The organism is Erwinia magellanica (assembly GCF_039023495.1).
Lineage (GTDB): Bacteria > Pseudomonadota > Gammaproteobacteria > Enterobacterales > Enterobacteriaceae > Erwinia.
In genome coordinates this window covers 1-379,916 of record NZ_JBCHVC010000005.1, presented here as the reverse complement: position 1 = coordinate 379,916, position 379,916 = coordinate 1, and the positions used below count along the sequence as shown (strand labels likewise).

Sequence of the window (379,916 nt, the reverse complement as noted above, 5' to 3'; positions counted from 1 at the left end):
CGTGGTATCTTCCGGGCCGTTCTCTTTCTCATCGGCCAGGATGTCCAGCAACGCTTTTTCAGAATCACCGCCTAGTGGCGTGTCGACTGATGTAATGCGTTCGTTGAGGCGCAGCATACGGCTGACATCATCAACAGGTTTATCAAGCTGCTCGGCAATTTCTTCTGCGCTTGGTTCGTGATCTAACTTGTGGGTCAGTTCACGAGCGGTACGCAGATAGACGTTCAGCTCTTTCACGATATGGATTGGCAGACGAATAGTACGGGTTTGGTTCATGATAGCCCGTTCAATTGTCTGACGAATCCACCAGGTAGCGTAGGTAGAGAAGCGGAATCCTCTTTCAGGATCAAACTTCTCTACCGCGCGGATTAACCCCAGGTTACCTTCCTCAATCAGATCCAGCAAAGCAAGACCACGATTGCTGTAACGACGGGCAATCTTCACTACCAGACGTAAGTTACTTTCAATCATACGGCGACGAGAGGGAACATCACCACGCAGAGCACGGCGCGCAAAGAAAACTTCTTCTTCAGCCGTCAACAGAGGAGAATAACCGATCTCCCCCAAATAGAGCTGCGTCGCGTCCAATACTCGTTGCGTAGCGCCTTGTGACAACAGCTCATCTTCAGCTATTTCGTTATCAGCAGGTTCATTTCCGACAAGAGCCTTCTCATCAAAAACTTCAGCTCCGTTTTCGTCGAATTCCGCATCTTCATGTAACTCATTAACTTTCAGCGTATTCTGGCTCATAAGCGGCTCCTACCCGTGATCCAAGGGCAGAACACCCAGGTTCTGCCGGACTATCGCTGCGGTAAATAACGCAGCGGGTTTACGGATTTCCCCTTGTAACGAATTTCAAAATGCAATCTAACCGAACTTGTGCCGGTACTACCCATAGTGGCAATCTTCTGACCCGCTTTCACTTCTTGTTGCTCGCGGACCAGCATCGTATCGTTATGGGCGTATGCACTCAGGTAGTCATCATTATGTTTGATGATAATCAAGTTACCGTAACCGCGAAGCGCATTCCCTGCATATACCACTCGCCCTGAGGCGGTTGAGATGACAGGCTGTCCTCGCGATCCCGCGATATCGATACCTTTATTGCCACCTTCGGAAGCAGAGAAGTTATCGATAATCTTACCGTCTGTCGGCCAGCGCCAGTTACCCACAGGGGTAGTGCTGTTCGTTGTGCTGCTGACGGTCGGGGCAGTAACCGGTGCTGTTGTCGTTGCAACAGTATTTTTACCGGATGAAGGTAACATTTTGCCTTCACTTGGTTTACCTGAATCCTCAGAATACGTAATAACAGGCTGCTGTGCAACCGCTCCGCCTTTGATTTGTGGTGCAGAGGGTTGAACCGCTACACCGCCAGCGTTGGCATCGGCAGCGGTAATTGCATTGCCACCGGTCAGGGTACCACCGGAGCTGTTACTAACCTGCAACTGCTGGCCCACGTTGAGACTGTAAGGCGCGGAGACATTATTTCGCTGGGCTAAATCACGGAAATCGTTGCCGGTAATCCAGGCAATATAGAACAGCGTATCGCCTCGTTTAACGGTATATGTCTCTCCGCTGTAGCTACCTTTAGGAATATTCCCATACGAACGGTTATAGACAATATGGCCATCCTGGGTCACCACATTCTCATTGGCAGGAGCAGAAGCGGCGTTTGAGGAAGCAGAGATGTTCTGCGGAGCGCTTACCACACCGCTGGAGTTTGCCGAGATAGAAGCAGGAGGGGCAATATAACCACCGTTGCCGCCAGCATTGCTGTTGCTGTTGCTGCTGTTAGCGTTACCGGAAGCGCCGCTTAGCATACCGCCGCTGTTGCCTCCGCCAACGGAGCTGATAGGAGCCTGTGTGTTATCGCTGGAACAGCCAGCCAACCAAAAACCAACAAGTGAAACAGCCGCAATTCGGCATAACTTAAATACTGGGCTTCCTGTGCTCATTTAACTCCCCCATAACGGCAAAACTGTGACCACTGCGGCAGCCTGTGAGCGCGCACCCGCAGTAATAAATCGTGAAATGAATAAGATACTACCAACATCGCTGAACAGGTGCTATTTACAGATGTGTGTAATTGCTAACGTCTCAGGCGAGATCGCCCCTCACCAGCGGAACAAAACGCACCGGCTCCACGGTATCAACAATAAACTCACCGCCCTTGCGCCGGATACGTTTTAATTCCTGATGCTCTTCACCCACGGGCAGCACTAAAATCCCTCCTTCATCAAGCTGGGACATCAGCTCAACCGGGATCTCAGGTGGTGCCGCGGTAACGATGATCGCATCAAAAGGCCCACGGGAGGGCCAGCCCTGCCAGCCGTCGCCGTGGCGCGTGGAAACGTTATGCAAATCAAGCTGTTTTAAACGACGCTTGGCCTGCCACTGTAACCCTTTGATCCGTTCAACGGAGTAAACATGTTCAACCAGATGCGCCAGAATCGCGGTCTGATAACCGGAGCCGGTGCCAATTTCAAGGACGCGTGAACCGGGACTCAGCTCCAGCAGCGAGGTCATTTTCGCCACCATATAGGGCTGAGAGATGGTCTGCCCGGAACCAATAGGCAGCGCCATATTTTCCCAGGCCTTGTGTTCGAACGCCTCATCGACAAATCGTTCGCGCGGGACATCCTCAATCGCTTTCAGCAACCGTTCATCGTCAATGCCCTGCTGGCGCAGCTGCGCCAGTAGCGTATCAATTCGGCGGATCACCATTCGTTGCTGACCTCGACACTTTCAAGCCATGACGCCACTTTCTCCTGCGCGGCATGAGCAGTGAGATCGACGTGTAGCGCAGTAACGGAAACATACCCCTGATCCACGGCCGCAAAGTCCGTATCCGGGCCGGCATCCAGCTTCTGGCCAGGCGGACCGATCCAGTACATCATGTTGCCACGCGGATCCTGCTGCGGGATCACCTGATCGCTGGGATGACGGCTGCCACAGCGGGTCACGCGGATCCCCTTTATCTCTGCAAGCGGTAAATCCGGAACGTTAATATTCAGGATGCGACCGGTGCGCAGCGGCGTGCGCATCAACGCACGCAAGATTGAACAAGTCACTGCGGCGGCCGTATCGTAATGCTTAAAGCCGTCAAGTGAGACCGCCAGCGCGGGCAATCCCAGATGACGCCCTTCCATCGCGGCGGCTACGGTGCCTGAATAGATGACGTCATCGCCCAGATTCGGCCCGGCATTGATGCCGGAAACCACAATGTCAGGTTTGGGCTGCATCAGCGAATTAACGCCGAGATACACGCAGTCCGTTGGCGTGCCCATCTGCACGGCAATATCACCGTTAGCATGGGTAAAGGTGCGTAACGGTGTTTCCAGTGACAGAGAGTTAGAGGCACCGCTGCGGTTGCGATCGGGCGCGACTACCTGCACCTCGGCAAACTCACGCAGCGCGGCAGCCAGCGTCTGAATGCCTGGCGCATGGATGCCGTCATCGTTACTCAGCAATATTCGCATCTTCACCTTCTTGTTCGATAATTTCACGCGCCAGTGCGGTGGCAAAACTGCCTGCCGGTAGCCAGAAATTCAGTTCGACGGTGACGTCATCCCACCAGCTCCAGCGCAGGTCACGCGGTTTTACCAACAGGGCGCGACGAGCTGCCTCAACGCGCTCACGCTCAAGCAGTGTAATCAATTCTGTCTCGGCTGCCAGGCTTTGTTGCTCAAAAGCGAGCGCGCTGTGCAGAGTGCCCCAGGCACCGCTGCCGGGGAGCGGCGCGGTAACACGCAGTTCGTCGTTCTCTACCCGCGCCTGCAACGTTGCCAGCTCGGCTTCCTCTGCAACAAACCAGCTTCCACGTCCGGTAAGCTGTAACGCATCGCCCGCCATCACGCTGGCGAAGGTTCCCTGCGCCAGCCTCTCGCTCGCCACCTGATTGAACATTGCGCTGCGGGCGGCAGAAAGCAGGAAGCTGCGTTTATTGCGCTCTTTAACGCGGATCTCGTTTGCCGCCCAGCGGCGAGCCATCAGCAAATTGTTGCCGTTGTGACCAAACCGCTGTTCGCCAAAGTAATTAGGCACGCCAGCCTGCGCTATCAGCCCCAGACGTTGCTCAACCGCATCACGATCTGAGATTTGCCGTAATACCAGGGTAAAGGCATTTCCTTGCAGGGCGCCCGTACGCAGTTTACGACGATGGCGGGCACTTTCCAGTACCTCGCACCCTTCCAGCTGAAATGCAGATAAATCTGGCGTCTCTTTGCCGGGAATACGCAGGCAAAACCACTGTTCGGTTACCGCGTGTCGGTCTTTCATCCCGGCAAAACTGACGTCCCTGGGATGAATACCGGCAAATTTCGCCAGCGCTTCCGCCACGAAACGGGTATTGCAGCCGTTCTTACGAATGCGCACCAGTACCTGCTCGCCCTCTCCATCCGGGCGGTAGCCCAGATCTTCAATGACGACAAAATCTTCCGGGTTGGCTTTCAGCACACCTGTCGCGGTGGGTTTTCCGTGCAGCCAGCTCAGCTCGTCAACGGCCATTACGCTCCCGCCTTGAGGATCAGCGCCACGGCTTCACAGGCGATACCTTCACCCCGGCCGGTAAAACCCAGTTTCTCGGTAGTGGTCGCCTTGACGTTAACATCATCCATATGGATACCGAGATCCTCTGCAATATTGATACGCATCTGAGGGATGTGCGGCAGCATTTTTGGTGCCTGCGCAATAATGGTGACGTCAACGTTTCCCAGACGATATCCCTTTTTCTGCACCTGACGCCAGGCTTCACGCAGCAGTTCACGGCTGTCCGCGCCTTTATAAGCGGCATCGGTATCCGGGAACAGCTTCCCTATATCACCGAGCGCGGCGGCACCAAGCAGCGCATCCGTCAGCGCATGCAGCGCCACGTCGCCATCGGAGTGGGCAAGCAGCCCTTTTTCATAAGGAATACGAACGCCGCCAATAATCAGCGGGCCTTCGCCGCCAAACGCGTGAACATCAAAACCGTGGCCGATACGCATTATGCGCTCTCCTTATTAATTGATTGGGTCAGGTAAAACGCGGCCAGCGCCAAATCTTCCGGTCTGGTGACTTTGATATTGTCGCTGCGTCCCATAACCAGTTCCGGGTGATAACCACAATACTCCAGCGCCGACGCCTCGTCAGTGATCGTCGCCCCTTCCTGCAATGCGCGGGTCAGGCACTCCCGCAACAGCGCCAGCGGAAAAAGCTGTGGCGTCAGGGCGTGCCAGAGCGCTTCGCGATCGACAGTGTGGGCAATCGCCTCTTTGCCTGGCTCTGCCCGCTTCATGGTATCGCGAACCGGCGCGGCCAGGATGCCACCAACTTTACTGGTCGCCATAATGGCGAGCAGGCGGCTGAGATCGTCCGGATGCAGGCAAGGCCGTGCAGCGTCATGCACCAGCACCCAGTGCGCAGAAGAGGCGACGTTCAGACCGGCAAGCACAGAGTCCGCACGCTCTTTCCCGCCCTGCACCACCGAGATACGTGCGTCGCTGGCAATGGGTAAGGCGGAAAACCAGAGATCGTCCGGGCTGATAACCACAATAATGCGGCTGACCGCCGGATGAATCAGCAGGCTCTCCAGCGCATGCTCAAGCAGCGTTTTACCGCCGAGCTTCAGGTATTGTTTGGGACATTCTGATTGCATCCGGCTGCCGATACCGGCAGCCGGGACTACAGCGACAAGCGCCGGAAAGGAGTCTGCGATATTCATGAGTTATCGTTGCTGACTGGAAGAAGCACCCTGCTGCGCGTTTCGTTTATTTTGATCCGGCACAAGGCGATAGAAAGTCTCGCCGGGTTTGATCATCCCCAGCTCGTTACGTGCGCGTTCCTCAATTGCCTCAGAACCGCCGTTAAGGTCGTCGATTTCTGCAAACAGCTGATCGTTTCGCGCTTTTAGCTTCGCGTTGCCGCCCTGTTGCACCGCAACATCGTCTTTAACGCGCGTATAGTCATGTATGCCGTTCTTGCCCAGCCAGAGCGAATATTGCAGCCAGCCCAGTAAAACAAGTAACAGCAGCGTAAGTTTTCCCATCCCCGCCCCCTGAAAAACGGCTCAATCATCCCATAACTTTTCATCTGACTCCACTCTACCGGTGATTTAACCCTGTATTGGTGAAATGGTGAGCGTTCTTCACCCGAATCACCGGGTTGCAGGCAACATTTTCTCCCGGAAGCAGGGATTCAGAGAGTAAATCTGCTCAGGCCAGCAGCCAACAGCGTGGAGAGAGCGGCCAGGTTACCATCCGCTCAGTAGCGTAAACAGCAGCCAGAAAAGAAAGATAACCAGTAGCGTGGTCAGCAATATGGTCCAGATTAGCTGGCCGCGCAGGAGCACGCTGCTGGCGATGCCAACCAGCACGGAAACCGGCAGCAGTGCCAGAAAGAAAGGCCACGTATAGAGAAAGAAAAACAGTGTAGAGGAGCCGTACAGCATGAAAGGGATCGCCAGAGCGAGCCAGTAAGCGGCAAAGCCGACTACTCCACCGGGAAAAGACCAGGAAGGCTCTTCCCTGTCGCGATCTTCTTTACGGGCAAGCATGGGCGTAACATTATGCATAAGTATCCTGTGGACGCGAAAATCGGCGCGCTCTGAGGCGTTTTGCCGAGGCTATCTCAGGAAGGGATCATATCGTGGCATCGCGGCAGATCTACACTTGAACCCGTAATATTGTTACCAATTGTTGGTATCGCGCTGCCGTTAAAGCCTTCAGGCGTGCCGACCACCCTCTGGCTTAACGGTTACTTCAGCTGCCGGGAATAGCGCTTTCTGCTCTGGCGATTACGCTGGCAGGTGTTGCTGCTGGCGAAGCAGCGTCACAATCTGAGAAACCAGCACTGGCACCGGCTGCGCGCCATCAAGATGCAGCTCTGCCTGCTCAGGCGCTTCGTAGACGGCATCAATACCGGTGAAATTGAGCAACTCACCGGCACGCGCCTTCTTGTATAACCCTTTGGGGTCACGGGCTTCACAGATCGCCAACGGCGTATCCACAAATACTTCGATAAAACGCCCTTCACCCAGCATATCCCGCACCATCTGGCGTTCCGCACGATGCGGAGAGATAAAGGCGGTGAGCACCACCAGCCCGGCATCAACCATCAGTTTGGCGACTTCGCCCACCCGACGGATATTCTCTTTACGATCTTCATCGCTGAAGCCCAGATCGCGGCAGAGTCCATGGCGGACATTATCGCCATCAAGCAGATAGGTGCTGGCACCAAGCTGATGTAACGCCTGTTCCAGCGCGCCAGCCACGGTAGATTTCCCCGAACCCGAAAGACCGGTAAACCACAGCACCGCGCCCTGATGGCCATGCTGCTGCTCACGCTCCGCACGCGTCACCGCGTGCGAATGCCAGATAACGTTTTCGTCGTGTTCAGCAGCCATTACTGGCCGCCCAGCAGATCGCGTGCGTTCCAGTGTGGGAAGTGACGGCGAACCAGCGCGTTCAGCTCCAGCTCAAACGCACTGAAGTTGCCCTGCTCCTGCACCACATCCTGTAACGGTTCGCGGATCATTCCTGCGCCCACCGTGACGTTGCTCAGGCGATCGATAAAGATCATGCCGCCCGTCACCGGGTTAGCCTGATAATTGTCGAGCACCAGCGGTTCATCAAAGGTCATTCTGACCAGGCCAATGCCATTCAGCGGCAGGCTTTCGACGTCATGCTTCGCCAGGCTGTTGATCTCAACCTGATATTCAATCTTCTCGATGCGGGCGCGGGTTTTCTTACCGGCAATTTTGATATCAAAGCTCTGTCCCGGCACCATCGGCTGCTCGGCCATCCATACCACATCAACAGCGGCGGCCTGCACCGGTTTCAGCGTCTCTTCTGCGGCTACCAGCAGGTCGCCACGGCTGATATCAATCTCATCCTTCAGCACCAGAGTAATTGCTTCGCCCGCCTGCGCTTCCTGTAGATCGCCATCAAAGGTCACAATGCGGGCGATGGAAGATTCCACGCCAGAAGGCAGCACCTTAACGCGCTGGCCCACATTCACATAGCCGGAAGCCAGCGTACCGGCGTAGCCACGGAAATCCAGGTTTGGACGGTTAACGTACTGCACCGGGAAACGCATCGGCTGCTGTTCCACCACGCGCTTCACTTCCACGGTTTCCAGCACGTCCAGCAGCGTCGGGCCGCTGTACCAGCTCATCGCTTCGCTTGGTGAGGCCACGTTTTCCCCTTCCAGCGCAGACATCGGCACAAAGCGAATATCCAGGTCGGCAGGCAGCTGTCCGGCGAAGTCCAGGTAATCCTGTTTGATCTGCTCAAAGGTGGCTTCGCGGTACGCCACCAGATCCATTTTGTTGATCGCCACAATCAGGTGCTTGATACCCAGCAGCGTGGAGATAAAGCTGTGACGACGGGTCTGATCCAGCACCCCTTTGCGCGCATCAATCAGCAGGATCGCCAGGTCGCAGGTTGAAGCACCGGTCGCCATATTACGGGTGTACTGCTCATGTCCCGGCGTATCGGCAATAATAAACTTACGCTTTTCGGTAGAAAAATAGCGGTAAGCCACATCAATGGTGATGCCCTGCTCACGCTCCGCCTGGAGACCATCCACCAGCAGCGCCAGGTCGAGCTTTTCGCCCTGCGTACCGTGACGTTTGCTGTCGTTATGCAGGGAAGAGAGCTGGTCTTCATAAATCTGGCGCGTATCGTGAAGCAGGCGACCAATCAGCGTACTCTTGCCATCATCGACGCTGCCGCAGGTCAGAAAGCGCAGCAGGCTTTTATGCTGCTGAGTGTGTAACCAGGCTTCCACGCCGCCCTGGTCAGCAATTTGTTGTGCAATGACGTTGTTCATCTCGGCTCCTCAGAAATAACCCTGGCGTTTCTTCAGCTCCATGGAGCCGGACTGGTCGCGGTCAATAACGCGGCCCTGACGTTCGCTGGTGGTGGAGACCAGCATCTCTTCAATGATCCCCGGCAGCGTCTGCGCTTCAGACTCTACCGCGCCGGTCAGCGGCCAGCAGCCCAGGGTGCGGAAACGCACCATACGCTGCTCAATCACTTCGCCAGGTTGCAGGTCGATGCGATCGTCATCAATCATCATCAGCATGCCATCGCGCTCCAGAACCGGACGCGGGGCCGCCAGGTACAACGGAACGATCTCAATATTTTCCAGGAAGATGTACTGCCAGATATCCAGCTCGGTCCAGTTAGAGAGCGGGAAGACGCGAATGCTTTCGCCTTTGTTAATCTGGCCATTGTAGTTATGCCACAGCTCAGGACGCTGATTTTTTGGGTCCCAGCGGTGGAAACGGTCGCGGAAGGAGTAAATACGCTCTTTCGCGCGCGACTTCTCTTCGTCACGGCGGGCGCCGCCAAAAGCAGCATCAAAACCATATTTGTTCAGCGCCTGCTTCAGGCCTTCGGTTTTCATGATGTCGGTGTGCTTGGCGCTGCCGTGGACGAACGGGTTAATGCCCATCGCCACGCCTTCCGGATTTTTATGCACCAGCAGCTCGGCACCGATGTTTTTCACCGTGCGGTCGCGGAACTCATACATTTCACGGAATTTCCAGCCGGTATCCACGTGCAGTAACGGGAACGGCAGCGTGCCGGGATAGAACGCCTTGCGCGCCAGGTGCAGCATCACAGAGGAGTCCTTGCCGATGGAGTACATCATCACCGGGTTGCCAAACTCTGCCGCCACTTCACGGATGATATGGATACTTTCCGCTTCCAGTTGACGCAGGTGGGTGAGTCGTTTTTGATCCATAACTTTTCCTCAAGCCAAATTCACAACGGGGGACTCGCGTCCATCCTGCTGCGCTGAATGTTGAAACCATGCCAGCTGTTGGTGCAGGTTAACCACTTCCCCTATCACTAACAGCGCCGGCGTCGGTGCGCGTTGCGCTAATGCGTCTAATTCTTCCAGCGTGCCGATCAGCACCTGTTGATCCTGTCGCGTGCCGCGGCCAATCACTGCCACCGGCGTCTGAGCATCGCGCCCATGTGCAATAAGCTGTGCGGAGATCTCTGCCGCTTTCAGGGTGCCCATATAGATAGCCAGCGTCTGTCGGGCGCGTGCCAGTGAAGCCCAATCCATGCCCTCGCCGTCGGCACGGCAATGACCGGTAATAAAGGTTGCGCTCTGCGCATGGTCGCGGTGGGTCAGCGGGATGCCGGCATAGGCGGTTGCGCCTGCGGCAGCCGTCACGCCCGGCACCACCTGGAAAGGAATGCCCGCCTCCACAGCAGCCTGTAACTCTTCACCGCCCCGGCCAAAGATAAAGGGATCGCCCCCCTTCAGCCGCACCACGCGTTTGCCTTTCTTCGCCAGCTCAACCAGCAGACGGTTAGTCTCTTCCTGCGGCACGCTGTGCGCATTTGCCCGTTTGCCTACGCAGATGCGATCGGCATCGCGGCGCACCAGGTCCAGAATTTCATCGCTGACCAGATGGTCATAGAGCACCACGTCAGCCTGCTGCATGACCTGAAGACCACGCAGCGTCAACAGGCCAGCATCGCCCGGCCCCGCCCCCACCAGAATGATTTCACCTTCGCTGGCTTCCGGCTCGTCGAGCTGCCGATCCAGCGTGCGCTTCGCCCCTTCGATGTTGCCGGAAGCGACCTGGCTGGCAAACAGCCCGTTAAAGGCGCTCTCCCAGAAGCGGCGGCGTTCCGACATCTTGCTGAAGCGCTGCTTGACTTTGTTGCGCCACTCTCCGGCGATTTCCGCCATCTGTCCCAGATTGGCAGGCAGTAAAGCTTCCAGCTTTTCACGCAGCAGCCGGGCCAGCACTGGCGCGGTGCCGCTGGAAGAGATGGCGACCACCAGCGGAGAGCGGTCCACAATTGACGGGAAGATAAAGGAGCATTTGGGCTGATCGTCAACCACATTAGCCAACAGGCGGCGCTCGCTGGCATCGGTGAATACGCGGGCATTCAGCTCGCCATCATCGGTGGCCGCAATCACCAGCCAGGCGTTATCCAGCTGAGAAGGCTGATAGTCTTTGGCTATCCAGCTGACTGCGCCGCTCTTTTCCAGCGCGGTCAGCTCTTCACACAGCTCACGCGCTGCAATAGTGACGTGAGCGCCCGCGCGGCGCAGAAGCTCAATTTTGCGCGCAGCCACGTCACCGCCGCCTACAATCAGCACCGGTTTGTTACGGATATCTGCAAAGATCGGAAGATAGTCCACGTCAGCCTTTTTCATTAATGACATAAAGTTCATGCGACTATACGGCCCAGGCTTCAGGCTTATGAAATTACTAATTGGAATGAGTAGTTACTGAATGGAATAACGTTCTGGCAAAGCTCCGCACATAATGTGCTTAACGAATGATATTTAGGGCATTTAAGAGAGAATGAAATTGTGCAAAGCGCATCACACTTTCATACTATCCGGGTAAAAAAACTCGCAGGATCGTCACCGGATGACGACTAAGGATCTGACATGTTTTCCCGACTCTGCCTGGGTGCGCTGGCCGCGCTGCTCAGTTGCGGTGCTGTTTTCCCCTTATCGGCTGCGCAGCAGGATGGCCAGTTCGCTGAGCAACAGTTGCGCCATATCGCCACCTACTTCCCCGGCCGGATGGCGGGCAGCCCGGCAGAGATGCTGACGGCAGACTACCTTCAGCGCCAGTTCACGGAAATGGGCTATGAAAGCAACAAGCGCACCTTCACCGCTCGCTATCAATACCGTGCGCAGAATGGACGCACCACGCCGCATAACGTAACCGCCACCTCCGTGATTGCCGCCAAAGCGGGGGATGCTCCCCAACAGATTATGATTGTGACTCACGCGGATACTTACCTGCCATCCAGCGACAGCGACCGGCAACATAATCTGGGCGGGTTAACCCTTCAGGGTGCGGACGATAATGCCTCCGGACTTGGCGTGATGCTGGAACTGGCGCAAAGGCTCAGTAAAGTGCCGCTGCATTACAGCCTGCGATTTGTCGTCCTCAGCGCTGAAGAGCTGGGACAGCGCGGTGAAGAGGATTACCTCGCCCGGATGAAACCGGAAGAGAAGAAGAACACGCTGCTGGTGATAAGCCTGGACAGCCTGATTGTTGGCGATAAACTCTACTTTGACAGCGGCAGCAACACGCCGGAAGCGGTCGCCCGACAAACGCGGGATCGGGCGCTGGCCATTGCCCGCCTGCATGGGCTGGCTGCGGCAACAAACGGCAAAGCGGTGAAAGCACTTCCCGCAGAAGATCTGTTTGATAAAGCCGGTTTCCCTCTGCTCAGCCTCCGCGCCACCAACTGGGATTTAGGCAAACATGACGGCAAGCAACAGCGAACCGCCAGCCGCCATTTCCCGCAGGGCACCAGCATGCATCAGGCATCCCTCGATAACCTGGCTTTTCTTGATCGCTGGTTACCAGGCCGGATGACGCAACGTACACGCACCGCTGTTAAGATCCTCCTGCCGCTGATTACCGAGCTGGCAAATCCTAAAATCTGATCCAGGAGTTGTAATGTATATCGTTAGCCTGAGTTATACCCGTCCGATGGAAGAAGTGGATGCCGTGCTGGATGCGCATATGGCATGGCTGGATAAATATTTTGCTGCCGGGGTTTTTATCACCGCAGGCCGGAAAGAGCCGCGGACGGGCGGCGTGATTATCGCCAGGAATATCGATCGTGAACGGTTGAACACTATCCTGCTGGAAGATGCCTTCCAGGCCGTGGCGGAATATGAGGTAACAGAGATTAATATTACCCGCGCAGCCGATGAGTTTAAGGGGCTGATTGGTAGCTGAGCCTGCTGATGCAGCAGGTTCCTCCGCCAGAGGACGTAACAAACGCCGAAGCCGCTGGAACCTCTGTCAGACAAGTAACAAACGCCTAAGCCGCTGGAACCTCTGACAGACAAGTAACGAATGCCTAATCCGCTGGAAACCCTGACAGACAAGTAACGAATGCCTAATCCGCTGGAAACCCTGACAGACAAGTAACAAACGCCCAAGCCGCTGGAACCTCTGACAGACAAAATAACAAACACCTAAGCCGCTGGAACCTCTGACAGACAAGTAACAAACGCCGAAGCCGCTGGAACCTCTGACAGACAAAATAACAAACACCTAAGCCGCTGGAACCTCTGACAGACAACGCCAGGGTTAAAGCGAGGGGAAAGCTGGCCGTGAATAAAGCGTCTCGCGCCATGGACGGCGCGAGCCGAGCTGTCAGGGATGACGTTTTTTGCGTCTTTATGAACGGCCAGCGTTCTCCTCGCAGAAATCCAGCCTCACAGGCAACACCTCCATGACACTGATGCTAATGGCCAGCGTTTCCCCCGCAGAAATCAGCCTCACAGGCAACACCGCCGTAACACTGCTGCTGATGCTAACGGCCAGCGTTCCCCTCGCAGAAATCCAGCCTCACAGGCAACACCTCCACAACACTGATGCTAATGGCCAGCGTTCCCCCCGCAGAAATCAGCCTCACAGGCAACACCTCCACGACACTGATGCTAATGGCCAGCGTTCCCCTCGCAGAAACCCAGCCTCACAGGCAACACCTCCACGACACTGATGCTAATGGCCAGCTTTCCCCTCGCAGAAATCAGCCTCACAGGCAACACCTCCACGACACTGATGCTAATGGCCAGCTTTCCCCCCGCAGAAATCAGCCTCACAGGCAACACCTCCCAGATACCGATGCTGAACCGATTCCCCCAGCACTACCCGCAAAAAAAAAGCCCACAGGCAACCCTGTGAGCTTCTTTCAAATCAGGAAAATACTACTCGTGCAGCCCGCACTCGCGCTTCAGGCCAAAGAAACGGGTTTCCTCTTCTGCCATCCCCGGCTCCCATTTACGGGTGGTGTGCGTATCGCCCACGGAGAGATAGCCCTGATCCCACAGCGGGTGATACCCCAAATCATTCTCTTGCAGATACTGATGCACCTGACGGTTATCCCAGTCGATGATCGGCAGTACCTTAAAAACACCACGCTGAATAGCCAGCACCGGCAGATGCGCACGACTGCTGGACTGATCGCGGCGCAGACCGGCAAACCAGGTCTGGCCGTTTAACGCTGCCAGCGCCCGGTTCATCGGCTCAACTTTATTGATCTCGTTGTAGCGTTCAATCCCTTCAACGCCCTGCTCCCACAGCTTACCGTACCGCGCTTCCTGCCAGGCCGGGCTTTGCTCCGCACGGAACACCTTCAGATTAAGGTCCAGCTTCTCTGTCAGCTGATCGATAAACTGATAGGTTTCCGGGAACAGATAACCGGTATCGGTCAGGATCACCGGAATGCCCGGCTTTACCTGATTAACCAGATGCAGGCTGACCGCAGCCTGAATGCCGAAGCTCGAAGAGAGCACCGCTTCGCCGGGCAAATTCTCCAACGCCCAGAGCACGCGATCCTGAGCGGAAAGCTTGTCCAGTTTGGTATTCACTTCCGCCAGCGCCATCACGCGCTCAACTTTAGGTAATTCGTTCAGTGCCGAGAGATCGAGTACAGACATATCTTGCCTCCGTTATGCCCAAAAATCGCGGGCCGGATCGACAACCGGTTTCACCACGCCTGCGCGGACGGTGAAATCGCCAAAGCCTTCATCAGCTTCGCGCTCTTTTGACCAGCGGCCCAGTAATGCATCAAGGGTAGACAAAATTTCATCTTCGGTGATGTTTTCACGGTACATGCGCGGGATCCGTGTCCCGATGCGGTTACCACCCAGATGCAGGTTGTAGCGCCCCGGCGCCTTGCCCACCAGGCCTATCTCAGCCAGCAGCGCCCGACCACAACCATTCGGACAGCCGGTCACGCGCAGCACAATGTGCTCATGGCCCACGCCGTGCGAACTCATCAGCCCTTCCACGCGGGTGACAAAATCTGGCAGGAAGCGTTCAGCTTCCGCCATCGCCAGCGGGCAGGTCGGGAACGACACGCAGGCCATCGAATTTTCACGCTGGGCGGTGACGCTTTCCATCAAACCGTGGCTGCGGGCCAACGCTTCAATTCCTGGCTTCTCCGCTTCCGGCACGCCCGCCACAATCAGATTCTGGTTGGCAGTCAGGCGGAAGTCGCCCTGGTGAATTTTAGCAATCTCTGCGATGCCGGTTTTCAACGGACGGCCCGGATAGTCCAGCAGACGGCCATTTTCAATAAACAGCGTCAGGTGCCACTTATCATCAATACCTTTTACCCAGCCGATACGATCGCCACGGGTGGTAAACTCGTAAGGGCGGGTCGGCTCAAACTTTATCTCTGCACGACGCTCAACTTCCGCCTTAAACGTCTCTACGCCTACACGCTCAAGCGTGTATTTGGTTTTGGCATTTTTACGGTCGGTACGGTTGCCCCAGTCGCGCTGCGTGGTCACCACCGCTTCCGCCACGGCCAGCGTTTTCTCCAGCGGCAGGAAACCAAACTCGCTGGCGGTACGCGCATAGGTCGCTTTGTTACCGTGGTCGATAGACAAGCCACCGCCCACCAGCAGGTTAAAGCCAATCAGCTTGCCGTTTTCAGCAATGGCGACAAAGTTAAGATCGTTCGCGTGCAGATCCACGTCGTTATGCGGCGGCACAACCACGGTAGTTTTAAATTTACGCGGCAGGTAGGTTTCGCCCAGGATAGGTTCTTTATCCGTGGTGGCAACTTTCTCCTGATCCAGCCAGATCTCAGCGTAAGCACGCGTCTGCGGCAGCAGGTGCTCAGAGAGCTTTTTCGCCCACTCGTAAGCTTCCTGATGCAGCTCAGACTCCACCGGGTTGGAGCTGCACAGCACGTTACGGTTTACATCGTTGGCGGTTGCCAGCGCATCCAGCCCTACTTCGCTCAGCATCTGGTGCGCAGGCTTCACGTTGCCTTTCAGAATGCCGTGAAACTGGAAAGTCTGGCGGTTGGTCAGACGAATGCTGCCGTAAATGGTGTTGTTCTCTGCAAACTTATCGATACCCAGCCACTGCTTCGGCGTGATGATACCGCCCGGCAGACGGCAGCGCAGCATCATGGCATGACGCGGCTCCAGCTTCTGTTCTGCACGCTCGGCACGAATATCGCGGTCATCCTGCTGATACATACCATGAAAGCGGATAAGCAAAAAGTTGTCGCCGGTAAAGCCGCCAGTCAGACCGTTTTGCAGATCTTCGGCGATAGTACCGCGCAGATAATTACTCTCTTTCTTCAGGCGCTCTGCGTCGGTCAGTTTGCCTTCAACCACCAGCGGGCCAGGATGTTTTTCATTAGTCATTAGTAAACGTCTCGCTGATAACGGCGCTCAATGCGCAGCTCACTTAAAAATTCATCGGCGGTTTCAAGATCCATGCCGCCGTGCTCAGCTACCACTTCCAGCAGCACCTGCTCCACATCCTTCGCCATCCGGTTTGCGTCACCGCAGACGTAGATATGCGCACCCTGCTCGATCCAGCGCCACACTTCGGCGCCCTTCGCGCGGATTTTATCCTGTACATAGACTTTCTGCTGCTGGTCGCGGGACCAGGCCAGATCGATATTTGTCAGCAGCCCATCCTTCACGTAACGCTGCCACTCAACCTGATAGAGGAAATCTTCTGTAAAGTGCGGGTTGCCAAAGAACAGCCAGTTCTTGCCCCCGGCACCCTCATTATCACGCTGCTGCATAAAGGCGCGGAAAGGAGCAATACCGGTGCCTGGCCCGATCATAATGACCGGGGTTTCCGGGTTAGCCGGCAGGCGGAAGTTGTCGTTATGTTCAATAAAGATGCGCAGATCGCCATCCTCTTCCAGACGATCCGCCAGGAAGCTGGAAGCGCCGCCTGCACGTTCACGCCCGTCAATTTCATAGCGTACAGCACCCACGGTGATATGCACTTCGCTTTCGCTCTCCGCCTGCGACGAGGCGATAGAGTAAAGGCGTGGCGTCAGCGGGCGCAGCAGGCCAGTCAGCTGTTCTGCCGTTAACTCGACAGGTGCCAGACGAACCATATCCACAATTGGCGTGTTCTGCGCATAGTGCTGAAGCCGTGGTTTTTCATTAATCAGCCCCAGCAGCGTTTCATCCCGGCATAGCTTGCCGTACTGCTCGACGATCTGCGGAGTATTCACCGTCAGTTCAAAATGCTTTTGCAGCGCCTCTGCCAGCGGCAGCGTCTGGCCGTTCACCGTCACGCTCTCATCCCCTTTCAGCCACAGCAGCTCAAGCAGCTCCTGCACCAGAGCGGGATCGTTCTCAAACCAGACGCCCAGCGCATCACCCGGCTGGTAGCGCAGACCGGAATCGCCCAGATCGATTTCAATATGGCGAACATCTTTATCGGAGTTACGCCCGGTGATTTTCTGATTCACGGCCAGGCTTGCGGTCAGCGGCTCCTCTTTGGTGTAGGGGCTGGTAGAGAGTTCATTCACGCTGCCAGTTGCGCTAACCGCAGCGGCCGCAGGTGACTGGTCTGGCGCCCGTGCCTTGAGGATTTCAACAATCTGCTTACGCCATTTCTCCGCATCAGCCGCGTAGTCGACATCCGCATCCACACGATCCAGCAGACGCTCACCGCCCATCTCCGCCAGCTTGCCGTCGAAATCTTTCCCCGCCTGGCTGAAGAATTCATACGAGGTATCGCCCAGGCCGAACACGGCAAACGCGGTACCGTCCAGCTTTGGCGCCTTCTTCGACATCAGGAACTTGTGCAGCGCGACGGCCTCTTCCGGCGGTTCGCCTTCACCCTGGGTGGAGGTAACCACCACCAGCAGTTTTTCCTGCGCTATCTGCTTGAACTTGTAATCACCCGCGTTAACCAGGTTAACGCTCAGCTTCGCTGCCAGCAGATCGTCACGCAGCTGCTCTGCCAGGCGACGGGCATTTCCGGTCTGAGAAGCAGAAAGCAGAGTAATGGTAGTGGCCTCTGCCGGCGCGGGCGCAGAGACGGCTGCGGCGCCAGGCATCTGGTTGACCATGCCCCAGAAATAGCCAGAGAGCCACGCCATCTGCGTGGTAGAGAAGTCCCCGGTGGCCGCCTGCAAACGGGCGAGTTGTTCCGGATTAAGCGGAAGCAGAGAGCTTGGAGGTGCCTGAGTCGTCATTGCGTTGAAGGTTCCAGTATCGGTGGTCCGGGCCGTAAAGACAGCAAGATAGGAGTAGGGTAACGACAAGCATAATAACCATTAAATAAGGGTTGGTAATAATAAATAACCAAAACGACTAAACGGTTTTACGGGTAAGGCATAGCGGCAAAACAGGTTAGCCAAGTCATTGATAAAAAAGAAATTAATAAGCGGAGGGCGTGAACTGCTGCTTAAAATCAACAACGGGCCGGGAAACGGGTGCGAAAAAAGGCGTTTTCAGGTAAAATTCGCCGGTTTTTCCCAGCAACAGAGAACGTTTATGGCTACCACGCTGTTTAAAGATTTCCAATTCGAGGCTGCGCACCATCTGCCTAACGTGCCGGAAGGGCACAAATGTGGCCGCCTGCATGGGCACTCCTTTCTGGTGCGGCTCGAAATTACCGGCGAAGTGGATGCGCATACCGGCTGGATCATGGACTTTGCCGAACTGAAAGCGGCTTTTATGCCGATTTACGATCGTCTGGATCACTACTATCTGAACGATATCCCCGGCCTTGAGAATCCTACCAGCGAAGTGCTGGCGAAATGGATTTGGGATCAGATGAAGCCAAAGCTCGCTGATCTCAGCGCCGTGATGATCAAAGAGACCTGCACCGCTGGCTGCGTGTATAAAGGTTAGTGCCTCTGCGGATCGGCTCAGACCGGTCCGCCCTCCCCTCTGTCATTCCTCTTCATCAGGTTGTGGGCGCCTTCAGGTAAGCCACCGACAAGCCTGAAGTTTTCTGCCGTTGCCCTGTTTATCGTCGCCGCTGCGCGTCAGGCAATATTCAGATATTTATGGGTTTGCATCGAGAGACGCCAGTTGTGCCGGATACAGGTTTCAATGCACAGCTTAGTGGCATCCTCTTTCTGGCTGATCGGTTGCAGGGCGATAATCCGCTGCTTGTCATCGTGCAGCGTAGCCAGCAACGCTTCCAGCGCCTCCACATCACGCTCGCGCGCCACCGGATGCTTGACCTCATCGGCGCGTACCAGCGCCTGATGCAGTACATCATAGCCTCCGCGCATATTCACTTTTGGCGAAACGGTCACCCAGGTTTCCGCACTGCACCGCACTTCATGCGTGCCGCTGGTTTCAATCTGGCAACTGAAGCCATGCTGTTGCAGGGTATGGGTCAGCGGCGTTAAATCATGAATGCAGGGTTCTCCCCCGGTGATCACCACGTGACGAGCCGTCCAGCCGTGGTCAGCAATCACCGCCAACAGGGCAGCCGCATCTGCCGCACCCCAGGCGTCGGTTTCTACCGTCTTCAGCAGGATATCGCCCAGCGAGGTTTCCCGATCGGCCAGCTTATCCCAGGTGTGTTTGGTATCACACCAGCTACAGCCTACCGGGCATCCCTGAAGGCGGATAAAAATTGCCGGAACGCCGGTATAGAACCCTTCGCCCTGCAACGTCTGGAACATTTCATTAATCGGGTACTGCATTGCCATCTCGACTGGTAGTGAATTTAAGGGCGCAGAGTATGGCAGATCGACGCGGGTTAGCCAAATCGCTTTGTGCCGGGAACCGGACAGCTTTTCAGGCCACTCAAGGCTCATCGCCTTTTCCCAGGACAATCCCATGAACATGCAGGTCGGCAGTGGAGTAAATCGCGCCTTACAGGATTTAAGCGACAGCGGATTGAATTCCTTACTGAAAACTCAGCCAGAGAGCCTCTCCAGCCAGCAAACCGGCAGCGGCCACAGCATCAGTTTTGGCTCCCCGGCTACCAGTAATCTGCCGGAGTTTTCCGGCTCAAAACAGGCCGCCAGCAGCACGGATAGCTCCTCTTTCAGTCAGTTTTTACAGACGCTTGGCAAGCTGTTGCAGAACGCCTTCTCTGCCATTGATACGCTGGCCCAGCAGATCAACAAAGCTCACGGCGGGAGCGGTAACGCCTCCTCCGGTTCCGCAACCTCAGGCCAGGGCGCGGCCCCCTTTGCAGAGCACGCTTTAGCCGAACAACAACCGCCTTTAGCCTCGGCAGCATCTCAGGCGACAACGCCAGCGGTCACCTCATCACCTGCCATGCAAACGGCAACGCCGGAGAGTACAGCACACCAGTCGCCCACTACTGTGGATTCTGCCGCAGCCAGCACCAGCGCCAGTGCGGTCAGTAGCGATGCCGATATCGACCCAAGCCAGAACAGTTTGACGTTTGAGAACAAGGGCGATAAGGCGATGACGATTTCGTTTACGCCGAATGCCGACGGCAGCGCCAAACCGGACGATCTCACCCTGCAACCGGGCGAAACAAAAACGCAGAAATTTGACCCTAACTGGTCAGGTAACTTCCGCAGCACCCAGGGTGATGGTGCCAACGCAACGCTGGGCGAGGTGAAATTTGACGGCAGCAGCGGCCAGACTTTCTATGATGTCAGCTATATAGAGGGGAATAATGCCGCGATGACCATCGGCCCGGCGAAGGGGGATGGCCGGGTTTCCGGCACGCTGGACGATCTGGTGAGCAACGCGCCGGACAGCATTAAGGCAAAAGATAAAGAGGGTAACGTCTACGGTTTAAAGAAAAGTACCACTGCTAATCAGCAGGATGCCGCCGTGGTTGATTACTATCGCCAACATGTAGCCGCGGACAAGGGATATGTGATCCCCTCTGACGATGCCAGTACCTTAGGCAGCAGTTCGAAAAACCTCAAGGTTGAGCTTAAAGGGTGATCGCCTGTTCAGCAAAAATCCGCTGCCGGTGTCGGCCACATAACCGGCGCTGAACAGCATAAGCATCCCGCTGCCGGGCACCCCCAGCCCGCAGCGGTAGCCGCCTTACATAAACGCGTCCCGATGCATTTCGACAATAGCCTGATTCGCCACATCCTTCGCGCCGCTTAAGGTAAAGTGCCCGTAGTCATTTGAGATGGGATGCCCGTCGGACGCCAGCCCGCGACAGATATCGCCCGGACAGATAATCGCATAGACCGAGATATAACGGGTGGTGACATCCTGCATCGCCTGTTTCATGGCGCTGTCCGTGGCTTTAATGCTGTGGTCAATGGAAGCGGCGACCAGATCTTTGCGGCCATCGGTCTGGTAGGCCAGCAGATCCGGCAGCGATTCTGAATACTCAATGGTCGGCCCCATCACAATCACGTTATCCGACACGCTTTTAAGGTGCTTTAACGTCTCCTTGAGGGGGGCGATATCTTCCGGCGCCCAACGGGCAGAGATGATAATGCCGTCAATTTTATGCTGCGGGACCCATGAGCCATAGAGGTAATCGACCAGGTCGGAGCAGGGATTACGCAGCGCCTGCTGGTATAAAGGCTTACACCCGGCGGAGGTTGCCTGAATCACGTTTACGCCCTGCCCTGCTGCCAGACTCAGCGCGCGCCAGAGATGCGCAGCATGGCTGTCCCCTATCAGGATATAATTTTTGGCGGAAGCGGAGGTCTTCAGGCAGTAATCGCGGTCGTAAGGCTTATCTTCCTGGCTCTTGCCGTCGACAAAGCAGCGCCCCAGCCGGTACTGATAGTTAAATTCCGGCATCTCTTTGTATTGAGAATATTTAGCCAGAGCCAGCGCTTGTGCAGAGAACTGCCCGGCGTTGTTATCAACATGTCCCTTATAGAGCGCACCGGATGCCAACACCACCAGCCCCATCACTGAGGCGGTAACAATCCTTCCGGAGCGGACAACCGCCAGCTTATAGCGGAACGGGATCTCAATCAGGTAGCGGGAAGCTATCGCCAGCCCAAAGGTCAGTCCGATGATCACCGCTTCCCGGAGACCGGGAGCGAAATTAAAGAACATCCGGCTGTATACGATAATCGGCCAGTGCCACAGGTAGAGGCAGTAGGAGATCATACCGATATAAACGATCGGCTTTAATGCCAGCACGCGCGATACCGCCGCCTGCTGGCCCGCCAGGATAATCAGAAAGCTGCCCAGGCAAGGCCAGAGAGCATTCCATGCCGGGAACGGCTTACCGGTATCCAGCCACAGGAAGCCAAAGAGGATCAGCGCGAGGCCTGCCAGACTCATCAGGTGTTTGATCCCCTGTGAGACGTTGCTCATCTTCGCTTCCAGACCCGCCACGGCGATGATCCCGCCCAGTGCCAGTTCCCAGGCTCGGGTTGGCAACATATAGAAAGTAAAGGTAGGTTTGCGCGTGACGGCGTAAATGCTCAGCAGCAGGGAAACGGCGATAATCAGCAGCATCACCTGGGTGGCACGCTGGCGGAAAAAGCGCACCACGAAAAGCAGTATCACCGGGAAGATAATATAGAACTGCTCCTCAACGGCCAGCGACCAGGTATGCAGCAGGGGCTTTAACTCTGCCGATCCGGCAAAATACCCCGTGGTTTTCCAGAAGAAGATATTGGATGAAAAGAGCAGCGTAGCCAGCGTACTGTCGCTGAGATCGCTGAACTGTGCCGGAAGAAGATGATAGTAGCCAAAGGCCAGCGTGCTCAGCAGCACCACAAACAGCGGAGGCAGAATACGTAAACAGCGGCGTTTGTAAAATTCCAGATAAGAGAAGGTATTACTGGTAGCGCCATTGTAAATAATGCCGCAAATAAGGTAGCCCGAGATCACAAAGAAGATATCCACGCCGGTAAACCCGCCCGGAATGCCGCCTGCCCCCATGTGATAGGCGATTACCGGCAGTACTGCCAACGACCGCAATCCATCTACATCTGCCCTGTATTTCATTTTAAACTGGCCCTGAGGACAATTAGTTACGGCGAATTTACATATATTTACCCGATATTTCGCCCTCCTTAACACAAATCAGACCAATCTGTATCCTGCCACGACTCCCGCAACTCTATGAATATAAAGAGTAATAGTGAAATCACGGCCAGCAAACTGGTTATTTTTTCAGATAAACCCTGGCACCACTCTGACCATACCGGTTAAAGAGAGGCAGACAACGCTTTTACTGCATCAGGATTGCTAGCAATCCTGAAGTGCGTATATTGGCTACTGACTCGCCAATAAAAGGAGACTTACGTGCAAACTCTTTATCAAAGCCGCCGGAATTTTCTGTCACAAACTGCCCGCATGACCGCGGGCAGCGCCCTGCTTGCCTCCGGGATGGCAGCTGCTGCAACGGGCAGCCCGGCCACCCCCACCTGTGAGGATAAAGGTGAAGTCAACGCCATCAGCTCGCCACATTACCGGCTGCAAAACGTCCGCCTTGAGGAGGGATTTGAATATGAGGGTGACAGCGTTATTGCCACGCGAACCGGACTCTATGATCTGGAGGTTAATAACGGCGCTCTGGTTGCTATTCAGCCGGTAAAAGACCGAACCGCAAGCGCACTGCCAGCGTTTGACGCGGGCGGCCTGCTGCTGCTGCCTGCTACCCGCGATATGCACATTCATCTGGATAAAACCTTTTACGGCGGCCCGTGGCAAGCGCCGCGTCCGAGAAAAGGCAAAACCATTATGGATATGATTGCCCGTGAGCAAACCATTATCCCAAGGCTGCTGCCGCACTCGGTTGAACATGCTGAGGCTATTATCAGGCTGCTCCAGGCCAAAGGCACCACGGTGGCGCGCAGCCACTGCAATATCGACCCGGTAAGCGGTCTGAAAAGCCTTGAGCATTTACAGATTGCGCTGCAAAAGCATCAGCAGGATTTCAGCTGTGAAATTGTCGCCTTTCCTCAGCATGGCCTGCTGCACTCAAAGGTTGATAGTCTGATGCGGGAAGCGATGCAGATGGGCGTGCAGTTTGTGGGCGGCCTCGACCCGACTAATGTGGATGGCGCGATGGAGAAGTCGCTGGATGCGATGTTCAGCATTGCCCTGGATACGCAAAAAGGTGTGGATATTCACCTGCACGAAACCACCCCGGCGGGCATTGCCGCTATTAAATATATGATCCGCACCGTAGAGCAGAACCCGCAGCTCAGGGGCAAAGTGACGCTGAGCCACGCTTTTGCGCTGTCGGTAATGGCAGATGAAGAGCTTGATGAGGTGATTGAGGGGCTGGCTAAGCAGCAATTTTCGGTGGCCTCTACGGTGCCGATTGGTAAAGGTGTTATGCCGCTGCCGCAGCTGACGGAGAAAGGGGTAAGGGTTATGACAGGCACCGACAGCGTGATCGATCACTGGTCGCCCTTCGGCACGGGCAGCATGCTGGAGAAAGCCAACCTTTACGCGCAGCTCTATGGCAACAGTGACGAATTCGGCCTCACCCGTTCGCTGGCCATTGCTACCGGCAATATTCTGCCGCTGGATGCGTCAGGAAAGCGGCAGTGGCCGAAGGTGAATGACCCTGCGGAGATGATACTGGTAGCGGCAAGCTGTTCTGCGGAAGCTGTCGCCCGCGTGCCGGAGGTACAGGCTGGCTTCCATCAGGGCCGACTGGTGGCGGGTGGGTTGAAAAAGGCATAAAAAAAGTCAGGCCCGGAGAACCGGGCCTGACTCGCTTTTAGCTGGCATTCCTCAGCCCTTATCGGGCCGGGGAATCAGGTCATTACTGACCTTTAACTTCTTTCAGACCGTTGAATGGCGCACGGCTTCCCAGCGCTTCTTCAATACGGATCAGCTGGTTATACTTGGCAACACGGTCAGAACGGCTCATAGAACCGGTTTTGATCTGGCCCGCAGCAGTACCTACCGCCAGGTCAGCGATAGTAGCATCTTCAGTTTCACCTGAACGGTGAGAGATCACCGCGGTGTAGCCTGCATCTTTTGCCATTTTGATCGCAGCCAGAGTTTCGGTCAGAGAACCGATCTGGTTGAATTTGATCAGGATGGAGTTAGCGATGCCTTTGTCGATACCTTCTTTCAGGATCCTGGTGTTGGTCACGAACAGGTCGTCGCCCACCAGCTGGATTTTGTCGCCCAGCACTTTGGTCTGGTATGCGAAACCATCCCAGTCAGATTCATCCAGACCATCTTCGATAGAGACGATTGGGTACTGTTTGGTCAGGTCTTCCAGGAAGTGCGTGAACTCTTCTGAAGTGAAGGCTTTGTTACCTTCGCCCGCCAGCACATATTTGCCGTCTTTGTAGAATTCAGAAGCTGCACAGTCCATCGCCAGAGTGATGTCTTTGCCCAGCTCGTAGCCTGCTGCTTTTACCGCTTCAGCGATAACAGCCAGCGCTTCGGCGTTAGAACCCAGGTTAGGCGCGTAGCCGCCTTCGTCGCCTACTGCGGTGCCCATGCCCTTAGACTTCAGCACTTTCGCCAGGGTGTGGAATACTTCAGAACCCATACGGATGGCTTCTTTCAGGGTTTTCGCGCCCACAGGCTGGATCATAAACTCCTGGATGTCGACGTTGTTGTCGGCATGCTCGCCACCGTTGATGATGTTCATCATTGGCAGTGGCATAGAGAATTTGCCAGGGGTACCGTTCAGCTCAGCAATGTGCTCATACAGCGGCATGCCTTTTGCTGCTGCGGCAGCTTTAGCCGCAGCCAGAGAAACGGCCAGGATGGCGTTAGCGCCAAACTTGGATTTGTTCTCGGTGCCGTCCAGATCGATCATTACTTTATCGATGTTTGCCTGATCTTTCGCGTCTTTACCGGTCACCGCATCAGCGATTGGACCATTGACCGCAGCAACTGCTTTAGTCACGCCTTTACCCAGGAAACGAGATTTGTCACCGTCACGCAGCTCCAGCGCTTCGCGAGAACCGGTAGAAGCGCCTGATGGCGCAGCCGCCATACCAACGAAACCGCCTTCCAGGTGCACTTCAGCTTCAACGGTCGGGTTTCCGCGAGAGTCGATGATTTCGCGACCAATGACTTTAACGATTTTGGACATTAGTTTTTCCTCAGTACAAGTTATCTAGAAACTCAGACAAACAACGCCCGGAAAGTTCGGGCGTGGTTATGAAAATACTTATTTTGCCAAACGCTTCTGGTAGTCGCTGGCGGCTTTAACAAAGCCCGCGAACAAAGGGTGACCGTCGCGCGGCGTTGAGGTGAATTCCGGATGGAACTGACACGCAACAAACCACGGGTGGTTCGGGATCTCAATGATCTCTACCAGCTGGTCATCCCCGGAGCGTCCTGCCACACGTAAACCAGCCGCTTCAATCTGCTTCAACAGCATATTGTTCACTTCATAGCGATGGCGATGGCGTTCAACGATAGTGTCGGAACCATAGAGCTGATGCACAAGGCTGTCGGTGGTCAGCTGACACTGCTGGCTCCCCAGACGCATGGTGCCGCCCAGATCGCTCTGCTCGGTACGCTGCTCAACGTTGCCTTCTTCATCACGCCATTCGGTGATCAGCGCCACCACCGGATACTTACATTCTGGCACAAATTCCGTAGAGTTAGCGCCTTCCATGCCCGCAACGTTACGGGCGAACTCCATCAGCGCAACCTGCATACCCAGGCAGATGCCCAGATAAGGAACGTTGTTCTCACGCGCATAACGGGCTGTCATCAGCTTGCCTTCCACACCGCGGTAGCCGAAGCCGCCTGGAATGAGGATAGCATCCAAATCTTTCAGTAATTCGACGCCGCGTGACTCCACATCCTGCGAATCGATCAGCTTGATATTGACCGTCACGCGGTTTTTCAGGCCGCCGTGCTTCAGCGCTTCAATCACTGACTTATAGGCATCCGGCAGCTCAACATATTTGCCGACCATACCGATAGTGACTTCACCGCCCGGATTGGCTTCTTCGTAAATCACCTGTTCCCATTCGGCCAGGTTCGCTTCCGGGGCGTTCAGATTAAAGCGCTTGCAGATATAATCATCCAGACCCTGGGATTTTAACATACCAGGAATCTTATAAATGGAATCAACATCTTTCAGCGAGATAACTGCTTTTTCCGGTACGTTACAGAACAGGGCGATTTTTGCGCGTTCGTTAGCCGGTACGGCACGGTCGGAACGGCAAATCAGCACATCTGGCTGGATGCCGATAGAGAGCAGTTCTTTTACGGAGTGCTGAGTAGGTTTGGTTTTCACTTCACCCGCAGCCGCCATGTAAGGCACCAGCGTCAGGTGCATGTACATCGTGTGTTCACGGCCAACGTCGACCGCCATCTGACGGATCGCTTCCAGGAACGGCAGGGATTCGATATCACCTACGGTTCCGCCAATCTCCACCAGCACCACATCGTGGCCTTCACCGCCTTCGATGATGCGCTCTTTGATGGCATTGGTGATGTGCGGAATAACCTGAATGGTCGCGCCCAGATAGTCGCCACGGCGCTCTTTGCGCAGGACTTCTGAATAGATACGGCCAGTGGTGAAGTTGTTACGACGGCTCATCTTCGTGCGGATGAAACGCTCGTAGTGACCCAAATCGAGATCGGTTTCAGCGCCGTCGTCGGTGACGAACACTTCGCCGTGCTGTGTGGGACTCATGGTACCCGGATCGACGTTGATGTACGGGTCCAGCTTCATGATGGTCACATTAAGACCACGTGCTTCGAGAATGGCGGCCAGGGAGGCTGCGGCAATGCCTTTACCCAGAGAGGATACGACCCCGCCGGTCACAAAAATATAGTTCGTTGTCATGCTGAACCTGAGAAAGTAGGTTTAAAGACGATGGAATAACCAGGACGGGAAAACAGTCTACCCGAATCCCCGCAGTGCCACAATTAATCGTTTCTGGATAGCTGGCATCCATCGCATTGACCGTCAAAATCTTACCCGATTTGCGGGTAAGGGAGGTTGACTTGCATCACACTTTTGTTGAATCGAGTCAGCTACTCATTTGCCTTGATTTGCTGCCACGCGGCTTCCATCTGCTCCAGCGTCGCCTCCTGCATTTTCAGCCCCTGAGAGGTGATAATCTGCTCCACCTGACGGAAGCGGCGTTCAAACTTATCGTTGGCTTTTTGCAAAGCCGTTTCCGCCTTGCTGCCAAGATGGCGTGAGAGGTTAACGGTGGCAAACAGCAGATCGCCAATCTCCTCTTCCAGCCTCTGCTCGTCGATAACCGCCTGGTTAGCTTCGTGCATCACTTCGTCAATCTCTTCATACACCTTGTCCAGCACCGGCCCCAGGGTTTTCCAGTCAAAGCCGACGTTGCTGCAACGTTTCTGGATTTTGTGCGAACGCATCAGGGCAGGCAAGGCGCGCGGAATATCGTCCAGCGCGGAGTGCTGCTCTTTCGCTGCCCGCTCGCTGGTTTTAATCTGCTCCCAGTTGATCAGCACTTCCTCGCTGCCGCTGACCTTCGCCTCGCCGAAGATATGCGGGTGACGCCGCTCCAGCTTGTCGCAGATGGTCTGGCAGATATCTTCAAAGTTGAACCGCCCTTCTTCATCAGCAATCTGCGCATAGAACACAATCTGGAAGAGCAGATCGCCCAGTTCGCCTCTGAGATCGGCAAAATCTTCCCGACTGATGGCATCCAGTACTTCGTAAGTTTCTTCAAGGGTATAGGGGGCAATGGTGGCGTAGCTCTGCTCGCGATCCCACGGGCAGCCGTTTTCGGTATCGCGCAGGGTTTTCATGATGCCCAGCAGGCGATCGAGTGCGTTCATGGTCACTTCCTGAAAAGTTTATCTTGTTGGAGGCAGCATAACCGTTGGGAAGCGAAAGCCAAAATTGTAGGGCCGCAGTCGCCGCGACTTTTCCTGAAAAAGGGTGGAGAGGCAACCGGATGGGGAGGAGTACGGCAGTTTGAAGCTTATCTCTCTCTGCGTGGTGGCGTTACTGTCACAGGCAGTTACGTCCCGCCAGCGCTCGGCCTGGCAGCATACAGAAAATATGTAGCCAGGCCGGGCGTTGTCGGGACGAAAATGGCCAGTAAATCAGCCAGCTGAAAAATTAATGGAGTCTTCTGGCATCAATGATATCCGGCACCTGATTTAACCGCGCTATCACCCTGCCCAGCACCTGCTGATTGTAGATTTCGATATCCATATCGATGGTAGCCAGCTGCTTTTTGGTATCGCTCCTGCTGGAAACGCCAAGCACGTTAACCTTTTCATTGGCCAGAATGGTGGTGATATCGCGCAGCAGGCCGCTACGATCGTTGGCAGTGACTCTGACCACCAGCGAATAGCCGCTGGAGTAGCTTTCCCCCCAGACCGCGTCCACGATCCTCTCCGGCGCATGCGACATCAGGTCGGTGAGCTGATCGCAGTCAGCACGGTGAATCGAAATTCCCCGCCCCTGGGTAATAAAGCCCACAATATCATCGCCAGGGATCGGCTGGCAGCAGCGGGCAATATGGTGCATCAGATTACCCACGCCCTCCACCACTACCCTGCCGCTCTCTTTGCTGCGCGGCGCGGCAGATTTCTGCGTCAGCTGACGCAGCGCCTCGCGATCTTCTTCCTCGGCGCTGGGCTTGTGCAGCTTCGATTGCAGGTAGTTGCTCATCTGATTGAGGCGAATATCTCCGCCGCCAATCGCTGCCAGCAGCTCCTCCAGCGAGTTAACGTTGTAGCGCGGCAGCAGCAGCTTTTCCGCCTCTTTCAGGTTGATATCGAGGTGGTCCAGCTCACTGTCGAGGATCTGCCGGCCCGCTACGATATTCTTGTCGCGGTCCTGCTTGCGGAACCAGGCGTGAATTTTTGACCGGCCACGGCTGGTGGTGACATAGCCCAGATTGGGGTTGAGCCAGTCCCGGCTTGGGTTCGGCTGCTTCTGGGTGATGATATCAATCTGATCCCCCATCTGTAGCTGATAGGTAAAGGGCACGATGCGGCCGCCAATTTTGGCGCCGATACAACGGTGACCAATATCGCTGTGAATATGGTAGGCAAAGTCGAGCGGCGTGGAACCGGCCGGGAGATCCACCACGTCCCCTTTGGGGGTAAAGACATACACCCGGTCATCAAAGACCTGGCTACGCACTTCATCCAGCATTTCGCCAGAGTCCGCCATCTCTTCCTGCCAGGCGATCAGCTTACGCAGCCAGGCAATTCGTTCTTCATGGCCTGAAGCTCCACGCGCGCTGCCGCCGCCGCCCTCTTTATATTTCCAGTGCGCGGCCACGCCCAGCTCGGCATCTTCATGCATCTGGCGGGTACGGATCTGGATTTCAACCGTCTTGCCCTTCGGCCCCAGTACCACGGTATGGATAGACTGATAGCCGTTGGGTTTAGGATTGGCAACGTAGTCATCGAACTCGCTGGGCAGGTGGCGATAGAGGGTATGCACTATCCCCAGCGCGCCGTAGCAGTCCTGCAAACGTTCGGCGACGATGCGCACGGCGCGTACGTCAAACAGCTCGTCAAAGGTCAGCGACTTCTTCTGCATCTTACGCCAGATGCTGTAGATGTGCTTAGGGCGGCCATACACTTCAGCCTTTACCCCCTCTTTAACGATTTCGGTGCGCAGAGACTGCACAAAGGTATCGATATATTGTTCGCGATCGATACGACGCTCGTGCAACAGCTTAGCGATGCGTTTGTATTCATCGGGATGCAGATAACGGAAGCAGAAATCTTCCAGCTCCCATTTCAGCTGGCCAATCCCCAGCCGGTTCGCCAGCGGCGCGTAGATATTTGTACACTCTTTGGCAGCCAGCACGCGCTCATCTTCCGGCGCGTCTTTCACTTCCCGCAGATGGGCAATACGTTCGGCCAGCTTGATCACCACGCAGCGGAAATCTTCGACCATCGCCAGCAGCATGCGACGGACGTTATCCACCTGCTCAGAGGCCATGGAGTCATTGTGGGTCGCTTTCAGCTGACGAATGGCATCCATATCACGCACGCCGTGAACCAGCGAGACGATCGCCTTACCAAACTGCTCTTCCAGCACCTCTTCAGAAACCACATTGCTGTTGGCCAGAGGGAAGAGCAGCGCGGCGCGGAGGCTTTCGCTGTCCATGCTGAGCATTGAGAGGATCTCCACCATCTCCACGCCCCGCCAGAGCAGCAGGGCGGCGTCAGGATGGTTACGGGTGACCTCTTCGCAATAACGCCAGGTCTCGGCCAGGCGTTCACATGACAGCTCATTAGCGATCCCAAGACTTGCGATCCATTGGTCAATCGCAAATTCGCCAGCCGTGTTCATATGCGCACTTCTTACCGCAACCATAACCTCTCCTGACTTAGCCCCCTCCGGGGGCCTGTTTTCGGCTAAATAACACCATTGATTCCATATGCCCGGTATGCGGAAACATATCAAGCAGGGTAATCCTTTCCAATTGGTAGCCGGATGTCAGAAGTGTCTGACTATCCCTGGCAAGTGTAGTCGGATTACAGGAAACATAGACCACACGTTCCGGCGCAAGTTTAATGATGTGAGACATCACTCCTGCCGCTCCGGCGCGGGCCGGATCGAGTAAAACCTTGTTAAATCCCTGTGCGGCCCACGGTTGCCGGGTAACCTCTTCCTCAAGATTATGCTGAAAAAAGGTCACATTATTAAGATTATTCAGAAGCGCATTATACGCACCCTTTGCCGTTAATGCTGCAACCCCCTCCACACCCGTGACATTTTCTACGCGCTTTCCTAAAGGAAGCGTGAAGTTTCCCATCCCGCAGAACAGGTCCAGTACCCGATCGTCCGGCTGCAAATCCAGCCAGCTTAGCGCCTCGCTGACCATTTTTTCATTCAGCTCCGCGTTTACCTGAATAAAGTCGCGTGGGCTGAATGTTAGCTTTAAATCGTGGATACGGTAGAACGGCATCTCGCCGTTAACCTGCTCAAGCAGATCGCTCTCCGGGGCGAGGTATAACGCCACCTGATGCTTATGCGAAAACTGTTCCAGTTTTTGTCGGTCACCAGTAATTAATGGCTCAAGATGACGCAGAACCAGCAGCGGGCCGTTATCTGCCAGCACCAGCTCCACATGTCCCAGCTTGCTCACCGCCTGTAGCGTGCTTAGTACCTGATGCAGCGGCTGGATCAGCGCATTAAGTTCGGGCTTCAAAATAGGGCATTGCGTCAGAGAAACCAGATTATTTGACCCCGCCTGGCGGAATCCCATCTGTAACGTTTTGCTGCGCGGATGATAGCTCAGCCCCAGGCGGGCGCGGCGTCGGTAGCCATAAGGCTCACCGAAAAAAATATTGCCGACCTCAACCTGCCCGCCGGTGCCCTGGCTCATCAGGCGGGAAAGCGCCTTCGCTTTACTGCTCTGCTGTAGGGCTGGCGCGACATGCTGCTGCTGGCAGCCGCCGCACTGGCTGAAATGAGGGCATTGAGGCGTAACGCGATCCGGGCTGGCGTTGAGGATTTTTTTTGCCTTGCCGCGCGCCCACGAGCGTTTGTCCTCAACAATCTCCACTTCTACCTGCTCGCCAGGCAGTGCTCCGCTGATAAACAGCGCTTTACCGTTATGCCTGGCAACGCCCTGGCCTGACGCGTCGAGGTCGCTGACGGTCACGGTGATGATTTGGCGGGTCGTCACGCGCCGTTTTGCAGAGTAGAATTGCGCCATTATTCGTTTATCCCGAAAGTCGTAAGCGGTGTCAGCCATCAAAAAGCGTGCGTAGCCTACACCAGCCTCCGGATTTATTCGACCCGCAGAGCAGCCCAACGGGCGCGATTTCGTAACAGGAAGATTATGACCAAATACAGCCTGCGGGCGCGGATGATGATTTTAATCCTGGCACCCACCCTGATGATTGGCCTGCTGCTGAGTACCTTTTTCATTGTGCATCGCTATAACGAGCTACAGCGGCAGCTGATCGATGCGGGCGCTAACATCATTGAACCGCTGGCGGTCTCCAGCGAATATGGCATGACGTTTCACAGTAAAGAGTCGGTGCGCCAGTTGGTCAGCCTGCTGCATCGCCGTCATTCTGATATCGTCCGGGCCATCTCTATTTTTGATGCGCAAAATCAGCTTTTTGTTACCTCAAATTATCACCTCAATGCGGAAAAGCTGAGGATGCCTCCGCAGGAAAAATTACCCCACGCCTTCAGCTACGAGCGTCAGGGCAATTCGGTCATTCTGCGAACGCCAATCGTCTCGGAGAGTTATTATCCCGACGAGTCGCCCGGCGAAGATGCCAAGCCCAATGGCAATCCTCTGGGCTACGTCGCTATAGAGCTGGATCTGCAATCTGTCCGCCTGCAACAGTACAAAGAGGTTTTTGTCTCAACATTGCTGCTGCTGTTCTGCCTCTGTCTGGCAATGCTGTTTGCCTATCGACTGATGCGTGATGTGACCGGGCCAATCCGGGATATGGTCAGCACGGTTGATCGTATTCGTCGTGGTCAACTCGACAGCCGCGTCAGCGGCTATATGCTTGGCGAACTCGATATGCTGAAGAATGGCATCAACTCAATGGCGATGTCGCTGACCGCTTATCATGAAGAGATGCAGCAGAACATCGACCAGGCGACCTCCGATCTGCGCGAGACGCTGGAGCAGATGGAAATCCAGAACGTCGAGCTGGACCTGGCTAAAAAGCGCGCGCAGGAAGCGGCCAGGATCAAGTCGGAGTTTCTGGCGAATATGTCCCATGAACTGCGAACCCCGCTGAACGGCGTGATCGGTTTTACCCGTCAGACGCTGAAAACGCCGCTGAACATCACCCAGCGCGACTACCTGCATACCATTGAGCGGTCGGCCAACAATCTGCTGAGCATCATCAATGACGTGCTCGATTTTTCCAAGCTGGAGGCGGGCAAGCTGGTGCTGGAAACCATTCCTTTCCCGCTGCGTGCCACGCTGGATGAGGTGGTGGTATTACTGGCGCAGTCGGCGCACGAGAAGGGGCTTGAGCTGACGCTGAGTATTCAGCCAGAGGTGCCGGACAACACCATCGGTGACCCGCTGCGCCTGCAACAGATCATCATCAATCTGCTGGGCAACGCCATTAAGTTTACCGAGCGCGGCAATATTGATATTCGCATTGAGATGCGCTCGCTGAGCACTAACCGCGTCAATCTGGAAGTGCAGATACACGACACGGGCATTGGCATCAGTGAGAAACAGCAGTCGCAGCTCTTCCAGGCTTTCCGCCAGGCGGATGCCAGCATTTCCCGACGGCACGGCGGTACGGGGCTGGGGCTGGTGATCACTCAGAAGCTGGTGAATGAAATGGGCGGCGAAATCTCGCTGCACAGCCGCCTTAATCATGGTTCCACTTTCTGGTTTAACGTCAATCTGGTGCTGAATCCTAATGCGGCCAGCGATCCTCGCGCTACCGCCTGTCTGATGGGCAAGCGGCTGGCCTATGTTGAGGCCAACAGCGCGGCGGCGAAAGCAACGCTGGAGATGCTGGGCGCCACGCAGATGGAGGTGAGCTACAGCACCACGCTGGATGGCCTGCCGGACAGCCACTTTGATGCGCTGCTGATGGGGCTGCCCGTCACCAAAGAGGCCGACCGCGAACTCTCGCCAGAGCTGCTGCTGCCCGCGCTTAAACGCGCCGACAGCCTGATTATGGCGCTTCCCTGCCAGATGCAGATTTACGCAGAGGAGCTTAAAGCCCGTGGCGTCAGCGCCTGCCTGATTAAACCAGTGAGTCTGACCAGACTGCTGCCGGTACTGATTGAGAACCATACGCGGGAGAGTGACTACCGCCCTGCCCGCCATCGTCTGCCCCTGACGGTGATGGCCGTGGACGATAACCCCGCCAACCTCAAGCTGATTGGTGCGCTGCTGGAGGAGCAGGTGGAAAACATTGTGCTGTGCGACAGCGGTGAAGCGGCCATTCAGCAGGCCAGCAAACAGCCGCTGGATATTATTTTGATGGATATTCAGATGCCGAATATCGACGGCATTCGCGCCGGTGAGATGATCCGCAGCTTCCCGCAGCACGCTACCACGCCCATTGTGGCAGTGACTGCCCATGCGCTGGATGGTGAACGCGAACACCTGATTAAAGCTGGCATGACGGATTACCTCGCCAAGCCTATTGATGAGGCGAAACTCAGCAACCTGCTGGCCCGCTATACGCCAGGTTTACGGGCGGTGGCGGCGAAGCTTCAGGATGTTCCCGTCTCGCTGGACTGGCAGCTGGCGCTGCGCCAGGCGGCAAACAAACCTGACCTGGCGCGCGATCTGTTGCGGATGCTGGTCGATTTTCTGCCTGAAGTTCATATGCTGGTGGAGAGCCACATGGCGGCGGGCGACACGCTGGCGTTAAGGGATATCATCCATAAACTGCACGGCAGCGCCAGCTACAGCGGCGTGCCGAGACTCAAGCAGCTTTGCCTACAGCTTGAGCAGGGGTTGCGTACACATGACAGTATTGTTGAAGTCGAACCGGAGCTGTTTGAACTGCTGGATGAGATGGAGAACGTGGCGACGCTGGCGAAGAAACGGCTTAATTTGTAGCCCTCAGTGAAAGAATTCAGCCGTTAAAGTCGCAACGAAGCGGAGAGGCTGTTCTGCCAGCCCAACGGGGTTTACCGGCACGGTGCAAGAAACGGAATTTCTGACCTGACGGCCATTAAAGAAGTATTGTTAACCGGGCGCACGAACGAAGCGGGACGATAAGCCTCGTCCCCCTGTTTCAGCGTAAAGAGTAGCGAAAACGACTACGCCAGCTGCTGCCCAATGGCTAAGGTGGCGGCGATGTTTCTTGCGCTAAGGCGCACGTTTTCCGCAGCGTTATCCAGCGCTTCTTCAAGCGTACAGATGGTATAGATCACGCTGAACACCGCATCCAGTCCATGCTGATGCACCACGCCCACATCCGGGGTCAGGCTGCCTGCAATGCCTATCACCGGCTTGTTATAACGTTTAGCGACCTTTGCCACCCCTATCGGCACCTTGCCATGAATGGTCTGGCTGTCGATCCGGCCTTCGCCAGTAATAACCAGCGAGGCGTCACGCACCAGCTCATCCAGCCCTAACGCTTCGGTGACGATTTCAATGCCCCGCCGCAGCTCGGCCTGACAGAACGCATGCAGCGCCACGCCCATCCCGCCCGCTGCGCCGCCGCCGGCAATGGTTAACACATCAATATCCAGCTCACGGTGGATCACCTCAGCGTAGTGGGCCAGCGCCCGATCCAGCTGTTCGACCAGCTCTGCGGTGGCCCCTTTCTGTGGCCCAAAAATGGCTGACGCGCCCTCTTTGCCCAACAGCGGATTGGTCACATCGCAGGCCACTTCAAAACGACATTGCGCAATTCGGGGATCAAACTGGCTCATATCGATGCTGACCAGTTCGGGCAGTTGCCCGCCACCATAGCCAATCTGCCTGCCCTGCTTATCAAGCAGCTGCGCGCCTAAGGCCTGCACCATACCCGCCCCGCCATCATTGGTGGCGCTACCGCCAATGCCAATAATAAAATGCTTAACGCCTTTATCAAGTGCGCTGCGGATCAGCTCTCCCGTGCCCCAGGAGGTGGTAACCAGCGGGTCGCGCCTGGCGGCAGGAACCAGCTCAAGCCCGCTGGCAGCCGCCATTTCAATGTAGGCACAGCTTTCGTCACCGGAGAGGCCATAAAAGGCGTTCACGGGTTCGCCCAGCGGGCCAGTGACTTCAAGCCGGATAATTTTGCCGCTGGTTGCCGCTACCATCGCCTCGACAGTTCCCTCTCCGCCATCTGCCACCGGCAGTTTGACGTAGTGCGCGTCGGGGAAAATTTCGCGAAACCCCAGCTCGATCTGTGTGGCGACCTGCTGAGCCGACAGGCTCTCTTTATATGAATCCGGTGCGATTACTATTTTCATACGGTATCCGGGCGCGTTAACCTGGCGTTTACCAGGCAGTGCCGTTACCGGCCTGCATAAAGGCCGGACCACGGGACTATTTGCTGATTTCTACCTTCGCTAACTTCTCGTAATAGCAAGCCAGCGCGCTATGGTCGGCAGTGCCCAGCCCATCGGCTCGCAGCGCCTGCATCATTTCCATTACTGCTGCCGTAAGAGGCAGCTGAGCGCCGACGCCGTGTGAGGTATCCAGCGCATTGGCTAAATCTTTGATATGCAGATCAATACGGAAGCCAGGTTTAAAATTACGCTCCATCACCATCGGCGCTTTGGCATCCAGCACCGTGCTGCCTGCCAGCCCGCCGCGGATCGCCTGATACACCAGGTCAGGATTAACGCCTGCTTTGGTTGCCAGCGTCAGCGCTTCAGCCATCGCTGCGATGTTCAGCGCAACAATCACCTGGTTAGCCAGCTTGGTTACGTTGCCTGCGCCAATATCACCGGTATGCACCACCGATCCCGCCATCGCTTTCATGATGTCGTAACACTTATCAAACAGCGCTTTGTCGCCGCCTACCATTACCGACAGGGTGCCTTCAATCGCTTTAGGCTCGCCACCGCTTACCGGTGCATCCAGCAGCGCGATATTTTTCTTCGCCAGTTCATCATGAATTTCACGGCTCGCCAGCGGCGCAATAGAACTCATATCAATAATGATGGTTCCCGGTTTTGCGCCCTGAATAACGCTCTCTTCACCGAGTAACACTTCTTTCACCTGCGGGGAATTTGGCAGCATGGTGATAATAACATCGCTCTGCTCAGCAACCTCTCTGGCGCTGCCAGCCGTGGTTGCGCCAGCGCTGACCAGCTCCGCTTCGTTTTCCGGGTTGTGGTCGCGAACAACCAGTGAATAGCCTGCTTTTACCAGGTTTTTGCTCATGGGTTTGCCCATGATGCCGAGACCAATAAAGCCAATTTTCATCTTGTTTCCTCCAGAAACGGGGTTATTTTTTAAAGCGATCGCACAGTGCCTGCGTGGCACCACGGAAGACGCCTAAGTCACTGCCTACGGCAACAAATCCGGCGCCCCACTCCAGATAACGGCGGGCATCGACCTCAACCGGCGCCAGGATGCCGCTGGGTTTACCTGCGGCTTTTGCCCGCTCAAACAGATATTTGATCACCTTCAGCACTTCCGGGTGGGCTGGCTGTCCGAGGTATCCTAAGGCGGCTGACAGGTCGCCAGGCCCGACAAAAATCCCGTCCACGCCCTCTACAGCGGCAATAGCATCAATATTGTCAACGCCCTGCTGCGTTTCGATCTGCACCAGCACCGTCACGTTGTCATTAATCGTACTGTTGTAGTCCGGCACCGTGCCGTACATGTTGCTGCGGTGCGAAACCGACACGCCACGGATGCCGGCTGGCGGATAGCGGGTTGAAGCCACAGCGCGCACGGCTTCCTCTTCGGTTTCTATAAAGGGGATCAGGAAATTCGAGAAGCCGATATCGAGCAGACGCTTGATGATCACCGGCTCATTGGTCGGCGGACGCACCACCGGAGCACTTGCGCTGCCCTTGAGGGCCATCAGCTGAGGCACAAAAGTGGTGATGTCATTCGGCGCGTGTTCACCGTCGAGCACCAGCCAGTCAAACCCGGCCAGGCCCAGCACTTCCGTGGTCAGCGGGTTGGCCAGCGCACACCAGCTGCCAATCAAGGTTTCGCCAGCCAGCAGGCGCTGACGGAAACTGTTGGGATTGCTTACATAGCTCATCAGTAACTCCTGTGAAAAGAATTAGCGCACCAGACAAGGGCGTTTGTTATCAAAGGCCCAGTTCGGCACCAGGAACTGCATAGCCTGCGCATCATCGCGTGCGCCCAGCCCATGCTGAAGGTAGAGCTGATGGGCCTGCATCACTTTATCCATATCCAGCTCCACGCCCAGTCCGGGAACGGTTGGCACCTGCACCTTGCCGCCTTTAATTTGCAGCGGTTCACGGGTCAGACCCTGATTGCCTTCCTGCCAGATCCAGTGGGTATCAATAGCGGTGATCTTGCCAGGGGCAGCAGCGGCCACGTGGGTAAACATCGCCAGAGAAATATCGAAATGATTATTAGAGTGGGAACCCCAGGTGAGGCCAAAATCGTGGCACATTTGCGCCACGCGCACCGAGCCTTGCATGGTCCAGAAGTGTGGATCGGCCAGCGGAATATCGACTGACTGCAAAGAGAGAGTATGACCCATCTGACGCCAGTCGGTGGCAATCATGTTAGTGGCGGTAGGCAGACCGGTGGCACGGCGGAATTCCGCCATCACCTCGCGGCCTGAATAGCCCTGTTCCGCGCCACAGGGATCTTCAGCATAGGCGAGCACGCCTTTGAGCTGTTTGCCCAACGTAATCGCTTCGTTCAGCGACCAGGCCCCGTTGGGATCCAGGGTAATACGGGCATCCGGGAAGCGTTTCGCCAGAGCAGTGACGGCTTCCGCCTCTTCGCTGCCAGCCAGCACGCCGCCTTTCAGTTTAAAGTCGTTAAAGCCATATTTTTCATAAGCCGCTTCCGCCAGCCGGACCACCGTTTCCGGAGTCAGCGCCTCTTCATGACGAAGGCGATACCAGTCACAGCTGTCGTCAGGCTGGCTTTGATAAGGCAGGCTGGTTTTGCCTCTGTCGCCTACGTAAAACAGATATCCCAGCATTTCAACTTCATCACGCTGTTGCCCGTCGCCCAGCAGAGAGGCCACGTTCACGCCAAGATGCTGACCAAGCAGATCAAGCAGGGCGGCTTCAATTCCGGTTACCACGTGAATAGTGGTACGCAGATCGAACGTCTGGTTTCCTCTGCCTGCCGCATCCCGGTCAGCAAAGGTCTGGCGGACAAGGCTTAACAGGTTTTTATATTCACCCAGCCCGTGTCCGATAATCAGCGCGGCAGCCTCTTCCAGCGTTTTGCGGATTTTCTCTCCACCTGGGATCTCGCCCACTCCCGTGTGGCCGGAGTTGTCTTTAATGATGACAATATTTCGCGTGAAAAACGGTGCGTGTGCCCCGCTCAGGTTCAGCAGCATGCTGTCGTGACCGGCCACAGGAATAACCTGCATTTCTGTGACTAATGGGGTGCCTGTAATCGGGATCATACCCTCTTCCTTCTACAAGTTAGGTTCAGCGTCCAAAGGCGGGACGTTTACGATCGAACGTCCAGCCAGGGACCAGATATTGCATTGAGGCCGCGTCGTTGCGGGAACCGCCAGGCAGCGTTTTATAGAGCGCATGCGCTTTTTCAATCTGCGCCCAGTCCAGCTCAATACCCAAACCTGGCGCGTCCGGCACGGCGATCTTTCCGTTGGTAATTTGCAGCGGATTTTTAGTCAGGCGCTGATCGCCCTCCTGCCAAATCCAGTGGGTGTCGATGGCGGTGGGTTTACCCGGCGCGGCCGCAGCCACGTGGGTAAACATCGCCAGCGAAATGTCGAAATGGTTATTGGAGTGGCAACCCCAGGTCAGCCCCCACTCATCACAGAGCTGGGCCACGCGCACCGCACCACTCAGCGTCCAGAAATGGGGGTCAGCCAGCGGAATATCCACCGCATTCAGCATCACTGCGTGGTTCATCTCGCGCCAGTTAGTGGCAATCATATTGGTTGCCACGGGCAGACCGGTAGCGCGCCGGAATTCGGCCATCACTTCCCGGCCTGAGTAGCCCTGCTCAGCGCCACAAGGGTCTTCAGCGTAGGTCAGAACGTCCTGCATGCCTTTACACAGGGCGACAGCTTCGTCCAGCAGCCAGGCACCGTTGGGATCGACGGTTATCCGGGCATCGGGAAAACGCTTTTTCAGCTCTTTAGCCGCTTCAATCTCCTGCTCGCCGGGCAGTACACCGCCCTTCAGCTTGAAATCTTTAAAGCCATATTTGTCCTGCGCCGCTTCGGCAAGACGCACTATAGCGGCGCTGTCCATCGCCTGTTGATGACGAAGGTGATACCACTCATGCCCTGTCTGCTCACCGGCAAGGTAAGGCAGATCGGTTTTTTCACGGTCGCCGATATAAAACAGATAACCCAGTACGGTGACTTCATCACGCTGCTTGCCGGGGCCAAGCAGCTCCGCCACCGGCACGTTCAGGCACTGACCTAATAAATCCAGCAGTGCGGCTTCCAGTGCCGCCACCGCATTGACCCGCAGTTCAAACGTCCAGGCACCCTGACCGAAAGTAGCAAAGTCAGCAGACTGATTGCCCTTATGCACTTCCTGCACCACACGATTCATGCGGGCAACTTCCTTGCCTTTTACCAGGGGTATGGCTGCCATCAGCGTCTGGTAGATGGTTTCGCCACCCGGCGCTTCACCCACCCCGGTATGCCCTGCACTGTCCGTCAGCACTACAATGTTGCGGGTGAAGTAAGCGCCATGCGCACCGCCAATATTCAGCAGCATGCTGTCATGGCCAGCAACGGGGATAACTTTCATCCCGGTAATAACAGGAGTGCTTTGCGTGGTCATACCTTGTCCTTACAGATGTTTCAGTTCGATACGCTTGATGTCCTGCACCAGCACCAGGTAACTCAGTACGGCGACAAAAGCGTGAATGCCGACGTAGATCAGCGCACCGTTGTACGAGCCGGTAGAGGCAATGATGTAACCGATAGCAATGGGGGTAACGATGCCGGAGATGTTGCCGAACATATTGAACAACCCACCGCTCAGTCCGCTAATCTCTTTAGGCGCAGTATCTGCCATCACCGCCCAGCCCAGGGCGCCAATTCCTTTCCCGAAGAACGCCAGCGCCATAAAGAACACCACTACCCATTCGGTATCGACGTAGTTACACACCACCATCGAAATAGAGAGCAGCATGCCAAGCACGATAGGAGTTTTACGGGCAATATTCAGCGAGCCGGTTTTACGCATCAGCCAGTCGGAGATAATCCCGCCCAGGACGCCGCCAAGGAAGCCGCAGATAGCGGGTATAGAGGCGACCATCCCCGCTTTCAGAATCGACATGCCGCGAGCCTGAACCAGATAGACCGGGAACCAGGTGATAAAGAAGTAGGTCAATGCGTTGATGCAATACTGCCCAAGATAGACACCGATCATCATGCGTGAGGTGACCAGCTGCTTGATCTGATATTTCTTCTCCGCCCAGCTCACCTTCCGCTCGACTTTTTTCTGATCCATGTTGATCAGCGCACCGCCCTGCTCCATGTACTCCAGCTCAGCTTTGTTCACGCCAGGGTGGTCATTAGGATCGTGGATCACTTTCAGCCAGATAAAGCTGATCACGATACCGAGTCCGCCCATGAACCAGAAGACGTGCGCCCAGCCTACTGACGAGACCAGCCAGCCCATAATTGGCGCAAAGATAACCGTGGCGAAATACTGTGCTGAGTTGAAAATCGCTACGGCGGTACCGCGCTCCTGTGCCGGGAACCAGGCTGCCACTATGCGACTGTTACCGGGGAAGGAGGGCGCTTCTGCCAGCCCTACCAGGAAGCGCAGCATAAAGAGCGCGGCAATGACCGTGAAGCCGCTGAACAGGTCAACAAACCCCTGTAGCAGGGTGAAGAGCGACCAGAGGAAGATGCTCCAGAAATAGACTTTTTTCGAGCCGAAGCGGTCAAGCAGCCAGCCGCCGGGGATTTGGCCTATGACATAAGCCCAGGAAAATGCGGAGAAGATATAGCCCAGGCCAACCGGATCCAGCCCGATATCTTTGGACATAGCGGAACCGGCAATTGCAATGGTCGCCCGATCCCCGTAGTTGAAAGAGGTAACGATAAATAACATCACCACTATCCAGTAGCGAGCATTACTTTTTTTTTGCACGGCGCTCGCAGCACTGTTGATTGAATTCATGAGACACTCCTGAAATAGTGCGGTCAGGCAAACTCACTCTGGACGGCATACACATCGCGTTGGGTATCAGAATGATGTTGGGTTAAACACGGCGATTATTTTGCAGAATCGTTAACGCCCAGCAGAAAAAATATCTTTTTGTTCCAGTGGCTAAAAAGTATATGAACTGCGCTCAGGTAACACATCGGCATTTAGCCCTATAAACTGGCTTTAAAAACGTAATTCTTATGGCAAATGCCCAATACGCTGCGTGATGGCTCACGGTTCAGATCCGTTCTGCGGCCGGGGTCACACTCCCGCCGCTTTCCCCTTGCCTTTGTGAGCATTCTCACTGATATCTGTACGTCTGCCATAAAAAGAGGGCGATAATGAGGCATTAAGTCGGACATATGCATAATGTATTTGGCTTGTTGCGCTTTTATACTGGTCGCCAGCAGAATCATGATTACCCGTAACAGAAGAGATCGTTCCTCAGGAAGAGAAAATAAACGCTTTCCTCACTTATTTCAGGACTTGTCGAGCAATGAATATTCTCAGAAACGATCCGCCTCTCTATATCAAAGTGCATGAAAACGATAACGTTGCCATTGTGGTCAATAATAATGGCCTGACTGCGGGCACTGAATTCCCCTGCGGACTGATATTAAAAGAGCATATTCCTCAGGGACATAAAGTTGCGCTGAGCGATATTTCTGAAGGCAGCGATATTATTCGCTATGGCGAAGTTATCGGCTACGCGGTGCGTAATATTTCACGCGGAGGCTGGATTGATGAATCGCTGGTGGTGCTTCCTGAAGCGCCTGAGCTGACGACTCTGCCGCTGGCCACCAACATTCCCCCTGCCCTGCCCAAGCTTGAAGGTTATACCTTCCAGGGCTATCGCAATGCCGATGGCAGCGTAGGCACCCGCAATCTGCTGGCGATCACTACCAGCGTGCACTGCGTGGCTGGTGTGGTAGACCATGTGGTGAAGATTATTGAACGCGATCTGCTGCCGAAATATCCCAACGTTGACGGCGTGGTAGCCCTGAATCATCTTTATGGCTGCGGTGTGGCAATCAATGCTCCTGCCGCCGTGGTGCCTATCCGCACCATCCATAACCTGGCGCTGAACGCTAACTTTGGCGGAGAAGTGATGGTTGTGGGGCTGGGCTGCGAAAAACTTCAGCCAGAACGTCTGCTGGAAGGCACGCCCGATGTTCAGACCATTTCGCTGGGCGAAGAGGATGTGATCCGGTTGCAGGATGAAAAGCATATTGGCTTTGAATCGATGGTCACCGATATTTTGCAGGTAGCAGAGCGCCATTTACAGCGGTTGAACCAGCGCCAGCGGGAAACCGTCCCGGCGTCTGAGCTGGTTGTGGGAATGCAATGTGGTGGCAGCGATGCTTTCTCGGGCGTAACCGCTAATCCCGCCGTGGGCTTTGCTTCGGATCTGCTGGTTCGCTGCGGTGCTACGGTGATGTTTTCTGAGGTCACCGAAGTCCGTGATGCTGTGCATCTGCTTACGCCGCGCGTCGCCAGCGTGGAAGTAGGCAAACGGCTGCTTGAGGAGATGGCCTGGTACGATAATTATCTGGATATGGGTAAAACCGATCGCAGCGCTAACCCTTCTCCGGGCAATAAAAAAGGGGGGCTGGCTAACGTAGTGGAAAAGGCGCTGGGATCTATTGCGAAGTCGGGACGGAGCGCCATTGTCGAAGTTCTTTCCCCCGGCCAGCGTCCGACGCAGCGCGGGCTGATCTATGCCGCCACGCCAGCCAGTGATTTCGTCTGCGGCACGCAGCAGATGGCTTCAGGCATCACGCTTCAGGTCTTTACTACCGGACGGGGCACGCCGTATGGCCTGGCTGCTATTCCGGTTATCAAAATGGCGACCCGCACGGCGCTGGCCGATCGCTGGCATGACCTGATGGATATCAACGCGGGCACTATCGCCACCGGTGAAGAGACTATTGAGCAGGTAGGCTGGAGATTGTTTGAACTGATTCTGGAGATTGCCAGCGGCAGCAAACAAACCTGGTCCGATCGCTGGGGAATTCATAATGCGCTGGCCGTTTTCAATCCGGCACCGGTGACGTGAGCCAGCGTGGCAGGAGTTTTTCTTACCGCGCCTGAGAGCAGGCGCGGTAAGAGCTGTCAGCTAATCAGCTTTGCCCAGGCTTCCACCCAGGGAGAAGTAATCTCTTCCGGCTCCGGATATTCCGTCGCATCAACCAGCAGCACCTCTCCCAGCCGCGTGGCGCTGTGCTCCTGCAACAGCGCATCAAACGACTTTCCACCTCCGCAGAAATCGTCATAGCTACTGTCGCCCAGAGCAATCACGCCGTAACGCAGGGCTGGCTGGTGGCCCATCTTATCCTTGATGGCGTGGAACAGCGGCGCAATACTGTCTGGTAAATTGCCCTGACCCGTAGTCGAAGTGATCACCAGTACCACCTGATCGGCGTAGCGCTGCCAGTCACCCAGCGTGGGATCTTCGAAAATTTTCACCTGGTGCCCCAGATCGGCCAGCAAAGGCTCAGCCTCTTCAGCCACCATCAGCGCGTTACCGTATACGGTGCCAACAAAAATACCTATCTGAGCCATGCAATTCTCCGTTTCTGGCGCTTATTAAGTGAGACTATCCTGAAGGTTAGTCGTCATAAACTCAACCCTCGGAAGCTCAGGAAGGCACGCTTCCCAACCAAAAGCGGACAGGCAGCCCTGCCAGACGGGATCCAGACCGGCCCGCAACAGCAGCGGTTCACCCGTCACCGGATGCGTCAGGCTCAGTTCGCTGGCGTGCAGCATCAGCCTCTTCATGCCGAAATGCTGCGCGGCGCTGCGGTTCTGTTTGAGGTCACCGTGGGCGCTGTCCCCAATAATGGGATGACGAAGGTGGCGTAAATGACGGCGTAACTGGTGTTTACGCCCGGTTTCAGGCTTAAGCTCCACCAGGCTGAAGCGCGACGTCTCATAGCAGCTTACCGCTACCGGCAGCTCCGCTTTTGCTAAAGCCTTCCAGTGCGTAACGGCAGACTGGGGCGCTTTATCCGCCACGCTGAATTTGTCGGCAATTTTGTCCCGCTCTTCGGTCAGCGCATAGTCCAGGGTCTCTTCCCCTTCCAGCCAGCCTCTGACCACCGCGTGATAGGTTTTTTGTAACGCGTGCTGTTCAAATTGTTGCGACAGAAGCCGGGCTACCTCGGCCGACAGCGCCAGCAGCAGCACGCCGGAAGTTGGACGATCGAGACGATGGACGGTAAAAACATGCTGACCAATCTGGTCACGCAGGGTTTGCATAACAAAAACCGTTTCGTGGCGATCCAGCCAGCTACGGTGGACCAGCCAACCGGAGGGTTTGTTAACCGCCACCAGCCAGCGATCCTGATAGAGGATCTCCAGCATTAATCGTCCTGCCCAAACAACTGATCCAGCTGATTCAGAGCGTGCAGAAGCGTGGCACGTGCAGGAATTTCGCCCTCAAGCGCCACTTCGTAATAGGGGGCAATCGCCAGTTTTTCCGGCAGTGGAGCGCCTGCATCCAGTATTGCCCGCATGCGCGGCAGAAATATCCACTGTAGCCACTGCAACGGCATCATGGTGTCCACGCAGAATGGCTCCACGCTGTTAAACGCTTCGCTGGTAGGTGCACAAACTTGCCACAGACCCGCCTCATGTAATAGTTGCTCAATCGCATCAAGGCGATGCAAAACCTGGGTTTCACGGCTCATTGGCAGTTCTCCTTGGTCAGATGATCGGAAGGCAGCAAGCATACCACTCAGCAGTGTGCTCTGGAAAAGTATGGACAAAAAAAGGGAGCACTGTGTAAACAGTGCTCCCGGTTCGTTTGCAGCTATCCCGCCACGCTTATGCTCCCTGCTCGTCCGTGATAACTTTGTCCCTGAGTGTTCCCTACTTTTCACCTTCCTGGTGTGTCCCTTGCATCCCGGCACGCCATCTTCATGACAGCTCACAATCTCCATCCTGGAGGTGTCCCTGATCTCGTCCTGAGATATCCTTTCTTCATCCTGAAGACTTCCCTGCTTCCTCTTCCCGAGGTATCCCGACTTATTGCTAAGCCACACTTCCTTTTGGTGGCGTTATTCTGCCCTAACTGTATAAACACACAATATGGCTGACAGCGAAATGTCATGCTTACCGCTGTGTAAGCGCCACCAGTAAGAGCAACTTTATGATTTTTAATCAATTGCACTAAAAACCCTGGTTTGTACGTGGCTATTTTCAAGCGATCTCTCACAGCTGACGTGAGAGATCTCTTACAAAACGTCGCGCTTTTTAATATTCAGGGTAAGGCAACCGTCAGCTCGGTGATGAACTGCTCCAGGTCTGGCGCCAGAAGGGTGCGTTGTTTGGTGCCCAGCTGCTCCAGTACCACTTCCCCGCTGAGATTGCATACGGAAATCACCTCCAGTTCAGAGGAGGTTGTGGCGATAAACAGGGTTGGCGACTGTTTTAAACGGCGCTTCATAACCAGATGGCCAATAAGATTTTCCTGTACGCGCAGAAAATCTTCCTCGCTCCAGGTTTGCAGCAGCGTACAGCTCAGCTCGCCAAACGTGACGGACATATCTCCGGCAAACTGCGAACTATACCAGGCCACTACAGAGGGCTGGATGCGTAACTCCACGGCCCGCTCAACCGCTTCCAGGTTTTGCGCCAGGGTGAAGGGCTGCGGCAGCCAGAAGAGATCCTCTTCATTGGTTTGCTGGACGCAGGGCGAAGGCACGCCAAGAAGTTCGGCACTTGCCGGAGGATGGCCGCATTCGCGGATCCAGTCATCACAATATTTACGGGTAAAATCCGTTAAGGCCTGGGCCGTTTGTTCAATCATTCTTTTTTCACTCTCTGTTGCCTGAGTTACACTAAGGCTAACTGTGCACTACCGCCTGCAAGCCGCAGGCCATAAGGTAATTAAGATGTCTTCTAAGGCTCCACATCAGGCATTAAACAACCTGACACTGGGAAAACCCACAGAGTATCACGATAAGTATCAACCCTCTTTACTGCAAGCCGTACCGCGCAGCATGAACCGCGAACCGCTGGGGCTTTATCCGGAGGCCCTGCCTTTTCATGGCGCCGATATCTGGACGCTGTACGAGCTATCCTGGCTGAATGAGAAAGGCCTGCCGCAGGTTGCTATAGGCGAAGTGACGCTGAAGGCGGACAGCCAGAACCTGATTGAGTCCAAGAGTTTCAAACTCTATCTTAACAGTTTCAACCAGACAAAATTTGCCGACTGGGGCGATGTTCGTAGCACGCTGGAGCGCGATCTCAGCGCCTGTGCGCAGGGGGAAGTCAGCGTCGCACTGTTCCGGCTACAGGAAGTGGAAGGCCAGCCCATTGGGCACCTTGCCGGATACTGCATTGATGAACAGGATATTGAAATTGATAACTATCAGTTCACCACGGATTATCTGCAACAGGCAACGCAACCTGAAATTGTGGAAGAGCAGCTGGTCAGCCATCTGTTGAAATCCAACTGCCTGATTACCAACCAGCCAGACTGGGGTTCGGTGCAGATCAGCTACCGGGGGCCGCGTATTCAGCGTGAAGCGCTGCTGCGTTATCTGATCTCTTTCCGTCATCACAACGAATTCCACGAGCAGTGTGTCGAACGCATATTCAACGATATTCTGCGCTTTTGCCAGCCAGAGCAGCTAAGCGTTTATGCCCGCTACACCCGTCGGGGCGGGCTGGATATCAACCCCTGGCGCAGCAACGCTCTGTTCCGGCCAGGCCATTCCCGTCTTGTCAGGCAGTAATCAGCACGGTTTTGCGCACCATCCCGCATTAGCAGGATGCGATCTCTTGTTAAATCAGGACGGACAAGGCTACTCTGGAGTGGGCACAGGTAACCACCTGGCCCAGGGATTTTACTCTCCATGCTGTTCCGGCCGAATGGCCACAATGGAGTGACTACCACCCGTACGGGTGTAAAGGAGTTAATTTGATTACACATGTCAGCCCCTTAGGCTCAATGGATCTGCTCTCACAACTGGAAGTCGATATGCTGAAGCAGACGGCCAGCAGCGACCTCTACCAGCTGTTCCGTAACTGTTCTCTTGCCGTCCTTAACTCCGGAAGTCAGACCGACAGCAGCAATGAGCTGCTCTCCCGCTTTGAAAATTTTGATATCAACGTGCTGCGACGCGAGCGCGGCGTAAAACTTGAGCTGATTAACCCGCCTGAAGAGGCGTTTGTGGATGGCAGGATCATCCGCTCGTTGCAGGCGAACCTGTTTGCCGTGCTGCGCGATATTCTGTTTGTGAATGGACAGATCGACAGCGCCGGTCGCTTCCAGCACCTCAATATTGAAGACTCGGTGCAGATCACCAACATGGTGTTTTCAATACTCAGGAACGCCCGTGCGCTGCATGTTGGGGAAGAACCCAATACCGTGGTCTGCTGGGGCGGCCACTCGATCAACGCGGTGGAATATCAATATTGCCGTAACGTCGGGTCGCAGCTGGGCCTGCGCGAGCTGAACATCTGTACAGGCTGCGGGCCGGGAGTGATGGAAGCCCCGATGAAAGGCGCCGCCGTCGGTCACGCGCAGCAGCGCTATAAAGAGGGGCGTTTTATCGGCTTAACAGAGCCTTCGATCATCGCCGCAGAGCCGCCAAACCCACTGGTAAATGAGCTGATTATCATGCCGGATATCGAGAAACGTCTTGAAGCGTTTGTCCGTATTGCGCATGGCATCATCATTTTCCCCGGCGGCGTAGGTACCGCAGAAGAGCTGCTCTACCTGCTGGGTATTCTGATGAACCCGCAAAACCAGGATCAGGTTCTGCCGCTGATTCTGACCGGGCCGAAAGAGAGTGCGGACTATTTTAATGTGCTGGATGAGTTTATTGTCAGCACCCTGGGCGAGGCTGCCCGCCAGCACTACACCATCATTATTGATGATGCCGCTGAAGTGGCTCGCCTGATGAAAAAAGCGATGCCGCAGGTAAAAGAGCACCGTCGGGAAACGGGCGATGCTTACAGCTTTAACTGGTCGATTCGCATTGCGCCCGATCTACAGGTGCCGTTTATACCTACCCATGAAAACATGGCGAATCTCAATCTCTATCCCGATCAGCCTGCCGAGCAGCTTGCCGCTGCGCTGCGGCGCGCGTTTTCCGGGATCGTGGCTGGAAACGTCAAGGATATGGGGATCAAAGCGATCAAAGAGAAAGGCCCTTATAAGCTGCACGGCGATCGGGAAATGATGCGCCGCATGGATGATTTGTTACAGGGATTTGTGGCTCAGCACCGCATGAAGCTGCCGGGTACCGCCTACATCCCCTGCTACGAAATCATTAAATAAACTCCTCACAGGAGCGGCGACATAGCCGCTCCGCTTTCGTGGATCCTATGACTGTTCATTTACTGATTGTTGATGCCCTGAATCTTATCCGACGTATCCACGCGGTTCAGGGATCGCCTTGCCAGGAAACCTGCGTTAACGCGCTGCATCAGCTGATCCGGCACAGTAACCCCACGCATGCCGTGGCGGTATTTGACGATGAAGAGCGGCATGAAGGCTGGCGTCATCAGCTACTGCCAGGGTATAAGGCTGGCCGCTCGCCAATGCCGGAGACGTTACGGCAAGAGATGCCGTTGCTGCGCACCGCTTTTCAGGCCGCGGGCGTCGCGTGCTGGCAGGCGCACGGCGAAGAAGCGGATGATCTGGCGGCTACGCTGGCGGTAAAGGTAGCGGCAGCTGGCCATCAGGCGACTATCGTTTCCACCGATAAAGGCTATTGCCAGCTGCTGGCACCCGCCATTCAGATTCGGGATTATTTCCAGAAACGCTGGCTGGATCTGCCTTTTATTACGGCGGAATTTGGCATCATGACGCCTGCCCTGCTACCCGATTACTGGGGGCTGGCCGGCATCAGCAGCAGCAAAATTCCGGGCGTGGCCGGGATTGGCGCGAAAAGCGCAGCGGAACTGCTTACAACATTTGGCTCGCTGGAAGCGATTTATCAACAACTCGCTGCGGTGCCGCCCAAATGGCAGAAGAAGTTACAGGAGCAGCAAGAGATGGCGAAGATTTGCAGGAAGGTTGCTACTTTGCGCACCGACCTGCATCTTGAGGGGAATCTGAAAGAGTTGCGGCTGCCGGAACGTTTATAAACTTACGGCTGCCCGGAAGGGTTGCGGCGCCCGGGCTGGCAGAACGCTTTTAAACGCTTCTGGCTGTGCGTTAAGTTTCCGGGCGCGCACATTCCAGGCGCCCCGCCCTGCATCACACCTTAACGCTCGTCCCGGCGGCCGGGTGCCGCGCTCCAGATGCGGCGAATATGCACCGTCACCTCTTCGCGGTCGTGATAGAGCTGCCGTGCCTGGATCTGCGCATTGATGCCGTTAGCCTTCAGCTTTTCATCGATCATCGCCAGGTTTTGTGACACCTCTTCAAAGCGTTTTTTCATCGGCAGCTTCAGGTTAAAGATCGCTTCACGGCACCAGCCGTTTACCAGCCAGTCGGCCATCAGATTCGCTACGCGAACCGGTTTTTCCACCATATCGCATACCACCCAGTAAATATTGCTGCGCGTAGGGCGATACTTGAAGCCATCTTCACGATGATGGAAAACCTGTCCCGTATCCATCAGGCTTGGCGCCATCGGGCCATTATCCACTGCGTGAACCATCATGCTGCGCTGCACCAGCTGGTAGGTCCAGCCGCCCGGACAGGCACCCAGATCGACAGCATACATACCGCTGCCCAGACGTTCGTCCCACTCATCAGCAGGAATAAAGACGTGGAAGGCCTCTTCCAGTTTCAGCGTGGAGCGGCTTGGCGCATCAGAAGGGAACTTCAGACGCGGAATGCCCATAAAGAAGCGGGAGTTATTCTGCGGCAGTGAATAGCCTACATAGCAATGACCCGGCGCGATAAAGAACACATGCACAACCGGGCGCTTGTCAGTTTCATACTTCAGCAAAATACCGGCGGAACGCAGGCTCGAGCGCAGCGGCACGGTGAATTTACGACAAAACTTAAGCAGTTCTTTGCTCTCATTGGTGTCTGGCACCTCGACGCGCAGTTCGCCCCCCTTCTCAACAAATCCGGTCAGCATACCTGTGACCGGCGTGACGCGATCTTCCGGCGGAAGATCGCGCAGCAGCTCGCCTACGACGATCATCTGACGGGAGAAGATCAGTTCGCTGAACGGCAGTTCAGCAATCAGTTTCTCTGCTTCTTCCGCCTGGTAGCATTCAAACAGCACATAGCCCGAATCTTCCTTCACCCGCGCGAAACCAAACACATTGCGGGCCGCCGCTTTCGCGGTGATCTCTGCCGCACACTCTTTCTCAAATCCCTGACGGCAATAGAGTAATACTTTATTCATGGCGTTCTGCCCTTTTCTTCAGACGCAGCGCGCCAACCAACATCAAAACCCAACCAATCAGGAAGCAGGTGCCGCCCACTGGTGTGATATAAACCCACAGCTTCATGTGCGAAAGCGCCAGACAGTAGAGACTGCCGCTGAACAGTACGGTGCCCAGCGCCAGCAGCGCCGAGCTCCAGTAAAACCAGATATTCGCCCGGCGTAGCATTGCCGCCGCCAGCCCCAGAATGGCCAGGGTATGAAAAGCCTGATAATCCAGACCGGTTTTCATCCAGGCCATTTCAGCCGGCCCCAGCGACTTGCTGAGTACATGCGCACCAAACGCGCCCAGCATCACATAGACAAATCCGCTAATAGCTGAAAAAATCAGCATCGCACGACTCGACATTTCCTTTATCCTCAGAGGTTACACACGCCGCACGCTGGCCACGCGTAAAAATTATTGCTCAGCTCTCATAACGAAAGCGGAATTTCTCTTGTTCACTGGCCGCTTTCGCCAGGATCCACCGCCGAAAGGCGGCTATTTTACCCAGTTCTGCCTGACTGTCATGACAAACCAGATAAAAAGCGTTTTTACTCACTAAAACGTCATTAAACGGACAAACCAGACGGCCAGCTTCAATTTCAGTTTGCGCCATCACATTGTTTGCCAGAGCCACACCCTGCCCGTGGATTGCAGCCTGTAACACCATAGCGCTGTGACTGAAGATAGGCCCCTGTTGAACATTAATGTGTCCGACGCCAAGCTGGCGGGTGTAGGACTGCCAGTCGCGACGCGAGGCATCATGCAGCAAAGTTTGCCGCGCGAGATCTTCAGGCGTTTTAAGCGGTTTATCACCGGTCAGTAGCAGCGGTGAACAGACCGGCAGTAAATACTCCGCATAGAGCTTTTCAACTCTCAGCCCCGGCCAGTTGCCGCGGCCATAGAAAATGGCGACATCGACATCGTCCGCCAGTTTTTCCTCATCGCGATCCACAGCCTGAATACGGACATCAATGCCCGGATAAGCTGAGTTAAAGCTTGTCAGCCTTGGCACCAGCCACTGAATGGCAAAGCTGGGCAGCAAGCTCACCGTCAAAGCTCCCTTAGCGCTGCGCGCCTGAAGCTTGCGGGTTGCCTCGTTCAGCGAGGTAAAAATCTCTTTGATATCGAGATAATAACTCTGCCCCTCTTCGGTGAGCAGCAGCGAACGATTGCGCCTTCTGAAGAGCTTCAGCCCGAGAAAATCCTCTAATGACTTGATCTGGTGGCTTACCGCAGCCTGAGTCACAAACAGCTCTTCAGCCGCTTTGGTAAAGCTGAGATGGCGCGCCGCTGCATCAAAAACACGCAGCGCATTTAAAGGAGGAAGACGTTTCGACATGGTTACCGGGTACACTTTAACAGCATGGGAAGTCACGCACCTGAAGGCGCATTACCTATTAGTTTTTTTTATCCGAGGCATTATAATTTGTCCGTTGAGGATGTACCAGCAAATACCTATAGTTGCCGCACTTCCTGAGCCGGAACGAAAAGTTGTTTGAAATAGTGGCGGAAACGCCAGATTTTGAGGGGCTTTTGGCTTGTGGTCGTGATGTTGTGTTTGCATTTGATCTGACGATTTTCAGATCTGATAGCCTGGCTATCTTTTTATTCCTGTAGATTTACCCTGTCTGTCCATAGTGATTAGTAGCACCGCAAATTGCGGTGCTTTTTTTTGCCTGAAGCTTACTGGTCCATTTCGACCATTTCTTTCACATCAGAACGATTCAGCTGCTGTTTGTTGCCATTGGCATCTTTGTAGCTGATCATGCCAGTATCATCATCTACCACAGGCTTGCCGTCCGCGACAATGGTACGACCATCATTGGTGTGCATAACATAGTTGCTTGAACAAGCGGCCAGGGTAAATGTCATGGCACAGGCGGCCATAATTGCAGCAAATTTTTTCATCTTTATATCTCCTTGCAGACTGTGATGCGATAAACCACCTGCAGAACACGGACTCAGGGCAAAGTGCCTGCATGAGAAACGCTTATTTGCGGGTAATAGTTTAAACCTTGCATAAAAGAGCATAACCAGCTTTTTCAACATTGCCAGGAAAATGCCTGTAATTCAGACTGGTGCTGAAAAAAGCGCATGAATACATCAAAGCACGAGGAAGGTATGACCCTTTTTAACCCTGACCACTTTCGCCACCATTTTCCAGCTTTAGCTGATGCTGGTGTTTACCTCGACAGTGCGGCGACCACGCTAAAACCGCTGGCGGTGATTGAGGCTACAGAGCGGTTTTACAGCCTGAGTGCCGGAACCGTACATCGCAGCCAGTTCGCCGCCGCGCGCGAGCTGACCGATCGCTATGAGCAGGCTCGTGGGCAGGTTGCACGCCTGCTTAACGCCCCCCTCGCTAATGATATCGTCTGGACAAAGGGCACGACAGAAGCCATTAACCTGGTGGCTCAGGGCTATTTTCGTCCACGCCTGCAACCGGGCGATGAAATTCTGGTGAGTGAAGCCGAGCATCATGCCAATCTCGTGCCCTGGCTGATGGTTGCCCTGCAAACCGGCGCAAAAGTCATAAAGTGGCCGCTGGATGCCAACAGGCTACCGGATCCCACGCTGCTGGCCTCTTTGCTGACGGCGAAAACTAAAGTCCTGGCTCTGGGACAGATGTCTAACGTAACGGGTGGGTGCCCGGATCTGGCAGAGGCCATTAAGCTGGCGCACCGGGTCGGAGCCAGAGTGATGATTGATGGTGCCCAGGGCGTGGTACACAACCCGGCGGACGTCAGCGCGCTGGATATTGATTTCTATGCCTTTTCTGCACATAAGCTCTATGGCCCGATGGGCATCGGTGCGCTCTACGGCAAAACAGCGCTGCTGGAGGAGATGTCTGCGTGGCAGGGCGGCGGTAAGATGCTGACCAGCGTGAACTTTGAAGGCTTTACCCCGCAGCCTGTTCCCTGGCGTTTTGAAGCCGGTACGCCAAACGTTGCCGGGGTAATCGGCCTGAGTGCAGCCCTGAGCTGGCTTGAAACCCTGGACTGGCAGGCCGCTGAAAGCTGGAGCTGTGGCCTGGCGGACAGGGCTGAAGAGCGGCTTTCTCTGCTACCGGGCTTTCGCAGCTATCGCGCCAGCCGCTCAAGCCTGCTCTCCTTTGACTTTGTCGGCATCCATCACAGCGATGTGGTGACATTGCTGGCGGAATCGGGCATCGCCCTGCGCGCCGGTCAACACTGCGCGCAGCCGCTTTTACAGGCTTTAGGCGTCAGCGGTACTTTGCGCGCCTCATTTGCCCCCTATAATACGCTTGATGATGTGGAAGCGCTGGTCAGAGGCATGACCACCGCACTGGAGCTGCTTGCAGAGTAAACATGACAACTTTATTAGCCCCACACCCGTTTGGTGAACTTATTACGCCGGAGGGTTTAAAACAGCAATTCAGGGCGTTTACCCAGTGGGAAGATCGCTATCGTCAGCTGATCCTGTTGGGTAAACAGCTTCCTGCACTGCCTGAAGCGCTTAAGCGCAGCGAAATTGAGCTGAGCGGGTGTGAGAACCGCGTCTGGCTGGGACATCAACTGAAGGCCGACGGCACTCTGCACTTCTATGGCGACAGCGAAGGCAGAATTGTGCGGGGATTACTGGCAGTGTTGCTTACCGCAGTGGAAGGACAACCGCCAGCAGCGCTGCTGCACACCGATCCGCTGGCTTTATTTGACGAGTTGGGCCTGCGCACCCAGCTTAGCGCCTCACGCAGCGCCGGACTGGGCGCTCTGGCGGATGCGGCAGTTAAGGCAGCCGCTGAATACCGCTAAAGCAGGTCAGCAGGTCAGCAGGTCAGCAGGTCAGCAGGTCAGCAGGTCAGCAGGTCAGCAGGTCAGCAGATTGTTTCTTATCCACGCGCTGCTTTTGCCATCATTTTCTTCAGCACATGGGACACGGCAACAAAGCCAAAGGTGGCCGTGACCATGGTCACGGCACCAAAGCCTGACGCGCAGTCCATTCTTTTTGGCCCCTCCGCCGTGCTGCGGGAAGCGCAAACCGATCCATCCGGCTGCGGGTACATCAGCGCCTCAGTCGAGAAAACGCAATCAATCCCCAGCTTGCCTTTGCTGTTTTTCACGATGTTAAAGTCGTGCTTCAGACGTTCACGCAGTTTTGCCGCCAGCGGGTCCTGAATGGTTTTAGCCAGATCGGCGACCTGAATTTGCGTAGGATCGATTTGTCCCCCTGCGCCGCCGGTGGTCACCAGCGGAATTTTATTGCGGCGGCACCAGGCCAGCAGGGCCGCTTTAGGCCGCACGCTGTCAATTGCATCAATGACGTAGGTAAATCCTGCGCCCATTAATTCCGCCGTGTTATCAGGCGTAATAAAGTCGTCCACACAGGTGACTTTACACTCCGGGTTAATCGCCAGAATGCGCTCCGCCATCACTTCCGTTTTCGCCTGCCCTACCGTTGCTTTCAGGGCGTGGATCTGCCGGTTGGTATTGGTGACGCAGACGTCATCCATATCGATCAGCGTGATCGCCCCAATACCGGTACGGGCCAGCGCCTCTGCGGCCCAGGAGCCTACGCCGCCAATACCCACCACGCAGATGTGCGCATCTGCAAAGAGTTGCAGCGCCGGTTGCCCATACAAACGCGCCGTCCCGCCAAAGCGTTGCAGCCAGGCGTCAGAAAGAGAAGTCATGTCTTACCTCGGAATCAGTGACGGGCTGGCGAACCAGCCCGCTGCTACCTGCTACTGGGTGAGCAGGCCGGAGTTACCCGTGCTATTTTGTGCGGAAGAGAAAAGCGGTGCGCCTGCACCCGGTGCGGCTTTCAGCACCCAGACGCGGCCATAATGGTTAAACCAGCCAGCCATATGCCCCGCCTGTTCGCCAATGCCCTGGTAGATATCGAAGTGCTGACCTTTAATCGCGCCCCCCACATCCAGCGAGACCATCATCCGCATCTCATATTTTCCGGTAAATTTACCGTTGTTGTCCAGTAGCGGGACTTCCGCCAGCAGAGCGGTTCCAGGTGGGATCAGCGAGCGATCGGACGCTACCGAAGCTTTTGCCACCAGAGGAACGGCGCTGGCGCCACGCACCGGCGCAAACTCCTCTGGCTTAAAGAAGACAAAGGAAGGGTTCTGCTCAAGCAGCTCACGCACTTCAGCCGGAGTGTGCTCTTCACCCCATTTCCGGATTGCCTGCATCGACATATCTTCGCGCTTCACCTCACCGCGATCGATCAACACCTTGCCAATGCTGCGATAAGCGTGGCCGTTTTTGCCGCCGTAGCCAAAGAACGTCAGTGGACGGCCATCGCCATAATCGACGTAGCCGCTGCCCTGCACATCCATAATGAAGTTATCCATCAGCGAATTGCTGTAACCCACGATGTAACGCTCACCCAGCGCGCCGCTGTAGATTTCTGCCCGGCTGGGCAGACGCGCCCCTTTAGCCCGAGGCGGCATTCTGTATAAAGGATACTGGAACTCGCCCTGACGAGTGTAGCGCGCATGGATAACCGGCGTGTAGTAGCCAGTAAACTGCACGTTGCCATAATTGTCGGTGCCTTCCATCTGGTAAGCATCCAGGCCAAACTGGCGCAGCTGGCGGGTATCGCCCCCGGCCATCAGCCAGGCTTTAAGCGAGCTGTAGGTGCTGTTCTGGCGGGAGTACATGCCGGGCGAAGCGTACTGAATTTCGCTGATCTGATCGCCAAAATCTTTGCCATTCACTGGCCGCCCCTTTGCGTTAGGCTGATTAACCAGACCCAGCGGCTGTTCAAGCTTGCCATCTTTATATTGCTGGCCGCGATCGGTCGGTTTTGAAGAACATCCCGCCAGCAGGGCAATTAACGCCCCTGTTACTGCATACTTCGCCCAACGTCCTTTCATTCTCTACTGCCCTCTTTGCGGAATTCCCCGCCGAAGATAGCAAAGGCACTGAGAGAATTAAACGGGACAAGGGTAAAGATCGGTTGGCTGAGGAGAACAGCCGGCAGGATGAGTAAGAATTAAGCAGGCAGCGCTATTTTGATGAGTTTGTTGCAAAAAGGGGTTGCAACGAAACTCACTGAGAGTATAGTGCGCTTCCACAGACGCGGGATGGAGCAGCCTGGTAGCTCGTCGGGCTCATAACCCGAAGGTCGTCGGTTCAAATCCGGCTCCCGCAACCAACTCTTTTGAGAAGGTCTGTGAACAAGCAGGACCTGTTGTGATGGAAGCAACAGTATTTCGGACGCGGGATGGAGCAGCCTGGTAGCTCGTCGGGCTCATAACCCGAAGGTCGTCGGTTCAAATCCGGCTCCCGCAACCACTTCTCCGGAAGTGTGCAGTACAGCAAGACCTGTTGTGATGGAAGCAGCAGTATATCGGACGCGGGATGGAGCAGCCTGGTAGCTCGTCGGGCTCATAACCCGAAGGTCGTCGGTTCAAATCCGGCTCCCGCAACCAACTTAACACCTTAACGGGTGTTTTTTTGTTTCTGGCTTTTAAAAACCTTTCTGAAGCGCTCCTGCGCTGAACAATGACTTCTCCTCAAAGGCACCCTGACCAGATAACGCTTCAAATACTCCCAGCACAACTCTTGCTTCAAATACCTTCTGTTCCCGCATCGGCATCATCTCAACTTCCTCAAACATCCGTATTATCCCGTAAAACATCTGATTTATAATACTTTTCCTTCTTTTAAGGCTATGGTAGTCCGTAACCATCCAGTAGAATCCGGTACTGAATGTGTATATGCTCCTGTTCGGTCTTGATTCCTATACACCTGCCTTTAAACCATATGCAAATTCGCCGCGCTAAACCTGAAGCTAAAGCCTATACACTTGGAGATGAGCAAGGACTATCATTGTTTATAGAACCTAATGGAAGCAAGAGCTGGAGGTTCCGCTATCGTTTTGCCGGTAAACCCAAAATGATCCCGCTTGATGTTTATCCACCGATCACACTTGCCGATGCTCGTTCTCGTCGTGACGATGCCCGAAAACTGGTCGTGTAAGGAAAGAATCCGAATTAGGTTAGAAAATAGCAGAAGATTGCTTGCAAACGGAATCCGAAAGCGCGTTTGAAAAGATAGCCACAGAATGCCATCAAATGAAGTCTACCAAATGGTCAGAAGTTTATGCCCCAGACATCATGGAGGCGTTTCAGAACGACATTTTCCCTTATGTAGGGAAAAGACCCATCTGCGAAATAAAATCTCCAGAACTGCTTAATGTTCTGCGTAAAATTGAGAAGCGTGATGCGTTAGAGAAAATGCGCAAAGTACGGCAGCGTTGTTCAGAGGTTTTTCGTTACGCGATAGCTACAGGAAGGGCTAAATTTTATCCTGCGGTAGATTTCTCCAGTGCTCTTGAAGTACATCAATCCAATCATTTCCCTTTCCTAAAAGCTGATGAGATACCCAATTTTCTGCGTGCTTTAGACAGTTATACAGGGAGTAGGCTTGTTCAGATTGCTACGAAATTACTGATGATTACGGGTGTAGGAACCATTGAGTTACGTGCTGCATTATGGTCGGAATTTGATCTAGATAGCGCAATCTGGGAAATTCCCGCAGAAAGGATAAAATGCGTAGGCCACATCTTGTGCCATTATCATCTCAGGCGTTAGATTTACTCAATGAACTCAAGATCATGACAGGGAACTATCATTATGTTTTTACAAGACGTAACGATCCGAACAAACTTATGGGTGAAGCAAGCATCAACCAAACTATCAAACGTTTAGGATATGATGGAAAGCTAACAGGGCATGGATTAGACATATGATGTCCGCGTTGCTACATGAAAAAGGTTTTGATTCAATATGGATTGAAACCCAATTAGCGCACGTTGATAAGAACAGTATACGTGGAACATACAATCACGCTTTATATATTGAAAAGCGTGCAAACATGTTGCAATGGTATTCCGACTATTTATGGGATCTAGAATGAGCATAAACAATAAACACATCGATACTATCTTAAATGCTATTGATGAAGATTCACTTGCAATATTTGTTGGTGCTGGCGTTTCAAAATCGTCTGAAAATGAAACAATTAAATTACCTGGCTGGGGAGATCTAATTGAAGAATTAAAATTAGAGTTAAATATTGATTATGAAGTTGACTACCTAAAAGTTGCGCAGTTATATTTTTTAGAGTTTGGAGAACACCTGTATTATAAAAAAATAAAGTCATTTTTTCCTGTAGATATACCTCCTTCAAAAATACACAAGCTTATTTTTGAAGTTAATCCTCATGTTGTCATAACAACAAATTGGGATTGTATACTTGAAAGCGTTATTCGTGATAATGCTTATATTTATGGTTTAGTCGCAAGCGATAAAGATTTAATGAAATCTAGTTTAGATAAGAAACTAATTAAAATGCACGGAGATTTCTCAAATCATAATATTGTGTTCAAAGAAGATGACTATATAAAGTATGAGTTTAATTTCCCATTAATTTCAAATTATATTAAGAGCATATTATCAACACATACTGTTTTGTTCCTTGGGTACTCTTATAATGATTTTGATATCAAGCAAATTATCAAATGGACTCAGAACCATTCAAATATTAGGCCGCCAATGTTTTTGGTGGTTTTCAAAGCAGATCCTGCTCAATCTAAATATTTGCTAAGTCATGGAATTACAACCATAGTATTAGATGATAAATCTGCGGTAGATCACTTCAACAATCACTACACAAATCAGCTATATAATTTTTTGCTGTTAATTAAAAACAAAAATATCTCCAATGTTTCGCCTAATAATATTATTAAGCAAGTTCATAATAGACTATTACCCTTAAATACACTTCAAGGGATACTTGCAGAGCAGGTGGTTAAAAGTTTGACTAATTGTGGTTTGGTTTATATCAACACGGATGGTAAACCTCGCGCATTTTTGTTTTTTTATAATAACGAAGTAACTATTGACTTTAATGAAAGCTTGAGAAGTATTTACTCACAATTTGTGATGGTTGTAAAAAATAATGACGAAAAAGAAAATAAATTCATTACTAATAAGTTAGAGCCTATTTTTAATATATTAAAAAAGGCCGATATAAGTGGGATAATAATAGATGAAAAGAAAGAAAATGCTGTAGTATTTAGTGAAGACAATAATACTGAATTAAATAATATTCATTTTGATTTTAATTATGAGAAGGAATTTGATTATACTAGAAAAGGTAGGTCATCAATTAACTTAACTTATGACCGCATTGATCCGTATGTATTTTATCAGAATGGACACAATGAATTAGCATACATGGCATCAGAAGATCTTATATCTTATGATCTAAAACTTAAAAATTATGCATCACTTCTGCTTACCCTCTTCAACCAAAATGTTATCTTACATCAATTGAAGTATGGTTTTTCGACGAATGATAAATATAATGACATCGAGTTAAATAATATTCTTGAGATTTTTGAAGGATTCCCTAGGAAAATAAGGCGTTCAGTATCGATGGTTTTAGAGTTAGTTAATTTCAATTATCTATTTAATTTTAATTATACTATCGACTCACTTCTGGTAAAAGCCAATGATAGGAAAAATAGCAATAACTTGTTCTCTTGGGATTCAGAAGAATTTAAACCTGAATTTTTGCATATGAATTTAGTTAATTTTGTAATGAAGAATGGATTCTTGATTGATGTATATAAAGAGTTTCGATATGCCATTAATAAATTCATCCAGATAATTATCACTAAGCAAAAGAAAGAAGACAGTATAACTTTGAAAAAGGAAGAGTTATTTTCTTGCATAAAATATATTGAAATAAAAAAACTACGTGAGTACTTTAAAAACCCCAGAAGCAAAAGTTATTTATCATTAGATGTGTGTGATGATGATGCCCGATGGTTAGTAGATCGTGTTTTTATAAATTTAATTGAGTCGTATATTACTGACAATAAATTCTACAGTAAGAGTGATGATTATATAGTTAAACTGTTGTTTTTAATTTCAAATTCAAAAGAAATTGAAAACCATAAAAGTATTGTTTACGACATGGTTATGAAGTTGCTAAGCCATAGTGCTAACTCTATCCAGCTAATTGAGGCTATAGAAAATTTCATTACTTTAGGTTTTAATAGGCTCTTATTAGATTATAATAAGGATTTTGTAGAAAAAGTGGTTATCTTAATAGTTGCTAAGCTGGCTGAGGGGAGAACAAATAGCTCTGAAAGAATAGCGTTTATAACTAAAGGCGTACAAAATATCTTTTTGGTCGCTAAAGAATTAAAAATAACGTATAAAGATAAAGATATGGCAAAAGCATTAGTGATGAAATTATCAAGCATGAAAGATGATGATAAAGCTCGCTCTGTAGAAACCATTATATATGAGTTGCATATTATTGCTAACACTCCAGTAAAAAAAATAATTGTTGAATATGTTAGATCAATTCCATTATCAAAACTGAACCCTAATAAAAAATTACGGCTTGGGTTGTTTTTAATGGCGTCTGGGATCACACCGCCTGATTCATCACTTGCTAAAGAAGCTGAAAGTGCAATGGGTCAATTTAGTAAGTATAAATATGCAACAGAAGCTCTTGCATATGAGGATGTTTTGAGATTCTTGGTTGTGAAAAAAGGCATGGAAGATTATTTACCTGCTCTTAGTAAAATAGAGAATATTACTAAGAATTTTGAGATCTCATAACGAGCTTTAAAAAGAGAAAATTAAATTCTATCTTAGTGCTAGCGCGCAATGCTCTCCCCGCCACGCCTGTCCGCTTAAGGGGCGCTTTTAATGCAGGTGCAAAGGTGGACTCAGGCCGCGCCGCGACTGCCGCTGGCAGGGAGTGCAGAAGCGGGGAAAAGCATGCAAAACTATGTATCTTATGGATGCATGGCTTATTTCGTTAAAAATAGCGGGATTTACGTTTTTTTTGACAGGCTACTACACGGCCACTTCGGCGCGTCGACGGGTGTAAATCATGTTCTGTGAAGGGGTGAATTTTTCACGATTATCATCCCGCGAAGGAGCGTCAGGCCTGTATCCGATGGCCGTTAAAATCTCCTTGTCCTGTGCAGAATAATTAACTTCATTTCCTGCGGCCAGCCAGACGGAAAGGGCTTCAAGTATATAGGTCATCGAGCGGTCAAGCGCACGGTTTTTAATCATCGCGGGCTGGTTCTTAATCCCCATCAGTTCTGGTGCCAATGCGGCGGCCAGCTGTGCGCCGTTCTGCTGCATAAAATCATGCAGCCGGTTACGGATGCTGATGCGCTGCACTTCCTCATGCGAGAGAATGTAGCGGTGGCGGGGCAGGACTCAAGGCCATCACCGGCGGGGATGCGGACTACGTTGACCCGAAATACAAGGATGCGTTCTCCACCCATATTCCGGCTCTTATTCTGACCGTTAACAATAACCCAATTCGATTTACCGACCACAGCGGCGGTGTTTCCCCTCGCCGGGTGATTCTGCATTTCCCTGAACAGATTGCCCCGGAAAAACGCGACCCGCAGCTCAAGAACAAAATCGCCCGCGAGCTGGCCGTGATTGTGCGTCAGCTTATGCAAAAGTTCAGCAACCCAATGACCGTCCGCGCCCTGCTCCAGTCACAGCAGAATTCCGACGAGGCGCTCAGTATCAAACGCGACGCTGACCCGACCTTTTAATTTTTGTGGTTATCTTGAAGCACTGCCAGAGCCTGACGGTATGTATATAGGCAATGCCAACATCATACCGCGTCAGCCGCGTCTGTATCATGCCTATCTGGCGTATATGGAGGCCCACGGCTATAGGAATACCCTGAGCCTCACCATGTTCGGTAAGGGGTTGCCAGCCATGCTGAAAGTGCACGGGCTGAGTTATAAGAAACGCCGAAAAAATCAGGACATACAAACCAATCTCGCGCTACGAGAAGAAAGCAACGCCGACTGGTTGCCGAAATGTGATGATCCCATAGTGAAATAATCTACCCAAACGGGCAATCGCCGGTCTTTTTTTACGTGCAAAATAGTAAAAGTGAACAATAAAGTGTTCACTGTTCACCAGCCGTTCACCGTTCAAAAAACTGAATAATAAAGATAAAATTTCTTAGCGAACAGTATGAACAGTTTTTCAAAAAAGTTTTTCCCTGCTCTTCAATTCGTATAAAAAATGAACCCACCCGTCAATGTGTATAGTGGTGTGTATAGGATTGTTTTTCGATTTTATTTTTATCAAAAAGATCATGCTGTTGATATTATTTGTCGCTTCCTATTATCGAATTTACTCTGCCACTCGTGGGATGCTGAAGTTTGCGCGGCGGCTGACCGGCAGGACGAATCTGCCTTCGCCCTGCCGGTCAGGCTACTTTACCGGGGCCAGCGACGCGCCACTGGCAAAATAGGCCTTAATGCCTGCCAGAATGGCATCAGCTACCTGATGCTGAAAGCGGGTGGTCCGCAGCTTACGCTCCTCTTCCAGATTGCTGATAAATGCTGTCTCTACCAGGATTGAGGGAATATCGGGCGCTTTCAGTACCGCAAACCCCGCCTGATCCACCGTTTTTTTATGCAGATGATTCACCCTGCCCATTCGGGTCAGCACCTCTTTACCGAATTTCAGGCTGTCATTGATTGTCAGACTCTGCACCATATCAAACATGGTATGGTCGAGATAACGGTCCCCGCTCATGCTGACGCCGCCAATCAAATCTGATTCGTTCTGAGTCTGAGCCAGAAAACGGGCTGCCGTGCTGGTTGCACCTTTGGTGGAGAGCGCAAAAACTGAAGATCCCCGCGCTGCACGGCTGGTAAATGCATCTGCGTGGATAGAGACAAACAGGTCAGCACGCTGCTTACGCGCTTTGGCAACCCTGACTTTCAGCGGGATAAACACATCTTCATTGCGCGTCATATAGGCACGCATGTTGGGCTGCTTGTCGATTAATGACTTCAGCCGCCGCGCAATCTTCAGCACGATGTCCTTTTCACGCGTTTTATGCTTGCCTATGGCGCCGGAATCTTCGCCCCCGTGGCCGGGGTCCAGCATGATCACAATGGGCCGGTCGCGGCCCGCTTTACCCGGTAAAGGGGCGGCTGCCGGCTCTGTTTTTTCAAGATTGCCTTTGTTGTAGTCCTGTAGCAAGGCCAGCAGCGGATCGTCTGCGTGATCGTAGCTGCTTCCTTTAGCGGGATAGAGGTCAAGCACCAGGCGGTTTTTGATGCCTGCCACAGGATCCAGCGTGAATATGCGAGGGCTTACGTTCTGCTTAAGCTCCAGCACCAGCCGGACGGTATTAGCATTAAACTGCCCTACCCGTGCATTTTTGATATAGGGATCGTCACGGCGGACCAGGTTACCGATCCCTTTTAGCGCGTGGTTGAGCCGGATATTGGCAATATCGATCACCACCCGTTCAGGGTGGCTGAGCGCAAACTGCTTATATTTAAGCGGGCCGTTCGACTCCAGCGTCAGGCGGGAATAGGTGGAAGAGGGCCAGATGCGGATAGCCACCACATGACTACTGGCCGCCAGTCCCACTTTGCTGACGCTCAGCAGAAGCACGGCTCCTGCACTTTTTAACCACCTGCGTCGGCCAGGGGAGGGTAAATCGGACATGCGACTCCAGAAGAAGAACTGTTGTGTGTCTGAAAAAAAGCCAAATGACTATCAGGGGCAAAAACTTTATCGAATCCCTTTGGCAGTGTCACCCAGAAAAAACGATAAAATGCAGCGTATTAGCATGATGGCTGAAACGAAAAAAGGAAAAACTGCAGAAAATTGCCCCTTGCGCCAGGACGATAAAAGAATAAAAATACACTTTTAGCGAATAATAATTCATAGAGGGTTTGCCGTGAAGGAACGGAGTACCGAGCTGGTTCAGGGTTTTCGTCATACCGTCCCCTATATCAATGCCCACCGTGGTAAAACGTTTGTCATTATGCTGGGCGGTGAAGCCATCGAGCATGAGAACTTTTCTGGCATCGTCAACGACATTGGCCTGCTGCACAGTCTGGGGATCCGGCTGGTAGTGGTCTATGGTGCCCGCCCGCAAATCGACGCTAATCTGGCTGAACATCAGCTGGAACCTCTCTATCACAAACATACCCGCGTAACCGATGCGCATGCGCTAGAGCTGGTGAAGCAGGCTGCGGGGCGGCTTCAGCTGGATATCACTGCCCGCCTCTCCATGAGCCTGAATAACACACCGTTGCAGGGTGCACATATCAACGTCGTCAGCGGCAACTTTATTATTGCTCAGCCGCTTGGCGTGGATGATGGCGTCGATTACTGCCACAGCGGCCGTATCCGCCGTATAGATGAAGAGGCGATCCATCGCCAGCTCGACAGCGGTGCCATTGTATTGATGGGGCCTGTTGCCGTCTCGGTCACCGGTGAGAGCTTTAACCTCACCTCGGAAGAGGTCGCCACGCAGCTGGCTGTTAAATTAAAAGCTGAGAAGATGATTGGCTTCTGCTCAGAACAGGGGGTGACCAACAACGAAGGGGAGATCATCTCTGAACTGTTCCCGAAAGAAGCCCAGCAGCGCATTGAAGAGCTGGAGCAGCGGGACGATTACTTATCGGGCACCGTGCGCTTCCTGCGCGGCGCAGTGAAAGCCTGCCGCAGCGGGGTGCGCCGCAGCCACCTCATCAGCTACCAGGAAGATGGCGCCCTGTTACAGGAGCTATTTTCCCGTGACGGCATCGGTACGCAGATTGTGATGGAAAGTGCCGAGCAGATCCGTCGCGCGACCATTAATGATATAGGTGGCATCCTGGAACTGATTCGTCCGCTGGAGCAGCAGGGCATTCTGGTTCGCCGTTCGCGTGAGCAGCTGGAGATGGAGATCGATAAGTTCACTATCATTGAGCGCGATAACCTGACCATTGGTTGTGCGGCGCTCTACCCCTTCCCGGAAGAGGAGATAGGGGAAATGGCCTGCGTGGCCGTGCATCCGGATTACCGCAGCTCATCGCGGGGGGAAGCGCTGCTGGAGCGCGTGGCGCTACAGGCGCGTCAGATGGGGTTGAAAAAACTCTTTGTGCTGACCACCCGCAGTATTCACTGGTTCCAGGAGCGCGGCTTCACGCCGGTGGATATTGAAGTGCTGCCGGAGAGTAAAAAGCTGATGTATAACTATCAGCGCCGTTCAAAAGTGCTGATGGCCGACCTGCGCCATGCGCGCCTGCTGAGCTAAGTTCCGGTAACCGGGGCGGGAAACGCTCCGGTTATTTTGTCTCTGCTAACCGCTCAACCAATCCGCTTCGCCGTAAAGTCCTCATTTTCACTGCACTACTCAGCACGCTGAAGTTCGCATAGAGCGACAGCCGCGTTTTTGCGCGAGTGATGGCGGTATACACCAGTTCGCGGGTCAGCACCGGCGTAAACTGTGTGGGCAGCACCAGCAGGGTATGCTCGAATTCAGAACCCTGAGATTTATGCACGGTCATAGCGAAGGCGGTGTCATGGGGTGGAAGACGGCTGGGCTGAACCGCCTTGATACTGCCATCAGGCAGCGGAAAGAAGACTTTTAAGTTTCTCTCTTCATCCCACATTGCGATGCCGATATCGCCATTAAAAAGCCCCAAAGCGCTGTCATTGCGGGCAATCATGACCGGGCGGCCAGCATACCATTTACCCGCAGAGCCGGGCGTACGGCGGATCAACCCCGCTTTTTGCAGCGACATTTCAAGGCGCTCGTTCAGTCCCGCCACGCCAAATGGCCCTTCACGTAACGCGCACAAAAGCTGGAAACGACTGAAGGCTTCCAGGACATCCTGTGCCGCCCCCCCCTCTGCCTGCAACTTGAGATAGTCCCGATAGCCTTCCACACAGGCGGTTAACAGCTGCTGATATTCCTCGCTGCTGCTCAGTGGGAATTGAGCAATATCTTCGAACCCGCCTGAGAATACCTGCTCAACCTGGCGCGTGTCTCCGGCGTTAACCGCCAGTGCCAGCTGCCCGATGCCTGACTGCGCATCAAAACGGTAACTTTTGCGCAGCAGACAAATGCTGTCGCGCACCGCAGGCGCGTCCAGCGCATGCTGACCTTCAATATGACATCCGGTCAGGTTCGCCAGTTCATCTGCGCGGAGCGCACTGTATCCTGACTCGGCACAACGGCAGATATCTCCCAGTATCGCCCCCGCCTCTACGGAAGCGAGCTGATCGCGGTCACCCAGAAAAATGACTCTGGCCTGAGGGGGCAAGGCGGCAATAAGGTTCGCCATCATCGGCAGGTCAACCATGGAAGCCTCATCCACCACCAGCAGATCCAGATGCAGAGGATTGCCGCTGTGATAGCGCATGCGCTGGCTGCCTGGCACCGCCCCTAACAGCCGATGCAGCGTGGTGGCCTCCGCCGGAAAACGCCGTTTCTCTTCGTCACTGACATCCAGCTGCTGTATTGCTCTTCCCATCGACTCGGTGAGCCGGGCAGCCGCTTTGCCTGTGGGCGCGGCCAGCCGGATCCGTAACGAACCGTCAAGCGCCAGCAAAGTGGCCAGCAGTTTAGCAACGGTAGTGGTTTTGCCGGTGCCCGGCCCGCCGGAGATCACCGCTATTTGCCGGGTGATAGCCACGGCGGCGGCAATTTTCTGCCAGTCATCGGGCTGCTGACCAAAGAGTTTATCCAGCGCGGCCCTGACGCTTAGCGGCTCAAACGCCCTGACGGCGGTTTCACTGACGATAAACCTGGCGACCTGCCCTTCCGATTGCCACATCCGGTGCAGGTAGAGCCGCTGCTGATGTAAAACCAGCGGCGTTGCCGTGGTTCCATCGCCCACCGCATCGCAAGCGGGGAGCAGTTCCAGCCACTCTGGCTCTCCGGCGGCCAGCCAGAGCTGACGGGCAAGCTCTGGCTGCCGTCCGTCGAACAGCAACTGTTCCGTAAGCTGAGCCAGCGGCAGGCAGACATGCCCTTCCCCTGCTTCAGCACTGACACAGGCCGCAGCCAGCATCAGGCCTGGCTGGTCATCGGTTGCCACCATGCAGGCAAACTGAATATCCAGCGCGCGAAACAGCCGCAGATCTGCGGCCTGCTGCAATAATTCGGTTATCCCTGACATGCCTTCTCCTGCTCTTTTCCTGCGAACAGCGCGTCCAGTTCTGCAATAAACGCGGCGTCAGGACGGGTTCGGTAAATGCCATTTTCACTCGCCGTGCCGTCAACCCCACGCAGGAAGAGATAGAACACGCCGCCAAAATGGTGCTGATAGTTATAATCCGCCAGCCGGTGGCGGAGATAGCGATGCAGAGCCAGGCAGTAAAGCTGATACTGCAAGTCATAGCGATGCGACTGCATCGCCTGAGCCATCGCCTGCGGGGTGTAATCTTCAGCAGAGGTACCCAGCCAGTTAGATTTGTAATCCAGCAGGTAATATTTCCCCTGCCAGACAAAGACAAGGTCGATAAAGCCCTTCAGCATACCCTGAACCTGCTGAAAATTCAGCGGAGGGCACTCCGCCGAAAGGGGATCGTAACGGCGGATCAGCTTATCCAGCGCCTCAGCCGTCAGCATACGCTGGATAGGCAGGTAGAACTCTAACTCGACCTGTTTTTTGTCGGCTGGCAGCTGGCTGAGGCTGACGCCAGAGTCGTCCAGAGGCGTGTGCAGAATGCGCTCCAGCCACTGCTTCATCACCGGCAGCCAGGCCAGATCGTGGCCCTGCCCCAGCAGCTGTTCTGTTAACCACTCATTGTCGATCGGCTGCGTAAAGTCCAGATCTTCAAAGAGGCCATGCAGGAAAGTCCCTGGCGCGGCTCCACGAGGAAAAGTATGCGGCGTCAGTTCACTCATCTGCTGCGGCTGGCTTTCACCTGCCGCATCCACATCCAGCCGGGGAAGCAGATCCAGGGTGATGGCATGCCCATGCTGCTGAAGTCCCGAATAGCTGGTGACCCGCCATTCGTCGCGCAGCGTGCGGGTAATTTGCTGGCTGGTGAGCGTTTGCTCACTATCTCTTTCCGCCTGCCAGGGCGTGCTATCTGGCGCACCGGCAAGCACTACCTCGGTTGTCTCATTTTGTAAGGCCTGCAAATGGCTGAGCAGCTGGCTGGCATCCGCAGCTTCCCCTTTCTGCACCAGAAAGCCCAGCGCACTGTGGTGCAGGTCGGTTTCGCCCTCTTTCTTACGATTTCCTTTAACCAGGGGCGCAATACCCACGCTGCAATGCCAGACAGAGCGCGTCAGCGCCACATAGAGCAGGCGCAAATCTTCCGCCAGCCGCTCCTGCTCGGCCAGCGCCACGCTCTCTTCATCATCCCGCAGGTCAAGCAACGCCTGGAAATTCTGCCGGTCATGGTATATCCCCTGGCTTGCCTCGCGGTAGTTGGCGACAAAAGGAAGCCAGACCAGCGGATATTGCAGCCCCTTGGATTTATGGATAGTGACGATCTGCACAAGATGACGATCGCTCTCCAGCCGCAGCTGCTGGCTGGCGGACTGCCCGTTGGGCTGGGCGATCTCCTGAGCCAGCCAGCGAACCAGCGCATGTTCACTGTCTGACTGAGCAGAGGCTTCCTGTAACAGTTCTGCCAGATGCAGGAAATCCGTCAGCCGCCGTTCACCGCTCTCCGAGGCCAGCAGATTCTCTGCTATCTGCCGGTTGACCATCAGATCGCGCAGCATTGGCAGTACGCCGCGCTTCAGCCAGCGTTGACGGTAGCGGTCAAACTCATCCACCAGCGCATCCCAGGCGCGTTCATCCTGATTCAGGGAATCCAGCGTCAGCGCGTCCAGACCAAATATACTGGTTGCCAGCGCGCTGCGCAGCACCCGCTCCTGCTCTGGCGCCAGCACTGCCTGTAGCAGCCAGAGCATTTCACGGGCTTCCGGGGTGGTGAATACGCTGTCACGGTTAGAAAGGTACACGGAAGGGATGTTCAGGCCGTTCAGCGCTTCGCGCATTACCGAAGCTTCGTTCCGGCTGCGAACCAGGATGGTGATATCCGATGCCTGCACCGGACGGCGCTCCTCTGCTTTACCAATCAGCGCCTTGCCCTGCTGGCCGGCGGTCAGCCAGCGACAAATCTCGGCAGCGCACTGGCGTGCCATAAACTGCTGGTAATCACTCACTCCTACGCCATCCCCCGGTTGCAGCCAGAAACGCAGCGCGGGCTGCTCCTGACCTTCCAGCGTAAAACTCAGCGCAGCGTTTGCCCCTGCGGGCTGTACGGCAATAAAGGGAATATCTTCAAACAGAAAAGGATTTTCCAGCTGAGAAAACAGGCGATTAACGCTGTTAACCATAGCGGGAGAGGAGCGCCAGTTGGTTTCAAGCGTATAGTGGGCGCTAACTTCACTGCGCGCTTTCATATAGGTGAAAATGTCAGCGCCGCGAAACGCATAGATAGCCTGTTTCGGGTCACCTATCAGTAACAGCGCATGATCGGGCTGTTTGCCATAAATCGTGCGGAAAATACGATACTGCTGAGGGTCGGTATCCTGAAATTCATCGATCAGCGCCACCGGATAGCGCGTGCGGATCGCCTGAGCCAGCGCTTCGCCAGCGGGCTGTTGCAGCGCGTTATCCAGCCTGCTTAGCAGATCGTCAAACCCCAGCAGCGCACGCAGCTTCTTCTCTTTCTGCGTCACATAACGTACTTCGCTCAGCGCGCGGGCAATAACCAGTTCGCGCAGGGAGAGCGGTTCAGCCAGAAAGCGATCGATTTCATCAAACAGTGGATGAGACGGGGCTTCACCTTTTTTTGTTTTCTCCAGCAGTATGCGCTGTCCAAAACGCTCCAGCTCTTTCGGGAAGCTGTAATCCTGCGTCTCTTCAGCCGCCCACTGCGAGAGCTTTTCCAGCCAGTTAGGTAAGTGCTTACTGCTGTAGCTGCGCTTGTCCACACCGGACTTTGCTATCAGATCGTGCAGATCACCGGCAGCAACCCAGGCAGCTTTAAGCTGGGCGATTCTGGCGATGATTTTCTCATGCCGTTCAGTGAAGGTTTCTTCTAAATCAGGCGGATGCTTTAGCGAAAGCGCCTCACCGTTCAGCCAGGGCGACAGCGTGCTAAGAAGCTGTTCCGGCCCCTGCCACAGTTGCGCCATCACGCGAGTAATGGGAAGCGGCAAGGGGTAGCAGTGACGCCGCCAGAAATCAGCAATGGCCTGGCGGCGCAGCGGCAGTTCATCCTCAATCAGCTGATGTTCAAACAGCATGCCGGACTCAAAGGCATTAAGGTTCAGCATCCGCTGGCAAAAGCCGTGGATAGTAAAAATCCCGGCATCATCCATCTGCCGCTCCGCCGCCAGCAACAGGGCTGCCGCCTTATTCAGATTGGGGATCTGCTCCAGCAGCTGCGCCAGCATGCCGTCGGAGGTATCGCCCCTGATGCAGGCGATACGTAAGGCATGGATATTCTCCCGAATACGGCCCCGCAGCTCTGCTGTCGCCGCCTCGGTAAAGGTAACAACCAGAATTTCTTCTACGGGCAGGGGGCGCGAGTAGGCCGAGCCGCCCCCCAGCCCTAACAACAGACGCAGATAAAGCAGGCCAATAGTAAAGGTCTTCCCCGTCCCCGCCGAGGCCTCGATAAGCCTTTCGCCCTGTAAAGGCAGCGTCAGGGGATCAAGACGTTGGGCAAGCTGTGTCATGGTTTATCGCTGTTCACCGGAAAAGAGTGTTGCAGTCTGGACAATTCCTGCCAGTTGGTAAAGCCCTCTGGCTTCGCATAGTCCGCCTTATCGTGCTGACTGCCTGAAATTTGCGACAGTAACGTCAGCCCCTGCGGCTCAATCACCGCTTTATGGAAGAAGGTGGCCAGCTTTTCCGGCGTCAGCGCCTGGATCTGCGCAATGACTTTTTCACGAGTATCAAACTGATAGTTTTCGCGATTGAAATCTTTGCTGAAGCGGCCCGCTTCTTCATCCAGCGTCTGAGGACGCTGTTTGAGTTCGTTAATCATTGCCATCTGATACTGGGCAAAATCCTCTTTACTCATTTCGCGCAATCTTTTCTCGGCCGTAGGGTAGAACGCCTGGAAACGGGTCAGCAGGTAAGCAGGCTGCTTCACGTTGCTTTGCAGCAGGAAACCGATGCCCCACTGACGCCCTACCGGCATCTGGAAAGAGAATACGGCATAACCCAGTTGCTCTTCGGTTCGCAGCTGGTTATAGAACCACGGCTGAATGATTTGGCTGAGCAAGGCGCTGCTGGCAATACTTTCATGCTCGGGATAACCCAGCGGCACATAGAGCGCGGCCAGCGCTGAATCGGTGCTGCTTCCCGCCTGCTGAAGGTTCGCTGAGGTCTTCTTGTCGATAACCAGATACTGGCTGTGCCACCAGCTCTCGCCTTCACAACTGAGCTGGGCTTTGAGATCGCTGGCCAGAGATTTAGCACTCTCTTCCGTCATATTGCCCACCACCATCAGTTCCGGCGTGGACTTCTCCAGCAGCATTTTGCGGTAGGCGTTCAGCTCGTCCAGCGTAATTCCGGCAACCAGCGCTCTGCGCTCGCTGCGCTGGGTATAAGGCAGCTGCGAGAGCATCTGCGCTGGCTGAATTGCTAATTCAAATGCTTTACCCTTCTCGGCTGCCGCCAGCCGCTCAAGATACCAGGACTTTGCCTGATCCAGCTGCTGTTGATCCGGCTGGTAGGTGGCGTAGCTTTTCAGCAGCGCACCCATCAGCTCCGGCAGATGCTGGGTAAAGCCAGTGGCGTTGAAGGTCACGCCGTCATCCTCACCCGTAGAGAAGCCGATACCGGCAACAGAAGCCTGCGAATTAAGCTCATCCAGCGCCAGGCCAGCCAGGTAATCATTCAGCCCGTACATGACCTGATTTTTTGCGGTACTCATCGCCTCTTTATTCCGTAACGCCAGCGTGATGCTGGCCTTGGGTTCGTTGGCAAAGAACTGACTGGGCATATAGAACACCCGCAGGCCAGACTGATTAACCACTTCCTCAGGATGCGGGTATTTGCGTTCAGACTTGATTAAGGTGAAATCGCTCGGCAGGTAAGGGTTCAGCACCGGCAGGGACAAAGTGATTTTGTCGCTGGCTGCCTGCCACTTTGCAAAATGCTCAGGCGTAATGGTGTCTACCTGATAGGGCGCGTTCACAAAATAGGCGACTTTGTTATGGGGTTCATCGGGGCTGATATACCAGATCCGCGCATTTTGCGGTGTCATTCCCTCCAGACGGGCCTGAATGGCCTGGGGATCGTAACGATCGGCAATATAAGGCGCATCCAGGACATCGGCAACCGGCACCCGCAACATGGTATCTGCCAGCCATTCGATGTAGTCCATGTCACGGGTGATCGACGGATAGCGGAAATCGAGATCCAGCACCTTAGCCACTTCATCAAAGTAACTTTTATCAATGCCACCGCTACGCAGTTTGTTGAGATAGCTGAACACCGCGGCAATCACCTCGTCCCGGTTCGCCAGACCTTTGTCGGTCAGAGAGACTGAGACAGAGAAGACTCCACCGTTACGATCAACCACCGGGTCAGCGCCCGCATCCACTGAATCAGCCAGCCCCTGATTTTGCAGCCAGTCTGAAAGCGTATTTTTACTGCGGTTACCTATCAGGTAGCTAATTAACGTGTCAGTTTTGCTGCGGAATTTGTCGCTGTTATTGTCTATGCGAAATTCTATTTTCAGCTGTTTACGCGGCTGCGCCGGCACATAGTGAATAATGATGCCTTTCTGTTTGTCCGTGACCACCGGTACTGTTATATCCGGTACCCTGGCGTTGCGATTTTTCACACGACCAAAGGTTTTGACGGCAATAGTTTGCAGCTCTGCCATGGGTTTGTTGCTGTAGATCACCGCCTTCATCAGGTTGGCTGAATAGTAGCGCTGATAAAATGCCGTCAGGGCGTCATGCAGTTTACTGTCCGGCTTATCTTTCAGCGTATCCAGGTTGCCGCCCGAGAAGAGAGAGCTGGGGTGCTCCGGGTTAAGCGTCTCCGCGCCGACCTGAGCCATACGCAGGCCGTCGCGTGAGCGAGCCATAGTTAACTCGGCATTCACCGCGTGACGTTCACGATCTGCATTAACCGGGTCCAGCAGCGGTGCCGCAATAGCATCAGCCAGCCGGTCAACAGCAGGCTCCAGCGCGGCATTTTCCACTTCAAGATAAAAAGCGGTTCGGTAGGAGGCCGTGCTGGCGTTATGGCTGCCGCCATGTTTTTTCAGGTATTCCGCCAGATTATCGGGCTGAGGGTAGTGCTCAGACCCCATCAGCAGCATATGCTCAAGATAGTGAGCCAGCCCCTGCTGGTTACGCGGGTTTTCTAACGATCCCACCGGAAGGGTCAGTGCAGAGAGCGATTTCGTCGCCTGCGGATCGGAGACCAGCAGCACCGTCATGCCGTTATCCAGCTTGATCGCCTGGTAGTCGCGCGGATCTTTTTCGCTTTTACGGATCGCTTCAGAAACGGGTTGCCAGCCAGGTTGGGCCTGAGCCAGCGGGATCAGGGAAAACAGCAGAAAAAACGTGGTGAACCAGACTGCATAACGACGCATTCAAACTCCTCGACGATCTACTCTTCTGGCCGCTCCGTCCCTTTCAGCAGGGAGGGCAGCAGAAGTTTACCCTGGATATTTTCCCTTCCGGCTGTGAACGAAAGGGAAACAAGTAAGTAAAAAACAGCAAATGGTTATAAAGTAACACTACAGGATGTCCCGCCCTGTGTCATTCATCTGCATCAGCGGCAACAGCCAAATTTCCGCATTCCGGGCGATTTCCTGCATTATTTCCTCATCCAGGGTGCGGAAAAGGCGTGCCAGATAGGGATCGCTTCCTTCCCCTTCAATCTGCTGGTTCCCTTGCCAGGCCTGAAGCAACTTGCTCCTGGCTTTGGCCTGGCTGCTCTCATCCTGCAATATCACCCCGGACTTTTCATCCCAGGCCGCTTCCAGCCAGGCGCCGCCACTGCGCGGCAGCAGCAGCAAAGGCGAACACATTCCCTGCCGGTAGCCTTCGACATAGCGCTCCAGAAGCGAGGTAGCCTGTTCAACGCTTAGCGACGGGAATTGCCACTGGCTCTCTTTTTTGCCAAACATTCTGCTGCTGCCCTGCCCGCCCAGCATGCAGTAGACCAGATGCTCCAGCCACAATGACAGGCCATCGGTAAAATTCAGATGTCCGGGACGCCAGCGCAGTAAACCGTCATCCTGAACCTGTGGCAGCCAGCCGTGAAGCTGAACGCCCCCTACCTGAAGCGCGATTTCCCAGCTTGCTGATTCTTTTCGCTGCTCGCGTACCCGGCTGGCGAGATCCGCCATCTCTTCCAGCTGAGACTGCCAGAAGAGTTCTCCCCAGGCGCCATAAGGAAGCAGCCCTGCTGCCCGCTGCAAATCGTAAAGCGACTCGGTGGGCTGCTCATCAATCAGCGTATTCAGCAACAGCTTGTTGACCTGATAGCGGCTGAGGTTATCCATCAAAAAAGGCTCTGCATCCGGCAGGCTGGTCTCTTCAAGCACGAAACTGACGCCCAGCCGCTGGCTGAAAAAGGCCCGCACCGGATGCCGCCAGAAACGTACCAGCTGCTCAAAGTTAAGCTCCTCCACTGTCTGCGGCGGCAACGGCTGCATAAAGGCAGGATGCGGAACGCCGCTGGCCGTGGCGGCAGGCAGCCACTCAGCCGCAAAACTACGAAACTCAGCCACGGGAGAGAAGTTCTCCGCCGCAAAGGGCATTCTGCTGTGCAGATGATGGATATGCTCGACCACGCCCCTGGCGCTGCTGTCCACATCCAGCATTCGATCTTTCTCCAGGCAGAAACTTTGGCTGATATACTCCACCAGCTCACTGACCAGCACTGAAGGGAAGCGTTCTGAGTTGTCCTGAATCGTCCTGCCGATATAGCTGATATAGAGCATCTGCTGGGCGGAGTTAATAGCCTCAAGAAACAGATAGCGGTCATCATCACGGCGGCTACGGTCGCCCTTTTCAGGCTTCTGGCTCATCAGGTCAAAGCCAAGCGGCGGCAGCGTGCGGGGGTAAACCCCATCGTTCATGCCCAGCAGGCACACCACCTTGAAAGGAATGGATCGCATCGGCATCAGGGTACAGAAGTTAACAGGCCCCGCCAGAAAGCGCTGGCTGATACGCTCCTGATCGAGACGGCTTGCCAGTTCATCACGCAGCAGCGAGAGCGGGACAGGACGATCGTACCTGGCCTGGATACCGCAGTTAATAGCCTGCTGCCACTGATCTTCAATCAGCGCCAGAGCCGCTTCTGTATCGGCATCGCCGGCAAAGAAGTCGTTAAGCAGAGCACGACAGAGAGGTAACCACTCCTGAAGTGCCCTCTCCTCGTTTAATAAAGCCCGCCAGTGGCGAAGCCGCATCAGCAACTCGGCCAGGTTCCCCGCCAGCTCGGCTATCAGTCCGCTCGACTCATCATAGGGCAGAACGCCCTGCCAGTGGCCGCTTTCGCTGTGGATGGCGTAGCCCAGCAGCATACGGGTCAGACCAAAGTGCCAGGTATGCTGTCCGGTTGGCGTAAGCTCCAGATTACGGATGGTGTCATCATCCAGTCCCCAACGGATCCCTGATTCTTCCACCCAACTGCGCAGCCGCTTCAGCCCCTCTTCATTGATCGCAAAGCGGTTTGCCAGTGCAGGCACTTCCAGCAGGGCCAGCACCTCTTCAGAGGTAAACCGACTGTCCGGCAGAGCCAACAGGGAGATAAAAGCCTGCAACGCCGGGTGAGCCTGGCTGGCCCGGCGGTCTGAGATAGCAAAAGGCAGGTAACGGTCGGCGGGAGCATTGCCAAACACGGCCTGAATAAAAGGGGTGTAGGCATCAATATCGGCTACCATCACAATCACATCACGAGGGGAAAGTGAGGGATCGCTCGCCATCATTTGCAGCAAACGGTCCTGTAGAACCTCTACTTCCCGCTGTGGGCTGTGGCAGAGATGAATGCTGACCGATCTGTCGGCAGGATCCAGCAGTCGTTTGCGGCGGCTGGTTTGCCACTCTTCAAGCTGTAGTCCTATGACCGCATTATCTTCCAGCTCCAGCAGATCGTGTTGCAGGCTTTGCAGCAGCGTGGTGGGTTCGATATCAACAAACGCATCAATTTCCCGACACTCCATCTGTGCCAGTAAAAACAGGTTGTCTCTGCCCAACTTTCCCCAGGAGGCGAGCAGTGGATTGCTTAACTGCTGCTCACCGGCCTCATTGAAAAGCTCTGCTGCATCAGGCTGACGAAACAGCGCGCTTTCCCGCTGCTGTTCATAATGCTGACGGCGACGGCTTTGCAATTTTGCCAGAAAGGCATAATCCTGAATGTCCCCCCAGTAGTGGCGACAGGGGTTGGTAAACAGCAGATGAATATCGATATGCTTTCCAAGCGCCTGAAGCGCCTGTAAATAGACAGGCGGCAAGGCAGATATACCGCAGATAAATATCCTGTCGGGCAGATTTGGCGGCCGCACGCTGCTGTTTTCTAACGTGGAGATAAACCGTGAATAGAGATTGGCACGGTGCCATTCAGGCTGACCAAGTTTTCTGGTGTACTCAACCAGCGCCGCCCAGAGAGGAGCCTGCCACTGTTGCGCTTCGCCCAGCCCCTCAATAAGCTTGCCTTTCTCCCAACTGTTCAGCCAGGAGGAGCGATAAACCAGATACTGGTCAAAGAGGTCAGCAATGCGGGAGGCAAGCTGGAACAGCTTACGTTTGTCCCCGTCATCCGCCAGGTAGTGATCCAGCAGCGTAAACTCAGGGTGTGAGAGCATTTCTGGCAGCAGGGTCATCAGCTTCCAGCTCATACTCGCTTTATTGAACGCGCTCTCTTTGGGGATGTCAGGCAGCACCCGCACAAACATATCCCAGATAAAGCTCGCGGGCAGCGGGAAACTAATATTCGCCGCAATGCCAAACTGCTCCGCAAGGGACATTTGCAGCCACTGCGCCATGCCCGGACTTTGTACCAGCACCACTTCAGACTGGAACGGATCGCGCAGGGGCTGGTTCTCAATCTGCCAGGCCGCCAGCGTTTTCAGCAAATCCAGCTGATTTGAGTGGTAAACGGTAAACATGGTGGCTCCTGAGTTGCTGTATGGCTGAATGGCGCGATGCGCCGCTACTTTACCCCGTCCTGACGCCGTTGCAAAATCTCCGGGTCACTTGCCAGCCTCCGGGCAGCGTAACAACGTTAGCTTCGCCTCGCGCCCCAGAGGGCTGACGACTGATGAAGTCAGAAGCTGGCAGCCGGAAGAGGCTGGCTGCTGTGTCAGCGAGCTTTGCCAGCGCGGTGGCTGATAGCCTTCGAAACGCTGCCAGGCATAGCGCCAGGCCTCTTTCTGCTCTGCCTGAAGCTGAAACCCTTTTGCCAGCGCGGTCTGATAGTGCATCAATGCCACCAGGCTGCTGGCAAACAGGGCCAGCGCAACCAGCGTTTCCGGTAAGCTAAAACCTTGCTGTTGTCTCATCAGGATTACACCTCTCCTCTTCGGTCAGCGGGCAGTAGTCCAGCCAGCCATGCGGCACGGCGGCTATCCGGCCACTCTCCTGCTTCCACCTCACCCATTGATAAAGGGCAACCGAGGCAGTGCCGCTCTCCCCACGCAGCAGCGCAGAAGAGTTTTCCGTCTGATAAAGGCAACTTCGCCAGCCAGCGGCGCGCTCCTGTCGGCACTGCCAACCCGTGCGGCCGGACCAGGTTTGTTGGCTGCCCCAGGCAAGTGCAGAGAATGCCTGACTGGTCTGATACAGGTACTGCTGCTCATCACCGTTTCGACTTAAGATCTGATCCAACAGCCTGCGTGTGGCACCAAGTAGCGCTGCCGAAAGCGCCAGCAGAACGATCACCATAAACAGGGCACTGCCGGTCTGCTTCATAAATTCCGCGCCGTGATCCAGCGCTCAAGGGTGACCGACTGCCGGGGAAAGGCTCGGGCAAAAGCGGAGATAGCCAGCCGTATCTGTTTGTCATGCCGGATGATATGAAAATCAGACAGGATAATCGCTGCCGGATCGTTCAGCTTCTCCCAGCCGCTGCCTTCACAGTTATCAACACCGCGCTGCATCTCCAGGCTGTCCTGCCGGAAGCGATAACCGTAGAAGTCGCTCTCTTCGCTGCCGGTTCCCTCCCATCTCCCGTTGCTGTTTTCATCCCAGCGCACTAAAAAACAGCGCCCGTTTTCCGCAATGCGCAGAGCCGCACCGGCACACTCTCCTTTGCAATAGCCCGCTCTGACTACCGCTTTTTGCAGCCTGGCCATCATTAGCTGGATCTCCTCGTGCAGCTGAAAGCGCATCAGCGTATGCAGATTGTGGCGTTGCAGCGCCGGAAGCACTCTGGCGGCACCCACTAACAGCACGCTGCTGACGGCCAGCGCCACCAGCATCTCCATCAGACTGAATCCGGACGCTTTCATGGGCACTCCTCCTCACAAATTCTTACGCGCCCGCGGGATGAGACAATGATATGGCGTTCACCTGCCGCTCCGACAAGCACAATGCGGCCTGGTTTTGCCACGTTACGGCGACCATAAAAGCCGAGACCCTCCGTTAAAGAGTGCAGTGAAATCTCAGCCCAGGGCGCAGCCAGTATTTTACGTGAGGGTGTCGCACAGGGCAGAGGCGGACCGCTGCCGATGCACCAGGTTCTGTTTCCGCCCCGCCACAACAAAAGCTGGCTGTTGTGCTCATTCGCCTCTGCCCGTAACCGCAGAAGAAAATGCTGAACCTGTCGTGCGCTGTCGTTCAGCCGCTGAAGCTGCTGCCAGCGCAGCCAGCCGCCCGTTGCGCCCAGAGAGACTATGCTGGCAATCACCATCACAATTAACAGCTCGGTTAAGGTAAATCCCGACGTTTTCATAAGGGCCATTTTGCTTTTTTTGCCAGAGCCGTCCAGCGGCAAAACCTGCACCTGCGAGAGATAATCCAGTTAATCATTGCTGTTGCAGCTTAAGAGGAAATTATTGCGAAGGCGCTCGTAAAAAATCTGCCGGAGAGGGGATGAATGCGCTACAAAGCCGGTTAACGGGGATCATACCAGGCTGATTATTGCCGGGAAAGGTCTGGCGAGGGAAAAGATAGTTGATGAAATGAACGAGCGCTTACCCGCTAACATCAGCTTTAGTAACAGGAGCGGTTTTACCCGCTCCTGCTTATTATCAGACAGCGACCGGTGCCTTGATAGGCGGATGCGGGTCGTACCCTTCAATCTCAAAATCTTCAAAACGGTAATCAAACAGCGAGGCTGGCTTGCGTTTGATAATCAGCTTAGGCAGCGAACGCGGCTCGCGGGTCAACTGCAAATGAGTTTGATCCATATGGTTGCTGTAGAGGTGCGTATCGCCACCCGTCCAGACAAAATCGCCCACTTCCAGATCGCACTGCTGCGCCACCATATGCACCAGTAACGCATAGCTGGCGATGTTAAACGGCAGGCCCAGGAAGACGTCGCAGGAACGCTGATACAGCTGGCACGAGAGCCGGCCGTCTGCAACGTAGAACTGGAAGAACGCATGGCAAGGCGCCAGCGCCATCTCATCCAGCTCGCCCACGTTCCACGCGGAAACAATAATACGGCGCGAGTCGGGATCGCTTTTCAGCTGCTTCAGAACGTTGCTGAGCTGGTCAATCTGACGGCCATCGGCCGCTCCCCAGCTACGCCACTGTTTACCGTAAACCGGCCCGAGGTCGCCGTTCTCATCAGCCCACTCGTCCCAGATAGAGACGTTATTTTCCTGCAAATAGCCGGTATTGGTATCGCCATTCAGGAACCACAGCAGTTCATGGATAATAGAACGCAGATGGCACTTTTTAGTGGTGACCAGCGGAAAACCTTCCTGCAAATTGAAGCGCATCTGGTGACCAAAAATCGACAGCGTGCCGGTACCGGTACGGTCATTTTTCGGTGTGCCTTCTTCCAGCACTTTCTTCATTAACGCCAGATACTGTTTCATTTGCCCTCTCGTAATTGCTGCGTGCTTTGATGGCGATAAGCCCAGACCATCATGATTACCCCTGCCAGGATCATCGGCAGTGACAGGATTTGTCCCATGCTGATGGCGTTGTCGAACAGACCAAGCTGCGCATCAGGCTGACGGAAGAACTCCACAATAATGCGGAACGCGCCATACCCAATCAGGAACAGGCCCGAAACCGCACCCATCGGGCGATTCTTACGAATAAAGAGGTTAAGAATAATAAACAGCACTACGCCTTCCAGCAGCAGCTCGTATACCTGTGAAGGGTGACGCGGCAGAACGCCATAGGTCGCCAGCAGCGACTGCCATTCAGGATGAGTCGCCGCCAGAGCGACATCTTCGCTGCGTGAGCCGGGGAACAGCATCGCCCACGGCAGGTCAGGTGCCACGCGGCCCCACAGCTCACCGTTAATAAAGTTGCCTAAACGCCCCGCGCCCAGACCGAAGGGGATCAGTGGAGCGATAAAATCAGCCACCTGGAAGAAGTTACGTTTCGTGCGACGGGCAAACCACAGCATCACACAGATTACGCCAAGCAGGCCGCCGTGGAATGACATGCCGCCATCCCAGACTTTGAACAGATAGAGCGGATTATCCAGAAACAGCGGCAGATTGTAGAACAGCACATAGCCAATACGTCCGCCCAGAAACACGCCCAGGAAACCGGCATAGAGCAGATTCTCAACTTCTTCTTTTTTCCAGCCGCTGCCGGGTTTGTTGGCACGACGTACGGCCAGCCACATGGCAAAAATAAAGCCGACAAGGTACATCAGTCCGTACCAGTGCAGAGAGATTGGCCCGACGGAGAAAATCACCGGGTCAAATTGGGGGAAAGCCAGATAGCCGTTGTTCATCTTTCACCATTTTTAAAGTCTGTCCTGACCGGCAGGCGACGGAACCAGCGCGCGGGGCGCTGCATTAAGGCGCGCATCATAGCACAGCGGGAATTGTTGCGATCCGGCGGAACTGTAAACTTTGTTAAGAGTGCTAGCGGCCGCCCCGGATCAGGCCGCCAAGCCCCTGCCGCTCCATAAAGGCGGCGATCTGGCTACGCACTTCGCTGGCCAGCGTCGCCCGGAGGCTCTGCTCTGCAAGCAGCCTTGCTTCCTGATAATCGATATGTTGTAGAAGGTATTTCACCCTGGCAACATTACGACCATTCATACTGAGATGGTGATATCCCAGACCAACCAGCACGGCCACACAGATTGGATCGCCCGCCATTTCGCCACACAGACAAAGCTCAATACCCGCTTTTTCCGCTTCCAGCGCGATGGTTTTCAGACCTCTCAGCACGGCAGGATGCAGGCTGTCATACAGATTGGCAACGCGGGTATTATTGCGATCCACGGCAAGCAGATACTGTGTCAGATCGTTGGTGCCCACAGAGACAAAATCCACGCGCCCGGTGAGATGGCCGATCATAAAGATCATTGAGGGCACCTCGATCATCACGCCGATCCTGGGGCTGGGGATGGCGTAGCCCAGCATCTCTTCCACTTCACGAGCGGCACGATCGATCAGCCGTTTCGCTTCGTCAATTTCATCAATGCTGGTGATCATCGGCAGCAGGATACTGAGATTATCGCTGGCGACGTTGGCGCGCAGCATGGCCCGTACCTGGACCAGGAAAATTTCCGGCTGGTCGAGCGTCAGGCGAATGCCTCGCCAGCCCAGGCAGGGGTTCTCTTCAGAGATAGGCATATAGGGCAGCTGCTTATCCGCCCCCACGTCCAGGGTTCTCAGCGTAACGGGTTTCTCCAGAAACAGCTGAAGCATGCCCTGGTACTGCGCCACCTGCTCCTCTTCCGAGGGGAAGCCGTTTTGCAGCATAAAGGGAATTTCGGTGCGGTAGAGTCCGACGCCATCAACCCAGCTTCCCTGCGCTTTTTCATGTTCGGCGCTAAGCCCGGCGTTCAGCATCACCTTAACCAGTTCGCCGCTTTTAAGCCTGGCGGGCTGTTCAACCACATCTTCGGCCAGCTTGCTCAGCTCATTTTCTTCGCTGATCAGCCGCTGGTACTCCTGCACCAGCACCGGCTCGGGATCCACTAACAGCTCGCCGCGATAGCCATCTACTATCAGCAGCCTGCCGTGCAGCAGCTCGGGCTGAATATCTGCCCCCATTACCGTCGGGATGCCCATCGCGCGTACCATAATAGCCGCATGGGAGTTTGAGGCGCCATCTCTGACCACCACCCCGGATAACCGGCCGTGAGGCAGCTCCGCCAGCGTGGTAGCTGTCAGCTCGTCGGCCACCAGTACAAACCGTTCAGGCCAGGTATTGGTGCCCTGCACGGTATCGTCGAGGTGAAACAGCAGCCGCTGCCCCAGAACGCGTAAATCGCCGGAACGCTCCCGCAGATAGCTGTCTTGCAGGCTGGCAAACTGGGCCGCAAACTTCTCAATGACTTTCTTCACCGCCCACTCGGCAACCGATCCTGCATCAATCTCGGCATAGAGATCTTTTTTCAGCCGGTTGTCGCTGAGCAAGTGTGAATAGAGATCGAAGATTGCCGCGCTCTCTTTATGCATGCTGGCAGTAAAGCGTTTGCTGTAGCGCCGGAATTCGCTGGAGGCTTCATCCATCGCCAGCGAGAGGCGCTCACGCTCACGATGGGTATCAAGAGTGGAGGCCGCGAAAACAAGCTCAAGGGAAGGCTGCGTGGTATCCACCCACCCTTCTGCAACCGCCACGCCCGGCGATGCGGCCAGCGCACGGATCCGCGTCTGACGATATTGCCCAAACAGCGCATTCAGCTGGGATTGCGACAGGATGGTCGCCATCTGTGTCGCCAGGGTGACCAGGAATGACTCTTCACTCTCGTCGAACTGACGATGCTCCCGCTGCTGAACAACCAGTACCCCCAGCAGCTGACGACGGCTGATAATAGGCACGCCCAGGAACGAGCGGAAACGCTCTTCTTTTACGGAGGGAATATATTTGAAGCTGGGGTGACTCTGCGCATCAGCAAGGTTAATTGGCTCAGCCAGCCTGCCCACCAGCCCGACAATCCCTTCGTCAAAGGCGAGTGCCACAGTGCGACCACGTGGCTTTTTCAACCCACGTGTCGCCATCAGGTAATAGCAGCGGCGATCGTGATCGGCAAGGTAGACCGAACAGACTTCGGTTTCCATCGCCAGGCAGATCTCGTTGACCAGGATATCCAGCGCCTCCGTGAGCCGGGGCGCTCCTGCCACTTTTTCAACTATTTCGCGAAGCTGTGTGAGCATAATCCAGGTGGCTTAACCTCTCTTCCGTCGATAAGCAGGCATATTTCGCTGTGCGGTACTCTCCTGCAACGGCATCACCACGCTGGCAAACTCTTTCATCACCCGACGATAAACGTCGCGTTTGAACGAGACTACCTGACGAACCGGATACCAGAAGCTGACCCAGCGCCAGCCATCAAATTCCGGCGTGCTGCTGGTTTGCATGTTGATATCCGCGTCATTGCACAATAATTGCAGAAGAAACCATTTCTGTTTCTGGCCGATACAGACCGGCTTTGTATCCCAACGCACCAAACGTTTTGGCAACTTGTAGCGTAACCAGTTTCGGGTAGAGGCAAGGATGCGAACATCTTTGCGGTGCAAACCGACTTCTTCGAAAAGTTCCCGGTACATCGCCTGTTCTGCCGTCTCCCCAGCATTAATCCCTCCCTGGGGAAACTGCCAGGAGTGCTGACCAAAACGCCTGGCCCACACTACCTGTCCCTGCCTGTTACAAATTACGATACCAACATTCGGGCGGTAGCCATCATCATCGATCACTGGACTACCTCTAACTAAAACTCGGATGTTCTGATTGTTTCATACTCCTCACAGGTGGTAAACCACTGCTTTACGCCCTCAGCACGCGGTAAACGCGGGATAACTTGCCCTTCCGGGCCGAGTTATAAACAGAATAAGGTGTGAAAGCGCGATCTTATTCACGTTTTCTGTGGATAGCTTTGTGCAGAACTCTGTTAACCATTGGGGAAAACTTTTTCCTGCCCCTGCCGCTCAGGCGCGGGCCGTTTTAATAACTTACTCTAAGTATTAGGATTTATCCGGATATACAGGCTCCTGCTGGTCTGTTCATCCTGTTGTCACAGTGCTATGCCGCGCAACTGGCGAAAGATCGAGCACTGCACTTTTTATCCACAGGTTATGCCGCTGAGTTAAGCATAAATCGTGCAAAAAGTCGTAAATCCATGCCGTCAAGGCTGTAAATCGAAACAGTAGTGTTGTAAAAAGTGAGTTATCCCATTTTTCTGTGGATAACAGGGGGTGTGATCCTGTTCATTGTCGGTGACAACTTTGGCATAACCTTGCGGACGCGCGCTGTTTTCCCGCCACAGGAAAATAAAAAAGCATGATTTATCATGTTATTATTCCTGTTTTACACAATCATTTTTTGCGGCTGAGCCTCAGCGCAAAAGTGTGGTTATTTTTTAACCAACTACAGCGAGTTATTCATGGGCGGTGATCTTATCCCGGTGCCCTCTCCGGAAAACGAGGGGGTTCTGCTGGCACGTGCTCAGCACCTGGCGGGTTATACCCTGGGTGAGCTGGCAGAGCGCGGAGGGTTGGCGATCCCTCAGGATCTCAGAAGGGATAAAGGCTGGGTTGGCATGCTGCTGGAACGCTATCTGGGTGCCAGCGCAGGCAGTAAACCGGAACAGGATTTTGCGGAGATCGGCGTTGAGCTGAAAACCATTCCGGTTGATGCACTGGGTCGTCCGCTGGAGACGACTTTTGTTTGCGTCGCCCCGTTAACCGGCAATACGGGCGTCACCTGGCAGACAAGCCATGTTCGCCACAAGCTGCAAAGGGTTCTCTGGGTTCCCGTTGAAGGGGATCGCGCTATTCCGCTGGCTGAACGCCGCGTCGGTGCGCCGCTGTTATGGAGTGCCAGTGCAGAAGAAGAGGCGCTGTTGCAGCGAGACTGGGAAGAGTTAATGGATATGATTGTGTTGGGACAGGTAGAGCGCATCACCGCCCGGCACGGGGAAGTGCTGCAAATTCGCCCCAAAGCGGCTAACAGTAAGGCGCTGACGGAAGGAATTGGCGAAAACGGTCAGCCGATTATGACCCTTCCCCGCGGCTTCTATCTGAAGAAATCTTTTACTGGCCCGCTGCTGGCTCGCCATTTTTTATTGTAGGAGCTGAAGCCACGGATGGCGGGCAGCCCAGGGGTTGCGTATACTCCCCGTTTACTTTTCGTTTAGGATGCAATGTTAGTATGTTTGATTGGATTGCAGATCCCAATGCCTGGCTGGCCCTTGGTACGCTGACGATTCTTGAGATCGTTTTGGGTATTGATAATATTATTTTCCTCTCTCTGGTTGTCGCCAAACTTCCGAAACATCAGCAGAATGCCGCCCGCCGCATGGGTCTGGCTGGCGCGATGTTAATGCGTCTGGGCCTTCTGGCCTCTATCGCCTGGGTTATCCGCCTGACCACGCCGCTGTTCACGCTGATGGATCACAGCTTCTCCGCCCGCGATCTCATCCTGCTCTTTGGCGGCCTGTTCCTGCTGTGGAAATCGAGCGCGGAAATCCATGAGACGATCGAAGGTGGTGAAGAGGAGCATCAGACCAACGTCCATTCGTTTATTGGTGCCATCGTACAAATTATGCTGCTGGATATCATCTTCAGCCTGGACTCGGTCATTACCGCCGTGGGCCTTTCCGATCACCTGATTATTATGATGGCTGCCGTGGTAATAGCGGTTGGCGTTATGATGTTTGCCGCCAGATCGATTGGGGAATTTGTAGAGCGTCACCCTTCCGTTAAAATGCTGGCGCTGGCGTTCCTTATTCTGGTCGGCTTTACGCTGATTCTGGAAAGTTTCAATGTCCACGTGCCAAAAGGTTACATCTATTTCGCCATGTTCTTCTCAATGGCGGTTGAGTGCCTGAATCTGATGCGCAGTAAAAAGAAACTTGCCTGATCTGAGGCAGGCCGCTTACCCGGCCTGCCCCCTGCCTGTAATATCATTTTACGAATAAAGTCAATGGCACCACGTGCTTGCTCCACACTTTCGGAGTTCTTCTACTGATCCCCTGTACAAAATGCGTTATAAACAGACGCATCAGTTTCAGGTATTAAGGGAGAGAGATATGAAGTATGTGTTTGGCGCAGCGGCGCTGATGTTGGCCACACTGGTCAGCGGGTGCAGCAGTGATTACGTCATGGCCACCAGGGAAGGCAATATGATCATGACTCAGGGAAAACCTGAAATAGATAAAGAGACCGGCCTGGTGAAATATACTGACCGTTCAGGGCATGAGTTGCAGATTAATGGTGATGAAGTTTCCTCCATTGTTGAACGCTAAGAGACCTTACGCCACCCGTTTATTCTGCCAGGGTGGCTCTCTCCGCACTTCCCGATAAATCCCCTCTTCCCCCTGCCGCTTACCGCGGTTATAGTCAAATGCCGGATCTGAGTGCGCACCGCGAGGCTATGCACCTCATGCAGGGCATGCTTCAGATTCCAGACCTTTTAATAATGAAAAAAGGAAGCCGGCAAATGCACTATCACCGTATCCCCCACAGCACCCTGGAAGTCAGTAGCCTGGGTTTGGGAACCATGACGTTTGGTGAGCAGAACAGCGAAGCCGACGCCCACGCCCAGTTAGATCTGGCGCTCCGTTCCGGTATTAACCTTATTGATACCGCTGAAATGTACCCGGTGCCTCCGCGTCCGGAAACCCAGGGTTTAACCGAAAAGTATATTGGCAGCTGGCTGAAGGCTCGCGGCAACCGTGAAAAAGTGATCCTGGCTTCTAAAATTGCCGGGCCGGTTCGCGGCGCTGATGCCTCTATCCGCCCCAATCAGGCGCTTGACCGCAAGAATATCCGCGAGGCGCTGGATGCCAGCCTTAAGCGACTTAATACGGATTATCTGGATCTCTACCAGCTGCACTGGCCTCAGCGTCAGACCAACTATTTCGGCAAGTTATCCTATGAGTACAGCGAGGGCAGTGCCACGGTAACGCTGCTGGAGACGCTGGAAGCCCTTAACGAACAGGTCCGGGCCGGGAAAATTCGCTATATCGGCGTCTCAAATGAAACCCCCTATGGCGTGATGCGTTATCTGCAACTGGCGGAAAAGCACGAACTGCCGCGCATCGTCAGCATTCAAAACCCCTACAGCCTGCTGAACCGCAGTTTTGAAGTGGCTCTGGCGGAGATCAGTCATCTGGAAGGGGTGGAGCTGCTTGCCTATTCAAGCCTGGCCTTTGGCACGTTGAGCGGGAAATACCTGAACGGGGCAAAGCCGGAAGGCGCACGCAACACGCTCTTCAGCCGTTTTACCCGCTACAGCGGCGAGCAGGCGCAGCTGGCTGTCGCTGAATATGTGGCGCTGGCTGACAGGCACGGGCTGGACCCGTCACAAATGGCGCTGGCATTTGTTCGTCAGCAGCCGTTTGTCGCCAGCACCCTGCTGGGCGCAACCACGCTGGAGCAGCTGCAAATTAATATCGACAGCTATAACCTGACGCTGGATGAAGAGGTAATGCAGGGACTGGAGGCGATCCATCGCCGTTATACCTTCCCTTCGCCTTAAGGGATAGCCGCACAACTTTCCCGAAGAGAAAAGCGCAGGGAGGCGCTTCTCACTCCACAGCGGGCCTTTTATCACAAAAGGCCCGGTTTTATTCAGCCCCTTCCGCGCTTTTGCGCCAGTTGCCAGCCCCAGAGAACCGCAATCGCCAGCGCAAACAGCGCACCGAACCCTACGCCGGTCGCCACGGGCGGCGCCCCAGCTTTCACAGCCAGCGAATAAAGCCCCAGCATGATCAGCATTGCGCTGTTCTCACCAAGATTCTGCACCGCAATGGCATTTCCCGCGCCCACGCTCTCTTTACCGCGTAATTGCAGCAGGGCATTAAGCGGAACCACGAAGAAGCCCCCCAACACGCCAATCGCCACCAACAGGGCATAAGCGCCAGCCATAGAGTGTTGCAGCGAAAAGAACACTACCGCGATACCAATCAGTACCCCCGCAGGCATACAGCGGCCCACGGTTTTCAGCGTCACCAGTTTGGCCGCAGCCCCGGCACCAATCACGATGCCGATCGCCACCATCGCGTTAAGCAGCGTTGGTGTTTTATTATCGGTAATGCCTAACGCCACCGGCACCCAGAGTACCAGCAGGAACCGCAACGTCACCCCGGCGCCCCAAAAGAGACTGGTGCCGACCAGCGAGAAGCGGGTTTCGCCATCCCGCCACAGCGCGCGGCAGGCCCGGAAGAAGCTGGCGGCCATCTTGCCGGGATGCCACGGCTGCCCCGGTCTGGCGGCCGCCAGTTTCGGGATCAGCATATTGGCTGCTACCGCCAGTCCGTAAGCCACCACGCAGGCAACCAACGCCGCCAGCAGATTGAGATCGGCCAGGAAGCCTCCCGCTACAGAACCCAGCAGAATAGCGGCGATGGTGGAGGCTTCCATCAGGCCGTTGGCTTTCACCAGCGTCTCTCCGCCGGTTATCTCCCCCAGGATGCCATATTTAGCCGGTGAATAGGCTGCCGCGCCCACCCCGACCAGGCTGTAGCCGATGAACGGATTGAAGCCGAAACAGATAGTCAGCGCGCCCAGCAGCTTCAGGCCGTTGGCAAACATCATTACCCGGCCCTTGGCGAAACTGTCTGCCATCTGCCCCACAAACGGCGCGAGGATAATATAGGTGGCGACAAACACCATTTGCAGCACCGGCTGGCTCCAGTCCGGATAAACCTGCTGCTTTAACACGGCCAGAGTAGCGAACAGCAACGCATTATCACCAAAAGCAGAAAGGAACTGCGCGGCAATAACGGCCAGCATTCCCCTGGATAGCAGCTTTTGCGAACTCCCGGCATTACTCATTATTGCTCTCCGGGTTTTCAGCCATGCTGCGCAGGGTGACAAAATCGGGCTTGCCGCTGCCCAGGAGCGGCAGCTGTTTCAGCACGCGAATATCTCTTGGCACGGCCAGCTCCGGGCTGCCCAGTTCGCGCGCGGTGCGCTGTAACTTGTCGCGGGTAAGCTCGCTGTCGGTGGTGAACAGCACCAGCGCTTCGCCCCGGTTGCCGTCTGGTTTTATTGAGGCCGCGTGCTGCTTCTCTGTGGAGGCTTTGAGGGCAATCTGCTCAACCGTTTCCAGCGACACCATTTCACCCGCAATTTTTGCAAAACGCTTCATGCGTCCCTGAATCTGGCAGAAGCCGTGATCGTCAAAGCTCACGATGTCGCCGGTATCGTACCAGCCCGCGTCCATCTGCCCTTCCCCGTTATCCGCCTCTGGCGCTTCAAGCACGCCCGGTTTCTCAACGCGCAGGTAGCCTTTCATAATGTTAGGCCCCCGCAGTTGCAGCAAACCGCCCTGCTCAATTCCCGGAACGGCGATCAGGCGTGAATCCATGCCGGGCAGAATGCGGCCCACGGTGTGATTTTTCGCCGCCATCGGCACGTTAATGGCAACAACCGGCGCGCATTCCGTCACGCCATAGCCTTCCAGAATACGGATGCCGAATTTCTCCATCCAGGTTTGCCGCGTCGTTTCCTGGAGCTTCTCGGCTCCCGCCACCACGTAGCGCAGCCGCGCGAAATCATAGGGATTACCGAAACGGGCATAGTTGCCCAGGAAGGTTGAGGTACCGAACAGCACGGTGCAGTTACGGTCATAGACCAGCTCAGGAATGATACGGTAGTGCAGCGGGCTGGGATAGAGGAATACCTGTGCGCCCGTCATCAGCGGCGTAAAGAGGCCAACCGTCAGGCCGAAAGCGTGAAACAGCGGCAGCGCAGACATAAAGCGATCTCGCGGGGTGAAATCCGCCACGGTTCTGATCTGCTCAACGTTTGCCAGCAGGCTTTTATGCGAATGCACCACCCCTTTGGGGTGCCCTTCTGAGCCGGAAGTAAACAGCACCATCGCGGCGTCCTCAGGCTGCTGATCGATTTCAGCCAGACGTGGCAGCAGCAGATGCCCCAGGATCCAGAGTTTGTCCTGCATGGTGACGGTATCTTTAAGATCTTCAAGAAAGACCCAGTTTACCTGGGTTATCTCTTCCGGCAGATGCCAGAGCTTGCCCTTATCGAGAAACTGACGCGAGGTAAAAACGGTTTTAACTTCAGCTGCTGTTAGCGCGCTGCTGACGCCTTTTACTCCCGAGGTATAGTTAAGCATGGCGGGAACGCGCCCACGCATGGAGGCCCCCAGGATTGCCGCTGCCGTCACCGTGGCATTGGGCAGCAGCAGGCCGATATATTCCCCCGGCGCGGTATAACGTTCCAGAATCCGCCCCACGCCCAGTGATTTCTTTAACAGGCTGGTGTAACTGTCTGGCGTGAAATTCACATCTTCAATGCAGGGTTTGAAAAAGCCATACCGCGTGCGGGCCGACAGAAATGCCTGCCAGAGCGTCTCCCGCGGGCGCACCGCCATACGGGCTTCCATCATAATATGATGCAGATGCTCACCGGCCAGCTTGCGCCGTTCACGCGCGCTGGGCGCTTCCGGCATCGGGATAAGGGTTGCAGGCAGCACGGTCAGGGAGATGGTGGGGAAAAGCCGACGTTTAAAGACGCCTGCCAGACGACCAAAAGGGGTAAACTCAGCCCCCTCAATGCGCAGCGGCACCACTGTCGCCTGTGATTTGGCCGCGACAAACCCGGCCCCCTCATAGATTTTCATCAGCGAACCGGTCACCGTGATGCGTCCTTCCGGGAAGATCACTACCGGACGCCCCTGCCCGATAACCCTCACCAGGTGCTTCACTGACATCGGCTTGGTGGGATCTAACGGCACAAAATCGATGACCTTGCGCGCCCAGCGCATATACCACCGCTCACTGATTGAAGAGTAGACGGCAAAAACGGGCTTAACGGGCAAAAAGATCGCCAGCAGCACCCCATCCAGAAACGACATATGGTTGGGGACAATCAGCACTTTTTCTTTATACAAACCAGAAAGCTCGCCGTTCAGGCGGGTACGAAAGCAGAGACGGAATATCAGCCGAAGCAGGGAAAAGAGCATGCCAACTCCTTAGCATAAAAAAGTTGGCTACAACGATGCAGGATCTGGTGAAACAACTCAATGGCAACGGCGCCAAATTGCAGTGTTTATCTGAACAAATCTGCCCTTTCTCTGCGTTTCATTACCCTTTTGCGGGCGGGATCGAAAACATAATGTCTGGCGTGGCGCTCGTCGCCCCGGTTAAAGCGCGACGAGTCTTTTCGCGTGTTACGCTCAGAGAGAGGTTATCCGCTGTGCGTGGAGTAAAGCGCATCAGGCGCCACATTCATATGCTTCAGCACCGGGCCAATAATATTGCCAAACACCGGCGCGGCTACCGAGCCACCAAAGTGGTCGCCCGCCGTCGGGTGGTTAATCATGATCACCAGCGCCACCTGTGGATTGCTGGCGGGTGCCACACCGGCGGTATAGTTGATATAACCCCCGTCATATTTACCGCTGTCGCCCATCTTCTCTGCCGTACCCGTTTTGATCGCCAGCCGGTATCCCGGCACGGCGGCACGCACCCCGCTCCCGCCGGGCAGCGCATCGCTCTCCATCATATGCACCACGGAGCGGACAATCTCTTCATCGGCCACGCGTTTGCCTATCACTGGCGGCGTCACCTTAGTGATCGACAGCGGACGATAAATACCAAACGAACCCAGAGTGGCGTACTCACGGGCGATTTGCAGCGGCGTGACGCGCAGGCCGTAACCAAAGGAGAAGGTGGCGCGTTCGATATCGGCCCAGCGTGTGCGATGCAGTGGGAAGTACCCTACGCTCTCGCCGGTAAGCCCCAGGCCGGTGGGTTTGCCCAGCCCGAAGGCGCTAAAGGTGTTCACCAGCACTTCAGCAGGCATTGCCAGCGCGATATGGGAAACGCCGATGTCGCTCGATTTCTGCAAAATACCGGTCATGGTCAGGCGCGGCCAGTGGCCCACGTCACGGATAAGATGGCCGTTGACGCGATAAGGGGTGGTATCAAGCACCGAATCCGGCCGTACCAGCTTACGCGCCAGCCCTTCCATCACCACCAGCGGCTTCACGGTAGATCCCGGCTCGTAGCTGTCGTTGATCGCCGTATTACGCATCTGGCTGGGCGAGACGTTGACGAAATTATTTGGGTTGAAGGAGGGATAAGAGGCCATCCCCAGGATCTCACCCGTGTCGATTTTAATCAGCACGGCTGCGCCAGAATCCGCTTTGTTTAATAAAACCCCTTCGCGCAGCTTCGAGTACATCGTGTACTGATCGAATTTATCGATACTGAGCTGGACGGTTGGCGGCTGGCGTGGCGGTTCATAATTGATCATCGCCACAATGTTGCCGTGAGCATCCTGCCGGTATTTCTCTACGCCTGGGGTGCCCTGTAGCACTTTATCAAAGCCTTTTTCCAGCCCGGTTAATCCGTTGTTATCCGCACCAACAATGCCCAGCAGCGGGCCGGTAGCATCGCTCATCGGATAGAAGCGGCTGTCATCATAGACGGTAGAGATGCCGGTGAGATGCAGTTTGGCAATGTCTTTGGCGATCCCCAGTTCGATTTTGCGCCCCAGATAGAGGAAGCGGCGATGGGGGTTGGCATTAATCTGTTGCGCAATCTGCTCCGGGCGCTGGTCAAGCGCATTGGCCAGATATTCCCACTTTGCGCTGGTGAAATCGGGGTGGGCTTCCAGCACGCGTTGCGGATCGGCAATGATGTCCCGCGAAGGCACGCTCAGCGCCAGCGCTTCACCATTTCTGTCGAGCAGCGTTCCGCGGTTAGTGGGAAGCGTAACAGTGCGCAGCGAGCGCTCATCCGCCTCCTTCTCCAGCATAGGGTGGTTTATCAGTTGCAGATCCCCTACCCGCGCCAGCAGCACCACCAGACAGCCGACTACGCCGAGACAGATAAGCCGGAAACGAAAAGGATGAAAAGGTGATTTAGCCTGATCTTTTGCGAGCAGTTTCTTTAAGCGGGACATGGATCTTCTACTGGAGTAAGCGAGATAACTGGCTGTGAGTTATACAAAAAATGCGGGAGAGATAACAGGGAAACTGTGTTTCAGATCGTGATTGCCGTGAGGTTCACAGGCCAGGAGAAGTGACCTGTTTCCTGCTAATTCATCAAGTTATTTCTGGCCCGCCCTTTTTCAGGCAAAAAAAACCTGCGCATCTGCGCAGGTCGGTGAAACAAAGCATAAATACTTTTTGATGTTCACCCATCAATACCTCTGGGACTTAGACTTTAGCAATCTGCCGCCAATTCCCGCCAGCCACTATTCGCAACAGTTACCCGCAAAATGTAACCAGCTATGTGATTCTTATGCACTTTTGCAATCTTTCGCCTTTTTGATCTCCACCAGACAGCTCATTGCGTTCGGCCCCTGCGTCAGAGAAGAGGTGCCAATATCCAGCGTAAGCACATTAGGATTCCCGGCACGATCGTAGGGTTGCCACGCCTTGCCGAAGCCAGGATCAAACCAGGCGCCGGTGGAAATCAGCACCACGCCAGGGGTAACCCCCTCAGTGAGACGGACGCCAGCCAGCATCCGGCCACGATCGTTACTGACCTCAATCACATCGCCATCTGCGACGCCTCGTGGGGCGGCATCGTCGTGATGCATCCACAGCGTTTCGTGTCCGGCAGTTTTGTTAGCCTGCACGGAAGGCGTGGCGTCCATCTGGCTGTGCAGCCTGTCGGCTGGCTGAATAGAGATCATATGCAGCGGGAAGCGCTGGCTCACCTCTGCGCCCAGCCACTCTTTTGGCGGTTGCCATTCAGGATGAGGCGCAAAGTCTGGCAGCTGATAGCCCGCGATGGTTTCACTGTACAGCTCGATTTTTCCGCTGGCGGTTTTGATCGGATTTGCGACGGGGTCCGCCCGGAAATCTTCCATAAAGATAAAGGGCTTATCACCTTCAGGCACCTCAACATGCCCCTCTTCCCAGAACTGCCGGAACGCTGGCCAGTGGAGGCCCTTGCGCTGATGGGCGACGGCGCACTGCTGATAAAGATGCTCAATCCACTGCGCTTCGTTGCGGTTTTCCGTAAAGGTGTCACGGTAGCCAAGCCGTTCGGCCAGGTCTGCAAAGATATCGAAGTCGTTACGGGCCTGATGCTGGGGCCGGATCGCCTGGTGCATCGCCAGCACGAAGCGGTCGCGCGAGGAGCCGCCAATATCATTACGCTCAAGCGAGGTGGTGACCGGCAAAACGATGTCCGCCATCTGTGCAGCCGGCGTCCAGACAATATCCTGAACGATAACCGTATCAGGACGCTGCCAGCCCTCAACCAGCCGGTTTAGCTGCTGATGGTGGTGGAAGGGATTACCGCCAGCCCAGTGGATAAGATGAATATCGGGATAGGTGTGCGTCTGCCCCTGGAAAGTATAAGGCTCGCCCGGATGGAGCAGCATATCGCTGATGCGGGCGACCGGAATGGCCCGATCCGCAATCGGGTTCACGCCGGTAGACATCAGCGGCGCAGGCCCTTCCACACGCGGGTTGCCCACGCTGTTCATCGAGCCGTGACCAAAGGAGAAGCCCGCGCCCGGCAGGCCTGGCTGCCCGAGCATTGAAGAGAGCGCAATCATCATCCAGTAAGGCTGTTCGCCACGGTGAGCACGCTGAACCGAGTAGGAGCAGGTAATAAAGCTGCGTTTGCCGATCAGCTGTTTTGCCAGCTGTTCAATGCGCAAGGCAGGAATGCCGGTGATCTCGCTGGCCCACTGCGTTGTTTTCGCTATGCCGTCACTTTCACCCAGCAGATAGCTGCGCAACTGGGGATAGCCCACGCAGTGAGAGTGCAGGAACGCGCTATCTACGGCGTTCAGCCGCTCTATTTCAAAGCCCAGCGCCAGCATCAGTGCCACATCGGTATTCGGACGGATCGGGATCCACTCCGCATTAACAAATTCCGGGCAGTCATCACGCATCGGGCTGATATTGATCACCGGCGTGCCTTTCGCGGCCAGCGCAAGCAGTGCGGGCTTCAGGCTGTGCTGCCCCGCTCCGCCGGAAGCAACCTGGCTATTTTTCAGCGCCAGTCCGCCAAAGGCGATAAAGATTTCGCAGTGCTCTACCACTCCTGGCCAGTCGGTTACTCTGCCCGTCAACGGCATATAGGTGCCAATGACATAAGGCAGGAAGAACTGCGCTGCGCCCCAGCTGTAGTTGCCCAGCTGGTCAACACCGCCACCGCCGTTAAAGTAGAAACGGCGGATTAGCGTTCGGGCATGGTTAACCCGCCCTGCTGAAGACCAGCCATACGAGCCGTTGAAAATAGCGGAAGGGCCATAGCGGTCACGCACCCGACGGTTCTCTTCGGCCACCAGATCCAGCGCCGTCTCCCAGTCAACCGCCACAAAGTCTTCACGCCCGCGCAGGGTACGATCGCTCTTCTCGCGTGATTTGAGCCAGGAGCGACGCACCATTGGCTGGCGGATACGCTTGTCTGAATAGACCAGCTCCGGGATGGTGTTGAGCATCGGCGACGGATCCTGATCGGCGAAAAAGGGTTCACAGCGGAGCAGTTTTCCCTCTTCAACTACGGCGGTGAAGGCGCCCCAATGGGCAAGATGCGGCACTCTTTTAACGGTCATATGGCGGTCCGGCAGGCGAAAATATTTTCTGGAAAGCCAGAATAGCCTTTTTTGGCAAAGCTGAATATATCCCGCCCCTTACAAAGCCAGAATGGACTGAATTCTCCAGCTTTGCGACACCGCTGGCATTCTGTGTGCTTGAAGTAACAGGGAATTTCCGCAACACTGAACAGCTATGTAAACGCTTACCCTGGAAGGCAGTAACGATGGCCACTATTAAGGATGTTGCCAGGCTCGCGGGCGTTTCCGTGGCAACGGTATCCCGCGTTATTAACAACTCGCCCAAAGCGAGCGAGAACTCACGACTGGCCGTTAACAGCGCTATGGAACAGCTGCAATACCATCCTAATGCCAATGCCCGCGCCCTTGCGCAACAATCGACCGAAACGATGGGGCTGGTAGTGGGCGACGTTTCCGACCCTTTTTTTGGCGCTCTGGTAAAAGCTGTTGAACAAGTGGCTTATGAGACGGGAAACTTTTTACTGATTGGTAACGGTTACCATAACGAGCAAAAAGAGCGTCAGGCCATTGAGCAACTGATCCGCCATCGCTGCGGCGCGCTGGTGGTTCATGCCAAAAAGATCCCCGATGCGGAACTGATCTCGCTGATGAAACAGATCCCCGGCATGGTGCTGATTAACCGCGCCCTGCCCGGCTTTGAAAAACGCTGTATTGCGCTGGATGACCGCTACGGTTCGTGGCTGGCTACCCGCCATTTGATCCAGCAAGGGCATCAGAACATTGCCTTTATCTGCTCCACTCACCCTATCTCCGATACGGAAGATCGGTTGCAGGGCTATTATGACGCGCTGAAAGAGCACAATCTGCCCTGTAATGACCGGCTGGTCGCGCTGGGCGAGCCGGATGAAGTGGGCGGAGAGCAGGCGATGACTGAACTGCTGGGGCGCGGTAAGCAGTTTACCGCCGTCGCCTGCTATAACGACTCTATGGCCGCCGGTGCGCTGGCGGTATTAAGCGATAATGGCGTGGTCGTGCCGGAAGAGATGTCGCTGATTGGCTTCGATGACGTGCTGGTTTCGCGCTATGTACGCCCGCGTCTTACCACGGTTCGCTACCCGATTGTGACCATGGCGCAGCAGGCTGCCGCCCTGGCGCTGGCGCTGGCGAACGAGCAGCCGCTGCCAGAGATCACTAATATGTTCAGCCCGACGCTGGTTCGTCGCCATTCGGTGGGTTCGCCCGGCAATTAGGCATCTTTCATTGCCAGCAGAGGCCGCTATTTTTTCGGGAAATCGCCATGCGGTCAGGCGTTCTCTCCCGGAACGGGTGGGCAGTCGCTCGTTCAAGGAGAGGGTCGGGCAGTCAGGCACACAGATGCCGGTGATAGAGCCGCACTGATTTATCCGGGTAATCCAGCGCATCGCCGATATAGCGCCAGCCAAAGCGCTCGTAATACTCCGCACATTCTGAATAGAGATAGAGATCGGGATAGCCGCGCCGTTGGCATTCGGCTATCACTGTTTGTTGCAGCTTCCCGCTCAGGCCGCGCCCCCGATAGCTTTCATCCACATATAGTGCAGCCAGCCAGGGAAACAAATCCTGACGGCTGATCAAATCGCAGCGCCAGAGTCCCACCGTCCCCGCCACCCGGTCGCCCTCAAGCGCAACCCAGGTAAGAGGAAACTCAGCTTCACTCAGACTGGCGCGCAGTATGGTGGCAAAAAAAGGTCGGCTGTTATCTGCGCCAAAGGCGTTGGTCAGCCAGTCCGTCACCGTCTCAAGGTGGTGAAGGGCCATGTTCAGCGGCACAATACGAAACGCACTCATACCAGCTTGCCCTGGAAAATCGGTACAGATTCAAACAGGTAACCGTCAAAGTCGGGCGCATCTGCATCGGAGAGTTCAAGCAAAGAGTTTTTGACGTTCTCAAGGTGCTGCCACATCGCCTGCCAGGAACCCATTACGTCGCGACGGCGCAGGGCCGCCAGAATGGTCTGATGATCGCCAAGCCATTTCAGCCGGTAGCTGCGGGTTTCAATATGGCTGCGCAACTGCTGCCACAGCGGGCTGGTTTCATGATGACGCCAGATGCTGGTCACAGTATCGAGCAGCATCTGATTTTGTGTGGCACCAGCCAGCAGCAGATGGAACATCTTGTCGTTGTCCTGACTTGCATCGTTGATCGCTATCGCTTTCTGCTCCTGCTCCAGGATGCGCTTCAGGTTTTCAATGTCAGCTTTCGTGGCCATTTTAGCCGCAAAGGCGGCGATGTTGCTCTCCAGCAGCTGGCGCGCCTGTAGCATTTCAAACGGGCCTACGTCGCTACGGAAAAAAGCTTCTTCCTCGTCGCTGCTCTCTGAAGGGATGCGCATAACGTAGACGCCGGAACTCTGCCGGATATCTACCGTTCCCTCCAGCTCCAGCATCAACAGCGCCTCACGCACGATAGTCCGGCTGACTCCCCAGGTTTCAGCGATATTTCGCTCCGGGGGCAGGCGCGATCCTACCGGGTAATTGCCGTCGATAATTTGTTGACGCAGATGCTGTCCGATTTCCTGATACTGCTTTTTCTCTTGACCAGCCGCGCCCTTTTCCACGTCTTCACCCTTAGCTCGTTAATGATAATCTCGCCGACCGTAATGCCGCCTTCCCGACCAGAGCCAGAAGCTGACCCCTGTCGGCGAGTTAATCAGCCTAGTTTAACAAAGCCAGCGCCTGATCGAGTACTTTTGCTCCATTCAACGTTCCGTAAGCCAGCGTATCGATCACCGCCAGCGGAATTTGATAGCTGTCGGTGAGTTTTCGGTTCTCTTCCAGCTTGAAGCGAACCTGTGGCCCCAGCAGAACCACCACCACCTCGTTACCGTAGTTTTGCAGCTCATCCCGCAGGTTTTGCTCAGGGATGGCGTAGATCTGATAGTCAAGACCGCGTGCTACCGCCTCTTTTTCCATCCGCGTAACGACCATCGACGTGGACATGCCTGCGGCGCAGGCCAGTACTATACGTTTCATGGGGTTTCCTTATTTGATTTCATCATCAAGAGTGAGGGTTAACTGTCGGCTGTCACGCCGTTCGCGGTACCAGTAGGCTGACTTTTTCATCCGCCGCTGACGCTGGTTATCCAGATCGATCTCAATCAATCCGTAGCGATTTTTAAAGGCGTTCATGGGCGAGACGTTGTCAGTAAAGGCCCAGAGCATATAGCCCTGACAATTAGCGCCAGCTTCACGCGCTTTCAACGTCTGGTAAAGGTGCTCGGCAATGAAAGCGATGCGGTAATCGTCCTGGATTTCGCCGCTGGCATCTTTAAATTGCGCTTCGTCTTCAATTCCCATCCCGTTCTCTGCGACAAACCAGGGAATGTTGCCGTACTCATTTTTGATGCGCATCGCCATGTCGTAAATGATGCCGGGCTGGATCTCCCATCCGCGCGATTTGTTCATTCGCCGCCCCGGCAGCTCGAAAGGCTCATAGTAATAAGCGGGGTGGAAAGGCGTGTCGGGGTGCCAGGCGCGGGACGGCGCCTTTACCCGATGTGGGTAGTAAAGATTAATGCCCACCTCATCCACCCGGTAGCGGGCAATGATTTGCAATTCTTCTTCACTGTATTCCCAGTGGACCTGGTGCTTCTCAAGCAGCGCCAGCAGCTCTGCGGGATATTCCCCTTTGATGGCGGGATCAAGAAACAGCCGGTTGTAGAAGAGATCGTACCGCTCTGCCGCCTGCACGTCGTGGGGTGCGCTGGAACGGGGATAAGTCACTTCAGGATTCAGAATGGTGCCTACCGTGCCGGAATAGCCTTGTTCACGAAACAGTTTCACGACTTTGGCAGTGGCAAGATTTTTATGGTGGCTCCACTGCATCCATGTTGCGGTGTTCTGTTCATAAGGCCAGCGCAGCGCATCCAGATAAACCCTTGTTTGCACCACCACAGGCTCGTTAAAGGTAAACCAGCGGGTAACTTTATCTGCATAGCGTGCAAACACTTTTTCCGCATAGCGCAGATAAAGCTCAACGACATACTTTGAACCCCACCCACCATAACGTTCCAGCAGCACGGCGGGGAGTTCGTAATGCTCCAGGCAGAGCATCAGCTCAATGCCCTGAGCATGCATTTCAGCGATCAGCGCGTCGTAATAGCTCGCGTACTCCTCATCCACCACCACGTTTTCATAATCAGTTAAAAACCGTGACCAGTTAATGGAGGTACGGTAGTGCGTCAGCCCGGCGGCCTTCATCAGCGCCACATCCTCCTGATAACGGTTAATAAAATCCGTTGCTACTGCTGGTCCGTAGCCGTTATGCCAGACGTGGCGATCGTTTTTGTACCAGGCGTCGGGCCATGAATCCTGCCCCTCCTTTTTTCCGCTCCAGCCTTCGGTTTGCCAGGCTGATGCGGCGGCACCGAGGATAAAATCCTGCGGGATAGCGATAGTCACCTTGCTCATTGTGGCTCCTTAATTTTGCACCAGCTCGGGCTGTAGCGCTTTGGCTTCTGCCGCCTCTGCCCGCCGTGCGGCGATTTTCACAAACGGCAGGTAAATCAGAATCGAAACCAGGATGCAGATAATCTGCGTCACCACCGCGCCCATCGAACCTGCGGTTGAAAGCCAGGCGTTGATAAGGGGCGGCGTAGTCCAGGGCACCATCACCACCGCCTTATCGGCAAAGCCCATTACCGTGGCAAAGTAGCCAATTGAACCAGTGATCAGCGGGGTGATGATAAAGGGGATCGCCAGAATCGGGTTGAGCATGATCGGCATGCCGAAAATCACCGGTTCGTTGATATTGAACAGGCCGGGGCCGAAGGAGAGTTTGGCGATCTCGCGCATCTCTTTGCGTTTTGTCGCCAGCATAACCGCGCTGAGCAGGCCGATAGTCAGGCCCGATCCCCCAATGCTCATATAGACATCCCAGAAAGGCATGGTGATGATATTAGGCGCCTCTTTGCCCTGCTCGAAAGCATTCATATTGACCAGAATGGCTCCCAGCAGCAGCGGCTCACGAATGGGCTTAACCATCTGATTACCGTGGATGCCAATCACCCAGAACAGCTGCGCGACAAACATCAGCAGCAGAATGCCCCACAGGCTTTGCACCACAGACTCCAGCGGCTCCTGCACCACTTTGTAGACCGCATCATAGAGGTACATGCCGGTAAAACGGTGGAAGACAAAGCCAAAGGTGGCGATAGCAGAGACGGTAATGATCGCCGGGATCAGTGCGGAGAAAGAAGCGGCAACGTTAGGCGGAACGGTATCGGGCATTTTAATTTTCAGCCGATCGACATTCTCCAGCCGGCAGTAGATCTCCACCGAAAGAATGGCGATAAACATGCCCAGGAACAGGCTTTTGGTATCGGAAAACTGCTTGGCCAGCACATCGGTTACCAGCTGCATCTGCCCGTCAACCAGCATGGTGAGCGTGGTTGGCGTAACGGCAATAAAACAGATAATGGCTAACAGGCCGGGAAACAGCGTTTTGATGCCGTTGATTTTGCCCAGCTCAATGCCGATCAGGAATACCGCGCCGATGTTAAGAAAGCTCAGCGTTGCATAGTTGATGCTGGTGGTGATCGGCTTCAGTTCGGCAAGGAAGGAGAGCGCCGCGAAGCCGGCAAGGCCATTTTTACTGTCCAGCACCATATTTGAAATCAGTACGGAGAAGGCGCCCACGATAATCACCGGCATCAGCGTGATAAAGGACGCTTTAATCGCCATGATGTAGCGGTAGCTGTTGAATTGGGTAGCAAAACTACCCAAAGAGTCAATAAGCCGATCCTGTAGAGACATGCGTAATACCCTCAGAGGTAAGTGATAAGGCATTCCAGTATTTTTGTGGCCTGATGAATATCCCTGCTCGTGGCATACCAAAAGTAGCGAAAATCACCTTATTTTCTGTGATAAGTCTCCCAGAAGTGGATATTGGTATTCCGATAGGATGAATACTTATTATTTGGCATACCAATAACGGAGGCTGTAATGGATTTTGAACAAACCATGATGACGCTGCTGATCAGCGCGGGGGAAGCCCGCTCTCATGCGATGGGCGCCATTCAGTTCGCCCGTAAACGAGAGTGGCTACAGGCGGAACAAGCGCTGGCAGCTTCGCTGGAAGCCTCTAAAGAGGCACATAAGATCCAGACTGAATTGATTGGGGCCGATGAAGGGTGTGGCAAAGTGCCGGTGACGCTGATCCTGGTGCATGCGCAGGATCACCTGATGACGGCGATGCTGTGCCGCGATCTGGCGGAAGAGATCGTGCTGCTGAGAAAAGAATTATTTGGGTAAAGATCGCCTTGTGATCAAGGGCTGGCTTAATGAGAGGGTAAAAAGCCAGCCCGGATCACAGAGTGATAAAGGCTCTTACTGCTCCAGCGCCAGCAGCTCCTGGATGGTCTGCGGACGGCGGATCTGGCGCGGCTTACCGTCTTCAAACAGCACTTCCGGCAGCAGCGGGCGGCTGTTGTAGTTCGATGACATCGAGGCACCGTAAGCGCCGGTATCATGGAATACCAGGTAATCACCCGGTTTTACCGCCGGCAGCGCACGGGTTTCCACTTTCCCCCCTTCCAGCTGGGTAAAGACATCGCCCGATTCACACAGCGGCCCGGCCACTACGCTCTCAAGGGTATGCTGCTCGTCCAGCTCGCGGCCATCGCCTGCCATTGCCGAAATATGGTGATAACTGCCGTACATTGCCGGACGCATCAGATCGTTAAAGCCTGCATCCACCAGCACGAAGTGACGGCTGCCCATCTGCTTCACCGCCCGCACTTTGGAGACCAGCACGCCAGACTCTGCCACCAGGAAACGCCCTGGCTCAATCTCTAACTTCACCGCATGGCCCAGGTGCTGCGCCACCCGCTCACGCGCGGCGTTCCACAAGCCGAAATAGTGCCCGGTATCGATCGCCTCTTCGCCAAAGCGATAGGGAACCGACAACCCGCCGCCCGCCGATATCGCTTCCAGATCCTGACCGAAGCTGATCACCTGACTGACCATCGCCTCACAGACCTGCTGCAAATGGCCATAATCCACGCCTGAACCAATATGCATATGAATGCCAACCAGCTTCAGCCCGTGGCGCTGGAGTGCCGCCAGCGCCAGCGGTAAATCGCTGTACCAGATGCCATGCTTGCTGTTTTCGCCACCGGTATTGGTTTTCTGGCTGTGTCCGTGCCCAAAGCCGGGGTTAACGCGCAGCCAGACCGGATGCCCGGCAGATACTTCCCCCAGCTGATTAAGCATGTCTACCGAACCGGCATTTACCGGGATCTTCAGCTCAACCAGACGCGCCAGCGTAGGCTCATCAATAACATCGGCCGTAAAGACAATTTCATCGCCGCCCGGCTGAAAACCGGCCACCAGCGCACGCTCAATTTCACCTAAAGAGACCGAGTCCACTTTGACGCCCGCAGCATGCATCAGGCGCAGAATATGAATATTCGAGCAGGCTTTCTGCGCAAAACGCACCACGTCAAACTGCTGGAGCTGTGCGATGCGCCCGGCGATGATGCTGGCATCGTAAGCCCAGACAGGCCCGCCATAGTGCTGAACCAGCGGCAGAAGATTATCACGGGTCAGCGCGGTGTCGGGATTGTTGAGTAAGCGTGGCATAAGGAGTCTCCTGAAGAATATCGGCTTATTACGCCACAAGCAGAGCAGCATGAAAAATATCTGTTTTAACAGAGTCTATTCATCCATGATATGGGTTTACCTGTTCTGCGGGAGCTGAATATGGCGGGCATTACGCTGCGACATATCGAAATTTTCCATGCTGTGGTTACTACCGGTAACCTCACAGAGGCCGCTGCGCTGTTACATACCTCACAACCTACGGTAAGCCGCGAGCTTGCCCGCTTTGAGAAGCTGGTGGGGCTGAAGTTGTTCGACCGGGTTCGCGGCCGCCTGCAACCTACCGTACAGGGGCTGCGTCTTTTCGAAGAGGTACAGCGTTCCTGGTATGGGCTGGACAGAATTATCAGCGCCGCAGAGGGGCTGCGGCAGTTTCGCCAGGGCGAACTCTCCGTGGCCTGCCTGCCGGTGTTCTCACAGTCGCTGCTGCCGCTTTTTTGCCAGCCGTTTTTGCAGCGTTATCCCGAGGTCAGCCTGAATATTATTTCGCAGGAATCCCCGCTGCTGGAAGAGTGGCTCTCTGCTCAGCGTTACGATCTGGGGCTGACGGAAACCAGCCAGACGCCTGCCGGCACCGGGCGCACTGAGCTGTTTACCGGCAATGAAGTCTGCGTTCTGCCTGAAGATCATCCGCTGGCGGCAAAAGCGTGCCTCAGCCCGGACGATTTCGCCGGACAGGACTACATTAGCCTGTCACGCAACGACAGCTATCGTCAGCTGCTGGATACGCTGTTTCAGGAGCAGGGAGTTCAGCGCAGAATGGTGCTGGAAACGCACAGCGCGGCATCGGTATGTTCAATGGTAAGGGCGGGAGTTGGGGTGTCGATAGTGAACCCGCTGACAGCCCTGGATTATGCTGGCAGCGGAGTCGCCATCAGGCGGTTCAGCATTGCGGTGCCTTTTACGGTCAGCCTTGTCCGGCCACGGCACCGCCCTTCTTCCGCGCTGGTTGAGGCTTTCTGCGCACATTTGCACGCCGATATCAGCCTGGTTAACCAGCGTCTTGATGCGCTGTTGCGTTAAGCGTTAGCGGGCTGCGCCTGACCACGGGAAGGCCGGAAGGTGATCAGACAGATTACCAACCCGCCCGCCGCCAGTAAGGCCGCGACTACCGGTACAGCAGTAAGGCCATAACCGCTGCCAATCACCGCGCCGCCAGCCCAGGCACCAAAGGCGTTGCCCACGTTAAACGCCGAGATATTCAGCGTAGAGACCAGATTCGGCGCCTCTTTGCCGTGGCGAACCACGTTAATCTGTAGGCCAGGCACGGTGGCAAAGGTCGCCATCGCCCACAGGAACAGCGTGAGTTCCGCCAGCCACAGCGCATGGCTGGTCCAGCTGAAGATCAGAGAGAAAACCGCAATAAGCGAAAAGCTGAGGATCAGGCTGAGCGACAATTTTCTGTCCGCCAGTTTGCCCCCCAGGATATTGCCTGCCGTCAGGCCGCCGCCAATCAGGAACAGCGTCCAGCTTACCCCTTTGTCGCTGATCCCCGTGACCTGCAACAGCAGTGGCGCAATGTAGCTGAACAGGGCAAACATCGCCGCAGCAAAGAAGACGGTCATCAGCAGCGACAGCCACAGCTTGCCGTTGGCCAGCGCGTTGATCTCACTGGCCAGATGAACCGGCTTCTCATCCCGATTGGTCGGCAGGCTGACAATCAGCGAGATAAACGCCAGGATGCCAATCACAGAGACGCCCCAGAAGGTGGCGCGCCAGCCAAACAGCTGACCAAACCAGGTGCCGAGCGGGACGCCCAGCACGTTAGCCAACGTCAGGCCGGTGAACATCAGCGCCACCGCTGAAGCCTGTTTGCCCGGTGCAACCAGGCTGGCTGCCACCACGGCACCGATGCCAAAGAAAGCGCCGTGACAAAGCGCCGTAATAACGCGGGCGGCCATCAGCAGGTTGTAGCTGTAAGCCAGCGCGCAGAGCACGTTGCCGATAATGAAAATCACCATCAGCAGCATCAGCGTGCGTTTACGCGGCAGTTTTGCCGTCAGCAGCGCCATGATTGGCGCACCAATCGCCACGCCCAGCGCATAACCGCTGATCAGCCAGCCCGCAGAGGGAATAGAGACCTGCAAATCCCCCGCGACCTCCGGCAGCAAACCCATAATAACAAATTCCGTGGTGCCGATAGCAAAAGCACTCAGCGCCAGCGCCAGTAAAGAGACAGGCATGTCAGACTCTCCAGACAGGTCGACAAAATAGAAAGACAGCGCAACAGGCGTTCTGCGGTGCTGAAGGGAAATTAAAATTTGATCCAGATCACATCAGCAATTAAAGCACAGCTCTCCTCAGGCGGAAACAGCCTGAGCATCAAAGGACTATTGCCTGGCAGGCAATAGTCAGAGAAAGGGGAAATTCTGCGAATAAAATCCCGTCAATTCGCTCAGGAAAAGAGCACGCTGCCTTTTTTACGCAATCTTTCGCCACTAAAATTTGCTTCAGAAGCCCATAACATCATACTTTCTCAAGGCTCGCCCTTAACAGGGAGCGGCATTGCTCAGCGCTAAAAGGGATGCCTGAGAATCTCCGGGCCGTGGGTTTATGCAAAAGCATTAAAGATTTGCCTTAAGGTGCCGATAAGATACAAGAGATTAAGAGGCGTTTTCTGGTGCTGTACTTAAGCAATTCATTACCGAGGAGTAGCGATGCGACGTGCTATCTGCCTGCTTGCCCTGTTTGTGGGCGGCTGTTCAGTGGGAAAATATGAGTACAGCAAAGAAGCGGAAAAGCGCGTAGATATGACGGTCACGGGTATTCCTACCGTGCTTGGCGTGGGCACGCTCGGCACCACTATTCCGCTCACGCCTGACTACAGCCTGACCGCCGCACACGTAGCAAAGTTTTCTCTCTATCGCGTTAAATCTTACCATCCTGAATGTGACCTGGCCGTGGTTTACCACAAGAACGGCAACGTCGCGCCGCCCCATTTCCGCAACGGCCTTATCGGCGATAAGATCAACCTTTATGGCTACAGTTTTATCTCCGCGATGCCAGTGGCATCCAGCGGTACCAATCTGGTGAACACCGGGTTGAAGAACGACTGGAATAAGGTGAGCTGCGTAGTGGTGGCATCTGATGCGGGCGTGGTAAAAGGCATGTCCGGCGGCGCGGTCTATAACGCTTCCGATGATTCAATTGGCGGCGTTATAGTGGGTTACTCAAACCGCATCAACGATCTGAAATCGGGCAAATTGCTCTATAAAGATGTCTCTTTGTACGTGCCCTATGCCCGATTCAAAGCCTGGCTGGATGAGGCTGTCAAATCCTGATTGTGCACTTCTTTCCCCGCACCTTTACTCTCTGCTAGCCCGCATTTTTATTCAGTTTATCCGGCAGGCCGTTATGGTCACCAAACTGCTGCTCAGGGGGATTTTCCCAGCGGTCTTCCCTGGTGGCTTCATAAACAGGATTAAGGGGATAATGAATCTGGTTTTCCGCTTTATTGGCTTCCCCTACCACTATTAATCGAGCTTCTTCACTGCTGTTATTGATAAACGTATGGCAGAGGCCGGTTCCTGCGGGAAAGCCCACCGAGTCACCTGCTTTAAGGGGGTAAAGCTCACCGTTAATCCATGCATCCGGCGTCCCTTCCACTACAAATACAAACTCTTCTTCAGCACTTTCAGCATGCGGGTAGGAGGTCCGACGGCCGGGCAACAGCCGGATATGATGAATGCCAAGCCGGGTCAGACCCAGCGTTCTGGCCAGCGGCGCACCTATCGCCATCAGCTCATCGCTACCGGTGTAATGCTCGTTATCAGGCTGTTCCAGCTCCTGCCAGTGACGTATACAGTCCGGACGTGGTGTTGATTTCATGGCAATCCTTAATGCTTGAAGCTGCGGTTTGCAGCACTCACCACCTTAACGGAGGTGCTCATCCGCTGTCATGGAAAAATAAGGTATTCTGAGCGTAATTGCGCGGCGTAGCACAGCCTGAGATGTTACCCGGAGAGCAATGGATTGCATCGTTAGGCTTAAAGCAGTATTTTTTACCTTTGAAAAGAGATACCGGTTATTCGTTTGTTGCTGGCTGGCTTCGGGGGTTTAGAATAATTCCCGTTACTGATTGTCGCCGCGCCGAAAAATACGCTGACTCACTGGGAAACTAGCCGTTATGGAAAACGAAAGTTATGTTAATAGCGTTATTAAAAAACATCTTGAAACTAAGTTAAATGAGTTAGGTGATTTTACCTGGGCCTATGTTGTGCTTTCAAAAAACAATATGTCAATTTCTTCACATGCAACAAATTATCCGGCTAAATGGGTTGAGCATTACCAGGAGAATAACCTGCACTTTACCGACCCGGTTGTTATTACCGCATTGAATCGTCTGACCCCCTTTTCATGGAATGAAAAAATAGCCCTCGCTGACCAATCGTTATTCTTGAGTATTTTTGAAAAGACGAAAATTTACGGCTACACTTTTGTTTTACATGATTATAAAAAGAACCTGGTCACCCTGAGTTTTATTATTAACCCTGATAAAAGAGAAGAAACAGAGCGCTCTATTAACCTGCATAAAGGCACTTTAGACCTGTTACTCGCGTCAGTCCATGAAGAGTATCTGGCACTTATTTCTCTTGCCCAAAAGAATGCATCACACATCGTTAATGAAAACATATTTACCACGCGTGAAAACGAAATCCTTTACTGGGCCAGCGTTGGGAAAACCTACTCCGAAACCGGAACTATTTTGGGAATTAAAACCACTACCGTTAAATTTCATATGTCCAATATTGTCAAAAAACTGGGGGTAACAAATGCAAGGCATGCTGTGCGCCTCGGCATTGAACTCCACCTGGTGCGACCCGTTAGTTAATCTCTAAAGATTTAAGACAGACAGGGGCCGCTGATTTAATTCCAGTCAGAACAGTAAGCTTTAAGCATAATGATACCTGTAAAAAAATTCAGACATAGCCTGATAAAACAGGTGGATGCTCTTAACTCATTATGCCGGGACTGGAGGATGATATTACCTTTTCCTGCTGAACGGTAGCACTCAGGCAATAATATAAAAAATACATTGCATATACTATAAACCTGCATGACTTTTATATTACCGGATGGGGACGCCGGGCAGAAAAATAATTTAAGGCTGCTTTAAAATATTGATATCAATAAACGGATATAACGTTCTGACCAGAGAGGGCCAGGCAGAATTTACACAATTTTTTAATCAGTAGCCTTAGGGGTGTTTTTTATGTGGGGCATGATGTAGAAAAGGGGCGAATCGCTTCGCCCCTTACAACGCTTATTGCAGCAAACTTACTTACCGGTCGGACGCAATGCCGGGAAGAGGATCACATCACGAATGGTGTGGCTGTTAGTAAACAGCATCACCATACGGTCAATCCCGATACCCAGACCCGCCGTTGGCGGCAGGCCATGCTCCAGCGCGGTCACGTAGTCTTCGTCGTAGAACATCGCTTCGTCGTCCCCGGCATCCTTCGCATTCACCTGTTGCAGGAAACGCTCAGCCTGATCCTGCGCATCGTTCAGCTCGGAGAAGCCGTTACCGATTTCGCGGCCGCCGATAAAGAATTCGAAGCGGTCGGTGATTTCCGGATTATCGTCGTTACGACGCGCCAACGGAGAAACTTCCGCCGGGTATTCGGTAATAAAGGTCGGCTGGATCAGATGGCTTTCAGCGGTCTCTTCGAAGATTTCCGTCACGATACGGCCCAGACCCCAGCTCTTCTCAATTTTAATGCCCAGCGACTGCGCAATGGCGGCGGCTTTGTCAAAATCGTCGAGATCGGCCAGATTGGTTTCCGGACGGTATTTCAGAATCGCTTCTTTCATCGTCAGCTTTTCAAACGGCTTGCCGAAATCAAACTCCTGTTCGCCGTAAGGGACTACGGTGGTGCCCAGCACATCCTGCGCCAACGTGCGGAACAGGCTTTCAGTGAGTTCAATCAGATCGCGGTAGTCCGCATACGCCATATAGAGTTCCATCATGGTGAACTCTGGGTTATGACGTGGCGAGATACCTTCGTTACGGAAGTTACGGTTGATTTCGAAGACGCGATCGAAACCGCCCACTACCAGACGCTTCAGATAGAGTTCCGGCGCAATACGCAGGTACATATCAATATCGAGCGCATTGTGGTGAGTGATAAACGGACGAGCAGACGCACCGCCAGGGATCACCTGCATCATCGGCGTTTCCACTTCCATAAACTCGCGACCCACCATAAAGCTGCGGATACCTGCCATGATTTGTGAGCGAATTCTGAAGGTTTTACGCGACTCTTCGTTAGCGATCAGGTCCAGATAACGCTGACGGTAACGCGTCTCCTGGTCTGCAAGACCGTGGAACTTGTCCGGCAACGGGCGCAGGGCTTTGGTCAGCAGACGCAGCTCGTTACAGTGGACAGAAAGCTCACCGGTTTTGGTTTTGAACAGTTTGCCGCGAGCGCCGACGATATCGCCAAGGTCCCACTTTTTGAACTGCTCGTTGTAGATCCCTTCCGCCAGATCGTCGCGGGAAACGTAGAGCTGGATGCGGCCACCGACGTCCTGCAAGGTCACGAATGAGGCTTTACCCATGATGCGGCGGGTCATCATACGACCGGCTACGCTTACTTCCACGCCCAGAGATTCAAGCTCTTCGTTCTCTTTTGCATCAAACTCAGCATGCAGCTGCTCTGAAATACTGTCACGACGGAAATCGTTAGGGAACGCCACGCCATTTTCGCGCAGCGCGCTGAGCTTCTCGCGACGTGCTTTCAGTTCATTGTTAAGCTCAAGTGCGACATCAGCGCTCTGCGGTTGTTGTTCAGACATGTCAGTTCCTTATAGACCGGCTTTCAAGCTGGCTTCAATAAAACGGTCCAGATCGCCATCCAGCACCGCCTGGGTGTTACGGGTCTCTACACCGGTACGCAAATCTTTGATACGGGAGTCATCCAGCACATAGGAGCGGATCTGGCTTCCCCAGCCGATATCGGATTTGTTATCTTCCAGCGACTGTTTCTCAGCATTTTTCTTCTGCATTTCCAGCTCGTACAGCTTCGCCTTCATCTGCTTCATCGCCTGGTCTTTGTTTTTATGCTGAGAGCGATCGTTCTGGCACTGAGTCACGGTATTGGTGGGAATGTGGGTAATACGCACCGCCGACTCGGTCCGGTTAACGTGCTGACCACCCGCGCCCGAAGCACGGTAAACGTCAATACGCAGATCCGCCGGATTGATTTCGATATCAATATCGTCGTCCACTTCCGGGTAAACAAACGCGGAACTGAAGGAAGTATGACGGCGGCCACCGGAGTCAAACGGACTTTTACGTACCAGGCGGTGAACGCCGGTTTCGGTGCGCAGCCAGCCAAACGCATAATCGCCCATGATGCGCAGCGTGGCGGATTTGGTGCCAGCCACTTCGCCTTCGGACTCTTCAATGATTTCCGTTTTAAAGCCTTTCGCTTCTGCCCAGCGCAGGTACATGCGTACCAGCATGCCCGCCCAGTCCTGGGCTTCGGTGCCGCCGGAACCGGCCTGAATGTCGATATAGCAGTCGGCGCTGTCATACTCCCCGGAGAACATGCGGCGGAACTCCAGCTCACCCAGCTTTTTGTCCAGCAGGTCGAGTTCGGCGATCGCTTCGTTGAAGGTCTCTTCATCGTCAGCTTCAACGGCCAGCTCAAGCAGGCCAGAGACATCTTCCAGCCCCTGCTCCATCTGATCCAGCGTTTCGACGATCGCTTCCAGCGAGGAGCGCTCTTTGCCCAGCGCCTGGGCGCGTTCAGGCTCGTTCCATACGTCCGGCTGTTCCAGCTCGGCGTTAACTTCTTCTAAGCGTTCTTTCTTGGCATCGTAGTCAAAGATACCCCCTGAGAACGCTACTGCGCTCAGAGAGATCCTGAATTCGGTTCTTTACCGGATTAATTTCAAACATGATAAGAATCTTTTAGGACATGAATGTAACTGAGCAGTTTAACCGAATTTGCCGACGGATTGTAGCGCTGAAGAGGAGGCAATTTGCGTCTCAGGGAGTAAGAAACCGCCTCAGCAGGCCACTGACCGGAAGCAGGCGGCGCAAAGGCGGATTTCGTTCAAAGAGCAGGGATAAGCCAGGCCTACAGCGGCCAGAGCTTTTCAATAATCAGCTGGACGCTGCGGTTGCCGCGAAACTCATTGATGTCGAGCTTATAAGCCAGTTCAACCTGCTTCACGCTGGGGTCTGGCCAGAGCGCAGTATCCACGTTGAAGGCGATGCCATCCAGCAGCGGGCCGCCGCCCAGAGGTTCGATCATCACTTTCAGATGGCGCTCGCCTACCAGCCGCTGCTGGATAAGCTTAAATTTGCCGTCAAACTGCGGTTCCGGGAAAGCCTGGCCCCAGGGACCGGCCTCACGCAGCAGTTCCGCCGTTGGCAGCGTTAGTTCCCGAGCCATCAGCTCGCCGTCTGACCAAACCACGCCCTGTAGCGCTTCTTTGTCCAGCCATTCACCCACCAGATCGCCAAAGTGCTGGCGGAACTCGGCAAATTTCGCCTCTTCCAGCGACAGACCCGCTGCCATGGCGTGGCCGCCAAATTTAATAATCAAGCCGGGGTGGAGCGTATCCAGCCGCTCCAGCGCATCACGCATATGCAGCCCGGCGACAGAGCGCCCGGAGCCTTTCAGCGTACCGTCGCCCGCCGGTGCGAAAGCGATGACCGGACGGTGAAAACGCTCTTTCAAACGGGAGGCCAGGATGCCCACCACGCCCTGGTGCCACTCGGGATGGTACATCGCAATACCCAGCGGCAACGCTTCGCTGCTGCGCTCCAGCGCGTCACACAGCGCCAGCGCTTCCCGCTGCATGCCCTGCTCAATCTCTTTACGGGTCTGGTTCAGCGCGTCCAGCTCACTCGCCAGCATACGGGCCTGAGCAATGTCTTCGCTCAGCAGCAGCGCCACGCCAACAGACATATCGTCCAGCCTGCCCGCCGCATTCAGCCGTGGGCCAAGCGCAAAGCCTAAATCACTGGCCGCCAGCTGACGGGGATCGCGGTTAGCAATTTCCAGCAGCGCTTTAATGCCGGCACGGCATTTTCCGGCACGAATACGGCTCAGCCCCTGCCAGACCAGAATACGGTTATTGGCATCCAGCGGCACCACATCCGCCACCGTACCCAGCGCCACCAGATCCAGCAGTTCCGCCAGGTTAGGCAACACTTCTGCCCCGCTGTCGCGCAGCCGCGCGCGCAGCGCCAGCATCAGATAGAACGCCACACCCACCCCTGCCAGCGAGCGTGAAGGGAAAGTGGAGTCGGCCAGATTGGGATTGACGATCGCTTCCGCATCCGGCAGCGTTTCGCCGGGAAGGTGGTGATCGGTAACCACCACGGCAATGCCCTTCTCGTGCGCCAGCGTCACGCCAGCATGGGAAGAGATGCCGTTATCCACGGTAACAATCAGCTGCGCGCCCCTGGCGGCGGCCTGCTCAACCACTTCAGGACTCAGGCCATAGCCATCATCAAAACGGTTAGGCACCAGATATTTGACGTTGCGTCCGCCCATGCTGCGCAGCGCGAGAACGGCCAGCGCGGTACTGGTCGCGCCGTCGGCGTCAAAGTCCCCCACAATCATGATGCAGAGGTTATCCGCAATGGCTTTTTGCAGGATCTCAGCCGCTAACTCAATGCCCGACAGAGAGTGAAAAGGATGCAGGTTTTTCGCCCCGCGCTCCAGTTCACTGGCATGCAGAACCCCACGATGCTGATAGAGACGACGCAGCAACGGATGGAGTTCATCGGGGAGCTTAGCCCCTTCCACCGCCACACGACGGCGGAGTTCAGTTTGGCTCTTCACTAGCCCTGACCACCCGCTTTCTGGCTATCCAGCAGCTGTTTCATCTCCTGCGGCCCCTGGTAACCTGGGATCATCATCCCGTTTTGCAGCAGCATGGCTGGCGTGCCCTGAATGCCGTAAAGGATGCCCAGCTTGTAATGTTGTGAAAGGTCGATTTTGCAGTCGATGGGCGACACTTCCCCGCCGTTCATGGCGGTGCTGAACGCTTTTTTAGGGTCTGCGGCGCACCAGACGGATTCCATGTTTTTCGCAACCTGACCATTCATGCCTTCACGCGGGAAGGCAAGGTAACGCACGGTGATGCCCAGCGCGTTATAGTCAGCCATTTGAGAGTGCAGCTTGCGGCAGTAGCCACAGGTGATGTCGGTGAACACGGTGATCACATGCTGCTCTTTTGGCGCTTTGTACACGATCATCTCGCTGCTTAACGCTTCCACTTTCTTCTCAAGCAGTTTGTTGGTGACATTGACCGGCTGGCCACCGCTGACATCGTACAGCGGTCCCTGAATAAACTGTTTGCCATCTTCAGTGACATACAGCACGCCGCTCTCTGTCAGCACGGTTTTCATTCCGGGCAGAGGCGAAGGTTGGATCTCAGTCTGCTGTAAACCCAATTTTTTCAGTGATTGCTGGATCGCCGCGTCATCCGCATGCGCAAGGCCGCTGACGGCGGTCATCAGCAAAGTCAGTAACAGGTAATGCTTTTTCATCGGGTTATCCTTAGCCTTTTTCTCTCTCCCCGCTTCAGGCGCGAGGATGATGCTGTTGATGTAACTGACGCAGCCGCTCGGTGGCGACATGCGTATAAATCTGGGTGGTGGAGAGATCGCTGTGCCCTAAGAGCATCTGTACGACACGCAAATCGGCCCCATGATTCAGTAAATGGGTGGCGAAAGCGTGGCGCAACACGTGCGGCGAAAGCTTCTCACTGTCGATCCCTGCCAGTGTGGCGTAATGTTTGATGCGATGCCAGAAAGTTTGCCTGGTCATCTGCCGGGCGCGACTGCTGGGAAACAGGATATCCAGCGTCTGACCGTTCAGCAGCCAGGGGCGGCCATACTCCAGATAGTGCTCCAGCCAGTGTACCGCTTCTTCTCCCAGCGGCACCAGGCGCTCTTTATCCCCTTTACCAATCACCCGCACCACGCCCTGGCGCAGGCTGACATTGTTTAACGTCAGGCTGACCAGCTCGGTAACGCGCAGTCCGGTGGCATAAAGCAGCTCCAGCATCGCCTTGTCCCGCAGCTCAAGAGGCTCTTCAGTGCTGGGTGCCTGTAGCAGGCGGTCTATCTGAGCCTCACTGAGATCTTTCGGCAGACGCTGGGGCAGCTTTGGCGAAGCGAGCAGCGCGCTGGGATCGTCTTCGCGAAGCTTTTCACGGTAGAGGTACTGAAACAGCCGACGCATGGCGCTCAGCAGCCGGGCAGAACTGGTGGCCTTATAACCGCCCTCGATCCTTTCTGCCAGAAAAGCCTGTAGATCGACCGCATCCACGCGCAACAAATTTGTCGCATTGTGCGCTAACCACCCCGCCAGTGACATCAAATCCAGGCGATAAGAAGCCACAGTATTTTCGGCCAGATTGCGCTCTATCCACAAGGCATCAAGAAATTGCTCAATCAGATCGTTGTCCTGCACGTCATCCCCTTTTGCTCGCTGCGGCTGCCGCATTACGCCGCTGAGGCTCAATTCTGATATAATCCGCGCCATTGCACCAAGTAAATTGAGTTATCGGATATGAATATCGGGCTTTTTTATGGTTCCAGCACCTGCTACACCGAAATGGCAGCAGAGAAAATCCGCGATTTTATCGGCGACGATCTCGTTACGCTGCACAACCTGAAAGATGATTCGCCCCAGCTGATGGAGCAGTATGACATGCTGATCCTCGGCATTCCGACCTGGGATTTCGGCGAACTACAGGAGGACTGGGAAGCGATCTGGACCGAGCTGCCTGGCCTGAACCTGGAGGGCAAAATTGTCGCGCTCTACGGCATGGGTGACCAGGGCGAATACAGCGAATGGTTTTTAGACGCGCTGGGTATGCTGCATGAGGTACTGGCCCCTTCCGGCGTGAAGTTTGTCGGCTACTGGCCCAATCAGGGGTATGAGTTCACCAGCCGCAAGCCGCTGACGCCGGATGGCAGCCATTTTGTCGGCCTGGCGCTGGATGATATCAATCAGTTTGAGGCCACCGATGAGCGCATCGCCCAGTGGTGTGAGCAGATCCTCACCGAAATGGCCGACGCGCTGTAGTCCAAAGGCTGCAAAGAGAGAAGCTTTTGCCGCGCAGGCTATAGAGCCAACCGCGCCAGCGTAGCGGCTTTTCGGTAATGCTGAGTTGCTGCACCACTATCGCCATGCCGGGTGGTGTGGCCGATACTGCTTATGATGCCCGTTGCCATCCTTGAATGGCGGTTTTAACTCTCGGGCAGCAGATGCTGACGCAGCAGGCGCCACTCTTCTTCATCCATGCTGTCCCGACAGAGCCACAGCTTCTCTTTCTCGCCCGCCGCTGAGCGCAACGCCAGCAGCATAGCCTGTCGGCTCATCCAGGGACGGCCGCAGATCTGCCACCGCTTCTGTCGCCACTGAAGCTGACCAGCCTCCAGCAGCGCGATCTCTCCTTCCCGGCCACGGATCCGGCGCTGACTGCGTACGCATTCAAACACCACCAACGTCAGCAACAGCATCCACACTAAGGTCAGACGTGCAGGCCAGGGCGCCAGCAGCAGTGCAAGGATTGCGGTGCCATGCAGCAGCAGAGAAACCCATTGAGCAAGCCAGGAGACCCGCAGGTCAGAGTGCCACAGGGCCACGTTGCTGATTTCGCTGTTGAATCAAGGTCACTATCTGCTTCAGCTCAGCGTCATCCGGCTCGCCATGATTCATCAGCCAGTTAAAGAGGTCCGGATCCGGGCTTTCCAGCAGGCGGATAAACTGCTGTTTCTCCTGGTCGGTCAGGGAATCATACTCATACTTGAAGAACGGCATGATGGCGATATCCAGTTCCAGCATGCCTCGGCGGCACGCCCAGTGAACCCGTGCTTTGTTATTAATATCCATTTTATCCATCGTCAGTGAGTCACACATTGCGGCTAGTGTAGCGCTTTTTTGTTCGCTTGTTGATGACGCCGTGCTGAGGTTGCGGGCTGTCTTCAAACGCGTCCACTTTTGTTGCAGGGTTATCAAGCGATTTGTGCCGCATTTTCCGGAAACAGGTTGCAAAGCCAGGTGGCTCTTTTAACATGAAGCATATAGTTCCTCTATTCAGGATGGATGCATGCCAACACTCTCTTTCCCCCCTCGTCACCCTACGGCGGCCTCACGCCTGCCGCTTACGCTTATCTCTCTGGAAGAGTGGGCGCTGGTTAATGTGACTGGCGCTGACCACATCAGCTATTTGCAGGGTCAGGTGACGCTGGACGTCGCCGCGCTGGCGGAGAATGGCCATCTCCCTGCTGCCCATTGTGATGCCAAAGGCAAAATGTGGAGTAATCTGCGTCTCTTTCACCGTGGGGAAGGCCTGGCCTATCTGGAGCGCCGCAGCCTGCGCGACAACCAGATCAGCGAGCTGAAAAAATATGCCGTCTTTGCCAAAGTCACTATCGAAGCGGATGAAGAAGCCGTGCTGCTGGGCGTCGCCGGTTTTCAGGCCCGCGCTGCGCTCAGCGGCTTCTTTACAGCGCTGCCGGATGCCGAAAACCCGGTGGTGCAGCAGGGCGACAGCACCCTTTTATGGTTTGGCACGCCGGCAGAACGTTTCCTGCTGGTGACCAGCCGCGAACAGGCGCAAAGCCTGCGCCAGAGCCTGGAAGGCGAAGCGCAGTTAAATGACAGCACCCAGTGGCTGGCGTTGAATATCGAAGCAGGCTTGCCGGTAATTGACGCTGTTACCAGCGCCCAGTTTATTCCTCAGGCCACTAATCTACAGGCGCTGGACGCTATCAGCTTTAAAAAAGGCTGTTATACCGGCCAGGAGATGGTTGCCCGCGCTAAATTCCGCGGTGCCAATAAGCGCGCGCTTTACTGGCTTGCAGGCAGCGCCGGACGCGTCCCCGCGGCCAATGACTCGCTGGAAATGAAACTGGGAGAAAACTGGCGCCGTACCGGCACCATTCTTTCAGCCTGTCAGTTAGACAATGGTGAAGTCTGGGTTCAGGCGGTGTTAAACAACGATCTGGAGCCGGATACGGAACTGCGTGTGCAGGGAGATGAGGGCGGCAAACTGACTATTCAGCCGTTACCTTACTCGCTGAGCGAGTAAACAGAACAGGAGCCTTCCGGCTCCTGTTTTCACATCACATAGAGATAGATCGCCAGAAAATGGCACAGGCTGCCGCCCAGTACAAACCCATGCCAGATGGCGTGGTTATAGGGGATGCGCTTCATCACATAGAAAATCACCCCCAGCGAATAGGTTACTCCTCCCGCTGCCAGCAACCAGATCCCGCCCGGTGAGAGTTTCATCGCCAGTTGATACACCACAATCAGTGAGAGCCAGCCCATCAGTAAATAGGTGATGACGGAGAGCGCCTCAAAGCGATGAATAAATGCCAGCTTAAAGATCACGCCAATCAGTGCCAGACTCCAGATCACCACCATCAATCCGTGTGCCAGCGGTGACTGCAACCCCACCAGCAGAAAAGGGGTGTAGGTACCGGCAATCAAAATATAGATAGCGCAGTGATCCAGCCTCTTAAGCCAGAATTTCGCACGCGGGTTTGGGATGGCGTGATAGAGCGTGGAAGCCAGATAGAGCAGAATAATACTGCCGCCGTACAGACTGTAGCTGACGATAGCCAGGGTGCCAGCCTTTGCCTCTGTGGCCTGCGTCAGCAGCAGTACCAGTCCGATAATGCCTAACAGTAAACCAATGCCGTGGCTGATGCTGTTCGCCACCTCTTCAGCCAGTGAATAGCCTTGTTCTGATATAACTTTTTCCGTCATGAAGCCTTCTCTCCATACCCTGAAAGGGCCTGAATAATAGTTGAGTCCACTCGACCTCTGTTACACAGAGCGGGCCAGGCCAGCAGTTTGAGCACGAATAGCCTAGCTGAGAATAATTTCAGAGTACAGGTGTAAGCTTAAAATAAAGCGTGACCGGGTGTAACCCACACTTTTAAGCGCGACCTGCGCAATCGTTTCCCTTACACTGGTTGCCAACTTTTTTTTTGCAGGAAAATAACGAGGCCAGCGATGTCCGAGAGCGTATCCGCCGTTGATTTCGGTGAAATGACAGAGGTTATTCAGTTCCTGATGGAGTTGGATAAATTAAAAAGCGTCGAGCGCCGTACCCGGCTGATTGGCAATTCCCGCTACGAAAACTCTGCCGAGCACAGCTGGCAGCTGGCAGTGGCGGCGATGAGCCTGGCCCCCTACTCCGGCTCTGAGGTGAACGTGACGCGCGTGGTGCAGATGGCGCTGCTGCATGACGTGGTGGAAATCGATGCAGGCGACGTGATGGTTTATGACCTTGCGGCCCGCGACGCTATTCACGCTCAGGAAGTCGCCGCCGCCGACCGGATTTTCGCCCTGCTCCCCGATGCGCTGGGTAAAAAATTCCGCGCGCTCTGGGATGAATATGAAGCGGGTGAAACGCCAGACTCCCGCTTTGCGAACATGCTTGACCGCGCCCTGCCCGTTATCCAGAACCTGCACAACCAGGGACAAAGCTGGAAAGAGAACCATATCCGTCTGGAGCAGGTGATCAGCCGCAATGTCGCCATTGAAAAAGAGTGGCCTGCGCTCTGGCACTACCTGAAACAGCATCTGGAACAGGCTCAGCAGCGGGGCTGGTTAATGTAGAAAAGGACCGGGGTGCGTACTGCTGCACCCCGGAACGCCATTTTGCGAGCAACTTCTCAGCTCTGGTAAAACGGCCACACCCTGAGATAAATTCTGCTAAGGTAGTGATTCTTCAGAATTTGAGCGCCGCTATGTTCACGCATCACACTCTCGCCACCCTGAATGCCCTGGAACTCCAGGTCTATAACTACGTGATTAAGAACCGCGATAAAGTGATGTACATGACCATTCGCGAGCTTTCCGATGCGGTGCAGGTTTCCACCACCACCGTGCTACGTTTCTGCCGTAAACTGCACTGTGATGGCTACTCTGAATTTCGTATTCGCTTCAGACTCTATCTGGAGCAGGAGCAGCATCAGCCCGCTTATTCTGGCGTGGGTGAACTTATCAGCTTTTTTAAAAGCATTAACAATGATGACTTTGAGCATCTGATCAATCGTGCCGTCGATCATCTGTTTCATGCGGAACGTATTATCTTTGTAGGCGCTGGCACTTCAGGAACGTTAGGAAAATATGGCGCCCGCTTCTTTTCTAATGTTGGAAAGTTCAGCAGTTATATCGATGACCCTTATTATCCGGTCAACAGCGATATGTATGAAAATGCCGTAGCGGTTATATTATCTGTCTCTGGCGAAACCCCGGAAATATTACGGTTAGCCAGCCAGTTCAGCCTGCATCACTGCCAAGTGATCTCTGTCACTAATAATGAAAATGCTTCGCTGGCAAAAATGGCTGACTTCAACCTTTCCTACCATATGCCACGGCTGCTGGTAGCGGATCAATATGACGTGACCACGCAGGTCCCCGTTATCTATATCTTAGAAACGCTTGGCCGCAGGCTGGCAGCGCGGCTTAAATAAAAACACCCTGTTTTTTCGATGTAACAAATTACGGAATCGCAAATTTGTTATATCGTGACATTCTTTATTTGCTTGATAAACTCGCCACAATAATAAAAACATCGCTTCAGAAAAGATTTACTTCAGAAGCTGAAATACCCTGGCGAGGAGAAGATCATGGCGTTGAATTTTGCTGAATCCGCAGTAGAGATCGTCAAGCTGGTCGGTGGTAACGATAACGTGATCAATATCACGCATTGTGCCACGCGGTTGCGATTTATATTAAAAGATGGCGGGAAAGTTAATAAGGAGCAATTAAAACGGGTAAAAGGGGTGATTACCGTTATCGAAGCGGGCGGCCAGCTTCAGGTGGTGATTGGTAACCATGTGGACGCCGCTTATCAGGAAGTGATAAAGCTGGTGAGCGTGGAGGAAAATGCGGCCATTTCCGCGCCAGACGTCGGCATTGTCAGCCGACTGATGGATATTATCTCCAGTATCTTTGCCCCTTTCCTCTACCCTCTTGCTGCCTGTGGCATTCTGCAAGGCCTGCTGTCACTGGTAACGGCGCTCGGCTGGATGGATCAGGCCAGTGGCGCATACCGTATTCTGAATTTTGTCTCCTGGACCGGCTTTACCTTTCTTCCGGTGCTGGTGGCCTTTACTGCCGCCAAAAAATTCAACGTTAACCCCTTCACCGCCGTGATTGCCGCCTGTGCGCTGGTCAGCCCTGACTATATGAATATGCTTACCGCCAACAAAATCATGCTGGCCAATTCTGCCGACCCGGCCCTGCAACTGCTGATGAAAGAGGCGGTCAGCAATCCGGAAACGGCCAGGATTCTGGCTGAGGTAGCTGGCGTTCCAGTGAATGCGCCAGCGCTTGATTTCTTCGGCCTTCCGGTGAAATACCTGAGTTATACCGCCTCGGTGATCCCGATCATTCTGATGGTCTGGATAATGTCTTACATTCAGCACTTTTGTGAGCGCGCGCTGCCGCTGGTGATCCGCAATCTTTTTACCCCGATGATTTGCCTGGCCATTATGGTGCCGCTGACGCTGCTGGCCTTTGGCCCGACAGGAAATGCGATTGGCGGCGCTATCGGCGGTATCTACAACACCCTTTACGATCTCAGTCCGGTGGTGGCCGGGTTTGTGGTGGGGGCACTCTGGATGCCGCTGGTCACGCTGGGGGTACACTGGGGAATTACGCCCGTCACCGTCGGGAACTACGCCACGCTGGGCTATGACACCTTTACCGCACTTCAGGCCTCCGCCGTGTTTGCCATGGCGGGGGCGACCTTTGGCGTCTGGCTTAAGTCAAAGGATCAGGAGATGAAGCGCGTTTCTCTTTCAGCAGGCTTAACGGCGCTGTTTGGCATCTCTGAACCGGCGCTGTATGGCGTGGCGCTCCGGCTGAAAAAACCGATGTTGTGCGGCTGCCTGGCGGGCGCTATTGGCGGTTCGGTGGCGGGCTTCTTTAATGCCGTCTCCTGGAGCTACTGCCTGCCCGGCATTGCCGTACTTCCGGTCTTTTTCAAACAGGGGCATATGCCGCAATTTATCGGCTTTTTGCTCTCAGTCAGCATCGCCTTTGTGCTTGGTGCGGCGTTGACCTGGGTGGTTGGATTCAGCGAACGGCCAGGCACGCCAGATCAAGCAGAGAAGTTTAAGCCAGCCAGCGCCTGAATCAACGGGCGGAAATGGCGGCCCGACAGTTTAGTTAATCAGAAGGAGAGGATGAATGGGCAGAGATCAGCAGTTGCCAGCGGACTTTTTATGGGGTGGTGCCGTAGCCGCGCATCAGGTTGAAGGCGGTTGGGATCGGGATGGCAAAGGCATCAGTATTGCTGATGTTCTTTCCGGTGGCGCCCACGGCGTAGACAGGGTAATGACTGACGGCGTGCAGGAGGGCTTCAGTTACCCAAACCACCAGGCGGTGGAATTTTACTCCCACTATAAGCAGGATATTGCGCTGTTCGCGGAGATGGGATTTAAGTGTTTCCGCACCTCCATTGCCTGGAGCCGTATCTTTCCCAACGGCGATGAGCAGGAGCCTAATGAAGCGGGCCTACAGTTTTATGACGACCTGTTCGATGAGCTGCTAAAACACCATATTGAACCGGTCATCACGCTTTCTCATTTTGAGATGCCTTATCACCTGGTCAAAGCCTATGGCGGCTGGCTGAACCGCAAGGTGGTGGATTTCTTTGTACGCTTCAGCGAAGTGGTGCTGGCGCGCTATAAGCATAAAGTTAAGTACTGGATGACCTTTAACGAGATCAATAACCAGCGTAACTGGAAATATCCGCTCTTTGGCTACTGCTGCTCTGGCGTGGTGTTTACCGATCATGAAAAGCCTGAGCAGGCGATGTATCAGGTGCTGCATCATCAGTTTGTCGCCAGCGCGAAAGTGGTGAAACTCGGGCATGAGATCAACCCCGAGATGCAGATAGGCTGCATGATTGCCATGGTGCCGCTCTATCCCTGGTCCTGCCATCCGGATGATGTGATGCTTGCCCAGGAGGCGATGCGTGAACGTTACCTGTTTAGTGATGTGCATATGCGTGGCTATTATCCCTCCTACATCGTTAACGAGTGGGCGCGCAAGGGTTACCAGATTGATATGCAGCAGGGCGATGCGGAGATCCTGCTTGAGGGATGCGCCGATTATATTGGCCTGAGCTATTACATGAGTAATGTGGTGCAGGCGAGCGCCAGAGGAACGGGAAGCGCGGTATCAGGGTTTGAGGGCAGCGTGCCAAATCCTCATGTTAAGGCTTCTGACTGGGGCTGGCAGATCGATCCCGTTGGGCTGCGTTATTCGCTGGCCGCGCTCTATGAGCGCTATCAGAAACCGCTGTTTATTGTGGAAAACGGCTTCGGCGCTATTGATAAGCCGGAAGCTGACGGCCAGATTAACGATGACTACCGCATCGCCTATCTCAAAGCACATATCGAACAGATGAAGCTGGCTGTTTTTCACGATGGCGTTGAGCTGATGGGCTATACGCCCTGGGGCTGCATCGACTGCGTTTCGTTCACCACCGGCCAGTACAGCAAACGCTACGGCTTTATCCATGTTGATAAAAATGACGACGGAAGCGGCACGTTGAAACGATCGAAAAAGAAGAGCTTTGAATGGTATAAGCAGGTTATCGCCAGCAACGGCGCAGAGCTGTAGCCTCTTGTCACCGCCAGAGTTTATACACTCTGGCGGTGCCGGGCCGTAACCCGGTGCAAGCCGAAGCAGTAAATAAATCCTGAAGGTAGCGAGCAGCAATACCCGGTTTCTGTGCCGGTGTTGCCTGGCATCTGCTGCTATCGTCCGCCCGCGGCATCAATAAAGGTACCGGTGATATAGGAAGCTTCGTCACTCAGCAGCCACAGAATAGCCTGAGCGATCTCTTCAGGCTGCCCGCCTCGCTGCATGGGTAAACCGGGAGCAACCCGATCCACTCTTCCGGGTTCGCCGCCATCGGCATGCATTTCCGTATAGATTAAGCCAGGGCGCACGCCATTCACTCTGATGCCCTGAGCGGCTACCTCCAGCGAAAGCCCCGTGGTCAGCGTATCCATCGCGCCTTTTGATGCCGCATAATCGACATATTCACCCGGCGCACCAAGTCGCGCTGCCGCTGAGGAGACGTTGACTATCGCGCCGCCCTCTCCTCCGTGGTGGTGAGCCATCCTTTTTACCGCCTCACGGCAGCAGATAAAACAGCCTGTCACATTCGTGGCAAAGACCCGATTAATCCGCTCAGCCGTCAGCTGCTCCACGCGGGTTTGCTGAAACAGGATCCCCGCATTATTCACCAGGGCACGAAGCTGACCCGGCTGTCGATCAATCTGTGCAAACATCGCCACGACCTGCTGCTCATCAGCAATATCAGCCTGCACCGCAAATGCCTGGCCACCCTGCTCTGTTATCAGCGCTACCACTTCTGCTGCCGCAGCGACATTCTGGCGATAATTTACCGCCACGTTGTATCCGCGCCGGGCCAGCAGTAAAGAAGTTGCCCGCCCGATCCCCCGACTGCCACCGGTTACTAACGCAATCTTCATCTTTTTCTCCATAAAAAAAGGGCACGTGCTGTGCCCTTTTAACTTTAGCCTGAAACGCCAGACTACTCGTATTCGCTCATCGGTACGCAGGAACAGAAGAGGTTACGGTCGCCGTAAACATCATCAAGACGCTTCACGGTTGGCCAGTATTTGTTGTCACTGCCTGCCGGGAACACCGCCAGCTCACGGCTGTAAGGATGGCTCCACTCGCCGACGATTTCCATCTGAGTGTGGGGGGAGTTAACCAGCGGGTTGTCATCCACAGGCCACTCTCCGTCCGCAACCCGATCAATTTCCATACGGATCGCCAGCATGGCATCAATAAAGCGGTCCAGCTCGATTTTGCTCTCAGATTCCGTTGGCTCAACCATCAGCGTTCCCGCAACCGGGAAGGACATGGTTGGCGCATGGAAACCGTAGTCGATCAGGCGCTTGGCAATATCCAGCTCGCTGATACCGGTCTGTTCTTTCAGCGGACGAATATCCAGGATGCATTCATGCGCCACGCGGCCATCACGTCCGGTATAAAGGATGGGATAGGCTGATTTGAGACGGGTGGCAATGTAGTTGGCATTAAGAATAGCCACAGAGCTGGCCTGTTTCAGTCCTTCAGCACCCATCATGCGGATATACATCCAGCTGATCGGCAGAATCGAAGCGCTGCCAAAAGGTGCGGCAGAAACTGCGCCATTCTGCGTCAGTACACCTTCAATCTGCACCACGCTGTGCCCCGGCACAAAGGGTGCCAGGTGCGCTTTCACGCCGATAGGCCCCATGCCCGGACCGCCGCCGCCATGCGGGATACAGAAGGTTTTATGCAGATTAAGGTGAGACACATCCGCGCCGATATAACCTGGCGTGGTGATCCCCACCTGAGCATTCATGTTGGCGCCATCCAGATAGACCTGACCGCCAAACTGATGAACGATCTGGCAAACTTCGCGGATGGTCTCTTCGTACACACCGTGAGTAGAAGGATAGGTCACCATGATGCAGGAGAGCGCGTCGCCCGTCTGCTCCGCTTTTGCCCGCAGATCGGCCAGGTCGATATTGCCCTGCTTGTCACAGGCCACCACCACCACAGACATGCCAGCCATCTGAGCCGAGGCCGGGTTGGTGCCGTGCGCTGAGCTTGGGATCAGACAGATATTACGTCCGCCTTCGTTGCGGCTTTCGTGATAGCGGCGGATCGCCAGCAGGCCAGCGTATTCCCCCTGCGCACCAGAGTTTGGCTGCATGCAGAGTGCGTCATAACCTGTCAGCTGCACCAGCCACTGGGAAAGCTGACCGATCATTTGCAGATAGCCCGTCGCCTGGTCTGCCGGACAGAACGGATGCAGCTCAGAGAATTCAGGCCAGGTGATCGGGATCATCTCAGCTGCCGCATTCAGCTTCATGGTGCAGGAGCCGAGCGGGATCATCGCCTGATTCAGCGCCAGATCTTTACGCTCCAGGCTGTGCATGTAGCGCATCATCTCGGTTTCGCTGTGATGGCGGTTAAACACCGGGTGCGTCAGGATCGCATCCTGGCGCAGCAGCCCAGCGGGCACAGAAGTGCTTTCTGTGGCAACGGCGGCATCCAGCGCATCGATATCCAGCCCGTGGTTTTCACCCAGCAGGATGGAGAATAACGCCGTGATATCTTCCCGCAGCGTGGTCTCATCCAGAGTGATCCCAACCGCGTTATGGATATCGGTACGCAGGTTCACACCAAAGCTCAGGGCGCGATCCAGCACCGCAGCTTTATCAGCTACCTCGACGGTCAGCGTATCAAACCAGTGCTGATGGCGCAGCGTCAGGCCGCCTTTTTGCAGGCCAGCCGCCAGGATATCGGTGAGACGGTGAATACGGGAAGCGATGCGCTTCAGCCCCACCGGCCCGTGGAACACGGCGTAGAGGCTGGCGATATTGGCTAACAGTACCTGTGAGGTACAGATGTTGGAGTTCGCTTTTTCGCGGCGGATATGCTGCTCGCGGGTCTGCATAGCCATACGCAGAGCGGTGTTGCCTGCCGCATCACGCGAAACGCCGATGATACGTCCCGGCATAGAGCGCTTATGCTCATCACGCGCTGCAAAGAAGGCCGCATGCGGGCCGCCGTAGCCCATAGGTACGCCAAAGCGCTGTGCAGAACCAAACACGATATCCGCGCCGATTTTGCCCGGTGCCTGTAGCAGCACCAGCGACATAAAGTCTGCCGCAACGCTGACAATGACCTTGCGATTTTTCAGTTCGGCAATCAGATCGGTATAGTCGTGAGCTTCACCCGTTGTACCAACCTGTTGTAACAGGACGCCAAACACTTCCTGGTGATCGAGTACTTTTTCTGCGCTGTCGACCAGCACCTCAAAACCAAAGGTTTCCGCACGGGTACGCACTACATCCAGCGTCTGCGGATGAATATCGTCCGCCACAAAGAAGCGGTTAGCATTTTTCAGCTTGCTGACGCGTTTTGCCATCGCCATCGCTTCAGCCGCAGCGGTAGCTTCATCCAGCAATGAGGCGGAAGCGATATCCAGTCCGGTGAGATCCAGCGTTACTTGCTGGAAGTTCAGCAGCGCTTCCAGACGCCCCTGCGAAACCTCTGGCTGATAAGGCGTATAGGCGGTGTACCAGCCCGGATTTTCCAGCATATTGCGCAGGATAACCGGCGGCGTCAGTACCGGGGTATAACCCATGCCGATAAAGGATTTATAGCGCAGATTCTGACTGGCAATTGCCTTCAGCTCCGCAAGCGCCTGATGCTCGGTCAGCGCATCCCCTACCGCAGGCGGGCTGGGTAGCTGAATATCGGCGGGCACAATAGACGCAATAAGGTCATGAAGTGAGCTGGCACCGGTAGCATTGAGCATCGCCGTTTGCTGCTCCTGCGACGGGCCAATATGGCGTTCGATAAACGCACCGGTGTGTTCAAGCTGGCTGAGAGTCTGAGTCATTAGCGGTAAATCCTGAATCGGGCAGGGTAAGCAGGGCGGGACGGTTAAAGCCGCCCCGCCCGCGTAAGCAGTTATTCGTCGATGCTCTCTTTATAAGCATCCGCATCCAACAATGCATCCAGCTCGGCTTCATCGCTGGCTTTGATTTTGAACAGCCAGCCTTCGGCGTAAGGAGCGCTGTTAACCAGCTCCGGTTCGCTATCCAGCGCGCTGTTTACTGCAATAATTTCGCCGCTGACTGGGGCATAAATATCGGAAGCCGCCTTCACCGATTCCGCAACGGCGCAGTCATCGCCCTGGCTGTAGGTGTTGCCTACATCGGGGAGATCAACAAAAACCATGTCGCCCAGCAGCTCCTGCGCGTGCTCGGTAATGCCTACGGTGTATGTTCCGTCAGCTTCTTTACGCACCCATTCGTGGCTGTCGCGGTATTTCAGTTCATTTGGGACATTGCTCATAGCCCTGCTCTCCTGAGAAGTTATCGTTATTAGGCGACGGGTTTTCCGGCGCGAACAAAAACAGGTTTGGTGACTTTTACCGGCATTTCCCGGTTACGGATCTGCACAATGGCCCGATCGCCAATGCCAGCAGGAACGCGTGCCAGGGCGATGCTGCAACCTAAAGTTGGGGAGAAGGAACCGCTGGTGATGATCCCTTCATGCAGATTGCCTTCGCTGTCGGTAAAGCGTACCGGCAATTCATTTCGCAGTACGCCTTTCTCGGTCATGATCAGTCCGACCAGTTGGTCAGTGCCCTTTTCACGCTGCGCTTCCAGCGCCTCACGCCCGATAAAATCACGATCTTCAGGCTGCCACGCTACTGTCCAGCCCATGTTGGCGGCCAGCGGAGAAATGCTTTCGTCCATCTCCTGACCATATAAATTCATACCGGCTTCCAGACGCAGCGTATCGCGTGCGCCCAGACCGGCGGGTTTAACGCCTGCATGCAGCAGCTTCTGCCAGAACTCCGCGGCCTGTTGGTTTGGCAGGGCAATCTCGTAGCCCGCTTCACCGGTATAGCCGGTGGTGGCGATAAACAACTCACCCGCCTGTACGCCAAAGAAGGGCTTCATGCCAGCAACTGCTTCACGCTGCGCCTCATCAAACAGCGTCCGGGCTTTTTCCTGCGCCTGCGGCCCCTGCACAGCAATCAGCGCCAGGTCATCACGGGGCGTCAGTTGCACACCGTAAGGTGCCGCGTGCTCTGAAATCCATGCCAGATCTTTTTCGCGGGTTGCTGAGTTGACCACCAGCCGGAAAAAGTCTTCGGTCATAAAGTAAACAATGAGATCGTCAATTACGCCAGCGGAGGCATTCAGCATGCCGCTATAAAGCGCTTTACCGGGCTGGGTGAGTTTGGCGACGTCGTTGGCGAGCAAATAGCGCAGGAACTCACGCGTACGCGCACCGTTGAGATCGACAATAGTCATGTGCGACACGTCGAACATGCCGGCATCAGTGCGCACGGCATGGTGCTCATCCATTTGCGAGCCGTAATGCAACGGCATCATCCAGCCGTGAAAATCGACCATACGCGCGCCTGCTGCCTGATGCTGTTCGAACAAGGGGGTTTGCTGAGTCATATCAATCCTGTAAGGCGATGAGTTGGATGCTCTGCCACGGCTTTGCACCGTACGCAAACGATAACCTGGCTCTGAAGTTACCACTGAACGCGAGCATTAACCATAAGTAAAACGGGGTCGAAAATTTCCGCGCCGTTGCAGAACCAGCAGAGAGTTTCCAAAATTTTTCACCATAAATCTGTAAAGAAGCACGCAAAAATGACAATTAACGCCCTTGTGAGCAGTTTAAAAATAGCGTTACGGGAGAGAGACCAAAATAATTCGGTAAAATAAAAAACCTTACGCATGAAAATAAGTAATCTGAAAAGCGGGGTGAAATTAGAATTTTTCAAATGAAGCTGTGCCAGAGGAACCCTTTAACCAAACTGAACACTTAACGTAACGAGTTCTTTTCTGGTTACAACGCTATGGATATTAAATCAACCTCAGTAAACGCCTTCCCGCTTCACCAGGCGGTGGAGCAGCACGACACCACGACTATCACTCAGTTAAGAGAGGAGGGACATAAGACTAACCAGCTTAATGAGGCCAACCTCTCACCTGTAGATCTGCTTTCCAGAAGACGATCTATCGATCAGACGCTGCGTGAAAAAATGCACGGTGCGCTGCTCTCGTCGATGAACCCCACAGCGCCAAAAGGCTATACCAAACCTGAGGCGCTGCATGGCTCTCCCTGGGGATTTGAGATCCTGGCATCGGGCGAACTGAGAGGCGGCGTCAATGATGCCAAAGGCGGAACACAATCGCTGGAAGGAGAGGTCTTTTTTTCCGATCGCAGCCCGGAAAAGTTGTCTGAACGGGTTACCCGTAATAATTTCAGAAGCAACCCCCGCATCTATTCTCACGGAAAAGGGATGCACAGCAGTAACCCCGTAGCCAGGGCTTTCCAGCACCGTATGAGTCAGGCTATCGGTCATTATCTGGCAAGTGGACGACCGCTGCCCTCCAGTGGCAATCCCCTGAAATTGCAGGCGAACGCTGACCAACAGGTTAGTGAGATCGCCGCGCACTGGTTACAGAATTTACTGACCAGCGTACGCAACAATGGGGCAAAAAAGTTTGAAAATGTGCAGGCAGAGGAGAGCGTCGCTTTACTGAAGTTTCCTGAGTCCATCACGATCAATTTTTCTGATAACCATCAACAGGTTTTTGATGGCCAGGCGCTGAAACCTCTGCTGGCGGATGCAGCAAAAACGCTACAGCAGCAGCTTGAAGGAGGTAAAGCGCCGCTGCTGGCGATGATCAACAACGGTGAAATTGTTCCCATGGTATTTGGCTTCAGTAAGATTGAAGATCTCAAAACGCACGCCATAAACGGCTCGCTGGGGGGTGAAGCGAAGCACTACCGCTATCAGAGTGAAAGCCATCCGCTTGCCGGCTCGGCAAAAGGGGGGAAATTAAAGGAGATTGAACTCAATACCCTTAAGGATTTGGCAACCCTGAGCCTGACCTGTCTGGCGAAAGGGGTGAAAATCCCCGCCGATACCCTGATCCGGATTAATCCCAACAGGCGGGATAAAATCGATAGCGGTATGCGGGCGCATTACCTTGACCCACAGCAGTTGGGCCGCTTTCAGCAGCAGCTGGCATCGACATTGGGTGAAAAGGGAGTGACGTTAAGCCAGGCTACTCTGCCCGAACTACAACAGATGAATCAGGAAATACGCGGCAAGGATCTTGCCGCGTGGGTGGCATAACGGCAGGCAAATATTACCGCAGCCATTCCGGCAGATCGTTCAGCCCCATGGCCTGTTTCAGCAGGCGGGGTTTTACGCCGGGCAGGTTATTGGCCAGGCTCAGACCAACGTCACGCAGCAGTTTTTTCGCCGGGTTAGTGCCGCTGAACAGCTCCCGGAACCCCTGCATGCCCGCCAGCATCATGGCCGCGCTCTGTTTACGGCTGCGCTCGTAACGGCGCAGGTAGAGATGCTGCCCGATGTCTTTACCCTGCTGATGCAGGCGTTTCACCTCGCCTATCAGCTCCGCTGCGTCCATAAAGCCCAGGTTCACGCCCTGCCCCGCCAGCGGATGAATGGTATGCGCAGCATCGCCTACCAGCGCCAGCCGGTGCGCTGCGAAATTACGCGCATAGCGCCCCATCAGCGGGAAGGTTTTACGCTCGCTCTCGACCTTACACAACCCCAGCCGCAAATCGAACGCCACGGAAAGCTGCTGATTAAAGACTTCAGCAGGCATTGACTGCAAACGTGTCGCTTCCTGCGGGGAAACGGACCAGACGATGGAGCAGAGATCGGGTTCGTTCAGCGGTAAGAAAGCCAGGATACCGTCGCCATGGAAAACCTGACGCGCTACCGCCTCGTGAGGCTGCTCTGTACGGATGTTGGCGACCAGTGCATGGTGATCGTAGTCCCAGAAGGCCAGCGGAATATCAGCTTTATTACGCAGCCAGGAGTTCGCGCCATCGGCGGCCACCAGCAGCCGGGCACTCATCATGGTGCCATCCTTCAGGGTCACAAAGGCTTCGTTGTCACCAAAAGCTACCTGCTGAAGTTCAGCGGGCGCGATAAGCGTGACGTTGTTAAGCTCGCTCGCTTTTTTCCACAACGCGTGGTGAATAACCGGATTCTCTACGATATGCCCAAGATGCGCCAGGCCCTGCTGACCATCGTCAAAAGCAATGCGCCCGAAGCTGTCGCGGTCCCACACTTCCATGCCATGATAAGCGCTGGCGCGGGTCGCCAGGATGGTGGTCCAGACATCAAGATGCTGAAGCAGACGCTCGCTGGCCGCGTTGATAGCAGAGACGCGCAGCGCGGGTTCTGCTGTGACGGTAAACTCTTTCTCTGGCTCGCGTTCCAGCACGGCAATTTTCAGCCCTGTGCCCTGCAAGCCACAGGCTACGGCGAGTCCAACCATACCGCCGCCCGCGACGATGAGATCATAAGTTTGCATTACTGCTTTCTCCTTAACGCTCGACCCAGCCTAACGTACGCTCGGCAAGCAAATTCCGCACTGGCGGCAGCGCGTCCATGACCATCAGGCCAAGAGTGCGTCCTGCCACCAGCGGTGTATAGCGGTTAGCAAACAGCCTGACCAGCGTGTCGGTAATGCCAATGGTGGCAGCGGCATCCGGCTGGCGGCGCTGCTGATAGCGCTGCAACGTGGCATAGCTCCCCACATCCTCGCCTGCGCGCCAGGCGGCAGCCACGGTTTCTGCAAGAGACATCACATCCCGGAGTCCCAGATTGAATCCCTGACCGGCAATAGGGTGCAGCGTTTGCGCTGCATTGCCCACCAGCGCCAGCCGGTGAGAGACGTGCTGAGAAGCGGCCTGCAACTGAAGAGGATAGCTGTGGCGCTGCCCGACCTGCGTGATACGGCCCAGCCGCCAGCCAAACGCTTTTTGCAGCTCCGCCCTGAACTGGCTGTCGCTCCAGCTATCTACGGTGGCCTTCTCCTGGAGCGGATGACACCAGACCAGCGAACTTCTTCCTGCCGACATCGGCAACAAGGCCAGCGGACCGTGCTCGGTGAAGCGCTCAAAGGCGCGACCACCGTGCGGCTGCTGTGTGGAAACGTTGGCGATAACCGCCATCTGCTGATAATCGTGCGACTGCCACTGTATGCCACAGGAGGCTGCTACGGCAGAACCTGAACCATCTGCGGCTACCAGCAGCTGAGCTTCCAGCGTTTCGCCATTGCTCAGCGTTACGCGAGTGCTCTGCTGGCTGCGTGCCACCTGAGTGACTTTAGCCGGGCAGCAGACCCGCACGCCGGGCGCTTTCTCCAGCAGGCTGAACAGGCGCTGGCCGACATCATGCAGCTCCACCACCTGCCCCAGCGCAGAGATGCCGTGTTCAGCGGCAGACAGCGAAACAAAGCTGGCATGCCCGCGATCGCTGACGTGTACGTGGGTGATTGCTGTGGCGCAGGAGTAGAGAGACGGCCACAGATTAATGGCGGCCAGCTGCTGGCAGGTTCCTTCAGCCAGCGCAATTGCCCGGCCATCAAAGCCCGGATGCGTCCGGCTGGCTGGCGCGGTGGCTTCCACCAGCGTGACCGGAACTTTCCCCTGGGTGAGATGAGAAACAGCCAGCGCCAGCGTGGCGCCAGCCATTCCTCCGCCTGCAATTACAATGCTCATTACGCCTTCGCTGCCGCCATCAGTGCTTCAATCTCATCCACCTCTTTTACCACGCTGTCGGTCAGATTTTCATTGCCGTCGGCGGTGATAATAATGTCATCTTCAATGCGGATACCTATACCGCGGTACTCTGCCGGTACATCTGCATCCGGAGCGATATAGAGGCCCGGTTCAACGGTGATAACCATACCTGGCTCCAGCACGCGGTCACGATCGTGGCCGTAATAGCCGACGTCGTGAACGTCCAGCCCCAGCCAGTGGCTCAGCCCGTGCATAAAGAACTGGCGATGCGCCTGCTCTTCAATCAGCGTCTCTACTTCACCTTTCATCACGCCCAGCTTCACCAGCCCGGTGACCATAATGCGAACCACTTCCTGATTCACTTCGCGGATGCTGGTGCCAGGGCGAAACAATTTTAGCGCTGTGTTCAGTGACTCAAGAACAATGTCATAAACAGCGCGCTGAGGCGCCGTAAACTTACCGCTGACCGGGAAAGTGCGCGTGATATCACCCGCATAGCCCTGTAGCTCACAGCCTGCATCAATCAGCACCAGATCGCCTTCGCGCATCTGGCTCTCGTTCTCGGTGTAATGCAGAATGCAGCCGTTTTCGCCTGCGCCAACGATGGTGTTGTAGGAAGGATAGCGCGCGCCATGGCGGGTAAATTCGTGATGGATCTCCCCTTCCAGCTGATATTCAAACATGCCGGGACGGCACTGCTGCATGGCGCGGGTATGCGCCAGCGCGCTGATACGCCCCGCTTCTCGCAGCAGAGCCTGCTCTTCCGGTGACTTGAAGAGACGCATTTCATGGACGATGGGGCGCCAGTCGGTAACCGAGGCGGGCGCTTTCAGGTTCTGGCGAGAACCAGCCCGCAGTTTTTCCAGAGCGGCAAACAGCAGCGCATCCGCTTCGGCGTACAGCCCCTGCGCATGATAAACGCCATCCAGACCGTTCAACAGTTGCGGCAGCTGCTCAGCGATGTCGCCAAAAGGTAACGCGCGGTCTACAGCAAGCTTTTCCGGAGCGGCATCCTGCCCAAGACGGCGACCAAACCAGATTTCCGCCGTCAGGTCACGCACGCGGTTAAACAGCACGCTGTGATTATGGCTCTCGTCGCTTTTGATCAGCACCAGTACCGCTTCAGGCTCGTTGAAGCCGGTGAAATACCAGAAATCGCTGTTCTGACGGTATGGGTATTCGCTGTCGTTGCTGCGCGTGGCTTCCGGGGCGGCAAAGATCACCGCTGCCGTGGCCGGGGCCATTTTGCTCAGCAGCGCCTGCCGACGACGTAAGAATTCTTGCTGGGTCATCCCTCTCTCCTGATATTGCCCGCTTAGTGCAGGGTCGGTTTTTTCACTTCCACAGCCGTGGGCACAATGTGGGTGAAGGTATCATGGCAGAGCAGTGCCGCAACGCGAACGTACTCAATCACCTCTTCCAGAGACTGCTCCAGCTCTTCCTGATCTTCATCTTCATCGTAGCCCAACTGCGCAATAGTTCGCAGATCGTCTATCGCTTCGCCCGTCTCGCCTTTCACCTTGTCGAGCTTGGGTTGAGAGACGCCCAGGCCCAGCAGGAAATGGTTCACCCAACCCGCTAACGCATCGGCGCGATCGAACACGCTGATATCTTCATCATCCGGCAGATAAAGCTGGAACAGGAAACCCTCTTCCTCAAGCGTGTTGCCGATGGCCTCATGCAGCTGCTGCAACGGCAAGGCCAGCGACTGGGAGAAAGCCATGCCTTCATTGGTCAGCTCATGGACCAGCGTTTGCCAACCGCTCTCTTTCGTGCCGCCACAGATCATTCCGCTGAGTAAGCCATGCATTTCGGCAGGTGTCATCCCTACGCCCTGCTGCGTCAGTGCTGAAGCCAGCGCATCATAGCCCGGCATTGTGTTTGATAGTGACATACGTTTTGGCCATCGTTGGCTGGATAAGTTCGTGTTATGCTACCACCAGGTGCCTCAACGATTCCAGAAAAGGGGTTGTTTCTTCTATAAGGCGTAGTTATAGTCGCCTACCCTCCCAACCCACTGAGCGGTAGGGAGATTGGCGGTAGAGTAATCAGTCAGGATGGTGGCATGTCTGCACAACCGGTAGATATTCAAATTTTTGGCCGTTCGTTACGAGTAAATTGTCCGCCAGAACAGCAAGATGCGCTGAACATGGCTGCTGAAGATCTCAATCAACGGTTGCAAGATTTAAAAGTTCGCACTAGAGTCACAAATACCGAGCAGCTGGTTTTTATCGCTGCACTGAACATTTGCCATGAGCTGGCTGCGGAAAAAGTCAAAACCCGCGATTACGCCAGTAACATGGAACAGCGTATCCGGATGCTGCAACAGACCATTGAACAGGCATTGCTTGAACAGGGTCGTATTACAGAAAGAACCGGAAGCAAGTTCGAATAACACCTCATCGTTATTCATGTTAGAGTAACGGTGAAGTAAAAAAATTCTCTGAGATGTTTGCAAGCGGGCCAGTCCCCTGAGCCGATATTTAATACCAACAGAGTCTGACGCTCTGTAACCTGTGTGCAAGCTCGGTTCGTCCGAGAAGCCTGATGGTTACGACGGCAGTCTCACCTTGAACCAAGGGTTCAAGGGTTACAGCCTGCGGCGGCATCTCGGAGATTCCTCACTCAGTTCCATCCCTGCCGCGCTCTCGCCATACCGCCTTGTTTTCTTAGCTAAAATTCCTCTTTAGAGATCTCATTTCCAACACGATTTTTCTCGTTTACAAACGCCTTCTTTTACCGCTTCTGTCCTCACCAGAATTTCTCGCTGTCTGATGCTTCCCGATTTCCTGCAAACAGGTTTTGCTCACTAAAATTCAGTGCTGTTTTTAGCCAGTCGATGCTGACAGGCTCGTACTCCGGTCTGAGCTGTGGCACCCTTCTCTGTAACCTCCATTAGCCAGCCTGACCCTGGGGAATGTATGAGCCTCAATCTTTTTGACCGACAGGATATCCGTACCCATGTGCGCCATCTGCGGCGTGCGCTGACGCCAGAGCAGCAGCAGATGGCTGCGGTGCAGGCCGCCGAACGGGCGCTGAATTTCGCCCCGCTACAGCAAGCAAAAAAAATCGCCCTGTTTCTCTCTTTTGATGGCGAGCTGAGTACCCGACCGCTGATTGCCAAACTCTGGCAGCACAAGCAGCAGGTCTATCTGCCGGTGCTTCACCCCTTTTCTGCCGGACAGCTTCTTTTTATCCGCTACCAACCCACTACCCTACTGACGCCAAATCGCCTGAACATTCCTGAGCCGCCGCTGGATATACGCCACCTGGCAACGCTGGACGAGCTGGATCTGGTGATGGTGCCGCTGGTGGCCTTTGACCGGCAGGGACAGCGTCTGGGAATGGGCGGCGGCTTTTATGACAGAACGCTGCAAAACTGGCAGCAGCACGGCTTTTTACCGGTGGGTCTGGCGCATGACTGCCAGCAGGTCGATGAGCTGCCGGTGGCTGAGTGGGATGTGCCGCTGCCAGCAATCATTACGCCTTCGCATATCTGGCAATGGTAAGCAGATAAAGCAAAGCCCCGGCAGAAAATCTGCCGGGGCTTGACTGGCTGGTGCCAGCAGGTGCATAAAGCGGCTGTATCAGCCGGGCAGCCAGAAAGTCAGACTCACCTTCTGCCTCTTTTTATGCTCAGTACAGCATGCGGGCGCGAATAGTTCCGGGGATCGCTTTCATCAGCTGCAACGCGGTATTGGCAATATCCTGCGGCGCATCGATATCAATTACCACATACCCCATCTGCGGAGTTGTCTGTAGGTACTGGGCGGCGATGTTGATGCCCTGACCAGCAAAGATGTTGTTGATAGCCGTCAGCACGCCAGGGCGGTTCTCGTGGATATGCAGCAGACGGCTCTGGTCGCCATGCATCGGCAGAGAAACTTCCGGGAAATTAACGGCAGAGAGCGTGGAGCCGTTATCGGAATATTTTGCCAGCTTACCGGCAACTTCAATCCCGATATTCTCCTGTGCTTCCTGCGTTGATCCACCAATGTGCGGCGTCAGGATCACATTATCAAACTCACACAGCGGCGAGTTGAATGGATCGCTGTTGGTTGCCGGCTCTTCCGGGAAAACGTCAATCGCTGCGCCAGCAAGGTGCTTATCTGCCAGTACTTTGCACAGTGCAGGGATATCCACCACGGTGCCGCGAGAAGCGTTGATCAGCAGCGCGCCCGGCTTCATCATCGCCAGCTCTTCTGCGCCCATCATGTTCTGCGTGGAGAGGGTTTCCGGCACGTGCAGGCTGACCACATCGCTCATGTTAAGCAGATCGGAGAGATGGCGAACCTGAGTGGCATTACCCAGCGGCAGCTTGTTCTCGATATCATAGAAGAACACGTGCATGCCCAGGCTCTCTGCCAGCACGCCCAGCTGCATACCGATATGGCCGTAACCAATAATCCCCAGCTTTTTGCCACGGGCTTCGTAAGATCCTACCGCCAGTTTGTTCCAGATGCCGCGGTGGGCTTTGGCATTGGCTGCCGGCACACCGCGCAGCATCAACAGCAGCTCGCCGATAACCAGCTCTGCTACGGATCGGGTATTGGAGAATGGCGCGTTGAATACCGGCACGCCGCGCTTAGCGGCTGCATTCAGGTCAACCTGATTGGTGCCGATACAGAAGCAGCCTACTGCCACCAGTTTTTCCGCCGCGGCGAAAATCTCTTCAGTGAGGTTGGTACGCGAACGGATACCGATGAAATGCGCATCGCGGATCGACTCTTTCAGCGCTTCGCTGTCCAGCGCACCTTTGTGAAATTCAATGTTGGTGTACCCTGATGCGCGCAGGTTTTCCACCGCGCTCTGGTGAACGCCTTCCACCAGCAGGAACTTAATCTTGTCTTTCTCCAGTGATACTTTTGCCATTTCCCGACCCTATTTAGCAGACTTCAGATGTGCCAGCTTACCCCTGTCTTAACCCGGGCATAAGTTAGCCTTCTGTCAAAATATCAAATTTTCGCTCTGCGGCAATACAAACGATTGCCTGCACGGTAGCATGGCGACGGGGAGCGGCAGCACATTTCGGCAGATAATCATGGTGCGCGCGGCAGGATCAGCAGGATTACCCTGCGGGGGTCTGTTATGTGACATAAGTCACCAAATTTCATTGCACTCATAAAAGATGTTTTTTTAGCTGCAATGACCCGACGCCGCTCCGGCGCCGGTAAGATCATTTTTGTATGGTCTTAACACCATTGGCCGTGCCGATCAGGGCAATGTCGGCTGAACGCGCCGCAAACAGCCCTACCGTCACCACGCCAGGCAGCGCATTGATGGCCCTCTCCAGCGCAACCGCGTCAAGGATTTTCAGATTATGCACGTCGAGGATGATATTGCCGTTATCGGTCAGCACATGCTGACGGTATTCCGGCAGGCCACCCAGCTTAACCAGTTCTCTCGCCACATAGCTGCGCGCCATAGGGATCACTTCCACCGGCAGCGGAAAGCGGCCCAGCACATCTACCTGCTTGGATTCATCCGCGATGCAGACAAACTTATCCGCAACGGCAGAGATAATTTTTTCCCGCGTTAAGGCTGCGCCGCCGCCTTTGATCATCTGCATCATGCCGTTGATTTCATCCGCGCCATCAACATAGACAGAGAGAGAATCCACCTCATTGAGATCGAAGACCGGAATGCCCAGCGCTTTCAGCTTTTCGGTAGAGGCCTCCGAGCTGGAGACTGCCCCCTCAATCTGATGCCGGATAGAGCCTAATGCATCGATAAAATGCGCGGCAGTGGAACCCGTTCCTACGCCAACAATGGTGCCTGGAGAGACATAGTCCAGCGCGGCCCAGCCAACGGCCTTTTTCAGTTCATCCTGTGTCATGGTCAGTTTCAATTCCGAAGGGCTTAAGTGTGCCGCCAGTATAAAACAACCCGGTCAGAAATCACCGCCTTCACGCGGCATTTGTTGGCAGTTTGGAAGCCGGCCCACAAAGCGATAAAGTGATTATTGCCCTGGGGGAAAATGGCAAATTTATGGCATAGTGCAGTTTCCACACCTGAAAGAGAGTTTATACCCACAATGAAACGCCCGGATTATCGAACGCTTCAGGCGCTGGATGCCGTCATTCGCGAGCGCGGCTTTGAGCGCGCAGCACAAAAGCTTTGTATCACTCAGTCGGCTGTGTCCCAGCGAATCAAACAGCTGGAAAATATGTTTGGTCAGCCGCTGCTGGTACGTACCGTGCCGCCGCGCCCCACTGAGCAGGGACAAAAGCTGCTGGCGCTGCTGCACCAGGTCGAGCTGCTGGAGGAGCAATGGCTGGGTGATGAAAACGGCGGAACCACGCCTCTGCTGCTCTCGCTGGCGGTCAACGCCGACAGTCTGGCCACCTGGCTGCTCCCGGCGCTGAAAACCGTGTTAACGGACTCGCCGGTCCGCCTGAATTTGCAGGTAGAGGATGAGAGCCGTACCCAGGAGCGCCTGCGTCGCGGGGAAGTAGTTGGGGCCGTGAGTATCCAGCCGCAGCCGCTGCCAAGCTGTCTGGTTGATCAGCTCGGCGCGCTGGATTACCTGTTTGTCGGCTCGAAAGAGTTCGCCGCACGCTATTTTCCCAACGGCGTAACCCGATCTGCCCTGCTGAAAGCGCCTGCGGTGGCGTTTGACCATCTGGATGATATGCATCAGGCGTTTTTGCAGCAGAACTTTGACCTGTCGCCAGGCAGCGTCCCCTGTCACATCGTCAACTCTTCTGAAGCCTTTGTGCAGCTGGCGCGGCAGGGAACCACCTGCTGTATGATCCCGCATTTGCAGATAGAACGTGAGCTGGCCGAGGGCGAACTGATTGACTTAACGCCAGGCCTGTTCCAGCGGCGGATGCTCTACTGGCACCGCTTCGCCCCGGAGAGCCGCCTGATGCGTAAAGTAACCGATGCGTTGATTGGCCACGGCCATCGCGTTCTGCGCCAGAGCGAATAACCAGCAAAAAGGCCTCCCGAAGGAGGCCCTGAAGTTGCCGATCTCATGCTGAAACTGCCAGCATGAGCCGACAGCGAAAACGTTATCCGTTACTGGCCGCGCTGTAGCTCAAAAACAACGTCTACCTGATCGTCAAAGTGAATGCTCTGCTTCTCATAGGTTTGTGCGGCGGAAGTCATGGGCGCCGCGTCAGCCATCTTATACATTCTGGCCACCGGCATCGGCTGATAGTTAGCTACGTGATAACGGATGCTGTAAACCTCTCCCAGCTTAGCGTTAAACCCTTTTGCCAGCTCGCCTGCCTGCTGCGTGGCGTCCTCTATAGCCGCCTGTCGCGCTTTATTACGGTACTGGTCAGGATTCGCCACGCCCAGTTCTACAGAACGGATTTCGTTGAGGCCCGATTTCAGTGCGCCGTCCAGTAGCTCATTCAGCTTGTCCAGCTGGCGAAGCGTAACCTGCACCTGACGCACCGCACGATAGCCTTTCAGAACCGCTTTACCTTCTTTGGTGTAGTCATATTCAGGTTGAGTACGCAGGTTTGCGGCATCGATATCTTTTTTCTCAATCCCGTTCTTATTCAGGAAATCAAAATATTGCGCGACGCGTTCGTCCGCCTGTTTTTTGGCGTCAGCCGCATCTTTAGCGGTGATGCTGACTTCGATAGCCAGCGTGGCGATATCCGGCGTGGCGTCAACGCTGGACTGGCCGGAGGTAACAACGTGTGGGCCGTTTGGCAGTTCATCTGCCAGGGCGAGTGCGGGTACTGTTCCAAGTCCAATTATTGCGGCCAGAGCCAATTTGGTAAGCTTCACTGGGTTCCTCCGTGGGGGGCTTTCAGTCATATCCGGGCGATGAAAAAAGGCTCGTCGCCAGAGAATTGTTCCGTTAAAACGCAACAGGCTATGTTATTGCGTTTTCAGGTATCAGGCTATGACCTTAATTCCTGGAGTGAGTTCCCTTAAGCCCAGCCTACCGCCTGTAGCGCCAGCTTAAGCGCAATGCCCCACATCATCACGCCGACTAAAGCGTTAATGACCCGCTGCGCTTTCGCGGTATTGAGCACGGGTGAGAGCCAGGCAGCCAGCGAGGCGAGACCAAAGAACCACAGTAAAGAGGCGCTGGCCGACCCCAGGGCAAACCAGCTTCGTGCCTCTGCGGGTAGCTGGCCGCCAAGACTGCCGAGCACAACAAAAGTATCGATATAAACGTGAGGATTGAGCCAGGTCACTGCCATCATGGTGGCAAAAATTCGCCACCGGCTCTGCTTCATCGCCGCTGATGAGGCGAGATCGACTTCTCCGCTAAAAGCGGTGCGAAGGGCGCCCCAGCCATACCAGACTAAAAATGCCACGCCACCCCAGGTGACAAGGTTCAGCAGTAACGGCGACTGGGTCAGCAAGGCGCTGCCGCCAAAGACCCCTGCACAGATCAGTACAATATCGCTCAAAGTACAGAGTCCGGCAGTCATCAAATGATACTGACGACGGACACCCTGATTCAGCACCAGCGCATTCTGAGGCCCTAAAGGGAGAATGAGCGCAGCGCCCAGCGCCATGCCCTGAAAGAAAATAGATAACACAAGACTTCCTCAACCAGATGATGTCAGCCGAGTGTATAGGGGAGAAGTCATTAGATGAAATGGAAAAATCTTATGGTATATCAGTATAGCTAATGGCCCCGATCTGAATAAGGCGAACCGGAGTTCGCCTTATTTGCGCAGTAAATTCAGTTAGCTGCGGCCATATATTGCTGTGGAAAGCACGCTGGCGCGGGCCGTGGTGAAATTGCGCCACGCCTTACACATTCCTGACCGCCTGAAATTTACTCCGGCTTTGACAAGGTCTGTATCACCTGCGGCGCTGCGTCACTCTGCGGCGCTTCAGGGGTTTTAACCTGATGCAGGTGAACATCCATCTGCGGATAAGGGATACCAATATTGTGTGCGTCCAGCGTACGTTTGAAGTTCTTCATCAGGTCCCAGTACACCAGTTGCAGATCGCCCGCGTTGCTCCAGCAGCGCACTACAAAGTTCAGGGAAGAGGCAGCCAGTTCGTTAAGGCCAATCTGCACGCCCATATCTTTCAGCACACGTGGCTCGGCATCCACCACTTCCTGTAGCAGTTGAATAACCTGGTCCACATCGGCATCGTAAGCCACGCCAATGATGAACTCGTTACGGCGAACCGGCTCCCGTGAGAAGTTCACGATATTGCCCGCGATAATTTTCCCGTTAGGCACCACCACAATTTTTCCGTCGGCGGTTTTCAGCGTGGTAGAGAAAATCTGCACGTTCTGCACGGTTCCCATCACGCCAATGTCAATAAACTCGCCGGTACGGAAAGGACGGAAGGTGACCAACAGCACACCCGCCGCCAGGTTCGCCAGCGATCCCTGCAAGGCCAGACCAATAGCTAAACCTGCCGCACCCAGTACGGCGATAACGGAGGCGGTCTGAACCCCTACCCGGCCCAGCGCGGCAATCAGGGTAAAAGCAATAATGCCGTAGCGTACCAGCGCGGAGAGAAAATCAGCAACCGTGGCATCAATATGACGTGTCCGCAGAACTTTATTCAGCATGTTAGAGATGATGCGCGCGACGATCATCCCGATAATGATAATGACGACGGCCGCGACGATGTTGACGGCATAGCTCAACAGCAACGCCTGGTTGCGCACCAGCCAGCCACCAGCGCTGTTGATACCATGTACCACGTTAAGATCTTCCATTTGGTTATCCTGTTGTTGTTCTCAATAGGTGCTATCGCCAGAAGAAACTGACAGCCCAAACCCAAAGGGTAACTAAAAATAGTCTGTTGTGCCAAATAAGCAGTCAAAATAACAATTGGTTACCAGCTTCTGGCATAAAAAAAGGCCCCATAAAGGGGCCTTTTCGGCTTAGTCAGGTGACTTACAGCACGCCAACGTCGTTGAGTTCCTTGAAAGCCTGCTCCAGTCGCACAATCATAGAGGACTGGGATGCGCGCAGCCAGACGCGCGGATCGTAGTATTTTTTGTTTGGCTTATCTGCGCCTTCCGGGTTACCCAACTGCGCCTGTAGGTAGCCTTCGTTCTTTTTGTAGTACTGTAGGATACCGTCCCAGGTTGCCCATTGGGTGTCGGTATCGATGTTCATTTTGATCACGCCGTAGCCGATAGATTCTTCAATCTCAGCCGCTGATGAACCTGAACCGCCGTGAAAGACGAAATCCAGAGAGTTATGTGGCAGGTTGTGTTTCTTGCTCACATAGTCCTGAGAATCGCGCAGGATGGTTGGGGTCAGCTTAACGTTACCTGGCTTGTACACGCCGTGTACGTTACCGAAGGAGGCCGCAATGGTGAAGCGTGGGCTGATAGCGTTCAGTTTAGTGTAAGCGTAATCAACATCTTCTGGCTGGGTATAGAGGGCAGAAGCGTCCATGTGGCTGTTATCCACACCATCTTCTTCACCGCCGGTGCAACCCAGTTCGATTTCCAGCGTCATATCGATCTTGGCCATACGCGCCAGATACTTGCTACAGATTTCGATATTCTCTTCCAGCGACTCTTCAGAGAGGTCGATCATGTGGGAAGAGAAAAGTGGCTTACCGGTTTTCTCGAAGTGTGCTTCACCCGCATCCAGCAGACCGTCGATCCACGGCAGCAGTTTCTTGGCGCAGTGGTCGGTATGCAGAATAACTGGCACGCCGTACTGTTCAGCCATCAGGTGCACGTGGTGTGCGCCAGAGATTGCGCCCAGGATAGCCGCAGCCTGTGGCTTGTCAGACTTCAGACCTTTACCGGCGATGAAACCAGCGCCACCGTTAGAGAACTGGATGATGACCGGCGCTTTAACTTTAGCGGCGGTTTCCAGTACGGCGTTGATGGAGTCAGTACCCACGCAGTTAACGGCTGGCAGAGCGAATTTGTTCTCTTTCGCTACTTTAAAAACTTTCTGCACGTCGTCGCCGGTGACAACGCCTGGTTTTACGAAATCAAAAATTTTAGACATGTTTTTTGTCCTGTTTCGTCGGTCGTATTAAGAGATTTGGCACCCGATAGTCGGGCAAATCAGTCCGGCGGGAGACGCGCTCCCGCCCCAGAAATTACTGTTTCGCACGCTCTTCAAGCATGGCGACGGCTGGCAGTTTTTTGCCTTCCACGAACTCCAGGAAAGCACCGCCGCCGGTAGAGATATAAGAAATTTTATCTTCGATACCGAACAGATCGATGGCAGCCAGCGTATCACCGCCTCCGGCGATAGAGAACGCATCGCTCTCTGCAATCGCCTTCGCTACAATTTCTGTTCCTTTACGGAAGTTCGGGAATTCGAACACGCCAACCGGGCCATTCCACAGAATAGTTTTGGCTTCTTTCAACAGCTTAGCCATTGCCAGTGCGGTTTCGTCACCGAAGTCCATGATCTCTTCGTTATCTTTGACTTCATTGACTTTCTTGACGGTAGCGGGGGCAGTTTCAGAGAATTCTGTACCTACGCGGGAGTCGGTAGGAACCGGGATTTTAAATTCATCACGCAGTTTTTTCGCCGCTTCAACAAAATCAGGCTCGTACAGCGATTTACCGACGTTGTTATCAATAGCCACGAAGGTGTTGGCGATGCCGCCGCCCACAATCACGGTATCCGCAATTTTTACCAGCGAGTTCAGCACGTCAAATTTGGTGGAAACTTTAGAACCACCAACCACAGCAACCATTGGACGAGCCGGGCTTTTCAGCGCCTTGCCCAGGGCTTCTAATTCGTCAGCCAGCAGCGGGCCTGCACAGGCAACCGGAGCAAATTTGCCGACGCCGTGGGTGGAAGCCTGCGCGCGGTGAGCGGTGCCAAAGGCATCCATCACGTAGACATCGCACAGGGCAGCATATTTTTTAGAGAGGGCTTCGTCGTCTTTCTTTTCGCCTTTGTTGAAGCGAACGTTTTCCAGAACGACCAGTTCACCTTCGGCAATCTCTACGCCATCAAGGTAATCTTTCGCCAGACGAACAGGAGAAGAGAGTTTGTCTTTCAGATAGTTAACAACCGGCAGGAGAGAAAACTCCTCGTTGTATTCACCTTCAGTTGGGCGACCAAGGTGGGAGGTTACCATCACTTTTGCGCCCTGCTTCAGCGCCGCTTCGATGGTCGGCAATGAAGCACGAATACGTGCATCAGACGTCACTTTCCCTTCTTTTACCGGCACGTTCAAATCAGAACGGATAAGTACGCGTTTGCCAGCAAGATCCAGATCGGTCATCTTAATTACAGACATGGTGAATCCTCTCGTTGATTCTCTAAGTTTTGACGGGCGCAGTCCGCGCCCTACCTGAAACCGCTTGCGGCCATTGCTAACGTGGTGTCGATCATCCGGTTAGCAAAGCCCCACTCGTTGTCGCACCAGACCAGTGTCTTGATCAGATGCTGACCGCTGACCCGCGTCTGCGTGCCATCGACTATGGCACTGTGCGGATCATGGTTAAAATCTATTGAGACTAACGGTAGTTCCGTATAGTCAACTATACCACTAAATGCCCCTTCTGACGCGTTTCGCAACAAGGCATTAACTTCGCACGCCCCTACCGCGCGCCTGACGCTGACGCTCAAATCAATCGCCGTCACGTTTATGGTGGGAACGCGCACCGCTATAGCCTCAAACCGGTCATTAAATTTAGGAAAAATACGAGTAATCCCGGCGGCAAGACGCGTATCGACCGGAATAATAGACTGACTGGCCGCGCGCGTACGCCGCAGGTCGCTGTGATAGGCATCAATCACCTGCTGATCGTGCATTGCAGAGTGGATGGTGGTCACCGTTCCCGACTCAATGCCATAGGCATCATCCAGCAGTTTAATCACAGGAATAATACAGTTCGTCGTGCAGGAGGCATTAGAGACAATCAGGTGATTCGGCTGGAGTTCTTTCTCATTCACACCGTAGACCACGGTGGCATCCAGGTCATTACCGCCGGGATGGGAAAACAGCACTTTTTTTGCACCCGCAGCCAGATGCGCTTCGCCATCTTCGCGGCTGCCGTACACGCCGGTACAGTCAAGCACCACGTCGACATTCAGCTCCCGCCACGGCAGCCCGGCAATCTCCGCATGGTGCAGCAAACGAATCGTATCTTCACCTACCCAGAGCAGATCCCGCTCCTGGCGCACGTCCCAGCCAAAGCGTCCGTGGCTGGTGTCATACTTCAGTAAGTGCGCCATGCCAGCCGCTTCCGCCAGCTCATTGACAGCCACCACGGTGATTTCCGCCCGACGGCCGGTTTCATAGAGCGCTCGCAGTACGTTACGCCCGATGCGGCCAAACCCGTTTATGGCAATGCGAACTGTCATATCACTCCAGCATCTGAATTCAGTGTAAAACTGGAGCGTTAGCCTGAGGCAGACGATCGGGTTTGTACAGGGAATTTTTATGTCAGACCACCGGCCTGAAAACCCGTCAGACTTCAGCACACAGTAGAACTGAAACGGTTCAGCCACAATAGTTCAACTCAGGAATAATAGGAATGACCGGGATCAATTGCAGCGACAATCTTTGGATCTGTGTCACAGATTTAGAAAATTAAGACTGTCACCGCAGTGGGAAAGGTGGCGATGAAGAGAGCGCTTCTGATTATTGTCAGAACCTGCGGCAAAAAGGCCATTAAAGGGAAATTTTCTGGTCGTGCCGGGAGAAAGGGTGGGAAAGTCAGCGAAGACAGCTTTTCTGATCATGCTGTGAGAGACGGCAGAAAAGATATTAAAGGCAGATTTTCTGGCAGCAATGAAAGCCGCAGTAAGGGGCGGGATGACTCCCGCCCCTGCGCATTACAGCAGCTCTTTGGTTTTGGCGACCACGTTATCCACGGTGAAGCCAAACATCTCAAACAGCTGCTCAGCAGGTGCTGACTCACCAAAGGTGGTCATGCCTACGATAGCGCCGTTCAGGCCGGTATATTTGAACCAGTAGTCGGCGATACCCGCTTCGATAGCCACGCGAGCGCTGACCGCTTTCGGCAGTACCGCTTCACGGTAGGCAGCATCCTGCTTGTCGAAGGCATCGGTAGAAGGCATAGAAACTACGCGAACTTTATGCCCCTCTGAAGTCAGCCGGTCATACGCGCCTACCGCCAGCTCAACTTCGGAACCGGTCGCGATCAGAATCGCTTCAGGCTGCCCTTCGCAATCTTTCAGCACGTAACCACCGCGCGCAACGTTAGCCAGCTGCTCAGCAGTACGATCCTGCTGCGCCAGATTCTGACGGGAGAAGATCAGCGCCGTTGGGCCATCGACACGCTCGATGGCATATTTCCACGCCACCGCAGACTCAACCTGGTCGCAAGGACGCCACAGGCTCATGTTTGGCGTAACGCGCAGGCTTGCCATCTGCTCAACCGGCTGGTGCGTCGGGCCATCTTCACCCAGACCGATAGAGTCGTGGGTATAGACCATAATCTGACGAATTTTCATCAGGGCAGCCATACGGGCAGCGTTGCGCGCGTATTCCACAAACATCAGGAAGGTTGCGGTGTATGGCAGGAAGCCACCATGCAGCGTGATGCCGTTGGCAATGGCGGTCATACCAAACTCGCGAACGCCGTAATGGATGTAGTTACCGGCTGCGTCTTCATTGATCGGCTTAGAGCCGGACCACATGGTCAGGTTGCTTGGTGCCAGGTCGGCAGAGCCGCCCAGGTATTCAGGCAGCAGCTTACCAAAGGCTTCCAGGCTGTTCTGCGATGCTTTACGGCTGGCAATTTTCGCCGGGTTAGCCTGAAGTTGTTCAATAAACTTCTGCGACTCTGCCTGCCAGTTAGCTGGCAGCTCGTTACCCATACGGCGGCTGAACTCTTTTGCCAGCTCCGGGTAGGCTTTAGCATAGGCGGCAAACTTCTCGTTCCATGCGGCTTCTTTAGCCTGGCCTGCTTCTCTGGCATCCCACTGCGCGTAGATATCCTGTGGAATTTCGAACGGCGCGTGGCTCCAGCCAAGCTGCTTGCGGGTCAGGGCTACTTCGTCATCACCCAGCGGCGCGCCGTGTGAGTCGTGAGTGCCTGCCTTGTTCGGCGAGCCGAAACCGATAACGGTTTTGCACAGCAGCAGAGAAGGTTTGTCGCTGACGGCTTTCGCTTCTTCAACCGCTTTTTTGATCGCTTCAGCATCGTGACCATCCACGCCGCGCACTACGTGCCAGCCGTAGGCTTCAAAACGCTTAGCGGTATCATCAGTAAACCAGCCGTCGATATGGCCGTCGATAGAGATGCCGTTGTCATCATAGAAAGCCACCAGTTTGCCAAGCGCGAGCGTACCCGCCAGCGAGCAGACTTCGTGGGAGATCCCTTCCATCATGCAGCCATCACCCATAAATACATAGGTGCTGTGGTCGACAATATCGTGACCAGGACGGTTAAACTGCGCAGCCATTGTGCGCTCTGCAATCGCCATGCCTACGGCGTTAGCAATGCCCTGCCCCAGCGGGCCGGTGGTGGTTTCAACGCCTGCGGTATAACCAAATTCCGGATGACCTGGAGTTTTAGAGTGCAGCTGACGGAAGTTAGCCAGTTCAGAGATTGGCAAATCATAGCCGCTGAGGTGCAGCAGGCTGTAAATCAGCATTGAGCCATGGCCATTGGACAGCACAAAGCGGTCGCGGTCGGCCCAGAGTGGGTTAGTGGGGTTATGGTTCAGGAAGTCACGCCACAGTACTTCGGCGATATCTGCCATGCCCATCGGGGCGCCCGGGTGGCCAGATTTGGCTTTTTGTACCGCATCCATACTTAATGCGCGAATGGCGTTAGCAAGCTCTTTACGAGAAGACATGTTCTACTCCAGGTCGGATTAAACGCTTCGCCGTCCTTAACCTATTTTAATCAATGAGTTATCAGGCAAAGTTGTAAAAGTCGACCCACAATGTACATGAAACACGGGCCTCCTGTACATGGCGAAACGTGCAAAATACCGGGAGGAAACTTGCGCTTTGAGAGCTTAGCCACTATGCATTTGTCTCGGGGAAGGTTATAACGCCCTCTTTATTGTTCGCTTTTTTATCGCCCTTTTTGGCAGGTTCTTGTTTTTATTACCTTGTTACCCAATGGACGAAATAATATGAAATTACGTAACTCTGTACTTACTCTGGGTCTGATTTCCGCACTTTCTGGCTGCCAGAATTTCGACAGTAATGCGCTGTTGCAGTCTGGCGCGCAGGCTTATCAGGCTGCCACGCTGAGCGATGAGCAGGTTAAAGAGCTGAGCGTGAAGTCGTGCGAACAGATGGACAGCGAAGCACAGATTGCTCCTGCCAGCAGCGTCTATACTCAGCGCCTGAACAAAATTGCGGCGGCGCTGGGCGACAACATCAACGGCACGCCAGCCAACTACAAGGTTTATGTAACCAAAGACGTTAACGCCTGGGCGATGGCGAACGGCTGTATCCGCGTCTACAGCGGACTGATGGATATGATGACCGACAACGAAGTGGAAGGCGTACTCGGTCATGAAATGGGCCACGTTGCGCTGGGCCATACCCGTCGCGCCATGCAGGTTGCCTACAGCGCCACGGCTGCCCGTACAGCTGCGGCATCGGTGGGCGGCATCGCCGCTACGCTTTCCCAGTCTCAGCTGGGCGACCTGGGAGAGAAACTGGTTAACGCACAGTTCTCACAGAAGCAGGAATCTCAGGCGGATGACTACTCGTTTGACCTGATGAAGAAGCGCGGCATCAATCCGGAAGGCCTGGTCACCAGCTTTGAAAAACTCTCGAAGCTGGAAGGCAGCCACGAAAGCACCATGTTTGACTCCCACCCCTCTTCCACTTCCCGCGCCCAGCACATCAAAGATCGTATCGCTGCCGGTAAATAACTGAAGCGATAAAAAAAGGGCGCACCCAGAGGCGCGCCCTTCTCTTCCCTGCCGTTATCAGCCTTTATTGACGGCCTGAACGTGCAGCATATCCAGCGCCAGCGTTGCCGCAGCAAGCGCAGTGATATCGGACTGATCGTAGCCCGGTGCCACTTCCACCAGATCCATACCGACGATATTCAACCCCTGCAAACCGCGCACCAGCTTGGTCGCTTTATCCGTGGTCAATCCGCCAATCACCGGCGTGCCGGTACCCGGCGCGTGAGCCGGATCCAGGCAGTCGATATCAAAGGTCAGGTAAACCGGCATATCGCCTACGATCTCTTTCACCTGAGCAATGATGTCATCCACGCTGCGATCGTTAACCTGCGCCGCATCAAGCACGTTAAAGCCCAGCGAGGCGTCGAACTCAGTGCGGATACCTATCTGCACCGAGCGTGCCGGATCGATCAGCCCTTCCTGCGGCGCATGGTGGAACATGGTGCCGTGGTCAAACTTTGGTCCGTTAGAGTAGGTATCTGTGTGGGCATCGAAATGCACCAGCGCCATCTTGCCGAAGTATTTGGCATGCGCGCGCAGCAGAGGCAGCGTCACGTAATGATCGCCGCCGAAGGTCATCATGCGCTTGCCGTTCGCCAGCAGTTTTTCCGCGTGCGCCTGTAGCTTATCGGTCAGATCCTGCGAATCGCCAAAGGCATAGACCAGGTCACCACAGTCAATTACCTTCAGGCGCTGACGCAGATCGAAGTTCCACGGCCAGCGGCAGCCTTCCCATGCCAGGTTAGTGGAGATCTGACGAATGGCACCCGGCCCCAGGCGGCTGCCTGGTCGGCCAGAGGTCGCCGCATCGAAAGGAATACCGGTAATCACCCACTCGGCATCGCTGTCGTAGGGTTGGAAGTTAACCGGAAAACGCATAAAACCAAAGGCGTTTGAAACCAGCGAGTTATCATACTGGTTGCCCAGGGTGTTATTCATACACAATCCTCTTTATTCATCTTCCAGATAGGTATAGCCGTAGAGGCCAGACTCAAACTCTTCCAGGAATTGCGCGCGCAGCTCCTCGTCCAGATCGCTCTCTTTGATCTGATTGCGGAAATGCGTCAGCAGCTCCTGAGGATCAAGCTGCACATACTCCAGCATGTCAGCAACGGTGTCGCCTTCATCTGAAAGCTGCACGTCAACCCGACCATCGGCATAGGCAAAGACGTCAACCGCTTCGGTATCGCCGAACAGGTTGTGCATATTGCCGAGGATCTCCTGATAGGCGCCGACCATAAAGAAGCCCAGCATCGGCGGGTTATCCACGTCGTACTGCGGCATTGGCATGGTTGTCGCAATGCCGTCACCGTCCACATAGTGATCGATGGTGCCGTCCGAGTCACAGGTGATATCGAGCAGCACGGCGCGACGCTCTGGCGATTTATTCAGCCCTTCCAGCGGCATAACCGGGAACAGCTGATCAATTCCCCATGCATCCGGCATCGACTGGAACAGCGAGAAGTTGACGTAGATTTTATCCGCCATGCGCTCCTGGAGTTCGTCGATAATCGGACGGTGGGCGCGGTTGCTTGGATCCAGATGCTGCTGGATATAGTGGCAGATGCTCAGATAAAGCTGTTCGGCCCAGGCACGCTGCTTGAGATCGTAAGTTCCCTGCGAGTAGCCGGTGTGGATGTCAAAGAGATCCATCTGGCTGTCGTGCAGCCATTCGCGCAGCGAGCGACGATTGTCTGGCTCGTGCATCTCCTGCCAGGTATCCCACATGCTGACGATAGGACGTGGTGAATCACCTTCAGGCGGCTGTGGTTCGCTGAACTCGTTACGCTCCACGCCGATGATGTTTGATACCAGCACGGTATGGTGCGCGGTTACTGCACGGCCAGACTCGGTGATCACCGTAGGATGCGGCAGGTTGTGCTCTTCACACGCATCGCCTATCGCCCAGATCACGTTGTTTGCATATTCGTTCAGGCCGTAGTTTACCGAACAGTCGGACTGCGAACGCGTACCTTCATAATCCACGCCCAGGCCACCGCCGACATCAAAGCACTGAATGTTTACGCCAAGCTTAGCCAGTTCCACATAGAAACGCGCCGACTCACGCACGCCAGTAGCGATATCACGGATGTTCGCCATCTGCGAACCAAGGTGGAAGTGCAGCAGTTGCAGGCTTTCTATCCGGCCCGCTTCGCGCATGATCTCCACCAGCTTGAGAACCTGCGTTGCCGACAGACCAAATTTAGATTTTTCGCCGCCGCTGGACTGCCATTTACCGGAACCCTGGGAAGCCAGGCGCGCGCGGATACCCAGACGCGGGATCACGTTCAGCCGTTCAGCCTCTTCAAGCACCAGCTTCACTTCGGTCATTTTTTCCAGCACCAGATAGACTTTATGGCCCATCTTTTCGCCGATCAGCGCCAGACGAATGTATTCACGGTCTTTGTAGCCGTTACAGACAATCACCGAGCGCGTCATGCCCGCATGGGCCAGCACTGCCATCAGCTCAGCTTTGGAACCAGCCTCTAAACCCAGCGGTTCACCAGAGTTGATCAGCGACTCGATCACTCGCTTGTGCTGGTTAACTTTTATCGGATAGACGAGGAAATAATCACCGCGATAGCCATAGGATTCACGCGCACGCTTAAAGGCCGCGTTTATCGAACGAAGGCGATGTTGCAGAATCTGAGGGAAACAAAACAGGGCAGGAAGACGCTGGCCTTCAGCCTCACGCTCTTTAACCAGCTTCGCTAAATCGACGCGAGCTTCCGGCACGTCCGGATCGGGGCAGACACTGATATGCCCCAGCTCATTGACGTCATAATAGTTATTACCCCACCAGGCAATATTGTAGGTGCGCAGCATCTTGCTGGCATCTTGATCGCTCATAGCCACCTCCTGCATGGAGCGGAGTACACCCTGTTCGCCTGCTGACGAACCCTTGATAGTCTTCATGTCGTCAGACATTACGAGCCTCAAATTCAAATGATGCGAAACAGTTAACTACTATCGCAGGGAAATGCTGCGACAACAACCCATCGACTACCGGGAAATCCAGCATAAAACACTGGCGAATCACACCAATCGTTCTGTGAAGTATAACATTAAACATGGCGTACACTCCCCACGGCTCTCACTCTCAGCCAATGCTGAGTGAGGGGGAAGTCTGATAAAAGAGTAGACGGCGTAGGTGTCGGAAAGATGAAGGAGGTCAGGACAGTGCAACGCAGCGGCGTTTTATACAGCCGAAACGCCCAAAATGCAAAATCTGAATCGTTGAAATGCGTACCCTGTCATGAATATTTTCCACTTTGTGCCTCAACTGAAAAAAGCTTTAAAGAAAAAAGGCTGGCAATCCGATTAATGAGTAACCTAAAATAGCCGTCCAGATGTTAATCCATCTATACTGGTTAACTTCTAAGCGTCTTCTTTTATATGTACTGCTCATGGCTTTGCCTGAGGGGGCGCTGAGAGCCTGAACCGGTTAACGGTGACAGTATTTTCGCGCTATGCAGTCGATTTCAACCCGTATTCAGTAAGGTAAAGAATTAATGGCTAAACACCTTTTCACTTCCGAGTCCGTCTCAGAAGGACATCCTGATAAAATCGCCGACCAGATTTCTGATGCCGTGCTTGATGCTATTCTTGAGCAGGATCCGAAAGCTCGTGTGGCTTGCGAGACGTATGTAAAAACCGGCATGGTGCTGGTTGGCGGCGAGATCACTACGTCTGCCTGGGTCGATATTGAAGAGATCACCCGTAACACCGTGCGCGAAATCGGTTATGTCCATTCCGATATGGGCTTTGATGCCAACTCTTGCGCCGTACTGAATGCTATTGGTAAACAGTCGCCGGACATCAACCAGGGCGTTGACCGTGCTGACCCTCTTGAGCAGGGTGCAGGCGACCAGGGCCTGATGTTTGGCTACGCCACCAACGAAACCGAAGTGCTGATGCCAGCCCCCGTGACCTATGCGCACCGTCTGGTGCAGCGTCAGTCAGAAGTGCGTAAAAACGGCACGCTGCCGTGGCTGCGCCCGGATGCCAAAAGCCAGATCACCTTCCAGTATGATAATGGCAAAATTGTCGGTATCGATGCTGTCGTTCTCTCTACTCAGCATTCCGAAGATATCTCGCTGAAAGATCTACAGGAAGCGGTGATGGAAGAGATCATCAAGCCGGTACTGCCTGAAGAGTGGATCAACAGCAGCACCAAATATCATATCAACCCGACCGGCCGTTTTGTTATCGGTGGCCCAATGGGTGACTGCGGATTGACCGGACGTAAAATCATTGTTGATACCTACGGCGGTATGGCGCGTCACGGTGGTGGTGCTTTCTCTGGGAAAGATCCCTCTAAAGTTGACCGTTCAGCGGCTTATGCGGCTCGTTACGTAGCTAAAAACATCGTTGCTGCTGGCCTGGCTGACCGCTGCGAGATCCAGGTTTCTTACGCTATTGGCGTGGCTGAACCTACCTCAATCATGGTGGAAACCTTCGGTACAGAGAAAATCTCTACCGAGCAGCTGACTCTGCTGGTGCGCGAGTTCTTCGACCTGCGTCCATACGGTTTGATCCAGATGCTGGACCTGCTGCACCCTATCTACCGTGAGACAGCGGCTTACGGCCACTTTGGTCGTGAACACTTCCCATGGGAAAAAACCGACAAGGCTGCGCAACTGCGTGAGGCAGCTGGCCTCAAATAAGCCAAATCAGGCACGACAGAGGGCACCCAATGGGTGCCCTTTTTGATCTCTGCGGCTGGCAGAATAGTCTGCTGTGGCTACACTTCTTCTGGCCCTGACTGCTTAATTGTTAACGGTTACACGCAGAAACATTCTGTAAATCTGACAATTAAGAATTAACACGCTTAACAAGGTGTGGCGGAATGCGCTATTTTCAGCGCTGTCTGATAGCAGGGCACTTGGGAACTAAGTGAGACTACCTCACTTTCTGGTTACAAAGCGTAAGCGCGCGTGAAGATGCTGTTTATCGGATTGATCTGGTGTGTAACCGATTACACCAATGTGATCTCCAGCACAGTCTTGCGGGCTAAGGTTTTCTAACATTTATAACAACAATAAGCAGTACCACTTTAATGGAGGCGTTATGCCTGAAAATAAGAAACAGAGCAGAACATCGAACAAGGCGATGACCTTTTTTGTTTGTTTCCTAGCAGCACTGGCCGGTCTGTTGTTTGGTCTGGATATCGGCGTGATTGCCGGCGCCCTGCCATTTATCGCCAAAGATTTTAACGTCACCCCGCATCAGCAGGAGTGGATTGTCAGCTCGATGATGTTCGGTGCCGCCGTCGGTGCCGTCGGCAGCGGCTGGATGTCTTCCCGTCTGGGACGTAAAAAAAGCCTGATGATTGGCGCAGTCCTGTTCGTTATCGGCTCCCTGTGGTCTGCCATGTCCTCTAACCCGGAAATGCTGATCTTCGCCCGTGTTGTGCTGGGTCTGGCCGTAGGTGTGGCTTCTTATACTGCGCCGCTTTATCTTTCCGAGATCGCTCCGGAAAAAATTCGCGGCAGTATGATCTCCCTTTACCAGCTGATGATTACCATCGGGATCCTGGGTGCCTACCTCTCTGACACCGCCTTCAGCTACACCGGCGAATGGCGCTGGATGCTGGGTATCATCACTATTCCTGCTGCTCTGCTGCTGGTGGGGGTGTGCTTCCTGCCCAACAGCCCGCGCTGGCTGGCGGCAAAAGGCGACTTCCGCACCGCTCAGCGCGTGCTGGACCGTCTGCGTGATACCAGCGAGCAGGCAAAACGCGAGCTGGATGAAATCCGTGAAAGCCTGAAGATCAAACAATCTGGCTGGAGCCTGTTTAAAGACAACAGCAACTTCCGCCGTGCGGTCTACCTGGGCGTACTTTTGCAGGTGATGCAGCAGTTCACCGGCATGAACGTCATTATGTATTACGCGCCGAAGATTTTTGAAATTGCTGGCTTTACCAACACCACCGAACAGATGTGGGGCACCGTCATCGTTGGCCTGGTCAACGTACTGGCTACCTTTATCGCTATTGGTCTGGTTGACCGCTGGGGCCGTAAACCAACGCTGAAACTGGGCTTTATGGTGATGGCAGTAGGCATGGGCGTGCTGGGAACCATGCTGCATATGGGCATTCATTCTGAAGGCGCGCAGTACTTTGCTATCGCCATGCTGATGATGTTCATCATTGGTTTCGCCATGAGCGCCGGTCCGTTGATCTGGGTACTCTGTTCTGAGATCCAGCCGCTGAAAGGCCGCGATTTCGGTATCACCGTTTCCACCGCGACGAACTGGATTGCCAACATGATTGTCGGCGCAACCTTCCTGACCATGCTCAACACTCTGGGCAATGCGAACACCTTCTGGGTCTACGCTGGTCTGAACATCGTGTTTATCATCCTGACCATTATGCTGATTCCGGAAACCAAGAACGTTTCGCTGGAACACATTGAACGCAACCTGTTGGGCGGCAAAAAGCTGCGCGATATCGGCCAGCGTGACTAAACAGTAAACAGTACTGGCCGGGGAAACCCGGCCAGCTTTATTGTAATCCTCTTCCTCCGATCGTATCCTTTGCCGTATGAAATCCCCCAGACTTCCCATTGCGCTGCAACAGGCAGTGATGCGCTCGCTGCGTGAAAAATTGCAGCAGGCAAACCATCGGCTTGAACGCCACTACCCTGAACCCAAACTTCTCTACCAGCAGCGCGGCACGGCTGCGGGCACCGCATGGCTGGAACAGTGGGAGATCCGCCTGAATCCGGTGCTTTTGCTGGAGAATCAGCAGGCGTTTATCAGTGAAGTCGTTCCCCATGAGCTGGCCCATCTTCTGGTCTGGAAGCATTTTGGCCGCGTGCCGCCGCACGGCAAAGAGTGGAAGTGGATGATGGAAAGCGTGCTGGGCGTGCCTGCACAGCGTACCCATAAGTTTGAGATTGATTCTGTACGCAGCCGTGCATTTCCTTATCGCTGTGGCTGTCAGCAGCATCAGTTAACCGTACGCCGCCACAACCGCGTAATACGAGGAGAAAGCGAGTATCGCTGCGTCTCCTGCGGTGAACGCCTTCTGCCTGGGGAGTTCCAAAAATCTGAAAAACTGGCCTGAGGGTGAAAAATAGCGCTATTAACGCCCTGATTACCTCCAGCTGATTTCCCGTAACCGCCTCCATCTGTTACTCTCGCCGCCTCGTTTTCAGGAGAGATTTTCAGAACATGCTTCGCAACATTATTCGCAGCCTTTCACTCTTTTTGCTCCTCTCCCCGCTGGTTGCGCACAGCCTCAGCCAGAACAACTATCATCAGAACAGTTTTGGCCAGGCTAAAGAGTATGCGGCTAAGCTCAATGCGGATGCTCCGGGTTCCTTCTACTGTGGCTGTAAAATCACCTGGAAAGGCAAGAAAGGCATCCCTGACCTCGCCTCCTGCGGCTATCAGGTGCGTAAAAACGCCAGCCGCGCAAAGCGTATCGAATGGGAACATGTAGTACCGGCCTGGACCTTTGGACACCAGCGCCAGTGCTGGCAGAATGGCGGGCGTAAACAGTGTGCCAAAGATGCCGGCTATCGCCGTATTGAAACGGATCTGCACAACCTTCAGCCCGCAATAGGTGAGGTGAACGGCGATCGCGGTAACTTTATGTACAGCCAGTGGAACGGCAGTGAGCGCCAGTATGGTCAGTGTGAAATGAAAATCGACTTTAAAAACAAACTGGCCGAGCCGCCAGCCCGCGCCCGTGGCGCCATAGCACGAACCTGGTTTTATATGCGCGACCAATACCAGATAAGCATGTCAAAGCAGCAAACCCAGCTGATGACGGTCTGGAACAAGCTCTATCCGGTCACCCCCTGGGAGTGTGAGAGAGATAACCGCATTGCTAAGGTACAGGGCAACCATAATCCTTATATACAGCAAGCTTGCCAGCGGTAAAATCGCTGACCTAAACTAGAGCACATCTTCAGGCCGTGCCCATTGCACGGCCATTAACCTTTAGCAGGATTTCCATGCGAATACCCCGCATTTTTCATCCCGAGACGTTGACCGCTGGCAGTGAGATTGCCCTCAGCGACGAGGCCGCTAACCATGTAGGTCGCGTACTGCGTATGGGGGCCGGACAGGCCCTGGAATTGTTCGATGGTACTAATCTGACTTTTCCCGCAGAAATTGTGCAGGCAGATAAAAAAAGCGTTCGCGTTTCGGTGGGCGAAAGCCGCGAAGAGAGCCGTGAATCCCCGCTTCATCTGCATCTGGGTCAGGTGATGTCCCGTGGCGAGAAGATGGAGTTCACCATTCAGAAGGCCGTTGAACTTGGGGTAAATGTAATTACCCCCTTGTTTTCTGAGCGCTGTGGCGTAAAGCTGGACGCCGATCGTCTGGCTAAAAAGCATCAGCAGTGGCAAAAAATTGTGATAGCTGCCTGTGAACAGTGCGGCAGAAACAGCGTGCCGGAAGTGCGTGAAGCCATGACGCTGGAAGCGTGGAGCGCAGAGCAGGATGCGGGATTAAAGCTGAACCTGCATCCAAGAGCCAGCCAGAGCATTAACACGCTGCCGCTCCCCGTGGAACGTGTCCGGCTTCTTATTGGCCCGGAAGGTGGCCTGACCACTGATGAAATCAGTATGACGGCAGGTTACGGCTTTACCGATATCCTGTTAGGTCCACGCGTCCTTCGCACTGAAACAACGGCGTTGACGGCGATTACTGCCCTTCAGGTTCGCTTTGGCGATCTCGGGTAGGCCTGGAGAGAGAAAACAGCACGCATCACTTCATCCCCCCTTTCAGCGCGGGACGGAAAGCCCAATTGGTGATGCAAAATTATTATAGTTGGGTAAGTTATGCCAGACCGCTGAGCCTGAGCCTCCTCGTTGCGGGCGCGCCAGCGTGCAGAAACTTCAGCGAACTCAAAGGCGCATGCGTTTCAGACACGGCCAGCGTTAAACATGGCAAATAAGATAGCTCACTGGAGAGACAAAATGATTAAGCTTGGCATTGTGATGGACCCTATTACCTCCATCAATATTAAAAAAGACACCAGCTTCGCAATGTTGCTGGAAGCACAGCGCCGTGGTTACGAAATCCATTATATGGAGATGAAGGATCTCTATCTGCGCGGTGGCGAAGCGCGTGCACGCACCCGCAGCCTCAGCGTTGAGCAGAACTATGACAAGTGGTTTGAGTTTGGCAGCGAACAGGACATTGCGCTGGCCGATCTGAACGTGGTGCTGATGCGTAAAGATCCGCCGTTTGATACTGAGTTCATCTATGCTACCTATATCCTGGAACGTGCAGAGGAGCAGGGAACGCTGATTGTTAACAAACCGCAGAGCCTGCGTGACTGTAACGAAAAGCTGTTCACCGCCTGGTTTGCTGAACTGACGCCAGATACGTTGGTAACCCGTAACGCACAGCAGATACGTGAGTTCTGGCAGGAGCATGGCGATATCATCCTGAAACCGCTGGATGGTATGGGCGGCGCCTCTATTTTCCGTATCAAACAGGAAGATCCCAACCTGTCAGTTATCATCGAGACGTTAACCGAGCATGGAAACTTCTACTGCATGGCGCAAAACTATCTGCCTGCGATTAAAGAAGGGGATAAGCGCGTGCTGGTTGTGGATGGCGAACCTGTGCCCTACTGCCTGGCCCGTATTCCTAAGTCTGGTGAAACGCGTGGAAACCTGGCCGCTGGTGGACGTGGTGAAGCGCGTCCGCTTTCTGAAAGCGACTGGGAAATTGCCCGCCGCGTGGGGCCGACCCTGAAAGCCAAAGGGCTGATTTTTGTGGGTCTGGATATTATTGGCGATAAGCTGACCGAAATTAACGTGACCAGCCCAACCTGCGTCCGTGAGATCGAGGCCGCATTCCCAATTTCAATTACTGGTATGCTGATGGATGCCATTGAAAAACGTCTGGCGTGACGGTACGCGGGGTCAACGGGCCCCTTTATTAACCCGTTAATTACGCACGCGGCAGGGCCGCGTGCGGTTAACCCGAATACAGAATCCTGATATGAATTTACAGCATCATTTTTTGATTGCGATGCCCACGCTACAGGACCCGTTATTCAAGCGCTCGGTGGTTTATATCTGCGAGCATAATGATGATGGAGCCATGGGCCTGATTGTGAATAAGCCAATGGATAATTTAACCGTTGACGGTATTCTGAAGAAACTCAAAATTATGCCCACGCCCCGTGAGCCAGAGGTCAAACTCGACAAGCCGGTTTTCTCCGGTGGCCCGCTGGCAGAAGATCGTGGATTTATCCTCCACTCTGCCCAACGAACTTTCGCCTCCAGCATCCGCGTTTCCGATAATACGGTGATCACCACCTCACGTGATGTGCTGGAAACCCTGGGTACGCCAGAACAACCAAGTAATGTGCTGGTTGCACTGGGCTACTGCGCCTGGGAGAAAGATCAGCTGGAAAATGAACTGCTGGAGAACGCCTGGCTGACGACGCCCGCTAACAGCAACATCCTGTTCCAGACCCCGATAGCCGAACGCTGGCGTGAAGCGGCAAAAAGTATTGGTGTGGATATTCACAATATCACCAGTGATGCAGGTCATGCCTGATGAGTCATATGACCCTGCTGGCATTTGATTTCGGCACTAAAAGCATTGGCGTGGCCATTGGGCAGCAGCTCACCGGTACAGCCAGACCCTTAGCGGCGCTGAAGGCGCAGGACGGCACGCCGGACTGGAATAAAATTGAAGCGTTACTGAAAGAGTGGCAGCCAGACCGGGTAGTGGTCGGCCTGCCGCTGAATATGGACGGCACCGAACAACCGCTGACGGTACGCGCCCGTAAGTTTGCAAACCGCATTCATGGCCGCTTCGGCGTGCAGGTTGACCTCCACGATGAGCGTCTGAGCACCATCGAAGCGAGGGCGGAGCTGTTCGAACGCGGCGGCTTTCGTGCGCTGAGCAAAGGCAGCGTGGATTCTCTCTCTGCGGTGATCATTCTTGAAAGCTGGTTCGAGAACAGCTGGTCCTGAGGTCAGGATAGCCCGCCTGAACCCGGTCTGGCCCGGCGATTAATCCGGCTTTTCTCCGCCCGGCCAGACTTTGCGCAAAGGTCTGCATCCCGCTTTGCATGCCCGTTTCCAGCAGACCAGCAAGCTGATGGGTTTTCCCTTCGCGGATCAGGTTGGCTACCGCAGGGGTATTCACCAGCACTTCAAATAGCGCCACCCTTGCCTGCCCCTGTTCCGCTCCCTGCTCCAGCCGCTGCGCTATAACAGCTTTCAGGCTGCCAGCCAGCTGGCTACGCACCTGATTTTTCTCCGTGCCGGGAAAGAGATCCACCAGCCTCTCCACCGCCTGCGTTGCGCCACGGGTGTGCAGCGTCGTCAGCACCAGATGCCCGGTTTCTGCCGCGGTCAGCGCCAGTTGAATGGTCTCGCCATCGCGCAGTTCACCGAGCAGGATAATATCGGGATCTTCCCTCAGCGCGCCGCGCAGGCCCTCACTGAATGAAATGCTGTGCAGGCCAATCTCCCGCTGCTGGATCAGCGAGCGCTGACTGTGATGGATAAACTCGATCGGATCTTCCAGCGTAATAATGTGCCGCGCCTGCTCTCTGTTGATCTCGCCAATCAACGCCGCCAGCGTGGTGGATTTACCGCTGCCCGTTGCACCGGTTACCAGTACCAGCCCATCGTTCAGGGTTAACAAGGCGTGAGCGATGGCAGGGAGCTTCAGCTCAGTAAGATCGGGGCAATGGCTGGCTATCAGCCTCAGCGCCAGCGAAAGCCCCTGCTGCTGGCGGAACAGATTGGCACGCAGGCGCACGCCATCCGCCATGGTCAGAGCAAAATCGAGCTGGCCCGCCTGGTCAAATTGCCTTATCCGGGATGCGGTAAGCCAACTTTTTGCCCAGGCTTCCAGCTGGGCGGTGGTCACGGGCCTGGCATCCGGCACCGGCTCGAGCCTGCCGCAACGCCGCCAGAACGGAGAATGACCACTGCAAAGGTGCAGATCCCCTGCGTTATGCTTTACACTAAGGGCCACCATCTCTTCAATATTCATAATATTCCCTGACTATGACCTCGATTCAGCACAACTTACAGCAAGTCCGCGAGCGGATCTCAGCGGCCGCCGCACAGTGCGGGCGCGATCCGGCAGAAATTACCCTGCTTGCAGTCAGCAAAACCAAACCTGCGAGCGCGGTCGAAGAAGCCGTTGCCGCTGGCCAGCGCTGTTTTGGTGAGAACTACGTGCAGGAAGGTGTCGACAAAATTAAAGCGTCAGGAAATTCTGCCCTCGACTGGCACTTTATTGGCCCGCTGCAATCCAACAAGAGTCGCCTGGTTGCTGAACATTTTAGTTGGTGTCACACCGTTGACCGGCTGAAGATTGCCGTCCGTCTTAACGAGCAGCGTCCGGAAGCGTTGCCGCCGCTGAACGTACTGATTCAGATAAACATCAGTGACGAAAACAGTAAATCTGGCATCATGCTGGAGGCGCTGAGCGAGCTGGCAAAGGAGGTTTCACTTCTGCCTCGTTTAACGCTGCGTGGTCTGATGGCTATTCCCGCGCCTGAAAGTGACTATGCACGGCAGTTAGCGGTCTGTAGCCAGATGGCAGAAGCGTTTAACGAACTGAAAAAGAACTATCCCTCTGTTGACACGCTTTCTCTGGGAATGAGTGACGATATGGATGCCGCGATAGCGGCAGGCAGTACAATGGTGCGCATCGGCACCGCAATTTTTGGCGCGCGTGATTACAGCGCCGCTCACAACAATAACTGAGGAACCCCATGCTGACGTTGACTTTTCTGGTCAAGACCCTGATCGACCTCTACGTAATGGTACTGCTGTTACGTATCTGGATGCAGTGGTCGCGCTGTGATTTCTATAACCCACTGTCACAATTTATCGTAAAAATTACTCAGCCGGTGCTCAAACCGCTGCGGCGGGTCCTCCCCTCTATTGGCCCGGTCGATACTGCGCCGCTGCTGCTGGCGTTTGTGCTGACTACGTTGAAATACCCGATTTTACTGTTAATTCAGGTGGGGGCTTTCTCCGTTGATCCGATGAACCTGCTGGTTGGCCTGCTCTCGCTGGTCAAATCCATTGGTTATCTGGTGTTCTGGGTGATCATTATCCGCTCACTGATGAGCTGGATCAGCCAGGGCCGTGGCCCGGTAGATCATCTGTTAATCCAGCTGACCGAACCGCTGATGGCGCCCATCCGCCGTATACTGCCCGCTATGGGCGGGATCGATTTCTCCGCGATGGTGGTGATCCTGATCCTCTATATGTTGAACTACCTGGGCATGGATCTGTTCCCCGGCCTCTGGTATCTGCTGTAATTTGAAAAACTCTGGACCTGATATGCAAAAAGTTGTGCTCGCCACCGGGAATCCCGGCAAAGTTCGTGAAATGGCCGATCTGCTGGCCACCTTTGGCCTCGATATTGTGGCGCAAACGGAACTGGGCGTGGAGTCAGCCGAAGAGACCGGCCTGACATTTATTGAAAACGCGATCCTGAAGGCGCGTCACGCCTCGGCGGTAACCGGCTTGCCGGCGATTGCCGATGACTCCGGGCTGGCAGTAGATGCGCTGGGCGGCGCGCCGGGGATTTACTCTGCGCGCTACGCGGGCGAAGGGGCCAGCGACCAGCAGAATCTGCTTAAGCTGCTCGCAGCGCTGGAAAACGTGCCGGACGACGCTCGTCAGGCTGAATTCCACTGCGTGCTGGTCTATCTGCGTCATGCTGAGGACCCCACCCCGTTGGTATTCCATGGTAGCTGGCAGGGAGAAATTACCCGTGCTGCTGCGGGCGTTGGCGGCTTTGGTTACGATCCGATTTTCTTTGTTCCGGCACTGGGCAAAACAGCAGCGGAGCTGACCAAAGAGGAGAAGCACGCCGTTTCCCATCGGGGTAAAGCGATGACGCTGCTGCTGGAAGCGATGCGTAATGCGTAAGCTGCCGCCGTTAAGTCTCTATATCCATATCCCCTGGTGCGTGCAGAAGTGCCCCTACTGCGACTTCAACTCCCACGCCCTGAAAGGCGAAGTGCCGCACGAAGAGTATGTGCGGCATTTACTGGCGGACCTGGACGCTGACCTGCCGCTGGCCGCAGGACGTGAAGTCAGCACCATTTTCATCGGCGGCGGTACGCCAAGTCTGTTAAGCAGTGAAGCGATGCAGATGTTGCTGGATGGCGTTCGTGCCCGTTTGCCGCTCTCCCCGACCGCTGAAATCACCATGGAAGCCAATCCCGGCACAGTGGAAGCAGACCGCTTCAGCGGCTACCAGCGTGCCGGTATCAACCGCATCTCGATAGGGGTGCAGAGCTTCAGCGAGCAGAAACTGGCGCGTCTGGGACGCATTCACGGGCCGGAAGAAGCCAGGCGTGCAGCCGGGCTTGCCACTGACCTGAATCTGCGCAGCTTTAATCTGGATTTGATGCACGGGCTGCCGGATCAGTCGCTGGAAGAGGCGCTGGATGACCTGCGCCAGGCCATTGCGCTGGCTCCACCGCATCTCTCCTGGTATCAGCTTACTATTGAGCCGAACACGCTGTTTGCCTCTCGTCCGCCGGTCCTGCCGGATGACGATGCGCTGTGGGATATTTTCGAACAGGGCGACCAGCTGCTGACAGCGGCAGGTTACGTGCAGTACGAAACCTCTGCCTACGCAAAACCCGGCTACCGCTGCGAACATAATCTTAACTACTGGCGCTTTGGAGACTATCTGGGCATTGGCTGCGGTGCGCACGGTAAGCTGACGCAGGCTGACGGACGGATCATCCGCACCAGCAAAACGCGGCATCCTCGTGGGTTTATGGCGGGGAATTATCTGGATCGCCGCCATGAAGTCAGCGACAGTGAAAAGCCGTTCGAATTCTTTATGAACCGCTTCCGCCTGCTGGAAGCCGCGCCGCGCGAAGAGTTTCAGCTTTACACTGGTCTTGCGGAAAGCGTTATCCGGCCGCAGATCGACGAAGCACTGAGCCAGGGCTATCTGACCGAAACAGCGGAAAGCTGGCAGGTGACGGAGAAAGGCAAACTGTTTCTGAATTCGCTGCTGGAGCTGTTCCTGGCAGAAGAAGCGTAATTTTCCCTGAAAAAAAACGCCTGATGAAGTCATCAGGCGTTTTTTTATGGCTGTAAGCCAGCCTGTTATTTCAGTCCGGCAATCATCGCCTTGCGCTGCTCTTCCAGCGTGGTCACGCGGTTACAGACTTCATGTCCAAAATTCTGGAAATCCTGCTCCTGATTTTTCCATTCGGCCTGAATAGATTGCTGCAAGCCGCCCAGATTCCCCATGATCGCCTGCAAAGGATTGCTGCCGTTGCCGGCCTGCTTGCTGCCCATCTCGTTCAGGCTGTCCTGCACCACACCGCCCATCGCGTTCTGCACCAGACGCTCGCCGTCCTGGCGAACCTGGTCGATGGCCTGATGGTGGAACGTCAGCCCGTCGTCGCGGTGTTCAATAATGCGGTTCATCTGCTGCTTAAGCTGCGTGTCCAGCGAGGTCAGGCGGTTACGTACGTTACTCTCCTGGCCCAGCTTTTCTACGATCACCTTATCCAGCGCCACGCGGCCTTTTTCCAGACGCTGACGCGCGCCCTGATCGATCCAGGGTAAATCACGTCGTAGCGCGGTCTGGTAATCAATGGCTTTCTGACGCGTTGCGGTATCCACCGTCGCGGCTTTTCCGTTGCGCTGCACATCACCCGTCGGCGTGATGGTCAGATTGCCGCTGGCACCGACCACCTGCACGCTTTGCGGAGAGAGCACGATATCATCCTGAGGTTTCACGCTACATTGATAGTCTGCCTGAGCCTGGCCCGCCGCCAGTAACAACGCACCTACCATCATCGCTTTACGCATTTGCATTCTCCTGAAAGTGAAAAGGCCACGCATGCGTGGCCCCAAAATCGTTTCCCACATCCTTCGGGATGTTAAGCGGGATACTACTTAGTCCCACCAGACATCGAAAAGTTCGGTCACCTGAATGTTATTCAGCTTGCGATCTTCCAGCCACTTGCGCACCAGCTCACGGTGCTCGTCAGTGCATTTACCCGTCTGCTGCAGGCAGATCAACCCTTCCCACTGCAAGTAGCCGCTGCCATCAAACGCCAGGCCGTTAGGATCGATCACTTCTTCAATCAGTGCATCAACGGTTTTGTCGATGGTCTCTTCGTTGGTGCCTTCCGGAAAGCCGAAGCCGATGGAAAAGCCTAATTCCTGAAACTCATCGATATGCATTTTTTTACGCAAACGACGACTGCGTTGGGTAGCCATTATTTAATCCTCTCAAACATCAGATCCCAAACACCGTGACCAAGACGCTGGCCACGCTGCTCAAATTTTGTTAACGGACGCGACTCGGGACGCGGCACGTAATTTTGCGTTTCGGACTGGTTTTTATAGCCCGCGATGCTGCTCATCACTTCCAGCATATGTTCGGCGTAGGCTTCCCAGTCGGTAGCCATATGGAACACGCCGCCCAGCTTCAGCTTGCGCATCACCAGTTCGGCAAAAGGCGCCTGAACGATACGGCGCTTATTGTGACGCGCTTTATGCCACGGGTCCGGGAAGAAAAGCTGCACCATGCGCAGCGAATTATCCGGGATCATCTTGTCCAGCACGTCGACGGCATCGTGGCACATTACGCGGAGATTCTCCACGCCAGCCTCATGTGCGCTGCTCAGGCAGGCACCCACGCCCGGCGAGTGTACTTCAATACCCAGGAAGTTTTGCTGGGGATTATTTTCAGCCATGGTCACCAGCGAGGCACCCATGCCGAAGCCGATTTCCAGCACCACAGGGGCTTCACGCCCAAACAGGCTCACCAGGTCCACCGCCTCAGGCTGATATTCCACACCCATCACTGGCCAGTAATTATCCAGCGCGTGCTGCTGGCCTTTTGTCAGGCGGCCCTGACGACGAACGAAGCTGCGAATACGGCGCATCGGGCGACCGTTTTCATCAAACTCCGGAGAAATGACATCATTCTTCATGTTTCTGCCTGCTGCTCTGGAATCTCTGGAAAGGGGGCATTATGCAAAGTTACAGCGGTTAAGCAAGCTCCGGCAACTTCCGGTTTACAGCATAGTTGGTCTGTGCTGGAATCCCAGCCTGATTTTTTATTCTCCAGGATATTTCTTTACCATGATGCAAGCGCCGCAGTTCTCCCGGCAGGTACTGGACTGGTATCAACGCTTTGGCCGTAAAACGCTGCCCTGGCAGCTGGAAAAAACGCCCTATAAAGTCTGGCTTTCGGAAGTGATGCTGCAACAGACGCAGGTGGCGACCGTGATCCCCTACTTCGAGCGTTTTATGGCGCGTTTCCCCACGGTTACCGATCTGGCGGCTGCTCCGCTGGATGAAGTCCTGCATCTCTGGACCGGGCTGGGGTACTACGCCCGCGCACGCAATCTGCATAAAGCCGCTAAAATGGTGTCCGATAAGCATAACGGGGTCTTTCCGCAGACTTTTGCCGAAGTGGCCGATTTACCAGGAGTTGGCCGCTCAACCGCTGGCGCCATTCTCTCTCTTTCGCTGGGACAGCATTACCCTATTCTCGACGGCAACGTGAAGCGTGTTCTGGCCCGCTGCTATGCCGTTGGAGGCTGGCCGGGTAAGAAAGAGGTTGAGAAGCGACTCTGGCAGATTAGTGAAGAGGTTACGCCTGCGGAGGGCGTCAGCCAGTTTAATCAGGCCATGATGGATCTGGGCGCTATCGTCTGCACCCGCTCCCGACCAAAATGCGAAATCTGCCCGTTGAGTTTGGGTTGCCTGGCATATGCCAACGGGAGCTGGGCAAACTATCCGGGTAAGAAGCCGAAACAGACGCTGCCAGAGCGTACGGGCTGGCTGCTGATGATGCAGCAGGGTCAGGAAGTGTGGCTGGAGCAGCGTCCGCCTGTGGGCCTCTGGGGTGGGCTGTTTTGCTTCCCGCAGTTTGCTGCTCAGCCGGAGCTGGAACAGTGGTTGAGTGAAAAAGGCATCGATAGCGCCGCTTTGCAGCAGGGTATCGCGTTTCGCCATACCTTCAGCCATTTCCACCTGGATATTGTCCCAATGTGGCTGGAACTGCCTCCGGCAGGCGCGGCAATGGATGAAGGCGCTGGTCTCTGGTATAACTTAGCGCAACCACAGTCCGTTGGGCTGGCCGCTCCGGTGGAACGCCTGTTACAACAACTGCGTCAGCCACAACAGAAAGCGCTGAACATCCGCGCCACAGAAGAGGAAGAGTAATGAGCCGAATGATTTTTTGCACGTTCCTGCAACGTGACGCCGAAGGGCAGGATTTCCAGCTCTATCCTGGCGAAACAGGCAAGCGTATTTATAATGAGATCTCTAAAGAAGCCTGGTCGCAATGGATGAGCAAGCAGACCATGCTGATCAATGAGAAGAAACTCAGCATGATGAACCCCGAAGATCGTAAGCAGCTTGAGCAGGAGATGATTAAGTTCCTGTTCGAAGGGCATGACGTCCATATCGAAGGTTACACCCCGCCAGAAGAATAATCGTTGGGCCTCACAGATGAGGCCCTCTCAATGTGGGCGAAGCACGACAAGATGAATAAGAAACTGATAGGTTTGCTGGTAATAGCGCCGCTGCTGATTTCCTGCTCAGGCAATAAAAAACCCGCTTTCCACGAAGAGTGGGTCAAGGATACCAACGGCTTCGATATTCTGATGGGACAGTTTGCCCATAACATCGAGAATATCTGGGGCATTAACGAAGTGCTGATCGCCGGTCCCAAAGATTATGTGAAGTACAGCGATCAATATTACACGCGCAGCCACATTAACTTTGAGTCAGGCTCGATTACCATCGAGACCATCGCCGGAACCGATCCAATGGCCAGCCTGCGTCAGGCCATTATTACCACGCTGCTGATCGGCGAAGATCCGGGTAATGTCGATCTCTATTCCGATGCGAACGATATCAAGCTTGGCACCGAGCCGCTGCTGTATGGTCAGGTTCTGGATAATACCGGACAACCGATCCGCTGGCAGGGTCGTGCGGCCAGCTTCGCCGATTACCTGATCCAGAATAAACTTCAGCGCCGCAATGTCGGTCTGCATGTGATCTGGTCAGTCACCATCCCGATGGTACCTAACCATCTGGATAAGCGTGCGCATAAATATCTGCCGATGGTACGCGAGGCCGCTGCGAAATATAACGTCGATCAGTCGCTGATCCTGGCGATCATGCAGATTGAATCGAGCTTCAACCCCTATGCCGTCAGTCATGCCGATGCGCTGGGGCTGATGCAGGTGGTGCAGCACACCGCCGGTGTGGACGTGTTCCGCATGAAAGGGAAATGGGGCAAACCGAGCCGCAGCTATCTGCTGGATCCGGAGAATAATATAGATGCCGGTACGGCTTATCTGTCGATTCTGCAAAGCAACTATCTGGCCGGTATCAGCAACCCAACTTCACGCCGTTACGCGGTGATTACCGCCTATAACGGGGGAGCTGGCAGCGTACTCAAGGTCTTCTCCAGCGATAAGACCAGGGCGTTCAATACGATTAACAACCTCTCTCCTGCGGAGGTCTATCAGACCCTGACCTCTAACCATCCGTCGGCTGAATCCCGCCGCTATCTCTACAAAGTGAACAACGCCCAGAAGAGCTATCACCTCTACTAAGTGTGTTATCTACCGGATGAGGTCTTCTTCATCCGGTAACGCTTCATGCCTGCCTGTCATGCAGTACGGCAATCACATCGGTTGCCATCAGGGTAAAAATCTTTGGATTAACTTGCGTTCATCTCTGCTGGCAGCCCGGAAAAGGCTGCCATTGGCAGGAAAGGCCAGAGTGTCAGCGGGTAATATTCTTGAACTGGCGGGTGGTATCGGTGAGTGCGGTCTCAGTCGGCAGGCGCTCCATTGAGCTGGCTCCGTAGAAACCATCGCATTGCGGGCAGTTATCCAGAATATATTGCGCATCCTGCGGGCTGGAGATTGGGCCGCCGTGGCAGAGCACGATCACCTCTTTACGCACCGCTTTTGCCGCCGCCGCCCACTGATTAATCAGCGGCACACAGTCAGATAATTTCAGCGCGGTTTCAGCGCCGATATTGCCGCCGGTAGTCAGCCCCATATGCGGCACAATGATATCGGCACCCGCTTTGGTCATCGCAATGGCATCCGCCTCGTTAAACACGTAGGGGGTGGTCAGCAGTCCTTTCTGATGCGCCAGAGCGATCATCTCGACTTCCAGGCCATATCCCATGCCCGTTTCTTCGAGATTGGCGCGGAAGTTGCCATCAATCAGCCCGACTGTGGGAAAGTTCTGCACTCCCGAAAAGCCCATTGCCTGCAAATCGTCCAGAAATTTGTCGAACTGGCAGAAAGGATCGGTACCGTTCACGCCCGCTAACACAGGCGTATTTTTCACTACCGGCAGCACTTCTTTCGCCATATCTACCACAATCTCATTGGCATTGCCGTAGGCCAGCAGGCCCGCCAGCGACCCACGTCCTGCCATACGGTAGCGGCCTGAGTTGTAGATCACGATCAGATCGATCCCGCCCGCTTCTTCACATTTTGCAGAGAGGCCTGTTCCGGCGCCGCCTCCGATGATCGGTTCGCGGCGCGCGATCATCGCGTTAAATTTTGTCAGTATCTCCTGACAGGTAAAAGCCATTCTCAGCACTCCTGCTCTGTAAGCTGGCGAAACTGCCTGACAGCAGCCTGCGCAAATTGAGGATCGTTGATATTGTAAGGGAGGCGGCGAATGAAGCGGCGCGCTGTCTGAGTAAGGTGCGCCTCCAGAGTGGTAATAAACGCATTATCCGCTTCCGGTGACCAGAAAACCTGGCCAGGCGCATCGAGTGCCGAGAAGCCCCCTTCCGGGATCAGGAAGGCCACTTTCCCTTCACAGCGGTTCAGTTTCTCCGCTATCCATTTCGCCATTTTGACGTTCTCCTCCACCGTGGTACGCATCAGCGTTACCTGCGCATTATGGTGATAAAAGAGTCGGTCGGCATATTTTTGCGGCACGCTCTCAGCATGGCCGAAATTGACCATATCCAGCGCCCCACAGGAGATAACGCAAGGTATGCCGGAGGCCGCCATCGCGTCGAAACGCGTCTCCTCGCAGGCCAGCACGCCATCAAACAGCAGATCGCACACTTCCGTAGTGGTCAGATCCAGCAGGCCGGCAAGCATTTTGCTGCCAGCGAGTTTTTCCATCGCCATGCCGCCGCTGCCTGTGGCATGAAAAACCAGGCAATCGTAGTCGGCCTCCAGCGCACCGCTCACCTGCTGGATACAGGGCGTTGTCACGCCAAACATTGTCAGCCCCAGCGCAGGCTTATCTTCTGCACTGCGTTCCGGCTTCCAGAGCACGGCTCCCGCTATCTGATGCGCAGCATTCCCCAGAACCTGACGGGAGATGCGGTTCAGCCCGGCCACATCCGTAACGGAATAAAGCAGGCTGATATCACTGGCGCCCACGTAACCGGAGACGTCGCCCGAAGCCATGGTGGAGACCATCACTTTGGGGATGCCCACCGGCAGGGCCTGCATTGCTGGTGTGATCAGCGCGGTGCCGCACGATCCCCCCAGGCCGATTACGCCTGCTAAATCGGGACGATTGCTGAGGAAAATTTTAAATGCCAGCGCCATCGCGTCGATAGCTTTCCCCCGGTCGCCGCAGAACACGGCCTCACGACCTTCGGGATGGAAATCAGCGATTGTTTCTGGCGGGAAATCTGCGCCCGAGGCACCGCTAACTGGTTGAGTAGACAGGTCAACTGTCAGGACATCCGCGCCCGTTCGGGCCACGCAATCCCTGACGTAAAACAGTTCCCTTCCTTTAGTATCCGCTGTCGCAACAGCGTAGACATACCCTGTACTAGTACCCATAGCCATAACAACACCCTGTTATCAGACGAAATAAAGACTTGATAAATCAGTAGTAAAAACGTAAATAACGTATAAGGACGCGTCTCCTTTAACGTTATTGGATAACAGTATCACCTTCATTATTGATAAATCAATTGAATGGAATACGCGTCTCACTGAGAAATTGACTATGCTTGATGGTGGAATTTGGTAACCAGATTCGAACTGGGTTAACAACGGTAACCCTGTTCTTCATCAGACAATCGCTTGTACAACAAGCAGATTTAACCGGACAAATGAGGTTATTGTGGAGCAAAGGGATTCCGCTGGGGTTATGACATTAACCGCTACAAGAGCAAGAACACGTCGTTTACTGATTGAGACCGCCATGAAAATGTTCGACAGCGGCGCGTTTCCATCCATTACCGAAGTGGCTCAGGAGGCACAGCTTTCCAGAGCCACGGCATACCGCTACTTCCCGACGCAGAGCGCGCTGGTTTCCGCCATTGTGACGGAGACGTTAAGCCCGATCAAAAGCTGGCGCCCTGCTAAAGAAGATGCCAGCGAACGCATTAATGAACTGCTGAGTTTTGCCTTCCCGCGCATGCTGGAGCATGAAGGTACGCTTCGCGCTGCGCTGCATCTCTCGCTGACACAGTGGGCGCACTCCCGCTCTAATGAACGGCCCGAGAAAGAGAAGCTGGTCAGAGGCAACCGTAAAGCGCTATTGCAGCACGTTGTGGAGCCGCTGAATCAGGAGATGTCGCCAGAAAGGGTAGAGCGTGTGGTGCAGTCGCTGTCGCTGGTTTACGGCTCGGAGATTTTTCTGGTGATGAAGGATATCTGGGGCTGCTCCAATGACCAGTTGCAGGATATAGGCAAATGGATTGCTAAAGCGATAGTGCGTCAGGCGCGTGAAGATGAAAAGCTTTCAGCCGCAGACGCCGGGTAGCCTCTGAAAAGGGGCCGCGTGCGGCCCCGACCGCTTACTCGTTAATCATATAGCCATAGAGCCGTTTAACGCCCTGCTCATCCGCCTCGGCATACACGCCCTGCAACTCAGGCGAGAAGCCCGGCAGCAAATTAAGCCCCTCTTCAAGCGCCAGGAAGTAGCGCTGCACCGCGCCGCCCCAGGCTTCGCCAGGCACCACGCACAGCACGCCCGGTGGGTAAGGCAACGCGCCTTCAGCAGCGATGCGCCCTTCCGCCTTAGCAATGGGCACCAGCTCGACGTTGCCGCGTATAAATTCAATGTTAGCATCCTGCGGGTTCATCACGACTTTCGGCAGGCTCTCCTGACGGAACATCGCTTTCTGCAAATCTTTCACGCCGTAGCTGACATAGAGTTGATGCATCTCCAGACACAGGCGGCGCAGCCTGTAGCCTGCATAGCGCTTCGCATTTTTGCGGTAAATAGTAGGCAGCACGTCGGACAATAACGCATCCTCTTTCACATGCTGTTCAAACTGCGCCAGCTTGCCAACCAGATACGCCATTTTTTCCACGCTCTCTGCCGGCGTCAGCAAAAACAGGATGGAGTTGAGGTCGCATTTTTCTGGCACCACGCCATTTTCACGCAGGTAGTTAGCCAGAATCGTCGCCGGGATGCCAAAGGAAGCGTACTCTCCGCCAGAAGCATCAATTCCTGGTGTGGTCAGCAGCAGCTTGCAGGGATCGATCAGGTACTGATCTTTTTCATAACCCTCGAAACCGTGCCAGTCTGCCCGCGGTGCAAAGCTGAAATAGCGGGGATCCGCAGCGATGGTTTCGGTTTTCGCTTCCTGCCAGGGCTTGCCATCCACCTCGTCAGGAATAAAGGGCTTAATCATTTCGCATCGGGCCAGAATGGCTTTGCGGGCATCAATTCCCAGCGTCACACACTCGTGCCACAGCCGACGGCCCGCTTCTCCCTGATGCATTTTGGCGTTGACGTCCAGCGCGGCAAACAGTGGATAAAAGGGGCTGGTTGAAGCGTGCAGCATAAAGGCATTGTTCAGGCGCTTGTGGCTGCAAAAGCGCTGCTGCCCGCGAATATGGTTATCTTTTTTGTGGATCTGCGAAGTCTGCGAGAAGCCAGCCTGCTGCTTGTGCACCGACTGCGTAACAAAAATGCCCGGGTCGTGCTCCTTCAGCTCCAGAAGCAGTGGGGAACAGGCTTCCATCACCGGAATAAACTGCTCATAGCCAACCCACGCCGAGTCAAACAGGATGTAGTCGCAAAGATGGCCAATGCTGTCAATCACCTTGCGGGCGTTATAAACCGTGCCGTCGTAAGTACCAAGCTGGATCACTGCCAGGCGGAAGGGCCGTGCTTGATCAGCCCGCTCCGGCGCAACCTGCTTAATATGATTACGCACATACTCTTCGTCAAAGCAGCGGGCATCAATGCCGCCGATAAAACCAAACGGGTTGCGGGCCGTTTCCAGATAAACCGGCGTGGCCCCCGCCTGGATAAGTGCGCCATGGTGGTTAGATTTGTGATTGTTGCGGTCGAAAAGCACCAGATCGCCGCGCGTCAACAGCGCATTAGTTACCACTTTGTTGGCGCTGGAGGTGCCGTTCAGCACGAAATAGGTTTTATCCGCGTTAAACACTTTGGCAGCAAATTTCTGAGCATGCTTGGCCGAGCCTTCATGGATCAGCAGATCGCCAAGCTTGACATCAGCATTGCACATATCTGCACGAAAAACGTTTTCACCAAAGAAATCAAAAAACTGGCGCCCGGCAGGGTGCTTTTTGAAAAACGCCCCGCCCTGATGGCCCGGACAGGCAAAGGTGCTGTTGTCCATCGCCACGTATTTGGTCAAAGTATTGAAAAACGGCGGCAGAAGTTCGTTCTGGTATTCCGCCGCGGCAGCTTCCAGCTTGATAGCATCATCCCCGTTGCCGGTCAGCAGCCCGACATTGTCTGGCAACTCCAGCTCTTGCGCCTGTTCAGGATAATCCAGCGAGATAAAGACCGGCAGATTAAAGCCGGTATGCCGCAGTAGCGCCAGCATGCCGGATCTGGAGTCGGCAACCGAGACAACCACCGCTGCCACGTCGGTAAAATCGGTTTTCTCCAGCGTAACGACTTCGCGTCCGGTCTGGAGGTGAATAGCCACAGTGGTGCTGGCTGCAATTTTCAGTGGGGTCATAACACAAATCCTTAAGCGGCAAGGATGAGTGGGTGCCATCAGGCACAGCAATGGGAAACGGCAACAGCCCTCGCCCGGCGAAAGGTGTCTGAAGGATAAAGAGCCAGAGATGCAGGCTTCAACCGATAGACATCAGTAAAATCAGATCGCGTCTGTTTTTACGCATGGCCATGAGTTAAGCGTATGAAAACCTCACCGAACGGTGTGACTCTTTTTTGACAGAATGTGACAGGCGGATCGGCAGGCGCGCGGCATCGGGAGATGGCGGGAACAGTTGCTGGAGAGCAGCAGTGAACCTTGCATAGCGGCGGCCTCAAAGGGAGATGACGGTATTCGTCAGTAAGGCCGCAATCATGGCATTTTTTATTTTGCGGTTCAATGGGCTGATTGATCATCCCAGATGCGCCCGATCCCGCCCCCGGCACAGGGCTTTATACAGCCGCCCTGCTCGCTTTACCGTAGAGGGTATCGGGTTCACTTGCCTTTAGCCCCCAGATGACGCCAGAGCTGACCATCACCAACTGCTGCTGGCAGGTATTTTCGCGGGGGAGCAATAAGCGAAGCAAAAATATAGCCTGCTACCCTTACCGCCTGCCTTGCGAGAGAACGTCCTTTTTCCTGCCTGCACAGGCAGCATCAGAAGTATAAAATAAGCCCGCCTGCATAAGAACTTGCTACTTTTTCGCCGGGTTGATGGAAAAGAGTGCAACCAGTGCGTTTTTGGCTATAAAGCCATTGACGCTCCGCAGCCAGTAAGGTTTAATGCGCCCCGTTGCCCGGATAGCTCAGTCGGTAGAGCAGGGGATTGAAAATCCCCGTGTCCTTGGTTCGATTCCGAGTCCGGGCACCATTTCCATTTCTCTATACCCCTTCCAAAGCCTGCAAAACTCGAATTCAATCAGTTAAATAGATCTTTTCCAACGTTTCAAACTTCACTGACTTCAACACAACACTATCTGTATCAGGCTGCCTCATGGGCTTTTCAGAAGGCTTATTGTGTTTAACTGACAGCCCGAAACCGCAAAGCCTGCAAAGAAGAATTTAAAACTCCCGCTGAGCGCGCCCTTTTACTCCTGGTTACCACAGGCAAACGCTACTGGCGCATAAAATACCGTCTCGCTGCTCCAGAGAAAAAGTTGTCTTTTGGTGTTTATCCGCAGAGTTCTCTGGTGAATGTCTGAGTCAAACGCGACGAGGTCTGGAGGGAGATTGCAGATGAGGGTGATCCGGGTGCAAAACTCACCAAAAAATACCCTTCGTTAAAACCTTCAGGGCGCGGCTTATTGCGTGGCATAAACCCAAGGCTGGTAAGCCAGTCAACCAGCGTTCAGGAAGCTCTGGAGAAGGATATTTTTTGCGTATAGGAGAAACGCCCAGAGCGGAAATCATTCCTAAGGGATGCTGGAGGTGTTTGCTGTAACGGATTAATACTGCTGCCCCGAACAAATGGGCAAATGCGTGAATCCGGGTTTGCTGGCCATATAGAGAGGAGCACAGGTAGGTTGTCGGGAGGGTGTATCGACCTGCGCCTCGCTTGCTGCAACACGCTGCCTTTCCTGTCTTTTCACGGCTGTCGCCTTTTTCTTCTGCGTTTTCCTGACGGAGACCGAAGGTTTTACCTGCTGATTGTTTCCTGAAGCACCATACCCGGAACAGAATCGCTTCGACTGGCTCAGACTTCCGTCATTACAGACAAAACGGCCATCCGATGTGCAGTGCGCTATTCCACCTTTGGCGCCTGAACAAGGCTGCCTTCCACGAGCAGCATCAGCCTTTATGGTGAAAAGTACGCTGAACGCCAGAAAGAGAATTAATTTTTTCATACCTGTATCCGTGATTTACTTTATCCATTAAGAGAGATTTGCCCGCATTTACTGACCGTTTCGCCAGATAAAAATGCATTGGCCAACAGCAAAGACATCAGGATTAATGATCACAAATTTGCTATGGCAGAAGGCTGGTAATCAGGCGAAAGAAAGTATCTTCATCGAATAACTGTCCGGGCCGGGACAAATTACTGTGCGGGTTAAAGGTCCAGTCGCTAACGTTACCTGCACGCATAAACAAGCGGCCCAGTGAGGTAATACATCCTCCGGCATGAAGAGTAACCTCTACCCCTCCCGTCACGCCCTGACCATACAGAAATATCGGCAAAAACTTTATGGCCCGGTTTTCGAAACTCAGAACGATGGCGGAAATATTAAAAGCGCCTCCCTCAACCAGCAGATCCGTAACGGAGACAGTAAGCTTTTCCATATTAAGTCCGGTACCCGCCAGCCATTCGTCCATCTGTTCCTGAAGATGCTCCATGCGCAGGCGAAATGTGGCGATATCGATCTGACTCTTACTGCTGAACGAGACGGGGGCGATTTGTCGGGACTGTAGCTTTTTCAGGAACTGTGATTTTGCTGACATTATCTTATCTGGCCTTATGTACTGGATAATAAAAGGGGGTTACATCCTCGTAGTATTGTCCAGGTACTGCTGTTGCTTGAGGTGTCGCAACAGAACCCGCCCTTCGGGCTTAAATTCCGTACCATAGCGCACCAGGCCAATACCTTTGAGCTCAGCATCAATGGCATAACGCAGCTCGCCAGGCTGAGATTGCTCAAGCAGAACCACCTTAATACTTTTCAGACGTGGTTCGTACTTGAGCAGCACGGCAGACAGAGTGCCCATCAGCTCATGTGCCGTACCCGGCATCCCTTGCAGGATTTTGGTCATATCCGGCAGACCGTAGTCCGGCAGATGCGCCAGCGTGCCTGCGCGACAGTTAAGAACGCGCTGCATATTATCCAACACTGACAGAATGACCTGGTTTTCTTCACTGACCTGATGGAGATCGAGGCCGCCGGTGAAATTGCCATAAAGCATCTCGTATAAAGAAGGTGTGTTTTGCATCATAGTTAGCCCCTATTAATACCGAACTGGAGATTTTGTATAAATATTATCAATGTAAAAGTAACCCTTAACACAGGTTATTTTTCTTCAAAATGAAATTATGGAATTGATAGCTGTTAACTCTTTCGCCCTGGCATCGGCATCACCACTCGTCGCTGCTCTGGTCGCATCTCCGCCTCATACTGTGGCCCTGTGACGCTGAGCGTCCAGCTAATCTCAGCGATCTTTCCCTTTATACTCCAGCAGCCAGGTCGTTGCCCCTCCAACTTCACTCGCAAATTTATTATTAGGATTATATGCACTGGAATTTCCCCCGCGATACTATTCACGCTAAACCCCAGAATTGGCCTGTCAGTTTCACTGTAAATAACTAAATTAACCGGGCCAGTTAGCGCCCCAAGATAGACACAAAAAATACACGAGCCATAAATGATAAAAAGTACGATCAGCGCCCCCCTCCAGCGGGCATAACCTTTATTGATTTTTTTGTCTATTTTCGCCAGAACATTAAAGAAAGTTATTCCCAGCCTTCTGCATCTCAATAAATAAAATTAACGCGTAAATGTCTTCTTAACTCTTTTTGATTTCTCCAGATAAGGAATGCATACGCATATCAGAAAAAGAGGATGAACAAAGGCCACCATTACTTTTTTAAGCAAGATACCGTCTTCATAGCATCCGTAACTGAAATCATAGCTCAAAGCGTGAAACCACAATAATCTGGCGCAATCCACAACTGAGATTAATACAATAGAATAGATAAACAACCTGTAACGATTCACAAAAATAGATTTTTTTCTAAAAAATGCAACAAGCGCTAAAACTATTACTACTATGGAGATTAAGCTAACAATACAAGACAATATAAAAAACAGTTTCTCGGATACGTGCTGGAATTGAAAATATACCTCGGGATGAAAAAAAATAACCAATAGTGAAATTGCATAAACAGTAGCCATGAAAACCAAATGAAATGCTATAAGCACCAACCAACCACTTAGTCCCATTGGAATACCCTCTTTATTAAGAGCAATTTCCTGGCCGGTGTTTTTTTGCCGCTGTTCTTTATTCATGCTTTTTATTCCTTATTTTACATTACCTGAGTAGATCTTTATCACTAAATCTGAGAGCGATTGTTTTCCCTGCGAAATATTTGATAACTGTTCACGTAACGCCTCAGACTCAAATATGTCTTCCCTCTCTTTCAGGTTACAAAGTGCATACATCTTACGATCTTTAGGTTTCTCCAGCCCGATGCGCTCCGCCTTTATGACCATCAATTGCTGCACGCAAGGAGGAAACACCTTACTGTTCTCCATCTTTTGCCATTCCTTCAGCACGCTGGTCACTTCCAGTTTATCCGCAATCTGCTGCCAGGTAGTTTTATCCAGCCGGATGATGTAATTTACAAGGCTTTCAACTTCTGATGGCTTAATATTGAATGGCTGCCATCGCATTTCTGCCGGTAGCCACCATTGCGTTATGCCGTTGAATAAAAACGCATGCTATTCTTCTTTGGCACATCCCGCCAGCACCTCGATGACATGATGTTTATAAAAGCGAACCAGTGCTGCCGAACCTTCCAGGGGCACGATAGTGCAACCGCCAGACAACTACAACGCTAGTAATGGCGAGTAGCGAATCGAAATAATGACCGCGATACAGCCAGGCAAAGAATCCACATAACCCTTCAACTGCTCAGAATTATCTTTCACCATCAGCCACGTGCCATAGTGCTGAAACTTCACCAGCTGTGGGTGGATAGACAGCGAATGTAATTTGTTTTCATGCTTTGCTTCAAACACCAGGAAATCTTTTTCCGGCTGTGCGTCTGCTCCAAACAGCAGACAGATATTTTCTTCGATATTCTTTGCCAATGCTGCCAACAGTGCGGTGGTATCCACTTTTTGGCGGTCCTTTAACTGATACACCCGCACCATTGTCGCCAGCGGCATCTGTGCTTCATCGGCATTGGCCGCCGCGCGTGGTTCAAAATCGAGGTGCAGCATCTTTATTTGATAGTTAACAATGCGCAGAATATTATCCTGCATGGACAGGATGACCTGAGCTACTAACCTGATGTTTTCAGTTTTTCTCATCCGGGCTGTTAATAAAGACACTGCCGTCATCGTCACGAGCCAACAAGCTCCACTTTGCAAGAGTGAAAGTCGACTGGCTGATACTACTGCCACTGAAGACTTTCGCCTCCGGCATTTTGTCTCCTGAGCGAACATAAGCAAACTGTTGATGCCCACCCGCCAGCGTGGCCCATTGTCCAGAGTGCGAACATTGTTCACCAGTTCGACACTGGATACGTTTACCCTGTGTCGCATCCAAAAAATATTCTGACTCATCGGGAATAATACCATCACAATAACGGGTATCTTCCCAGATCAGACGCCAGTGAACGTCACGATACCCCCAACCGTCAGCCAACAACATGTCTTCATAAACCTGCAAAGGTGCATTCATTCCACGTATAAAATAATTATAAGCACCAAGGTTTTTAAACCCACTAACATCAGTTTTTATCACCAAAAATTTATGATTGTACTGAGTTTTTACTGGTTCCCATATACCATCACAAGGTACAGGCTCTCCCGTTTTTATAATAATGCTTCTGCCTTCTGGAACTGAGGGAAGGTTTTTTGGAAACACAGGATAAGCTAACTGTTTTGAATTATAGGAATAGAAATCTTCATCCAGTAAATATGCAGCATCATAAATATTACAGACATTGCCATGTGGTGGGTATAGCAAATTATCCCCCCAATAAGTAGCTGTAAGTCTAAGTGTATTCAGACGGTCTACTTCAGGAGGGTAAGGCTCTCTTTGCACTCCACGCTCATGACAGGGTAAATAGAAATTTGACTCAACTAAATCTGCAGAATGAAAGAGTTGAAAGAACTCACCCGTTTTTATTTGCCACACCTGCCGGTTGCCCTGAGCAAGCTCGATCAAACCTTCATCATAAAGACGAAGGGCATCATAGGACCAAATAATGTTTCTTGGGTGAAAACCATTTGTTTTATTTTCCGGCCATGTTTTTAATGCATTTTCATACCGTTGCACAAAATAAGCCCAGGCATCTCGTTTTCTCTGCCACAAACTATAACTACTGAGACGCTTTAATAACCAAAAAATTTTGCGGCGAACGCTTTCAGCGGTCATCGGGTACTTGGTACTAAAGATCATCATTACTCGCCCCTGTTGTTGTCTGATGATCTATGCGGGCTGCATTAACTATTGTTCGGCCAGCTACTTTACTGCGCAACTCCTCGTCATGCAGTTGACGCGTATAAGTAGCATAACTTCAGCAACACCTCTTCGGCGGTCACATCGCTTTGTGGAGTTGCCTTAAAAAACAGTTAATTATCATCCGGTTTTAAATAAACATATCCTCCGTCTTTCCGGTTTAAAAGACTCCATGTCGCCGGAAGACGTATTTCAGACGCATATATGTCGCTCTGATATTTCGTGGCTTCCGGCATCAGCGCGCCCGCCTGAGCATCAATAAACTGCTGATGTCCTCCGGCAATGGTTACCCAGTGTCCCGAATGCGGGCAGCGCTCACCGCTCCGGCAGGTAATGCGTCTGCCCGGTTCATCATCCAGAAAATATTCAGACTCGTCCGGGATAATACCTTCGCAATAGCGCGTATCTTCCCAGACAAGCCGCCAGTGAACGTCGCGATAACGAATGGGATCCTCCGGCAAAACCAATTCCGTATCGCTCTCAATCAGCACGTCGTAATAAACTTGCCGGGGCGCAGCTATCCCGCGAATAAAATAATTATAGGCACCGAGATTTTTAAACCCGCCGATATCAGTTTTTATGATCAGCAGCTTATGATTGTACTTAATTTTTACCGGTTCCCAGATTCCGTCGCAGGGTACCGGATCGTCCGTTCTAATAATAATATCGCTGCGTTCAGGAACGGATGGAAGATCTTTGGGAAAGACTGGGTAAGACAGCGTTTTCAGGTTATAACGATAGTTTTCAGGATTCAGTAAATAAGCAGCGTCAAAAATGTTACAGACTCCCTTTTGTGGTGGATACAGTAAATTATCTCCCCAGAACTCTGCTGCAATTTTCAGTTTATTCAGTTTTTCTATTTCAGGAGGGTACGCTTCTTCCTGACCACCACGTTCGTGGCAGGGTAAATAAAAAAATGAGTTAACTAAATTCACAGGTCGAAAAAGCTGATAAAATTCACCATTTTTAATTTGCCACACCTGCCGGTTGCCCACAGCCAGTTCCGGTAACCCTTCATCATAGAGACGCAACGCCTCATAAGCCCTAATTATACTCTTAGCATGAAAGCCATTAGTTATCTCCTCCGGCCAAGTTTTCAGGGCCAGTTCATATTGCTGCGTAAAATATGCCCATGCATCACGCTTGCGCTGCCACAGGCTGTAACTGCTCAGACGCTGTAACAGCCAGAACAGTTTGCGACGCACCCGCTCATCGGACATCGGGTATTTGGTCTTTTCAATTGTAATCATCGTTCACTTCCTGTGGTATCCCGGTGCTCAATACGGGCGGCGTTGATAATTGCCCTGTCCTTCACCTTGCTGCGCAGCTCATCGTCATGTAGTTCACGTGTGGTGGTGGCATATGGCGGTTCAATCCCCTCCGGCCTGGTATAGCCATAAGTACCCTCAACGTCTTTCCAGTGAGTTGGATAAAACTCAGCCTTTACGCCGTTAATTTCTACGCTGGCAGCCTGCCCGCTGACTTTTACCTGCTCGCCAATACGGTTCAGTTCTTTTTTCAGCTTTTCATCCAGATTAATAATCACCTGCTCGCCGCCACCTTCGAGATACTGAGCGGGAATATCGCTTCCAAACTGCTCAGCTATCTTGCCATGCCAGGCATTGGTTCCCGGCATCCGCGTCACCAGGTCTTGCGGCAGATGCAGCACCAACAGACAGCCGTTGCCGTTCCACTCATCCAGCACCGCTGATAATTTGCGCCACTCTTCCGCATTGCCCGGTACCTTCTGGTATCCCCAGAATCCTCCGGCCGCCCACGAACCTTTTGGGTTTGTGGCTAAGTCCGTCTTGTTGCCGAAGGCCCGAAAAATAGTTTTACCGGCCATATCACGGGCGCTTTTCGCAGTAATTTCACTACTGAATGAGGCAATGTTGCGATAAATCAGTGAATCACCAAAAGCCGGACTTATCTCAGGGGGCTGCGAAAATAAATCAGGATACCCAGCTTTTGAATATTTACGTCGCAGTATAGTTTCGTGCAGCTTCTCCGCATGAATACTCGGAAAGCGCGTACCCTGCTTCGTTGCTTCCCGTAACGGACGTTCTATAAGATAGGCTTCAGACTCGCGACGGATCGTTGCGCGTCCGGCATTTGTCGGTATTTTTAGGACGTCTCCTTTATATACCAGGGCCTGCATTACTCTCAGCTTAGAATGCAGTTCACGTAGTGCCGATGGGATCATCCGACTTCCCATATCCCGCAGACTTGCCAGCCCATCGGCCAGAGAAAGAAGCTGGCCGTGCCATTTTTCGGGCAACGCTCGTCCCAAGGCTGACCCCATTACGTTACGAATGACCGTGATAAGTGAATTGCAGAATATACTCAGCTTATCCACCAGTTGGGCCTGGTAAGTAGTGACATCCAGCGCTTTTAGCCATTTGAGTGCATTACCTTCACCGGCGCGGTTCAGAAAATGCACTGTCGTTTTGAGTGTTTCCGCATTTTGGGCCACATCAGCGGACTCCTTCAGCGCCAGACGCCCCACGCCTTTTATTAATCCGCCAATCATCGGGATCAGCGCAAACAGCAAAACAACCAGAAATACCCATTCCATTGTACTTTCACGTTTGCGGGGATCCTGAGCCATACCGATAGATACCGCAAGCAAGTCACGTACTGCGGTAACATCTCCTACCAGAGGGATCATACTAATTGCCGCATCGGTGATTATCTGACCGATAGTCTGTTTTTCATTAAAGGCCCCAGACAGCGTGCCCCAGATCCACTGCCCGGTCTCAAGGCTGGTCTGCTTAAACCAGGTGGTTGTTGTCATTTCACTCATGACGCACTCCCTGTATAGCGTGAAATAAGTTCATTCGCCTGTTCGTCATTCAAAGCCTGTGGCTGGTACTGCTCATTTGGATCCGTTGATTTACGCGAAAAATTTCGACTATCCGGTCCCATCACGACCTCTAATGGCCCGGCCGGAATATCGTCCAGATGCAGGTATCCTGCTCCGTCCAGATTTCCGGTACGTACCGTTCCATCCGCCAGCGTCGCTGTAAACGGTGCCCCGACCACAGGCGCATCGTCGTGATAGAGGTATTGCAGCACCGCACTGCTTCTGTCTTTCAGTGGATCGGCCAGCCACGGCATTTCAACAGGCTGGCTAGTCGGACGAAGCTTCTGTGTGCGTTTGGTATTACGGGTGTAGGTATGCACCGTGCCGTACTCGATCTTTCCGGCCTCGATTTTGAGGTAGCTCCCCCCGCCAGTCAGCGTCACCCTCTTCTTACCGGCAAACAGGATGTCGCTCATGCTGCTGATGCTGAGTTTCTGCGCCGCACTCAGGTGCATAGACCCGTTCTGTGCCTGCACCTGTACCGGCCCCTGGTCCGAAATCAGGCTCAGCGTGCCACTTTGAGAGAACAGCCCGAGTTGTTCACCCGCCAGAATGGACGTGTTTTCCAGCGCGCCGGTGCTGACGTCTCCACCGGCACTTATGGCAATATTCTCACCCGCTGCAAACTGCTGATGCTCACCGCTGGTGAAGGCCATCCCTTCCGGTGCGGTAAAGTGGACAGCCCCATTCAGCGGCTTCAGGCGTTCACTGAACATCGCAATCTGGCTAGCCACGTCCGCTTCCAGCGCCAGTGCCTGTTTTTCGGCATCAGCCAGTATTTCAAGGCGATGAAGGCCCGCCCCGATTTCTCTCAGCGCCTCATCTCGGTTCAGCACATCCCCTTCAGCTTTAACCTGGCCTTCTGTGGTTACCAGTAACCCCTTAGCCACGCGGATAACCCCGTATTCATCGGTGCGCAGTTCAAACCCGGTGCCGCGAACTTCGTTCTGCGTGTTCACGATATGCCCCTGATTCAGGGCGGTGGCACCAAAAGGGGTACTCAGTGCAATATGCTCCGCCTGACGCAGGTCTTCCATCCGCAGTTCATTATCTCCGGCGGTGCGCAGGATGTTCTGGCTGCGGTTGTCACGGGTGACCACGTCCTGATGCTCTGAGTCGTGAAAGGCGTGGGCAATGTACGGACGGTCCGGGTCACCGCCGTCAAAGGCAATCCCCACTTCGGTACCATCAGTCAGCGGTGTATGCCAGCCGTATGTGTCACCCGCGTACGGTTTGGCCTGGCGTATCCACAGATAGCTGTAGCCCGGCTCTGCATCCTCGCGGCTGAAGTCCAGCTTCACCCGGTAGCGGCCCTGGTCGTCCAGGTGAGCGCGGATGTCGTGCTTCTCCCGGCTCTCAATGCGCGCAGGCAGCGTGCCGCTTATCGTCGGGCGAGGTTCTTCTTTCGGACGGAAGCAGACCTGCTCACTGTAGGGCATCCCCCACACCGACACGTGCAGGCGCGTGTCGCGCGCGGCGCTGTAGGTGGCAAGCGTAATCAGCATCCCATCCTGAAGAACATTCAGGGTGCTGCCGTCTGTCTCCAGCACCATCCCCGGAGCCAGGTGTGCGGCGTTGCTGAACAGGTGCAGACGGGTCGGGTTGTTGAGTTCACGCTCATGATGAATGCGTGCGTAAAACGCCCCGCTCTCCGTTTCAGGTTCAGAGGTGGTGTCGTCGCCCGCCTCCAGGAACGGCGCGCCATAGCGGTAGTGTTCCCCGGTCGTCGTGGCGCTGTTTCTGACCGTGAGCGCGGTGTCCATCGGCGTGGTGGCCGTGCGGTAGTTATAGTCCCTCGTGCGGACCAGACCTGTCACTGTATTATGCCAGGTACGCAGCCCCCACGCAGATTCCGCCGCCCCGTCATACAGCGCCGACGGCTCCTGCCAGGGCACGTGGATATCAAACAGATAGAACTGCTGGCTGTCGGCAAAGGTCAGCGTGTCCAGCCCGGTCACGTCGTTCACGCCGGTGCGAAACCAGATGCCCACTTCCGCCAGAATACGCTGAATAAACTGAAGGTCGGTCTCCCGCCACTGGGTGATAAGTTCACGCGGCGGATACGTACGCTCCAGCAGGAACTCAAAATCCGCTCCTTCAAGACCATGCTCGCGCAGCACCTGCTCCACCAGTTCCGGCACCGACAAATTCTGGTACACCGCGCAGCGCCGGGTATGTCCCAGCAGCGCCAGGCGGGACGAGAGCGTCACGCTATAGCGTGTCTGATCGGCGGTTGTACCCAGCCATTCGAACGCGGTGATAATCCCCTGCACCACCCGACCACTGAGCATGTTGAGGGTCGCGTACTTCAGCAACACCTCTTTGGCGGTCACATCGCTTTGTGGTGTCGTGAACTCAATACGCCACTGCGAGGGCGCACTCAGCGCCTCGCGGCCGTGAAAGTTCAGCACGTCCGGTGTTACCCGGCTGTCATTTATCTCCAGGGCGTAGCGCGTCTGTCCGTCGAACAGCGCCAGCCAGTTGTCCATTGCCTTCATCGTCACTCCTTAACGGGGACCAGGGTCAGAAAACCGTTACCCAGTTCAATGGTACGCGGTTTGTCCGGGTCGAGATCATCGCGAGTCAGCACCAGCCGCCAGGTGTTGTTCTTCATATCCGGGCGGTTAAACAGCCCGACCACCGCCACATATTTCGCCTCTTCGATCATCGGCATATTGAGGGTGACGCTGCCTCCGGGCATCACCAGCAGTGACTTGCTGGCGACGATGTCCTCTTTAAGCAGAGTGTCGGCCTCTCGCAGTAACGTCAGATAGTCGGCGGCATCCACTTTCTGGCGGTCCTTTAACTGATACACCCGCACCATTGTCGCCAGCGGCATCTGTGCTTCATCGGCATTGGCCGCCGCGCGTGGTTCAAAGTCCAGATGCAGCTCTTTTATCTTTTTGTAGAAAATGGATTTGGTCACGTTGACGGTGCCATCAGTGACGGTCTGCGTCAGGCCACAACCAGCAAGCAGACCACAAAGTGCGAGCAGGAAGACCTGTCGCAGAGAAACGAATGTCATTCAGAGGTTCCTTTCAGAATAAACAGCAGAACTAATCGAAGCGGTAACCGCCATCCTGTGCCTGAGTAAGCGGCTTACAGTCCAGCCCTTCGTAACAACCGAGGCTTACGGTCAGGTGGGTACGTTTGCCGGGTCTGTCATTTTTCAGTCCCAGCACACCGGTACGGCCAAGCTGGACGCGGCGTTTTTGGCCCAGTCTGGGTTCAGGTAACGCACTGACGGGGAGGGTCAACCGCAATCTCACATCCGTTCGATAGCCCAGGTACACCCGAAGCAATACCATCAGATCCGTGTAGAGTTGCCCGCCGGGCAGCCAGCCTTCGGCCTCTTCCTGACTATTGGTGGTCAGCATCAGCAAAATGCGGCTACAGGCTTCTTTGCCGGTTTTACCTAGTGTCGCCCGTTGTGACAGGGCAACGCGGTTACTTTTGCTCAGACCGCTGCGCTGCGACACCTGGACTTTTACCAGATCCGGACTGCTAACCGTCGCGATGGTGTCCGGTGCCAGCAGGCTCACCAGTTGGCGAATACCTTCGGCATTGCGGGTCGGCAGGCGCATGGTGCCCAGCAGTGCGAGGAAACGGGAAACCGGAGTGGCCACGTTCTCTGCCGTGCCGGGAATGCCCAGCCCGATCAGCCCCAACAGACACTGAGAGGTGGCATCCGTTGCACCAGGCTCAAACGTGGCCAGGTACGCATATTTACGCCAGATACGGTAGTACTGGGTAGTGATGCGATGGCTGAAGATATCGAGAAAGGCTGTGGTCGCCTCCATCCCTTCGCGATGCTGGGCGATATCATCCAGATAGGCGGTCGGCAACGGTGAATCCACGCCGTACATCCCCAGAAAAGTAGTGCGTACGGTCGGCGGCAGCTCCGGGTGGTCTTCGTCTGTTTCAACCACACGCAGTTCACTTACCGGAAAGCCCATCCCTGGCCAGGGGCGAAAACGCACCGGGTCGCCCGACGGTTTATCGGTGGTACCCAGCAGCGGTCTGTCGGGATTTTCCTGTTCAAGCAGTTGGCAGAAGCGGTAAAAGTTAATCCGCCAGATATCCTTGCCAAGGTCTTCGGTTAACCCGGTACGTGCTGGCTGTGATTCTCTTTCCATCGCAGTCGTTTCCCTGTCGGTTGCAGTACCAGCGTCAGCTGATTGAAGAGGTGAACATCGGCATACAACGCAAAGAAGCGGTGCAGCATTTCACCAAACAGATTCACATCACCCTCGCCTGCGAAGTTATCTGCATTCAGCGTGATTTCAATATCCACCCCGCGCAGCATGTAGCCTCGTTCGAAACGGCGTATCAGCGTATGTTTCACCGCGACGATCGCCTCCAGACGGCGGCGATTCATTTCATCATCGGTCCAGTCATAGAGCGCCAGCGTGCCGCGCAGCACTTCCGGGTTATCCATCATGCTCAGGAAGTTGGAGCCAAGATGACTCATTACGCGCCAGTGAAAGCGGTCACTGGCTGGCGGATAGAGCGGCAGCGTCGGTGCATTCAGATTCAGTACCTTCACCGGCACTTTACCGGCTTTCACCACCCGGTCGAGCAACGTACTCTCCAGCGCCTTACGGGGCAGTTGCCCGTTGGTGCCCGTGATGCGCATCGATAACGACTCTGGTTTCTCCGCCAGTTGCTCCATCTCAAACGAACGGCCACCGAGGATCAGCCAGGTGTCATACAAACCGGATGGCCCGCGTTTCACACGGGTGTGGAAGTAACGCTCCGGGGCATCGTGGCGCATCATGCCGCCACGGTGACGAAAGCTGGTGAACGGCACGTAGGGGTGTTTACCGTTTTTCACAGCACCATGGATATTATCGACGCTGTAGATTTCCGTGTGACCGTCCTGAACGCGCAGCGGTCGCAGCAGGTATTCATTTTCCAGCGGATCGATGGTCAGCGGGTCGGCCTCCAGGGTGAAAAGGTTAATGACTGGCGCGCAATGCAGGCGGAAGTTTTCAGTTTCAAACGGCATATCGGACGGCCAGCCGCCATCAAGCACGATATCGGTTTCAAACCAGGTGGTGTCCTGATTCAGTCCTGTCAGCTCCAGCCCACGCAGCTCCACAAACATAAACTTCTGGCGGAAGCTGAAGTACTCCAGCAGCAGCTGGTAGCCGCTGAACGCCGAATCGCCTTTCGGCCACAGACGTTCATGGTCTTCAAAACCCATTGGCTTACACCAGCCGTCAAAGCGTAGGCGTTCACTACGGGTTGCGGCATGGCGGGCATACATTGCATGCACCCTGCGGGTCAAAGCCAGATGCAGGGCCGAAGCGACAGGACTTTCAGCATCCAGATAAAGGGCAACTTTTTCTATCCCGCTTTTCGCCCAGTCCACCTTGCTGGCGCACTCAAAACGCAGGCGAATGGCAGCACGCCCGTCCGGCTCGGTTTGCAGGCGCGCATCAGCCAGATGAAGGGGCTGAAGCGAAAGATCGCGGGTGGTTCGGTACTGGCAGACGGTTTTATCCGGCCCAATCGGGCGGGACAGCACAGGAAAGCCCTCCGGCAGGACTTCAGCCTGTTTCAACAGTTGCCACTCCGGCGAGAAGGCCACAACCGACAGCGACGGAATGGTACGCATGTAATGCGGCCAGAGCAGGCTCACCAGCCCTTCAGTCAGCTCCGGCAGATCATCATCAAGTTTTTCGCGCAGACGGCCCATCAGGAAGGCAAAACCTTCAAACAGCCGCTCCACATACGGATCTCGGGCGCCGGCCTTGTCGAGATTGAGCATGGCAGCCCTGTCGGGATGGGCGCGGGCAAATTCTTTACCAGCTTCGCGCAGGTAGCGCATCTCTGCTTCATAATAACGCAGGGTTAAATCATCCATGCAAGGGTTCCTGAATGTCGTGGTAGTCAAAAGCTCATCAGGTGCAGTCTGTTCAGCCGCACAACACCATCGCCCTGGCGGGGTCGATGGCAATCAATCCGGCCAGCAGCGCATCCATTTCCGGTGCAAAACGGGCTTTATCCGTTTCACTTCTACCGGCTTTCAGGCGTAATAATTTCAAACGTCTGGCCTGCACTTCGAACAATAATGCAGGCTCCCACTCTTTAAGCGTGAGGTGCGGAGCGCTGGTTTTCAGCCCGTCAAGCAGATGAAGTGCCATCTCATTACGCCCGAACTGTTCGGCGACTCTGGCCATTAACAACCGCTGTAGCCAGCGGCTGCGGGGGGAGTTCATACCCGGACGACTCTGAAGCCAGCCCAGCGCCGCTTCCGGGCCTTCGCTATCGCCCCTGGCCATGGCTTCTGCCTCCAGCACGAGGATGTCATCCGTTTGCCCTCCTCCGGCAACGACCGCTGGCTCATCACCCAGTTGCGCCAAATCGTTGTTCACCTTTTCGGCTACCCAGTTGAGCGTAACTTCATCGGCAAAGGGCGTGCCGTCACTCCAGGAGAGCTGTTCGAGACCGTGCAGGCGTGCCAGCAGCAGCTTCAGATCGCTCGTGATGTAATCGGCCCAACAGTTCCAGGGCTGGCCGGCACGGGTCAGGCCCTGCCAGAGATACCACTGCAAATCGAGCCAGAAACGGTTGGCACCTTCGCTGAACATATCACTGGCCTGCTCCACCAGCTCCGTCCAGCTCTGTTGCAGGTACAGACGTTTAAGCTGAGCGCGGTAATCGGGTTTGGGGGGCGAAAGGCGGGTCCGGCCGCTGGCATCCAGCGCTGGCAACTGTCCCACCGTGTCCCAGCGCACGGCTTTCATCAGGCGATGTGATGCGAGCCAGCCATCAGGCTGTTCGGCCAGCCAACCTGCCAGCACTTTCGACTGGCTCAAAAACTCACTTTCCGATTTCACTGCACTTGCCGTCGCTGACGTTCTGACGGACGCTGCCGGAGGATTATCCGGATTGCTGGCTGGCTGCGGGGTAAATCCATCCAGCCCGCCGGAACCCGCAAGACGGAGTTCCAACGTACGGGATAAACCATCCAGCAAAGGACGTTCGCTTTCGGGCCACTTTTCCAACAGCATATCCAGCAGACAGAGGGCCGCTGCGGTTTGTGAGGTCTGTTCGCGAGTGGCATCCGGCCAGCGGGAGAGCGTGTCCTGTATCTTTGTGCTGTTCAGCCATTCCAGCGTCGATTTGCGGGCATTGGAGCGTCGGGGGTGGCAGCGATCACCGTAGCGGGTCAGCATCGCAACAAGCAGTTGCAGGCCCTCACATAACCCTGCCTCCCCTTCCCGTTGCAGCCGGGCGAAGATATACCAGGTCACTACCCGCAAGTCCCGGGCGGTATGACAGAGGATCCTCTCTGCCAGCTGGCAGAGCTTTTCCGGATCGGTGCCAGAGAGTTTATTGATCTCCTCGCGCATCAGCTGAAAATCGTCGTCGTAGGCAGGGTCTTCCCCCGCCCCTTCTCCCTCAGTGAGCGGTTGCAGCCAGTTATCCCACTGAAACAGACTGCTCCGCTGGCGCGCAAGCAGCGCATATTGCTGTGCTTCGTCAGGCAGACACAGTGCCAGAAGTGATTTTGCCGTTGCCATGTTATTCCCCCTCCGTGGAGGCAAACGCTTCGCTCACCGTGCCAGGATCAACTGAAAAAATAGACGTTGGTAAGCGAAAACTCTGGAGTTTCAGTAATGCCAGTGGACCATCGCCCAGCTCGCTGCGCAGGATAAATTTCAGTGGATTGCCATCAGGAGTTATCCACACCAGCTGAGTCCGGCTGCTGTCGAGTGGAGTGATCAGCGCTTTATCGAGCAGGCGAATAAAGCCCCAGTTCCCCTGTTTATGTTCGTACAGACGCATTTCGGTTTTCACCGAGCGCCAGCTCAGATCCACACCGGGATAGTACGTATTCCCAGGCCAGGTGAAGCTTTGCCAGCTCTCCATCTGGTTGAAGTAATCCAGGTTCTGGCCGTCCAGCGTCAGTTGTATACGCGCCACATCACGTGACGGTCTGGCCATCAGCTCGAAGTGAACACCGGCGTCACCCTGCGCAAAGATAATGTCTGAGATATCCGCCAACTGGTTGATAGCCTTTAGGAAAACCGGGTCCACCGTCATCCCCTGGCTGGCAGAGGGGTCCACCACCCAGTGGCTGCCTTCCTGATGCAGGATCCCGCCAAGATTGGTTTTCAGAAAGGCAGAAATACGACCCGAATCGCCCCGCAGGAACTGTGCCAGCATTGGGAGTGAGGCATCACTTCCGGTGGCCTTGAACGGGTAGCGCCCGGCAAAAGCCGTGTTCCACTGCGAGACAATCGTGCTCTGCCAGCGCGCATTCAGGCTGTCAGCGGCAGGAGCAAGCACCTGTCGCCAGGCCAGATCCAGCGGCTGAACGAACAGCGCCTGACCAAACCCATTCCACTCCTGCCCGAGGCTTGCGGCAACGAGACTGCCATAGTCACGGGTGTCTGTGAGATCTATCGCTTTGCCCTGGAAGACGGTCTGCGCCAGCATCTGGGCCATCGCCTGCGGGTCGGGCGCGCTGGTCACCTGCTGTAATTTCAACCGGACCTGGGTCACGCGGGCCAGCCAGGACTGGAAGCTCAGGTTACCGTTGCTGCCGGTGCCGTCCTTACCAGCCATCAGGCCGTTCAGAGGACCAAAAACACCCTCCAGTGGACCTTTTGGTCCCTGAGCCTCAACCGCGAACTGCTGACCGCTCTTTTTGCTGCTGACCAGCTTTTTAGCCGAATTCACCAGAGAGTCGGCAAGCCGCTCACCTTTGGCACCGGTCTGGCCTTGCCAGGCAAGTGTGTTCATTAGTGCCACCAGAGGAGACTGGCGTACGTCAGCCAGTAGGTTCAGTTGCGCAATCGCTTCGGATAGCGAGCTGGCCTCCTGCCACTGGATGCTGTTGGCCATATTCAGCCAGGCATTACCAAAATCCGTAAAGTAACGTTCGGTCAGGTGCTGTTTAAGGACTGCCGGTGAAATATCATTACCCGGCTGATGAGTTTTATCGGTCAGCACCCAGTCAATTTCATCACGTCGGGTATTCACCACCTCATCAATGGCGCTCTGCACCTGTTCGTCCCACGCCTGCCGGGTGAACATCCCAGGTACTACTTCCTCTGTGTTGAACAGGGTTGAGGCATCGGTATCGCCAGTCATATCTGCCAGCGTCAAGTCAGGCCAGTTACGGGCGATACGCTGCAACATCTCCTGATAGAGGCCCGAATCGGCATTACGCTGCCCAATCTGTTTAAGCAATATCTGACGGACAGTACCGACCAGCTCCGCATCGGGTTTTATCTTCCATTCAGGATGAGCAGCCAGATTCTGGGCAAAGAACCCCAGCAGTTTCGGGGCCTGTGTCTGCCAGACGCTGGCAGACACCCCGCTACGTTCCGGCCAGGCTTTCAGCATATTGGCGGCAAACCAGGATGCATCGGCTTTATCCGGTCGGGCCAGCATCAGGTAACCTTTCAGCAGGTTATAGGTCTTCCTGGTCGCAGCGGTTCGCGCATTACTGGCCGGCGGCAACTGCACAAAGGCATTCAGCTGGTGGTGAAGTTCATCTGCCAGCGCATCGCGTATCAGCACCTGATTGTTACGGGCATACAGCGGCCAGAGTGCATTCAGGGTATCGTGATCCTGATTCAGACCGAAACGGGTATACCACGGCGCCCCGTGGACTTCGCGGTTCTGCAGACGGGCAATGGTCTGCTGCAGGACCAACTGATTGCGCAGACGCTCAGGTAACGGCTGCTTTGTATCGGCAGCGATACGCGCCGTGTCCTGCGCCTGATAAATCTGGGCGCGATTGACCGTCAACGACAACAGTGTGCCAACTCCCCACAGCAAAATGAGCGTCAGCAGTACCAGACGCAGCGCACGCTGCCAGTGGAAACCGAGTTTACGGGAATGAACTTGCAGGCTGTCTTCTTCCAGCGCCTGCCAGGCCGGCGGCGATAGACGCGCATGCGGTACTGTGGTGGCTCTCGGCAATGCCGGGCTGAACATCACCCCGCGCAGGCGGTACGGTGCCGGGCCGGACATCAGAGTGTTAAGTAACGGAAGCAGGGACTGACGGAGTCGCCCCCGCAGAGCTTTGGACAGATCTAACAGCCAATGATGCTGAGAATCTTCCAGTAAAGCCGCCACTCCGGGTGCCTGTAGTTCTGAGGAGAGGCTCGTAAGCGTTTCGCGGAAGTCTTTGGTCACGGCCCCCGGCCCAAACAATACCCCGACAGGTGGTACCCCTTTTCCGTCTTTTTCCCAGCCACCTTCACGGACAAGCCACAGCCAGACCGGCAACTGCCAGCCCAGCACGGAATCGGTTTTCTGGCGCCCGCGCACCAGGGCATCCTGTTTAGCTGATTCCGGCAGTGCCGCGACATTCATGACCTGCACCACTCCGTCGAGTGGCCGCTGCGGACGTATCAGCTTCAGTTCAGACAGGAACTCGCTATCCGGCACATTCTCTGCCAGGCCGCCATGGATAAGTACAATCCCGTCACTCTCCTGCCAGCGATCGCACTTCAGCCCCGGTACCACGTTGTCGATATCACGATCTTCACCCTGAACCAGCAGCAGACGAACTTTTGACTTCCAGCGGCGGCGATAGCGCAGACGCAAATGGTCGATCAGCGGTTCGGCGGCGAAACTCGCCTCTGAGCGCTCTTTTTCGTCAACGAAGGTGTTGCCGATATTGCACGGTATAGTTCCAGACGCGTTTTTATTACGTCCCCAGGTCCGGCGGGCGCCCTGTCTTCCTGAATGGAAGAACAGCTTCTCCAGCCCCCAGATAACGAGCAGAACAACAACACAGGCGATTGCACAGATGGCGACAATCTGCCCGGTCTGATAGGGTCCCAGCCCAAACACTGTCGCAATATAGTGGCTGCCTGTGGTCAGTGCAAAAACGATGATCGCTGTGACAAAAATCAGCACCAGAACCGCTGGTCCAAGAAGGGATTTTGTTTTGATCTTTACTTTCTTTTCGCTGCTCATTCCCTGATAACATCCTTTTGTCGTTCTTCTGCTGTGATAGAGGCAAGCCAGATATCTTCACTACCGGGTTCCGGTTGTGCGGCAATCATCTGTGCCCCCTGCTCCTGGACAACGCCTGCTGCCAGTGCTACCGCTATCCACGGTGAGGCAAGACCGGCAAAACCCAGTACGGCGTCTATGTTTTTTATGTCGTCCGTGAGACTGAGAGTTAATGCATTGTCTTCACAGGCTTTGTTCAGCTCGGGGCGGTCTGTGACGGCTTCACCGGTCATCCATATTCTTCTGATCAGGTCCGGAGTCAGGCCGGCCCAGCGCAGAGAATATTTTATGTTTTTTGTCAGCGCCTCATGGTCGCTTCTCTGAGGACGATGTAGTCTGACGGCCTCCGGGAACTGATGACTTTTACGGTTACACAGCACCATGGAGGCGATCGCTTCAGCATCATTTTCCTGCGGGGATGGCCGCAGTTTTATGGCCAGAGCAATAAAGACAGAAGGTTTGTCCCAACGGGTATCCAGCCAGTTATCCAGCGCACTCATGCCGTGTGCCGACAGCCGACGCAGCTCCCGTCCGGATTTTTGCCCCAGCAGTTGCAGGACTTCAGCTTCTTTTTCAGCCGTCAGTCCGGCATCACAGTCAAACATCAGCCAGCAGGGGAGCGTTTCAGGAAGCAGGGCCAGAGTGTTCTTAAGTCGCGTGGCGACTTTCTCCAGAGCTTTATCCAGCGCCAGAGGATCTGAATCAAAATCCGTCATGGGGGAATGTCTGACGGGGATACCACCCGCGCGGGGAGGGGCCGTTTTCAGTAGAGGTTCCGCCAAGTCCATTGCCGCATTCAGACTACCCGTCCCCCGTCCGGCCAAAGTTTGAACCCAGGTATCCAGCACCCAGGAAAAACGCTGACCTCGCTCAATTTCGGTTTCTTTCAGATTCTGACATTCATGGTTCCAGCCCGCTTCACCATTGAGTTCCAGCCGGTATCCCACATGACGGAAGACCAACATAATGCCCCAGATGCAAAAAGGCAGGCCCAGAGCTGTAAACCAGAATGACATCCCGCTGCGATCTCCGGTCCATTGCCACAATGTCAACAGCACGCCCACGAGCAGGATGACGAGCAGAAAAATAAGCCAGCGCAACGTCACCGGCGGTGGAACGTTATCCATATCATCCGGGACTTCATCCAGGTAAATCGGCATCGTCAGCCAACCTTTGCCGCAGAGAACGAGCTGATTAATGTACAACCACAGCCACATTTATGGCCTTCAAACGCGATGGGAATCCCGCCTTCATCGATATAGTTCGGGTTACCCTCAATGATGGTGGTATTTCCGTGCTGTGGGCAGGAAACTTTGTCACCTTTGCGGGCGGCACCAATGCCACCAAATTTCATAGTGGAGGAGGCGGTTAATACCGAGCCGCCATGGGTCGTTTTATCACCTTTACGGATAACTTTTAGCATTTGACTCTCCCTGCTCATCGAATATCCATTCCCAATCAATATTGGGAAAAGGCTATTGCTTTAGTCGTAGTAATCGTTCAGGGCGTTTGCCCTTGATATGTTGTCATCCCCTCGGCAAACACTGTATATTGGGATACCGATTATAAACCCCTGACAGTCACACCAATTTTCCGACATATTAGCCAGGACCTCTGCGCTAATTCGAATCGGGATATTTCATTGTTGGCTTTATTAAATTCGTCTTTGTAACGCTCCTTAATTAGCCTGACGGTGTCTTTATAAGATTCATTCATGCTTTTTTCCGCCTCTGAAGCCGTGACTGCCCCCCTCCGTTACAACAGAGTTTTTTATCTCCTGATTTTCTTTCCAGCACTGTTCTTCTGTCTGGTTAAAATCATTATTTATAGCTCTCACAATACAAGGAATAAAAATAATGATAATCAATGTTTTTACCTGTTCGCATACTTGTTATACCCCAGAGATAATGAATCATCTTAACCCTCAAAGAAAAATTTATATATTCATTTATAAATAAAATGAAATTGGCCACATGAAATGAGGGCTGACAAAACAGACTATATGCGCATATATAATAAATGCACTACTTCACCTTGCTAAGTACATTATTCTTCAACGCCCACCCCTCAGAAGAGATTGTTTTATCTGTACCATCAACTTTTATTGATGAAATATATATTGAAAAATATTCGGGGCTGCTTATGATTACTTATTATTTCCCTTCGCAGAAGTCAATGGTTTGTAACCCCTTATAATCCGCACCTTCAGTTTTACTAATAATATATAAAGGCGCGCCACCACAGGTATTTCCCAGAGGTCACCCAATAAATATTTGTTGGGTAACTTAAATTGCCGGCTTGTATTTTAAAATATTTTCCGCTTATTCCACTCTTTCGACAAGAGACATGACTGCAAGTTTTATCGTCGTTCCCAAGCCTTTTGAAGTGTTCGGCATGACTTGTATCAATCCAGTTGCTGATGATTCAGTTTTTTTTGAGGTATTGAATTTAGTTACTGTTTCGAGTGCCATGCAAACCATTACATAATGGGGGCTATAGAAAGCTCTGCGCCAACATTAATAACCTTTTTTTGAATGATTCTGCCGTCTCTTTTACGAATAACTTCTCGACAACCTTAATCCATATCAGTTTGCTATTTTTACTGCCTCTAAAAACCACGGGATTCATATGCCACATTGACGGCCCCATTTTTAACTTCCTGGCACCTTGCATCCAGACCATCTTATCAATATAGGCTTCGCTATAGGTTTTCCATTCAGGAACATCTTTGTATGCAGGTTATCTCCTTCACTACCTCAATAAATCAGAACATCATTATGGCTAGCTGTCACCCAGCACTAATCTTCAATTATCAATAAAGATCAGGAATAACTTCCTCCATGGGTTCTAAATCTAATGCACCCGATCGTTCTTTGATTACATGCCCAAAGAGATTGAATATTTTAAACATCTCGCCACATGAATTGCACCCACCCGCTCCAGACAAAATTATTCTATCATTTTTACATGAGACACCATAAAATACAAATTTCATCATCTTAACTTTATCACCTTGTTGATTTAAACGCTCAACAGCCCCTGTTAAAATAGACAAATCTTGCGTTTCGCCATTAATATTAAGAATTTGCTTTTTACAGACGGGCATATCAAGCTTATCCTGGTCGTCCTTGAGATTATTTTTATGACAATATGATTTAATGCTATAGCTTACTCCTCCACAAGAAGATTTAAATAATTCAGGTTCACTAGCAAAGCAAACACCAGGAATTAGCAGAAGGAAAAGAATTTTTTTCATAAAACCTCTGGGTAATTATCTTTAATGAATTTTTCCATTTCTGCTGAGCTAGCATGCAGAGTTGTCTTGCCTTGCTTTTCCTCAGCGAGGTAGTCTTCATATTTTCTCATAATCATTTGTTTGTTAGCAGTTGGTTGACCATGAGGCGAGCCTGGTAAACTAGCCCACTCAACACGGCATAAATGAATGGCCTCACTAATTTTACCTTCCATCACAGCCTTTAATGCTTTACGGCCCGCAATCAACGCAATACAACCGAAATCCTGATTGCTTTGGCCGAAATCACTAAAAGAGTATCGGTGTTGCAGATTTATCCATGTTCTGTACAAAAACTGATAAGCGCCAGCTGCGGTAGAAACAACTCCATTCGCTTTTTGTCTGATATTTGGATGTCTGCTGAAATCGGTAAATTTTACGCCAGTAAACATCGTTCTATATCCATCCTCATGAGTTGTTCCCTCACCAATTCTGATCATACGTAAAAAAGAACGTAAACGAAGTATTTTTATATTTTTATCAACTCTCATTAGCGGAGCCAAAAACTCCACAGGATGCATGTGCCACAGTGACGGCCCCAGTTTTAGCCCGGCTGCATCCTGCATCCAGGCCATCTTATCGATATAGGCCTCACTGTAGGTTTTCCATTCAGGAGCATCCTTGGTCAGATTGTTCAGAAACGGTAACCAGACAGGGTCACTTTTTTTGTGATACCACTCACTCGGATGTTTCACAATCATCTTGTTCCTAACATCCCGGTAGGACGGGTTATGTATAGCGCTCAGGTATTCCTGGGGTGAATAAGGACTGATGCTACCGTCAATACGGTTCAGCAGCCGCTGGTAGTTATGCGGGACGGCACGGTGAGTGACTCGTATATCATTACTGGATGCGCTGAACAGCCTTTTATAAATCTCGCGGACCAGACCTTTAGGCGGTGTTTTACCGTCCAGATGGTCGAAGCCGGGCGCTTCATCCACTGCCGTGGCAAACCCGAGTTTTTCGAGATCGTATTGCGACAGTGTCTCTACTGAGTCATTACTCTTTGGCACGTAGCCGTTCGCATAGGGCAAAAACCAGTATTCATGTTTCTGCGGGTCCTTCCCGGTTTTTACCTGGCTCAGCCTCAGAATAGCTTCTCCCTGAGAGGTTCTCCCGTTGCTGACCATAGCTTTTGTTTTCAGATCTTTCGAGAACAGAGGTAAGCCCGACGGGCATTTAAGATAAAGTGGCGCGCTTTCTCCCACCTTCTCAGGATTTTTCAGAAAAACGGGCAGATTTTCATCAGCGCTCAGGCATTCAATATGCACTTGATAGCGGGCATCGTATCCTCCGTCTCTGGGTGCCTGAAAATATCCCAGGTGCCCGATACTGTCACCGGCGCTGACAGGATACGGGGTCGGGCAGATGACCGTATCAAACTGCATCGGCTCAGCGAAAGGAGGCTGTAAATGTGTCCACCACGACGGACAGGCAGCAGACCCCGAGAAGGACACAAGATTATTTCTGTCTGACAGGATCCAGTACTGTTGCCCTTCCTGCAGGCGTGTCCGGGTGCCTTTCTTTTTTGCTTCAGCTGACAGCCCCCTAAACGTTACCAGGCCATAGCGGCGACCATTGTGCCCGGTGGTTCGCAGGCTACTGTCTTCGGCATCCCATTCAACCAGAGCACCTTTAGGGATGGTCGCTACCCGGTATGAATCACTGACACCTTTATTATCAGTGCTCGCACTCATCACCCATTCAGGGCTGTATGCCGACAGGCTGTCATTCACAACCCACTGCGTTTTTTTTATGCCTGTGTCATAAGCGGAGTAAGGCGCCAGGTGCATATACAGCGTATAGAAATGCAGGCCACTTTCCTGTTTCTCCCCCAACTGAATATAGTGGCGCACCAGAACAAAGGAGCCTGATATGCTCAGGGGACCGGTCTCCCACGGAACCTCCAGATAATCACGGCAGATACGGTACGCGACGACTTCGCCGTCGGCCATACAGCGGACGGCCTGCTCCCCTTTGAAGGGCAATGGAAAATCAACCGCTTCAGAGGCGGCTTTACCGCTCAGCGCACACCAGGGCGTGGTGGTATTGGTGATATGAATACCACCGTGCCACATGCCGTTGCTTCCCAGCATGTACCAGCCTGTTGCTTCACCTTCCAGATGCGTCATCACATCATCCCGGTTTGCAAAGTCACTGCCGCGATTGCTGGATGGCACCGGCCAGGCTAGTTTTGGTAATACTGACATGTCTGTTCCCTCAGCTACTCAGTGGCTTACTGATGATATGTTTCATTTCCGCTATTTCAGTGGTATTGAAATCCGGCGCATCGACAGGCAGGTCGCCTCCGGAACCGGGTACCAGATACTCAGCCACTTTCATGATCAGATCACCATTCGAGCCGTGCTCTATACCACTGTCGCTGAGCTTCAGATAAGAGCCTCCACCGTTAATGGTCAGCGTCTTCGGCGTGCTGATAATCACCTCATCGTCAGTGCTGCTGATGGTCAGCTGTTGCTGCGCACTCATGTCGAGTGTGTTATGGCGGGAATGAATTTCCACATTACCCAGATTGGCGATGAGTTTAGCCCCGGCCTTGTGTGCAAACAGACCGAGTTCTTTCTCTGCACTCACAGAGATTTTGCCCATCGCTCCGACATCCAGATGTTTCCCGGCGGTGAGCATCGTATTCTGCGTGCTGGTGAGCTGGATGTGTTCACCAGAGGTAAAGGCTATCCCCTGCGGGGCCGAGGCCAGCATGACCGCCGACTGCAAATCGGCAATACTCTGAGTGACCAGATTGCGCTGCGTCTGAATGTCGCTGACCAGTGCTTTTGCACTCTCTGCGGCATGGTTGAGAGCCTGCATTTCGCGGTTGGCCTGCTTTATCTGGTTCACGGCCTGCGTCATTTCCAGCATCTGCCCCTCACCTTTGGCCTGTGCATCCGCCGTCAGGAATATTCCGCGCCCCGCACGCAGGGCACCAAACTCATCGGTGCGCAGTTCAAAACCGGTGCCACGCTGTTCGCGCTGCCCATCTACGAGATGGCCGATATTGAGCTGGGTCTTGCCATACTCGGTCGCAAGCTTGATGTGCTCTTCCTGACGCTTATCCTCCAGGCGAAGTTTGTTGTTCGCCGGTGTGCGCAGGACATTACGGGTATGGTTATCATCGGTAACGTGATCCGGGTGTTCAGAATCATGCTGGGCATGGGCAATATATGGCCGGTCGGGGTCGCCCGCATCAAACATTATCGAGACTTCAGTCCCGTCCAGTAAGGGAGCATGGAAACCATATTTATCACCGGCGTAGGGTTTCGCCATTCGCAACCAGAGATAGGCATAACCCTGTTCACTGTCATTGCGGTCAAAGTCCAGTTTCACCCGGTAACGCCCCTGGTTGTCCAGCCAGGCGTAGGTATCGCCTTTCTCAGTGCTTTCCACGCGCGCCGGCAGCGTTCCGGCTATTACCGGCCGGTTCAGCGACGGTGGGCGATAACACACCGCTTCGCTGTATGGGATCCCCGTAAAGGTCATCTGAAAACTGCGTTTGCGAGAGCCACTGCTCCGCACGCCTGTGATGACGATCCCCTCTTTCAGGCTGGCTGGCAGGCTCCCCTGGGGTTCAAGCACTTCACCGGGGGCCAGTACCGGGCTGGTCGTTTTCCCGGTAACAGCCTGTTGTGCATTCAGAATGCGTTCATGACGCAAACGGGCGTAATACGCACCGCTTTCCGGGGTATTCGTATCACCCTCGCTGAGGAAAGGTTCTGCATAGTGATACACCTCACCCGTCGTGATGCCTTCGGTGCTGCTGACGGAAGCAGAGCAGTCCAGCGGTGTCAGCGCCTGACGGTAGTTGTAATCCCGTGTCGCCACGCTCCCGGAGACCACCTGCTGGCGTGTTTTGATATCCCAGACACTGAGCTGACCGTTATCACTGGTGCGCGACGGCGCGATCAGCGGCAAGGTAACCCCAAACTGATACTGTTCCGGGCTGTCCTGAAAAATCACCACATCCTGTTCGAGGCGGTCATCCATTTTAAAACGCCAGAAGATACCCACTTCGGCCAGCAGACGTTGAATAAATTCAAGATCGGTTTCGCGCCACTGCGTAATGAGTTCACGCGCCGGGTAAGACTGCGACAGACAGAATTCAAAATCAGGCCCTTCAAACCCATGTGAACGCAGGATGTTCTCTACCACTTCCGTTACGGACTGATTGAGATAAATCTCGCTGCGCTTTGTATGTTGCAGCAGCGCAATACGCGGCACAATCTTAAGCGTGTAGTGCGTTTCATCAGCAGACGTCGAAAGACGCTGAAAAGTATGTACGACACCATAGACGGTTCGCAACGGCGTAGCGGGCATCCCGTTGTAGAGCGGCGTCTGAAATGTGAACGCCGCCGGTTTAAGCAGCACGCTGTCACTGGCAATGTCACCAGCAATACAGGTCACTCTGACGGTATAGTGCCAGGGTTCACTGAGCTTTTCTTCGCCCCGAAAACTGAAGACGTCGAGAAAATGCGGGCAGGCGTGAACATCCAGCCTGTAGCGGGACATCCCCAGAAGCGCATCAATGTTGTCCTTTGCCATCGCAATTACAGAATCACTCATCCTGTCCCCCTCATTCCCACGGAATGTCAGAGGCCTGTCTACAGGTTATAAACAGACCTCTCATACCGCTTAGTTATTATTTCCGCTTAAATAAGAGATGCGTTCATTTGTCATTTTTGCCTGGCACTGGTAAATGCCAGTTCGTTGGTTGACATTAATGCCTTCTGAATAAGCATCAGAAAGCTTTCCGCATTTTTTGGTTTTCTCATTAACCCAGACTAATTGCTCTTTTTTCAGCGCGTTCCGTGCTGAGTCAGGCAGTTCTTTCCAGACTGCGTTGAGTTCCCTGTCAGCATTTTTATAAGCGGATTGAGCTTCGTCCAGTGAATCCTGAGACAGAGCTTTAACAATCTGGTCTTTATTTACGGCTAAGACGCTGACATTAAACAGCGCATCGGAAATATCATTTTTGTTAAAATTTTTGAAAATAATCTCTTTTTTATTGTCTGCAAGCTTCGCGTTGTAGCTGACGTCGCTCCAGACTACGCTGCCATTTTTGATTTTCCCGTACGCGCCCGTGACATAACGTAAATAATCAGGGGAGCTACTGACAACATCCAGTGTTTCCTGAGGGATTTGCAGCGCAATCGTGGCCGTACAATTAAGACCATAGCTACCCTCCTCTCCTGTCGATGCATTACTCACGTTGACAGTGATGCCGTCCAGCATGTTCTGATAGGCAGAAACAGGTTTGTTATAATCGAATTTACTTTTGGTCAGGAAATCACTTTGCAGCAAAGCTGATGCATCATCTTTGATATATTCAGCAAGCGCTTTAACGGCATCATCCCTGCCACATTTAAAATCATTGGAATCAAACAACCCTGCATTGGCAGTACTGGTAAATATGCTAACAGCAGCAAGTAAGACTAATTTTCGGAACATCATTTTTCTCCCTTGTGTTTTTTACTAAAATTACACGTCATGGCTTGTGTGCCATTTCATCATCACCAAACTCCAGCCCAATCCCCTCTTCCTCGCTCCAGCTAAGGCGTAACGACTGTGGTTTCTGCTTCGCGGCTATATGGGTGAGCAGTTGCTGACTCAGCACCGGCAGAATTTGCTGATTGAGCAGACTGTCGACGTTACGCGCGCCGGTATCCGGCAGCAGACAGGCGGCGGTCAGGGCGTCATACAGACTTTCATCTGTATGGGTTTTCAGGCCATAGTGGCGTTGCAGGCGCTTGCTTACCTGGCCCAGCTTCATCTGCACGATGGTACGCATCGCGTGCTCCTTCAGCGGCCGGTAAATTACGGTCTGGAAACGGGCCAGCAGTGCGGGCTGGAAATGGTCGCGCAGGATGGGTCGTAGCAGTTCGTGCAGATCTGCCTCGGTGGCTTCCGGCTGTTCATTCAGCAGTTGCATAATCAGGTCACTGCCGAGGTTGGAAGTCATCAGAATAACGGTGTTACGGAAGTCGATTTCGCGGCCTTCCCCGTCACGCATAAAGCCCCGGTCAAACACCTGATAGAACAGGTTCATCACATCGTGGTGGGCCTTCTCTACTTCATCGAGCAGCACCACGCTGTATGGGCGCTTGCGCACCGCCTCGGTCAGAATGCCGCCCTGGCCGTAGCCCACGTAGCCCGGAGGCGAACCTTTCAACTGGGAAACGGTATGCGGCTCCTGGTACTCCGACAGGTTGATGGTGATAAGGGATTTTTCGCCGCCGTACAGCACATCGGTCAGCGCCAGTGCGGTTTCAGTTTTACCGGTGCCGCTCGGGCCGACCAGCAGGAATACGCCCTGCGGGCCGTTCTCAGACGTCAGGCCAGTTTTGGCCGCGCGCAGACGTTGCGCAATGGCGCTAAGAGCCTTATCCTGGCCCACCACACGTTTGCCGATCTCCCCTTCCAGATTAAGCAGTTCAGTCTGTTCGTCCTTCATCAGCGAGGAGACTGGCACCCCGGTCCAGTCGGCAATCACGTTGGCCACGGTGCGGGTCTCGACATCGGCCGACAGCAGGGGGCTGTTCTGCTGCATTCCAGTCAACTGCTGTTGCAGGTCGCGGGCTTCACTCTGGCGGCAGGTATCCTGGCGAGTTTCCAGCAGTTGCTTCGTTAACGACAACTGCTGGCCATACTGCGTCTCACATTTATCCAGTTCGGCAAACAGGCTGATTTCTTCCTGTTCAATCGCCGCCAGCCGCTCGCCCTGGATGCTGCCTCCCAGCGCAATATCTTCCAGCAGCGCCTGTTTCTCGATTTCCAGGGCCGTGATTTGCGCGCGAAGGCGCGTTAACGGCTCCGGCACGGTATCGAGGCTCATGCGCACGCGGGCCGCAGCGGTATCCAGCAAATCCACCGCTTTGTCCGGCAGCTGGCGCCCGGTCAGATAACGACGCGAAAGCGTAACCGCAGCGCGTACCGCATCGTCAGTGATATGCACACCGTGGTGTTCGGCATAGCGGGATTTCAGGCCGCGCAGCATCAGGCAGGCGGTCTCGTCATCCGGCTCGTCGACTTTAACCATCTGGAAACGGCGCTCCAGCGCGGCGTCACGTTCAAAATACTGTTTGTACTCACTCCAGGTGGTGGCGGCGATGGTGCGCAGTTCGCCACGCGCCAGCGCGGGTTTCAGCAGGTTGGCCGCATCGGCGCCACCGGCCTGATTGCCTGCGCCGATAATGGTGTGGGCTTCGTCGATAAACAGCAGGATGGGCGTGGGTGACTGTTGCACGGCGTCAATGACGTTTTTCAGGCGCTGTTCAAATTCGCCCTTCACGCCTGCGCCTGCCTGCAACAGACCGAGGTCAAGGACGCGCAGCACTACGGTTTTCAGGCTTTCCGGCACGTTACCTTCCGCGATACGCAGGGCCAGGCCTTCCACCAGTGCAGTTTTACCCACGCCAGGTTCACCCACCAGAATTGGGTTGTTCTTGCGGCGCCTGGAGAGAATATCCACCATCTGGCGGATTTCAGTATCACGGCCAAATACCGGGTCGATTTTGCCCTCTCTGGCTTTGTCGGTGACGTCGAGGGTGAATTTATCCAGCACGTTTTGCAGCGCCGGGTTGAGTTCACCTTCTTTTATTTCAGCCCCGACCGGTCGGCCTATAAACTCCACTTCGCCACCGTGACTCTGCGCCAGCTCCGCTTCGTGCTGAACTTCCGGACGTTCATCGGACTGTGCATCCAGCAATGGCCGCAGACGCTCCAGCTGACGCTGGCCCAGTGTCAGCAGTGGCCACAGACCGTCACAACGTGCCAGTTTCGGTTTATCCACCAGGGCCATCAGCAGATGTACGCTACGGATCTGCTCTTCACCTCCCAGTGACGCCCGCATCCAGGCATCCTGCATCAGGGTCTGAGTGCTGTCCGCCAGCTGTGGCCGATGGCGTACGGAGCGCGGCAGCGTATCCAGCCAGCCGAGTAAATCCTGCCACAGGGCATCCATATCCCATTCATAGCGACGTGCCAGCACCGTGAGGTCACCTTCGCCCTGCTCCAGCAATTTCAGCAGCCAGTGCTCCGGCAGAATTTCCGTATGCGCACGGGTCTGGCAGAGGGAGGCGGCCCCTTCCATGGCACGGGCGCAGTAGGGGTTGAGACGACGCAGGAGAATTGCCGGGTTTTCCATGTTTTTAAACTCGCTGTCTGGGGACCTTCAGGCACGCTACCGCCCATCGCTGTTTCCTTGTTGCATGGAACCTAAAGCGCATCAGGTCAGATTTCTCGGTTAGGGGATGTTTTACTCAGTACCCGCCAGGCAGGTACTCAGGAAAACTGCGGACAGGTCGCCCCATCCGCATCAGGCTTACGCGGTGGCGCGTTCGTTCCAGGAGTCGGAATGAATGATGTTGCCGTCTTTGTAGGTCCAGGTGATTTTTTCGTAACGCAGCTCGACCTGCTCGAGGTGGTTATGCTTCTCGAAGGAAGGATCTTTGATGTCGTGCATTTTCGGCGCGACTTTTACCAGCTTGACGTTTTCCAGTTTGGTGTTGAAGTACTCCACTTCCTGGCCTGCGTCGTTGATTTTGTACCATGTGAATTCAGCAGACTTCAGGGTCTGACCGGTGGTCACCGCCTTGTACAGATAGGGGCTGGAGGAGTCGATCTCCTTGGTAAACAGGAACGGCGTGTGGATACGCGTGCCGGTCAGCTTGCCGGTGTTGTTGTCGGTCGGGATATACAGGCAGTGATCCTGAGCAACCACTTCGATGCTGCCCTCGCGATCTTTCACATCGACGGAACCTTTAATGTCCGCACCGCCGTCGTCTTTCAGCCAAAGATAAACAGGAATAGCCATGTGTTATTTCTCCATTTCATAGTCGTGCACGTCATCATCCTGCAATGACGCATTGGTGTTGCCTGGCATTCGACAGGCGTCGGCCTGTGGAACCAGACTGATTTCGACACGGCGGTTCAGCGCGCGGCCTTCCGGCGTGTCGTTTGTCGTTACGGGACGGCTTGCGCCATAGCCCTGCACAGCAAAACAGCTCTCTGGCACGTCGCCGGTGTCGCGCATCCAGTTGCGCACCGCTTCGGCCCGCTTCAGGGAGAGCCTCTGATTGAGTTGTGGACTGCCGGTATTGTCTGTGTAGCCTGCCACCACGATGAGCCAGCCTGGTCTGGCTTTAATGCCCACGAGGGAGTTCACCAGCATTTTGGTGGAGCCGCTTTTCAGGACAGATTTGCCAGAATCAAACAGCGACATACTGTCGAGACGGACGATTTTCGGTACCGGTTTTGGTTTTGGCTGCGGTTCAGGTGGTGGTGGCGGCGGCACATAGGTATCAATCGCTTGCTGAACACGCAGCCACAAGCGCTCACCGGTATAGAGGCCCAGTCCATAACGCAGCGGTTCACCCTGGCGCTGCCAACGCTCCAGCAACAGTGCATCCTGCTGTAGGGCACGCAGCGACTCCGCTTTAGGGATGTAATGCGTCATCGGGATGGCGTACCAGCGCTCCAGGTCAGAACTGATCCGGCCGATAAGGGAGTGGTTATGCATAACGGACAGACCTGTTGCTGTCAGCGCGCAAAGCAGCAGAACCATAACCACCCGGCACCCGGTTGTCCCACCCTGTAACGGCATTGCAAAAGGTGCCAGCAGGGGCAGTACCGGATCGGCAAAGTGCCACAACGGAGGATAAGAGATAACCTGCGGCGGCGGCAGCAAGGCTGAATGGCGGAAAAGCCACTGCGGCCACAGGGCGTCAGAGAGGCTTCTGATTGATCCGCTACGCAGCGCCACTGCAAACGGTGCCACTGAGGGGCAGAGTCGATCCGGTTTGGACAGCTCATCCACGACCACCTGCTGCAAAAGGCGCATCGCCTGCGCCAGATACGGCAGACGTGTCACGCTCTCCTGTAACTGGCGCCATTCATCAAGTGTCAGAGCAGGTTCATCAGCCGGGCAGACCAGCGCCGTTTTTCCACGGACCACAATCCACGGAGTTTCGGGGCCTGAAAACTCCCCCGTCAGCACCACTGGTGGTGTGTACCCGGAAAGGTTTTTCAGCAGTTTCACCTGCTGACGCAGAACTTTCAGGGAGGCCCGCAGCGCTCCTTCGTCCACATGTAAATCTGGCAGGAAGCGGAACATAACAACCAGTTGCCCGGCCATTCGCGGTTCACGAATCAGTAACCTGTCCGCACAAGCGCTCAGGCTCTCCGGTGTCCCTACTTGCAGATAACAGCCCTGTGCGGTAGCGCGACAAGGCCCGTCAGCAAACAGGTTGTCGCTGAGAGAACCACAGACCAGCAAAACCGGCCCGCGGAATCCTTCTGGTGGATAAATCCCGCTCTTTTGCTGCGCTTTCGCCGGGCGCTGACGACGATAACGGCGGCGCGCAATCAGCAACGCTGTGATACAGGCCACGAGGATCAGGCCACCTTTCAGCAGTGCAGAGGCTTTCAGAAACCCGCAGATCAGCCAGATAATCGCAGCCAGACATATCAGCACCGGAAATAGCGCCTGTAGCTGTGCAGATCTACGCATCAGTGCAGCTCCGGCAGTTGCTGGTGAAGCAGATCCTGTAGCCACAGATGACCACCGACCCAGACTGCCACAGTCAGCATCACCGCCAGGATTATCCAGAACCACACAGAACGAAGAAGGCTGTAACGGCGCTTCCCGGTCTTATGGACCACCAGCGAGACCTCGGATTCCAGCGGCGGGACGCGTTTATTCAGGGAGGCCAAAATCTCTTCGCGCTGCTCCTGCCCCACCCCGGAAAGACTGAATTGCCCCTGGAAGCCCAGAGCCAGCACCCGCTGATAGCAGGTCAGTACCGCCGGTACCGGAGAGGGCTGACGTAAAACCTCCGCGATGCGGTCGTACAGGGCGCCCCCGGCACGCAGAGAACCGAAGTAACGGGCCTGTAACGGCGCGGCGCGCCAGGCTTTCGCCCCCTCGTCAACCTCCACTTTTTGCGATGCATCGGCTTCAGTGGCCTGCTCAGACTCAGGGCCAGACGTGTTGGATCCACGCGAAACCGCAGCAGGTTTGCGGTTCATCACCGCTTCATCCAGCAGAGCACATTGCGCATAGGAAATATGCATGATGCTCTCGCTGTCGTATCCGGCATGCTCCAGCGCATCCCTGACCTTTTCCACCTGCTCGCAGCAGTTTTTATAGAGCGCCTGACCATCAGGCGCTCTGGCCCCGTGGCGCAGTTGAGCCACGGTAAGCCAGGTGTCCGCCATCAGACAGTCGATATCGATATCGTTTCTCATGAGCGCAGCACCGCAAACAGTTCAAGCTCCAGTTCGCCCAGCAGCGACGGCACATAGAACAGACAGACCCCCTGCTCCAGCATGTCGTGTGCTGCCCGGCTCTCCATATCCAGCACGAAATATTGGTTTTCCAGTCGTACCGGCAACGCCGCAGGAACACGGCTCAACGGAATCAGCCCGATCCCTTGCATTGCCACACTGGAAATCTGTCCGACGTCATCCGGGGTCCCCGCCATTGCCATTTCGGCAAACTTCTCTGCCACCTGCCATGCAGGCAGATTTGAGCGGACAGAAAGATAGAAATCGGCTTCTTCGCGCAGACGAATATCGTGCAGTACCGCCTTCCAGGTCTGCTCGTCCTGGCGGGTCATGTTCACCGTAATGACACGCGACGGCAGACTGGATTCCAGCAGTTCGCTGATCAGCTCGAACAGCGGCGGGAAGGTGTTTTCCGGCGCCTGGTGGTCATATCCTGGAATGGCATCCAGGTCGCGATCCAGCGAAAAGGTCAGCATGCTGCCAGCCAGACGTGCCAGCTCTGTCCACAGCTGTTCAGGGTGGCGGGCCGGGTAACGCTCAAACTCGGAAAGAACCCGTGCGTGCGTGTTCAGCGCATTCAGCAGCCAGAACAGCGACACATCAGCCACGGCAAAATCTGCCATCCGGTCGTTACTTTCACGACGCATTGCCATCAGGCGCTGACGACGGGAGCGCAACTGGCGGTTAAGCAATACCAGACGCTCGCGCAGTACGTGGCTTGCTGAGAACATGACCATGGGTGGCATAAAGTCAGGATCCTGGCGCCAGCCTCCCTGACCATCCCGCACCAGGCGTGCCACAGCACAGCTCTGCCAGGCATCGTTACTTTCATGATCAAAGCGAAAGGCAAGATTAAACCGTGCCACAGCCATCGGCTCTTCTTCCTGACCAAAAGCATCCTGAACCGTTACCCACTCTTCGCGATAGCGCAGCGGACGCTCAGCAGACACCGTCTCCGTCTGGACATTGATAATGCCGGGCTGTATCACCGGCAACGCCACCAGAACGATCACACTGTCCGCTTGCCCCGAAGCTGGCAGCGTCACTTCCCGCGGCTCTGGTGGCAAATCGCTGTTTTGGGTGTCAATCAGCGTGCCATCCGGCAGCCACAGACGCAGCCTCTGCGCCTGGAGCCGACCGGATGTCAGAAGCGCCTCATTGAGTTCGACCTGCTCAACGCCCCACGGAAAGGGGCTGATAAGCGTGGAGAGCCCTGCACGGGAAAACGACTCCCACTCAGCCTGCTGCTGAAACTGCTGAGGGGCCAGTAAGGCCCCTTCATTCCATAACGGGCGATAAATTTTCATCCCTGATACCCTCGCCTCAGCCTTTCGCTTTCGGCATCTGGGAAACCAGTGACAGATTGACGTCCATACCTTCCACCTGGAAATGCGGTACGGCATAGAGCTTCACGCGGAAGAAGCCTGGGTTATCCTCAATATCTTCCACCACTACCCTGGCATCACGCAGCGGGTGAGATGCCTGTAGCTCATCGCCCGGATCGGTCATTTCCGTTACCAGGCCACGAACCCAGGTATTCAGCTCCAGCTCCAGCAGGCGACGGTCTTTCGTCGTACCGATGTTTTCACGCTGAATAAGCTTCAGATAATGCGCGATACGCGACAGCAGGAAGATGTAGGGCAGACGGGAATTGATACGGCTGTTGGCGGTCGCATCCGGGGTGTCATACAGCGCCGGTTTCTGCGTTGAATTCGCAGAGAAGAAGCAGGCGTAGTCGCGGTTTTTGTAGTACGACAGGGGGATAAAGCCGAGATTGGCGAACTCAAATTCGCGCGTTTCCGGGATCATCACCTCAGACGGAATTTTCACCTGATTACCGGTGCCCAGGTCATACAGATGGATCGGCAGATCCTTCACGGCACCGCCAGCCTGCGGCCCACGGATCTGGACACACCAGCCGTTATTAATAAAGCTTTTCACCATATTGGCTGCAAAAGCAAACGAGGCGTTGGTCCAGAGGTATTTATCGTGGTCAGGGCCTTTAACCTCTTCCACATAATTGAAGCTGCGCACCGGCACGGTGTCCGGGCCATACGGCAGGCGTCCCAGCACGCGCGGCATCACCAGGCCGATATAGCGGGAGTCATCCGTCTCGCGGAAGGCTTTCCATTTAATATACTCGGCACGGTCAAAGTAGTTGCCGATATCTTTAATCGCCGCCACTTCCTCCATAGAGTCTTTGAGGAAGAATTTTGGTCCCGCCGAGCCGATAAACGGCATATGAGCGGCAGCGGACACTTTAGAAATATTGCGCAGCAGAGCGACATCCTGCGCTGAGGCATCAAACTCATACGCAGAAATCAGGGCGGCAATCGGCTCTCCACCAGGGCTGTCGTACTCTGCCGTATAGGTGTGATGGTATAATCCGCTTTGAATAATCTCCGGTACATCTTCAAAATCCTGACGCAGATCCTCTTTCGACAGATCGAGCAGCTCAATTTTGACGTTCTGACGGAAGTCTGTTTTATCAACCAGCGACTTCAGCCCACGCCAGATACTTTCTGTTTTCTGAAATTCCTCATGGTGCATTACCGCATCCAGCTGGCGGCTAATTTGCCTGTCCAGCTCAGCGATATGGTGGTCAATCAGGTTCTTGTCCAGTTTTTCGACTTTTGAACCCGCTTTGGTCAGACACTCCAGAAATACCTGCATGCCCGCGGTCAGACGTTCGTCAGCGGTCGCATCGGACATCGCCTGCGCATCCTGCCAGATATCCAGTGCGCTCAGCTCGGAGACCGGACTTAAGTTAATTTTTTCAAACAGAGAGGCATACACGCCGCCCGCTTCTGGCCGCTCCAGCACCATACTTGCGCCGCCAGCACTATTCTCATTTTGTACAGACATCAGCACTCCTTAATTAATCCGTTAAATCACGTGACCGTTATGGCTGTTTCGGCGCCAGGGCAGAAAGCTCGGCTCTTAGCCCGGCACTGAGCGCCGGGTCAATCAGGATTTTTTCCAGCTCTTTACGGAAGGCCTGGTTGTCCAGCAGGTTGGCTTTGAGGTCACGGAGCAGATTACGCATGGCAAGCATCGCCTTGAGCTGCGGGATTTGACGGGCAACCTGTTCAGGCTCGAAGTCTTTCATCTCATGAAAGGAAAGGCTGACGTTTTCTTCGCTGCCGTCACCGGCCAGCGTGTTTTCAACGGAAAGCGTTACGGAGGGAGAGAATTCAGATAACACGTTGTCGAAGTTGTTTTTATTGATGCTGACAGTTTCACGCTCCGACACCGGACGTTGCTCGGCGCCATTGCTGTAATCCCCCACGACCATCAGCTTGAGGGGTAATTCGATTTTTTTCTGAGCGCCGCCCGTATGCAGGCTTAACTGGATATTAACGCGAGATTTAGGGATCTCGGACTGATAGGAGTTAGACATGGCTATCCCTGTTCTATGAAGTAACAGAAAGGGTCATTGCCAGTGAAATATTGATAAGAAAGGCTACCTTGCCAGAATACATCCCTGTTCGCGTCATCCGACACGAATCCAATAGCGGGGTCAAAAGCGAGCACATTCCATTCACCAGCAAGCTGACACCTGTTTTCAGGGTTTATCTGAAATTGCTTCCTTTTCGGACAAAACCCCACGGAGAGGAGTGTAAAAAGGTTAACCCTCCTGATGGAAATAAAAAAATGTAACTTAATTTTACAGAGACAGCAGTTAGCAAAAATCTCTCATCAAACTGATTTGCAAGAATTTTCTTAATTTACCCTCGCAGTTAGCATGGGATAAGGGGTGCGAAAAAACGTCAGATTAATTCAGAAACCTGAATTGTACAAAAAACACCCATCCGCGTGAAAAATCTGATTTTTAGTTTTTTATAAAAAGGGACAAAAAGAGAGTTCAGGGCAAACGCATGAACAACGGTTAACCAGGATACTGACTATTTTTATCCTGCCGTTACCCCCAAATGCCGGTAAGCAGGAAAGACATGATTGGATATGCTGGAGCGAGATTAAAGTGCATTACAGCACACCGTCCGCCGCCCTCCGGTCACACGAGCGGCTGATCCTCTCAGTTTTTGCACTCTGGTTGCTTTGCTCCAGGCTTCAAGAAGTGAGCCAAAAGCTGAACGAACGGAAGCATTGCTCTCTTTCCCCCGCAGTAGCTTATTCTCACCGCTCTGATTATGATAAAAAAGGTTTCCCACACTGTTGTTGGGATTTATCAATCAGTTAGGGACGGGATGAGCACATTACACGATATGGATTTACGGCAGCTGGAGGCCTTTGCCACCGTGATCTCTGCTGGCAGCGTGACTGCCGCAGCAAAGGCGCTGGATCGGTCGCAGTCTTCGGTTTCAAGGCTGATACAGGAGCTTGAGCAGTCGCTGGGCTACCCCCTGTTTATCCGTAACGGCCCGCGTATTCATCCCACCGAAGAGGCCCTGCAACTGCATCAGTATGTGCAAAAAGCGCTGCTCTCATTGCAGCAGATCCGCCTGCGGGCTGACGAAATTGGCCACCAGCAGCACCGCCCGTTGAGTATTGTTGCCACCCCCGCGTTAGCTGCCGGGCTTTTGCCCCAGGCGCTGGCAATGATGGCTTCGCAGAACAAGATCCAGATTGTCAGCCAGTCCGCAGAGCAGGCTGCGCACGCGGTGATCACCGCGGAGGCGGATGTGGGATTATGCAGCCTGCCGCTGGAACATCACGCAGTGGATCTGCACTGGATTGGGCAGTCTCGCTGCGTGGTGGCCCTGCATCAGGACGATCCCTTAGCAGCAGAAGAGCAGGTTTCGATCGCAAGCCTTGCGGGCAGAAGGATGATTGTGCCTCTCAGCCCTTTACGTCTGCGCGGCCGCTTCGAAAAAGTGCTGAAAAAACGCAAACTCCCCCCGCATGAAACCATTGAAACCAACTCCTCCGCTAATATTCTTGCCTGCGTCCGCGCCGGGCTTGGCGTAGCAATTCTCGAACCGGTCACCGCATGGGGCATGCCGCTGGAAGGAGTCGCGATCCGTACGCTGGAGGAAGAGATCCCCTATTTCTTTGGGGTGATCACCCCGCAGGGCCGCCAGATTTCCGTTGCGGCACAATCGCTGGTCGATGCGCTGGAACAGGCGGCGTCAAACCTGCTCCCTGCTTTCCAGCGCCTGCCTGCCTCTGAGCATCAACGGGTGATGAAGTTAATCAATCAGGAGTAACGGCTGCTGCTGTCGTCTTTGCAGTTAACGCACAAACCTGAGGTTAATGAATCGCTTACCAGTCGTTGATTTATCTCAGCTAACGGCAATGTCCCGCCCTGCGAGTTGCCGTCCCTGCCCTTTTTACTGCCATCAACGGCGGGCTTATGCTTTTTCCAGCATAAGATATAAGAATTTCATTGGCTAAGAAATAATCACTCTGCTTGACACTTTTATGAGCGCAGCGGATTATGCGAAAACGCTTTTCTATCATGCATTATCCAGATAATAAGCGCAGAACAATGCACTAAAGGGATAATAAAAGCCCTGATTTTGATGCCGGTTTTTACCATGTTCTGCCCGTATGGACAGAGTCAGGCTTTGCCTGCTGCCGTCCCGGATTCGCCATAAGCCAGGGAATTTTTTATGACTCAGCCTGCCCTCTCTTTGCCTCATGGTCTTGCTGCGCTGGAGGCGCAACTCCAGCAAGATCTCGACTTTTTGGAACTCCCGGCAAAATCCTGGGTGCCAGAGCAGCAGCATGCAGGCGAGCCGGTGCGTGATGTGGTAGTTATCGGCGCGGGGATGTGCGGGCTGGCGGCTACGGCAAAACTGCTGCTGAGCGGCATAAGCAACGTGGTGGCCTATGACGCTGCTCCGGCGGGGCTGGAAGGGCCGTGGGTAACCTTTGCACGCATGGAAACGCTGCGATCGCCGAAGACGCTGCACGGCCCGGCGCTGGGGCTGCCACAGCTGACCTTCCGTGCATGGTTCACCGCCCAACAGGGCAAAGAGGCCTGGGCGCTGCTGGATAAAATCCCCAAAGCGATGTGGATGGATTATCTCGTCTGGTATCGCAAAGTGCTCAACCTGCCGGTACGTAACAACGTGCGCATCACCGCGATTAACCCGTATGGCAATCTGATTGCGCTTACTGTTGCAGGCGCAGAAACGGGCCGGGTTCTTACCCGCCGGCTGGTTCTGGCAACGGGCCGTTCCGGATTAGGCGGCTTCGCCGTTCCCGACTTCCTGCAAGGTATCGACCAGAAATTCTGGGCGCATTCGGCAGATAACATTGATTTCAACGCGCTGAAGGGAAAACGCGTAGCGGTCATCGGTGCGGGCGCATCTTCTATGGACAACGCGGCAACCGCTCTGGAAACCGGCGCGGGCGCGGTAGATCTGCTGATCCGCAGAAAAGAGATGCCGCGCATCAATAAAATGACCGGCATCGGCAGTCAGGGCGTTGTTCACGGTATGCATAAGCTCCCGGACAGCTGGAAGTGGAAGTTTGTTGATTACACCGCCGCCACCCAGACGCCGCCGCCGCGCTCCTCCACGTTGCGGGTTTCCCGCCATCCTGATGCCCGCTTCCTGCTGGACTGCGGCATCGTATCGGTGAGTGAAGAGGCCGGAGGCCTGAAGATTGCCACCACCCAGGGCTGCTTCCGGTACGACTTTTTGATTGCCGCAACGGGCTTTGCCAATGACTTCAGCGGCCGCCCGGAGTTTGCTGCGCTGGCTCCTTATATCAAAAGCTGGGCGGATGAACGCTACCAGCCAGAAATGGGCGCGCCGCGGCAGAACATGCTGGAAGCGCCCGATCTCGGCCCCGACTTCGAATTTCAGGAGCGCGAGCCAGGCAGTTGCCCCCTTCTGGCCCATATTCACTGCTTTAATGATGCCGCCATGCTGAGCCACGGCAAAGTATCCGGTGATATTCCGGCCGTGAGTGCCGGAGCCGATCGCCTGGTTCGCGGGATCGCCGCCTCGCTGTTTGCAGAGGACGTTGAGAGCCATTTCGCCAGTCTGGTTGCTTACAGTACCCCGGAACTTCAGGGTGATGAGTGGGTGGATTCCACCCCGTTGCTAAAACAGGAGAACGCGTTGTGATTGACGCAGTAGACAAGGCTGCCGGGCTTGCGCCGGATGATGAACTTTTTGCCGCACGACGCTTCAGGAGAGAATTTGTAGAAGGCGCAGAGCTGTGCCGCCTGTCGGTATTGCGTCCGGCCAACGACCAGGGCCTCAGCCACGGGTTACGCATTGCGCTTGCCAGCCGCATGGCGGCGCTGAATGCCGATGCGGTTCTGATTGCTGACTATGACGCGCAGCTTGCTGAATGCGCCCCCTCTGAAGCGCTGCTGGCGCTGGCCAGTGGCGCAAAAGATCTGGACGAGCCGCTGGCCACTATCGCCCGTCATGTCGACCTGGTGACCCTGACGCCGATTGCGGCTCAGGCCAGCGACATCAATCGGCTGGAGCAGGCAGGGCTGAATAATCCACAGATCGTCGCGCTATCTGAACTGATCGCTTTCGTGAATTTTCAGACGCGCGTAGCCGCTGGCTTACGCCTGATGAGGTCCGCATGATCCCGCAGGTTACCCTTAAGCCGCTCACCTGGCACCCTTATATCGCCCCTGTCGACGTCGCTGAAGCTACGCCGGATCAGCTTGAGGCGATGAAGGTCACGCCTTCTGGCAAGAAGATTTCTGAATACGTTCGTACACTGGCGCACGACCCGGAAAGCTACGTTGCCCGCACCGTGCTTTTTAACGCCATTATGTATGTTGAAGGCGGTCTGGCACGTGAAGATCGTGAACTCGGCGCATTGGGCGCTTCAATAGTGAACGGCTGTAAATATTGCGCCGTGGTGCATGCCCGTCGTCATGCGCAGTTGACCAAAAGCGATGAAGTCGTCAGCGCGCTCTGGTTCAACAAGCCGGAAACGTTAGGCCCAAGGGATGCAGCCATCTACCGCTTCGCCTGTCGTCTCTCCGCTGCGCCCGCCACGGCGACCAGAGAAGATATCGCCTCGCTGCGCGCTGTGGGAATGAATGAGGTTGAAATCATCGACCTGATCCACGCCATCTCAATCTTCGGCTGGGCGAACCGCCTGATGCACGTTCTCGGCCATGCCGACAGCGGGAAATAAACAGGATGACTGACATGCTTGAACTCAACGATCTTAAACTTTCTTACGGCAGCACGCAGATCCTGAAGGGGGTGAATCTCTCGGTTAAGCGCGGCGATGTGGTCTCGATCATCGGACCAAGCGGAACGGGAAAAACAACGCTGCTGCGCTGCATTAACTATCTGGCTAAACCCACTTCGGGCAGCATTACTTTTGACCAGATAAAAATGGATTACCAGAATGCAGATAAAAACGCCATTCAGGCGATCCGCCTGCGCACGGCGATGGTATTTCAGCAGTTTAACGTGTTCAAAAACATGACGGTTATTGAAAACGTGATGGACCCGCTGGTCGTGGTGCAGCGCAAATCTAAAGCAGAAGCGCGGGCTATCGCGCTGGAAGAGCTGGAGCGCGTCGGCCTCTCCGGCAAGCTGGATAACTACCCTTCTCAGCTTTCCGGCGGTCAGCTTCAGCGTACGGGCATTGCGCGGGCGTTAGCCGTTCGGCCCGATGTGATCCTGTTCGACGAACCGACCTCATCGCTGGATCCCGAACTGGTGGGCGAGGTACTGAAGGTAATCAAAGACGTAACCTCTTCCGGGATCACCTCACTGCTGGTCACGCACGAAATGCAGTTTGCCAAAAGTATCTCCAACCGCATCGTGTTTATGGATCAGGGTGTGGTGGCGGCAGAGGACACGCCCGCCGGGATTTTTGACAATCCTTCCCTGCCGCGACTTGCGCAGTTTCTTAATTCAGAACGCGTCATCTAAAAATAAAAGGAAAACAAGACATGCCTGCAATCACTCCATCGTTTCGTCGTCTGGCTGTACTGAGCCTGGTGCTGGCTTCCGCTGGTATCAGCTTTGCTGCCATTAGCGCCGAGGTGCGCACCATCAAAATCGCCACCGCTGCCGAATCCAAGCCGCTCTCCTGGGGCGCTATCGGTCATGAGCCGCAGGGTTATGAGCCGGAGGTGCTGAAAGCCGTCAACGCCAAACTGCCGCAATACAAATTCGTGATGGTCGGCGCGGCCGATATCGCGCAGGAAACGGGCCTGGCGACCGGAAAATATGATATGGCAACCGGCGGTTTCTATAAGGCTCCGGCCCGCAGCAAACAGTTCCTGATCCCGGAAAGCCCAATGGGCGCCAGCCTGATGAAGATCTACAGCCGCACAGAGAGCAATATCAACGGCATTAAGGATCTGGTCGGCAAGAATATCGTGCCGGTCACGGCTGGCGGTGGCGTCTACAAGTTTGTCACTCAGTGGCAGCAGGAAAACCCGGACTACAAAGTGAATATCAAGGCTTCCAGCGCTGGCATCCCCTATCCGGACCGCCTGAAAGAGGTGCAGAACGGTAAGTATGACGCGCTGATCCTGCCTTCAAACCTGGGCGAACAGACCGTTATCGACAACCAGAAGCTGGCGATCAAAGCGAGCGAACCGGTTTCCATCAACAATACCTATGTACTGATCCATAAATCAGATGAGAACAAGGCGCTGAATGATGACGTTAACAAGGCGCTGAAAGCGCTGAAAGAGGATGGCACGCTGGACAAGCTTTCTCAGAAATGGTTTGGCGAAGATGTCGTCAAATACATGAAGTAATGCAGTCTGCTGAAATCCTGCCGTTGCACGCAACGGCAAAGCTGAAATGATGTTCAGGAGTGTTTTCCAGTGAATCTGTCCACCATGATTCCCGAGCTACTCTCGGCTTTGCCGTTGACGCTCGCCATACTGTTTGTCGCGCTTATCAGCGGATTTATTCTGGCGCTGGCAGCGACAACTCTGCGGGTTCGCAGAATACCGTTGCTCAGCCAGCTGGCAGACCTTTACGTCTCCTATGCCCGAAGCGTGCCGGTGGTATTGCAACTCTTTGTTGCCTTTTATGGCTTGCCGCTGGTTGCCGCAGAGTTTGGCGTTAATGACGAATTCTTCACCGCCAATATGGCCTCTATGGTTGGGCTAAGCCTTTACCACGGCGGCTATCTTTCAGAGGTGATGCGCCCCGCTTTTCTGGCCGTTGAACGCGGCCAGCATGATGCCGCTGACAGCATGGGCTATACCTTCCGGCAGAAGATGACGCGCATCATCGGTCCGCAGGCGGTGCATATTGCGCTGCCGGGTTACGGGAACTCGATTATTTACCTGATCCACAACGTGGCGCTGGTGATGTACATCGGGGCTGCCGACGTGATGGCAACCGCCCATTTGATCATGGAACGCGACTATAACCAGTATCAATTTGGCACCTATCTGGTGCTGGCCGTTCTCTACTCGCTGCTCTGCCTGGTAGCCTGGCTGCTGGTGCGTTTCTTTGAGGTTCGCCATGCGAAGTACAACGCAAAATCGGCCGTCAAAAAGATAACCTTTACGGCCAACGTCTGATGAGAGAGGTCAGAGACTATGTTTGATACTGAGGTTTTGCTGCCAGATTTCTGGAGCATCCTGGATGCCGTGCCGGTCACGCTGGCGATGGCGGTGACCATTTTCATTCTGTCGACGCTGCTGGGTGGGCTGTTTGCTTTTATCGATCACAAACGCATCCCTGTGCTGCGCCAGCTGATTGTACTCTATAAGATCACCTTCAAAGGCATCCCTATGGTGGTGGTGATTTTCCTCGCCTATTACGGCCTTCCTCTGGCATTGCAGGGAATAAGCTCGCTGGTGGGTATAGAGATTAACGCGCACTCAATGCCGAACTGGGTGATTATCATTGTGGCCTTGACGGCCTGCGTGGCAGCGTTTCAGGCGGAGGTAGTGAAAGGCGCCCTGAATTCATTTGACTCTGGTCAGTCCGATGCGGCGCATGCCTTAGGCTACACCAATGGTCAGCTGTTCCGGCGCGTGCTGTTTCCCCAGATAATCGTGTCGGCCATTCCGGATCTGGCAAACTCGTTTATGGTCATCATGAAGGCGCTTTCGCTGGCCTTTGCGATAGAAGTGGTCGATATCTTTGCCCAGGCGCAGTTAACCGCTGCCCTGAACTTCTATTATCTGGAAGCGTTCCTGATCGCCGTGGTGTTCTATATGGTGATTGCTTATGTGGTGACGAAAGTTGCGGATAAGATTGAAGCAGCTTTGCGAGTGAGAACTTAAACGCAGCAGGTGATTACGCTTGCGCTACAGATCAATGGGCCTGTAGAGGCCCATTCTCTGTAGTAATCCCGCTGGGGAATAAACGCTCTTTTTTAAAACGGACTCAAGACGCAATAAATATAACCCCTGCCCGTATTGCACTTGTCCCGGCTTTTTTCGCAATATGAACAGCCAGGGAATGGTCTCTGTTCAGCTGATTAGTGATGAATAAACTAAAGGTTTGCCGCTGAGAAGGGCATGGCATAAAGACAGTAACAATCCCCATGCAGTTTCCGCGCTGACAATTTTTCCCGGCGAAAAGAGGCGTTGGTTTCTGGCCATTGATAAGCGGAATAATAAGAATGTGTGCCAGGCGAATGGATTAATCCGCTTTTTTACCCAGGAGTTTCCTTACTGACAGGCGAGCTTAAATGGAGTAATGCACATTCTGATAATGGCGTTCTCTCAAATTGCCCCAACAGCAACAAAGCGTTAATGAAGTGTGAGCCAGTCGAGATTTTTCTGGCAGCATCAGGCGCACCACGCTAAGCTCTGCGCAAATTTTTCCAGCCCGAAGCAAAAGATATGAAGACTAAACTGCTGGCCATACTGATTCTGGTCATTATCGCCATTGCCCTTTTCCTGGCCCTGAAGCCTCATAAGCAAAACCCGCATTACTTTGCTGCGGCCTGCGTGATGATCAATGACATTGGACAACCCACCAGTCAGAAGCAGTTTATGACGAAACTTCAGCAGGTGATTGTGAATGAAAATGCCTCCTATGCCTTTGATAAAGTAGAGTTCGACAGCAACTCTGCGCGCGGTGCCAGCAAACGCTATTATGCTCTGACGCCAGCACAGCAGGCTCTGACCCGCCAGGGGCTGACGAGCTGCCTGAAGATCATGCTGCCTGCCGATAAATCCTGACTCCCTGGCGGTCTGGTGAAAAATTGGGCCGCCATTCAGCTACAGCCAGGAGATGTATCATAAAAAATATTTAGATTGATAATTCTTCTTTTTCCCTGCTTTTAATCCTTACTATTATCTCAAATGGTAAACGTTATGATTATTTAAAAATGATAAAAACGCCCGGACTTTACTCCTCACCCTGAATTTTTTATTATTTTTGGCTGGGTATAGTAGAACGTGTACATCAGTAAAAATTATCATTAGCATTCAGTTAAAAACAACGGACTAACAGAAACAAACGTCAGAAATGAAGCCATAATTAATCTTTCCTGCCAGGCCTTTGCCGCAGCTTTTTCCTAAAGTCTCTCTTTTTTCTCCGCTACATAAAGTTTGAGTTATTAGTAACGTAAATCTGACGCTCCCGCATACATTACCCAGGCTTAACTGCCGGGTAAGGGCTTATTCTGTAAAAAGCCAACAGAGGTATCAACGGATATATAATCCCTGTTTAACAAACCCTAAAAAAAATAACATCATGTTCTTCAGACCTTTTTACAGCGGGAGTGATAAGATGACTGCCGAATATTATTATGTTACACGGCGAGCCGATCAGATGGATTTTTATATGCTTCATCGGGCAGGCTGCCCGGCAATGCCGGCGAAAGAGACGCTGCTGTTTATTGGCAGCCTGTACGATGTATCTCAGGCGTTAACAGTGGCGCAGATGCGCGTAGGTAAAAAGGTGAAAGCCTGTTATCACTGTTGCCGCCCCAGACAGGAAGGGGAGCTGCCTTTGCCAGATAAAATCCAGTCCCGCCGCCATTCAGACAACTAATCGGGCAGCTTCTTACCTCTTCTTTTTCTGAACAGAAACCCTGCTCAACAGGGAAAGCGTGCCGGAGAAGAGGGAACTTCAGATCTCAGGCCATATGACTCCCGCACTTTTATGCTGTAATAGATCCAGCATAAATGGTGCTCTCTTAAGGAGTTTTCACATGGCTTTAGCAACATACAGAATTGCTGTGATCCCCGGCGACGGTATTGGTAAAGAGGTGATGCCGGAAGGCGTCAAAGTGATGGATGCCGCCGCCCGCCAGTTTGGTTTTGCCTTTGAGTGGGAATGGTTTGATTTCGCCAGCGCGGAATATTACCAGCAGCATGGCAAAATGCTGCCCGATGAGTGGTTTGAAACGCTGAAATCCTTTGATGCGATCTACTTCGGTGCCGTGGGCTGGCCCGAGGTGGTGCCGGATCACGTCTCCCTCTGGGGTTCACTGTTGCAGTTCCGTCGTCAGTTTGACCAGTATGTGAATCTTCGTCCGGTCCGGCTGTTAGCTGGCGTCAAAGCTCCGCTGGCCGACCCTAAACCGGGGGATATCGACTTCTATGTGGTGCGGGAAAATACTGAAGGGGAATACTCCAGCGTGGGCGGCACTATGTTCCCCGGCACCGACCGCGAGATAGTGATACAGGAAACGGTGATGACCCGTACCGGCACCGACCGCATCCTGAAATTTGCTTATGACCTTGCGCAAAAGCGGCCGAAAAAGCATCTGACCTCAGCGACCAAGTCCAACGGCATCGCCATTACCATGCCGTGGTGGGACAGCCGCGTGGAGGAGATGAGCCGTCACTATCCTGATGTGCGCGTCGATAAATACCATATTGATATTCTGACCGCGCATTTCGTGCTGCACCCCGAGCGCTTCGACGTGGTGGTGGCCAGTAACCTGTTCGGCGATATTCTTTCCGATCTGGGGCCAGCCTGTACCGGTACCATCGGCATCGCCCCTTCTGCCAATATCAATCCGGAAAGAACCTTTCCAAGCTTGTTTGAGCCTGTGCATGGCTCCGCGCCGGACATTGCCGGGAAAAACATTGCCAACCCGGTAGGGCAGATTTGGTGTGGTGCGATGATGCTGGAGCATCTTGGGCATCCTGAGGCGGCGGAAGCGGTAGTGAAAGCCATTGAGCAGGTGCTGGCAGACAGTGAGAATAAAGCGTCGCTGACGCCCGATATGGGCGGAAAGGGTAATACAGAACATCTCGGCTCCGCTATCGCCGCTATCCTTTAAGGAACAGCAGGTTACAGCCGCTCCTCAACGAAAATTGTCCAGAGTTCCTCAGCCGCCCGCGACAGCTTACCTGCCGGGCGGTAAAGGCGGATCTCCACCGGAATACAGAGGTCGCTCTGCTCGCTGGCGGCCGGGCACAAGGTGCCGTTACTGACTTCCAGCGCCGCCAGTGACTCTGGCAGCCACGCCACACCATCCCCCGACCGCGCCATTACCTGTAGCGTAGCAGCAAGATCGGAGGTAAAAACCACCTCCATTCCCCTTTTTCTGCGGTTTACAGACGCCGTATTGGCGACAATCCTCCCCAGCCCGGACTCCTTGCTGTAGGAGAGCAGAGGAAACGGCTTTTTGTTCTCCACCGACCAGCGGGGTTTTGCCGCTTCGCCTTCTTTTCCCGGCACTGCACTGGCATAAGGCCTGAGCCAGTCCGTGCCCACCCGAACGCTGAAATAACGCGCCATATCGAGGTTAAGCTGCATTTGCGGATGATAATGGCAAAGCAGAAACTGCGTCTCGCCCTGGTTCAGCATGCGCTCGCAGGCGCGCATAGTGTCAGAGAGCAGTTGGAACGCACCAAAGCGGGCAATCTTTTCATTATTCCGCAGCCAGGCAGGGAAAAAGGTAAATGAAAGGGCATGCGTGGCGGAGAAAACCACCTCTGGTACCTCCTGCCCGGCCAAATCGAGCGTCTCGCTGCGTAATGCATAGAGCGCACGGATCAGGTCCGGAACCTGTTTACAGAAGAGTTCACCCGCACGGGTCAGGTGCACACCACGACGGGTTCGTTCAAAAAGCGGCGTGCCCACCCACTCTTCAAGCGACTGGATGCGGCGGCTGAATGCGGGCTGGGTCACATATCGAACTGCTGCGGCTTTAGAGAAATTCAGCGATTCGGACAACGCAACGCAGTCTTCAAGCCAGGTCAGATCCAGGTGATGCCGGTTTTGCATAACAGCTTTCCTATCAGGCATTAGATTGCCGCCGCACTCATCGCTACTCTCAAGGGTAACAAGGCATATACGGCGCCTCATGTTGTGCCACTACCCTACTCTATTTTAACAAAACGGCATAACAGCCGTGGGAGTGAGCGTGATGCAAAACCCCTCACGTTTCAGCTGGCTGAAACAACTATACGTCCAGGTCCTGATAGCCATTGTGATTGGTGGGCTGTTTGGCTATTTCTTTCCCGCCATGGGCACCCAGCTTCAGCCCATTGCAGAAGCGTTTATCAAACTGATCAAAATGATGCTGGCACCGATCATTTTTTGCACCGTAGTGGTGGGTATCGCCAAAATGGGCAGCATCAGGAAGGTTGGCAAAACCGGCGCCAAAGCGCTGCTCTATTTTGAAGTGGTTTCTACTCTGGCGCTGGTAATTGGTCTGGTCGTGGTCAACATCCTTAAGCCCGGAGCGGGGATGAATATTGATGCCAGCCATATCGACGCCAGCGCCATCTCTTCTTATGTGCATAAAGCGGAAAGCGGCGGCGGCATTGTTGACTTCATTATGGGCATCATTCCCGTCACGCTGGGCGATGCCTTCGTCAAAGGCAATATGCTCCAGGTGATCCTGATCTCCGTACTGTTCGGCATTGCAATGCTGCAAACCGGCGAACGCGGCAAACCGGTGATCGACTTTATCGATCGTGGGTTACAGGGCCTGTTCAAAATGATCAATCTGATCATGCGGCTTGCTCCGCTGGGGGCTGGCGCAGGCATCGCCTTTACTATCGGCAAGTACGGGATCGCCACGCTGCTCTCCTTTGGCTATCTGATGCTGGCCGTCTACGTCACCTCTCTGATCTTTGTGGTGGTGGTTCTGGGGTCGATAGCCTCCTGGGCTGGCTTTCCCCTGATCCCTCTGCTGCGTTACATCAAAGATGAAATTTTTGTCACGCTGGGCACCTGCTCAACCGAAGCGGTACTGCCCCGTATCATGATGAAGCTGGAAGAGGCGGGCGTGGAGAAAGCCACGGTAGGCATGGTGCTGCCCACGGGCTACACCTTTAATGCTGACGGCACCAGCATCTATCTCACGATGGCGGCGCTGTTTGTCGCTCAGGCCACCAATACCGATCTCTCCTGGATGCAACAAATTGTGCTGCTCGGCGTGCTGCTGCTGACCTCAAAAGGTTCGGCGGGAGTGGCGGGCGCGGGGTTCGTCGCCCTTGCCGCTACGCTCTCCTCCATTGGCACCGTACCGGTTGCCGGACTGGTGCTGCTACTTGGCGTGGATCGCTTTATGAACGAAGCGCGTGCCGTAGTGAATTTGATTGGCAACACGGTGGCCACGCTGGCAATCGCCAAATGGGACAACACCTTTGACGTAACGAAAGCCCGCGCCATCATTTTGCAGCAGAAATCGCCCGGGGCTGCCGCAGCAAAGACACCGGTATCCAAATCACCCCATTAATGACTTATTTCTGAAGCCTGGAGAAGACCATGCGCATTACCGACGTAGTAGAAATTACTCAGCCGATTGCCTCCCCCATTCGCAACGCCTATATCGATTTTTCAAAAATGACCACCAGCCTGGTAGCAGTGGTTACCGATGTGGTTCGTGATGGGCGTCGGGTGGTGGGATACGGTTTTAATTCCAATGGCCGTTACGGCCAGGGCGGCCTGATCCGCGAACGATTCCGTAGCCGCCTGCTGGAAGCGGACCCGGACAGCTATCTGAACGACGCCGGCAGCAATTTCGACCCGGACAAGCTCTGGCATCTGATGATGGCGAACGAGAAGCCCGGCGGGCACGGCGAACGGTCGGTGGCGGTCGGCACGCTGGATATGGCGATATGGGACGCCGTGGCCAAAATTGAAGAGATGCCGCTGTTTCACCTGCTGGCCGAAAAGAAAGGCGTGAAAGCTAACCCCCGCGTTTTTGTCTATGCCGCGGGCGGCTATTACTATCCGGGAAAAGACCTTGGCGCGTTACGCAAAGAGATGCGCAGCTACCTGGACCGCGGTTACAACGTGGTGAAAATGAAAATTGGCGGCGCTTCTCTGGCAGAAGATCAACGCCGTATTGAGGCGGTGCTACAGGAAATTGGTCCACAGGCTCAGCTGGCGGTAGACGCCAACGGGCGCTTCGATCTCGAAACCGCTATCGCCTATGCCAAAATGCTGCGGCAATATCCGCTGTTCTGGTACGAAGAGATTGGCGACCCACTCGACTACGCGCTTCAGGCCGCCCTTAGCGAATTCTATCCCGGCGCGATGGCAACGGGGGAAAATCTGTTTTCTCATCAGGATGCCCGCAACCTGCTACGTTATGGCGGCATGCGCCCGGACAGAGATTATTTGCAGTTCGACTGCGCCCTTTCCTACGGCCTGTGTGAATACCTGCGCACGCTGGAGGTGCTGCAACAGTTTGGCTGGTCGCCATCGCGCTGTATTCCACATGGTGGGCACCAGATGTCGCTGAATATCGCGGCGGGCCTGGGGCTGGGAGGGAATGAAAGCTATCCGGATCTGTTCCAGCCTTATGGTGGCTTCCCCGACTCGGTAAGCGTTGAGGAGGGACACATCGTGATGCCTGAACTGCCGGGCATTGGTTTTGAAGGGAAGTCAGATTTGATTAGCGTGATGCGGCAACTGGCAGAGTAATGAAAAACGGGCAGGCCAGCTGCCTGCCCGACAACGTTACTCGCTGACGCGATACCGGTTCAGCCAGTGCGCATAAGGCGCTGGCAGCACCCAGGAAGGCTGCTCTTTTTCCACAGCCAGCGCCGCCTGATAGGTCCAGTTCGGGTTAGCCAGGTGCGCCTTGCCCACCATCACCAGATCCAGCTCGCCGTTTTCAATGGTGCGGTTCGCAATCTGCGGCGCATCAATTCCCCAGGCGGACGCCACAGGAATGTTGGCCTCGCGACGGACGCGCGCTGCAATGGGTGCCAGGAATGCCGGTCCCCACGGAATGTTGGAATCTGGCGTTGAGAAACCGATACTGACGCTGAGCAGATCCAGACCGTTGGTGCGGAACTTTTTGGTCAGATCGATCGCTTCGCTCAGGGTTTCTTCATCACGGCCATCATATTCAATCACGCCAAAACGGGCGGTCAGCGGCAGGTTTTCCGGCCACTCACGGCGTACCGCATCCAGCGTTTCCAGCAGGAAGCGACCGCGTCCTTCCGCACTGCCGCCATACTGATCCTGACGCTGGTTAGCGTGCACAGAGAAGAAGCTCTGCGCCAGATAACCGTGCGCGAAGTGCAGCTCCAGCCATTCAAAACCGGCGTCACGGGCGCGACGAGCCGCCAGAGCGAAATCATTACGCACGCGGGCAATATCTTCCAGCGTCATTTCATGAGGAACCTGCGGCAGGTTGCTGCCGAAAGCGACGGCTGATGGCGAGAGGGTTTCCCAGCTGCGCGGATCGGTTTTGACGATATGGTCGTCCCCTTCCCACGGCTTGTTGGCGCTGGCTTTGCGGCCAGCATGACCAATCTGAATGCCCGGCACGGCACCGGCCGCTTTGATTTCACGGGCGATCTGCGCCAGTTTTTCTGCCTGCTCGTCGTTCCAGATCCCAAGACATCCGGGGGTGATGCGCCCTTCTGGCGAAACGGCTGTAGCTTCCACAATAACCAGTCCCGCGCCGCCGCGAGCCAGGCTGTTGTAATGCACGCGATGCCAGTCGTTGCTCATGCCTTCCTGGGCGCTGTACTGACACATAGGGGGTACCGCAATGCGGTTGCGTAAAGTAACGTCTTTCAGTTCAAAGGGGGAAAATAACCCTGACATAATGTCCTCAGTAGTAGAATTGCAAAAAGCGTACGCCTATTTTACCCGCTCTCATGCTCTCCTCCTGTAGCACCAAATGCCCTGCACAAAATAAGCCTGCTGACAGCAAGGCCTGAGAAGAGAGTGAGGTGTCCTCTCTGAAACATCTTTAATAAATGTCACACTTTAGCGCCCGCATATGCATCTTTCAGGTCGTGATTTGCCCTGATATCTCTATCATGTGGCGGCAAAACGACGAAAAATAATGCGATTGTCCGTTAATGAAATTCAGAGATTTTGCAGAAGAAGAAAAGCTGTTTGTTCGCAGGGCACTGGTCGCCTTTGGGGTCGTTCTGGCAGGATTTGTCACGCTGGTTGTTAATCTCTACCACTTACAGATAGAGCAGAACCACTATTACCAGACCCGCTCCAATCAAAATGACATCAAAATGATCCCTGTCGCGCCAACGCGTGGGATGATTTACGACCGTAACGGCATTCCGCTGGTAAAAAATGTCACCTGGTATGACATTGAAATTGTCCCTTACAAAGTCAAAGATATGCATGCGCTGCTGCAAGAGCTGACGCCGATTGTTGACCTCTCTGCCGACGATATCGATACCTTCACCCGCGCGTTACATGCCGCCAGCCGCTACAAACCTGTGGTGTTAAAAACCGAACTCTCTGATGAGGAAGTCGCCCGTTTTTCCGTGAATCAGTACCGGTTTACCGGTGTGGACGTCAGCAGCTATGAAGATCGTCAGTATCCCTATGGCCCCGACCTGGCACATGTGATTGGCTACGTCTCTAAGATTAACGATAACGACTATAAACGGCTGGAGAAAGAGGGAGTCAGCGAGAATTACGCGGCTGACCATAATATTGGTAAGCAGGGAATTGAGGGCTATTACGAGTCGGTGCTGCACGGCAAAACCGGCTATCAGGAAGTGGAAGTGGATAACCATGGTCGGGTGATCCGCGTACTGAAAGAAGTCCCTCCCGTGGCGGGCAAAAACCTCTATTTAACGCTGGACCTGCACCTTCAGCAATATGTTGAAACCCAGCTTGCCGGGCAGCGTGCCGCCATGCTTATCGAAAACCCAAAAGATGGTGAGGTGCTGGCGATGGTTTCCAGCCCCAGTTATGACCCCAATCCGTTTGTAAAAGGGATCAGTTATAAAGCCTATAAAGAATTGTTAGCCAATAAAGACCTGCCGCTGATTAACCGCGTGACTCAGGGGCTTTATCCGCCCGCCTCAACCGTGAAACCCTATATGGCGATGTCGGCTCTGCTGACGCACGTCATTACCCCGCAGACCACCTTCTTTGGCGCGCCAACCTGGACACTGCCCGGCACACAGCGTAAGTATCGTGACTGGAAAAAATCGGGCCACGGCATGCTGGACGTGACGCGGGCGATTGAGGAGTCGGCAGATACCTTTTTCTATCAGGTCGCCTTTATGATGGGTATCGATCGGATCCACACCATGCTCAGCCAGTTTGGCTACGGTAAGTCCACCGGCATCGACCTGAATGAAGAGTACAACGGGCTGCTGCCCAGCCGCGAATGGAAGCAGAGAGTGCATAAAAAAGGGTGGTACCAGGGCGATACCGTCTCTGTGGGCATTGGCCAGGGTTACTGGATTGCCACGCCGATTCAGATGGTGAAGGCGATGGATACGCTGATTAACAACGGCAAAGTGATCCAGCCCCATCTGCTTTATGAGCAGAAGCAGGGGAAGAACGTCAGGCTGTGGCAACCGACATTGCCCCGCGAACAGATTGGTGACGCGAACTCACCTTACTGGAGCCTGATCCGCCACGCGATGTTTGGTATGGCGAATGCGCCAAACGGCACGGGGTATAAATATTTCCACACCGCGTCCTATGGCATTGCCGCCAAGAGCGGAACTTCACAGGTGTTTGGCCTGAAGCAAAACCAGGTCTATAACGCCAAAATGATCCCTGCCCGCCTGCGTGACCACATTTTCTACACCGCGTTTGCGCCGTTTGATAACCCCAAAGTTGCCATGGCGCTGATCCTGGAGAACGGAGGGATCAATGGCGTGACCGCGGCGCCAGTGGTCAGAAATATCATGGACCATATTTTCCTGCCGCCAGAGGTTGCCCCCATGCCGGTTACGGCCGATCCATCCAGTAATGCCACTGCGCAATAGCGCTTTTGTTGTAGCTGTTAGCCGCTTTTTCAGCTTGTTATTGGCTTTTATTCCTCTTCCCGCGGCCTTTTCAGGCCGCCAATGCTTACCCCGCGCCTGCCTGCAACGGTAAAACAAAATTCGCCCGATAAAAAAACTCCACTAAAGAAGGCGTTATCACTTGCCGATAAACGACAATGAGGTAATGTCTTACCCTCGTGAGGCCAGTCTCAGATGGCGACTGAATCGATTTTGCTGGAAAGTAAATGATTAACGAACATGGCCAGGCGCTAAGGCGCCACTTCCTGAGCAACGTGCTGACGCCGATGATCCTGGTGATCCTGTTTACGTTTCTCGCCTGCGCTTTTACCGCCTGGTGGGTAACCACCCAAAGCAATGCCAGGGCGCTGGCGAAGCAGCAGCAGGTGATTGAAAACATTTTTGCCCAGCACCTGGATGAGTATCTGCATCAACATCAGAATCTGCTTGCCTGGCCTGAACTCACCGCTCAGTTACGGGAAGGCAGCAAGCGATTTGGTTACTGGCTTAATACCCTTGCCGGTGATGATGAAGTCTATCTGCTGAATGCAGAAAACCAGCCGCTGATGGCCTGGCTGGCGGGCAAACAGGTCGCATCAGATCACTACCTCGACGTTAAGCATCAACTTTCTCCCTGGCTTGCAACGCTTTATCGCCACTCTTCCCTCTCCTCTCCTGCTGTGACCGCTGATTTTATTCGTCTTAACGGACGTGTAGCGGAAGTCGCTCTGGGCGAAGTGCCGCAGAGCGGCGGTCAGAAACTTATTTTTATCCGTTATCTGCACTACAGCTTTGTCGATTTTCTGGAACACCGTGGCGTGGTCACCGATTTCCGCTTTATCCCCAGCGATGAAAACCAGCTAAACAGCGCCGGTTTTTTACTGCAATCTCACCTTAAGATCCCGGTCAGCTACGTTTCCTGGCAACCCATGCGGCCTGGCAGCCAGATGCTGATGGTGACCGGGCCGCTGGTGTTACTGGCGATGATGGCGATCACGCTGATGGGCATCAAAATGACGCGCCGCCTCTGGTTCTCTTCACTCAGGCTGTCAGAGTCAGTGATAAAACTGGAAGCCAGTGAAGCCCATGCCCAGCGGCTGGCGATGCAGGATGTCCTGACAGGGCTGCCGAATCGCGCCGCAATGAGAGAACAGATCAACAAACGGTTAAGCACGCTGGCGACAGACGGCGACAGCGTGGCCTTGCTGCTGCTGGATCTGGATCGCTTCAAGATGATCAATGATACCTACGGGCATCATATCGGCGATGAGTTAATTATTGAGGTGGGCAAACGGCTAACCGCCTTGCTTCATCCTGAAGATGCGATTGGCAGGCTGGGAGGGGATGAATTTGTGGTGCTGGTGAATCACCCGCAAAATGAGCAGCAGCTCGTCCGGCTCTGTCAGCAAATCATTGAACAACTCACGACGCCGGTGATGCTGGAAGGCAATCGCCTGTGGGTTGGGGTCAGTATCGGTATTGCCGTGGCACCAGAACAGGGCACCGAGCGGCAGGAACTGATGCGTAAAGCGGATATCGCGCTTTATGCGGCCAAATCGGAAGGGCGTGGGCGCTGCCATATGTTTACGCCGGTGCTGGGCGAAACGCTGATGAAACGTCAGCAGCTGGCGGAGGCGCTGCGCCTGGCGCTGGACACCGCTCAGGGACTGGCGCTCTGGTATCAGCCTATTATGGATATCACGGGCGAGACGATGCTGGGGATAGAAGCCCTGCTGCGCTGGCAGCACCCCACGCTGGGGCCGATCTCACCGGCTGACTTTATTCCGATTGCTGAAGAGACTGGTCTGATTATTCCGCTGGGTGACTGGGTATTGCAGCAGGCTCTCAGCCGCGCCAAAAGCTGCCCGCATCTGCGTATGTCGGTGAACGTCTCTCCCCTGCAATTTCTGGCGGGCAATTTTATCGAACGCTTGCAGGAGATTGTGCAGCAGCAGGGCGTGGATCCCAGGCAGATAGAGCTGGAAGTGACGGAAGGGGTGATGCTGGAAGATCACCAGCAGGCGTGGCATACCATTCAGACTTTAAGAGCGGCAGGCTTCCGGATTGCGCTCGACGACTTCGGTACGGGCTATTCCAGCCTGAGCTACCTTACCCAGTTCCCGGTCGACACGCTGAAAATTGATCGCTGCTTTATCCAGCTGCTGGGCATTCAGGAGCAGGCCGACACTATTGTTTCTTCCGTGATCAAGCTGGGCCACTCGCTGGGACTCTCGGTGACCGCAGAAGGCGTCGAGACCGAACAGCAGCGCCTGACGCTGGCGGAAGCGGGCTGCGACAAGCTACAGGGCTACCTGCTCAGCCGCCCGCAGCCCGCCGAGCTGCTGTTTGCGGCCTCTGCCGCTGTGTAAAAGGTTTTGCCTCAGCTTGAGGTGAATTTGCAGGATGACCGGACACCCGTCAGCAGCCTGCCGCCCCATTTTACGAGGCTGATGGCGGTCTGATTCAAAGGATCAAAAGGCTGGCGCCGCAGCACGATTTGCGGCACCGCGTCACGGCTGTGATGATGCACGTTAAGGTCGGCCTGATAACAGCGCCTCAACGTCTCTTTACTCATCACCTCTTCCGGCGTGCCGTTCGCCACCAGTTTACCCTCATGCAGCAGCAGCCTGTTGCTTTTCAGGCCACGAATGTTACAGCCGCTGCGGTCGAATCCGCTTTTACCTGAGGAAGATTCAGCAGCGATACTGAAACCAGGGGTAACCAGCGGGCCAAACAGCACGCTATTTTTAATAAAGCCCTGAGAAGTTCGCATTTAAGCCAGCCTTTATTCTTTATCAGTATCGACTCAGACATTGCGACCGCAGTTCAAAGTGGTTGCGAAAAAAGTGCGCATTCCGCGCCCGAGTTAACATTCCACAGATGATTCAGAATGCGAATGCTAATGAGATAGGATCTGTATATGAATAACCTTGCTGATTTATTCACATTTCAACCAGCGTAACGCCTGGGGTTATCTTGACACCAGCGGGCTACCCGCCGGAAAATAGCGATCCTTTCCTGCGTCAGGGCATTGCTATGAAAACCGCACCCGCCATCACTATTCACTACTGTGCTCAATGTAACTGGCTGCTGCGTGCAGGCTGGATGGCACAAGAGTTGCTCCACACCTTCAGCACGGATTTGGGTTCCGTCAGCCTGGTGCCCGGTACCGGCGGCATCTATCAGATTAAAATTGATGAGCAGATCATCTGGGATCGCAAAACCGATGGCGGCTTCCCGGAAGCCAAAGAGCTGAAGCAGCGCGTGCGGAATTATTGTTTCCCGGAGCGGGATTTGGGGCATATTGACAAGAAATAGCGCCGCTGTTCCGGTGACCTGAGGCGCAGTAGCGGTTGCAGAGGAATTTTGTTGCAGGGAAGAAATACTTTTTGTTGCGGCAGCGAGAAGTCTCTCGCTGCCGCACAGCGCTCTTTATGCCATCACAGGTTTGGCTCTTAAGGCGGCGTAAATGGTCAGCGTGGCAATTAACAGAGCCACTGCGCTCCCCATAAATACCCCTTTCGCCCCGGTAACGTTGAAGATCACTCCGCCCGCTGCCGCGCCAATGGTAATGGCCAGCTGAATGGAAGCGACCAGCAGACCGCCGCCGCTCTCCGCTTCATCCGGCATGGTGCGGGTAATCCAGGTTGACCAGCCAACCGGCACCGCGCCAAACGCCATTCCCCAGAGCGCTACCAGCACCGCATCCACCAGCGGCGCGGAACCCATGACCACCAGGCCAACGCCCAGGAGGCCCATAGCCAGCGGCATGGCAATCAGGGTGCGGTGCAGGTTGCGTTCAAGCAGCACGCCCGCAATCAGCGTTCCGGCAAAGTTCGCCACGCCAAAGCCCAGCAGGATGGCGGAAAGCCCGTTAACGCCTACCCCAGTCACGCTCTCCAGGAAGGGACGCAGATAGGTGAAGAAGGCAAAGTGGCCGGAAAAGACCAGAATAATAGCCAGCAGCGCGGTTTGCATGCCCGGACGGCGCATCAGCGAGAAGAGCGAACTGCCCCTGCCAGAGAGCTGCGGCGGCATTTTTGGCAGCGCAACAATTTGCCAGAGCAGCCCCACCACGCCAATAAGTGAAGCGGCAACAAACACGTTACGCCAGCCGAGCAGGTGACCAAAATAGCTGCCCATAGGCGCCGCCACAATAGTCGCCACCGACACGCCGCTGAACACAATGGAGAGCGCACGCGGGATCATCGCTTCCGGCACCAGCCGCATGGTGGTGGCTGCCGCCAGCGTCCAGAAGCCGCCCAGCGCAATACCCAGCAGCACCCTGCCCACCAGAATAAAGGTCAGGTTGGGGGCAAAAGCCACCAGCAAATTAGAGACAATCAGCATCAGCGAAAACAGCAGCATCACGCCACGGCGATCCCGCTTGCGGGTGGCAGAGGCGCTAAAAAAGCTGGTGAGCAGCGCGAAGATGGCCGTTACGGTGACAGCCTGGCCGGTCACCCCTTCCGTCACGCCGAGGCTGGCGGCCATCGGCGTTAACAGACTGGCTGGCAGAAATTCTGCCGTCACCAGTCCAAACACGCCAAGCGCCATCGAAAATACTGCGCCCCATTGGGGCTTTTCCTGTGCCGTACTGGCCTGTTGTACTGCGTTCATGGTTTGCTTCCATTGGAGGTGAAGAATGTACAGCCTATAAGGCTCGCCCCGGATGGTCTATGATGTATAATCCGTAATTATTGATTATTCGTCCGGAACAGAGAGAAACTATGCCAGCGGAAACGCACGATCTTGCCAGTGAACTGCTCTCAGGTATGCGCCTGCTGGGCGTACAGTACCGACGAATTGAGCTGGCGGCCCCGTTCGGCGTAGGATTTGACAGCGCGCCGGGTCGGGCGCAGTTTCATTTTGTCAGCCGTGGGCCGGTGATGCTGCGCACCCACAGCGGCAGGCTCTATGTACTGAATACGGGCGATGCGTTGCTGCTGCCCCACGGCACTGACCACGTGTTGCTCTCCTCCCCTGATGTCCCCTGCCAGGATGTTCATGCTTTCAGCAGCACGCCGGTCTGCGGCAACGTTTGCTGCGTAAAGGCCTGTGCGCAGGAGTCGCCGGATGAACCCGCTGCCCTGGTTTTCAGCGGCTGCATGGAGTTTGATTTGGGCGGTATGCAGATGCTGATCAGCGCGATGCCAGAGGTGCTGCTGGCCGATACGCTGATGCATAAATACCCTGAAGTGCAGCCGATGCTGGAGGCGATGGAGCGCGAGTCGCTGGGCCGACGGGCAGGATATGCAAGTATCCTCTCCCGGCTGGCAGACGTAGTGGCTTCGTTTATCGTGCGGGGCTGGGTAGAGTCTGGCTGTGGCGATGCCGGGGGCTGGCTTCAGGCGTTGCGCGACCCGCGTCTGGGTAAAGCGCTGGTTGCTCTGCACCGGGAACCCGGCAAAAACTGGACTGTGGCAAAGCTGGCGGCGGAAATGGGCAGCTCCAGATCGGTGTTTGCCGAGCGTTTTCTGGCGGTGACAGGGATGACGCCAGTACGTTATCTGACGGAGCTGCGGATGCAGCTGGCGGTGCAGTGGATCGGACGGGATGGCGAAGCGATTGAAACGGTCGCCTGGCGTCTGGGTTACGGCTCTCTGGCCGCCTTCAGCCGGGCCTTTAAGCGCACCGTTGGCAAAACGCCCGGCGCGCTTCGGGCAGAACAGAGCCAGCGGCATAGCGCTCAGATTGCCGTTTAGCGTGCAACAGCGCCAGTAAAACAGCACTCTGCCAGTCGGGCAGGCTTTCCTGCCTGCCCGCATTCTGAGCCACCGTCAGGCCAGATATTGAGTAAACCAGCCCAGCGTTCTCTCCCAGGCCAGCTCAGCCGCTTTTTTGTCATAGCGTGGCGTTGAGTCATTATGGAAGCCGTGGTTCACTTGCGGATAGATATGCGCCTCGTAGACCTTGTTATCCGCTTTCAGCGCCGCCTCGTAAGCTGGCCAGCCTTCATTGATGCGCGTATCCAGCCCGGCGTAATGGAGCAGCAGCGGTGCCTTAATGCGGGCCACATCTTTTGCCTGCGGCTGACGGCCATAAAATGGCACGGCGGCTGCCAGTTCGGGATAAGCCACGGCTGCCGCATTCGCCACGCCGCCGCCGTAGCAAAAGCCGGTGATCCCCACTTTGCCGGTGGTTCGCTCATCCTGCATCATGAACTCTATCGCCGCGAAGAAATCGTTCATCAGTCTGGTGGGGTCGATCTGCGCCTGCATCTCCCGGCCCTTCTCGTCATTGCCGGGATAGCCGCCCATCACGCTCAGCCCGTCCGGCGCCAGCGCAATAAAACCCGCTTTCGCCAGCCGTCGCGCCACATCTTCAATATAGGGATTCAGCCCCCGGTTCTCATGCGCCACCACCACGGCGGGCAGCTTGCCGGTGGCTTTGGCAGGCCGGACCAGATAGCCGCGTACGCTCTGATTACCGTTTGGCGAAGGATAATGGATGTACTCAGGCAGGATATCGGGGTCGGTAAACGCCACCTGTTCCGCCAGTGCATAGTTGGGGCTGAGGGAAGTCAACAGCGTGGCGGCCGTCAGCCCGCCCACCGCGAACTTACCCGCCAGCGAGAGAAACTCGCGCTTATTAATTTTGCCGTGAACGTAATAGTCGTAAATTTCCAGCAGCTCAGGGGAGAAATCTTTCGCGGTCAGTCGGGCCATAACGGTGCTCCTTTCACGTAAGAACAGAGGAAGTCAGGCTCATTAGCGCCCTGACAGCGCATCAGCCCTGAAGCCAGCATGCCGCATCCCGCTATGCCAGGGGAAAATTTACCTTTAATTTACGTTCTGGCTGGCTGCCATCGCACTTTTTAACGACGCAGACTGGTGAAAAATGCGTATGATCGCTGGCAGATTATCGTCAATCACCGCAAGTTACCGAGCCGCCCATTAGCCATGACCCAACTTTCCCCAGCCCCACGCCTGCCGGTTTTTGACGGTCACAACGATCTGTTGCTGCGCCTCTGGCTGCCGGCTGAACAGGACCCTGTGGCGCGTTTTCTGCACGGATCTCTTCCGGGGCATCTGGATATGGCCCGCATCCGTCAGGGCGGCTTTGCGGGTGGACTCTTTGCCGTGTTTGTCCCGCCCGCGCAATTTGTTAAGCAAGGCAGTGAAGCTTATGACGAGGCGCAGCACGATCCCTTAGCTATCACTGAAGCCCAAATCGCCTTGCTGCACAGAATTGCAGCGGAAAGCGCAGGCGGCGCGAAAATTTGCCGCACGGCAGCGGAGATTGAGCAGTGCATCCAGCAGGGCGTGCTGGCGATGGTGCTGCATATTGAAGGGGCGGAAGCGCTGGATGAAGAGCTAAGCCAGTTGGAAAGCTGGATAGCGGCCGGGCTGCGCAGCGCAGGCCCGCTGTGGAACCTGGCGAACCGCTTTGGCACCGGCGTCACCGGCAATTTCCCCGGCTCGCCCGACAGCGGCGAAGGGCTGACCCCGCTGGGGCTGAAGCTGCTGCGCACCTGCAACCAGAAAAAGCTGTTGATTGATCTTTCCCACATGAATGAAAAAGCCTTCTGGCAAACCGCTGAGCAGAGTAATGCACCGCTGGTTGCCACCCATTCAAATGTTCATACCATTTGTCCCCAGCCGCGTAACCTTACTGACGCTCAGCTGCGTGCCATTGCAGAAAGCGACGGATTTGTTGGCGTCAATTTTGGTAACGCTTTCCTGCGCGCCGACGGTAAACGCGACGGCGATACGCCGCTGGGGCAGATACTTCGTCACCTCGAAGGATTGATGGCTATCCTTGGAGAAGATCGCATTGGCTTTGGCTCAGACTTTGATGGCATCAGCGTGCCGGATGCCCTTCAGGACGTAGCCGGGTTGCCGCGCCTGATCGAAGCCATGGAGTCGGCAGGCTATTCCGCGAAGCTGATTGAAAAAATCTGCTGGCGCAACTGGGTCGCCGTACTGAGAAAAACCTGGGGTGAATGAACCATATGGAACATTTTGTGCGCATTTCCCCGGTAACCCTGCTGCTTACAGGGTTGATATCGTATAAGCTTAGGCGCAACATTTGTGCGCCAAATTTTCGATATTTGACAACAAGCGCATTACCTGCCGAACTTATCAGGGCAGAACGTTTGATTTTTCATTAACACTGAGAGGATCCCGCCATGTGGACTAAACCTAAATTTGTTGATTTACGCTTAGGTCTGGAAGTGACGCTGTACATCTCCAACCGTTAATCCCTTATGCCCACGGCCTGCTGTGGGCATCTTCTTCTCTTTTCCTGGTCTACACATGCAGATTAACGTTCTCGGCTCTGCGGCGGGTGGCGGCTTCCCACAGTGGAACTGCAACTGCCGAAACTGTCAGGGCGTGCGTAATGGCACCCTGAAAACCTCGGCGCGGACACAGTCTTCGATAGCCCTTAGCGATGACGGCATCAACTTTGTGCTGTGCAACGCCTCACCCGATATTGCCCATCAGCTGGCCGCTACGCCTGCGTTGATTAAAAAAGATGTGCTGCGCGGCACGGCGATTGGCTCGATTATTCTCACCGACAGCCAGATTGACCATACCGCCGGACTGCTGAGCCTGCGTGAAGGCTGTCCGCACCAGGTCTGGTGTACGCCAGAAGTGCATGATGACCTGACCACCGGTTTCCCGGTGTTTACCATGCTGAAGCACTGGAACGGCGGCCTGATCCATCATGGCATTACGCCGGGTGAAGCTTTCTCTGTGGCCGTCTGTCCGGCGCTGAAATTTACCGCTATTCCTTTACTCAGCAACGCTCCGCCCTACTCCGCCTGGCGGGGTAAGCCGCTGCCTGGCCACAATATCGCGCTGTTTATTGAAGATACCCGCACCGGTAAGACGCTGATGTATGCGCCCGGTCTGGGGGAGCCGGACAGCGAGCTAATGGGCTGGCTGCAAAAAGCGGACTGCCTGCTGATTGACGGCACGCTGTGGCAGGACAATGAGTTAGCCACTACCGGCGTGGGCCGCAACACCGGTCGGGATATGGGGCACCTGGCGCTGGCAGAGGAGCAGGGGCTGATTGCCCTGCTGGCCTCACTGCCGGCGGAGCGTAAAATTCTTATTCATATCAATAATACCAACCCAATCCTGGATGAAGAGTCCGCTGAACGTCAGATGCTGACGCAGCTGGGCATTGAAGTCAGCTGGGACGGCATGGTAATTGACCTTTAACGAGATGAAGACGATGTCAGATAATTTTCCCGCAGAGCCGATGACGCCCGAAGCGTTTGAACAGGCTTTGCGCGCCAAAGGCGCTTATTACCATATCCATCACCCGTACCATATTGCGATGCACAACGGCCAGGCCACGCGTGAACAGATCCAGGGTTGGGTAGCGAACCGTTTTTACTACCAGACCAGCATTCCGCTGAAGGATGCGGCGATTATGGCGAACTGCCCGGATCCGAAAACCCGCCGCAAGTGGGTGCAGCGGATTCTGGATCACGATGGTCAGGAAGGCAGTGAAGGGGGCATTGAAGCCTGGCTGCGCCTCGGCGAAGCGGTGGGCCTGGAGCGTGATGTTTTGCTCTCTGAGCGGATGGTACTGCCCGGCGTGCGGTTCGCCGTGGATGCTTACGTCAACTTTGCCCGCCGTGCAGTCTGGCAGGAAGCGGCCTGTAGCTCCCTTACCGAGCTGTTTGCGCCGCAGATCCACCAGTCGCGCCTGGATAGCTGGCCGCAGCACTACAAGTGGATAGAAGCTGAAGGTTACGGCTATTTCCGTGGCCGCCTGAGCCAGGCTAACCGCGACGTTGAGCACGGCCTGCAACTGGCGCTGACCTACTGCACCACCGTGGAAAAACAGCAGCGGATGCTGTCAATTCTGCAATTCAAGCTGGATATTCTCTGGAGCATGCTGGATGCGATGAGCATGGCCTACGAGCTGCATCGTCCGCCTTATCACACCGTGACCGACAAGATGTCCTGGCATAAAGAGAGGTTAGTGTGATGGTGATTAACGAGCAGCAGATCCCCGCCTTCCGTCGCGGCTACCGTCTGCAATGGGAGCAGGCGCAGGATTGCCACGTCATCCTTTACCCGGAAGGCATGGCAAAACTCAATGAGAGCGCCACCGCTATTTTACAGCTGGTGGATGGCAAGCGTTCCGTTGCCGACCTGATTGCCGGGCTGAACGCCCAGTTTCCTGACGCTGGCGGCGTGGATGACGACGTAAAAGAGTTTTTCAATCAGGCTTACGAACAAAAGTGGATAATCTTCCGTGACCCAGCTTAATCCTCAGGTCAATCCGCCGCTCTGGCTGCTGGCAGAACTGACTTATCGTTGCCCGTTGCAGTGTCCCTACTGCTCTAATCCGCTGGATTTTGCCCAGCAGGAGAAGGAGCTAACCACCGGGCAATGGATTGAAGTGTTCAGACAGGCTCGTCAGATGGGCGCCGTGCAGCTGGGCTTTTCCGGCGGCGAACCCCTGGTGCGTAAGGATCTGCCGGAATTGATCCGCGCAGCGCGCGATCTCGGTTTTTACACCAACCTGATCACCTCCGGCATCGGCCTGACGGAGAAGAAGATCGATGCCTTTGCCGAAGCCGGACTGGATCATATTCAGATCAGTTTCCAGGCCAGCGATGAGACGCTGAATGCGGCGCTGGCTGGCTCACAAAAGGCGTTCCAGACCAAGCTGGCGATGGCCAAAGCGGTGAAGGCGCATGGCTACCCGATGGTGCTCAACTTTGTGCTGCACCGCCACAATATCGATCAGATCGATCGCATTATTGAGCTGTGCATTGAGCTGGAAGCGGATGATGTGGAGCTGGCGACCTGTCAGTTTTACGGCTGGGCGCAGCTTAACCGGGAAGGTCTGCTGCCCACGCGTGAGCAGATTGTCCGCGCCGAAGAGGTGGTGCACCACTACCGCGAGAAAATGACCGCCAGCGGCAACCTCGCTAACCTGCTGTTTGTCACGCCCGATTATTATGAAGAGCGGCCCAAAGGATGCATGGGCGGCTGGGGAGCCATCTTCCTGAGCGTTACGCCGGAAGGCACCGCCCTGCCGTGCCACAGTGCCCGTCAGCTTCCCGTACAGTTCCCCTCGGTGCTGGAAAGCTCGCTACAGGAGATCTGGTATGAGTCGTTCGGCTTCAACAAGTACCGCGGCTTCGACTGGATGCCGGAACCGTGCCGCTCCTGCTCAGAAAAAGAGAAAGATTTCGGCGGCTGCCGCTGCCAGGCCTTTATGCTGACCGGTAACGCCGACAACACCGATCCGGTCTGCTCGAAATCTCCGCATCACGGCAAGATCCTGGAGGCCCGCGAGCAGGCGAACTGCACCAATATGCAGATAAGCCACCTTCAGTTCCGCAACCGCACAAATTCCCAGCTGATCTTCAAAACGGGCGCCTGAAAATGCTGGCAGTGCGGCGCATCACTCTGGCAAACGGCCTGCGGGTCAACCTGATCCAGGATCCTGACGCCAGCCGTGCCGCCGCGCTGATCCAGCTTGCTGCCGGCAGTCATGACGGCCCGCGTGAGTGGCCTGGCCTGGCGCATCTGCTGGAGCACGTTCTGTTTGCCGGTAGCGAAGGGTATCAGGATCAGCAGCGGCTGATGGCCTGGGGGCCAGCTAACGGTGCCAGGCTTAACGCCACTACACAGGCTCACTACACCGCCTGGTTCTTTGACATTGCCCCGGAAAAACTCAGGCCGGGCTTGCGGCGGCTGACAGATATGCTCGCCAGTCCCTTACTGACACAGGAGTCGGTACGCCAGGAAGCCGCGATCATTGATGCAGAGTTCCGGCTCTTATCCCGCCATACGGAGACGCTGTGTGAAGCCGCGCTGAGCCAGGCCTTTGCCACGCCTCAGCCTCTTCATGCGTTTCATGTCGGCAATCGCGCTGCCTTTGGTGATGACGACGCGGCGCTGCAACAGGCCTTACAGGTTTATCACCAGCGCTTTTTCCGGGCTGACAAGCTGGAGCTGTGGCTTCAGGGGCCGCAGTCCGTTGAAGCGCTGGCTGAACTTGCTGAAGAGGTGGGCGCGATCTTCTCCTCTTCCCCTGCCCTCAGCGAAGCTGAAATTCAACCGCTCACTCTGAATTCGCCCCGCCATTATGGTCTGCATCTCGCCAGCGCAGAGCGCCTTCAGCTCAGCGCTGCGTTCTCTGGAACGCCAGAAATGCTTGCTGTGCTGCGCGAACTGCTGACGGACAGGGCTGAACGCAGCCTGCTTGCTACGCTGCGTGAGTGGGGGCTGGCCGATGATGTAACGCTGCTTGAACCCTACCGCGCTCCACGCCAGTCGGTTATAAGCGTGCAGTTTGAACTCTGTGACGCCACCGATCCGGCTATCAGTGAAGCCCTGCTCAGCCTGTCGGCCTTAAAACCTGCATCCGGCAAGGGTGGCACATCGATCTCAGAAGCCGTTTTCACGCCTTCAGTCGTGGAGGCGCTGTTCAGCCGCTGGGTGCAGCAGCTGACCATGCTGAATGAAGATCTGCTCACTCATTACGCGGGGCTGGCGCGTCGTCGCTTTGCGCAGCTTTCTGCGCTGGATCAGCTGCGGGCGCGCGCCTTTGGTTTCGTTCCCCCCACGGCAGATGTCCCACTGAAGGAGCGGTGGCAGGCGCTGTTGTCAGCGCTTCAGCCGGAAAAGCTGACCACACTCTGGATCTCATCCCGCGTTGATGCCAGCCCTGTGCAGTTGCAGGGTTTCAGGCTGCATAGCGGTGCTGTCGACTGGCGATCAAGCCCTCTTTGCAACGCGCCGGAAATGAGGTTTTATGCCGCCGGAGAAGCCAACAGGCTGCCTTCTCTGCCCGATGAACAGGCTCCGCTGAGGCATTTCCCTGCTTTCTGCCAGCCTGTGCTGCTGCTCAATCCTGCGGCTGGCTTCTTCTCACACCAGGCCGCCGCGCTGGCAGAGGCGGCGTTACAGCCGGTTATCGGCCACGCTCTGCACCAGGGCGGCGAGCTGAGTTTTACGCAACAACAGGGTATCTGGCTGCTTCAGCTCAGCGCGCCGCCGGATCTGTTGCTGACCATGCTTGCAGCGGCGATCGACGCACTTAACACTCTCTCCCCGACGACGATTTCCCAGGGCAAACGACGTTACCACCAGGCAATGCAGGCCCAGTCGGCGGATATTGCTATCCGCGCGTTGCTGGCCCGCCTGCCTGAGCTGATAAGTTCACCTGCGAAAGCGATGACCAGCACCTTCGACGATCCTCAGTCTGTTGCTGCAAGCCAGGCAGAGATATCCCCGACAGCCGGTTACGGTGCGCCCAGCCTGAGGGGAATGCCGTGGCAGGCCACGCTTTACGGCGGCGATGCAGCATTGCAGAAGGCGGTTTCAAGGCTGCTTTCCCGCTGGCCGCCTGGGCCTCTGCCGGAAGCCTTCCCTGCGTGGCCACAGCAAGCCCGGCCAGCCGTTGTGAAGAGAGAGGGCGAAGGCGCTGCTTTAGTGGCAAACATTTCCCCGCCTGCGCCAGCGGCAACAACCGGCGACGAGGCGGCCGTGCTGCTGTTCTGTCCGTTGATCGACCGCACAGCAGAGTGTCTGGCCGCATGGCAACTGTTGGCGGCGCTCTATGAGCCGGAATTTTTCCAGCGGCTGCGGGTGGAGCTGAATATCGGCTATGTGGTGAGCTGCCGTTATCATCACTCTGCCGGAGAGGCGGGCCTGCTGTTTGCGCTTCAGTCTCCTACGCTAAGCAGCAGAGAGCTTAGGGCGCATATCGTGAATTTTCTCCGCGATATGCCCGACGTTATTGCTGATCTCACTCAAGAAGAGCTACAGAAAAAATCCGCTGTTCCGATCGCTGCCCTTCCCGGCCAGGCAATTAAGACTCCAGCACAATGCCTGGCGTACTGGCAGCAACAGCAGCTGAATTTACCCGACCTCTCCCCCTCCCTTTTTGCCTCTTTTTCCCCGGATAAACTCCGTCATTATTCCCGGCGGTTAGCCACAGAAAGTTCGGGCTGGATTTGGGCTGATTAATTCAGCCATGCCTGCCGTAAAAGGAAAACAGAACTGTGCAGAGCGCCGGTAAGCAGGTTTGTGAGCAATAACAACGCTCTTCATTTTGCTGCTGAGAGTGCTTAAAGTTAAGCCACTTTGTACCGATAACCTTTTTACCAGGTTATCTCCCTTACAGAGTAAGCACCATGCTTAAAAATATTAAAGTCGTTACCAGCATTCTCATTATGTTGATCGTCTTCAGTGCGTTGCTGCTGCTCTCCAGCGGCCTCTCCTTTAACGCCATCAATCAGGATAAAAATAACTTTGTGCGTGCCAGCGTGCTGACCCAGCAGCAGGGGAAGCTCAGTGACACCTTACAGACGTTGCTTAAAACCCGCATTACCATTAACCGTGCCGCCATCCGTATCCTCAAGAAGCAGACCGATCCCGCTTCACTGGCTGGCATAACCAAACTGCTCGCCACTGCCAGCACCACGCTGGACGGCGCTGCCCAGCACTTTTCCAGCTATAAGCAGGCACCTCAACAGAGCGGCCAGAATAGTGAGTTAGCTGCTGCGGTGAGCGATAGCTACCAGCAGATGTTCGATACGATGAAGATGTCGATTCAGTATCTGAGCGCCAATAACTACGAGGCTTACGGTAATCTGGATGCGCAGAAAGCTCAGGATGCCCTCGAAAACAGCTACAATCGCTGGCGCGACCAGAACAACCAGCTGCTGGCCGTGGGGATGACAGAGAATCAGACAGGGTTCACCCATATGATGTGGACACTGGCTACCGTGGTGCTGGTGCTGTTGCTGCTGGTTATCTCCGTCTGGATGGTGATTAAACGTGTGCTGCTGACGCCACTGAAACAGCTTCTGGCCCATATTCAGCGCATCGCCGCGGGTGATCTCTCCGATACGCTGGTGGTGGAAGGCCGCAGCGAGATGGGGCTGCTCGCCAGCAATCTCACCGCCATGCAGCAGTCGCTGATTGTTACCGTGGGTCATGTACGCGAAAGCTCTGATGCCATCTTTACCGGCGCCAGTGAAATCTCTCTCGGCAATAACGATCTCTCTGCCCGTACCGAGCAGCAGGCTGCCTCTCTGGAGCAAACCGCCGCCAGTATGGAAGAGCTGACTGCCACCGTGAAGCAGAATGCCGAAAACGCCCGCCAGGCATCGCAGCTGGCGAAAAGCGCCTCCGATACCGCAGAAAAAGGCGGTAAAGTCGTGGATGGCGTGGTGAAAACCATGAGCGAAATTGCCGGCAGTTCCAAGAAAATTGCCGATATTACCAGCGTGATCGACGGCATTGCCTTCCAGACCAATATCCTGGCACTGAACGCGGCGGTGGAAGCGGCACGCGCGGGCGAACAGGGGCGTGGTTTTGCCGTTGTTGCCGGTGAAGTCCGTAATTTAGCGCAGCGCAGCGCACAGGCTGCAAAAGAGATCAAAACCCTGATTGAGGCCTCGGTCAGCCGCGTGGATGCAGGATCGGCGCAGGTCGCCACCGCTGGCGAAACCATGCACGATATCGTTAATGCCGTGGTACGCGTGACGGACATCATGGGCGAAATCGCCTCAGCTTCGGATGAGCAGAGCCGCGGTATCGATCAGATTGGGCTGGCGGTGACAGAGATGGATCGTGTTACCCAGCAGAACGCCTCGCTGGTACAGGAATCTGCGGCGGCCTCCGCTTCGCTGGAGGAGCAGGCAAGCCGGCTTTCACAAGCCGTTGCGGTATTCAAAATCGGTCAGCAGCTGCCCGTCAGCAAGCCGGTAAAAACGCTGAAAGCTGCCGCGCCACGTAAAGCAGTGGCCGTGAGTGCTGAAGGGGGGAACTGGGAGACGTTTTAATCGCTTGCTCCGGCCCTGTTGTCAGCTGATGGGGCCGGGTTAGCTTGAGATCTGTCGGGTGACTTGTTGTCTGAGGGGCGCAGTGGGAGGCGAGCTATTTTTCCGGTGCCTGCGTGCCCCCGATAATCGGCAACACTTCGCGCATCATCTCCAGAAAACGTCGCAGCTTGGCGGGATAGAAGCGGGCGTAAGGATAAACCAGATAAATGGGCAACGGCGCCGCATGCCATTCAGGGCAGAGATGCTGTAATCGCCCTTGCTCAATATCCTCTTTCACCGCCCAGGATGAGGCGATGCCCGCCCCCATACCTGCCAGCATCGCATTGCGCAGGGCATAGAGACTGTCTGTCAGCAGCTGAGGGTGAATAGCAATATGCTCTGTCTCTTGCTGCTCGCTGGTCAGGGTAACCTGCTGACGATAGAAAGTGCTCAGTGCCACCCAGGGTAACTCTGCCAGCCCGGCAGGATGCTCAATAACGAGACCGGAAGCGAGAAGTTGTGGAGCGGCGACCACAATGCGCGGGATCTCCGCCACCAGCAGCGCCACCACAGAAGGATCGGTCACCGTGCCGACGTGCACTGCACAGTCAACGCCTTCGGCAATAAAGTCCGGCCGCCTGTCGCTGAGCATCCACTCCACCCGCATTTTGGGATAGCGTTGCAGATACTCCTGCAATGGCCCGATCATCTGATCCTGACCAAACGCATGGGGCACCAGCACCCGGAGCAGACCTTTCGGCTCTTCAGCGGCACCTTGCAGATCGTCCTCTATTGCCTGCCACTGTTCCACCAGTGCTTTGGCGTGGGCAAAACAGCGCTCGCCATCATCGGTCAGCTTCATCACGTGCGTGGTGCGTTGCAGCAGCTTCACCCCCAGCAGTCGCTCCAGTGACTGCAACCTCCGGCTGACCGTAGGCTGGGAGGTTTCCAGACGCAGCGCCGCCGCAGAGAGGGTGCCTGCTTCGACAATAAGAACAAAAGTTTGCATTAACGCTATACGGTCAATGCCTGACAAGGCCGTTTCTTTCATGCATCCAGCGTATAACAGTTTTACCCGGCAGGGCACTACCCATTGCCGGAGAATAGGGTAAAAATGTGACCATCATCACTCAATGAGTCTACATTATGTCCTTAGCTGAAACCGCCACTTTGCAGGAAAAAGGTCTGACAGGCCGCACCGTCTTTATGCTTGCTACCGGCGCAGGCTTTGCCGTCGCCGCTATCTATTACAGCCAGCCGATGCTGGGCATCCTGGTTAACGAGCTGCATGCGGGCGTCAGTACGGTTGGTCTGGTTCCCACCCTCACACAAATTGGTTACGCGCTGGGTATTTTGCTGCTGGCCCCGCTGGGCGATCGTCACGATCGCCGCCGGATCATCATTCTGAAAGGCGTTCTGCTGACGCTGGCTTTACTGCTGAGCGCCTTTAGCGGCGGCATTATTATGCTGCTGGTGGCGAGTCTGGCGGTCGGCATCACGGCAACAATGGCTCAGGATATTGTTCCCGCTGCGGCAACCCTCTCCCCTGCCGCAAGCCGGGGTAAAACGGTAGGCACAGTGATGACCGGCCTTCTGCTGGGCATTCTGCTCTCCAGGGTGCTGAGCGGCTTTGTGGCGGAGTTTTATGGCTGGCGGACTATGTTTGGCGCCGCAGCGCTCATGGTGCTGACTATTACCCTGATTATCTGGCGAAGCCTGCCCGCTATCCCGGCCAGCACCACCATGAGTTATCCGGCACTGCTCGCCTCAATGCGCCATTTATGGCGAGATTATAAACCGCTGCGCAGAGCCACGCTGGCGCAGGCGCTGCTTTCGGTGGGGTTCAGCGCTTTCTGGTCAACCCTGGCCATTATGCTGCATGAGGTCTATCATCTGGGCAGCGCTACCGCAGGCCTGTTTGGGCTGGCGGGCGCGGCAGGCGCATTGGCCGCCCCGCTCGCAGGTTCACTGGCCGACCGTCGCGGCCCGGAACTGGTGACCCGCATCGGCACTACGCTTGCCACCCTCTCCTTTGCGCTGATGTTTCTGCTGCCGCTGTTACCCGTGCCTTACCAGCTTGCTTTGATCGTGGTGTCTGCCGTGGGGTTTGATTTTGGCGTCCAGTCGACGCTGGTGTCACACCAGTCGATTATTTTCAGCCTGGAGCCGGCAGCGCGCAGTCGTCTGAATGCGCTGATGTTTACCGGTGTGTTTATCGGTATGGCGGCAGGATCGGCGCTTGGCAGCGTGATCCTGGACTTCGCAGGTTGGCAGGGCGTGGTCGTGATGCTGACGCTGGCCGGACTTGGCAGCATGGTAGTGCGCTGGATGAGTAAAAACTTACATCCTTAACGCAGGAAGCAGGAATTCAGAACGAGCATGAAACGCAGAGCCGTGCCTGCTACACAAATAAAGCTACCCGGCACGGAGCTATTTTTTTCTTTTGTACCGGGTTGGCCAGAGCTCTTGTGGTTGCCTGCCCAACGCAGCCGCTATCAGCTGCTCGCCTTTAGGCCAGGGACGCCGCAGAGCATTTGATAATGTTGAAGAAGCCAGTCCGGACTCTCTGGACAACGCTGATAACGTTGTCCCCTTTTTCTTTAATGCAGCAATAATATCGGCAGGGTGCCAGTCCTCATTATTCATAATGACTCTCTTTTAGCCTGGTTAAAGTCATACATGTAGACTATGAGTCACAAGCATATCACGTTATTTTTCAATTGTGACTAATAGTCCGTGGACTAATAGACTGCAAAGCGCAATGCTGAGCACATGGAAAAGCTAAACACCACCAAAATTCTTTTTGGAAAAAGAGTTAAACAACTCAGACTGCAGGCAGGCTTGTCGCAAGAAGCTTTCGCGCTAAAATGCGGGCTGGACCGGACCTATGTTTCTGGAATTGAAAGAGGTTTACGTAATCCTACGCTGGAAGTTATTGCTGTTCTGGCCACTGGTCTTGGCACTGAAATGAAAACGCTGATTGAGTTTTAATCGTAAAGGTTCAATATTTTTTATATTTTATATCGAGCTAATTCATTCTGTTGGGCATTAATTAAAATAGTTACTCCCCTAAGCTTTATAAAAAATATTTTTTCCATTCAAGATCGAAAAATAATACTTTTCGGATTTTATCCCAGGCGTCAGGAAAATGAGCGCCATTGTGCGCCGATCCACGCTTATCGTTAAAATCCAGAGGGAATAGCCTCTTTGTTTTGCATAACTTTATCGATTTTAATGAAGTGGCGTTCCACCCCAGCCCCATCCCTTGCCTGTGAACGTGCCCGGCGTTTCGCATTACCGGCTTCCATCAACTGAACCTGCGCAAAACCAGGTTTGCCCTGGCACGCCATGCTCTGTTCCCGGCAGGCAATCGCAAGATCCCTATCCTGCCGCTCCTGTCTGCATTTCTCCGGCTCGTTGCGCAGTAGCACACTCTTTCGCCGGTAAGCCTTGTTGCACGATCGCGGTAATTGCTGCATCCCTGGAGCCTCCGTTAGTGGAAGAAGTCAGGAAGGTGCCGAAAGAGTAGCCCTGCCCATCATCTCTGAATCACTGAAAGTGACATTGGCCAACCCCTTTTGCCCTGACAGCGACAACCATTATGCAGGCAGCAGCGTGATAAACAGGCCATGGAAGATCCCGCCGATCATCGCATCACGACAATCGCCCCCTGCACTGACAAAGATGCCGGTGCTTCCGCCTGCAAAGCAGGTGATCATCATGCCGGGCAGGATCATCGCCAGCCCTGTGCAGGGAACAGAAACAGGTCCAACACCAAACCAAAGCGACAGGTAGCGACACCGTGCCCTAAGGGGATCAATTTTCTTGTTACAGGTGAAAACTGCGCAGGCTATTCCCGATCCTGTGACGATAAAATCGTGATATTTTCCCTTAGCGGATCAGGGAATAACTATTTTTTACGCTTTTTACAGCGCGAGAATTATTTATTTTCCCGCAGCAAATAACAATAAGAATGGTTATCAAAACCATTTGGCTAATGGAATAAGTAACATTCATCACGAAATAATTATCACTTAAGTTTCAAAATGTTATACACTTAAAATAATAAGATAATAATTCCAACAAACGGTTTTTATTTCCGCAACAGACGTGCATAATGCGCACAATTACTCTTTTAAATTTATTCCCTGCCTGATGGAGCCACTATGCTGACTGCCGATATGATCGCTAAACTGAATGACCAGTTAAACCTTGAGTTTTATTCTGCCAATCTCTATTTACAGATGAGCGCCTGGTGTGCGGATAAAGGGTTTGAAGGGGCTGCGGCCTTCATGCATGAGCACTCTGTGGAAGAGATGCAGCATATGCAGCGTCTGTTCAGCTACCTGAGCGACACCGGTGCCATGCCGGTGCTGGGCAGCATTGCTGCACCGCCAGTAACGTTTAACTCACTGAACGAAGTGCTGGAGCAGGCTTATGAGCATGAAAAGCTGATCACCGGCAAAATCAACGAACTGGCTCACGCGGCCATGACCACACAGGACTACTCTACCTTTAACTTCCTGCAATGGTATGTTTCCGAGCAGCATGAAGAAGAGAAGCTGTTCAAATCGGTGCTGGATAAACTGGCGCTGGTGGGCACCGGTGGCCAGGGCATGTTCTTTGTGGATAAAGATCTGATGAAGATGAGCAGCACCAGCAACCCAGAGGCTTAAGAATTTCGCTGGCTTCCCCGCCTGACAGAGGCGGCAGTAAGCACAGCCAAAGCTGAACAGTAAAAAGGAGGCGCAAGCCTCCTTTTTTCTGGTTATGGTGATGCTATTTAAAGCACATTCCCGCACTTTACCCGCCGCTGCTCGCTGACCGTTTTACCGCCTGCTCCTGAGGATTACGCTGCTTATCAGGATTTTTATGCTCAAGGTCGGGACGTTTTTCGCCTTTCCTTCACCTGTTCAGCTTTCACCACCGATGCGTTATTGACCCAACTGCTGCGCACGAAAGTGGCTATATCTGCCCCCTGCCGGTCGTCCAGACACCATCCAATACCAGGCATAGTTAAGCCTGTAACGGCTCCATGCGTTATGTCCGCTTTCCCACCGTGCAGCACGATGCTGATCGGCAAGGAGGGATTGTCGCTCTGCATGGCGGGATTGTGTGCCAGCAAAGGAAACGCGGAGAAAAGTGGGTAACGTCAGGCCATCCGCAGACGGCCTGCACCACTATTTCGGCATAGAGAGGCGGTAAAATTTACTGTCTACCGCCATCAGCGGAAAGGCTTCCGGCAGGCTGCTTATGCTGACCTCCCGGAAGCCGTTTTTCTCGTAAAAACGGTGTGCGGCAACAAACTTATCGGTCGTGCCTAACCAGATGGACGCCAGTTTGCGCTGGCTTGCATGGCCCAGCAACGTGTTAAGTAACGCGTTCGCCACCCCCTGAGATTTGCCCCGAAAATCGCTGGCTACAAACATTTTGCGCAGAGCAGCCTGCTGCTGCCCCAGATCTTTCAGCCCAATGCAGCCCACAACTCTGTCGCCCGCAAGGGCCAGCCAGAAATCGCCCATGCCGCGCTGATAAAATGTTTCTATCTCATTAAGATCTGGTTGCTGTTGGGCGGTGATAGCAATGCCGAACTCCTGGGTCTGGATCGGCAGGATCAGATCCACGACCCCCTGATGAAAACGGGGTTGATAGCGATGAAGTGACACGGTTTGCGTCATCATGCCTGCTCTCTTACTGAGGGGTGATAAAAAGACTGTATCACGTAATTACGCAAAATTTACGCCTCATTTTGCCCCTATCCCCGCCACTGTTAACAATTCATCCGGTGGAGATTTCACGCCCTGGCAATGCCTGTGAACCAGTCTGGCAAGATGCGGGCGCCTGAAGTTAACGTTATCTCCCTGCGCTGAATCCGGTAAACCGTGGCCCTGGGCGGATCACAATGCGCGGCGGGCGCCGCAAATTGATCTGGGTTACACATTCGTGAGGTTTGCCTCCCTTCCGCATCAAGGTGTTATCCTCAACCGGACTAACGGGCTACTATTCTTGCTGGTACAGGTAACGCACAGGTCAGAACGATGAAAATTGATGCGGATATTACTTTTCGCAAGCTGGATATTTTTATGGCCTTTATGCAGCGCGGCAACATTGCCCGCACCGCCGAGGCGCTGGGGATCAGCAGCGTGAGCGTGCATCGCGCCCTGCATACGCTGGAAGAGAACGTACGCTGTCCGCTGTTTATCCATCAGGGGCGCAACCTGGTTCCGCTGCCCGCAGCCCATACGCTGTGCGAATACAGTCAGGAAGTCACGGGTTTAATGGCGCGGGGAATTGAAGAGACGCGCAAAACGGCGGGGGTGGGCCAGGGGCGGTTACGGCTGGGTACTCTCTATTCGCTGACGCTGGAAACCATTCCTCAGCTGATTATGGGGATGAAAATACGCCGCCCCGATCTGGAGCTGGATTTAATGATGGGTTCCAACCAGGCGCTGCTCGGTAAACTTGAGGAGGGCTTTCTGGACGCCATTTTGATTTCACAGACTGACAGTGAAATTGATCTTAACCGTTTTGTTGCTCTGCCGCTGTTTGAAGATGATATTTTCCTGGCTGCGCCTGCCGCGTCGGGTTTTGATACCTCTCACCCCGCCGATCTGCGGGACTTTCGTCAGCAGAAGTTCGTTGCGCTGGCTGAGGGGTTTGCCACCTATCACGGCTTTAAAGAGGCATTTAATATCGCCGGATTCGAGCCTGATATTGTGATGCGGGTAAACGATATTTTTTCTATGTTAAGTCTGGTGCAGGCGGGCGTGGGGCTGACGTTGATCCCCGGCAGGATGAAACGGGTATATGAGAATTCGGTACAGCTGCTGAACCTTGCCGCGCCCTATCAGATGCGGCAAACGCTGGCGATTGTGTTTGAACGTAACCGCGAACGCGATCCAAATCTGCTGGCCCTGGCGGCAGAGGGCAGGATGTACAGCCGCCAGCGCACTAGCGCGGGTTTCGGAGTCGCTTAGCCAGCGTCAGCGCCAGGTCGCTTCCGCCCTGTTCCAGCGACAGGGCTTCTCCCTCGCTGAAGGCCTGCCGGGTCAACCCGGTCAGCACCGCCCCAGGCGGCATTTCTATTGCCAGACGAACTTCACGCTCATTGGCTGCAATCATCGCTTCATGCCAGCGTACGGTGCGCGACATATTAAAGGCGAGATCGTCGGCTATCTGTTCCGGCTGCCACACTACCCTGCCGCTGCTGCCGCTCAGATAAGCCGTGCGTGGGCGAGAGAGCGTGATGCTCTGAAACGCTTCTGCCAGCTTCTCCGCAGGCCCGGCAAGCAGCGCACAATGGGAAGGCACGCTTACCGCCAGACGGTGTACTCTCTGCGCTCCGGCACTCAACGCTTTTTCGGCCACCCGCTGCATAGCGGCATCACTACCGGCAATCACCAGCTGCTGCTCGGCATTGATGTTAGCGATCCAGCTTTGCTCATCCAGCAGCGGCTCCAGCTGGCTCAACGTCAGGCCGATAATTGCCGTCAGGCCGTAGCCGTGGGGGTAAGCCTGCTCCATCAGCTCACCGCGTAAAGAGACCAGCCGCAACGCATCCTCAAACTTTAACGCTCCGGCAATCACCGCCGCGGGATAGGCGCCAATTGACAGGCCGCAGGTCATGTCCGGAAACAGCCCCCGATCCTGTAATGCACGTGCATGCGCCACGCCCGCAATCAGCAGGCACAGCTGCACGGCGCGGGTATGGCGCAGGGCTTCGGCGCTGTCCAGCGCTGTCGCCTGCTCGCCCAGTACCTCACTGGCGTGGCGTAAAATCTCGTCCCCTGCCGGAAGCTGTTGCAGCATGCCTGCGCGCTGCGGCCCCTGGCCGGGAAAAGTGAGCAAAATTTTCATCCGCAGTTTCTCCGTGGTTGAGCCTTTAGCGGCATCTTCAGGCTGTTCACGCGGCGCTTAAATATGCACCGGCTTCCTCATGCTGCTTATTTATTGCTGCGCAGCAGTCCCGGCTTCACCGGCGATCCAGGGTTGTGCTGTCAGGCGAGGCCCAAGGTTCGTTTTCAGCATCACCCTTCCCTCACGCAGCCATTCCGCCAGCGCAAAAGCGCCCTGCGGCGTCTCCACCTGGGTATCTACCCGACAGGATAAATGCCGGGTGAACTCTTGCCAGCGCATAAGCTCCTGCTCCGCAACGGGCAGGTCGCAACGCAGAACCAGATCGAGATCGCTTGCGGCATGCATCACCGGCACCTCGGTCGCCAGCGCATAGCCCACGCTGCCGGTAATGCCCCACTGCCAGCCCCAGCGCTGCTGCGCAAGCTGGATAGCGGCCTGTACCGGCGGCAGGGAGACAAAGGGAGACCCCAGCAGAAGCGCACTCTCGCTGAGCGACTCCGGCGTTACGCAGCGGCGCACCGCATCCGCTGAGATCCAGGCTGCCGCGCGCTGGTCGCGGCGTAATCCCCGGATACCCACCGGAATTCTCCCTCCGGCATCCCAGTCCCGGCGCACCACCAGCGGCAAGGCTGAACGCCACTGGCTGCTGACCCATTCAGGCAGTTCGCCCTGGAGGTCATGAGCGCTGGCAAGCCAGACCAGATCGTGCGCACGAAGGGAGAAAACCATTTTACATTCCTGAAGTTAACGAGATAAACAGCGGTAGAGTAATGATACACAATACTGAACTGATCAGCAGAGCCGCTTCCGCATCTGGCGAAGAGACGCCAAAACGGTTACCAAACACCACGCCAAAGAAACCGGCTGACAGCGCAATCATCAGAATGGCGGTAATCGCTATCTGACCGTGCAGGCCAAGTGCCAGCACCAGCCCCCAGGCGATTAACGGCTGGATCAGCAGTTTGGTCAGGCTGGCTACCACTACCGCTCTGTTCATTTTCAGCTGACGCGCCGACAGAATAAGTCCGGTCAGGAACAGCGCCGCCGCAGTGGCAGCCAGACCCAGTGGTTTGATGGTGGAGAGCAGCAGTTCAGGCATACGAATACCCAGCGCTGAAAGCACCACGCCCAGCAACGGTCCCCAGACAATAGGCTTGGTCACCGAACGCCACATCAGCACCGGCAGCATCGCCAGGCTCGATTTGTGTTCACCACCTGCCGCCAGCGCCTTTTCACGCTCCAGAATCAGCAAACAGAACGGCGTCATCAGTACCGATCCACAGGCGATAGAGACCGCCACGGAGAGTGACGTCCCGGAGCTTTCCCCCAGCACGCTACCCAGGATTGGCAGGCCCAGTGCAGCATAGTTCGGCAGGGCAACCGTCAGCGTCAGCACTGCGGCATCCTCCGGTGACTTATGGAACACTTTGATGCATAAAAAATAGAACGCGGCATACGCCGCCCACATCGACAGCACCAGCACCACAATCAGCGGCGACTGGCCGACAATCCCGGCCCAGGGCGTCTGGACGGTGGCGGTAAACAGCGCCGCCGGTAGTGCAAAATCCATGACAAAAATATTGAGTAGAGACACATTTTTATTGTCCACCATCTTCGCTTTACCGGCATAAAAGCCCAGCAGCATAATGACGAAGATTGGTGCCAGAGCATGTACTATCACGTATGTCATAACATCACCTGTAGAAGTTGGGAGAAGCACAGGCGCGATGATTATTATTTTTTCAGGCTGGTATTGCTGAGCACGCAACCGCGTGCTCAAAAAGCGGCCTGGCAGGTTTGTCTTATTAGTGGCTGAACGCGCGCTACCAGGCAGCGCGCATTTTCTCGCGTACCAGCGCAGAGCTGTGACGATTTTGCGCTTTTAACCGATCTTTCAGACCCGGATCCTGGCGGGCAGTGGTGACAGCTTCGGCCAGCGTCTGTTCAACGGTGGCAAGGTCGCTGGCGGAAGGCGCATCCGGATTGCTGATATCCAGCAGGCTTTCCAGCAGCCCCAGCGAATGGTAATTCGCAATGTCGTAGGCCATAGGCGGAATGGTTTCTGCCAGTTTTTCCAGCGACTCGACGCTGCGCAGCGTGATACGTGCCGCCGCCTCTTTGCCCATCGCATGGATCATCACGCCGGGATCGTTAAAGGCGATGAGCCGGTTTGCCTGATAGCCGTGCGCCAAAAACGCCCCCGACATCGCTTTACCCACAATCAGCCCAATCACCGGATGGCCTGCCAGGCGGGCGTTGGCATAAGCCGCTGCCGCTGCCGCCAGCGCCTGGTGGATGCCGAACGCTTCCTCGCGGCGGCCATAGGCCTGGCTTGGGACGTCGATAACCGCCACGATTGCGCGTTTCCGGGGCTGGTCTGCATCTTCCGCCACGGTTTCACTGACCACTTTTCCCAGCGTCCAGCCTTCCAGCAGGCCCACCTCGCCTCTGGCGGCTCGTGGGTAGTGGTTCTGCGCGTCGGGGATAACGGCCACAAAGCGCGCTGGCTGGCCGTTAATTTCACCGTCCGCTACCTGGACTGAAGGACAAAGTCCGCTCAGGCGGGGTGCATTGTGGGTAAGCAGGGCGAGCCACTGCTCACCACGGCTGATTTTCTGGCTCATTACTGATCCTCCCGGGCAAATAGCGCCCTGATTTGTTCGCTGTCGGCCTGTTTTAAAGTGTCGAACTGGCTCAGGCGTGACAAAAAGTCCTCATATTTGTCCGTGCGATGCTGCGCCGGAACGCCTCTGGCGATGGCTGCATTCATCGCCTGCTTCACCGCCTGCTGCCCATCGTCTACCAGCGCGTCAACCAGCCCGCTTTGATAACGAACTTCACCGCCGGTCATGCTCCAGATAAATGGCCGGTCGCGGGAGTCATACTCTTCAATGCCCGCTTCCTGCTCGATCACCTGTGGGCCATTCAACCCCAGCCGTGCTTCGCGAGTGACGATCAGGTAGCTGCAAAGCGCGGCTGCAATCGACATACCGCCAAAGCAGCCCACGGTGCCCGCCACAATGCCAATGACTGGGGTATAGCGACGAAGATCCACAATCGCAGCATGAATGTCGGCAATCGCAGCCAGACCAAGATTGGCTTCCTGAAGGCGAACGCCGCCGGTTTCCAGACAGAGCACAGCCTGAGTAGGGATGCCGTTACGGTTATCTTCTGCCGCCAGCTCCAGCGCGGCGGCCATTTTGGCCCCGGAGACTTCCCCCATGCTGCCGCCCTGAAACGCGCCTTCAATTGCCACAACCACGGCGGGTTGTCCGTTAATGGTGCCTTTCGCCACTACCATGCCGTCATCGGACTGCGGCACGATGCCCTGCGGGCCGAGCCACGGAGAGATAATCCCGGCAAAGGGGTCCAGCAGTTCGCGGTAGCTGCCCTCATCAAGCAAGAATTTCGCGCGCTGGCGGGCTTTCAGTTCAATAAAGCTGCTGTCGTTACGCATCAGCCACCTCCTCAAATACCTGCTCAATGCGGATACGGGCCACGCCCGGCGTGGCGCCAAAATCGTGAATGGTCATCTGCCCAGCCGGCAGCTCGCCAAATTCAGCCAGACGGTTGAAAAGCGCCTGCCAGCGCGCCTGGCTGTTATCGACGGAAGTGGTCAGCGTGACGGTCAGCTGCTGGCTGCCATCGGCAACAAACAGCACTTCCATATCCCCGGAGCCAACCACGCCCGCCAGCGCTTTACCGCTGAGCTGGCGCGAAGCCGGGAGGGAAATTGTGATCTGTTCCATAACGTCCTCTTAAAAAGTGAGATCGCCTAAACGGTCTGTAAATAGGGTGGCGGCCAGCAGGTCGGCTGCGCCACCAGGTGAGGCGTTGCGCGCCAGCATCTCGGCATCCAGCCAGCGGAGCGCCTGCTCTCCGGCAAGAGACTTTGTGCCACCGGCGGCCAGGACGGCTCTTGCGCCCTGCTGCATCGTGCGCAGACCCGCTTCACCCGCGCGGGAAAGTACGCAGGTATCGCTGAGCGAACTCATGATCGCCATCAGCGCATCCAGCTGGGCCTGCGTTTCGCTGGCGCCTTCCCGGCGGCTCTGCTGCAACTGCGGCAAGGCAAGCTGCATAACATGCGGAAAGCCCTGCTGCGCCTCTTCACGCGCGCCCGGCACCCGATAGCGCTGGGTAGCCCGTAAGCCTTTGCTGAACATTTTTGGCGCGGCGTCGTCGGGCAGCCTGGCAAGCTGCGCCGCCTTTTCTGCTACCCGTGCTGGCTCGCGCTCGCCTGCCAGCATCGCGCAGGCGCTGACCAGCAGCCCCATCGCCCAGATCGCGCCACGGTGCGTGTTTACGCCGCCGGTCGCCTGCATCATCGCCTGCTCGCCTTCACGTCCAAGCCTGCCCACCAGCTGCCGCAGCGCAACATCCGCCGGACGGTTCCAGCAGTGCAGCGCCAGCGCGTAAAAGGTATGGGTCAGGCTGTGGGCAGAACGCTCCATCAGCGCCAGCGACAGATCCAGATGCGCCCCGTTGCCCCGGCTGTCGACCAGCCCTGGTTTTGGGCTGAGGCGCGCCTCGTCAATCAGGCAGCGGGTAGCCAGAGCCGCCAGTTTTTCAGCTTTCAGCTCAATGCCAGCCTGCGAAAACTGCGGTTGTCTGCTCATTACCAGCTCCGGAATTTCGCTGGCGGGTTATAGAGGCCGCCAGACCATTCCACCAGATCAGCCACGCTGCCTGCTGCCAGCAGGGAGCGGCTGGCTTCGGTGCGGCGGATGCCCAGGTCTTCCGGGAAGGCGACTTTGCCTTCACGACGCAGCTGTGCCACGCGTTTAGCATCCACCCCCAGTCCGATATCGGTGATCCCGGCCACGGCAGCGACCATTGCCCGACGCTCTTCCAGCGTTTTCGCCCGGTAGAGATAGGCAATGCCCTCCTCCGTCAGCACATGGGTGACGTCATCGCCATAAATCATTACCGGTGCCAGCGGCATACCGGAGGCTTTCGCCACGTCCACGGCTTCGAGTTTCTCGACAAAGGTCGGTTTAGCCCCTGCCTGGAAGGTTTCCACCATCTGCACCACCAGCTTGCGACCCCGCGCCAGCGGATCCGGCTCGTTGATCATCGCCAGCCATGCAGGTGTTGCATGACGACGACCGTGCGGATCGTGGCCCATATTTGGCGCACCGCCGAAGCCAGATAAACGGCCACGGGTAACGGTTGAGGAGTTCGCCGATCCATCCACCTGCAAGGTGGAACCAATAAACATATCTACCGCGTACTGCCCTGCCATCTGGCAGAAGGCGCGGTTGGAACGCATGGAGCCGTCGGCACCGGTAAAGAAGATGTCAGGGCGGGCGGAGACATATTTCTCCATCCCCAGTTCACCACCGAAGCAGTGCACGCTCTCGACCCAGCCGCTTTCAATGGCAGGGATTAGCGTCGGGTGCGGGTTCAGCGTCCAGTGTTTACAGATTTTGCCTTTCAGCCCTAACTGTTCACCGTAGGTTGGCAGCAGCAGCTCAATGGCGGCGGTGTTAAAACCGATACCATGGTTCAGTGACTGCACCTGGTGCTCGGCGTAGATCCCTTTGATCGCCAGCATCGCCATCAGCACATGCTCTTGTTTGATCAGGCGGGGATCGCGGGTAAACAGCGGTTCAATAAAGAAGGGTTTATCCGCCACCACCACAAAGTCGATCCAGGATCCGGGAATGTCCACGCGGGGAAGATCGCACTCCTCGTCCACCAGCTCATTCACCTGCGCAATAACGATGCCGTCATGAAACGCGGCGGCTTCAACCAGCGCTGGCGTATCTTCGGTGCTTGCGCCGGTGTAGAGATTGCCTTTGCGGTCCGCTTTGAAACCAGCAATCAGCGCCACGTTAGGGGCCAGATCAACATAGAGACGAGAGTAGAGTTCGATGTAGGTATGGATCGCACCGATCTCCAGCAGGCCATCTTCCAGTAGCTGCGAGATACGCAGGCTTTGCGTACCGGAGAAGGAGAAGTCCAGCTTGCGGGCGATGCCCTTTTCAAAAATATCCAGGTGTTCGCTGCGGCCCACGCTTGGCATGATCATATGCAGATCGTGGATAACAGCCGGGCTGACTTCAGCCAGCGAGCGCGAAAGGAAATCGGCCTGCTTCTGATTGTTGCCTTCCATAACCACGCGGTCGCCAGGGGCGATCAGTTTTTCGAGCATAGCCACCAGATCGTCAGTCGGCAGCACTTTGCCGCTGAGGCCCAGGGAGTCGATGCGACGCCGTTTTTCGCTGCGGCGGCTGTCCCAGGCTCGGGTGGACGAGTGTCCAGATAACATAGTTGCCTCCAGTAAGGTCCCTGATTTGTCATAAGGGTCTGGTCAGGGAGTCTGAGCTTCAGGCGGGTTTGCATCAATAAAGCGGGGGGTGAGAACGTTAGCCTTAGAGTAATGAAATAAATAAGAAGTTAATTTTCAGATAGTTAAATTATTATCATGTAGAACAGGATCGCAAAATTCGCCTGGTATCTATGCTTTCCTGTATCCCATAAGCGGGTAAAAAAGTTGGCATCGTCATAAGGCGACTGCCCTAAAGCCCCTGTTAAGCGAGGCATCATGACGATAGCGTCCCTGCCGATGTACCCTTTCACCCCTCAGGACAGTGAAGCTTTCTGGCAGAAGGTGCGGGCTGCACTGCCCGCGGGGGCAATAGCTGACACGCTGAGCTGGCCCGATCCGCTGTTAACGCACTGGCAACGTAACGATCTGCTGCTCAGCCAGACCTGCGGCTATCCGCTGATGACACGGCTGCCAGAAGTCCAGGTCGTGGGCGCGTTTCATTACTCGGCGCCGGGCTGTGAAGGGCCGAATTATCGCAGCTGGATAGCGGTGCGGGAGCAGGAGAGCGGCCAGACGCTGGCGGATTTTCAGGGACGAAAACTGGTGTTCAACAGCGAAGATTCCTACTCCGGCTATCACAGCCTGATGAAAATCACCGGCGGTACAGCCTTTTTTTCCGCAACCGTTGCCTCCGGCGGCCACCGCCGTTCTCTGCAATTGCTACAAAGCTGCGAAGCGGATATTGCCGCTATCGACTGTGTCAGCTGGGCGCTGCTGAAGCGAGATTTCCCCGATGAGCTTAACGGGTTAAAGATTATTGGCCAGACGGCCAGCGTGCCGGGTTTGCCGCTGATTACCGCCGCCACGACCTCGCCTGAAAATTTACAGGATCTGCGTGACGCGCTGGCTCGGGTGGTGCGGGATCCGGCAAATCGTGCGCTGTCTGCCGCGCTGCTGATTGAGGATTTTACGCCACTCCCGCGTTCCGCCTGGGCGAAGATTTTCGCGCAGAAGTAAGAATTACCGCACGAATTGCGCCTTATCCTTGCCGTACACAATGTCGCCAGGGTAAAATATCACGCAATATAAATTGTTATTTTTTCTACTCATTTTATTCCCCTGCAAACGTTTATCTTTGGCATTAAGGGCAATCGGGCGTGGAAAATCGCGCTGATGTCATATTGATGAAGCTAAAAGGCACGCGGCAACCGAAATCATCAGTACGGCATCGATTATGACTTCCCTTAAACCTCTGTTGTTGTGCTGTTCTCTGCTGCTGGGCGGCTGTGCATCCTTGTCCAGTAACAGTATTGATACTTCCCCACAGGCAAGCCTGGTGGCAACCTGCCACATAGCGGTGAAACAGCAGATTGATGCGCTGGCTTTGCCGCTGATCAACAGTCACCGCACCCCCGGCGTGGTGGTTGCATTGCTGCATAATGGCCAGCGTCAGGTGTTCAGCTATGGCTTTACTGATACCGATCGCCTTATCCCGGTGAGTGGCGACACGCTGTTCGCCGTCGGCTCGGTGACCAAAGGGTTTACGGCGGAAAGCGCCGCTCTCCTGGTGGCGCAAGGTAAGCTGAAGTGGAGCAGTACGCTGCGTGAGACAATCGGTAAAGAGGTGCCGTTAAGTGCGGATGCCGGGCAGATTACTCTGCTACAGCTCGCGACCCATACCTCCGGCCTGCCGCGACAGATGACCACGCTGCATATGCTGAGCAGGCTCAGTGATTATCTGTTTACCGGGCATCCCTTCTATGACGAGCTGGATCGCGGCGAGTTTCTGGATTATCTGCGGGATTTCCGCCGTCCTGCCTACCGCGAAGTGGTTTATTCCAATCTCGGTTACTCCATCCTGGATTACGTGATTACCCGGCAAAGCGGAGAGACGCCGCAGACGATCGCCAGCCAGCAAATTATTGCCCCGCTGGGCATGACCCATACCGGCTATCAGCCTGAAATTTTGCCTGGCTACGCGACACGCGCACGGGGACATGCGGGAGATCAGCCTAAATTTGTTCGTCGGGGAGAGCAGGTGCCGGACTGGCATTTTACCGGTTATATGGTGGGTGCCGCTTCACTGTGGTCCAGCGCGAACGATCTGCTGAGCTATCTTGCGGCTCATATGAACGGCAGCGGCAACGCCAGCCTGGAGAGCGCCTTTAAAGATGCCACCACTGTGCGTTTCAGACAGCCGGACTATGACTCCTCCGCGCTGGCCTGGCTGAGCAATGATTTTAACGGGCAGAGCATCCTCTATCAGTCCGGCTTTATAGGCGGCTTTGCCAGCTATATCGGCATGGATATCAGGCATAAAACCGCTATTGTGGTGTTGCAGAACAGCTTTAACTGGGACAACAATATCGGCCACCGCATGCTCTTGCGGCTGGCCAGCAGTGACGACCGCCAGCAGGCCTGCAAGCCCTGAAGGGCAGAGCCAGAAACGCTGAGGGCCATAGCAGTAAAGCAAGCTTGCTGAGCGCCAGACGCTAACAGCGTGACCGTAACAGAGAGCCTGTCGCTGTTGCGGAGAATCAGTCGTCCAGCTGTAAAGGCGGAAGCTGGGCAAACACGCTGAGTAAGCCCGCGCTCCAGAGCTGGCGGATCTGGGAATAGTAAGGATGCTTGTCGGTGAGATGGTACTGCTGAGCGCTGCTGAAGCTGTCCGCCGGGTAGATCATCACATCTAACGGCAGCCCCACCGAAATATTACTCGCCAGCGTCGAGTCCATGGAAATCAGCGCGCACTGCATCGCCTGGTCCAGCGGCGTATCAAAACGCAGGACGCGATCGATGATTGGCTTGCCATATTTGCTCTCACCAATCTGGAAATAGGGGGTGTCGATACTGGATTCAATAAAGTTGCCCTGAGGATAGATCTGGAACAGGCGCGGCTCCTCCCCTTTGATCTGGCCACCCAGCATCAGCGTTCCGCCAAATTCTTCGCCATCGCGCTTAATCACTCCACGCAGCGTCTCCCCTACCAGCAGAGCAACGTCATACATGGTGTGGCAGCTCATCAGGTTGGTTCTTTTGGCATCTTCGCATCCCCGCCGCAGCAGGCTGAGGGCGCTCTGCGTGGTGGCGAGGTTGCCAGCGCTTTGCAGCACCAGCGTGCGCTCGCCATCCTGCTGAAAAACATGCAGTTTGCGGAAGGAGGAGATATGGTCAACGCCCGCATTGGTACGGGAGTCTGAAACAAAAATCATCCCTGACGATAAACGCATTGCCACACAGTAAGTCATAGTTTGCCCGATAAAATTATCACTGCTGCGAATTCACCAGGTGCACCGCAGCCACCGCTGACATCTCTTCACTGCCTCCACCCAGCCGCATACCCCGCACCGGGCAGGCATCCATATAATCCACGCCCACCGCCAGCTTGAGATGCTGACGCGTGCTGCGGGTATTATTGGTGATGTCGAAACTGTGCCAGCTGCCCTCCACCCAGGCTTCAACCCAGGCATGCGTGGCTACATGTTCAACCGTATCAGTATAAAGGTATCCGCTCACATAGCGAGCAGGGATATGCAGGCTGCGGCAGCAGGCCAGAAACACGTGGCTGTGATCCTGACAAACGCCGGTACCTGCGGCAAAGACCTTCGCGGCGTTGTCGGTAACCGTGGTGCTGCCGGGCTGGTAAGGCATTTTAACCAACAGTTCTCCCATTAACCTTTCCAGCGCTGCCAGCGGCGCTTCAGGCCGGAAATAGCGCAGAGCAAAATCGTGAATGGCGGCGTCGGGCTGGGTCAGCGGCGTGATACGCAGAAATACCAGCGGTGAGAGACAGCTGTCGGGATCTGGTGACCTCTCATCTTCCATAATTTCCACCACCCCGCGCGCCTCAATTTCTATTGACTGGTGCGGCGTATCAAGGGTCAGCACATGCAGCACGTTACCATAGGTGTCCGTAGTACAGATCGCCTGCTCCGGCAGAACCAGATCCCAGGAGAGGATCTGCTGGTGCACCGAGTTCTGTGGCGTCAGCCGCAGGTACTGCGTGCTTTGCTTTACCAGCGTCTGATAGCTGAAGCAGGTTTTATGCGCGATATCGAGTTTCATTTCGCCTCCAGATAGGTCTGTTGAATGCTTTCGGCAATGGTGCCCAGATCGTCCAGAAAATGACGCAGCCAGCTGTGCAACCCTTCGGCTATCAGCGATTCATAAGAGGTAAAGCGCAGCCCGGCATCCAGTACGGTCACCAGCCGCCGGGGACGATTCTCTCCGTTTCCGCCAATCAGGTTCAGCTGGTTGGCGATCTCGTCGATACAGGATCGCAGGGATCGCGGGCTTTCTTCACGCAGGATCAGCATTTCGTTCACGCTGTCGCTGACCAGCTCCTGTTTATAGATGGTGTGATAAGCCTCGCGGGCCGATACGGATCGCAGCAGCGTGTCCAGCCGGTAATATTCCCGCACCGAATCGTCATCCTGTTCGGTAAGGGCGTGCGTGACGTCGAGCAGTCGCGCGGTACAGTCCGCCCGCTCCAGCAGCGTGCCCAGCCGGATAAAGCTCATGGCATCGCCGCGCATCAGCGTGCCAAACATCGCGCCGCGAAACAGGTGCGAACGCTCTTTTACCCAGTCAAAAAAGGCATCGGCACCCGTGCTGCTGACGCCCTGCCGCCGCAGTTTGCGCATCTCTATCCAGCTTGAGTTTATGCTTTCCCAGACCTCGGAGGAGAGGCTGCCGCGCACCGCATGGGCGTTATTCCACGCTGCTTCCCAGCAGCAAAAAATACTGCCAGGGTTACGCTCATCAAGGACAAAAAAGTTAAACAGCTGCGGCATCGCCAGCCGGTCATTCAGCGTCCAGAACAGCTCGTCGGTGCTGGTGAGCGTGAGCGGAACGCGCAGTTCGTCGTCATGGGTGCTGCGCACCGGCATCAGCGACAGCCGGTTGGTCACGTCGAGCACCCGCGCAATATTTTCGGCACGCTCTAAATAGCGCGCCATCCAGTAGAGGCCACTGGCTGTGCGACTCAGCATGCGTCATCCTCCAGAACCCAGGTATCTTTAGTGCCACCGCCCTGCGATGAATTCACCACCAGCGATCCCTGCGTCAGCGCCACGCGGGTCAGCCCGCCCGGCACCAGGCGGATCTCCGCGCCGCTGAGCGCAAAAGGCCTCAGATCGATATGGCGCGGTGCCAGCCCCTGCTCCACAAAAGTGGGACAGGTGGAGAGCGCCAGGGTATGTTGCGCAATATAGTTTTGCGGCCTGGCAATCAGCAACGAACGAAAATCCTCAAGCTGCTTCTGGCTGGCGACCGGGCCAATCAGCATGCCGTACCCCCCGGCGCCGTGAACCTCCTTCACCACCAGTTTTGGCAGATTGGCCAGCACCCAGGAGAGTTCGTCAGGCCGGCGGCATTGCCAGGTTGGCACGTTATTGAGGATCGGTTCCTCCGCAAGGTAAAACTTCACCATATCGGGCACGTAAGGATAGATCGATTTGTCATCCGCCACGCCGGTACCAATGGCATTTGCCAGCACCACATTCCCGGCGCGATAAACGGAAAGCAGCCCCGGCACCCCCAGCATCGAATCGGCCCGGAAGGCAAGCGGATCAAGAAACGCATCGTCCACGCGGCGATAGATCACGTCTACTTTGCAGGGGCCTGCCGTGGTACGCATCATCACGGCCCCATCCTTCACGAACAGATCGGCACTCTCTACCAGCTCAACGCCCATCTGCTGCGCCAGAAAACTGTGCTCGAAATAAGCGCTGTTGAAGCGGCCCGGCGTCAGTACCACCACCACCGGATCGTTTACTGGCGAGCTTTCCCGCAGGGTTTGCAGCAGATGCGAGGGGTATCGTTCAACGGGCGCAATGCGCTGTTGCGCGAACAGCTCCGGATAGAGCCGCATCATCATTTTGCGGTTTTCCAGCATGTAGGAGACGCCGGAGGGCGTGCGCAGATTATCCTCCAGCACGTAGTATTCACCATCGCTGTTGCGAACCATATCCACGCCGCAGATATGCGCATAGATATCACGATGCAGGTTAATGCCCTGCATACAGGGCTGATACTGATCGTTTACCAGCACCTGCTCCGCGGGAACGATCCCCGCTTTAAGGATCTGCTGGTCATGGTAGATGTCGTGCAGAAAGGCGTTCAGCGCCTGAACGCGCTGGCGGATGCCGCTGTCCAGCATCGCCCATTCGCTGGCGGGAATGATCCTCGGCACGCTGTCAAATGGGATCAGCCGCTCGGCACCGCCATCCTGACCATAGACATTGAAAGTGATACCTACCCGGTGAAACAGCAGTTCCGCCTCTTCCCGCTTGCGGGCGATAGCTTCCCGATCGGCTTTTTGCAGCCAGTGCCAGTAGTCGCGATAGTGCGGGCGATGCTGACCGTTCCCCAGCAGCATTTCATCATAAAAGGGGGATGCTGCCTGATAGCCTTGATTCATGATTTCCCTTCCACTGTCGGTGAGCATCTCAAGGAGCTGCACAAACCGTGCCAGTTGGCCAGTGGAGAGCAAGTCTGCTGCGGCTTCAACATCTTGCTGAGCCGTATTGGTATCGTGAGGCGTAACGTGGTGGAAGGAACGGCGCGAGGAAGCTGAAACGCACCATAACAGTGCGTTTCAGTGAGGCGATTAGTGGCTTTCCAGCGGGTGCCAGATTTCGGTGACGGCGCCTTCGCCGCCGGTAATAGGATCGTGCTGAGGCATAGGCACGCGGCTGATTTCTGCCACAGATTGGTTAAGTTGTTCCTGCTCTTCACGCCGGGTTTCTGGCTGCATCCCGCGAGGGTAAGCGCCTACGGCAAAGAAGTCCTCGCTGGCGGCAAGCTGTTGATGGCCCACGCCTGCCGGGATCAGCACCGCATCGCCCGCGTAGACGGTCACTGCCCTGCCCGTTTCGCCGCCAAACAGGATCTGCGCCCAACCCGCGGCAATGCCCAGCAGTTCATGGGTATTGGGATGATAGTGGGTATAGGGGAAAACCGGATAGCGCCAGCGTGGCAGCCACTGATGGCTGGCGAAAAGGTCTTCAAAAAAGCGAGCCATATCTTCCACTTCCTCAGAGGCGACCTGAGGATAGATGATCAGCGGCAGGGGATTATTGGGTACGCCGCTGGCAGGCTGAAACGTCATATATTGTGGATTGGTAGAGGTTCCGGCCGCGAAGGTTCCGGCGGCAAACGACATCATAGTAAGCATACAACCAGATTGCGACAACATACGCCGTCTCCTGCAGGGTGAAAGTGTTAATCAATTGTGGCAAATAATAGAGAATTTGCAACGTCACCCGCAGAGGGGCGATCACATAACTCACTAATTTAACGGGACTTAACTCAAATTACGCTAAATGGCTCCCGCCTGCTGCTCCCGATCGGTTTCAGAAACGTTTTGGTTTCTGCTGGCTTATAAAAGCAAGCGGCAAACTGTTATAGCCAGATGGAGAATAACTGTGACTGCTCAAGGTTTGCGTTTTGTGGTCTACTGGTGAGAGTCACGAATGAGGTGAAAAAGATGGAAGATGTAAAACAGATATTACTGCGCGAGATCGACACGTTAAACCGCGAAGAGAAGCGTGATAACAAGCCGCGCTTTAGCTTTACTTTTCTTAAAAACCATCCCGGATTGTGGGCATCCATGTATGTCTGCTATGCGCTTACCGTGGCGCTGATCTTTACCACGGAATTCCTGGGCTGGCCTGCCTTCTGGGGCGCGACGATTTTTGTCCTGCTGATGAGCGTCCTGATGCTGCTGGACGTCAATCCGCGCTACCGGTTTGAGGATATCGATACCCTGGATCTGCGCGTCTGTTACAACGGCGAATGGTATTATGACCGTACGCTTTCCGAGCAGGCGGTGCAGGAGATCCTCACCAGCAGCAAAGTGACCGACTCCGTTAAACAGGGCATTAAAAAGCTGCTTTCACTGAAGGGTAAAGTCGATTTTTATGACGTCTACCACCTCACATGGGGTCAGAGACGCGCCTCTACCGTCTGATTTTGCCAGGGCCAGCCTGCTGGCCCTGATCTCCCTGTTTCCTGAAAGCCTTCATGAAGTGAGAGCCACGTCGTGGCGAAGGGTCGCCCTTACAGCATCTCCGCTATCAAGCCGCCTAAAACAGCCACTGCCGCTTCCTGCACCTCTCCCCACTCCCAGGAGGCATTAAAGCGGAAGTAGTTGGCGTACTGTTCGCCAGACGAGAACATCTTACCGGGCGCAATACTGATATTAAGATCCAGCGCGCGGTAATAGAGTTCAGTGGTGTTGACCTGCCGTGGCAGCTCAATCCACAGGAAATAGCCGCCCTGGGAATCATTGATTCTGGCTTCACCCGGCAGGTGGCGCTTCAGCGACTGCCGCGCCTGATTTTTCCGCTGCTCCAGCACCAGCCGCAGCCTGCGCAGATGGCTGTCGTAGCTGCGGGTCATCAGATAATTTGCCAGCGCCAGCTGCATCGGCGCGCTGGTAGAGAGCGTGCTCATCAGTTGCAGGCGTTGGATGCGCTGAGCATGCTGCCCGGCCGCCACCCAGCCAACGCGAAAACCCGCTACCAGATTTTTCGAAAATGAAGAGCAGTGCAGCACGCTTTGCTGCTGCTCGAACGCCTTCGCCGGCAGCGGCTTTTCACTGCCAAACCACAGCTCGCTGTAGACGTCATCTTCAATCAGGGTTACCTGATGCTGCGACAGGATCGAAACCAGCCGCTGTTTCTTCTCTTTGCTGAGCGTATGCCCGACAGGATTCTGCTGGTTGGTCATCATCCAGCACGCTTTAACGGGCCAGCGTTCAAGCGCCCGCTCCAGCTCATCCAGATCCATGCCGTGCTGCGGGTCAGTGGCAATAGCCACAGCCTTCAGCTTCAGCCGTTCTATGACCTGTAGTGCGCCATAAAAGCAGGGATTCTCAATAGCTACCCAGTCGCCAGGCTCCGTGACCGCCTGCATGCTCAGATTCAGGGCTTCCATTGCGCCGTTAGTGATAACAATCTCCTCCGGCGAAACCTGAATCCCCTGTAGGGCATAGCGCTGCGCCAGCGTTTTGCGCAAGGCTTCGTTACCGGGCGGCAGGTTATTCAGCGCATCGGCTGGTTTAAGCGTATGGGAAACCGCAGAGAGCGATCGCATAAGCTGGCGCTGGGGAAAGAGTTCGGGGTCGGGAAAGGCGGAGCCAAACGGCAGGATGTGGGGATCACGGCAGGCTTGCAGCACATTAAAGATAAATTCGTTGATATCCACCGATTCCGCCAGCTGCACCTTCTGGTGGCTGGCGGGCTGGCTGAGGAACTCTGCTCGCGGAGCAACGTAGTAGCCCGACTGCGGACGGGACTGGATCCAGCCCTGGCTCTCCAGCACCTGATAGGCGTGCATCACCGTCATCAGGCTCATGCCGCTCAGGGCCACCTGCTCACGCAGGGAGGGCAGTTTTTCCCCAGGCAGCCAGATTTCCTGAGAAATCTGCTGCTGGAGCCGATCGATAAGCTGCTGGTATTTAGCCAAAACTGTTACACATCCAGGTCGGGTATCCAGCGACTATTATAGGTGTGATGCGGCAGATTAAACAGCGCCCGGCACCGACGCTGCCTGCTCTTTTTTAAGCGAAGGCAGTACTTCCCTCTCCGTGCCACCGACGTAGTGCTTCAGGCCAGGAACCTGATCGGGCGGGATCGGCTTCCCCAGCAGATAACCCTGTAGCGAATTGCAGCCCAGACTGGTCAGAAAAGCCTGCTGCTCCAGCGTTTCCACCCCTTCGGCAACCACTTTCAGATTCAGCGTCTGCGCCAGGGCAACAATGGCGGTGACAATGGTGGCATCTTCACTGTGCGCTTGCAGTTCGTTCACAAAAGCCCGGTCAATCTTCAGCTCGCTTGCCGGCAGACGTTTCAGGTACAACAGGCTTGAGTAGCCGGTGCCGAAATCATCAATAGAAGCCTTCACGCCCAGGTCGGTAAGCTGGGTAAGAATACGAATGCTCTCATCCGGGTCGCGCATGGCGGTGGTCTCGGTCACCTCCAGCGTCAGCAATTCCGCAGGAATATGGTGGGTCTCCAGCGCCTTCACCACCGTCTCTACCAGCCCTTGTTGCTCAAACTGTAGCGCGGAGAGGTTAACCGCTACCGACCAGTGCGGGTTGCCCTGTAGATGCCAGACACGCAGCTGGCGGCAAGCTTCATTGATCACCCAGTTCCCAATGCTGACAATCAGACCGGTTTTCTCAGCAATCGGCAGAAACAAGTCCGGGGTCAGCAGGCCGCGCTGCGGATGCTCCCAGCGAATGAGCGCTTCAAAGCCGACAATTGGCCCCTGCGGTGCACAGAATTTTGGCTGATAGAACAGACGCAGTTCGTTATGCTCCTGCGCAGCCCAGAGATCGTTAATCAGCTGAAGCTGGTTCTGCGCAAGGGTGTTCATTGAGGGCTGGAAAAAGCTGTAGCCATTACGGCCATTATTTTTGGTGTGGTACATCGCCGCATCGGCATTGAACATCAGCTCGCGTTCATCTTCGCCATCACCAGGGAAGACGGCAATGCCTATACTCAGCGACACCACCAGCTCATAGCGGGAGATAACAAACGGCCTGTCGATAGCTTTCACCAGCATGTCAGCCGCGCTGGCTGCATCGTTGGGGTCGTTGATCTCCACCAGCAGCACAAACTCATCACCGCCAAGCCTGGCCAGCGTATGATGCCCTGTCAGCAGATTTTTCATCCTGTCGGTAACGCCGACCAGCAGATTGTCGCCAATATGGTGACCAAAAGCGTCATTTACCGCCTTAAAGCCGTCAAGATCCATAAACATCAACGCAAACGAGGTGCCTTCCCGCAAGGCTTTACTCATCGCCTGGTCAAGCCGGTCTTCCAGCAGGATCCGGTTTGGCAGACGGGTAAGATTATCGTGAAGCGCCAGCTGCGCCAGCTCACGGTTAGCATCAGCCAGCGAGGAAGCCAGCACCGATGTCCGCGCCTGTAGCCGCGCATCCAGCGTGGAGACAACCAGCGTGATACCCAGAATCGACAGCGTGACCACCACCACCACTACCGCCAGCCAGTTACTGTTAACCCCCATTTCCGTTGCCTGGCTCCCCATGGGGAATGACGCCGCAGCCATACCGGTGTAGTGCATCCCTGCAATCGCCGCGCCCATCACCATCGCCGCGCCAGCGCGCAACAGGGCCAGCCTGCTGCCACCCTGACGAAGCTTAAACGCCAGCCATAATGCTGCGGTGGAGGCGACCAGGGCAATCACCACCGAAAGGATGATCCAGTTCCAGTTCCAGACGATACCCGGCTCAAACATCAGTGCAGCCATGCCGGTATAGTGCATGGCGACAACGCCCCCCCCCAGAACCAGTGCCCCAATCATCAGCCGGTGAAGCGGTAACTCGCCATAACAGACAATCCACAGCGCAAAGATAGAGGCCGCCACGGCAATCACCATTGAGACAAGGGTTAAGGTGGGATCGTAACTCATCACCATTGCCATATTCATTGCCAGCATGCCGATAAAATGCATCGACCAGATGCCAACACCCATAGCGAATCCGCCGCCGATAAGCCAGATTTGAGCAACTTTGCCCGTAGAGGTGGCTACCCTGCCCGCCATATCCAGCGCGGTGTAGGAAGCCAGGAAGGCAACAAAAATGGATACGATGACCAGCAGCTGGTCGTAGGAGCTCATAAGCATAGGAAAATCTCGGGTGCTGATGCCATCTCTGGCGCCGTGTAGTTAAACAAAACTGCTGAAAAAATCCGCCTTCAACGATCACGGTATCGGCTAAAGAACAGCCAACTTTACGCTCTCAAAAATAAAGCCAACAGGCCGTGATAATAAACCCGGTTAACAAAATGATATCCCTGCCATTTATATCGTTTACCACTTACTGACATCTGCGCACGAACATAGCATCGCCTCTTTTTTTTAAGAAGTCTTAAATAAGATTACTCTCAATTTAATCCTTATGACCGATGAATGCAGGCTTGCCGACCATTTTGCTTTTTTTTCAGTAATTCATAAGCTTTATTTTTGCGTTTCGCTTCTCTGTAAGGTCCATGCTGATCTATAGTAAAGAAAAATAAGACTAAACTGTTAATTGAAATGTCTGAAGCCCCGGCAAAGCCATTTAGTGTGATAGAGATCGATTATTTTAGCTGTTTAATTTAGCCCCACTTATATTAATTTCACATCAGGCGAAAAAGCACGTTCATCTGTCTAATCAGTAAGGATTGGTTATGAAAATGAAGCTTTTTCTGCTGGGCTGTGGCCTGAGCCTCGGCGTCGTCTCTTCTGGCTTTGCCGCCACCACCACGGGAACTATTAACGCCCGTCTGGTGCTTACTACCGGCTGCCTGGTGAATGGCCAGTCTGCCACCACCGGCGTCAACTTCGGTACCTTAGACTTTGGTAGTAGCGCCGCGACCTTCGATACGCTGAATGCCACTCTTGTCGGTTCGCTGGGAAACGGTATTTTTGTCCGCTGTACTACCGGGCAGACTTATAATGTTCAGCTTACCAGCAGCAATGCCGCACCGGCCACGGTGTTTGGCGCCGTCACCGCACAGCCTCGTTATCTGGTATTAGGCAGCGACGCCACGCAAGGTATTGCCTATACCCTGTACGGCACAACCTCCTACACCACGCCTATTGCCAACAACACCAACCTGGCCAACACCGGCACGACAGATCCGGTGAATGGCGATAACTATCCCATCTATGGCCGTATCACTGGCGGGGGCTTCAATGCCGCTATTCCGGCTGGTACCTACACGGACACCATTAACGTCGCCGTCAATTACTGACTGAAAAGGCAGAGAATATAACGTGACGGAATGGGGAATGCGACCAGGGAGGGTGAGGGGCGCGCTGGGCCTGATGATGCTCTGCATCTCTTATCCGGGCTGGTCGCTGCCCACGCAAACCTTTCAGGTAAGCGCTACCGTTGTGAATGGTTGTCTGGTTTCCGGAACAAATACCGGGGTGTTTGGCTCGCTGGATTTCGGCACCCAACCCGGTGTAGGCAGCCGCTCGGTCAGCGCCAGTTATGTTCAAAGCTCCACCATTAATCTGGCCTGTACTCCCGGCACAACCCTGAACATGAGCATCAACGGCGGCGGCAACTACGGCACCAGCCGCAATCTGAAAGTAGCGAATAACAGCGATCTGGTCGCCTATACGCTCTATACCAGCGCCACGCACAGCGCGGCGAGTGCCATTCCGGTCAACCAGAATCTGGCGCTGACCTACAGCAATGCGAATAACATTACCCTGCCCATTTACGGTCTTTTGCAGCTAAGCGGAGTTAACCGGGCCGGGACTTACAGCGACACGCTAACCGTGACGCTGAGTTGGTAAAACAGGGATTTGAAAAGGACTGAATCATGAAGATGCGACTTCTTAGTGGCCTGCTTTTGGGGCTGCTCGCCTGGGTAATTCTCACTCCGGCCAGGGCGGGGAACTCCGTGCTTATCTGGCCCATTGACCCGAAAATCCACAGCGGCGATAAAGCCACTGAGCTGTGGCTGGAAAATCGCGGTGAAGCCACCACGCTGATGCAGGTAAGGATATTCACCTGGCAACAGGTGAATGGTCAGGAGCAGTATCAGACTCAGCAAACCGTGGTGGCCAGCCCGCCGCTGGTCAGGATTGAGCCGGGCCAGAAGCAGCTGGTTCGTCTGATAAATCAATCGCCGCCGCCGCCGGGCCGGGAAGTGGCCTACCGGGTGTTGCTGGATGAGATCCCGACGCCGCAGACGCCGGGCAAAGACCAGGCTGGTCTCAACTTCCAGATGCGTTATTCGGTTCCGCTTTTTACTTATGGCCAGGGGCTGAGTGCGGATTCAGCCAGCCCTAAACTCAGCTGGGAAGTGGTTAATCAGGGCGGCCGTTCGGCCATTAAAATCACCAACAGCGGCTCAGGACATGCAAGGCTGAGCAAGGTTTCATTAGGAGGAAGGCAGCTCTCTAACAGCCTGTTTGGCTACGTACTGTCGAACTCCAGCAATACTTTCCCTGTTAATTTCCCGGTATCCAACCGCTCTGAACTGAGCGCACAGCTGGAAAATAATAAAAGCTGGCATAGCACCGGTTCTTCACACTAAGCCATGAGCAGGCGAAGCTTTGCGTCTGTTGGACGCTGCTCCCTGGCTGTTACCGGCGTTTTAAGCTGCCTGCTCCCTGTGACAGGCAGCGCGGAAACCTATTCCTCTTTACCGCCGCCACCGCAACAGAATACGCCGGGACAACAGCAGCAGCAGTATATGCTGGGGTTAGTGGTGAACGACCAGGATAGCGGGCAGGTGGTGCCGGTTGAGTTTCGGGACAACCACTATCTGCTGCGGGCGGGCGATCTGCAACGCGCCGGGATCCCCACTGCCAGAATCACCTCATCAATGATGGATGTCTCCACGATGGCGGAGGTAAAGGCCGTGTATGATCAGAGCCGGCAACGTATTTTGCTGACCGTACCGCCAGCCTGGCTGCCAAAACAGACGCTGACCAGCAAAGAGAGTAATGGCCCACGCTATCCCGGCAGAACCACGCCTGGCGCGCTGCTCAATTACGATCTCTATACCAGCCATACCTCCGCCAGCGGCACGCGGCTTTCCGCCTGGAACGAATTCCGCCTGTTTGGCAACCAGGGGCAGTTTGCCACTAATGGGGTTTATCAGGAGCAGCTTTCCGGTACGCCCGGCGCTCAGGATGAGGGGTATCTGCGTTATGACACCTGGTGGAGCAATCAGAACGAGAACCACTCCCTGAGCTGGCGGGTGGGAGACCTGACCACCGACTCGCTCTCCTGGAGTAACAGCGTCAGGCTGGGCGGAGTCCGGATTGGGCGGGACTTTTCAATACGCCCCGATCTGATCACCTATCCCCTGCCCTCATTTTCCGGGCAGGCGGCGGTGCCCTCCACCGTAGACCTGTTCGTCAATGGCTACAAAAACAGCACCAACAGCGTTCAGCCTGGCCCCTGGTCGCTGACCAATATGCCTTTTGTTAACGGTGCGGGCAATGCGGTGGTGGTCACGACGGATGCCGTAGGCCGTCGGGTTTCCACCACGTTGCCGTTTTACGTATCCAGCGAACTCCTCAAGCCAGGCCTCTCTGACTTCTCTTTTTCGGCGGGCGCCCTGCGTGAAAATTATGGCTTAAAGAATTTTGACTATGGCGCGGGGGCGGTCAGCGGCTCTTATCGTTATGGCCTGAATGACTGGCTGACGCTGGAGAGTCATGCCGAAGGGGCAGAGTCGCTGGCGCTGGGGGGAGCCGGAGGCCAGTTACGCATCGGCTCGCTGGGGGTCATTAATGCAGCTTTAACGCAAAGCCAGATGCAGGGCGAGCATGGCAACCAGTACAGCTGGGGCTATCAGTATAACAACAGTCGCTTCAGCGTCGGCACGCAGCATATCGTGCGCTCCGCAGGGTTCGGTAATCTGGCGCTGTATGGCGACAGGAACAGCGGCGTGGCCGGAACGGAATATACGCTAAGCCGTCGCAGCGCCCAGTACAGCGCCAGCCTCTCACTGAATCAGTACGGCAGCCTCGGCGCGGCCTTTATCGATATTACCAGCGGCACCGGCGACCGCACGCAGCTGTGGAATCTCTCCTGGAGCAAAAACCTGTGGGGCAACAGCAGCCTCTATCTCTCCGCCAGCCGTGACCAGCAGCAGGGCGAATGGTCAGGAGCTATTTCGTTACTGATCCCCTTCAGCGATCTGGGCACCGCCAGCGTCAGCCTGGAGCGGGATCAGCAGGGCGGCACGTCCCAACGCATCACGGCTTCCCGCGCGATGCCTTCTCAGGGCGGGCTGGCCTGGGATGCCTCCTGGGCGAATCAGAGCAGTGGCAGCGATTATCGTCAGGGCAGCCTGAGCTGGCGGAATAATAATATCGAAACCTCGGCGGGCTTTTATGGCGACGATGAATACAGTACCGAATGGGCCGATATTACCGGCTCGGTGGTGCTGATGGATGGCAGCCTGTTTGCGGCTAATCAGGTCACCGACGCCTTCGTGCTGGTGAAAACGGATTACCCCAATATAAAAGTTCGCTATGAAAACCAGCTGATGGGCCATACGGATGATAAGGGCTATCTGCTGGTGCCCGGCATCAGCTCCTGGTATCCGGCCAAATATGATATCGATACGCTGGATCTGCCTGCCGATATGACCACCTCCCACGTTGAGCAGCGCTTTGCGGTTAAGCGCGACAGTGGCTATCTGCTGCACTTCCCGGTGGAGCCTCTGCGTGCCGCCAGCGTGATCCTGCACGATCAGAACGGTCAGCCGCTGCCGGTCTCCACGCAGATAATCCGTGAGGGTCAGGCGACCGAATATGTCGGCTGGGATGGTCTGGCCTGGATGGAAAATCTCTCCAGCCAGAATCCGTTCAGGGCTGAAACGCCGGATGGCCGCCACTGTGAGGCGGCGCTGACCGTGCCCGGTGGACGCCCGAAATCGCTGGAAACTTACGGTCCCCTGACCTGTTCTCTCTCTCCCGATCCCTCTTCAGGAACGCCACCATGAAAAAATTGCTCTCCGGCCTGCTGTTGCTGCTATTAATGGCCTTTACCTTGCCGGGTCGGGCGGCCTGTACGCTCCCCTCCGCGACGGCAAATTTTGGCACCGCAAGCTCCTTTGCCATTAACACCAGCGCCAGCGCCACTACCGCCAACGTGCTGGTGAACTGCGGCGCGGGCAGCGTGCTTTCCCTGCTCTCGACAGATTATGTCAGGCTCCAGCTGGCAAGCGCCACGTTCTTCAGCGGAACGCGGGGCACGCTGAAGATTATCAGTACCGGCACGGACGCGATCCCGGTACAGGTTTGTACTAATACTGCATGCAGCAACGAGCTGTCGGTTGGCGGCACGGCCACAACCTACAGCAAGGCGCAATTACTTAATCTTTTAGGGCTGGGCGGAGGGCAAAACTTCTCTATTCCCCTCTATCTCAGAACGGTTCCCGGTCAGGTTGTGGCCGCCGGAACTTATACCGTCACGCTGAATATTCTGGTGAACTACAACATCTGTACGGGCATCGGCGCGTTAGGATTATGTTTGTTGGGGAGTCAACAGTCAGGGTCTGGCACGGTTCCCATCACCACCACGCTTATCGTTACTAACGACTGCACCACTATCACCGCCCCCAATATCAGCTTTGGCAGCGCACCGCTGGTCAGCAGCTTTAATACCGTTTCGCAATCCATTAATGTTATCTGCACCAAAGGCAGCACCTACACCGTAGGGATAAGCAACGGCAGCCACGCGGTAGGCGCGCAGCGCTATATGGCCAGCGGCAGCAACCTGCTGGCCTATGAGATCTATAAAAGCGCCACCACCTCCCGCTGGGGTCCCACCGGCACAGAGAGAGCCTCCAGTAGCGGCGCTAACAGCATCAGTACGGATGGCCTGACGCGCACGTTTAACTACACGGCGCAAATACTCACCACGCAGAGCACGCCCGTGGCAGGCAGCTACAGCGACAGCGTGGTTGTGGATCTCTCGTTTTAACCAGCCCGGCAGAAAGGGGCCTGACCTCTTTCTGCTCAGCACAGCCCTGCGGAACCCCGTTTATTGCTGGTGGCTGAGTGCAGCCATCCAATCATATTGTTAATTATTTGTTACGAATAGGTATCCGCATCTCAGGCTTAAGAGTGATCGGCATCACATTAAAACCCCTGACGGCAGGCTAAAACGGGAGAAAACCCTAAAGGATGAACTGCCGTGACTTTTCCCTCCACGCCACAAAAGAAACCACAAAGCTCTGCCAGAACCATCTTCAACGTAACCAGCGGTAACTTCCTGGAGATGTTCGATTTCATGGTATTTGGCTACTACGCTACCGCCATCGCCAAAACCTTCTTCCCCGGCGATGACCCTTTTGCCTCGCTGATGCTGACGCTGATGACGTTTGGTGCCGGCTTCCTGATGCGGCCTCTCGGTGCCATCGTGCTCGGCGCTTACATTGACCATCATGGTCGCCGTAAAGGATTGCTGTTGACGCTGGGTTTGATGGCCATGGGTACGTTAACTATTGCGCTGGTGCCTGGCTATGCCACGCTGGGAGCCGCTGCACCCATCCTGATCCTGCTGGGCCGCTTGCTCCAGGGCTTCTCTGCTGGCGTCGAACTCGGTGGCGTGTCGGTCTATCTCGCTGAGATTGCGCCAGAGAACCGCAAAGGCTTTTTTGTCAGCTGGCAGTCCGGCAGCCAGCAAGTTGCGGTGATTTTTGCCGCCCTGCTGGGGCTGGCGTTGAACCATCTGCTGGCAAAAGATCAGGTCACCGAATGGGGCTGGCGTATTCCGTTTGTGATCGGCTGTCTGATCGTGCCCTTCCTGTTCTGGATCCGCAGCATGCTGGAAGAGACGGAAGCGTTCAGCCAGCGTAAAATCCATCCCTCTATGAGAGAGATTGTCCGTTCTGTTGCCAGCAACTGGGCGCTGGTGCTGGCAGGTATGCTGATGGTCGTCACCACCACGGTGATGTTCTATATGATCACCGCGTTCACGCCTACCTTTGGTAAAACCGTACTGATGATGAGCGACAAGCAGAGTTTCTTCGTCACGCTATGCGTAGGGATTTCTAATCTGTTCTGGCTGCCGGTGATGGGCGCAATGTCAGATCGCTTTGGTCGCCGTCCGCTTCTGATCCTCTTTACTTTGCTGATGATTGCCACCGCCTGGCCGGTACTGCACTGGCTGGTAGGTTCCCCAACCTTTTCGCACCTGCTGGAAGCTGAGCTGTGGCTCTCCTTCCTCTACGCCAGCTACAACGGCGCGATGGTGGTCTATCTGGCGGAGGTGATGCCAGCTGAAGTCCGGGCTACCGGTTTTTCCCTGGCTTACAGTCTGGCGACGGCGCTGTTCGGCGGCTTTACGCCAGCGATTTCCAGCTATCTGATCCACGCCACGGGGGATAAAGCGATGCCCGGTGTCTGGCTGACCTTTGCCGCCGTATGCGGTCTGATTGGCACGATGATCATCAAACGCCTGATCCAGCAGTATCAGACCAAACAGAGCGGTGCTACGGCAGTGCAGATGTAATAAAAAAGGGGCCGGTATCTGCATACCGGCCCCTTCTTCAACAGACGAGAATTACTTCCCGGCGGTTTCCATTCCCATCAGTCCAATCTTCAGATAGCCCGCCTGACGCAGCTTATCCATCACGCCCATCAGCGTTTCGTAATCCACTGACTTATCGGCCTGGAAGAAAATGGTGGTCTCCTTTTTCCCTTCCGTCTGCCCATTCAGCGTCTCTACCAGCGTTTCTGGCGTCACCGCATTGTTACCAATGAAGAGCTGCTTGTCCGCTTTGATAGAGAGATAGACCGGCTTTTCAGGGCGCGGCTGAGGGGCGCTGGAAGAGGCAGGCAGGTTAACGCGAACGTCAACGGTAGCCAGCGGCGCGGCGACCATAAAGATAATCAGCAGCACCAGCATCACGTCAATAAACGGCGTGACGTTGATCTCATGCATTTCGCCGTTGCTTTCAAGATCTTCATTAAATCGCATAGCCATGGTGCTTATCCTACCCGCAGTTTCTGTGCTGGCGCACGTTGCGCGCCGCCGGCAGCCAGGTCCAGATCGCGGCTTTGCAGCAGCATAATCTGAGCCGCGACATCGCCCATGGAAGCTTTGTAGTTGCCGATCATACGGGCAAAGATATTGTAGATAACCACCGCAGGGATAGCCGCAATCAGACCAATAGCCGTCGCGAGAAGCGCCTCGGCGATGCCCGGCGCCACAACGGCCAGGTTAGTGGTCTGCGTCTGTGCAATACCGATAAAGCTGTTCATGATGCCCCAGACCGTACCAAACAGCCCGACAAACGGCGCGATGGCGCCAATGGTCGCCAGGAATCCGTTACCGCGGCCAGCATGACGGCTGAAGAAGGCAACACGACGCTCAAGACGGAAAGAGGTACGCTCTTTGATGCCGTCATTGTCATCTGAGCCGGCAGAAAGCTCCAGCTCGTTTTCCGCTTCCTGTAACAGCCGGGTGGTCAGGCTGTTGGCCTTAAAGGTGGCACAGGTTTCAGCCGCTTCTTTCAGCGAGCGAGCGCCAGCCAGCGCCTGCTGCTCGCGCTTGAGGCGGCGCTTAGCCGCGCTCAGTTCAGCGCTTTTGCTGAAGAAGATTGCCCAGGTCACGACCGACGCCAGCAGCAAACCGATCATCACCACTTTTACTACGATGTCCGCATGCTGGTACATGCCCCAGACGGAGAGATCCGTCTGCATCAAATTATTGGTCACGCTCTGTCTCCAACGTCATTAACGGGTAAAAAAAACCAGTGCGGATCATACCAAATCAGTGCTGAATTGATAGTGGTTATCATTACTATTTACTTTCCGGGTAACATTTTTTGCACATTTACTGATTTACCGCATTCCAGGGCGCTTTTTACGGAATCTTTCTCACTCTCTCCTTCCCGCAATGTCCCGCTGGCGCCTGGCGTGTTAACGTTAAGAAAATCCCGCTATTTGCAGACAGAGCTTTCTGATGACCAGTAAAAAAATTGAAACGGCGCTGATTGCCGCCGGGCGCAGTAAACGTTACACCCAGGGATCCGTAAACAGCGTGATCCAGCGTGCCTCTTCGCTGGTGTTTGACAGCGTGGCAGAGAAAAAACGCTGCACGGCTGGCCGTGCCGATGGCGAGCTTTTTTATGGTCGCCGGGGCACCCTGACGCACTTTTCCCTACAGGAAGCGATGACGGAACTGGAAGGCGGCGCAGGCTGTGCTCTTTATCCCTGTGGCGCGGCAGCGGTAGCCAATGCAATCCTGGCTTTCGTCTCGGCGGGCGACAACGTGCTGATGGCTGGCTCTGTCTATGAGCCAACTCAGGATTTTTGTACTAAAATCCTCAGCAAAATGAACGTCTCAACCACCTGGTTCGATCATTGCCTGGGGGCGGAAATTGCCGAACTGGTGCAGCCCACTACTCGCGTCGTGTTCCTGGAGTCCCCCGCTTCCATCACTATGGAGGTGCAGGATATCCCGGCGATCGTGGCCGCCGTTCGCAGCAAAGCTCCAGATGCCGTGATCATGATCGATAACACCTGGGCGGCGGGGATCCTGTTCCGTGCACTGGAGTTTGGCATCGATATCTCCATTCAGGCTGGCACCAAATATCTGATTGGCCACTCAGATGCGATGATTGGTACAGCGGTCGCCAACGAGCGCTGCTGGCCGCAACTGCGTGAAAACTCCTATCTGATGGGGCAGATGGTCGATGCGGATACTGCCTATATGGCCAGCAGGGGGCTGAGAACGCTGGCGGTCCGTCTTCGTCAGCATGAAGAGAGCAGCATTAAAGTGGCAAACTGGCTGGCCGACCGCCCGGAAGTGGCCGTAGTTAACCACCCTGCTCTGCCGCAATGTAAAGGGCATGCTTTCTGGCAACGGGATTTTACCGGCAGCAGCGGCCTGTTCTCTTTTGTCCTGAAGGCGCGGCTGACCGACAGGCAGCTGGCTGACTATCTCGACCACTTTGAGCATTTCAGCATGGCCTACTCCTGGGGCGGCTATGAGTCATTAATTCTGGCCAATCAGCCAGAAGAACTGGCGGCAATCCGGCCAGCAACGGGGGTGGCGTTCACCGGTACGCTGGTACGTTTGCATATTGGCCTGGAAAACGTCGACGATTTACTTGAGGATCTGGCCGCAGGCTTTGATCGCCTTGCCGGTCAGATAAGCTAAACAGAAGTTCAACGGCGCGGCATCCGCGCCTGCGATCAAGGTGTGGCGGGATTTTTGCGCGTACAATCGACAGATAACCGCAGTAAACAGGAAATGAAATGGGTGTATTGCACGAGATTGTTCAGGCGCTGTGGCATCAGGATTTTGCGGCGCTGGCCAATCCGGATGTCATTTGGATTGTCTATGGGATCATGTTCACTACTCTGCTGCTGGAAAATGGCCTGCTGCCAGCCTCGTTTCTGCCTGGCGACAGCCTGTTGCTGCTGGCGGGGGCGATGATTGCAAAAGGGGTGATGGAGTTTATTCCGACTCTGCTCATTCTGACGCTGGCAGCAAGCCTGGGCTGCTGGCTGAGCTATTTGCAGGGCCGCTGGCTGGGCAATACCCGCCTGGTAAAAAGCTGGCTGATGCACCTTCCGGCGCAGTACCACCAGCGCGCCTGGAATCTGTTCCACCGCCACGGGTTAATGGCGCTGCTCGTTGGCCGTTTTCTCGCCTTTGTCCGCACTATTCTGCCTACCATGGCGGGGATTTCTGGCCTCAAGAATGGCCGTTTTCAGCTGTTCAACTGGCTGAGTGGCGCCCTGTGGGTCGGCATTCTGGTCTCGCTGGGCTATGCCATCAGCCAGGTGCCCTTTATTAAACGCCATGAAGATCAGGTGATGGCCATTTTGATGATCCTGCCGCTGGTGCTGCTCTGCGCCGGACTCTTTGGCAGCCTGCTGCTGGTTTTCAGGCGCAAAAAATCGGCATAAAACAGGCCGGATTGTCCGGCCTGATAACTATCCCGACTGACGCATCCGCATCGCCTCTTCACCCGGCGTAACGCCAAAATAGCGCTTAAATTCCCGCGAGAACTGCGAAGCGCTCTCATAACCTACCCGCATCGCCGCCGCGCTGGCTTTTAACCCTTCGTGCAGCATCAGCATGCGTGCCTGGTGCAGCCGGTAACTTTTCAGATACTGCAACGGCGAGGTACTGGTGACAGCCTTAAAGTTATGGTGGAACGCAGAGACACTCATGTTGACCTCGGCGGCCAGCAGGTCAACGCTCAGGTTATCCGTATAGTGATGCTCAATACGCCGCAGCGCACGGGCTATCTGGCTGAACTGCGTATGCCGACTGACTAACGCCATCAGCGCGCCGCCGCAAGGCCCCATCAGCACATGGTAAAGCATCTCCCGTACAATTTGCGGCCCCAGCACGCGCGCATCCCGCGGGTTCGCCAGCACATCCAGCAGCCGCTCCGCCGCGCAGAGCATCTCTTCCGTCAGCGGCGAGGAGTGGATCCCCCGCGTTTGCGGCTGCGGATGGAAGCTCTCGTCGTCACCGATATCGATCAGTAAATCCTGTAGCTTTACCGGATCGACATTGAGCAGGATCCCCGCCAGCGGCGCTTCCGGCGTGGCAAAGGTTTCACACTCCACGGCGAGCGGCACGGTGAGCATCAGATATTCCGTGGCATCGTAGTTGAACACATGGTTTCCCAGATAGCCGGTTTTGTGTCCCTGAAACAGGATTACGATGCCGGATGAGTAGAGAACAGGCGTGCGTCCGCTGGGCCGATCGGCATAAATCAGACGAACGTCTGGCAGAGAGGCGAGAGGCGAAGCCCCGGAGGTCACCATATGCACCACCTGCCTGGCCAGCTGCGTACAAAGTGCGTTGCGATCCATGTTCTCTTCTCCCACTCAGAAGTTTCTGAATATTATCCTGCCGAATCAGGCCACTATTCTCCAGTGTTCTGGAGGTTTGGGCAAGCACGTAGCGGGCGGGCGGGCGAACTTTAGCAATGGCGAAAGCCAGAATGGCAGTGCCGTTCCCCTCCTCTACTGACAAGATTTTCCAGGCTGTACGGCAATCTCAACTAGACTTAGTTTCACTAACCGGTACAGAGGTGCCGGTTCATTCGTTGCAAAGGAGATATCATGGCAGATCAACCAATAATCAAACTCCACGATGGCAACATGATGCCGCAGCTTGGGCTTGGCGTCTGGCAGGCCACCGTTGATGACGCGCGTAAAGCCGCAGTGAAAGCGCTGGAGGTAGGCTATCGCTCTATTGATACCGCCGCGATTTATAAAAACGAAGAAGGTATTGGTCAGGCGTTGCAGGAAACGGATGTCGCCCGCGATGACATTTTTGTTACCACTAAGCTGTGGAATGACGATCAGCTTAATGCAGAGCAGGCGATGGAGACCAGCCTGAAAAAATTGCAGCTGGAGAGTGTGGATCTCTACCTGATGCACTGGCCATGTCCGGCAAAAGATAACTTTGTTGAAGCCTGGAAAGGGATGATTGAACTGCAAAAACAGGGGCTGACCAAAAGCATCGGCGTCTGTAATTTCCAGGAATCCCATCTTAAGCGTCTGCTGGATGAGACGGGCGTCAGTCCGGTAATCAATCAGATTGAGCTTCATCCCATGTTCCAGCAGCGTACGCTGCATGCGTGGAATGCCATGCATCAGATCCAGACTGAATCCTGGAGCCCGCTGGCGCAGGGCGGAAAAGGGGTATTTGATCAGGAGATCATTAAAAACCTGGCCAAAAAATATGGCAAAACCCCAGCCCAGATCGTGATTCGCTGGCATCTGGACAGCGGACTGATAGTGATCCCGAAATCGGTCACGCCATCGCGTATTGAAGAGAACTTCAAGGTGTTTGACTTCCGTCTGGAAAAACCGGAAATCAGCGATATTGCCTCGCTGGACAAAGGTAACCGTCTGGGGCCGAATCCGGAAGAGCTGAACTGATCTCTCTTTCAGGGGCAGGCTGTCTGCCCCTTCTCTCAGCTTCTTATCAGAGAAGCTGACTCTCTTTCTCGCGTCTCTTCATACCCGTCCCTCCTCAGAGTGCAGGCTGAACCAGCAGCTGCCCCACAGAGCCGCGATCGGCCATCTCCAGCGTCTGACTGAAATAGATAAAGGGGAAATGGTCGGCAGAAGATTGCGTAAAGGAGACAAACAGCTCCACCGTGCCATCCACCCAGACAGTATCTTTCCAGCCACGATCTTCCGCCATCGGCTGCGCGCCGTTCACATTCTTGATCAGGAACATCACGCCCTGAATATGGAAGGATTGCGGCAGATCGGCATGAATTATCCAGCGTTCATAAGTGCCCTGCTGCGCCTGGATGTCGATGCGTTCCATGTCCCACAGCGCGCCATTAATCCCCGGCAACGAGTCGCCCAGACTGAATTCACGCGTCCGGCTGATACTGCCATCAATGACCTGATCTGCCAGCAAACGCATCGGCAGATTATCGGTCACCAGCGGCAGCAGCCCGGTGGGACGAAGCGTCAGGATCAGGGTAGAGGTAAGAATGCTGGAAGGCTCAAACAGGCCGCGCAGACGATCGACAATCCCTGCCGCCATCCCTGCGGTGATAGAGACTTCATCGCCCTGACTCATATCCACCAGAATTTCCCGCCGTTCGCCCGGTGCCAGCGAGAGCTGATTCACCGCGACCGGGGCGGGTAAGAAGCCCTGATCGCTGGCGATAACGTTAAAGGGACGGTTGTCGCTCATTTGCAGCTGATAACGGCGCGAGTTAGAGGCATTAAGCAGGCGCAGGCGCACCCAGCCACGCGAAACTTCAACAAACGGGTTTTGCACACCGTTCACCAACAGCGTATCCCCTACAAAGCCACCGCTGCCGGGCGGGTCATACTGCGGCGCGCCGAAATTATCGAGACGTTTGTCCTGAATAATCAACGGGAAGTCATCCACCCCGTAATGATTGGGCACCGGCAGCGCCTTGCTGACTTCATCTTCTACCATCCACATCCCCGCCAGCCCATTATAGACATGCGGCCCCATGCGGTTTGGCGTGTTGGCATGATACCAGCAGGTTGCCGCCGCCTGACGGATGGGCAGCACGGGTGACCAGTCCACCCCTGGCGACATCATTCTTGGCGCACCGCCGGAGAGCGCCCCCGGAACCTGAAGGCCGCTGATGGTCATCGCCACGGGTTCGTTCAGCCGGTTGCTGTAAATCAGCTTCACGTCATCGCCGCTCCAGACCCGCACCGTAGGCCCTAAATAGAGGCCGTTAATGCCCCAGACCTGCGCTTTATTGCCTTCGCCGGTGAAGGACCAGTGGCTGCGCTGCAACGTCAGAAAAATAGGCTGTCCACGTCGTGACTCCACCAGCGGCGGAACCGGCAAGGGGATACCCGGCCCGGCGGCAAGCGCATCAATCGGCAATGACCCCGCGCAAAGCGCGATCCCCGAAGCCTGAAGAAACTGACGTCGACTGAATGACATAAAAACTCCGTAAGGTAAAACGCAGCCCGGTTGCCGGACTGCTATCCATTTTTTTATGATTGTAAGGAGTGCTGGTTTTGCCGGTCAGACCACCGGCGAATACTATTTTTTATCTGCCGCTTCGCGTTCGGCCACTTCTGCGTTGAGCGCTTCCAGCTTCGCCATCATTAATTCACGACAATGGGTAGCCAGCTTACGCACCGACTGATCGGCAAATGCTGCCGTATCGATCGGCGGCAGCATTTCAATAATCACATGACCATTGTTAAAACGGTTAAGTTTTATTTTGTCATGCGTATTAGAGACTACGATAGGAATGATCGGCACGCCGGCTGCCATAGCGGCATGAAAAGCGCCGGTTTTGAACGGCAACAGGCCCCGGCCACGACTGCGTGTCCCTTCAGGAAACATCAGGAACGAGATCTTCTTCTTTTTGAACTGTTCAACCAGTTCGCCAATGGTGCCGTGCGCTTTTGCGCGGTTATCCCGGTCTATCAGTAAGTTGCCGGTCAGCCAGTAGAGCAAACCAAAAAAGGGCACCCACAGCAGGGTTTTCTTGCCCACGGTTACCGTGGTGGGCTGAACAATTTTGGCTGCGGTAATCATGTCGTAATTATTCTGGTGATTGGCGATGTAGATAGCGTTGGGGTAGTTATCTGCCCCTTCAGGCCGACGCAGCTCTACCTTCAAACCAAACACGGTCGACAACTTACCAAAAAGGTGGCCAAAGGTGGCCACATGGCGGGGATTACGCGGGCTGAAAAGACAATAAATGCAGCCGAACACACACACCAGGATGGAATAAATCACCACGATAAAAAAACGTATAATTGCGAGCATCACTTCCTCGTTATGGCTTTCAGACTCTTTGCAGGCCGTCGTTTGCTGAGCAGTCGACAACCTGACCGGAGGCAGGACTGCGGCCCAGTCCCCGGATAACCGTTAAAGTATACCTGAATTAGCGAAACAACTGCCTGTCACAGGGTTAGCCAGCCTCTGTAGCGGCTGGCCTGTCGTTACGCTTCGCTCTCACCCGCTGAAGGCCTGGCCGGGCCGTCAACCTCAACCCGATCGATACGCTGTAGGCCACGTGGCAACAGCGTACCGCGGCGTCCCCGCTCGGCACGGAATTTCTGCAACTCTTCCGGCTTAAGCGTCAGCTTACGTTTGCCAACGTGCAGCGTGACGGAAGTCTGCGGAGAGAGCAGCAGCAGCCAAACCAGCGCATCCTCGCCAGAGGCCGCCTGGGCAGATGGGATCGAGATAATCTTGTTGCCTTTGCCTTTGGAGAGCTGCGGCAAATCCCCCACCGGGAACATCAGCATCCGGCCCGCAGCGGTGATCGCCAGCAGCATATCGTCATCATGGTAGATCGCCATCGGCGTCAGCACTTTGGCGTTCTGCGGCAGGCTGAGCAGCGCTTTACCCGCGCGGTTACGGGAGACCAGGTCGCTAAAGGTACAGACGAATCCGTAACCCGCATCGGAGGCCATCAACAATTTCTGGTCGTCCGCCTCCATCAGCACCTGCTCCATAACGGCACCCGGCGGCGGCGTCAGCTTGCCGGTCAGCGGCTCGCCCTGCCCTCTTGCCGAAGGCAGCGTCAGCGGATCCAGCGTATAGCTGCGTCCGGTGGAGTCGATAAACGCCACCGGCTGATTGCTTTTGCCTCTGGCAGCCGCACGGAAGCTGTCGCCCGCTTTGTAACTCAGGCCATTAGGGTCAATGTCGTGCCCTTTGGCGCTGCGCACCCAGCCCATTTGCGACAGCACGATAGTTACCGGCTCAGAAGGCACCAGCTCGCTCTCGCTGATCGCTTTCGCCTCTTCACGTTCACGCAACGGTGAACGGCGGTCATCGCCATAGGTGTCGCTGTCTGCCTGCAACTCTTTCTTCAGCAACGTATTCATTTTGCGCTCTGAAGCCAGAATGCCCTGCAAGTTATCACGCTCTTTCGCCAGCTCATCCTGCTCGCCGCGAATTTTCATCTCTTCCAGTTTGGCAAGGTGACGTAATTTCAGTTCAAGGATCGCTTCTGCCTGGGTTTCGCTAAGCTCAAAACGGGACATCAGTACCGGCTTCGGCTCATCCTCGGTGCGAATGATATGGATCACATCGTCAATGTTCAGAAACGCGACCAGCAAACCTTCAAGGATATGCAGGCGACGCAGCACCTTATCCAGACGATGCTGCAAACGGCGGCGTACCGTATCACGGCGATAGACTAACCACTCGCTGAGGATCTCCAGCAGGTTTTTCACTGCCGGGCGGTTATCCAGGCCGATCATATTAAGGTTGATGCGGTAGCTTTTTTCCAGATCGGTGGTGGCGAACAGGTGGTTCATCACCTGGTCCATATCCACGCGGCTGGAGCGCGGCACAATCACCAGCCGCGTCGGGTTTTCGTGGTTTGACTCATCGCGCAGATCTTCCACCATCGGCAGCTTTTTGTTGCGCATCTGCGCGGCTATCTGCTCCAGCACGCGGGCGCCAGAAACCTGATGCGGCAGCGCGGTGATCACCACATCGCCATCTTCCCGCTTCCACACCGCACGCATGCGCACGGAGCCGCGTCCGCTCTGGTAAATTTTACGAATTTCGTTGCGCGGCGTGATGATCTCCGCCTCGGTGGGATAATCTGGCCCCTGAACGATATCCAGCAGCTCATCCAGCGTGGTCTTTGGCGAATCAATCAGTTTGATAGCGGCTTTTGCCACTTCACGCAGGTTGTGCGGCGGAATATCCGTTGCCATTCCCACCGCAATACCGGTGGTGCCATTCAGCAGAATGTTCGGCAGGCGCGCAGGCAGCATCTTCGGCTCCTGCATCGTGCCGTCGAAGTTGGGAATATAGTCAACGGTGCCCTGACCCAGTTCGCCCAGCAGCACTTCCGCATATTTAGAGAGGCGGGATTCCGTATAACGCATCGCCGCAAACGATTTAGGATCGTCCGGTGCGCCCCAGTTCCCCTGGCCATCCACCAGCGGATAACGATAGGAGAAAGGCTGAGCCATCAGCACCATCGCTTCGTAGCAGGCACTGTCGCCGTGAGGATGGTATTTACCCAGCACGTCACCCACGGTACGGGCAGATTTCTTGAATTTAGCGCTGTTGTTCAGTCCCAGTTCCGACATGGCATAGACAATACGGCGCTGCACGGGTTTTAAGCCGTCACCGATATAGGGCAGCGCGCGGTCCATGATGACGTACATGGAATAGTTGAGGTAGGCCTCTTCCGTAAACTTATGCAGGGCACGACGCTCTGCACCATCCTGCGTCAGGTCACTCATTACTCTTTATTCCTCACATCGCGGCGCATCCATCGCGCCACATCGGGGTCGTTTGGCGAGGATAGTACCTTATCAGGGCGGGTGCTGTCACAGGGTAGTGTGGTGGGAAAGGCGATTCAGGCGGAGCAGAAAGATCCTCCGCCTGCGCGGACTATTTGCCTGATGCCCGCTAACGGCAGAAAGCGGTTCCGTCTCGCCTCTGCTGCTGATTATCTGGTGACGGCCAGCCACTGGCTGACAACCTGCTGATACTCGCCGGTGGCGTTGCTCAGATGCAGCCACTGGTCAACATAGAGCTTCCAGCTCAGGTCGTCACGCGGCAGCATGTAGGCTTTCTCGCCGTACTGCATCGGCTGCTCTGGGTTCACCGCGCACAGCTTCGGGTAATGCTTCTGCTGGAACAGCGCTTCAGAGGCGTCGGTGATCATTACGTCGGCCTTGTTATCCACTAACTGCTGGAAGATGGTGACGTTATCCTGGAACAGCGTCAGGTTAGCCTGCGGCAAGTGGCTGTGCACAAATGCCTCGTTGGTGCCGCCTGCCGGTTCAATCAGCCGCACCGAAGGTTTGTTGAGCTGCTCAAGGGTGCGGTATTTCGCCTTATCGGCGCAGCGAACCAGCGGTATTTTTCCATCTGTGCCGAGCGGCGTGGCGAACCAGGCGGTCTGCTGACGCTTCAGGGTGACCGAAACGCCGCCGAGGGCGATATCGCACTGCTTGGCCAGGAAATCTGGCGTTAGCGTTTTCCACGTGGTTGGCACCCACTTCACCTCTGCCCCCAGCGTTTTCGCTAACGACTGCGCCATTGCCACGTCGATGCCTTCGTACTGTCCATCCGCGCGCAGAAAGGTATAAGGCTTGTAGTCGCCCGTGGTGCATACCGTCAGCACTTTGCTTTGCAGCACCCGGTCCAGATGTGACTGAGCGCTGGCGCCGCCCGCCACCAGCAGTAAGGCGGCAATCCCTGTTTTTATCATTGTTGTTGGTCTCATGGTTAAAGAGGACAAATCCTACCCTTTGCCGCCCTATTATTGCGCAGAAAGCAAAAGTGTTGTGATCAATAGCACATTTTTATGCGCGGCACTCGCGCGTAGACTGGCATTAATTTCATGAACTGGAGAGTACAGAGTATGAGCAAGATTTTTATCATTGATGCCGGAAAAGCGTTTGCCCACTCCAAAGGAGAACTGAACCATACGTTAACAGACGTTGCCGCCTCTTTTTTACGTGATGCGGGCCATCAGGTTGATATCACCGTCGTTGACGATGGCTATGTGGTGGCAGATGAAGTGCAGAAGTATCTTGACGCGGATACCGTGATTTATCAGATGCCGGGCTGGTGGATGGGCGAGCCATGGATCCTGAAAAAATACATTGATGAAGTGTTTACTGAAGGGCATGGTTCTCTGTACGCCAGCGATGGACGTACCCGTTCGGACGCCGCCAAAAAATATGGCTCCGGCGGCCTGCTTCAGGGCAAAAAATATATGCTTTCCCTGACCTGGAACGCGCCATTACAGGCCTTTACCGATCCGGAACAGTTTTTTGAAGGCGTTGGCGTGGATGGTCTTTATCTGCACTTCCATAAGGCTAACCAGTTTCTGGGCATGGAAGGTTTACCGACCTTTATCTGTAACGATGTGATCAAGCAGCCTGATATTCCTGCCGATATCGCACGCTATCGGACACATCTGAGCGAAATCTTTGCTTAACTAATCAGACCACAACCCTGTTAAGGAACAAGTATGCTCACCGTGATCGCTGAAATTTGCGTTAAGCCCGGCCGCCGTTCGGCCGTTATGCAGGCAATTGAGAAAGTGACACCAACGGTGTTGCAGGAGGAGGGTTGCGGCAGCTACCAGGCGCTGCTTGATCATCAGGCTCAGGTGCCGTGGAAGCAAAACTCACCCGACTCTATCTTTATGGTTGAGCACTGGGATTCTCTGCGCCATCTTGAGCAGCATCAGCAGGCTGCACATATGGAAGCGCATCGCACCAACATCAAAGAGGATGTGGTGGAGGTGAAGATTTTTGTGCTGGAACCGGCAAAATAAGCCTCACAGGGCGGCAGCGATGCCGCCCTGTCTGCGTTTTAAAAATACGTTGGATATGTACCGTTTATGCCGCCATCCCTGGCCTGTTGATTATTTAATTTTTTAAGTGAATTGGCTGTAAGAGGAATCAGACACCATTAATAGTTATATTCCGCCTTGAATTTTTAGCCCGAGTTAAATCCTTTTTTTTAAGCCACTACTTTGCCGCAGGGCGAAAAACGATCAATTCAGAGTGACTAATCTGTCAACATAAAATAACCTTATTGACCTCAAGGTTAATTATCATGCTGAACTTTTTTGCGCTGATAATAAATAGTCGTGATTAAATGACCCTGCCCGCATAACAACTCAACACATTGTATTTTAATGGTTTTTCTCCAGACAAAAGGTTCGCGCTCTGTAAGTAAATGTAAATACGCCTTCTGCTCCCCGGATCCATTTTGTTCTGTTGTAGAATTATCGCTCTTTTTCGCTGACTACTCTTTTTAAAATTGTTAGCGTGCTTATTTTCACTGTGGGATGAGAGCGAAATGATGAGCCAACAAGGCATTGAAAAACCGGCTCGCAAGAGCCAAATTAACCCACCCGTTTTTTTTATTTCTGCGGCGCTGATTATTCTGCTGGTCGCCTTCGCGGCGCTGTTCCCGGAACTGGCAAACAGTAAATTTGAAGCCCTTCAACAGAGCATTTTTACCAATGCCAGCTGGTTCTATATTCTGGCTGTGGCGCTGATCCTGCTCAGCGTGAGCTATCTTGGTCTCTCCCGTTACGGGAATATCAAGCTGGGGCCGGATCATGCTGAACCCGACTTCAGCTATGTTTCGTGGTTCGCCATGCTCTTCTCCGCAGGGATGGGCATCGGGCTGATGTTCTTTGGCGTTTCCGAACCGGTGATGCACTATCTTTCTCCCCCGGTTGGCACCCCTGAAACCATAGAGGCCGCGAAAGAGGCCATGCGGCTGACCTTTTTCCACTGGGGACTGCATGCCTGGGCTATTTACGCTATCGTGGCGCTGATTCTCGCCTTCTTCAGCTACCGTCACGGCTTACCGCTGACGTTGCGCTCAGCGCTCTATCCGATCATCGGTGACAGGATCTATGGCCCGATTGGGCACGCTGTGGATATTTTTGCCGTCATTGGTACTGTGTTTGGCGTCGCCACTTCGCTGGGCTATGGCGTCTTACAGGTCAACGCCGGGCTGAACCATCTCTTTGGTTTGCCTGTTAGCATGACGGTGCAGGTGATCCTGATTGTGGTGATCACCGGTCTGGCGACGCTTTCCGTGGTTTCCGGCCTGGATAAAGGCATTCGCATCCTTTCTGAGCTGAATCTGGGACTGGCTGTTTTACTGCTGGTGTTGGTCGGCGCGCTCGGCCCGACCGTGCTGCTGTTGAAATCCTTTGTGGAAAATACGGGTGGCTACCTTTCGGAAATTGTCAGCAAGACGTTTAATCTCTATGCCTACGAGCCAAAGTCAACCCAGTGGCTGGGTGGCTGGACCTTGCTCTACTGGGGATGGTGGCTTTCGTGGTCGCCGTTTGTCGGGATGTTCATTGCTCGCGTATCGCGTGGGCGTACCATTCGTGAGTTTGTAACTGGCGTGCTGTTTGTGCCTGCCGGCTTCACGCTGCTCTGGATGACCTTCTTTGGTAACAGCGCTATCCATCTGATTGTGGCGGAAGGCGCGCGCGATTTGGCTGATACGGTGCAAAATGATGTCGCGCTGGCGTTGTTTAATTTCCTTGAGCATTTCCCCTTCGGCAACGTGCTCTCCTTTATCGCCATGGCAATGGTGGTAGTGTTCTTTGTGACTTCCGCTGACTCGGGCGCCATGGTGGTGGATACGCTGGCTTCCGGCGGGACAGACAAGACGCCACTATGGCAGCGTATTTTCTGGGCTGCCATGATGGGCGTAGTCGCCATTGCTCTGCTGCTGGCTGGTGGCCTGAAAGCCCTGCAAACGGTGACGATTGCCAGTGCCCTGCCCTTCTCAATGATCCTGCTGGTATCGATATATGGGTTATTAAAGGCTCTGAGGGTGGATGCCTACAAACGTGACAGCCAGCAGATGACAACTATCGCGCCAACGGCTTCACGGAACCCTATTTCCTGGCAACGCCGGTTGCGTAATATCGCCTACTTCCCGAAGCGTTCGCAGGTGAAACGCTTTATGGGCGAGGTGATTCAACCCGCTATGGTGATGGTAGAAGCGGAGCTGGCTAAGCAAAATACCCGCTCTTCAATTGATGACTCTCATGATAACCGGATGCGGTTTGAGGTCGATTTAGGCGATGACCTGAACTTTGTTTATGAAGTCCGGTTAAGGGCTTACATTCAGCCCGCTTTCGCCCTGGTGGGACTGAAAGATGAAGAGCGCGATGAAGAGCACAAGTATTATCGGGCCGAGATCCATCTGAAAGAGGGTGGCCAGGATTATGACGTGATGAGCTGGACGCAGGAACAGATTATTCACGACATTCTTGATCAGTACGAGAAGCATCTGCACTTCCTGCATCTGGTACGGTAATGTTATCTGTCGCCCGGAAACGGGCGACATTTCGCTGCCGCTATCTGCTGCGCTTCGGGTTAAAGAATCTCTTTGCTGGCGATCTGCTCGCTAAGAAAATCCAGAAAACAGCTGATGCGTAGTGAGAGCGTGGTATTGCGGTAATAGAGAGCATGGATGGGATGAAGCATCTCGTGGGTTACCTCTTCCAACACCGGCACCAGCCTTCCGCAGGCGCGATCTTCCCTGCTGACAAAATCAGAAATCCGCACGATCCCCTGACCATATACCGCCATTTGCCGCAGCGTTTCGCCGCTGGAGGCAGAGAGTGTGGGCGTGATTTGCAGCAGCTCGCCTTCGCTCTGCCATACCGGCCAGATATTATGGCGATCCAGCTTGCTGAACCCAATCAGACGATGGTTAGCTAATTCCGCCACGCTGGCTGGCGTGCCATATTTTGCCAGATAATCGGGGCTTGCCAGCAATCTCAGCTTGCTGCTGCCCAGCGCCCGCGCATGAATACCTGAATCCCTCAGCTCGCCAATGCGGATAGCGATATCGGTCTGCTGCTCAAGCAGATCGATGATCACATCATCGGTATTAAGCTCAAGCTGGATAAGCGGATAGCGGCTGGTGAAAGCGTCCAGCAGCGGCACAATCACATGCAGCATAAAGGGCGTTGCGGCATTGACCCGCAAACGACCTGACGGCACCTCTCGCCGGTGCGCTATCTGCTCTTCAGCCATTTCAACCGAACGGAGGATCTCCCTGGCATGTTTAAGAAAAATATGCCCCTCTTCCGTTAACGCAATCCGTCTGGTGGTGCGATGCAACAGGGTGGTTTGCAGCTTTTTCTCCAGCCGGCTTAATGCGCGGCTGATGCCGGATGTGGTCTGGCTTAGCTGCTCTGCCGCAGCCGTTATCGAACCGGTATCTACCACCACAACCCAGGCTCGCAACTCTTCAAGCGTAATTTTCAAGGATAGCCTTAGCAGTAAGGAAGGTCGCGGCAGTATATCTCAGTTTCTGCCGGGCTTTTTTACCTGAATGCGTCGGCCAGACTTGTGGCAAGGGCCGGTGATAGCAGGATCGATTTTACCCAGGGAAAGTGCAGGCAGACAGGGAAGATGAGAACAGTGCAGAAGAAATGGCGCCACCCAGGCAGCGCCAGAAAAGAAAGGAATTAATAACGAATCACGGTACGAATGGATTTGCCTTCGTGCATCAGATCAAATGCGTCGTTGATGTCGTCCAGCCCCATGGTGTGCGTGACAAACGGCTCTAATTCAATATTCCCTTTCATCGCCTCTTCAACCATGCCCGGCAGCTGAGAACGCCCTTTGACGCCGCCAAAAGCAGAACCCTTCCACTGCCGTCCCGTAACCAGCTGGAAGGGGCGTGTTGAAATTTCCTGACCTGCTCCGGCCACGCCGATGATGATCGACTGGCCCCAGCCACGGTGAGCACTCTCCAGCGCTGCACGCATCACGTTGACGTTGCCGATACATTCAAACGAGTGATCCACGCCCCAGCCGGTCATTTCGATAATGACTTCCTGAATGGGTCGATCGAACTCTTTCGGGTTGATGCAGTCGGTGGCACCAAATTTGCGCGCCAGCTCAAATTTTGCAGGATTGGTATCAATGGCGATGATGCGGCCAGCTTTGGCCTGGCGGGCGCCCTGAATAGCGGCCAGGCCAATTCCGCCCAGACCAAAGATTGCCACCGAATCGCCTGGCTGAACTTTTGCTGTGTTATGCACGGCACCAATTCCCGTGGTGACGCCACAGCCCAGCAGGCAGACGTGCTCGTGGTTCGCTTCCGGGTTGATTTTAGCCAGCGACACTTCAGCCACAACGGTGTATTCGCTGAAGGTTGAGCAGCCCATGTAGTGATAGATCGGCTGACCATTATAAGAGAAACGGGTAGTTCCATCCGGCATCACGCCTTTTCCCTGCGTGGCGCGTACGGCAGTACAGAGGTTAGTTTTGCCAGATTTGCAGAACAGGCACTCTCCACACTCTGCGGTATAGAGAGGAATTACGTGGTCACCGGGCTGAACGCTGGTGACGCCCTCTCCCACTTCTACCACGACGCCAGCCCCTTCATGGCCCAGCACCACCGGGAACAACCCTTCAGGATCCTCCCCGGAAAGGGTAAAGGCATCAGTATGACAGACGCCGGTATGGCTGATTTTGATCAGCACTTCACCCGCGCGAGGCGGCTCGACATCCAGCTCAACAATTTCAAGCGGTTTTCCGGGACCAAAAGCGACAGCAGCACGGGATTTCATCATGTTCTCCAGGATAATTCAGTCAGACGGTATAATGGGGGGGACTATACATGATATAGGGGTGGGGGGTATACAGCTCCGCACGAAAAATCCCGGCAGGACTATTTTGTATATGACCTGACCAGGCTGAGCAGCACAGCGATCTCTTCATCATTCGGCCCCTGCTCGCCCGGCTTCACAAATTCATCGCGGATATAGCTTTCCAGAATTTCGGTCATCAGCCCCGTCATCGCCCCACGCGCTGAGGCAATCTGTTGCAAAACAGGCGTGCAGTCGGCTCCCGCTTCAAGCGAGCGCTGGATACCTTCACACTGTCCCTGAATGCGTTTGATTCTGTTCAGGGCGCGTTTTTTATCTTCTGGTGAGTGTGGCATAGGTCCTCGTGGAAACTTTTTACCTGGTCTTACGGTGTTATCAGCCCGTTTAAGCTTCCCTGCTTAAACGTACGCGGCCCCTCATACTACAGGCCGTTTGTTACACTTCAATCTCTGCCGTATGGCCATTTTCCTGTAGCCAGTTACGACGATCTTCCGAGCGCTTTTTCGCCAGCAGCATATCCATCACCGCCATCGTCTTCTCCACCTCATCATCTTCAATGGTCAGCTGGACCAGGCGACGGGTGTTGGGATCAAGCGTGGTTTCACGCAGCTGAAGCGGGTTCATCTCGCCCAGCCCTTTGAAGCGCTGCACGCCAGGCTTGCCCTTTTTGCGCTTGAGCTGGTCAAGAATGCCCGCTTTCTCTTCTTCATCCAGCGCGTAGTAAACCTCTTTACCCAGATCGATACGGTAGAGAGGCGGCATCGCCACGTAGACGTGACCATTTTTCACCAGCGTACGGAAATGACGAACAAACAGCGCGCAGAGAAGCGTGGCGATATGCAGACCATCGGAGTCCGCATCCGCAAGGATGCAGATTTTGCCGTAACGCAGCTGGCTCATATCCTCGCTGTCAGGATCGATGCCGATCGCCACCGAAATATCGTGCACTTCCTGCGAAGCCAGAACCTCATCCGAAGAGACTTCCCAGGTATTGAGGATCTTACCCTTCAGCGGCATGATCGCCTGATATTCACGATCGCGCGCCTGCTTGGCCGATCCGCCTGCGGAATCCCCTTCCACCAGGAAGAGTTCGGTGCGGTTAAGATCCTGAGCGCTACAGTCAGCCAGCTTACCGGGCAGGGCCGGGCCGCTGGTTAACTTTTTACGCACCACTTTCTTCGCCGCACGCATGCGACGCTGGGCGCTGGAAATAGCCAGCTCCGCCAGCATTTCAGCCGCCTGCACGTTCTGGTTCAGCCACAGGCTGAAGGCATCCTTCACCACGCCGGAGACAAACGCGGCGCACTGACGGGAAGAGAGACGTTCTTTGGTCTGACCGGCAAACTGCGGGTCCTGCATTTTTACCGACAGCACATAGGCACAGCGGTCCCAGATATCCTCAGCAGAGAGCTTGACGCCGCGCGGCAGAATATTGCGATATTCACAGAACTCGCGCATTGCATCCAGCAGCCCCTGACGCAGGCCGTTGACGTGCGTGCCGCCCTGCATGGTGGGGATCAGGTTGACGTAGCTTTCTGTCAGCAGCTCGCCCCCTTCCGGCAGCCACAGCAGCGCCCAGTCTACCGCTTCCACATCTCCGGCAAAGGCGCCCACAAACGGCTTCTCTGGCAGCGTGGGTAAGCCGTTTACCGCTTCACAGAGGTAATCAGTCAGCCCATCGGCATAACACCAGGTCTGCTCGGTATTATTCACGCGATCTTTGAAGATGATTTCCACGCCCGGACAGAGCACCGCTTTGGCCTTCAGCAGATGGCTGAGACGGGAGACAGAAAAGCGTGGGCTGTCGAAGAAATTGACGTCCGGCCAGAAGCGCACCCGTGTGCCGGTATTGCGTTTGCCAACCGTGCCGGTGACGTGCAGATCCTCTACCTTGTCGCCGTTTTCAAAAGCCATTTCATAGACTTCAGCATTACGCCGGACGGTGACTTCCACGCGCGTGGAGAGGGCATTCACTACCGAAATCCCCACGCCATGCAGGCCGCCAGAGAACTGATAGTTTTTATTGGAGAATTTGCCGCCAGCATGCAGGCGACAGAAGATCAGCTCAACGGCAGGCACGCCCTCTTCGGGGTGGATATCCACTGGCATCCCGCGCCCGTCGTCAATAACTTCTAACGACTGATCGGCATGGAGGATCACCTCAACACGTCTGGCGTGGCCCGCCAGCGCCTCATCAATGCTGTTATCGATCACTTCCTGGCCTAAATGGTTTGGACGTGACGTGTCGGTGTACATTCCCGGACGACGGCGAACGGGTTCAAGGCCGCTGAGAACCTCAATGGAGTCAGCGTTATAGCTGGATTGAGTCATCGTAAGAATCTGATTGGTGGCTAAAAATGAGTGGTCACTCTCCGCGGCCTGCTTCAGGTGCCGGAGAGGCCCAGGAAGTCGAGGATCGGGGAGAAATGGCGTTCGAATCCGATAAAAGCATGATTGCCGCCCTCTTCGACCGTCTGACGGCAGGCTTCGTAATACGCCAGGGCCTGTCGGTAGTCGAGCACTTCGTCACCCGTTTGTTGCAGTAACCAGAGCAAATCGGGTGACGGTAACGGGTCAATCTGCATCACTTTCAGATCGTAAATATGGCGTGACTCTAACACATATTGCTGGCCGGTGTATGGGTTCTCGTTGTGGCCCAGGTAATCGGTTAACAGCTCAAAAGGCCGCACCGCAGGGTTTACCACTACCGCTGGTAAGGCAAAGCATTGTGAGAGCCAGGTGGCGTAATAGCCGCCCAGGGAAGATCCCACAATCCCAATATCTTCCCCTGCGCAAGACATGATCCAGTTTTCCAGCTCGATAGCCGCTTCCCCCGGAAAGGCGGGCAACTGAGGCACAAAGAGATTAAGCGCCGGGTGATGTTCCGCCAGCCATTCACGAAACTGCGTCGCTTTCGCCGATTGCGGAGAGCTGTTGAAGCCATGCAGATAGAGTAGCGTCGCCACGATCAATAACCTTCCGAATCGAGATCGGGACTGAACGCCCTTGTGATCAACCGTTCGACCTCGGTCTCTACCCTGCCATCCTCCAACAGATCCAGCCAGCGCCAGCCGGGCGCTTCAGAATCGATGGTAAAGCTGGTGCAGTGAGGTTTAAATTGCACGCAGGTGGATGGCGTCGCCAGCAGCCGTCGCCCGTTCCAGTTGAGATCAAGATCCTGATGAATGTGGCCGCAAATCAGCGTGGTCGCCAGCGGATAGTTTTGCAATACGGCTTCAAGCATATGGGAATTACGCAGGCTGTGCTGGTCAAGCCAGGTACAGCCGGAAGGCAAAGGGTGATGGTGTAACAAAACCAGCGTATGCCGGTGCGGCTCCATCGCCAGCGTGGTTTCCAGCCATTCGAGCTGATAGTCGCTCAGCATGCCGTGCGGGACGCCAAACACCTGGCTGTCCAGCAGCACAATTTGCCAGCTGTCGCCAATCAGCACATGTTTTTCGTCGGCAATCTGCGCTTCTGCAAGCGTAGTGAACATCGCAGGCTGGAAATCATGATTCCCCGGCAGCCAGACGCAAGGGGCAGGCAGCCGTGCGATACCCTCAGCGAAATGCTGATAGGCCTCGACCGTATGATCCTGAGCCAGATCGCCCGTTGCGACAATCAGGTCGTAGTGACGCGGGCTGGCAGAAATCGCCTGAAGCACCGCGTCAAAACTGGCCCAGGTATTTACACCCAGCAGCGTTTCGTCTTTACCGGCAAAGAGATGGGTATCCGTGATCTGTAAAATCCTGATCCTGGACCCATTCGCCGCAGGAAGTTTTAGCAGGCTTTCCAATCAAAATCCTTAGGGTTAACGCCAGCTCAGCCTTAACAAACCGGTACGGCCATCGCGCCATGTGCTAAACAGTAGCGCAACCAGTCAGCCAGGAACTGGTTTATCTGATGCTTTTCATCACGCTGATGAAGCTTTTTATTAGGATAATCATAGCGCGCTTTGAAGCGATAGATCTGTTGCGTTGAACACACTTCGGCCACCATGGCATCATGATAGAGCCGGACGGACATGGCAGGCAGGCTCCAGTAGCTGACGGCGGGGGCAGTTTGCTTGATCTCGACCAGCGTGGTGTAACGCGTCGACTCCTGGATGGTGACCGAATAGTTGGCCCCGTTAACCTGATAGGTCACTGACTCTTCCGCCCGATCTTCTTTGGGCAGCAGGCGACGCAGCTGAGCGAAATTGGTTTCGCAGACGCGCATCATTTCAGGAAAGTCAGGGACGTAACGCTTTATCATTCGGATTTCCACTCGCTTCGTAATTTTTTATGGTGCAGCTCAAGCCATTGCAATGCGATGACAGAGGCTGCGTTATCTATTTTCCCCTCTTCCACCCACTGGTAAGCCTGTTCGCGGCTGACCACATGGACAAGAATATCCTCATTCTCTTCCTCCAGACCGTGGTTTCCCTGCGCCACGCTGGCATCCACTTCTCCCACCAGAATATGCAACCGCTCGCTGGTGCCGCCGGGGCTGGCCAGATAGCTCAGCACCGGGTTCACGCGCGCCGGATGAATTCCAGCTTCTTCATACGCTTCACGCCGTACCACATCCTCAGGCGTTTCACCTGGCTCCACAATACCGGCGACTAATTCTAACAGCCAGGGTGTCTGACTGCTGTCAAAGGCGGGAATGCGGATTTGTTCGATCAGGACCACTTCATCCCGTACGGGGTCATAGGGTAACAGCACGGCGGCTTCTCCGCGCTCAAAGACTTCTCTTTTAACTTCACCGCTCCAGCCGCCCCTGAAGAGACGGTGACGAAAACAGTAGCGGGTGAGCGAAAAAAAACCGTTATATAGTGACTCTCGTGCAATAATTTCTACATCGTTTTGAGTGAAAGTCACTGGGTATTTTTTTCTGTTTTCCATTGGGGCCGCTCCTTTCCTGATGAGGGCAAAGACGAGAAATGCAATCCCGAATCCGCTGAGAATGTGGTTCTTAATGAATTATTTGAGTAAATTAGGGCAACATGGCACTTTCAGCCAACTTCACTGTTCCGTTTACTCTGCTAGAATCGGCGATAATTTTTTGGCTTACGTCAGTGCTACCATAGCAATTTTGCTGCACTACAAGGAATGCAAATGAACAAACTGCTCCCTTTACTTATTGGTCTGAGCCTGGGCAGCTTTAGTGTCGCCAGTCAGGCTGAAAACCTGTTGCAGGTTTACCAACAGGCCCGGCTGTCTAACCCCGATTTGCGCAGTTCTGCGGCCGATCGTGATGCGGCATTTGAGAAAATTAACGAATCCCGCAGCCCGTTGCTGCCGCAGTTAGGCCTGGGTGCTGATTATACCTATAACAACGGTTATCGCGACAGTAGCGGCCTGCATTCCAACACCACCAGCGGTTCTCTTCAACTGACTCAGACCATTTTTGATATGTCAAAATGGCGCGCGCTGACGCTTCAGGAGAAAACGGCTGGTATTCAGGACGTCTCCTATCAGAGCGCGCAGCAGACATTGATCCTTAACACCGCGACTGCCTACTTCAACGTGCTGAACGCCATTGATACGCTCTCTTATATTGAAGCGCAGAAACAGTCGATCTATCGCCAGTTAGACCAGACAACCCAACGTTTTAACGTGGGTCTGGTCGCCATTACCGACGTGCAGAACGCCCGTGCACAGTACGACAGCGTACTGGCTAACGAAGTGACTGCCCGTAATAACCTGGATAATAACGTAGAGACTCTGCGTCAGGTCACCGGTAATTATTACCCAAGTCTCGCCTCGCTGAACGTTGAACGTTTCAAAACGGAAAAACCTCAGCCGGTTAACGCCTTGCTGAAAGAGGCGGAGAGCCGCAACCTCAACGTCTTGTCTGCACGTTTATCGCAGGATTTAGCGCGTGAGCAGATCCGCTATGCGGAAACCGGCCATATGCCAACGCTGGATCTGACCGCCTCTACCGGTCTCTCAAACAGCAAATATGGCGGCAGCCGGGCAAACCAGACCTCATCTACCGCAGACAGCATTACCGGGTCTAACCAGGTTGGTCTGAGCTTCACTCTGCCGCTGTACAGCGGCGGCGCGGTCACCTCTCAGGTCAAACAGGCGCAATATTCCTACGTCTCTGCCAGCGAGCAGTTAGAGAGCGCGCACCGTTCGGCCGTACAGACCGTACGCTCCTCGTTCAATAACGTGAACGCCTCTATCAGCAGCATCGAAGCTTACCGTCAGGCCGTGATCTCTGCACAGAGCTCACTGGATGCGATGGAGGCTGGCTATCAGGTTGGTACCCGCACGATTGTTGATGTGCTGGATGCTACCTCTACCCTTTACAGTGCCAAGCAGCAGCTCTCTGATGCGCGTTACAGCTACATGATCAATGAGCTGAACATCAAGTCTGCGCTGGGTACGCTTAATGAGCAGGATCTGCTGGCGTTGAATGCGCGTTTGGGCAAGGATATTTCTACCTCGCCTGAAGCTGTAGCGCCGGAAACGCCTGAGCAAAATGCCTCGGTTAATAATGGTGATGCTGCGCCATCTGCTACCCCTGCGGCACAAAGCACCGCACCGGCCCAGACCAACCGTAATCCTTTCGCTAAGTAATCTCTGAGGGGCAGCATCGGCTGCCCCTTCACAATCAAACGTATAGCTAAGTAAAGATCCCCCTCCCAACAGCCCCCGTCGCTTCATTTTCCACCGCTATTACCCTATTCTGTCAGTTACCTTTGGGCACAGGACAGAACGTGATGAAACGGACTAAACAAATTAATCATGCCTCCTTTCGCAAAAGCTGGAGCGCACGACACTTAACCCCGGTCGCCTTAGCGGTTACTGCGGTATTTATGCTTGCCGGTTGTGAACAATCGGATGAAACCGTCACCATGTATCAAAATGCGGACGACTGCTCCAGCGCCAACCCAGGCAAGAGTGAACAGTGTACGACCGCTTTTAATAACGCCAAAAAAGAAGCGGAGAAAACCGCACCGAAATACGCCACCCGCGAGGATTGCGTGGCAGAATTCGGTGAAGGTCAGTGCCAGCAGGCACCTGCTCAGGCGGGTGTCGGAACCACTAACGCAGAATCTCAGCAAAGCGGCAGCTTCTGGATGCCATTAATGGCAGGTTACATGATGGGCCGCATGATGGGAGGCGGCATGGGTGCTCAGCAGCCGCTGTTTACCTCTCGCGCGCCAAACAGCCCGGCTAACGGTAAGTTTGTTGATGCCAGCGGCAAAAGCTTCGGCACGGCCACACCTGGTCGTACCATGACGGTTCCAAAAACCGCACTGGCACCAAAACCAGCGACGACCAGCACCGTTACCCGTGGTGGCTTTGGCGAAAGCGTGGCAAAACAGACCTCTATGCAGCGTAGCAGCGCCGCTTCCGGCTCCAGCCGCTCTTACGGGGGCTAAGGGCTATGAAGCGTATTGCCATTGCTGAGCGCCCAAACTGGCGTGAGAAAGCCACTGAGTACGGTTTTCGTTTTCATACCATGCACGGTGAGCCTTACTGGTGTGAAGACGCTTACTACCAGTTTACGCTTCAGCAGGTTGAGAAGCTGGAAGAGGTGACCAGCGAGCTGCACCAGATGTGTTTACAGGTGGTCGACAAAGTGGTGAACAGCGAAGAGCTGCTCGCCAAATTTCGCATTCCTAAACACACCTGGGATTTTGTTCGCGCCTCCTGGAAGACCACTCAGCCTTCGCTTTATTCCCGCCTCGATCTCGCCTGGGATGGCCAGACCGATGCCAAACTGCTGGAGAACAATGCGGACACGCCAACGTCGCTGTATGAAGCCGCTTTTTTCCAGTGGATCTGGCTGGAAGATCAGCTTGCCGCAGGTAACCTTGCGCCAGGCAGCGATCAGTTCAACAGTTTGCAGGAGAAGCTGATTGAGCGCTTTGCGGCGTTGCATCAGCAGCATGGCTTTGGCCTGCTGCACTTTGCCTGCTGTCGCGATACTGATGAAGATCGCGGTACGGTGCAATATCTACAGGATTGTGCGACGGAAGCGGGATTGCCGGGCGAATTTCTCTTTATTGATGAGATTGGTTTAGGCGAAAAAGGCGAGTTTACCGACGTACAGGATCAGGTTATCAGCAATCTGTTCAAGCTCTATCCGTGGGAGTTCATGCTGCGAGAGGTCTTCTCAACCAAGCTGGAAGACGCAGGCGTTCGCTGGCTGGAACCGGCCTGGAAAAGCATTATCTCGAATAAAGCGCTGCTGCCGATGTTATGGAAAATGTTCCCTGGCCACCCTAATCTTCTGCCCGCTTATTTTGCTGAAGATGAAGTCCCGCACATGGAGAGCTATGTGGTGAAGCCTCTGTTTTCACGGGAAGGCGCCAATATCCGCATTATGGATAAGGGGCAGGAAATTGCCCGTGCAGATGGGCCTTATGGTGAGGAAGGGATGATTGTGCAGCAGTTCCATCCGCTGCCTAAATTTGGCGACAGCTACACGCTGATTGGCAGCTGGCTGATTGACGATCAGCCTGCTGGTATTGGTCTGCGCGAAGATCGCGCGTTGATCACCCAGGATCTCTCCCGCTTCTATCCCCATGCGTTTATTGAATAAGAACGGGCCTGGACGACTGAAAGAAGCAGAGCCTGTCTGACCCCGAAGAACAGGATCCTCTGCCCTGTCTGAGTCCGGCACACAACCGGACTCAGCCCGCGAAAACGGAACGCTATTTTCACCCGTTCCGCCTCAAAGCCCGACCCGGATATTCCCCAGCCCTGCCGTGGTTATCTTATCTGTCTGGCCCTACACTATCCAACCTGCACAGAGAGCATACTCAGTGAGGACATCACCACTCCGTCGATGGGAACAGAAACGGATTCACCAGGCAGCCGCGCACCCAGCACATAGAGCAGCGGTAGGTAGTGCTCTGGTGTGGGGTTAGATAGCGCGGCACCCTCATGGCGCATAAAATTCACCAGCGGATGCTGCTCAGCCTCTCCTTCCCAGTTCAGGTTTTCGCGCACATAGTCATTAAAGGAGCTTGCCCAGGCATAAGGTTCCGCCTCGCCCTGCCAGCGTACCATCCGCAGGTTATGTACCACATTGCCGCTCGCCACAATCATAATGCCCTGCTCACGCAAAGCGGCCAGCTTACGGCCCAGTTCAAAATGGTAAGCAGGCGGTTTGGTGCCGTCGATGCTGAGCTGTACGACTGGGATATCTGCCTCAGGGTACATCTTGATCAGCACGCCCCAGGCGCCGTGATCGAAACCCCACTCCCGATCCAGATGCACCTCACAGGGAGCCAGAGCTTCTGCTACCGCGTTGGCTAAATCTGGCGAGCCGGGGGCTGGATAGTGCGTATCAAACAGCGCCTGGGGAAAATTGCCAAAATCGTGGATCGTGCGGGGCTTTTCCATGGCGGTGACCGCAGTGCCACGGGTATACCAGTGAGCGGATACCGCTATAATCGCTTTTGGGCGCGGTAAAGTTTTCCCCAGCTCACGCCAGGCTTCGGTATAGACATTCTCTTCCAGCACATTCATGGGGCTGCCATGACCCAGAAAAAGTGCGGGCATACGTGACTGACTCATAATAATCCCCTGAAGGTGTCGGCTTAATGAGCGCTACACTACGCGCTTTTATCGGGCGATGAACCCGGATAAGCGTGACGAAGATCATCAGGAAATTTGAATGACCTTCCCAGACAATTCCTGACATTCCTGCTGATTGTTTTTTGCTAAGGTATAGCAAAGGCTATACTTTATTTATTCTTTCAGGAGGTCACCATGTCCGTGCCTTTGTTACTGACTTTACTCGCCGGTGGCGCAACCTTTATCGGCGCCTTTCTGGGTGTGGTCGGGCAAAAACCATCTAACCGGGTACTGGCCTTTGCACTGGGTTTTGCGGCTGGGATCATGTTGCTGATCTCGCTGATGGAGATGTTACCTGCGGCACTGCACGCCAAAGGGATGTCGCCGGTGCTGGGCTACGGCATGTTTGTGATGGGTCTGCTTGGCTATTTTGCGCTGGACCGACTGCTGCCTCATCAGCATCCACAGGATCTGTTGAAAGGAAATCAGCCGCCAGCCAACCTGCGCCGTACTGCTATTCTGCTGACGCTTGGGATCAGCCTGCATAATTTTCCGGAAGGTGTCGCCACCTTTGTGACCGCCAGCAGTGACCTTGAAATGGGGCTGGGCATCGCCTTAGCGGTGGCTATCCACAATATTCCTGAAGGAGTTGCCGTGGCCGGACCGATGTATGCCGCTACGGGTTCAAAGAGCAAAGCGATCTTCTGGGCTGGGGTTTCCGGCATGGCTGAGATCGTCGGAGGGCTGCTGGCATTCTGGCTGCTTGGGCCGTTGGTTTCACCGGTGATCATGGGCGCTATCATGGCTGCCGTTGCCGGGATCATGGTGGCGCTCTCTGTAGATGAACTTATGCCGCTGGCTAAAGAGATCGATCCGCACAGTAACCCCAGCTATGGCGTCCTGTGTGGAATGTCGGTAATGGGGCTAAGCCTGACGCTGCTGCAAAGCAGTGGCCTGAGCTGAGACGAAAAAAAACCGGGCAAACAGCGCCCGGTTTTTTTATGCTCTGTGGCTTAACCTGCCCGACGCGCCTCGTCATTTTGACGGTAAGCGACCAGGTCTTCGATAGTTACCACCGGCATATCATGCTGTTTAGCAAACACGATAGCTTCCGGCGCGTGTGCCATCGAACCATCATCATTAGTCAGCTCACACAGCACGCCAGCAGGCTTGAAACCGGCCAGCGTAACCAGATCGATCGTGGCTTCGGTATGGCCACCACGGGTCAGAACGCCGCCTTCGCGGGCGCGAAGCGGGAACACATGACCGGGACGGTTCAGATCGGAAGGTTTAGCATTGTCAGCGATTGCCGCGCGGATAGTGGTAAGACGATCCCGGGCAGAAACGCCTGTAGTCACACCTTCAGCCGCTTCAATGGTAACGGTGAAGCCGGTACCATAAGAGCTGGTATTGTTTTCAACCATCATCGGCAGCTCAAGCTGACGACGACGTTCTTCAGTCAGGCAAAGGCAAACGATGCCGCTGCCGTGGCGAATGGTCAGTGCCATCTGCTCAACGGTCATGGTCTCTGCGGCGAAGATCATATCGCCTTCGTTTTCGCGATCTTCATCGTCCAGCACCATCACACCGCGCCCTTCGCGTAATGCTGCGATAGCCCGTTCCACACGCTGCTGCGGCGTGCCAAATTCAGAAAGTAGCGTCTGATTCATGGTAATAAAACCTTATAAAATGTATGGGTTACCAGAATCAGGGCGTGCTTAGGAGTGTCATGCAGTGACAAAAAATAACGGCGAGGCGGGCGCAGGCCCGGCCAGATACGTTACTCTCTCCCATCCGGACTCTAACCGTCGGCCCCGGAGTCACACCGGGTCTGCTGACCTTCAGACCGGCAGGTCTGAAGCGCTCGCGGGCTTTCAGCAAAGCTGATTTACCGCCGGTGGGGAATTTCGCCCCGCCCTGAGAATAAGCCTGATTACTATAACGCCGATAAAAAATCTGGGCAACGAACAAAATGTGCGATTCGTTTGGCCTGTTTCCGCTTTAGGGATTTCTGGTTTATCCTTTTGGATTATCGCATTACACTTAGAGAAACTTTGCCGCTATCAGGATGCCGCTATGATTGACCCGAAAAAAATTGAACAACTCGCCCGCCAGGTGCACGAGTCTATGCCTAAAGGCATCCGTGAGTTCGGCGGCGACGTTGAGAAAAAAATTCGTCAGACGCTACAGTCACAGCTGACTCGTCTGGATTTAGTGAATCGTGAAGAGTTTGATGTGCAGACGCAGGTGTTATTGCGCACCCGTGAAAAACTTGCCGCGCTGGAACAGCGTATTGCGGAACTGGAAAGCCGGGGCGCTGTGGCAACAGACTCATCCGCTGCTGCTCCTCTCTCTTCAGCTGCGCCGGTTTCTACCTCTTCAGTGGCGCCGGCTTCAACGCACGCTTCTGCGGCTCCGGCTTCTCCCGCAGCCGCAACGGATTCAGCCGCACCAGCTTCACCGCTTACTCCAACAGACGCAATCGATACGCAAGATAAGCAGTAGCAGGCTGGAAGGATGCAAAAAAGGGCGATCTGAGATCGCCCTTTTTTTATCTGTCACTGAAGCAGGAGGGTTACTTCTTCGACTTAATCGCTTTAATAATATTGCTGGTTGAAATGCCATCTTCGAAGTTCAGTACCCGAACCTCGCCGCCGTTAGCCCACACCTCTTTACTACCAGCAATTTCTTCCGGCTTATAGTCTCCGCCTTTGACCAGCAGATCCGGCAGGATATCAGCAATCACCCGTTGTGGCGTGTCCTCTTCAAAAGGCACCACCCAGTCAACCGCTTCCAGCGCACCCAGCACAATCATTCTGTTTACTAACGGATTAATCGGACGGCTTTCTCCCTTAAGGCGTTTGGTGGAAGCATCGCTGTTTACCGCCACAATCAGCCTGTCGCCCAGCTTGCGGGCGTTTGCCAGATAGGAGACGTGTCCGGCATGGAGAATGTCGAAACAGCCATTGGTCATCACTACTTTTTCGCCGCGACGACGCGCAAGGGCTACGGCCTCTTTCAGCTGCGCCTCATCCATTACGCCAAAGCCGGACTCCGGGCGGGCGCGAATGGCGTTTTCCAGTTCAACTGGAGAAACTGTTGATGTCCCGAGTTTACCCACCACGACACCCGCAGCCGCATTAGCGAGGAAACAGCTCTCTTCCAGCGTATTCCCCGCCGCCAGAGCAGCCGCCAGCACGCCAATTACCGTGTCGCCCGCACCGGTCACATCGTAAACTTCCTGCGCCTGAGTGGGCAGATGGAACGGCTTTTTGCCCGGTTGCAGCAGCGTCATGCCATTCTCAGAACGGGTAACCAGCAGCGCCGAGAGATCGTATTGCGCCATCAGCGCCATACCACGCTCCACAATTTCCGCTTCGTCTTTGCACTTGCCCACCACCGCTTCAAACTCAGAGAGATTGGGTGTCAGGATGGTGGCGCCGCGATAGCGTTCAAAATCGGTGCCCTTCGGGTCGACCAGCACCGGAACCTTCGCTTCACGGGCAATCTGGATAATGCGCTCAACGGTTGCCAGCGCGCCTTTGGCATAATCTGAGAGCACCAGCGCGCCAGAGGTTGGCAGCGCCTGACGGATGCGCTCATGCAGAGGCTCCGGATCCACGCCCTCGAATCCCTCTTCAAAATCCAGGCGGATCAGCTGCTGATTACGCGACAGGATACGCAGCTTGGTAATGGTGGGATGCGTCGCCACCGCCACAAAGTCGCACTGAACCTTGACGCCGCTCAGGGTCGCATCCAGCGCACGCGCTGCATCATCCATCCCTGTTAACCCCACCAGGCGGGAACCCGCGCCCAGTGAAGCGATATTCATGGCTACGTTAGCCGCGCCGCCCGGACGCTCCTCAACGTTATCCACTTTCACAACGGGCACCGGGGCTTCAGGGGAGATGCGGCTGGTTGGGCCGTACCAGTAGCGATCCAGCATCACGTCGCCAACAACCAGAACACCTGCACGGTTAAAATCGGGCAGCGTAATTTTCATTCCAGACACTCCAGGCTGAAGTCAAAAATAGTGCGCGCGATGATAGCATAAGCTGGCTATCCCGCACATTTACCTGCATCTTTACGCTGCAAGCAGAGAATAAGCGCTTACCCTGCCAGCTGGCTGAGGCGCGCACTGCGTCACGGGTACTCACTTGTAAACGCTCACTCACCAAACCAGCGTTGCCAGCTGCTGTTTACCACCGCTTTCTCTTCACTGAAAGCTTCCAGGGGAACGTGACCCGGCAGCGCCTGCAAAGCCAGATGGTGCAGCGCATCACGCAGCGTGGTGTAGGCATTGGTTAAGGCCTGGGCTTCCTGCTGACTGATTCGGCCATCGCTGGCCAGCAGCGCCAGAATACGAACGTTATCGGACCAGCGCGTGAGTTTTGCTTCGCTGGCAGCAAAGCGTAAGACCAGATATTGCGTAATGAATTCAATATCCGTAATTCCTCCCTGGTCAGCTTTGATATCCCAGCGCCCTTTATGCTTATTGCCTGTATGCGTGCGCATTTTTTCACGCATTTCCCGCACCTCTGTTTTCAGCTTCTCTGCTTCCCGCGGCAGGCAGAGAATGCCGCGTCGGATCTCGTCAAAGCGCTGGCTCAGCGCCGTTTCACCAAAGACGATCCGCGCCCGCACCAGCGCCTGATGCTCCCAGGTCCAGGCTTCATTTCTCTGATAATCATCGAAGGCGTCAAAAGTGCTGACCAGCATCCCGGCGGCACCGGAAGGGCGTAACCTGGCGTCGACCTCGTATAAAATGCCTGAGGAGGTTCGCGTACTGAACAGATGCATAATGCGCTGTGCCAGACGGAGATAGAACTGCCGCCCGTCAATGCTGCGCTCGCCGTCGGTGACCGCCTCCGCCGGGCAGTCATGCAGAAAGACCAGATCCAGATCGGAGCTGTAGCCCAGCTCCCAGCCGCCAAGCTTACCGTAACCCACCACGGCAAAACCGCGCTCCTGCTGGTGAGCCAGATGAGAAGGCCGTCCATAGCGTTGCACCATCATCTGCCAGGCCTGCTGTACCACCTGCTCAATCATCGCTTCTGCCAGCCAGGTCAGGTGATCGCTCACTTTCATCACCGGCAACGTTTCAGCTATATCCGCAGCGGCAATGCGCAGATGCTGCGCCTGTTTGAACTGGCGTAGCGCTTCAAGCTGCTGCTCCTCATCCTCTTCCGGGATACGCAGCAGATATTGCCGCAGCTCATCACGATAGGCATCGGTTGCCGTGGGTTGATAAAGCGTGGCCGGGTCCAGCAGCTCATCAAGCAGCAAGGGATACCGTGCCAGCTGGCTGGCTATCATCGGCGACGCGGCGCACAGGCGGATCAGGTGCTTCAGCGCGCCGTGGTATTCAGTGAGCAGTTCGAGATAGGTGGTGCGGGTAACGACGCCCAGCAGCAGCGGCGTCAGCCTGCTGAGCGTCACTGCCGCATCCTCTCGCAGACAGACTTCACTCAGCAGGCGGGGCATCAGCTGATCCAGCGCCTGCCTGCCCCGTGGACCGATGGTGCGCTTGTCCACATCCTGACGAAAGTCCTGAATAACCTGAAGCAGCCGCTGCCGGGCGCTGGTTTCAAGGTGAGGCACCAGCGGGATGAGATCGGCCTCTTCCAGCCGATCCTGCCAGAGCACGCCATACTCATCCGCCTCAACGCTGCCGCCCGTCTCTGGCGTATCATCCCCAATGAGATCGTCAAAAATAGCGCGAACTGCTGCCATGTGATTTTCCAGCTTCGCTGTCAGCGTTTTCCAGCTCTCCTCCCCCATGGCCCATGCAAGCCGGGCACGGTTCAGATCGTCAGCTGGCAGCGTCTGCGTCTGTTCATCGCTGATGCTTTGCAGCAAATTTTCCATACGCCGCAGGAAGAGGTAAGTCTCTTCCAGCTGAACCACCTGTACTTTCGGCAGCAGGTTAAGGTCGCCAATCGCCTGAAGCGTGGGGAGCAGTGAACGCAGTTGCAGCGAGCGTTCACGACCACCACGAATAAGCTGAAAGACCTGGACGATAAATTCTGTTTCGCGGATGCCGCCCGCGCCCAGCTTGATATTATCTGTCAGGCCACGCCGCCGTACTTCACGGGCAATCATGCTCTTCATGTTGCGCAGGGACTGAATAACGCTGAAATCGATGTAGCGGCGATAGATAAAAGGCCGCAGCATCTGCTCCAGCTCCTGGCTCCAGCGATCCTCCGTGCCGCCCATCAGTCGTGCTTTGACCATGGCATAACGTTCCCAGTCACGTCCCTGCTCCTGGTAGTAATCTTCCAGCGCCGCAAAGCTCAGCACCAGCGGCCCACTCTCGCCAAATGGCCGCAGACGCATATCCACGCGATAAACAAAACCCTCTGCGGTGGGTTGATCCAGCACTTTAATTAAGCGTTGCCCAAGGCGGGTGAAAAACTGGGCATTATCCAGCTCACGCCGGCCACCGGCAGTGGTGCCGTTTTCCGGCCAGGTAAAGATCAGATCGATATCCGAGGAGAAGTTCAGCTCTCTGCCACCCAGCTTGCCCATCCCCAGGATCAGCAGAGGCTGCGGCTCCCCGGCGGCATTCATCGGCGTACCCCATTCCCGACAGCAGGCCAGCCACAGCCAGTCACGCGCGGCGACAATCAGCGTTTCCGCCAGTTCGCTAAGCTGTTTCAGGGACTCTTCTGTGCTGCTGAGAGCAAGCGTTTGCATCCAGGCTATGCGGGTAAGCATATGGCGGCGGAACAGCCGCAGCGTCCGCATCAACCCATTCTCATCCGTCACCTCTGCCAGCTTTTCCGTCAGCCATGCGGGATAGTGTTGCCACTCCGCAGGTTGTGGCGGCTGCTGCTGCAACTGCTGCCACCACTCTGGCTGCCGCGTCAGGTTTTCCAGCATAAAATCACTGAAAACCAGGGCGCCCTGTTCTGCCTGACTCAGCGCGCTCATTTCCGGACTGAGTTGTTGAGTCAGTTGGGCCAGTGAAGAGGGCAAAGCGGGTAAAGGTGGTGGCAACATAAAAACTCCCTGTTAACGCGTTGATTAAGGCTTTATCTGCGGTTATTCGGCATGACCCCTACGCACGATCAAGCAGTCGTGCCGTTTTTCCAGAAAGCCGCCTGTTTCAGCGCCTGTCGGCTGTGGCTCTCCAGCCAGACTTCCTGACCCGATGCAATCGCCTGCGCCAGCTGCTCCCAGCTTTGCATCCAGGCTTCCACGGCCGCAGCGTCGTATGCGCCTGCCAGCAAGCGTGCCGCCAGCAGTTGGCGATGCAGGCGCGTCAGTTTGTCCTGATACTCATTCATCTGCCGTACTGAGGCAAAGGTCTCTTTTAAATCGGCGGCAATCCTGCCCAGCATAATGTCAGAGAAGCGCTTGAACGAACCCTGCAATTTGGCATCCGCTTTCGCATCGATAAACCCACGCCAGCGCTCGGTCACTATCCAGTTAGTAAGTGCCAACTGGGTACGTAGGGAGAGCGGACTGAAGCAGAGCGATTCCGCCTGCACCTGCTCTTCAAGCAGCGCCTCCTCCAGGCCCGTCAGAGAGTGACGTAGCTCGTTGCTCGCTTTGCGGGGAACCAGCGAACCAAACAGCGAAAATGTCTGACGAAGCGTTTCAAGCGCCTGGTGAACTTCATGCTGTGCAGCGCTGTTGCCACGCAGCCACAGCTCTTCATGATACTGCCACTGACTCAGCGCCAGAGTAAAGGCAGCCAGCATCCCCTCTTCAACCGTGGCTTTGGGTTTGACTTTCATCACCGTGAGCGGCCGCAGTTCGCGGGCAGGATTGCCTCTGGCCAGCGCATACCCTCTGGCGGCCTTACTCAGGCTACCCAACCGTAATCCGCCCAGATCCGTAAGCTCCGAGGCGAAGGCCAGCAGGTCATCTCTCTCTCCGCTTACAAGCTCCAGCTCAATCTCACACAGCGGCTCGCTTAAGGCACCAGCGCAAACTTCACCCTGATCGAGAGCAACCTCTATCTCGCTTCCCTTGTAAGTAACCACCCACTTTTCACGAACAAAGTTAGTGCTGAACAGCGGGTTAAGCTGCTGCTGAAGCGCCGTGAGATCGCACCCTTCAGGCCAGATTTCGGCAGGAAGGCGTTCAAGCGCCAGTTCTGGCTTTTCAATCTCTACATTATATTCTGGCCGCTGGTGCAGTCCGCCCAGGGTTTGCCCCGCCGCTTTCAGCGTCATTTCGTAGCGGTCATCAAACCCTCGGATGCGCAGCCCCATATCCCAACGGCGGAGCTGACTCTCTGCCGTTTCAAAATAGATGTTGGTCAGCTTCAGCGGCGCCGTATGCTGATGGGGCAAGCCCGCCAGACGGGCGGACAGATTTTTGGCGGCTTCTGGTGTGGCAATGAACTTTACTTCGATTTCGATGGTCATATTTTCTTGATCAGATGATTAGCGGTACGGTAAATGGAGTGTTGACCTGATTTCCCTGCCTGTTTCATTGCGCCTGAGCAGCAGGAAACGGCGAGCCAAATCGGTCAGATATGACGTGAAGAGTAATGCAGAATCGCCGTGGCTGTCTCGGCTTTATTATGCTTTCGCGCCACGCCTCGCACGGGCCAGAGACCAGGAAAGTTCTCATTCAGCTTTATGCGAGCCAGCTCCAGACTGTGCCATTACTTTTGTCCAGGATTCACGTAAACAAGACATCGAATGAAAAAAATACATTTTATTGGCCTCACTTTACTGACTTTTAGCGTTGCAGCATCCGTACATGCCGAAGAGAAGCGCTATATCTCCGACGAGCTTTCTACCTGGGTGCGTAGTGGCCCCAGCGACAGTTTCCGCCTGGTTGGCACCCTGAATGCTGGCGAGCAGGTTGACCTGCTGCAAACCAACGACAGCACGCATTATGCGCAGATCCGCGATGCCAATGGCCGCACAACCTGGATCCCTGAAGCGCAGCTCAGCCAGCAGCCAAGCCTGCGGACTCGCGTGCCGCAACTGGAGCAGCAGGTAAAAGATCTCACTGACAAGCTGGCCAACATTGATGGCAGCTGGAACCAACGTACTGCCGAGATGCAGAAGAAAGTAGCGGGCAGCGATGGGGCGATTAACAGCCTGAAAGAGGAAAACCAAAAGCTGAAAAATCAGCTGGTGGTCGCGCAGAAAAAAGTGAGTGCCGCCAACGTTCAGCTGGATGACAAACAGCGCACCATCATTATGCAATGGTTTATGTATGGCGGCGGCGTGGCCGGCGTGGGCCTGCTGTTAGGCCTGTTACTGCCGCACATGATCCCAAGCCGTAAAAAGAAAGATCGCTGGATGAACTGATCCGTACGGGCAATATTTCAGGGCATCCGTTGATGCCCTTTTTGGCATGCCTTCAGGAAAGTGATGGCCGCACAACGTTGGGATGGTTCTACACTTCAAGTATGATGCATGAAACAAACAGATCAGGAGCGCGGTAGTGAAGACTTACCTTGTCGGTGGCGCGGTACGCGATGCACTGTTAAATCTGCCGGTCAAAGACAAAGATTGGGTAGTTGTGGGTGCCTCACCCGAAGAGATGCAGAACCTGGGCTACGAGCAGGTGGGCCGTGATTTTCCGGTCTTCCTGCATCCAGAGACCCACGAAGAGTATGCTCTGGCCCGGACGGAGCGGAAAAGCGGCAGCGGTTATACCGGCTTTGTCTGCTACTCCGCGCCAGATGTCACTCTTGAGCAGGATTTACAGCGCCGCGACCTGACCATTAACGCTATTGCTCAGGACGAACAGGGCCATTTTTACGATCCCTATCAGGGCCGTGCCGATCTCCAGCAACGCCAGCTGCGGCATGTCTCTCAGGCTTTTCAGGAAGATCCCCTGCGCGTGCTGCGCGTGGCAAGGTTTGCGGCGCGCTTTGCCCATCTCAACTTTGTGGTCGCCGAAGAAACCCAGGCGTTAATGCGCTGGATGGCAGAGAGCGGTGAGCTGAACACGCTGACGCCGGAACGCGTGTGGAAAGAGACTGAAAAAGCGCTGGAAACCCGCAATCCTCAGATCTATTTTCAGGTGCTGCGGGACTGCGGCGCGCTGGCCGTGCTTTTTCCGGAACTGGATAATCTTTACGGCGTCCCTGCCCCGGCGAAATGGCATCCTGAAATTGATACCGGCATCCATACGCTGATGACGCTGGCCATTGCTGCCCAGCTCAGCCCGGAGGTAGATGTCCGCTTTGCCACGCTGTTTCATGATGTCGGCAAGGCGCTGACGCCGCCTGAAAAATGGCCCAGCCATCATGGTCACGGCCCGGCGGGCGTGCCTTTAGTGGCAGCCCTGTGCCAGCGTCTTCGCGTCCCCAACGCCATCCGTGATTTGGCACTGCTGGTAACCGAGTTTCACGATGTGGTGCACACCATTGAACGTCAAAGCCCGGAAACGCTGATCGCGCTCTTTGATCGCATTGATGCCTGGCGAAAGCCGCACCGCGTGGAGCAAATCGCGTTGACCAGTGAAGCGGACGCCCGTGGACGCACAGGATTTGAAAATAATGCCTATCCTCAGGGGGATATTCTGCGTAAAGCGTTTGAAATTGCCCTGGGCGTATCTACAAAAGAGGTGGTTGCAGGCGGATTTAAAGGGGTGGAGGTCAGAGAAGAGTTAACCAGAAGAAGAATTGCCGCCTTGTCCCACTGGAAGCAACAGCAGCTTTAAGGCATTTCCGAAGCCGGGCCTGAAAGGAGCCGGCTTCGGAAAGAAGCGTTTAATCAGACAAAAATCATGTACACCACTGCCGCCACAATAAAGCGATAGATAGCGAAAGGCACAAAGGAGATGCGCTGGATAAGCTTCAGGAAGACTTTAATGGCGATCAGCGCCACGATAAAGGCCACCAGGAAACCTGTGGCAAACATCGGGAAATCGGCCATGGTCAGGAAGCCGTAGCTTTTATAGAGATCCAGCACCGTTGCGCCCATCATCATTGGCACCGCCAGGACGAAGGAGAACTCAGCCGCCGCGTAACGGCTTACGCCCATCAGCATACCGCCAGAAATAGTGGCACCAGAGCGGGAGAAGCCCGGCCACAGCGCCAGACACTGGAAGCAACCGATGATAAACGCCTGACGATAAGTCATGTCATCAATGCCTACCGCTTTCGGCACTTTAGGCTTCAGGTACTCTGCCGCCAGCAGCAGGACGCCGCCGACGACCAGCGCATACATGACATTGATGGGATTAAATAATTGTTTGATTTGGTCGTGAAAAATCAGACCAACCACCACAGCCGGTACCATACCCAGCAGGATATGGATCAGTGAAAGGTGGCCTTTACCTGTGCCTTCGTGCGGGACTTTGCCAAAATGGATGCCAATCAGACCGAACAGGCGACGCCAGAACATCACTACCACAGCTAAGATCGAGCCAAGCTGGATAACCACTTCAAACGTTTCTGCCTTATCGCCCTCAAATCCCAACAGATGACCGACAATGATCATGTGCCCGGTGGAAGAAACAGGGAGAAACTCTGTTAACCCTTCAACAATGCCAAGTATTGCTGCCACCCATAGCTGATGAATATCTGCCATCAAATCTACCCCTATCCGTTTTAAATCCAGTAAAAAGGCGGCTGCTTCACGCACCCGCCAAATTGTGCCTGACAAATATCAGGCCAACCTTAAGACAGAGCATAATGTGGTTTGGTTTCGTCGTGATGGCAATCACATTGAATTTATTTCGGATTAGTCCCGCGTTCAATGATAACGCCAACCTGAGCCGCCTGCGCCACTGCGCCTGGCTTGCTGAGCTTTATGCGCACCCAGGGTGAGTTGAAACGCGCCAGCAGCAGTGAGGCGACTTCTTCAGCCACCCGTTCAACCAGGGCAAATTTGCCCCCCGCTACATGATTAATGATGGCCTCAGAGACATCGGCATAGCTCAGGCAGTCACTGACATCATCACTGGCTGCCGCCTGGCGATTGTCCCAGGCCATTTCGACATCGAACACCAGCTTCTGCTGAATCGTTTGTTCCCACTCGTAAACACCAATGGTAGTGATCACCGACAGTTGTTCTATAAATACGATATCCATGATGCTGGTCTCTGTTTTTGTGGTTGCCGGATACCACTTCCGGCGGATTATGCGTATTATCCACAGATGATGAGAACAAAACGACCCCTAAGGGATGGAACGGTGTTATGAGTGTATTCGCGCTTGGTATGATTCTTTTCGCGTATCTGTGCGGCTCCATTTCCAGCGCGATCCTGGTTTGCCGTCTGTTCAGATTGCCCGATCCTCGCCTCAATGGCTCAGGAAACCCTGGCGCCACCAACGTATTGCGCATTGGCGGAAAAATCCCTGCGGTTCTGGTGCTGGTATTTGACGTTCTTAAAGGCATGCTGCCGGTCTGGCTGGCTTACCACTATGGCGTCTCTCCGCTTTACCTGGGCCTTATCGCCATTGCCGCCTGCCTGGGCCACATCTATCCTCTCTTTTTCCATTTCAAGGGAGGCAAAGGCGTGGCGACCGCTTTTGGTGCCATTGCGCCTATCGGCTGGGATTTAACCGGGTTAATGACCGGGACATGGCTTCTCACCGTGCTGCTGAGCGGCTACTCCTCGCTGGGTGCCATTATCAGCGCCCTGATTGCGCCTTTCTACGTCTGGTGGTTTAAACCCCAGTTAACCTTCCCTGTCGCGATGCTCTCTTGCCTGGTCCTGCTGCGCCACCATGACAATATTCAACGTTTATGGCGTGGGCAGGAAACAAAGATCTGGAAGAAGAAGAAGAAAGAAAAACGGCCAGTTGAGTGAGCTGCCGCAGGCAGGAACAAGCAGATGATGCCGTAAATAAAAAACGCCCGATGAGGATTCATCAGGCGCTTAGCAGGAAGCTCTGTTTACAGGCTAAGCAATAGCTGGCAATTCAGCCAATGGCCAGCGTGGGCGCACCGTGACGCTCAGTTCCGCATGAGCACCGCCCCGCAGACGAACCAACCCGGCATAGGCGATCATTGCCCCATTATCGGTGCAGAACTCAGGTCGCGCATAAAAGACTTCGCCCCCGCGCGCTTTCATGACCTCAGCCATTTTGCTGCGTAACGTCCGGTTAGCACTGACGCCGCCAGCAATCACCAGCCGTTTAAAGCCGGTCTGCTCCAGCGCGCGTTTGCATTTGATCGCCAGCGTATCAACCACCGCATCCTCAAACGCGCGGGCAATATCGGCGCGGGTCTGAGCATCATCGCTGTTTTCACGGATGGTATTAGCTGCAAACGTCTTTAAGCCGGAAAAGCTGAAATCGAGTCCCGGACGGTCGGTCATCGGACGCGGGAAGACAAAACGCTTTTCTGTTCCAGCCTGCGCCATCTTAGAGAGCAGCGGGCCACCTGGATAATCCAGCCCCAGCAGCTTCGCCGTTTTATCGAACGCCTCTCCAGCCGCGTCATCAACGGACTCGCCCAGCAGGCTGTATTCGCCGATACCCGTTACGCTGATAAGCTGGGTGTGGCCGCCAGAGACCAGCAGCGCCACAAAAGGAAAGTTCGGCGGGTTCTCTTCCAGCATCGGTGCCAGCAGGTGCCCTTCCATATGGTGTACCGGGATAGCCGGCACATCCCAGGCAAAGGCCAGAGAGCGACCAATAGTGGCGCCGACCAGTAATGCACCGACCAGGCCCGGCCCTGCGGTATAGGCAACCGCATCAATATCCTGCGCCTGTAATCCCGCCTCTTGCAGAGCAGCCTGAATAAGCGGCACCGTTTTGCGCACGTGATCGCGCGACGCCAGTTCCGGCACTACGCCGCCGTAATCGGCGTGCAGTTTAACCTGGCTGTAAAGTTGATTGGCGAGTAAACCGGCCGCCTCATCGTAAATGGCGATCCCCGTTTCATCGCAGGATGTTTCAATTCCGAGTACACGCATGACTTTTTTACCTCATTCTTGCGGCGCGCAGTGTAGCATGAAGGCCAGGCTGGAGCCGCCAATTTTGCACTTTAAAGCCTGACTGCCTGATAATGCAGAGGAAAATATTTTCGCGCCCGCACCTGCATTGATGTATACTCCTTCGCCTGAAAAAAACCGGCAGTGGCACAGGCGCATCTGTTGGTGACATTATGCTATGGTGCTTTACAACGCGGCCTGTGTTGGAGTAAAATTCCGCACCATTTTGAAACAAGCTGGCACCGACGTCAGCAACAAAACCGAATTTATCGAGGTGAGAGTTACATGCCGGTAATTAAAGTACGTGAAAACGAGCCCTTTGACGTAGCACTGCGTCGCTTCAAGCGTTCTTGCGAGAAAGCAGGCGTTCTGGCTGAAGTTCGTCGTCGTGAGTTTTATGAAAAACCGACTACCGAACGTAAGCGCGCTAAAGCGTCTGCTGTTAAACGCCACGCGAAGAAATTGGCTCGCGAAAACGCACGCCGTACTCGTCTGTACTAATCTTTGAGGGTTCGCCCTCACGCAATACAGATAAGTAAGTAGTTAAGAAGGCCGTGCTTTCCGGAAGGAATGCGCGGCTTGTTCTCGTTTATGAGCTGATAAACCGGGGCTTATGGCTGGACGAATTCCACGTGTATTTATCAATGACTTGCTGGCACGCACGGACATCGTGGATCTTATCGATGCGCGCGTAAAGTTAAAGAAGCAGGGCAAGAATTATCACGCGTGCTGTCCTTTCCATAACGAAAAAACCCCCTCTTTCACCGTGAACGGTGAAAAACAGTTTTACCACTGCTTCGGCTGTGGCGCTCACGGCAATGCTGTCGACTTCCTGATGAATTACGATCGTCTGGAATTTGTGGAGAGCATTGAGGAGCTGGCTACGCTTTACGGCCTTGAAGTGCCCTATGAAAGCGGCACTGGCCCCAGCCAGCTTGAGCGCCATCAGCGCCAGAGTCTCTATCAATTGATGGGCGGCCTGAACGAGTTTTATCAGCAGTCGCTTTCTCAGAGTCAGGCATCAGGCGCGCGCGAATACCTCGCTAATCGTGGTCTGAGTGACGATGTCATCAAGCATTTCTCTATTGGCTTCGCGCCCGCCGGCTGGGATAACGCCCTGAAGCGATTTGGTCGCAATCAGGACGATCGTCAGGCATTGATCGATGCGGGTATGCTGGTCACTAATGACCAGGGCCGCAGTTACGACCGCTTCCGCGAACGGGTGATGTTCCCGATCCACGACAAGCGCGGGCGGGTGATAGGATTTGGCGGTCGCGTGCTTGGCGATGGAGTGCCGAAATACCTTAACTCGCCGGAAACGGATATTTTTCATAAGGGCCGGCAGTTGTATGGCCTCTATGAAGCGCAAAAAAAGCATCCTGAACCGGCGAAGCTGCTGGTGGTAGAAGGCTATATGGACGTGGTGGCGCTGGCGCAGTTTGGCATCGATTATGCCGTTGCGTCGTTGGGAACCTCTACCACGCCTGAGCATATTCAACTTCTTTTCCGCACGACCGATAACGTTATATGTTGCTACGACGGCGACAGAGCGGGCCGGGAAGCAGCATGGCGGGCGCTGGAAACCGCATTGCCTTACATGAATGACGGTCGTCAACTACGCTTTATGTTCCTGCCGGATGGCGAAGATCCGGATACGCTGGTGCGTAAAGAGGGGAAAGAGGCTTTTGAAGCCAGGATGGAGCAGGCTATGCCGCTCTCCGCTTTCCTGTTTGATACGCTGCTGCCGCAGGTGGATTTGCGTTCACCGGATGGTCGCGCTCAGCTTAGTACGCTGGCATTGCCGCTGATCAGTCAGGTTCCCGGTGAAACGTTACGCATCTATTTGCGGCAGACGCTGGGCAGCAAGCTGGGCATTCTGGATGATACTCAGCTGGATAAGCTGATGCCTAAGCAGAGCGAGAACGCGAAACCGCCGCAGCAGCCGCAGCTTAAACGCACCACCATGCGTATACTGATTGGGTTACTGATACAGAATCCGTCGCTGGCGGCAATGGTTCCGCCACTTGAAGGGTTACAGGCGTCAGAGCTGGCGGGTTTTCCGCTATTTGTTGAGTTAGTGAGCACTTGCGTTGCTCATCCTGGCCTGACCACCGGACAGCTACTAGAGTTATACCGTGGAACAAAATTTAGCCAGAGCCTTGAAACTCTGGCCACCTGGAACCACATGATCGTAGAAGATGAAGTGGAAACCATGTTTAAGGACTCGCTGGCCAGCATGTATGACGCGGCGCTGGAACGCCGCTTAGAATTCTTAATTGCCAGAGAAAGGACGCATGGGCTGGATGCAAATGAGCGCCGGGAATACTGGTATTTAAACCAGGAGTTCGCTAAAAAACCCGGCTCAACCAGCTGATATCTGTAGCCTTTAATACATTTAAAAGCGTATATCGCCAGGTCAGTCTGGACGCTGCCAGCGTTCAAAATGACAAGCAAGATAGCGTCAAACAAAAATTCTAGCGGCTTAAGTGCCGAATATGCGCCAGGTCGAGCCTGGCAGCCGCTTCGATGGGCAGCGGCAAAAATCCAACGCCCTCACTGTTATTGTTGGCATCATGCATAGCTGACCGACACCAATCTAATTTAACAGAAGTGTGGATACCGTCTTATGGAGCAAAACCCGCAGTCACAGCTTAAGCTTCTTGTCACCCGTGGTAAAGAGCAAGGCTATCTGACCTATGCCGAGGTCAATGACCATCTGCCGGAAGATATCGTCGACTCCGATCAGATCGAAGACATCATTCAGATGATCAACGATATGGGCATACAGGTTGTGGAAGAAGCGCCTGATGCCGACGATCTGATGCTGAACGAAAACAGCAGCGACACGGACGAAGATGCTGCCGAAGCGGCTGCTCAAGTGTTATCCAGCGTTGAATCTGAAATCGGACGTACTACTGACCCGGTTCGCATGTACATGCGTGAAATGGGTACCGTTGAACTGCTGACGCGCGAAGGCGAAATCGACATCGCTAAACGCATCGAAGACGGTATCAACCAGGTTCAGTGTTCCGTTGCTGAATATCCGGAAGCGATTACCTATTTGCTGGAGCAGTACGATCGCGTTGAAGCAGGCGAAGCTCGCCTCTCTGATATGATCACCGGCTTTGTCGATCCTAACGCTGAAGCAGATATCGCCCCTACAGCAACACACGTAGGGTCTGAGCTTTCTGAAGAAGAGCGCAATGACGACGAAGATGAAGATGAAGAAGATGACGACACTGCTGACGATGACAACAGCATTGATCCGGAACTGGCGCGCGAGAAGTTTAACGACCTTCGCGTTCAGTACGAGAAAGCGCGTACCGTTATCAAAGCGAAAGGCCGCAGTCACGCCGATGCCGTTGCCGAAATTCAGAATCTTTCTGACGTATTCAAACAGTTCCGCCTGGTGCCGAAGCAATTCGATTTCCTGGTAAACAACATGCGCACCATGATGGACCGCGTTCGTACGCAAGAACGCCTGATCATGAAGCTCTGTGTTGAAATCTGTAAGATGCCGAAGAAAAACTTCATCACCCTGTTTACCGGCAATGAAACCAGCGAAACCTGGTTTAAAGCAGCTCTGGCGATGAACAAGCCCTGGTCTGAAAAACTGAAAGATGTCGCTGAAGATGTGCAGCGTAGTCTGATGAAGCTTGGCCAGATTGAAGAAGAGACCGGCCTGACAATTGAGCAGGTTAAGGACATCAACCGTCGTATGTCTATCGGTGAAGCCAAGGCTCGCCGTGCGAAGAAAGAGATGGTTGAAGCAAACTTGCGTCTGGTTATCTCCATTGCCAAAAAGTACACCAACCGTGGCTTGCAGTTCCTGGACCTGATTCAGGAAGGTAACATCGGTCTGATGAAAGCGGTTGATAAGTTTGAATATCGCCGTGGTTATAAGTTCTCAACTTATGCCACCTGGTGGATCCGTCAGGCGATTACCCGTTCCATTGCTGACCAGGCGCGCACCATTCGTATTCCGGTGCATATGATTGAGACCATTAACAAGCTCAACCGTATCTCTCGTCAGATGCTACAGGAAATGGGCCGCGAGCCGACACCGGAAGAGCTGGCCGAGCGCATGCTGATGCCGGAAGATAAGATCCGTAAGGTGCTGAAAATCGCTAAAGAGCCGATCTCCATGGAGACGCCGATTGGTGATGATGAAGATTCGCATCTGGGTGATTTTATCGAAGACACCACGCTGGAGCTGCCGCTGGACTCTGCCACTTCTGAGAGCCTGCGTTCTGCCACGCACGACGTGCTGGCTGGCCTGACCGCTCGTGAAGCGAAAGTGCTGCGTATGCGCTTTGGTATTGATATGAATACCGACCATACGCTGGAAGAAGTGGGCAAACAGTTTGACGTGACGCGTGAACGTATCCGTCAGATTGAAGCGAAGGCGCTGCGTAAACTTCGCCATCCAAGCCGCTCTGAAGTACTGCGTAGCTTCCTGGACGATTAATCGTTCTGAGCAGCTAAAAAGCACCGCCTGAACTGCCTGCCAAAAATTGGGCAATTCATGTTAAGCGGTTTAAGGGCCTGGGTTTGGTATTCTGCCGAACTCAGGCCTTTTAATTTCAGTCTGATCCGTTCGTTATTGTTGTTATGGACAGAGTCCTCTGTCGCCTTGTTCATTTCGTTGATACTGCTGAACTGAGTCAGGTAAAAACATTCCGATTTCTGCGTACTAAATAAGTTCTCCTTCACCGCCTTATCCACGCCGTTTCCTTTGCGCGACATACTTTATCCCACTCCCTGTACCTTTAACTTTACCTGATAGTTTGCCATCCGGTACAGCCAGACCTGATTCCAGTGCAACAACAGGGTATCTTCTGGCCCAGCCTGTTGCAGATCTGTTGCATCCAGGCACTGTACCAACAGTCAGAAATAAACGTTTTGGTTCACGACTCACTGCCTTCATTAATATTTCGGACAGACAGTTTCCATTATTAGGTATACTCAGATCTGCATCTGACAGGGATCATTAAAAATCAGTTGGTCAGTTTATTTAAAACAAGGAGCAGTCATGATGGATAAACAACCGGATCAGCTACGTCGCTTATTAGTTAAAACACCTTTTCTGGCCCCATTATTAGCTACATTGCCGACGACAGCAAAAGAGAAACTTTTCTATTCCCTTAATGGCGATAAGGCGGCAGGTTCTGTTGCGTCTCAGAGTCAGACGCTGCTGCTGAAAAACGCAAATATGGTCGTGACCATGGATAAAGACAAGCGCGAAATAAAAAACGGCTGCGTCTTTATCAAAGGCAATACGATAGTTGCCGTCGGTTCGGAAAGCGAAGTGCCGCAAACGGCAGACAGAGTTATCGAGCTGAGAGGTCATATCGTTATTCCAGGTCTGATTAACACTCACCACCATATGTATCAGAGCCTGACTCGCGTAGTACCTGCTGCTCAGGACGGAGAACTTTTTACCTGGCTGACCGCACTGTATCCTGTCTGGGAAAAACTGACCCCGGAAATGATGAAAATCGCGACCAAAACCGCAATGGCAGAGCTGATGCTTTCAGGCTGTACCACTTCCAGCGATCACCAGTATGTGTACCCGAACGGCATCAAGCTCGATCACAGTATTGAAGCGGCGCAGGAGATGGGAATGCGTTTTCATGCCTGTCGCGGCAGTATGAGCGTGGGCAAAAAGCAGGGAGGCCTGCCGCCGGATTCTATCGTTGAAGATGAGAAGTTCATCCTCAAAGATACTCAGCGCGTGATTGAGCAGTTCCACGACGCTGAACGCGGCGCGATGATCCGCATAGTGGTTGCGCCTTGCTCACCGTTCTCGGTCAGCGAAGGGCTGATGCGTGATTCCGCGAAGCTTGCCCGTGCACACGGTGTTTCCCTGCATACGCACCTGGCGGAAAACGTCAGCGATATCGAATACAGCAAAAAGACTTTTAACAAAACGCCGGCACAGTATGTGGAAGATCTGGAGTGGGTCGGTCACGACGTATGGCATGCGCACTGTGTGAAGCTTGATGATTACGGCATGAAGCTGTTTGCCCGCACCGGTACTGGTGTTGCTCACTGCCCTTGCTCCAACATGCGCTTGGGTTCGGGTATCGCGCCAGTGCGCCCTATGCTGGATGCTGGCATGCACGTGGGTCTGGGCGTGGACGGTTCTGCCTCTAACGACAGCTCCGATATGATTGGCGAAGTGCGTCAGGCTCTGCTGCTGCAACGAGTGGGTTTCGGCCCGGAAGCGTTGACCGCACGTGAAGCGCTGGAAATCGCCACCCTTGGCGGTGCGAAAAACCTCAATCGAGACGACATTGGTGCGCTGGCACCGGGCATGATGGCGGATATTGCGGTGTTTAACCTGGAAGGCGTTGGTCTTGCTGGCGCGCAACACGATCCGGTTTCCGCACTGGTGTTCTGTAACCCAGGTAAGGTTGCTTACAACATCATCAATGGTCGCGTGGTGGTGGATAACGGTAAGGTGACTACCGTAGATGTACCGGTGATCGTTGAGAAACACAATCGCCTGGCTCATCAACTGGTGGAAGGCTAATCCCTCTGAAGCTGCGCACCGCAGATAAAGACGCCAGGGAAACTCCTGCTCCAGCAGACTGCTTCACCAGGGCCATTGCTGCGAGTAGCATCAACGCAAGGCACTAAAGTTTAACGAGCAGGGGTACTTTAACACACAATAATATGCAGCCTGACGGCCAGACAGCATCGAGTTAGCGGCCTCGCGCAGCCAGCGCCACATCCAGCTCACGATATGCAGCCGTCAGCTTATCCTGAGAAGCGCGGTTCAGCCCGCTGGGGTTGGGCAATACCCACACTTCCGTTTCGCCGATGGTATGCGGCTGTTTGCCCCACTCCACCTTGCTGACTCTGGCCGCCTGCTTCCATGCCTGTTTACCCAGCACCGCTAAAGCATAGGGCTGGTAGATCTGAATTTTCTCAATCAGCGTCCTGCCCCCTTCACGCAATTCGTCACGCGACAGCTCAGTGGCTTCCCTGGTGGGACGCTCCACCAGCATGGTAATACCGCAGCCGGTATCCAGCAGCTGCTGTTCCTGTTCCGGCTTCAGCTGGTGGGTCGTAAAGCCCGCCAGCCAGATCGTTTTCCAGAAGCGGTTCCCTTTATGGGCAAAATGGAAGCCGGTATGGGCAGAGGATTTACCGGGATTGATGCCACAAAAAACCACGCGCAATCCCGGTGCCAGGATATCCGTTATCGTATGTTCATCGGTCTCGCTCACGTTTGCTCCTTGTTCAGTTACGGCTGGTCAGCCAGTATGAAATAGCCCGCCCTCAACTCCCCTCTGTGTCGACAGCGTAGCGGGGAGCATCCGTGAGGTGGAGGCATGACGGGGATTATTATGGAAAATAAATCCCGTTATGCAAAGAAAGCCGCTCAGTTCTGCTGAAAAGCCTGACGTAGCCAGTGGATAAAAGTGCTGACGGCTCGGGGTACCTGAGCAGACCAGGGGCGCACCACATACAAAGTGGTGGCAAAGGCCCCTGTTGTTTGCCATTCAGGCAATATTTCCACCAGTCGCCCCTCGCGCAGCGCAGACCGCGCGCTGAAATCGGGCAAAAGCGCAATCCCCAGCCCTTCTAACGCGGCATCGCGGATAGATTCGCTGTTATTGGTCGCAAAGGGGCCGGAAACGTTGACCGTTACCGCTGCCTGCCCCTCTTGCAGCGCAGTAAATGTCCAGCGGGGCGTTTCAGTACCTCGGGGATAATAAAGACATTGATGAGCACTGAGTTCTTCCGGCGTCTGCGGAAATCCGTGTTCAGCCAGATAAGCGGGCGACGCCACCACCTGAGCGCGGGTGGCGCAAAGCGGAAGCGCAACGTGCGTTTCCGGCAAAGTGTCGCTGTGACGAATAGCCAGGTCGAAGCCTTCACTGGCCAGAGAAACCAGCCGGTCAGAGACTTCTAACTGCACGCGAACCTGCGGGTGCTCACGCAGAAACGCGGTGATATGGGGAACCAGCTGTTGACGGGCAAAAGCTACGGGTGCCGTAACGCGTATTAAGCCGCGCAGCGGGCCTGCGGAATCACGCACGCTGAAAAAGCTCTGTTCGATTTGGGCGAAAGGCAGCCGTAGCTCCTCTACCAGCTTCTCCCCCGCGCTGGTGAGCCGCACGCTGCGCGTGGTACGCGTCACCAGAGGCACTCCGGCAAACTGCTCCAGCTCCTTAATTTTCTGACTCATGGCCGCTTTGCTGACTTCAAGCCTTTCTGCTGCCCCGGTAAAACTCCCCTGCTCAGCCAGTATCGTCAACCAATGCAGGTGTACCCACAGGGCGTCACGCTTTGCCTCTTTCATTTATTGTTCACTATAGTAAATAATCAATTCAAGTATAGCGCTTTTTCCCACCGCTTATTCACCGTAAAGTGGCTTCCAACATAGCCGCAGATAGTCTGTTGTTCTCTCTGTGGATTTAACTGAAATCAGGGGGAAAGATATGCCATTACTGCAATTTGATGTAATTCAGGGTCGTTCAGAATCAGAGATGAGAACGTTGCTGGATGCCGCTCACCGTGCGGTGCTGACTGCGTTTAAGGTTCCGCAACGCGATCGTTACCAGATTGTTCATGAAAACAAAGCTTATCAGATGGTTTTTGAAGATACCGGCCTGGGGCTGACGCGTACCGATAACCTGGTTATGGTTCGGGTGTTCACCAGTCCACGCAGCGACGAGCAGAAACAGTTCTTTATGGCGGAGCTGTGCCGGGAGCTGAAAGAGAGCTGCGGTATTTCAGGTAGCGACGTGATGATCAGTTTTATCACTAACAGCAAAGGTGACTGGAGCTTTGGCAACGGCGTGGCGCAATATATGACTGGCGATTTGTAACCGAGATGGCTTAGCACGCTTATGTGCATGGTGATGAAGCAGCGTTTTTTCAGGGCAGGAAGCAGGCGCACTGGCTGAATAAAAACGCTCCGGCGCAGGCCGGAGCGTTGCTGGTTTCGCTTAACCGTGAGGAGAAAATGGCTCCCTGCGGCGTTCAGGAAATCAGAAGTCGTAACGCAGACGAACCAGGTTCATGTCACCCAGGTTGTCGGTGCTGGAGGTGAACACGTGCTCGTAATCGACGCGGAAGCCGTAATCCAGCTGGAAGGTCACGCCTACACCGTTATCGATGCGCTGGTAATCACGACCGCTGATGTACTCCAGACGGTCACCCATAACGTATGGCATAAAGGTTTTCAGGCCATACTGCCCAACCGGGATGGTGTAACCGGCCAGATATTCGACTCCCCACGCATCTCCAGCGAAGTAGTTATCCACGTCTACACGTTTGGTGGTCAGGAAGTTCTCGTAGTAACCGCCGCCGACCGAGAAGGTCCAGTTGTCTGGTTTCCAGCTCAGGGAGGTTCCATAGATGTTCTGGTCGTAGGCTTTTGAATCATCGTTACCAGGGTTGCGTATCTCGGCACGGGTATAGTTCCAGGCCGCGCCCCAGGTGAGGTCTTTGGTCAGGTGATAATCCACGCCCAGCGAACCGCCGCCGTTACGCTTGTAGCGCAGGCCGTTGCCCGGCAGATATTCGCTGTCTTCAAACAGGTAAGAAGCATAGACGTCAGCATCGCCAAAGGTGTTTTTGTACTTCAGCATTTTACGGGAACGATAGGAGCCGTCGTAATCACCGTTGATGCCGTTACCCGGTGCCTGCGCCAACATATCGTAGTCCCAGATATCGGTTTTTGCGCCAACAACATCGTAATAAACGCTGTTTTGCTGACCAAACGTCAGCTTACCCCAGGTTTTACTCTGGAAGCCGGTATAGAGCATACGGCGGCTGGTGTTGTTCGCGCCGTCAGCATGGTGGTTGTCCCAGCCGAGCACGGCCGGAATATTCACGCCCAGCTCGTAGTAACCCACCCAGCTTACATCATCAAACAGGTAGTAATCCGCCAGGAAACGGAAGCGGGTGCCGCCATCAAAACCGTTACGCTTATAGGAACCTTTATCCCCGTCGCCTGTCAGATTGTTGAATTGTGGACGAATACTGCCACCAACAGTGAAGTTCAGACGGCTGAGCGGGTCGCCAGCCTGAGGGTCAGCTTTCAGAACGGTAATTTCAGCATGAGCGGCAAACGACGCACTGCCCACCAGCAGCCCCAGACCAATGGCCTGAGTTAAAACGCGCATTTTTGTTAACATTATAATTCCCTGATAAGAATAGTCTTAGATTTTCCGGGTGAGATAGTAGCCCGAGAAGCATGTCAAAACGTAAATTTATATGACCCTTTTGTGCGGTTTTTCTTACATAATCCTTAAGAAAATATGTCCTTTGACGCAAATGCACACAAATATGGCCATTTTGTGCGGTATTTGATTTATGTCATGCCTGTTGTCTGCCTCTGGCTCCGCTGGTTTTACGTTTTTATCCCCGCAGGCCCCTGCCGTTCCACTTAACACTTTTGCAACGCAACAGTGGTGTTCTCCCCTTGCCTGGCTATACCTCACAGAGGCTCGTCGATCGGGAGGAAGGCATGACATCAGAGAGCAGAAAGCCAGAAGGACGTAGTGCGCGCCTGGCGCGGCTCCGCCAACTTACCCGCGTGCCCGTGCTGATTGTTGGCGGAGGGATCAACGGTATCAGCACCTTTCGTGAGCTGGCTTTGCAGGGGGTCCCGGTCGTGATGGTGGAGAAAGATGACTGGTGCCAGGCAGCCAGCGGGGCACTTTCACGTATGATCCATGGCGGATTACGTTATCTGGAAACCGGTGAGTTTGGACTGGTTAAAGAGGCCGTTCAGGAGCGGGATCGGCTGCTGAAAAATGCTCCACACTACGTTGCGCCTTTGCGTACTACCCTGCCCATTGGCAGCCGGACCGGCGGGCTGCTGAATGCCGGCAAACGCTTTTTGCAGCTTTCAGACCAGCCCAGCCGACGCGGCGCCCTGGTGGTTAAAACGGGACTGACACTTTACGACACCTGGTCCCGCCAGTTTGGCACCATGCCCAGGCATCAGATGCATAATCAGCAGCAAACGCAGCAGCGCTGGCCAGGGTTTGCCAGGTGGGTGAAATACAGCGCGGCCTATTATGATGCGTGGATCGCCGCGCCGGAACGCCTGGGTTTTGAGTTGATTGAGGATGCTGAACGCGCGGCGCCCAATGCCCTGGCGCTGAATTATCTCAGCCTTGAGCAGTGCGACGGCGAAAAGCTCACCCTGCGCGATCGCCAAAGCGGCGAAACGTTCACCCTGGCGGCCCATGTTGTGGTGAACGCTACCGGCGCCTGGATTGATCAGCTTAACGGCACGTTAAGCCCCGCCCTGCCCCCCAACAAACTGATTGGCGGCACCAAAGGCTCACATCTGATTATTCGCAGTCCGGCGCTGTTGCAGATGCTGGATGGCGAAATGGTCTATTACGAAAACCAGGAGGGGCGGGTCTGTATTATGTTCCCGTGGTACGGCAATGTGCTGGTTGGTTCAACCGATATACGGGTAGATAATCCGGATGTGGTGTGTGAAGAAGAGGAGCAGAACTATATTCTGGACTCCCTGCGTTTTATTTTCCCCGCTTTGCAGGTGAGTAAGGAAGATGTGCTTTATACCTTCAGCGGCGTGCGCCCGTTGCCCGCCAGCGAAGCTACTGTCAACGGTACGATATCCCGTAACCACTCGCTAATCCTGCTGCCGCCTCTTGCCGGGCGGGACTTCACCACGCTCTGTCTGGTTGGAGGCAAATGGACCACATTCCGCAGTTTCGGTGAAGAAGCCGCTGACCGGGTCCTGAAGCTGCTGGGGGAAAAACGGAAAGTGAGCACCGTGGAGCTGCCAATTGGCGGCGGCAGTCATTTTCCGGGTGCCGCAGGCAGGCAGGGGTGGATAAAGCAGCAGAGCAGCCTCTATGCGCTGTCACCGCTGCGCACTGCTCAGTTACTCTCCCGCTACGGTACGCGTGCACAAGCAGTAATGGCTTTTATGCAGCAGCAACCCGACACGCTGTTGCAGGCCCACCCGGAGTGGAGCCAGAACGAGCTGCGCTTCCTTATCAGGTATGAACAGGTAGAGACTCTGGAGGATTTGCTGATCAGGCGTACGCACCTTGCTGTCAGCGGCCAGCTCACCCTGCCGCTGGTTGAAGAGGTGGCTGCACTGCTGGCGCAGGAGCGTAGCTGGTCTTCTCAGTATGCGAAACAGCATGTTGCGGAAACCCTTGCGCGTCTGGCTGCCCGGCATGGGCTTGGCAGGCTTTTAACGCCATCCTGAGTTCGCCTCGCTCCCTCTCTGGCGCGTCTTTAAAACCGCCCACGGCTGGCGGCGAGATAAAAGGCCTGACGTTACCCGCAGTATAGTGTGACTTAAATCTGAATTCCTGCATCTGACCAGCTGTTCAGCCAGCGAACCACCCTATTAATTTTACTTAACAATAAAAAGAGTTCCCCAGCCATGAGCGCACGCTCTCCCTGATACCAGGTCCTTTCGGGCGAACAAATCCGCTGTAATAGGTTAATTTCCTCGATGTACAACTCATACAAAGTTAAACAAAGTGTAAACAGACTGCAATGAAATGGCCATGCGGTGACATTTTTCTGTGCCACCCCAATATTGCCAGGGATAATTCGCTGCGCTAAATTGGCTTATTCCGCGCAGATCTTCCCCCTTTCACCGGCACAGGACGGGGATCGCGCCAGTTTGAGGATAAAAATAACTTATGGGTTCAGAATTACTTTCGCTGGTACTGTTTATTGCTTCGGTAACGCTTTACACCTGGAAAGCGGGAAGGAACAAACTTTGGTTTACCGCGATTTTGTTGTTTTTAGGCATCTATATCATTCTTAATGCCTCTCTGCTGGCGAGCAATTATTTTACCGGTGAAGGAATTAACGACGCGGTTATTTACACCATTACCAGCAGCCTGAGCGGTGCGGGGGTCAGTAAATATATTCTGCCTGCGGCCGGTCTTATTGTGATTCTGGTGCTGCTGTTTATATTTTTATCCTGGGTTTTGCGCCTGCGTAAAGGGCATAGTACCAGCCAGTTCTATAGTCTGCTAGCGGTGATCCTGGCGCTGGGTTCTATTAACACTACCCCCGCCTATCAGCAGGTTACCAGCCTGATTAAATCGCAGGTTGGAAAAGGCAACTCAGACTTTTACACCCATTATAAAGTGCCGGGGAAACAGATTCAGGGTGATAAGCCCAATCTGGTCTATATCTATGCCGAGAGCCTGGAGCGCACCTATTTTGATGAAAAAGCGTTTCCGGGTCTGGCACCCGAGCTGAACCAGATTAAAAACAACGCCACAGACTTCAGTAATACGGAACAGCTGCCCGGCACGGAATACACCATCGCCGGGATGGTGGCTTCGCAATGCGGTATTCCCCTGTTTGCTCCCTTTGATGGCAACGCCTCCAGCTCGCTCTCCACTTTTTACCCGCAAAACGTCTGCCTGGGCGATATCCTGAAGTCGTCCGGTTATCAGAACTACTTTTATCAGGGCGCCAGCCTGAGCTTTGCCGGTAAGGATCTGTTTCTCTCTTCCCACGGTTTTGATCATCTTTATGGCCTGAACGAACTGAAAAGCGTGGTGAAAGACCAGAGTTACCGCAACGACTGGGGTTGGTATGACGACACGGTGCTGGATGTGGTGTTTGATAAATATCTGGAGCTTGCCCGTAAGAACCGCCCTTTTTCGCTGTTTGCGCTAACCGTCGATACCCATCATCCCGATGGCTTTATCTCGCGCAGCTGCCAGCGCAAAGCCTATCCGTATGAAGGTCAGGCCAATAAATCGTTTGCCGCCGTGGCCTGTAGCCAGGAGCATATCGCGCGCCTGATCCAGCGCATTCAGGCTACCCCTTACTTTAAAAATACGATTATTGTGGTCAGCTCTGACCATCTGGCGATGAATAACACCGCTTATAAATATCTCAACCAGCATAACCGCAGCGACCTGTTCTTTATGGTGCGCGGGGATAATGTCAGCAGCAAAGTGATCCCGGTTAAACGCAGCACGCTGGATAATGGCGCAACCGTGCTGGATGCGATGGGCGGCGACAACTTTATTGGGCTGGGGCGCAGCAGCCTCTCTTCCACTTCAATGGCCGCCACCTATCTTAATATCAAAGAGAAAATAAACGAGTGGAAGCCGGACGTCATCAAACTGTGGAATTTCCCAAAGGTGATTTCAGATTACAAAATTGATACCGACAAAAATACCTTCAGCTTCTCTGGCGTGCACTTCAAGCTGCCGCTCCTGCTCTCTGTGATGCCCAATAAAATTGAGCCAAAGTTTGATGTCTATCTGGCGGCTCCGCTGAAACAGCAGCTGGCAAAATTTGCCCCCGACGAGAAATTTGTCTGGATCGATCGCTGCTTTAAGATGGGCGACGTCTGGGATAAGAAGCTGGAGCTGAACCCGAACCTGTGCATAGCGGAAGGAACACTGAACGCTCTGCCGCAGATCCAGCAGGTTAAACCGGGCCTCACGCTGGGCAAAGCGACCTTCAGCCAGACCGGCAAGCAGAGCGACGATCGCTACCAGCAGGCGGTCACACGGCTGCGAATCAGCGATGATGACCTGCGCTACACCGCGGACCGCATTATGTTTGGCCTGCCGGGCCTGCCTGAACAGGTGCAAAAAGTAACCGGCTTATCCTTTATCGAACCCTGGGGTGGACGCTGGTCCGATGCCAATCTGCTTCCTGAAGTCACCGTGCAGTATCTGGAACCTCTGCCAGCAAGCTTCGATCTGACGCTGACCGCGCGGGCATTCGGCAAAAACAGCCAGCAGCCGTTCAGCATAAAAGTGGGGGACATGACCCAGAAAATCACCTTCAGCAACGGTGACAGCACGGTCAAAGTGCATTTCACTAACCCAGGCCAGGCCAGAACCATTGTGATCCAGCCACCCGCACCGGAAGAGACCGCTGAAGGCGCAGTGGACGGGTTTGCTGCCCGCAAACTTGGGATCGGCCTGGTGAGCATGCAGGTTACCGCCACCGAATAAATTGAGAACTGCTTCACAGATTTTCATCAAGTTTTCGCCCCCGCTGCCGATTTACAGGGCTTCGAGGGGCGTAAACAGCAAGCCCTATCTTAGAGGGAAACATGTGATGGCATCTGTGAAAAATATGAAGGTCGGGGTTCGCCTCGGCGCAGCGTTCAGTTTAGTGATCCTGCTTTTGATTATCGTGAGCGCAACAGCAGTATTGAAAATCAACAACATAAACAGCGCTGTAGACAGTATCGTCAGCGACCGCTACGTTAAAGTCCGCCTTGCTTTTGACGTCCGTGACGGCGTGAATGAACAGATAAAGTATCTGCGCGGGATGGTGATCGATACCACGCGCCCACAATTTAACGTCAAGCGTTACGGCCAGCTTGAAGACGCAACGAAAAAAACCACTCAGGCCATTGATAAAATTGCTCAGTTGCAGACAACAGCCGTAGGCAAAAAGAAAATCCAGGACGTTATTGAAGCCGCTCAGGTTTTTGAAAAGGCCAAAACGGAGCTGATCGCGATGATCCGAGCAGGCAACGCAGATGAGGCGGCTGCATTTGCACTGCAAAAAATGACGCCTTCGCAAAATACATTTCTTAATCTGGCGAGCAAATTTGCCGACTCCCAGTCCAGCCAGCTTGTGGCGGAAGGTGCAGTTGCCAACACGGAAGGCGATACCGCCATCCAGATCACCTTGATCTTCTCTGGACTTGCCGTGGTCGCCGCGTTCCTGCTGGGCTTCTTCCTGACCCGCTCTATTGTGCAGCCGCTGCGTGAAGCCGTGACCATTGCCGAAAACGTGGCGGCGGGCGATCTGCGCACCGTGATCCAGGTCAGATCTACCGATGAAACCGGTCAGCTGATGCTGGCACTGCAAAACATGAATGAGAACCTGCTGCGTATTGTTACCGAAGTGCGTTCCGGTACTGACCTGATCCACACCGCCTCCAGCGAGATCTCTGCCGGTAACATGGACCTTTCTTCCCGTACTGAGCAACAGGCCAGCTCACTGGAAGAGACCGCCTCCGCAATGGAACAGATGACCTCTACCGTGAAGCAAAATGCGGATAACGCCCGCCAGGCTAACGAACTGGCCGCGCTTGCCTCTAAAGTTGCGATCCAGAGCGGTGACGCGGTGAAACAGGTGGTCAGCACAATGGATATGATCAACGGCTCCTCCCGGAAGATTGTTGATATTATCAGCGTGATTGACGGCATCGCCTTCCAGACCAATATTCTGGCACTGAACGCAGCGGTGGAAGCGGCGCGTGCTGGTGAACAGGGGCGTGGTTTTGCGGTGGTGGCCTCCGAGGTGCGCAGCCTGGCACAACGCTCCGCTTCAGCGGCGAAAGAGATTGCGCAGCTGATTCAGGACTCGGTTGCCAGGGTGGATGAAGGCGGCAGGCAGGTTGCTAAAGCGGGCACTACCATGGAAGAAGTGCTGACCAGCGTGAAAAGCGTGACCTCTATTATGGGCGAGATTTCCATTGCCAGCTCGGAACAGAGCACCGGCATTGATGAGATCAGCATGGCTATAACCCAGATGGACCAGGTTACGCAGCAGAACGCCTCGCTGGTCAATCAGTCTGCGGCGGCAGCCCAGTCGCTACAGGAGCAGGCGGAACAGCTCTCTCTGGCGATCAGCGTCTTTAAGGTAAACGACACGCACGCCTTACCAGCCTGAGTCAGTCAGATAGAAAAGCGTTAACAAACGGCCGGAAACGGCCGTTTGTGCATCCCATGCTTAAGCGCAAAAAAACCGTGCCGATGCCTTTGGAAGCCGGTATAAAACAGATTACTATACGAATTATCTTAAGCCTGATTCAGATGGATGTACGCACGTTGAAACCCTTTCTTCACCGTTTGCTGGCCCTGCTCGTTGTTGTGACTCCACTCAGTGGACTGGCCGCACGAACCGCACCCGATCCGCTGCTTGCGTCCCAGATTGTTGACCGCTACGCGCAGAACATCTTCTATAACACCAAAGCGACCGGCATGGCGATGGTGGCCATTGATGCCAACCAGCGCGTGTTTGCCAGCCAGGGCGCTATCCGTCCGGGCAGTAAGGTTCGCCCGCAAAAAGATTCCGTTATCCGGATCGCCAGCCTGACGAAATTGCTGACCAGCGAGCTGTTAGTCAAACTCTCTGAGCAGGGCGTGGTGAGGCTTGACGATCCGCTGAGTAAATATGCTCCCTCTGGCAGCAGCGTCCCCAGCTATGCCGGGCAGACTATTCGCCTGATTAATCTTGCCACCCACACCAGCGGGCTTCCCCGCGAACAGCCCGGTGGCAAGCCGCATCGCCCGGTGTTTGTCTGGCCGACATACAGCCAGCGCTGGAGCTGGCTGAAGAGCGCGCAACTGAAGGCCGCGCCGGGCAGCCAGGCCGCTTACTCCAACCTGGCGTTTGACTTGCTGGGCGATGCGCTCTCTAAAGCCGCGGGCGTATCTTATCCCGCGCTATTGCAACGAGAGATTACCCGCCCGCTGGGGATGAAAGACACCACCTTTACCCCCTCTCCGGATCAATGTAGTCGCCTGATGGTGGCCGAAAAAGGCGCCAGCCCGTGCCTGAATACGCTGGCTGCCATCGGCAGCGGCGGCGTCTACTCTACCCCGGAGGATATGGGCCGCTGGATGCAGCAGTTCCTCTCTTCTGACATACATCCCCGCACTGCACAGGCAGACCGTATTCAGACCATGATTTATCAGCGTGACCAGCTGACCAGGGTTATCGGTATGGATGTGCCAGGCAAAGCGTCTGCACTGGGCATGGGATGGGTTTATATGGCTCCGCAGGGCGGCAGGCCGGGAATTATTCAGAAAACCGGCGGCGGCGGCGGTTTTATTACCTATATGGCGATGGTGCCGCAGTACAGCGTGGGCGTATTTATAGTGGTGACCCGCTCCGCGCAGACGCGCTTCACGCCCATGAGCGATGGGGTGAATAATCTGCTGACGGAACTGATTGGCAATACGCCGGACAGCGCGCAGCTTGCGGCAAGCATTATGGCTAATTAACTGAGCGAAATAGCGGAGCGGAATAAGCCTTACCGCTGCGGAAACAGTGCTGTAAAGTTTTCTGCTCCAGCTAATGATAAGCACTCAGTAACGCCAGAATAAGGGCGTATGGTGCAAATTCGGCTGACTCTGGCTCTGCTTTAATTCCGCAAATTGACCTCTTCGGGACGGGAAATCTCGTCCCGGAGTGATCTTTATCAATACTTCCTTCGCTTGTTCCTGCGCATATTTCCCTGCGACCTCTCTTAAAAAAATAAAAACCTTCCGCAGGAGCAAATATGCAACACAGAATGGTACTGAACGAAACCGCCTGGTTTGGCGCCGGATCTCTTTCGCAAATCGTGAATGAAGTAACGAAACGAAACTTTAAAAAAGCGCTGCTGGTAACAGATAAAACCCTTATCAAAGCGGGCGTGGTAGAAAACGTTACCGCCCTGCTGACGAAGCATCAGCTGCCTTTTATCATTTATGACGAGGTGGTGCCCAATCCCACTATCGCCACCGTGCAGCAAGGCGTTGAGTTGTTCAAAAGTTCAGGTGCGGACTACCTGATTGCGGTGGGGGGTGGTTCGCCGCAGGATACCGCCAAAGCGATTGGCATTATTATCAATAATCCCGAGTTCGCTGACGTGCGCAGCCTGGAAGGGGTTGCGCCTACACGCAACGCCAGCGTACCGCTTATTGCCATCCCCACGACTGCCGGAACGGCCGCGGAAGTCACCATCAATTATGTGATCACCGACGAAGAGAACCGCCGCAAATTTGTCTGCGTTGATCCGCACGCTATCCCCATCCTGGCGATTATTGATGCTGAGATGATGGCGAGCATGCCGCCCGCCCTGAAAGCCGCCACCGGCATTGATGCGCTGACACATGCCATTGAAGGGTATATCACCAGGGGCGCATGGGAGCTTAGCGATGCGCTGCACCTGAAAGCGATTCAGATCATCACCCGATCGCTGCGGGCTTCTGTTGCCGGAGAGGCGAAAGGGGTGGAAGAGATGGCGCTGGGCCAGTATATCGCGGGCATGGGCTTCTCGAACGTCGGGCTGGGGCTGGTACACGGCATGGCGCACCCGCTGGGCGCGTTTTACAACGTTCCTCATGGCGTTGCTAACGCCATCATTCTGCCGCACGTTATGGCATGGAACGCGGAGTTCACTGGGGAAAAATACCGGGATATTGCCCGCGCAATGGGCGTAGCCAGAGTCTGCGGCATGGATCTGAATGAAGTGCGTGCCGCTGCCGTGCAGGCGGTGAAGCAGCTCTCTGCGGATGTAGGTATTCCAGCCAGGCTGCGTGATGTGGGAATGAAAGAGGAAGATATCCCCGCCCTGGCACAGGCCGCGCTGGACGATGTCTGCACCGGTGGTAATCCCCGTGAAGCAACCCTGGCGGAAATTACCGAACTTTATCGTCAACTTTACTGAGCCAACCTGGAGGGCCTGGTTTCTGCTGGGATCAGGCCTGTGGTAGTGCAAGAGAATAGTCTTCGGGCAGAAGCCATCCCATAGCGAAAAAGCCACGCCAGCGCGCCGGGTTTGCGCAAACCAGCGACGTTCCGCAGAAACTGTGGCGGGTTTCTGTCCTTTCAAGAGTAACGGTCACCATGATGCAGTGACCTGCCCTTTACCCCCTTGCAGGTTAAACCGCAGCCAGCATACCGCCATCGACAAACAGCAGATGCCCGTTCACAAAGTCAGAGGCTTTTGAAGAGAGAAACACCGCCGCGCCAACCAGCTCTTCCGGGTTGCCCCAGCGGGCGGCGGGCGTGCGTTTGCAGAGCCAGTCGCTGAACTCCGGGTTATCCACCAGCGGTTTGGTCATCGGCGTGTCGAAATAGCCCGGCGCGATGCCGTTAACCTGAATGTTGTAACGGGCCAGCTCCACGCACATGCCGCGCGTCAGCATTTTCACCGCGCCCTTTGCTGCCGCATAAGGCGTGATGGTGTCGCGCCCCAGCTCGCTCTGCATGGAGCAGATATTGACGATTTTGCCCGCGTTACGGGCGATCATCCGCTTCGCCACGGTCTGGGAAACCAGAAACACCCCGGTCTGATTAGTGGCAATAATCTCATTCCACTCGTTTAGCGGAAACTCGGTAAAAGGGTGACGGCGCTGAATGCCGGCATTATTAAACAGTACGTCGATTGGCCCGACAGTGGTCTCAATTTTCTCAATCGCGGCCTCCACTGCCTGCGGATCGGCAACGTTAAACACTGCCGTATGCGCGGTAAAGCCTTCATCACGCAGCGTTGCCGCCGCCCTTTCCGCCCGCTCTTGTGACGTGCCGTTAATGATGATTTCAGCGCCGTGCTGCGCCAGGCCGCGCGCCATGGTAAAGCCGATGCCCTGAGCCGCGCCGGTCACCAGAATTCTTTTATTCTCTAAGCTGAAAAGCGTCATGGGTTTTCTCCAGAGTCAGACGATGGATGGGGCGGAAGCCCGGCCGCATTGTTGCACCTGATCCAGCGGCCAGAAAAGTGCAGCGAAAGTTATTCGCCTTTGATAGCGGTGTTAACAGTCGCCAGTGCCTGACGCAGTGACTTCGCCTCAATCTGGCCTGGCGCAGATGACTCGCCGGTCATACCAAAGGTGAGATCGGAGCCAAACACCTCGCCAGAAAGCCGCGTGATTGCGCCCAGCCCGCCCATCGACATCGTCAGCAGCGGCTTGCTGGAGTAGCTTTCGCGCACCTGGTTCGTGGCATCCAGCAGCCTGAGCACATCCCTGGCATCATGCGGCATCACCGCAATTTTGAGGATGTCTGCCCCCATCCGATCCTGCTTACGGAGTCGCGCTACCATCTCCGCCGTTTCCGGGGTTTTCCTGGTGTCATGGCTGGACATTACCACTTTGATCCCGGCCTTATGGGCAACCGCAAGGATCTGCTGCACCACTTCCGGCTCGCGGAACATTTCCAGATCAAGGACATCGATAAAGTGCTCACTAATCAGCGCTTTGTACAGTGCCCCGTACTCCTGATCGCTGATTTTACGCTTGCCGCCTTCAGGCTGGGTGCGGAACGTCAGGATTAGCGGCTTGCCGTTTGCCACTGCCACAATCTGTTTTCCCAGAGCAGCGACCCGGCCTGCATCGGTAGCGAAATCCAGGTAGTCAATGCGGTATTCGATCAGATCTGCGTCGGGGTTTTCACCAATGGCTTTAGCCTGAGCTAATACCTGCTCCGCCGTGCTACCCGTAGTGGGAACGATAATTTTCGGCGCGCCCTGGCCGATTACGGTATTTTTTATCTTCACCGGTGTTGCCTCCCCTGGCGTTGCTGTCACTGCTGGCTCGCTGCCTGCTGCCCATACTGATGAGGAGAGCAGCGCCCCGCTTTCTCCCCCAAGCAGCAACGCCATCGCAATAACAGAATGTCGCATATTCACTCTTTACTCCTTCAGCCATGCAGGAACCGCCACGAATATTTTTTATGGTTGCCGGCTATTTATTGCTCGCTAACTGACATGCACTTGATAATTATCATAGACAAGTTTAATAGTTCAGATGTTATCCGCAAGCTGCATGCTGCTGTTTTATCTGGCACAAACTCTCCAGGCAGCACTATTGATTATAGTCGCCTCTGTTGCGGATTAAGATTGCCTGTACAGTTTCCACCATCATTAATCACCCAGCGGGAATATTTATTTTTATGACGAAACAATTTGTCGTAGTAATCACCGTGAATTGAGCGCCTGTTCTGGCAGGATGCTGCGCACTTAGCGCGTCTCTGGTAGTTGTCATGCAGTGGTTTTCGAAGAATGCCGTTCTTTTTTCATTAAAGACCTGTCTTGCCGCTTTTCTTGCTCTTTATCTCTCGCTTGAACTTAATCTGGATAAACCAGCCTGGGCGCTGACCACCGTCTACGTCTCTTCCCAGCTCTATTCTGCCTCTACTTTTTCCAAATCGCTCTTTCGCCTGCTGGGCACCCTGCTGGGCGGATTTTTTATCTTTCTGATTTACCCGGAAACCGTGCAGTCTCCCATGCTCTTCAGCCTGTGCGTTTCGCTGTGGGTGAGCTTTTGCCTCTATCTGTCACTGCATGACCGCACGCCCAAAAGCTATGTGTTTATGCTGGCGGGTTACAGCGCGGCTATCATGGGTTTTCCCTCGGTTACCCAACCGCTCTCTATTACCGGGACGGTGATTTCGCGTATTGAAGAGATTGCGCTTGGCGTCACCTGTAGCAGCATGATCCATGGACTGCTGCTGCCCGTTTCGATGCGCAGCCTGCTGGAGCAGAGCGTCACCGTCTGGTATCAGAACGGGCGCAGGTTGTGCAGCGATCTCCTGAACGGCATTACTAAAGAGTCGGCACCGGAGCGGGAAGAGATCCTGATCCGTATGGCGCAGTATCCGCAGCAGGTCGAGACGCTGATCACGCATTGCGTGTATGAGGGAGATGCAGCGCGCAGGCTGATACGTCTGGTCAGCGTACAGTACCGGCATCTCTCTTATCTGATCCCGACGCTGATAGCGATTGAAGGCCGTCTGCACCAGATGGCACAGCTGAATATTCGTTTTCCCGAAGCGGTAGCGCTGCTCTTTCAGCAGTTTTTGCTGTGGCTGAACGCTGATGAACAGGCCAGGGAAAGCCTGGATATTCAGGCTTCCCTTGAAGCCGGTCAGCGAGATCTCAAAAACGCCTGGCGGCAGGGTGCGCTGCCCGCCAGCGAATGCCTGATGTTAACGGGATTGCTTGAGCGCCTTGCCGATTTTGTGCGCATCGCCGGGGCTTATCAGAGCGTGAACCATCTGGTCAGCGATTTATCGGGCGATACCAGCCTCGCCCGTAAGGAACGATCGCGTCCTCATACTGACACCGGCCTTGTGCTGCTCTCCGCCACGACCTCTTTTCTGGCAACCTTTGCTGCCTGTCTGCTCTGGATGGGCACCGCCTGGCGGGAAGGTGCCTCCGCACCGATGATGGCCGCAATCCTCAGCTCCTTTTTCGCCAGCGCAGATACGCCGGGCAACCCGATGAAGCTGTTTATTAAAGGGACGCTGCTCTCTATTGTTATCAGCGTGCTCTACGTGGCGGTGCTGATCCCGCAGGCCATCACTTTTGAAGGTCTGATGCTCTGCCTGGTTCCGGGGCTTTTCGCGCTTGGGTTGGTGATTGCCAACCCCGCCACCAATATGATCGGCCTGAGCGCCGCCATTCAGATCCCGGGGTTGCTTGGTATGAGTCACCACCTCAGACCCGACCTGCCTGGCGCCATTAACACGGCGATCGCTTCCATGACCGGCATCCTTATTGCGGTGGTCATCACTGCTCTTATCCGCAATAAGCGCCCCGCCTGGATTGCCCAAAGGGCGGTGCGTTCGGGCGTGCGTGAGCTGCTGCGCTTTGTGAAGGAGATGGAGCGAAACGGCTCTTCCCTGCTGGCGCGTCAGCACTTTATTACCGGCATGCTGGAGCGAGTGAACATCATTCTGCCGCGTATGCGTCTGGATCCGCATCCCGATCTGCTTCTGGCAGGTAACCTGGTTACCGAGGTGTGGCTGGGGGTAAATTGCTATGACTATTACGCCCGCAGCCGGGAGCTTCTGGGTCAGCATCACCTCGACAGCGGTCAGATGTTCCACGAACTGGCGCTGTTTTTGAAACGCCGGATGAAGTCGCTCAAGGCTAACCCGCATACCGGCCTGCTGGATGAGCTTGATCTGCTGTTGCTGGAGCTGGAAGTATTAGCGGTAAAAGATGAACAACTGTTTACGCCGCTGTTCCATCTGTACGGTATCCGCCTTTCGGTTTTTCCTGAACAGGGCTGGCCTGTGAGAGAGTTGGGGTACTTGCGGGGACGACGGTGATTTTGGGGGGACATGCAATGATTCCTGGCAATAGCTCTGTTTAGCACCTTGAGCTTTATCGCACTGATATTCAGTAATCAAAATACTTTAATTTTACTCATTCTGAATGCATTCAACGCAGGCATTAAACTTTCTGGTCTTGTTTCAGGGGCATTTTCGATTCACTTTCCTGAGTAAGTCCTCACAGAGACAAATGGCAAAATATTTTTTCCCCTCTCCCCACTCAAGTAGGCTTACCCATCTTCATCAGACTTCCGTCTCATTTTAAGAGATGCTAATTGCTGGACATACGTTAAGGCTCTGGCAATAATGTGATTTGTTCTCAGCAGGTTGGACAGTAACCGTGCGTTATTATTCACACCATATCCTTTCGGGTGCCTGTGAAAAAATAATATTCCAATTATTCTGCCTGAAAACAGGGCTGCGCTGGCGTTATATCCGGTAAAGTTTGAGTTAATGCAGATAATTATAAAGTTTCAGCTATAACCTGAAAAGGTAATTTACAGAAGCCCCGCATGTTGTTCTGGCCGGGATCCGTGAGCGCTATTTTTATAAAATAATGATTACCCCTGTTTTGACTCAATCCTTTTACTGTGGATGAGACCAGGGGACTTTTGCTTTTTGGGATAGACAAGGAAAAAGGAGAGAAAGTGGAACGCCACAATTTAGGGAAAATCAGCTTACTGACCGCAATAGTTATGCTGTCTTCAAGCTGCGCAAGTCTGCATGAAACCGGCTCTAATTATGGTACTGCTATAGGATGTATTGGCGGGGCGGCACTGGGTGGAGGCCTCACTTATTTACTCACCAAAGATGCTGGTAAAGCGATTGCCGGCGGACTGGTTGGCGGGTTAGCAGGTTGTGTGGCAGGCAATGCCTGGCAAAATCGTGAGCAGGCACTCGCCAAAATTGCCGAGGAAGAACACATCGCCATTGCTACCCGTTCATTACAGGCGCAGGCAGGCAGCGGCAAAAAGGCTGTAGGTATTGTGGCTCAGGTTGAAGACAGTGGAATGTTTGATACAGACAGTGCTCAGCTTTCAGTGGATGGTTTGCGCCAGGTCAGAAAAATCGCCTCCGTTATGAAACAAGATGATCAAAATGGCGTGGTACTGATTGTTGGTCACACTGATGCTACCGGCAATGCCAACTGGAATCAGACGCTTTCAGAGAATCGTGCGCAAAGCGTTGGCCGCGTCCTTCAGCAGGCAGGCCTGAATCCTCAGCGGCTTTATTATCAGGGTGCTGGTTCCTCCCGTCCTGTCGCTGACAATACTACTGCCAGTGGCCGTTCGGCTAACCGTCGTGTAGAAATTGTGGGTCTGGCGAATGAAACCTTGCTGAAACAGCGAGTTGAACAGGAAGGCAGTAACCTCGCCTATCTGCGTTACGGCACGCAATCTTCTGTCTCATCTACAAAATCAGTCAGTTCATCAAGGCAAACGGCCCCTGTTGTTACAAAAGCCAAACCTTCCGGTCCTTCCACTAATCGAACCCCGGTTACGACGTCCAGTAAGCAAGAGAGTGTGCAGACCGCTTCCCTGCCTGCTAACGGTAAGAACTGGATCGATTTCGGCGGTCAGCCCGTTAGCCGTTCTACTGCCTCACTTGCTGCCAATCTCAAACCACGCAGCCGTGGATTCAGCCTGATAGCTGAGGCGAACGCTAGTCCGGTGACAGGAAGCTGTCTTGCAGATAACGCCCGTGTGGCTGGTGAAGCCAAAAACCTTGCCAGCGGTAAAGCGCTGGACAGCCATAAGACCAGAGAATATTACGCAGGTATGAATGGGCGCGCCTGGGCGGGGCTGGTTAACAACCATCTGGTTACCCTCTCCCCCGTTAAGGTGTTAACGGACAATGCCACTGTGGAAGCTAATCCAAAGGTGTATATCACGCAAAATTATCAGTCCCGCGGTAACCGTAAACCAGATGCACCAATCGCCGCCGTTGCCAATGCCTGGGAAGGTGAAGAAGATATCCTTTACCGGGTTTACCTGCCAGCCAGCAACGAGCAGCCGCTTTCCTGTATCGATTTGCTGGTGCCGAAGAACGCCACGAAAGCGCAGCAGGGACAGCTTTTCTATTCAAACCATAACAGTGCTTATATGGCGGGTTATCACCCGGTCCGTAGTTAATCAAGGAACAGACAATGGAACTTTTCCAGAGCATCGCGGAAGCGATCTCCCTTTACCGTTATATTTTCTGGCCATTAGTGGGGCTGCTGGTCCTGGTCATTGTTTTTATTCGCTGGTGGGAGCAGGTCAGCTATTTTTTCCTGAATCTGTTCAGCACCCTTCCGGTAATGGGATTCATTGCGCGCTTGTCGCGCAGTAATGAACCACGCCGAACCGGCACGGGCGGAAAACTTTGGTATCCCGCAGAAGAAGCGCTCTGTGCTAAATACTGGCAGCATTATAAAACCTTTAATCATAATGCTGATTTCTATCTGCGCTGCGTTAACTATCTGAATAAAGTAGATGAGCGTGGACGCAAGCCTACCGGGCCGGTGTTGCGGTTCTGTAGTGTTGCGTTGGTATTACTGGAAGCCTTTATCTTTGCCCTGGTGCTCTCACCTTTCATCGCCAACAATATCTCTGCCAACCAGGCTGAGTTTTCAGCGGTAGTGATTTCCGTTCTGATTGGCGTGGTGCTGGTGCCAGCTACCCATTTAATGGGTGCCGAGCTGCATAAAAACAGCCTGCTCAAAAAAATTCGATACTGGTATGAAGATGCCCGCCATAACAATAATGCTGTCGGCCTCTCAAAAAATGCCCGTCTGTCGCTGGAAGAGACGCGCCTTGACGACGATCAGCCGAACTACATCCAGATGCTTAATCGCATCAGTACCAATGTGCACGTTAAGCCTCAGTACTGGGCTACGGCTATTGCACTTGCGCTGATCCTGTTCTTTGCTGTTGGCGCCTATTTTGTTCGTGCCGCCACCATCGATTCGATAGAGACTCAGGTCGTTAACGGCACGCCATTCAGTCAGACAATGGATACGCAAAGTTCGCCTTTTGATCTCCCTGCGGATGCGGTAGCGGATAACGCTAAAGCAGACAGCCAGGCGACCAAAGAGATTGGCAATAATCGCGTATTTGCTTCCAAGCTGACCTTTATTATTCTTTCGGTGATATTTGTAGGCGTACAGCTGATTGGTATTTTAATTGGTCTTTACCGCTCCTTTGCAGGGGTGGAATCTAAAATGGCGGCAAAATATGCCGGTAATTTTAGTGGCTCTGAGGAATTTTCTGCCTGGCACAGCATGCGGCGTGAGCGTGTAGAACGCGATGCACAGGAAAAACTGAGCGCGCTGCAGAACCGCCTGATGATGAAACGCACCAGCAGCCAGAGTCAGCAGCTTAATGAACTTCCCACCTTCAACGACTTCGTTAGCGGTAAGATTCGTGATAAGGCGCGCTCCGACCACGAACTGAGCGAACATCTGAAGAACGCTAACTATGCGTCTGCTACCCAGCAAGCACCTGTCCAACCTCAACAGGTTCAGGACCTGCCTCCAGTGTCTCCTGTAACAGAAGCGCCAGTGGCCGCAGCGGTTCAGGTTCTGGCAGCCAGCGACAACGACAAGGAGCGCATTAACTCTCTTGGTGATCTCGTGGGATTAGATGAGGAAGACCTGGCGCTGATTGCGGAAGATCAGGGACTGTCGCTGGAAGCGGTACTGAAGCGTCAGCGTGTACAGCAGCTGCTGAATAAAACGCGGGCGAAGGAGGGAGTATGAGAGGGCTTGCCCTGATACTGCTAAGCCTGGCGTGGTACACGCATGCTGCCGAGCGTAACGATATTCCCAGCTGTTATCACTATGCAAAGCTGGATGCGCAACGTCCTGCGGAGAGCGGGCGTGAGCTGGTGATCGTTATCGACCAGACGGTAAAAGTCCCTCTGGCGCTGAAAAAATCCATCTGGCAGCACGTTACCCGCTACGTACAGCCCGGCGACCGTGTGGTGCTGTATCAGTTCTCAGCTCTGTTACAGGACAACTACCTCAAGCGGGTGTTCGACGGCAGACTGGAGGCGCTGTTTAGCGACCAGCATGCACGTAACAATATGGGTATGGAAAGCCTTAAAAACCTTGATGCCTGCCTGGTAAAGCAAAAACAGTTTTTCGATCAGGGCATCGGGAAACTGATGGCGGGCAGCTTCGCTGCAGAAGGGGACAGCATCGCTAAAAGTGAAATCATCGACAGCCTGCATCGTATCGCTGAAGATCTTAAAAGCGATCCGGCTCCACAGAAATCGGTTATTTTGATCTCGGATATGTTGGAAAACAGCGCTTTTGGCAGCTTTTATAGTAATAACCAGATCCGCCTGATAGCGCCCGAGAAAGAGCTGGAGAGAGTAAGCAAACAGGGGCTGATTGCTGATTTTAAGGGTGCCAGTGTTTACGTGGCAGGTGCCGGGTTAATAGATACCTCAGCCAAAAATAACTATCGCTCCGGTAAGATCATGCAGCAGCTTGAGGATTTCTGGCGGCGTTACTTCTCTGCTTCTGATGCGGAGCTGATGAGTTTTGGCGCGCCTGAGCTCACTGTTGAGATAAAATAGCTATCCATTTCATTTAAATTTGAAGTTTTTGTGCCTCCGTTCAGGAGGCATTTTTTGATTTACAATCCATGCATTCTGTTATGTGATCGCGTAACTCCGATTCTTTCGAGCCGCCTCACAAAACAGGACTATTATGCGTTTCTATCAGGCCGATCCCAAGCTGGAACATTACTGGCGTGGGGTGATCCTTTTTGGCAAGAATGTCGCATCTTACAAATTTGCTCTGGCTCATGCGCTGTATGACCTGAAGCAACCAGATAATGACCTGATCCCCCTTGAAACGCTGGCGGTTCCTTTTGCACGCCATATTTGCGCACATCTTAAGCTGGCACCTAAACAGATCACCAGCCAGCGAAGCCAGTTCCTGGATGCCTGCTTACAGTTCAACAACAGTGATATCACAGAAGACCAGTTGACGGGGATTACCGTTAAACTCGGTTTTGCCGCAGTGATTAATGCTTTTCATAACGTTAATCAGGCTGAGATCGACAAGCGCTTCTTTCTGGATGAACGCAAAATGTCAAAAGGCATACGCCTCACCGACAACTATTATTACCTGACAGAAAACAATCAATTTCCGAACCTGATACAGGAAACCGATGCGCGCTGGCGACTGGTTGAGGAAGCCTGGGCAATGGGTGTTTCACGTAACCTGATTGCGGTGGAATATGATGACGACAGCAAGATGCTGTTCAGCCGTCGCAACAATCAGCGCATCAATATTACCAGTTGCCGTGACAGCCTGAACGGTTACCAGAAAGGCTGCTGCTTCTACTGTTTCCGCCCCGTCAGCGTAGTGATGGCAGAAGAAAATCTTGCCGATGTCGACCACTTTCTGCCATTCACGCTTAATGAAGCTATCAGCAATCTGGATGGCGTCTGGAACCTTGTTCTGGCCTGTCAAAGCTGCAACCGTGGTGCTAAGGGAAAGTTCACCCGGATACCATCGACAAAACTGCTTCAGCGCCTGCATGACCGTAACGAGTATTTCATTAACAGCCACCTTCCTCTGCGTGAAACCTTGATCCGACAGACTGGCAACACGCCAGCACTACGGCATAACTTCCTGCAGCAGCGCTGGCAGACAGCGAAAAACACACTGCTGCATGAATGGGAACCTACCGCACAGGGAGACGGGATTTTCTGATGAACGACGACTACTATCAGCAGAACGCACAGCGTTTTTACGACGACACGGTGAACGTGGATATGTCCGCCCTGTACGAACCGTTTCTGGCGTACCTGAAGCCCGGTGCGCAGATCCTTGATGCCGGTTGCGGTTCGGGCCGCGATACCAGAGCCTTCAGCGATCTGGGCTTTGAGGTGGAAGCTTTTGATGCTTCTGCGGAGCTGGTTGAACGCGCCAGGCAGTTAACCGGCAGACAGGTTGAAGTAATGCGTTTTCAGGAGATGACCGCGGTTGCGAAGTACGACGGCATCTGGTGCTGCGCTTCACTGCTGCATGTACCTGAAACAGAGTTGCCTGAAGTAATGGCGCTGCTGGCACGAGCATTGAAACCGGGTGGCGTCTGGTATTTGTCGTTTAAGTACGGCCGTGGAGAACGGGAAAAGGATGGCCGGGTGTTTACTGATATGGATGAGCGGCAGCTTCAAACGCTCACTGAAAAGATGAGAAATATTGCTGTTAAAAATATCTGGATTACAGACGACAAACGGCCATGCAGATCGAAGGAATGCTGGCTGAATGGTCTGTTTATCAAGAATGAATTTATCTATTAAATTAATAAATTGTGCTGATAGCAACTAACGTAATGGATACTGAGGGATACGGGGCGTGAATAAAAACAAAATTGAAAAGATCAGGATGAATAAAAGTAAGAAACCTCAACATTTAAATATTTATGACATCGGTGTCTGGCTAACTCAGAATCTTGCAAAGATAAGTTTATTCTCGGTGCTGATGGGATTTCTGAATCTTTGGTTCTACCTTTACCGGATTGATCATCTGCCTTTGCTGCCCTCGATGCTCACGACACCCTCTACCTTGCTTTCTATATCCTTTGCGCTGATTATCATCATTTTTGGCTTTTTCATTACGCTGCTTTTACCTACTCTTTCCTATTCCTTTTCCACCCTATTTTTAGCAAAAAAGGAGACTGATACAGCAGTTATAAGGCACTCTTTCTTCATCAGCCTTTTTCTTGCTATAACAGGTGTTTTTGACAGTGAAACCGCTCTAGGACTCTTTATTTACATCATAAGTGGTTACATCATTTTTTTCGCCATCCAGTTTTTCTATTGTGAATGGAGGGAGACAATGAAAATTTATTCCAGATGCATCATTATAAACTTTGCATTCATGATTGTTTTATTTTTTATTTACAATAGGGCAGGTTTGTCGGGAATAGACCGATTTTATCGTTTTGTGGTAATATTTTTATACCTTATATCTTGCTATATTTTAATGGCAGCAACCTATGACTTCTTAAAAAGCAAGCGGCCTTTTTTCAGCAAAAAAAACATCCTCCCCTATCTTCTTGCATTTATAATTATAATGTATCTGACAATGAGCATTGCGCCAGGTTTTATCACACGAGCAAATGATTATGCTATGACATTAGCCGGTTTAAAAAGCGAACAAAAAAGTATATTTAAAGTCAACCCTGCAGATTATCCCGATAACTGGCTGAAGGAGCGCTGGCTGATAAAATATACAAACGCAGGCAGCGTATGGGTTGAAGGCTATGCTATTTTTCAGAATAGTAATGTTAAGGTTATCTGCCCGACCACTGACTATCAGCAAATAAAAAAAAGAATGATTGAGGAAACCACTATTTTTAGCAAAACTTCTACGCTTCGTCACCCATCGGGAAATACTTTCAACTGTATAGACATTGAAAACAAGCCTAATACCACTCTATCATTTCTTGGTGAGAAGAAGTGATGGAAAGTTTAGAGCTCGAGAAGTGAGGGCGATAGAGACATAATGATACATTTAAGTAATTTTATTTTCAGTTAAGAGCGCAGATTTGCAGGTTACTAAGCATCTGCGCCCCAATCTTTAAAAACAAGCTTAACGATTTCATAATATTATCAAGTGGCAGTTTTTAATTTATTAATGTAATTACAATCCTATAGTTGCATTAATTTTGAAAATTACCTTTTGATTTTTTCGCGAAAATTAATTTATCTGTGGGTCGTCTTTATCAGCTGGGTATAATTACAGCATAATTTAATCTCGATGCGAATGTGCGGGAACACATTCACACCGCTGACCACAACAACTATCAGGAGTAGTTATCATGGCTGAGCAAGATTGTAATGCAGAAGTAGCAGCAAAATAAGTCACCGGTTCCGCAGTACGCCGGATAAAAGTAAGCTATGCGAGGACCTTTCCAGATTATGAATAAATCCCCTCGCTGGCGATGAAAGATAAATGGCTGGCTGAAGCTGGCTTTGATGCCGGGAGAGTGGCTGATGTGCGGGTAATGAAAGGATGCCTGGTGCTGACTGCTCGTCCGCCGGAACCTGAAGAACCAGAGCTGATGAAGTCATTGCGGCTCGTTTGTAAGTTCTCTGCCCACAAGCAACGGCAGGTGCAGGCGTTTATAAAAATTGTGGGCGCCAGGGGGGGCCGTGGATAATTTGGGCTTCTTTTCCCGGTCTGATGACCAGGAAAATATGTATGGCTTCAGGCTACCCCCTCTCCTATTATTAACTCGCCTGCATCATGCCATGCGATAAATAATGCGGCCAGGAAAGAAATATTATGACTGCTGGCGTCAGGCTCCGAATAGAACCACATAATAAAACAGCGATACCCTGAAATTTATACATTACAATATCAGTTAAAGCCGTGATAAATAAAACGAGATTTTCGCGGGCAACTTATTATCGTTCAGAAAACTAACCGCAAACCATTTTGAAATTGAAGTTAAAGAAGAAGCCAGTTCGTTAGTTTCTGCCAGCCGGAGCAAGGGGGACTCACGACACTGATGGCCTGGCTTTCTCCCTGGCCTTTTGCTGATCAACAGGCGCAGGACCACGGAATGCCCGACGCCATTCGCTTGGGCTGACGCTGAATCTCGCCTTAAAACTCTGGCGAAATGAGATGGGCGACTGAAACCCGACCATGCCGGAAATGCTTTCTATACTGCTGTCCGTGGTTTCAAGCAGTTCCTGACTTCTTTGCAGACGCTCCGCGTTCAGCCATTCTCCAATCGTAGTGCCGGTGGCTTTGATAAAATGACGCGTCAGGGTACGCCTGCTCATACTGACAAATCGAGCCAGTGAGTCGAGATCGTGCGGCTTATCCAGGTTGCGGCGCAAATATTCCATCAGCTCATTCATTTTGCTGTCCCGCGTCGATACCGGGACCGGGCGTTCAATAAACTGCGCCTGCCCGCCCTCGCGGTAAGGTGGGACAACCATTCTTCTTGCCACCCGATTGGCAATTGCCGATCCGTAATGTTCACGAATGATGTTCAGGCAACAGTCAATACCGGCGGCAGTACCGGCAGAGGTAATAAGACGTTCATCGCTGGTATAGAGTGAGTTGTTGTCCAGATGAACGGCAGGAAAGCGTTCGGTGAAGTCCTTTTCATACTCCCAGTGTGTTGCAGCACGGTGCTGATCAAGCAGGCCTGAATAGGCCAGTACGTAAGTTCCTAAACAAAGGCCCACCACTTCAGCACCACGCTGCCATACGCTTATCAGCTTATCCAGCAGTGCCTGGGAGGGCCTTTCTTCCGGATGATTCCAGTAAGGCACAATAATGATATCGGCAACGTCAAGCTGCTCAAGTCCATGTTCCACGTTGATGGAAAGCCCAATATCAGAGAAGACTACGCCGGGTTTTTCCGCACAGATTTCTACACGGAATAAACCCGGCTCCGGCATTGCCTGCCCGAAAAGAATACAGGGCACGGAAAAGTGAAACGGGCTGAATCCGGCCGTGGCGATCACGGCGACCGTCAGAGCAGACATAACGTTAACCTTACCCTAAATGATAACCACCAGCTCACCGGCAGCTAAAGCGCTGAATGTCATTATCCAAAGGATAACAGGTGGCCTGCCGGAATGGCATGTTATCCCTCACAGGCAGAGTGGCTTATCAGAAAGCCATTGTTTCGCCATCTGCTGGGATCAGGACATTCTGTTCGATGCCGTGTTGCTGGGTGAACGCCCTTAACTCCGCGCGGGTCAGAAGGCAATGGTTAATCGATTCCATATGAGAAGCCACGATGGTCGCAGTCGGCAACATCTTAAGCGTGCGCAGCGCGTCCTCTTTGCCCATAATAATCGGCCCGTAAAGGTCGTTGACCGCATAGCCGATGTTCAGCACCACAATCTCCGGCTTGAAGCGTTGCAGGCTTCTTGCATAAGGTTTAACCCAGACGGTATCACCCGCAATATAGAGCGTTTTTTCAGCATGATGTGTGAAGACCAGCCCGCATGCATCACCCAGTAGTTCACCCCACTGCGCATCTGCATAGAGTTCGTTACTGCCGTGCTGACCGTCCGTTTTATAAATAGTCAGGCCATCAACAAACTGATTTTCATCTTTGAGAACGCGGATGTTGAGAAAACCCTGAGAACGGATCAGCGCCGCGTCACTCTCATTCTGCGTGTAAATAAGCATATCTTTGGGTACAGCCTGCTGTGCCGCTTCATCCCAGTGATCGGTATGAGTATGCGTCAGGATAACGGCATCAACAGCCAGTAATTCTTCCACAGTCACCGGCAGGGAAACCATAGGATTACGCAGGTGCGGGCGAGCATTGCCGGCAAAGCCCTCCCAGGCTTCCTTTTCTGCCAGCATCGGGTCGATAAGAAATTTTTTACCAGCATATTCCAGCACAAGCGTGGCATTGCGGATTTGCGTTAATTTCATTGATTGCTCCAGTCATTCATCAGATTTCAGGGCTAATCCACCGCCTTCACCGTTGTCCGGCAGGATGGATGCGAGTGGGGTCACTATAAGATGAGAAGGGAACAGGCCGTGATATGCTCTCAGGTCATTAGTCGATGGAATCAGGTCAATCGAAATAGTGCAGATTTAACTGGCCTTCCGCCGTCAGAGGGGCTGCTTAAAGGTAACAGAAAAAGGGAAGGATCAGCGTTCAGCGTCATGATCCCTCCGCCAAAGAGGGCACAAAGGGTATAAGCCACACCGCACTACTTTTCATTGATTAAGGCAGGGGCAGATTCATACCGTGACAAAGGGTCAGCGCCAGAGATGAATTAACCTCCTGTTTTATTCCCGTCCATATCGTCAATTTTCCTCTGCCAGCGCCCGTCCGAAGGGCTGGTGACAAGGGTTTTGCATTAACTTCAGGCCAAACGCGATGATTCTTTTCGTGAATTTCCCTCTCTGAGACTCTCTGCAACATACGCAAAATAAGTGAACTATCCTCTTCTATACTTCACTGCGCTCGCCTGTATGTTCCTTTGCCATTCATGCAGTGAGCACTTACTTAGCATCCTGACTGTATGGCATTCATGCATTCACAGGTGCTGCTTTTTTCACTATTTTCTGCTTACAGGGGATTACCTGATATGGTGCTTTCTCAATCTTCACGCCTGGGAAGCCTGTTGCTGCTGCTGGCAGCAGCGATCGGCTTCGGGGTGGCGTTATATGCCTGGCTGACACCTTTAACGGGCGTTACTGGCTCTATTGGTGCGCTGGGCGTAGCGATCGCTAATCTGTTTCTGCTGTTACTGACGTTTATTCTGCGCATCTCTTCAGGCCGCGGCGCACCTATTTTCTGGAGAGTGATCGCCTTTTTAGTGCTGGCCGGCATTGGTTTTGCTGCTTTGCTGCTTCATCAAGGTGTGATTACCGCCGCGATGGTAGTGGGCCTGATCGGGCTGATTATCATGAGCCGTAATCCAGCCCGTAACAATAAATCCGTCAGAGCCTGAGGAGCCGCCCGTGCACAATGATAAAAAGAACCCTCTGATGAAAACCAGCATCATGGCACTCACCCTGCTGATGGCGCCACTCACATTACAGGCAGAAGATAAAGCCGCTGAAGCTTCGCAAGGAACGCAGGAAGAGCTTAATGTGGATGCCGCCGATCAGCAGGCAAAAGGTACAACCCACACCACGGAAGAGGCTTCATCTGAACACGCGGGTCAGAAGGTGGAGGCTGCCAGCCATACAGGTACTTCGCTGGTGCCGGAAAAAGCGATCTGGGACAGCTTCCATGGCCAGCTCAATGCCCAGAAGTACAGCCCACTCAAACAGATCACTGCCGATAACGTCAGTAAACTGGAGAAGGTCTGGGAATTTCATACCGGCGACGTCTCTGATGGGAAAGGTAAAACGCCTGCCACCGTCTGGTCTGCAACGCCCATCTTCGCCAACGATACTGTCTACATCGGCACGCCATTTTACCGGCTGATTGCGCTCGATCCCGGTACTGGCAAGGAAAAATGGCATTACGATACCAAAGCCCCGCGCGAAGCGCTGACGCAGCCAGTACTGAAAAACCGTGGTGTTTCCTACTGGCAGGCAAAAAATCCAGTTGCTGGAGAGGCCTGTCAGAAGATCGTTTATATGGGTACCGTTGATGGCAAACTTTATGCGCTGGATGCAGATTCCGGTAAGCCGTGCGAAAAGTTTGCGGATAAGGGTGTACTGAACGTCGACCAGTGGAATACCCTGAATGCAAAATATCCCCTGTCGCTCCTGCAACCGCCCACCGTGGTCGGCAACCATCTGATCATCGGCTGGGCCGGTAAAGACTGGGCGTACGCCGAAGCACCTCCAGGCACCGTTTTCTCAATCAACGCTGAAACCGGGCAACGCGAATGGACGTTTGAAGCCATTCCCGCCGACATTCGCAAGCGCACCGGCACTGCCAACGTCTGGACCCACATGTCAGCTGACGAAGCGAACGGATTAGTTTATCTGCCGGTATCCTCACCCTCACCTAACTACTGGGGTGGCAATCGTGTTGATGCCATTCCGCTTGGCACCTCCACCACTGCGCTGGATGTGAATACCGGCAAAGTAGTCTGGTCGCGACAGTGGGTGCATCACGACGTCTGGGATTACGACATCAACTCTGCTCCGACGCTGATGGACATTACGGTCAACGGAAAGCAGATCCCGGCACTGATCCAGGCCACAAAACAGGGTTTCCTGTTTGTGGTGAACCGACTGACAGGTGAGGATATCTGGCCAATTGAGGAGCGTCCGGTTCCACAAGGCGACGGCTCAGTACAGGGCGAGAAACTGTCACCGACTCAGCCCTTCCCGACCAAACCTGCACCTTTGCTGGATCAGTCTGAAAAACCGAAAATCTGGTCCCTGGCGAATATTGTGGGTGCCGGTCAGTGTTCACGTCTCTGGGATAAGCTGACCTATGAGGGTATGTACACGCCGCCAACCACCAAAGGCGAGGGCGCATTGACCTACCCCGATAGCGCCGGCGGTGTGCAATGGGGTGGCGTGGCGTTCGATCCGCAAAACCAGATTGCAGTGGTGAACACCTCGCATATCGTGCAGTACCTGAAGTTGTATAGCCGTGAAGATTACAACAAAGCCGACAAAGGATCGGGTAATGAAAGCGGTTTTTCCCCTCAGGAAGGCGCACCTTACGGTATGCGCCTGGACGTGGCAAATAACTGGCTGGGCATGCCGTGCTGGCAGCCACCGTTTGGCGAACTCGTGGCGATTGATATGCACACCGGCGACGTGAAATGGCGACGTCCGGTTGGCGCATCTCAACAGTACGGCTTTTTCATGCCGGAAAGCTGGGGATCTCCCACCATCGGCGGCCCGGCAGTTACCGCAGGCGGCATAATCTTTATTGGCGCGTCGATGGACGCCAAAGTGCGGGCTTATTCATTGAAGAGCGGTAAAGAGCTATGGTCCGATCAGGTCGAAGCGCCAGCCGTGGCCAACCCCTCTGTCTATGAGTATCAGGGGCGCCAGTATGTGGCGTTTGTGGTTGGAGGCAATACCATTCTGAAAGATCAGGTCGGCGATCAGGTGGTGGTTTACGCTTTGCCCAAATAAACTGACTGTTGAGCGCTGACTGAACAGGCGACAGTGGTTGCTGAACATTCAGAGCTTAAGCGAGTAAATAAACGTCATTAACACCCGCAATCCGTAAAAAGTTGCGGGTGTTTTCAAAGGGAAAGATCGAATAAAGGAATGCACACCTGGAGAGGTCTTATACGGGCTTTCCGGCGATAGCGGAGAGCAATTCCGGCTGTATGGGTCAGCATTACTTTTTGCAATGCGCGATCATTGCCGATACCGCTGCATAAAGCTCAGGTATATGCGGAGCATAAAAGAAATCAACGCTGGTCTGATTAACACCAAAATCAGACACATCAAGTGATGCAACGTTTTCCAGGCGGCTGTTTTGTAGGTGGAAACGATCGCTCCCACCGGGCAAAGGATCGTCTGGGATCAGTGAAAGGCGCTGGCTATTAGCTGAATCATAAAGGCAATTTTCCACTGCCTGCTTAGATCCCTTGAAATAGGCCACTTTTACCTCGGGATGCAGGCCACCAGGTACAGGGTCGATACATCCGCTGAGCAAAAAAGTCAGCAGAAGCAGCCACGTTTTCTTCATATTGTCCTTTACCTTTATTATTAACCTGTGGAGAGTGATTAATGTATCTCATCTGCCATCAATGCGGCTTAAACTTGATTCTTTGGTAAATGATAACTTTTTTATTACATCTACCGACGTTACCGTTGGCAGCAGGTTTAAGTTCAACGTGATAAATTTACCGCCGTTGTGATGATGCTTATCGCAAGATAAGGCGTAATTAGCATTCCGGCAGAGTCATGGATAGTAGCTTAAAAGAACGCGGGGAAAGGTTAGCTAGCCAGGCCTCACCAGCATCCGCTGGCATCACAACTGCTGATTTTTGACCTGCGATGACGGGAATGCCCTGAGCGGTCAAAAGTTCAGTTCTGACTGTTTGTTAAGGCTGACAGCCACTGATTTATCATCCCAGCCCAGAGTAAGTTTAGCGGCTGTATGCGCGTCTTTATCATCCACCGGCTGTTCCCGCTCCAGCCAACATCCTGATTTTCCCTACCCGGCTACATACAGTAATAAATTTTTATTTTCCGCAAGCGATCTCCTCCTGTTCCGGCCTGCCGGACGGCATCCCCTTTTTATCAATTTAAAGTTTTAAGTCTCCTTCCTGTTCCTCCGCTATTTACTTAATGGTTTCTGCACACGGAAAACGCGCCACAGCTGACTGGCAGGAAAATATTAATGGGAGTCAGGGAATAATTTACTGTAAAAGATTCAGGGTAAATGTATTGGCAAAGTTAAATTACATTAATCCTCTGACTTTAACATACATCAACTTCTTAATTACAGATTAACCTCCTTACCTTATCAACTCAAATAATTAACCTGCATCCTCTATTAAGAAACTTAAAATGGATGTATTACTATAACTAAGTGACACAGCCATTAGGTTAAATGGTAATATTTTTGTTACCTCTTCCGCTATTCATATTTTGCCCCTACTCAATGCTTACAGACTGGATATATAGTTTTAGTTTGCTGAAAAAATTAAATCCCCTGTTGCTTATCTGGACTGTAGCAGGCATTGCGTTTTTGATGTTCACTTTACATAAGATACATATGATGGCAGTTATCGATACGGCGCAATGTCTTTTCCATAAGGAAAGAGAGGGCTATAAGGGTTTTTTAACTCACATTGTGCAGCATATTTATCGTATTTTGTTTGAAAATTGCGATCACGACTATCGTTAATTTTATGTTTTATAAAAAATAAAATCTGCAATACCGAGTGCCATTTTACTAAATAGAGTCTGACCTGAAACCCGGCCAGACACAAAACCAGCAGGATTTCGTCTCTGTCAGTTTTGCAGACAGCCTTTGCCCAGACTTTAGTGATAATAAAAAACCCCGCCAGGCTGACATCGGCTATGTTCAATAATGAGTAAAACGTCTTTTACGTCATCTCAGCGAGAGTGCGTCTTCTGAGCGGGGCCATTCTGTCAGCAATCCCTGTAGCCTCTAATTATCCACTGCCCATTGCCTGCCGGCGTGCCCTGCCTGTCCGATTCGCTCCCGAAGCTCCTGAATTTCCTGGCAGGTAATGCAGGTAGTTACCGAAGGCAGAAGCTGGCGCCGCGCCAGAGGGATCTCCTCACCACAATGTTCACAAATGTCGCAACCAGGGCCGCTTAACCGACTGCGAATAACCTCCACCTCTAAACCTTCCATCAGGGCAATTGCTTCCATCGCCTCATCAATGATGTCTGCCATATTTTCATTCTCCCAATTGCTGGCATGGGGTGTTTCTTAACACCTGACGCTGCTCTGGTATCGGGTAAATCTGTATCCGCCATGCCTGTACAAAATAGTGTGCGCTTTACGCTGTCTGACGGATTGTTATTAAGTCCGCCTTAAAGTGATGCAAAGCTCAGCTTCTGTCGTTGCTTATATCAAAATTCTTTCCCGACAATGATTGCCCATACTACTGCAACACTTTTTCAATAAGACCTCAATTTTCTCCGGCAACAGAGGAAAAACCAGCAACAATAGCGCATAGCTTTCAGTTTCCCTGCTGATTCGTGTTCATAATGAAAAATCATTAAAGTGAAGTTGTTTACCATTTTGAAAATCATCTGATAAATTTGTTGGTTGGCGGGAAGGTAAAAAACTCAAGCGTCACACTACTTCTACAGGAAAGATCTGATAAATTGCTGCCGGCATTACAGAATGAACAGGAAAAAAGAAAACAAACAGAACGGATATTAGCTGTTTGCATAGCTGGAATGTTTCATCAGGCAGGATACTCATGACGGCTACCCCAATAGTGGTCAGATTGCCGGGCGCTTTGCACCCTAAGGAATCAGTTAAATACTCCTGCAACCATCTAATTAACAGATAAAAACCCTATTTTATCGGTTTTTTGCGATTTAATATTTCATTTCAGGCGCAATTCACTAGCATACCCTCTTCGTTTAACGTTGTCCTTTTGGCGCCTTTACACGCCAGCCTGGATAATTTCATAAAGAAAATTTTCGCAGGAGAGAATCATGATCCTTCCCAGCCCTGATACGCTAAACCGCGAATATTTGATTAAAAGAATGGAGTTTTATGGCTTCGTAGAGTGCAGTTGCATTCTGGCATTTTTAGAAAATGTTTGTAGTAAAAGTCTGGACTCTGCCTCCTATCGTTTTATCTATGAAAAACTTAAAGAGTGTCTGCGTAACAATTATAGTGACTCCTGCAAACAGTACTTTGATGAGTTAAAAAAACTGCAAACAGAAATTGAATATATTCTTTCAGTGTTTTTCTGAAGCCTGGCATGACGCTGATTTGAGAAAGGGTGCCGACCCCGGAGAAAATAATACACTGCAAAGCCACAGACTCTTCTCTGAACAGTTTATGGTTTTGGTTGCAGTTACGTTATCCCCTTCCGATCGCGCCAGGTTTTACCTTTACCTTTACCTTTACCTTTACCTTTACCTTTACCTTTACCTTTACCTTTACCTTTACCTTTACCTTTACCTTTACCAGAAGCGTAACTCTTTTACCTCACTGTGATTTACCACGCCAGGCTCATATTCAGATATCCCGTCCGCCATCCGTTTACTTCCTGAATCATCATCAAAAAGCATTGTTTGATTCGATTAGCCATGGCAATTTTAAAAGTGTTCTGCCCAGTAGTTTCATTAATCGATGGTATCGCTTCAGAAACGAAGTAACAGAGCAACTCGTGGCCACTGGGAAAACTCCCCCGGACAGAGATCCGCCGCAGCTTGGGTACATTTCCAGAGCCGCTGAGATAAGAGGACGGCGTCACGACAACTTTGTTCGATTTATGTACAGGAGCATTTTCCATCCCCGATTGCTTCAGAAGATGCTCGCTAGCGGAGGCGTGCATTATTGACACGCTCTCCTCCCGAGAAGCAGTGGGATAAATTTTCCGCATGGGCTGCGCACTCACTCCATGAGAGATAAAAAAGGAGGTGGCAAAAACAGAGGCCAATACAGCGAAAACGGTCATTCCGGAAAAACGCATAGATATTTTCCTGTTATTTTAATTTAAATTTTAATACGCAGAGTTAATTCAGAATGGCGTCCAGCTCAGAAAGTAATTCACGTAATGAAGAATAGTCCTGCTTCAGATCATCATAAATAAATAAAAAGCGTTTTATTCCTGCGCGAACAGAGTAATAATCGGCAGCAGTCAGTGAATTACCCGGTTTAACTTTCAGAAAGTTAACCAGATCTTCAAGGTGTGGTGAGGCATTTTTTAATTTCATCATCAGGCGATCTTTTGAGAGAGAAAAATCCCCCGGCACGTAATGTACTTCTCTGTTGCTTTTCATTTTCGCATAACTCTCTTTATATTAACTTGAGGAGCTGAATTCTAAAAACAGTGACCACAATCGTCAACTCCAAAAAAAAGCGCAATGTTAATGAAATTAACACCTCTTTTTCATGCGCCAGAGCGCCCAGTCTCTTTTATTCATTAAACTGCTGTTAAACAAGTGGTTAAATTAAATCAACGGCAGAGTTTTTGATATTCTTAACAAGAGAAAATTGCGTTTAACATTAAAGAAACAGATCGGGATAATTTGGTTTAGGGTAAGTTTAAAAAGCGCTTCCGAACAACAGCGGGCCTGGCTGGCTAAGAAGCCAGGTAACGGGGAGCAGGGCATGGCTGGCGGAACAGTTGTATCAGGACAGACCCAGAACAATGGGTAAGGGGTGATGACTCTGGAAGAGAAAAAATAAGACCAGTCCGGAAGGCACTATGTCAGCGCAAAGCGCATTTGGCTGTTATTTGATGTTGTTCAGCCAGTACCCTTTTATCCTTACAGTCCCGGCCAGGACAGACATATCGCCTGTTTTAGCTATATAAAAATAACATTCTGGCATTATCGTGGCAGTATGAAAAATAAGAGACCGATACTACTCCAGAAAAGGATGCAGAAAATCACTATTAATCGCCAGGTACGGCTGCGCACTTCATTTCTGTATTGGCATTTCATGTTTTCACTCCGTTATTTCCGGGTGAACGGCTTGCTGGCTACGCTACAGGCAGTAACCCATTCAGACAGATATTAGTTATTTTGCTGATTAAATTTAACTCCGGGCTATTAAACCAACGATAAACAAAGATAGAGGGTGCAAGCTACACTCTGTTTACATTGCTACGCTTTGGCGTCCTTTATCTTTTTCGCCATCTCAGTAGTGCCTTAAAAAGATTTTGCATAAACGCTCTTTTCTGGCGTATGCCCTGCGATTTTATCTGGCATGGGAGCGCTTCAGGCTGCCTGCCGCCATATCCATCTGCTGAACTTGTCAGCTCAGTTTGACTCCGCTCACACCTTGTAAGCCCCTAAATAACCGGTGAATTTTTCTGTGCCGTTTATATCAACCATCACTAAACAGAGTTTTTTTATCTGATCATCATGGTGACCATAGTTACAGGTTTGCTGTCATTTTGTTAGTGACAGAGAAATATCACACTGCCTTCAATTTTTGAAATAAGCATTATATCTCAATGACTTACAATGAGAAAAGGTAAGCGTGAAAATCCATTTTCACATAAATGTTATTTCTGAAAACTTTTAGCGGGTAAAATTCGGCCATCGGGTTACTCTTTTCACACTTGATCTTATTGGTGCTAATAACTATAAAGTCGCGACAACGACGATTTATTATATCCAGCCAGCTGATCTGGCGTCGGCTTATTGAAAGTCTACTGATTTTTTAATTTCTACAGAGAGATTCGGTTTGAAACCAGAGGTTGTCTGTCATGGCTCAGATAATTTTCAAAATCAGGCCATATGCCTTGTTTTAGAGTCTGGAAGTCATCACTCCAGCAGGGGAACATCATTAATGGTTTACGCGATGGCTTCTGAACAACGAAGCAGAAGCGGTAAATACCGACATCTGCGGAGACGATGCCGTACCCGTTAAAGATGTTCAGCCCTTACCGAAGTCATAAATTCACAGAGTTGATAAAATCTTTCAGCATGTAAATTTCACTAATAAATTTGAGAGAAGATCATGAACAAACACCACTACCTGAGTGAGTTAAGACACTGTCCTTCCAAAGATATACTCGATATTGTCTCCAGCTATATGCGTAAAAAAATTCCTTCGCGCGACATCTGCTCTTTTGAAGGTGCCTGCGATCACCGCAAGGCGGAGCTGTTAATGAATAAAACTTATAACGACATTCCAGCAGAAGTATGGCGGCAGATTAATTAAAAAGCTTCTGACCTTTAATTTGCTATTGAAACCTCATCCAGGCATTCACTTTCCGTTGCCGATCTAAGAGAGCATCACTCTGCCTGACGTGATGCTCTTTTTTGTTCAGAAGTGATAAGAGATACCCATTACTCCGCTATAGTCCGTTTTAAAGGTGCCACCAAAACTGCGCTCAACACCGGCGCTTAACAAAACATTTTGGGTTACCGCCCTTTCAACGCCCACCTTTGCGCGATAGCGATTATCGGACCAGGCCTGATACTCACGGTTTGACTGGCGATCTGAAAGCGTCGTCTTTGAACCGTTTTTGCCTGGAGAGTACTGCCAGGCAATGCTGGCCGTCAGATTGACATTTTTCAGCTCTTCGCCAATTCCGCGTTTTTGCACCATTATTCCGCCGGTTCCGTAGTATGGATTAGCTGAACTGAGAGCGACTTCGGCGTCCTGACCTTTCAGGGAGTAACCGGAAAGCACACCAGCGCTGACCCCGATAAAAGGTGAGATCAGCAGTGTGTCATCCGCTAAGCTGAACTGGTAACCACTTCGCAGGCTTCCGGCTAACAGGGTGCTGGAGCGCTTTTTACCGTTAATATCCAGTACAGGATCCAGCGTTATTTCCTGATTCAGGTACATAAAGCGGCTGGCGGCATCAACAAACCATCCTCTCTCCGACTGCCACGAGTAATACGCGCCGACGGTAGCCAGACGGTGGTTTTCCTTGCCTTTACCTTTGATTTCGCCCTGTGTATAGCTGGCGCTGAAACCCAGAGTTTGCGCCTTATTCAGCTTATCCCAGCCCACATTCAGCATCTGCTCACTGGCCTTCAGGCCGAGCCACCCCCCTTTTCTTTGCTCCAGCGTCGCCCATGCTCCGCTGTTTTCCGGCGCAGCGCGCAGCCTGTCGGTTCGGTTATAGAGCTGGCTGATGGCTTCGCTAAAGATGTACTGGCGCGAGGCCATCATCGCACGCGTATCCTGAATCAGCGGCTGGTTATCATAAATCGTAAACCACTCATCCGGATTGAACACCGGCTGATTAACCCCCTCATCGGGCTGAGCTTCAGCTTCGGGTTTCTCTTCACTCCCCTCACCCGCAGCCGGAGTGTCAGCACCATTGTCTGGCGTGACGTTCTCCTGCGCTGGCGTATCAGCACCCGCTTCAGGTGTGGTGTTTTCCTGCGCTGGCGTATCGGCCCCCGTTTCTGGCGTGGTGTCCTCCTGCGCTGGCGTATCAGCACCCGCCTCTGGCGTGGTGTCGCCCTGCGCTGGCGTATCAGCACCCGTTTCTGGCGTGGTGTCGCCCTGCGCTGGCGTATCAGTACCCGTTTCCGGCACTGCTGGCTCTAACGGCGTTTCGGGCTGTGTCTGATTATGTTCAAGCACCCATAAAACGCGATCGTTCTGATCTTTTACCTGGTAGTTCGGGGTGTAAATAGTGAAACCGCTGTTACCGCTGGCGAAGGAAAAATAATCATGCGCAGTGCCTGCTGGCGCATCGATCATCACTATATCCTGTTGCAGCGAGACCTCTTCCCCGGCCTCCACCAGCAGATTCACATCCAGCAGGTTATTGCCGCCGCTGGCTGAGGTTTGAATAGTGAGTTTGTCATTTTCCAGCGTGGCAGGTTTCACCCCTGATACCAGCCTGAGGCCGGAAGCCTCCAGCGAATCGACCTCGAGATTTTTTGCACGCCAGCTTCCCGCGGGCACCATAGAAATCTTCGCCCCCTTCTGCGCATACAGCGTGCTGACATGACTGTTGTCCGTCATAACCCAGTTAGCATTTGCATCCAGTGTCATGCGTGTGTTGCCGGATGATGTTACAGCGCCCTGATAATTCACTTTACCGAGATAGAGCGAAGCATCATTCGCTAACTGCACATCGCCTGTCACTTCACTGGCTGGCAGCAGCGCCAGGGCAGTGGCGTCACGCACCGGCTGGCTACAGGAGGATGCGTCCTGATAGATAGCGGCATAGCAGCGCCAGCTCTTTTCATCCTCTGTTTCACTATTGTTATAGCCAAAAGCGAGACGCGCAGACTCATCCGCCACAAAACGAGCCTGGACTCCGGCATAGTCGCCAACCTGTAATGCCGCCTTTTTACCCACGTTGATTTCGCTGGCTTTAAACAGCGATGTCGACCAGTCATCCCCGATGACGGTGCCGCCCGCGTGTGCAACAGGCTGGCCTGAGAGTATCGCCGTGCCATTTTCGACGGTGAGCGTGCCATTCAGATTCATGCCGCCAGTCAGCGCCATTATTGCCGTCGCGTTCTCAGGTTTTAGCGTGACGTCCATGCCGCCATTCACCGCACTCTGATCCGTCTCGCCAAAAAAGCCGCGGAAAACCTGTTGGTTTAGCTGCGTTAAGCGGTAATTAACCGCCGCATCAACGTTTGTTCCCAGATAGGTCCAGGTTGGGGTTGAACTCTTATCTGACGGAAAATACCAGTAAGAAGAGGTGTTTAGCTGGAAATACTCGGTCTCTTTGGTATAGGGATTGTTGTAGACATAAATTGAACCCGGTGTCCCCTTCGGATTACTGCCGGAGAAGGTATTAAAAGCGACATCTGCGGAGGTATAACCCGTGATGTTGAGCGTAGCGTTCTGGTCAGCGCGGTGGTTAACCAGCACTGCACCGCTGTCGGTATGGTTAATTTTTTTAGCGGTCAGCGCATTACCGTTTAAATCGAGCTTACCGCCGCGATAGCCAAAATAGATGTCGCTGGCCGCCACCTGATCACCATCCTGAAGCACCACGGTAGGACGGCCGCTGACCAGCGTTACCGATGAGAAAGCCCGCTTGTTCCCTGCGCTATCCGCCTGCTGATCAAGGATAACGGTGCCCTCTCCCACGTTAAGACTGCCTTCGTTAACACCTGCGGCATTGATATGCAGCGTTCCGGCGCCGATTTTATGCAGCGCATCATTCGCCAAACCATTAACCTGCCACAGCACCTCTTTGCCGGCATCCACCTCCACGCCTCCGCCAACCCAGGTGGCGTTTATTCCCTCTGCTGAACTTACGGTGTAATTATTAGAAAAGCGGAGTTTTCCGGCCCCCATGTTGATAGGGTCGTTAAGCTTGATCGACCCGCCTGCTCCGTTGAAGCGCAAATCTTTGGTGGCATCCAGCTCTGCATTGCTGGCTGTTGCCGGTGCAGCGCTTGCATAAGCTTTATCAAGCCCCGCCCATGACCAGAGGGTTCCCTGCTGCGTTATCGCTTTATCGCTCCAGTAAAGCGTGCCGTTTGCGGCGCTATCCACGACATCTGGCGAGCGGTTAGCTTCAGAGATATTCTGGATATAGCCATCAGGGATGTACTCCCATATGCTGGTTGTGCCATAGCCGGTGCCATCATCCACATATGCGCCATGCAGGACGCCAGCAATCTTCCATGCTTTATCCCGCTCGTCATACACCATCATCGGGCTGCCGCTGTCACCGGCCATGGTGCCGATAGAGAGCGGAGAGGTCAGCGGATTATCAGGGCCGTAGTTGGTCGCCTGTAGCGAGCCGGAGGTAAAGGCAACCGTACCGGCATTCACGGTCCCCCCGCTCACCCAGTTATAGGCGTCGCTCAGTATAATGCGTTCCGTTTGCGCTTCACTGAGCTGGCTTTGCGTGCCGCCGCCAAGACGGGTAAACCAGCTATACCGCGAGGTATCGCCTTTGATAATTTCTGATTTTTCCACTGTGCCGATGGGGGCGGCATCGGTAACCACTTTATTCAGGCGTGGCAAATGAAAATCGACATCAGATAAAAGCGATTCGTTGCGGTTAATCAACTTGTAGGTCGCACCATATTGCGCACCGTTGCCAAAGCCGACCGTATTATAACCGGTGTTATGGCGAGCGCTGGCGACATAGGAGGGCGCAACCAGGGTACTGTAACCATAATTCGCTACCATGCCGAAATCTGGCATGGTGAAATCCAGAGAGCCAGACAGTGAACCCTCTTTTGTATATACCGCTATGTTTTTTGCTCCAACAGAATACTTCCCCAGATTTTCTGCAAAATCACGATATTCCTGAACATCAATATCATGACGCATAATACCAGCATAGGATTTGGTACAGATAAAAACAGTGCAGCAAAAAGCCGCGCCGCCTAAATGTTTCAATGGACTATCCTCATAAGTTTATCATTTATTAAAATAACAACGGACAATTAAGAGGAGAATACCATTACAGGCGCAATTTACAGAAACTCACCTTTATTAAGTTTGTTGATCATAATCAAAAAACGCCATCAATTCACCGACAAACAACCAGTAACCGACTGTTATTTCTGGTTATTTAAAACCACTCCCAAAAGAGAATGAATATTATAAATATGTTAATTAGCCATTATTGCCAAAATAGCATAATGTCTGTTTCGCGAAATTTTGCGTAAATAAACAATATTTAAAACCACAGCCAGACACAATAAAAACGCCTTGCGTCAATTTATGTATTATAAAGTAAACTTCAGGCTGAAATGATTATAAAGCAACACTCTTTTTTATATTTCCTGACAAACAGATTAGAAGGAGGAAAATAATTAATTCTCCGCTGGGAGAGTGCGATCGCTAACCCGGACGGTGCCTGAACACTCTTTTACTGACAGGTTCGTTGCACATAATGGAAAGCGCGCTGATGCCTGATCGACGCTCAGAGGCTGTTTACGGAGATGCCTGCCCCGTCGCATTACTGCCCGCTTCCAGTCGCTATTCCTCCCTTTGCGCGTTGCAGGAGAGGTGTTTAACAAAAAAATGCGGGGCTGTGGTTCTCCCCGCGATGAGCTTGTTGAGAAGTGAAACGGATGTTGCTTCTGGTTGGACAGGCTGAAGATGGCGGGATCGGCGTCAGAGAGAAGTGGAATTTACATGGCATGATCCCGATGATAAAGCGCCCATTGCTCAATTAACTCTCCTGAAGGAAGAGTGCAATAGCCCACTACGCCTGCCTCTGTTTTAATCTGCGAAGGCTTGCCGCCCACATGCAGACACCAGGCTGTAGCGGGATTATGCATATTTAAAACTTTTGCTGCCGATGGGTGCTGTGCGCAGGCGGAGAGTTGCAGTCCCGTCAGCAGCAGCATGGCAGTAGTTTTCTTCATTCTCATCAGTAACACTCCTGAGTTTGTTTTGTTTCAGCACGGCTTAAGTGCTTTGGCCCGGCGCAGATATCGGCCTGCCAGCCTCACTCCCATCCTGACATTCTCCCTTCATGACCCTGGTGCCACGCGCTGGCGTTTATCAATAACCGGCCGATGGTTACACGAAGGGAGAAGAGCGCCTTACTTTATAGCGAAATGAATTAACCTCTCCTCAACGATCCCTCTGTTTTTATCCTTTATTGTTCACAGCGGAGGGGATCAGCCTAAATAAACATTATCAAAAAAGAATGCATGTTAATAAAATTAACAGCAATTCCTCGTTTGCAATAACCGCATTCTCTTAATTTTTAATGAAAATTACCTTTGCCTGACGCTTTTTCTTCTCAATGGAGAAATAGACAAAACATTTGCACCATCTTTACATAATTGAACACCCCCCTGCATAATCCTGTTACTTTCCAGGCCTGAGATAATCACTGGAAATAATAGAAATTTACTGGCTTGTATTTGCCAGAGTAGCCGATGCGCTGCATTTAATAGCCGTTACTATTCATAATGTCTATTCGGACAGCTTTGGCTCATCACTAAAATCTTACGGAAGAGTTACTGGTATGAACAATAAATTTGAGTTGAGTAGAATTGCAAAAGCGTTATTACTTGCCGGCGGCATGGGCGTTGTGCCGGGAATGGTCTGTGCTGCTATGGTAGGCAGTCAGTCAGGCAGCGAGATTATATTAGGGGATGTGACGACGCTGATTGCCGATACTTCAACTGGCGATGGCCTCTACGGCATTATTGTTCCGGAAGGGCCAGCAGGTACGGTCGCAGCGGGTAGCGGTACAACGGTAAGCGTTAAAGATACCGGCAATTATGCCAAAGGCATTTTGTTAAGGGCGGATAATAGTCGTTTTACCGCAGATAAATTAATTCTCAACGTTTCCGGTAACACAGCGACTGGCCTTGAGTTAAGCGGCCATAAAGTCAGCGCCAATTTAGGATTAGACTCGTCAGTTAATATCGTTGCCCCCGGCATGTCTGAAGGGGTAGCGATCCGTAACGCCTCCACGCTGCTGGCCGATACGCTGCAAATCACGACTCAGGGTGATAACGGCACGGCGCTGCATATAGACGGCTATGGCAGCAATGCCGATATCGGCGATGACAGTAGTGTACAGACGAGTGGCACCAACAGTCACGGAATACAGATTGATACATTGACTGGCGATGCGGCTGACGGTGCTGCCAACCTGAAGGCTAATGCGTTAACCATTAATACCCTCGGCAGCGGCTCGCAGGGTATCAATATTCAGGCCAACAGTACGGTCGATCTGGGCAGTAATTCCACCATTATTACCAGCGGCGACACCTCAGATGGCATCCAGAGTCTGGGCGATTTAACCGCCGACCATCTGACTATCAGCACTTCAGGAGCCAACTCCGCTGGCCTGTCAGTCAGTGAGAATGGCGTGGCGAATATCGGCCCTGGTAGCGTGATCTCCTCCGTGCAGACCGGCGGTATTGTGGCGATGGGTGAGAGTGCGACCGTTAATTTTTTCGGCAGCGCAGAGGAGCGCAACAGGGTACAGTCAGCCCAGGGTTATGGGGTATCGGCGCAGTCAACTGGTGCGGTAATAAACTTACAAAACAGTGATATCGCCATAACTAATGGGGTCGCTACAAACATGGGGCTTTGGGCCAGTGACGGGGGGGTAATCAACGGCGACGCGCTGACCATTACCGGCTCCGGCAGTTCTGTCGGCGTTTATGCCGGGACCGACAGCCAGGTCAATCTGACCGGCGATCTGACTATAGATATGGGCTCTCCGGCTGGCATAGCGATGGCTACCCAACACGATGAGGGCTTTGCGCCCAGCGTCATCAGTGCCGACGGGAAAATGGATATCACCGGCAGCATAGAATCTCTGGGCGGCTTAATCGATCTTAGCCTGGCTGCCGGATCAATCTGGTCCGGTAGCGCCGTCAGCGATAATGTCAACGGCGGCCATTTAAACGTTAACCTCACCGATAGCACCTGGAATGTTGCGCAAACCTCCAACGTCGATGACCTGCAAATGAGCAACTCGCTGGTAGATCTCTCTGCGGCGACCGACAACGACACCTATTCCACGTTGACCATCGCCAGGCTTAGCGGCAGCGGGGACTTTTCATTACGTACCGATCTGGTGGGCGATGGCGTCAACAACACTGGCGATAAAGTGGTGGTGACAGAGAGCAGCGCCGGTGATTATGGTCTGACTATTCAGAACCGCGGCAGTGCGGTCACCACGGGCGACGAAGTGCTGACCCTGGTCGAAACACCCGATGGTACTGCGACGTTCAGGGGTAATTCAGACGTTGAACTGGGCGGTTATGTTTATACCGTTAATAAACAGGGCACCAACTGGGTGCTCTCATCGCCGAAACCCGCAGAGGTTCCGGCTCCGGAGAATACGCCAGCAGCGCCTGGGGATAATGCCGGAGCTGCACCTGCTTCGCCAGCTGATAATAGTGCCGCCACGCCGACAGATAATACCGGCTTCACGCCAGCTGATAGTAGTGGCGCTGTTCTCCCTGCCGCACCAGCTAACGGCTCAACCACCCCACCTACAGAGCCGGACGGCGGCAGGGTGATCACCAGCACGGCTAATGCGGGCGCTAATTTCCTTAATATCGGCTATCTGATGAACTATGCCGAAACCCAGACGCTGTTGCAGCGTATGGGCGATGTTCGTCAGGGTAAAACCGATGGAAATGTCTGGCTGCGCGGTATGGATGGCCGGTTCAGCGGCTTTGCCAGCGGCAAAATGAGTAATTTCAGCATGAACTACACCGGCTATCAGTTCGGGGTTGATAAACGCCTGTCTGAAGAATTGCCGGTTTATCTGGGTCTGTTTATGGGCGTGACGGAAGGATCGCCCCACTATAAAAATGGTGACGGCGATACGAAATCTGAGAGTTTCGGTCTCTACAGCACCTGGTTGAATGATGCCGGTTACTATCTGGATGGTGTGGTGAAAATCAACCGTCTGCGCAATCAGTTCAATGTTACTGATACCCAGAATAACCGCGTGACCGGCAACGGCGTTTCATCCGGCGTCAGCGCGTCACTGGAAGCGGGCAAAAAATTCAGCTTCTCTGACAATGCGGCGGGGTTTTATCTGGAACCTCAGTTACAACTCACCGCAGGTCATCAGGATGGCACTTCGTTGCGCGCCTCTAACGGCCTGAATATCGACCTCTCCAGTTACAAATCTCTGCTGGGCCGCGCCAGCGTGCTGGCAGGTTATGAGATTAACCAGAGCGATTACAAACTCAACACCTATATCAAAACCGGCGTAATGCGTGAATACAGCGGCGATGCCAAATACGCGTTGAATGGCTCTCAGGAGCGGCACTCCTTCCAGGGTAACGGCTGGAATAACGGCATCGGCGTCAGCGCGCGGATGAGTAATCATACCCTCTTCCTGGAAGCGGATATGGTGGACGGCGAACGCTTCAATCAGCGTCAGGTTAATGCAGGCTATCGTTTTAGCTTCTGATTTTATGGCAAAAACAGGAATTGTTTCTCTTAACAAAAGGAGTAGTTAATGAAAAAAACCTTATGGATTATGCTGGCCTTGCTCTGCTCGTCATCGGCTTATGCCCGTCAGGAAGTTACCGTAGCGGAGGCAAAAGAAATGCATGACGATCGTCACGTGTCGATTACCGGCACTGTCAGCAGTCGGGCAGATGATGATAACTACTGGTTGCAGGACTCTACCGGGCGCATTCGCATTGACGTTGACGATGATGATGACGATGACGACTATCTGGTGGGCAAAAAGGTGCGGATCAGCGGCGAAATCGACCATAACAACGGCCGGACTGAAATTGACGTCGATCGTGTCTATATTCTGAAGTAACCCAGCCCTTTACCATAAAGCCAGCGCTGTCTGGCTTATTTCCGGCCTCTGAAACGGGCATAAAAAAGCACGCTTAAAGCGTGCTTTTTCTTTCCGGCCACAGTTACTTTTCGCGGAACGCTTCCTGTACACGCAGCAAGGGCCGTAGCAGATACTGTAGTAAACTCTTCTCGCCGGTACGGATATCGACCGTGGCGGTCATCCCTGGGATCACCCGTAATTCCTGACTGCCGCTTTTGGTGAGCGTATTGTTTTCCGTCAGCACCATTACGCGATAGTAGGTGTCATCTGCGCCGGGCCGCCTTGCGGTTTTGCTCTCCTCATCTTTCAGGGCGCCGGGGCTGATACTCTGTACATGCCCTTTCAGTCCGCCATAAATGGAGTAGTCATAGGCGGAAATTTTCACCACGGCTTCCTGGCCTGGAGCCAGAAAAGCGACATCTGAGGGGCGAATATGGGTCTCAACCAGCAACTGATCGTCCAGCGGCGTCACTTCCATAATGGCCGCGCCAGGCTGAATCACCCCGCCAAGCGTGTTGATCTTGATGCTGTTAACGATCCCGCGTACTGGCGTGCGTACCTCGGTGCGTTCCAGGGTGTCATGACGGCCCAGCGCGGTCTCCTGGAGGCTGGTCATTTCGACATCGACCTTTGAAAGCTCATCGTTGGCTTCATTACGGTAGCGGTTTTGTCGCTCCGTAATCTGTAATTCCGCATCGTTGGCCTGCCGCTCAAGCTTCAGCACCTCGGTTTTGGAGAGCAACGATTTGGCTGAGAGTTCGCGCGCCATCGTCAGCTCTTTTTGTAGCAGAGCTTTTGACTTCAGATAGCCTGCAATAGATTCATCCAGCGCGCGTTTACGCAGCTTCCAGGCGTCAGTTTCACGCGCCACTAATTCCGGCGCCTCCATAACCTCAGGTGGGAAGACCAGCTTGCTGCCGGTCGCCTCAGCTTCCAGACGCGCAGCCTGGGCCTTAAGCGCCAGCAGGCGATTAGCGCTTTCACGAAACGAAGCTTCGGCCCGTGTCGGATCTATTTTCGCTACCACTTGCCCCTTATCAACGGTATCGCCTTCATGCACCATCAGCTCCTGTAGAATACCGCCCTCCAGACTTTGCAGAACCTGCTCCCGGGAGCTGGGCACGATCTTCGCCGAACCGGTGGTCACCTCTTCAATATTGAAATTGGCTGCCCAGAGCACGACCAGCACCATCAGCGCCACGCCGCCCCAGGCGATATAGAGCCAGCCTTCCCAGCGATCCTGACGCGCCGCAAGCACCATTTCGCTGGCGGTGTATTCCGTCACGCGTTGCTCTTTACGTTTATTGCCTTTCGATAAATTGCTCATGCTGTCACCTCGCCAGAGTGGCGCGGAGCCTCTGCACTGATCTCGACGCCAGCAGGTTTGGCTGCGGCGCGCAGCACTGAGGCAGCCGGGATCTTCCCGCTATTTAACAGGCTGATAATCTCTTCTCGCGGACCATCCGCGACCTTGACGCCCTCATCCATCACAATGACCCGATCGACATACTTCAGAACCGCCGGGCGATGCGTCACAATAATCACGGTCCGGCCTTCCATCGCCGGGATGATCGCATTCAGGATCATGCGTTCCGACCCCATATCCATCCCAGAGGTAGGCTCGTCCAGCAGCAGCACATCCGGGCGCGACAGGATGGCACGAGCCAGCGCTATCGCCTGCTTCTGGCCGCCGGAGAAGTTTTCTCCGCGTTCGCTGACCGGCATACCGAAGCCCATTGGATGCGCCGCGATAATCTCGCTGACGCCGGTCATTTTCGCCGCCGCTATCAGCTCCTCATCGCTGGCGTAGGGGGCGCCCATGACCAGGTTGTCGCGCAGGGAACCGAACATAAAGCGCGGCTCCTGATTCACCAGCGCGATACGACTGCGCAACTCCACTGGCTCCACCTGACCGATATCCACGCCGGCGACAGTGATGGTACCTGCGGTGGGCGGATAGAGGCCTACCAGCAGACGCAGCAGGGAGGATTTCCCGCTGCCCATTTTGCCGAGAATAGCGACACGTTCCCCCTGGCGGAAACGGAGATCCAGCTGCTCAACCACCGCAGGCAGATCGTCTTTGTAACGCAGGGTTACTCCTTCACAAACGATCTCGGTCTGGCTGCCCTGCGGGAGCTGCACATAGACTTTCTCTTTTTCACGTTCGGTCGGGGCCTGCATTACTTTATTGAGAATTTCCAGCGAGGTTTTCGCCTGCTGAATGCGCAGTCCTAACGCTGCCAGTGTCGCAATCGGCATAATGGCGCGCCCCATCAGCGTCATGGTGGCGATAATGCCCCCCATGGAGATGTCGCCATCCCCCACCAGATAAGCGCCCCAGACCAGCAAAATGACGGTGCCGAACTGCTGGGTCGTCTGAATTACGCTGGAACCCATGGTGGCGAGAAAGCGTGATTTCATGTTCACTGAGGAGAGTTTAACGCTGGCGACATCGTGTTTGGACGCCACCAGATTTTCAGCGCGCAGCACTTTGATGGTTTCGAGATTATCCAGCGATTCGATCACCAGGCCATAGCGGTTGCTGCCGATTTTCATCGATTCTTCGGCATGACGCTTCAACGGGATCTGCATCAGCAGCACCATGGTCACGATAATCACCAATATCAGGATCACGCACCAGACCAGCGGCCCGGCCACCAGATGGATAACCACCAGAAAAAGTAAAACAAAGGGTAAGTCTGCGACGGTGGTAAGCGCCGCCGAGGTGGTCAGTTCACGAACGCTGTCGAAACTTTGCATAACGTTGCCGAAAGCACCGCTGGACTGCGCGCGGTTGGTCATTTTGCCTTTCAGCACATGGCGAAACAGCTGCGCGCCCAGCACCAGATCAATCTTTTTCCCGGCGCGATCGGTGATCCATGCGCGGCCCAGCCGGGCAGCCAGTTCAAACAGCAACGCCAGACTTACGCCGATAGCCATGGTCCAGAGCGTGACGTAGGTTTGATTGGGCAGTACCCGGTTATAGACCGTCATGGTAAACACTGACATCGCCAGCACCAACAGGTTGATCACTACCGACAGCGCGGCGGCTTCATAGATGTAGCGTTTAAAGCTCCATAAGGTATGCCAGAACCAGTGCCCTTCCCCAACGCGCACAATGTCATCGGCACGATGGTCGAGGTAAGATTTTGGCCGTAGCAGCAACAGCTCGCCGCTATAATGCTGGGCAAGACGCGAAAAATCGACCTCAACCGGCTGACTGCCCAATGCGGGATCGATAATGGCGCAGCGCTTTTCACTGCACTGCGTTAATACGCAGTATCCGGTTTCCAGCCGCATAATGGCTGGCAGCACAAAGCTTTTCACATCAATCAGGTCAATCTGCTGCCAGGCTGCGCTGATGCCGCGGCTCTGGAGCGCGCGCAGCGCCCACTGGTTTTGCGCCGCAATATCTTCATGCGGAGGAAAAGCGGGCATATCCGCGCGTAAGGCGTTCAGGGTCAGGCGAACATCAAACAGCCGCAGTGCGCTTTGCAGCGCGACCAGCAGGGTCTCCTGTATTTCTGGCGGCGGCACTGGGATAGCGCTTTTTTCAACATCTGCTACAGAGCCAGCAGGCTCAAAATGAATATCAGTCACGGTATTGCTCCTCTGGACGGCTTATACGTCCTGGCCCGGCGGTAAAAAGATCCCTGCCGCCAGGCATGCTGTTCGGTTTTTTTCGGGCAGAATTAGCGCACGGCCTGAATGGTGTTGGCAGGAAGCGAATTAACCTTCTGCGCCAGCTCACTGGTTTTCCCCAGCGCAGCGACAATCTGCCACTGGGCTGCCAGGTATTGCATTTGCTGCTCCTGATAGCTTGCCAGGCTGGTGTAGTAATCTGTGGCGAAAGAGATCAAATCGGTTAACGGACGCTGACCGGCGAAGAACTGGACTTCTCCCGCTTTCCAGGTTTTCAGCGCAGTTTCCGACTGTCTCTGTAGGGCGTTAATCTGCCGCTCGCGCAGCGGTAATGAGACCCAAAGCTGATCCAGTTGCTGTTTTAAGGTACGGAGCGTGGCGTCCTGCTCCGCCTCGGCGGCGATCAGTCGTTGCGTTTCAGCTCTGGCGTTCGCTCTGCCAGCGCCGCCGTCCCACAGGTTAATGTCGCTGTTTACCTGTAACGTAACGGCTTTAAACGGCTCCATCTCACCGTTGCGCTTCGGGCTGTCCAGGCTTAACTGCACGCTCCATTTCGGCCTGTTCCACTTTGAGGCGAGTTCCACTGCGGCTTTCGCCTCTTCTTTACGTTGCCGTGAAACTGCCCAGCTGGGATTTTCCTTTAACACCTGCTGTGCCTGCGCCAGCGAGGCGGGCAACAGACCCGCTTTTTTCAGATCGGGCAGATCGCGTGTCAGGACGATCTCATTATTGAGGAGTGCGCTGAGCTGTTGCTGCGCCTGCTGGTAGGTGGTGTAGCTCATTTCGCGGCTGGCGATCACCGCATTAAGACGAGTCGCGACCTGGTTGATTTCCGAGGCGCGGCCGCTGTCGATAGTAGCGATGGTCTGAACCCGATTTAACAGGTCTTGCAGCGCGGCGATCTCTTTATCCAGCACGCCAACTACTTTGGCGTTAGTCGCAGCCGAGGTGAACAGTGAAAGCACCTGCTGATTAAGGTTTTCGCGCGTGACATTAATTTGCGCTTGCTGCATTGAATAAGCAGCCTGTTTACCGGCGACGCTGGCATCGGTGCGCCCATGGTCGTAAAGTAATTTACTGACAGAAACATGAGGCGATAGCGGATTATTTTCATAACCTGGCTGCCCGGAATAGCCTGCCGCGCTGATACCGGTACTGACCTGAAAGCCGTTCGCTGCTTTCGCCTGTTCGATATCATAATATGCACCGGCACTGGTCGATAATGCCGACCGTACCGAAGGATGATCCGCGGTCATGCGTATCATTTCAATAAAGTCCGTTGCGTGGGCATTTAATACAGGATTCAAAAATAGCAATGCCACTATTATCCGGCGCAACGGGTATTTTGATTCTGGTGAAAAAAAAGTCTTCTTCATAATTAACTCAAAAATAAAAAGTGAAGTGGACTGGCTATTTATCCTGTCGCCTTAACGATCCTGCGACGGGGTTGTTGTAACCGCCCAAAGTGTCATTTGGCAACGTTAATGCTGCAAAATGGCATATATAGATTTTTAATCCTTAATGAATGGATTTATTCATCACTTTCATCTGTGGAGACGGGGCCGCCGCCAGCGTCAGAAAGCTGGTGAAAGCGGATGCAGAAAGGCAGCCTCTGCTTTCAAGCTAAAAAAGGGGGCGGTAGCCGAAGCCACCGCCTGGGAGGTTAGATAACGTTTAAGCCATGCTGGATTAACAGCTTGACGGTAGTGTCATCATTATTGGTGTAAACATCATAATTAACACCATTTTCGGTTTGCGATGTTGAGACCGTCCATTCCTCTTTATTTATATTAACGGTGTCATTTGCGCCATTACTGTCAGAGCCAGCCACATCACCGGTAATATGTAATGTATTCGCTTCATCACCATTATCTTTAGTGATTTCGAGTACATCACTGGCGCTGATAAACAGAGTTTGCGCCGTGTTATTACCCATATGAATAGCTTCTATACCACTAATTTTGCCCGATACCGTGCCGAGTTCTAAATCGTTATGAGAATTCCAGACCAGCATATCGTGACCTTCTCCGCCTTCAACGCTGCTGAAGTTAGTGCTGTTGATCACAATAGTGTCATCGCCTTCCTTCGCATCAACGGAGTGGGCGCCACGTGCATCCAGTAAATCATTGCCAGCGGTGCCATTGAGATCGTACTGCGCAGGTTGATACTCAATATGCGTTGCCCCGCGATCCGGTGTCAGTCCCAGCGTCTCATTCAGGTCGACTAAGCGACCTTTGATAGCCGAACCGTCGCCGTCGCCCACACCCTGATCGGTCCAGGTAACGTAGAGCTGTCCGCCGGTCAGGAAGGTGGCGTCCACCTCCACCTGCTCGCCGTAGGTCAGCTGGTTGATCTGCATCTGCTGACCCACCTTGTTACCCGCCGCGTCAAAGTACTGCGCGTAGATACCGCTGGTGCCTGCGCCTGGCGCCGTGTCGGTTGAAGAGAGGAACACCGCCACAAAGCTGCCGTCTGCCTGACTTACCACCCTCGCCATATGCTGATCGCTGGCGGTGGCCGTGTTGATCAGGAACTCGCTGGTCAGCGCGGTGCCGTCCGCCGCATAGATGCGGCCCCAGACGCCGAAGCCGCTCTGGTCAGGCCCGCTGTTATCGTTCGAGTCCCAGGTCACCACGTAGTTGCCGTTATCCAGCGCGCTGACCGCCGGTGACGCCTGATTGTTAGCCAGGGTCTCGTTAACGACAAAGCTGCTCACCACCGCATGGCTCGACGGATCGTAAACCGATACGCCCACGTCATAGCCGGTCGCTTTTATCGTATAGGTAACCGCTACCTGGCCATTTTCCAGCACCGCCACCGACGGTAACGGCTCCCATTCAGGAATGAGGGCGTTAGCGTTCAGGCTGGTGGACGCCAGCACCATTTCCGACGTAACCGGCGTGCCGCTGGCATCGTACTGACGACCGTAGACCGTCCAGGTACCGCCCAGGCTCGCTTCCCACACCACCATATAGCCGCCGTCATCCAGGCCGGTAATAGCCGGAACGCGCAGCTTGCTGGCCGCCGTGCTGGAATCGACATTGTACTCGGCGCCACTGGCCACCACGCCGTTGACGTTGCCCGCCCCGTCGTAGCTGTAGCTGAAGCCCTGG

320 protein-coding genes, 4 tRNA genes, 1 other RNA gene, 5 pseudogenes and 1 riboswitch are annotated in these 379,916 nt (G+C 54.2%); of the genes and pseudogenes, 135 read left to right on the top strand and 195 right to left on the bottom strand.

Features of this window, described 5'->3' with window-relative positions:
• The 13 genes from rpoS to cysG all read right to left on the bottom strand — a co-directional run.
• On the bottom strand, positions 1-750 hold a 750-nt coding region (gene rpoS / locus AAH450_RS18605; RefSeq protein WP_342911542.1), incomplete at its 3' end, for an RNA polymerase sigma factor RpoS.
• Positions 751-800: 50 nt separating this feature from the next.
• Complete coding sequence (gene nlpD / locus AAH450_RS18600) at positions 801-1,955, bottom strand: murein hydrolase activator NlpD (protein WP_342911541.1); 1,155 nt, start codon at positions 1,953-1,955, stop codon at positions 801-803.
• A gap of 142 nt (positions 1,956-2,097) precedes the next feature.
• Positions 2,098-2,724, bottom strand: a complete 627-nt coding sequence (locus AAH450_RS18595) for a protein-L-isoaspartate(D-aspartate) O-methyltransferase (protein WP_306210972.1) — start codon at positions 2,722-2,724, stop codon at positions 2,098-2,100.
• A complete protein-coding gene (gene surE / locus AAH450_RS18590; RefSeq protein ID WP_342911540.1) occupies positions 2,718-3,479 on the bottom strand; it encodes a 5'/3'-nucleotidase SurE in 762 nt (253 codons plus the stop codon). Before surE ends, AAH450_RS18595 begins: the two co-directional genes overlap by 7 nt.
• Positions 3,460-4,506, bottom strand: a complete 1,047-nt coding sequence (gene truD, locus AAH450_RS18585; protein WP_342911539.1) for a tRNA pseudouridine(13) synthase TruD — start codon at positions 4,504-4,506, stop codon at positions 3,460-3,462. Before truD ends, surE begins: the two co-directional genes overlap by 20 nt.
• Positions 4,506-4,985: a 2-C-methyl-D-erythritol 2,4-cyclodiphosphate synthase gene (gene ispF / locus AAH450_RS18580; RefSeq protein ID WP_342911538.1), complete on the bottom strand. Its 480-nt coding sequence runs from the start codon at positions 4,983-4,985 to the stop codon at positions 4,506-4,508. Before ispF ends, truD begins: the two co-directional genes overlap by 1 nt.
• Complete coding sequence (gene ispD, locus AAH450_RS18575; RefSeq protein ID WP_342911537.1) at positions 4,985-5,701, bottom strand: 2-C-methyl-D-erythritol 4-phosphate cytidylyltransferase; 717 nt, start codon at positions 5,699-5,701, stop codon at positions 4,985-4,987. Before ispD ends, ispF begins: the two co-directional genes overlap by 1 nt.
• A gap of 3 nt (positions 5,702-5,704) precedes the next feature.
• Positions 5,705-6,025: a cell division protein FtsB gene (gene ftsB, locus AAH450_RS18570; protein WP_318789716.1), complete on the bottom strand. Its 321-nt coding sequence runs from the start codon at positions 6,023-6,025 to the stop codon at positions 5,705-5,707.
• Between the two features lie 204 nt (positions 6,026-6,229).
• Complete coding sequence (locus AAH450_RS18565; RefSeq protein ID WP_342911536.1) at positions 6,230-6,550, bottom strand: DUF3561 family protein; 321 nt, start codon at positions 6,548-6,550, stop codon at positions 6,230-6,232.
• A gap of 222 nt (positions 6,551-6,772) precedes the next feature.
• Positions 6,773-7,381, bottom strand: a complete 609-nt coding sequence (cysC, locus tag AAH450_RS18560) for an adenylyl-sulfate kinase (RefSeq protein WP_342911535.1) — start codon at positions 7,379-7,381, stop codon at positions 6,773-6,775.
• Positions 7,381-8,808: a sulfate adenylyltransferase subunit CysN gene (cysN, locus tag AAH450_RS18555; protein ID WP_342911534.1), complete on the bottom strand. Its 1,428-nt coding sequence runs from the start codon at positions 8,806-8,808 to the stop codon at positions 7,381-7,383. Before cysN ends, cysC begins: the two co-directional genes overlap by 1 nt.
• A gap of 9 nt (positions 8,809-8,817) precedes the next feature.
• Positions 8,818-9,726, bottom strand: coding sequence for a sulfate adenylyltransferase subunit CysD (cysD, locus tag AAH450_RS18550; protein ID WP_306210956.1), 909 nt, complete (start codon positions 9,724-9,726; stop codon positions 8,818-8,820).
• Between the two features lie 9 nt (positions 9,727-9,735).
• Positions 9,736-11,151 (bottom strand): siroheme synthase CysG, encoded by a 1,416-nt coding sequence (gene cysG, locus AAH450_RS18545; RefSeq protein WP_318789777.1) that lies wholly within the window; start codon positions 11,149-11,151, stop codon positions 9,736-9,738.
• Between the two features lie 255 nt (positions 11,152-11,406).
• Here cysG and AAH450_RS18540 point away from each other — a divergent pair, with 255 nt between their 5' ends.
• Both AAH450_RS18540 and AAH450_RS18535 read left to right on the top strand, forming a co-directional pair.
• Complete coding sequence (locus tag AAH450_RS18540) at positions 11,407-12,423, top strand: aminopeptidase (RefSeq protein ID WP_342911533.1); 1,017 nt, start codon at positions 11,407-11,409, stop codon at positions 12,421-12,423.
• A 13-nt stretch (positions 12,424-12,436) separates the two neighbouring features.
• A complete protein-coding gene (locus AAH450_RS18535; RefSeq protein ID WP_342911532.1) occupies positions 12,437-12,721 on the top strand; it encodes a YciI family protein in 285 nt (94 codons plus the stop codon).
• A 980-nt stretch (positions 12,722-13,701) separates the two neighbouring features.
• Here the strand turns inward: AAH450_RS18535 and AAH450_RS18530 are convergent.
• The 3 genes from AAH450_RS18530 to cysJ are packed head-to-tail and all read right to left on the bottom strand — an operon-like array spanning position 13,702 to position 17,966.
• Positions 13,702-14,433, bottom strand: a complete 732-nt coding sequence (locus AAH450_RS18530) for a phosphoadenylyl-sulfate reductase (protein WP_342911531.1) — start codon at positions 14,431-14,433, stop codon at positions 13,702-13,704.
• A gap of 12 nt (positions 14,434-14,445) precedes the next feature.
• A complete protein-coding gene (gene cysI, locus AAH450_RS18525) occupies positions 14,446-16,161 on the bottom strand; it encodes an assimilatory sulfite reductase (NADPH) hemoprotein subunit (RefSeq protein WP_342911530.1) in 1,716 nt (571 codons plus the stop codon).
• The gene (gene cysJ / locus AAH450_RS18520; RefSeq protein ID WP_342911529.1) at positions 16,161-17,966 is read right to left on the bottom strand and encodes an NADPH-dependent assimilatory sulfite reductase flavoprotein subunit; all 1,806 of its coding nucleotides are present in this window, start codon (positions 17,964-17,966) and stop codon (positions 16,161-16,163) included. The genes cysI and cysJ overlap by 1 nt, the downstream gene beginning before the upstream one ends.
• 301 nt (positions 17,967-18,267) lie before the next feature.
• On the opposite strand from cysJ, the gene queD reads away from it, so the two are divergent.
• Entirely contained in the window at positions 18,268-18,627 is a 360-nt protein-coding gene (gene queD / locus AAH450_RS18515) for a 6-carboxytetrahydropterin synthase QueD (protein WP_318789707.1), read from the top strand.
• A gap of 137 nt (positions 18,628-18,764) precedes the next feature.
• On the opposite strand, the gene queE is transcribed toward queD, so the two are convergent.
• Positions 18,765-19,436: a 7-carboxy-7-deazaguanine synthase QueE gene (queE, locus tag AAH450_RS18510; protein WP_342911558.1), complete on the bottom strand. Its 672-nt coding sequence runs from the start codon at positions 19,434-19,436 to the stop codon at positions 18,765-18,767.
• Positions 19,437-19,572: 136 nt separating this feature from the next.
• Between queE and AAH450_RS18505 the strand changes: the two genes are divergently transcribed.
• Positions 19,573-20,667: a hypothetical protein gene (locus AAH450_RS18505; protein WP_342911528.1), complete on the top strand. Its 1,095-nt coding sequence runs from the start codon at positions 19,573-19,575 to the stop codon at positions 20,665-20,667.
• A gap of 105 nt (positions 20,668-20,772) precedes the next feature.
• Here AAH450_RS18505 and AAH450_RS18500 read toward each other — a convergent pair whose 3' ends face one another.
• Entirely contained in the window at positions 20,773-22,659 is a 1,887-nt protein-coding gene (locus AAH450_RS18500; protein ID WP_342911527.1) for an acyltransferase family protein, read from the bottom strand.
• A 351-nt stretch (positions 22,660-23,010) separates the two neighbouring features.
• On the opposite strand from AAH450_RS18500, the gene AAH450_RS18495 reads away from it, so the two are divergent.
• Positions 23,011-24,351 (top strand): amidohydrolase family protein, encoded by a 1,341-nt coding sequence (locus AAH450_RS18495; RefSeq protein ID WP_342911557.1) that lies wholly within the window; start codon positions 23,011-23,013, stop codon positions 24,349-24,351.
• Positions 24,352-24,433: 82 nt separating this feature from the next.
• Here the strand turns inward: AAH450_RS18495 and eno are convergent, their stop codons facing one another.
• From eno to rlmD, 5 genes are all read right to left on the bottom strand, one after another.
• Positions 24,434-25,729 carry a phosphopyruvate hydratase gene (gene eno / locus AAH450_RS18490; RefSeq protein ID WP_342911526.1) on the bottom strand — a complete coding sequence of 432 codons (1,296 nt, stop codon included), beginning with the start codon at positions 25,727-25,729 and terminating at the stop codon, positions 24,434-24,436.
• A gap of 78 nt (positions 25,730-25,807) precedes the next feature.
• Positions 25,808-27,445 (bottom strand): glutamine hydrolyzing CTP synthase, encoded by a 1,638-nt coding sequence (pyrG, locus tag AAH450_RS18485; RefSeq protein WP_342911525.1) that lies wholly within the window; start codon positions 27,443-27,445, stop codon positions 25,808-25,810.
• Positions 27,446-27,636: 191 nt separating this feature from the next.
• Entirely contained in the window at positions 27,637-28,419 is a 783-nt protein-coding gene (gene mazG, locus AAH450_RS18480) for a nucleoside triphosphate pyrophosphohydrolase (RefSeq protein ID WP_342911524.1), read from the bottom strand.
• A gap of 286 nt (positions 28,420-28,705) precedes the next feature.
• The gene (gene relA, locus AAH450_RS18475; protein WP_342911523.1) at positions 28,706-30,931 is read right to left on the bottom strand and encodes a GTP diphosphokinase; all 2,226 of its coding nucleotides are present in this window, start codon (positions 30,929-30,931) and stop codon (positions 28,706-28,708) included.
• A 13-nt stretch (positions 30,932-30,944) separates the two neighbouring features.
• A complete protein-coding gene (rlmD, locus tag AAH450_RS18470) occupies positions 30,945-32,279 on the bottom strand; it encodes a 23S rRNA (uracil(1939)-C(5))-methyltransferase RlmD (RefSeq protein WP_342911522.1) in 1,335 nt (444 codons plus the stop codon).
• Positions 32,280-32,405: 126 nt separating this feature from the next.
• Between rlmD and barA the strand changes: the two genes are divergently transcribed.
• A complete protein-coding gene (gene barA / locus AAH450_RS18465) occupies positions 32,406-35,132 on the top strand; it encodes a two-component sensor histidine kinase BarA (protein ID WP_342911521.1) in 2,727 nt (908 codons plus the stop codon).
• A gap of 203 nt (positions 35,133-35,335) precedes the next feature.
• On the opposite strand, the gene AAH450_RS18460 is transcribed toward barA, so the two are convergent.
• The 6 genes from AAH450_RS18460 to AAH450_RS18435 form a co-directional block, all read right to left on the bottom strand.
• A complete protein-coding gene (locus AAH450_RS18460) occupies positions 35,336-36,478 on the bottom strand; it encodes a glycerate kinase (protein WP_342911520.1) in 1,143 nt (380 codons plus the stop codon).
• Positions 36,479-36,554: 76 nt separating this feature from the next.
• A complete protein-coding gene (gene garR, locus AAH450_RS18455) occupies positions 36,555-37,439 on the bottom strand; it encodes a 2-hydroxy-3-oxopropionate reductase (protein WP_342911519.1) in 885 nt (294 codons plus the stop codon).
• A gap of 22 nt (positions 37,440-37,461) precedes the next feature.
• On the bottom strand, positions 37,462-38,232 hold the full coding sequence (gene garL / locus AAH450_RS18450; protein ID WP_342911518.1) for a 2-dehydro-3-deoxyglucarate aldolase: 771 nt from the start codon (positions 38,230-38,232) through the stop codon (positions 37,462-37,464).
• A gap of 21 nt (positions 38,233-38,253) precedes the next feature.
• Positions 38,254-39,594: a glucarate dehydratase gene (gudD, locus tag AAH450_RS18445; protein ID WP_342911517.1), complete on the bottom strand. Its 1,341-nt coding sequence runs from the start codon at positions 39,592-39,594 to the stop codon at positions 38,254-38,256.
• Positions 39,595-39,619: 25 nt separating this feature from the next.
• Positions 39,620-40,957, bottom strand: a complete 1,338-nt coding sequence (locus tag AAH450_RS18440) for an enolase C-terminal domain-like protein (protein WP_342911516.1) — start codon at positions 40,955-40,957, stop codon at positions 39,620-39,622.
• Between the two features lie 9 nt (positions 40,958-40,966).
• Complete coding sequence (locus tag AAH450_RS18435; RefSeq protein WP_342911515.1) at positions 40,967-42,310, bottom strand: MFS transporter; 1,344 nt, start codon at positions 42,308-42,310, stop codon at positions 40,967-40,969.
• A 523-nt stretch (positions 42,311-42,833) separates the two neighbouring features.
• Here AAH450_RS18435 and garD point away from each other — a divergent pair.
• Complete coding sequence (garD, locus tag AAH450_RS18430; RefSeq protein ID WP_342911514.1) at positions 42,834-44,393, top strand: galactarate dehydratase; 1,560 nt, start codon at positions 42,834-42,836, stop codon at positions 44,391-44,393.
• 56 nt (positions 44,394-44,449) lie between these two features.
• On the opposite strand, the gene AAH450_RS18425 is transcribed toward garD, so the two are convergent.
• The 4 genes from AAH450_RS18425 to syd all read right to left on the bottom strand — a co-directional run bounded on the left by AAH450_RS18425 (position 44,450) and on the right by syd (position 47,147).
• Positions 44,450-44,899, bottom strand: a complete 450-nt coding sequence (locus tag AAH450_RS18425) for a flavodoxin (RefSeq protein WP_342911513.1) — start codon at positions 44,897-44,899, stop codon at positions 44,450-44,452.
• A gap of 24 nt (positions 44,900-44,923) precedes the next feature.
• A complete protein-coding gene (truC, locus tag AAH450_RS18420; protein WP_342911512.1) occupies positions 44,924-45,700 on the bottom strand; it encodes a tRNA pseudouridine(65) synthase TruC in 777 nt (258 codons plus the stop codon).
• A complete protein-coding gene (locus tag AAH450_RS18415) occupies positions 45,700-46,026 on the bottom strand; it encodes a YqcC family protein (protein WP_342911511.1) in 327 nt (108 codons plus the stop codon). Before AAH450_RS18415 ends, truC begins: the two co-directional genes overlap by 1 nt.
• Positions 46,027-46,598: 572 nt before the next feature.
• The gene (gene syd / locus AAH450_RS18410; RefSeq protein ID WP_342911510.1) at positions 46,599-47,147 is read right to left on the bottom strand and encodes a SecY-interacting protein; all 549 of its coding nucleotides are present in this window, start codon (positions 47,145-47,147) and stop codon (positions 46,599-46,601) included.
• Positions 47,148-47,232: 85 nt separating this feature from the next.
• Here syd and queF point away from each other — a divergent pair, with 85 nt between their 5' ends.
• From queF to xni, 3 genes are all read left to right on the top strand, one after another.
• The gene (gene queF, locus AAH450_RS18405; protein ID WP_342911509.1) at positions 47,233-48,078 is read left to right on the top strand and encodes an NADPH-dependent 7-cyano-7-deazaguanine reductase QueF; all 846 of its coding nucleotides are present in this window, start codon (positions 47,233-47,235) and stop codon (positions 48,076-48,078) included.
• 185 nt (positions 48,079-48,263) lie between these two features.
• Positions 48,264-49,628 (top strand): nucleotide 5'-monophosphate nucleosidase PpnN, encoded by a 1,365-nt coding sequence (gene ppnN / locus AAH450_RS18400; RefSeq protein ID WP_342911508.1) that lies wholly within the window; start codon positions 48,264-48,266, stop codon positions 49,626-49,628.
• Positions 49,629-49,675: 47 nt separating this feature from the next.
• Positions 49,676-50,440, top strand: coding sequence for a flap endonuclease Xni (xni, locus tag AAH450_RS18395; RefSeq protein ID WP_342911507.1), 765 nt, complete (start codon positions 49,676-49,678; stop codon positions 50,438-50,440).
• Positions 50,441-50,559: 119 nt separating this feature from the next.
• On the opposite strand, the gene rlmM is transcribed toward xni, so the two are convergent.
• The 4 genes from rlmM to AAH450_RS18375 form a co-directional block, all read right to left on the bottom strand.
• Complete coding sequence (gene rlmM / locus AAH450_RS18390) at positions 50,560-51,660, bottom strand: 23S rRNA (cytidine(2498)-2'-O)-methyltransferase RlmM (protein ID WP_342911506.1); 1,101 nt, start codon at positions 51,658-51,660, stop codon at positions 50,560-50,562.
• Positions 51,653-52,048 (bottom strand): DUF423 domain-containing protein, encoded by a 396-nt coding sequence (locus AAH450_RS18385; protein WP_342911505.1) that lies wholly within the window; start codon positions 52,046-52,048, stop codon positions 51,653-51,655. Before AAH450_RS18385 ends, rlmM begins: the two co-directional genes overlap by 8 nt.
• Before the next feature lie 58 nt (positions 52,049-52,106).
• Complete coding sequence (gene gcvA / locus AAH450_RS18380; RefSeq protein WP_342911504.1) at positions 52,107-53,024, bottom strand: glycine cleavage system transcriptional regulator GcvA; 918 nt, start codon at positions 53,022-53,024, stop codon at positions 52,107-52,109.
• A 344-nt stretch (positions 53,025-53,368) separates the two neighbouring features.
• On the bottom strand, positions 53,369-53,593 hold the full coding sequence (locus AAH450_RS18375) for a YgdI/YgdR family lipoprotein (RefSeq protein WP_342911503.1): 225 nt from the start codon (positions 53,591-53,593) through the stop codon (positions 53,369-53,371).
• A 213-nt stretch (positions 53,594-53,806) separates the two neighbouring features.
• Between AAH450_RS18375 and csdA the strand changes: the two genes are divergently transcribed.
• Together csdA and csdE are read left to right on the top strand one after the other, a co-directional pair.
• Entirely contained in the window at positions 53,807-55,012 is a 1,206-nt protein-coding gene (gene csdA, locus AAH450_RS18370; protein ID WP_342911502.1) for a cysteine desulfurase CsdA, read from the top strand.
• 2 nt (positions 55,013-55,014) lie between these two features.
• The gene (gene csdE / locus AAH450_RS18365) at positions 55,015-55,458 is read left to right on the top strand and encodes a cysteine desulfurase sulfur acceptor subunit CsdE (RefSeq protein ID WP_342911501.1); all 444 of its coding nucleotides are present in this window, start codon (positions 55,015-55,017) and stop codon (positions 55,456-55,458) included.
• 77 nt (positions 55,459-55,535) lie between these two features.
• Here csdE and tcdA read toward each other — a convergent pair whose 3' ends face one another.
• Both tcdA and mltA read right to left on the bottom strand, forming a co-directional pair.
• Positions 55,536-56,336, bottom strand: coding sequence for a tRNA cyclic N6-threonylcarbamoyladenosine(37) synthase TcdA (gene tcdA / locus AAH450_RS18360; protein WP_342911500.1), 801 nt, complete (start codon positions 56,334-56,336; stop codon positions 55,536-55,538).
• Positions 56,337-56,387: 51 nt separating this feature from the next.
• Entirely contained in the window at positions 56,388-57,533 is a 1,146-nt protein-coding gene (gene mltA / locus AAH450_RS18355) for a murein transglycosylase A (RefSeq protein WP_342911499.1), read from the bottom strand.
• A gap of 204 nt (positions 57,534-57,737) precedes the next feature.
• On the opposite strand from mltA, the gene AAH450_RS18350 reads away from it, so the two are divergent.
• The 3 genes from AAH450_RS18350 to AAH450_RS18340 all read left to right on the top strand — a co-directional run bounded on the left by AAH450_RS18350 (position 57,738) and on the right by AAH450_RS18340 (position 58,091).
• Positions 57,738-57,814: transfer RNA gene (locus tag AAH450_RS18350), tRNA-Met, on the top strand.
• 63 nt (positions 57,815-57,877) lie between these two features.
• Positions 57,878-57,954 (top strand) — tRNA-Met (locus tag AAH450_RS18345).
• A 60-nt stretch (positions 57,955-58,014) separates the two neighbouring features.
• Positions 58,015-58,091 (top strand) — tRNA-Met (locus AAH450_RS18340).
• A 38-nt stretch (positions 58,092-58,129) separates the two neighbouring features.
• Here AAH450_RS18340 and AAH450_RS18335 read toward each other — a convergent pair.
• Positions 58,130-58,279, bottom strand: coding sequence for a hypothetical protein (locus AAH450_RS18335; protein ID WP_342911498.1), 150 nt, complete (start codon positions 58,277-58,279; stop codon positions 58,130-58,132).
• 131 nt (positions 58,280-58,410) lie between these two features.
• On the opposite strand from AAH450_RS18335, the pseudogene AAH450_RS18330 reads away from it, so the two are divergent.
• Both AAH450_RS18330 and AAH450_RS18325 read left to right on the top strand, forming a co-directional pair.
• Positions 58,411-59,580 (top strand): annotated as a pseudogene (locus AAH450_RS18330) (tyrosine-type recombinase/integrase).
• A complete protein-coding gene (locus AAH450_RS18325; RefSeq protein WP_342911497.1) occupies positions 59,577-62,303 on the top strand; it encodes an SIR2 family protein in 2,727 nt (908 codons plus the stop codon). The pseudogene AAH450_RS18330 and the gene AAH450_RS18325 overlap by 4 nt, the downstream one beginning before the upstream one ends.
• A 240-nt stretch (positions 62,304-62,543) precedes the next feature.
• Here AAH450_RS18325 and AAH450_RS18320 read toward each other — a convergent pair.
• A pseudogene (locus tag AAH450_RS18320) lies at positions 62,544-62,903 on the bottom strand (phage polarity suppression protein); the annotation flags it as partial.
• Here AAH450_RS18320 and AAH450_RS18315 point away from each other — a divergent pair.
• A pseudogene (locus AAH450_RS18315) lies at positions 62,900-63,566 on the top strand (primase-like DNA-binding domain-containing protein); the annotation flags it as partial. The pseudogenes AAH450_RS18320 and AAH450_RS18315 sit on opposite strands and share 4 nt — an antisense overlap.
• A 378-nt stretch (positions 63,567-63,944) precedes the next feature.
• Here AAH450_RS18315 and amiC read toward each other — a convergent pair.
• Positions 63,945-65,198 (bottom strand): N-acetylmuramoyl-L-alanine amidase AmiC, encoded by a 1,254-nt coding sequence (amiC, locus tag AAH450_RS18310; protein ID WP_342911496.1) that lies wholly within the window; start codon positions 65,196-65,198, stop codon positions 63,945-63,947.
• Between the two features lie 25 nt (positions 65,199-65,223).
• Here amiC and AAH450_RS18305 point away from each other — a divergent pair, with 25 nt between their 5' ends.
• Positions 65,224-65,406, top strand: coding sequence for a hypothetical protein (locus AAH450_RS18305; protein ID WP_342911495.1), 183 nt, complete (start codon positions 65,224-65,226; stop codon positions 65,404-65,406).
• Between the two features lie 27 nt (positions 65,407-65,433).
• Entirely contained in the window at positions 65,434-66,780 is a 1,347-nt protein-coding gene (argA, locus tag AAH450_RS18300; RefSeq protein WP_342911494.1) for an amino-acid N-acetyltransferase, read from the top strand.
• Between the two features lie 31 nt (positions 66,781-66,811).
• Here the strand turns inward: argA and recD are convergent, their stop codons facing one another.
• From recD to rppH, 12 genes are all read right to left on the bottom strand, one after another.
• Positions 66,812-68,650, bottom strand: a complete 1,839-nt coding sequence (gene recD, locus AAH450_RS18295; RefSeq protein ID WP_342911493.1) for an exodeoxyribonuclease V subunit alpha — start codon at positions 68,648-68,650, stop codon at positions 66,812-66,814.
• Entirely contained in the window at positions 68,638-72,183 is a 3,546-nt protein-coding gene (recB, locus tag AAH450_RS18290; protein WP_342911492.1) for an exodeoxyribonuclease V subunit beta, read from the bottom strand. The genes recD and recB overlap by 13 nt, the downstream gene beginning before the upstream one ends.
• Positions 72,180-75,065 carry a pitrilysin gene (gene ptrA, locus AAH450_RS18285; RefSeq protein WP_342911491.1) on the bottom strand — a complete coding sequence of 962 codons (2,886 nt, stop codon included), beginning with the start codon at positions 75,063-75,065 and terminating at the stop codon, positions 72,180-72,182. Before ptrA ends, recB begins: the two co-directional genes overlap by 4 nt.
• Positions 75,066-75,212: 147 nt before the next feature.
• On the bottom strand, positions 75,213-78,593 hold the full coding sequence (recC, locus tag AAH450_RS18280; protein WP_342911490.1) for an exodeoxyribonuclease V subunit gamma: 3,381 nt from the start codon (positions 78,591-78,593) through the stop codon (positions 75,213-75,215).
• A gap of 84 nt (positions 78,594-78,677) precedes the next feature.
• Positions 78,678-78,986 (bottom strand): prepilin-type N-terminal cleavage/methylation domain-containing protein, encoded by a 309-nt coding sequence (locus AAH450_RS18275; RefSeq protein ID WP_342911489.1) that lies wholly within the window; start codon positions 78,984-78,986, stop codon positions 78,678-78,680.
• Positions 78,964-79,395, bottom strand: coding sequence for a DUF2509 family protein (locus tag AAH450_RS18270; protein ID WP_342911488.1), 432 nt, complete (start codon positions 79,393-79,395; stop codon positions 78,964-78,966). The genes AAH450_RS18275 and AAH450_RS18270 overlap by 23 nt, the downstream gene beginning before the upstream one ends.
• On the bottom strand, positions 79,392-79,940 hold the full coding sequence (locus AAH450_RS18265; protein ID WP_342911487.1) for a prepilin peptidase-dependent protein: 549 nt from the start codon (positions 79,938-79,940) through the stop codon (positions 79,392-79,394). The genes AAH450_RS18270 and AAH450_RS18265 overlap by 4 nt, the downstream gene beginning before the upstream one ends.
• Complete coding sequence (locus AAH450_RS18260) at positions 79,931-80,377, bottom strand: prepilin-type N-terminal cleavage/methylation domain-containing protein (protein WP_342911486.1); 447 nt, start codon at positions 80,375-80,377, stop codon at positions 79,931-79,933. The genes AAH450_RS18265 and AAH450_RS18260 overlap by 10 nt, the downstream gene beginning before the upstream one ends.
• A 298-nt stretch (positions 80,378-80,675) precedes the next feature.
• Entirely contained in the window at positions 80,676-81,470 is a 795-nt protein-coding gene (gene thyA / locus AAH450_RS18255; protein WP_342911485.1) for a thymidylate synthase, read from the bottom strand.
• Positions 81,467-82,348, bottom strand: coding sequence for a prolipoprotein diacylglyceryl transferase (lgt, locus tag AAH450_RS18250; protein ID WP_342911484.1), 882 nt, complete (start codon positions 82,346-82,348; stop codon positions 81,467-81,469). Before lgt ends, thyA begins: the two co-directional genes overlap by 4 nt.
• A 133-nt stretch (positions 82,349-82,481) precedes the next feature.
• A complete protein-coding gene (gene ptsP, locus AAH450_RS18245; RefSeq protein WP_342911483.1) occupies positions 82,482-84,728 on the bottom strand; it encodes a phosphoenolpyruvate--protein phosphotransferase in 2,247 nt (748 codons plus the stop codon).
• Between the two features lie 12 nt (positions 84,729-84,740).
• On the bottom strand, positions 84,741-85,268 hold the full coding sequence (gene rppH, locus AAH450_RS18240) for an RNA pyrophosphohydrolase (RefSeq protein ID WP_342911482.1): 528 nt from the start codon (positions 85,266-85,268) through the stop codon (positions 84,741-84,743).
• Positions 85,269-85,954: 686 nt separating this feature from the next.
• Here rppH and mutH point away from each other — a divergent pair.
• From mutH to AAH450_RS18220, 4 genes are all read left to right on the top strand, one after another.
• Entirely contained in the window at positions 85,955-86,641 is a 687-nt protein-coding gene (mutH, locus tag AAH450_RS18235; protein WP_342911481.1) for a DNA mismatch repair endonuclease MutH, read from the top strand.
• Between the two features lie 80 nt (positions 86,642-86,721).
• Positions 86,722-87,432 (top strand): TerC family protein, encoded by a 711-nt coding sequence (locus AAH450_RS18230; RefSeq protein ID WP_342911480.1) that lies wholly within the window; start codon positions 86,722-86,724, stop codon positions 87,430-87,432.
• A gap of 169 nt (positions 87,433-87,601) precedes the next feature.
• On the top strand, positions 87,602-87,817 hold the full coding sequence (locus AAH450_RS18225; RefSeq protein WP_342911479.1) for a YgdI/YgdR family lipoprotein: 216 nt from the start codon (positions 87,602-87,604) through the stop codon (positions 87,815-87,817).
• Positions 87,818-88,011: 194 nt separating this feature from the next.
• Positions 88,012-89,052, top strand: coding sequence for an NADP(H)-dependent aldo-keto reductase (locus AAH450_RS18220; RefSeq protein WP_342911478.1), 1,041 nt, complete (start codon positions 88,012-88,014; stop codon positions 89,050-89,052).
• A 92-nt stretch (positions 89,053-89,144) separates the two neighbouring features.
• Here the strand turns inward: AAH450_RS18220 and lplT are convergent, their stop codons facing one another.
• From lplT to AAH450_RS18200, 4 genes are all read right to left on the bottom strand, one after another.
• Positions 89,145-90,350 (bottom strand): lysophospholipid transporter LplT, encoded by a 1,206-nt coding sequence (gene lplT, locus AAH450_RS18215; RefSeq protein ID WP_342911477.1) that lies wholly within the window; start codon positions 90,348-90,350, stop codon positions 89,145-89,147.
• On the bottom strand, positions 90,343-92,502 hold the full coding sequence (aas, locus tag AAH450_RS18210; RefSeq protein ID WP_342911476.1) for a bifunctional acyl-ACP--phospholipid O-acyltransferase/long-chain-fatty-acid--ACP ligase: 2,160 nt from the start codon (positions 92,500-92,502) through the stop codon (positions 90,343-90,345). Before aas ends, lplT begins: the two co-directional genes overlap by 8 nt.
• Before the next feature lie 224 nt (positions 92,503-92,726).
• Positions 92,727-94,448, bottom strand: a complete 1,722-nt coding sequence (locus AAH450_RS18205; protein WP_342911475.1) for a penicillin-binding transpeptidase domain-containing protein — start codon at positions 94,446-94,448, stop codon at positions 92,727-92,729.
• Positions 94,449-94,787: 339 nt separating this feature from the next.
• Positions 94,788-97,067, bottom strand: coding sequence for a molybdopterin guanine dinucleotide-containing S/N-oxide reductase (locus AAH450_RS18200; RefSeq protein WP_342911474.1), 2,280 nt, complete (start codon positions 97,065-97,067; stop codon positions 94,788-94,790).
• Positions 97,068-97,273: 206 nt separating this feature from the next.
• Here AAH450_RS18200 and galR point away from each other — a divergent pair, with 206 nt between their 5' ends.
• On the top strand, positions 97,274-98,278 hold the full coding sequence (gene galR / locus AAH450_RS18195; protein WP_342911473.1) for an HTH-type transcriptional regulator GalR: 1,005 nt from the start codon (positions 97,274-97,276) through the stop codon (positions 98,276-98,278).
• Positions 98,279-98,390: 112 nt separating this feature from the next.
• Here galR and AAH450_RS18190 read toward each other — a convergent pair whose 3' ends face one another.
• The 5 genes from AAH450_RS18190 to AAH450_RS18170 all read right to left on the bottom strand — a co-directional run bounded on the left by AAH450_RS18190 (position 98,391) and on the right by AAH450_RS18170 (position 102,821).
• Positions 98,391-98,855: a GNAT family N-acetyltransferase gene (locus AAH450_RS18190; protein ID WP_342911472.1), complete on the bottom strand. Its 465-nt coding sequence runs from the start codon at positions 98,853-98,855 to the stop codon at positions 98,391-98,393.
• Entirely contained in the window at positions 98,852-99,625 is a 774-nt protein-coding gene (locus AAH450_RS18185; RefSeq protein ID WP_306210821.1) for an FCD domain-containing protein, read from the bottom strand. The genes AAH450_RS18190 and AAH450_RS18185 overlap by 4 nt, the downstream gene beginning before the upstream one ends.
• A 97-nt stretch (positions 99,626-99,722) precedes the next feature.
• Positions 99,723-100,040 (bottom strand): PTS sugar transporter subunit IIB, encoded by a 318-nt coding sequence (locus AAH450_RS18180; protein WP_318789650.1) that lies wholly within the window; start codon positions 100,038-100,040, stop codon positions 99,723-99,725.
• Between the two features lie 9 nt (positions 100,041-100,049).
• The gene (locus tag AAH450_RS18175) at positions 100,050-101,477 is read right to left on the bottom strand and encodes a glycoside hydrolase family 1 protein (RefSeq protein ID WP_342911471.1); all 1,428 of its coding nucleotides are present in this window, start codon (positions 101,475-101,477) and stop codon (positions 100,050-100,052) included.
• Between the two features lie 9 nt (positions 101,478-101,486).
• The gene (locus AAH450_RS18170; RefSeq protein WP_342911470.1) at positions 101,487-102,821 is read right to left on the bottom strand and encodes a PTS sugar transporter subunit IIC; all 1,335 of its coding nucleotides are present in this window, start codon (positions 102,819-102,821) and stop codon (positions 101,487-101,489) included.
• A gap of 189 nt (positions 102,822-103,010) precedes the next feature.
• Here AAH450_RS18170 and AAH450_RS18165 point away from each other — a divergent pair, with 189 nt between their 5' ends.
• Positions 103,011-103,319 carry a PTS lactose/cellobiose transporter subunit IIA gene (locus AAH450_RS18165; RefSeq protein WP_342911469.1) on the top strand — a complete coding sequence of 103 codons (309 nt, stop codon included), beginning with the start codon at positions 103,011-103,013 and terminating at the stop codon, positions 103,317-103,319.
• A gap of 75 nt (positions 103,320-103,394) precedes the next feature.
• On the opposite strand, the gene lysA is transcribed toward AAH450_RS18165, so the two are convergent.
• The gene (gene lysA / locus AAH450_RS18160; protein ID WP_342911468.1) at positions 103,395-104,648 is read right to left on the bottom strand and encodes a diaminopimelate decarboxylase; all 1,254 of its coding nucleotides are present in this window, start codon (positions 104,646-104,648) and stop codon (positions 103,395-103,397) included.
• A 120-nt stretch (positions 104,649-104,768) separates the two neighbouring features.
• Here lysA and AAH450_RS18155 point away from each other — a divergent pair, with 120 nt between their 5' ends.
• Positions 104,769-105,689 carry a LysR family transcriptional regulator gene (locus tag AAH450_RS18155; protein ID WP_342911467.1) on the top strand — a complete coding sequence of 307 codons (921 nt, stop codon included), beginning with the start codon at positions 104,769-104,771 and terminating at the stop codon, positions 105,687-105,689.
• Here AAH450_RS18155 and AAH450_RS18150 read toward each other — a convergent pair.
• Positions 105,686-106,849, bottom strand: coding sequence for an MFS transporter (locus AAH450_RS18150; RefSeq protein ID WP_342911466.1), 1,164 nt, complete (start codon positions 106,847-106,849; stop codon positions 105,686-105,688). The genes AAH450_RS18155 and AAH450_RS18150 overlap by 4 nt on opposite strands.
• Positions 106,850-107,323: 474 nt before the next feature.
• Between AAH450_RS18150 and AAH450_RS18145 the strand changes: the two genes are divergently transcribed.
• Entirely contained in the window at positions 107,324-107,947 is a 624-nt protein-coding gene (locus AAH450_RS18145) for a serine protease (RefSeq protein WP_342911465.1), read from the top strand.
• A 34-nt stretch (positions 107,948-107,981) separates the two neighbouring features.
• Here the strand turns inward: AAH450_RS18145 and AAH450_RS18140 are convergent, their stop codons facing one another.
• Positions 107,982-108,494, bottom strand: a complete 513-nt coding sequence (locus tag AAH450_RS18140; protein ID WP_342911464.1) for a cupin domain-containing protein — start codon at positions 108,492-108,494, stop codon at positions 107,982-107,984.
• 298 nt (positions 108,495-108,792) lie between these two features.
• On the opposite strand from AAH450_RS18140, the gene AAH450_RS18135 reads away from it, so the two are divergent.
• A complete protein-coding gene (locus AAH450_RS18135) occupies positions 108,793-109,497 on the top strand; it encodes a LuxR family transcriptional regulator (protein WP_342911463.1) in 705 nt (234 codons plus the stop codon).
• 446 nt (positions 109,498-109,943) lie between these two features.
• Here AAH450_RS18135 and lysS read toward each other — a convergent pair whose 3' ends face one another.
• From lysS to xerD, 5 genes are all read right to left on the bottom strand, one after another.
• Complete coding sequence (gene lysS / locus AAH450_RS18130; protein ID WP_342911462.1) at positions 109,944-111,464, bottom strand: lysine--tRNA ligase; 1,521 nt, start codon at positions 111,462-111,464, stop codon at positions 109,944-109,946.
• A gap of 9 nt (positions 111,465-111,473) precedes the next feature.
• Positions 111,474-112,572 (bottom strand): peptide chain release factor 2 gene (gene prfB, locus AAH450_RS18125; protein WP_342911461.1). Its coding sequence is split into 2 segments (ribosomal slippage): positions 111,474-112,496 and positions 112,498-112,572, totalling 1,098 coding nucleotides; the frame shifts between segments, so codons are not numbered across the junction.
• A 181-nt stretch (positions 112,573-112,753) separates the two neighbouring features.
• A complete protein-coding gene (gene recJ / locus AAH450_RS18120) occupies positions 112,754-114,472 on the bottom strand; it encodes a single-stranded-DNA-specific exonuclease RecJ (protein WP_342911460.1) in 1,719 nt (572 codons plus the stop codon).
• On the bottom strand, positions 114,472-115,182 hold the full coding sequence (dsbC, locus tag AAH450_RS18115; protein WP_342911459.1) for a bifunctional protein-disulfide isomerase/oxidoreductase DsbC: 711 nt from the start codon (positions 115,180-115,182) through the stop codon (positions 114,472-114,474). The genes recJ and dsbC overlap by 1 nt, the downstream gene beginning before the upstream one ends.
• A gap of 34 nt (positions 115,183-115,216) precedes the next feature.
• Positions 115,217-116,143 (bottom strand): site-specific tyrosine recombinase XerD, encoded by a 927-nt coding sequence (gene xerD, locus AAH450_RS18110; protein WP_342911556.1) that lies wholly within the window; start codon positions 116,141-116,143, stop codon positions 115,217-115,219.
• Positions 116,144-116,209: 66 nt separating this feature from the next.
• Between xerD and fldB the strand changes: the two genes are divergently transcribed.
• On the top strand, positions 116,210-116,728 hold the full coding sequence (gene fldB / locus AAH450_RS18105) for a flavodoxin FldB (protein WP_342911458.1): 519 nt from the start codon (positions 116,210-116,212) through the stop codon (positions 116,726-116,728).
• A gap of 164 nt (positions 116,729-116,892) precedes the next feature.
• Here fldB and AAH450_RS18100 read toward each other — a convergent pair whose 3' ends face one another.
• Both AAH450_RS18100 and sdhE read right to left on the bottom strand, forming a co-directional pair.
• Complete coding sequence (locus AAH450_RS18100; RefSeq protein ID WP_342911457.1) at positions 116,893-117,291, bottom strand: protein YgfX; 399 nt, start codon at positions 117,289-117,291, stop codon at positions 116,893-116,895.
• Positions 117,272-117,538 (bottom strand): FAD assembly factor SdhE, encoded by a 267-nt coding sequence (gene sdhE / locus AAH450_RS18095; protein ID WP_342911456.1) that lies wholly within the window; start codon positions 117,536-117,538, stop codon positions 117,272-117,274. Before sdhE ends, AAH450_RS18100 begins: the two co-directional genes overlap by 20 nt.
• Positions 117,539-117,755: 217 nt before the next feature.
• Here sdhE and ygfZ point away from each other — a divergent pair, with 217 nt between their 5' ends.
• Positions 117,756-118,739 (top strand): tRNA-modifying protein YgfZ, encoded by a 984-nt coding sequence (ygfZ, locus tag AAH450_RS18090; protein ID WP_342911455.1) that lies wholly within the window; start codon positions 117,756-117,758, stop codon positions 118,737-118,739.
• Between the two features lie 29 nt (positions 118,740-118,768).
• Here the strand turns inward: ygfZ and trhA are convergent, their stop codons facing one another.
• A complete protein-coding gene (gene trhA, locus AAH450_RS18085; protein ID WP_342911454.1) occupies positions 118,769-119,422 on the bottom strand; it encodes a PAQR family membrane homeostasis protein TrhA in 654 nt (217 codons plus the stop codon).
• Positions 119,423-119,671: 249 nt separating this feature from the next.
• On the opposite strand from trhA, the gene AAH450_RS18080 reads away from it, so the two are divergent.
• The 4 genes from AAH450_RS18080 (at position 119,672) to AAH450_RS18065 (ending at position 124,303) form a co-directional block, all read left to right on the top strand.
• Positions 119,672-120,280 carry an HD domain-containing protein gene (locus AAH450_RS18080; protein ID WP_342911453.1) on the top strand — a complete coding sequence of 203 codons (609 nt, stop codon included), beginning with the start codon at positions 119,672-119,674 and terminating at the stop codon, positions 120,278-120,280.
• A 131-nt stretch (positions 120,281-120,411) separates the two neighbouring features.
• Entirely contained in the window at positions 120,412-121,140 is a 729-nt protein-coding gene (locus AAH450_RS18075; protein ID WP_342911452.1) for a MurR/RpiR family transcriptional regulator, read from the top strand.
• Positions 121,141-121,296: 156 nt separating this feature from the next.
• Positions 121,297-122,808, top strand: a complete 1,512-nt coding sequence (locus AAH450_RS18070; RefSeq protein ID WP_342911451.1) for a PTS transporter subunit EIIC — start codon at positions 121,297-121,299, stop codon at positions 122,806-122,808.
• A gap of 55 nt (positions 122,809-122,863) precedes the next feature.
• On the top strand, positions 122,864-124,303 hold the full coding sequence (locus tag AAH450_RS18065; protein WP_342911450.1) for a 6-phospho-beta-glucosidase: 1,440 nt from the start codon (positions 122,864-122,866) through the stop codon (positions 124,301-124,303).
• A 137-nt stretch (positions 124,304-124,440) separates the two neighbouring features.
• On the opposite strand, the gene AAH450_RS18060 is transcribed toward AAH450_RS18065, so the two are convergent.
• The 4 genes from AAH450_RS18060 to gcvT all read right to left on the bottom strand — a co-directional run bounded on the left by AAH450_RS18060 (position 124,441) and on the right by gcvT (position 129,702).
• Entirely contained in the window at positions 124,441-125,184 is a 744-nt protein-coding gene (locus AAH450_RS18060) for an SDR family oxidoreductase (protein ID WP_342911449.1), read from the bottom strand.
• A gap of 62 nt (positions 125,185-125,246) precedes the next feature.
• The gene (gene gcvP / locus AAH450_RS18055; RefSeq protein WP_342911448.1) at positions 125,247-128,120 is read right to left on the bottom strand and encodes an aminomethyl-transferring glycine dehydrogenase; all 2,874 of its coding nucleotides are present in this window, start codon (positions 128,118-128,120) and stop codon (positions 125,247-125,249) included.
• A 71-nt stretch (positions 128,121-128,191) separates the two neighbouring features.
• Positions 128,192-128,578 (bottom strand): glycine cleavage system protein GcvH, encoded by a 387-nt coding sequence (gcvH, locus tag AAH450_RS18050; RefSeq protein ID WP_342911447.1) that lies wholly within the window; start codon positions 128,576-128,578, stop codon positions 128,192-128,194.
• A 29-nt stretch (positions 128,579-128,607) separates the two neighbouring features.
• Positions 128,608-129,702 carry a glycine cleavage system aminomethyltransferase GcvT gene (gene gcvT, locus AAH450_RS18045; protein ID WP_342911446.1) on the bottom strand — a complete coding sequence of 365 codons (1,095 nt, stop codon included), beginning with the start codon at positions 129,700-129,702 and terminating at the stop codon, positions 128,608-128,610.
• Between the two features lie 407 nt (positions 129,703-130,109).
• On the opposite strand from gcvT, the gene AAH450_RS18040 reads away from it, so the two are divergent.
• Positions 130,110-131,399: a hypothetical protein gene (locus AAH450_RS18040; protein ID WP_342911445.1), complete on the top strand. Its 1,290-nt coding sequence runs from the start codon at positions 130,110-130,112 to the stop codon at positions 131,397-131,399.
• 13 nt (positions 131,400-131,412) lie between these two features.
• Here the strand turns inward: AAH450_RS18040 and ubiI are convergent, their stop codons facing one another.
• From ubiI to AAH450_RS18020, 4 genes are read right to left on the bottom strand one after another with little or no spacing between them, the layout of a single operon-like run.
• The gene (gene ubiI, locus AAH450_RS18035) at positions 131,413-132,615 is read right to left on the bottom strand and encodes an FAD-dependent 2-octaprenylphenol hydroxylase (protein WP_342911444.1); all 1,203 of its coding nucleotides are present in this window, start codon (positions 132,613-132,615) and stop codon (positions 131,413-131,415) included.
• A gap of 13 nt (positions 132,616-132,628) precedes the next feature.
• A complete protein-coding gene (gene ubiH, locus AAH450_RS18030; RefSeq protein ID WP_342911443.1) occupies positions 132,629-133,807 on the bottom strand; it encodes a 2-octaprenyl-6-methoxyphenyl hydroxylase in 1,179 nt (392 codons plus the stop codon).
• A complete protein-coding gene (gene pepP / locus AAH450_RS18025; protein ID WP_342911442.1) occupies positions 133,807-135,120 on the bottom strand; it encodes a Xaa-Pro aminopeptidase in 1,314 nt (437 codons plus the stop codon). Before pepP ends, ubiH begins: the two co-directional genes overlap by 1 nt.
• Positions 135,121-135,143: 23 nt before the next feature.
• Entirely contained in the window at positions 135,144-135,722 is a 579-nt protein-coding gene (locus AAH450_RS18020) for a YecA/YgfB family protein (RefSeq protein ID WP_306210721.1), read from the bottom strand.
• A gap of 171 nt (positions 135,723-135,893) precedes the next feature.
• Here AAH450_RS18020 and zapA point away from each other — a divergent pair, with 171 nt between their 5' ends.
• The 3 genes from zapA (at position 135,894) to AAH450_RS18005 (ending at position 137,337) form a co-directional block, all read left to right on the top strand.
• Positions 135,894-136,223: a cell division protein ZapA gene (gene zapA, locus AAH450_RS18015; RefSeq protein ID WP_318789620.1), complete on the top strand. Its 330-nt coding sequence runs from the start codon at positions 135,894-135,896 to the stop codon at positions 136,221-136,223.
• A 42-nt stretch (positions 136,224-136,265) separates the two neighbouring features.
• Positions 136,266-136,449: non-coding RNA, 6S RNA (ssrS, locus tag AAH450_RS18010), on the top strand.
• A gap of 300 nt (positions 136,450-136,749) precedes the next feature.
• Positions 136,750-137,337, top strand: coding sequence for a 5-formyltetrahydrofolate cyclo-ligase (locus AAH450_RS18005; protein WP_342911441.1), 588 nt, complete (start codon positions 136,750-136,752; stop codon positions 137,335-137,337).
• A gap of 127 nt (positions 137,338-137,464) precedes the next feature.
• Here AAH450_RS18005 and serA read toward each other — a convergent pair whose 3' ends face one another.
• Positions 137,465-138,700 (bottom strand): phosphoglycerate dehydrogenase, encoded by a 1,236-nt coding sequence (gene serA / locus AAH450_RS18000; RefSeq protein WP_342911440.1) that lies wholly within the window; start codon positions 138,698-138,700, stop codon positions 137,465-137,467.
• 304 nt (positions 138,701-139,004) lie between these two features.
• Complete coding sequence (gene rpiA / locus AAH450_RS17995) at positions 139,005-139,664, bottom strand: ribose-5-phosphate isomerase RpiA (protein ID WP_342911439.1); 660 nt, start codon at positions 139,662-139,664, stop codon at positions 139,005-139,007.
• Between the two features lie 198 nt (positions 139,665-139,862).
• Here rpiA and AAH450_RS17990 point away from each other — a divergent pair, with 198 nt between their 5' ends.
• Positions 139,863-140,759 carry a LysR family transcriptional regulator ArgP gene (locus AAH450_RS17990; RefSeq protein ID WP_342911438.1) on the top strand — a complete coding sequence of 299 codons (897 nt, stop codon included), beginning with the start codon at positions 139,863-139,865 and terminating at the stop codon, positions 140,757-140,759.
• Positions 140,760-140,848: 89 nt separating this feature from the next.
• On the opposite strand, the gene AAH450_RS17985 is transcribed toward AAH450_RS17990, so the two are convergent.
• The 7 genes from AAH450_RS17985 to tkt form a co-directional block, all read right to left on the bottom strand.
• Positions 140,849-141,574, bottom strand: a complete 726-nt coding sequence (locus AAH450_RS17985) for an oxidative stress defense protein (protein ID WP_342911437.1) — start codon at positions 141,572-141,574, stop codon at positions 140,849-140,851.
• Between the two features lie 146 nt (positions 141,575-141,720).
• Positions 141,721-142,341, bottom strand: coding sequence for an arginine exporter ArgO (gene argO / locus AAH450_RS17980; RefSeq protein ID WP_342911436.1), 621 nt, complete (start codon positions 142,339-142,341; stop codon positions 141,721-141,723).
• A gap of 242 nt (positions 142,342-142,583) precedes the next feature.
• Positions 142,584-143,489, bottom strand: coding sequence for a small-conductance mechanosensitive channel MscS (gene mscS / locus AAH450_RS17975; RefSeq protein WP_342911435.1), 906 nt, complete (start codon positions 143,487-143,489; stop codon positions 142,584-142,586).
• Between the two features lie 181 nt (positions 143,490-143,670).
• Positions 143,671-144,750: a class II fructose-bisphosphate aldolase gene (gene fbaA / locus AAH450_RS17970; RefSeq protein ID WP_342911434.1), complete on the bottom strand. Its 1,080-nt coding sequence runs from the start codon at positions 144,748-144,750 to the stop codon at positions 143,671-143,673.
• Positions 144,751-144,844: 94 nt separating this feature from the next.
• Positions 144,845-146,005 carry a phosphoglycerate kinase gene (gene pgk / locus AAH450_RS17965; RefSeq protein ID WP_342911433.1) on the bottom strand — a complete coding sequence of 387 codons (1,161 nt, stop codon included), beginning with the start codon at positions 146,003-146,005 and terminating at the stop codon, positions 144,845-144,847.
• A gap of 50 nt (positions 146,006-146,055) precedes the next feature.
• Entirely contained in the window at positions 146,056-147,075 is a 1,020-nt protein-coding gene (gene epd / locus AAH450_RS17960; RefSeq protein WP_342911432.1) for an erythrose-4-phosphate dehydrogenase, read from the bottom strand.
• A 474-nt stretch (positions 147,076-147,549) separates the two neighbouring features.
• Positions 147,550-149,541 (bottom strand): transketolase, encoded by a 1,992-nt coding sequence (gene tkt, locus AAH450_RS17955; RefSeq protein WP_342911431.1) that lies wholly within the window; start codon positions 149,539-149,541, stop codon positions 147,550-147,552.
• A 285-nt stretch (positions 149,542-149,826) separates the two neighbouring features.
• Between tkt and loiP the strand changes: the two genes are divergently transcribed.
• Positions 149,827-150,579 carry a metalloprotease LoiP gene (loiP, locus tag AAH450_RS17950; protein WP_318789608.1) on the top strand — a complete coding sequence of 251 codons (753 nt, stop codon included), beginning with the start codon at positions 149,827-149,829 and terminating at the stop codon, positions 150,577-150,579.
• 57 nt (positions 150,580-150,636) lie between these two features.
• Here the strand turns inward: loiP and speB are convergent, their stop codons facing one another.
• From speB to AAH450_RS21175, 3 genes are read right to left on the bottom strand one after another with little or no spacing between them, the layout of a single operon-like run.
• On the bottom strand, positions 150,637-151,557 hold the full coding sequence (speB, locus tag AAH450_RS17945; protein ID WP_342911430.1) for an agmatinase: 921 nt from the start codon (positions 151,555-151,557) through the stop codon (positions 150,637-150,639).
• A gap of 12 nt (positions 151,558-151,569) precedes the next feature.
• Entirely contained in the window at positions 151,570-153,546 is a 1,977-nt protein-coding gene (gene speA, locus AAH450_RS17940; RefSeq protein WP_342911429.1) for a biosynthetic arginine decarboxylase, read from the bottom strand.
• Positions 153,539-153,640 carry a virulence promoting factor gene (locus AAH450_RS21175; RefSeq protein WP_412916661.1) on the bottom strand — a complete coding sequence of 34 codons (102 nt, stop codon included), beginning with the start codon at positions 153,638-153,640 and terminating at the stop codon, positions 153,539-153,541. The genes speA and AAH450_RS21175 overlap by 8 nt, the downstream gene beginning before the upstream one ends.
• A gap of 490 nt (positions 153,641-154,130) precedes the next feature.
• Between AAH450_RS21175 and metK the strand changes: the two genes are divergently transcribed.
• The 8 genes from metK (at position 154,131) to ruvX (ending at position 161,573) form a co-directional block, all read left to right on the top strand.
• Positions 154,131-155,285 (top strand): methionine adenosyltransferase, encoded by a 1,155-nt coding sequence (metK, locus tag AAH450_RS17935; protein ID WP_342911428.1) that lies wholly within the window; start codon positions 154,131-154,133, stop codon positions 155,283-155,285.
• Positions 155,286-155,688: 403 nt separating this feature from the next.
• A complete protein-coding gene (locus AAH450_RS17930) occupies positions 155,689-157,086 on the top strand; it encodes a sugar porter family MFS transporter (protein ID WP_342911427.1) in 1,398 nt (465 codons plus the stop codon).
• Between the two features lie 76 nt (positions 157,087-157,162).
• Positions 157,163-157,687 carry a SprT family zinc-dependent metalloprotease gene (locus AAH450_RS17925; protein WP_342911426.1) on the top strand — a complete coding sequence of 175 codons (525 nt, stop codon included), beginning with the start codon at positions 157,163-157,165 and terminating at the stop codon, positions 157,685-157,687.
• 107 nt (positions 157,688-157,794) lie between these two features.
• A complete protein-coding gene (gene endA / locus AAH450_RS17920; RefSeq protein ID WP_342911425.1) occupies positions 157,795-158,508 on the top strand; it encodes a deoxyribonuclease I in 714 nt (237 codons plus the stop codon).
• Between the two features lie 74 nt (positions 158,509-158,582).
• Entirely contained in the window at positions 158,583-159,314 is a 732-nt protein-coding gene (gene rsmE, locus AAH450_RS17915) for a 16S rRNA (uracil(1498)-N(3))-methyltransferase (protein WP_342911424.1), read from the top strand.
• A 237-nt stretch (positions 159,315-159,551) separates the two neighbouring features.
• A complete protein-coding gene (gshB, locus tag AAH450_RS17910; RefSeq protein WP_342911423.1) occupies positions 159,552-160,496 on the top strand; it encodes a glutathione synthase in 945 nt (314 codons plus the stop codon).
• A gap of 91 nt (positions 160,497-160,587) precedes the next feature.
• Positions 160,588-161,151 carry a YqgE/AlgH family protein gene (locus tag AAH450_RS17905; RefSeq protein ID WP_342911422.1) on the top strand — a complete coding sequence of 188 codons (564 nt, stop codon included), beginning with the start codon at positions 160,588-160,590 and terminating at the stop codon, positions 161,149-161,151.
• Positions 161,151-161,573, top strand: coding sequence for a Holliday junction resolvase RuvX (gene ruvX, locus AAH450_RS17900; protein WP_318789597.1), 423 nt, complete (start codon positions 161,151-161,153; stop codon positions 161,571-161,573). Before AAH450_RS17905 ends, ruvX begins: the two co-directional genes overlap by 1 nt.
• Here the strand turns inward: ruvX and AAH450_RS17895 are convergent.
• On the bottom strand, positions 161,536-162,606 hold the full coding sequence (locus AAH450_RS17895) for a type IV pilus twitching motility protein PilT (protein WP_342911421.1): 1,071 nt from the start codon (positions 162,604-162,606) through the stop codon (positions 161,536-161,538). The genes ruvX and AAH450_RS17895 overlap by 38 nt on opposite strands.
• A gap of 14 nt (positions 162,607-162,620) precedes the next feature.
• On the opposite strand from AAH450_RS17895, the gene AAH450_RS17890 reads away from it, so the two are divergent.
• From AAH450_RS17890 to hemW, 4 genes are read left to right on the top strand one after another with little or no spacing between them, the layout of a single operon-like run.
• Positions 162,621-163,328 (top strand): YggS family pyridoxal phosphate-dependent enzyme, encoded by a 708-nt coding sequence (locus tag AAH450_RS17890; protein WP_342911420.1) that lies wholly within the window; start codon positions 162,621-162,623, stop codon positions 163,326-163,328.
• Positions 163,329-163,336: 8 nt separating this feature from the next.
• The gene (locus AAH450_RS17885) at positions 163,337-163,891 is read left to right on the top strand and encodes a YggT family protein (protein WP_342911419.1); all 555 of its coding nucleotides are present in this window, start codon (positions 163,337-163,339) and stop codon (positions 163,889-163,891) included.
• 22 nt (positions 163,892-163,913) lie between these two features.
• A complete protein-coding gene (gene rdgB / locus AAH450_RS17880; protein ID WP_342911418.1) occupies positions 163,914-164,507 on the top strand; it encodes an RdgB/HAM1 family non-canonical purine NTP pyrophosphatase in 594 nt (197 codons plus the stop codon).
• Positions 164,500-165,642 carry a radical SAM family heme chaperone HemW gene (hemW, locus tag AAH450_RS17875; RefSeq protein ID WP_342911417.1) on the top strand — a complete coding sequence of 381 codons (1,143 nt, stop codon included), beginning with the start codon at positions 164,500-164,502 and terminating at the stop codon, positions 165,640-165,642. The genes rdgB and hemW overlap by 8 nt, the downstream gene beginning before the upstream one ends.
• 65 nt (positions 165,643-165,707) lie before the next feature.
• Here hemW and AAH450_RS17870 read toward each other — a convergent pair whose 3' ends face one another.
• From AAH450_RS17870 to trmB, 3 genes are all read right to left on the bottom strand, one after another.
• Complete coding sequence (locus AAH450_RS17870) at positions 165,708-166,421, bottom strand: YggN family protein (RefSeq protein ID WP_342911416.1); 714 nt, start codon at positions 166,419-166,421, stop codon at positions 165,708-165,710.
• A gap of 87 nt (positions 166,422-166,508) precedes the next feature.
• Positions 166,509-166,835, bottom strand: a complete 327-nt coding sequence (locus tag AAH450_RS17865) for a YggL family protein (RefSeq protein WP_318789588.1) — start codon at positions 166,833-166,835, stop codon at positions 166,509-166,511.
• Positions 166,835-167,554 (bottom strand): tRNA (guanosine(46)-N7)-methyltransferase TrmB, encoded by a 720-nt coding sequence (gene trmB / locus AAH450_RS17860; RefSeq protein WP_342911415.1) that lies wholly within the window; start codon positions 167,552-167,554, stop codon positions 166,835-166,837. Before trmB ends, AAH450_RS17865 begins: the two co-directional genes overlap by 1 nt.
• 151 nt (positions 167,555-167,705) lie before the next feature.
• Between trmB and mutY the strand changes: the two genes are divergently transcribed.
• Genes mutY through mltC form a run of 3 tightly spaced genes read left to right on the top strand, consistent with a single transcriptional unit; the run spans position 167,706 to position 170,197 of the window.
• Entirely contained in the window at positions 167,706-168,794 is a 1,089-nt protein-coding gene (gene mutY, locus AAH450_RS17855; protein ID WP_342911414.1) for an A/G-specific adenine glycosylase, read from the top strand.
• Entirely contained in the window at positions 168,794-169,066 is a 273-nt protein-coding gene (locus tag AAH450_RS17850; protein ID WP_306210659.1) for an oxidative damage protection protein, read from the top strand. The genes mutY and AAH450_RS17850 overlap by 1 nt, the downstream gene beginning before the upstream one ends.
• A 51-nt stretch (positions 169,067-169,117) precedes the next feature.
• Entirely contained in the window at positions 169,118-170,197 is a 1,080-nt protein-coding gene (gene mltC / locus AAH450_RS17845) for a membrane-bound lytic murein transglycosylase MltC (RefSeq protein ID WP_342911413.1), read from the top strand.
• Between the two features lie 172 nt (positions 170,198-170,369).
• On the opposite strand, the gene AAH450_RS17840 is transcribed toward mltC, so the two are convergent.
• Both AAH450_RS17840 and AAH450_RS17835 read right to left on the bottom strand, forming a co-directional pair.
• Entirely contained in the window at positions 170,370-171,197 is an 828-nt protein-coding gene (locus AAH450_RS17840) for a phosphoenolpyruvate hydrolase family protein (RefSeq protein ID WP_342911412.1), read from the bottom strand.
• Between the two features lie 2 nt (positions 171,198-171,199).
• Positions 171,200-172,420, bottom strand: a complete 1,221-nt coding sequence (locus AAH450_RS17835; protein WP_342911555.1) for a Tm-1-like ATP-binding domain-containing protein — start codon at positions 172,418-172,420, stop codon at positions 171,200-171,202.
• A gap of 313 nt (positions 172,421-172,733) precedes the next feature.
• Here AAH450_RS17835 and AAH450_RS17830 point away from each other — a divergent pair, with 313 nt between their 5' ends.
• On the top strand, positions 172,734-173,351 hold the full coding sequence (locus AAH450_RS17830) for a TetR/AcrR family transcriptional regulator (RefSeq protein WP_318789583.1): 618 nt from the start codon (positions 172,734-172,736) through the stop codon (positions 173,349-173,351).
• A gap of 34 nt (positions 173,352-173,385) precedes the next feature.
• Here the strand turns inward: AAH450_RS17830 and AAH450_RS17825 are convergent, their stop codons facing one another.
• Positions 173,386-175,536, bottom strand: a complete 2,151-nt coding sequence (locus tag AAH450_RS17825; RefSeq protein WP_342911411.1) for an ornithine decarboxylase — start codon at positions 175,534-175,536, stop codon at positions 173,386-173,388.
• 774 nt (positions 175,537-176,310) lie between these two features.
• Here AAH450_RS17825 and AAH450_RS17820 point away from each other — a divergent pair.
• Positions 176,311-176,386: transfer RNA gene (locus tag AAH450_RS17820), tRNA-Phe, on the top strand.
• Between the two features lie 154 nt (positions 176,387-176,540).
• Positions 176,541-176,717, top strand: coding sequence for an Arm DNA-binding domain-containing protein (locus AAH450_RS21170; RefSeq protein WP_463322747.1), 177 nt, complete (start codon positions 176,541-176,543; stop codon positions 176,715-176,717).
• 243 nt (positions 176,718-176,960) lie between these two features.
• On the opposite strand, the gene AAH450_RS17815 is transcribed toward AAH450_RS21170, so the two are convergent.
• The 28 genes from AAH450_RS17815 to tssB all read right to left on the bottom strand — a co-directional run bounded on the left by AAH450_RS17815 (position 176,961) and on the right by tssB (position 213,534).
• Positions 176,961-177,359: a YdcA family protein gene (locus tag AAH450_RS17815; protein ID WP_342911410.1), complete on the bottom strand. Its 399-nt coding sequence runs from the start codon at positions 177,357-177,359 to the stop codon at positions 176,961-176,963.
• A gap of 121 nt (positions 177,360-177,480) precedes the next feature.
• Positions 177,481-177,951 carry a hypothetical protein gene (locus tag AAH450_RS17810; protein ID WP_342911409.1) on the bottom strand — a complete coding sequence of 157 codons (471 nt, stop codon included), beginning with the start codon at positions 177,949-177,951 and terminating at the stop codon, positions 177,481-177,483.
• A 39-nt stretch (positions 177,952-177,990) separates the two neighbouring features.
• Positions 177,991-178,440, bottom strand: a complete 450-nt coding sequence (gene tssE, locus AAH450_RS17805; protein ID WP_342911408.1) for a type VI secretion system baseplate subunit TssE — start codon at positions 178,438-178,440, stop codon at positions 177,991-177,993.
• 548 nt (positions 178,441-178,988) lie between these two features.
• Positions 178,989-179,510 (bottom strand): DUF2569 family protein, encoded by a 522-nt coding sequence (locus AAH450_RS17800; protein WP_342911407.1) that lies wholly within the window; start codon positions 179,508-179,510, stop codon positions 178,989-178,991.
• Between the two features lie 12 nt (positions 179,511-179,522).
• Entirely contained in the window at positions 179,523-179,894 is a 372-nt protein-coding gene (locus AAH450_RS17795; protein WP_342911406.1) for a hypothetical protein, read from the bottom strand.
• Between the two features lie 156 nt (positions 179,895-180,050).
• Positions 180,051-180,572 carry a type VI secretion lipoprotein TssJ gene (locus AAH450_RS17790; RefSeq protein ID WP_463322745.1) on the bottom strand — a complete coding sequence of 174 codons (522 nt, stop codon included), beginning with the start codon at positions 180,570-180,572 and terminating at the stop codon, positions 180,051-180,053.
• Positions 180,523-181,635, bottom strand: coding sequence for an Imm72 family immunity protein (locus AAH450_RS17785; RefSeq protein WP_342911405.1), 1,113 nt, complete (start codon positions 181,633-181,635; stop codon positions 180,523-180,525). The genes AAH450_RS17790 and AAH450_RS17785 overlap by 50 nt, the downstream gene beginning before the upstream one ends.
• Before the next feature lie 170 nt (positions 181,636-181,805).
• Positions 181,806-182,942, bottom strand: a complete 1,137-nt coding sequence (locus AAH450_RS17780; RefSeq protein ID WP_342911404.1) for an Imm72 family immunity protein — start codon at positions 182,940-182,942, stop codon at positions 181,806-181,808.
• Entirely contained in the window at positions 182,939-184,495 is a 1,557-nt protein-coding gene (locus tag AAH450_RS17775) for a hypothetical protein (protein ID WP_342911403.1), read from the bottom strand. The genes AAH450_RS17780 and AAH450_RS17775 overlap by 4 nt, the downstream gene beginning before the upstream one ends.
• Positions 184,492-187,044 carry a type VI secretion system Vgr family protein gene (locus tag AAH450_RS17770; protein WP_342911553.1) on the bottom strand — a complete coding sequence of 851 codons (2,553 nt, stop codon included), beginning with the start codon at positions 187,042-187,044 and terminating at the stop codon, positions 184,492-184,494. The genes AAH450_RS17775 and AAH450_RS17770 overlap by 4 nt, the downstream gene beginning before the upstream one ends.
• An 11-nt stretch (positions 187,045-187,055) precedes the next feature.
• Positions 187,056-187,580 (bottom strand): type VI secretion system lipoprotein TssJ, encoded by a 525-nt coding sequence (tssJ, locus tag AAH450_RS17765; protein ID WP_342911402.1) that lies wholly within the window; start codon positions 187,578-187,580, stop codon positions 187,056-187,058.
• Between the two features lie 31 nt (positions 187,581-187,611).
• Positions 187,612-188,691, bottom strand: coding sequence for a type VI secretion system baseplate subunit TssG (gene tssG, locus AAH450_RS17760; RefSeq protein WP_342911401.1), 1,080 nt, complete (start codon positions 188,689-188,691; stop codon positions 187,612-187,614).
• Positions 188,655-190,424: a type VI secretion system baseplate subunit TssF gene (tssF, locus tag AAH450_RS17755; protein ID WP_342911400.1), complete on the bottom strand. Its 1,770-nt coding sequence runs from the start codon at positions 190,422-190,424 to the stop codon at positions 188,655-188,657. The genes tssG and tssF overlap by 37 nt, the downstream gene beginning before the upstream one ends.
• Before the next feature lie 52 nt (positions 190,425-190,476).
• Positions 190,477-192,087 (bottom strand): type VI secretion system protein TssA, encoded by a 1,611-nt coding sequence (gene tssA, locus AAH450_RS17750; RefSeq protein ID WP_342911399.1) that lies wholly within the window; start codon positions 192,085-192,087, stop codon positions 190,477-190,479.
• A 1-nt stretch (position 192,088) separates the two neighbouring features.
• The gene (locus AAH450_RS17745; RefSeq protein WP_342911398.1) at positions 192,089-195,505 is read right to left on the bottom strand and encodes an ImcF-related family protein; all 3,417 of its coding nucleotides are present in this window, start codon (positions 195,503-195,505) and stop codon (positions 192,089-192,091) included.
• Positions 195,502-196,704: a hypothetical protein gene (locus AAH450_RS17740; protein ID WP_342911397.1), complete on the bottom strand. Its 1,203-nt coding sequence runs from the start codon at positions 196,702-196,704 to the stop codon at positions 195,502-195,504. The genes AAH450_RS17745 and AAH450_RS17740 overlap by 4 nt, the downstream gene beginning before the upstream one ends.
• 2 nt (positions 196,705-196,706) lie before the next feature.
• A complete protein-coding gene (locus tag AAH450_RS17735) occupies positions 196,707-196,967 on the bottom strand; it encodes a PAAR domain-containing protein (protein ID WP_342911396.1) in 261 nt (86 codons plus the stop codon).
• A 1,389-nt stretch (positions 196,968-198,356) separates the two neighbouring features.
• Positions 198,357-198,800 carry a hypothetical protein gene (locus tag AAH450_RS17730; RefSeq protein WP_342911395.1) on the bottom strand — a complete coding sequence of 148 codons (444 nt, stop codon included), beginning with the start codon at positions 198,798-198,800 and terminating at the stop codon, positions 198,357-198,359.
• Entirely contained in the window at positions 198,797-201,046 is a 2,250-nt protein-coding gene (locus AAH450_RS17725; protein ID WP_342911394.1) for a glycoside hydrolase family 24 protein, read from the bottom strand. The genes AAH450_RS17730 and AAH450_RS17725 overlap by 4 nt, the downstream gene beginning before the upstream one ends.
• A gap of 10 nt (positions 201,047-201,056) precedes the next feature.
• Positions 201,057-203,414, bottom strand: a complete 2,358-nt coding sequence (locus AAH450_RS17720) for a type VI secretion system Vgr family protein (RefSeq protein WP_342911393.1) — start codon at positions 203,412-203,414, stop codon at positions 201,057-201,059.
• Positions 203,415-203,483: 69 nt separating this feature from the next.
• Entirely contained in the window at positions 203,484-204,302 is an 819-nt protein-coding gene (locus AAH450_RS17715; RefSeq protein ID WP_342911392.1) for a lysozyme inhibitor LprI family protein, read from the bottom strand.
• Positions 204,303-204,336: 34 nt separating this feature from the next.
• Positions 204,337-206,994 carry a type VI secretion system ATPase TssH gene (gene tssH / locus AAH450_RS17710; protein ID WP_342911391.1) on the bottom strand — a complete coding sequence of 886 codons (2,658 nt, stop codon included), beginning with the start codon at positions 206,992-206,994 and terminating at the stop codon, positions 204,337-204,339.
• Between the two features lie 177 nt (positions 206,995-207,171).
• Positions 207,172-207,663 carry an Hcp family type VI secretion system effector gene (locus tag AAH450_RS17705; RefSeq protein ID WP_342911390.1) on the bottom strand — a complete coding sequence of 164 codons (492 nt, stop codon included), beginning with the start codon at positions 207,661-207,663 and terminating at the stop codon, positions 207,172-207,174.
• Between the two features lie 3 nt (positions 207,664-207,666).
• Positions 207,667-209,358 carry an OmpA family protein gene (locus tag AAH450_RS17700; RefSeq protein ID WP_342911389.1) on the bottom strand — a complete coding sequence of 564 codons (1,692 nt, stop codon included), beginning with the start codon at positions 209,356-209,358 and terminating at the stop codon, positions 207,667-207,669.
• On the bottom strand, positions 209,358-210,095 hold the full coding sequence (gene tssL, locus AAH450_RS17695) for a type VI secretion system protein TssL, short form (protein ID WP_342911388.1): 738 nt from the start codon (positions 210,093-210,095) through the stop codon (positions 209,358-209,360). The genes AAH450_RS17700 and tssL overlap by 1 nt, the downstream gene beginning before the upstream one ends.
• Positions 210,092-211,441: a type VI secretion system baseplate subunit TssK gene (gene tssK, locus AAH450_RS17690; protein ID WP_342911387.1), complete on the bottom strand. Its 1,350-nt coding sequence runs from the start codon at positions 211,439-211,441 to the stop codon at positions 210,092-210,094. The genes tssL and tssK overlap by 4 nt, the downstream gene beginning before the upstream one ends.
• Before the next feature lie 16 nt (positions 211,442-211,457).
• A complete protein-coding gene (gene tssC, locus AAH450_RS17685) occupies positions 211,458-212,999 on the bottom strand; it encodes a type VI secretion system contractile sheath large subunit (protein WP_342911386.1) in 1,542 nt (513 codons plus the stop codon).
• A 37-nt stretch (positions 213,000-213,036) separates the two neighbouring features.
• Entirely contained in the window at positions 213,037-213,534 is a 498-nt protein-coding gene (tssB, locus tag AAH450_RS17680) for a type VI secretion system contractile sheath small subunit (protein ID WP_342911385.1), read from the bottom strand.
• 808 nt (positions 213,535-214,342) lie between these two features.
• Between tssB and AAH450_RS17675 the strand changes: the two genes are divergently transcribed.
• From AAH450_RS17675 to AAH450_RS17625, 11 genes are all read left to right on the top strand, one after another.
• On the top strand, positions 214,343-215,302 hold the full coding sequence (locus AAH450_RS17675; RefSeq protein ID WP_342911384.1) for a LysR family transcriptional regulator: 960 nt from the start codon (positions 214,343-214,345) through the stop codon (positions 215,300-215,302).
• Between the two features lie 405 nt (positions 215,303-215,707).
• The gene (locus AAH450_RS17670; protein ID WP_342911383.1) at positions 215,708-217,174 is read left to right on the top strand and encodes an NAD(P)/FAD-dependent oxidoreductase; all 1,467 of its coding nucleotides are present in this window, start codon (positions 215,708-215,710) and stop codon (positions 217,172-217,174) included.
• Positions 217,171-217,653 (top strand): CMD domain-containing protein, encoded by a 483-nt coding sequence (locus AAH450_RS17665; protein ID WP_342911382.1) that lies wholly within the window; start codon positions 217,171-217,173, stop codon positions 217,651-217,653. The genes AAH450_RS17670 and AAH450_RS17665 overlap by 4 nt, the downstream gene beginning before the upstream one ends.
• Positions 217,650-218,216, top strand: a complete 567-nt coding sequence (locus tag AAH450_RS17660; protein ID WP_342911381.1) for a peroxidase-related enzyme — start codon at positions 217,650-217,652, stop codon at positions 218,214-218,216. The genes AAH450_RS17665 and AAH450_RS17660 overlap by 4 nt, the downstream gene beginning before the upstream one ends.
• A 14-nt stretch (positions 218,217-218,230) precedes the next feature.
• On the top strand, positions 218,231-218,968 hold the full coding sequence (locus tag AAH450_RS17655) for an amino acid ABC transporter ATP-binding protein (protein ID WP_342911552.1): 738 nt from the start codon (positions 218,231-218,233) through the stop codon (positions 218,966-218,968).
• Positions 218,969-218,988: 20 nt separating this feature from the next.
• Complete coding sequence (locus tag AAH450_RS17650; RefSeq protein WP_342911380.1) at positions 218,989-219,807, top strand: transporter substrate-binding domain-containing protein; 819 nt, start codon at positions 218,989-218,991, stop codon at positions 219,805-219,807.
• Between the two features lie 84 nt (positions 219,808-219,891).
• On the top strand, positions 219,892-220,587 hold the full coding sequence (locus tag AAH450_RS17645) for an amino acid ABC transporter permease (protein WP_342911551.1): 696 nt from the start codon (positions 219,892-219,894) through the stop codon (positions 220,585-220,587).
• An 18-nt stretch (positions 220,588-220,605) separates the two neighbouring features.
• Positions 220,606-221,298, top strand: a complete 693-nt coding sequence (locus AAH450_RS17640; RefSeq protein WP_342911379.1) for an amino acid ABC transporter permease — start codon at positions 220,606-220,608, stop codon at positions 221,296-221,298.
• A gap of 564 nt (positions 221,299-221,862) precedes the next feature.
• Positions 221,863-222,204, top strand: coding sequence for a hypothetical protein (locus AAH450_RS17635; RefSeq protein ID WP_342911378.1), 342 nt, complete (start codon positions 221,863-221,865; stop codon positions 222,202-222,204).
• A gap of 553 nt (positions 222,205-222,757) precedes the next feature.
• Positions 222,758-223,021 (top strand): hypothetical protein, encoded by a 264-nt coding sequence (locus AAH450_RS17630; RefSeq protein ID WP_342911377.1) that lies wholly within the window; start codon positions 222,758-222,760, stop codon positions 223,019-223,021.
• 160 nt (positions 223,022-223,181) lie between these two features.
• Entirely contained in the window at positions 223,182-224,261 is a 1,080-nt protein-coding gene (locus AAH450_RS17625; RefSeq protein WP_342911376.1) for a tartrate dehydrogenase, read from the top strand.
• Between the two features lie 11 nt (positions 224,262-224,272).
• On the opposite strand, the gene AAH450_RS17620 is transcribed toward AAH450_RS17625, so the two are convergent.
• Positions 224,273-225,211: a LysR family transcriptional regulator gene (locus tag AAH450_RS17620; protein ID WP_342911375.1), complete on the bottom strand. Its 939-nt coding sequence runs from the start codon at positions 225,209-225,211 to the stop codon at positions 224,273-224,275.
• Between the two features lie 142 nt (positions 225,212-225,353).
• Here AAH450_RS17620 and dctA point away from each other — a divergent pair, with 142 nt between their 5' ends.
• Together dctA and AAH450_RS17610 are read left to right on the top strand one after the other, a co-directional pair.
• The gene (dctA, locus tag AAH450_RS17615) at positions 225,354-226,673 is read left to right on the top strand and encodes a C4-dicarboxylate transporter DctA (RefSeq protein WP_342911374.1); all 1,320 of its coding nucleotides are present in this window, start codon (positions 225,354-225,356) and stop codon (positions 226,671-226,673) included.
• A gap of 29 nt (positions 226,674-226,702) precedes the next feature.
• Positions 226,703-227,866, top strand: a complete 1,164-nt coding sequence (locus AAH450_RS17610) for a mandelate racemase/muconate lactonizing enzyme family protein (protein ID WP_342911373.1) — start codon at positions 226,703-226,705, stop codon at positions 227,864-227,866.
• A 36-nt stretch (positions 227,867-227,902) separates the two neighbouring features.
• On the opposite strand, the gene AAH450_RS17605 is transcribed toward AAH450_RS17610, so the two are convergent.
• Positions 227,903-229,003 carry an NADH:flavin oxidoreductase/NADH oxidase gene (locus AAH450_RS17605; RefSeq protein WP_342911372.1) on the bottom strand — a complete coding sequence of 367 codons (1,101 nt, stop codon included), beginning with the start codon at positions 229,001-229,003 and terminating at the stop codon, positions 227,903-227,905.
• Positions 229,004-229,263: 260 nt separating this feature from the next.
• Here AAH450_RS17605 and mrdA point away from each other — a divergent pair, with 260 nt between their 5' ends.
• A complete protein-coding gene (gene mrdA, locus AAH450_RS17600) occupies positions 229,264-231,159 on the top strand; it encodes a penicillin-binding protein 2 (protein ID WP_342911371.1) in 1,896 nt (631 codons plus the stop codon).
• A 245-nt stretch (positions 231,160-231,404) separates the two neighbouring features.
• Positions 231,405-233,546, top strand: a complete 2,142-nt coding sequence (locus AAH450_RS17595) for a putative bifunctional diguanylate cyclase/phosphodiesterase (RefSeq protein WP_342911370.1) — start codon at positions 231,405-231,407, stop codon at positions 233,544-233,546.
• Between the two features lie 11 nt (positions 233,547-233,557).
• Here AAH450_RS17595 and AAH450_RS17590 read toward each other — a convergent pair whose 3' ends face one another.
• Positions 233,558-233,950, bottom strand: a complete 393-nt coding sequence (locus tag AAH450_RS17590) for a hypothetical protein (RefSeq protein WP_342911369.1) — start codon at positions 233,948-233,950, stop codon at positions 233,558-233,560.
• Between the two features lie 263 nt (positions 233,951-234,213).
• Here AAH450_RS17590 and AAH450_RS17585 point away from each other — a divergent pair, with 263 nt between their 5' ends.
• Positions 234,214-234,495 (top strand): Rdx family protein, encoded by a 282-nt coding sequence (locus AAH450_RS17585; RefSeq protein WP_318789768.1) that lies wholly within the window; start codon positions 234,214-234,216, stop codon positions 234,493-234,495.
• Positions 234,496-234,609: 114 nt separating this feature from the next.
• Here AAH450_RS17585 and AAH450_RS17580 read toward each other — a convergent pair whose 3' ends face one another.
• Positions 234,610-235,797 carry an MFS transporter gene (locus AAH450_RS17580; RefSeq protein WP_342911368.1) on the bottom strand — a complete coding sequence of 396 codons (1,188 nt, stop codon included), beginning with the start codon at positions 235,795-235,797 and terminating at the stop codon, positions 234,610-234,612.
• Positions 235,798-235,907: 110 nt separating this feature from the next.
• Between AAH450_RS17580 and AAH450_RS17575 the strand changes: the two genes are divergently transcribed.
• The gene (locus AAH450_RS17575; protein ID WP_342911367.1) at positions 235,908-236,882 is read left to right on the top strand and encodes an AraC family transcriptional regulator; all 975 of its coding nucleotides are present in this window, start codon (positions 235,908-235,910) and stop codon (positions 236,880-236,882) included.
• Between the two features lie 75 nt (positions 236,883-236,957).
• On the opposite strand, the gene yghX is transcribed toward AAH450_RS17575, so the two are convergent.
• Positions 236,958-237,845, bottom strand: coding sequence for a YghX family hydrolase (gene yghX, locus AAH450_RS17570; protein ID WP_342911366.1), 888 nt, complete (start codon positions 237,843-237,845; stop codon positions 236,958-236,960).
• Between the two features lie 234 nt (positions 237,846-238,079).
• Between yghX and AAH450_RS17565 the strand changes: the two genes are divergently transcribed.
• The 8 genes from AAH450_RS17565 to AAH450_RS17530 all read left to right on the top strand — a co-directional run bounded on the left by AAH450_RS17565 (position 238,080) and on the right by AAH450_RS17530 (position 246,952).
• Positions 238,080-239,126 (top strand): dipeptidase, encoded by a 1,047-nt coding sequence (locus tag AAH450_RS17565; RefSeq protein WP_342911550.1) that lies wholly within the window; start codon positions 238,080-238,082, stop codon positions 239,124-239,126.
• Positions 239,127-239,308: 182 nt separating this feature from the next.
• Entirely contained in the window at positions 239,309-239,380 is a 72-nt protein-coding gene (gene pqqA, locus AAH450_RS17560) for a pyrroloquinoline quinone precursor peptide PqqA (protein ID WP_071822147.1), read from the top strand.
• Between the two features lie 55 nt (positions 239,381-239,435).
• Positions 239,436-240,347 (top strand): pyrroloquinoline quinone biosynthesis protein PqqB, encoded by a 912-nt coding sequence (gene pqqB, locus AAH450_RS17555; RefSeq protein ID WP_342911365.1) that lies wholly within the window; start codon positions 239,436-239,438, stop codon positions 240,345-240,347.
• 13 nt (positions 240,348-240,360) lie between these two features.
• Positions 240,361-241,125, top strand: a complete 765-nt coding sequence (gene pqqC / locus AAH450_RS17550) for a pyrroloquinoline-quinone synthase PqqC (protein ID WP_342911364.1) — start codon at positions 240,361-240,363, stop codon at positions 241,123-241,125.
• Complete coding sequence (pqqD, locus tag AAH450_RS17545) at positions 241,125-241,409, top strand: pyrroloquinoline quinone biosynthesis peptide chaperone PqqD (protein ID WP_463322746.1); 285 nt, start codon at positions 241,125-241,127, stop codon at positions 241,407-241,409. The genes pqqC and pqqD overlap by 1 nt, the downstream gene beginning before the upstream one ends.
• The gene (gene pqqE, locus AAH450_RS17540) at positions 241,396-242,535 is read left to right on the top strand and encodes a pyrroloquinoline quinone biosynthesis protein PqqE (protein WP_342911363.1); all 1,140 of its coding nucleotides are present in this window, start codon (positions 241,396-241,398) and stop codon (positions 242,533-242,535) included. Before pqqD ends, pqqE begins: the two co-directional genes overlap by 14 nt.
• 2 nt (positions 242,536-242,537) lie before the next feature.
• Positions 242,538-245,129: a pyrroloquinoline quinone biosynthesis protein PqqF gene (pqqF, locus tag AAH450_RS17535; RefSeq protein ID WP_342911362.1), complete on the top strand. Its 2,592-nt coding sequence runs from the start codon at positions 242,538-242,540 to the stop codon at positions 245,127-245,129.
• A gap of 167 nt (positions 245,130-245,296) precedes the next feature.
• Positions 245,297-246,952 (top strand): methyl-accepting chemotaxis protein, encoded by a 1,656-nt coding sequence (locus tag AAH450_RS17530; RefSeq protein ID WP_342911361.1) that lies wholly within the window; start codon positions 245,297-245,299, stop codon positions 246,950-246,952.
• A 94-nt stretch (positions 246,953-247,046) separates the two neighbouring features.
• On the opposite strand, the gene AAH450_RS17525 is transcribed toward AAH450_RS17530, so the two are convergent.
• Positions 247,047-247,982 (bottom strand): LysR family transcriptional regulator, encoded by a 936-nt coding sequence (locus AAH450_RS17525; protein WP_342911360.1) that lies wholly within the window; start codon positions 247,980-247,982, stop codon positions 247,047-247,049.
• 95 nt (positions 247,983-248,077) lie between these two features.
• On the opposite strand from AAH450_RS17525, the gene AAH450_RS17520 reads away from it, so the two are divergent.
• Positions 248,078-249,283 carry an MFS transporter gene (locus tag AAH450_RS17520; protein WP_342911359.1) on the top strand — a complete coding sequence of 402 codons (1,206 nt, stop codon included), beginning with the start codon at positions 248,078-248,080 and terminating at the stop codon, positions 249,281-249,283.
• Between the two features lie 78 nt (positions 249,284-249,361).
• Here the strand turns inward: AAH450_RS17520 and AAH450_RS17515 are convergent, their stop codons facing one another.
• Positions 249,362-249,577 (bottom strand): helix-turn-helix domain-containing protein, encoded by a 216-nt coding sequence (locus AAH450_RS17515; protein ID WP_342911358.1) that lies wholly within the window; start codon positions 249,575-249,577, stop codon positions 249,362-249,364.
• A gap of 126 nt (positions 249,578-249,703) precedes the next feature.
• Between AAH450_RS17515 and AAH450_RS17510 the strand changes: the two genes are divergently transcribed.
• Complete coding sequence (locus tag AAH450_RS17510; RefSeq protein ID WP_318789527.1) at positions 249,704-249,922, top strand: helix-turn-helix domain-containing protein; 219 nt, start codon at positions 249,704-249,706, stop codon at positions 249,920-249,922.
• 191 nt (positions 249,923-250,113) lie between these two features.
• On the opposite strand, the gene AAH450_RS17505 is transcribed toward AAH450_RS17510, so the two are convergent.
• Positions 250,114-250,410, bottom strand: a complete 297-nt coding sequence (locus tag AAH450_RS17505) for a hypothetical protein (RefSeq protein WP_342911357.1) — start codon at positions 250,408-250,410, stop codon at positions 250,114-250,116.
• Positions 250,411-250,530: 120 nt separating this feature from the next.
• Entirely contained in the window at positions 250,531-250,668 is a 138-nt protein-coding gene (locus AAH450_RS17500; protein ID WP_342911356.1) for a hypothetical protein, read from the bottom strand.
• Positions 250,669-251,097: 429 nt separating this feature from the next.
• On the opposite strand from AAH450_RS17500, the gene ftnA reads away from it, so the two are divergent.
• Entirely contained in the window at positions 251,098-251,607 is a 510-nt protein-coding gene (ftnA, locus tag AAH450_RS17495; protein ID WP_342911355.1) for a non-heme ferritin, read from the top strand.
• Between the two features lie 504 nt (positions 251,608-252,111).
• Here the strand turns inward: ftnA and AAH450_RS17490 are convergent.
• Positions 252,112-252,612, bottom strand: coding sequence for a GNAT family N-acetyltransferase (locus AAH450_RS17490; protein WP_342911354.1), 501 nt, complete (start codon positions 252,610-252,612; stop codon positions 252,112-252,114).
• A gap of 357 nt (positions 252,613-252,969) precedes the next feature.
• On the opposite strand from AAH450_RS17490, the gene AAH450_RS17485 reads away from it, so the two are divergent.
• Positions 252,970-253,908, top strand: a complete 939-nt coding sequence (locus AAH450_RS17485; protein WP_342911353.1) for a LysR family transcriptional regulator — start codon at positions 252,970-252,972, stop codon at positions 253,906-253,908.
• On the opposite strand, the gene mdcH is transcribed toward AAH450_RS17485, so the two are convergent.
• The 8 genes from mdcH to mdcA form a co-directional block, all read right to left on the bottom strand.
• On the bottom strand, positions 253,883-254,788 hold the full coding sequence (gene mdcH, locus AAH450_RS17480) for a malonate decarboxylase subunit epsilon (protein ID WP_342911352.1): 906 nt from the start codon (positions 254,786-254,788) through the stop codon (positions 253,883-253,885). The genes AAH450_RS17485 and mdcH overlap by 26 nt on opposite strands.
• Before the next feature lie 90 nt (positions 254,789-254,878).
• Positions 254,879-255,517, bottom strand: coding sequence for a malonate decarboxylase holo-ACP synthase (locus tag AAH450_RS17475; RefSeq protein WP_342911351.1), 639 nt, complete (start codon positions 255,515-255,517; stop codon positions 254,879-254,881).
• Position 255,518: 1 nt separating this feature from the next.
• Positions 255,519-256,478 (bottom strand): AEC family transporter, encoded by a 960-nt coding sequence (locus AAH450_RS17470; RefSeq protein WP_342911350.1) that lies wholly within the window; start codon positions 256,476-256,478, stop codon positions 255,519-255,521.
• A gap of 133 nt (positions 256,479-256,611) precedes the next feature.
• Positions 256,612-257,412, bottom strand: a complete 801-nt coding sequence (gene mdcE, locus AAH450_RS17465) for a biotin-independent malonate decarboxylase subunit gamma (RefSeq protein ID WP_342911349.1) — start codon at positions 257,410-257,412, stop codon at positions 256,612-256,614.
• Positions 257,412-258,245, bottom strand: a complete 834-nt coding sequence (locus AAH450_RS17460; RefSeq protein WP_342911348.1) for a biotin-independent malonate decarboxylase subunit beta — start codon at positions 258,243-258,245, stop codon at positions 257,412-257,414. The genes mdcE and AAH450_RS17460 overlap by 1 nt, the downstream gene beginning before the upstream one ends.
• Positions 258,238-258,537 carry a malonate decarboxylase acyl carrier protein gene (mdcC, locus tag AAH450_RS17455; protein ID WP_318789501.1) on the bottom strand — a complete coding sequence of 100 codons (300 nt, stop codon included), beginning with the start codon at positions 258,535-258,537 and terminating at the stop codon, positions 258,238-258,240. Before mdcC ends, AAH450_RS17460 begins: the two co-directional genes overlap by 8 nt.
• Before the next feature lie 9 nt (positions 258,538-258,546).
• Positions 258,547-259,407: a triphosphoribosyl-dephospho-CoA synthase gene (locus tag AAH450_RS17450; RefSeq protein ID WP_342911347.1), complete on the bottom strand. Its 861-nt coding sequence runs from the start codon at positions 259,405-259,407 to the stop codon at positions 258,547-258,549.
• Positions 259,407-261,062 (bottom strand): malonate decarboxylase subunit alpha, encoded by a 1,656-nt coding sequence (gene mdcA, locus AAH450_RS17445; protein WP_318789499.1) that lies wholly within the window; start codon positions 261,060-261,062, stop codon positions 259,407-259,409. The genes AAH450_RS17450 and mdcA overlap by 1 nt, the downstream gene beginning before the upstream one ends.
• A gap of 276 nt (positions 261,063-261,338) precedes the next feature.
• Here mdcA and AAH450_RS17440 point away from each other — a divergent pair, with 276 nt between their 5' ends.
• Both AAH450_RS17440 and AAH450_RS17435 read left to right on the top strand, forming a co-directional pair.
• Complete coding sequence (locus tag AAH450_RS17440) at positions 261,339-262,079, top strand: phosphate/phosphite/phosphonate ABC transporter substrate-binding protein (protein WP_342911346.1); 741 nt, start codon at positions 261,339-261,341, stop codon at positions 262,077-262,079.
• A gap of 217 nt (positions 262,080-262,296) precedes the next feature.
• A complete protein-coding gene (locus AAH450_RS17435) occupies positions 262,297-263,493 on the top strand; it encodes a serine hydrolase domain-containing protein (RefSeq protein WP_342911345.1) in 1,197 nt (398 codons plus the stop codon).
• 106 nt (positions 263,494-263,599) lie between these two features.
• Here the strand turns inward: AAH450_RS17435 and AAH450_RS17430 are convergent, their stop codons facing one another.
• From AAH450_RS17430 to AAH450_RS17410, 5 genes are all read right to left on the bottom strand, one after another.
• Positions 263,600-264,310 (bottom strand): proteasome-type protease, encoded by a 711-nt coding sequence (locus AAH450_RS17430; protein WP_342911344.1) that lies wholly within the window; start codon positions 264,308-264,310, stop codon positions 263,600-263,602.
• 19 nt (positions 264,311-264,329) lie between these two features.
• Positions 264,330-265,127, bottom strand: a complete 798-nt coding sequence (locus AAH450_RS17425) for a transglutaminase family protein (protein WP_342911343.1) — start codon at positions 265,125-265,127, stop codon at positions 264,330-264,332.
• Positions 265,124-266,053, bottom strand: coding sequence for an alpha-E domain-containing protein (locus tag AAH450_RS17420; protein WP_342911342.1), 930 nt, complete (start codon positions 266,051-266,053; stop codon positions 265,124-265,126). The genes AAH450_RS17425 and AAH450_RS17420 overlap by 4 nt, the downstream gene beginning before the upstream one ends.
• Complete coding sequence (locus tag AAH450_RS17415) at positions 266,047-267,483, bottom strand: circularly permuted type 2 ATP-grasp protein (RefSeq protein WP_342911341.1); 1,437 nt, start codon at positions 267,481-267,483, stop codon at positions 266,047-266,049. Before AAH450_RS17415 ends, AAH450_RS17420 begins: the two co-directional genes overlap by 7 nt.
• A 189-nt stretch (positions 267,484-267,672) precedes the next feature.
• Positions 267,673-268,260: a hypothetical protein gene (locus AAH450_RS17410; RefSeq protein ID WP_342911340.1), complete on the bottom strand. Its 588-nt coding sequence runs from the start codon at positions 268,258-268,260 to the stop codon at positions 267,673-267,675.
• A 291-nt stretch (positions 268,261-268,551) separates the two neighbouring features.
• Here AAH450_RS17410 and AAH450_RS17405 point away from each other — a divergent pair, with 291 nt between their 5' ends.
• Entirely contained in the window at positions 268,552-269,034 is a 483-nt protein-coding gene (locus AAH450_RS17405) for a YlaC family protein (RefSeq protein ID WP_318789484.1), read from the top strand.
• Positions 269,035-269,123: 89 nt separating this feature from the next.
• On the opposite strand, the gene AAH450_RS17400 is transcribed toward AAH450_RS17405, so the two are convergent.
• On the bottom strand, positions 269,124-270,533 hold the full coding sequence (locus tag AAH450_RS17400; RefSeq protein WP_342911339.1) for an aminotransferase-like domain-containing protein: 1,410 nt from the start codon (positions 270,531-270,533) through the stop codon (positions 269,124-269,126).
• Positions 270,534-270,590: 57 nt separating this feature from the next.
• Positions 270,591-272,717: a putative bifunctional diguanylate cyclase/phosphodiesterase gene (locus tag AAH450_RS17395; protein WP_342911338.1), complete on the bottom strand. Its 2,127-nt coding sequence runs from the start codon at positions 272,715-272,717 to the stop codon at positions 270,591-270,593.
• Positions 272,718-273,262: 545 nt separating this feature from the next.
• Between AAH450_RS17395 and AAH450_RS17390 the strand changes: the two genes are divergently transcribed.
• The 6 genes from AAH450_RS17390 (at position 273,263) to tcuC (ending at position 280,071) form a co-directional block, all read left to right on the top strand.
• Entirely contained in the window at positions 273,263-273,829 is a 567-nt protein-coding gene (locus AAH450_RS17390) for a spore coat protein U domain-containing protein (protein WP_342911337.1), read from the top strand.
• 37 nt (positions 273,830-273,866) lie between these two features.
• On the top strand, positions 273,867-274,382 hold the full coding sequence (locus tag AAH450_RS17385; RefSeq protein WP_463322744.1) for a Csu type fimbrial protein: 516 nt from the start codon (positions 273,867-273,869) through the stop codon (positions 274,380-274,382).
• 32 nt (positions 274,383-274,414) lie between these two features.
• Positions 274,415-275,128, top strand: coding sequence for a fimbrial biogenesis chaperone (locus AAH450_RS17380; protein ID WP_342911547.1), 714 nt, complete (start codon positions 274,415-274,417; stop codon positions 275,126-275,128).
• A 3-nt stretch (positions 275,129-275,131) separates the two neighbouring features.
• Positions 275,132-277,555, top strand: a complete 2,424-nt coding sequence (locus AAH450_RS17375) for a fimbria/pilus outer membrane usher protein (RefSeq protein ID WP_342911336.1) — start codon at positions 275,132-275,134, stop codon at positions 277,553-277,555.
• Positions 277,552-278,538 carry a Csu type fimbrial protein gene (locus tag AAH450_RS17370; RefSeq protein WP_342911335.1) on the top strand — a complete coding sequence of 329 codons (987 nt, stop codon included), beginning with the start codon at positions 277,552-277,554 and terminating at the stop codon, positions 278,536-278,538. Before AAH450_RS17375 ends, AAH450_RS17370 begins: the two co-directional genes overlap by 4 nt.
• 213 nt (positions 278,539-278,751) lie before the next feature.
• The gene (gene tcuC, locus AAH450_RS17365) at positions 278,752-280,071 is read left to right on the top strand and encodes an MFS transporter (RefSeq protein WP_342911334.1); all 1,320 of its coding nucleotides are present in this window, start codon (positions 278,752-278,754) and stop codon (positions 280,069-280,071) included.
• Between the two features lie 51 nt (positions 280,072-280,122).
• Here tcuC and exbD read toward each other — a convergent pair whose 3' ends face one another.
• The gene (gene exbD, locus AAH450_RS17360; RefSeq protein WP_342911333.1) at positions 280,123-280,545 is read right to left on the bottom strand and encodes a TonB system transport protein ExbD; all 423 of its coding nucleotides are present in this window, start codon (positions 280,543-280,545) and stop codon (positions 280,123-280,125) included.
• A 5-nt stretch (positions 280,546-280,550) separates the two neighbouring features.
• Positions 280,551-281,279, bottom strand: coding sequence for a tol-pal system-associated acyl-CoA thioesterase (gene exbB, locus AAH450_RS17355; RefSeq protein ID WP_342911332.1), 729 nt, complete (start codon positions 281,277-281,279; stop codon positions 280,551-280,553).
• Between the two features lie 247 nt (positions 281,280-281,526).
• Here exbB and metC point away from each other — a divergent pair, with 247 nt between their 5' ends.
• Both metC and AAH450_RS17345 read left to right on the top strand, forming a co-directional pair.
• Positions 281,527-282,726 (top strand): cystathionine beta-lyase, encoded by a 1,200-nt coding sequence (gene metC / locus AAH450_RS17350; protein ID WP_342911331.1) that lies wholly within the window; start codon positions 281,527-281,529, stop codon positions 282,724-282,726.
• Between the two features lie 98 nt (positions 282,727-282,824).
• A complete protein-coding gene (locus AAH450_RS17345; protein ID WP_342911330.1) occupies positions 282,825-283,481 on the top strand; it encodes a DedA family protein in 657 nt (218 codons plus the stop codon).
• A 27-nt stretch (positions 283,482-283,508) separates the two neighbouring features.
• Here AAH450_RS17345 and AAH450_RS17340 read toward each other — a convergent pair whose 3' ends face one another.
• Entirely contained in the window at positions 283,509-284,402 is an 894-nt protein-coding gene (locus tag AAH450_RS17340; RefSeq protein ID WP_342911329.1) for an AraC family transcriptional regulator, read from the bottom strand.
• 252 nt (positions 284,403-284,654) lie between these two features.
• On the opposite strand from AAH450_RS17340, the gene dkgA reads away from it, so the two are divergent.
• Positions 284,655-285,479 carry a 2,5-didehydrogluconate reductase DkgA gene (dkgA, locus tag AAH450_RS17335; protein WP_342911328.1) on the top strand — a complete coding sequence of 275 codons (825 nt, stop codon included), beginning with the start codon at positions 284,655-284,657 and terminating at the stop codon, positions 285,477-285,479.
• Between the two features lie 94 nt (positions 285,480-285,573).
• On the opposite strand, the gene ftsP is transcribed toward dkgA, so the two are convergent.
• The 4 genes from ftsP to AAH450_RS17315 form a co-directional block, all read right to left on the bottom strand.
• Entirely contained in the window at positions 285,574-286,992 is a 1,419-nt protein-coding gene (gene ftsP / locus AAH450_RS17330) for a cell division protein FtsP (protein ID WP_342911327.1), read from the bottom strand.
• Between the two features lie 102 nt (positions 286,993-287,094).
• Complete coding sequence (locus AAH450_RS17325; protein ID WP_342911326.1) at positions 287,095-287,832, bottom strand: 1-acylglycerol-3-phosphate O-acyltransferase; 738 nt, start codon at positions 287,830-287,832, stop codon at positions 287,095-287,097.
• A gap of 176 nt (positions 287,833-288,008) precedes the next feature.
• Complete coding sequence (parC, locus tag AAH450_RS17320; protein ID WP_342911325.1) at positions 288,009-290,282, bottom strand: DNA topoisomerase IV subunit A; 2,274 nt, start codon at positions 290,280-290,282, stop codon at positions 288,009-288,011.
• Positions 290,283-290,491: 209 nt separating this feature from the next.
• Complete coding sequence (locus AAH450_RS17315) at positions 290,492-291,259, bottom strand: transporter substrate-binding domain-containing protein (protein ID WP_318789467.1); 768 nt, start codon at positions 291,257-291,259, stop codon at positions 290,492-290,494.
• 153 nt (positions 291,260-291,412) lie between these two features.
• Here AAH450_RS17315 and AAH450_RS17310 point away from each other — a divergent pair, with 153 nt between their 5' ends.
• From AAH450_RS17310 to AAH450_RS17300, 3 genes are all read left to right on the top strand, one after another.
• Positions 291,413-291,994, top strand: a complete 582-nt coding sequence (locus AAH450_RS17310) for an NAD(P)H-dependent oxidoreductase (RefSeq protein ID WP_342911324.1) — start codon at positions 291,413-291,415, stop codon at positions 291,992-291,994.
• 33 nt (positions 291,995-292,027) lie between these two features.
• Positions 292,028-292,336, top strand: coding sequence for a putative quinol monooxygenase (locus tag AAH450_RS17305; protein ID WP_342911323.1), 309 nt, complete (start codon positions 292,028-292,030; stop codon positions 292,334-292,336).
• Between the two features lie 533 nt (positions 292,337-292,869).
• Positions 292,870-294,864, top strand: a complete 1,995-nt coding sequence (locus AAH450_RS17300; RefSeq protein ID WP_342911546.1) for a BCCT family transporter — start codon at positions 292,870-292,872, stop codon at positions 294,862-294,864.
• Between the two features lie 59 nt (positions 294,865-294,923).
• On the opposite strand, the gene AAH450_RS17295 is transcribed toward AAH450_RS17300, so the two are convergent.
• The 8 genes from AAH450_RS17295 to nudF all read right to left on the bottom strand — a co-directional run bounded on the left by AAH450_RS17295 (position 294,924) and on the right by nudF (position 302,061).
• A complete protein-coding gene (locus AAH450_RS17295; protein ID WP_342911322.1) occupies positions 294,924-295,823 on the bottom strand; it encodes a LysR family transcriptional regulator in 900 nt (299 codons plus the stop codon).
• Between the two features lie 203 nt (positions 295,824-296,026).
• Positions 296,027-297,136 carry an S-(hydroxymethyl)glutathione dehydrogenase/class III alcohol dehydrogenase gene (locus tag AAH450_RS17290; RefSeq protein WP_318789764.1) on the bottom strand — a complete coding sequence of 370 codons (1,110 nt, stop codon included), beginning with the start codon at positions 297,134-297,136 and terminating at the stop codon, positions 296,027-296,029.
• 101 nt (positions 297,137-297,237) lie between these two features.
• Positions 297,238-297,510: a metal/formaldehyde-sensitive transcriptional repressor gene (locus AAH450_RS17285; RefSeq protein WP_342911321.1), complete on the bottom strand. Its 273-nt coding sequence runs from the start codon at positions 297,508-297,510 to the stop codon at positions 297,238-297,240.
• A 100-nt stretch (positions 297,511-297,610) separates the two neighbouring features.
• Positions 297,611-299,506: a DNA topoisomerase IV subunit B gene (gene parE / locus AAH450_RS17280; RefSeq protein ID WP_342911320.1), complete on the bottom strand. Its 1,896-nt coding sequence runs from the start codon at positions 299,504-299,506 to the stop codon at positions 297,611-297,613.
• A gap of 53 nt (positions 299,507-299,559) precedes the next feature.
• Complete coding sequence (gene yqiA, locus AAH450_RS17275) at positions 299,560-300,141, bottom strand: esterase YqiA (protein WP_342911319.1); 582 nt, start codon at positions 300,139-300,141, stop codon at positions 299,560-299,562.
• A 2-nt stretch (positions 300,142-300,143) separates the two neighbouring features.
• Positions 300,144-300,971: a 3',5'-cyclic-AMP phosphodiesterase gene (gene cpdA, locus AAH450_RS17270; protein ID WP_342911318.1), complete on the bottom strand. Its 828-nt coding sequence runs from the start codon at positions 300,969-300,971 to the stop codon at positions 300,144-300,146.
• A 32-nt stretch (positions 300,972-301,003) separates the two neighbouring features.
• Complete coding sequence (locus AAH450_RS17265) at positions 301,004-301,429, bottom strand: DUF1249 family protein (RefSeq protein WP_306210441.1); 426 nt, start codon at positions 301,427-301,429, stop codon at positions 301,004-301,006.
• Positions 301,426-302,061 carry an ADP-ribose diphosphatase gene (gene nudF / locus AAH450_RS17260; RefSeq protein WP_342911317.1) on the bottom strand — a complete coding sequence of 212 codons (636 nt, stop codon included), beginning with the start codon at positions 302,059-302,061 and terminating at the stop codon, positions 301,426-301,428. The genes AAH450_RS17265 and nudF overlap by 4 nt, the downstream gene beginning before the upstream one ends.
• Positions 302,062-302,274: 213 nt before the next feature.
• On the opposite strand from nudF, the gene tolC reads away from it, so the two are divergent.
• From tolC to AAH450_RS17245, 3 genes are all read left to right on the top strand, one after another.
• Positions 302,275-303,744, top strand: coding sequence for an outer membrane channel protein TolC (gene tolC / locus AAH450_RS17255; protein WP_342911316.1), 1,470 nt, complete (start codon positions 302,275-302,277; stop codon positions 303,742-303,744).
• 143 nt (positions 303,745-303,887) lie between these two features.
• Complete coding sequence (locus AAH450_RS17250) at positions 303,888-304,553, top strand: DUF1190 family protein (RefSeq protein ID WP_318789457.1); 666 nt, start codon at positions 303,888-303,890, stop codon at positions 304,551-304,553.
• Between the two features lie 5 nt (positions 304,554-304,558).
• On the top strand, positions 304,559-305,719 hold the full coding sequence (locus tag AAH450_RS17245; RefSeq protein WP_318789456.1) for a glutathionylspermidine synthase family protein: 1,161 nt from the start codon (positions 304,559-304,561) through the stop codon (positions 305,717-305,719).
• Positions 305,720-305,913: 194 nt separating this feature from the next.
• Here the strand turns inward: AAH450_RS17245 and ygiD are convergent, their stop codons facing one another.
• Positions 305,914-306,699 (bottom strand): 4,5-DOPA-extradiol-dioxygenase, encoded by a 786-nt coding sequence (ygiD, locus tag AAH450_RS17240; protein WP_342911315.1) that lies wholly within the window; start codon positions 306,697-306,699, stop codon positions 305,914-305,916.
• Positions 306,700-306,894: 195 nt separating this feature from the next.
• Between ygiD and zupT the strand changes: the two genes are divergently transcribed.
• On the top strand, positions 306,895-307,662 hold the full coding sequence (zupT, locus tag AAH450_RS17235) for a zinc transporter ZupT (RefSeq protein ID WP_342911314.1): 768 nt from the start codon (positions 306,895-306,897) through the stop codon (positions 307,660-307,662).
• A gap of 50 nt (positions 307,663-307,712) precedes the next feature.
• On the opposite strand, the gene ribB is transcribed toward zupT, so the two are convergent.
• The gene (ribB, locus tag AAH450_RS17230) at positions 307,713-308,369 is read right to left on the bottom strand and encodes a 3,4-dihydroxy-2-butanone-4-phosphate synthase (RefSeq protein ID WP_342911313.1); all 657 of its coding nucleotides are present in this window, start codon (positions 308,367-308,369) and stop codon (positions 307,713-307,715) included.
• A gap of 108 nt (positions 308,370-308,477) precedes the next feature.
• Positions 308,478-308,628: riboswitch (FMN riboswitch) on the bottom strand.
• A 147-nt stretch (positions 308,629-308,775) separates the two neighbouring features.
• Here ribB and ubiK point away from each other — a divergent pair.
• Positions 308,776-309,204 (top strand): ubiquinone biosynthesis accessory factor UbiK, encoded by a 429-nt coding sequence (gene ubiK / locus AAH450_RS17225; protein WP_342911312.1) that lies wholly within the window; start codon positions 308,776-308,778, stop codon positions 309,202-309,204.
• A 70-nt stretch (positions 309,205-309,274) separates the two neighbouring features.
• On the opposite strand, the gene hldE is transcribed toward ubiK, so the two are convergent.
• The 3 genes from hldE to AAH450_RS17210 all read right to left on the bottom strand — a co-directional run bounded on the left by hldE (position 309,275) and on the right by AAH450_RS17210 (position 315,077).
• A complete protein-coding gene (gene hldE / locus AAH450_RS17220) occupies positions 309,275-310,702 on the bottom strand; it encodes a bifunctional D-glycero-beta-D-manno-heptose-7-phosphate kinase/D-glycero-beta-D-manno-heptose 1-phosphate adenylyltransferase HldE (RefSeq protein ID WP_342911311.1) in 1,428 nt (475 codons plus the stop codon).
• A gap of 164 nt (positions 310,703-310,866) precedes the next feature.
• Positions 310,867-313,701: a bifunctional [glutamate--ammonia ligase]-adenylyl-L-tyrosine phosphorylase/[glutamate--ammonia-ligase] adenylyltransferase gene (gene glnE / locus AAH450_RS17215; protein ID WP_342911310.1), complete on the bottom strand. Its 2,835-nt coding sequence runs from the start codon at positions 313,699-313,701 to the stop codon at positions 310,867-310,869.
• Positions 313,702-313,769: 68 nt separating this feature from the next.
• On the bottom strand, positions 313,770-315,077 hold the full coding sequence (locus AAH450_RS17210) for a CYTH domain-containing protein (RefSeq protein ID WP_342911309.1): 1,308 nt from the start codon (positions 315,075-315,077) through the stop codon (positions 313,770-313,772).
• Between the two features lie 279 nt (positions 315,078-315,356).
• Between AAH450_RS17210 and AAH450_RS17205 the strand changes: the two genes are divergently transcribed.
• A complete protein-coding gene (locus AAH450_RS17205; RefSeq protein WP_318789447.1) occupies positions 315,357-315,977 on the top strand; it encodes a TIGR04211 family SH3 domain-containing protein in 621 nt (206 codons plus the stop codon).
• Positions 315,978-316,113: 136 nt separating this feature from the next.
• Positions 316,114-317,340, top strand: a complete 1,227-nt coding sequence (locus AAH450_RS17200) for a multifunctional CCA addition/repair protein (protein WP_342911308.1) — start codon at positions 316,114-316,116, stop codon at positions 317,338-317,340.
• 53 nt (positions 317,341-317,393) lie between these two features.
• On the opposite strand, the gene bacA is transcribed toward AAH450_RS17200, so the two are convergent.
• Both bacA and folB read right to left on the bottom strand, forming a co-directional pair.
• The gene (bacA, locus tag AAH450_RS17195; protein ID WP_342911545.1) at positions 317,394-318,212 is read right to left on the bottom strand and encodes an undecaprenyl-diphosphate phosphatase; all 819 of its coding nucleotides are present in this window, start codon (positions 318,210-318,212) and stop codon (positions 317,394-317,396) included.
• A gap of 143 nt (positions 318,213-318,355) precedes the next feature.
• Complete coding sequence (gene folB / locus AAH450_RS17190) at positions 318,356-318,715, bottom strand: bifunctional dihydroneopterin aldolase/7,8-dihydroneopterin epimerase (protein ID WP_342911307.1); 360 nt, start codon at positions 318,713-318,715, stop codon at positions 318,356-318,358.
• A gap of 107 nt (positions 318,716-318,822) precedes the next feature.
• Between folB and plsY the strand changes: the two genes are divergently transcribed.
• Complete coding sequence (gene plsY, locus AAH450_RS17185) at positions 318,823-319,437, top strand: glycerol-3-phosphate 1-O-acyltransferase PlsY (protein WP_342911306.1); 615 nt, start codon at positions 318,823-318,825, stop codon at positions 319,435-319,437.
• Positions 319,438-319,530: 93 nt separating this feature from the next.
• Here the strand turns inward: plsY and tsaD are convergent, their stop codons facing one another.
• Positions 319,531-320,547 (bottom strand): tRNA (adenosine(37)-N6)-threonylcarbamoyltransferase complex transferase subunit TsaD, encoded by a 1,017-nt coding sequence (gene tsaD / locus AAH450_RS17180; RefSeq protein ID WP_342911305.1) that lies wholly within the window; start codon positions 320,545-320,547, stop codon positions 319,531-319,533.
• Between the two features lie 303 nt (positions 320,548-320,850).
• Here tsaD and rpsU point away from each other — a divergent pair, with 303 nt between their 5' ends.
• From rpsU to rpoD, 3 genes are all read left to right on the top strand, one after another.
• Positions 320,851-321,066: a 30S ribosomal protein S21 gene (rpsU, locus tag AAH450_RS17175; RefSeq protein ID WP_001144069.1), complete on the top strand. Its 216-nt coding sequence runs from the start codon at positions 320,851-320,853 to the stop codon at positions 321,064-321,066.
• Positions 321,067-321,178: 112 nt separating this feature from the next.
• Complete coding sequence (gene dnaG, locus AAH450_RS17170; protein WP_342911304.1) at positions 321,179-322,939, top strand: DNA primase; 1,761 nt, start codon at positions 321,179-321,181, stop codon at positions 322,937-322,939.
• A gap of 252 nt (positions 322,940-323,191) precedes the next feature.
• On the top strand, positions 323,192-325,033 hold the full coding sequence (rpoD, locus tag AAH450_RS17165; protein WP_342911303.1) for an RNA polymerase sigma factor RpoD: 1,842 nt from the start codon (positions 323,192-323,194) through the stop codon (positions 325,031-325,033).
• A 68-nt stretch (positions 325,034-325,101) separates the two neighbouring features.
• Here the strand turns inward: rpoD and AAH450_RS21165 are convergent.
• Positions 325,102-325,269 (bottom strand): annotated as a pseudogene (locus tag AAH450_RS21165) (IS3 family transposase); the annotation flags it as partial.
• Positions 325,270-325,597: 328 nt separating this feature from the next.
• On the opposite strand from AAH450_RS21165, the gene AAH450_RS17155 reads away from it, so the two are divergent.
• Positions 325,598-327,100 carry an 8-oxoguanine deaminase gene (locus AAH450_RS17155; RefSeq protein ID WP_342911302.1) on the top strand — a complete coding sequence of 501 codons (1,503 nt, stop codon included), beginning with the start codon at positions 325,598-325,600 and terminating at the stop codon, positions 327,098-327,100.
• Positions 327,101-327,272: 172 nt separating this feature from the next.
• On the opposite strand, the gene mug is transcribed toward AAH450_RS17155, so the two are convergent.
• The gene (gene mug / locus AAH450_RS17150) at positions 327,273-327,800 is read right to left on the bottom strand and encodes a G/U mismatch-specific DNA glycosylase (protein ID WP_342911301.1); all 528 of its coding nucleotides are present in this window, start codon (positions 327,798-327,800) and stop codon (positions 327,273-327,275) included.
• A gap of 155 nt (positions 327,801-327,955) precedes the next feature.
• Positions 327,956-328,879, bottom strand: coding sequence for a LysR substrate-binding domain-containing protein (locus AAH450_RS17145; RefSeq protein ID WP_342911300.1), 924 nt, complete (start codon positions 328,877-328,879; stop codon positions 327,956-327,958).
• Between the two features lie 139 nt (positions 328,880-329,018).
• Between AAH450_RS17145 and AAH450_RS17140 the strand changes: the two genes are divergently transcribed.
• Entirely contained in the window at positions 329,019-329,408 is a 390-nt protein-coding gene (locus AAH450_RS17140; RefSeq protein WP_342911299.1) for a tautomerase family protein, read from the top strand.
• A gap of 162 nt (positions 329,409-329,570) precedes the next feature.
• On the opposite strand, the gene AAH450_RS17135 is transcribed toward AAH450_RS17140, so the two are convergent.
• The gene (locus tag AAH450_RS17135) at positions 329,571-330,722 is read right to left on the bottom strand and encodes a porin (RefSeq protein ID WP_342911298.1); all 1,152 of its coding nucleotides are present in this window, start codon (positions 330,720-330,722) and stop codon (positions 329,571-329,573) included.
• A gap of 332 nt (positions 330,723-331,054) precedes the next feature.
• On the opposite strand from AAH450_RS17135, the gene AAH450_RS17130 reads away from it, so the two are divergent.
• From AAH450_RS17130 to fucO, 5 genes are all read left to right on the top strand, one after another.
• Complete coding sequence (locus AAH450_RS17130; protein WP_342911297.1) at positions 331,055-332,785, top strand: glycerol-3-phosphate dehydrogenase/oxidase; 1,731 nt, start codon at positions 331,055-331,057, stop codon at positions 332,783-332,785.
• A 445-nt stretch (positions 332,786-333,230) separates the two neighbouring features.
• The gene (gene opgB / locus AAH450_RS17125) at positions 333,231-335,528 is read left to right on the top strand and encodes a phosphatidylglycerol--membrane-oligosaccharide glycerophosphotransferase (protein WP_342911296.1); all 2,298 of its coding nucleotides are present in this window, start codon (positions 333,231-333,233) and stop codon (positions 335,526-335,528) included.
• Positions 335,529-335,634: 106 nt separating this feature from the next.
• Positions 335,635-337,206 carry a methyl-accepting chemotaxis protein gene (locus AAH450_RS17120; RefSeq protein WP_342911295.1) on the top strand — a complete coding sequence of 524 codons (1,572 nt, stop codon included), beginning with the start codon at positions 335,635-335,637 and terminating at the stop codon, positions 337,204-337,206.
• 143 nt (positions 337,207-337,349) lie between these two features.
• On the top strand, positions 337,350-338,543 hold the full coding sequence (ampH, locus tag AAH450_RS17115; protein ID WP_342911294.1) for a D-alanyl-D-alanine-carboxypeptidase/endopeptidase AmpH: 1,194 nt from the start codon (positions 337,350-337,352) through the stop codon (positions 338,541-338,543).
• A 278-nt stretch (positions 338,544-338,821) separates the two neighbouring features.
• Positions 338,822-339,973, top strand: a complete 1,152-nt coding sequence (gene fucO, locus AAH450_RS17110; RefSeq protein WP_342911293.1) for a lactaldehyde reductase — start codon at positions 338,822-338,824, stop codon at positions 339,971-339,973.
• Positions 339,974-340,187: 214 nt separating this feature from the next.
• Here fucO and idnO read toward each other — a convergent pair whose 3' ends face one another.
• A complete protein-coding gene (gene idnO, locus AAH450_RS17105; RefSeq protein WP_342911292.1) occupies positions 340,188-340,949 on the bottom strand; it encodes a gluconate 5-dehydrogenase in 762 nt (253 codons plus the stop codon).
• A gap of 89 nt (positions 340,950-341,038) precedes the next feature.
• Entirely contained in the window at positions 341,039-341,929 is an 891-nt protein-coding gene (gene aroD, locus AAH450_RS17100; protein WP_342911544.1) for a type I 3-dehydroquinate dehydratase, read from the bottom strand.
• A gap of 359 nt (positions 341,930-342,288) precedes the next feature.
• Here aroD and AAH450_RS17095 point away from each other — a divergent pair, with 359 nt between their 5' ends.
• From AAH450_RS17095 to AAH450_RS17060, 8 genes are all read left to right on the top strand, one after another.
• Positions 342,289-344,361, top strand: a complete 2,073-nt coding sequence (locus AAH450_RS17095; protein WP_342911291.1) for an FUSC family protein — start codon at positions 342,289-342,291, stop codon at positions 344,359-344,361.
• 650 nt (positions 344,362-345,011) lie between these two features.
• Positions 345,012-346,496, top strand: a complete 1,485-nt coding sequence (locus AAH450_RS17090; protein WP_342911290.1) for an OmpA family protein — start codon at positions 345,012-345,014, stop codon at positions 346,494-346,496.
• A 14-nt stretch (positions 346,497-346,510) separates the two neighbouring features.
• The gene (locus AAH450_RS17085; RefSeq protein ID WP_342911289.1) at positions 346,511-348,103 is read left to right on the top strand and encodes a hypothetical protein; all 1,593 of its coding nucleotides are present in this window, start codon (positions 346,511-346,513) and stop codon (positions 348,101-348,103) included.
• Positions 348,100-348,927 (top strand): hypothetical protein, encoded by an 828-nt coding sequence (locus AAH450_RS17080; protein WP_342911288.1) that lies wholly within the window; start codon positions 348,100-348,102, stop codon positions 348,925-348,927. The genes AAH450_RS17085 and AAH450_RS17080 overlap by 4 nt, the downstream gene beginning before the upstream one ends.
• 133 nt (positions 348,928-349,060) lie before the next feature.
• A complete protein-coding gene (locus tag AAH450_RS17075) occupies positions 349,061-350,074 on the top strand; it encodes an HNH endonuclease family protein (RefSeq protein ID WP_342911287.1) in 1,014 nt (337 codons plus the stop codon).
• Positions 350,074-350,667, top strand: a complete 594-nt coding sequence (locus tag AAH450_RS17070) for a class I SAM-dependent methyltransferase (protein WP_342911286.1) — start codon at positions 350,074-350,076, stop codon at positions 350,665-350,667. The genes AAH450_RS17075 and AAH450_RS17070 overlap by 1 nt, the downstream gene beginning before the upstream one ends.
• Before the next feature lie 55 nt (positions 350,668-350,722).
• Positions 350,723-351,832 carry a hypothetical protein gene (locus tag AAH450_RS17065; RefSeq protein ID WP_342911285.1) on the top strand — a complete coding sequence of 370 codons (1,110 nt, stop codon included), beginning with the start codon at positions 350,723-350,725 and terminating at the stop codon, positions 351,830-351,832.
• A 466-nt stretch (positions 351,833-352,298) separates the two neighbouring features.
• Entirely contained in the window at positions 352,299-352,532 is a 234-nt protein-coding gene (locus tag AAH450_RS17060) for a SymE family type I addiction module toxin (protein ID WP_342911543.1), read from the top strand.
• Between the two features lie 340 nt (positions 352,533-352,872).
• On the opposite strand, the gene AAH450_RS17055 is transcribed toward AAH450_RS17060, so the two are convergent.
• The gene (locus tag AAH450_RS17055; RefSeq protein ID WP_342911284.1) at positions 352,873-353,874 is read right to left on the bottom strand and encodes a GlxA family transcriptional regulator; all 1,002 of its coding nucleotides are present in this window, start codon (positions 353,872-353,874) and stop codon (positions 352,873-352,875) included.
• Between the two features lie 127 nt (positions 353,875-354,001).
• Positions 354,002-354,781, bottom strand: coding sequence for an MBL fold metallo-hydrolase (locus AAH450_RS17050; protein WP_342911283.1), 780 nt, complete (start codon positions 354,779-354,781; stop codon positions 354,002-354,004).
• Positions 354,782-355,446: 665 nt separating this feature from the next.
• On the opposite strand from AAH450_RS17050, the gene AAH450_RS17045 reads away from it, so the two are divergent.
• The gene (locus AAH450_RS17045; protein ID WP_342911282.1) at positions 355,447-355,812 is read left to right on the top strand and encodes a hypothetical protein; all 366 of its coding nucleotides are present in this window, start codon (positions 355,447-355,449) and stop codon (positions 355,810-355,812) included.
• Between the two features lie 10 nt (positions 355,813-355,822).
• Positions 355,823-357,916, top strand: coding sequence for a pyrroloquinoline quinone-dependent dehydrogenase (locus AAH450_RS17040; protein WP_342911281.1), 2,094 nt, complete (start codon positions 355,823-355,825; stop codon positions 357,914-357,916).
• A gap of 211 nt (positions 357,917-358,127) precedes the next feature.
• Here the strand turns inward: AAH450_RS17040 and AAH450_RS17035 are convergent, their stop codons facing one another.
• Together AAH450_RS17035 and AAH450_RS17030 are read right to left on the bottom strand one after the other, a co-directional pair.
• Positions 358,128-358,481 (bottom strand): hypothetical protein, encoded by a 354-nt coding sequence (locus AAH450_RS17035; RefSeq protein WP_342911280.1) that lies wholly within the window; start codon positions 358,479-358,481, stop codon positions 358,128-358,130.
• Positions 358,482-359,915: 1,434 nt separating this feature from the next.
• Entirely contained in the window at positions 359,916-360,167 is a 252-nt protein-coding gene (locus AAH450_RS17030; protein WP_342911279.1) for a TraR/DksA C4-type zinc finger protein, read from the bottom strand.
• Between the two features lie 776 nt (positions 360,168-360,943).
• Here AAH450_RS17030 and AAH450_RS17025 point away from each other — a divergent pair.
• Entirely contained in the window at positions 360,944-361,207 is a 264-nt protein-coding gene (locus AAH450_RS17025; RefSeq protein WP_342911278.1) for a hypothetical protein, read from the top strand.
• 248 nt (positions 361,208-361,455) lie between these two features.
• Here the strand turns inward: AAH450_RS17025 and AAH450_RS17020 are convergent, their stop codons facing one another.
• Positions 361,456-361,932, bottom strand: a complete 477-nt coding sequence (locus AAH450_RS17020; RefSeq protein WP_342911277.1) for a fimbria/pilus periplasmic chaperone — start codon at positions 361,930-361,932, stop codon at positions 361,456-361,458.
• A gap of 43 nt (positions 361,933-361,975) precedes the next feature.
• Positions 361,976-362,179, bottom strand: coding sequence for a hypothetical protein (locus AAH450_RS17015; RefSeq protein WP_342911276.1), 204 nt, complete (start codon positions 362,177-362,179; stop codon positions 361,976-361,978).
• A gap of 1,753 nt (positions 362,180-363,932) precedes the next feature.
• On the opposite strand from AAH450_RS17015, the gene AAH450_RS17010 reads away from it, so the two are divergent.
• Positions 363,933-364,136 carry an Hha/YmoA family nucleoid-associated regulatory protein gene (locus AAH450_RS17010; RefSeq protein ID WP_342911275.1) on the top strand — a complete coding sequence of 68 codons (204 nt, stop codon included), beginning with the start codon at positions 363,933-363,935 and terminating at the stop codon, positions 364,134-364,136.
• Positions 364,137-364,241: 105 nt separating this feature from the next.
• Here AAH450_RS17010 and AAH450_RS17005 read toward each other — a convergent pair whose 3' ends face one another.
• Positions 364,242-368,261 carry a S6 family peptidase gene (locus AAH450_RS17005; protein ID WP_342911274.1) on the bottom strand — a complete coding sequence of 1,340 codons (4,020 nt, stop codon included), beginning with the start codon at positions 368,259-368,261 and terminating at the stop codon, positions 364,242-364,244.
• Positions 368,262-369,001: 740 nt separating this feature from the next.
• Positions 369,002-369,244 carry a putative hemolysin gene (locus AAH450_RS17000; RefSeq protein WP_342911273.1) on the bottom strand — a complete coding sequence of 81 codons (243 nt, stop codon included), beginning with the start codon at positions 369,242-369,244 and terminating at the stop codon, positions 369,002-369,004.
• Between the two features lie 605 nt (positions 369,245-369,849).
• Here AAH450_RS17000 and AAH450_RS16995 point away from each other — a divergent pair.
• The gene (locus AAH450_RS16995; RefSeq protein ID WP_342911272.1) at positions 369,850-372,777 is read left to right on the top strand and encodes an autotransporter outer membrane beta-barrel domain-containing protein; all 2,928 of its coding nucleotides are present in this window, start codon (positions 369,850-369,852) and stop codon (positions 372,775-372,777) included.
• Between the two features lie 48 nt (positions 372,778-372,825).
• Positions 372,826-373,140, top strand: a complete 315-nt coding sequence (locus AAH450_RS16990) for a NirD/YgiW/YdeI family stress tolerance protein (RefSeq protein WP_342911271.1) — start codon at positions 372,826-372,828, stop codon at positions 373,138-373,140.
• A gap of 103 nt (positions 373,141-373,243) precedes the next feature.
• Here AAH450_RS16990 and AAH450_RS16985 read toward each other — a convergent pair whose 3' ends face one another.
• The 4 genes and pseudogenes from AAH450_RS16985 to AAH450_RS16970 all read right to left on the bottom strand — a co-directional run.
• Positions 373,244-374,488, bottom strand: coding sequence for an HlyD family type I secretion periplasmic adaptor subunit (locus AAH450_RS16985; RefSeq protein WP_342911270.1), 1,245 nt, complete (start codon positions 374,486-374,488; stop codon positions 373,244-373,246).
• The gene (locus AAH450_RS16980; protein ID WP_342911269.1) at positions 374,485-376,761 is read right to left on the bottom strand and encodes a type I secretion system permease/ATPase; all 2,277 of its coding nucleotides are present in this window, start codon (positions 376,759-376,761) and stop codon (positions 374,485-374,487) included. The genes AAH450_RS16985 and AAH450_RS16980 overlap by 4 nt, the downstream gene beginning before the upstream one ends.
• Positions 376,762-376,853: 92 nt before the next feature.
• The gene (locus AAH450_RS16975) at positions 376,854-378,068 is read right to left on the bottom strand and encodes a TolC family protein (protein ID WP_342911268.1); all 1,215 of its coding nucleotides are present in this window, start codon (positions 378,066-378,068) and stop codon (positions 376,854-376,856) included.
• Positions 378,069-378,466: 398 nt separating this feature from the next.
• A pseudogene (locus AAH450_RS16970) lies at positions 378,467-379,916 on the bottom strand (hypothetical protein); the annotation flags it as partial.

Coding starts and splice junctions, on each gene's coding strand:
- nlpD (WP_342911541.1), bottom strand. CDS start 1,955: ATGAGCACAGGAAGCCCAGTATTTAAGTTATGCCGAATTGCGGCTGTT.
- AAH450_RS18595 (WP_306210972.1), bottom strand. CDS start 2,724: ATGGTGATCCGCCGAATTGATACGCTACTGGCGCAGCTGCGCCAGCAG.
- surE (WP_342911540.1), bottom strand. CDS start 3,479: ATGCGAATATTGCTGAGTAACGATGACGGCATCCATGCGCCAGGCATT.
- truD (WP_342911539.1), bottom strand. CDS start 4,506: ATGGCCGTTGACGAGCTGAGCTGGCTGCACGGAAAACCCACCGCGACA.
- ispF (WP_342911538.1), bottom strand. CDS start 4,985: ATGCGTATCGGCCACGGTTTTGATGTTCACGCGTTTGGCGGCGAAGGC.
- ispD (WP_342911537.1), bottom strand. CDS start 5,701: ATGAATATCGCAGACTCCTTTCCGGCGCTTGTCGCTGTAGTCCCGGCT.
- ftsB (WP_318789716.1), bottom strand. CDS start 6,025: ATGGGAAAACTTACGCTGCTGTTACTTGTTTTACTGGGCTGGCTGCAA.
- AAH450_RS18565 (WP_342911536.1), bottom strand. CDS start 6,550: ATGCATAATGTTACGCCCATGCTTGCCCGTAAAGAAGATCGCGACAGG.
- cysC (WP_342911535.1), bottom strand. CDS start 7,381: ATGGCTGCTGAACACGACGAAAACGTTATCTGGCATTCGCACGCGGTG.
- cysN (WP_342911534.1), bottom strand. CDS start 8,808: ATGAACAACGTCATTGCACAACAAATTGCTGACCAGGGCGGCGTGGAA.
- cysD (WP_306210956.1), bottom strand. CDS start 9,726: ATGGATCAAAAACGACTCACCCACCTGCGTCAACTGGAAGCGGAAAGT.
- AAH450_RS18540 (WP_342911533.1), top strand. CDS start 11,407: ATGTTTTCCCGACTCTGCCTGGGTGCGCTGGCCGCGCTGCTCAGTTGC.
- AAH450_RS18535 (WP_342911532.1), top strand. CDS start 12,437: ATGTATATCGTTAGCCTGAGTTATACCCGTCCGATGGAAGAAGTGGAT.
- AAH450_RS18530 (WP_342911531.1), bottom strand. CDS start 14,433: ATGTCTGTACTCGATCTCTCGGCACTGAACGAATTACCTAAAGTTGAG.
- cysI (WP_342911530.1), bottom strand. CDS start 16,161: ATGACTAATGAAAAACATCCTGGCCCGCTGGTGGTTGAAGGCAAACTG.
- cysJ (WP_342911529.1), bottom strand. CDS start 17,966: ATGACGACTCAGGCACCTCCAAGCTCTCTGCTTCCGCTTAATCCGGAA.
- queD (WP_318789707.1), top strand. CDS start 18,268: ATGGCTACCACGCTGTTTAAAGATTTCCAATTCGAGGCTGCGCACCAT.
- queE (WP_342911558.1), bottom strand. CDS start 19,436: ATGCAGTACCCGATTAATGAAATGTTCCAGACGTTGCAGGGCGAAGGG.
- AAH450_RS18505 (WP_342911528.1), top strand. CDS start 19,573: ATGAACATGCAGGTCGGCAGTGGAGTAAATCGCGCCTTACAGGATTTA.
- AAH450_RS18500 (WP_342911527.1), bottom strand. CDS start 22,659: ATGAAATACAGGGCAGATGTAGATGGATTGCGGTCGTTGGCAGTACTG.
- AAH450_RS18495 (WP_342911557.1), top strand. CDS start 23,011: ATGACCGCGGGCAGCGCCCTGCTTGCCTCCGGGATGGCAGCTGCTGCA.
- eno (WP_342911526.1), bottom strand. CDS start 25,729: ATGTCCAAAATCGTTAAAGTCATTGGTCGCGAAATCATCGACTCTCGC.
- pyrG (WP_342911525.1), bottom strand. CDS start 27,445: ATGACAACGAACTATATTTTTGTGACCGGCGGGGTCGTATCCTCTCTG.
- mazG (WP_342911524.1), bottom strand. CDS start 28,419: ATGAACGCACTCGATCGCCTGCTGGGCATCATGAAAACCCTGCGCGAT.
- relA (WP_342911523.1), bottom strand. CDS start 30,931: ATGGTTGCGGTAAGAAGTGCGCATATGAACACGGCTGGCGAATTTGCG.
- rlmD (WP_342911522.1), bottom strand. CDS start 32,279: ATGGCGCAATTCTACTCTGCAAAACGGCGCGTGACGACCCGCCAAATC.
- barA (WP_342911521.1), top strand. CDS start 32,406: ATGACCAAATACAGCCTGCGGGCGCGGATGATGATTTTAATCCTGGCA.
- AAH450_RS18460 (WP_342911520.1), bottom strand. CDS start 36,478: ATGAAAATAGTAATCGCACCGGATTCATATAAAGAGAGCCTGTCGGCT.
- garR (WP_342911519.1), bottom strand. CDS start 37,439: ATGAAAATTGGCTTTATTGGTCTCGGCATCATGGGCAAACCCATGAGC.
- garL (WP_342911518.1), bottom strand. CDS start 38,232: ATGAGCTATGTAAGCAATCCCAACAGTTTCCGTCAGCGCCTGCTGGCT.
- gudD (WP_342911517.1), bottom strand. CDS start 39,594: ATGATCCCGATTACAGGCACCCCATTAGTCACAGAAATGCAGGTTATT.
- AAH450_RS18440 (WP_342911516.1), bottom strand. CDS start 40,957: ATGACCACGCAAAGCACTCCTGTTATTACCGGGATGAAAGTTATCCCC.
- AAH450_RS18435 (WP_342911515.1), bottom strand. CDS start 42,310: ATGAATTCAATCAACAGTGCTGCGAGCGCCGTGCAAAAAAAAAGTAAT.
- garD (WP_342911514.1), top strand. CDS start 42,834: ATGAATATTCTCAGAAACGATCCGCCTCTCTATATCAAAGTGCATGAA.
- AAH450_RS18425 (WP_342911513.1), bottom strand. CDS start 44,899: ATGGCTCAGATAGGTATTTTTGTTGGCACCGTATACGGTAACGCGCTG.
- truC (WP_342911512.1), bottom strand. CDS start 45,700: ATGCTGGAGATCCTCTATCAGGATCGCTGGCTGGTGGCGGTTAACAAA.
- AAH450_RS18415 (WP_342911511.1), bottom strand. CDS start 46,026: ATGAGCCGTGAAACCCAGGTTTTGCATCGCCTTGATGCGATTGAGCAA.
- syd (WP_342911510.1), bottom strand. CDS start 47,147: ATGATTGAACAAACGGCCCAGGCCTTAACGGATTTTACCCGTAAATAT.
- queF (WP_342911509.1), top strand. CDS start 47,233: ATGTCTTCTAAGGCTCCACATCAGGCATTAAACAACCTGACACTGGGA.
- xni (WP_342911507.1), top strand. CDS start 49,676: ATGACTGTTCATTTACTGATTGTTGATGCCCTGAATCTTATCCGACGT.
- rlmM (WP_342911506.1), bottom strand. CDS start 51,660: ATGAATAAAGTATTACTCTATTGCCGTCAGGGATTTGAGAAAGAGTGT.
- AAH450_RS18385 (WP_342911505.1), bottom strand. CDS start 52,048: ATGTCGAGTCGTGCGATGCTGATTTTTTCAGCTATTAGCGGATTTGTC.
- gcvA (WP_342911504.1), bottom strand. CDS start 53,024: ATGTCGAAACGTCTTCCTCCTTTAAATGCGCTGCGTGTTTTTGATGCA.
- AAH450_RS18375 (WP_342911503.1), bottom strand. CDS start 53,593: ATGAAAAAATTTGCTGCAATTATGGCCGCCTGTGCCATGACATTTACC.
- csdA (WP_342911502.1), top strand. CDS start 53,807: ATGACCCTTTTTAACCCTGACCACTTTCGCCACCATTTTCCAGCTTTA.
- csdE (WP_342911501.1), top strand. CDS start 55,015: ATGACAACTTTATTAGCCCCACACCCGTTTGGTGAACTTATTACGCCG.
- tcdA (WP_342911500.1), bottom strand. CDS start 56,336: ATGACTTCTCTTTCTGACGCCTGGCTGCAACGCTTTGGCGGGACGGCG.
- mltA (WP_342911499.1), bottom strand. CDS start 57,533: ATGAAAGGACGTTGGGCGAAGTATGCAGTAACAGGGGCGTTAATTGCC.
- AAH450_RS18335 (WP_342911498.1), bottom strand. CDS start 58,279: ATGTTTGAGGAAGTTGAGATGATGCCGATGCGGGAACAGAAGGTATTT.
- AAH450_RS18325 (WP_342911497.1), top strand. CDS start 59,577: ATGAGCATAAACAATAAACACATCGATACTATCTTAAATGCTATTGAT.
- amiC (WP_342911496.1), bottom strand. CDS start 65,198: ATGTCCGATTTACCCTCCCCTGGCCGACGCAGGTGGTTAAAAAGTGCA.
- recD (WP_342911493.1), bottom strand. CDS start 68,650: ATGTCAGGGATAACCGAATTATTGCAGCAGGCCGCAGATCTGCGGCTG.
- recB (WP_342911492.1), bottom strand. CDS start 72,183: ATGACACAGCTTGCCCAACGTCTTGATCCCCTGACGCTGCCTTTACAG.
- ptrA (WP_342911491.1), bottom strand. CDS start 75,065: ATGCGTCGTTATGCAGTCTGGTTCACCACGTTTTTTCTGCTGTTTTCC.
- recC (WP_342911490.1), bottom strand. CDS start 78,593: ATGTTTACCGTTTACCACTCAAATCAGCTGGATTTGCTGAAAACGCTG.
- AAH450_RS18275 (WP_342911489.1), bottom strand. CDS start 78,986: ATGAGACAACAGCAAGGTTTTAGCTTACCGGAAACGCTGGTTGCGCTG.
- AAH450_RS18270 (WP_342911488.1), bottom strand. CDS start 79,395: ATGAAGCAGACCGGCAGTGCCCTGTTTATGGTGATCGTTCTGCTGGCG.
- AAH450_RS18260 (WP_342911486.1), bottom strand. CDS start 80,377: ATGAAAACGTCGGGATTTACCTTAACCGAGCTGTTAATTGTGATGGTG.
- thyA (WP_342911485.1), bottom strand. CDS start 81,470: ATGAAACAGTATCTGGCGTTAATGAAGAAAGTGCTGGAAGAAGGCACA.
- lgt (WP_342911484.1), bottom strand. CDS start 82,348: ATGAACAACGGCTATCTGGCTTTCCCCCAATTTGACCCGGTGATTTTC.
- ptsP (WP_342911483.1), bottom strand. CDS start 84,728: ATGCTCACACAGCTTCGCGAAATAGTTGAAAAAGTGGCAGGAGCGCCC.
- mutH (WP_342911481.1), top strand. CDS start 85,955: ATGGGCGGTGATCTTATCCCGGTGCCCTCTCCGGAAAACGAGGGGGTT.
- AAH450_RS18230 (WP_342911480.1), top strand. CDS start 86,722: ATGTTTGATTGGATTGCAGATCCCAATGCCTGGCTGGCCCTTGGTACG.
- AAH450_RS18225 (WP_342911479.1), top strand. CDS start 87,602: ATGAAGTATGTGTTTGGCGCAGCGGCGCTGATGTTGGCCACACTGGTC.
- AAH450_RS18220 (WP_342911478.1), top strand. CDS start 88,012: ATGCACTATCACCGTATCCCCCACAGCACCCTGGAAGTCAGTAGCCTG.
- lplT (WP_342911477.1), bottom strand. CDS start 90,350: ATGAGTAATGCCGGGAGTTCGCAAAAGCTGCTATCCAGGGGAATGCTG.
- aas (WP_342911476.1), bottom strand. CDS start 92,502: ATGCTCTTTTCCCTGCTTCGGCTGATATTCCGTCTCTGCTTTCGTACC.
- AAH450_RS18205 (WP_342911475.1), bottom strand. CDS start 94,448: ATGTCCCGCTTAAAGAAACTGCTCGCAAAAGATCAGGCTAAATCACCT.
- AAH450_RS18200 (WP_342911474.1), bottom strand. CDS start 97,067: ATGACCGTTAAAAGAGTGCCGCATCTTGCCCATTGGGGCGCCTTCACC.
- galR (WP_342911473.1), top strand. CDS start 97,274: ATGGCCACTATTAAGGATGTTGCCAGGCTCGCGGGCGTTTCCGTGGCA.
- AAH450_RS18190 (WP_342911472.1), bottom strand. CDS start 98,855: ATGAGTGCGTTTCGTATTGTGCCGCTGAACATGGCCCTTCACCACCTT.
- AAH450_RS18180 (WP_318789650.1), bottom strand. CDS start 100,040: ATGAAACGTATAGTACTGGCCTGCGCCGCAGGCATGTCCACGTCGATG.
- AAH450_RS18175 (WP_342911471.1), bottom strand. CDS start 101,477: ATGAGCAAGGTGACTATCGCTATCCCGCAGGATTTTATCCTCGGTGCC.
- AAH450_RS18170 (WP_342911470.1), bottom strand. CDS start 102,821: ATGTCTCTACAGGATCGGCTTATTGACTCTTTGGGTAGTTTTGCTACC.
- AAH450_RS18165 (WP_342911469.1), top strand. CDS start 103,011: ATGGATTTTGAACAAACCATGATGACGCTGCTGATCAGCGCGGGGGAA.
- lysA (WP_342911468.1), bottom strand. CDS start 104,648: ATGCCACGCTTACTCAACAATCCCGACACCGCGCTGACCCGTGATAAT.
- AAH450_RS18155 (WP_342911467.1), top strand. CDS start 104,769: ATGGCGGGCATTACGCTGCGACATATCGAAATTTTCCATGCTGTGGTT.
- AAH450_RS18150 (WP_342911466.1), bottom strand. CDS start 106,849: ATGCCTGTCTCTTTACTGGCGCTGGCGCTGAGTGCTTTTGCTATCGGC.
- AAH450_RS18145 (WP_342911465.1), top strand. CDS start 107,324: ATGCGACGTGCTATCTGCCTGCTTGCCCTGTTTGTGGGCGGCTGTTCA.
- AAH450_RS18140 (WP_342911464.1), bottom strand. CDS start 108,494: ATGAAATCAACACCACGTCCGGACTGTATACGTCACTGGCAGGAGCTG.
- AAH450_RS18135 (WP_342911463.1), top strand. CDS start 108,793: ATGGAAAACGAAAGTTATGTTAATAGCGTTATTAAAAAACATCTTGAA.
- lysS (WP_342911462.1), bottom strand. CDS start 111,464: ATGTCTGAACAACAACCGCAGAGCGCTGATGTCGCACTTGAGCTTAAC.
- dsbC (WP_342911459.1), bottom strand. CDS start 115,182: ATGAAAAAGCATTACCTGTTACTGACTTTGCTGATGACCGCCGTCAGC.
- xerD (WP_342911556.1), bottom strand. CDS start 116,143: ATGCGGCAGCCGCAGCGAGCAAAAGGGGATGACGTGCAGGACAACGAT.
- fldB (WP_342911458.1), top strand. CDS start 116,210: ATGAATATCGGGCTTTTTTATGGTTCCAGCACCTGCTACACCGAAATG.
- sdhE (WP_342911456.1), bottom strand. CDS start 117,538: ATGGATATTAATAACAAAGCACGGGTTCACTGGGCGTGCCGCCGAGGC.
- ygfZ (WP_342911455.1), top strand. CDS start 117,756: ATGCCAACACTCTCTTTCCCCCCTCGTCACCCTACGGCGGCCTCACGC.
- trhA (WP_342911454.1), bottom strand. CDS start 119,422: ATGACGGAAAAAGTTATATCAGAACAAGGCTATTCACTGGCTGAAGAG.
- AAH450_RS18080 (WP_342911453.1), top strand. CDS start 119,672: ATGTCCGAGAGCGTATCCGCCGTTGATTTCGGTGAAATGACAGAGGTT.
- AAH450_RS18075 (WP_342911452.1), top strand. CDS start 120,412: ATGTTCACGCATCACACTCTCGCCACCCTGAATGCCCTGGAACTCCAG.
- AAH450_RS18070 (WP_342911451.1), top strand. CDS start 121,297: ATGGCGTTGAATTTTGCTGAATCCGCAGTAGAGATCGTCAAGCTGGTC.
- AAH450_RS18065 (WP_342911450.1), top strand. CDS start 122,864: ATGGGCAGAGATCAGCAGTTGCCAGCGGACTTTTTATGGGGTGGTGCC.
- AAH450_RS18060 (WP_342911449.1), bottom strand. CDS start 125,184: ATGAAGATTGCGTTAGTAACCGGTGGCAGTCGGGGGATCGGGCGGGCA.
- gcvP (WP_342911448.1), bottom strand. CDS start 128,120: ATGACTCAGACTCTCAGCCAGCTTGAACACACCGGTGCGTTTATCGAA.
- gcvH (WP_342911447.1), bottom strand. CDS start 128,578: ATGAGCAATGTCCCAAATGAACTGAAATACCGCGACAGCCACGAATGG.
- gcvT (WP_342911446.1), bottom strand. CDS start 129,702: ATGACTCAGCAAACCCCCTTGTTCGAACAGCATCAGGCAGCAGGCGCG.
- AAH450_RS18040 (WP_342911445.1), top strand. CDS start 130,110: ATGGATATTAAATCAACCTCAGTAAACGCCTTCCCGCTTCACCAGGCG.
- ubiI (WP_342911444.1), bottom strand. CDS start 132,615: ATGCAAACTTATGATCTCATCGTCGCGGGCGGCGGTATGGTTGGACTC.
- ubiH (WP_342911443.1), bottom strand. CDS start 133,807: ATGAGCATTGTAATTGCAGGCGGAGGAATGGCTGGCGCCACGCTGGCG.
- pepP (WP_342911442.1), bottom strand. CDS start 135,120: ATGACCCAGCAAGAATTCTTACGTCGTCGGCAGGCGCTGCTGAGCAAA.
- AAH450_RS18020 (WP_306210721.1), bottom strand. CDS start 135,722: ATGTCACTATCAAACACAATGCCGGGCTATGATGCGCTGGCTTCAGCA.
- zapA (WP_318789620.1), top strand. CDS start 135,894: ATGTCTGCACAACCGGTAGATATTCAAATTTTTGGCCGTTCGTTACGA.
- AAH450_RS18005 (WP_342911441.1), top strand. CDS start 136,750: ATGAGCCTCAATCTTTTTGACCGACAGGATATCCGTACCCATGTGCGC.
- serA (WP_342911440.1), bottom strand. CDS start 138,700: ATGGCAAAAGTATCACTGGAGAAAGACAAGATTAAGTTCCTGCTGGTG.
- rpiA (WP_342911439.1), bottom strand. CDS start 139,664: ATGACACAGGATGAACTGAAAAAGGCCGTTGGCTGGGCCGCGCTGGAC.
- AAH450_RS17990 (WP_342911438.1), top strand. CDS start 139,863: ATGAAACGCCCGGATTATCGAACGCTTCAGGCGCTGGATGCCGTCATT.
- mscS (WP_342911435.1), bottom strand. CDS start 143,489: ATGGAAGATCTTAACGTGGTACATGGTATCAACAGCGCTGGTGGCTGG.
- fbaA (WP_342911434.1), bottom strand. CDS start 144,750: ATGTCTAAAATTTTTGATTTCGTAAAACCAGGCGTTGTCACCGGCGAC.
- pgk (WP_342911433.1), bottom strand. CDS start 146,005: ATGTCTGTAATTAAGATGACCGATCTGGATCTTGCTGGCAAACGCGTA.
- epd (WP_342911432.1), bottom strand. CDS start 147,075: ATGACAGTTCGCATTGCCATAAACGGGTTTGGCCGCATCGGGCGTAAC.
- tkt (WP_342911431.1), bottom strand. CDS start 149,541: ATGTCTTCTCGTAAAGAGCTTGCTAACGCCATTCGCGCATTAAGTATG.
- loiP (WP_318789608.1), top strand. CDS start 149,827: ATGAAATTACGTAACTCTGTACTTACTCTGGGTCTGATTTCCGCACTT.
- speB (WP_342911430.1), bottom strand. CDS start 151,557: ATGAATAACACCCTGGGCAACCAGTATGATAACTCGCTGGTTTCAAAC.
- speA (WP_342911429.1), bottom strand. CDS start 153,546: ATGTCTGACGACATGAAGACTATCAAGGGTTCGTCAGCAGGCGAACAG.
- AAH450_RS21175 (WP_412916661.1), bottom strand. CDS start 153,640: ATGCTGGATTTCCCGGTAGTCGATGGGTTGTTGTCGCAGCATTTCCCT.
- metK (WP_342911428.1), top strand. CDS start 154,131: ATGGCTAAACACCTTTTCACTTCCGAGTCCGTCTCAGAAGGACATCCT.
- AAH450_RS17930 (WP_342911427.1), top strand. CDS start 155,689: ATGCCTGAAAATAAGAAACAGAGCAGAACATCGAACAAGGCGATGACC.
- AAH450_RS17925 (WP_342911426.1), top strand. CDS start 157,163: ATGAAATCCCCCAGACTTCCCATTGCGCTGCAACAGGCAGTGATGCGC.
- endA (WP_342911425.1), top strand. CDS start 157,795: ATGCTTCGCAACATTATTCGCAGCCTTTCACTCTTTTTGCTCCTCTCC.
- rsmE (WP_342911424.1), top strand. CDS start 158,583: ATGCGAATACCCCGCATTTTTCATCCCGAGACGTTGACCGCTGGCAGT.
- gshB (WP_342911423.1), top strand. CDS start 159,552: ATGATTAAGCTTGGCATTGTGATGGACCCTATTACCTCCATCAATATT.
- AAH450_RS17905 (WP_342911422.1), top strand. CDS start 160,588: ATGAATTTACAGCATCATTTTTTGATTGCGATGCCCACGCTACAGGAC.
- ruvX (WP_318789597.1), top strand. CDS start 161,151: ATGAGTCATATGACCCTGCTGGCATTTGATTTCGGCACTAAAAGCATT.
- AAH450_RS17895 (WP_342911421.1), bottom strand. CDS start 162,606: ATGAATATTGAAGAGATGGTGGCCCTTAGTGTAAAGCATAACGCAGGG.
- AAH450_RS17890 (WP_342911420.1), top strand. CDS start 162,621: ATGACCTCGATTCAGCACAACTTACAGCAAGTCCGCGAGCGGATCTCA.
- AAH450_RS17885 (WP_342911419.1), top strand. CDS start 163,337: ATGCTGACGTTGACTTTTCTGGTCAAGACCCTGATCGACCTCTACGTA.
- rdgB (WP_342911418.1), top strand. CDS start 163,914: ATGCAAAAAGTTGTGCTCGCCACCGGGAATCCCGGCAAAGTTCGTGAA.
- hemW (WP_342911417.1), top strand. CDS start 164,500: ATGCGTAAGCTGCCGCCGTTAAGTCTCTATATCCATATCCCCTGGTGC.
- AAH450_RS17870 (WP_342911416.1), bottom strand. CDS start 166,421: ATGCGTAAAGCGATGATGGTAGGTGCGTTGTTACTGGCGGCGGGCCAG.
- AAH450_RS17865 (WP_318789588.1), bottom strand. CDS start 166,835: ATGGCTACCCAACGCAGTCGTCGTTTGCGTAAAAAAATGCATATCGAT.
- trmB (WP_342911415.1), bottom strand. CDS start 167,554: ATGAAGAATGATGTCATTTCTCCGGAGTTTGATGAAAACGGTCGCCCG.
- mutY (WP_342911414.1), top strand. CDS start 167,706: ATGATGCAAGCGCCGCAGTTCTCCCGGCAGGTACTGGACTGGTATCAA.
- AAH450_RS17850 (WP_306210659.1), top strand. CDS start 168,794: ATGAGCCGAATGATTTTTTGCACGTTCCTGCAACGTGACGCCGAAGGG.
- mltC (WP_342911413.1), top strand. CDS start 169,118: ATGAATAAGAAACTGATAGGTTTGCTGGTAATAGCGCCGCTGCTGATT.
- AAH450_RS17840 (WP_342911412.1), bottom strand. CDS start 171,197: ATGGCTTTTACCTGTCAGGAGATACTGACAAAATTTAACGCGATGATC.
- AAH450_RS17835 (WP_342911555.1), bottom strand. CDS start 172,420: ATGGGTACTAGTACAGGGTATGTCTACGCTGTTGCGACAGCGGATACT.
- AAH450_RS17830 (WP_318789583.1), top strand. CDS start 172,734: ATGACATTAACCGCTACAAGAGCAAGAACACGTCGTTTACTGATTGAG.
- AAH450_RS17825 (WP_342911411.1), bottom strand. CDS start 175,536: ATGACCCCACTGAAAATTGCAGCCAGCACCACTGTGGCTATTCACCTC.
- AAH450_RS17815 (WP_342911410.1), bottom strand. CDS start 177,359: ATGAAAAAATTAATTCTCTTTCTGGCGTTCAGCGTACTTTTCACCATA.
- AAH450_RS17810 (WP_342911409.1), bottom strand. CDS start 177,951: ATGTCAGCAAAATCACAGTTCCTGAAAAAGCTACAGTCCCGACAAATC.
- tssE (WP_342911408.1), bottom strand. CDS start 178,440: ATGATGCAAAACACACCTTCTTTATACGAGATGCTTTATGGCAATTTC.
- AAH450_RS17800 (WP_342911407.1), bottom strand. CDS start 179,510: ATGAATAAAGAACAGCGGCAAAAAAACACCGGCCAGGAAATTGCTCTT.
- AAH450_RS17795 (WP_342911406.1), bottom strand. CDS start 179,894: ATGCGATGGCAGCCATTCAATATTAAGCCATCAGAAGTTGAAAGCCTT.
- AAH450_RS17785 (WP_342911405.1), bottom strand. CDS start 181,635: ATGATGATCTTTAGTACCAAGTACCCGATGACCGCTGAAAGCGTTCGC.
- AAH450_RS17780 (WP_342911404.1), bottom strand. CDS start 182,942: ATGATTACAATTGAAAAGACCAAATACCCGATGTCCGATGAGCGGGTG.
- AAH450_RS17775 (WP_342911403.1), bottom strand. CDS start 184,495: ATGAGTGAAATGACAACAACCACCTGGTTTAAGCAGACCAGCCTTGAG.
- AAH450_RS17770 (WP_342911553.1), bottom strand. CDS start 187,044: ATGGACAACTGGCTGGCGCTGTTCGACGGACAGACGCGCTACGCCCTG.
- tssJ (WP_342911402.1), bottom strand. CDS start 187,580: ATGACATTCGTTTCTCTGCGACAGGTCTTCCTGCTCGCACTTTGTGGT.
- tssG (WP_342911401.1), bottom strand. CDS start 188,691: ATGGAAAGAGAATCACAGCCAGCACGTACCGGGTTAACCGAAGACCTT.
- tssF (WP_342911400.1), bottom strand. CDS start 190,424: ATGGATGATTTAACCCTGCGTTATTATGAAGCAGAGATGCGCTACCTG.
- tssA (WP_342911399.1), bottom strand. CDS start 192,087: ATGGCAACGGCAAAATCACTTCTGGCACTGTGTCTGCCTGACGAAGCA.
- AAH450_RS17745 (WP_342911398.1), bottom strand. CDS start 195,505: ATGAGCAGCGAAAAGAAAGTAAAGATCAAAACAAAATCCCTTCTTGGA.
- AAH450_RS17740 (WP_342911397.1), bottom strand. CDS start 196,704: ATGCCGATTTACCTGGATGAAGTCCCGGATGATATGGATAACGTTCCA.
- AAH450_RS17735 (WP_342911396.1), bottom strand. CDS start 196,967: ATGCTAAAAGTTATCCGTAAAGGTGATAAAACGACCCATGGCGGCTCG.
- AAH450_RS17730 (WP_342911395.1), bottom strand. CDS start 198,800: ATGAAAAAAATTCTTTTCCTTCTGCTAATTCCTGGTGTTTGCTTTGCT.
- AAH450_RS17725 (WP_342911394.1), bottom strand. CDS start 201,046: ATGTCAGTATTACCAAAACTAGCCTGGCCGGTGCCATCCAGCAATCGC.
- AAH450_RS17720 (WP_342911393.1), bottom strand. CDS start 203,414: ATGAGTGATTCTGTAATTGCGATGGCAAAGGACAACATTGATGCGCTT.
- AAH450_RS17715 (WP_342911392.1), bottom strand. CDS start 204,302: ATGATGTTCCGAAAATTAGTCTTACTTGCTGCTGTTAGCATATTTACC.
- tssH (WP_342911391.1), bottom strand. CDS start 206,994: ATGGAAAACCCGGCAATTCTCCTGCGTCGTCTCAACCCCTACTGCGCC.
- AAH450_RS17705 (WP_342911390.1), bottom strand. CDS start 207,663: ATGGCTATTCCTGTTTATCTTTGGCTGAAAGACGACGGCGGTGCGGAC.
- AAH450_RS17700 (WP_342911389.1), bottom strand. CDS start 209,358: ATGCGTAGATCTGCACAGCTACAGGCGCTATTTCCGGTGCTGATATGT.
- tssL (WP_342911388.1), bottom strand. CDS start 210,095: ATGAGAAACGATATCGATATCGACTGTCTGATGGCGGACACCTGGCTT.
- tssK (WP_342911387.1), bottom strand. CDS start 211,441: ATGAAAATTTATCGCCCGTTATGGAATGAAGGGGCCTTACTGGCCCCT.
- tssC (WP_342911386.1), bottom strand. CDS start 212,999: ATGTCTGTACAAAATGAGAATAGTGCTGGCGGCGCAAGTATGGTGCTG.
- tssB (WP_342911385.1), bottom strand. CDS start 213,534: ATGTCTAACTCCTATCAGTCCGAGATCCCTAAATCTCGCGTTAATATC.
- AAH450_RS17675 (WP_342911384.1), top strand. CDS start 214,343: ATGAGCACATTACACGATATGGATTTACGGCAGCTGGAGGCCTTTGCC.
- AAH450_RS17670 (WP_342911383.1), top strand. CDS start 215,708: ATGACTCAGCCTGCCCTCTCTTTGCCTCATGGTCTTGCTGCGCTGGAG.
- AAH450_RS17660 (WP_342911381.1), top strand. CDS start 217,650: ATGATCCCGCAGGTTACCCTTAAGCCGCTCACCTGGCACCCTTATATC.
- AAH450_RS17655 (WP_342911552.1), top strand. CDS start 218,231: ATGCTTGAACTCAACGATCTTAAACTTTCTTACGGCAGCACGCAGATC.
- AAH450_RS17650 (WP_342911380.1), top strand. CDS start 218,989: ATGCCTGCAATCACTCCATCGTTTCGTCGTCTGGCTGTACTGAGCCTG.
- AAH450_RS17645 (WP_342911551.1), top strand. CDS start 219,892: ATGATTCCCGAGCTACTCTCGGCTTTGCCGTTGACGCTCGCCATACTG.
- AAH450_RS17640 (WP_342911379.1), top strand. CDS start 220,606: ATGTTTGATACTGAGGTTTTGCTGCCAGATTTCTGGAGCATCCTGGAT.
- AAH450_RS17635 (WP_342911378.1), top strand. CDS start 221,863: ATGAAGACTAAACTGCTGGCCATACTGATTCTGGTCATTATCGCCATT.
- AAH450_RS17630 (WP_342911377.1), top strand. CDS start 222,758: ATGACTGCCGAATATTATTATGTTACACGGCGAGCCGATCAGATGGAT.
- AAH450_RS17625 (WP_342911376.1), top strand. CDS start 223,182: ATGGCTTTAGCAACATACAGAATTGCTGTGATCCCCGGCGACGGTATT.
- AAH450_RS17620 (WP_342911375.1), bottom strand. CDS start 225,211: ATGCAAAACCGGCATCACCTGGATCTGACCTGGCTTGAAGACTGCGTT.
- dctA (WP_342911374.1), top strand. CDS start 225,354: ATGCAAAACCCCTCACGTTTCAGCTGGCTGAAACAACTATACGTCCAG.
- AAH450_RS17610 (WP_342911373.1), top strand. CDS start 226,703: ATGCGCATTACCGACGTAGTAGAAATTACTCAGCCGATTGCCTCCCCC.
- AAH450_RS17605 (WP_342911372.1), bottom strand. CDS start 229,003: ATGTCAGGGTTATTTTCCCCCTTTGAACTGAAAGACGTTACTTTACGC.
- mrdA (WP_342911371.1), top strand. CDS start 229,264: ATGAAATTCAGAGATTTTGCAGAAGAAGAAAAGCTGTTTGTTCGCAGG.
- AAH450_RS17595 (WP_342911370.1), top strand. CDS start 231,405: ATGATTAACGAACATGGCCAGGCGCTAAGGCGCCACTTCCTGAGCAAC.
- AAH450_RS17590 (WP_342911369.1), bottom strand. CDS start 233,950: ATGCGAACTTCTCAGGGCTTTATTAAAAATAGCGTGCTGTTTGGCCCG.
- AAH450_RS17585 (WP_318789768.1), top strand. CDS start 234,214: ATGAAAACCGCACCCGCCATCACTATTCACTACTGTGCTCAATGTAAC.
- AAH450_RS17580 (WP_342911368.1), bottom strand. CDS start 235,797: ATGAACGCAGTACAACAGGCCAGTACGGCACAGGAAAAGCCCCAATGG.
- AAH450_RS17575 (WP_342911367.1), top strand. CDS start 235,908: ATGCCAGCGGAAACGCACGATCTTGCCAGTGAACTGCTCTCAGGTATG.
- yghX (WP_342911366.1), bottom strand. CDS start 237,845: ATGGCCCGACTGACCGCGAAAGATTTCTCCCCTGAGCTGCTGGAAATT.
- AAH450_RS17565 (WP_342911550.1), top strand. CDS start 238,080: ATGACCCAACTTTCCCCAGCCCCACGCCTGCCGGTTTTTGACGGTCAC.
- pqqB (WP_342911365.1), top strand. CDS start 239,436: ATGCAGATTAACGTTCTCGGCTCTGCGGCGGGTGGCGGCTTCCCACAG.
- pqqC (WP_342911364.1), top strand. CDS start 240,361: ATGTCAGATAATTTTCCCGCAGAGCCGATGACGCCCGAAGCGTTTGAA.
- pqqD (WP_463322746.1), top strand. CDS start 241,125: ATGGTGATTAACGAGCAGCAGATCCCCGCCTTCCGTCGCGGCTACCGT.
- pqqF (WP_342911362.1), top strand. CDS start 242,538: ATGCTGGCAGTGCGGCGCATCACTCTGGCAAACGGCCTGCGGGTCAAC.
- AAH450_RS17530 (WP_342911361.1), top strand. CDS start 245,297: ATGCTTAAAAATATTAAAGTCGTTACCAGCATTCTCATTATGTTGATC.
- AAH450_RS17525 (WP_342911360.1), bottom strand. CDS start 247,982: ATGAAAGAAACGGCCTTGTCAGGCATTGACCGTATAGCGTTAATGCAA.
- AAH450_RS17520 (WP_342911359.1), top strand. CDS start 248,078: ATGTCCTTAGCTGAAACCGCCACTTTGCAGGAAAAAGGTCTGACAGGC.
- AAH450_RS17515 (WP_342911358.1), bottom strand. CDS start 249,577: ATGAATAATGAGGACTGGCACCCTGCCGATATTATTGCTGCATTAAAG.
- AAH450_RS17510 (WP_318789527.1), top strand. CDS start 249,704: ATGGAAAAGCTAAACACCACCAAAATTCTTTTTGGAAAAAGAGTTAAA.
- AAH450_RS17505 (WP_342911357.1), bottom strand. CDS start 250,410: ATGCAGCAATTACCGCGATCGTGCAACAAGGCTTACCGGCGAAAGAGT.
- AAH450_RS17500 (WP_342911356.1), bottom strand. CDS start 250,668: ATGATCCTGCCCGGCATGATGATCACCTGCTTTGCAGGCGGAAGCACC.
- ftnA (WP_342911355.1), top strand. CDS start 251,098: ATGCTGACTGCCGATATGATCGCTAAACTGAATGACCAGTTAAACCTT.
- AAH450_RS17490 (WP_342911354.1), bottom strand. CDS start 252,612: ATGATGACGCAAACCGTGTCACTTCATCGCTATCAACCCCGTTTTCAT.
- AAH450_RS17485 (WP_342911353.1), top strand. CDS start 252,970: ATGAAAATTGATGCGGATATTACTTTTCGCAAGCTGGATATTTTTATG.
- mdcH (WP_342911352.1), bottom strand. CDS start 254,788: ATGAAAATTTTGCTCACTTTTCCCGGCCAGGGGCCGCAGCGCGCAGGC.
- AAH450_RS17475 (WP_342911351.1), bottom strand. CDS start 255,517: ATGGTTTTCTCCCTTCGTGCGCACGATCTGGTCTGGCTTGCCAGCGCT.
- AAH450_RS17470 (WP_342911350.1), bottom strand. CDS start 256,478: ATGACATACGTGATAGTACATGCTCTGGCACCAATCTTCGTCATTATG.
- mdcE (WP_342911349.1), bottom strand. CDS start 257,412: ATGAGCCAGAAAATCAGCCGTGGTGAGCAGTGGCTCGCCCTGCTTACC.
- AAH450_RS17460 (WP_342911348.1), bottom strand. CDS start 258,245: ATGCGTAACGACAGCAGCTTTATTGAACTGAAAGCCCGCCAGCGCGCG.
- mdcC (WP_318789501.1), bottom strand. CDS start 258,537: ATGGAACAGATCACAATTTCCCTCCCGGCTTCGCGCCAGCTCAGCGGT.
- AAH450_RS17450 (WP_342911347.1), bottom strand. CDS start 259,407: ATGAGCAGACAACCGCAGTTTTCGCAGGCTGGCATTGAGCTGAAAGCT.
- mdcA (WP_318789499.1), bottom strand. CDS start 261,062: ATGTTATCTGGACACTCGTCCACCCGAGCCTGGGACAGCCGCCGCAGC.
- AAH450_RS17440 (WP_342911346.1), top strand. CDS start 261,339: ATGACGATAGCGTCCCTGCCGATGTACCCTTTCACCCCTCAGGACAGT.
- AAH450_RS17435 (WP_342911345.1), top strand. CDS start 262,297: ATGACTTCCCTTAAACCTCTGTTGTTGTGCTGTTCTCTGCTGCTGGGC.
- AAH450_RS17430 (WP_342911344.1), bottom strand. CDS start 264,310: ATGACTTACTGTGTGGCAATGCGTTTATCGTCAGGGATGATTTTTGTT.
- AAH450_RS17425 (WP_342911343.1), bottom strand. CDS start 265,127: ATGAAACTCGATATCGCGCATAAAACCTGCTTCAGCTATCAGACGCTG.
- AAH450_RS17420 (WP_342911342.1), bottom strand. CDS start 266,053: ATGCTGAGTCGCACAGCCAGTGGCCTCTACTGGATGGCGCGCTATTTA.
- AAH450_RS17415 (WP_342911341.1), bottom strand. CDS start 267,483: ATGAATCAAGGCTATCAGGCAGCATCCCCCTTTTATGATGAAATGCTG.
- AAH450_RS17410 (WP_342911340.1), bottom strand. CDS start 268,260: ATGTTGTCGCAATCTGGTTGTATGCTTACTATGATGTCGTTTGCCGCC.
- AAH450_RS17405 (WP_318789484.1), top strand. CDS start 268,552: ATGGAAGATGTAAAACAGATATTACTGCGCGAGATCGACACGTTAAAC.
- AAH450_RS17395 (WP_342911338.1), bottom strand. CDS start 272,717: ATGCTTATGAGCTCCTACGACCAGCTGCTGGTCATCGTATCCATTTTT.
- AAH450_RS17390 (WP_342911337.1), top strand. CDS start 273,263: ATGAAAATGAAGCTTTTTCTGCTGGGCTGTGGCCTGAGCCTCGGCGTC.
- AAH450_RS17385 (WP_463322744.1), top strand. CDS start 273,867: ATGCGACCAGGGAGGGTGAGGGGCGCGCTGGGCCTGATGATGCTCTGC.
- AAH450_RS17380 (WP_342911547.1), top strand. CDS start 274,415: ATGCGACTTCTTAGTGGCCTGCTTTTGGGGCTGCTCGCCTGGGTAATT.
- AAH450_RS17375 (WP_342911336.1), top strand. CDS start 275,132: ATGAGCAGGCGAAGCTTTGCGTCTGTTGGACGCTGCTCCCTGGCTGTT.
- AAH450_RS17370 (WP_342911335.1), top strand. CDS start 277,552: ATGAAAAAATTGCTCTCCGGCCTGCTGTTGCTGCTATTAATGGCCTTT.
- exbD (WP_342911333.1), bottom strand. CDS start 280,545: ATGGCTATGCGATTTAATGAAGATCTTGAAAGCAACGGCGAAATGCAT.
- metC (WP_342911331.1), top strand. CDS start 281,527: ATGACCAGTAAAAAAATTGAAACGGCGCTGATTGCCGCCGGGCGCAGT.
- AAH450_RS17345 (WP_342911330.1), top strand. CDS start 282,825: ATGGGTGTATTGCACGAGATTGTTCAGGCGCTGTGGCATCAGGATTTT.
- AAH450_RS17340 (WP_342911329.1), bottom strand. CDS start 284,402: ATGGATCGCAACGCACTTTGTACGCAGCTGGCCAGGCAGGTGGTGCAT.
- dkgA (WP_342911328.1), top strand. CDS start 284,655: ATGGCAGATCAACCAATAATCAAACTCCACGATGGCAACATGATGCCG.
- ftsP (WP_342911327.1), bottom strand. CDS start 286,992: ATGTCATTCAGTCGACGTCAGTTTCTTCAGGCTTCGGGGATCGCGCTT.
- AAH450_RS17325 (WP_342911326.1), bottom strand. CDS start 287,832: ATGCTCGCAATTATACGTTTTTTTATCGTGGTGATTTATTCCATCCTG.
- parC (WP_342911325.1), bottom strand. CDS start 290,282: ATGAGTGACCTGACGCAGGATGGTGCAGAGCGTCGTGCCCTGCATAAG.
- AAH450_RS17315 (WP_318789467.1), bottom strand. CDS start 291,259: ATGATAAAAACAGGGATTGCCGCCTTACTGCTGGTGGCGGGCGGCGCC.
- AAH450_RS17310 (WP_342911324.1), top strand. CDS start 291,413: ATGAGCAAGATTTTTATCATTGATGCCGGAAAAGCGTTTGCCCACTCC.
- AAH450_RS17305 (WP_342911323.1), top strand. CDS start 292,028: ATGCTCACCGTGATCGCTGAAATTTGCGTTAAGCCCGGCCGCCGTTCG.
- AAH450_RS17300 (WP_342911546.1), top strand. CDS start 292,870: ATGAGCCAACAAGGCATTGAAAAACCGGCTCGCAAGAGCCAAATTAAC.
- AAH450_RS17290 (WP_318789764.1), bottom strand. CDS start 297,136: ATGAAATCCCGTGCTGCTGTCGCTTTTGGTCCCGGAAAACCGCTTGAA.
- AAH450_RS17285 (WP_342911321.1), bottom strand. CDS start 297,510: ATGCCACACTCACCAGAAGATAAAAAACGCGCCCTGAACAGAATCAAA.
- parE (WP_342911320.1), bottom strand. CDS start 299,506: ATGACTCAATCCAGCTATAACGCTGACTCCATTGAGGTTCTCAGCGGC.
- AAH450_RS17265 (WP_306210441.1), bottom strand. CDS start 301,429: ATGATAAAGCGTTACGTCCCTGACTTTCCTGAAATGATGCGCGTCTGC.
- nudF (WP_342911317.1), bottom strand. CDS start 302,061: ATGGAAAACAGAAAAAAATACCCAGTGACTTTCACTCAAAACGATGTA.
- tolC (WP_342911316.1), top strand. CDS start 302,275: ATGAACAAACTGCTCCCTTTACTTATTGGTCTGAGCCTGGGCAGCTTT.
- AAH450_RS17250 (WP_318789457.1), top strand. CDS start 303,888: ATGAAACGGACTAAACAAATTAATCATGCCTCCTTTCGCAAAAGCTGG.
- AAH450_RS17245 (WP_318789456.1), top strand. CDS start 304,559: ATGAAGCGTATTGCCATTGCTGAGCGCCCAAACTGGCGTGAGAAAGCC.
- ygiD (WP_342911315.1), bottom strand. CDS start 306,699: ATGAGTCAGTCACGTATGCCCGCACTTTTTCTGGGTCATGGCAGCCCC.
- zupT (WP_342911314.1), top strand. CDS start 306,895: ATGTCCGTGCCTTTGTTACTGACTTTACTCGCCGGTGGCGCAACCTTT.
- ribB (WP_342911313.1), bottom strand. CDS start 308,369: ATGAATCAGACGCTACTTTCTGAATTTGGCACGCCGCAGCAGCGTGTG.
- ubiK (WP_342911312.1), top strand. CDS start 308,776: ATGATTGACCCGAAAAAAATTGAACAACTCGCCCGCCAGGTGCACGAG.
- hldE (WP_342911311.1), bottom strand. CDS start 310,702: ATGAAAATTACGCTGCCCGATTTTAACCGTGCAGGTGTTCTGGTTGTT.
- glnE (WP_342911310.1), bottom strand. CDS start 313,701: ATGTTGCCACCACCTTTACCCGCTTTGCCCTCTTCACTGGCCCAACTG.
- AAH450_RS17210 (WP_342911309.1), bottom strand. CDS start 315,077: ATGACCATCGAAATCGAAGTAAAGTTCATTGCCACACCAGAAGCCGCC.
- AAH450_RS17205 (WP_318789447.1), top strand. CDS start 315,357: ATGAAAAAAATACATTTTATTGGCCTCACTTTACTGACTTTTAGCGTT.
- bacA (WP_342911545.1), bottom strand. CDS start 318,212: ATGGCAGATATTCATCAGCTATGGGTGGCAGCAATACTTGGCATTGTT.
- folB (WP_342911307.1), bottom strand. CDS start 318,715: ATGGATATCGTATTTATAGAACAACTGTCGGTGATCACTACCATTGGT.
- plsY (WP_342911306.1), top strand. CDS start 318,823: ATGAGTGTATTCGCGCTTGGTATGATTCTTTTCGCGTATCTGTGCGGC.
- tsaD (WP_342911305.1), bottom strand. CDS start 320,547: ATGCGTGTACTCGGAATTGAAACATCCTGCGATGAAACGGGGATCGCC.
- rpsU (WP_001144069.1), top strand. CDS start 320,851: ATGCCGGTAATTAAAGTACGTGAAAACGAGCCCTTTGACGTAGCACTG.
- dnaG (WP_342911304.1), top strand. CDS start 321,179: ATGGCTGGACGAATTCCACGTGTATTTATCAATGACTTGCTGGCACGC.
- rpoD (WP_342911303.1), top strand. CDS start 323,192: ATGGAGCAAAACCCGCAGTCACAGCTTAAGCTTCTTGTCACCCGTGGT.
- AAH450_RS17155 (WP_342911302.1), top strand. CDS start 325,598: ATGATGGATAAACAACCGGATCAGCTACGTCGCTTATTAGTTAAAACA.
- AAH450_RS17145 (WP_342911300.1), bottom strand. CDS start 328,879: ATGAAAGAGGCAAAGCGTGACGCCCTGTGGGTACACCTGCATTGGTTG.
- AAH450_RS17140 (WP_342911299.1), top strand. CDS start 329,019: ATGCCATTACTGCAATTTGATGTAATTCAGGGTCGTTCAGAATCAGAG.
- AAH450_RS17135 (WP_342911298.1), bottom strand. CDS start 330,722: ATGTTAACAAAAATGCGCGTTTTAACTCAGGCCATTGGTCTGGGGCTG.
- AAH450_RS17130 (WP_342911297.1), top strand. CDS start 331,055: ATGACATCAGAGAGCAGAAAGCCAGAAGGACGTAGTGCGCGCCTGGCG.
- opgB (WP_342911296.1), top strand. CDS start 333,231: ATGGGTTCAGAATTACTTTCGCTGGTACTGTTTATTGCTTCGGTAACG.
- AAH450_RS17120 (WP_342911295.1), top strand. CDS start 335,635: ATGGCATCTGTGAAAAATATGAAGGTCGGGGTTCGCCTCGGCGCAGCG.
- ampH (WP_342911294.1), top strand. CDS start 337,350: ATGGATGTACGCACGTTGAAACCCTTTCTTCACCGTTTGCTGGCCCTG.
- fucO (WP_342911293.1), top strand. CDS start 338,822: ATGCAACACAGAATGGTACTGAACGAAACCGCCTGGTTTGGCGCCGGA.
- idnO (WP_342911292.1), bottom strand. CDS start 340,949: ATGACGCTTTTCAGCTTAGAGAATAAAAGAATTCTGGTGACCGGCGCG.
- aroD (WP_342911544.1), bottom strand. CDS start 341,929: ATGCGACATTCTGTTATTGCGATGGCGTTGCTGCTTGGGGGAGAAAGC.
- AAH450_RS17095 (WP_342911291.1), top strand. CDS start 342,289: ATGCAGTGGTTTTCGAAGAATGCCGTTCTTTTTTCATTAAAGACCTGT.
- AAH450_RS17085 (WP_342911289.1), top strand. CDS start 346,511: ATGGAACTTTTCCAGAGCATCGCGGAAGCGATCTCCCTTTACCGTTAT.
- AAH450_RS17080 (WP_342911288.1), top strand. CDS start 348,100: ATGAGAGGGCTTGCCCTGATACTGCTAAGCCTGGCGTGGTACACGCAT.
- AAH450_RS17075 (WP_342911287.1), top strand. CDS start 349,061: ATGCGTTTCTATCAGGCCGATCCCAAGCTGGAACATTACTGGCGTGGG.
- AAH450_RS17070 (WP_342911286.1), top strand. CDS start 350,074: ATGAACGACGACTACTATCAGCAGAACGCACAGCGTTTTTACGACGAC.
- AAH450_RS17055 (WP_342911284.1), bottom strand. CDS start 353,874: ATGTCTGCTCTGACGGTCGCCGTGATCGCCACGGCCGGATTCAGCCCG.
- AAH450_RS17050 (WP_342911283.1), bottom strand. CDS start 354,781: ATGAAATTAACGCAAATCCGCAATGCCACGCTTGTGCTGGAATATGCT.
- AAH450_RS17045 (WP_342911282.1), top strand. CDS start 355,447: ATGGTGCTTTCTCAATCTTCACGCCTGGGAAGCCTGTTGCTGCTGCTG.
- AAH450_RS17035 (WP_342911280.1), bottom strand. CDS start 358,481: ATGAAGAAAACGTGGCTGCTTCTGCTGACTTTTTTGCTCAGCGGATGT.
- AAH450_RS17030 (WP_342911279.1), bottom strand. CDS start 360,167: ATGGCAGACATCATTGATGAGGCGATGGAAGCAATTGCCCTGATGGAA.
- AAH450_RS17025 (WP_342911278.1), top strand. CDS start 360,944: ATGATCCTTCCCAGCCCTGATACGCTAAACCGCGAATATTTGATTAAA.
- AAH450_RS17020 (WP_342911277.1), bottom strand. CDS start 361,932: ATGCGTTTTTCCGGAATGACCGTTTTCGCTGTATTGGCCTCTGTTTTT.
- AAH450_RS17015 (WP_342911276.1), bottom strand. CDS start 362,179: ATGATGAAATTAAAAAATGCCTCACCACACCTTGAAGATCTGGTTAAC.
- AAH450_RS17010 (WP_342911275.1), top strand. CDS start 363,933: ATGAACAAACACCACTACCTGAGTGAGTTAAGACACTGTCCTTCCAAA.
- AAH450_RS17000 (WP_342911273.1), bottom strand. CDS start 369,244: ATGAGAATGAAGAAAACTACTGCCATGCTGCTGCTGACGGGACTGCAA.
- AAH450_RS16995 (WP_342911272.1), top strand. CDS start 369,850: ATGAACAATAAATTTGAGTTGAGTAGAATTGCAAAAGCGTTATTACTT.
- AAH450_RS16990 (WP_342911271.1), top strand. CDS start 372,826: ATGAAAAAAACCTTATGGATTATGCTGGCCTTGCTCTGCTCGTCATCG.
- AAH450_RS16985 (WP_342911270.1), bottom strand. CDS start 374,488: ATGAGCAATTTATCGAAAGGCAATAAACGTAAAGAGCAACGCGTGACG.
- AAH450_RS16975 (WP_342911268.1), bottom strand. CDS start 378,068: ATGATACGCATGACCGCGGATCATCCTTCGGTACGGTCGGCATTATCG.